Below are 453,410 nucleotides of genomic sequence, written 5' to 3' on the forward strand. Positions count from 1 at the left end.
CGCGCGTCTTTTCAGACGCGCAAAGGACGCTGTAACACTTTGATTGCTGCATAATTTTATCCTTAAATCGAATAGGATTTAAGGAATTATGCAGTCACGGCGCCGGTCATTTTAAGAGAGAAGGCCGAAGCGGCCGCGACTGGAGAAACGAATAAAATGGATTTAACGCCTGCGCCGCAGATCAATCAATTCAAGCTCGGTTCCTATAAGTTCACCGTCGTCCGCGATGGCATCAACATCTCCGAAAACCCGCATGAAACCTATGGCACCGATCAGGACCCCGAAACCGTAAGGGCATTGCTGAGCGCAAACTTCCTGCCGGCCGACAAGCTGGTGAACGGCTATGCGCCTGTTCTCATCGATACCGGTTCGGAGGTCATTCTCGTCGATACCGGCTTTGGCGCCGCCGGCCGCTCACGCGGTCTCGGAAAGCTCGTTGACGGCCTGACGGCTGCGGGATACTCGGCCGACGACGTCACCGTCGTCGCGCTCACTCATCTGCATGGCGACCATATCGGCGGCCTGATGGAAGATGGTACGCCCGCCTTCAAGAACGCCCGCTATGTTGTCGGCCAGACGGAATATGATTTCTGGTCGAACAAGGCGCGCGAGGGCACGCCGGCCGAAGCTGGCCACAAGGCGGTGCTCGCCAATGTCGTGCCGCTTGCCGAAAAGATCACCTTCATCAAGGATGGCGCCAGCCTCGCGCCCGGCATGACGGCGATGCTGGCGGCCAGCCACTCGCCGGGGCATATGGTCTTCCACGTCGAATCCGAAGGCAAACGCCTCGTTGTCACAGGCGATACCGCCAACCATTATATTCTGTCGCTGCTGCGGCCGGATTGGCAGGTGCGTTTCGACATGGACAAGGCGCAGGCCGCCGCCACGCGCCGCAAGGTCTTCGACATGATCGCGACCGAGAAGATTGCCTTTCTCGGCTACCACATGCCGTTCCCGGCGGTCGGTTTTGCCGAGAAGCAGGATGGCGGCTATCGCTTCGTGCCGAAGACCTATCAGTTCGACATCTGATCGAGAGCCGTTCGGGGTTTCCCGGAATTGCTCTCTGTGCATGGCACCCATGACGAGCTCGGCGGACAGGCCGGGCTTTTTGCTATTTCCTTCCTGTCATAGACGTGTTACCAGCCCTCGCCAACTTCCAAGCAATCCCATGCACACCGCCGGGGCGGACGATTCGTTTCCGGGCCAGGTTGCATTTTCTGAAATGAAGGAATTTGGCCATGGCACGCATCATTGAAACGGCAACCGGCGCGGACGCGCTTACCTTCGACGACGTGCTGCTGCAGCCCGGCCATTCCGAGGTCATGCCCGGCCAGACGAACATCGCGACCCGCATCGCCCGCGATTTCGATCTCAACATCCCGATCCTGTCTTCGGCCATGGATACCGTCACCGAAAGCCGTCTGGCGATCGCCATGGCCCAGGCCGGCGGTCTCGGCGTCATCCACCGCAACCTGACGCCGGTCGAGCAGGCCGAAGAGGTCCGTCAGGTGAAGAAGTTCGAAAGCGGCATGGTGGTCAATCCGGTCACCATCGGGCCGGAGGCAAAGCTGGCCGAGGCGCTCGGCCTGATGAAATCGCACGGCATCTCCGGCATTCCCGTCGTCGAGAAGTCCGGCCGGCTCGTCGGCATCCTGACCAACAGAGACGTCCGCTTCGCCTCCGATCCGGAGCAGAAGATCCACGAGCTGATGACCAAGGACAATCTGGTCACCGTTAAGGAGAGCGTCGATCAGCAGGAGGCCAAGCGCCTCTTGCATTCGCATCGCATCGAGAAGCTGCTCGTTGTCGATACCGAAGGCCGCTGCGTCGGCCTCATCACCGTCAAGGACATCGAGAAGTCGCAGCTGAACCCGAACGCCTCCAAGGATGCGCAGGGCAGGCTTCGCGCCGCCGCCGCCATCAGCGTCGGCGATGACGGCTTCGAGCGGGCCGAGCGGCTGATCGATGCCGGCGTCGACCTTCTGGTCGTCGATACCGCTCATGGCCATTCGCAGCGCGTGCTCGATGCCGTCACCCGGGTGAAGAAGCTCTCCAACTCGGTGCGCATCATGGCCGGCAACGTCGCCACCTATGACGGCACGCGGGCGCTGATCGATGCCGGTGCGGATGCTGTGAAGGTCGGGATCGGCCCGGGCTCGATCTGCACGACCCGCATCGTCGCCGGCGTCGGCGTTCCCCAGCTCGCCGCCATCATGTCGGCCGTTCAGGCGGCACAGGCTCAGGACGTGCCCGTGATCGCCGACGGCGGCATCAAATTCTCCGGCGATCTTGCCAAGGCGATCGCCGCCGGCGCTTCCGCCGTCATGATCGGCTCGCTGCTGGCCGGCACCGATGAGAGCCCGGGCGAGGTCTATCTCTACCAGGGCCGTTCCTTCAAGGCCTATCGCGGCATGGGCTCCGTCGGCGCCATGGCCCGAGGCTCGGCCGACCGCTATTTCCAGGCTGAGGTGCGCGACACGCTGAAGCTCGTGCCTGAGGGCATCGAGGGCCAGGTGCCGTATAAGGGTCCGGTCTCGGCCGTCGTCCACCAGCTTGCCGGCGGTCTCAAGGCGGCCATGGGTTATGTCGGCGGCAAGGACCTGAAGGATTTCCAGGAGCGGGCCACCTTCGTGCGCATCTCCGGCGCCGGTCTTCGCGAAAGCCACGCCCATGACGTGACGATCACCCGCGAGAGCCCGAACTATCCGGGCGCCGGTCTCTGATCATGAAGGCGGGCAGTGGGATTCCGCTCTGGATCGTCGCGCTGCTCGCCGCCCTCTGCCTTGCCGTGCTCGCCTGGACGACCTTCGGCTTCGTCGTGCCGTTCAAGCACGAAACCGGGCAGGCGGTGCTCGACACCTATTTCGCCGGCTACGACGAAGCGGCCGTCTTCCACATGCAGACGCTGCTCGATCAGAACGAGACGGCGGCGAAGCTGCTCCGCGCCATGTATTTCGGGCCAGAGCTAATCTTTCCTGCCTTGCTGACGGCGCTGCTGTTTCTCGCCTTGCTCAAGCTTGGCCCTCTCGGTGTGTGGTTCGGACGATCGCATCCGCTCGTCGGCCAGGCGATCTATCTGCTGCCCTTCGTCTACGGCATCGCCGACTACGGCGAGAACATTGCGAGCCTGATCGCCTTCGGCGACAGTTCTTCCACAGGCCTTGCCGCGCAGCTGCTGCCATGGATGACAAGGCTGAAATTCGCGAGCCTCACCATCTCGTCCATCGTCCTTGTCAGGCTTGCCATCGCCCGTTGGCTGTCGCCAGACCGGGATTAAGGCGGCGTCAGCTCCTCCTCCGCCAAACCGGATTTGACAGTCTCGCCATCATGAAATCGGCAAGGACCTCGACCTTCGCTGGCCGGCTCTGAGCCGAAGGGGTGACGAAATACAGTGCGCCGGTCGGCAGCGTCCAGTCGGGAAGGATTGGCGTCAACTGGCCGTCGACGAGATAGTCATGCGCGAGAAACTCGGGTAGTTCGATGATCCCGAGGCCCCGTAGCGCCATTGGCACCAACGCTTGCGAATTGGTGGCCCTGAGAGAGCCGCTTGGTGAGATGACCTCCTCCTTGCCTTCGCTATTGCGCAGGCGCCAGACATCCTGTCGCGCCCTGTAGGCGTATCCGAGGCAATGGTGAGCCGTTAGCTCGCGGGGATGTTCCGGCACGCCGTAGTGTTTGAGGTATGCGGGTGCCGCGAGAATGAAGCGATCCACCGGCGCCAGCTTGCGCGCGACCAATGACGAATCCGGCAGTACCGCAATTCTGAGTGCCGCATCGAAGCCGCCTCCCACGATATCGACGACAGCATCGCTCATGTGCAGGTCGATGGAAATCTCCGGAAAGAGCTCGAAAAAGTCAGGCAGGATCGGGGCCAGCCAGCGTGTCCCAAAGTCCATCGGCGCGGCAAGCCTGATCAGCCCCTTCGGCCGGGTGGCAAGCTCCCTGGCGGCATCCTCTGCCATCTCGGCCTCGGCATAGATCCGTGCGGCGCTGTCGACCAGTCGCAGGCCGAAATCGGTCAAAGCCAGCTGTCGAGAGGTGCGGTTGAAGAGCCTTGCGCCCAGCCTCTGCTCAAGACGGCTTACGGCCCGCGAAACTGTCGGCACAGACACGCCGAGCGTGTGCGCAGCCCGAGCGAAAGAACGCTCCTCGGCGACCTTTGCGAACATCGCCAGTCCCTCGAAATCGGGAAAGTTGTTCATTTCATTCCTGAAACAATGGATTTCAATTCTTTCTATTCTGAAATGATACCCTCGTCCATATCTCAGCTTCAGTCGAGCCAAAGGAGACGACAATGACACAACGATTGAATGCGAAGATTGCAGTTATCACCGGCGCCACGTCCGGGATCGGCCTTGCCGCAGCGAAGCGCTTCCTGGCTGAGGGCGCGCGGGTCTTCATCACCGGCCGCCGCAAGGATGTTCTCGATGCGGCAGTCGCTGAAATCGGCGGCGGGGTTGTCGGAATCCAGGCGGATTCAGCCAACCTCGTTGACCTCGATCGCCTCTATGAAAAGGTGAAGGCTGAGGCCGGGAGAGTTGACGTGCTCTTCGTCAACGCAGGTGGCGGCTCCATGTTGCCTCTCGGCGAAATCACGGAAGAGCAGTACGACGATACATTCGATCGAAACGTGAAAGGGGTTCTCTTTACGGTGCAGAAGGCCTTGCCGCTGCTCTCGCGAGGAGCATCGGTCATCTTGACGGGATCAACAGCAGGCTCCAGCGGCACACCCGCCTTCAGCGTCTACGCCGCATCGAAAGCCGCCTTGCGCAGCTTTGCGCGCAACTGGATCCTCGACTTGAAGGATCGCGGCATTCGGATCAACACGCTCAGTCCTGGCCCGACGGAAACGACCGGGCTGGTCGAATTGGCGGGTAAGGATCCAGCCCACCAGCAGGGTTTGCTCGATGCCCTGGCGGCCCAGGTGCCAATGGGCAGGGTTGGCCGTGCCGAGGAGGTTGCCGCTGCCGCACTCTTCCTCGCCTCGGATGATTCCAGCTTCGTCACCGGTGCCGAACTCTTCGTCGATGGCGGCAGCGCCCAGGTGTAAAGGCAATATCGGCTTTGCGGATGCCCGCGGCGAGCCGGCCCTGGCATCCGCTGAATCTTTCGGCTAATGCTCCTCGCGACATGCGAAAGCGGGAAAAGGAAGTGCCGAAATGACCGGCTATGAAATCTTTTGGCCACTGCTTGCCCATGTGGCGCTGGTCTACGGTCTTTATGCGCTTCTTGGGCAGCGGCGCGGAAAAATGGTCCGCGCCGGCAGCATCGCAAAATCGGATTATCGCGAAAATCGCGGCGAGCCGGGCGAAAGCCTCGTCGTCAAGAACTGCCTTGCCAACCAGTTCGAATTGCCGGTGCTGTTTTACGCCTGCTGTATTCTTCTTTATGTCACCGAGGCCGATAATATCGTCGCCGTCGGCCTCGCCTGGCTTTTCGTTGCCCTGCGTTATGCCCATGCCGCCGTCCATGTGACCAGCAACAACCTCCGCTACCGCAGCCCGCTCTTTGCCGCCGGCTACCTCGCGCTCGCCGCCATGTGGGTCTGGCTCGCCGCCTGGATGGCAATGGGATAGCGCCTGCCGCACTACCGGCCCACCGCGGATCGGAATCGGTTCAAGGTCAGAATTATTCTGCAATTCAAAATGTTACAGCATTCCTCACGCGTCTGAAAAGACCGACGACGCTGTCGTCTGCCGACAATATAGTCATGCGCACCTGCGCCGGTTCACAAGGGTGGACTGGCTGGGAAACCGCTATTCTTCAGCGGCCGAAGAACAATTCAGAAACATGGTTACCAATATTTAAATCAATTGACCTATTTCTACGCGAGCGAATAGTGGCAGGGACGATTTGCGGGCGAAAATGGGTGAGAAGACAGACGGGGCGGCAACTCATCGGAGGACCATGCTGCGACTTGCGGGATCGGCGAGCACCGCGGCGCTGGCGCTGATGCTGGCGGCAGAGCCGGGATCTGCGCAGCAGGTCATCGGCGGCAGCGACACAGAGATCGTCGACGGCAACGACCCGGGCGGCACCGGCCCGGGCACGCAACCGAGCCCATGGACGATCAATGACGACCTCCTGATTGGCGAGCAGAACGGCGACGATGCGACCCTGATCATCCGTAACGGCGGCACGGTCGGCAATGACACCGGCGTGCTTGGCGTCGATCCCGGCGCCAGCGGCACGGTGACGATTACGGGGCCGGGTTCGAGCTGGAGCAATTCCGACGATCTTTATATCGGTCACCAGGGTGCCGGCGCGCTGACCATCGAAGATGGGGCCTCGGTCGACAACATATACGGCCACATCGGCTACTTCTCCGGCGCCAGTGGCACGGTGACGGTCACTGGCACCGGTTCGACCTGGACGAATTCCCAGGATCTGACCATCGGCGACAGCGGCACCGGCACGCTGACCATCTCGAATGGCGGGACGGTCAGCAGCACATTCGGCTATATCGGCAACGATATCACGGCTGTCGGTGCGGTGGTCGTCACCGGCGCAAACTCGCTCTGGAGCAATACCGATGATGTCTCGGTCGGCGAGGTAGGCACGGGATCGCTGACCATTTCGAACGGCGGCACTGTCACCGGCAGCTTTGGTTACGTCGGCTTCAGTACGGACGGCAGCGGCGTGGCCAGCGTGACCGGCGCGGGGTCGAGCTGGATCAATTCCAATGAGCTATCTGTGGGCGAATTCGGCTCCGGCAGCGTGACGATCGAGAACGGCGGCCTGATTTCGGCTTCCGGGGTCGTCATCGCCGACGATTCGGGTGCGACGGGAACGGTAAACATCGCCGGAAGCGCCGGAAACGGGCGTGGCGTCCTGGAGACCGGTTATATCGACAGCGGCGCCGGTGACGCCAGCCTCGTCTTCGACGGCGGCATTCTGCGCGCAACGGGCAATGAGGCAAATTTCCTCGGCGGTTTCAGCGCCGGCGAGGTCATCTTCGATGCGGGCGGCGCCTTTATCGACACCAACGGCTTTGCCATCGGCATATCAACGGATCTGCAAGGGACCGGCGGCCTCACCAAGCAGGGCAGCGGTACGCTGACGCTGTCCGGCACCAACAGCTATTCCGGGATAACGACGGTCGAGGCCGGCACCCTGCTGGCGGGCAGCGCCGGCGCCTTCGTGCAGAACGGCGCCTATGCGGTCAACGGCGGCATCCTCGATCTCGGCGGCTTCGACCTGACCATGGGGCAGCTTTCGGGAAGCGGTGGCGAGATTGCGATCGGCAGCGCCGACTTGACCATCGACCAGGCGAGCGATGGCACCTATGGCGGCATATTCTCCGGCAGCGGCGACCTCACCAAGCTCGGCAGCGGCACCTTGCGCCTGACCGGCGATAGTTCGGCCTTTGCAGGCACGACCACGGTTTCGGGTGGCCGTCTCATCGTCAACGGCAGTCTCGGCGGCATCCTGACGATGACTGGCGGCAGGCTGGGCGGGTCGGGTGATGTCGGTGCGCTGAGCGCCGGCGCCGGCGTCACCATTGCGCCCGGCAACTCGATCGGAACCTTGACCGTCGGCGGCAACCTCACTTTCGATGCGGGCGCCACCTATGAGGTCGAGGTCGATCCAGCCGGTACCGCCAGCGATTTGATCTCGGTCACCGGCACCGCGTTTCTCAACGGCGCCACCGTTAGCCACATCGGCATGAATGGCGACTACAAGCCGTTCTCCACCTATACGATCCTGACCGCGAGCGGTGGAATCAGCGGGACATTCGGCGTCGTCACCTCCAATTATGCCTTTCTGGATGCCGACCTCTCCTACGATCCGAACAATGTCTATCTGGAAATCGCACGCAACGATGTAAGTTTCAGCGACATGGCGGCGACACGCAACCAGTTTGCCGCGGCGCAGGCTGCCGAGGCACTCGGCACCGGCAACGACATCTACGATGCCATTGTCAGCTTGCCCGACGACGAGCCCCAGGTGCAAGCGAGCTTCGACGCGCTTTCCGGCGAAATCCACGCCTCGATCGAAACGGCGCTGATCACGCAGAGCCTGTTTGTCCGCGAGGCCGCCAACGAACGGCTGCGGTCTGCTTTCGGCAATGCCGGCGCCACCGCGACCCCGAGACAGGCCTTCGGGCCGGGCGCTCCGGAACTGATCGCTGCCGCTGACCCCGACGCGCCGGTGTTCTGGAGCACCGCCTTCGGCGGCGGAAGCGAGATACGCACGGATGGCAATGCCGCCACCCTCAACCACCGGACCGGCGGTTTTCTCGCCGGCGTCGACACCAGCTTCGATGACATCCGCTTCGGCCTGATGGCCGGTTACAGCAATTCCGGCTTCGATCCGCGCCACCGCGCTTCCTCGGGATCGAGCGACGATTATCACCTCGGTCTTTACGCCGGCACGCAATGGGGCGGTCTCGCCTTCCGATCCGGACTGGCTCATACCTGGCATCAGATCGACACCAGCCGCCGCGTCACCATCGGCAGCTTCGAGGACAGGCTGGAAGCAAGCTATGACGCCGGCACGGTGCAGGCCTTTGCGGAGCTGGGCTACCGGTTTGAGACGGCGGCGGCCGCGTTCGAGCCCTTCGCCAATCTTGCCCATGTCGGTATTCGAACGGCGGATTTCGCCGAAGAGGGCGGGGCCGCCGCGCTCGACGGCGCCGGCCGCACGACCAATACCACGATAACAACGCTTGGCCTGCGTACCGAAATGGATATCCGCCTGGGACCGACGAACGCCACGCTGCGCGGCATGGCGGGCTGGCGACATGCCGCCGGCGACGTCGTTCCGCTATCGACGCAGGCTTTCGCAGGTGGGGAGGCGTTCACCGTCTATGGTGTGGCGCTGGCGGAGAACGCCTTCGTGCTCGACGCCGGGCTCGACTTCGACCTCAGCGAGGGCTCTGCCCTTGGCATCGGCTATTCCGGCCAGATCGCCGACAACGCGCAGCAGCATGGGGTCAGGGCGACCTTGTCGATGAAATTCTAGAGCATGTCGCGCAAAAGTGCACGGCGGTTTTGCGATGACGACATGCGTAAAAACAAAAGATCTAAAGCGCGAAGAGCGAATCTTAAAGATCGCGACGCGCTTTAGCATCGGCTGAGCCGTGCAGCGAAGGGCGAGTCGTCTGCACCTCTCCTTCAGTACGGATTTCGCAACTATTTACAGCTTTGAGGCGACAATACAACTCAAGGGAGCGCGCCTAGAGTCCGGTTTTTTCTAGGCTTTTGCCGGTCGTTAAAATGCGAGCGTTTTCATTTACGGCTGATGAAGACCTGCAATGTCATACCCGCCCGACGCGCTGATTTGGCATGATGCCTACCCCGCGCGAACGATAAGAATGGGAACGACATGGGCGTGGAAAGCATGGACCGGATCGGCTTGCGCAGGAAGCCGAAGCAGGAGCGCAGTATCCAGAGGCTGGATGTCATTCTCGCCGCCGCCGCCAAGATCATTGCCGAAAAGGGCGTCAGCGCCATGCGCATGACGGAACTCGCCGTCGCCGCCAAAGTGCCGATCGGCTCGGTCTACCAGTATTTTCCCGAAAAGGCGGCGATCGTCAAAGCCCTGTTCGACCAGCACGCCTTAGCAATCCAGGCGAAGACGGCGGCGATGTTTGCCGACGTTCAGACGCTCGACCAGGCGCTCGACCTCGTCTGCGACATGATCGATTGGTACTACGAGTCCTACCACGATGATCCCGTCTATCTTGGCGTCTGGATGGGAACGGAGACCGACCAGGATCTGCTGCAGCTGAATATCGAGCATAGCGGCCGGGTCGCCGGCATCTTTCACGAGGTCGTGCGCAGACTGGCGCCCGATCTTTGCGACGAAGAGATGTATGCGCGCACTTACCTCTTCAGCCACCTGATCGGCGCCGTCATCCGGCTTGCCGCCGTCAGCGAGGAGGCCCTGGCGCGGCGCATGCTCGATGAGTGGAAACGCGTCATCCGCCGCTCCCTTTTCGCCGCGACCGCAAAGCGCGCCGCCTGAGAGCGTTTACCCCTTACGTCTTACCAGCTTGGTACCATATTGGCGGCCTTCAGCCTTGGATAAAGGCGTGCCTGGGCGGATTTGACATCGGCCTCCAGCGTGTCGTCGACGACGGCAGGCGTGATGTTGTCGAGGCAGGCGGTGATATGCGCGGTGATCGCGTTCATCAGCGACAGCGACACGCCCGGCCGCTTCATGATGCCGATCTGCACCGGCGGCAGCGCCGGAAAGCCGTCCGCCTGGCTCAGCACCTTCATGCCGGTGCGCAGCGCCGATTCCGGCATCACCGAGACCGCCATGCCGGCAAGCACAGCGGCGGCAACGACGGTGCAGGACCAGCTGGTGAACAGGATCTGATGTTCGCGTCCCACCGCATCGAGCGCCGAGCAGGCAAGCTGGCGCCACTGGCAATCGCGCCGGCCGACGGCAAGCGGCACAGGCGCGTCGTCGCGGATCGGATGGTTGGCTGATCCGACCCAGCAGAGCGGCTCGGTTCTGACCACGTCGGACATCCGCTCGCGCGGATTGTGGGTGACGAGGGCGATGTCGAGCTCGCCCTTGTGCATGCGCTCGGCCAAATCCACCGAAGGCTCGCAGACGATGTAGAGCTCGACATTCGGATGCGTCTTGGCGAAGCGGCCGATGATCTCCGGCATGTAGCGGTCGGCATAATCATCGGGCGTGCCGATGCGCAGCGTCCCCTCCAGCCTGTTGTCGTCGAAGGCGGCGATCGCCTCATTGTTGAGGCGGATAATGCGGCGGGCGTAATTCAGCAGCTTCTCGCCCTCGACGGTCAGCCGGTTGCCGCGGCCGTCCTTGATGAACAGCTGCTTGCCGATGCGCTCTTCGAGACGGCGCATCTGCATGGAGACGGCTGATTGGGTCTTGTAGACCCTGTCGGCGGCCTTGGTGAAGCTGCCGGAATCGACGATGGCGATGAAAGTCTGCAACTGGTCGAGATCAAGAGGCGCGGACATGGTGTCACCCATAAAGATAGCTGATGATAATCATTAGAAACATTCGTTGGACTGATCAATAGGTCTTTGGCATCTTCGGGGTGCAAATCACGCAAAGTGAAGGACAGACACCCTGCCTGTCCAAGCAGAATTCAGCCTTATCCCTTCCCGCATGACCTCGCGGGAGGGGTGGGTTGTTGCGTGCCCTAGAGAAAGGAGAGTTCGATGCTTATGACAAACCGGACAACAGAACTCGACTGCGGCAAGCTCGCCCCGACGCTTTTCCAGCGCCTGGTGGCAGGCCTCGCTCCGCTGGTCTCCCTCTTTCGCGGGTTCCGCAATCGCATGGAGATCAACACGCTGCACGATCTGAATGACAGTCAGCTGAGGGATATCGGCCTGAGCAGGGCCGACCTGACCTCTGCGTTCCTGGCCTCGACCTTTTTCGAGGATCCGTCGGAACATCTGACGCGCTCGGCGCGCAATCGCTGGCGCCTGCAGCTCTTCCGCTCCGACAACGAATAGGAGCGTCGAGTTTCCCCGCAGGGTGATAGCCAATAGCCCTGCCGCTTGACCCGGAGACCGGCTTTTCCCAAGCCATCTCCGGGTTTTTTTATGCCTTGGTTTGAGGCGGCTTCGGCCGATAGGTTTCGAAGATCGCTTCCAGGTTCCTCTGATAGGTCTTCTGCACCTCAAGCCCGCTGTCGAACATGGCGTTCAGTATCTGGGTATAGCTGTCGGCGTTGACCTTCGCCTCTTCCTTCGGCGCCTCGGGCGTCTTGGCCGCCGGTTGCTTGGCCGCCGGCGGCTGTCCAAGCCCGGCCATCATCTCCTGGAAGGCCTTGGCGAAGGGATTGTCGAGGAAGGGGTTCGGCTGGGGTGCCGGTTCGGCCTTCGGTACCGCAAACATCTGCTGCATCGCCTGCGTGAAGGGATTGTCGAAGATGCTCGGCTGCGCGGCCTTCGGCTTCGGCGCGAAGCCGGTACTTTCGAGCCATTGCTGGATGCTCTCGCCCATCGCCGTGTTGACGAAGGGGTTGACCGGCGAAGCCATCTGGCCGGTCGTCTGCTTGAAGAGCCCGCCCATCAGCGTATCGGCCAGAACGGGCAGCATCCGCTTGTAGATATCCTGGCCGATGCCGGTCATCTGTGCGGCCTGGGCGGCGACCGCGCGCGAAACCTCCTTCGAGCCGAACAGCTGGGCAAGGATGTTGTTGCCGTCGGAAATGCCCTCCGGCGTGAAGGCCCGGCTCATATCCTCGAAATAGCGCGCATAATTGCCGGAGGACACCGCCTGCATCAGCCCGACGAAATCGTAGGGGTTGCTGGTGCTGCGCTTCAGGCCGGCTGAGAAGGCCGGCATCAGCGCCGCCATCGCCTTGGTCGCCTGTTCCTGCGCAAGGTTGAACTGGCGGGCGATCGCCTCCATCGCCGCGCCGTTCTGCGCCTGCATCATCATGTCGAAGAGTGGCAGCATGGAGGTCCCTTTCCCCGAGTCGTGACGCTGGTAACGCCACTATATCCGGAAAAGGTAATGTGCAAACGGCTTTTTGCCATAAGAACTTAAAGCCGTTCCGGCAAAAGTGCGAAACGGTTTTTCGAGTGGCAGAGAAACCGCGACAGGCTCAGTACTGATAGTCCTCGAAGACCGGTTCCACCGAGCCGTTCCAGCGGCCGTGATAGAGCCACAGCAGATCCTCGGCGAGTGTCGCCTTCTTGGCAAGCACCTCGTCGAGCGGCGCCAGGAAGATCGTTTCGTCCTGGCCTTCGCGGTTGAGCTTGCCGCGCGCCTTGAGGCCGGCCCTCGATAGGCCGAGCACTTCGCGCGCGGTGTCGAAGAGCGGATGCCCGCGAAATTCAGCCTTCAGCCCTTGCGCCGGAACGGCATTGCGCAGGGCCTCGACCTCTGCAAAGCCCCAGTCTTTCGTCAGTTCGTCGGCAGCGTCGAGTGCGGCATCGTCGTAGAGCAGGCCGACCCAGAAGGCCGGCAAGGCACAGATACGCCGCCACGGGCCGCCGTCGGCACCGCGCATTTCGAGAAACCGCTTCAGCCGCACGTCGGGGAAGAGCGTCGAAAGATGGTTTGTCCAGTCGCCCATCGTCGGCGAGGGATCAGCGACCTCGCCCTTCAGCGCCCCGTTCATGAACTGGCGGAAGGTGACATGGGTGCAGTCGTGATAGCAGCCGTCGCGGACGATGAAATACATCGGCGCGTCGAGCGCCCATTCGGCATAGTCGCGGAAGCCGAAATCGTCGCGGAAGGTGAAATCGAGCAGTCCGGCGCGCCGGTTGTCGACATCGCGCCAGATATCGCCGCGCCAGGAAAGCAGCCCGTTCGGCTTACCCTCGGTGAAGGGCGAGGATGCGAAAAGGGCGGTCGCCAGCGACTGCAGTTTCATCGAGACGCGCATCTTCTTGCGCATGTCGGCTTCGGAGGAGAAGTCGAGGTTCACCTGGATCGTGCAGGTACGGTACATCATGTCGAGGCCTTGGCTGCCGACCTTCGGCATGTAGCGGGTCATGATTTCGTAGCGCGATTTCGGCATTTGCGGGGTTTCCGCATAGGTCCATTTTGGGCTGCCGCCGATGCCGAGGAAGCGGATACCCATCGGTTCGGCGATGTCGCGCAGCGTCGCCAGGTGCTGGTTCGATTCCTTGCAGGTCTCGTGGATCGTTTCCAGCGGCGCGCCGGAGAGTTCGAACTGGCCGCCCGGCTCGATCGAGATCGCCCCCATGCCGCTCTGCTCGGCAAGGCCGATAATGTTGCCGCCGTCGGTGATCGGCTCCCAGCCGTTTTTCGCCTGCAGGCCGGTCAAAAGGGCCGAGATGCTGGCATCGCCGAAATAGGGAACCGGGCTGTTGTCGGCGCGGAAGAAGGCGAATTTCTCGTGTTCGGTGCCGATCCGGAAGCGCTCCCGCGGCTTGTTGCCGGCGGCGATGTAATCGGTCAGATCCTGGACCGATGAGAGCGGTGTCTGGTCGGTGGTGTCGCGGGCCATGCGGGCTACCTGTATTCGAAAAAGGCGCCCAGGGGGCCGGGCAGCTGGAAGGGTGATTAGGACCCAAGCCACGTATGTTGCAAGTGAAATTCTTTCAACGGCGCATCAAAAAAATAGCAGTGATTTCCATGTCCACCCGTTTTCGCAGTCAGCTCCAGTCGCCGATCGCCGCCTGGACCACGGCGAGCGCCGCAACGGCCGCCGTATCGGCCCTGAGGATGCGCGGCCCGAGCGGAATGGCGGTGACGAAATCGAGGCTTCGAAGCCGCGTCCGTTCCTCTTCGGAAAAGCCGCCTTCCGGCCCGACGAGCAGCGCGAGATGCCTTTCCCGGATCGCCGCGAGCACCGGCAGCGGGTTTTGCCCGGCATCGCCCTCGTCGCAATAGATGATGCGGCGCTCCTTCGGCCAGCGGTCGAGCAGGTCGAGAAGCCGCACCGGCTCGGCCACCTCGGGAATGCCGAGAACGCCACATTGCTCGGCGGCCTCGACGACATTGGCGCGCAGCTTGTCGAGATTGGTGATTTTGCCCTGGACGTGCTGGGTCATGACCGGCTGCAGCAGGCCGGCGCCCATTTCCACCGCCTTCTGCACCAGATAATCCATGCGGCCGACCTTGAGCGGCGCAAAGAGATAATGCAGGTCGCAGGGTGCCGGCTGCGGCCGCGTCTCTTCGATTGCGGTCAGCAGGATGCGTTTGCGCGTGGGGAAGGAGAGGCGCGCCTTCCACTCGCCGTCGCGGCCGTTGAAGAGCAGGACCTCCCCGCCTTCCTCCATTCTCAGCACATTGGCGAGATAATTGAACTGGTCGGCATTCGCCTCGAGGCCGGCACCGCTGGAAAGCGGCGCGTCGACAAAAAGCCGTTGCATGCGGAAATTGGCGCGCATTTAAAACTCGCGGGTTTCAGAGCATGATGCCGAAAAGTGTGAGCGGTTTTCTCATGACATCATGCTCTAACTCTTTAATTTATAACAGGATTCAGATTTTAGGCCGAGCCGGCCTAAAATCATCCTGTTCTAGACGAAGAGCGCGAACATAACCCAATTAATCCCTGCCGCAAGCGCGGCCGAAATCGGCACGGTGACGATCCAGGCGGCGATGATCGTCATGAAATGCGAGCGGCGCACAAGATAGCGCCGCCGTGTCTCGTGGACGTTCGCTTCATCCGGTTCGTCGATATCGAAGCTCTCGACCCTGCGCCTGACATAGGCAATGCGGCGCTTCGAATGGCGCGTATACCATTCGCGGAAGAAGCCGACGCCGAAAACGGAGCCGACGGCGATATGCGTGGTGCTGACCGGCAGGCCGAGCCAGGAGGCGACGATGACGGTGAAGGCGGTCGACAGCGCGACGCAATAGGCGCGCATCGGATTGAGCTTGGTGATTTCCTCGCCGACGAGGCGGATGAGGCGCGGGCCGAACAGCAGCAGGCCAACGGAGATGCCGAAGGCGCCGATCAGCATCACCCAGAGGGGCGGATGGCCAATGCTGCCGTCGCCGCCACCGATGCCGACCGAGTGGACGATCGCCGAAAGCGGCCCGACCGCGTTCGAAACATCGTTTGCGCCATGCGCGAAGGACAGCAGCGCGGCAGAGCCGATGAGCGGCAGCCGGAACAGCACCCGCAGCGAGCTGTTGCGGTTTTCGAGATCGCGCGCCTGGGCGAGTACAAGCGGCCGGGCGATAAGCCAGCTGACCAGCCCGATGCCGATGCCGATGAGGATGATGGTGAAAGCCGGAAATTTGCCGGTGGGCGACAGCTGCAGCACCATATAGGCCATGAAGCTGCCGGTCATCACCGCGACCAGCACCGGCACCCAACGCCGAGCAGCCGCGATCTTGTCGTCGCGATAGATGATCAGCGTCTTGACGAGGTAGAGCAGCCCGGCCGCGATCAGCCCGCCGATCAGCGGCGAGGTGATCCAGCTCGAGGTGATCTCCACCATCACCCGCCAATTCACCGGTTCCGGCCCGACGGCTGCGATGCCGGCGCCGATCACCGCGCCGACGATCGCATGGGTGGTGGAAACCGGGGCATTCATCCAGGTCGCGAGATGGATCCAGAGGGCGGCAGCCATCAGCGCAGCCATCATGATCCAGCCGAGTGCCGCCTGCGGCACCTGGACGGCGTCGACGATGTTGGAGGAAATCGTCCTGACGACCTCGCCGCCGGCGATCGTTGCGCCGAGAACCTCGAAAATCGCAGCGATAACAAGCGCCTGGCCCATCGTCATGGCCCGCGCCCCGACGGCCGCGCCGACATTGTTGGTCACGTCGTTGGCGCCGATGTTCATCGCCATGTAGCCGGCAAGGGCGGCCGCCGCCACGACGAGCACCGCTCCGGGATGGTCGAACACGTAGACGCCGGCAAAGATCATGGTCAGGCCGACGAAGATCAGCCCGAGACCGGGCGCCACCAGCCGCCGCAAGACATGCTTCGTCGCGTCCTCGGCATGGGTGATCTTGGCGAGGTCTTTGTCGAGCGTGCGTTTCGTCAGGATTGTGGGACGTGGCGGCATTCTTTTTCCGAGGTATGAAATCTGCTTCTACGCTGCTTTTCTAGCATCGCAAGATGGCAGGATTCATTCCGCCGGGATTTGCTTTTCCGCCGGCCCCTGTTTGGCCGCTTTTGCCGAAAGCCTTTCGGTTATCTTTCGCTTGAAGGCCAGGAAAAGGCCGCGCAGCTCCGGCTCGCGCACGCGCCCGGCCGCCTCGTCGAAGGAGACCCATTCGATGCGGCGCTCGCCCTTCTCCTTGAAGTTTTTCGCCATGTCGGTGACTTCGAGCCCATAGACCTGCACCTTGCAGGCCACCTGCACGCCGTCGCGCAGCACTTTCGAGTAGCTGTATGCGCCGAGCGTTTCCGTCTCGACCGCGCCGCGCACGCCGGCTTCCTCAAAGGCCTCCTGTGCGGCGACCTCATGGGCGCATTTGCCGGTCATCGGCCAGCCCTTGGGAATGACCCAGCGGCCGGTATCGCGGCTGGTCATCAACAGCACCTCGACCTCACCGCTCTTCTTCTTCACCCGATAGCAGATCGCACCATATTGCTGTCGCGGCGGACGCCGGAACATCAGCTGCACATCGGATGCCAATCGGGCGAGAAGAGTCAATTGTCGGGTCACCTTCGCAGTGGTTGTTAGGAATCACTCATATAGTGTATCACGAAAATCTGACACAATCCAAAAGCCGCGGCCGCTCCGAGAGGCGACTGGATCGCCGTTCCTTAAGGGAAATCGAGCTGGGGCAGGCTCAGAAATCCGTCACGTCCTGTCTCGAATGCGTCACATTGCACAGCTGTACAATATGGCGCGGTCTTGCCTTTCCTTCAATGGCAAGATCAAGTGATCCACTGTCATTTGTGATCGTGGTAATCATGCGTCTTCCGCCGCTCAATGCCGTCCGCGCCTTCGAGGCGGTCTACCGTCACGGCAGCATTCTGAAGGCTGCCGAAGAGCTGAACGTGGTGCGCGGCGCCGTGCGCCAGCAGATCGCCACGCTGGAGGGCCACTTCGGCCGCAATCTCTTTCTGCGCGACGGCCGCAGGCTGGTTCCGACCGCAGAGGCGAGCGCTTTCGCCGAGGCTTGCAGCGCGGCTTTCGACATTCTGCAACGCGCCGCTTGCGAGCTCGAAGGCGTCGTGCCGGGCCGCATCCGGCTCGGCGTGCCCTCCGCTTTCGCGGTCTGGTGGCTGATGCCGCGCGTTGCCGACATGCAGGCGCACCTCGGCGATACGGCGGTCGATATCGTGCCGATGAGCGTGGTCGAACCGCTCAATATGCACCCGGAACTGGACGCGGTGATCATGGGCGGCGAATACCGGCCGGCCGCAGGCGTGACCGCGGTGCGGTTCATGGAAGACGAGTTCGGTCCGGTCGCCACACCGGCGCTTGCCGCAATGCTGTCGGAGGATCCGGCGGCGATGGGCCGGCTTGCCATGCTCGCCAGCCGCAGCGTTCCGAAGCTGTGGGGCGAATGGTTTGCCGAAAGCGGCACGCCGCCGGTCGCCTTTTCCCGCTGTCAGGAATTCGAGGATCTGCTGCTGGCGCTTGGTGCCGCCCGCTCCGGCCTCGGCATCGCCGTTGCGCCGCGCGCCTCGATCGAGGACGATCTTCAGCGCGGGCAGCTGGTCGCGCCCTATGGCTTCATCGCCCGGCCGTCCGGCTACAGCCTCTGCTGCCGCACGCCGGATGCCAAACGTCCGGGTTTTGCCGCCTTATCAGGCTGGCTGTGCCAGTCCGGGAGCGGAAAGGGCAGTTTTTCTGCTCCGTCGCCAGAATAACCTCCATATTCGCCGCCCTGTGGCATCGCTAGACATGGCGGGATATCGGCAACAGGGATGAGATGATGGAAAAGACCGCGACGCGCATCGACTGGATCGGCAGCAGCTGCCGGCTGCTGAAGGCGACGGCGGCCGAATTCGAGCGGACGCGTCCCTTCGCCGGGCTGTCGATCGGCACCGGTATTCATCTCGAGCCGAAGACGGTGGCGCTGCTGATGACGTTACGCGCCGGCGGCGCCCGTCTGGTCTGCACCGGCAATCTCAACAGCACGCAACCTTCGACGGTCGAGTTCCTGCGTGCGCAGGGTATCACGGTCTTCGCCACGCAGACGACCGATGCCGCCGCCCACCATGGCAGTCTCGAAGCGGTGATTGCCGAAAAGCCGGATCTGCTGCTCGACAATGGCGGCGATCTCTTCGCCATTGCGGCGGAAAAGCCTTATGCCAATCTCCGCGGCGGCACCGAGGAGACCACCTCGGGGCGCACGCGGCTGCTGCCGCTGCGCGAGCGCCTCAACATGCCGATCCTCGTCATCAACGACAGCCCGATCAAGCAGTTTGCCGAAAACCGGCATGCCGTGGGACAGAGCCTGTTCGAAAGCTATCTGCGCTTCACCAACCGATCTACCCACGGCAAACGCGTGACGGTGTTCGGCTATGGCGCCTGCGGCAAGGGCACGGCCGCCTGTTTCCGCAACGCGTTCTCCACCGTCAGCGTCGTCGATATCGATCCGGTGGTCACACTAGAAGCCCATCTCGATGGTTTCGTCACGCCGCTGCGCGAAGCGGCGATCCGCACGGCGGATATAGTCGTCACCGTCACGGGATTTGCCGGCATCCTCACGGCGGCTGACCTGCCGCTCGTCAAGGACGGCGCGATCCTGATGAATGGCGGCCATTTCCCGCGTGAGATCGATGTCGAGGCCTTTCGCCGCCATCCCGACGTCATCGGCGTCGATCGCTACGAGGCCGATCATATCGAGACCTTCTATCTCAGCGACGGCCGCTCTTTTCACGTGCTCGGCGGCGGCCACATGGCCAATCTCGCCGGCCCGCGGCCGCTCGGCAACACGGTCGAATCGATGGATCTCGGCTTCACCCTGCAGGCCCGCTGCCTGGAACGCATCGCCAGGGGCAAGGTCGGTCCCGAATGCTGCGTCGTGCCGGTTCCCGGCGATATCGACGCGATGGTGGCCAACGCCTATCTCGACCTCTCGCGCTGAAACGGGCGCCTGTCGTCAGCGCTCCCAATAGGGCACAGGCCCGTAAAGCTCGGCGAGATAATCGATGAACAGCCGCACCTTGGCCGGCAGGAACTGCCGGCTGGGATAGACGGCCGACAGCGCGACATTGTGCGAGCCTTCATAGGCCGGCAGCACCTGCACCAGACGGCCGGCCTTGAGCTCTTCGCCGATATCCCAGGTGGAGCGCAGGGCGATCCCGAGGCCGGCGATGACCGCCTCGCGGATCACCTCGCTGGAGTTGGTGATCAGCAGGCCCTCCGGCCGCAGGCTGAGCATCCCGTCCGGCCCGTTCAGGCGCCAGGTATCGCCATTATGCGCCGGCAGGCAGCGGTGATGTTTCAGTTCGTCGATGTGGCCGGGCTCGCCATGTGCCGCGAGATAGTCCGGCGAGGCGCAGAGCAGCCGGCGCACCGGCGCCAGCCGGCGGGCGACGAGGCTCGAATCGGTGAGCTCGGCGATGCGGATCGCCAGATCGAAGCCGCCGCCGACGATGTCGCTGAATTCGTCGGTCAGCACCAGATTGATGGCCAGCTCCGGATGCGCCCGCATGAACGCCTTCAGATGCGGCGCGATGTGCATGCGCCCGAAAGAGGTCGGCGCCGAGATCTTCAACGTGCCGTGCATCTGCGCCGAACGGCCGGAAATATAGAATTCCGCCTCTTCCAGCCCGGCGAGAATGCCGAGAACGCGGTCGTAAAAGCCCTGTCCGGCTTCCGTCAGCGAGATCTGCCGCGTCGTGCGCTGCAACAGCCGGGTGCCGAGCCGGTCCTCCAGCCGCTTGATCCGCTTGGAGACCACGGCCGGGGAAAAGCCGAGCGCCCGCCCGGCAAGCGACATGCTGCCGGTCGAAACGACCTTGGCAAAGATTTCGAGATCGCCGAGATTGGTCATGCGGTTTTCGATTTTTTCCCCTTTTGACATAAGTGCTTAGCATTTGCGCCCCTTTCGGGAAAGTGCTAAGCCGATCTGTCGGCGGCAGGAGGTTTTCGGCCGTCATTTCCCGTCGTCACGATGTCAAAGGCCTGAGAGCGCCATGTCCGACGCCATATCGTTTCTCAAACCCCGCGCCGATGTCCTGGCCCGCCGCGCCCAGATCGTCGCCGATCTCACAGATCTGCTGCCGCCGGAATGCCTGGTGCATGAAGCGCGCGAGCTGGTGCCCTTCGAGACCGATGCTTTCGTGTCCTACCGTCGCCTGCCGCTCGCCGTCGCCCTGCCGCGCAACACGGCCGAGGTCTCTGCCATCATGCGTTATTGCCACCGCTACGGCATTCCCGTCGTGCCGCGCGGTGCCGGCACCTCGCTTTCCGGCGGCGCCATTCCGCAGGAAGATGCCGTCGTGCTCGGCCTGTCGAAGATGAACCGCATCCTCGAAATCGATCTGCCGAACCGCGTTGCCGTGGTTCAGGCCGGTGTCACCAATCTCAATATCTCCGAGTCCGTCTCGGCGGAGGGCTTCTTCTACGCGCCCGATCCGAGTTCGCAGCTCGCCTGCACTATCGGCGGCAATATCGGCATGAATTCCGGCGGTGCCCACTGCCTGAAATACGGCGTCACCACCAACAATCTGCTCGGCGTTCGGATGGTGCTGGTCGACGGCACGGTGATCGAACTCGGCGGCAAGGCGCTGGACGCCGCCGGTTACGATCTGCTCGGCCTCGTCTGCGGCCACGAAGGCCAGCTCGGCATCGTCACCGAGGCGACGGTGCGGCTGATCGCCAAGCCGGAAGGCGCGCGCCCGGTGCTCTTCGGCTTCGAAGCTTCGGAAGAGGCCGGCGCCTGTGTCGCCGATGTCATCGCCGCCGGCATCATCCCGGTTGCGATCGAATTCATGGACAAGCCGGCGATCGAGATCTGCGAGGCCTTTGCCCATGCCGGTTATCCCCTCGATGTCGGCGCGCTGCTGATCGTCGAGGTCGAAGGTTCGGAAGCGGAAATGGACGCCACCTTGACGGACATTGTCGCAATCGCCCGCCGGCACGGCGTCAAGACCGTGCGCGAATGCCAGTCGGCGACCGAAGCGGCGCTGATCTGGAAGGGCCGCAAATCCGCCTTCGGCGCCACCGGCCGCATCGCCGACTATATCTGCATGGACGGCACCGTGCCGCTCAGCCAGCTGTCGCATGTGCTGAAGAAGACGGCCGAGATCATCGATCATTACGGTCTGCGGGTCGCCAACGTCTTCCATGCCGGCGACGGCAACATGCATCCGCTGATCCTGTTCAACGCCAACGATCCCGAGGATGCCGCCCGCGCCGAGGCCGCCGGCAACGACATCCTCAAACTCTGCGTTGATGCCGGTGGCTGCCTGACCGGCGAACATGGTGTCGGTATCGAGAAGCGCGACCTGATGCGGCATCAATATTCCGAAGCCGATCTTGCCCAGCAGATGGCGGCGCGCGCCGCCTTCGATCCCGGCTGGCTTCTCAATCCATCGAAGGTCTTCCCGCTCGAAGGGCGCCCTGCCGCATGATCGATCTGATGCCGACGAGCGAGGAGGAGGCGGCAGCGATCGTCCGCACCCATGCCGAGAGCGGCCGGCCGCTCGCTATCTGCGGCGGCGATAGCCGCGCCGGCTTCGGCAATGCCGTCGCCTGCGAGGAGCGGCTGCGCTCGACCGGGCTTACCGGAATCGTCGCCTATAATCCCGGCGAAATGGTCATGACGGTGCGATCGGGAACGCCGCTTGCCGAGGTCGAGGCGGCCCTTTCCGAAAGCGGTCAGATGCTCGCCTTCGAACCGATGGATCATCGCCCGGTGATGGGCACCTCGGGGGAGCCGTCCATCGGCGGCGTCTTTGCCGCCAATGTCTCCGGCCCGCGCCGGCTGATTGCGGGCGCCGCCCGCGACAGCCTGCTCGGCGTGCGCTTCGTCAACGGCAAGGGCGAGATCATCAAGGCCGGCGGCCGGGTGATGAAAAACGTCACCGGCCTCGATCTCGTCAAGCTGATCGCCGGCTCGCATGGCACGCTCGGTTTCCTCACCGAAGTCACCTTCCGCGTGCCGCCGCGTCCGAAGACCGAGCGCACAGTGGTGCTGTCGGGGCTCAACGACGCCGAGGCGGCAGAGGCCATGGCTGCGGCCATGGCGCTGCCGGCCGAGGTCTCGGGTGCGGCCCATCTGCCCTTGACGGTGACGTGGAAATTCCTCGCCGGCAAACTGCCGGAGGGCGAGGCGACGGTTCTGCGTATCGAAGGCCTCGCCGGCTCGGTCGATGTGCGTTTGGAAAAGCTTACGGCTGCAATGTCGGCCTTCGCAGCGGTGACGCGGCTGGACGAGCCGGAAAGCCGCAGGCTCTGGCAGGAAATCCGTGACGTTGTGCCCTACGCCGATGCGACGTCGCGGCCGGTCTGGCGCGTCTCGGTCGCCCCCGGCACCGGCCACCAGCTGGTCGCGGCGCTCCGCCTCGAAGCCGGCGTCGACGCCTTTTATGATTGGCAGGGCGGTCTCGTCTGGATGCGCATGGAGGCCGGCCCCGAAGGCGAGCTGGTCCGCCGCTTTATCAAAGCTCTGGGCGGCGGCCACGCGACGCTGATCCGTGCCTCGGGCGAGGCGAGGGCGACAACCGCGGCGTTTCATCCGGAGCCCGAGGCTGTGGCGATGCTGTCGCGGCGGGTGAGGGAGAAGTTCGATCCGGCGGGGATTTTCAATCCGGGGAAGATGGGTGGCTGAGATGTCGTTTTCGAGCTATCTGGGAATATCGGCCTTGAGAGATGGTACTAAGGCTGGGCTTGCTCCCTCTTCTCCCCAGCGGGGAGAAGGTGGCCCGAAGGGTCGGATGAGGGGGGCGGCACGGCAGAAGTCATCTTCGCTTGCCGCTCAGATGCTCGCTCCTTTCGTCGCTCACCCCCTCATCGCCTCGCTTTGCTCGGCACTTCTCCCCGCTGGGGAGAAGAGGGAGCAAGTGGCTACTGCCTCGCTCCAGCGCAATGAAACCCCGCTGGAGGCCGCATAAATGCAAACCAACTTCACCCTTGCCCAGCTCCTCGACCCCGATGTCGCCGAATCCGAGCAAATCCTGCGCAAATGCGTCCATTGCGGTTTCTGCACCGCCACCTGTCCCACCTATGTGACGCTCGGCAACGAACTCGACAGTCCGCGCGGCCGGATCTACCTGATCAAGGACATGCTGGAAAACGGCCGGCCGGCCGATGCCGAGGTCGTCACCCATATCGACCGCTGTCTCTCCTGCCTGGCCTGCGTCACCACCTGTCCCTCCGGCGTCGACTACATGCATCTGGTCGATCACGCCCGCGCCCATATCGAAAAGACCTACAAGCGCCCCTTCATGAACAGGTTGACGCGCGCCATCCTTGCCGCCGTGCTGCCCTATCCCGGCCGCTTCCGCCTGGCGCTCAATCTCGCCCGTCTCGGCCGGCCCTTCGCCGGGCTGATGCGGGGAGCGGCGCTCAAACCCTTTGCCGCCATGCTGGCGCTTGCGCCGCGCCGTGTGCCCGCAGCGTCCGCCTTGGCAAAACCCGGCAGCTATCTGCCTGAAGCCGAACGGCGCGGCCGGGTGGCGATGCTGTCCGGCTGCGCCCAGCCGGTGCTCGATCCCGGCATCAATGCGGCGGCGATCCGGCTGCTGACGCGACTTGGCGTCGAGGTGGTACTGCCGGAAGGCGAGGTCTGCTGCGGGTCGCTCGTCCATCACATGGGCCGCGCCGAGCAGGCGCTCGAAAGTGCGCGGGCCAATGTGGATCTCTGGACACGCGAAATCGACGGGCAGGGGCTTGACGCGATCGTCATCACCGCCTCTGGCTGCGGCACGACGATCAAGGATTACGGCCATATGCTGCGCCTCGATCCCGCCTATGCGACAAAGGCGGCGAGGGTCTCAGGCCTTGCCAAGGATATCACCGAATATCTCGCAACCCTCGAGCTGCCGGCGCACATGCCGAAGAGCATCACCGTCGCCTATCACTCCGCCTGTTCCATGCAGCACGGCCAGCGCATCACGCTGACGCCGAAGCAATTGCTCAAAGCGGCGGGCTTTACCGTGCGCGATCCCGCCGAAGGCCATCTCTGCTGCGGCTCGGCCGGCACTTATAACATCATGCAGCCGGAGATTTCGGCGGCGCTGAAGGCACGCAAGGTCAAAAACATCGAAGCCACCAAGGCCGATATCATCGCCACCGGCAATATCGGCTGCATCACCCAGATCGCCACCGGCACCGGCATGCCGATCCTGCATACGGTCGAGCTGCTCGATTGGGCTTATGGCGGCGCTGTGCCGGAAAAATTAAGAGATTTGCCGTTAGGCTGACGTGAAAGGCCTGTCGGGCCTGTCTCGGGAGTTTGGACGATGTGGCGGGGAATGATCGTATTTGCCGGACTGCTCGGTGCGGCGGGCGCCGCCCATGCCGACAGCCGTTTTTTCTGTTCTGCCGATGACAAGGAAGCGCGCTTCACGCTCGAGAGCGGCTTCGAAAGCGAAGCCGGCCACAAGCTCAACCATTTCCGCGGCGCGCTTGTCGTCAAGGACCCGGCCCAAGCGACCGTGTTCGGCAAACGTGTGTTCGAATCGCAGCATCTGACCAACCATTGGTCGCGCGCTGGCGATCTGCTGCTCGAAGTCTTCGACGGCGGCGAAGATGACACCGGTGGAGCAACGCTGGATCTCGTTGTGGTTGCCGGCGAACGCGGCAAGCCGGCGGCAAATTTCAGCGGCACCTATTCCCTGACGATCGCAGGCGGTGAAAAACCCTTTGCCGTCGAGGGCAAGGTCAGCTGCGGCACTAAATAAAGCAATTTCAAAAGTGTGAAGCGGCATTCCGTCCGGAGTTGCGCCACAGCAAAAATTAGAGCGGTCCTCAATGGACCGCTCTAACGATTCAATTACCAGTGGAACGACACGCCGACATTGACGGCATTGGTGAAGATGTTGGTCTTCAGGTCCACGCCGCTGTCGATCGGAACGTCGACACGTGAATAGGTGCCCTTGTATTCGACGAAGGTCGACCATCGGTCGGTCACCTTGAAGTCGACGCCGGCCTGGGCCTGCAGCGTCACGCCGCCGAATTCATAAGCCCAGGTCTTGCCCTCGGGGCGAATCACTTCGACATGCGGAATGTTCACACCGACACCGGCACCGAGATAGGGCGTCCAGCGGCGGGCCGGATCCTGGAAGCGATAGAGCCCGTTCACCGTCAGCAGGTTCAGGCCGTCGGTGAATTCGAAATGCGACCAGCCGGTCTTGGCGAGCGTATCGTCGTCGGCATAGACCTTGTCATGGGTATAATCGAGCGAAATACCCCAGTTCGGCTTGTTGAAATTTTCCAGCCACCAGGTGACGCGGCCGCCGTAGTAGGGCGGGCTGCCGAAGGACTTGCCTTCCCAGCCGGCGGTGAAATGCGTGCCGTCGGAAAGATCGACGCCGCTGTGCGGAGCCGTCTGATAGCCGCCGTAGATGGAGAATTGCAGGTCTTCCGCCGAGGCGGAGGCTGCCGAACAGATGGTGAAAAACGCGATGCCCGCAAGCAGGGAGGCGGAGGAACGCAGCGCATATGTCATTGAATAGCCCCAATATTGCAAATATGTCGACTCCTAGGCACGTCTGCCAGCTTTCCGCCGCAAAGTCCAAGAGAAATAAAAGGCGCCTCTAAAAAGCGCCTTCGTTTTTTAATAGGTGTTGCTCAGCCGCCGAACATGGTGCGGAGCACGTCGATGCCCCTGTCCTCGAAAGCGACCTTGCCCTGCTTGTTGCCGGGGCCGATGACGATCACCTTGGTGCCGACGGGCGCGCGATCGTAAAGATGCGTTACGTCCTCGTTCATCATCCGGATGCAGCCGGAAGACATGTTGAGGCCGATCGTCCAGGGTTGATTGGTGCCGTGGATGCGGAAGATGGTATCGCGGCCGCCCTGATAGAGATACATGGCCCGCGCACCGAGCGGATTGTCCTCGCCGCCTTCCTGGTAAGCCGGAATGATGTGACCCTTGGCGGCTTCGCGGCGGCGCATTTCGGCCGGCGGTGTCCATGCCGGCCATTCGGCTTTGCGGCCGATCTTGACGATACCCGACCAGCCGAAGCCGTCGCGGCCGACACCGATGCCGTAGCGGGTGGCGCGGTTGTTGCCTTCGACGAGGTAGAGATATTTGTTGTTGGTATCGATGATCACGGTGCCGGCGGCTTCCGTCGTCACCAGCCGCACCTTCTTGCGCTTGAACTGCGGCTTCACATATTTCGGCATCTGCGCCACACGCACGACTTGCGCCGGACGCTGGGTGTTGTCGGAGCCGGCAGGCGCCGCAAAGGCGGATGTGGACATCAAGGACAGGACAAGTCCGGCCGCGGCCAGACCTGGCATCAATTTGATCATGATCGATTCCCCTCAAGCAAATCCGCCTGAAGCTACATGAACTTCTGCCCGATTCAAGATCGGCCCGGCCGGATAAAGCAATTTCGGGAAAGGAAGCCGCCTGTTCTTGCGGCTTCCAAGATATCGTATGTGCCGTTACATGACGACGACGCGGGTTCCGACGCGGACGCGGTCATAGAGATCGACGACATCTTCGTTGCGCAACCGGATGCAACCGGAGGAGACGGCGCTGCCGATCGACCAGGGCGCGTTGGTGCCGTGGATGCGGTAAAGCGTCGAGCCGAGATACATGGCGCGGGCGCCGAGCGGGTTTTCCGCGCCGCCGTCCATCCGCGCCGGCAGGTAGTGGCCCTTGGCGGCTTCGCGGCTGATCATCTCGGAAGGCGGCGTCCAGTCCGGCCATTCCTGCTTGCGGGTGATCTTGTGGGCGCCGGCCCATTCGAAGCCGGGCTTGCCGACGCCGACACCGTAACGCCGCGCCTTGCCGCCATCCATCACCAGATAGAGGAAGCGGTTGTTGGTATCGATGACGATCGTGCCGGGTTTTTCCTGAGTGTCGTAATCGACCAGCTGCGGCAGGAATTGCGGCTCGATCGGATGGCGGATCGACGGTATGCCCGGGCTTATCGCCGAGACGGTCTGCGGTGCGACTTGCGGCGCCTGGCGCAGCACCCGGCGCTGGAAAAGCCCGCGCTGCTGCTGTTGGACGACCGGCCGCTGGTAGACGACGGGACGAACCGCGCCGCCGCCGAGCTGGTTGATCCAGGGCGCGGTCAGGTCGGGGCTGAGCACGACCGGCGGGCGGGTGGCGTAGCGGTCGTCTGCAAGGGCGGCCGTGGAGAAAATGCCGAAGACGGCTGCGGCGAGAACAAACTGTTTCATCATCGGACGGACTCTCTACAATGGCCGAAAATGCGCTGGCGGAGGCGTCCGCCCGCGAAAGACGCTGCCACCCAATCCGCCAGCGAATGGTAAAGATCGATTCATGAAAACTCGACCCGTGGGATAAACTTTTCGTCAGGGTTACCGTTCGGTTTGGAAAGACGGTTTGCAAATGGTAAAGCCGGAATCATGACCGGAAAACCAGGCGGACCGGCGAGCGGACGAACCCGGGAATGAAGCGGACATGAGCGAGACAGGCATTATCATCGGCGAGGACGGCAGGAGCCGCTGCCACTGGCACGCCAATCTGCCCGATTATCTCCACTATCACGATGAGGAATGGGGCCGCCCTGTCACTGATGACATCCGCCTGTTCGAGAAGATCTGTCTTGAAGGTTTCCAGTCCGGTCTTTCCTGGCTGACCATCCTGCGCAAGCGCGAGAATTTCCGCGCCGCCTTTGCCGGCTTCGATTTCGAAAAGGTCGCGCTTTTCGGCGACGAGGATGTCGCGCGCTGCCTTGGCGATGCCGGCATCATCCGCCATCGCGGCAAGATCGTCTCCACCATCAACAATGCCAGGCGCGCTCTGGCGCTGCGCGATGAATTCGGCTCGCTCGCCCATTATTTCTGGCGCTATGAACCCGGCCATAACGAGCGGCCAGCGGTGGTCGACCGGGAGCATATCGTCGCCAATCCGACGACGCCGACCTCGGTCATCATTTCGAAGGATCTGAAGAAACGCGGCTGGACCTTTGTCGGCCCGACCACAGTTTATGCTTTCATGCAGGCGATGGGTCTCGTCAACGATCATCTCGAGGGCTGCTTCTGCCGGCCCGAGGTCGAGGAAATGCGCGCCGTGCTGGTGCGACCATGAAAGAAGATGCATCCGTGAGAACATTGATCTCAGCCGCCACCCTTTTCCTCCTGACGGTCCCCGCTCTGGCGCAGACGCCGCAGCTCGATCCGGGCGAGAAGCTGGAGAAGCTGCAATTCCCGGCCGTCACCATGCAGCTCAAGGGCTGGACGAAGTTCGGCAACAGCCATGTCTACACGCTGCCGGTGCGCGCCGGCCAGCATGTGAAGATCGACTTTGCCACCAAGAGCAAATTCGCCTTCCTGGCGATCTTCGACCTGTCGAAACCGGATGACGAGGCCTTCTTCGGCACCGACGAGGACGGCATGAGCTTCGAGACGACGGTCAAGGAAAACACCACCTGGCTGATGCGCCCCTATTATTCCAAGGTGTCGCCGCGCCGCGGCCTCGGCGCTCCCTTCAGCATCCTGATCGAGCCTTTGGCGGCTGCCCCGAAGCAGCAGCAACCGCCGGCCGAGCCGCAGCAGCCGTCGCTGTTTCCGAAGGCGCCTGCCAAACAGCAATAAGCCCCTGCCAAATAAGGGAGCGTCCGGCCTATGTCAGCCGGTCGATCAGGTCGCGCAATTCGCCGAGATGGCCGATCTTGCGGAAACGCGGCGCTTCCGTCGGTTCGTCCACATGTTCTAGCACCCAGGTCAGCTCATGCGGCACGAACACGCCGTAGCTGCCGGCGGCGATGGCCGGCACGATGTCCGATTTCAGCGAATTGCCGACCATCATCGCCCGTTCCGGCCCGTCGCCGACCTTGGCGAAGATGCGGCGATAGGTGACGGCCGTCTTGTCGGAGACGATCTCGACAGCATCGAAGAAGTCGCCGAGCCCGGATTGGGCGAGCTTACGCTCCTGGTCGAACAAATCGCCCTTGGTGATCATGACAAGCAGATATTTGCCGGCAAGCGCCTCCAGCGTGTCGCGCACATGCGGCATGGTCTCGACAGGATGGGAAAGAAGATCGCGGCCGGTATCGAGGATCTTGGCGATCACGCTCGCGGGAATCTTGCCTTCGGTGATCTCGATCGCCGTCTCGATCATCGACAGCGTGAAACCCTTGATGCCGAAGCCGTAATGGCGAAGATTGCGCTTCTCGGCCTCCAGCAGCCGCTCGGAAATCTTCGGCCCTTCGGCAAAATCGGCCAGAAGCCCGGTGAAATGCGCTTCCGTCAGCCGGTAATATTGTTCGTTCTGCCAGAGCGTGTCGTCGGCATCGAAGCCGATGGTGGTCAGTGGTCGCGTCGCCATATGCGTACCTCTTAAAATATGACTGGCAATCTATCGGCCGCCTGTGTCTAGACAAGGGCTGCGTCGAGACAAGGGCTGCGTCGAGACGAGAGTGCTCATCTCCGCAGCGGTAAGGCACGGCGTTGAAAAGCCTCGCTGCCGCACTACATGAAAATCGCCTCACCTTACAGCCAGCCACGGCTGTGCCTGTCGCGCGCAGGCCAATAATCAAAAAATGAAGTTCTTCCGTTCGCAAGCCCCTCTTGCGGCAGACACAAAGGATTTATTCGACCATGCGTTACAACCAACTCGGAAATACGGGACTTTTCGTCTCCGAAATCTGCCTGGGCACCATGACCTTCGGCGAAGCCAAACAGGGCACCATGTGGGGCGCCATCGCCGATGTCGACCAGAATGCCGCCGACCGGATCGTCGAGCGCTCGCTGGCTTCAGGCGTCAACTTCATCGACACGGCCGACGTCTATTCATCAGGTGAGTCCGAAAGGCTGCTCGGCCAGGCGCTGAAGAACCTCGGCGTGCCCCGCAAGGACGTCGTCATCGCCACCAAGGTCTATGGCGTCATGGGCGACAAGCCGAACGACCGCGGCGCCTCGCGCGGCCACATCATGGATTCCGTCGAGGCGAGCCTCAAGCGCCTGCAGACCGATCATATCGATCTCTATCAGATCCACGCGACCGATACGGTGACGCCGATCGAGGAGACGCTGCGCGCGCTCGACGATCTCGTCTCCCGCGGCCTCGTGCGCTATATCGGCGTCTCCAACTGGCAGGCCTGGCGCATTTCCAAGGCGCTCGGTCTTTCCGACCGCCGCGGCTTTGCCCGTTTCGAGACGGTGCAGGCCTATTATTCCATCGCCGGCCGCGATCTCGAGCGCGATATCGTGCCGATGATGCAGGAGGAAAAGCTCGGGCTGATGGTCTGGTCGCCGCTCGCCGGCGGTCTCTTGTCCGGCAAATACGGTCCCGGCGCGCCCGGTAACGGCGAGGGCCGCCGCGCCAGTTTCGACTTCCCGCCGGTTGATAAGGACAAGGCCTGGGCCTGCGTCGCCGTCATGCGCGAGGTCGCCGAAAAGCACGGCGTCAGCGTCGCCACCGTGGCGCTCGCCTATATCCTCGCCAAGCCTTTCGTCACCACCGTCATCATCGGCGCCAAGCATGTCGACCAGCTCGACCAGAATCTTGCCGCCGTCAAGCTGAAGCTCGACGACGGCGATATGAATAGGCTCGACGAGGTCAGCGCCCTTGCTCCGGAATATCCGGGCTGGATGCTGTCGCGGCAGGGCGCCGGCCGCCGCCCGGCCGATTTCGAGCCGAAAGGCTGAGAACACCGGCGCTGTGCCACTCGGATGACGAAAGTTGCCCCTCACCCTAACCCTCTCCCCGTAGAAACGGGGAGAGGGAACGTGCCCTGCGAAAGATATGCGGGGAACGGAGAGGTTGCGGCATGGTCCCTTCGCCCCGTTTACGGGGAGAAGGTGGCGGCAGCCGGATGAGGGGCTGGTCGAGCATGAGGTAAAAGAGTCTGGGACCGCCGGTCATCTCCGGCGTTCCCCTTTCGCGAGTGATCGACTACTTGCCGCGGGCCTTGAGCCAGGCGTTCATCTCGGCGATCTCGGCTTCCTGCGCCTTGATCACGGCTTCGGCAAGCTTGCGGATTTCCGGATCCTTGCCGTATTGCAGCTCGATCTTTGCCATGTCGATCGCGCCCTGATGATGCGGGATCATGCCGCGGACGAAATCCGCGTCGGCATCGCCGCTATATTCGATCATCATATTCTTGTGCATCTTGTCGTTCGCCTCGGTGAAGGCATGGCTTGCCGCGTCGTGACCGCCCATCGGCTTGCTCATATCCATGGCCTTGTCTTCGGCAAGGGCGGGAGCCGCAAGGATGGCGAGCATGGTAGTAAATGTGATGACTTTCAGAGACATGAGAGGTCCTTCCTCTGTCTGACAATAGGGTTGCGGGCGACTGAAGCCGCTCGCTTCTCAATGCATAAGCGTGATGTCAGGACAGTCGGGGAGGGGGAGCCTGCGGAGCGGGCCGATCGTCATCCAGGGCGCGGGCAAGCGCCGGGGTGGGATAGGCGAAAACAGGCTTTGCGCTATCGACGACCATGATGGCCGGCGGCAGCAGCAGACAGGCGCTGCAAAGCGGCATATGCGCGGCGTTGCCGGTAGAGCAGGGGTCTTTCAAGGGATCGGCCTTGCCCGCCGCGTCAGGCATCTGCATGCCGGCCATCTGATGATGCATGCCGGTTTCGGCGGCGGGGGCATTCATCGACGCACAGGTCGGACAGCCTGCCAAAGCAGACATGGCGCTGTAGACCAGCCAACCGAGAACCATGGTGATGAGGGCGAGCGTGCGCATGGTCCCTCATATAGGGGAATGCCGGATGCAAGCCAAGCCGATCGGCGGTCACATCCTGGTCACCAGGTGGCCATCACCTTGTGCTCGATCCGGTAATCCCGGCTCTCCTCGCCGAGCGGCGCCACCGGCCATGTCCAGGCCGCCTTTGACGGCGGCGGCGAAACGCCGTGCAGCAGGTCGGCCTCCTCATGCGTCCGGCCGTTGCGGTCGATGACGGCATAGGCGGTGTCGGTCACCAGGCAATGACGACAGGAGAGACCCGAAAGCCCGGCCAGATGCGCCGCAATCAGCCGCTCCACCGTATCGGCAGGCATTCCGGCCGCCTCGGCGTCGTAGCGCCGTTTCACGCCCCGGCCGATCTGCGACAGGAGATTGGCCGAAACCACAAAATCGAGATAGGGCACGGTGCGCAAGAAGCCGAGCGGTTCGGGCGCTCCGCCGGCGGCAAGATCGTCATAGCCGGAGAGATCGCGCTCGATCAGCCTGATATTGCGATAGCCCTTGGCCGCAAGCCATAGGCGCATCGAGGCGAGATGAACGAGATCGACCAGCACGACGGTGTCGAACTCGTGCGCCAGCGCCTCGATCGGCACGTCGCGCAGCAGGCCCGAGCCGAGCACGACGGCGGTGCGCTTCTGCCTGAGACCAGACGCCGCCGCGCGGATCGCGTTCCGGCTCATCGTCTCATGTTCGGCCCAATCCCGGGCGCAGCGCCCGGCCCGTGACCAGAGATTGACGGAATAGCGGATGAACTTTCGATGCGGATTGCCGGTCAGCGGCCATGTCGCGGCATAAAGAAGCGTTTCGGTGATCATGAGCATATCCGCATTCTGATAGGCGCCTCTGCTTCAATCGATTCGGCTTGCGGCTTCAAGACCCTTCGCCCTTGCCGCTCCCCGCCCAATCCGCTAGGAAACCGCCACTGTCACAGTCAGCGGAATTCCCGGAAATGAACGACAAGCAGAAGAAGCCGCAAAAGCTCAAGGCCCGCCTGCCGCGCGGCTTCGTCGACCGCACGGCCGGCGATATCCGCGCCGTCAACGAGATGACGGCAAAGATCCGGGAAGTCTACGAGCATTATGGTTTCGACCCGCTCGAAACGCCGCAGTTCGAATATACCGATGCGCTCGGCAAGTTCCTGCCTGACAGCGACCGGCCGAACGAGGGCGTGTTCTCGCTGCAGGACGACGACGAGCAATGGATGTCGCTGCGTTATGACCTGACGGCGCCGCTCGCCCGCCATGTCGCCGAGAATTTCAACGAAATCCAGCTGCCCTACCGCACCTATCGCGCCGGTTACGTCTTCCGCAACGAGAAGCCGGGCCCCGGCCGCTTCCGCCAGTTCATGCAGTTCGATGCCGATACCGTCGGCGCGCCGGGTGTCCAGGCTGATGCCGAAATGTGCATGATGATGGCCGATACGCTTGAAGCGCTCGGCATCAAGCGCGGCGACTACGTCATCCGCGTCAACAACCGCAAGGTCCTGGACGGCGTGCTGGAGGCGATCGGCCTCGGCGGCGACGACAAGGCGGGCCAGCGGCTGAACGTGCTGCGCGCCATCGACAAGCTCGACAAGTTCGGGCCTGAGGGCGTTGCCCTGCTGCTCGGTCCCGGCCGCAAGGATGAGTCCGGCGACTTCACCAAGGGCGCCGGTCTCGACCAGGCGCAGATCGACAAGGTGCTGTTCTTCGTCGGCATCAAGGACTACGCCGAAAGCGCCGCTCAGCTCGCCGAACTCGTTGCCGGAACGTCGAAGGGCGGCGAAGGCGTCGAGGAACTGAACTTCATCGGCGCGCTTGTTGCGAGCGCCGGCTACCAGTCCGATCGCATCAAGATCGATCCCTCCGTCGTGCGCGGCCTCGAATATTATACCGGCCCGGTCTATGAGGCCGAACTGAGCTTCGACGTCACCAATGAAAAGGGCGAAAAGGTCGTCTTCGGTGCGGTCGGCGGCGGTGGCCGTTATGATGGCCTGGTTTCCCGTTTCATGGGCCAGCCGGTGCCGGCAACCGGCTTTTCGATCGGCGTTTCCCGCCTGATGACGGCGCTGAAGAACCTCGGCAAGCTCGGCGCCAGCGAAATGATCGAGCCGGTGCTGGTGACCGTCATGGATGGCGATGTCGAGGCGATGGGCCGCTATCAGAAGATGACGCAGCAGCTGCGCGCCGCCGGCATCCGTGCCGAGATGTTCCAGGGCAATTGGAAGAAGTTCGGCAACCAGCTGAAATATGCCGACCGCCGCGGCTGCCCCGTCGCCATCATCCAGGGCGGCGATGAGCGCGCAACCGGCGTCGTGCAGATCAAGGATCTGATCGAGGGCAAGCGGCTCTCCGGCGAGATCGAGGACAATGCCAGCTGGCGCGAAGCCCGCGTGGCGCAGGAGACGGTGCCGGAAGCCGACTTGGTCGCCAAGGTGAGGGAAATCCTTGCGGCGCAGGCGGAGGATCGGAAGAGGGCGGGTGATGCGCAGTAAACCCCTCCCCAACCCCTCCCCACAAGGGGGAGGGGCTTTACGTGGCGCCGCCGTGCCCAACGCAGCATTTGCTTCACCGGAGGTCCTCTCGATTTGGTTCGACGATCGCCGCGAATTAGTCCCTCCCCCTTGTGGGGAGGGGTTGGGGAGGGGACTTTTCCCGGGAGCGACACCATGCCCCTGATCAACCTCCCGGAATTCTCTACTGAGCTGCTTGCCGAATTCGACGCCCGCAAGGCCGAGCGCATCGATACGCCGGTCATTCAGCCGGCCGAACCCTTCCTCGATATCGCCGGCGAGGATCTGCGCCGCCGCATCTTCATGACCGAGAGCGAAACCGGCGCCAGCCTTTGCTTGCGTCCGGAGTTCACCATCCCCGTCTGTCTGCGCCACATCGAGACGGCGACCGGCACGCCGAAGCGTTACGCCTATCTCGGCGAGGTCTTCCGCCAGCGCCGCGACGGCGCCAACGAATTCTACCAGGCCGGCATCGAGGATCTCGGCGATATCAACATACCGAGCGCCGACGCTCGCGCCATCGGCGACGCCACCGGCATTCTCGCCCGCCTGCTGCCGGGCCGGCGCCTGTCGGTGACGCTCGGCGACCAGGCGGTGTTCGAGGCGGTCGTTCAGGCGCTCGGCCTGCCGCTCGGCTGGCAGAAGCGGCTGATCCATGCCTTCGGCAACATGACCCAGCTGGAAGCCCTGCTGGCCGGTCTCGTCAGCCCGCAATTCGTCACCGGGCTGGACGACGATATCGCAAAGCTTGTCGCATCAGGCGACGAGCAGGCGCTGGTCTTCCATCTCGAGCAGGAGATGCAGGCCACGGGCTATTCGACCAATGCCAGCCGCTCGCCGCTGGAGATTGCCCGGCGGCTCAAGGAAAAGCTCATTCTTTCCGAGACGCGTCTCGACGATGCCGCCTTCCATGTGCTGGAAGAGTTCCTGTCGCTCGACGTGCCGCTCGTCAATGCGTCGGCGGCGCTCGCCGGCTTTGCCGATGCTGCCGGCCTGAAGCTCGGCAATGCACTCTCCCGTTTCAACGGTCGCGTCGGCGCCCTTGCCGATGCCGGCGTCGATCTGTCCTGCCTCGATTACCGCGCCGCCTTCGGACGGCCGCTGGATTATTATACCGGCCTCGTCTTCGAGGTGACGGCGGAAGGCTCAAGCGCGGTTCTGGCCGGCGGTGGCCGCTTCGATAAGCTCCTGACCTTCCTCGGCGCGACCGACCGCATTCCGGCCGTCGGCTTCTCCTTCTGGCTCGACCGCATCGAAACCGAAAGGGCAGCCGCATGACCATCACCATCGCGCTTCCCTCCAAGGGCCGGATGAAGGACGACGCTTCGGCGATCTTCGAGCGGGCCGGCATGCCGATTTCGGCCGTCGGCAACGACCGCTCCTATCGCGGCCGCGTCGAAGGCTGGGACGATGTCGAGGTCGCCTTCCTCTCGGCCTCCGAGATTTCCCGCGAACTCGGCAACGGCACCGTCGATTTCGGCGTCACCGGTGAGGATCTGATGCGGGAGGGTTTTGCCGAAGTCGACAAGCGCGTCGAATTCTGCGCCCGCCTCGGCTTCGGCCATGCCGATGTCGTCGTCGCCGTGCCGGAGATCTGGCTGGATGTCGAGACCATGGCCGATCTCGGCGACGTCGCCGCTGATTTTCGCGCCCGTCATTCCAGGCGTCTTGCCATCGCCACCAAATACTGGCGCCTGACCCAGCAGTTCTTTTCGAGCCAGCACGGCATCCAGCTTTATCGCATCGTCGAAAGCCTCGGCGCCACCGAGGGTGCTCCGGCCTCAGGCTCGGCCGATATCATCGTCGACATCACCTCCACCGGCTCGACCCTGCGCGCCAACCACCTGAAGGTGCTCCAGGACGGCGTCATCCTGCATTCGCAGGCCTGCCTCGTGCGCGCCCGCAAGCAGAGCCATGCCGACGAGCCGGTTGTCCAGGCAATCATCGACGCAGTGCGCGCCGCCCTCTGATCCTAGCCATCAATGCATAAGAGAACCCGCCGTCAATTCAATGACGGCGGGTTCTCTCATGTCTGGGAGGATGTCTGCTGGATCAGGCAGCCGCATAGGCGCCGCGGCGGGCGTCAATCGAATAGGCGCCGGCACCGACGGTGGCGAGCAGGATATACGCGCCGGCCAGAGTGATGTTCTTCATGACCATGATCTGGTTGAGAATGTTCACGAGTTCCGTGCCGCTTGCGTAGGGCAGGTGAAAGGCAACGCCCGTGAAGACACAGAAGGCGGCGAGCAGCCAGCCGGCGATGCGGACCTGGAAGCCGGTGAGAACCGCAAGGCCGGCCAGCAGTTCGAAAAGGCCTGCGACATAGGCCAACAGGGTTGCTGCCGGCAGGCCGGCACCGGCGATCATGCCCGCAGTACCGGCAGGATCGGTGAGCTTCATGAAGCCGGAAAGGATGAACATGAAGGAAAGAAGAATGCGGGCAATCAGGATGATGGCGTTCGACATGGATATTGTCTCCGTTTGAAGGACTCTGGAGATCTTGGTGCCCCGGCACCGGATGGACCTCGGATGCCTCCTATGTCGCTTTTTTCTTCTATTGTGGAAAGATAAACGGAAGCGGACAGTTTGTTCAATAATATGAAACGATGTCCCGCCGTCGTCGCTTGCCTTTCACAAAGCCGGTCTTTTATGGTCGCCACCCAACAAGGAGAATCCGATGGCAGATCTGTCCGCATTTCCGATCACGACCCGCTGGCCGGCGAAAAATTCTGACATCATCCAGCTCTATTCGTTGCAGACGCCGAACGGGGTCAAGGTATCCGTCGCCCTCGAAGAACTCGGGCTCGCCTATGAGCCGCATTATATTTCCTTCGCCGTCAACGAGCAGAAGTCGCCCGAATTCGAATCTCTCAATCCGAACGGCCGTATCCCGGCGATCATCGATCCGAACGGGCCTGATGGCAAACCGATCGGCCTTTTCGAATCCGGCGCCATCCTGCTCTATCTCGCGGAAAAGACCGGCAAGCTCATCCCCGAGAATGCCGCCGGCCGCTACGAATGCATTCAGTGGGTGTTTTTCCAGATGGCCGGCATCGGCCCGATGTTCGGCCAGTTCGGCCATTTCTATAAATTCGCCGCCGACAAGGTCGCCAACAATTCCTATCCGGTGGAGCGCTATCGCGATGAGTCCAAGCGGCTGCTCGGCGTGCTCGAAGGCCGGCTGAAGGGCCGGCAGTGGATCATGGGCGATCAGTATACGATCGCCGACATCACTACCTTCACCTGGGTCCGCGGCGCCGACATCTTCTATGGTGGCCGCGAGGTTCTGGACTATGCGAGTTTCCCCGCCGTTTCGGATTGGCTGCAACGCTGCATCGCCCGCCCGGCCAGCGCCAGGGGGCTCAATATCCCGGTCAAGCCGGAATAGCTGACGGCCAGAGATCGCCGCCTGCCCCTCATCCGCCTGCCGGCACCTTCTCCCCGCACGCGGGGCGAAGGGGATATGCCGCTACCTCACCGTCAGCCATTTACCTCGCGCAGGGCACGTCCCCTCTCCCCGTAAAACGGGGAGAGGGTTAGGGTGAGGGGCAGACGTTCCCTACCGCCTCTATTGCCGGTTGGCAATCTGCCTCGCACCTTCGAGCTTGAAGCGCGGAAAGACGAAGACGCCAGCCATGCTGCCGCTGTATTTCTCCTCGAGTCCGTTTGACTCGCCCATGCAGAATAGCGGCTGGCGCAGGCCGTTCGGCATGATGATCGTCGTCGAAAAGCAGAAGGAGGAGCAGTGTGTTGCTGCCTGTTCGAACAGTTCCAGCACGTGACTGCGATCTCCGGAATCGTAGCATCGGATCAGGTTCAGCAGTCCGCATTCCTCTGCGGAGAGGCCGTGCAGCATGGCGCTCCATTTGCCGAGACGAAGCACGCCGCTCGCCAGATCTCCGGCCCAGCTTTCGGAAACGGAAAACTGCGCCAGCATCTCGTGCTGTTGATTGTTGTCGTTCATCGAACCGGGCAGCAACGGCACGGCTGCATTGGCTTTGGCAATCTTAAACACAGGCGTTCCCTCGTTCGCATGCGGCTCCTCCGCCGCACGCTCGGCAAACACTAGAGACAGGCTTATGCAGCAGCGGTCATAATGCCCGCACCCATACCAGCGATCATTGCCACGGCTATCCGAGCCTCCAAACCGGAGCCCTTCGACACCGACTATTCTGGCATCGCCTTCCCGCGCTCGTCTGACAGCGAAAATGATCGCCGGGCGCGCTTCAATTGCAGCGCGGATTTATAGGAACTTTTGCACAAACGGCAACGGCTTTTTAAGGGGCGTTCGGATCGCGATCCTTTTGCCGGAGATGTTAGCAGCCCCGCGCTGCTTGGTGAGAATGGAGGCCGGGAGTTCAATTTTAGGCGCCTTTCCCCCGTTTCGCCTCACTTGGCGGGAGATAAATCCCCGCAAGCTGACGATTGCCCGCATGTTGCATGGAGAGAAAAACAAACAGCGGCGCAAGCCTCGCGAAAGCTTGGCCGGTCGGCACATACGATGCGCGGCACAAAATAGCGCGCAACGGATCGAATCGTTTCGAGCAAAGCTTGCGGCAAAAAGAAAAGGGCGACCCGAGGGCCGCCCTTCCTGTTCCGAATGCCGGAATGTGTGAAAGGCCTATGGCCTATCACATCATGTCCATTCCGCCCATGCCGCCCATGCCGCCAGGCATGCCGGCAGGGGCATCCTTCTTTGGCAGTTCGGCGATCATGGCTTCGGTGGTGATCAGCAGCGATGCGACAGAAGCAGCGTTCTGCAGCGCGGTACGAACGACCTTGAGCGGGTCGACGATGCCCATGGAGATCATGTCGCCGAATTCAGACGTCTGGGCGTTGTAGCCGAAGTTGTCTTCATTCTTGTCGAGGACCTTGCCGACAACGATCGAGGCTTCGTCGCCTGCGTTTTCAGCGATCTGGCGAACGAGGGCCTGCAGGGCGCGGCGAACGATGTTGATGCCGGCTTCCTGGTCGTCGTTTGCACCCTTGACGGTGATCTTCGTGGAGGAGCGCAGGAGAGCGATACCGCCGCCGGGGACGATGCCTTCCTGAACGGCAGCGCGCGTCGCGTTGAGTGCGTCGTCGATGCGGTCCTTCTTTTCCTTCACTTCGACTTCCGTCGAGCCGCCGACGCGGATGACGGCAACGCCGCCGGCGAGCTTGGCAAGACGTTCCTGCAGCTTCTCGCGGTCGTAGTCGGAGGTGGTTTCTTCGATCTGGGCCTTGATCTGGGCAACACGGCCTTCGATGTCGGACTTGGCGCCCGAACCGTCGACGATCGTGGTGTTTTCCTTGGAGATCGAAACCTTCTTCGCACGGCCGAGCATGTCGAGCGTGACGGATTCCAGCTTGATGCCGAGGTCTTCGGAGATCACGGTGCCGCCGGTCAGGATGGCGATGTCTTCGAGCATGGCCTTGCGGCGATCGCCGAAGCCCGGAGCCTTGACGGCAGCGATCTTGAGGCCGCCGCGCAGCTTGTTGACGACGAGGGTCGCAAGAGCTTCGCCTTCGACGTCTTCAGCGATGATGAGGAGCGGCTTGCCGGTCTGAACGACGGCTTCGAGAACCGGGAGCATCGACTGCAGGTTCGAGAGCTTCTTCTCGTGAAGGAGAATGAAGACGTCTTCGAGGTCGGCGACCATCTTTTCCGGGTTGGTCACGAAGTAGGGGCTGAGGTAGCCGCGGTCGAACTGCATGCCTTCGACGACTTCGAGTTCGGTTTCGGCGGTCTTGGCTTCTTCAACCGTGATGACGCCTTCGTTGCCGACCTTCTGCATGGCTTCGGCAATGTCGAGACCGACCTGCTTGTCGCCGTTTGCGGAGATCGTGCCGACCTGTGCAACTTCTTCCGAGGTGGAGATCTTCTTGGCCTTGGCCTGGAGATCCTTTACGACGTCGGCCACAGCGAGGTCGATACCGCGCTTCAGGTCCATCGGGTTCATGCCGGCTGCAACGGCCTTGTTGCCTTCGCGAACGATCGCCTGGGCAAGAACGGTTGCAGTCGTGGTGCCGTCGCCGGCGATGTCGTTGGTCTTCGAAGCAACTTCGCGGACCATCTGGGCGCCCATGTTTTCGAACTTGTCTTCGAGTTCGATTTCCTTGGCGACGGAAACGCCGTCCTTGGTGATGCGCGGAGCGCCGAAGGACTTGTCGATGATGACGTTACGGCCCTTCGGGCCGAGCGTTACCTTGACTGCATCGGCGAGAATGTCGACGCCACGCAGCATCTTTTCGCGCGCGGTGCGACCAAACTTGATTTCTTTAGATGCCATGATTGAAACTCCTCAATTCGAGTGTCCGGGTTCTGGGACCCGTCGGCTACGTCGGAAAGGCCAGCGGCTGATCAGCCGATGATGCCCATAATGTCGGCTTCCTTCATGATCAGAAGGTCTTCGCCGTCGATCTTGACTTCGGTGCCGGACCACTTGCCGAACAGGATGCGGTCGCCAGCCTTGACGTCGAGTGCGACGACCTTGCCGGACTCGTCACGAGCGCCGGAACCGACGGCGACGATTTCGCCTTCCTGCGGCTTTTCCTTGGCGGTATCGGGAATGATGATGCCACCCTTGGTCTTGGCTTCGGACTCAACGCGGCGAACAACGACGCGGTCGTGAAGGGGGCGGAAGTTGGTGCTTGCCATTGTCTAATCCCTCGATCGAATGACATTCGCGGACCGGAGCGGCCCACATGGATAGATGTTAGCACTCCCTTGCGGTGAGTGCTAGCGACGAGCATTTAGGGATGGCTCCAAGAGGAGTCAATGAGAGCCATCACGAATTTTTGTGCCGGAATTGTGAAGAGGCCGGAGAATTGCGGAGATTGCCGCCGAAACCCGGCGCGCTGGGCCGGCCGCGAAGAAAATGCCTTGCCATCGCCTTGCGCCTTTGCAATGTCACCGGTGACTGAAGCAAATCGGGAAATCGGAATGGCCAGGCGGATAGAAAACTTCTCGGAGATAACAGGTCATTATGACGTGGTGCTCTGCGATGTCTGGGGCGTCGTTCACAACGGCGTCGATCCGTTTCCGAAGGCCGCCGCTGCCCTTCAGACTGCCCGCGAGAGCGGCGTCGCCGTCGTCCTCATCACCAATTCGCCGCGCCTTTCCTGGCAGGTGGTCGAGCAACTGCGCCAGATCGGCGTTCCCGACGGCGCTTATGACCGGATCGTCACCTCGGGCGACGTCACCCGCCGGCTGATCGCCGAAGGGCCGAAGACGGTGTTTCTGCTCGGCCCCGAGCGCGACAAGGCGCTTCTCGAAGGCATCGGCGTCGAGCGCCGGCCGGCTGAGGAAGCGCAATCGCTCGTCTGCACCGGCTTTTTCGACGATGAGACCGAGAAGCCGGAAGATTACACCGACATGCTTCTGGAATTCAAAGCCCGCCAGGTGCCGATGATCTGTGCCAATCCCGACCTTGTCGTCGAGCGCGGCCACCGCATCATTCCCTGCGCCGGCGCCATGGCCGCCTATTACGAGCAGCTGGGCGGCAGCACCCGCATCGCCGGCAAACCGCACCGGCCGATCTATGAGGCGACGCTGGCCGCGGCCCGCGAGCTTCGCGGCGATTTCCCGGTCGAGCGCGTGCTGGCAATCGGCGACGGCATGCCGACAGATGTGCGCGGCGCCTTGAATTACGGCCTCGACCTTCTCTACATCAGCGGCGGTATCCACGCCAAGGAATACACCTTGAACGGCGAGACCGACGAGGCGATCCTCAACGCCTATCTCGATCGGGAAAAAGCCGCGCCGAAGTGGTGGATGCCCCGCCTTGCATGAAGACACGCCTCGCATAAAGAGAAGCCAGCCGATGACCGTCTTCCACCGCAATGAAACCCGGGAACCCTTGCCCGCCCACCTTAAGGGCGGCGTCATCGCCATCGGCAATTTCGACGGCGTGCACCGGGGCCACCAGTCTGTGCTCAGCCGCGCGCTGGAAATCTCCAGGGCGCGCGGCATTCCCGCTCTGGTGCTGACCTTCGAGCCGCATCCGCGCACGGTCTTCCGGCCTGAGGCGCCGGTCTTCCGTCTGACGCCGGCGCCGCTGAAGGCCCGCATCCTGGAAACGCTCGGTTTCAGCGCCGTCATCGAATATCCGTTCGACTACGAGTTCTCGCAGCGCTCGGCTGATGATTTCATCCATTCGATCCTCAAGGATTGGCTCGGCGCCTCCGAGGTCGTCACCGGCTTCGACTTCCATTTCGGCCGCGGCCGCGAGGGTGGTCCGGCCTTCCTGATGAATGCCGGCCAGACCTATGGCTTCGGCGTCACCCTGATCGATGCCTTCCGCGACGAAAACGCCGATGTCGTCTCTTCGAGCCATATCCGCGCGCTGCTGAAAGAAGGTAGCGTCAGCGAAGTCGCCGGCATGCTCGGCTACCACTACACGGTCGAGGCCGAGGTGATCGACGGCGAAAAGCTCGGCCGGCAGCTCGGTTTTCCCACCGCCAACATGCGCCTGCCGCCGGAGGTGGAACTTGCCGCCGGCATCTACGCCGTCCGCTTCCGCCGCCAGGACGGCACGCTGCACGACGCCGTCGCGAGCTACGGCCGCCGTCCGACGGTGACGGAAAACGGCGCGCCGCTGCTCGAAACCTATCTTTTCGACTTCAGCGGCGATCTCTACGGCCAGCGCTGCGCCGTCTCCTTCTTCGGCTATATCAGACCCGAGCTGAAATTCGACGGCCTCGATCCGCTGGTTGCCCAGATCAAGCGCGACGAGGAGGAGGCAAGGGCGCTGCTATCGGGTGTGACGCCGCTGGGCGAACTCGACCGGAAGCTTTGTTTTTCCTGAAGTTGAGAGTCTGGCTGCAGTCGGGAGGGCAGTGATTCCGGCCATCGGCGCCGATTGCGAGCCCACGAATTCTGCTCTTCCTTTTCCGGGCAAAAACGCCTATGAACCGGCCCTATGACGAAATTTCGGCTGGCGATGACGATGCGAATTATCGGCCCGGCCTTCCGCGCGCGCTAAGCGGCCGGGAGGTCCGGGTTTTTGGCGCTTGGATATGAGCGCTTCCGTCACCAGCTTTTTCACGCCGTTGCGCCCCTTCCTGGGCCGCCAGAAACGATTGTCCCGATATGACCGACACAGCCGAAAAGATCGACTATTCGAAGACCCTCTATTTGCCCGAAACCGATTTCCCGATGCGCGCCGGCCTGCCGCAGAAGGAGCCGGAGCTGGTCAAGCGCTGGCAGGAGATGGGTCTCTACAAGAAACTGCGCGCCTCTGCCGCCGGCCGCGAAAAATTCGTGCTGCACGACGGCCCGCCCTATGCCAACGGCAACATCCATATCGGCCACGCGCTGAACAAGATCCTCAAGGACGTCATCAACCGCTCGTTCCAGATGCGCGGTTACGACGCCAATTACGTGCCCGGCTGGGATTGCCACGGCCTGCCGATCGAATGGAAGATCGAAGAGAAGTATCGCGAGAAGGGCAGGAACAAGGACGAGGTCCCGGTCAACGAATTCCGCCGGGAGTGCCGTGAATTCGCCACCGGCTGGATCAAGACCCAGGCGGAAGAGTTCAAGCGTCTCGGCATCGAGGGCGACTTCGACAATCCCTATACGACGATGAACTTCCACGCGGAATCGCGCATCGCCGGCGAACTTTTGAAGATCGCCGCAAGCGGCCAGCTTTATCGCGGCTCCAAGCCGATCATGTGGTCGGTCGTCGAGCGCACGGCGCTGGCCGAGGCCGAGGTCGAGTATCAGGACTACGAGAGCGACACGATCTGGGTGAAATTCCCCGTCGTCGAGGGCCCGGCTGCGCTGCAAGATGCCTTCGTGGTCATCTGGACGACGACGCCCTGGACGATCCCCGGCAACCGCGCGGTCTCTTTTTCCGCGCGTGTCTCCTACGGTCTCTACGAGGTAACGGCTGCCGAGAACGATTTTGGTCCGCGTCCCGGCGAAAAGCTGATCTTTGCCGATAAGCTGGCCGAGGAGTCCTTCGCCAAGTCCAAGCTGCAGTACAAGCGTCTGGCCGATGTCTCCGCGGCCGACTTCGCAGCGATGGCCTGTGCGCATCCCTTCAAGGGTTTGGACGGCGGCTATGAATTCCCAGTGCCGTTGCTCGATGGCGATCACGTCACCGATGATGCCGGCACCGGTTTCGTGCACACCGCACCCAGCCACGGCCGCGAAGACTTCGATGCCTGGATGTCGGCCGTCCGCACGCTCGAGGCCCGTGGCATCGAAACGAAAATCCCGTTCCCGGTCGACGACGGCGGCTTCTACACATCGGACGCCCCCGGCTTCGAGGGCGCCCGCGTCATCGACGACAACGGCAAGAAGGGCGATGCCAACGACCGCGTCATCAAGGCGCTGATCGAGCGCAACGCGCTCTTTGCCCGCGGCCGGCTGAAGCATCAATATCCGCACTCCTGGCGCTCGAAGAAGCCGGTGATCTTCCGCAACACGCCGCAATGGTTCGTCTATATGGACAAGACCCTTGCCGACGGCACGACGTTGCGTTCGCGCGCGCTCGGCGCGATCGACGACACCCGCTTCGTGCCCGCCGCCGGCCAGAACCGCTTGCGCGCCATGATCGAGGGCCGCCCGGACTGGGTTCTTTCCCGTCAAAGAGCATGGGGCGTGCCAATCGCGGTCTTTGCAGATGAACAGGGTGAGGTCCTGGTCGACGAAGCCGTCAACGCCCGCATCCTCGAAGCCTTCGAACAGGAGGGCGCTGACGCCTGGTTCGCCGATGGCGCCAAGGAGCGCTTCCTCGGCAACGACCATGACCATTCCCGATGGAAGCAGGTCATGGATATCCTCGACGTGTGGTTCGATTCCGGCTCGACGCATACCTTCACGCTCGAAGACCGCCCGGACCTGAAGTGGCCGGCCGACCTTTATCTCGAAGGCTCGGACCAGCATCGCGGCTGGTTCCATTCCTCGCTGTTGGAATCGGCCGCCACCCGCGGCCGCGCGCCTTACAACGCCGTCCTCACCCATGGTTTCACCATGGACGAGAAGGGCGAGAAGATGTCGAAGTCGAAGGGCAATGTCACCGCGCCGCAGGAAGTGATGAAGGATGCCGGCGCCGACATCCTGCGTCTCTGGGTGATGACCTCCGACTATGCCGACGACCTGCGTGTCGGCAAGACGATCATCCAGACCAATGTCGACGCCTATCGCAAGCTGCGCAACACCATTCGCTGGATGCTCGGCACGCTCGCCCACGACAAGGGCGAGGAGATCGCCTTTGCCGACCTGCCGGAGCTGGAGCAGCTGATGCTGCACCGGCTTGCCGAACTCGACGAGCTGGTGCGCGAGAATTACGACGCCTTCGACTTCAAGAAGATCGCCCGTGCGCTCATCGATTTCGCCAATGTCGAGCTTTCGGCGTTCTATTTCGATGTCCGCAAGGACGCACTCTATTGCGATGCGCCGTCGAGCCTGCGCCGGCGCGCCAGCCTGCACGTCATCCGCCAGATCTTCGACTGCATGGTGACCTGGCTTGCGCCGATGCTGCCCTTCACCACCGAGGAAGCCTGGCTGTCGCGCAATCCGTCTGCCGTTTCCGTGCATCTGGAGCAGTTCGCCCCGGTTGCCAAGGAATGGCGCGACGATGCCCTGGCCGAGAAGTGGAAGAAGATCCGCGCCGTCCGGTCGGTCGTCACCGGCGCCCTGGAAATCGAGCGCAAGGATAAGCGTATCGGCTCCTCGCTGGAAGCAGCACCGGTCGTCCACATCGCCGATCCGGAACTGATCAAGGCACTCGAAGGCCAGGACTTCACTGAAGTCTGCATCACTTCGGCCATCGAGATTGCGGCCGGCGAAGGCCCGGCGGAGGCTTTCCGCCTTGACGAGGTGCCTCAGGTCAGCGTCGTGCCGAAGCTGGCAGAGGGCGAAAAATGCGCCCGCTCCTGGCGCATCACGCGGGATGTCGGTTCCGATCCCGACTATCCCGAGGTCTCGGCCCGTGACGCTGCCGCCCTTCGCGAGCTGGCGCTGCTCAAGTGAAGAATATTACCGGGTGAATTGCGTTTTCGCGGTTCATCCGGTAAAAGCTGCCTGAAAATGGCCGGATTTTTGCGTCAGGGGGACGGTTGTCCGGTTGGGCAACGATTGCACCGGTGGCTGGAAGGGTTTTCATGTTCGCAACGCATTGGTTCCGTATGGGCGCCTGCCTGTCTGTTGTCATGGCGGGATGCTCTCTGGTGTCCAGCTGCGCCAGCAGCCCGACCTACGGCACCGACAAGACCGCCATGGAGCAATTGACCGACGATCTCGGCCAGTCCGTGTCGCTGACCGGACCGGACCCGAAGAACAAGGGCGTCAAATACACGCCGCGCCCGACGCTGGTGCTGCCGGCCGAGGGGCAGAGGGAAACCCTCGTTGCGCCGCAGCCGACGGTCGCCAACAAGGACAATCCGCAATGGATTGAATCGCCCGAGGAAACTCGCGCCCGTCTGGTTTCCGAGGCCGACGCCAACTCCGACAATCCGAACTACCGCTCGCCGCTGGCAAGCTCCGCCATCGAAGGCGGCCGCCGCACGACGGAAGCCCAGACCAAGGCCTATCGCGAAGCCCGCGCCCTGCAGAAGGGTTCCTACGTCGATCAGCGCCGCTATATTTCCGACCCGCCGCCCGGTTACCGCACCGTCGACGACCCGGCAAAGCTCGACGATGTCGGCGAGCCCGAGCTGAAGAAGCAGAAAAAGCGCAAGAAGGACGCGGCGATCGCCAACAGCGGCAAGCAGTGGTGGAACTTCCTGCAATAACGGCTGGTCCCAGCGCTTAGGCGCTGCCTCAGGAGATCGGTGAGGGCAAGCCCCTCATCCGCCTGCCGGCACCTTCTCCCCGCTTGCGGGGAGAAGGGGATATGCCGCAACCTTTTCCTCCCTCGCCAACGTCTCGCAGGGCAAGTCCCCTCGCCCCGCAAGCGGGGGTCCGAAGGACGGGTCGAGACCTGTGGCTCGACCCCGGTCGGGTTAGGGTGAGGGGCAGCCATTAACGCGAAAGCGCGCGCCTGAAGCTTACGGCACTTCTCTCTTCTGCGAAAAGAACGTCCGCAGGATCTCCGCCGCTTGCACCTCGTTGAAGCCGGAATAGACGTCCGGGACGTGGTGGCAGGTCGGCTGCGCGTAAAACCGCACGCCATTGTCGACGCCGCCGCCCTTCGGGTCCTCGGCGCCGTAATAGAGCCTGCGGATGCGCGCAAACGAGATGGCTGCCGCGCACATGGTGCAGGGCTCGAGCGTCACATAGAGATCTGCGCCGGTCAGGCGTTCCTGTCCGAGCGCGTCGCAGGCCAGCCGGATTGCGGCGATTTCGGCATGCGCGGTCACGTCATTGAGTTCGCGCGTGCGGTTTCCCGAGCGTGAAACGGCGATATCGTCGATGACGACGACGGCGCCGATCGGCACCTCGCCGCGTTCTCCGGCAGCGCGCGCCTCTTCGAGCGCCATCTCCATGAAACGATTTGTCTTCACGATCGCACGAATTTCCACTTAACCGCAGATGCGTGACCTGATAGACAGGCCCAAAAGGCAGGCAAACAACAAATGACACCCAAAGACAAGCCAAAACGCCCGGGCGCAAAGCCCTTTTCACGCGACGCCGGGCCGAAGGCCGGCGCGAAGTCGGGCGGCGTAAAGCCGGCGAAGGCTGCGACCGCGGCCGAAACCGAAGGCGAGGCCAAGGCCGAACGCATTTCCAAGGTGATGGCGCGCGCCGGCGTCGCCTCCCGCCGCGACATCGAACGCATGATCATGGAAGGCCGGGTGACGCTGAACGGCAGGGTTCTCGAAACCCCCGTCGTCAACGTCACGCTCGCCGACCGTATCGAGGTCGACGGCGTGCCGATCCGCGGCATCGAGCGCACCAGGCTGTGGCTCTATCACAAGCCGGCCGGGCTGGTGACCACCAACGCCGATCCCGAAGGCCGCGCAACCGTCTTCGACAATCTGCCGGAAGAACTGCCGCGCGTCATGTCGATCGGCCGTCTCGATATCAACACCGAAGGCCTGCTGTTGCTCACCAATGACGGCGGTCTTGCCCGCGCGCTCGAGCTGCCGGCGACCGGCTGGCTGCGCCGCTATCGTGTGCGCGCCCATGGCGACATCGATCAGGACGCGCTCGACAAACTGAAGGACGGCATCGCCGTCGACGGCGTGCTCTATGGTTCGATCGAGGCGACGCTCGACCGCACGCAGGGCTCGAACGTCTGGATCACCATGGGTCTTCGTGAAGGCAAGAACCGCGAAATCAAGAACGTGATGGGCGCGCTCGGCCTCGACGTCAATCGCTTGATCCGCATCTCCTACGGCCCTTTCCAGCTCGGCGACTTGCCGGAAGGCCATGTCATCGAGGTACGCGGCCGCACGCTTCGCGACCAGCTCGGCCCGCGCCTGATCGAGGAAGCCAAGGCGAATTTCGACGCGCCGATCTACAATGCGCCGGCTGTTGCCACCGAGGAAGAGGCTGAAGCCTCAGCCCCGGAAAAGCGCGAGCAGCGTCCGCGCCGCGACGAGGACAAGCGCGAACGGGCGCTGAGCCGCCTCGACACCAAGCGCGACGATCGCCGCGGTGGCGGGCGCAAAGACGACGACCGCCGCGATGGCGGCCGCTTCGACGACGACAAGCCGAAACGTCCCCAGCCGCTCGGCCAGCGCCGCAGCGCCAATGTCTGGATGGCGCCGGGTGCCCGGCCGCTCGGTGAAAAAGCTGCCGCGAAAGCCGCCAAGAATGAGCAGACCGCGCGCCGGCGCGGCGAGCAGGCGCCGGTAAAGAGCACTGGTTCCCACCATATCGAGGATCGCCCGCGCACGCAGATCAATCGCGTGCGCGAGGAGGACGGCGAATGGATCCGCTCGAGCGAGCAGCCCAACCGCAAGGATGAGGGCGAAGGCCGCGGCCGCAAGCGTCCGTTCGGGGATCGTCCGGGCCGCGAAGAGCGCGGTTTTGGCGACCGCCCGGCCCGCGGCGACCGCCGCCCCCGTGAAGGTGGTGACGAACGTCCGCGTAGCAGAAGCCCTGCCGGTGAAGGCCGGCCGGAGCGTCCGCGCGGCGACCGGCCTTTCGGTGATCGCCCCTCACGTGGCGACCGGCCCTTCGGCGACAAGCCGCGCGGGGATCGCAAACCGCGTGGCGATGGCGACGAACGGCCGCGTGCCGCCAGAGCCTCCGCAGGCGAGGCCCGTTCGGAGCGTCCGCGCGGCGATCGGCCTTTCGGCGACCGTTCTTCGCGTGGCGACCGGGCCTTCGGTGACAAGCCGCGGGGCGACCGCAGGCCGCGCGAAGACGGTGACGAGCGCCCGCGCGCCGCCAGAAGTTTTGCCGGTGAGGGCCGCTCCGAGCGTCCGCGTGGCGAAAAATCCTTCGGCGACAAATCTGCGGGCGGCCGGCCTTCGGGCGATAAGCCGCGCGGCAAGGGCTTTGGCGCCAAGCCGGGCGGGCCGAAGAATTTTTCCGGTAAGCCGAAGGGCGGCAAATCAGGCAGTGACAGGCCCGGCGGTGACAGGCCAGGCGGCGACAGGCCTGCGGGCGGCCCGTCCAGAGGTGGTGCAAAAGGAAAGGGAATGACGCGCGGTGCGGATCGTCGGCGGTGAGTTTCGCGGACGGCCTCTCGCCGTGCCAAAATCCAACGAGATCCGGCCGACTGCCGACCGGACGCGCGAGAGCCTGTTCAATATATTGAGCCATGCCTATCCGGAATGCGTTGACGGCACCCGGATCCTCGACCTTTTTGCCGGAACCGGCGCCGTTGGCCTCGAAGCCGTGTCACGCGGCTGTCGCCATGCGCTCTTCGTCGAAAACAGCGTCGAGGGCAGGGCGCTGCTCTGGGAAAACATCGATGCGCTCGGTCTGCACGGCCGCACGCGCATCCTGCGCCGCGATGCGACCGATCTCGGCAGCGTCGGCAATCTCGAAGCTTTCGACGTGCTGTTTGCCGATCCGCCCTATGGCAAGGGGCTCGGTGAAAAGGCGATGGCGGCGGCGGCCCAGGGCGGCTGGATCAGGCCGGGCGCGATCGCGGTGCTCGAAGAGCGCGCCGATATTGTCGTTTCCGTGCATCCTTCCTATGTTTTCCTCGAAGACCGCATCTTTGGCGATACGAGGGTGCATTTCTTCCGGTATCAGCCGCAATAAGCGGGGGCGGGGCGTGCAGCAGGCAGAGATCATCAGCCCCAAACTGCCTGCGATCAGCGACCTTCCGACAGTCGCTGTCGCCTTCGGCGGCGGCGGCGCGCGCGGACTTGCCCACATCCATATCATCGAGACGCTCGACGAACTCGGCATCCGCCCGGTGGCGATATCGGGTTCGTCGATGGGCGCGATCATGGGGGCCGGCATGGCCGCCGGCATGTCGGGGGCCGAAATCCGCGAACATGCGCTGACGACCGTCGGCAACAAGACGGCGGTCGTCGCCCGCATCTGGGGCCTGAGGCCGGCGACAGTGCGCGATGCGGTGGCCAAGGGTATCCGCATCGGCCAGTTCAATCTGGAGCGAATCCTGAAAGCCTTTCTGCCGGCCGAGCTGCCGGCTCGTTTCGAGGATCTGCTGGTGCCGATGAAGGTCATCACCACGGATTATTATGGGCAGAACGAAGTCATCATCGAAGAGGGCGAACTGTTTCCCGCACTCGCGGCTTCTTCCGCCATTCCCGCCGTCTTCATGCCGGTGCGCCTGCGCGGCCGGGTGATGATCGACGGCGGCATCAGCAATCCGGTGCCCTATGAACCGCTGATGGATCTTGCCGACATCGTCGTCGGCATCGATGTCGTCGGCGCGCCGGAAGGCGACGGCACCCATATTCCGAACCGCATGGAGAGCATCTTCGGCTCCGGCCAGCTGATGATGCAGACGGCGATCACGCTGAAGCTGAAGCTCTGCCAGCCGCACATCTTCCTGCGCCCGGCCGTCGGCCGCACCGGCGTCATGGATTTCCTCAAGGCCCGCGAGGTGCTGGCCATGTCCGCCGGCGTCAAGGACGAGCTGAAATTCGCCCTCGACCGGGAAATCGAAGCGCGGCTGAAGCGCTAGAAGAGAGTGTCATTGGGCATGGCCCTCATGGCCGCCGCCCGCGCCATTCGATGCCTCGTTCATCATCATGACCGTGCCCTCGAAGCTCGAAAACAGCGCCAGCGCGGAGGGATCGAGGCCGGCCTCGGCCTCTTTCAGCCTCGCAGCCAGCCCGGCGGCGTCATTTGCCGACAGCCCGATTTTTTCCAGCGTCCCGGCATCCTTCAGGCTGTCGCCGCTGCTGAGATAGATGCTCCAGCCATGATGCGTCTTTTTCAGCAAGGCGCGTCCGCCGCGCCCAGCCTGCCGCCAGCCGGCGATCGCCCAATCGGCCTGGACGACGACCGGGGCGATGTCCAAGGGCTTATCGGGCCTTTCGAACATCAGCTTCAGCCTTGCCGGGATCGCCTGTTGCGGATCGTCGTCCGCAGATGCCATGGATGCGAAAAGCACGCAGGCGAGAAGGGCAATGATCGTCTTCATCTCTTGGTCTCCCTCAAGCGACAACGCGTTTCAACACGGGCACGAACCGCACCACCATCTGGTCGAAGGCGATCATGGCGACAATGGCGAGCCCGCTCATCGGGAAGGCGACGGCGAAGATGGCGGTAATCAGCCACAGGCCGTAATAGACCGAGCGTTTTGGCGGCATGGGCGGCACGCCGAGCCGGCCGGCCGGGCGCCGTTTCCACCACATGATGACGGCACTCACGCAGCTCAGAATTATTGCGAGACACGTTGCAAGCATCAGCAACTGGTTGAAACGCCCCCATTCCTGTCCTTGGTGGACATTGATGCCCCATTCGATCGCCTTGCCGAGGAACGGATATTGGTTGAAGCCGATGTCGATCAGCGGTTTGCCGGAATACTGGTCGATATGGATGGTGCGTTCGTCGGCGAGATCGTCGGGATAGAGCGAGGCGGTATAGACGCCCGTCTCGTCGGAGGGAATGGCCACGTCGAAGCCCGGCGCCATGCCCAGCCGCCTGGCGATCTCCACGGCTTTGTCGAGACCGATCGGCTTGGCCGATTGTGCTGCGGCGATATCGGAAAGCGGAACCGGCGCCTTTTCGACGATCCAGCCGCTCTTCGGCAAGATGTCCTCGGTGACCTTCTGCGACTTCGGCACGTCGTCCCAGAGCTGGACGGGATAGCCGAGGCCGTGTTCGGTCAGCCAGGCATTGGCGTTCGCCCCCCAATAGCCCGACCACGGCATGCCTGTTATCGCCAGGAAGAAGATCAACACGCCGGCGAAGGCGCCCGTCACCGCATGCAGGTCGCGCCAGAAAACCCGGCGGCCCGGCGTTCCCCGCACGCTGACGACACCCCCCGTCTGGCGGCGCGGCCACCAGAGATAGATGCCGGTGACGACGAGCACCATGGCAAAGCCGCCGGTGATCTCAATCAGCCGGTTCGCTATGCCGCCGAAAAAGGCCAGGCTGTGGATGCGCTTGACGACATAGTTGAACTCGTCGGTCGATCCGACCACATCGAGCACCTTGCCGGCATAAGGGTCGACGAAAACCAGCGTCGCGCCGGCATTGCCGGCGACGGTGACGATGGCCGATCGCTCAGGTCCGGCCGGCTCCTTGTAGGAGGTCGCCGCCGAGCCCGGCACCGCGGCAGCGGCGATTTCCACGATCCGCTCCGCCGGCAGCGCCTGGCCGGAGGGCTGGACGATATAACGGTAGCCGAAGAAGCTGTTGTTGATCTCGTCCTTGAAGAGATAGAGCGATCCGGTCACGGCCAGATTGAGCATGAAGGGTATGACGAGAAGCCCGGCAAAGAAATGCCAGCGCCAGATGGCGCGGTAGAGCGAAACGCCGCTGGCGGCGTCTTCCGCCGGTCCGGCGGCAGCGATAGTCGACATGATGATGGATCCGTATCCGCGGCCGGCTGCGGGAGGCAGCTCGGCCGGCGTTGAAAGGCGTCACGGCGCCTGCCGCAACACGAGGTTCAGGCGAGGATCGGATCGGAAGGCGGAGCGCGGGGACCGCTATTGGGCGGGAAAAGCCGGCGAGGGAAGCTTTCGGGCCGGATCGGCCGTTCGACTGCGACCGCAAAGGGTATCGGAGCACCGGCGACATCAGCCGGCGCCGGCAGCAGGATCGAGGCGCCGATCCGGCAGGCCTCGCAACCATGCGAATGGGTTTTGTCGTGCTGGCCTTGATCGGAAGTGTCGCTGACGGTGACGCAAAGCGACGGCAGCGTTCCATCGGGCAGCACATATTGAGCGAGGTCAGCCGGACCGGACTCGCTAGCGGTTGCGACGGGAGCCTGATGGGCGAATGCGACAAAAACCAGCGCGGCCGCGCACAAGATGCGCAGTGCCCATTGCTCGATCTGTCTCGCCCGTCTGATCAACTGTCTCTCTCCGATCGTCTGCTGATAGACGCCGCCGAGCCCATATTCAATGCGTCAATTTAACAAACCGGCCCAGCGGCGATCAGGCCTCCACCGTCGCATCCACCGTTCCCGCCAGCGGATCGTCCTCGAAGGGATCGGCGGCGCGCTTCGGCTTGACCAGCGGTTCGGGGCGGACGGGATGGGAAAACAGCATGTCGCGGCCCGCTTGCAGCCCTTCGGACACCTGCAGCACCAGCCGCGCCTCGTCGCGCTTGCGGATATCCTCGCCGATCTCATAGGCGTCGACTTCGGAGACGCCGAGCGCCTCCAGCGTCCGCCGCCCGAACAGCAGGCCGGATTCCAGGGTTTCGCGCAGTTCGTAATCGACACCCTTGTTGCGCAGCTCGATCGAATGGATGCGGTCGTAGGAGCGGACATAGAGCCTTGTGTGCGGATAGTCCGCCTGCACCAGCTCGACCACCTTGTCAGTGATCTCTTTCTTCTGAGTGCAGACGAGCACGATCTTTGCCCGCTCGATGCCGGCCGAGCGCAGCACGTCCTTGCGGGCCCCGTCGCCGAAATAGATGCGGAATCCGAAGGCGGAGGCCTGGCGAATGCGGTCCGCCGAAAAATCGATGACGGTGACGCTGCGGCCGCCGGCAAGCAGGATCTGGGCGGCGATCTGGCCGAAACGCGAGAAGCCGACCATCAGAACATCGGCGCCCGCACCTTCGAAGTCCTCGTCCAACTCCTCATGCTCATCGCCGCTGAGCAGCCGCTTCGAAAGAGCCGCGCCGATCGGCGTCAGCGCCATCGACAGCGTGACGATCGCCACCAGCAGCGATGCCGTGCTCGCCGCCATCAGCCCGACGGTTGCCGCCGCGGTAAACAGCACGAAGCCGAATTCGCCGCCCTGCGGCAGCAGGAAGGCAATGCGGATCGCATCGTCGTGCGGGGAGCCGGAAACCCGGCAGAGCCCGTAGATGATGATCGCCTTGACGGCCATGACGATCGGTACGGCGACGATGACGAAGAGCGCGTTTTCGGCGAGCACGTCGAGCTGCAGCGACAGGCCGACGGCGATGAAGAAGATGGCGAGCAGCACGCCGCGGAAGGGCTCGATATCGGCCTCCAGCTCGTGTCGGTAGGAGGATTCGGCGAGCATCACCCCGGAGAGAAAAGCGCCCATCGCCATCGAAAGCCCGGCGAGCTGCATCAGGCTTGCCGATCCCATGACGACGAAGAGGGCCGCGGCAATCATCGCTTCGCGCGCGCCGGTCCGGGCGATGATCTGGAAGAGCGGCGTCAGCAGGTAACGCCCCATGACGACCATCGCCGCGACCGCGCCGACGGCGACCGCGAAATCGGCAAGCGGCGCATGGCTGCTCTTGCCGCCGCCGTCGAGCACGGTGATCAGCGCCAAGAGCGGCACGATCGCCAGGTCCTGGAACAACAGCATCGAGAAGGAGCGCTGCCCGTATCTCGTATTGACGTCGCCGTCGCCCTCGAGGATCTGCATCGCGAAGGCGGTCGACGACAGCGCCAGGCCAAAGCCGGCGACGATGCTGCCGCGCCAGTCGAGCACTTGAGAAAACCAGGCGAGTGCGGTCAGCGCCAGCCCGGTCACCACCACCTGCGCCGTGCCGAGGCCGAAAATGTCGCGCCGCATCTGCCACAGACGGCTGGGTTTCAGTTCCAGCCCGATGATGAAGAGCAGGAAGACGACGCCGAGTTCGGCGACGGCAAGGATCTGTTCGCCGTCGGTGATGCCGTGGAAAACCGGGCCGATGACGATGCCGGCGGCGAGATAGCCGAGCACCGTGCCGAGCCCGAGCTTCTTGAAGATCGGCGCGGCGACCACCGCTCCGCCGAGCAGCAGGATCGTTTCGGAAAAAAAGGCATTGGGCGCGGACATCAGGGCGATTTCTTTCGACGGCGGGGAACAGGCCGGCAGCCTCGACAAAGAATCGGCGGCGGCGGCCTTGATGCTTGGGAGAGTGCACAATAAATGGAAGCCGAAGGAAAGGCCAAATCATGTCCTCAGAAATCGATTCCTCGACACTTCTTTCCCGCGCAAGTCAATTGATCGATCTGGCCAGGAAGGCAGGGGCCGATGCAGCCGATGCCGTCGTCGTCCGATCGCGCTCGCAATCGGTCAGCGTTCGCCTCGGCAAGGTCGAGGGCACGGAATCCTCCGAAAGCGACGATTTTTCGCTGCGCGTCTTCATCGGCAAGCGCGTCGCCAGCGTTTCGGCCAATCCGGGCTTCGATCTGCAGGCGCTTGCCGAACGTGCCGTCGCCATGGCCAAAGTCTCGCCGGAAGACCCCTTCGCCTGCCTCGCGGATGAGGCGAGCCTTGCGAAATCCTATCCCGACCTGCAATTGCTCGATACCACCGAGGTCTCCTCCGAGATGCTGCGCGAGGCGGGCCTTGCCGCTGAGGCCGCGGCCCTTGCGGTCAAGGGTGTCACCAATTCCTCCGGCGCCGGCGCCTCGGCCGGCATGGGCGGCCTGGTTCTCGCCACCTCGCACGGTTTCGAAGGCAGCTACATGGCCTCGCGTTTCGGCCATTCCGTCAGCGTTATCGCTGGCGAAGGCACCGGCATGGAGCGGGATTATGATTTCGACAGCCGGCTCTATTATGCCGAGCTCGACGATCCCGCTGAAATCGGCCGCCGCGCCGGCGAACGGGTGGTCAAGCGCATCAATCCGCGCCAGGTGCCGACCGGCAAGGACGTCACCGTCATCTTCGATCCGCGCGTCGCCCGCGGCTTCGTCGGCCATATCGCCGGCGCAATCAACGGCGCCGCCGTCGCCCGCAAGTCCAGTTTCCTGCGCGACCGGATGGGGCAGCAGGTGCTGAAATCGGGCCTGTCGATCACCGACGATCCGCTGATCGTGCGCGGCCCCTCCTCGCGCCCCTTCGACGGCGAGGGTGTATCGGGCGAGCGGCTGGTGATGATCGAGGACGGCGTCCTCAAACACTGGTTCCTGTCGACCTCGACCGGGCGCGAACTTGGTCTTCAGACCAACGGCCGCGGCGTGCGCGGCGGCACCGCCGTCTCGCCGTCCTCCACCAACCTTGCGCTGGAACCCGGCGATATCACGCCGGAGGAGCTGATCCGCAACGTCGGCAACGGTTTTTATGTCACCGAATTGATCGGCCATGGCGTCAACATGATCACCGGCGAATACAGCCGCGGCGCCACCGGCTTCTGGGTCGAGAACGGCGAACTGACATTCTCGGTCTCCGAGGTAACGATCGCCTCGAACCTCAAGGAGATGTTCATGCGCCTGACGCCGGCAAACGACATCGACCGCAAGTTCGGCGTCGCGGCTCCGACCTTCGCCATCGAAGGCATGACGCTGGCAGGGCGCTAGAGCATGTCTCGCAAAGTGTGCAGCGGTTTTGCGATAAAGACATGCGGAAAAAGGAAAGACCTAAAGCGTGGCAAGCCAATCTGAAAGATCGCGACGCGCTTTAGAGCATGATGCCGAAAAGTGTGTGCGGTTTTCGGACGACATCATGCTCACACGAAAGTTGGACGGATTGATGCGATGAGCGATAGGGAAAAGGCCCGCTGGCAGAGCGATCTCACGCTGATCGCCGATGCTGCGAAAGAGGCCGGGGCGGTCGCGTTCGGCTTCTTCAACCAATCTCCCGAGGTCTGGTGGAAAAACGGCGACCGCTCGCCCGTCAGTGCCGCCGATTTCGCCGCCAACAAGACGCTCGAAACCATTCTGCGCAAGGCCCGGCCGGATTATGGCTGGCTGTCCGAAGAAACCGACGATGATGCCGGCCGCCTCCTGCGCGAGACGCTGTTCATCGTCGACCCGATCGACGGCACACGCGCCTTTCTCGGCGGCCAGAAGGTCTGGTGCGTCAGCGTCGCGGTCGTTCATCGCGGCCGGCCGGTCGCCGGCGTGCTCTATGCCCCGGCGCTCGAGGAACTCTATGAGGCCGTCGACGGCGGCGTCGCGCTGAAGAACGGCGTGCCCTTCACCGTCTCTGCCGCGGGACCGGAGGAAACGAGCCGCCTGGCGATCGGCGAGGACCTGTTGAAGACCTTTCCCGTTGAATTTCGCGACCGGGTCAGCCGCCAAAAACACATTCCCTCGCTGGCCTATCGCATCGCCATGGTGGCGGACGGTCGCCTCGAAGCCACCTTCGTCAAAAGCAATTCGCATGACTGGGATCTCGCCGCCGCCGATCTGATCCTTAGCTGCGCCGGCGGCCGCCTCGTCGATCTCGAAGGCAGGCCGGTCGTCTACAACAGTGCCGACGTGACCCACAATATCCTCTGCGCAGCGCCGACGCCCCGCATCGGTGAGTTCCTCACGGCCTTTGCGGGACGACGAGACAGTTGACGTTTCCGTCAAAATCCCGCAGATGGGATGGCGGAGGAGAATAGCAGAAAGAGAACAAAAAATGACTGACTCCGGTGACAAGAAGCAGCTTTTGCATCTCGTTTTTGGCGGCGAACTGGAAAGCCTCGATGAGGTCCAGTTCCGCGATCTGAAGGGTCTCGATATCGTCGGCATTTTCCCGGATTATGCCACGGCGCTGTCGGCCTGGAAGTCGAAGGCGCAGCAGACGGTCGACAATGCGCATATGCGCTACTTCATCGTCCACATGCATCGTTTGCTCGATCCGCAGGCCAAGGGCAACTGACCCTGGCAGGTGCCGTCGGCCGATCGACCGCTCGGCGGGCGGCCTTTCGTGCATCGGGCGCCGGTCGATCCGGATCGTTTGACGCATTCTGAACAAATTGATCGGTCATTGCGGCCGCAACGATAATGAGGGAATGGGTTTGATGTCGATCTTGGATCGGAGACTGGCGCGATGAGCTCCCGGATGGCGCGCTTCGGTCTGAGCGCATACCGTCTGGCGGGAACCGTGGCCTCTCCTGTCGTCGGCCTCTATATCACCTACCGCACGGCCAAGGGCAAGGAAGACCGGGCGCGCCGCCTGGAACGCTTCGGCTATCCGAGCGCCAATCGGCCGCAGGGCCCGCTCGTCTGGTTCCATGCCGCAAGTGTGGGCGAGACCAATGCCGTCATCCCGCTGATCCGCGAAATCCGCCGCCGCGACATCCATGTGATTTTGACCACCGGCACCATCACCTCCGCCAGACTCGCCGCCGAGCGCCTTGGCAGCGACGCGATCCACCAATATGTGCCGCTCGACCTGAAGCCCTCGGTCAGCCGCTTCCTCGATTACTGGCAGCCTGATTGCGCCATCATCGCCGAATCCGAAATCTGGCCGGCAACGGTGCTGGAGCTCGGCCGCCGCCGCATTCCGCAGATCCTGATCAATGCCCGCATGTCGGATCGCTCCTTCGCCCGCTGGCGCCGCCGCCCGGCCATCGCCGAAGCCTTGTTCGAGAATCTCGCTCTCGTCATCGCCCAGTCGGATATCGATGCCGAACGTTTCCGCGATCTCGGCGCCGTTCCCGTCATCACCTCCGGCAATCTGAAGGTCGATACCGACGCGCCGCCCTATGACAGCGCTGTCCTTGCCCGCTACAAGAAGCAGATCGGCGACCGCAAGACCTGGGCGGCGATCTCGACCTTCGACGGCGAGGAGAATGCCGCCGCCATCGTCCATCGGGCCCTGAGGGAGCGCGATCGTCAGCTGACGATCATCGTGCCGCGTCACCCGGAGCGCTGCGACGAGATCGAGGCGGCTCTGGTCAAGCTAGGGCTGAAGGTCGCCCGCCGCACCCGCGACGATGTCTTGTCGGAAGATGTCGATATTTTCCTCGGCGATACGATCGGCGAAATGGGCCTCTATTTGAGACTGACGGAAATCGCCTTCGTCGGCCGCTCGCTCTTTGCCGAAGGCGGCCAGAACCCGCTGGAGCCCGCCATGCTCGGCTGCGCCGTTCTCTCCGGCGGCCATGTGCAGAATTTCCGCGAGGCCTATCAGAAGCTTGCCCGCAGCGGCAGCGCCCGCATGGTGCGCGACACCGAAATGCTGGCCAAGGGCGTGCATTACCTTTTGATCAACGACGAAGCCCGCCGCAACATGATCGACGCCGGCATCACCGCCGTGCACGAGATGCGCGGGGCGTTGACTGCGACCGTCAAGGGGCTGGAACCCTATATCAATCCGCTGACGGTGAAGGCGCGGCTGCTGCCCAAGGCCGTGGCCCAGGTCTGAGGATAGAGCATGGCGGCAGCGTCCGTTATCAAAGGCATTCTCTTCGACAAGGACGGCACGCTGCTCGACTATGACGAGAGCTGGCTACCGGTAAACCGTGAGCTTGCCCGCATTGCCGCCGAAGGGGACCCACTTCTCGCCGACCGGCTGCTGTCTGCCTGCGGCATGGATCCGGTAACCGGCCATATCGTTCCCGACAGCCTGCTTGCCGCCGGCAATACCCGCCAGATTGCCGAGGGTCTGGTTGCCGCGGGCTCGATGGTCGATGTCGGCGAACTGACACTCCGCCTCGACGACCTCTTTGCCGACGCCGCCGAATTTTCCGTGCCGGTGACCGATCTCGCCGGCTTCTTCGCGCGGCTGCATCACCGCGGCTTCAAACTCGGCGTCGCTTCCAGCGACAATGAACGCTCGATCCGCCAGACGGCGGAGCGCTTCGGTTTCGCCCACTATGTCGATTATATCGCCGGCTACGACAGCGGTTTCGGCGTCAAGCCGGAGCCGGGCATGGTGCTCGGCTTCTGCGCCGCGACCGGTCTTTCGCCTGAGGAAGTGGCGATGGTCGGTGATAACAATCACGATCTGCACATGGGCCTGAATGCCGGAACGGGGCTGAGGATTGCGGTGCTGACCGGCACCGGTTCGCGCGATTCGCTTGCCGCGGCCGCCGATCATGTGCTCGACGATATCACCGCCATCGAGACGCTGCTGCCGGATCTGCAGCCGGCCTAAAGCGCGTCGCGCTTCAGGTTTTGTTTTAGGCATGTCGTGATCGCAAAACCGCGCACACTTTTGCGCGACATGCTTCGGTCGGTAAAGACTTGCATTTTCATCGGTTTTGGCTTCTCAATCCGGCCTGTCGAGAAAAGCAGGGGTCTGGCCGCAACAATGGCGGGCAGGGGAGCGGGACGGCAAGATGATATCCGAAGCGCCGCCGTTCTGGTGGAGGAAAGCCGATTGGCGGGCCTGGCTGCTGTTGCCGGTTTCCTTTCTCTACGGCCGCATCGCCGGCCACCGCATGGCCCATGCGCGCCGCGCCTCCGTTGCCATTCCGGTCATCTGTATCGGCAATTTCACCGTCGGCGGCGCCGGCAAGACGCCGACGGCGCTGACCATTGCGCGCGCCGCCAAGGCGAAAGGGCTGAAACCCGGCTTTCTCAGCCGCGGTTACGGCGGCTCTCTGGATGTGACCACGATGGTCGATCCCGATCACCACCGGGCGGTTGCCGTCGGCGATGAGCCGCTGCTGCTTGCCCGGGAAGCGCTGACGGTGATTTCCCGCCGGCGCGTCGATGGGGCTCAGCGCCTGGTGGCGGAGGGCGCCGATCTCATCATCATGGACGACGGTTTCCAGAGCGCCCGGCTGGCGATCGACTATGCCCTGCTGGTGATTGACGCGACCCGCGGCCTCGGCAACGGCCACATCGTGCCCGGCGGCCCGGTGCGCGCCCCGATCCGCCAGCAGCTTCGGTCTGCGACAGCGCTGTTGAAGGTCGGCGGCGGCAATGCCGCCGACCGGATCGTCCGCATGGCGGCGCGCGCCGCAAAGCCCTATTTCACCGCATCGCTGAAAGTGCGCGGCGACAACACGCTTGCCGGCATGAAGGTGCTCGCCTTCGCCGGCATCGCCGATCCCGCCAAATTCTTCCGCACGGTCGAATCGCGCGGCGCCGAGATCGCCGTCGCCAAGACCTTCGGCGACCACGAGCACCTGACCGAGGAGGAGATCGACGACATCCTGACGACCGCCGAGCGTCAAGGTCTCGCGATCGTCACGACATCCAAGGATTTCGTCCGCCTCTCCGGCCATCTCGGCAAGGCGGCACAGCTCGCCGAAAAGTGCCGGGTGATCGAGGTCGACATGGTCTTCGAGGATCACCTCGCCCCGAGCCTGATCATCGACCGGGCGATCGTCGCCTGCCGCGAGCGGCGGCTGCGGGAGATGAAGGCGAAAAGCTAAAGCGCGCAGCGCTTTTGCGGCAACGACATGCGTGAAAACAAAGAGTTAAAGCGCAAGGAGCTAAACTGAAAGATCGCGACGCGCTTATCGCCGCTGGTTCGGCAATACGCCGGCGCGTTTGTCGGCTTCGATCGCCGAGATCACGTCGGCATAGGGTTCCTGGCGGGCGACGCTCCAGTAACGCAGCTCGTCGAGCGGGATCTGTTTTCCGGTCATCGCACAAATGACATAGGAGCCGGGCGAGACAATCTGGAAATCGCCATCGAGATAGCGGATCTTCGCCTCGCGGTTTCCATGCCCTTCGAACAAATTCATGCGCTCCGTTCCCTGCAGCCCTATCATCCGTCTGCCATACTCCCGCAAGGGCGGCTTTTCCAGCTTTTTTAGCTTCTGCCGAAAAGCCGCTCGATATCGCTGAGCTTCAATTCGATATAGGTCGGCCGGCCGTGATTGCACTGACCGGAGCCGGGCGTGACTTCCATTTCTCTCAACAGCGCGTTCATTTCCTCCGGCCGCAGCCGCCGGCCGGAGCGCACCGATCCGTGGCAGGCCATGGTCGCCGCCACATATTCGAGCTTGGCCGACAGGCCCGACGCCGTGTCCCATTCGGCAATCTCGTCGGCAAGCTGGCGGATCAGGCCATGGGCGTCGACCTCGCCGAGCATCGCCGGCGTCTCACGCACGGCAATCGCCCCGGGACCGAAACGCTCGATCGCCAGGCCAAGCTCCGAAAGCTCGGCCGCATGCTGCATCAGCCGGTCGCAATCCTCTTCCGGAATGTCGATGATCTCGGGGATGAGCAGCACCTGCGAGGCGAGCCGCTTGGAATGCAGCGCCTTGCGCATCGCCTCGAAGACCAGCCGCTCATGGGCGGCATGCTGGTCGACGATGACAAGCCCGTCCTCGGTCTGGGCGACGATATAGTTGGCGTGGATCTGGGCCCGTGCGGCGCCGAGCGGATAGCGCCCAGTTGTTTCGCCGGAGGCCGGTTCGGCTGCTGCCGGCTGCGGCGAAAACTGCGGTTCTGCCCGCGCCGTCGGCATCGACAGCCCGTCGAAGGAGGCCTGCGGCCGTTCACCGAGACCGCTTGCCGTCTGGTAGGGCCGGGAGGGCGAGGTCTCGGCAGACCATGCCGTCTGCGGCCGCTGCGCATAGGACTGAAATCCGGGACGGAAGGCGCGCAGCATGTCGCTGGCACCGGTCGTTGCCGCCCGGCTGCCGTCGCGCGCCAGGGCCTCGCGGATGGCGCCGACGATCAGGCCGCGCACCAGGCCGGGGTCGCGGAACCGAACGTCGGATTTGGCCGGATGCACGTTGACGTCGACGAGTGCCGGATCGAGTCTGATCGACAGCACCGCCACCGGATAGCGCCCGGAGGGAATCGTCTCGGCATAGGCGCCGCGGATGGCCGACAGGATCAGCTTGTCCTGCACCGGCCGGCCATTGACGAAGGCATATTGGTGGGCGGAGTTGCCGCGGTTGAAGGTCGGCACGCCGGTAAAGCCGGTGAGCGAAATCTCCTCGCGCACGGCGTCGAGCGCAATGGCGTTGTCGCGGAAGTCCTTGCCGAGCACCTGCGCCATGCGCGCCAGATGGTCGTCGCCGGTCGCTGGAAATTCCAGCGTCGTGCGGTCCGAGCCCGACAGCACGAAGCGCACGGCGGGAAAGGCGATCGCCATGCGCTTGACGATCTCGGTGATGGCGCCGGCCTCGGCCTTTTCGGTCTTCAGGAATTTCAGCCGGGCGGGGGTCGCGAAGAACAGGTCGCGCACTTCGACGATCGTGCCGGGATTGGCGGCGGCCGGGCGCAAATGCGCGATCTTGCCGGCATTGACGGCGATCTCGTGGCCGCCGGTGCTGTCGCGCCTCCGGCTGGCGATGCTGAGCCTGGCGACCGAGCCGATCGAGGGCAGCGCCTCGCCGCGGAAGCCGAGCGTGCGGATATCCTCGAGCGTATCCGAGAGCTTCGAGGTGCAGTGGCGCCGGACCGCCAGCTCCAGATCGGCCGCGTCCATGCCCGAGCCGTTGTCGCTGACCCGCAGCAGCGCCTTGCCGCCGCCCGATGTGGCGATCTCGATGCGCGTGGCGCCGGCATCGAGCGCGTTTTCGATCAGTTCCTTGGCGGCGCTCGCCGGCCGTTCGATGACTTCGCCGGCGGCGATCTGGTTGATGAGCGTTTCGGAAAGCTGTCTGATGGCCATGGGCTATTTTCGAGGATTCGCGGGGCGGAGGGAAGGGCTTTCGATATACTTCCCAAAGCGTAGTTCCGGCCTCCGCCAAATTCGGGGATAGGTAATGTTAAGCCGGTTTTAACATAAAAATGGCATTTCTATTCACATACCTCCGGAAGCTTTCGAAATCGAACAGATGTGGGACGCAATTGCATGAGTGCCGGCTTCGAAAAGGCGGACCCATCATCGGAAGCCGACGGGATTTCCGCCGGGGCCGATCTGCAGACGGCGCTTTTCGATGTGGTGTGCGACAGCCTTTCGGCAGCTTTCATCATCTATGACAAGAACGATCATCTGATCTTCGCCAGCCGCCAAACGCTGGAATTCTTCCCGCTGCCGCTGGAGATGCTGAAGCCCGGCACGCGGCTTCGCGATTTCCTCGGCGCGGTCTACGACACCGGCATTCGCCAGCAATATGACGTGAAGCAGCGCGGCTCGCTCAGCCGCGAGGACTGGCTGTCGCAGAAGATCGCCTCGCATTGGCGCGAGCGCTTCGAATCCGTCGAGCGCCACGGCACCGACAGCTGGGTCCGTTTCGCCAAACGCAGGCTGCCCGGCGGTTACGGCGTCACCATCATTTCCGATATTTCCGAGGACAAGAAGCGCGAAGAGCAATGGCGCTCGGATCTGGAACGGGTGCAGCTCACCGAGGACATTCTCGACAACCTGCCTTTCCCGCTCTTCGTCAAGGACCGCAACCTCACCTATGTCGCGGTCAACCTCGCCTTCTGCGAGAAATATCAGACGACTGCCGACGAGGTGCTCGGGCGCAAGAGCAGCGATCTTTTTTCGGAAGAGATCGCCAAGCGCTTCGAAGAGAGCGACCGTCATGTGCTGGAGACCGGCGAGATGTCCATCTCCCGCCAGCGGCAGATCTCCCGCGACGGCATCGAGCGCGACATCGTCAGCCGCAAGCACCGCATCGGCAAACCGGGCCGCTATTTCCTGGTGTCGACCATGCAGGACCTGCCGCGCGACGGCGCCGATCTCGAGGAGTTCGGCCGGGCCTCGGCGATCACGACCTCGAGCAATCAAAGCTATCGCCGCGCCTATGTGCCGGTGCCGAGCGCCGTCGAACGCCGCGAGCCGGCGGCGATGGAAGCGATCGTTCCGGAGAATTTCTCCGGCCGCAAGGTGCTGGTCGTCACCGCCGACCTCGCCGCCGAGACCGCCGCGCTGCGGACGCTGTCGAAATACGGGTTCGAATCCTGCTCGGTCCGCGGCGAGGACGAGGAGGAGCGGTTCCTGGAAATCGCCAGCTCCTCCGGCATCTCGCTCGATCTTTTGATCATCGACAACCAGATGGGCATGCGCTGCCTCGAACTGTCAGAGCAATACGGCATCCCGGCGCTTGTCATGGACGGTTTCCAGATCGCCAACGAGCTCACCTTCCAGATCGCCCGCCACTTCAACCGCAACAGCCGCAACAGCGGCGCCGGTGCGGATACGGATTGGGAAATCAGCATTTCCGAAGACGTCGTCGGCCTGCAGGTTCTCGTTGCCGAAGACAACGATATCAACCAGATAGTTTTTTCGCAGATCCTCGAAGGCCTCGGCTATCGCCATATGATCGCGGCGACCGGCGACGAGGCCGTGCGCCTCTGGGCCGAGCACCGGCCGCAGATCGTGCTGATGGATATTTCGCTGCCGGGCTTCAACGGCTTCGAGGCCGCCCGCCTCATCCGGCAGATGGAGGAAACCGGCGGGGGAGGCCGCACGCCGATTATCGGCGTGCTCACCCAGGCCTTCGAACGAGACCGCGCCGAATGCGTCAAAGCGGGCATGGACGATGTCATCATGAAACCCGTCAGCCCGGATATGCTCGAGGCCGTCTTTCAGCGGCATCTGATGGATGAGGTCATGCGAGCGCGCGGCTGATGCATCTCAGGGCATGTAAAGCGTTTCCAGGCTAAGGGCCTGCATAAAAACAAAGAAATTTGGCCGGACCGCCCGTCAACTCCTGGATTCTGGGGTGGTTCGACGCCAATGCAAGCTGATTTACTATCAAATTGTTAAGACATGCCGGTCATTCTTTGCATGGCGCGGGAAAGCTCGGGTGGATGATGAAATCGGCGGACATGGCTTTCTTGACCGTCGGTCAGAATGAGCTTCAGGCAATGGCCTATACCGATCCGCTGACCGGATTGGGAAACCGCAATCGCATGCGGGAAAAGGTCCTGCAGATCTCGTCCGAGCGCGCCAGCGATCCGGCCCCCTTCACCATCGGTATCGCCAATCTCGACAGTTTCAAGCCGATCAACGATCTCTTCGGCTCCACCGCCGGCGATGAAATCCTCTGCCAGGTCGCCCATCGCCTCAGAGCCTGCATCCCGGATGGCGCGCTGGTTACCCGCCATGACGGCGATGAATTCGCCTTCGTGCTGCCGTTGATTTTCGAGCGGGCGAGTGCCGAGAAATTCGGCCAGATGATCCGCGAAGTGCTGTCGGCTCCCTATGACCTCGGCGACCGCAACGTCCGTCTCTCCGCCTCGCTCGGCTTTGCCATCTACCCGTTCGCCGGAGAAGATTGCGAGGAATTGCTGAAGAGCGCCGAAACCGCCCTCTACCGCTCCAAGCGCCGCGGCCGCGGCCAGATCACCGTCTATTCGCGCGAGATCGCCCAGGAAATGAAACGCGCGACGCAACTGGAGCAGGCGCTCAGAAACGCCATCATATCAGACGCGATCGACGTGCATTTCCAGCCGATCGTCTCGCTCTCCAATAATCAGGTCGTCGGCTTCGAGGCGCTTGCCCGCTGGAACGATCCCGATCTGGGCTTCGTCTCGCCCGGCGTCTTCGTGCCGCTCGCCGAAGAGCGCGGCTTCATCGATGCGCTGTCGGAAGCGCTGCTGCGCAAGGCGGCGGAAGCCGCCCTCTCCTGGCCGCGCGAACTCTTCCTGTCGTTCAATCTCTCGTCGGCCCAGTTGATGGATCCGGGCACCAGCGGCAGCGTCCTGTCGATCCTCGGCCGCGTCGGCTTCGATCCGCATCGCCTGGAACTTGAAATTACCGAGACGGCGGTGATGAGCTCGGCCGATACCGCCCACCGCATCATCGCCGACCTGCGCGCCGCCGGCGTGCGCATTTCGCTCGACGATTTCGGCACCGGCCAGTCGAGCCTCGGGCGCCTGCGCGACTTCATCTTCGACAAGATCAAGATCGATCGTGCCTTCGTCTCCCGAATCAATTCCGACCGTGCCTCCGAACACATCATCAAGGCGATCCTGACCATGTGCGACGGCCTGGAACTGGAAGTGGTGGCTGAGGGCATCGAGGATTATGCCGAGGCGGTGAAGCTGCGCACGCTCGGCTGCGGCATGGGTCAGGGCTATCACTTCGGCCGCCCGGCCGACGGCATCGCCACGCTGCGTTTCCTGCACGAGAATTACTACGATCCAGCGATGGTGGAGCGTGTCAGCGCATAGAGGCAGTGATGCCGCAGAGCGTGAGCGGTTTACATCATGCTCTGGCCAATGGTGCGGCAAAAAACGATGGCGCCCCTAGGAGCGCCATCGCCTACGCTATACTACCGCGCGGTTTGCTTGGCCCCAGCCTGGTTGGCGCCAATTGATTTCAGCTCTGCCTACTTGGGCGTAGTCGAGCCGGTTGCCGTGGTATCGGTGCCGGTCGCAGCCGGAGCCTTTTCGGCTGACTGCATGGCCAGCGTCTTGAACTCAGGCGCGGCCTTCAGCGATTCAGCCGTTTCGCTTGTCGTCAGCTTGACGCTGCCGTCCTGGGTGTTCTGGGCGACGGTGATCTTGTCCATCGGGACGGCGACGTTCTTTTCACCGATGCCGAGGAAGCCGCCCACACCAACGATCGCGGCGACCAGGCCGCCATCCTTCTTCATGATCAGATCGTTGACGCTGCCGATGCTTTCATTGTTGCCGTTATAGACCGACTGGCCGATATAGGTATTGGCGCTGATCTGGTCCGGAGCCTGCTCGGTGATATAACCGGCCTGGGCCGTGTCTGCCGTCGGTGCCGGGGCCGGAGCCTGTGCCGCATCGCCGGCGGGCTTGGTCACGTCAGGGGTGACCGGCGGTTTCGGCGCTGCCGGATCGGCGGGTGCCGCCTGTGTCGGCGCGGCTGGATCTGCCGGCTGCGGGGCCGCCTGCGAGAATGCCGCCGGTGCGAAAGCCGTGGCAAACAGTGCGCCAGCGGCAACGGTCGTCAAGAGTTTGCGTGTCATTTCGAACCTACCTTCATCTCCTAGAGTGGTCGCTGACCCGGCAATGTTGGTGTTATTGCCGCGCCGGTTCGAAAAGACAATGACTGGTGCGGCGATTGGTTCCGGTTGAAAACACGGAAAATTTCTCGATTTTCACGGAACTTTTATCGTGTCACCCCACCAAAACAGGAAAAGGCGCTCCCCGTCGGGAACGCCTCTGATGGCTGCTTGCAGGCAAGTTCATATCTGCCGGTCAGATCACATAGACCGGATCGAACACGCCTTTGACTTCGATGCCGAGTTCCAGCAGCGCGCCGGCGCTGGGTTGCGCCGAACGCGCATCCTCGTCGAGACCTTCCCAGGCGGTCGTCACCGCCAGCCGGTCGGCATTGACGCCGATGAAGGCGGGGCAGGAGGGCTGGACGGCGGGAACCTTGTAGCGCGAGATGCGCAGCCCGTCGGGATTGTAACGATCGACGACGCCGGCACCCCAGCGCGAATTCCAGATATAGCCGTCGGCATCGACCACCGAGCCGTCGATATCGCCGGGTTCGTCGGCGCTGTCGACCAGCACGATCGGCTCGCCGGAGGGCAGGCCGGTCTGCGGATCGACCATGACGCGCATCAGCCGGTTGAGACGGGAGTCGGTATAATAGCCGATCGTGCCGTCAGGCGAGAAGCAGATCGAATTCGGGATGCTGATGCCGTTGAAGATCTTCGTCACCTTGCCGCCGGCGACATGATAGATGGCGCCGGCCTGGTTTTCCGCCCGCTTGCTCATCGTGCCGATCCACAGCGCACCGGAGGGATGGGTGCGGCCGTCGTTCGAGCGGTTTTCCGGGCGGTCGTTTTCGAGCGCGGCATAGAAGGTCAGATTGCCGCTCGCCACATCGCGCACGAAAAGTCCTTCCTCGGTCGCGATCAGCTGCCGTCCGGCGTCGATACGGGCCAGCACGCTCGCCATGGCAGGCAGCGGATGCACCTTTTTGGCGCCGCTGGAAAGATTGAGCTCGTGCAGTTCCTTGCCGAGGATGTTGAACCACCAGACGGTATTGCTGTCCGGATCATAGGTCGGGCCTTCGCCGAGAACGGAATTGGTGTTGCAAAGGGTCTTGCCCTCGAACTCGTAGATATCGGTCATACGCTCACGCTCCCAATGGCTGCATCATAGGCGTAAATGGTCGCCTTGGCGCGCTCGGCAACCTCCGCCGCGGTCATTCCCGGCTTGTAGAGGCTGGTGCCGAGGCCGAAAGCGAAGATGCCGGCCTTGGTATAATCGCCGAAATTCTTGTCCGACACACCGCCGACGGCGGCAATCGTCAGCTCCGGCGGCAGGATTGCCCGGATCGCCGTGATGCCGGAAGGCCCGAGCACGCTCGCCGGAAAGAATTTGAGACCGGTGGCGCCGGCGCGCGCGGCGGCGAGCGCCTCCGTCGGCGTGAAGACGCCGGGCATCGTCACCATACCGTATTGGCGTGCCCGGATGATCACCTCGGGCTCGACGTTCGGCGTGACGAGCAGCGTGCCGCCGGCCGTATGCAGGCTGTCGACCGCCTCGATCGTCAGCACCGTGCCGGCGCCGATCAGCACCTCTGCCGGAGCCATCTTGGCGGCGATCTCGATCGATTTGAACGGGTCCGGCGAATTCAGCGGGATCTCGATCGCCGTCAGGCCGTTGTCGATCAAGGCGCCGACGACGCTTTCGGTTTCGTCGGGCCGGATGCCGCGAAGGATGGCGATCAGCGGACGCTTCATGTCGGGGAAGGGGATACGGTTCATCGTGTCGGCTTTCTCAATTCGGCCAGATGGCTTCGGCAGCGGCCGAAAGCCCGCGGCGCACGGCGGCGTCCGCATCGATGGCGGTGAAGGTCAGGGAGAGAGTTCTGAAGGCCTGTTCGTAGAGCGCCTGCAGGCGTCCGGAAGCGACCAGGGTGATGCCTGAGTTGGCCGCATCCTGTAGCGCGCCGGCGATTTCGAGGCCGATCAGCGTGCCGGACAGCCGGGCTTGCGCTGATGCGGCCGAGATCCCGTGCAGGAGCTGGCCCGAGCGGGCGGTAAACAGCAGATTGGAGGCAAGGGCTGGGCGCTGGAAAGCGGCCGATACCGCCGCCTCGAAGGCCGCTGCATCAGCCGGCTGCTCTTCAGCGCCGGCAACGGCATGCGACAGGATCGTGTGTTTGCTGATAATGTCGAAGAGCTCGCCGGTCATGAAGGTCGAAAAGCCGGTGACCTTGCCGTCGCCCACATGTACCCACTTCGAATGGGTGCCGGGCATGCAGACCGCCTGGGCGCCCGCGCTTGCCGTGCCGAGCGCGCCGAGAAGCTGGGTTTCCTCGCCGCGCATGACGTCGGGTGTCGCCATATCCCGCTGGGCAAGGCCCGGCAGAATGCGGATGTCGCGGCTTTCTCCCGGCACAGAGACCGCCGCCGTCAGCACCGAGGCGAGCGGTGCGGGCACGTCGATATAACCGGCCTCGACCCAGCCCTGCCGGGCGCCGGCCATGCCGCAGACGATCACCGGCAGCTTTTCCGGCGCCTCGACGGCGGCGAGATGGCCTGCCAGCACTTGGGAAAAGCCGGTTTTTGCGGCACTGGTCATGCCTTCGCCGCTGCGGCGCTCGGCAAGGATGCTGCCGTCCCCGGCGATCAGCCAGAGCCGAAAGCTGCTGGTGCCCCAGTCCACCGCGACATAAGCGGGATTAGCCATTACAGAATGCCTCCATCGACAATCAGGGACTGGGCGGTCATTCCGGCCGCGCAGTCGGATGCAAGAAACAGGCAGGGACCGACGATCGCGTCGGGCTTGAGCGCGACCTTCAGGCACTGCTGCTCGACCGAGCGCGCGATGCTCTCTTCGGTCAGCCACAGCTGCATCTGCCGCTCGGTGACGACCATGCCGGGCAGGATGCAGTTGACGCGGATATTCTCCGGTCCGAGCCGGCCGGCCATGCTCTTGGTCAGCCCGACGACCGCGGCTTTCGCCGCCGCATAGGCGGGAAAACCGCCCATGTTCAGCTTGAAGGCGATCGACGACATATTGATGATCGCCCCGCCGCCGGCCGCCCGCATCGATGGCGCCGCCGCTTGCGAGGTGAAGAACACATGCCGCAGGTTGATCGCCTGGTTGTTGTCCCAATAGGCCTCGGTCACCGCGTCGAATTCATGGCGGTCGTCCCAGGCGGCATTGTTGACCAGCACCCGGATCGGCCCTGAGTTGGCAACGACGGTTTCGACGGTGCGCCGGATCGCTTCGATGTCGCGCAGGTCGGCATGGTGGAAGGAGACGGGATGCGCCGTCTCCCGCGACAGGCTTTCGGCGAGCGCTTGGCCGGCGGCCTCGGCGATGTCGATGAACGAGACCTTGGCGCCCTGGCGGGCGAAGCCTTCGACGATGGCAGCGCCGATGCCCGATCCGCCGCCAGTCACCAGCACGGTTCGGTCTCTGAACTCCGGAAATTGTGCCGACATCACGGTCGCCCTTGATATTCATATGTTCCATTATATGGAACTCAATTTGACTATATGGAATTATCGAATTATGCTGGCCTTGCTGTCAAGGGCGGACGAGACGATGACTTCAAATAGCGAAAGCATGGCGCAGGGCCGTGAGACCGGCACGCTCGGCAAACTGATGGTTCTGCTCGATCTTGTCACGCATGCCGATGCGCCGCTGCGTTTCACCGATATCCTGGCGCGTGCCGGCCAGCCGCGCGGCACCTTGCATCGGCAGCTGAGCCATCTGGTGGAGGAGGGGCTGCTCGAGCTTGACGGCGACGGCCGCTATGCGCCGGGCCTGCGCCTGCTCGATTTTGCCGCGCGCAGCTGGGCGCGCAACGAATTCCGTCTGATTGCCGAACCGCACCTCGCCGAGTTGCAGCAGGCGACCGGCGAGACGGTGCATCTCGGCGTTTTGAGGGGCCAGTCGATCATCTATCTCGATAAGGTCGACGGCCGGCAGCCGGTGCGGATGTATTCGCAGATCGGCAACGCTTCCCCCTGTTACTGCACCGGCGTCGGCAAGGCCGCACTTTCGCTGCTTCCGGCCGATCTGCTCACCGATCTGCTTGCCGGCCTGAGCTTCACCAGCTTTACCGCCTCGACCCATGTCTCGGCCGACTCGCTGCTTGCCGAAATCCGCGAGATCGCCGACCAGGGCTATGCCTTCGACCGCGAGGAGCATGAGGCCGGCATCCGCTGCGTCGCCGCTCCCGTCTGGTCGCAGGATCGAACCTTTATCGGGGGCATTTCGATTACCGGCCCGGCCTATCGCCTGTCGATGGAACTTCTGCGCCAATGGGCCGTTCCAGTTCAGCTGGCAGCTGGAAGGATCATGGAAGGCATGCGCATCCGGCTCGGCCCGCGCCGCTAAATGCAATCAGAGAGCATGCTTATGATGAGGGCGATATTGAGATTTGCCGGCGAATCACGACAACTGCAAATAGTCCGCGAAATCGATTAACCACCTGCCGGCCGAACGCTGCATGCCGAGGCCGGCTCCGTTTGATCCAGTCAGCGATCGTCATTCCCCGATGCAATCGAGCCGGCCGTTGCGCCGAAGATGAAGAAATGTGATGGCACCCTTGTCGCAAACATCCCCGGAAGACGACGACTACATTCAGGAAATAGCCGGCCTGAAGACCCAGTTCGATATTTTCCGTTTCCTGAAACGCGTGACGGAAGCCTATCGCAGCCGTGCCTTCCTGGTGCTCAACCTGCCGCCGATCACCTCCTTGGATATCCAGGGCAGCACCGTCATCACCAGCTGGCCGGCCGAGCTTCTGGCGCTCTACGACCAGGAGAGCCTGCTGGTCAACAGCCCGGTTCTGAGGCGGCTGAGAACATCGGCGCGGCCCTTCTTCTACGACATGTCGCGCGAGAACTGGTCGCGGGACGACGGCAAGTCCATTCTCGTCGCCTCGCTGTTCGAACGTTTCCGGATGATGCGCGGTGCCTATTTCCCGACGCATGAGCCATCCGGCGTGCGCGGCGCCATCTCTTTCGCCGGCGACCGCGAGCCCTTCAGTCCGGCTGAGATGCGGGAGCTCTGCTATATCTCCATCCATGTCTATGACCGGCTCGCCGAGATCCGCAACCTCGATACCCGCATGACGGACACGCTGACCGACCGGGAAATCGATTGCCTCAACTGGACGGCGGCGGGCAAGACCAGTGCCGAAATCGCCGAAATCCTCACCCTCTCCGAGCACACGGTCAATCATTACCTCAACCGCGCCACCAAGAAGCTCGATACGGTCAACCGCACCCAGGCGGTCGCCAAAGCGCTGCGGATCGGCCTGATCAAATAAGGTGCAAAAGGCGCTGCGGGTTTTCGCGGGTCGCCCAGCGCTTGGGCATATGCTTGCCGTTGGGGGCCGTCCCACGCCGCGTTTGTGCCGTTTCCGCCGATTTTCCGTCTGGCACGCTTTCTGCTTCTCTTTTGGCAGAGGCCCAGAGGGGACTTGGACCAGCGCCAGGAAATGGCGCGGCCGCGCACCGCTGCCCGACGCCGATGCCGCTTTCCCAAGCCCTCGGTGTCGGCGGCGGCTGTTGCGTTTTGGCACCGCCTCTTGCAAGGCTGCGCGCCATTTGGCCTTCCCTCTTCATTTTTCGCTGGCCTTTTTGTCGGCTTGCGCTAGTTCGCCCCGGATTGCGCCGGTTCTCGGGGAGACCGTTGCGGCCATCAGGGCGAAAGCCCGGCGGACTTGATGGCCGCAACGGATTGCCCGTTCTCCCCGGGCGCTTTTCGCAGGCCGGCAAATCGATTTTCCCGCCGATGATTTTGTTTGGCGAAGGCGTCCGTCTCCACTATCTCTACTGCATGATTTCAGTCTTGATCGGAATCGATGAAGGCTGAAATCATGCAGTAATTCAAAGTGCTACAGCGCTCTTTGTGGGTCTTGAAAGACGCGCGGCGCTCTAGTCTGGGAGAAGCAGCAGTGAGGATGGAATGACCGACGTCACCAAGGAACAGGTTCTCGAAACGCTGAAGACCGTGCGTGGACCGGATCTCGAGCGCGATATCGTCGAGCTCGGCATGGTTTCTGATGTCTTCATCTCCGACGGCAAGGTTTATTTCTCCATCACCGTTCCGGCCGATCGCGCCAAGGAGCTGGAGCCGATGCGGCTCGCCGCCGAGCGCGTCGTCAAGGCCATGCCTGGTGTCAAGGGTGCGCTCGTCGCGCTGACCGCAGACAAGAAAGCCGCAGCCGCAGCACCCGCTGCCCGCCCGGTGCCGAATCCGCCGCACGGACATGCCGGCCACGATCATCATGGGCATGACCACGGTGGCCATGCGCACGCCCCGCAGCAACAGCCGCCGCGGGCCGGCAAGATCGGCGTCCCCGGCATCGGCGCCATCATCGCCGTCGCCTCCGGCAAGGGTGGGGTCGGCAAGTCGACCACGGCCGTCAACCTGGCGCTCGGCCTGCTTGCCAACGGTCTTCGCGTCGGCATTCTCGATGCCGACATCTATGGTCCCTCGATGCCGCGGCTCTTGAAAATATCCGGCCGCCCGACCCAGATCGACGGCCGCATCATCAATCCGATGGAGAATTACGGCCTCAAGGTCATGTCGATGGGTTTCCTCGTCGACGAGGAGACGGCGATGATCTGGCGCGGGCCGATGGTCCAGTCGGCGCTGTTGCAGATGCTGCGCGAAGTCGCCTGGGGTGAACTCGACGTGCTGGTCGTCGACATGCCGCCCGGCACCGGCGACGCGCAGCTGACCATGGCCCAGCAGGTGCCGCTTGCCGGCGCCGTCATCGTCTCGACGCCGCAGGATCTCGCTTTGATCGATGCCCGCAAGGGCCTCAACATGTTCCGCAAGGTCGAGGTGCCGGTGCTCGGCATCGTCGAGAATATGAGCTATTTCATCGCGCCCGATACCGGCACCCGCTACGATATCTTCGGCCATGGCGGCGCCCGCAAGGAGGCCGAGCGCATCGGCGTGCCCTTCCTCGGCGAAGTGCCGCTGACGATGAACATCCGTGAAACTTCCGACGCCGGTACGCCGCTCGTCGCCTCCGAGCCGAACGGCGTCGTCGCCGGCATCTATCGCGGCATCGCCGCCAAGGTCTGGGAGCAGGTCGGCGGGCAAACCCAGCGCCCGGCGCCGACGATCGTCTTCGAATAGGCGCGTTATCCGGAACGCTGCGGCAGTTACGAGTGACGGACGCAGCGGTCGAATCACGGTTGCCGATACCCCGAATTGTGGGGGAAACGTGGTGAAAAGCCGCGGTTCACGGAAGATGTCTTGATTATTTCATGGCTTTGCTGCATATGCCGCGGCGCCATGATGGCGTTTGCTGCAGATGCTCAATGACGGCCGTCCTCGTTTGAAGATTTCGGCCCGCCTGCAAGTTCGGAGTAGTCTTGTCGATCGAAGGATTGGTCGCTGCGATGCGGTGGAGCATAATGCGCATGCCGGCCTTTGAGGTTGGATGCAGCCGGAGTTGTATGAGCTTTTTTGATCCGCTTCCGTTGGGACCTGGGACGAGCGAGCCTCGCATTGCTGCGCTTTCGGCCGCATGGAAGGGCTGCCGGTGATTACCGCTTATTGTTCCAATTGCCGGTCCGTCGAGATCCGCGATCTGTCGCATGCCGCATCCTTCCCTGAGGATGTCGTCTGGGTCGACATGATCGAGCCGAGCCGCGACGAGGAACTCTATGTCGAAAAGGTTCTCGGCATCGAGGTTCCGACCCGCGACGACCTCAAGGATATCGAACCCTCCGCCCGTCTCTATGTCGAAAACGACGCCGTCTTCATGACCGCCTCGCTCCTCTGGAAGGCGGAAACCGAAGCGCCGACGCTGACCGATGTCGCCTTCATTCTGGCCGGAAACCGGCTGGTCACCATCCGCTACGCCCATCCCAAATCCTTTGCGCTGTTCATCGCCGCCCTTCACCGGCTGCCGGAAAACTGGCGCAGCGGCGCGGCCCTTCTCGCCAAGCTGTTGGAGACGATCGTCGACCGCACCGCCGAGATCCTCGAGGCCTCCATCTCGCGCCTCGACATCCTGTCGATGCATGTCTTCGGCGACCGGGCGAAGAAAGTCCGCAAGCCCTCGAACTTTCTCGAAGAGAAGCTGCGGGATATTGCCGGCCATCACCGGATGATCAGCAAGGTGCGCGACAGCCTCGGTTCGCTGTCCCGCCTGCTGACCTTCCTGCACGCGATCCCGGCGGTCCAGCAGGGCCGCGAGACGAAGGAACTCTGCCGCACCGTCTCGCGCGATATCCAGTCGCTGTCGGAGCATGCCGCCTTCGTCGCCGGCAACATCACCTTCCTGCTCGACGCTTCGCTCGGTCTGATCAACATCGAGCAGAATTCGATCATCAAGATTTTCTCGATCGCTTCGGTGGTATTCTTGCCGCCGACACTGGTCGCCTCCGTCTATGGCATGAATTTTCAGGTCATGCCGGAGCTGGCCTGGGCTGCGGGTTATCCCTATTCGCTGGCCCTGATGGTAATATCAGCCGTCATTCCCTTTTTCTTTTTCCGCTGGAAAGGCTGGCTCTGAGGAGCCTGTTGCAACTTCATGTCCGCAGAGAGCCATCCGAACGAATCCCAGATGACGCCGAAAAAGCTGTTCTATCTTGCTTTGGGGTCCGTCGGCGTCGTCTACGGCGATATCGGCACCAGCCCGCTTTATGCCTTTCGCGAGGCGCTGAAGCCTGTGGCCCATGACGGCCTCACCCGCTTCGAGGTGATCAGCCTGATCTCGCTGATGATCTGGGCGCTGACGATCATCGTCACCATCAAATATGTGCTGTTTCTGCTGCGCGCCGACAACGAGGGAGAGGGCGGCACGCTGTCGCTGCTTGCCCTGTTGATGAAAACCGCCAACGGCCATACCGCCATCCTGATGCTGCTCGGCCTGATGGGCGCCGCCCTCTTCCTCGGCGATGCGATGATCACGCCGGCGCTATCGGTGCTCTCGGCCGTCGAAGGCCTGAAGCTCGTCACGCCAAGCTTCTCGGAATATATCGTGCCGATCTCGGTGGTGATCCTGGCGCTGCTCTTCGTCGTGCAATCGCGCGGCACCGGCGCCGTCGCCAGGTTCTTCGGCCCGATCACCGCCGTCTGGTTCCTGGTCATGGCCGCCGCCGGCATTTCCCACATCTCCGACGATTTCGGCATTCTCGCCGCCTTCAATCCCTATTATGCCGTCAGCTTCCTGCTGCATGAGGGCTTTTACGGCGTCGTCGTGCTCGGCGCCGTCTTCCTGACGGTGACGGGCGCCGAGGCGCTTTACGCCGATCTCGGCCATTTCGGCCGCCGCCCGATCCAGTGGGCCTGGTTCCTGCTGGTCTTCCCGGCGCTGACGCTGAACTATCTCGGGCAGGGGGCTCTGGTTCTCGGCAAGCCGGAGACGATGTCGGATCCCTTTTATCTGATGTATCCGAAATGGGCGCTGCTGCCGGTCGTCATCCTGGCGACCGCCGCGACGATCATCGCCAGCCAGGCGGTCATCACCGGCGCCTTCTCGATGGTGCGCCAGGGCATCAACCTCGGCTTCCTGCCGCGTATGGAAATCCTCTTCACTTCGGAAACCAATACCGGGCAGATCTTCGTGCCGTCGGTCAATGCCGTGCTGTTCATCGGCGTCATCTTCCTAGTCCTGAGCTTCAAGACCTCAGACGCGCTGGCGACCGCCTATGGCATCTCCGTTACCGGCGCCATGGTCGTCACCTCGATCATGGCCTTCGAATTCGTTCGCGCCCGCTGGAACTGGTCGCTTCCGCTCGCGGTGGTAGCACTTGCGCCGCTGGTCGTGCTCGAATTGATCTTCCTCGGCGCCAATCTCTTGAAGATCCATGACGGCGGCTATATCCCGATCCTGATCGCCACCGCCTTTACCGTCATCATGTGGACCTGGCGCCGCGGCACCGCGATCCTGATGGAAAAGACCCGCCACACCGATATTCCGCTCCCCTCCTTCGTCAGCGCGATCGAGCGTAAGAGCGACCATTCGCCGGCCCAGGTTCCGGGCACCGCGATCTTCCTGACCAGCGATCCGGAATCGGCGCCTGCCGCCTTGCTGCACAATCTCAAGCACAACCATGTGCTTCACGACCGCAACGTCATCCTGACGATCCGCACCGTCAACAAGCCGCGCGTGGCGAGCCAGGACCGCTACAAGGTCGAGCAGATTTCCGAGCGCTTCTCCCGCGTCGAGCTGCTGTTCGGCTTCATGGAATCGCAGAATGTTTCGCAGGCCCTGGCGACGCTGCGCAAGACTGGACTGAAGTTCGACATCATGTCGACCTCCTTCTATCTCGGCCGCCGCAAGCTGGTGCCGGACGCCAAGTCTGGCATGCCTTACTGGCAGGACCGGCTCTATATCGCCCTTGCCAACGCCGCCGCCAACCCCTCGGACTACTTCCGCCTGCCGGCTAACCGCGTGGTGGAACTGGGGTCGCATGTGATTATTTGACGGGTGGGTCAAAGACCCCGCCCCAAACCCCTCCCCACAAGGGGGAGGGGCTTAACTTGTGGCACCGGCTTTCCACCTCTTCGACGTTTCGGGAGGAGCGAGGCGGTGCCCCGGGTTAGTCCCTCCCCCTTGTGGGGAGGGGACTTTGCAAGGGCGCAGACACTCAGCATTTTTCAGCCACATTAGAACATGCAAAACCACGCATAGCCACATTCCGGCACGCCCCGTTAACCCAACGTCAAGGTTAATGAGAGATTTTCGATGGAATGTTCCCGCGTTCCATTGCCGGAGTTGGTGTTGCGTCGAAAGAGCTCTTCCCGTAGCAAGCTGCGTCTTCTTCCCGAGAATTGGGTGTCGCCCGCTATCTTCGGGCTCACCGGCTGGCTGATCTTCCCGAGCGCCGCGTCTCATGCCGATCTCGCCGCCATGCTGGCCGGTCTCGACCGGAAGGGGGAGAACTGGCGCATGGTGCTGACCAATTCGCCGGCCGGCTCCATTCATCAGGCCGAACTGGCTTTCGCCGATCCTGACGTGACGGGCTCGGTCTTGTCGGGCGCTGGCATGGTGCTGCCGGATGGCCGCAAGGTCGCTTTCTCTGCCATGGATAAGGACACTGCCGAGGACAAGGGTACCGCCAAGGACAAGAGCCAGGAGGACACGCCCGACGAGGATCGTGTCAACCGCGGCGCCAAGAAGGGCCGGGTCGTCGCTGTCGAGAAGATGCAGCCGCCGAAGGATTTTTCCGCCGGCTCGATCCTCGAGCGCACGAAGATGCTGTTTACCCCGAGCTTCGATCTCAAGGACCGCTCGGCCTTCGTCAAGCCGAAGATCCAGGGCAAAGAAATCGAGATCGCCACATCTTTCTATAGGAAGCAGCCGGTGGTGACCGATCGTGGCGTGCCGGCAATGTTGGCAAGCCTCGTCACCAGCGACACGGCCGATGTTCTTGCCACTGCTTATGGGCCGGCGGCACCCGACTATTCCCGCCAATCACCCTTTGATTCGATCCTGACCGAGCAGAACAACGGCCGCTTCGTGCCGGAGATCGGTCCGCGCGACCATGCATGGGCCGCCAGCATCTTGGCGCCGAGCGTCTTTTCCGCCCGCGAACAGCAGTGCCTTGCCTCCGGCATTTATTTCGAAGCACGCGGAGAATCGGTGAAGGGCCAGGCCGCCGTCGCCCAGGTCATCCTTAACCGCGTCCGCAATCCCGCCTATCCGAAAACCATCTGCGGGGTCGTCTACCAGAACGAGGATTGGCGCAACCGCTGCCAGTTTTCCTTCGCCTGCGACAGCATCAAGGACAGGGTGAACTCTGAATATCACTGGCGGATGGCCCGCGATGTGGCGATGGCGGTGACATCAGGCAAGATCTGGCTGCCGCAGGTGGGCTCGGCGACTCATTACCATGCCGTCTATGTCAGACCGAAATGGGCAAAGACCATGGAGAAGGTCGGCCGTATCGGTCTCCACGTCTTCTATCGCACCTATGGCGGCGGCTGGAGCTGAGATAAATCGCTTGGGCAAGCCGATTTGCCGGGCTTAAAAGCGGATTCTTTCCATCGAATTTAACAGATCGGCCATAAATCGGCCTATCTATTTGATTTGGTGTCATTATTTTCTGGCTGGACAGAAGCTGCCTACGCCTTGACTATACCAATCCCTAAAACTATGTTGCGCGCGACTTCAGAACGGGCCGGAAGGGTTTCAACCTTCGCGTCCGGGGTCCGAATGACCGGGGTAGCGGGAGTGCGGGCGACGGGCAGGCGAGGAGAGATCCATGGCGGACGACCGCGAAGAAAGTCTTGAGAAGCGCCGTGCGCAACTGGAAGCGAAACTCGCGACCAAGCGCGTGGAGGCGAAAGTGGAAGAGGCAAGCGAAGCCCGTTCCGAGGTAAGCCGCAAAGGTTATGCCCAGGCGATGAAGCTTTCCAGCGAGTTCATTTCCGCAATCGTCGTCGGCGCCGTCCTTGGCTATGTCTTCGACCGTTTTGTTGGCACGGCGCCTTGGGGGATGATTGTTCTTCTGCTTCTCGGATTCTGTGCCGGCGTTCTGAACGTGCTGCGTTCTGCGGGGGTGGTGGCCCATCCCCTGGACGACAAAGACGGCAAGAAATAAGGACCGGTTCCCGGTCCAGTGCAATGACCCCGCGTCCTGCGGGCCAAAGAGAGAGAACAAGCGGTGTCTAACGATCCGACTCATCAGTTCCTGATCCATAAGATTGTGCCGATCGAAATCGGCGGAATTGATTTTTCGTTCACCAATGCATCGCTTTTCATGGCCGCTTCGGCTGCCGTTGCCGTCGGCTTCCTCTATTTCGCCACCTCGAATCGCGCCATCGTTCCGGGCCGTTCGCAGTCGATTGCGGAAATGTCCTATGAGTTCATCGCCAACATGCTGAAGGAAGGCGCCGGCAAGCAGGGAATGAAATTCTTCCCGCTGGTCTTCTCGCTCTTCATGTTCGTGCTGACGGCGAACCTGCTCGGTATGTTCCCGTATTTCTTCACGGTGACGAGCCAGATCATCGTTACGTTCGCCCTCGCTTTGCTCGTCATCGGCACCGTCGTCGTCTACGGTTTCTATAAGCATGGCTTCGGCTTCCTCAATCTCTTCGTGCCGCACGGCGTGCCGGGCGCGCTGCTGCCGCTGGTGGTGGCGATCGAAATCATCTCCTTCCTGTCGCGTCCGATTTCGCTCTCGGTTCGTCTCTTCGCCAACATGCTCGCCGGTCACATTACCCTGAAGGTGTTCGCAGGCTTCGTCGCCTCGCTCGGAACCCTGGGTGCTCTCGGCGTCGGCGGTGCCGTTCTTCCCCTCATCATGACCGTCGCCCTGACCGGTCTCGAGTTCCTCGTCGCCTTCCTTCAGGCTTACGTCTTTGCGGTGCTGACTTGCATGTACCTCAACGACGCAATCCATCCGGGCGGGCACTAAGGATAACGACATCGACGTCTCCAGGGCGTCAGTCATTCGCCGCAACAACCATTTCAAAGGAGTTCAACATGGAAGCGGAAGCAGCAAAGTACATCGGTGCAGGCCTGGCTTGCTTTGGTATGGCCGGTACGGCTCTCGGCCTCGGCAATATTTTCGGCAGCTACCTCTCCGGCGCACTGCGCAATCCGTCTGCCGCTGACAGCCAGTTCGGCCGTCTGGTATTCGGCTTCGCCGTTACGGAAGCTCTGGGCATCTTCTCGCTGCTCATCGCTCTCCTCCTCCTCTTCGCCGTCTGATATCGGTGAATAGATGGATCACGGCCTGCGACCGCAAGCCGTGATCCTTTGCATTTGCAGTCCACCTGGAGGTGAGCATGTTTTTTGTGACCCCGGCTTACGCTGAAGAAGCACCGGCGGCAGCGACGGGTACGGATGCGCATGCCGCTCCGGCCGCAGGCGAGGTCCATACCGAGACTGGTGTTGCCGGAGGCGAACACGCCCGCGGCCCATTCCCGCCTTTCGATTCGACGACCTTCGCATCCCAGCTGCTCTGGCTGGTGATCACGTTCGGCGTCTTCTATTTGCTCATGCAAAAGGTCATCGCGCCGCGCATCGGGACGATCCTCGATCAGCGTCACACGCGCATCTCCCAGGATCTGGAAGAAGCCGGCCGCCTGAAGGCGGAAGCCGACGCTGCCGTCCAGACCTATGAAGGTGAACTGGCCGCTGCCCGCGCCAAGTCCAACGCGATCGGCGCTGCTGCCCGCGACGCCGCCAAAGCCAAGGCTGAGGAAGATCGCCGCGCTGTCGAGGCAAGCCTGTCTGAAAAGATCAAGGCTGCCGAAGTCCGCATCGGCGAGATCAAGGCCAAGGCTTTCGCCGACGTAGGCACTATTGCCGAGGAAACCGCGGCTGCCGTGGTCGATCAGCTGATCGGCGGCTCCGTCGCCAAGGCCGATGTCGCCGCTGCCGTTGCAGCCGCCAAGAAGGAGGCTTGATCGATGGAATTTGCCTTTGACGCGACTTTCTTCGCCTTTGTCGGCCTCGTCCTGTTCTTGGCGCTGGTCGTTTACCTGAAGGTTCCGGGCATGATGGCGCGCTCCCTCGACGACCGCGCCGACCAGATCCGCAACGAACTGGCTGAAGCCAAGCGCCTGCGCGAGGAGGCCCAGCACCTGCTCGCCGAATACCAGCGCAAGCGCAAGGAAGCGGAAGCCGAAGCGGCCCATATCGTTGCCGCCGCCGAGCGCGAAGCCGAAATGCTGACCACTGAAGCAAAGAAGAAGACGGAAGAATTCGTCGCCAACCGCACGGCGCTTTCCGAGCAGAAGATCAAGCAGGCAGAGGCCGAGGCGATGAAGGCGGTCCGTTCCGCCGCCGTCGATCTCGCAATCGCTGCCGCTGAAACGGTGCTCGTCAAGCAGGCTGATGCCAAGGTCCAGTCCGAGCTCTTCGGCAATGCCGTCGGCCAGGTCAAGACGCGGCTCAACTGAGCGGTATCGAATGGAATAGGAAAAGGCCGGGCATGTCCCGGCCTTTTCTTGTTGACAGATCTTTTTATGAAATCCGAGCCTGTCCGGTTGAGGTTAGCTTGGCAAGCCCCCTCCCCAACCCCTCCCCACAAGGGGGAGGGGGTTAACCTACGGCCCCGGCTGCATTCAATCCTGAACGCAGATCATGCGGCTGGCTCTAGCCCCTCCCCCTTGTGGGGAGGGGTTGGGGAGGGGACTTAAGCAGCTCTCGGCAGTCTGAACCCCAGACCTATTCCGAAATCAGTTCGTCCATCTCAGGACCGCCCTCGACCTTGCGCAGCGGCCGAAAGCTCATCCGGTGCAGGGAGCAGGGGCCGAGCTTCTCGATGCCGGCGCGGTGCTGCGCCGTGCCGTAGCCGACATGGGCGGCAAAGCCGTAATCCGGAAAGACGTGATGCGCGCGCGCCATCATCCGGTCGCGTGTGACCTTGGCGACGATCGAGGCGGCGGCGATCGAGACCGAGCGGGCATCGCCCTTGACGACAGCCTGCCCGGGGCAATCGAGGCCGGGCGGCACGTCGAGCCCGTCGGTCAGCACGTAGCTTGCCGGTATGGCGAGGCTGCAGATGGCGCGACGCATGGCGTCGAGACTCGCTTTGCGGATATCCGTCTCGTCGATGCGCGTCGAGCTGGAGGAGGCGATCGAAACCGTGGCGGTCGCCAGGATCTGCGCGAACAGTTCCTCGCGCCGCTGCGCCGAAAGCTGCTTGGAATCGTTCAGACCCTCCGGGATGCGCTTTGGATCGAGGATGACGGCGGCCGCGACAACAGGCCCGGCCAGCGGCCCCCGGCCTGCCTCGTCGGCGCCGGCAACCGGCCAGTGGCCGGCCTTGCGGGCCTTGAGCTCCAGCCGGAAGTCCGGCACCAGGGGAGCCGCTTGGAAAAGCTGGGGAGAATCGGGTGGCGTGCGAGGTCTCATGCGGCTGAACCTCGCACGCCAACCCGATTGCCCGCAAGTCCCCGATCAGGGCGGCGCTCGGGGACCGGGTCCGGCGGATGGTGGCGGTCGGTGCCATCCGCGGGAATTGCGCTCGGGGCTCGAAAACAGGGCGGTTTTTCTGAGCAGCCGATGCGCAAGCTTCAAGCAATTCCTGGAAAAGCGCGGCACGATTTCCATCCGGAATTGCGCAAAAAGTCAAAAAAACAATTCCAGGAAAACTGCGGCGCGGTTTTTCCCAGGCAAAGCGCGAAGCGCTTTTGCCAAGAATTGCTTAAAGAACAAAGCCTAGAGCAGCGACAGCTGCACGCCGCTGCCATCAGGCGGCACGAACAGATCGTCGCGCAGCGGCATGCCGCGCCGCGTAAGGCCGAAACGCCTGGCGGCCATTTCAAAGCGCCGGGCGATCTGCCAGGCATAGGGACCGGCGCCCTTCATGCGCTTGCCGAATTCGGCATCGTAATCCTTGCCGCCGCGCATCGAGCGCACCAGCGACATCACATGCCGGTAGCGATCGGGATAATGCTGCAGCAGCCAGTCGCGGAAGAGCGGGCTGACCTCGAGCGGCAGTCTCAGGATGACATAGCTCGCCTCGGCGGCGCCGGCCGCCTTGGCCGATTCGAGGATGCGCTCCAGCTCATGATCGTTCAGCGCCGGGATCAGCGGCGCAGCCATCACAGCCGTCTGGATGCCCGCTTCCGACAGCGTGTGAATGGTCTCCAGCCGCCGCGGCGGCGTCGCGGCGCGCGGTTCCATCGTCCGGGCAAGCTTGCGGTCGAGCGTGGTCACGGAGATACCGACACGCACCAGGTTCTTCGCCGCCATCTCCTGCAGAATGTCGAGATCGCGCAGGATCATCGCCGACTTGGTGACGATCGAGACCGGATGATTCGCCTTGTTCAACACCTCGAGAATGCCGCGCATGATGCGCCATTCCTTCTCGACCGGCTGATAGGGGTCGGTATTGGTGCCGATCGCGATCGCTCGCACCTTGTAACCCGGCTTGGCAAGTTCGCGCTCCAGCAGTTTTGCCGCATCCGGCTTGGCAAACAGCTTCGTCTCGAAATCGAGCCCCGCCGAAAGACCCATATAGGCATGCGTCGGCCGGGCGAAACAATAGATGCAGCCATGCTCGCAGCCACGATAGGGATTGATCGAGCGGTCGAAGCCAATGTCGGGCGATTCGTTGCGGGTGATGGCCGTGCGCGGCTTCTCGATCTGCACGTCCGTCTTGAACGGCGGAAGCTCTTCCAGCGTCTGCCAGCCGTCGTCGAAGGTCTCGCGCTGCAGCGCCTCGAAGCGTCCCGACGGATTCAATCCCGCCCCACGCCCGCGGCGCCGGTCGACCTCGATTCTCAGACCGGAGGACACGATCATCGCATCGGCAATATCTGCCGTATTGGCAGGCGCGAATGCGGCCTGCCCTGCCAGGGACTGCTCTCTCATCGGATTCTCCCGCGGCAAAAGCCATCGCTTCCGCCCGTTTTGATGATTAAATTCCTATCCGCAAAACAAGAACAATGCAAGAACAAAATACGGAAAACGCCGCTGGCAAAAATTTGTGCGGCGCATTATGAATGACCAATGTTGACGGTTGTTCTCGAATGCCGGGATCAGGAATCTGAGCTGGCCCAGACTCTATCGGTATTGGTGGCAGGTGCCGTGGAGGGGCTCGTCAGCGATGTGATCGTGCTCGATCATGGATCGCGCGACGGCACCTCGCGGGTCGCCGACGCCGCCGGCTGCCGGTTTCTTTTACAATGGGATATCAAGGACATCCTCCGCTCCGCCCGCGGCGAATGGCTGCTCTTCATCGAGCCGGGCGCCCGGCCCCAGGCCGGCTGGATCGACGAGATCGCCGAATATATGGCGCTCAACAAGCTGCCGGCGCGCTTCACCGCCTCGCGCGGCTATCGGCGCCCGTTTTTCCAGCGCGTCGGCCGGGCGACGCCGCCGCTGGAACTCGGTTTGCTGATGCCGAAGAACCAGGCGCTCGCCGCCGCCCAAAGCGGCATGGCCCTTGCCGAATTCGCCAAGGGCCAGAAGCCGCGCAAGCTCGCCAGCGAACTGATTCCGTCCTGGGTGGCGCGCGCGGCGCGGTAAGATCTCGGTCATCCCACGGCTGGCCGGTTTCCACCGCCCAAAAACCCCTCCCCACAAGGGGAGGGGCTAACCTGCCGCACCGCTTCCCGTAACCGTCTGTCGAACGGCAGCAGCCCAGCAGACCTCGCCTTTTGATCGCTGCCGGACACCACAGCTTAGTCCCTCCCCCTTGTGGGGAGGGGTTGGGGAGGGGTTTTCTCGAAGATGTGAGTCGCCGGTCTCCATCGCACAAAGATGGCGCCCAATAGGATTTCGCGCTATAATTCGCCCATGGCGCCGTCGAAGCGCCGCGCTTCGCAACGGATGGCCATGGAATGCCGGTGGACGGCAGAATAGGTCGGCGACAATCTCCTCTTCTGCCGGGTTCCCGGCGAAAGGAGGTGCGTCATGGTACGCAATATGGTTTACGGCCTCGTCGCCGTCATATTGCCGACATTGGTGATCGCGCATCCGCATTCGGCAGCATCGCAGACGATGCTCAGTTGCGCAGGCCGATCCGATGTCGTCAATTTCCTCGACAAGAACTTCGCTGAAAAGCTGACAGCGGTCGGACTGGTCAACCAGAACGCCGTTCTCGAGGTCTATGCCGCCGAAAGCGGAACCTGGACACTCGTCGTCACGGATGTCCACGGCATCAGCTGCATCCTGCTGTCGGGTGACAGCTGGGAAACGATGCCGGCTCTGCCGGGCCTTGCCACCTAGCGGGCCGGGTTAGGCCGCCTATTTTGTCGCGCCGCGCTTCAGGTGCTCGTCCAGGCGCGGCATGATCTCGACGAAATTGCAGGGAACGCTGCGGTAGTCGAGCTGCCCTTTCAGAATGCCGTCCCAGGCATCCCGGCAGGCGCCGGGCGAGCCCGGCAGCGCAAAGATGAAGGTGGCGTTGGCGACGCCGGCCGTGGCGCGAGACTGGATCGTCGCCGTGCCGATCTTCTCATAGGAAATACGGTGGAAGACGGCGGAAAAGCCGTCCATGCGCTTTTCGAACAAAGGCTCCAGCGCCTCCGGCGTCACATCGCGGCCGGTAAAGCCGGTGCCGCCCGTGGTGATGACGACGTCGATCTCATCCCGCTCGGTCCAGGCCTTCACCCGTGAGGCGATTTTTTCGCGGTCGTCCGGCTCGATCGCGCGGTCGATCAGCCGGTGGCCTGCTTCCACGATCCGCTCCGCCAGTGTGTCGCCTGACTTGTCCGTCTCCGGCGTGCGCGTATCCGAGACGGTGAGGATCGCAATGCCGACGGCGATGAAGGGCCGCTTTTCGTCCAGTCCTGCCATCACTTGCCTCCCGAAACGGTTTCCGTCGCCTGGAAATACCAGTCGGGTCGCTCGTCGTGAAGAGCTGCCGCCGCATCTTGCGCTTCCGCCATGCTCGCAAATATGCCGAAACAGGTGGCGCCGGAGCCGGACATGCGGGTGAGCAAAGCGCCGCGCGCCCGCAGCATCGCCGAGATGACCGCAATCTCCGGCATCAGCTCGCGCGCCGGCGGCTCCAGGTCGTTGCGGGCAGCAGCTATCACGTCAAGCCAGTCGGCACTCCCGGCAAGAGCCGGAGCGAGGCTCAGAGCCGGATTGTTCTTTGCCGCCAGCCGGCGGAAAACCTCCGGTGTCGACACCCCTTTCAACGGATTGGCGAGTACCATGGCAAAGGCCGGCAGATCAGGCACGGCTGCGATCTCTTCGCCGATGCCGCGGGCAATCAGCGGCCGGCTCTCAAGACACATCGGCACATCGGCGCCGAGCTTCAGCGCGATGCCGGCGAGCGCCTCCGGTGGCAGGCTCATGCCCCAGAGCCGCATCAGCCCGCGCAGCGCCGCGGCCGCATCGGCCGAGCCGCCGCCGATGCCGGCGGCAACAGGCAGGTTCTTTTCCAGGTGGATATGGACGGGGAAGGCGAGGGCGCCGACCGCCTCGCGCAGGAGATCGCGTGCCCGCAGCACCAGATTGGTGCCGCCATCGCCGGCAAGCATCTCGCCGAAACGGCCCGACAGGGTGAAGGCGTCGGCCTGTGACGGCAGGAAACCCAGCCGGTCGCCGCAATCGGCGAAGGTCACCAGCATATCGAGCAGATGATAGCCATCTGCCCGCTGGCCCGTCACATGCAAAGCGAGGTTGATCTTCGCGCGCGCCGCTTCCATGACGCCGAAGCATGATGCCGAAAAGTGTGAGCGGTTTTCGGATGACATCATGCTCTATTTCTTTAATTCACCCTCGGCCAGGCCCTCTTCAGGCAAGCGTCCCCCGGTCAGGATTTCTTGTCGACCGGCGGCGGGGTGACGGGGGCGGGGTCCGGCTGCTTCTTGTCGGCCGCCTTGGCATCATCGCTGACGGCGGGCAAGCCGTTGGCGACCTTGTCCTTGATCTTCGGGATCTCGGCGGCTTCGGGCTCGGAGGCGAGCGCCCGGTTCCACTGATAGACGGCCTCGAGCTTGCGGCCGACGCGCCAATAGGCGTCGCCGAGATGGTCGTTGATCGTCGCGTCGCCGGCCTTGATCTGGGCCGCCCGCTCCAGCTCGTCGACGGCGTCGTCGAAACGGTTGAGGCGGAAATAGGCCCAGCCGAGCGAATCGATGATGTAGCCATCGTCGGGGCGAAGGTCGACGGCCTTCTTGATCATGGCGAGGCCTTCGTCGAGGTTGCGGTTCATGTCGATCCAGGAATAGCCGAGATAGTTCAGCACCTGCGGCTGGTCGGGATTGAGTTCCAGCGCCTTGCGGAAATTCGGCTCCGCCTGGTCCCACTTCTTCAGCCGCTCATAGGCAATGCCCCGTTGGAAGAAGACGCTCCAGTTGGCACGGCCGGCAATGGGACCGATCGCTTCGACCGCCTTGTCGTAATTGGCAGCCATCGCCTCGTAGTCCTTGGCGTCGGAGAGCACGCTGCCATAGGCGAGGTAGCTGCGGATATCCTTCGGGTCGGAGGCGATCAGCGCCTGCAGGTGTTTGCGTGCCTCGTCCACCTTGCCGCCCTGGGCAAGGGCGAGGCCGAGCTGCAGCTCGGAGATGCGCCGCATCGGCGAATTCTCCGGCACCTTCTTGTAGAGCGCGATGGCGCGGTCCATCTGGTTCTGCTTCTCGGCGATGCCGCCGAGCAGCACCAGCGTATCGGCGCTGTTCGGGTCGAGCGCATTGGCGGTCTGCAGGTAAAGCGAAACGATGTCCTCGGCGCCGTCGCGGTTCAGCGCGCCGCCGACCGAAAACAGCACGCCGGCAGCGCCTTCTTCGGCCGTCTTGACCTGCTGCTCCTGTTTCTCATCCTTTTCGATACTGTCGCGCAGCGCGTTCAGCGGCGCATAGTTCGGCAGCAGATTGTCGCCGACGGAAACGGCGTCGAGCGCCTTCTGCTTGTTGCCTTGTGCCGCTTCGAGGCGGGCAAGCGCCATCACCGCGCGCATGAAGGTGTCGGGCGCCGTCGCCCCGCCTTCCTTGTCGAGCACGGCATCGTTCAGATGCTTTCGGGCGGATTTCACGTCGCCGGTGGCGATGGCGATGGCGCCGGCATTGTAATTCTGGAAGATGCGGACCCAGTCCGGCCCCTTCATCTTCTCGACCATGGCAAGCGCCTCCTTGCCGCGGCCGGCGCCGACCCGGGCCCAGGCGAGCAGCAGGTCGTTCATCATCCGGTCGAGATCGTTCGGCCCCTTATATTTCAGGATGGCCTCGGCGCTCTTGTAGTCGTCGCGGCGCATGGCATCCATTCCGCGCACGATCGTGGTGATGCGCTCGACGGAAGGATCGCCCTTCAGGTCGTTGGCATATTTGACACCTTCCTTGATGTCGCCGTTGAGCAGCAGCGAGATCATCAGCCGCTGGCGGATCTCGGGATTGCCGGGCTCGATCTGCAGCGCCTTCTCATAGAGTTCGATCGCCGTTTCATAGTCGTGATCGACATCGGCGGTGCGCGCCGCAAGGAAGGCGCCGGAGAAGGTGGTAACGCTATCGGCATTGAAGCTATCGGTCTTCTCCGCATCGCCCGGCTTGGCCGCATCCTCGGCATTCACGCCGCCGACACCGCTGAGCGAAAGGACAGCGGCAAGCGCTGCGCTCGTAAGAAGACGGATGGCAAATCTCTGCCGCATTAGGAAACCTTTCTTCGACAGCGTCCCGACAATGGTGCCGGTCGCAAAAATCAGTTGTGCTCACTGATTCACAACAGGATGGCTTTTTTGAAGCGCCGCCGCAAGAAATTCAGACTGCGATCAAGGACGTTTGATCAATTGACGCGCTCGATACAGAAGTCGATCACTTCCATCAGGGAGGATTTCCATACCGTATCGGGAAGAGGCGCAAGCGCGTCCCTTGCGATCGTGCCGTAATGGATCGCCCGGCCGATCGTGTCGGCAAGCGTGCCGTATTTGGTGATCAGCCCCAGCGCTTTTTCGAGGTTGGCGTCGGTGCTGTTGCCGGCTTCGATCGCATCGCGCCAGAAGGCGCGCTCGTCCTCGGTACCGCGGCGATAGGCGAGGATGACGGGCAGGGTGATCTTGCCTTCGCGGAAATCGTCGCCGACATTCTTGCCGAGATCGGCGGCCTTGCCGCCGTAGTCGAGCGCGTCGTCGACCAGCTGGAAGGCGAGCCCCAGATTCATGCCGTAGGATTTCAGCGCGTTGCGGCCGGATTTGCCGGCTTCGGCGACGATCGGCCCGACTTCCGCGGCGGCGGCAAACAGTGCCGCCGTCTTGGCGCGGATGACGGAGAGATAATCGTCCTCGGTCGTCTCCATGTTCTTGGCGACGGAAAGCTGCAGCACTTCGCCTTCGGCGATGATGCAGGCGGCGGAAGACAGGACGTCGAGCGCATCGAGCGAGCCGACATCGACCATCATGCGGAAAGCCTGTCCGAGCAGGAAGTCGCCGACCAGCACGCTTGCCTGGTTGCCCCAGATCATCCGCGCCGTCGATTTGCCGCGGCGCAGGTCGCTTTCGTCGACGACGTCGTCATGCAGCAGCGTTGCGGTGTGCATGAACTCGACCGAGGTGGCGAGCTTGATGTGGTTTTCGCCGCGATAGTCGAACAGCGAGGCGGCCGCCAGCGTCAGCATCGGCCGCAGCCGTTTGCCGCCTGAGGAGATCAGATGGTTCGCCACTTCGGGGATCATCTGCACGTCGGAGCCGGCCTTGGACAGAATGAGCTGGTTCACCCGCTCCATATCCGCCCTGGTGAGATCGACCAATGGCTTGATGGATGCCAGTTTGTTTTTGCTTTCTTCAAGCGGTATGACCACGCCCAACGACCCGGACTCCTGTTCATTCTTTGCATCTGACAATAGAAAGGGGCGATGGACGCGGCAAGGGGTGAATTGTCGCGCAGGGCGAAATTGGAAGGAAAACGACGGCAAATGCATGAACTTATCCGCGCCAACGACCCCGTTCTGCTGTCCTTTGCCGAGAGCTTGATGAAGGATGCCGGAATTCACTGCTTCATCGCCGATCAGGGCATGAGCGTGCTGGAAGGTTCGCTCGGCATGCTGCCGCGCCGCCTGCTGGTGGATGAGGAGATGGCCGATCAGGCCCGCCGCATCCTGATCGACGCCGGACTCGGCGGCGAATTGCGCGACAGGACGTGAGCGGGGATGACCGGCGAGCCTGGCCAAACCATCGATGCCTTTCATCGCGGCGCCTTCCACCTGGTGCAGCCGAAGGGCAGGGGCCATCGCGCCGGCATGGATGCGATGCTGCTGGCCGCTCTCGTCGCCGATGATCGCGCCGTCAGGGTCGCCGATCTCGGCGCCGGTGCCGGTGCGGCCGGTCTGGCCGTCGCCTCGCGGCTTGCCGATGCTGAGGTGGTGCTGTTCGAGCGGTCGGCCGAAATGGCCGATTATGCCCGCCGCAGCATTCTCCTGCCGGAAAATGCCCATCTTGCCGCCCGCCTCAGTGTCGTCGAGGCCGATGTGACGCTGACCGCCAAGGCACGCAACGATGCCGGCCTCATCGATGAGAGTTTCCACCACGTCATCATGAACCCGCCCTTCAACGACGCCGGCGACCGGCGCACGCCCGATGCGCTGAAGGCCGAGGCCCATGCGATGACTGACGGTCTGTTTGAAAGCTGGATCCGCACGGCGGGCGCGATCATGATCCCCGGCGGGCAATTGTCGCTGATCGCCAGACCCGAATCGATCGCCGAGATCGTTATTGCCTGCGGCCGGCGCTTCGGCGGCATCGAAATCACCGCCATCCATCCGCGCCCCGGTGAAAGCGCCGTGCGTATCCTGGTGACGGGTATCAAGGGCTCGCGGGCGCGGCTGTCGATACGCGCGGCCCTCATCATGCATGAAGAGGGCAGCCACAAGTTCTCCCCTCTCGTCGATGATTTCAACAATGGCCGGGCGGCCTATGCCAGGCTTCGATTGTCAGCAGCTAGAGCATGATGCCGAAAAGTGTGAGCGGTTTTCGGACGACATCATGCTCTAACTCTTTAATTGAGAACAGGATTCAGATTTTAGGCCGCCGGGCCTAAAATCATCCTGTTCTAGCCGGTGACGAAGTCGAAGAGCAGCTTGACGTTCAGCCCGGCAATGACGACCGCGATCAGATAGGCGATGCCGCTCAGCCAGCGGGGTGCCACGAGTTCGCCCATCTTGGCCTTGCTGGCGGTGAACATCACAAGCGGGAAGACGGCGAAGGAAAGCTGCAGGCTGAGCACCACCTGGGTGAGGATCAAAAGCTCGGCCGTGCCCTTGTCGCCATACCAGATGGTGACGATCGCCGCCGGCACGATGGCGATGGCGCGGGTGATCAGTCGGCGCATCCACGGCTTCAGCCGGATCTTCAGGAAGCCTTCCATGACGATCTGGCCGGCCAGCGTCGCCGTCACCGTCGAGTTGAGGCCGCAGCAGAGAAGCGCGATGCCGAACAGCGTCGGCGCGATGGCGAGACCGAGCAGCGGCGACAGCAGCGAATAGGCGTCGCCGAGTTCGACGACATCGGTCTTCCCGTGCGCATTGAAGGCGGCTGCCGCCAGGATCAGGATCGAGGCGTTGATCAGCAGCGCGAAGCAGAGTGCCACCGTCGAGTCGATCGTCGCATAGGTCAGCGCCTCCTTCTTTTCGGGAACGGTGTGGCCATAGGCCCGCGTCTGGACGATGCCGGAGTGAAGGTAGAGATTGTGCGGCATGACGGTCGCGCCGAGAATGCCGAGCGCCAGATAGAGCATCTCCGGATTGGTGACGATCTCGGTCGTCGGGAAGAAGCCGGTGACGACGGCGCCCCATTGCGGGTCGGCAAGCAGGATCTGCACGCCGAAGCAGACGGCGATGACGCCGAGCAGCGCGATAATGAAGGCCTCGACCCAGCGGAAGCCGAGCTTCTGCAGGAAGAGAATGACGAAGACATCGAGCGCGGTGATCAACACACCGAGTTCGAGCGGGATGCCCATCAAGAGGTTGAGGCCGATCGCCGTTCCGATCACCTCGGCGATATCGGTGGCGATGATGGCGATTTCGGCAAAGGCCCAGAGCGGCACCGAAACCCATTTCGGAAAGGCGTCGCGGCAGGCCTGCGCGAGGTCGCGGCCCGAGGCGATCGCCAGCCGGGCGCAGAGGGATTGCAGCACGATTGCCATCAGGTTGGAAAGCAGCGCCACGGTGAGCAGCGCATAGCCGAATTTCGAGCCGCCGGCGAGCGAGGTCGCCCAATTGCCGGGGTCCATATAGCCGACGGCGACCATATAGCCCGGCCCGGCAAACGCAGCCGCCCGCCGCCATCTGGAGCTGTGACGTCCGGTTCCGACGGTGCGGTAGACGTCCGATAGCGACGCCTCGCCGCGTTCGTGCCGCCAGCCGCTTGTGGCATTCGGGTTCAGGGCGTCCATGCGATTTCCACCTGTTTATCTCAACTGCACTATGCCGGATTAGAATGATAATGCAAGTCATTCGCAATAACAAAATCCATCCGATGTTTTAAGGCCTAATGTTTTCGAGAACGCGGCCATTGCGTTTGTCGTTCCAGCGCATACATGGATGCCGATCGCGGATTGACGATCGGGAAGACCCGAAGCGAAGGATTGAAATGGCCGGATTGTTGAGAAAGCTGCTGCCGAAACGGTTCCGCAAGGACGGCATCACCATTCCGGTCGTCCGGCTGCAAGGGGCGATCGTCAGCGGCGGCGGCCCGTTTCGGCCGGCCCTCAATCTCGCCAATGTCGCCCCGGTTCTGGAAAAGGCCTTCGCCATGAAGGATGCGCCGGCCGTCGCCATCTCGATCAATTCACCGGGCGGCTCGCCCGTCCAGTCCCGGCTGATCTTCACCCGCATTCGCGAGCTCGCCCGCGAGAAGCAGAAGAAAGTGCTGGTCTTCGTCGAGGATGTGGCTGCCTCCGGCGGTTATATGATTGCGCTCGCCGGCGACGAGATCATTGCCGACGCCACCTCGATCGTCGGCTCGATCGGCGTCGTCTCCGGCGGTTTCGGTTTTCCCGAACTCCTGAAGAAGATCGGTGTCGAGCGCCGCGTCTATACCGCCGGCGAAAACAAGGTGATCCTCGATCCGTTCCAGCCGGAAAAGGAAAAGGACATCGAATATCTGAAGAGCCTGCAGCTCGAAATCCATCAGGTCTTCATCTCGATGGTGCGCGAGCGCCGCGCCGGCAAGCTGAGGGACGATGCCGCGGTCTTCTCGGGCCTGTTCTGGAGCGGCACCCGCGGCCTCGAACTCGGCCTCGTCGACGGTCTCGGCGACATGCGCCAGGAGTTGAAGCGGCGCTATGGCCAGAAGACCAGGCTGGAGCTCGTCACCGCCGGCCGCGGCCTGTTCGGCCGCCGAATTCCGGGTGTGTCGCCGGTTTCGTTCGAAGCGGCGGCATCCGGCCTTGCGACAGGGCTTGTCGAAGCGGCCGAAGAAAGAGCATTGTGGAGCCGTTTCGGGCTTTGAGGAAGGCGGAAGAGGGACATGGCGCAGCTTATCACCATCCTGGTGCTGGTCTTCTCGGCCTGGTGGCTCTACCGCCGCTTCGTCTCCGATGCCCGCAAGCTCGCCGAAAAATCCCGCCGCGCCGAAAAGGAACGCCAGACCGGCGCGATCGGTACGCTGGTCAAGGATCCCGTGACCGGGGAATACCGGTTGAAGCGGGATGACGAATAAAATTAAGGGCGTGGCCACGGCTCTGCCCCATCCGCATCCCAGACCCCTCCCCAACCCCTCCCCACAAGGGGAGGGGCTTAACTTGCCGCACCCGCGTTTCAGATATTCGACGTTTCGGGAGGAGCGAGGGGGGCGCTCCGGGTTAGTCCCTCCCCCTTGTGGGGAGGGGTTGGGGAGGGGTCTTAGATCTTGCGATCGCCGCAAAACCCTTGACCCCCGCCGCCCTCCATGGCACCTGTCGCGCCGATAATCCCCATGCAATCGGTGCCGTTTCATGTCAGCCATCCCAGACCATATGAACCCGAAGCGCTCGTTCCAGGCGCTGATCCTGACCCTGCATAGTTACTGGGCGGACAAGGGTTGCGCGGTGCTGCAGCCCTACGACATGGAGGTCGGTGCCGGCACCTTCCACCCGGCCACCACGCTGCGCGCCCTCGGGCCGAAGCCGTGGAAGGCCGCCTATGTGCAGCCGTCGCGGCGCCCGTCCGACGGCCGCTATGGCGAAAACCCGAACCGGCTGCAGCATTATTATCAGTACCAGGTCATCCTGAAGCCGAACCCGCCGAACCTGCAGGAGCTTTATCTCGGCTCGCTCGCGGCAATCGGCCTCGACCCGCTGCTGCACGACATCCGTTTCGTCGAGGACGACTGGGAAAGCCCGACGCTCGGCGCCTGGGGCCTTGGCTGGGAATGCTGGTGCGACGGCATGGAAGTCTCGCAGTTCACCTATTTTCAGCAGGTCTGCGGCATCGAATGCGCGCCGGTCGCCGGCGAACTGACCTACGGTCTCGAGCGTCTTGCCATGTATGTCCAGGGCGTCGACAATGTCTACGACCTGAACTTCAACGGCCGCGAGGGCGACGAGAAGATCAGCTATGGCGACGTCTTCCTGCAGGCCGAGCAGGAATATTCGCGCCACAATTTCGAATTCGCCAATACCGAGATGCTGCATCGCCACTTCGTGGATGCCGAGAAGGAATGCCGGGCGCTGCTCGATGCCGGCGCTCCCGGCGACAACGCCAACCAGCGCCTGCACAAATGTGTTTTCCCGGCCTATGACCAGTGCATCAAGGCCAGCCACGTCTTTAACCTGCTCGATGCCCGCGGCGTCATCTCGGTCACCGAGCGGCAGAGCTATATCCTGCGCGTGCGCACCCTCGCCAAGGCCTGCGGCGAAGCCTTCCTGCTCACCGACGCCGGCGGCGCCAATCTGTCGAAAGAGGCGGCGTGACGCAAAAGCCTGCCAGCCGTATCGTCCATATCAACGGCTGGCCAGGCACCGGGAAGCTGACTGTCGGCCGCTTGCTGGCGAAAAGCCTCGGCGCCCGCCTTGTCGACAATCACATGCTGCTCAATCCGGCCGAAGCGCTTTTCGGCCGCAGCAACCCTCTGCATGCATCGCTGCGTGAGCAGGTTCGGCGAGCGGTTTTCGACCATGCCGCGCGCGCCGATCCGGCCGAAAGCTTCGTCTTTACCGATGCTCTTGCGGATGACGAGCATGATCGTGCGATGTTCTCCTGGTATCCCGATCTGGCGGCCGCCAGAGGCGCGGATCTGGTCGCGGTTCTCCTTGATTGCGCGCCGGAGGAGAATGCCAGGCGTCTCGTTTCGCCGGGCCGATCGGAGGCGCTCAAGCTGACGGATCCGGCGAGGCTGCAACAGCTCCGGGCTACCTATAAACTGTTGCGCGGACTGGCTGAACACACCGTCGAAATTGATACGACGAAGCTCTCGCCGGAAGAGACAGCGGCCCGGATTCTCGCGCAGATCGGTGTTTGACGACAGCCGGGATGCTCACCGACGCCGGCCGCGTCAGTTTCTCGAAAGAGTCGGCGTAAAAGCACCTCGAAAAAATCACCGCTTCCGCGACTGCGCTTCTTTTACGCGAACCGCTCGACTACTATCTTATCGCTGTTTCGATCAGGTATAGATTCGGTCTGTCTTTTGAAGAGCGGTATTCTTTATTTTAAAATCGCGTTTGAAAACTGCGCAGCCCGTGTGCCGCGGCTGTTATCATGGCTGACACCATGCGCAGTTCTTGTCCTGCTGACCTCGTGCAGCGATTTTGACAATGAGTTCGCCGTCCAGTCGGCAAACACCACGATCGAAGTCTCCACCGACGGCACCGCCTTCGTGTCCGAAAGTTTCGACATCCTGGTCAAGAGGGCGGCAAATTACGGCGGCGTTTACGTTGACATCCCTCAACGTTTCACCGATGCGTCAGGTGGTGCTCACTGGCGAGATTTCAAACTGGCCGCAGCCCGGCGTGACGGACAAGACGAATACTATTCCCGGGAAAATAATGTGCCGGGCCACTCGATTTATATCGGAGCGGAGCACTGCAAAAGTTGCTCTGCAGATCTGCCCACCGGCCTTACAAAGATCCAGATCGCTTATTGGCTCGGACGCCTCGTTCGTCAGGAAGGCGACCGCGAGATTCTCTTCCTGCCGGCCTATATGGGCCGCGTGCACGGCCAGGGAGCGAAAAAAACGCTTACCTTGAGGCTGCCGCCGGGCGGAACGTTACGGCCCGCGCAACAGAATCGGGCGGTGGCCTATGACATCATGCGGAGCGCATCGAATGAGCTCTTGGTGTCTATCCCAGCAGGTAAAGAGGTTCGAGTCCTGCCGGATATCGAGATCGAATATCCAGCAGGGACCTTTGTGATCGTCACGAGCGGCAGGCGGGTGCAGTGGTGGCTCACCGATCACTTTCTCCCATTCCTGAGCATTCTTGGACTGCTCATCGCCGGTTGGTTTGTCCTCATTCGATGGTGGGGCTGGCGATTGCCTGCATCTTCAATTGCTGCCGACAGCAAGGAGACGGAGAGCATATCGCCTGCTTTAGCTGCCTATGTGTTTTGGAACTGGAAGCCGGGTGCTGCAAAGGCAGCCTTCATGGCGTCTGTCTGTCATCTCGCAATGAAAAGAATGCTTCGCATTTCCAGCCTTGGTGAGAATGCTGAAGCGACGGATTTGTCTGCAAGGCAAGTGCGCAAGAAGGGCAAAGTGGCGCGCGCCAGATGGTATGGTCTTCCGGCTGTGACGCGTTCGGTATTTGGTCGAATTGAAGGAGAGCGTCCAGTCGATGGTCGGCGCAAGGTCGCATATGCCCTGTATGGTTTCGAACGTGACCTGCACCGGACAGTCGCCGAGGAATATCGGAAAGTCAGAGGTGGCGTAGATCGAGCAGTGCTGACCACTTCGGCGGTTGTTCTGGCTCTTTGCGGCGCCGTCGCCTATTTTTCGGGCCTATTTATCTATTCCACCGCCATCTGCGGGATATTGTTCATTCTTTTTTCAGTTGCGGCAATGCTCCGCCATCCAGAGCGGTTTCCCGTGGCCACCGGCACCTCCGAGCAGTTCAAGCAGGCGATCAGTTTGTTTGTGACGCTTCCGGCGATGGCGATTGTTGCACTTGTCTATATCGGCACGACTGAGGTGATCAGCGAGCAGTGGCCATATCTGGTAGCGATCTTGCTGCACATTGCCGGCATTATCGCCGTCTTGGCGATGCTGCGCATGCCAACGTCGAAGCAGCGGCAGATCCGCAATAAAATCCTCGATTTGGATCGTTATTTTCGCGGCGAGATAAACGGCCCGGCAATGTCGGTCGAATGCTACGAGCACCATTTGCCATTCGCCATTGCACTTGATCTGGAACAACGCTGGACGGAACGATTCAACCTTTGGCGAGAAAGCGAAAAGATAGATGCCTATGCTCCGGATTGGCGGAGCAGTTCTTAGAGCGGCGGTGAAAACGCCAAGATGACTTTCCCATGCCGAATCACTAACCTGCGTTCATCAAATCGGGGAGCCCGCCTGCATGTATGTGATACTCGCAATTATCGTCGTCATCGCGCTCTACGTCGTCTTCATCTACAACGGCCTGGTTCGTTCCCGGCAGATGGCTGAAGAAGCCTGGTCGGGCATCGACGTGCAGCTCAAGCGCCGCGCCGATCTGATCCCGAACCTGATCGAGACCGTCAAGGGTTATGCCGCCCATGAAAAGTCGACGCTCGAGGAGGTGGTTGCGCTCCGCAACAAGGCGCAGGCCGTGCCAGCAGGTGATGTCGCCGGCAGGGCGCAGGCGGAAGGGCTGCTCGGCCAGGCGCTCGGCCGTGTCATCGCGCTGGCCGAGGCCTATCCGGATCTCAAGGCCAACCAGAATTTTGCCGAGCTGCAGGCCTCGCTCGAAACCATGGAAGGCGAGTTGCAGATGGCGCGGCGTTATTACAATGGTGCGGCCCGCGACCTCAACGTCAAGGTCGAAAGCTTCCCCTCCAATCTCGTCGCCGGCCAGTTCGGTTTTGCCAAGCGGGACTATTTCGAAATCACCAACGAGGCCGATCGCGCAGTGCCCAGCGTCAAATTCTGACGATCCGGCATTTTGCCTTTGCAAGAAAGCGATTAAGAGCAAGGGCAGATTGCGGCCGGCAATGGTCGCTCCATGGAAGAAGCAACATGACACCCACAGCCAAACTCACGATCATCCCGCCGGGCGGGCCGCTTTCGGGCCGCGCCATGCCGCCGGGCTCCAAGTCGATCACCAATCGGGCGCTGCTGCTCGCCGGCCTCGCCAGGGGCACGAGCCGGCTGACCGGCGCGCTGAAGAGCGACGATACGCGCTATATGGCCGATGCGTTGCGCGCCATGGGCGTTTCGATCGACGAACCCGACGACACCACCTTTGTCGTCACCGGCAGCGGCAAGCTCCAGCCGCCGAAGGCGCCGCTCTTCCTCGGCAACGCCGGCACGGCGACGCGCTTTCTGGCGGCGGCCGCCGCCTTGGTCGATGGCACGGTGATCATCGATGGCGACGAACATATGCGCAAGCGCCCGATCGGCCCGCTGGTCGAGGCGATGCGCACGCTCGGCATCGACGCGACATCGGAAACCGGCTGCCCGCCGGTCACCGTCAAAGGCACCGGCCGCTTCCAGGCCGACCGCATCCGCATCGATGGCCGCCTCTCCAGCCAGTATGTCTCGGCGCTGCTGATGATGGCGGCCGGCGGCGACCGGCCGGTCGATATCGAACTCGTGGGCGAGGATATCGGCGCGCTCGGTTACATCGATCTGACCACGGCGGCGATGAAGGCCTTCGGCGCCAAGGTCGAAAAGACCAGCCCCGTCACCTGGCGCGTCGAGCCGACCGGCTACAGCGCCGCCGACTTCATCGTTGAGCCCGATGCTTCGGCTGCGACCTATCTCTGGGCCGCCGAAATGCTGACCGGCGGCGCGATCGATCTCGGTGTTCCCGCCGACGCCTTTTCGCAGCCGGATGCCCGCGCCTACGACATGATCGCCCGTTTTCCGCAGCTGCCCGCCGAAATCGACGGTTCGCAGATGCAGGATGCGGTTCCGACGCTGGCCGTGCTCGCCGCCTTCAACGAGACGCCGGTCCGCTTCGTCGGTATCGCCAACTTGCGCGTCAAGGAATGCGACCGCATCCGGGCGCTTTCCTCCGGTCTCAACCGCATCCTTCCCGGCCTTGCCCGCGAAGAGGGGGACGATCTGATCGTAAGGTCCGATCCGGCCCTTGCGGGAAAACGTCTGCCGGCCGAGATCGACAGCTTCGCTGATCACCGCATCGCCATGAGCTTCGCGCTCGCCGGGCTGAAGATCGACGGCATTACCATTCTCGATCCCGATTGTGTCGGCAAGACCTTCCCCGCCTATTGGCGGACGCTCGCCGCCCTCGGCGTGACCTATCGGGACAAGGATTGACTAGAAGCAGCCGAGGCTGCCGGCGGGGAGACAGGGATGGGTCGTCGGTTTTTCGGGTTTTGTTTTGCACTGCTGCTGATGCTCGCCGCTCCGGCGGCCTTTGCCGCCGAGGTGATCGACAGCTTCGCCTCCGCCATCACGCTGGAAAAGAGCGGCGCGATGACGGTGACGGAAACGATCACCGTCAATGCCGAGGGCAATCGGATCAATCACGGCATCTTCCGGGATTTCCCGCTCTATTTCACCGATGCCGGTGGCCATCGCCGCAGCGTCGACTTCGACATGGTGGCGGTCACCCGCGACGGCGCAGACGAGCCATGGCACACGGAATCGATTTCGGGCGGCATCCGCATCTATGCCGGCTCCGCCGAGGTGACGGTGATGCCGGGCCGCCACCGCTATGTCTTCACCTACAAGACCAATCGTCAGATCCGCTATTTCGACGATCATGACGAACTTTACTGGAACCTCACCGGCAACGGCTGGATCTTCCCGATCCGCTCGGCCACGGCAACGGTGCAGCTACCGCCCGGTGTCACTGCCACCGAGACAGCTTTTTTCACCGGCCGCCAGGGGGCGACGGGAAAGAACGCCCGCGTCGATGAAACCGGCGCCGGCCTGGTCTTTGCCACCACCGCGCCGCTTGCCGCCGGCGAGGGCCTGACCTTTGCGATCCGCATGCCGAAGGGGTCGATCGATCCGCCGAGCGCCGATATGGAAAGCACCTGGTGGCTAAAGGACAACCGCAATTATTTCATCGGCTTCGGCGGTCTGATCCTGGTTTTCGCCTATTATACCTGGTCCTGGCTGAAGGTCGGCCGCGATCCCGCCCGCGGCGTCGTCGTGCCGCGCTGGGACGCGCCTGACGGCATCTCGCCGGCGCTGGTCAACTACATCGACAATAAAGGCTTCTCCGGCGGAGGCTGGACGGCGCTTGCTTCAACCGCGCTCAATCTTGCGGTCCGCGGCTACGTCAAGCTTGAAGACCTGAAGAATTCGATCGTCATCCAGGGCACCGGCAAAGCGCTCGGCAAGAAAAAATCCCAGGCGGGCGAGACCGAGCTCCTGAAAGCTGTCGGCGGCGCAGGCAGGACGCTGACGATCGACAAGGCCAATGGCGAGCGCGTCAAAGCGGTCGGCCAGGCCTTCCGCTCGGCGATCGAGAAGGAGCACCGCGGCAAGTACTACAATTCCAACATCGGCTACACCAGCGGCGGCATCGCGCTCAGCGCCGCCGCCTTGTTGGCGCTCTTCGTCTTCGGGTCGCTGGAACCGGAGACGATCGCGCTGATGCTGATCCCGACCGCCATTTCGGTTTTCGTTGCCGTCTTCGTTGCGGGTTTTATGCGGTCGATGCATCGCGGCAGCTCACTGTTCGGCAAGATCATCGCCATCATCGCCACGGCGGTCGGCGTTTTCGTCGGCATCAGCATTCTTGCGGTTGTCGTCCTGGCGCTTGCCTCGTCGCTGGTGGAGCTGCACGAAACGCCGATGCTGTTTGCCGTCGGCGGCATCGTGCTGCTCAACATCCTCTATTTCTTCATCATGGGCGCGCCGACCCCGCTCGGCGCCAGGATGATGGACGGTATAGACGGCCTGCGCCAATATCTGACACTGGCCGAGAAAGACCGGATGAACACGGCTGGTGCACCTGAGATGTCGCCGCAGCATTTCGAGACGCTGCTGCCCTATGCGGTGGCGCTCGGCGTCGAAAAACCCTGGTCGCGCACGTTCGAAACCTGGCTTGCCGCAGCTGCCGCCGGTGCGGCCGCAGCCTATACGCCGGCCTGGTATTCCGGCGATTTCAACAGCGGCAGTTTTTCCGACCGCGTCGGCGGCTTCTCCTCGTCGATGGCCTCGACCATCGCTTCGACGATCCCTTCGCCGCCGCCGTCGAGCTCGTCCTCCGGGTTTTCCGGCGGCGGCTCGTCCGGCGGCGGTGGCGGCGGCGGTGGAGGCGGGGGCTGGTAAGCTTTCCCGCTTGACCTTTCGGCCCTTGGCCCTTAACCGCCAGAGGCAAAAGGAAAGGGTGGCGCATGAAGGTTCTGTTGATCGGATCGGGCGGACGCGAGCATGCGCTCGCCTGGAAGCTGGCGCAATCGCCGTTGCTGAGCGAATTCTATGCCGCACCCGGCAATCCCGGCATTGGCGAACACGCCGTCCTCGTGCCCATCAATACTGAGGATCATGAAGCGGTCGCCGCTTTCTGCAAGGACAAGGCGATCGATTTCGTCGTCGTCGGCCCGGAAGCGCCGCTGGTCGCCGGCCTTGCCGACCGCTTGCGCGCCGATGGCCTGACGGTCTTCGGACCCTCGGCCGCTGCCGCCCAGCTCGAGGGCTCCAAGGGCTTCACCAAGGATATCTGCGCCCGCTACGGCATTCCCACAGGCGCCTATCAGCGCTTCAACAACGCACCGAAGGCCAAGGCCTATATTCGCGATCAGGGCGTGCCGATCGTCGTCAAGGCCGACGGCCTTGCCGCCGGCAAGGGCGTGACGGTGGCGATGACGCTGGATGAAGCCTTGGCCGCCGTCGACGACTGCTTCGAGGGCGCCTTTGGCGCCGCTGGCGCCGAAGTCGTCGTCGAAGCCTATCTCGACGGCGAGGAAGCGAGTTTCTTCTGCCTCTGCGACGGCAAACACGCGCTGCCGCTTGCCACCGCCCAGGATCACAAGCGGGTGGGTGAGGGCGATACCGGTGTCAATACCGGCGGCATGGGCGCCTATTCGCCGGCGCCTGTCATGACCGCCGAAATGGTCGAGCGCACCATGAAGGAGATCATCGAGCCGACGATCCGCGGCATGGCCGAGAGCGGTCATGCCTTCTCCGGCGTGTTTTTCGCCGGGCTGATGATCACCAGCAAGGGTCCGGAACTCATCGAATACAATGTCCGCTTCGGCGATCCCGAATGCCAGGTGATGATGATGCGGCTGAAGAGCGATCTGCTGCCGCTGCTGCTCGCCACGGCCAACGGCACGCTCGACCAGGTGAGCGCCGAGTGGAGCGACGATCCGGCCCTGACCGTGGTCATGGCCTCGAAGGGCTATCCCGCCGCCTATGAAAAAAACACGCCGATCCTTTCCCTGCCGGAAGCAGGCGAGGGCGAGAAGGTGTTTCATGCCGGCACGGGTCTGAAGGACGGCGCATTGGTGGCGACCGGCGGCCGCGTGCTGAACGTCACCGCGTCAGGCGGCACGGTCGCCGAGGCCAAGGACCGCGCCTACGCGCTGCTCGATAGGGTGAGGTGGGAAAACGGCTTCTCCAGGCGCGACATCGGCTGGCGGGCGATCGAGCGCGAAACCGCCGTGGGCACTGCATAATTCCTTAAATCGGAATCGATTTCAGGACAAAATTTATGCAGCATTCAGAGTGCTACAGCGTCCTTTGCGCGTCTGAAAAGACGCGCGGCGCTGTAGAGTATAAACCGCCGCGTTCCTTAAATTTTTACCTTTTCCCCTGACGGGATGGAAACAAAGCTGCGCTATACCGCTCCTATAGTGAGACGGAGGTGCGTTGATGCGTCAGATTTTCCTCGGTGCGGCAATCCTGCTGATGGCAGGTTCGGCAATGGCATCCTCGATCGAGGTGATCGGCAAGGCTGCGCCGCGCCCGGCCGAGGGCAGCATCGTCACCGAGAGCTGCGGCGCTTGCCCGCCGCTGCAGGCCGAACTCGTCAAGAGGGACTATACGGTGCCGGAACTGAAGCCCGGCGTCCTCCAGGCGAGTGAAGTCCGTGATGTCGGTGGCGAAAAGAAGATTTATCGCACCGAGGGCTGGATGGGCGGCTCGCCCGTCGTCTTCGTCAGCAAGGCGACCCCGGAAGCGATGATCGCCGCCGCGCCTTCGGCCCCCTCCGCCGATGGCATCGATATGAGCGCGACCACCGCGGCCGTCATCGGCGGCGATGCCAAGCCTGTTGTGGCCGGCATGGCGGAACAACCGGCAGCCCTGAACGTTTCGGAATTCAAGCTGCGTTTCTGAAGTAATTCCCGTTTTGCGTCCGGCTTGAAGACAAAGTTCCCTGCCCCGCCTGATCAAGGTTTCGATCGTTTGGGGTTCCACCACCGGTGGACCGAATGCACCCTCGATGAGCAGCGAGGGTGCATTCACGTTTTGACGGCAGGTAAATCGAATGCAATTTCACCCGTGGATTTTTAGGGAAAACCCTATCGAGAACAGCTAAATTAAAGATTTCTTATGGGGTGAGCATTAATGGTTACTTACCCGGTCGCAGCATGTTGTTTTTAGCAGCGGTAGACGCGTCTTCTTTTTCGGCGCGCTCGCACAGGCGGTAGGAGACCGCACCGGAATGCACCCACCGGTCCCGTTGCGAGGCGTCATGAAAAATCTGAAAATATCGAAGCAGCTCATATTGCTGGTCGTCGGCCTGATGATCGCCTTTGCGGTCGCCACGTCGCTGCAGATCCGCTCTTCGGTCGATGCGATCTACAAGGAGCGGTATGACATGCTCCGCGCCGAGGTTCAGTCGGCAGTCTCCGTTCTCAAGCTTTACCAGGCCAAGGTCGCCGCGGGCGAAATGACGCTCGAGAATGCCCAGAAGCAGGCCTATGCCACCGTCAACGGCATGAAATACGATCCGGACGGCTATTTCTTCGGTTATAGCTACGACGTCCAGATGATGTTCCACTACGACGCCGCGAAAGTCGGGCAGAACCTCAAGGGCCAGGCGGACAGCAAGGGCAAGCTTTACCGCGAGGAACTGGTCAAGCTCGGCCAGCAGGGCGGCGGTCTCGTCGAATTTTATTCCACCAGCAAACCGGGCCAACCGGCCGGCGATTACCGCAAGACGGCCTATGGACAGGCCTTCGAGCCATGGAAAGTCGTCGTCGTCACCGGCGTCTACATGGATGATCTCGATGCGCAGATCGACAGCACGATCCTGACCGCGCTCTCCGGCAGCATCGTTCTGTTCTTCCTTGCCATGGCGGCCGCCTACCTCGTCATCCGTGGCATATCGGGACCTCTCAACAATGTTCACGCCGCCTTGAAGGCTGTCTCTGAAGAGGACGTTTCTATAGCCATCCCGCATACGGGAATGAACAACGAGGTCGGCATGATGGCGAAAGCCACGCTGGCGCTGCAGGAAAAGATCCGCGAACGCCATCAGATGTCGGATCGCGAGGCAGCACAGCAACTGGCGTTGGAAAACGAGCGCGAAAACAATCAGCGCCAGCAGCAGGACGAGACAGTGCTGCAGGCCCGTGTGGTGGCGACGATCGGCCAGGCGCTGGAGATGATCGCCCGCGGCGATCTCACCGTGCGCTGCGCCGATCTCGGCCAGAAATACGCCGCCCTTCGCGACAACTTCAACGATGCGCTGTCGCATCTTGAAGCCGCCATGGCCAAGGTCAGCGCCAAGGGCACCGATATCGGCACCAGCAAGGAAGAGATCCGCCGCGCCTCTAACGAACTGTCGCAGCGCACCGAGCGCCAGGCCGCCAGCCTCGAGGAAACTTCCGCCGCACTCGACGAACTCACCGTCGCCGTCCGCCAGACGGCAGATGGCGCCCATGAGGCGAGCAAGCGCGTCCACTCCGTCAGCACCGAAGCCACCCACAGCGATGCGATCGTCGGCCAGGCGATCGAGGCGATGAGCGGCATCGAGAAGTCGTCGTCGGAGATCACCAAGATCATCGGCGTCATCGACGAGATCGCCTTCCAGACCAACCTGCTGGCGCTGAATGCCGGCGTCGAGGCGGCCCGGGCCGGCGAATCCGGCAAGGGGTTTGCCGTCGTCGCCCAGGAGGTGCGCGAGCTTGCCCAGCGCTCGGCCGCTGCCGCCAAGGAGATCAAGGACCAGATCGCCCGCTCCTCCAGCCAGGTCGACCATGGCGTCCGCCTGGTCGGCGAAGCCGGCGAGGCGCTGAAGCGCATCTCCGATCAGATCAAGGCTGCCAACGAAATCGTCGCCAAGATCGCCCACAGCGCCTCCGAACAGGACACGACGCTGCGCTCGATTTCATCGTCGATGAACCAGCTCGACGCCGCCACCCAGCAGAACGCCGCCATGGCCGAAGAGACCACGGCATCGGCGGAAACGCTCGCCAGTGACACCGACGAGCTGATCGACCTGATCCGCGGCTTCCGCGTCAGCGGCGAAAGCGCCGCCCCGGCCATGCATCAGGGTCGTCGCGCCGCTTAAACGGCGCGGGGACGACAGACATTCGTATTGCCAACAACACGGCCGCCGGTTCTCCGGCGGTCGTGTTGTTTTGGGCGCCAGCCGGAGCCAAGTCACGCGAAGCGCGTGCGGCATGGGTACTCGGGTCAAGCCCGAGTATGACGGAGTGTGGGGATAACGAGCGGCAAGAGGCGAGAGGTCCGGCGGAAATTCAGCAAAATGGGTGAGCGGTTCTGCGTGGGAATGAGGCAGGCAGCGGCAATTCCAACAAAACCACCACGCACGTGGCTATTTTCCGCATGCGTTCCCCCACCCTCCGTCGTCCTCGGGCTTGACCCGAGGACCCACGGCCGCACGCACTGCGTCACCTTAAAGCACCCAACCGAACCCCGGCTCTTACCCCGAAATCTTCGAGAAATCCGCCACCGCTCCCGTCGCTTCGCGGATCAGCCGCAGCAAGGCCAGGCGGTTGGCGCGGATGGCGGCGTCCTCGTCGTTGACGAGCACGTCTTCGAAGAAGCGGTCGACCGGGCCGCGCAGCTTGGAAAGGGCTGCCATCGCCGAGCGGAAATCTTCCCTGGCGACGGCGTCAGCCGCTTCTTTCGATGCACCGGAGATTGCCGCGAACAGTTCCTTCTCGGCATCGAGCTTCAGCAGCGCCGGCGAAACGGCATCGGCGATCACAGTGCCTTTCTTTTCCTCGGCGGCGAGCAGCTGCGTGGCGCGCTTGGTGCCGGCAAGCAGGTTCTTGCCATCCTCCGAGGTGATGAAGGCCGTCAGCGCTTCGACGCGACGCGCCACCATCAACAGGTCGTCGGCATCTGAAGTCAGCACCGCGTCGATGAGATCGTGGCGGGCACCCTGGTCACGCAGATAGACCTTGAGACGGTCGTGGAAGAAGGAGAGCAGGTCGAAGAAAGTCTCGGCCGGATCGGCTGCGAAGGCAAACACCGCATCGCCACTCGTCTTGGCGAGCAGCGACGTCTGGCTCATCAGCTTCAGTAGCGGCAGCCTGACATTGCGCTCCAGCAGGATCCTGACGACGCCAAGGGCGGCACGGCGCAGCGCGAAGGGATCCTTCGAGCCCGTCGGCTTTTCGCCGATCGCCCAGAAGCCGATAAGCGTGTCCAGTTTGTCGGCGAGCGCGACGGCGATCGCGACCTTGTCGGCGGGAACACGATCGGACGGGCCTTGCGGTTTGTAATGGTCTTCGATGGCCGCGGCAACGGAAGCGTTCTCACCCTGCAGCCCCGCATATTTGCGGCCCATCAGGCCCTGCAGTTCCGGGAATTCCCCGACCGCTTCGGTGCGCAGATCGGCCTTGGCGAGCACGGCGGCGCGATCGGTGAGCGCCGTATCCGCGCCGGTGATCTTTGCCAATTCACCGGCCAGCGCGCGGATGCGGGCGACGCGCGCGCCCTGCGTGCCGAGCTTGGCGTGAAAGGTCACGTCGAGCGCATCGAGCTTGGCCATGCGCTGGTCGAGCGGTTTCTGCAGATCGAGGCCGAACCTTGCCGCCGAAGCGTTGAGCGTCTCCAGATCCGGCAGATCGCCCTGGTCGCGCTTCCAGAAATGCAGCGCATCCGAAAGCCGAGCCCGCACCACCTTGCCGTTGCCGTGGACGATTTCCTTGCCGCCGTCATGCGCCTGGATGTTGGAGACGAGAATGAACCGGTTCGACAGCGTGTCCTCGCCCTGCTTGCGCGTGACGAAGCACTTCTGGTTGGTCTTGATCGTCAGCCGGATGATTTCCGAGGGGATCGAGAGGTAATCCTCCTCGAAGGAACCCATCAGCACCTGCGGCCATTCGACGAGACCGGAGACTTCCTCCAGCAGGCCTTCGTCTTCCACCAGTTCCAGCCCGTTGGCAAAAGCGATGTCGCGGGCGTCATGCAGGATGATGTCCTTGCGCCGCTCGGCGTCGAGGATGACCTTCGCCTTTTCCAGGCTCGCGGCATAATCGTCGAAGCGCCGGACGGTGATCGCCTCGGGCGAATGGAAACGATGGCCGTAGGTGACGTTGGAGGCGGTGATGCCGTCGATCTCGAAGGGAATGACGACAGTCTCTTCATGCTCGGGGCCGAAGGTGCAGACGATCGATTGCAGCGGCCGTACCCAGCGCAGCGCGCCGGGCCTGGAGGAGGCCTTGCCCCAGCGCATCGACTTCGGCCAGGGAAAGTCGCGGATGATGCCGGGCATCACCTCGGCGACGATGTCTTCCGCCGCGCGGCCGGGCTTCGAAATGACCGCGACGTAGAAATCGCCCTTCTTCGGATCGCTGACCACCTGCGCCTCGGAGACCGAGGAAAGGCCGGCGCCGCGCAAGAAACCTTCGATCGCCTTCTCGTTGGCGTCGGTGCGCGGCCCCTTGCGCTCCTCGCGCACGTCGGCCGAGCGGGCCGTCAAGCCATGAATGTCGAGCGCCAGCCGCCGCGGCGTCCAGTATTCGCGGGCGCCCTCATAGGAAAGACCCGCTTCGACGAGCGCATCGGTGACGAGCTTCTTCAGGTCGCCGGCAGCCTTGCGCTGCATGCGAGCCGGAATCTCTTCGGAGCGGAGTTCGAGAAGAAGGTTTGGCATGTCACACTTTTCCTTGCGCCCGCGGGCAGGGCGATCCAAAACGTTGCTTCTGCTATCAAAGAATGCCGCATCTGCACAACCGCAAAAACGGAAGAGAGCGATGGGGTGGATGGTTGGTTTGCGTTGTGCCGTGTGGCCCTCCATCCATAAACTTCCGCTGTGGAAACCACAGTCGGGCATTGCCTTGCCGCTTTTCGCCGCTATGGTCCCGCAACTTTCGTCGAAACAGGAAATCCCATGGCCGCTGACCTCCGCTTTCTCGCTGCCCGCATCTCGGCCGAAATCAGCGCCCGGCCGGAACAGGCCAAAGCCGCCATCGAGCTGCTCGACGAAGGCGCCACCGTGCCTTTCATCGCCCGCTACCGCAAGGAAGTGACGGGCGGGCTTGACGATACGCAGTTGCGCAATCTTGCCGAGCGGCTGGTCTATCTGCGCGAACTCGAAGCCCGCCGCGCCGCAATCGTCGAATCGATCACCGGTCAGGGCAAGATGACCGACGAGCTGATGGGCAAAGTGGCCGGCGCCGAAACCAAGGCCGAGCTCGAAGACCTCTATCTGCCCTATAAGCCGAAACGCCGCACCCGCGCCGAAATCGCCCGCGAACGCGGCCTCGGCCCGCTTGCCGAGGTGATCCTTGCCGAGCGCGGCCGGGAGCCGGCGGTGCTCGCCGAAGGCTTCATCACCGCTGATGTCGTCGATGTGAAGACGGCGCTCGAAGGCGCGCGCGACATCATCGCCGAAGGCATTGCCGAAAATGCCGACCTGCTCGGCAGATTGCGCGCCCATATGCGCCAGGCGTCGCTGCTGAGGGCCAAGGTCGTCGACGGCAAGCAGGCGGCGGGCGAAAAATTTTCCGATTATTTCGACCATTCCGAACGCTGGGCGACCGCCCCCGGTCACCGCGCGCTCGCCATGCTGCGCGGCTGGAACGAGGAGGTGCTGACGCTGACGATCGAGGCCGACGCCGAGACCGCTTCGCCGAACAAGCCGGTCGAACGGATGATCGCTGCAGCCTATGAGATCGGCGCAAGCCGCCCCGGTGACCGCTGGCTGATGGAGGTCGCGAGCTGGACCTGGCGCGTCAAGCTTTCCATGTCGCTGTCGCTCGACCTGATGCGCGAATTGCGCGAGAGGGCCGAAGAGGAGGCGATCCACGTCTTCGCCCGCAATCTCAAGGATCTGCTGCTCGCCGCCCCCGCCGGCTCGCGCGCCACGATGGGTCTCGATCCCGGCATCCGCACCGGCGTCAAGGTCGCCGTCGTCGACGGCACCGGCAAGGTGGTTGCGACCTCGACGGTCTATCCCTTCCAGCCGCGGAACGACGTGCGCGGCGCCCAGATCGAGCTCGCATCGCTGATCCGCAAGCACAATGTCGAGCTGATCTCGATCGGCAACGGCACCGGCAGCCGCGAGACGGAAAAGCTGGTGGCCGACATGCTGGCCGAACTGCCGGCGCCGAAGCCGACCAAGGTCATCGTCTCGGAAGCCGGCGCCTCGGTCTATTCCGCTTCGGCAACCGCAGCGGCGGAGTTTCCCGATCTCGACGTGTCACTGCGCGGCGCTGTCTCCATCGCCCGCCGTCTGCAGGATCCGCTCGCCGAACTCGTCAAGATCGAGCCGAAGTCGATCGGCGTCGGCCAGTATCAGCACGATGTCGACCAGCAGAAGCTGTCGCGTTCGCTCGATGCCGTGGTCGAAGACGCGGTGAATGCCGTCGGCGTCGATCTCAATACCGCCTCGGCGCCGCTGCTGTCGCGCGTCTCCGGCCTCGGGCCCTCGATTGCCGACGCCATCGTCCGCCACCGCGACAGCGAGGGCCGCTTCGAGACGAGGCGCGATCTGTTGAAGGTCGCCCGGCTCGGCGGCCGCACCTTCGAGCAATGCGCCGGCTTCCTGCGCATTCCGAACGGCAAGGAGCCGCTCGACGCCTCCTCCGTCCACCCGGAGGCCTACGGCGTCGCCAAGAAGATCGTCGCCGCCTGCGGCCGGGACCTGCGCGCGCTGATGGGCGATAGCGCCATGCTGAAAGCGGTCGATCCGCGCCAGTTTATCGACGAGAAATTTGGCTTGCCGACGGTGCGCGACATCATCGCCGAGCTGGAGAAGCCCGGCCGCGACCCGCGCCCGAGCTTCAAGACCGCGACCTTCGCCGAGGGTGTCAACGAAATTTCCGACCTGAAGCCCGGCATGGTGCTTGAGGGAACGGTGACCAATGTCGCCGCCTTCGGCGCTTTCGTTGATATCGGCGTGCACCAGGACGGCCTGGTGCATGTGTCGCAACTCGCCGATCGTTTCGTCAAAGATCCGCATGAGGTCGTCAAGGCGGGCGATGTCGTCAAGGTGCGGGTCGTCGAAGTCGACGCCAAGCGCAAGCGCATCGCTCTGTCGATGAAACGCGACGACGGTTCTGCAGCGCCGCCGCCCCGCGGTGATTCTCGCGGAAACCAGGGCTCGCGGCCGCAGAATGAGCGCCGGCCGGCCTCTCCCAAGCCGGAGAGCCAGGGTGCTTTCGGTGCCGCCCTTGCCGAAGCCATGAAGCGAAAATAAGGATTTAGCTGCCATTTCGGCAAAAATGCCACAGTTTGGCAGCGTTATTTCGAGAGTGCTAAATCCGGCGCTTGTAAGGCGAAAGAGATCGCCTAAGTTGATGTGACCATCCTGTCACATTTGCGAGGCGTCCATGGCGTCGGCTTTCCTTTCGATCGTCCAGCAAATCATCCGCAAGGGTTCGTTGGAACTTACTCTTGCCAATGGCGACACCTACATGATCGGCGACGGCACCGGGGACATGGTGGTCGCCCGGCTTGCCGATCAGGAGGCTGAGGACGCCATCCGCCGCGACCCGACGATGAAGCTCGGCGAGATGTACATGCAGGGCCGGTTCATTCTCGAACAGGGCAATATCTACGATTTCCTGTCGCTGGTGAAACAGAACACCACCAACGAAATCTTCGATTTCAAGATGGCGGCTCTGCTCGTCGGCCGCATTGCCTGGCAGCAGCTGAAGAACCGCGTGCCGGTCAATCGCAACAAGCACAATGTCGCCCATCACTACGACCTGTCGGCCAAGCTCTTCGATCTCTTCCTCGATGAGGATTGGCAATATTCCTGCGGCTATTTTGAACCGCCGGGCATCGGGCTTGACGAGGCGCAGCTCGCCAAGAAACGCCATATCGCCGCCAAGCTCTTGCTCGAACCGAACCAGCGCATCCTGGAAATCGGTTCCGGCTGGGGCGGCATGGGCATGTATCTGACGGAGGCGACCGAAGGCGCCGATTTCACCGGCATCACGCTCAGCGAGGAGCAGCTGAAGGTCTCCCGCACCCGTGCCGAAAAGCGCGGCCTTGGCGAGCGCGTGCGTTTCGAGCTGCAGGATTACCGCACGCTCACCGGCAGAAAATTCGACCGCATCGTCTCGGTCGGCATGTTCGAGCATGTCGGGATCGGCCACTACCCCCATTTCTTCCGCAAGGTCTCGGATCTGCTCGACGACAACGGCGTCATGGTGCTGCATTCGATCGGCCGTCCGAAGCCGGCCTTCGGCACCAATGCCTTCATCGAGAAGTATATTTTTCCCGGCGGTTATATCCCATCCGTCGGCGAAGTCGTGCCGCCGCTCGAAAAGGCCGGGCTGCTGGTTAGGGACGTCGAAATCCTGCCGATGCATTATGCCTATACGCTGCGCCACTGGCGCGAGCGCTTCGTGGCGCGCAAGGCCGAAGCGGTGGCGCTTTATGACGAGCAGTTCTTCCGCATGTGGGAATTCTATCTGGCCGGCTCGGAAATCGGCTTCCGCTGGGACGAACTCTTCATCCTGCAGATCCAGATCGCCAAGAACCAGTTCGCCGTTCCCGACAATCGCAGTTACATCGCCCGCAACGAAGCCAAGCTGAAGGAATTCGAGGCGAGGCGCGCGCCGCTCGAAAAGGTAACATTCTGAGCGGCAGCAGCGGGATGTGATGAAAGGTCATGCCGATGAGCAGTGCGTTTCCCGAGATCTATCTTGTCCGGCACGGTGAAACCGAATGGAGCCTGTCCGGGCGCCATACCGGCCGCAGCGATATCCCGCTGACGGCCAACGGTGAGGAAGCCGCCCGCAAGCTTGCCGAGCGGCTCGCCGGCCACGCCTTCTCCGCCGTCTGGTCGAGCCCCTCAGCGCGGGCTCGCAAGACTTGCGCGCTTGCCGGTTTCGGATCGGGCGCGGTGATCCGCGACGATCTCGCCGAATGGGACTACGGCGCCTATGAAGGCGTCACCACCAAGGCGATCCTGGCGGAGCGCCCCGGCTGGCAGCTTTTTCGCGACGGCTGCCCGAATGGCGAAACGGCGGCCGACGCCGGCGCCCGCGCAGACAGCATCATCCACGCGCTTCGCGAGGCGGCGGACAACATCCTGATCTTTTCCAGCTCGCATTTCCTGCGCGTACTCGCCGCCCGCTGGCTCGGCCTGCCGCCGGAAGGCGGCGCGCATTTCGTGCTGGATACGGCCAGCATCAGCGTGCTCGGTTACGAACACGATCTGACGGAACCGGTCATTCGCCGGTGGAACCAGAGATAAAGCGGCTGCGGGGTGGGTTTGCCTTTGGTCGGATACCGCATGAACGACCGGCCCCTCACCCTAACCCTCTCCCCGTAAAAAACGGGGAGAGGGACGTGCCCTGCGCGAGGTGTGCGAGGAACGGAGAGGCTGCGGCTATCCCCCTTCGCCCCGTTTACGGGGAGAAGGTGCCGGCAGGCGGATGAGGGGCGGTTCTCACCGCCCTCCTGCCGCGTAATCTCGTGCCCGTGGTTAACATTGGCGTAACGACCTCACGATAAATGTAGCCATCGCCGCTCTCCGCGGCTTTGTTTTTGCGTTTTCTGGAGTGCGGACGTGTCTCATCGATCAGTCGTATCGATCTCTTTGGCTATTGCTCTTTTCTCTTTTGGTTCAGCGGCGGCGCAGGAAAGCGGCCAGCATTTCTGGTCGGGCGACTGGTATCTGAACGTCGGCGTCGCCGGTTTCTCGGCGCCGAAATTCGAGGGCTCGTCGCATAATGAATTCAAGTTCAGCCCGCTGATTTCGGTCGGTCGCCAAGGCGCCGGCCCGCGTTTTTCCTCGCGCAACGACAATCCGTCCTTCGCCCTGATCGACAAGGGCGCTTTTCGCGCCGGCCTCGTCGGCAAATTCGTCCCCTCGCGCGATGCCGGTGACGACAATGACCTGAAGGGCTTGAGGAAGGTCAAATGGGGGGCGGAAGCCGGCGGCTTCGTCGAGGTTTACCCCACAGATTTCCTGCGCGCCCGCGCCGAGGTCCGTCAGGGCATCCGCTCGCATGACGGCGTTGTCGCCGATCTTGCGATCGATGCCTTCACCGATATCGTGCCCGACCTGCAGTTGTCGGGCGGCCCGCGCGCGACATTTGCCACAAGAGGCTATTATGACGCCTATTACGCCGTCAGCGCCAAGCACGCCGCCGCCAGCGGCCTTGATCCTTACAAGCCGTCGGCGGGCATGCAGTCCTATGGCGCCGGCGCGGCGCTGACATGGAAGGCGACCGAAAACCTCTCGGCAAGCTCCTTCCTCGAATATAAGCGGCTGGCCGGTCCCGCCGCCGACAGCAGCCTGGTGCGCGACCGCGGCTCGAAGAACCAGGTCCTGATCGGCGTTTCGGCGACTTACAAGTTCAATTTCTCCCTGCAGTGAGCCCACGTCGTCGCCCGCAGCGGCTCCGGGACAACGACATGCATAAACAAAGAACCACAGTGCCGCGGCGATCGCTTCTTGACCGGATCGCCGGCCGGTCGCTAGATGGCGCCATGCAAGATACCGGCGACTTCCACGATCGCGTCTCCGACGCACCTTCCGATAACTGGGTCTACCGGATCCTGCCGCCATGGCTTTGGCCCTATGCGCAGCTCGCCCGGTGGGATCGTCCGATCGGCTGGCAGCTGCTGATGTGGCCGTGTTTCTGGTCGGCGACCCTTGCCGCCAATGCGGCGATCGGCGAGGGGCTTTATTCCGGCAGCCTGCTGGTGTCTCATCTTCTGCTCTATTTCATCGGCGCGGTCGCCATGCGCGGCGCCGGCTGCACCTATAACGATCTCGTCGACCACGAGATCGACATGGAAGTGGCGCGTACGCGCTCGCGTCCGCTCCCCTCCGGCCGCGTCACGCGCGCCCACGCGAAGATCTTCATCGGCCTGCAGGCGCTGGTCGGGCTGTTCGTGCTCTTGCAGTTCAACTGGTTCACCGTCTTCCTGGGGCTGCTCTCGCTCGGCATCGTCGCGCTTTATCCCTATGCCAAACGTTTCACCGACTGGCCGCAATTCTACCTCGGGCTTGCCTTCTCCTGGGGCGCGCTGATGGGCTGGGCCGGCATTTTGGGCGGCCTTTCCTTTGCCTCCGTCCTGCTCTACGCCGCCTCCGTCGCCTGGACGATCGGTTACGACACGATCTACGCCCATCAGGACAAGGAGGACGACGAACTGATCGGCGTCCGCTCGACCGCCCGCCTGTTCGGCGACAGGACGAGGGCATGGCTGATCGGCCTTTACGGGCTGACGCTGGTGCTGATGTTTGCCGCTTTCCTGCTCGCCGACGCCAATCTCATCGCCTTCCTGGCCTTGCTCGGTGCCGCCGGCATGTTCGCCTGGCAGATCGTCCGGCTCGATATCGACGATGCCGCCCAATGCCTGGCGCTTTTCAAGTCGAACAATCGCGTCGGCCTGATCATCTTCTTCGGCCTTTTCGTCTCGCTGCTCTTTGCCATTCCCTAAATGAAACGGCAAAAAACCCGGCGCGGACGCCGGGTTTCAAAATGGTTGCGAAAACGAAGTGTCGCGATTTCGTTCAGTTGCGGGCGATGATTTCCTTACCTTCGATCCGCATGGCGACGCCGAGCTGGCCGGTGGTGCGGCGCACGAGGAAGCGCGGGCGGCGGTTGGCGAAGTAGGAATGACGGCGGCGCGGCTTGAGGTCGCTGGTGCGCAAGGCGCCGATATGGTCTTCGAGCGGCCGGGCGACGCCGTCGGCCTCGACCATCAGCATCGGAATGCGGAAGGCTTCCGACCAGCCGCGCCAGTCGGCGGCGATATCGCTGAGATCATGGGCGACAAGCAGCGGAATGCAGAGTTCCGGATCGGCGTGATGGAGTTCGAGCGTGACGGTCACCTCGCCGTCGCCATGGTCGATGGCGCGGGCGGCGACACCTTGGAAGACGCGCTTCGGCAGTGCAATCGAGAGCGGCAGGCCGCTGGAGGGGAGGACCTTGCGCAGGACCGCACCGCGTTCGTCTATGGTGATATTGACGTCATCCGAACAATCATGGATGGCGTAGCTGACCTGCTGCGGAAAGCGGGACGGATCGAGGCGCAGCGTCGTACCAGCCCAGGCGGGCTTCATTACGGGATTGTTCATGTCATTCTACCCTTGTCTTACCTGAGAGCCGTTTCCGGTCTTCTCCTTGGGACTTTTCGTCCTCTATGGCCGACAATAGGCACCCGCCCTTCCGTACAGCTTAAAAATTGCGGTTAAGAAAACTTTGCCTCCTCTGATGGTTATCAAAACCGAATCCGGCAGGGTTTCCGGAAGGTGAACGAGGTGGCGTGCTGAAATGATGCATCCTGAGGTAAGTCTCAGGTAAGTTTTCCGTGGCAAAATATGCTTACCAGCAGTTCGTTCTTTTAGAGATTTTGCCGAAAAGGGCGCGTTTGATGATCACGGCTTCCCTCGCTTACACGATCCTGTCGAAGGACATGACGTCGAGCCTGAACAAGGTCGCGTCGCAGGCGACGGTCAAGAAGGACGCTCAGTATTACGCCGACCATATCAACAAGGTCACCGACGTCGACGACTTCCTCGGCGATTACAAGCTCTACAGCTATGCGATGAAGGCCTATGGCCTTGAAGACATGACCTACGCCAAGGCCTTCATGAAGAAGGTGCTGGAAAGCGATCTCACCGACCCCAACAGCTACGCCAACAAGCTCTCCGATACGCGCTACCGCGAATTCGCCGCCGCCTTCAATTTCAATGCGCCTGAAAAGGACGTGCAGACGGAGGCGCAGGAGGACGATCTCATCGGCCTCTACAAGCAGTCCTTCCTCGACGCCGACAAGGCGGCGACCGCCGAGAGCACCTATTACGGCAACAATATCGACAGCGTGAAGACCGTCGACGACCTGGTCAACAACACCAGGCTTCGCACCTATGTGCTGAAGACCTTCAACATCGATCCCACCTATGCGTCGAAGGATTTTCTGCGCCAGGTGCTGACGAGCGATCTCAGCGACCCCACGAGCGTCGTCAACACGCAGGGCGGCGACAAGTACAAGGCGCTGGCCGCCCAGTTCAGCTTCAACGCCGACGGCACGGTCACCGGCACGGCCCAGACGGCGGCGCAGAAGGCTTCGGTCATCGAGACCTACACGCTGAATTCCCAGTCCGTCATCATCGACAATTCGGTCGGCTCCGACGTCGTCTACGTCAACAAGACGGCGGCCGACTACAACAAGGCCTATTATACCGCCAAGATCGGCACGATCACCAATGTCGACGATCTGGTCGCCGACAAACGCCTGACCTCCTACATCACGACGGCCTACAGCATGGGCGCTGACTTCACTGCGGCAGCACTGCGTACGGTCCTGACCGATCCCGGCTATGCCCAGCTGATGGGTTTTACCAACGTCTACAACGCCTTCAACTTCAAGTCGGACGGTTCGACCTCGAACACCGCGCGCGTCCGGACGCTCGACCAGGCGAACAAGCTGTCGTCGGCGGCGTCGCTCACCGCCAATTATTATAAGGTGACCTCGCAATCGAGCAGCATCACCAATGTCGACGACCTGCTCGCCGACGCAAACATGGCGCGTTACATCAAGGACGCCTACGGTCTCGGCACGGATTTCAGCAATGCCGATCTGAAGAACATCCTGACCGACCCGGCCTATGCCACCGCCCAGGGGAAGGCCGGCATCAATGCCGACTTCAACTTCAATGCGGATGGATCGATCAACGGTGCGGTGATCCAGACGGACACGCAGCGCAAGTCGACCACCGACAAATCGGCGGCGAACGCGGCCCACTTCAACGCCATGATCGACAGTGTCACCAATGTCGACGGCATCATGTCCGATCCCGTTGCGGTCAGCTATCTCAGAACCAGCATGCAGATCGCCGACAGCGTCTCCGATGCGACGCTGAGGACCTTCCTCGTCGATCCCGCCGCCGCCAGCGCCCAGGGCTATGGCGACGTCCACGATCTCTTCAATTTCAAGACCGACGGCTCGGTCGCCACCCTCTATGCCACGCAGACGGCCGCGCAAAGCGCCAACACATCAAGCAAGGCCGACAGCGCGGCCGTCTATTACCAGTCGACCATCGCCGGCATCGCCAATGTCGATCAGCTGCTGTCGGACCAGAGGCTCAACAATTTCGTCCGCAACGCCTTCGGCATCCCGTCCACCGTGACCGACGTCGCCCTTCGCACCATCCTGACCGATCAGAGTGGCACCGGCACCTATGCCGACGTCGCCGCCGCCTTCAATTTCAAGGCGGATGGCACGCTCGAGGACGGCATGCAGGCGCAGACGGCGGCACAGATCACCAACACGAAAATTGCCGCCGGCGCCCGCACCGACGATTATTCCGCCCGGATGGCGACGATCGCCAATATCGACGATCTCATCGCCGATCCCGCCATCACCAATTTCCTGAAGAGCACCTACAATCTGCCGTCCAATATCTCGGACGCCGACCTGAAGAGCTACCTGACCGATGCGACGGCCGCCTCAGCCGCCGGTTATGCCGATCTCAACGCCGATTTCAACTTCGCCGCCGATGGCACGCTGCCGGTCGTGAGCTCCGTCCAGACGGCCGATCAGGCGCAGACCACCAATGACAATTATATGGCGCGCTATGACGACGAGCGCGAAGAGGCGATCGACGAGGTCGCGTCCAATTATTCGAGCATGATGGCCGACAGCAACAGCCTGCTCGATACGGCCGAGATCAAATCGGTCAACGATTTCCTGCGCACCAATTCCGCCGCCGATTTCAAGAAGAGCAACGACAATCTGCCGGATCCCTATCATGTGGCGCTGCAGGCCTTCGGCCTGACCGACCAGGAGGTGCCACGCTCGATGATGCGCAAGATCCTGACGAGCGATGCATACGACCCGAAAGGCTATATCGCCTCCTTGAAGGACGAACGAATCACCAATATGGCTCGCGCCTTCAATTTCGGCCCCGACGGCAAGGCGGCAGCACCTCTGCAGGCGCTGCCCGACGCGACCCTGGCCAAATACGCCACCGACTACAAGGCGCATGTCACCATGCTGCTGAAGGCCGGCCCGGTGAAGGACAAGGCATCGAAGGACGCGACGGCGGAGGTGGATTATTTCGCCAAGGGCATGGCGAAGGTACAGTCGCTCGACGATTTCCTCGACGACAGCCGCCTGACCGGTTTGGTGCTGAAGGCCAATAACCTCGACCCGAAGGATTACGACAAGGCGACGCTGAAGAAGATCTTCACCTCAGATCCCGACGACAAGAAGAGCTACTTGAACACCAAGGCCGATGCGCGCTTCAAGGATATCGTCGCCGCCTTCAACTTCGACAAGGACGGCAATCTGACCCGCGCCAAGATTGGCGCCATCCAGAACAAGGCGGCCGAGGCGCATACCCAGGAGCTTTACGTCCAGCAGACGATGGAAACCCAGCAGGGCGAAAGCAACGATGGTGTGCGCCTGGCACTCTATTTCAGCCGCAAGGCCCCGAGCATCACCTCGATCTATTCGATCCTCGGCGACAAGGCGCTCTATCAGGTGATCACCACAGCCTACAGCCTGCCCTCGCAGATATCGGGCATGGACGTTGCCAAGCAGGCCGATCTTATCAATCGCTTCGTCAAGCTCGAGGATCTCCAGGATCCGAAGAAGGTCGACAAGCTGCTGCGACGCTTCACCGCCATGTACGACGTCCAGAACGCCACCCAGCAATCGCCGGCCCTGCAAATCCTGACCGGCGGCGGTACGCAGTAGTCCTAAGGCAATTCCTAAGCTTCGAATAAGACCCCTCCCCAACCCCTCCCCACAAGGGGGAGGGGCTTAGATGCCGCGCTGCCCTGCACAAACCGCATCGTCGGAGACAGCGGAACGGTAACAGCGTGCGAGACTCTTAACTTTGGTTGCCGATGCGGCCGCAAGTTTGCCCCTCCCCCTTGTGGGGAGGGGTTGGGGAGGGGTCTTCCTTCAGGCTGATATCGTCGAACGGGCCTGGTCTCGCCACCCTCACACGTCGAGGCTGACCACCTTCCCAGGATTCATGACGCCAGCCGGATCGAAGGCGCGCTTGATGCGGCGCATCAGCTCGATTTCAATGGCCGGGCGGATCGCCGCCAATTCGTCGCGCTTCAGCTGGCCGATGCCGTGCTCGGCCGAGATCGAGCCGCCATGGGCGAGCACCAGCCCATGGACGATGTGGTTCATTTCGCGCCAGCGGCCGATGAATGCGGCCTTGTCGGCGCCGACCGGCTGGGAAATATTGTAATGGATATTGCCGTCGCCCATATGGCCGAAGGCGCAGATGCGAGCCCCGGGCATCGCCGCCATGACGGCCTCTTCGGCCTCGGCCATGAAATGCGGGATCCTGGACACCGGCACGGAAACATCGTGCTTGATCGAGCCGCCTTCCGGCTTCTGAGCATCCGACATGCTTTCGCGCATGTGCCAGATCGCCTTCTGCTGCGCCACCGATGCGGCAATCGCCGCATCGAGCACCAGCCCGGCCTCAAAACCCTGTTCCAGCACGCCGTTCATCATCCGCTCCGCCGTCTCGGCCGAATCCGATGTTGAAATGTCGATCAGCACGTACCAGGGATAGGCCGCCTCCAGCGGATCGCGCACGCCGTCGATGTGACGGCTGGTGATTTCGACGCCGAAACGCGGCATCAGCTCGAAACCGGTGAGCGAGGCGCCGCAGAGGCTGGAGGCAAGGTTGAAGAGAGCAAGCGCATCCGCCACCGAATTCAGCCCGGCGAATGCCACCTGGTGGCCGAGCGGCTGGGGAAACAGCTTCAGCACCGCGCCGGTAATGATGCCGAGCGTGCCCTCGGCGCCGATGAAGAGATCGCGCAGGTCGTAACCGGTATTGTCCTTCTTCAGCCGGCGCAAGCCATCCCAGATCTCGCCGGTCGGCAGCACCACTTCGAGGCCGAGGCAGAGCTGACGCATATTGCCGTAGGCCAGCACCGCCGTGCCGCCGGCATTGGTGGAAAGGTTGCCGCCGATGCGGCATGAGCCCTCGGAGCCGAGCGACAGCGGAAACAGCCGTCCATGCGCCTCGGCCGCCTTCTGCACATCGGCCAGAATGGCACCGCCGTCGGCGACCAAGACGTTTGCCACCGGATCGACGTCGCGGATCCGGTTCATGCGCTCGAGCGACAGGATGATATCGGCCTTGCCGGCACGCGGCGTCTGGCCGCCGACAAGGCCGGTATTGCCGGTCTGCGGCACGATCGCCGTCCCGGTCTCCGTCGCAAGCTTCATGATATCGGAGACTTCCTCGACTGAGCCCGGCTTCAGCAGAAGAGGCGAGGAGCCGTGATAGAGCCCGCGGTTCTCGACCAGATGCGGCGCAAGATCGGCCTCGTTGCGCAGCGCGTATTTGTCGCCGACGATGGCTGCGAAGCGGTCGAGAAGTTCGGTGGAAATGCCGGTGCTGCTCATCGGGGTCGGTCCTTCGTCGATTTGATCGGGGCTGTCAGTCGCGCGGAGCCGCCGCCCGCTGCAGGCGGTCGTTGATCGCTTCGCCGAGCCCCTCCTCGGGAATGGCGGAGAAGGCGATGCTCGAAGCGCCGCTGGCATCGGCCCGCTTCATGTAGTCGAAAAGATTGGCCGCCGCCTCCGCCAGGTCGCCGCGCGGGCTGAGATCAAGCACGATCCGCGCAGCCTCCGCGCCTGAGACCGAAGCACCGCCGAAGGCGATCAGCGCTTCGCCGGGGTCGACCGTGATGGCGTTGAGGCGCACCGAGGCACCAGGCGCGTAGTGTGAGGCGAGCATGCCGGGCGCTTCGATCGCTGCCGATGCCGTCTTCGCCCTGAGCAGCGGCCGGCCTGCGACGCGTTCGATCTCGCGGGCCGCCAGGCCGCCCGGCCGCAACAGCCGCACCCGGTCGCCCTCGACCTTGACGATGGTTGATTCGACGCCGACGGTGCTTGGGCCTGCATCGAGGATCAACGGGACCTTCGCCCCGAGATCGGCCTCGACATGGGCAGCACTCGTCGCGCTGATCGCGCCCGAGGTATTGGCGCTCGGGGCTGCGAGCGGCCGCCCGAAGGCGCCGATCAGGGCGCCGGCAAAACCTTTCGGCACGCGCACCCCAACGCTGTCGAGCCCGGCGGTCGCCAGCGAATGGATCGGGCTTTGCGGTTTCAGCGGCAGCACAAGCGTCAACGGACCGGGCCAGAACGCTGTGGCGAGCGCCCGCGAGACGGGGTCGAATTCGGCGTGTTGTTCGGCCATCGCAAGATCGGCCATGTGGCAGATCAGCGGGTTGAAGCTCGGCCGTCCCTTGGTCTCGTAGATGCGGGTGATCGCCGCCGGATTGGTGGCGTCGGCGGCAAGGCCGTAGACGGTTTCGGTCGGGATGGCGATGGCAAAGCCGTCGGCAAGAGCGGCTGAGGCCGCCTCAAGTGCTGCCCGCCTGTCTGCCTCTATGTCGATGATGCGTGCCATGTACTGCCCGATGCTTTGGTCCCGGCAGTCCTTAGGCTTTCCGCTGCTTGCGATCAATCGCGTTGTTGGGCGCACCCATGCATGCGCGTCACAGTTGCCGGATGATTTCGCGCAGCTGTTCGTTGCGGGCGCCGAGCAGCAGGATGTTGCGGATCGCCGCCTGCGGATCATGGGTGCGGAAGAGCAGGCCGTTGCCGCGCACCGACCGGTCGATGGTCATCTTTTCCTGGGAGTTCTCGCCCGCTTTGATGGCGACGGCGAAATACATGCGGGAATAGCCGACATCGATGCGTTCGAAGAAATTGTCGTTTTCGCCGATGTCGGAATAAAAATTGGCGATGTAGAAGGCCCAGCTGACCTCTTCGTAATGGGCGAATTTGGTCCGTGCCGCGGTGACGTGGCAATAGCCGAGATGCGGGCTGTCCTCCAGCGTCCGGTGGAAGATCATCTTCGGAAACTGGATCGAGTGGTGGAAGCCGTTGATGTGCTGATGCGTCTTCTCGCCGGCGACCTGCAGCTTGCGGCCGGTCTTGGCGGCGACCTCGTCATGGGTGAAATAGCGCTTTTCCTCGGCCAGCCAGTGCCGCCGCTCGCGGGGGATGCGGCCGGTGCGCAGGAATTCGGAATGCGCGGCAACCAGCTGCGGCTCCTGCGATCTGCTTGCATCTCTAGCGTCGAAATAACGGAGTTTGGCCATGGTTCGCGTGCTTCGTCGGTCTCGGATCATCAGCAGGATAGGACCGTATGCTTAAGGCGGTGTTAAGATGGTGCGGGTGGCCGACCGCCTGCAGTTCAGAAATCGGCCAATGTCGCAAATGCGATGGCGGTCGCTGTCGGGCCGCCGGCCTCTTTGTGGATCGGGTCTTTACGCCATGTCGCAATTGACGATAATTGCCTGCAGAGTCGGCCGATGCAGGTCGACCGGATGGGTGGATTCAAGCTCTGCCGCATCCTGTCGTCAATTTCGAAGCCGATGTCGCATTACAACCGAGCGGCAGAGATGCCAGGTGATTAAATGGGTCCAGGTGATTAAATGGGCGCCGTGAACAATTCTCCCGAAGGAGAAGGAAGCGGGCGCGCTTCCGCCGGGTGCACGAGGACATGAAGATGGATATTCGCAGCAACGTTTTGCGTCAGCTTAAGAACCGCCGTGAGGGCTTCAGCCTGGAACGGCCGTTTTACATCGACGAAGATTATTTCCAGCTCGACATGGAGATGATCTATTATCGCGACTGGCTATTCATCGGCCATGATTGCGAGTTGCCGAAGCCGGGCGCCTATTTCACCGTCCAGATCGGCAGCTATCCGGTCGTCGTCGTCCGCGGCAAAGACAATGTCATCCGCGCCTTCCACAACAGCTGTCGCCATCGCGGCTCGCGCGTCTGCACCAAGGAGCACGGCTCCTCCGTGCGTCTGGTCTGCCCCTATCATCAGTGGACCTATGATCTCGAAGGCAAGCTCGCCTTCGCCCGCCACATGGGCGATGATTTCGACAAGACCGGCTTCAACCTGAAGCCCGTTCATTGTGAAATCGTCGCAGGCTATGTCTTCATCTGCCTTGCCAACACCGCTCCGGACTTCCAGCCGGTGCGCGACAAGATCGAGCCCTATGTCGCGCCGCACCGGATCAGCGAGAGCAAGGTCGCCTTCCAGAGCACGATCATCGAGAAGGGCAACTGGAAGCTCGTCTGGGAAAACAACCGCGAGTGCTATCACTGCGCCGCCAATCATCCTGAACTCTGCCGCACCTATCCGGAAGCCCCGAGCGTCACCGGCACGGATGGCGGCGCCGACGACCCTGAGATTGCCGGCCATTGGGCGCGCTGCGAGGCCGCCGGCCTGCCGAGCAAGTTCCAGATTTCGCCGGACGGCCAGTTCCGCACCGCCCGCATGCCGCTGATCGAGGATGCCGAAAGCTACACCATGTCGGGCAAGCCGGCCGTCAAGCGCCGGATTGCCGACGATATCGCGATCGACCGTATCGGCACCATGCTGCTCTTCCACTATCCGACGACGTGGAACCACCTGCTTGGCGACCATGCCATCTCCTTCCGGGTGCTGCCGCTCAGCGCCAACGAAACGGCGGTGACGACCAAGTGGCTCGTCCACAAGGACGCCGTCGAAGGCGTGGATTATAATCTCGAGGAATTGACCCACGTCTGGACCGAGACCAACGACCAGGACCGCCGCATCGTCGAGGAGAACGCCTTCGGCATTCACTCGCCGGCCTATGAACCCGGCCCCTATTCCTCCCTGCACGAGGGCGGCGTCATGCAGTTCCTCGAATGGTATTCGAACTTCATGGTCAACCGCCTGCAGGGTGATCAGACAAAAATTTCAGCGGTCGCCTGATGCATGTCACCCGGAACCGTGCAGCGGTTCCGGGATGACGAGATGCATCGATAAAGGACGAAAGCGCGTTCCGGGCGACACCGTCAAAGGATGGCCTCCCGGTTAATGCGCGGTTCAGGTCGATTTCTTTAGAAATACGAAAGCAGCCGGCCCCCGGCCGCTTTCGGAACCATTCGGGCACGAAAGCGTTGCTGAGCAGGCGGTTATCGCTGTTGAATGGGAGAGAAGAATGTTCGGTTTGAGTAACAAGATCGCGACCGCAGTTCTGGCTGCCGCCGTCGTTCTGACAGGGTTCGTGCCGTCGCAGGCAATCCAGATGCCGACCGCCCCGCAGGTGGAAAAATCCTCCGCCATCGAGAACGTCCAATACCGCCGCTACTATCGCCGCGATTATTATCGGCCCGGCTATCGCCCCGGCGCTTATTACCGGCCCGGCTATTACGGCGGCTATCGCGGGTATTCCTATTATCGCCCGGGCTATCGTCACTATAACGGCTACTGGTATCCGCTGGCCGCCTTCGGCGCCGGCGCGGTCATCGGCGGCGCCATCGTCGCGCAGCCGCGTTACGTCGCACCCGGGCCCCGCATGGGTTCAAGCCACGTTGCCTGGTGCGCTAACCGCTACCGGTCCTATCGCGCCTACGACAACACCTTCCAGCCCTATAACGGCCCGCGCCAGCAGTGCTATTCCCCGTATTGAGGTGAGGTAAGGTAAAGCACGACGCGAGTTGCTTCGGCGGAGGAATTGGCCGGAACATCACCCGCCCTCCTTCCTCCTCGGGCTTGAGCCGAGATGACGGAGGGTGGGGAAAGCTCTGCGCCTAATTCCGTGACATATCCGGGTCAGAAGCGCCCGTGGCCCGAGATACGATGCGCCGCGACTTTGTTGGACGGGCTTCCGTCAGCAGCCGCTCATGGACCTGCGCATGCGGCGCAACGAGCGGGCGCTGGCATGAAAGCCCGTGAGCCATTTTATCGTCGGCTCCGAAAACTCAGTGAACGGCTGTTATCACCGAAATGCCAGCTTCGTCGGCGGCGCGGATCAGCGCTGCTCGCGCGTCGTCAGCCGGAATTTCGCCATGAAGTGCAGCCCGGCATGCCCTAATCGCCATGAGATATTCGTCTCCATCGTCGATCGGCCAGCCAACCGTCAGCATCTCGGCAGCGTGCACGAGGCTTGCAACAAGCTTGTATTTTTCCGGCCCACTCACAACGAGCATCAGAGGGACGAACTCTTCGGATATGCACCATTCCATGACAATTGGCCTCCCCACGGTAAATATATTAGTAACCGTGCAAGAACCGTTCCGGGTGAGGTGGGGTACGCGCAGCGTCGCGCAATTGCGTTGTGCCGACGGTGAGTTTGGCCAAACGTAACCCCATTCTCCGTCATCCTCGGCCTTGAGCCGAGGATCCATGCCTACTGCTGATGGAGACCGCCGTGGGGCAATCTCTGCGGCAAGAACCGTGACGTTTGCTGAAATAGCAGCGGAATTGCCAACGCCCACCGCACTTCTCAATTCAAAGAATATCCACCCGCCGCAGCAGCCACCAGGCAAAGGCGATCGAGGCGACGATGAGGGCGACGGCGTATTCGGTGCCGTAATCGCCGACGGCGAAGGGCAGGTTGGCGGTGTTCATGCCGAAGAAACCGGTCACCAGGGTCGGCGGCAGCAGGAAGGCGGTCATGATCGACAGCAGATAGAGGTGGCGGTTGGTTTCGGAGGATTGTTTCGAATCGATTTCTTCGTGCAGCAGGCGCGCCCTGTCCTGCAGCGCATAGATATCGTGGTCGACCGTTTCCAGCCGGCTCGTCAGCCGCCGGGCCACATCGTCGAAGCCGAAGGGCATTTCGTCGTCGTCGGCCGCCGCGGCGCGGCGCATCAGCGCCAGCACCGTGCGCAGATGCCGATGCAGCCGGACCACGGTGCGCCGGACCGGCGCCAGCCGCCGGCGTTCGTCGCGCGGCGCATTGTCGTAGACGAAATCCTCGATCAGGTTCAGTTCATCGGTCAGCTCGATGACGATCGAAATCAGCGTGCGCTGAAACTCGATCACCAGCAGTTCGAACAGATCGACCGGCCGCGAGAATTTGCCTGGATTCTTCTCGATCAGCGCCCGCGCGCGTTCGACGCTGCGCAGCGGCTGCAGCCTGGTGGTGATGATGAAGCGATCGGACATGGCGAAATGCAGCCAGCCGAGATTGTTGGTATCCTCAGCGAAATCGCGCTGGCAGTCGACGAGGGTGCCGTAGAGCATCTGCTCGTCGACGGTGATGGTCGCATGCGTGTCACGCGTGGTCAGCGCCGATTTTGCGTCCTCCGTCAGCCCGGTGAGCGTTTCGAGCAATGCTGGCACGCGGGCGTCGACCAGGTTGAGGTGCAGCCAGTAGAAACAATTGTCGGCGGTCAGATCCGCCACCATCGCACTGTTGTTCAGCCGCACCGCGCTCTTGTCATCCTGCGAAAAGCGATAGGCCCAGACAAAACCGGGTATATTGGCGGGCAGTGTATCCATTGGTCGCCGATCCTTTGCGAAGGCGATGTCCTTACAGGCTCTTCATGACGGCTATTTGCGCAGGGGTGCAAGAGCTCGGCGCCGTTTCCGGCGAATTATCGCATGGCGGGCGGGGAAATCGAAATTGACGTTTACGTAAAAATCAATTAGCCCTTTGCCTCGGAGGGCTTTGCCCAAATACAGGAAGTGCAGGCCGGTCCCGCGGAGGAAGACAATGTATAAGGCGCCCGTCGAGGAAATCGCGTTCACGTTGAAGCACGTAGCCGGCATGGGCGAAGCGCTTTCACAAGGGTTTCTCGGCGATCTCGGCGAAGATCTGGTCGATGCGATCCTCTCCGAGGCGGGACGTTTTGCCACAGAGGAAGTGGCGCCGCTCGCTGACATCGGCGACCGCCAGGGCGCCCGTCTGGAAGACGGCGAGGTCAGGCTGCCGGACGGCTGGCGCGATCTCTATCGCAACTGGATCGCCGGCGGCTGGAACAGCCTGACGGGGCCGGAAGCGTTCGGCGGCCAGGCCTTGCCGCATATGCTGAACGTTGCCGCACTGGAAATGTGGAATTCCGGCTCCATGGCCTTCGCGCTCGCCCCGACGTTGACGATGGGCGCCATCGAAGCGGTCAACACCCATGGCAGTGCTGCGCTGAAGGAGACATATCTGGCAAGGATGGTATCCGGCGAATGGACCGGCACCATGAACCTGACCGAGCCGCATGCCGGCTCCGATCTCGGCGTGCTCAAAGCCCGCGCCGAGCGGCGCGCCGACGGCAGCTACCGCATCTTCGGCCAGAAGATCTTCATCACCTGGGGCGAACATGACGCGGCCGACAATATCATTCATCTGGTGCTGGCCCGCCTGCCGGATGCGCCGGCCGGCACGCGTGGCATCTCGCTCTTTCTCGTGCCGAAATTCCTGGTGAAGGACGACGGCTCGCTCGGACCCCGCAACGATCTGTTCTGCCACTCGCTGGAGCACAAGCTTGGCATCCACGGCTCGCCGACCTGCACGATGATCTATGGCGACGGCCGGTTCGGCGACGAAAAGGGTGCGATCGGCTGGCTGGTCGGCGAGGAGAACAAGGGCCTCGCCTGCATGTTCACGATGATGAACAATGCCCGTCTGGCGGTCGGCATGCAGGGCGTGGCGATCGCCGAAGCCGCCACCCAGAAGGCACTCGCCTATGCCAAGGAACGCACCCAAGGCAGGGCGCCCGGCTGGGCCGGCGCCGGCATGAGCCCGATCGTCGAACATCCCGATGTCATCAGGATGCTGCTGACGATGAAGGCGCTAACGCAAGGGTCGCGCGCCATCTCCTATGCCTGCGCCCATGCGATCGACATGTCCCACCGGGCAGGCGATAGCAGCCGCCACTGGCAGGAACGCGCCGCGCTGCTGACGCCGATCGCCAAATCCTTTTCCACCGATGCCGGCGTCGACGTCGCCTCGCTGGGTGTTCAAGTGCATGGCGGCATGGGCTTCATCGAGGAGACCGGTGCGGCGCGGTATCTGCGCGACGCCCGCATCGCGCCGATCTACGAGGGCACCAACGGCATCCAGGCAATCGACCTCGTCACCCGCAAGCTGCCGCTCTCCGGCGGCGATCAGGTGAAGGGCCTCATCGCTGAATTGAAGGGGATCGCCGATAGCGTCCGCCGCTCCAATCTCGATGGTTTCGGTGAGACCGCCGTCAGGCTCGACGCAGCGCTTTCAGATCTCGACGCGGCGACCGCCTGGCTGACGAAAATGCTGGCCGATGGCAAGGCGGCCGAGGCGCTCTCGGGTGCGACACCCTATCAGCGCCTGTTCGGCCTCGCGCTCACCGGCTGTTATCTCGCCAAGGGCGCTCTCGCCGAAAGCGGCGATGGCAGGGGCGAGGGCCGCATCGCGCTCTGCCGCTTCGCCGCCGAAAACCTGCTGGCCGAGACCGCAGCCCTTCGCGACCGCGTCGTCTATGGCGCGGCAAGCCTTGTCGCCGCCCGCATCCTGCTCGCCTGAGGCGACCCCAAGACCTCTGAGGAGATTTCATGACCGATCACATCATTGTCGAGCAGCCTTCCGCCCATCCCGGCGTGCAGCTTATCCGCTTCAACCGGCCGGAGAAGAAGAACGCCATCACCCGCGCCATGTACCGGACAATGGCCGATGCGCTTAAGGCGGCGGACGCCGATCCCGGCATCCGCGCCACCGCCTTTCTCGGCACCGAGGGCTGCTTTTCCTCAGGCAATGATCTGAACGACTTCCTTGCCGCCGCAGTCGGTGGCGGCGGCCTGGAGCAGGAGATTCTCGATTTCCTCTATGCGCTGGTGAAGGCGGAAAAACCCGTGATCTCCGGCGTCGACGGTCTGGCGATCGGCATCGGCACGACGATCCACCTCCATTGTGACCTGACGATCGCCTCGAGCCGCAGCCAGTTCCGCACCCCCTTCGTCGATCTGGCGCTGGTGCCGGAGGCGGGGTCCAGTCTCGTTGCGCCGCGGCTGATGGGCCAGCAGCGCGCCTTCGCCCTGCTGGCGGCCGGCGAAGGCTTTTCGGCCGCCGAGGCCAAGGACGCCGGTATCATCTGGAAAGTGGTCGAACCCGGCGAAGTCGATGCCATAACGCTGGCGACCGCCGCCCGGCTCGCCGCCAAACCGCCGGAAGCGCTGCGCATCGCCCGCGATCTCATCCGCGGCGATAGCGGCGAGATCATCGCCCGCATCGACGAGGAGGCCCGCCACTTCTCCGCCCGCCTGAAAAGTGCGGAGGCCCGGGCCGCCTTCGAAGCCTTCGTGCGCCGCTAAACCGCTTCACACTTTTGCTGGAGTTGCTTGGACCGCCGGCACATTGAAGACCTCACCGGCCCTGAGCGGCCGGAACCGTTCCGCGGGAATATCGTGCGCGCGCATTGCATCTTGCAATGCCCTCGTCGGCGCATCGACCGCTTCATTCGTCAGTTGGAACGTCGCGAAGTGATGCCCCGCCACATAGGCGGCGTTTGCCAGCGTCATCCCGATCACCGCCTCCTGTGGATTCTGGTGCTGGCCTTGCATGAACCATCGCGGCTCATAGGCGCCGAAGGGTAGAATGGCCAGTCGAAAGCCGCCATGCTTCTTCTGTGCGGCTTTGTAATTGATGCCGTGGTGAAAGCCCGTATCGCCGACGTGATAGATCTTTCCGGCCGGAGTCGACAAAACGAACGAGGCCCAGAGTGCCATGCGGCGATCTCTGCCGCCGCGGGCGGACCAATGATGGGCCGGTTCCGCATCGATGCTGATTCCGGCGTGCGCAATGCGCTCGCCCCAGTCCATCACTGTTGTCTGTAGAGCGGGCACGGCGCGGCGGATGATCGTGTCGTTGCCGAGCGGCGTCACCACACGCGGCCGATGCTGCGCATGCAGCCGTCTGAGCGTTGCGATATCGAGATGATCATAATGATTGTGCGTTACCAGCACGAGATCGATCGGCGGCAGATCATCGAATGCGATGCCCGGTCGGACGACGCGTTTCGGCCCGGCAAAGGTGAAAGGGCTGACGCGCTCCGACCACACCGGGTCGGTGAGGATATTGAGCCCGGCGACCTGCACCAGCATCGTCGCATGCCCAACCATGGTCACCCTCAGATCCCCGCCGTCGACGCGTGGATCGGGCTTGGCCGCCGGATATGGGCTTGGGACCGACCGCGGCCAGAGCGCACGGCCACCACCGAATTGCCACCGCAGCAAATCGCGGAAACCAAGCGGCTCAATCCCGTCCGGATTGAAGAAGTATGTGCCGTCGAAGTGATCGGACACCGGGCCGGCATAATAGGGGTTGCGTCGTTTGGTCTTGCGCATTCAGAAGCGGTTTCCTTGGCCTAAAGCGCGTCGCGATCTTTCAGATTCGCCCCTTGCGCTTTCGGTCTATGTTTTTATGCATGTCGGCTCGAAATCTGAATCCTATTCTCGATTAAAGAGTCAGGCTGAGGCCGGAAACTCATTGACCTTGCGCAGCAGGCTGTCGACCAGCCGCTCCGGGAGGTAGCGGCGAAGCGAGCGGACCTGGCGCGACTGCTTGCCGGCGGAATAGCGCAGCTTCGGCTTCTTCGCCGTTGCGGCTTTGACGACCATATCAGCGACAATCTGCGGCGCATCGCCACTCTCCACCCACTTGCGCATCAGCGCTTCGCTGCGGGCGCGCTCCGAAGCATAGGCCGGAAGAGGCTGGTCTGCTCGTGTCAGATTTTCCTCGAAGGATGTTCTGGTGACGCCGGGTTGGACGAGAACCACGCGAATGCCGAAGTTGCGCACTTCATGATCGAGCGATTCCGAATAGCCCTCGAGCGCATGTTTGGTCGAAGCATAAAAGGCGTTGTAAGGAGCCGGAATAAGGCCGAGGATCGAGCTCATGTTGATAATCCGGCCGCTCTTCTGCTTGCGCATGACCGGCAGGACGGCATTGGCGACGCGTGCCACGCCGAAGACGTTGACGTCGAAAAGCTGCTGGGCCTGCGTGATCGAGGATTCTTCGGCGCCGCCGATGAGGCCGATCCCGGCATTGTTGACGACAAGGTCGATGCGGCCGGTTTGTTGGACGATCTCCGCAACAGCCGCCTGCACCGATGCTTCCTCAGCCACATCGCAGATCAGCATCGTTATCCCGGGCCTGTTGCCGACTGGTTTGCGGCTGGTCCCGAACACGCGGTAGCCGGCCTTTACCAGAGATTCAGCCGTCGCAAGGCCGATCCCTGAGGACGCTCCAGTGACCAGTGCAACGTTTCTGCTTTTGTCGATCATATCGTCAGCTTTCAAAGGTGTGGATCATCGTTGGCCGATCTGTTACTATCTTTTCGATATCATGTCACTATCGAAAAGATACCGAATGAAAAATAATTCGATTCCGCAATGCCCGGTCGCCCGCGGCCTTCAATCCGTCGGCGATGCATGGAGCATTCTCGTGCTGCGCGACGCCCATACGGGCCTCACCCGCTTCGACCAGTTCAGGAAGAGCCTTGGCATCGTGCCGACGATGCTGACGAAGCGCCTGAAGGCGCTGACAGATGACGGTCTCATGGAAAAGCGCCTTTATTCCGAACGACCGCCCCGAGAGGAATACGTGTTGACGGAAGCGGGCCGGGATTTCCTGCCGGTGCTGATGATGATCGGGGCGTGGGCGCATCGCCACTGCGACGGCGAACTCGCCCGCTATGTCGATGTCGAGACGGGCTTGGAGATCGAGCCGATCGCAATCGACGCCGTCAGCGGTGCAAAGCTCGGAACCCGGGCTATGCGGCTAAGTGCGGGAGAGGAGAGTCCGGCACGCAATAGAGATGCTTGAGGGCATGCGCCCTCCGCACTGACGGGGAGGGTAAGGCGCCTGACGCCTTATTTCTCCAGCGTCGCCACCACCTCGACATGCGAGGTCCAGAGGAACTGGTCGATCGGCGTCACGCCGGTGATCCGGTAACCGCCCTCGACGAGGATCGCGAGATCCCGCGCCAGCGTCAGCGGGTTGCAGCTGACGGCGGCGATCTTCTTGACGCCGGAGCGGGCAAGCTCCTTGCACTGGAACTCCGCACCGGCGCGCGGCGGGTCGAAGACGACGGCGTCATAGGGCTTGAACTCCTGCGTCATCAGCGGGCGGCGGAAGAGATCGCGCTTTTCGATGCTGACCGGCTTCAGCCCTTGCGTCTTGCGGGCGGCGTGGTCGAGGGCGGCGAGCGCCTTTGCCTCGGCTTCGACAGCATGCACGCGGCCGATCCGCGCCAGCCTGAGCGAAAATGTGCCGGCGCCGGCAAAGAGGTCGGCGATCCTTTTGGCCTTGCCGGCATGGGCAAGCACCAGCTCGGCCATCGCCTCCTCAGCCGGTTTGGTCGCCTGGGCAAAACCGCCCGGCGGCGGGGAGACCTGGACGCCGCCGAAATCGATCAGCGGCTTCGATGGCTCGATGAGGATTTCGCCGTTCAAAGAAACGCGGGCGACGCCGCGCAGGCTGAGCACGGTTTCCACCGCCTTGCGCCGCTGCGCATCGGAGAGTTTCTTCACCTCGTCGACCGCGATGTCGAGGCCGGACAGCGTTTCGAGCACGGAGACGCGGAAGGGTTCGGCATTGGTCGCGAGCGATGCCGCAATCGCCCTGATCGCCGGCAGCCGTGCGATAATCCCTGCCGACGAGATCGGACATTCCTCGATCGCGACGATATGATGGCTTTCGGCCTGGTTGAAACCGATTAGCATGTCCTTCTCGGTCTTGCGCGCCGCAAACACCACGCGCCGGCGTTCGCCCGGACGGGCCGGCACGATCTCGCCGACCTCAGGCGTCAGCCCCTTCGATCTCAGCGCATCGATGACCAGTTGGCGCTTGAAGGCGCGGTAGGGGCTCTCTGCCATATGCTGCAGCGTGCAGCCGCCGCAGGTGCCGTTGACGCCATCCGGGCCGAAATGCCGGCAGGGCGGCTCCTGCCGGTCGGGCGAGGCTGTCGTGATCGACATGATCGTGCCCTGGCTTTTGACGCGGGCGATCGCCACGGTTTCCCCCGGCAGCGAGAAGGGCACATAGACAGGCCCGCCGGCGCTGCCGGCAATGCCGTCGCCCTGGGCGCCGAGTTTCTCGATCGTGACGGTTTCGGTGCTCACGGTTTCAATCCTGCCAGAAGATATTCCTGATTGCCGTCGCCGCCGGCAATCGGGGAGGGGATGAGGCCGAGGCTGTTCCAGCCCCTGTCCTCGGTGAACCAGCGCGCGAGTTCCGCAGCGACGGCGGGCGCGGACGAGGGATCCTTCAGCAGACCGCCCTTGCGGATCGCCTCGCGCCCCGCCTCGAATTGCGGCTTGACCAAGAGCACGGCAACCGCACCCGCTTCGGCGATATCGAGAGCCGGCGCCAGCGCCAGCTTCAGCGAGATGAAGGAGACGTCGGAGACGATGAACGTGGCGGGCTCGCCGATATCCTCTGCCGTCAGGTTGCGGGCGTTGAGGCCTTCTTTGCTCGTGACACGCGGATCGCCTGAAATGCGCGGATGCATCTGCCCATGGCCGACATCGATCGCCGTGACATGCCGAGCGCCGCGCTGCAGCAGCACCTCGGTAAAGCCGCCGGTGGACGCGCCGATATCGAGACAGTGATGGCCGGCCGGATCGAGCCGGAAATGCTCGAGGGCGCTGGCAAGCTTCAGCGCCGCGCGCGAGACATAGTCCTGCGCCGGATCGTCGATGGCGATATCGGCGTCGTCGCCGATGAGCGCGCCGGCCTTCGTCACCACCTGGCCGGCGATCCGCACGGTGCCGCGCTGCACGGCGTCGCGGGCTCGCGAGCGGCTGGCGAAGAGGCCGCGGGAGACGAGAAGTTGGTCGAGGCGTTGACTGTTTTGATCGGACATCGGCTGTGAATGACCGGCAAAGCCGCCGGTTGCAAGCATTTTGTTCCAGACAGCGTCATTGACCCTCGAAAGCTTTCGGCGATAATCCTGCGGCGGCGATGACGGGGCCGGCCGCGGACACGGGGGTGTTTTATGCTGAAGCTCTTCACTCTTCTTGTCGCGGCGGGGATCGCATCGCCGGCGCTGGCCAACGACACCATGGCCGAGGTCAAGACCGGCGGGCTGATCTTTGCCCAGTCGGACGATGTCAGCATGGTGCAAGAGGATCTCTTCATCTCCGCTTCGCAAGTGCGTGTCGATTACCTGTTCGAGAACACGTCCGGCAAGGATGTCGAAAGCCTGGTCGCCTTCCCGATGCCCGATATAACGGGTCAGGTGGACAACAACTCCGCCATCTCAGACTATGACAGCGACAATTTCCTGCATTTTTCCACCGTGCAGGATGGCCGGCCGATCACCGCCAAGCTGCAACAGCGTGTCGTCTCGCTCGGCATCGACGTCACCGACGAACTCGCCAAAAACAACATTCCCGTCCTGCCTTACAGCCAGAAGACCCGTGACGCGCTCGCCAAGCTTCCCCAGACCGTCCGCAAGGACTGGATCGCCCGCGGCCTGATCTATCCGATGACGGACGCCGATCTTGTGCCGCTCTGGACGCTGCGTTCGACCTATTGGTGGCGCACGACCTTTCCGGCCAAGGCGAAGGTCAGCGTCGAACACCGCTATCAGCCGGCCGTCGGCGGCACCGTCGCCATCAGCTTTCTCGAAAACGGCCAGCCGAAGGGTGAGCGCTTCGAGGAATATTCCCGCAAATACTGCCTGGACGGTGACTTCGTCAGGGTCGCGCAACAGCGTGCCGGCGAAGCCGAGGCGGGCGGCGCCAATTATACGGAAAGCTGGATCTCCTATGTGCTGTCGACCGGCGCCAACTGGGCGGGACCGATCCGGCACTTTCAACTGACGGTCGACAAGGGCAAGCCCGGCAGCCTGATCAGCTTCTGCGGCAGCAATGTCGAGAAGATCGGCCCGACGACCTTCCGGATGACATCGGAGGATTTCGATCCGGCAAAGGATGTCGACATCCTCATTCTCAATCCGCCGGAAGCGGAACCGAAGACGCCTTGATTTAAGCAACTTTAATCACGGCTCAGGCCGCTTCGGCGGCGCCTAATTTAAGCAAATCTAAAGCTCGCCCGCATAGCTTCGCCTCGATTGCAGCGGTTCGTCCGGACCGCTCGGCGCCATGACGGCGCAAGCGTTTCAACGCCGATCATGGTCTCAATTCAGAAGGTCTTGCGGTTGCGCCTCACGCGCGACCCGCTTTCGCCGCGTCGACTGTCGTCAGGAGAAATTCACCGATGTCCGCTAAAAACATATCCTTGAACGGGAAGCTCGCGGCCACGTTCGCAGCCCTCATTCTTATTTTCGTCGCCGTTTCCGCCTTCGTCTATTCCAAGGCGACGGCCTCGGCGGCCGCGTCTGCCGAACAGGAAAAATCGGAGCTGCTCGTCAACCAGATCGACGATGCGCTGCAGGCGATGCTCGAACAGGCCGTCAACCTGCGCGGTTTCATCCTTTTCCGCAGCGACAGCACCTATGGCGATGTCTTCGCCAACCGCGAACGCATGCTGAAGGCGATCGCCGCCGCCAGGCAGACGGCCGCGGCCGAGCCGCAGCTGGTCGAGATGATCGACGGCATGCAGAAGGCGGCCGACCTCTATTTCCATGAACTGGCCGAGCCGCAGACCAAGGCGCGCAAGGAAACCGACATGCCGATCGCCGACGTCGTCAAGATCGGCGTCAACGCCACCAAGGGCCAGCTCGACGGCTTCCGTCAGGCTTCGGCCAAGATCAAGGCCAGCGCCCGCGAAAAGTCGGAAGCGCTCGCTGAAATCCGCGCCGATGCCAATAGCGACCTGAAGACGACGCTGCTTGCCGGCGGTATCGTCGCCTCGCTTGCCGCCGCCGTGCTCGCCTGGCTGATGTCGCGCACCATCGTCCGCCCGATCGTCGGCATGACCGGGGCCATGGATCGCCTCGCCGGCGGTCAGAACGATATCGAGGTCCCGGCGACCGACCGCGGCGACGAAGTCGGCCGCATGGCCCAGTCGGTGCTGGTCTTCAAGCAGGCGGCGATCGAGAAGCTGCGCCTTGCTGGCGAGACCGACCGCATGCGTGATGACGCCGAGCGCCAGCGCCGGGCAACCGACGAGCAGAAGGCGCGCGAGGAAGGCGAGATCCGCCATGCGATCGATGCCCTGGCCGGCGGCCTTGCCGAGCTTGCCAATGGCGATATGGCCGGCCGTATCCAGACACCGTTCGCGCCGCAATATGACAGCCTGCGCAATGACTTCAACCATGCCGTCGAAAAGCTGCAGGCAGCGCTGCAATCGGTCGGCCGCAACGCCTCGGCGATCAATGCCGGCGCCGGCGAAATCCGCTCGGCCGCCGACGATCTTGCCCACCGCACCGAACAGCAGGCTGCCGCCGTCGAAGAGACCGCCGCAGCGCTCGAAGAGGTGACGACCACCGTCCGCGACAGCGCCAAGCGCGCCGAGGATGCCGGCAATCTCGTCGAGCGCACCCGTCTCGGCGCCGAAAAATCCGGCGAAGTCGTCCGCAAGGCCGTCTCCGCCATGCAGCAGATCGAAAAGTCCTCGGGCGAGATCTCCAACATCATCGGCGTCATCGACGACATCGCCTTCCAGACCAATCTTCTGGCCCTGAACGCCGGCGTCGAAGCCGCCCGCGCCGGCGATGCCGGTAAGGGTTTTGCGGTCGTCGCCCAGGAAGTCCGCGAGCTTGCCCAGCGCTCGGCCAAGGCGGCGAAAGAGATCAAGGATCTGATCACCACCTCGGGTGAACAGGTGGTTGCCGGCGTCTCCCTCGTCGGCGAGACCGGCAAGGCGCTTGAAGCCATCGTCGCCGAGGTGCAGGAGATCAATCACCACGTCAGCGCGATCGTCACCGCCACCCGCGAACAGTCGATCGGCCTGCAGGAGATCAACACCGCCGTCAACAACATGGACCAGGGCACGCAGCAGAACGCCGCCATGGTCGAGGAGCAGACTGCGGCCAGCCATGCGCTCGCCCAGGAGGCAAGCGCGCTGGACGAGCTGCTGCGCCAGTTCAAGCTCGGCCAGACGCGGCCGGACGCCGCACCGCGCGCCGCCGTTGCGAACGCCCGCCCGGTCGCCTCACCCGCCCGCGCGTTCGCCAACAAGGTCAGCAAGGCCTTCGGCGGCAGACAGGAAAGTGCTGCGGCGGCCGTTCAGGAAGAGTGGACGGAGTTCTGAGAGCGCTCAGGATGGGACGTTAAACGAGAGGGCGGCGCAACGGATGCGCCGCCCTATTTCGTTGGACGGGCCGGCATGACAAGCACGAGAGACGTGAGGTGATCCGTTCTATCGACTGCGATTTTGGCTGTGACATCTCCCACTCTCCCTCATCCCAGGCCTTGAGCCGAGGATCCATGCCACCCGCGCTGGTGGGTGCGGTGTGGATGCTCGGCTCAAGGCCGAGCATGACGGAGGGTGGGGTGGTCGCCGGAGCAAGTACAGCGATGGGTGGCGCTATGGATGCGCCGCCTCCTTATGGTCGAACGGCATAGGCGGGAGCAAGAGCCTGCCCCTCACCCTAACCCTCTCCCCGTAAAAACGGGGCGAGGGGACGTGCCTGGGAGACGTTGGCGAGGGACGGAAAGGTTGCGGCATATCCCCTTCGCCCCGTTTACGGGGAGAAGGTGCCGGCAGGCGGATGAGGGGCCTTCATACGGCACACCCTCACAAATTCACCTACCCCGCAACCCCAACCGCAACCCCGCGCCCCAGCGCCCTGAACACCGTCGAAACGATCCCGGCGCGATCCAACCCGGCATGGGCGATCATCGCTTCGGGTTTGGCCTGTTCCATCCAGATATCGGGCATCACCAGCGAGCGGATCTTCAGGCCGTTGTCGAGCAGGCCTTCGCTCGAGAGATACTGCATCACCTGGCTGCCGAAGCCGCCGACGGAGCCTTCTTCGACGGTGATCACCATCTCGTGGTGGCGGGCGAGCTGGCGGATCAGGTCGTGGTCGAGCGGCTTGGCAAAGCGGGCATCGGCGACCGTCGTCGAAAGCCCGGCGGCCTCGAGATCTTCGGCGGCCAGCAGACAATCGGCAAGCCGGCTGCCGAAGGAGAGCAGGGCCACCTTGGTGCCTTCCTTGACGATGCGGCCCTTGCCGATCTGCAGGATCTCGCCGCGCGCCGGCATGTCGACGCCGACGCCCTCGCCGCGCGGATAACGGAACGAGATCGGCCCGGCATCATAGGCGACGGCGGTGCGCACCATATGCTTGAGTTCGGCCTCGTCGGCCGCCGCCATCACCACGAAGCCGGGCAGCGTGGTCAGGAAGGCGGTGTCGAAGGAGCCGGCATGGGTCGGGCCGTCGGCGCCGACGAAGCCGGCGCGATCGATCGGAAAACGCACCGGCAGTCCCTGGATCGCCACGTCGTGCACCACCTGGTCGTAGGCGCGCTGCAGGAAGGTGGAATAGAGGGCGGCAAACGGCTTGTAGCCTTCCGCCGCGAGCCCGGCGGCGAAGGTCACGGCGTGCTGCTCGGCGATGCCGACATCGAAACAGCGCGACGGAAAGGCGTCGGCGAGCTTGTCGAGGCCGGTACCGTTCGGCATGGCGGCGGTGATGCCGACGATCTTGTCGTCGAGGGCGGCTTCCTGCACCAGCGCTTCGGCGAAGACGCTGGTATAGCTCGGCGCATTCGGCTTCACCCGCGCCTGGGCGCCGGTGATGACGTCGAATTTGTTGACGCCGTGATATTTGTCGGCGGCGGCTTCGGCCGGCGGATAGCCCTTGCCCTTCTGGGTGACGACATGGATCAGCACCGGCCCGCGGCCGTTGTCGCGCACGTTGCGCAAGACCGGCAGCAGATGGTCGAAGGAATGTCCGTCGATCGGCCCGATGTGATAAAAACCCATCTCCTCGAACATGGTGCCGCCGGTGACGTAACCGCGCGCGTGCTCGACGGCGCGGGTGATGGCGCGATCGATATTCTTGCCGAGATAGGCGGTCAGCTTCTTGCCGAAATCGCGGAAGCCCATATAGGTGCGGCCGGAGGCGAGGCGGGCGAGATAGGCGCTCATCGCCCCTGTCGGCGGCGCGATCGACATGTCGTTGTCGTTGAGGATGACGATGAGGCGGGCATCGAGTGCGCCGGCATTGTTCAGCGCTTCATAGGCCATGCCGGCCGACATCGCCCCGTCGCCGATGACGGCGATGACGCGGCGGTCGTTCTTGTCGAGATCGGCGGCAATTGCCATGCCGAGGCCGGCCGAGATCGAGGTCGAGGAATGCGCCGCGCCGAAGGGGTCATATTCGCTCTCGGCCCGGCGGGTGAAGCCGGACAGCCCGTCTTCCTGGCGCAGCGTGCGGATCCGGTCGCGCCGGCCGGTCAGGATCTTGTGCGGATAACATTGATGGCCGACATCGAAGATCAGCCGATCCTCAGGCGTGTCGAAGACGCTGTGGATGGCGATCGTCAGCTCGACGACGCCGAGGCCGGCGCCGAGATGGCCGCCGGTGCGCGACACAGCATCGATCATTTCGTCCCGGACTTCGCGGGCAAGCTGCGGCAGCTCGCGATCCTCGAGCTTGCGCAGGTCGGCGGGGTAAATGACCTGGTCGAGCAGGGGGGTCTTCGGCAGTTGTGTCACGGGCGGGCGCTCTTTCTTACTTTTCCTTGTACCGCTTTATTCGATTAGAACGAGGCAAAACAAGTGATTTCAGGAACCGAAGGTTTTCACCTTAGAGCATGGCGGAAAAATGTGTGAGCGGTTTCGGGAGATATCACATTCTATTTCCGTGAGTTGCATTTGCCTGATCTCTGCCGGGTCGCGCCCTGGTTTCCCGCCCGCCGATCGAATGCGCGAGGGCCGGCGAGCTGCTTGAATATGACACGGAATGGTAGCAATGTTGCCGGGCTGACAGGGGGCGGGCCATGGGAACGATTGTTGCAGCGCATGCCTATGTGAACAACGAGGTCGCTTTCGTAGCCTGGGATATCGACGCCAAGATCGATGGATGTCTCGGCTTCGAAGTCGTCCGCGTCTATCTCGACGAGCAGGGAGACGTGGCGAAAAGACCCGATGGCAGCGAGGACCGGGTGACCTGCGCCGCCTGGGTCGCCTTCAAGGGGCAGCGCAATCCGCACTGGCTGCCGCAGACGACGTCGCTCTGGCCGGTGCAGAAGCTTTCCTGGCGCGACCTGACGCTGCGCAAGCGGCGCAACGAAATGAAACGGCGGCCGGACGAGGTCCGGGTGCGCTACGAGATCCGCCCGCTCGGCGACCTGAAGCCGGGCATGCAGGCAGCCCCCGATCCGACGCCTGCACTCGTCGAGATCAACAAGCGGGATCAAAACGGCAGGCCGATCAGGAAGGCCGACGGCACTTTCGAGAAAATCGCGGTCAAGGCCTATGAGGGCGCCCCGCGGCCGCTCGGTTATCTCGGGCCGGCCGTCGTCACCAACCCGGTCCATGTGACGCGCAAGCGCGGCCAGTTCGAGTCGAGCTTCACCAACGGCATTCTCGCCGCCCAGTGGCTGCGCAACGTCCTGCTGGAGGACGGCGTGAAACAGCCGAACGAGCTGATCGACATGATTTCCAATCCGGAAAACGGCATCCGCAAATATCTGGCCGGCGATGTCATTCCGATGCTCAGGGAATTCATGAATGCGCCAGGCCGCTTCCTCGTCGCCCTCTACGAACTGGAGGACGAGGAGCTGCTGGCGCTGCTGATTGCCAATAAGGAGAAGCTGCGCATCATCCTCGCCAATACCGGCAAGGTCGGGGACGATTGGGATGTGCGCAATGCGCATGCCCGCCAGGCGCTGATCGAGGCCGGCGTCGAGATTCACCACCGGATGTTCAACAATTCGAGCCAGATCGGCCACAACAAATTCGTCGTGCACATACCGCCGAATGGCGCTCCGCGCAGCGTCTTCACCGGCAGCACCAACTGGACGGCGACCGGGCTTGCCGGCCAGTCCAACAATGCGCTGATCGTTCGCAACGACGCGATTGCCGCGGCCTATGTCGGCTATTGGGAGCGGATTCTGGAAGACAATGGAACGCTGGAAGCGCCCGTCGAATTCGATGACGGCATGCCCGACAACCAGCAGAGCAAGAAATTCCGGCGCGCGAACGAGACGCCTTCCGTTGTGCCGACAGGCGGCGGGACTTCGGTTGAAGCCTGGTTTTCGCCGAACATGCAGAGCCGCAGAAAGGGCAAGGCGACGCCACCCGATCTTCGCGAGGTCTACCGCCTGATGCGCCGTGCCGAGCACGCGGTGCTGTTTCTGGCCTTCTATCCCGGCCAGTCGGGCAGGGATTGCATCGTCGGCGAGGCGATCGATATCGGCCTCAAGGATCAGAAGCTGATCGTCACCGGCGCCGTTTCAAGCGCCCAGGCCATGCCCAACTACGTCGCCGGCAAGGACCATGATCCCGAGGATCCGGACGATGACGAAGACGCCGTCTCACCCCACACTTTCGACGAAGCCAATGTCTCGGTCGTCCGAGCCTCGCGCATCGATGACCGCCAGCTGCTGGCCGATTTCGGCGCCGAGGAACTGACCGCCAAGAAAGTGGGCGCCATCATCCACGACAAGGTGCTGGTGATCGATCCCCTGTCGGACGATTGCGTCGTCGTTCTCGGCAGCCACAATCTCGGCTTCAAGGCCTCCTACGCCAATGACGAAAACATGCTGATCGTCAAAGGCGACCGCGCGCTTGCCGAGGCCTATTCTGTCCATATCCTCGATGTCTATGATCACTATCGCTTCCGCGCCGTCGAGGCGGAATTGAAGCGCCAAGGCAAGAAGGGCTGGTCGGGCTTTCTCAACGTCGATGACAGCTGGCAGGACGGCTATATCAACCGCACCAAGGGCGCGCTGACGCGGTATTTCGCGGGTTGAGATTCTGCAGCCAGTCGTCGGCGGCGCATCGCCGCCGCCGTCACCCTTCCGGCAAAGGCACGAATTCCTCTTCGTCGCCGGGAACGATATCGAAGCGGCCGGAGCGCCATTCCTCCTTGGCCTTTTCGATCCGCTCCTTCGAGGAGGAGACGAAATTCCACCAGATATAGCGTTTCGAATTCAGCGCCGCGCCGCCGAACAGCATCAGATGACAGCCGTCGCCGCCTGCTTCCAGCGTGATCGGATCGCCCGGCCGGAAGACCAGCAGCTGGTCGGCGGCGAAGCGGTCGCACGAGATGACGACCTCGCCTGAAAGCACGTAGACGGCGCGTTCTTCATGTGCCGCGCCGAAGGGAAACTTCGCGCCCGTCTGCAGGCTGAGATCGACATAGAGCGTGTCGGAGAACACCCCGACCGGCGATGCCATGCCTTCGAACGAGCCGATGACCACACGCCCGCGCACGCCTGGAGTCTCGATCAGCGGCATTTCGGACTTTTCCGTATGGGCGAAGGAAGGATCGATCTCCTCCTTGTCGTCGGGCAGCGCCAGCCAGGTCTGCAGCCCTGACATCAGCAGCGGGTGGCCACGCAGATTGTCGGGCGTGCGCTCGGAATGCACGATGCCGCGGCCTGCCGTCATCAGGTTGATATCGCCGGGACGGATGACCTTTTCGGTGCCGAGGCTGTCGCGATGGCGGATCTCGCCGTCGAAGAGATAGGTAACCGTCGACAGCCCGATATGCGGATGCGGCTTCACGTCGAGCGCCTCGTTGGGCTTCAGGATCGCCGGCCCCATGCGGTCGAAGAAGATGAACGGCCCGACGAGGCGCCGCTGCCGCGTCGGCAGCGCCCGCCGCACCTGAAAGCCGCCGATATCGCTGGTGCGCGGAATGATCAGGTTCTCGATCGCATCACAGGCGAAGGCATCGCCGGGCAGGGGATCTTTTCCGGGAAAGAAGGACATGACGGATCTCCGATCTGAGGCGCCGCTGCAGCACTTTGATCGCTGCAGCGTCGCATTGTCCACAGATAGCGCTTAGAGCCCCGCCCGTCCAATCGGGCGTTGCGCCCGCCCTGTCTCAAATCGCCGTAAAACCGTTGTCGACGAAAAGGTGGGCGCCATTGACGAAGTTCGATTCGTCGCTGGCGAGGTAAAGGGCGGCCCGCGCCACATCCTCGGGCTCGCCGATCCGGCCCTGCTGGGCGGCGATGGCGGCATCCGAGACATCGACGCCGAGCGCCTGCAGGTCCGCCACCTCGCGCAGGCCGTGCGGCGTGCGGATGAAGCCGGGGCAGACGGCGTTGCAGCGGATGTTGCGGTCGCGGAATTCCACTGCGATGGCACGGGCAAACATATGCACGGCGCCCTTGGTGGTGTCGTAAAGCACTTCCATCGGCGTGGCGGCGACCGCCGAGATCGACGAGGTGCAGACGATCGATCCGCCGCCAGCGGCAATCATCTTCGGCAGCACCGCCTTGGTCATCAGAAACATCGAGCGCACATTGACGGCGTGCAGCCAGTCCCATTCCTCAAGCGTCGTTTCCAGGAAGGGTTTGATGACGATCGTGCCGGCATGGTTGAAAAGTACGGTCACCGCGCCATAACGTTCCTCGACGCCGGCGACGGCTGCTTTGACAGCGGCTTCATCCGAGACATCCGCCGTCCAGCAATCAGCCTCGCCGCCGGCATCGCGGATCGCCTTGACGGTCTCGGCGGCTGCTTCGCCATTGCGGTCGATAATGGCGACACGCGCGCCTTCAGCCGCAAACAGCTTCGAGGCCGCACCGCCCATGCCGGTCGCGCCGCCAGAGATGATGGCGACCTTGCCCTTCAATCTATCCGTCATTTGTCTGTCCCCTCATGGTTCTGGAGGGGATCATAGATCGGCCGCAAGCCGATCGCCAAGCGCCTTCGATCCGCTCAGGCCCCGTCCAGCGGCTCGACGGCCTGCGGCTTGCCGGCGCGGTCGAGCCGGATCTTCTCGATGCGATTTTCGGCGGCCGAAAGCAGCGTCTCGCAATGTTTCTTCAGCGCTTCGCCGCGCTCATAGATCTCGATCGATTCATCCAGCGCCACGTCGCCGCGTTCCAGCCGGGCGACGATGCTTTCGAGTTCGGCCACCGCCTTTTCGAAGGAAAGGCCCGATACCTCAGGCTTGGCGCTGTCAGTCATTCTCAACCCTTCATCATTCGCAGAATATGCATGCCCGCCGATTCGGCGAGGCCTTCGAGATCATAACCGCCTTCGAGCAGGCTGACGACCCGGTTCTTCGCGTAGCGATCGGCGAGCTCCAGGACCCGCCCGGTCGCCCAGTCGAAATCCTCGCCCGTCAGATTGATCTGCGCTAAGGGATCGCGGTGATGGGCGTCGAAGCCGGCGGAGATGATGACGAGATCCGGCCGGAAATCGGCAACGGCCGGCAGCACGCGCGATTTGAACGCCTCGCGGAAATGGTCGCTGCCGACATTCGGCGAGAGCGGCGCATTGACGATGGTATTGTGTTTGCCCTTTTCGTCTTTGGCGCCGCTGCCGGGGTAAAGCGGCATCTGATGCGTCGAACAGAACAGCACCGAGGGGTCGTCCCAGAAAATATCCTGGGTGCCGTTGCCGTGGTGCACGTCCCAGTCGATGATGGCGACGCGTTCGGCGCCATGCCGCTTCTGCGCATGGCGGGCGGCGATCGCCGCATTGTTGAAGAAGCAGAAGCCCATCGCCGTCATCTTTTCGGCATGGTGTCCGGGTGGGCGGGCGGCGACGAAGACATTGTCGGCGGCGCCGGAAAAGACGTCGTCCACCGCCGCCATCGCCCCGCCGATCCCGGTCAGCGCCGCCTGCAGGCTTTTGGGACTGGCATAGGTATCGGCTTCGAGCTGGTTGATCCGGTCTTCTTCCTCGGGGATCTCCCGCATCACGGCTTTGAGATGCTCTTCCGGATGGGCCAGCAGCACCGCATCCGCGCTCGCTTCGGGCGCCTGCCGGCGCTCCAGCCGCTCGAAATTCGGATGTTCGAGCGCGACATTGATGGCGCGGATCCGGTCCGATCGCTCCGGATGGCCGGCCGGCGTCACATGTTCCAGGAAGATCGGATGTTCATAAAGACGGGTGCTCATGGAGACACTCTATCGGTCGCTTATGTCATGTTCCACAGCAGATGGGGCATCGCCTGACGATTTCAACAAGCGCTCCTGCCGCGCCATCTCGCCGCCGGCGGCATTATAAATTCCTGTCATCTCAGCCGTTTACTTCGAAAAACCGCGTGCTACTGTCATAGACGGGGAATTTTGTAGGCAGAGTTGTTGATGAGTCAGTCTAAACGCCCGGGTGTGACGGAAATACATGTGCCGTTTCGCGATGTCGATATGACCGGCCGGATGTTCCTGGCCTCCTATATTTCTTATGCCGAATCCGTCATTGCAAGCTTCTGGTCGTCGCGGCCCGAGGTCGAGGACGAACCGGTCTACAGCGCCACCAAGATTACCTGCGTTCTTCACCGCCCGCTGCATTACGACGAGCCGGCCCTTTTTACCGCCGCCGTTGACAAAATCGGCGTGCGCTCCATCGGCTTCATCGTCTCGATCGATACGGGGGAGGAACGCGCCGCCGAGGTGGAGATCATCTGGCAGGCCCGCACCGGCGAGGATAAGCAGCCGGTGTCTCTGCCGGAGGAGACGCGGGACTGGCTCTACGGTTTTCTGGATTAAGGCCTGTCATCGCACGTGTGCGGCAGTTTCGGTAGTGATCGCCGATGGCTTCAGCCAGCAGAGCGGGTCGGTCAGCCGGAGTTGTTATGCCGCGCTTTTGCGGCGGAGGAGCGGTGCGCTGAGTATATTGGTTTCGACATTTGGATAAACGCGCTCTTCCAGCAAGGTAAGAGATTCAGCCCGCACTCTTATGGGCAAACAACCGGCGTCGAAGCTGACCGCCGGCACCGGCTGTTCGGCAAGAAACCTGAACAATGTTACATGCGCTATATCAGGCGGGCTTGGATGCCACTCCTCGAAGCAGATGGCCTGTGCGACGGCCGAGCGAAGCCGGCGCAATTCCGCCGGTTCTTCCGCTTTGACGAAGATAGCGGCTTCCGAAACCGCCACCTCGTCAAAATCAAGGTCAAACGATGGGGTCTGTTCGACCAGTCTCTCGACGACCTCCGTCCATCTTTCTCCGTTGCGCTTCCAGACCTCCTCGTTCGGAATGCTGAATTGGGCCGTGGCATCGATCAGGGTGGCGATCGTCATGTGCAGGCTTGTGGCCGGGACGCGCAAGAGCGGCGCTCCGTTGTCTCGCCCGATCCTGTTTTGCAAGTCGCAAAGCTTTGATCGTGCCTCGTGATCGGGCAAAAAGTGCAGGTGAAAGGCGCAGTGCCGTTTGAACCACAGCGTATCGATCTTCGTGCGGATCACGGCAGCAGGCCCTTCCATCCAATGCGGGCACGCCGCACCGAGAGCGTGCAATTCCGCCCTTGGCTATCACATCGCCGAACCGTTCGCCAAGGATAGCGGGCACCTGCCGAAGATCGACGATGATGGTGACGGCTTGAAATCGCTCAAGAGGATTGCCGCGCTCCCGCTTGGTTCGCCCGGCTCAGTATTCCGAACCGCTTCTGTTGTTCAGATCGTGACGTTCCGTCCCTTTCAGGGGCGGATTGAAGACGCTGACGAGAATGAGGTCCTTGTCCTTGCCGCCCCGCAAATAGTGTCGATCATGTTGATCGAGGACGTAGATGTCGCCGACGCGGATGGGAAAGACGTTGCCGTCCATATCCTCGACCTCGCCTTCTCCCTGGATGCAATAACAGGCCTCCAAGTGGTTGCGATACTGCAGCAGGGCCTGCGTGTTGGCGCGAACGACCGTGTGGCAGACGGTAAATCCCATCCCGTCATCATTCGTCAGCAGGCGATGGCTGGTGCCATTGCCCCAATCGACGAAGCGCTCGGTCTGCTCCACGTCTTTCAGGCTTCTCACAAACATGTACTTTCTCCTCGTCAATGATGGAGGCTTCCGATCTCCACAATCCATTAGGCATCGAAATCGCCGCTTGCTTCAAATGATCAAAATTGCGAAAACTGTTAGAATAATTTACATGCAGTGTTTGAATTCATTTCGCTATCCTGGGATAGATCTGAATAGATTTGACATTTCTGCCGGATGACAAATTCTGCCGGTCATGTGAGGAATTCGAACATATGCAACTGCCGCCGCTGAACGCCTTGAGAGACTTCGAAGCGACCGCCCGGCTGATGAGTCTCTCGAAGGCCGGAGACGAACTGCATGTGACCCATGCTGCGATCAGTCATCAGCTCAAACATCTGGAGGCATGGCTCGGACGCAAGCTGCTGCAAAAATCCGGGCGCGGCGTCGCACTGACCCCGGCGGGCAGCGAATATTATCTGGCGATCTCCGGCGCCCTGGCAGCCATCGCCCATGCAACGGGCAATATGCGCAGAGACCACAATATGCGCTCCATCACCGTCGGATGCATCCCTTCGATCGCGTCGCGCTGGCTGGTTCCGGCGCTGCCCTCCTTCCGGGAGAGTGATCCCGACCTCGATGTCAGGATCGTCTATGCCAGGGCGGAAGAGCGCTTCGATGACGAAAGCCTGGACGTTCTGATTACCATGGGAGAAGACCTGGCGGCAGGGCGGGAGAGCCGTTTGCTGTTCTCCCGGCGCAACCAGCCGGTGGCGAGCCTTCATTATCTGGCAAGCCGGAATTGGACAGTCGATAGCGTTCCCTTTGCAGCAGCCGACCTGCTGCACGACGAATCCGTCGACGGCTGGAAAGAATGGTTCCGAAAGACCGAGATAAAGGCACCCGAGCCGGTTCGCGGGCCGATATTCCAGGACTTCAACATTCTTGCCACGGCGGTGATCGCCGGGCATGGGGTGGCATTATGCCCGGTCGAAGTGTTTCGGCGAGAGATCGATCGCGGCGACCTCGTCGTGCTTTCGGACATCTCGACGGCAGAGACCCAGGGATATTACCTGATCACCAGCGCGTGGGCGAAAAAGCCGGTGCGCCGTTTTACCGAATGGTTCATGAAGGAATGCCGATCCGCTGGACCGTCGGTCATCGAATAAGCCGTCAAGTCGGGCCCTCGATGCGCTGATGAAGACATTCAGAGAAGCGGCCGGCGCCAACGGCGCGGTCGAGCAGAGCGACGAAAGCCTCGAGCATAACGGCTTGGAATCAAACGTCTTGCGTCACAAGCGACCGTTTGAGGAGAATATTTTTACGCCCATTGATCTGCAGTTGTTGGTGACCCAAAATCAGCTAATGACGAAATCAGATATCTTGTCACCCGATTTTCGAAAATCGCTCGCTGCCGTTGGCGAACGCCTGCATAGTGGCCGAAGCGTCAAAGCTGAGCTTCCTGCTGTTTTGGCCCACATGTCCGCTCTCCCGGCCGCATCGATCAGCCAAGCCGATCCGGAGATCGCGGCAGTTGCAAATCTAACTCGTTGGCGTCCTAAGCCCGCATGGCTTGACAAGCTATTTTGGCGTCATCTCTCAGATAGAGAACAATTATTGAGATTGCCCGATCTCAGTTATCTGTTCATATTTCACCGCGACGGGCGAATGAGGGAAGCTGCTCTCCAGAGGATAACCGGGGCACTGGAGAGTCCTTTTCTGTTCGCTGCTGTCGCCATGCGTCTGAATGACTGGGCTCAGCCGGTTCGCGTTGCCGCGTTCGCCTGTGCGAAACGCTGTTTCCCGCTGACGTCGGCCGAGGTGATCGCCAATGCCGCGGCCTCCCTGGTTCTGCACCAGGACAGTTGGGGACGATGGGATGTTGAGCGGCAAGCGATGGAAGAAACGCTGGCAAGGCCTGACGTCGCTGAAGAGTTGGCCCGTATCCTCTGCGAAGGTCAAACCGGGCCTGTTTCTCGGATTTTTCGTCTCGTGCTGAAGAATAGTTCGATGGATACTCATTTGCTGCAATTGGCGGCGAACGCGAGACAACCTTGGGTCCGTGCCGTCGCGGTTCAAGCCATTGCGGACATGCGCGCAGCTTGGCTCGTTGGTAGGGAGTGGCAGTGGGTAGACAAGTCTATGGGACGAAGGACGAGGACGCCTAAATTCGATTTTCGCGATATCAAGCTCTCAATCGACCAAGCAGGAGTCATTAGAGCCGCGGCTTCAGATGCATCGCTGATTGTCCGGCGTGCTGCATTGACGGCGGTTATTCAGCACTGGGGCGGAAGCCGCGAGGCTCAGGAACTTGCGTTGACGTTGAGATCTGATCCGAGCCCTTCAGTGAGAGAGCGGGCCGCCTTCATCTTATCGAGGATAAGTGAATCTGTTGCTCCGCATGACCGCATCGGGATACCTTCGCGATAGACGGGCGAAGATTGGGCGATACCGTTGAAAACTTCGGCACCTGACATCAACTTATTTTGAGCTATGGCCTGCACCTCGCAAAATGGTGCGCGTCATTGGACCTACTGATCGCCCTTCACATGTGGAGTTTTCGGTGAAAGACAAGCAAGAGAAAGGGCGGTGGGATACCGATGACGTGGTGACGTTCATGTACGGAAAATACAACGGCGCACTCCTACTGGCGTTGCGGGATTTTTGGAAAGCACTTTGTTCAGCTTGGCCTGACAAGCGAAATCCTCCCGTGTCTCCCGATCGTCGGGAAGAACCTTAAGACTAAGTACCCGTTTTGATGATCAAAGGGGCGGGTGGAAAAGCGCAGCGGCTCAACCGGCGCGCTTGTTCGAAACCGTCCTTGATGCTAGAAAGTGGCATGGACAACAACGTGATCAGCATTTTCGTGATGATGATGCCGCGCTCATAGCGTGGCGGGTTTCGTGCGTCCATAATGCACAAGCGACCGCCCTCGAGGCGGTTTTTTCATGGGTCGATCCGTCTCGCTGGCGAAAAATAGCCTTCGAAAGGAAACGCCGATGAACGAGATCTACATCACCGCCTCTATCCCCTACGTCAATGCCGCCCCGCATGTGGGCTTTGCCCTCGAGCTCGTCCAGGCCGATGCCTACGCCCGTCATTTCCGGCTTCTCGGCCACGACGTCAGGCTTCAGTGCGGGACCGACGACAACAGCCTGAAGAATGTCAGGTCGGCGGAAGCCGCAGGACTGCCCGTGGAGGAATTCGTCGATGCGAATGCAGACCGGTTCGAGCGCCTGGGCCGCCAACTCGATATCTCCAACGAGGAATTCGTGCGGACCTCCCGCGATCCCCGGCACGCTGCCTGCGTCCATGTCTTGTGGAGAGCATGCGCTGAAAATGGCGACCTTTACCGCAAGGCCTATGAAGGCCTCTACTGCGTCGGCTGCGAGCAATTCTACGAGCCATCGGAACTCGATGACGGGCGCTGCCCGGAACATGGCATTGCCCTTGAGGTCGTCCGCGAGGAGAACTGGTTTTTCCGTCTCTCCCGATATGGCGGCCGGCTTCTCGAACTCGTCGAGACCGGCGAGCTTCGGATCGTTCCAGCCCATCGGCGCAACGAGATCCTTGCCCTGCTGCGGCGCGGCCTGACCGATGTCAGCGTGTCGCGCAGCGCCGAACGGGCGCGAGGCTGGGGCGTTCCGGTTCCCGACGGCGAAGAGCCGAGTGGAGGTGAGGTCGTCTACGTCTGGTTCGATGCCTTGGCGAACTATCTCACAGGCCTGGGGCACGGGTCCGATCGGGCGCTCTTGCAGCGCTATTGGAACGGCGGAGACCGCATTCATGTCGTCGGCAAGGGCATCTCAAAGTTCCATGCCATCCACTGGCCGGCCATCCTGCTCTCCGCCGGCCTGCCGCCTCCATCGTCGATCCTGGTGCACGGCTACGTCACGCTGGACGGCAGGAAGATCGGCAAGTCGGCCGGCAACGGCATCGATCCGGAAGGCATCATCGACGCCTACGGAACGCCGGATGCACTGCGATATTACCTGCTCAGGCATATACGCTCGGGAGATGATGGCGACTTCTCCGGCGAACGTATCGAGGCCGCATGGTCGGGAGAGCTCGCAGGCCAGCTCGGAAATCTCGCCAACCGGGTGCTTGCCCTTCTACATCAGTCGTTCGACGGCATCGTACCGCCCGTGCCGAACAGCGAGTTCGTGCAGCAAGCCGCCCGCCTTCCGGGGAAGGTGGCGGAGGCTTTCGAGGCCTACGAGCTCCATATCGGCCTCGCCGACATTTTTGAGTTTGTCGGCGAGGCGAACCGGCGGTTTACAAAGCAGGCGCCATGGGCGGATGCGAAAACGCTGCTTGGTCATACCTCTCCGCAGGATCGCAAGGCGACCGCCGAACGTCTCGGCGCCTGCCTGGCCGAGCAGGTCTACGGCCTTGCGACCGTTGCCCGCTGTCTACTCCCGTTTCTACCGGGCTCGGCCGCAGCGCTGCATTCCAGGCTGGGAATAGCGTCTCCTCGTCTCTATCGGGATACTCTAGTCGTGGCAGGGGTCAAAGCCGCCCCGCACGCCGTGCTCTTTCCCCGAAGGGCGACAGCTTGAATCAAACCCAGCGCCGGCTTTGGGTGTAGCGCAGAGTCGGGGCCGCCCGGCGGTGACAAGAGAGGGCGTTTTGACGCGATCCCGGATGTCATAAAAGTTTCATATTGGAGCAATTGCCGGGATCGGCAAAATAATCTATTATTTCAATAGGGAAACAGGATTTCCCGATGCAAACGAAAGGATACTGATTGGACAAATTTTACGCGGATGGCTTGTTCATTACCTGCTTCATCCTGTTTGCCGTGATCTCCGTCACTAGCAATAAGTTGGGCAGTGATGGCGATGGCGATGGAGCTGGAGCGGGGTACGATGTCTCACATGGCAGCGACTGCCACGGTGGCGGCTGTGACGGTGGCGACGGAGGAGGTGGAGATGGAGGAGGAGACTAAATCAAACTGAAATCGATAGAATGCCCGACCGCCTCTAGGCGGTTTTTTGTTGCCCGGATTCCAGGTCATGCCAAGATCGCAACGAAGACAGTCCCTTATCCCACGTTATAGAGACGCGTGGCTCGCCTCCTATATCGAGCGATGGATATTGCGCGCGCCGTCAACGCAAAATGGCCGCCTTCTGACGAAGACGGCCATTGCGAGCATTTGCGAAGGGACGGTTACGCGCGCGCCGGCAGCAGGGGATAGCCGACCATGACGGCGCGGCCGAGCAGGGCTGCGACGAAAGCCTTGATGACGTCGCCTGGAATGAAGGCCATCGAGCCGACGAAGGCTTTGGTGAAGCCAAGGCCGGCGATGGTCGCGAGATAGGCGATGCCGAAGGCATAGAGCACGACGACCCCGCCGACCATGGCGGCGAGGAAGAAGCTCACGGTCTGCACCAGGCCGGATTGGCCGTGGTTGACCAGGCGCTCGCTGAGATAGCCGGTGACGAAGGCGCCGAAGATCCAGCCGACGAGGAAGCCGGCCGACGGCGAGGCGAAGATGGCAAGGCCGCCGCGGCCGCCGGAGAGCACCGGCAGGCCGATGGCGACGAGCAGCAGCACGATCAGCACGGCAATCGCGCCGCGGCGGGCGCCGAGCACGACACCGGCCATCATGACGCCAAGCGATTGGGCGGTGATCGGCACCGGAATGAAGCCGAGCGAAATCGGCGGCAGCAGGCCGAGCGCCACGATGATCGCGGCGAAGAGGGCGGTAAGGACGAGGTCGCGGGTGCTCATCATGAACTCCGTGGTTAAAATTGGTTAACTTCCATGCCGTCGAATGCGGCGCGCGTCAATCGCCGCGGCGACATTATCCGCATCCCTGAGCGTCAGGATGATCAGCGGCGCAAGCAGCGTCGTCGGCCGAGCCGTCAGCCCGCGCGCCTTGTGGGCCTCGCGGATCGCCTGATAACGGCCGACAATATCGGGCACGAAACGCAGGACGAGCCCGAGCGACAGGCCGATATCGTCGGCCTGCACCCAGCCGGTGCGCTCCAGCGGGCGGGCGAGCGCCGTCACCTCGTCGATGAAGGCGGTGATCGACGTCGTCGCCGTCACGGCGGCGGCAAAAAGCATCAGCGCCGTCAGCCGCAGCACCGGCACGAGTGCGGCCTGCCAGGAATTGAAGAGGAGATTGAAGAGCGCCACGACCACAATGGTCAGGAAGACCGGCCGCAGCCGCCGCAGGCCCTCGCCGAGCGGCAGGCCGGTCGTGCGGTAGACGACCGCCGTCAGCACCACCAGGCCGCAAAGCAGGGCGATGTTCTGGCTGATGAACAGCACGATGCCGAAGACCGCAAGCGACACCAGCTTGATTCGCGGCGAAAGCCGGTGCATCGGGCTGTTGCCTTCGACATAGAGCGATTGCATCAGGCGGCGATCTCCCTGTAGCGGGCGATCGCCTCGGTCGCCGGCGCATCGGCGGCGAGCCGCCCTTGATGAAACACCAGCACCCGCTCGAAATCGGCGATCAGTTCCAGATCATGGGTGATGACGATGGCGCTTTCCGGCAGCCCGGCGATAATCCGCTCGACCAGTGCCCGGTTCTTCAGGTCGAGTTGGTTTGTGGGTTCGTCGAGGATGAGAATGCCGGGTCCCGTCACCAGCACCGAGCAGAGGGCGGCCACCTGCAGCTCGCCGCCGGAAAGCTCATGCGCCCGGCGGTCGGCGAGCGTCTCGGCGCCGAAGCGGGCGAGCACGCCCTCGACCTTCGCCTCGATCTCCGCCTTGCTGAGACCGTGTCGCTTCAGCCCGAAGGCGATGTCGTCCCGGACGATCGGCAGGATGATCTGGTTCTGCGGCGACTGGAAGATGAAGCCGACATCGACTGCGGCAGCCTTCTCATCGGCCGTGTCGCGGCCGTTGACGGTGACACGTCCGACCGTCGGCTTGGTCAGTCCGTTGATCAGCCGCGCAAAGGTGGTCTTGCCCGAGCCGTTCAGCCCGATGACGCCGATGCGTTTGCCGCTGATGCCGAGCGTCAGCGGCTCCAGCGCCACCCGCGCCCCGAAACTGACCCCGGCGCCTTCGAATCGTATGTCCAAACCAGTTCCTCGCATCCGGCCTTCAATGGGCAGATCTGCGAAGACCAGCCCCTCATCCGGCTGCCGCCACCTTCTCCCCGTAAACGGGGCGAAGGGGATATGCCGCGACCTCTCCGTTCCCCGCCGACGTCTCGCAAGGCACGTCCCCTCTCCCCGCGAGCGGGGAGAGGGTTAGGGTGAGGGGCAGCCATTCGCGCCAACCTGACAGCAGCGCTTCTATACGGGTAATCGAGGGTGATGAAGAGCAAATCTCGATATCGGGTGGCTAGGAAGATTTTCCGCGTTATGATGCCCCATGACGAATCTGCTCTCCAATGCCGACGCCCGCCGGGTCTTCCTCGCCAAGCAGGGCCTCAGCACGCCACCGAACCGTGCCCTGACCAAGGAGGGCCTGCTGCAGCTCATCCGCGAGCTGGGTTTCGTCCAGGTGGACAGCATCCAGACGGTGGAGCGGGCGCATCACCAGATCCTGTTTTCGCGCAACCAGACCTACAGGCGCGAACATCTGACCGCGCTGCTCGAAAAGGACGGCACGCTGTTCGAGCACTGGACGCATGACGCCTCCATCCTGCCGAGCGCCTTCTTCGTCTATTGGAAGCACAAGTTCCGCCACCAGGAGAAGGTCATCATCGAGCGCTGGCGCAAATGGCGCGGCGAGGGTTTCGAGACGGCGTTCGAGGAGACCTACGAGCGCGTTGCGCGCGACGGCGCCATCCTGGCGCGCGACATCAAGGCCGACGGTCACGTTTCCGGCGGCTGGTGGAACTGGCATCCGAACAAGACGGCGCTCGAATATTTCTGGCACACCGGCAAGTTCGCCATCGCCGGCCGCTCGAATTTCCAGAAGATCTATGATCTCACCGAGCGCGTCATTCCGGCCGAATTCCGCGAGCCGGAGGTGAGCCGCGAGGAGTTTATCGACTGGGCCTGCCGCAGCGCCCTCGGCCGCCTCGGCTTTGCCACCCATGGCGAGATATCGGCCTTCTGGAGCCTCGTCTCGCCTGACGAGGCCAAGGCCTGGGTATCAACTCATCGCGACGAACTGATCGAGGTCCTGATCGAACCGGCGCTCGGGGCCAAGCCGCGCCCCTCCTGGGCCTTTGCCGATTTCCTCTCGACGCTCGACAGCTACCCCGGCGCACCGCCGCGCATCCGCGTGCTCAGCCCCTTCGACCCGATGATCCGCGACCGCAACCGCACCGAACGCCTGTTCGGCTTCTTCTACCGCATCGAGATTTTCGTGCCCGAACCGAAGCGCGAATATGGCTATTACGTCTTCCCGCTGCTCGAAGGCGACAGGCTGATCGGCCGCATCGACATGAAGGCGGACCGGAAGAAATCGACGCTCGATGTCAGGCGGCTCTGGCTGGAGCCGGGCGTGAAGGCGTCAGCGGGGCGGCTGGAGCGGCTGGAAGCGGAGCTGGAGCGGGTGGCGCGGTTCGCGGGTGTGGAGAAGGTGGTGTTGCTGGAAAGGTGGAGAGGATAAAACCCCTCCCCAACCCCTCCCCACAAGGGGGAGGGACTAACTCGCGGCCGGGTCTTGCGACCAAAATACGCTGCCACAAGCTGCATCGTCGGGGATGAAATGCGACGGCGCCACAGGATAGTCCCTCCCCCTTGTGGGGAGGGGTTGGGGAGGGGACTTTCTCCGAGCCTCAGCAGATCTCCGTCTTGCTGATCTTGATCCCGAAACCTTCCAGGCCGACATAGTGGCGCTCGCGGCTGGTCAGCAGCTTGATCGAGCTGACGCCGAGGTCCTTGAGGATCTGGGCGCCGAGGCCGATTTCCAGCCATTCGCTGTCGCGGGACTGGGCTTCGGCATGGGCTTCGCGGCCCTGGTTGCGGGCCTTGCGGCCGTTGTCGTGGTGGCCGACGCCGACCGAGCCCTCGCGCAGATAGACGATGACGCCGCGGCCTTCCTCGGAAATCTTGTGCATGTAGAAATCGACCGGGCTGTTCTTGCCGAACAGATCCTCGGCGACATTTTCCGGATGCAGGCGCACCGGGATGTCGACGCCGTCGCGGATATCGCCGAAGACGACGGCGAGATGCTGCATCGGGTCCCAGGGCAGCGAATAGGTGTGGGCCTTGGCCTTGCCGAAGGCCGTGTCGATATCGAAGCTCGCGCCATGCTCGACCAGCGTTTCCTTGCGCTGGCGATAAGCGATGAGATCGGCGACGGAGACGAGCTTCAACCCGTGCTTCTCGGCGAAATCGACGACCTGCGGGCCGCGCGTGACGGTGCCGTCATCATTGACCAGTTCGGAGATGACGCCGATCGGCGGCAGGCCGGCAAGCTTGCAGAGGTCGACGGCGGCTTCCGTATGGCCGGAGCGCATCAGCACGCCGCCTTCGCGCGAAACCAGCGGGAAGATGTGGCCGGGGCGGACGAAATCGGCGGCGCCGACATTCGGATTGGCGAGGTTGCGCACCGTCAGCGTCCGGTCGTCGGCCGAGATGCCGGTCGTCGTGCCGTGCTTGAAATCGACCGAGACGGTGAAGGCGGTCGTATGGGCCGAATCGTTTTCCGCCACCATGGCGTTGAGGTTGAGGCGTTTCGCCTCCTCCTTCGGCATCGGCGCGCAGACGATGCCGGAGGTGTGGCGCACGATGAAGGCCATCTTCTCCGGCGTCGTGTGCACGGCGGCGACGATCAGGTCGCCCTCGTTTTCGCGGTCATTGTCGTCCATGACGACGACGATTTCACCGGCCTCGAAGGCCCTGATGGCGTCGACGACGCGTTTCTGATCGTAAGACATGGACGCTCCTATTTCAGCCGGCCGGTCTGGCCGCGGTCGCGAAGATAATGATCGGCGATGGCGCAGGCGACCATCGCCTCGCCGATCGGCACGGCGCGGATGCCGACGCAGGGGTCGTGCCGGCCCTTGGTGCGGACATCGACATTCTTGCCGTCGGCATCGATCGACTGGCGTTCGGTCAGGATCGACGAGGTCGGCTTGACGGCAAACCGCGCCACCACCGGCTGCCCGGTCGAGATCCCGCCGAGAATACCGCCGGCATTGTTGGAAAGAAAGATCGGCGTGCCGTCATTGCCCATGCGCATCTCGTCGGCATTGTCTTCGCCCGATGTTTCGGCGGCGGCAAAACCATTGCCGATCTCCACGCCCTTGACGGCGTTGATCGACATCAGCAGTGAGGCGATGTCCTGGTCGAGCTTGGCATAGATTGGTGCGCCGAGACCGGCCGGCACGCCTTCGGCGACCACTTCGACGACGGCGCCGATCGACGAGCCGGCCTTGCGGATGCCGTCGAGATATTCCTCCCACACCGGCACGATCGCCGCATCGGGGGAGAAGAACGGGTTCTGGCCGACCTGGTCCCAGTCCCAGTTGCGCCGTTCGATCTTGTGCTTGCCGATCTGCACCAGGGCGCCGCGCACGGTCACACCGGGCACGACGAGGCGGGCAATGCCGCCGGCGGCAACCCGTGCCGCGGTCTCGCGCGCCGAGGAGCGGCCGCCGCCGCGATAGTCGCGAATTCCGTATTTCAGATCATAGGTAAAATCGGCGTGGCCGGGGCGGTATTGCCGGGCGATCTCGCCGTAATCCTTGGAGCGCTGGTCGGTGTTTTCGATCAACATCGAGATCGGCGTGCCGGTTGTCGTCATCGTCTCGCCGTCGGCGTCGAGCATGACGCCGGACAGGACCTTCACCAGATCGTCCTCGCGCCGCTGCGTGACGAAGCGGGATTGTCCGGGCTTGCGCTTGTCGAGCCAGACCTGCAGGTCCGCGAGCGTGAAGCGCAGCCCCGGAGGGCAGCCGTCGACGACGCAGCCGAGCGCCGGACCATGGCTTTCGCCCCAGGTGGTTACGCGGAAGAGGTGACCGAATGTATTGTGCGACATGTGTTCCCACGGTGGCGCGCCAAAGCCGGCCGCGCCATTGCTTGAAAAGGCGCGACACTCATAGGCCAAAAAACCGTCGAGGCAAAAGCCTTTCTTTGCGTCAAACCGGCAGCGGCGGAAATGCTGTTCCGTCCCTGTCAGAGGAAGCCGGTCAGGATGCCAGCCGCCATCCCGTTCCGGTGGCCTCGGTGGTGAAATCCTCGAAGGAGAGCGGCCGTGAGAAGGCATAGCCCTGCAGGATGTCGCAGCCGAGATCGCGCAACAGTTCGGCATGGGCCGCCGTCTCAACGCCTTCGGCCACCGTCTCGACGCCGAGCGAGCGGGCAATGTCGATGATCGAGCGGACCAGCGCCCGTTCCTGCGTGGCGCCGACGATCGGCTGCACCAGCTGGCGATCGATCTTCAGCCGCTTGGGCTTCAGCTTCAGCAGGCTGACGATCGAAGTATGGCCGGTGCCGAAATCGTCGATCTCGATATCGATGCCGAGCGCCTTGATGCGCTCGAGATTGTGCGAGGCGACATCCTCGCTCTCGTCGAGGAAGATCGATTCCACCAGTTCGAAGGAAAGTTCGCCGGGGCGGATATGCAGGTCGGCGAGCGATTCCAGCAGGCTGCCGTCATGCAGCCGCCGCGCCGAGACATTGACCGAGACCTTGGGCACGGCAATGCCCAGCGCCGTCCAGCGCATCCTGTCGCGCAGCGCCGTTTCCAGCACGATCCGGTCGAGCATCTGCACGACATTGATCTCGTCGGCGATGCGCAGGAACCGGTCGGGCGCAAGCCACCCCTTGGACGGATGCTTCCAGCGCACCAGCGCCTCCACCCCTGTCAGTTCCATCGTCCGGGCGGAGAATTGCGGCTGATACCAGGCGGTGAATTCGCCATTGTCGATGCCGGCGAGGATCTCGTCGGCGGTGCGTTTGGTGTTGACGATATCGGCCTGGAGATTGTGGTTGAAGAATTCGAAGCGGTTGCGGCCCATGCTTTTGGCGCGGTAGAGCGCGATATCGGCATTGATCAGCACCTTGCGCGCATCGACATGAATGCCGTTGGCAAGTGCGATGCCGATCGACACGCCGCAGCGGCAGGCAAAACCCTGGAAATCGATCGGCTGGCGCATCTCCTCGATGATCCTGGCTGAAAGCTCGGCCATCTCCTGATCGCCGACATCGACGGCGAGGATGACGAATTCGTCGCCGCCGATGCGCGCCACGAGATCGCTGCCGCGGACATTCTTGGCGAGCACCTTCGAGGCGTGCACCAGCATCGCATCGCCGGCGGCATGGCCGAGCGTGTCGTTGATCTCCTTGAAGCGGTCGAGGTCGATGTGCAGGATCGAGAATTTCTGCCGCTGCCGGCGGCCGTCATTCGTCAGCTCTTCCAGCGCGATATCGATCTTGCGGCGATTGGCGAGCGCGGTCAGCGGGTCGTGCAGCGAATTGTGCTCGATCCTGTTTTTGGCAAGCTCGAGCTCGATATTCTTGGCCACGGCCTCGTCCTTGGCCGCCTTCAGCCGGATCGTCATCAGCACGTCTTCGGTGGCATCGAAGGCGATGCCCATGATCTTCATCTCGCCGGTCCCCGTCTGGTGGACCTTGCCGACCGAGCGCACATAGCGCACCGCGCCGTTATCGACGATCACCCGGCAGACCAGGGTGTGGGTATCGCCGTTCTTCTTGAAGTAGCGGGCGCTTTCGAGCGCCAGGCCCCGATCCTCGGGGTGGATGCAGCCAAGCCAGGTCTCCTCGGTCATGAAGCCGTTGCGCGGCGCAAGCCCGTAGAGTTCGTGCATGCGCTCGTTCCAGATCGAGCCGCCCCGGTCGGGCCGTGCTTCCCAGATGCCGCATTGATAGGAATTGAGCGCCAGGTCGAGCCGGCTCGACAGTTCGGCCAACTGCCCCTCGCGGCTGGAAAGCTCTTCAAGCGCCAGCTCCAGCTCGGCATTCTTGACCTCGCTCATATCTTTCGCCTTGCGTAGCGTGTCGGTCGTCTCCGCATCGACGGTCACGTCCCAGACGATGCCGATCGTCTTGCTGACGCCGCAGGCATCCGTATAGAAGGCGCCGACCGAGCGCAGATGCCGGATTCCGCCATCGGCAAGCAGGATGCGGTATTGCGCCGTGCAGGCGGTGCCGGCGATGCTGCAGCTGAAGAAATGCACTTCGGCAATGTCGCGGTCCTCGGGCAGGATCGCCGCCAGCCATTCGTCGAGCGCCCGGCTGCCCTCCTGCGCCGGCTTGCCGTGCAGCGCCGCGGCGCGCGCATCCCAGAGCAGGCTGCTCGAATGATCCTGCAGTTCCCAGATGCCGATATTCGAGGATTTCAGCGCCAGATCGAGCCGCTGCGACAGTTCCTTGAGTTTCGTCTCGCGCGTCTCCAGCTCGGTGATGTTGCGATTGCGCTCGCCGAGCAGGAGGGTGGCGAAGAAGATCGGGATGATGATGATGCAGCCGGCGGCAAGGACGATCAGGCGCAGCTCGGTTCGGTTTTCCGGTATCGCGTTCCAGCCGCTGTTGGGGACGACGGAGAGTTCCCACTTGCCGCCGGCAAAGCCGATCTTCTGGCGCATCGGATTCTTGCCGTCGATCTCGGACGACCCGAAGAACGGTGCGGCTGTCGCACCCCTCGCCGGCGAGCCGATATCCCGGATGGCGATCGAAAGATGGTTGAGATGCGGAAAACGTTCCCGGTTTTCGCGGTCGCGCGCCGGCATCAGCCCGGTCGCCTCGTAGAACATTTGCTGGTCGATGACGAGCTCGACTGCCCCCCAGAGCCGCCGCTGGCCGTTCTCCTTGACGAAGACCGGGAAGAATATGGCAAAGCCGTCCCGGCCGTCGGTGCGGACAGGACCATAGAAGCGCGCCGACAGATCGGCGGCCGCCGGCGTCATCGCCTGGCGTGAAAACAGCGTTGCGCGCACGTCGCGGCCGATCTCCTCATTACCGGGTAGCCTGGGATAGACGTTGTCGATGATGAAATCCGGTGCGACGGCGATGTGAATGAAGGACGGATTCTGGATCAGCAGCCAGTTGATCTGCCGCTCCATCTCCTCTCCGTTTGCGGCGCTGACGGAGATCAGATTGGCAAGGTCGCGGACCATGCTGAGGTCCATATTGATCTCAGCCATCACCCGGGCGCGGATGAGGTTCGCCTCGCTTTCGGTGCGGATATGAAGTTCGCGCCCATAAGATTGAGTATTGGCTCGGTCGAGGCCGAAGCCGACCATGATGACGACAAGGGCGACAAGCGATGAAACCAGAAACGAGACGCGGGTATTCTTCAACACGCGCCGTAACTGCTTGTTGTCGCTCAGCCTGGATAACAAAACGAAACTCCCATCTTCCGGGCGACTTTAGGGCGTGGGAGTTAATTTACGATTGCCCCGAGACGATGCCAAAAATCATGGGAAGGGAAAATCAGCGGTTAACGCTATGTCTTGATTATATTTAAAATCCTATTCATCAATTAGGCGGAAAAAGCCATTCTTACGGGCAATTTTCGCCATATTCAGGAGGCTATGTGTGGCCAGTCATATTCTCGTGCAGCGTTTCAAAAGGATTGCCGCCATGCGTTTCGTCGTCGCCACGCTTTTGGCAACAGCAAGTTTCCTGTCGCCGATGAGCGGTTTTGCCGAGAGCGCCGATGTCGAGGCGACGATCAAGAAGGTCGACACCGCCAATCTCGTGCTGACGCTTGATGACGGCAAGACCTATCAGGCGCCCGAGGAATTCAATTTCGACGGGCTGGCGGCCGGCGTGAAGGTCATCGTCTTCTACACCGAAGTCGACGGCAAGCGCGTCATCAACGATCTCGATATCGTCAAGTAAGGCCGCTTCTGGAGAATGGTAAGGTGAGGTTCGCGCCAATGGCTGCCCCTCACCCTAGCCCTCTCCCCGTAAACGGGGCGAGGGGACGTGCCCTGCGAGACGCCAGTGGGGAACGAGAGGTTGCGGCACACCCCCTTCGCCCCGTTTACGGGGAGAAGGTGCCGGCAGGCGGATGAGGGGCAGGCGCCCTACAGCCAGACGATCGTCCGCTCGCCGGTGTCGATCCTGACGATCTGGTCCTGTGGGATGCCGCCTTCCGCCGCACTGCTCTTCGGCAGGTCAGCGATCATCTGGAACAGTGTGCGGATGACGCCGCCATGGGTGACGCAGACGGTCGGGCGGTCGACGGATTGCAGCCATGAGCCGGTGCGCCAGGAGAGGATCTCGTAGCTTTCCGCGTCGTCGCCGGGCGGGATGAAATCCCATTTCGAGGCGTTGCGTTCGGCCACCCGCTCGCGCTGCGTCGCCTTCAGCTCCTTGAGCGTCGAGCCCTCCCAGTCGCCGAAGGAAATCTCCACCAGTCTCGGATCGGTGCGATAGGCAAGCGGCGGCAGGCCCATGGCGGCGCGGACGATTTCCATCGTCGCGCGCGTGCGCCCGAGCGGGCTTGCGACGAAATCGAATGCATCGACCGTGTCGCCGAGAATTTCGCCAAGCGCCAGCCCGTTCTGCCGGGCCTGTTCCAGGCCCGTGGCATTCATCGGGATATCCTTCTGGCCCTGCAGGCGGCGCTCGGCATTCCAGTCGGTCTGACCGTGTCTGATCACGTAGATAAGCACGGGTCTCGGCTCCGGAATGCTTCAGTCCTTGACGACCGAAATGTCGGGCGCGTCGACCGCTTTCATGCCGATGACATGATAGCCGCTGTCGGCATGGTGGACTTCGCCGGTGACGGAGCGCGACAGGTCCGACAGCAGATAGAGGCCGACATCGCCGACTTCTTCGATGGTGACGGTCCGGCGCAGCGGCGCGTTATATTCGTTCCATTTCAGAATATAGCGGAAATCGCCGATGCCGGAGGCGGCGAGCGTCTTGATCGGGCCGGCCGAGACGGCGTTGACGCGGATGTTCTGCGGTCCGAGGTCGACGGCCAGATATTTGACGCTCGCTTCGAGCGCGGCCTTGGCGACGCCCATGACGTTATAGTTCGGCATCACTTTTTCGGCGCCGTAATAGGTCAGCGTCAGCATGGCGCCGCCATCGGTCATCAGCTTCTCGGCGCGGCGTGCGACCGAGGTGAAGGAATAGACGGAAATCTGCATCGTCTTGGCGAAATTGTCGGCCGAGGTGTCGACGTAACGGCCGGTCAGCTCGTCCTTGTCGGAGAAGCCGATCGCGTGCACGAGGAAATCGATCTTGCCCCAGAGCTTTTCGACGTTTGCGAAAACCTCGTCGATGGTGGCTTCGTCGGCAACGTCGCAGTGGCCGACCAGCGTCGCGCCGATTTCGGCGGCGAGCGGCTCGACGCGCTTCTTCAGCGCATCGCCCTGGTAGGTGAGCGCGACTTCTCCGCCCTGCGCATGAATGGCCTTGGCAATACCCCACGCAATCGAGCGATTGTTGGCGACACCCATGATGACGCCGCGTTTGCCTGCCATGAGGCCGGATGCTTGAGCCATATTTCGCTCCCTAGGAATTCTGATCGATCCTGCCTATGGCATAGGCCGTTAATCGGTTCAAGCTTGGCCTGGATCATCAACTGTTAGGTATCGTAACAAAGGGTGCGAAAGTCATAAATATTTCACAGGAACAGGCCTTCGCGCATGCTCCGCATGAGATCGGTGACTTTGTCGTCGGGCTTTTCCCACAGGATAATGCGCAATTCGACGACGAGATCGCCCCTGCCGCCCTCTTCGCGGGGCAATCCCTGGCCGGGGATTTTGATCGTCTTGTCAGAGCCGGACCACGCTGGGATAGTAACGTTGAGCGGCCCGCTCAGTCCCTCGATGCGCGCCTCGGTGCCGAGCACGGCATTTTCGATGCTGAGCGGCAGCACGGCATGCAGATCGAAACCGTCGACGGTGAAGCGCGGATCGGGCGCAATGCGAATGTTGATGACGGCATCGCCCCGCTGCATGCCCGGCAGCTTGAAGCCCTGTCCCTTGAGCCGCAGCTCGTGACCATCCTTGGTGCCGGGCGGCAACGCGAAACCGATCTCGCGACCCTCCGGCAGTGAGGCGGTAATCCAGCCGCTCTTCAGCACGTCGTCGATCGTCACCGTCGCCGTCGCCACCTCGTCGGGTGCTTTTTCGAGGCCCGTATCCTTGGCGCCGGTGAACCGGCGCACCAGGGATGTCAGGATACTGAGCGGCAGGGGCAGGTTGGCGCCGGCATTGCCTGCCATCTCAGCGGCGTCTTCGTCGCCCCTGGTGTCGGCCTCCGCGGCATCGCCATCCACGCGCCTGCCGGCCTCGCTCGCCTGCTGGCTCTGGGTCTGTTGGTTCTGGGCCTGCTGATTCTGGCTCTGCTGATTTTGGGCCTGCTGATATTGCGCCTGCTGCGCGCGGCCCTGCGCCTGGCCGCCGCCGGCAGCGCGTGCCTGGGCGCCGAAAATGCGCTCGACCATCTCGTCGGCCGGCTCGGCCGATCCTGCCTGTTGTCTGGCGCTCTCGGCCGCCGCCTTCTGGGCGGCGCGTGCAAGCTCTTCCATCACCCGCTCGGCATTGGCCTGCGCCGCCTTGGCGCGCACGGCAGCCTCACGCGCAGCCTGGCGCTGCTGCATGATCGTCTGTTCCTGCTTCTTGGTTTCCGCCATCCGCACCGCATTGTCGAACAGGCTGCGTTTGCGCGGGTCCTTCAACGTTTCATAGGCGCGGCCGATCTCGGCGAACCGGGCCGTCGCCGTCGGGTCGCCCTGATTGTGGTCGGGATGGGCCGATTTGGCCATGTTGCGCCAGGCCGCCTTGATCTCGTCTGCCGCCGCGTCGCGTTTGACGCCCAGAATTTTATAAGGATCGCGCATGTCAAACCGCCGGTGTTGCGATGCGGGAAGCCACGTCCTTGCCCGGCATCCCGAAATTCCAAAATCAAAGCCAATATCAACTCGTCACGTGCCATCCCGCCCCAACGGCATGGACAGCCACTCTCAACCCCGATCGTGCGCGGGAGTTGCTAATCACTTCTTATTTCTATGGAGAGATGTGGAGTGTTTTGCGCCGAATGGTTAGCTCTTTGCTAAGCATTCGGCAGAGAGCCGTCAGGCGTTAACCTGTCGGGCCGGATCGGCTCCCAATCAGCTTTCCCGCCGGAAATTAACTTTCCGGCTGGAAGCTTAGGAGCTGCCAGTTGCCGCCGCCGACGAGGCAAGTCTTGCCGTAGAATTTGGCGATGCCGACATAGGAATGCCGCGTCGTGCGGAACTGGCGGCAGACCTGGCCTGATTCGTTGTTCTCGACGATCGTATCGATGACGCCGGCACTGCCCGTCGATGCATTCGCCCAGGGAAGCGGCTGGCCCTCGAGCCTTTGCACATCGGCCGAGGTCACGGCATTGCGCACGGTCATCTCGTCCGACAGCGTATCGGTGCTCGGCGGCGTCTGCGGCACGGTGCCGGTTGCCACCGACCGGTCGACCTTGGCTTCACTGAGAAAATCCATGCCGCCTGCCAGGCAGCCGGAAAGCGAAAGCATGGCAACGCCGATGACGAAGAACGCGCAGCTGCGTTGCCGCAGGCTCTTTGTATGGCGATATGACTTTGCTATGACTTCCACCCTGCATCCTGTCCAGTTATCAAAAGCTGGGCGAGTTTTGAATAATCCGGGGCATTTGAACCAATATGTCGGCAAACGAGTTAACAAGCGGTGACTTTACCGAAAGTGGCGAACCCTTCAAGCTCTTTGCCGAATGGCTTGGAGAAGCGGAGGCTTCCGAACCCAACGACCCGAATGCCGTGGCGTTGGCAACGGTCGATGAGGATGGTCTTCCCAATGTCCGCATGGTTCTCCTGAAGGGATTCGACGAAGACGGTTTTGTCTTCTACACCAATTTCGAGAGCCAGAAAGGCCGTGAAATTCTCGGCCAGAAAAAGGCCGCCATGTGCTTTCACTGGAAAAGCCTGCGCCGCCAGGTCAGGCTGCGCGGCCCGGTCGAGATCGTCACCGACGCCGAAGCCGACGCCTATTTCAAGACGCGGGCCCGCGGCAGCCGCATCGGCGCCTGGGCTTCGAAACAATCCCGCCCGCTCGAAAGTCGATTCGCGCTTGAAAAGGCGGTGGCCGAATATACCGCCCGTTATGCCATCGGCGAAATTCCGCGCCCCGCCCACTGGTCGGGCTTCCGCATCCGGCCGACCTCGATCGAATTCTGGAAGGACCAGAATTTCCGCCTGCATGACCGCATCGAATTTCGCCGGCCCTTGCCGGAGGGCGCATGGGACAAGGTCAGGATGTATCCGTAAGTGGCGCTATTTGCCCATCAGCTTCAGCGGAATGCCGGAGGCAAGGGCTGAGACGTAGCGTCGCTTCTGGTAGAAGCCGTTCAGCGAAATGCGGCTGAGATAGCCGGTTTTCCGCGCCAGCGGCAGGCCCGGCTGGGTGGTGACCGCAAGCTGAAAGCCGAGATTGCGGGCAATTGCTGCCTCGCGGCTGGTCGCCGTCTCCGGCGTGCCGTAGGGATAGGCGATCGTCTTGGGGCGGATGCCGGTCACCACTTCCACGTAATCGGCCGAAACCTGCATTTCTATCCGCGCTTCGGCTTCCGACAGGCGGGCCAGCGCCCGGTGGCTGATCGTATGGGCGCCGAGTGCGGCGAGGGGATGGGCCGCCAGCCATTGCAGATGACCAGGACCCATCACCAATTCGCGGGTGATATCGGTCGGCTCGATGCCGTTTTCCCGTGCCAGCATGTCGATCGCGGCAACGGCGCGCGCCTCGTCGGAGCGGTGGATATAGGCGGCGAATCGATCGAAGGCAGTCCATTGCTGCTGCGGATCGTCGAGCGGCAGGCGCTCGCTGCCGCGGCCGAAATCGAAGCGGAGTTCGCTTGAGCGGCGCAAGAGCACGGCGAGCGTCTCCCACCAGATGCTGTGCGAGCCCTCGGCAAAACCCTTGGCGACGAATACCGTGAACGGCGCCCGATGCTGTTCGAACACCGGCAGCGCGTGCTCCAGATTGTTGATGTAGCCGTCGTCGAGCGTGAAGGCGGCAAACGGCTTTCCGGCCTCGGGCTCGGCCAGCAGCGCCGGCACCTGATCGAGCGGCACGAAGCGATAGCCCTCCCGCCTCAGCCGCCGCAGCGCCGTATCGAGAAAGCCGGGGGTGATTTCCAGATGCGCATTCGGCTCGAAAGCCTCCGGCACGTGCGGGCGGACATGATGCAGCGTGAAGACGACGCCGCGTCCGCGGGCTTGACGCATCAGCCCGGCGGCGGCGATGAGCCAGGAAACCTCGAGCCCGGCGCCGATTGCCGCGCGTTTTGCCAGTCGCTTGAATTGTCCCGCCATGCGCCGTCCGTTGCCTTTTTCCGGAGACTAGCAAACGCGGCTTAAGCCTTGCTGAATCCCGATTTCGCACGGGACTTTTCATTTCCTGTTAACCAAGGCGATGAAAAGACTAGAAAAATGGTAGGAGTTGCCTCAAAGTCGCGCCAAACTTGCCGCTTCTGTCACATTACGGCACAAAGGCCGATCCTGTCCGCCGACGCATCAAGGGGAACTGCATGAGAACGCTTCTGGCGGCTGTTTTGACCGTAACGCTGGCCATTTCGGCGCCTCTTACGGCCTTGGCTGGCAGCGCTTCATTGATCCTCGATGCCCGCACCGGCAAGGTTCTCGCCGCCGAGAACGCCGATACGCTGAACCATCCAGCCTCGCTGACCAAGATGATGACGCTCTATCTCACCTTCGAGGCTCTGAAGCGCGGCAAGATCGGCTGGGATACGCCGATCAAGATGTCGAAATATGCCGCCGCCCGGCCGCCGACCAAGCTCGGCGTCAAGGCCGGCGGCACGATCACGGTGCGCGAGGCGGTCTATGGCATGATCATCAAATCCGCCAATGATGCCGCCGCCGCCATGGGCGAGACGCTCGGCGGCTCGGAAAGCGGCTTTGCCCGGATGATGACGGCCAAGGCCCGCCAGCTTGGCATGAGCCGCACCGTCTTCGTCAACGCCTCCGGCCTGCCGGACGGCCGTCAGGTCACCACCGCGCGCGATATGTCGACGCTCGCCATCGCGCTGATGAAGAATTTCCCGAACGAATACCGGCTGTTTTCGGCGGCAAGCTTCAATTTCCGCGGCCGCACCGTGCGCGGCCACAACAATCTCATGTACCGCTACCAGGGCATGGACGGCATCAAGACCGGTTACACCAATGCCTCCGGCTTCAATCTCGTCAGCGCCGTCAAGGACGGCAACCGCCGCGTCGTCGGCGTCGTGCTCGGCGGCCGCACCGCCCGCAGCCGCGACGCCAAGATGGCCGGTCTGCTCGACCGCTATCTCGGCCGTGCCTCCTCTTCCGGCGGCGCCAAGCTGGTGGCGAGCGTCGGGGCCAGGGAGCCTGTCGAAATCGCCTCCGCCGCCGATTCCGATGTTCCGGTGCCGCTGAGCGCGCCGCGCCCGGCCGACGATCTTGCCGCAAAGAGCCTGGCCTATGCCGATGACGCCGTCGTGCCATTGGAGCGTCCGGTCGCGATGGACGAAATCCTGAACGCCGGCAAGGCGCCGAAAATGTCGGCAGACAAAGCCGATGGTGACTGGCAGATCCAGATCTCGGCCGCGCCGAGCGCCGATGCGGCGCGTGCGCTTCTCGCCCAGGCAAAGTCGGAGGGCGGCGCGCCGCTCAGTTCCGCCTCGCCCTATACCGAGGCAGTCGGGACGGGCGCCAACAAGATCTATCGCGCCCGCTTCGTCGGCTTCGCCAGCAAGGATGCCGCCGTCTCCGCCTGCGATGCACTGAAGCAGCGCTCCTACGATTGCATGCTGCTGCCGGACCACGGCTGATCGCCGCAGCAATTCAAAGTGTTACAGCGTCCTTGAGTCTGAACAGACGCGCGGCGCTCTAAGACAATCGACTCTGGACAAGCATCGGGAATCAGCGTCTTCTCCATAAACAAAAGGAGAACGCTGATGTTGCGTCGTCTTGCCGATCAGTTCGAAACCTCATCCGCCACCTATGCCGCGGCCAACGGCATCGAGCGTGACCCTGACTGGTTTCTCCTGAAACTGCAGGAGGAGGTGGGTGAACTCACCCAGGCCTGGAACCGTGTCACCGGCCGCGGGCGCCGCAGGGACCGAACGCCGGAACAACTCCACCGCGATCTCGCCGACGAAACCGCCGACCTGCTCGGCCACATCCTGCTCTTTGCCCGCCGCAACGATATCGATCTGGCCGCGGCGATCGAACGGAAGTGGCGGTTCCAGCCGGCGGAAGTATCGAAGAGCTGAGGAAGATCAGCCGACCTTGTAGCGATAAAACTTGGTGTCCACCGCCATCAGCGGAAACGAGCGGGGCAGGGCGGTGTTGGCGATCTCGGTAAAGCCGTTCTTCTCGTAGAAGCGATGGGCGGCGACAAATTTGTCCGTGGTGCCGAGGAAGATATCGGTGAGGCCGGCATCCCTGGCATGGGCGAACAGGCGATCGAGGAGCAGCGCCGCCACACCATGCTCGCGGCCGCGCACCGCGGCGGCGACGAACATCTTGCGCAGCGCCGCCTGGTTGTTGCCGATATCCTTCAAGCCCAGCGTGCCGACGATGGCGCCGTCCTTGACCGCGACCCAAAACTCTCCCTTGCCGGACTGGTAGAAATCCGGGATCACCCTGAGGTCCGGCTGCGCATCGGCGGTGATGTCGATGCCGAACTCTTCGCGCTGGATCGGCAGGATCACCGAAAGCACGGCATCGGCGTCGCCTTCCGCAAAACGCCTGATCTCGACCTCCGCCATCACGGGCTCCTTTCGCCTCAGGTCTGCGTGCCGCCGACCGTCACCTGATCCATGCGCAGATGCGGCTGGCCGACGCCGACCGGGACCCATTGGCCGGCCTTGCCGCAATTGCCGATGCCGGTATCGAGCTTCATGTCGTTGCCGATCATCGATACCCGCTTCATCGCATCCGGGCCGTTGCCGATCAGCATCGCGCCCTTGATCGGCGCGCCGACCTTGCCGTTCTCGATCAGATAGGCTTCGGTGCAGCCGAAGACGAATTTGCCGGAGGTGATATCCACCTGGCCGCCGCCGAAGGAAACGGCATAGATGCCCTTCTTCACCGAGGCGATGATTTCCTCGGGCGTCTTGTCGCCGCCGAGCATATAGGTGTTGGTCATGCGCGGCATCGGCACATGCGCATAACCCTGGCGGCGGCCGTTGCCGGTTGGCGCCATGCCCATCAGCCGGGCATTCTGCCGGTCCTGCATATAGCCGACGAGCTTGCCGTTCTCGATCAGCACGTTGTAGCCCGACGGCGTTCCCTCGTCGTCGATGGTAATCGAGCCGCGGCGGTTGTCGATCGTGCCGTCGTCGACGACGGTGACGCCGGGAGCGGCGACCATCTGGCCGAGCAGGCCTGCAAAAGCCGACGTCTTTTTGCGGTTGAAATCGCCTTCCAGCCCGTGGCCGACGGCCTCGTGCAGCATCACGCCCGGCCAGCCGGAACCGAGAACGACGTCCATGGTGCCCGCCGGCGCATCGATCGCCTCGAGATTGACGAGCGCCTGGCGCAGCGCCTCGTCGGCGCCGTACTGCCAGCTGCCCTCGGCGATGAAGTCGCCGAAGCCGATCCGCCCGCCGCTGCCGTAGGAGCCGCTTTCCTGCCGATCGCCTTCGCCGACCATGACCGAGATGTTGATGCGGGTCATCGGCCTGATGTCGCGCACGCGATGCCCGTCGGCGCGCAGGATGTCGACCACCTGCCAGCTTGCCGCGACCGAGGCGGTCACCTGCCGCACCTTGTCGTTCTTGCCCCTGAGATAGGCGTCGATATCCTGCAGGACCTTGACCTTTTCCTCGAAGCTCGGCTGGCCGATCGGGTTCTGGTCGCCGTAGAATTTCTTATTGGTGCCTTGCGGGGCTGCCGCATAGGAGCCGGAATAGCCGCGCGTCACCGCGCCCACGGCATCCGCCGCCCGCTTCAGCGCCGCCACCGAAAGATCGCCGGCATGGGCAAAACCGACCGCTTCGCCGGCAACGGCGCGCAGGCCGAACCCCTGCTCGGTGTTGAAGCTGCCGCCCTTCAGCCGGCCATTGTCGAAGGTCAGCGCCTCGGCCTGCGCATGCTCGATAAACAGCTCGCCGTCATCGGCGCCGGCGAGCGCCTCGGCGACCAGACCACGCATCGTGGCTTCGTCGGCATCGAATAGCGTCAGGAGATCGGTGGTCATGGTCTGGCTCCAATGGGCATGCGTGCGGAAATGCGCTTACGCATCTAGATAGGGCTCCCAATGATAAGGAGTGAAGCCCTGCTGTCGAATTTTCTTTGTGGGAGAGGTTATCTTGGCCTCGTGCGACACCGTCCGGTTCGTGCGGATGCTGCCCCTCACCCTAACCCTCTCCCCGTAAACGGGGCGAGGGGACGTGCCCTGCGAGAGGTATGCGAGGGACGGAGGGGTCGCGACAATCCCCTTCGCCCCGCAAGCGGGGAGAAGGTGCCGGCAGGCGGATGAGGGGCGGACCCGCGGCAGGCCGCCAGCTGCCCTTACGGCAGCGCGTCGAAACCTTCGGCGAAGCCCTTGAGGTCGACGGGGATGCCGATGCCTTCTTCGGGGGTCTGGAAGACGATGAAGGTTGCCTGGGCGCCGCTGCGGAAGGTCTTCAGCAATTCGTCCTCGAGCACCACCTCGGCATAACAGCCATCGGCGAAGCAGCGCACGAAATAGGCGCGGCCGATATCCTTGCCATCGACATTGAGGCCGAGGCCATTCGGCAGGAGCACGCCGAGCGGTGCCAGCACCCGCAGGATCTTCGACTTGCGGTCGGCGGTCTTCAGCACGACGACGGAAAGCCCGACCTCGGGCCGATCCTCGGCGATGACGTTCTGCATCAGCGCGCATTGTTCGGTCGAAGCCCCTGCCGGCTTGTCGCAGACGACCGACCATGCGCCGTGATTGGATTTCACCGTGCCCGGTGCCTGCGGCTGGGTCTGGCCGGGTGACACCTGGATATTCGGATTGGCCGCGTTCGGCTGCTGCGGCGTCGCGCTCGGAGCGGGAGCAGGGGCCGCAGCCGGCGGCTTGGCCTGCGCCGGCGCCGGTTGCTGCTGTGCGAAAACGGGCGTCGTCGCTGCGGCCGCGATGCTGGCAGTCACGAGAAGCGCCTGCGCGAGGGAACGGAAACCCATGGAAACCTCTGGATATCGAATCATTGCGGCTATTGTTGAAGCTGCCCACCAAAAATGAAAAGCCCCACCCCGTGAAAACCGGGGGACTGCGGCGGAAATTGGACCTTTCGGCAAGAATGTGCGGCGCGCGGATTGGCCGGAAAGCCGATTTTTCATATGCTGATGAAAAACTTGGGATGTTTTGCCCTTCCGGCCTGCCTATGCTTTCAGCAAAAATGCCGCATAGACAATTGCTCTGACCTGTTGCGGCAAATGCCAAACTGTGGTTTGAAGCGCTGAAGATGGCAAGGATTCTGCGTTCTATTCTGCAGGTCAAGCGCTCGAGGGAGATAATAAGGTGATGAAGAAGGCTTATGCAGCCCTGACCACGCTGGTCTGTCTGCTTTTTGCTTCCGGCACATATGCCGACCAGCCAATGCCGTGGCAGGCGACGCTGCAGCCGGCGGCAACGCCGATCATGCGGGAAATCCACTGGTTCGAACAATATACCCTGTGGTTTATCGTTCCGATCACGCTCTTCGTTCTGGTCCTGCTCATCGTCGTCTGCGTCAAGTTCCGCGCCAGCGCGAACCCGGTCCCCTCGAGGACGAGCCACAACACTATGATCGAGATTGCCTGGACCGTGGGGCCGGTCCTGGTGCTGCTTCTTCTCGCCATTCCTTCGTTCAACCTGCTGACGGCGCAGCTGACGCTGCCCGAAAACCCCGATGTGACGATCAAGGCGACCGCCACCCAGTGGCAGTGGAACTATGAATATGAAGGTTCGGGCGACAGCCCGCTGGCTTTCGACAGCTATCTCTTGAAGGATCAGGACCGCGCTGCCGCCGGCAAGGAAGACAAGTCGGTTTATCCCAGGCTTCTGGCCGTCGACAACGAACTGGTGCTGCCGGTCAACAAGACGGTCCGCGTTCTCGTGACCTCTGCCCCGACCGACGTCATCCACGCTTTCGCCATGCCGTCCTTCGGCGTCAAGATCGACGCCGTGCCGGGCCGCCTGAACGAGACCTGGTTCAGGGCCGAGCGCGAAGGCCTGTTCTATGGCCAGTGTTCCGAGCTCTGCGGCAAGGACCATGCGTTCATGCCGATCGCCATCCGCGTCGTCTCCGAGGACAAGTACAAGCAGTGGCTGACGACGGCCGCCAGCGACTTGCCCGGCGCCTACAAGACACTCATGGCTGCAACCGACGGTCCCGCAAAGACCCTCGACGTCGCCGAAGCACAGTAATTAAGGGGATCGGGACAATGGCTGGACCTTCCGCTCACGACGATCATTCTCACGGTCATGCCCATGATGACCACGCCCATGATCATGACCACGATCACGGGCACGGGCACAAGCCGAGCTTTGTCAATCGCTGGCTGTTTTCGACCAACCACAAGGACATCGGCACGCTCTACCTGATCTTCGCGATCATCGCCGGCATCATCGGCGGCGCGCTGTCGGTGGCGATGCGCATGGAGCTGCAGGAGCCTGGCATCCAGATCTTCCACGGCCTGGCCTCGATGGTCTATGGCTATGAGGGCGATGCCGCGATCGACGGCGCCAAGCAGATGTTCAACATGTTCACCACCGCGCACGCGTTGATCATGATCTTCTTCATGGTCATGCCGGCGATGATCGGCGGCTTTGCCAACTGGATGGTGCCGATCATGATCGGCGCGCCCGACATGGCCTTCCCGCGCCTGAACAACATTTCCTTCTGGCTGATCGTTCCGGCCTTCGCGCTGCTGCTTCTGTCGATGTTCGTCGAAGGCCCGGCAGGCGCCTACGGCACCGGCGGCGGCTGGACGATGTATCCGCCGCTGGCGACAAGCGGCACGCCCGGACCGGCGGTCGATCTGGCGATCTTCGCGCTGCACATTGCCGGCGCCTCGTCGATCCTCGGTGCGATCAACTTCATCACCACGATCCTCAACATGCGCGCTCCCGGCATGACGCTGCACAAAATGCCGCTGTTTGCCTGGTCCGTGCTGATCACCGCCTTCCTGCTTCTGCTGTCGCTGCCGGTTCTGGCAGGTGGCATCACCATGCTGCTCACCGACCGCAACTTCGGCACCTCGTTCTTCTCGCCGGAAGGTGGCGGCGACCCGATCCTCTACCAGCACCTGTTCTGGTTCTTCGGTCACCCCGAGGTTTACATCCTCATCCTGCCGGGCTTCGGCATGGTCAGCCACATCATCTCGACCTTCTCGAAGAAGCCGATCTTCGGCTACCTCGGCATGGCCTACGCCATGGTCGCGATCGGCGCTGTCGGCTTCGTCGTCTGGGCCCACCACATGTACACGGTCGGCCTGTCGCTCGACGCGCAGCGCTACTTCGTCTTCGCGACGATGGTCATCGCCGTTCCGACGGGTGTGAAGATCTTCTCCTGGATCGCGACGATGTGGGGCGGCTCGATCTCGTTCCGCACGCCGATGCTCTGGGCGATCGGCTTCATCTTCCTGTTCACGGTCGGCGGCGTCACCGGCGTCCAGCTCGCCAATGCCGGTCTCGACCGCTCGCTGCATGACACCTATTACGTCGTGGCCCACTTCCACTACGTTCTGTCGCTCGGCGCCGTCTTCGCGATCTTCGCCGGCTGGTACTACTGGTTCCCGAAGATGACCGGCTACATGTACAACGAGTTTGTCGGCAAGCTGCATTTCTGGGTGATGTTCATCGGCGTCAACCTGGTGTTCTTCCCGCAGCATTTCCTCGGCCTCGCCGGCATGCCGCGCCGCTACATCGATTATCCGGATGCCTTTGCCGGCTGGAACTATGTGTCCTCGATCGGCTCCTACATCTCGGCCTTCGGTGTGCTGATCTTCCTCTTCGGCGTCTTCGAAGCCTTGGCCAAGAAGCGGCTCGCCGGCGACAATCCGTGGGGTGAGGGTGCAACGACGCTCGAATGGCAGCTGCCTTCGCCGCCGCCCTATCACCAGTGGGAACAGCTTCCGCGCATCAAGTAATTGCGCGGGTGTCAGGACGCCGTATCGACTGCGGCGTCCTGATATTCTGACATTCGGGACGGAATGATGACGGTTATCGACAATCACGGGGTGCTTGCAAAGGACGGCGAATTGTCGGAAGCGAGTGCGCGCGATTATTTCGAATTGCTGAAGCCGCGGGTGATGTCGCTCGTGGTCTTCACTGCCTTTGCCGGCCTGGTGCTGGCGCCGGGCCACATCCATCCGGTCCTCGGCCTGATCGCCATTCTCTGTATCGCCGTCGGCGCCGGCGCCTCCGGCGCGCTCAACATGTGGTATGACGCCGATATCGACGCCATCATGAGCCGCACCGCCAAGCGTCCGATCCCGGCCGGCCGCATCGCGCCCTCCGAGGCGCTGGCCTTCGGCCTGGTGCTGTCGGGCTTCTCGGTCGTCATCCTCGGCCTTGCCGTCAACTGGCTCTCGGCCGGCATCCTCGCCTTCACCATCTTCTTCTACGCCGTCGTCTACACCATGTGGCTGAAGCGCTCGACGCCGCAGAACATCGTCATCGGCGGAGCCGCCGGCGCTTTCCCGCCGATGATCGGCTGGGCCTGCGTGACCAACAGCGTGACGATCGAAAGCACCGTGCTCTTCCTGATCATCTTCCTGTGGACGCCGGCGCATTTCTGGGCGCTGGCCCTCTTCAAGATGCGCGATTACGAGGCCGTCGGCGTGCCGATGCTGCCGAACGTTTCCGGCGAGCGGGTGACCAAGCATCAGATCGTCGCCTATGCTGTGCTGACCGCCGTTTGCGCGGTGTTGCCCTCCTTCCTTGGTTTCGCCAGCTTCGGCTACGGCCTGGTGGCCGCCGCGCTTGGCGCAATCTTCATCTACTGTTCCATCGCCGTCTGGCGCATGCCCGACGGCGATCTGAAGATGCTCCCGGCGAAGAAGCTCTTCGGCTTCTCGATCTTCTACCTCTTCGCCGTGTTCTCCGCCTTGATGATCGACCGGCTGACCTCGGTGCTGGTTTCGCATGCGGGAGGTTGGTTCTGATGGATCTCGTCAAGCTCACGGAAAAGCAGCTCAAGTCGCGCCGCAACCGCAATATCGCACTGGGCCTGGTGCTTGCCGGCCTCGTCATTCTTTTTTACGCGATCACCATCGTGAAGATCGGCGGGGGAATGGCCGGATGAGCGAAAAGCCCGCCGCACCGAAAAAGCCGGGCCGCAACAACGGCGCCGTCGTGATGATGTGCCTGAGCTTCGTCTTCGGCATGGGCGCGATGAGCTACGCCGCCGTGCCGCTCTACCGGATCTTCTGCCAGGTCACCGGCTATAACGGCACGACGCAGCGCGTCGACCAGGTGTCGAGCGTCGTGCTCGACCGGACGATGCGCGTGACCTTCGACGCCAATGTCGCACCCGGCCTGCAATGGGATTTCAAGCCGGTCGAGCGCGAGGTCAATCCGAAGATCGGCGAGACGATCCAGGTCAATTTCACCGCCGAGAATCGCTCGAACGAGACGCAGCGCGGCCAGGCGGTTTTCAACGTCACGCCGGGTGAAGCGGGCGTCTATTTCAACAAGGTGCAATGTTTCTGCTTTACGGAAACGGACCTGAAGCCGGGCGAAAAGCTCGACATGCCGGTGGTGTTCTACATCGATCCGGAAATCGTCAAGGCCGTGGAATCCAAGAACATCCATACGGTCACGCTGTCATATACGTTCTACCCGAAAGAGGGTCCGAAGCCGCTGGCTTCGAATGAGGGTGGAGCGGTAAAGAGTGAAAAGAAACTTTGATCAAGGCTCGTTTCCGGCTATGCCGGGAGCGGAGTGAAGGAAGACATCCGGGGATAGCTACATGGCCGATGCTCATCAGAAGAATCACGACTATCACATCATCGATCCGAGCCCGTGGCCGATTCTCGCCTCGCTCGGCGCCTTCATCATGGCGATCGGCGGCGTCTGCTACATGCGTTACCTGAACGGCGGCTCGTTCAAGGTCGCCGGCGCCGAACTCGCCAATCCCTGGCTCTTCTATATCGGCTTCGCGCTGGTTCTCTACGTCATGTACGGCTGGTGGGCCGATACGGTGAAGGAAGCCCATGAGGGCGCCCACACCCGAGTCGTCTCGCTGCATCTGCGCTACGGCATGATCATGTTCATCGCTTCGGAAGTGATGTTCTTCGTCGCCTGGTTCTGGGCCTATTTCGACGCCAGCCTCTATCCGAACGAGGCGATCCAGGCTTCGCGCCTGCTCTATACCGGTGGCACCTGGCCGCCGAAGGGCATCGAGGTGCTCGATCCCTGGCACCTGCCGATCTACAACACCGTCATCCTGCTGCTCTCCGGCACGACGGTCACCTGGGCGCATCATGCGCTGCTGCACAATGACCGCAAGGGCCTGATCCAGGGCCTGGTTCTGACGGTGCTGCTTGGCATCTTCTTCTCTAGCGTCCAGGCCTATGAATATGCCCACGCGCCCTTCGCCTTCAAGAATTCGATCTATGGCGCGACCTTCTTCATGGCGACCGGCTTCCACGGTTTCCACGTCCTCGTCGGCACGATTTTCCTGCTGGTCTGCCTGATCCGGGCGCTGCGCGGCGACTTCACCCCGAAACAGCATTTCGGCTTCGAGGCCGCCGCCTGGTACTGGCACTTCGTCGACGTCGTCTGGCTGTTCCTGTTCTTCTGCATCTACGTCTGGGGCGGCTGGGGCGCCCCCGTCGCAGCCGGCTAACGGCAGCGAGTTTCAAGTGAAAAGGCGGGCCGGGTGCCCGCCTTTTTTGTCCGTGTCTCCCACACTCCGTCATCGTCGGGCTTGACCCGACGGTCCATGCCGCAAGCACGGAGAAGGCCGATAGCATCCGACGGAAGCTGCACATCAATCTGAGATTTTTGGCGAAATCTGCCACCGCTCCTGCCGTCTCGCGCGGCCATACCCCATGCTCCTCGCACCGAACGAGTCCCGTGCCCGGATGCTCGGGTCAGGCCCGAGCAGGACGGAGGGCGGGGGCACGATGGGCAGGAGGCGCACACTCGCCCCATGCTTCGTCATCGGCGATCCATCTTGCAGGCCATCGATTTGTTACCAGAGGCAATGCGACATTGATCGCCAAATGCCTATCGGCGCGGGAACGAAGAATCGTCGTCAGATCCACCGCCATCAAGGGATGATCGAATCTCCTTGGTCATGAGCGGACTAGTTCTGTCGGCGTCGACCATGACCCAGCCGAGCTTTTCGTAGAAACGCACGGCATCCGGTGCGGCATGGACATCCAGCCGGCAGAGGCCGTGTTTGGCCGATAGTCTTTCAACTTCGGACATCAAAATCCGCCCGAGTCCTTGTCTCTGATATTCCGGCAGGATGGCGACAAGTCGCACGACGCCGGTCGCGCCCTCCGACAGATCGAGGCGGACTGTGCCAAGAGCAACGCCGTCCTTCCTCAGCAGGAGTGGTATATGGCGCGCTTCGTGTTCATCCGGATGCTTGTCATCGTAACCGTCGAGACCGCGCAGTTCGAACAACACACGCCTGCGAATGGCATGATAGGCTTGCCAATCCGCGATCTCTGTCACTTGCTTAAGTTCCGTGGCCATCAACGCCCACCCGCAATCCGTTCGAAGGCAGAAGGCTCGGGAATGCCGAGATCGAGGCGCTGGCGGATTGCCTCGGCGCATTCGAGTGCGGTGAGCACCGACGTATCGACCTCCATGTCATAAATGCCTGGCCGGTGTACCTCGTCCTGCCAGCGCTGCACCGGTTCGGGGATCGGCACCTCCTCGGTGGCTCTTACATACAGCGTCTCGCGGCCTTCCTGCTTGAATTCCCGGCGCTGCATGATCGTCCCGATCGGACAGCGCACGCCGACGAACAGCACGGAAAAGCCGTCCAGGCGCCTGGCGCAGTCGCCGAGAATGCCGAGCGGCTGCGAGTAGCTGTCATGATGGCCGAGATCGGCGACCACATTGAGCCCCAATCCGGCATGGATGGCGATCGATTCGTAAAGGGCCGCATAGAGGAAGGGCACCAGCTCTTCGAGTTCCGGCCGCTCGCCGCCGGGCCTGAGGCCGATGCCGGGCAGGTAGCGCTTCGGCGTCATGGCATTGTAGCTGTCGACGCCGAGGTTGATCCACGGCCCCTCGAATTCCTCCTGGATCGCGCGGGCAATGCTGGATTTGCCGCTTCTGGGCGCACCGTTCAAAATAATGATCTGTCCGGCATGGCTGTCGTTGGTCATCAGCTTCTTCTTCTGTTTGGCGCGAATCACTGAGACGAAACCGCGCAGGCATTTCCATTCGGGATGCGAATACTTTATGGGAGAGTTAAGGCAGCATGGGCTGCCGAGAAGGAATGGCCAGAAGGAATGGTATGAGCGAAGATAGCGCCCATTATCCCCCCGTCGATCCGGTCAGAACCGGCATCAAGGGCTGCTGCCCGCGCTGCGGCCAGGGCAAGCTGTTCGACGGCCTGCTCGGGGTCAAGCCGCATTGCGCTTCTTGCGGCCTCGATTATTCCTTCGCCGATTCCGGCGACGGGCCGGCCGTCTTCGTCATCCTCATCGTCGGCTTCATCGTCATCGGCCTGGTGCTGTGGCTGCAGGTGAATTACGGGCCGCCGATCTGGGTGCACATCCTGCTCTTCGGGCCGCTGACGATCGTCCTGTCGCTCCTGACGCTGCGCTGGTTCAAGGGCATCCTGATCGCCATGCAATACCGCCACAATGCCCGCGAAGGACGCCTGAGTGACTGAAATGGAGCCTGTCCTGCCGCGCCGCCGGCTGCCTGTCATCACCGGCATCCTGGTGCTGATTGCCCTCGCTATCCTGATTTCGCTCGGCACCTGGCAGGTCGAACGCCTCCATTGGAAAGAGGGCCTGCTCGCCGATATCGCGGCGCGGCAAGTGGCTGCCCCCGTGCCGCTCGCCGATATCGAGGCGATGGCGGCAAGCGGCGGCGATATCGAATATCGCAAGGTCACCGCCACCGGCCGCTATATCAACAACAAGGAGCGCCACTTCTTCGCCACCTGGCGCGGCCAGACCGGCTTCTATGTCTATACCCCCCTGGAGCTTGCCGACGGGCGCGCGCTCCTGGTCAATCGCGGCTTCGTTCCCTATGAGAACAAGGAGCCGGAAATGCGCATGCAGGGCCAACTGACGGATCAGCAGACCGTCACGGGTCTCGCCCGCGAAAAACTGCCCGGCAAACCTTCCTGGGTGGTGCCCGACAACGACGTCGCCAAGAACATCTTCTATTGGAAGGATCTCGACGTCATGGCCGAAAGCGTCGGGCTGGAGAAGGCGCGCGTCATTCCGTTTTTCGTCGATGCCGATTCCACCCCCAATCCGGCCGGCCTGCCGATCGGCGGCGTTACCCAGGTCGATCTGCCGAACGACCATCTGCAATATGCTTTCACCTGGTACGGGCTGGCCGCCGTGCTTGTCGCCGTGGTGGCCATCTCCTGGTTTCGCAAGCCAGGCAAGCAGACTCGGCAATAGTATCGCTTCAATTCTCGACTATATTGGGCTAGAGGTCGATTGCCCCTCTCGGGACCTGTGACAGGCACAGGACTGAAGAATTCTTGACGGAACAGACATGAATATTGCAGCGAAACCTCCCCTGACGATCAGGCTCTGCGGGCCGCGCGGCTTCTGCGCCGGCGTCGACCGCGCCATCCAGATCGTCGTGCTGGCGCTGAAATCCTATGGCGCCCCGGTCTATGTGCGCCATGAGATCGTTCACAATCGTTATGTCGTCGAGGGGCTCGAGGCCAAAGGCGCCGTCTTCGTCGAGGAGCTGGACGAGATCCCGGCCGAGCATCGCGCCCAGCCGGTGGTCTTCTCCGCCCATGGCGTGCCGAAATCCGTGCCGGAGGATGCGGCAAGCCGCAACCTCTTTTATCTCGACGCCACCTGCCCGCTGGTCTCCAAGGTCCACAAGCAGGCGATGCGCCACAATCGCCTCGGCCGCCATGTCGTCCTGATCGGCCATGCCGGCCACCCCGAAGTGATCGGCACCATGGGCCAACTGCCGGAGGGATCGGTTTCGCTGATCGAGACGATCGAGGATGCCGATGCCTATGCGCCCGCCGATCCGGACAATCTCGGCTATGTCACCCAGACGACGCTGTCGGTCGACGACACCGCCGGCGTCATCGCCCGCCTGCAGCAGCGTTTTCCCAACTTGACCGCGCCGGCCGCCGACTCGATCTGTTATGCGACGACCAATCGCCAGGAAGTGGTGAAGCAGGCGGCCCCCGGCTGCGATCTCTTCATCATCGTCGGCGCGCCGAACTCTTCCAATTCCAAGCGCCTCGTCGAAGTGGCGCTGAGGGCAGGGGCGAAGAAATCAATCCTCGTGCAGCGCGCCGCCGAACTCGACTGGGACGAGATCGGCGCGATTTCGACGCTCGGCCTTTCCGCCGGCGCCTCCGCCCCCGAGGTCATCGTCAACGAGATCATCGAGGCCTTCCGCGCCCGCTTCGACGCCCGCGTCGAGCTGGCCGAGACGGTGCAGGAAACCGAGAATTTCCTGGTCAACCGCGAATTGCGCAGCATCGAGCTGACGGCGGCCGACATGGCCTTCGTCAACGGCTGATCCCCATATTGAAACCTTATCGACGCCGGATGGTCGATCCGGCGGCCGAATAACAGCAATGCATGAAGGCGAGACCTCACTTGGCAGTCTATACCGATATCGCCGAAGACGATCTGAAATGGTTCCTGACGGAATATGACGCGGGCACGCTGCTCTCCTACAAAGGCATCGCCGAAGGTGTCGAAAATTCCAATTTCCTGCTGCACACCTCCAAGGATCCGCTGATCCTGACGCTCTACGAGAAGCGGGTGGAAAAGACCGATCTGCCGTTCTTCCTCGGCCTGATGCAGCATCTCTCGGCCCGCGGCCTGTCCTGCCCGCTGCCGCTGCCGCGCCGCGACGGCGCGCTGCTCGGCGCGCTCTCCGGCCGCCCGGCCGCACTGATCTCCTTCCTCGAAGGCATGTGGCTGCGGAAGCCGGAGGCCAAACATTGCCGCGAAGTCGGCAGGGCGCTGGCCGAGATGCACGTGGCCGGCCACGGTTTCGAACTGACACGGGCGAACGCGCTGTCGATCGACGGCTGGCAAACGCTCTGGGAAAAATCCGAGGCGCGCGCCGGCGAGGTCGAGGCCGGCCTGCAGAACGAGATCCGCGGCGAACTTGATTTCCTCTCCGCCGCCTGGCCGAAAACCCTGCCGGCCGGCGTCATCCATGCCGACCTCTTCCCCGACAACGTCTTCTTCCTCGGCGATCAGCTCTCCGGCCTGATCGATTTCTATTTCGCCTGTAACGACCTGCTCGCCTATGACGTCTCGATCTGCCTGAATGCCTGGTGCTTCGAAAAGGACGGCGCCTACAACATCACCAAGGGCACGGCGATGCTCGAGGGTTACCAGAGCGTGCGCCCCCTGAGCGGCGAAGAGATCGCCGCCTTGCCGGTGCTGTCGCGCGGTTCGGCGCTGCGCTTCTTCCTGACCCGGCTCTATGACTGGCTGACGACGCCTGAAGGCGCCATGGTCACCAAGAAGGACCCGCTCGAATATCTGCGCAAACTGCGCTTCCACCGCCAGATCGGCTCGGCCGCCGAATACGGATTGAGCCTATGAAACACGTCGATATCTTCACCGACGGCGCCTGCTCCGGCAATCCCGGCCCCGGCGGCTGGGGCGCCGTGCTGCGCTATGGCGACGTCGAAAAGGAGCTTTGCGGCGGCGAGGCGGATACGACCAACAACCGCATGGAGCTGCTGGCGGCAATCTCGGCGCTGCAGGCCCTGAAAAGCCCTTGCGAGGTCGATCTTTATACCGACAGCGCCTACGTCAAGGACGGCATCTCCAAGTGGATTTTCGGCTGGAAAAAGAACGGCTGGAAGACAGCAGACAAGAAGCCGGTGAAGAATGCCGAGCTATGGCAGGCCCTGGAACAAGCCCGGGATCGTCATGAGGTGACGCTACACTGGGTCAAGGGCCACGCCGGTCACCCGGAAAACGAACGCGCCGATGAACTTGCGCGCAGGGGCATGGAGCCGTTCAAGAAGGGCAAGGCGGTTTCGTTTTAAGGAGTGTTCTGTCCAGGAGGTGGATGTGTCATCTATTCCCACGACAATCGAATTGAGCTCGACGATAGATCGTATGGAGAGCGTGTATCGTCGGCAGGATGAGGCACGAGCGGTTTTCGGTGTCTATGAAAAGCTCTGTCAGCGTTTCGAACAGGATTTGGCGGACGAGCGCGATCTGTTGCTCAGCAAGGCAGCAGCGCTGATGATGATCAAGTATTGGGTTGAGCAGAGAGGGTCGCACCCGCCGCGCGGTTGAATGGGGACGCGATGCTGCCACGATTCCCCTTCTCCCCAGCGGGGAGAAGATGCCGGCAGGCAGGTGAGGGGGCGAGCGACGACAGGAGCGAGGCACTGAGCGGCAAGCGAAGGGCAATGAATGGTGTGCCGTGCGGCCCCCTCATCCGACCCTTCGGGCCACCTTCTCCCCGCTGGGGAGAAGAGGGAGCAAGCAGCAACTCACCCCACCTGCTACACCGCCGTCGCCGCCCCCTGAATCAGCCGGTGCAGATATTCGAGCTTGGCCACGACAGGTGACGAAAGCACGAAGGGGTAGGAGTCCGGTTGGCCCATGCTGCGCTGGATGGCGTTGATGGCCAGGCTGAGCGGCACCCAGGCGCTGACCAGCTGTTCGGCGCTGCTTGCCCGGTAGGGGAGGAAATCCACTTCGCCGGCGATTTCCTCGTGGCCGCGGGGATCGATGGCGATGCCGAAGGCGCGGGCGGTTTCGAGCGTGTCGACGATATGCAGGTAATGGGCGAAACATTCGGCGAAATCCTCCCAAGGGTGGGAGGCCGCATAGGCGCTGATGAAATTGTCCTGCCATCCCAGGGGCGCGCCGCCGGCATAGTGGTTTTGCAGGGCCGCCGCATAATCCTGACGTTCGTCGCCGAAGACGGCGCGGAAGTCCGAAAGGCGGTCGCGGTCGCGCACCAGCTTGTTCCAGATGAAATGGCCGGTCTCATGGCGGAAATGGCCGAGCAGGGTGCGATAGGGTTCGTTCATCGAGCTGCGCGCCTGCTCGCGCGTCGCATCGTCGGCCTCTGCGGCGCGGATGGTGATCAGGCCTTCCTCGTGGCCGGTCATGGCCGGCACGACATAGCCGTTGCTCTCGATCGCATCCTCGAGGAAATCGAAGACCAGGCCACCTTGAGGATCCTGCACCCGGTCGGGATGCGGCAGCCTCCAGCGCAACAGCGAATAGAACAGATGACGCTGCGCCTGGCCGATGCGCCGCCAGCGATCGATGCCGTTCTGGGTATCGGTGTTCGGAACCAGCCGATTGTGGCGGCAGGCGACGCAGAATTCGCTGTCGCTATCGCCATCGACCAGCCAGTTGCAGATGTCGAGGCCGGCATTGGCGCAGAAGCGCACGTCGCGATCGGGATTGGAAACGAGCTGCCAGAGCGTCTCGTCGCGCGGCTCCAGCGCATGCATGGCGAGATCGCCCGGCCGGAAGCCGAGTCGATGGTTGCAGCGCACGCAATGGCGGTTGTCGAAGTGGACGACCTGATCGCAGTTGTCGCAGGCGAAAAGCTTCATCGTCTTGATCTCAGCAAAGCAGCGGCGGATTAAAAATGCCTGCCGCGCGAGGGCGCAGCAGGCATGGTTCATGACGGATGAGCGGATGGCTCAGAGCCGGTCGACGGCGCCCTTGAGCTTGTCCTTGACCTTGCCGGTTGCGACCTGGCCCTTGCCTTTGGCTTCCTGAACGGCGCCCTTGGCCTGCATTTCGCGATTGTCCGCGGCCTTGCCGACGGCCTGCTTGGTCTTGCCGGCAATTTCATTTGCCTTGCCTGAGATCTTGTCGCTGGTGCTACCCATATGTGATGTCTCCTTCGTCAAGCATGGGCCTCGTGCCCATGTTTGCCGAAATGAAACGTCAGCCGGCACAAATCGTTCCAGCTATATCAGGCCAGCCTTATCAAGCATGCCCGGCTTCTTTGGAAAGCATGGCGGCGGTCACGCCCATGCCGGCGAGCGCCCGCTCGTATTTGTCGTCGAGGCTGCGATCGAAGATCAGTTCCTCGTTGGCCGGGCAGGTGAGCCAGCCATTGTTGACGACCTCGTTTTCCAGCTGGCCGGCCCCCCAGGAAGAATAGCCGAGCAGCATCGTCGCGCGCGTCGGCCCATCGCCCTTGGAGATGGCGCGCACAATGTCGAGCGTCGCCGTAAGGCAGATGTCGTCGCTGACGGGGATCGAGGAGTCGCTGGAATAATCGTCCGAATGCAGCACGAAGCCGCGGCCGCTTTCCACCGGGCCGCCGGTCTGGATCGGGAAATCGCGCGCCCGCTGCGGCAGCACGATCTGATCTTCCTGCTTGATCATGTCGAGATGCAGCAGCACATCGGTGAAGGTCAGGCTTTGCGGGCGGTTGATGACGAAGCCCATGGCGCCGGCATCGGAATGCGCGCAGATATAAATCACCGTGCGCGCAAAATTGCGGTCCTCGATGCCGGGCATGGCGATGAGGAACTGGCCATCGAAGAAGCCACGTTCCCGTCTGTTCTTCAGCGTCGATAAGGACATCGTTCCTCCTGCTGCCAACCGCATTGAGGCCTTGACAAGAGAAACATGGGCCAATGTCACACATCAATCAACCAAAAATGAAGATTTAAATCGTCGTGACTTCTGGCGGCGAAACCTCAGTTTCGGTAAACCGTTGTTCCATGATGATTATTTCCTCAGTACCGCGCCGGCTTTTCATGGCGGTCATCTCGATGGGCGCAGCCCTTGCCGCCCATTGTTCGGCTCACGCGGAAATGAGCGCCTGGGCGGAGAACGAAGGCGGCCGCATGCGCCTCGTGGCACTGGCACCCGATGCCGCCGGCAAAATCCGCGCCGCGCTGCAGATCGAGCCGAAACCCGGCTGGATCACCTATTGGAAGGAGCCCGGAAACAGCGGCATTCCGCCCCAGTTCACCATCGCGGCGGGCAGTGGCGTCACGCTCGATGCGATGGCCTATCCCGTCCCGAAACATTTCTTCAACGGCGCGGTCGAGGATATCGCCTATGACGCGCCGGTGACGCTGCCGCTGTCGCTCAATGCTGCGGGCAAGGCCCCTGTCGAGATCGACGCCGTGGCCTTCATCGGCATCTGCAAGGATATCTGCATTCCCTTCCAGGCGAATTTTCAGCTGAAGCTCGGCCCGGCCATCCAGTCCCACCCACAGGAGGAGGCGATCCTTGCGGCGGCCGATGCGACGCTGCCGCAGCCGCCATCGGCCGATTTCGGCGTGACCGCGCATGCGATGTCGCCCGATCGCAAGACGCTGGCGCTGACGCTGGTTTTGCCTGATGAGGGGCCAGGCGGGGGAAAGGGCGCGCCCGATATCATCGTCACCGGCCCGGGCGGCTATGCCTTCACCAAGCAGATCGGCGGCAAACGCGATGGCGCGACCTTCAAGACCGATGTCGCCATCGGCAAGCTGCCGAAGGATTACGATCTATCGGGCAAACGCTGGGGTGTGCTGGTCATCGATGGCGGCAAGGCGATGGAGACCACGCTTGCCTTTGAGTGACCGGGACCTATAGTCGCCTCGACCCCTGCGGCGCCCGCCGCTGAAAAGGCCAAAACCCAACAGCCGGAATCAAGGAGAAAACCATGACCATCGCGATCGGCGACAAGCTTCCTGCCGCCACCTTCAAGGAAAAGACCGCCGACGGCCCGGTCGAAATCACCACCGAACAGCTCTTCTCCGGTAAGCGCGTCGTGCTCTTTGCGGTGCCGGGCGCCTTCACGCCCACCTGCTCGCTGAACCACCTGCCGGGCTATCTCGAAAACCGCGACACCATCCTCGGCAAGGGTGTCGACGATATCGCCGTCATATCCGTCAACGACTGGCATGTCATGGGCGCCTGGGCGCAATCCTCCGGCGGCATGGGCAAGATCCACTTCCTCGCCGATTGGGACGCCGCCTTCACCAAGGCCGCCGGCCTCGAAGCCGACCTCTCCGCCGGCGGTCTCGGCCTGCGCTCCAAGCGCTATTCGATGCTGGTGGAAGACGGCGTGGTCAAAGCCCTGAACGTCGAGGAAAGCCCCGGCCAGGCAACGGTTTCGGGTGCTGCGGCGATGTTGGAACTGCTGTAAACGTTTGAATAAATCTGCCCCTCACCCTAACCCTCTCCCCGTAAAAACGGGGCGAGGGGACGTACCCCGCGAGACGTCAGCGAGGAACGGAGAGGTCGCGGCACACGCCCTTCGCCCCGTTTACGGGGAGAAGGTGCCGGCAGGCGGATGAGGGGCAAACGCCGACGGCGAATTTGCCAGAAACGCACCCCCACTCTCCGTCATCCCAGGCCTCCGAGCCTGGGATCCACGCTCGGCGGCGATCGAGGGCGGAGCGGATCCTCGGGTCAAGCCCGAGGAGGATGGAGAGTGGGGTGGCCTTTGGAGCAAGACAGCGACGTCCAGGGCTGTCAGGGCCATCCCCATTGCCCTGCCAGGCTTCCGATAGCGGCAAACGCGCCAAACAACAGCATCAGCGGAAAAACCCGCTTTGCGTACCAGCCGTGTTCGCCCGGCGTCATTCTCATCGGATCGCGACGGCTCGCGATGGCTGGAAACATCAGCCAGAGCACGATAACGAACGTCACGGCTGCTGCGGCGAAGAATATGTTGCTCGTCATGGCCAGACACTACAACTTCGTTGAAATTCATCAATGATGTTTCGGCATCCTTAGTGAAGCGCACGCAACGGCGAGTTTGCCACAAAGCTCACTCCACTCTCCGTCATCCCAGGCCCCCGAGCCTGGGATCCACGCCCGGTGCCGATCGAGGGCGAAGTGGATCCTCGAGTCAAGCCCGAGGAGGACGGAGGGTGGGGCGAGCTTTGTGGCAAATCCAGCGGCGTGACGAATAGCATTCGTCGCTGCGCCTCCTGCTCATGGTTCTCCACACTGTCCGTCATCCCAGGCCCACGAGCCTGGGATCCACGTCCGGTGCGACGAAGAGCGGAATGACGCGCCCGGCTGTCAAATGGCCGCACCTCCCTATCCTACAATCACAAACCCCGCCTCAATCTCGCCGCAATCGTTATAACATAACCGTAATGTTATTACATTGTAGGATCAGCCAATGCCCCCGAGCCCCGACCGCCCCTCCGTCAGCCTGCTGGGACAGTCGGCTCTCTCCAGGGGGATCGGCATCACGCTTGTCGTCGCCGTTCTCTGGCTGGCGATCCATTGGGCGGTTCTGCTGCCATGACGCCGGTGATCCGGATCGACAATCTGACGGTCGCCTATAACCGCCATCCTGCCATCCATCACGTCTCCGGCGCCTTTGCCAGAGGCAGCCTGACGGCGATTGCCGGGCCGAACGGGGCGGGGAAGTCGACGCTGTTGAAGGCGATCATGGGGGAGCTTCGACCGGCCGAGGGCAGGGTCGAGCATCGGCTGGGGCGGGCGGAGTTCGGTTATCTCCCGCAGGCGGCCGAGATCGACCGGCGCTTTCCGATCTCGGTCATCGACACCGTCATGCTCGGCGCCTGGAGGACGGCAGGAGCCTTCGGCCGCATCGCGCCCGGCGAAATCAAAAGGGCAGGCGAGGCGCTGTCGGCGGTCGGCCTTGAGGGTTTCGGAAAACGCCATGTCGGATCGCTGTCGGCCGGCCAGTTCCAGCGTGTGCTGTTTGCCCGCCTGCTGCTGCAGGATGCCGGCATCATCCTGCTCGACGAGCCGTTTACGGCAATCGATGCCCGCACCACCAAGGACCTCATCGATATCGTCAGCCGCTGGCATGGCGAGGGCCGCACCGTCATCGCCGTACTGCATGATTTCGAGCTCGTGCGGGCGCATTTCCCCGAGACCCTGCTGCTTGCCCGCGAACTTGTCGGATGGGGGCCGACCGCCGACGTCATGTCGTCAGCCAATCTGCTGAAGGCCCGCGCCATGGCCGAGCGCTGGGACGAGGATGCCGAGGCTTGCGGCCCCGAACAGGTGCCGGCGGTATGACGGTCTACGATCTCTTCCTCGCGCCCTTTGCCGATTTCGGCTTCATGCGCCGCGCGCTCGTCGCCTGCCTTTGCCTCGGGCTGGGCTCCGGGCCGATCGGCGTTTTCCTGATGCTCAGGCGCATGAGCCTGATGGGCGACGCCATGAGCCATGCCGTGCTGCCCGGGGCGGCGATCGGTTATCTCGTCGCCGGCTCGCTGTCGCTGACGGCGATGGGGCTCGGCGGCCTTGTCGCCGGCCTGTCGGTGGCGCTGCTTTCGGGCGCCGTCAGCCGGATGACCGTACTGCAGGAGGATGCGAGTTTTGCCAGCTTCTATCTCGCATCGCTGGCGCTCGGCGTGCTGATCGTCTCGCTGCGCGGCTCGAATATCGATCTGCTGCATGTGCTGTTCGGCACCATCCTGGCGATCGATGCCTCGGCGCTTTATCTCATCGGCGCGATCACCTCGCTGACGCTCGTCATCCTCGCCTTCATCTATCGGCCGCTGGTCGCCGAATGTTTCGATCCCGGCTTCCTGCGCGCCGTCGGCGGCCGCGGGCCGGTCTATCACCTCCTCTTCCTGCTGCTGGTGGTCTTGAACCTCGTCGCCAGCTTCCAGGCGCTCGGCACGCTGATGGCGGTCGGCCTGATGATGCTGCCGGCGGCCATCGCCCAGCTCTGGTCGCGCAGCTTGGCGGTGATGATGGCGATCGCTGCTGCAAGTGCCGCCGCCTCCGGCTATCTCGGGCTGATCGCCTCCTACCATCTGGAACTTGCCTCCGGCCCGACGATCATCATGACGGCGGCTGTGATTTACGCCTTCTCCATCCTCTTCGCGCCCTCGGGCATTGCCCGGCGCTTCTTTCCCCGCCCGCATCTGAAGGGCTGATCCCAAGGAGACTTCGATGACCCCGCACAGACTGCTTCTTTCCGCAGCAATCCCCGCTTTGATGGCGCTGTCGGCCGTGCCGGCCTCCGCCGAGACGCTGAAGGTGGTGGCCTCCTTCACCGTGCTTGCCGACGTCGTCAAACAAGTCGGCGGCGACCACGTCGATGTGAAGAGCCTCGTCGGGCCGAACGGCGACCCCCATGAATTCGAGCCGTCGCCTGTTGACGCCAAGAATTTGAATGCGGCTCAGGTGACCTTCGTCAGCGGCGAAGGACTGGAAGGCTGGATGGACCGGCTGATCACCGCCTCTGGCTATAAGGGCAAGCCGGTGACGGTCTCCGAAGGCATCGATGTCAGCACCATGGAAGAGGACGGCGAAAAGATTACCGATCCGCATGTCTGGAACAGCCCCGTCAACGTCAAGATCTGGGTCGCCAACATCGAAAAGGCGCTGTCTTCGGCCGATCCCGCCGATGCCGCTGCCTTCAAGGCCAATGCCGAGAACTACACCAGGAAGCTGGACGAATTGAACGCCTACGCCCATGCGAAATTCGACAAGGTGGCGGACGATCGCCGCAAGGTGCTGACCAGCCATGATGCCTTCGGCTATTTCGGCCGTGAATATAACGTCACCTTCCTGGCGCCGCTCGGCCTCTCCACCGAAAGCGAGGCCTCGGCCGCCGACGTCGCCAAGCTGATCGAGCAGATCAAGACCGAGCATGTGAAAGCCTATTTCTTCGAGAATTCCAACGACCCGCGCCTGGTCAAACAGGTCGCCAAGGCAACGGGTGCGGAGCCCGGCGGCGAGCTCTATGTCGAGTCCCTCTCCGACGCCAAGGGACCGGCGCCGACCTATGAGAAGATGTTCCGCTACAATGTCGACCAGCTCGCCGCCGCCATGACGAAATCGAGCTGAGGAGCGGGCGACGGGTCGAGCGCCGCCACTACCGGCGTTCGACACCCTTTGCCGCCAGAATATCGTCAACGGCAGTCGAGGTCAGGAACTCCGACAGCCGGTTGGCCGCCTTTGCGTCCCGCGGATCGGCGCTGATGCCGATGGCAAAGTCAATGTAACTTTGGAGTTCTGCCGGAAAGCGCCCGACAAGCATAACGTCAGCAGCGGCAGCGAGAATCGACGTTATGGGAACGACAGCCAGCTCGGCTACTCCACGGCCTACCGCCGACGCCGTCTGCCCTCCAGGGACGGCTACCAGGTTGGGCTTCACCTCATCGGCTATTCCCAGGCGGTCCAGCAAACGGGAGAAGTAGCCGCCGCTGGTTCCGTCACTGGCGTAGGCGATCGATCCGGCGCTCTTCATTGTATCGACGAAGGCTTCAACGGACCCGATATCTAGCGGTCGGCTGCCCGCCTTGGCCGCCACGCCCATGCCTATTCGGCCAAAGGTGACCTCGCTCCCCGCCTTGACCTTTCCCAAGGCGGTCAGGTCCTGAATCATGGGCGGATTGATGATGACGAGATCGAAAGCTTCCCCGGCTTCGATCTGCTTCTTGACTGTCGGATTGACTTCCCACTTGACCGCAACCGTCAAACCCGTGGCGGTTTCGAATGAGGGTATAAGGGCAAGGACGGCGGGCCGGACCGCGATTGCGCCAAAAAGCCGGATATCCTGATTCATGGCCCAACCCGAAATCGGTGGAAGCGATCTTCTTTACGATACGGATCCAGCCTCCATTCCACAAGTGCGGGGTTGCGTACAGCCGTCCTCGTTTGGATATGCCGTGTTGACACCGGAAGCAACGCAAGGCTGTATTCGGTCTCTTTGCGGAAGGTAGAGACGAGAATGCGCTTCATCAGGTTTATTGCGTTTTTGGCGATGGTGGCATCGATTGCCTGCGGGCCGTTGGCCGAGGCTGGTGCCTTGGACGAAGATGCGTTCGGAAACATGCCGCTTGGCAAGGCCACGAAGTTTTCTCGGATATCGTCCTTCGATGCTCAGGCGGTTTGCCTGCTGCAGCCCTACCAGAATCGATTGCCTTCCAGCGATGCATTGGCCGTCCGGGTGAACGAATATCTGGCCGCGAGCAACTACGTGGCTGACGAGGGGCATTTTGCATTTGTGCTGATCGGCAAGGAGGCAATCGAGATTGCAGCCTTCCAACGTTCTCAGAAGCTCGATGTCCTGGCAGAGCATGAGGTTTCGTCCTCGGTCGAGGAGATGTTGCCAAAGGATTTTGCTTCCCATGACTGCGCAAGCGGTCAATCTGCAGCTTTTATCAAGATCGGGTTTCGAGCGAGAAACTACGTCTTGCTAGGCCAGGCGTCCGGAGCGCTTTAGATATTGAGGTCAAAGACCAGGATGCCGGCCAGGCCTCCGTCCGTCGACGAGACGATGCGCTCGCCGACGGCGACATGCTCGGGATGGATGAGATAGGCATCGCGCGCCTCGGGGCTTTCAAAGGTCACGGCAAACCCGTCGACGAAGCCGCCATGTAAACCCTCGGGCGAAACGTTCGGCCCGTATTTGATATCCAGAATGCCGGGAATGACCTGCTTCAGGGCGGCGATCGCCGCAAATAGCGATTGCTTCTCGTCTCCACTCACCGCGGTCTTCAGCCGCAGGAATACGCAGTGCAGGATCATCAGTAAGCCTCCCGATTTTCTGTGCCGGCAGAATAGCCGCGAAAGCCGGGAGGGCAATGGGGTTTATTTTCACGCGGGCGTTGCGGCGTGTTGCCGTTATCCCGGAATTGCTGCGCAGTTCCGGGCGACATGCATTTGATCAGCTCGCCAGCTTCATTGCTGCCGGGGACCCGCTGCCGCGCGCCATGGCGCCGCCGAGGCCGAAGCGGCCGACGACGGCGGCGAGGTTTTCCGTTTCCTGGGCAAGCCCTTGTGCGGCGGCCGTCGTCTCTTCGACCATGGCGGCGTTCTGCTGGGTGACCTTGTCCATCAGGTCGGCGGCGGCCGAAACCTCCCGCAGGCTGGTTGCCTGCGCCTGGGCGCTGGTGGCGATTTCATTGACCGTGTCACTCATGCCGACGACGCGATCGACGATCTTGGAAAGCGCCACACCGGTCTCTTCGACCAGGTTGACGCCGGTCTGGACCTGCGAGGAGGACATCGAGATCAGCCCGCTGATTTCCTTTGCCGCCTGGGCGGAGCGTTGCGCCAGTTCCCGGACCTCCTGGGCGACGACGGCAAAACCCTTGCCGGCTTCACCGGCGCGCGCGGCTTCGACACCGGCATTGAGCGCAAGCAGGTTGGTCTGGAAGGCGATTTCGTCGATCACGCGGATGATATTGCCGATCTTGACGGAGGACCCCTGGATTTCGGTCATCGCCTCGATCGCGCGGGCAACGACTTCGCCGCCCTTTTCGGCGTCGGTCCGGGCAAGCTTCATCGTCTGCTGCGCGCTGTTTGCGCCGTCGGAGGTATCGTTGACGCCGCGGGTGACATCACCCAGGGCGGCGACCGTTTCCTCCAGCGAGGCGGCCTGCTGTTCGGTGCGCCGCGCCAGATCGTTCGACGCCGTCGAAATCTCGCCGAGGCCGGAGCGGATGGTGTAGACGGCATGGACGACGTTGCGGATGGTATCTTCCAGAGCGGAAACCGACGTGTTGAAGTTGGCCCGGATCGTCTCGAACTCCGGCGCCACCTTCTCGTTCATCCGCACGGTGAGATCACCCGAAGCCAGAAGGTCGAAGCGGCTCTGCACGACTTCGACGAAATGACGCAGATCCTCCGCTTTGGCCTGCTCGAGGTCGCCTTGGCGTTTGCGGTCGGTCTCGACCTGGGCCTGAAGCGCCTCCTGCTCGTCCTTGAGCGCCTCGCCGCGGGCGAGCTGATGGCGGAATTTTTCGAGCGCGCCCTTCAGGCTGCCGAGTTCGTCGGCGCTGCCATGATGGTCGATCGGCTCGCGATAATTCCCGCCCGCCATTTTCTGGACGGCACCCAGAATGCCCTGCAGCGGCTTGCCGATCAGCATGCGGCTCGCCGTCAGGATGACGCCGAGCATCACCGCCAGAATGACAAGGCCGCCGACGACGGTGTTGTAGATCTGCTGCCAGACCGGCGCCGAGAAGGTCGCGGCCGGCACATCGAGAACCGCGGCCCAGGTAGTATTCATGCCGCGGGCGGTGAAGGGATAGACGAGGCGCACGGCGCCATCCGGCAAGCCCGAAATCACCCGCATCTTGCCGTCGGCGAGCGCCTGCTTGACGTCGGCAGCACCAGTATCGGCATAGTCCTTCATCAGATTGTCTTTGTCGGGATGGGCGAGCCACTTGCCGTCATTGGCAAGCAGCATGACCCGGCCGCCGTCGAAGGGGTGCATCTGCGTCAGCGCGGCGGTGAGATCGTCGAGCTTGATGTCGACGCCGGCGAGGCCGACGACAGCGCCGTTCACCCGCATCGGCACCGAAACCGAGGTGACCAGCTTTTTCATATTGGTGAGATAGGGGGAGGTGATGATCGCCTTTCCGCTCTTCAGCGGCGCGCTGTAATATTCGTCCTCAGGCTTGATGCTCCATGTCGAGAACTCCATCTTGCCGTCGTCGCCCTTGGTCCAATAGGGCGTGAAAATGCCTTCCTTGTTCAAGGCGTCGGTGCCGGTTGTGGGGTGGGGGCCGTCGATCAGCTCGCACATCCAGGCGCCGAACACGCTCGGATATTGCGGCGCCACTGTTTTGATCATCGCAACGATGTCGGCCCGGCTTTTCGATCCGCCCTCGACGAAACCGGAGAGGCTTGCGGCGAGCGCCGCACCGGCCGAGGTCGCCTCGGTGATGTTGGTCGCCACCTGCTGGCTGACCATGGCCGCCTTTTCGGTCGCAAGCGCCATGACCTCGCGCTCGGTATTGTTCTTGGCACTCACCGCATTGAAGGCGGTGTAGGCGATCAGGACGCCTGCGATCGCAGTGCCGGTCGCAAGGATAAGTTTCGCTGAAACGGTTCTGATCATCTTCAAGCCCTTCATTTCGGCTGATGAATTCTCTTCGGACGCGCGAGGTTATCGAGGAAGGCCGGCAACGCTGAATGGGGGTTAGGCGAGCCATGCATGCGTGCGGTCAGGCACGCGTCTCTGTCTTCGAAACCAGGCGATTTGGAATTTTGGCGGGTTCATCCCGAAGGGGCAGGCGGAGATATCACCGCACGCCCTGCGGATCGTCATCGAAGGCGGCAATTTCCCCGCATCGCGATGACGATCTTCATTTGCAGGCAACAGAAGACCAGCAGTCGGTGAATATAAGCTTAAGGGCATAAGCCAATTGCAGCAAAACCGCGCAGTGCTTTGCAGTCGGAAGGCGAAAACGAAATGAAACTCGCCCACCGGTTACTCAAATCCATCAACCAAGCCGTCTAGCAAGCCTGGCAACAACACTACATCTGGTCGGTCGTGTTCATGGGGCGCTTGTAGATCTTGCGGACCAGATCGGCGGACAAGGCGCGGGCCTGGTCTTTCTCCGCCGGCGTCATCGTCCGGCAGGTGATCCTGAGATTGGAACCGTCGAGCACTGTCGCGGCACCCGAATTGGCAATCACCAGATGCCAGCTGCAGGAGGCGACCTTGTCGATGGGGACGGCGCCATGGCAGCCGGTGGACAGGCAGAAGGCGACGGTCACCTGGGCGCCGTGATCGCCTTTTTGCGCCAGCTCCATGGCCGTCCTGTAATCCTTGACCCAGCGCTCGCAGTGCCCCGGTTTTTCTCCCGACAGGCAGCTCTTGGTGGCGGGAGTGAGTTCGCCGGCCTGAAGCGGCGAGACGCAAACAACACCCAAGGAGAGGGTGAGCAGAAACTTGAGCATCGAATTTTCCTTGTGCAAGCCATGAGAGGCGCACATCGCAGGCCGCAGGTCAATGGCCATCATTGGAGGGGAAGGGCGCGCCCGCTGCCGGTCGTCAAACCTTCCTCGCGCGGGAATTGATTGGCGATCGAGCCCCCCGCAACGCGCGGCTGCAACCTCACGCGCTGGAGAGACTGGCCGTCAGTTTTTGAATTCGGGCTGCGTCCGGTCGAGCGTGCGCTTGATCGATTCGAGATGGAGGCGTGCGGACTCCGGATCGCCTTCCCGCATCTGCAGATAGGCCGCCTCGGCGATCTCCGGAGCGACAGGCAGGACCTTTCGCCCGGTCGACAGGGCAAGGGTCTGAACTTCGCAGGCTCTTTCGAGATAATAGAGGTCGTCCCAGGCTTCCGCTATGGTCGGGCCGCAGACCATGACGCCATGATGCTTCATGAAGACGATGTCGGCATCGCCGATCGCCGAGGCGATGCGATCGCCTTCGCGCTCGTCCAATGCGAGACCGTTATAGTTCGCATCCACCGCGGTGCGCCCGTAGAATTTCAGGGCGGTCTGGCCGGCGAAGATGAGCGGCTCGCCCTCCGTCATCGAAAGCGCGGTGGCATAGGGCATGTGCGTATGAAAAGCAGCCTTTGCCCTGGGAACGTTCTTGTGAATGCGGGCGTGAATGTAAAAGGCGGTCGCTTCCGGCTTTCCCTCTCCGGCAACGACGTGACCATGAAAATCGCAGACGAGCAGCATGGATGCGGTCAGCTCGCTGAACGCGTAGCCGTAAGGATTGACGAGGAACAGGTCGTCATAGCCCGGCACGACGGCGGAGAAGTGATTGCAGATGCCTTCCTCCATTCCGTAATGCGCCGCCATGCGGAAACAGGCGGCGAGATCGACGCGCGCACGCCAGATTTCTTCGGTTTCCAGCTTCGGCTGATTGGCGCCGGCCGAACTTGAAACGGAGGAGGTGTTCAGTGAATGGGCCATGATGTTGCTCCCTGCTGGGGTGAAGGACGGCGGATGTCAGCCTGCGTTCAACCGTCGACGGACGATGCTCGCGTGGAAGTTGGCGCCGTGGATCAGCCCGTCGTCGTTGAAATCGTAATTCGGATTGTGGAGCGGCGCGGAATCTTTCCCATTGCCCAGGAAGACGAAGCAGCCGGGGACATGGTCGAGGAAACGCGCGAAGTCTTCCGATCCGGTCATCGGCTCGCGCCGGATCTTGACGTTTTCGGACGGGAAGACGCTGCGGGCTGCGGCAAAGGCTTCCTCGACCAGGGCGGCATCATTGAGCAGGGGGATGAATTCTCTGGTATAATTCACCTCGGCCGCGACATTGTGGGCGAGCGCCGTCCCCTCGGCAATCAGGCGCATCTGCGTCTCGATCGCCGCGCTGACCTCGGGGCGGAAGCTGCGGGCATCGCCCAGGATACGCGCCAGCCCGGGCAGGGCGTTGCGGGTGCCGTCGGTCAGAAGTTCGGTCACCGAGACGACGCCGATATCGGTCGGGTCGAGCCGCCGGGAAACGATGGTCTGGAGGTTCGTCACCAATGCGCAGGCGGCGACCAGGACTTCGTTGCCGGAATGCGGACGCGCCGCGTGTCCGCCGACGCCCTTCAGCACGATCTCGAAATTATCCTCCGCCGACATGATCGCGCCGGCGCGGGTCTGGAATACGCCGACCGGAAGACCCGGCATGTTGTGCAGGCCGTAGATTTCGTCGAAGGGAAAACGCGTCATCAGGCCGTCGCCGAGCATTGCCAGGGCGCCTTTGCCCCACTCCTCGGCCGGCTGAAAAATGAACCGTACGGCGCCGTCGAAATCGCCGTCCTCCGCCAGCATCCTGGCGGCGCCAAGCAGCATCGCCGTATGCCCGTCATGGCCGCAGGCATGCATCAGGCCTTCGGTCTGCGAGCGATAGGGCCGATCGCCCTGTTCGGTAATCCTCAGCGCATCCATGTCGGCGCGCAGCGCGATGGAGCGGTTGCCGCCGCCGCGCCGGAGCGTTCCGACGACCCCGGTGCCGCCGACACCTTCGACAACCTCGTCGAGCCCGAACTCCCGCAATTTCCGGGCGACGAAAGCCGCCGTCCGCTTCTCGTCGAAGCCGAATTCGGGATGGCTGTGAAGGTCGCGCCTCCAGGCGGTCATGTCCTGTTCCAGCGTCCGGCTGTTCATGCTCATTCTGGCCGTTCCCCTGTTGCAAGTCCGCAAATGACGTCGAGGAGGATATTCGCTCCGGCGACGAGGTCTACGTCTGTCGTGAACTCCTTCGGATTGTGACTGATGCCGCCGCGGCTGGGAACGAAGATCATCGCGCTTGGCGCGATGCGGGCGATCATCTGCGCGTCATGGCCGGCGCCCGATGTCATGCGCCTGCATGCCAGGCCGCGATCCCCGGCGGTCGCCTCGATCAGCCGAACGATCGCCGGATCGAACTTGACCGGCCCGAACCGCGCCAGCCGCTCGACTGAAATGCCGACCTTTTCCTCGGCCGAAAGCAGCTCGAGGAAGGCAGCGAGCGCCGCTTCCTCTTCCTTCAGGCGGTCTTCGTCCGGATCACGCAGATCGACGGTAAACGTCGCTCGAGAGGGAATGACATTGATGGCGTTCGGCTCAAAAGCGATGCAGCCGACGGTCGCGACAGTCGGGGTGTTCGAGACTTTCGCCCGGTCCCGCAGAAAGGCGATGACGCGGGCGGCCGCATAGCCGGCGTCCCGGCGCATCGAGATCGGCGTCGTGCCGGCATGGTTGGCATCGCCGTCGATCGTCACCCTCTGCCAGGAAATGCCCTGCAGGTTCTCGACCGCGCCGACCGACACACCCTCTCTTTCAAGAACAGGACCCTGCTCGATATGCAGCTCGACATAGGCGTGCGGCGTCAGGAAGCCGGGCGCATGGGTGCCGGCATAGCCGATCCGCGCCAGTTCATCGCCGAGCAGCGTGCCGTCGGTGCCCACCGTCTTCAGCGCAGCAGTGACATCGAGGCCTCCGGAATAAACCAGCGAACCCATCATGTCGGGCGCATAGCGCACCCCTTCCTCATTGGTGAAGGCGGCAACGACAATCGGGCGCGACGGTTCGAACCCTTCGTCTTTCAGCGTCTGGATCACTTCGAGGCCGGCCAGCACGCCGTAACATCCGTCATAGATGCCGGCATTGATCACCGTGTCGATGTGGGAGCCGAGCATGAGCGGCTTTTCCTCCCCGCCCGCGCCATTCCAGATGCCGAAAATGTTGCCGATACGGTCAACGGCGACCTCCAGCCCGGCTTCCTCGAGCCAGGCGACAAACTGATCGCGCCCCAGCTTTTCGCTATCGGAGGCCGCCAGTCGGACAAGCCGTCCCTCCGCATCGCGGCCGATCTCGCCAAGCGTGGAGAGGCGCCCGAGCAGACGCGCCGGATCGATCGAACGGCGGCTCATGCTGAAACTCCGGTCTTGGATTTCGCGGCGACCGCGGCCGGTGATCGCCCGACGATCTCTTGATATTTGCCGGGATCGGTCGCGCCTTCGGTGTTCACCAGCAATATGCGCGAATGGCCGTCGAGAGACAGGGCTTGCTTGATCGCGGGATCGCCGACAGCGCGGATCAGCCCGGCAAGCCCGACGCCGCCGCTTTCGCCGGCGACAATCGCCGGATCGTTTCCAGCCGGATCGGCAAGCCGCTTCATCACCGCGATCCCCTCGTCTTCGTCAACGGTCATGAACGCGTCGGCGACGCGGGAGAGGATACGCCAGGCAACGAGGGACGGTTCGTAACATTCGAGCATCGCCATGACGGTCGGCGCGCCATGGGCAACGGTCACCGGATGCCCGGCCCGCGCCGTTTCGAACAGGCAGGCGGCGCGGGCGGGATCGACGACTGTGAAGGTCGGGCGTTCCTCGCCGAAGGCGATGGCCATGTGGCCTGCAACGGTGGCGGCGATCCCGCCGACGCCTGCCTGGATGAAGACATGGGTGGGCGGCTGCGGCATTGCCCTGAGCGCTTCCCGCACAAGCGCGGTGTAGCCCTGCATCACCAGCCCGGGAATGCGCTCATAACCCGCCCATGAGGTGTCCGAGACGATGGTCCAGCCTTTTTGCTCGGCCATGCGCGCCGCCTCGCGAACGGAATCGTCATAGGTGCCGTCCACGCGGATGATCTCGGCGCCGAAGCGGGCGATGGCGGCGACGCGTTCGTCGCTGACGCCGGCATGCACGAAAATCGCCGCCCGGGCTCCCACAAGCTGCGCGCCCTGGGCCACCGACCGGCCGTGATTGCCGTCGGTGGCGCAGGCGACGGTCATCGTCCCGGCCACCCCTAGCACAGGAGAAGACTGCAATTGCGAGACATCGACGGCGCGCCCGAGCCTGTGTGCCGCCTCATCGAGAACCAGCCGGATCACCGCATAGGCGCCGCCAAGCGCCTTGAAGCTGCCGAGGCCGAGCCGGTGGCCTTCGTCCTTGATGTGGATTGCGGCGACGCCGAGTTCGGCCGCCAGCGCCGGCAGAGCAACGAGCGGCGTTTCCGCATGGTTTTCCCGGAACGCCAGCTGACGCTCGACCGCATCTGCGGCTTTCATTCCGAGAGTTTCGGCGTCCCGCGGGTCGAGCGGCTGACGGTAGTCGGAAGTGCTGTTCAGCAGAAACATGCGTGCCTCGCTTTCGGTTGTCCGGCTAAAACATATTGCAGGGGCCGCGAAAAAGGCGCTGTATTTCGGCGTTGGTTTTGCAATTTTGTTTCGTTGGAGCCCCGTTTTGAGCCGCCCGGTAAAATCCCCCCTGGATGCGTTCGACCACAAAATCCTGGCGATCCTGCAAAGGGACAATATGACGCCGCAACGCACGATCGGCGAAGCCGTCGGCCTGTCCGCGCCTGCCGTCCAGCGCCGGATCAAGCGGATGACGGAGGATGGGGTCATCCGGGCAAACGTCGCCGTTCTCGACCCCGCAGCGCTCGGCCAATCGATCACCATCTTCGTCGAGGTGGAGGTGATCAGCGAAACGGCAAAACAGATTGAACAGGCCAAAAGCCAATTCGCGGCCGCGCCGGAAATCCAGCAGTGCTACTACGTCACCGGCGAGGCCGATTTCATCCTGGTCATCGTCGTCCCTGCAATGGCCGACTACGAGGCACTGACACGGCGGCTGTTCTTCGGCAACAACAACGTCAAACGCTTCCGCACATTCGTCGCGATGGATCGGGTGAAGGTCGGTCTCAGCGTTCCCGTCGAGCGCTGAGACCGGCGGCCCCTGGTGAACGCTCTCTCATCGTCCACAATTTTGCGAATATTTTCAGATGTCAACGCTACGAAGTGTGGAGCGTCAACCGGGCCACCCCGTTGCGGCTTTCGCCGTGCTGTTGAGTTCCTGCGTGCAGTCGAGCACTATGCGCGTGTCCAAGAACCAAATGATAATTCAGACCAGCGCAGAGCCGATGTGCGGCAGCGTTGGGGCAGCGAAGGCTGCGCAGAAGCAGGCTGCAGTCGAGACCATCAAGGCGGGCTATGATCGTTACATCATCACGTCTGCGGCGGCGGCAAGCAACGTGACGGCAACTCAGATGCCGGGACATTACAATACCTACGGCACCATAAACTCCTACGGTGGCTATGGCACGGTCAATGCGACGACGACCTATACGCCTGGCCCGATCATCTATGGCGGCTCACACGACCAGTCTATTGGCGTGGTGATGTTCAAGGACGGCGAGCCGGGCAGCAATCAAGCAGTGTCCGCTCGCGAAGTACTCGGTTCTAAATGGGCGGTGATCGTCAAGGATGGCGTAAACCTCTGCAACTAGAGCGGTTCATCGCTTATCGGAATCGGCAGAGGTCGGCAAAGGGACGGACTCATTTACGATACCTCTAAGGTGATACGCCAATGAACGCGAGAATTCGAGCAAAAAGAACATTAAAGAATCTGAGGCGCTATGAAGCGATGCCATCGCCGATCTGGCACCAGAGAGAGGAATTTGGCTTCTTGATTGGGATATATTCTAATCCAGGCCCCAGTAACGCTAAGATATTTATATTGGATAAGGGCATATTTTGGGGCGACGGTGGAGAGGGCAAGTCATTCCTCTATTCCGAGGTAAAGTTGGTGTCCGTTCTAGAGGGAATAGAGAGCGTTGAAATAATCATCTTGACTGACGGGGGCAAGGAGTTACGGATTCCTGTCTGCGGCAGGGACGGACAATACTCCGACTGCATGCTCATGCTTCGATTCATGGATAGGGTTGTAGAGGATGCGAAAAAATATCCCTACGAGTGAGCCGCACCGGCCGATTTACGAAAATGCTGCATTTCTCCCGATCGATCACCGAAGTCCGATCCTTGAAAGGATAAATATCGAGCCTCCGGGCCTATCACTTTGTCAATTGGGGCCAAAGGTGGCCTTTGCCGCCGAGACCCGCAACGCTGAAACCGGCCGCCCCGCTCACGCCCGCTTGGTCAGCGGAAACCGTTCCCGCAGCAGTCGCAGCACTGATTCCGAGGCGATCGGTGGGCCGAACAGATAGCTTTGCCCGTAGTTGCAGCCCATCTTGGCAAGCTCGATCGCATCCTCGTTGGATTCGATCCCTTCGGCCACCACCTTCATTTCAAGTTCGCGCGCCATGGCGATGACCGATCTGAGCACGGTCGCCTTCTTGTCGCTGCCGTCGCGCACCAAGGCCTTGTCGAGCTTGATCATGTCGAAGGGGAAGCGGGTGAGATAGGCGAGCGAGGAATAGCCGGTGCCGAAATCGTCGAGCGCCAGGCCGATGCCGGCTTCCTTGAGCTTCTGCAGCACGAGCCGGGCCTGTTCCGGATTTTCCATGACCATGGACTCGGTCAGTTCGAGCTTGAGGCGGGCGGGCTGGCAATGGGTCTTGGCGAGAACCGAGCGCACGTCGTCATAGAGCTCGTTGTTGAGCAGCTGCACGCTCGACAGGTTGATCGACACGAAGATCGGCAATTCGCCGGTCTGGTTCTGCCAGCTCATCAGGTCGTTGGTCGCCTGCTCCAGCGCGAACATGCCGAGCGGGCCGATGAGATCGGAGGCCTCGGCGATCGGGATGAATTCGGACGGGGGAATATTGCCGCGTTTGGGATGTTCCCAGCGCATCAGCGCCTCGAAACCGGCGACCTCGACATCTTCAAGCCGGGCGATCGGCTGGTAGACCATCGACAATTCCTTGCGCTCGATGGCGCGGCGCAGGTCCGTTTCGAGCTGCAGCCGGTCGGTGCCGAAGTCGCGGAAGGCCGGCTGGAACGGCTCGACCCGGTTGCCGCCGGCCCGTTTTGCCCGGTACATGGCAAGCTCGGCATCGCTGAGCAGGCCGCTGGCGCTCTCCTGCCGGTCGACCCAGGAGGTCAGGCCGATCGAAGCGGTCAGGATGATCTCGCGGTTGGCGAAGTTGATCGGCACCATGATCGCCTTGCTGATCGCATCGGCGAAATCGGCGACCTTGGCGGGATTGTGCTCGGACACCAGGATGAGACCGAACTGGTCGCCGGCAAGCCGCGCCAGCGTGTCCTGCGGCTTCAACAGCCGGCGCAGGCGCCGGGTCAGCGCAATCAGGATATTGTCGCCGGCGGCGACCCCGAGCGCATCATTGACCAGCTTGTAGCGGTCGATGTCGATCACCATCACGGTGGGCTTCAGCGTATCGCCGCCCGGCGCCAGCGCCAGCACCGCCTGCAGCCGGTCGAGGAACACCTGCCGGTTCGGCAGGCCGGTCAGATTGTCGTGCAGCGCATCGTGCAGCAGCCGCTCGACGGAATTTTTCTGCTCGGTGACGTCGACGATCGTGCCGACGCAGCGGATGATCTCGCCGTTCGAGCCGAGCACCGGCCGGGCGCGGATCAGCAGCCAGTGGAAATGCCCGTCCTCGGCGCGGATGCGGAATTCGTGGTTCAGCCGCCCGCGCCGGTGTTCGAGCAGCACGTCGAGCGTGGCGCGGAAGCGGTCGCGATCGTCAGGATGCAGCCGCGGCAGCCAGTTGCGCGCCGCGCCATGCATGGTGCCCGGGGACAGGCCGAGCTTGGTCGAAACGTCGGGAATGGTGACGACGCGGTCGCGCGCCACGTCCCAATCCCACACCATGTCGCCGGAGCCGGTCAGCGCCAGCGATTGCCGCTCGAGATCGGAAAACAGCCCCTGCTGGAAGGCGCCGCCGGCAAAGGCGTGCTGCATGACGGTGAAGCCGATCAGCAGCACGATGAGCACCAACCCGCCGCCGAGGGCCGGCTGGATGATGTCGTTGTCGAGCCGCCCGGTGACCGTCAGCCATGCGCCGAACAGCCAGACGAGCGTCAGCGCCCAGGCCGGCACCAACAGGATGGCGCGGTCATAGCGGTTGAAGCCGAGATAGACGATCAGTAAGAGCCCGGTCGCCGCCGTCAGCGCGAAGGAAAGCCGGGCGATGCCGGCGGCAATCGACGGATCGTAGATCGCGACGCCGAAGAGCAGGGCAAGGCCGAGCACCCAGGCGAGCGTCGCGTAACCCAGATGCGCATGCCAGCGGTTGAGGTTCAAATAGGTGAACAGGAAGATGACGAAACTGGAGGCGAGCGCCACCTCGGCGCAGGCGCGCCATATTCGCTGGTCGGCCGAGGCCACGCTGATCAGCTTGCCGAGGAAACCGAAGTCGACGCAGATATAGCCGAGCACTGCCCAGGCAAGTGCGGCGGTCGCCGGCAGCATCGAGGTGCCCTTGACGACGAAGAGGATGGTCAGGAACACCGCCAGCAGGCCGGCAATGCCGAGCACGATACCGCGATAGAGCGTGAAGGCGTTGATCGTGTCCTTGTAGGCGTTCGGTTCCCAGAGGTAGATCTGCGGCAGCTCCGGCGTCGACAGCTCGGCGACGAAGGTGATGACGGCGCCGGGGTTCAGCGTGATGCGGAAGACGTCGGCCTCGTCGCTCGGCTGCCGGTCGAGCGCGAAGCCTTCGCTCGGCGTAATCGCGCTGATGCGCTGCGAGCCGAGATCCGGCCAGAACAGCTTGGAATTGACCAGACGGAAATGCGGCGCGACGATGACCCGCTCTAGCTGTTCCTCCGAGACATTGGCGAGCGCGAACACCGCCCAGTCGCCCTGGTGATTTTCAGAGCTTGCCCTGACCTCGATGCGGCGGCGGATACCGTCGGCGCCGGCCGCCGTCGAAACCTGGAAGGCCTCGCCCTGGTTGACGTAGATTTCGGTCGTCGCGGTCAGGTCGAGCGCGGTGTCGTCACGGGAAATCTTCACCGGTTCGGCCGCCTGGGCAGCGCCCGCCGAAAGGGCGAACACCGCCAGCAAAAAGGCTGCGATCACCGCGATCAAACGTCCGGACGGTGACTTGGGCAGCATGCGGTCTCTGGTCATCGGCTGTCGGTTTTCCTGCCTTTATCCGTATCGGTGGCGAGACGTGAAAACATCACATGGTCATGCCACTGACCGTTGATCTTCAAGTATCCGCGCAGATAGCCTTCCTGCTGAAACCCGGCCTTTTCAAGCAGACGGATGCTGCGCGCGTTATCTGGAATACAGGCTGCTTCGATACGGTGCAACTCAAGCCCGGCGAAGATGTAAGGAATAACCAATTGCAGAGCGGCGAACATATGCCCCTGGCCGGCATGGCGTTCGCCCATCCAGTAGCCGATCATGCAGCTTTGTGCCGCACCCCGCCTGATATAGCCGATGGTAATGCCGCCGACGAGCGTCTGGTTTTCCTTGAGGAAAATGAACAACGGCACCGCCTGGCCCGAGGCGTATTCCTGCTTGCCGCGGATGACGCGGGCGCGATAGGCGCCCTCCGTCAGCTCGTCGCGCCGCCAGGTCGGCTCCCAGGGTTCGAGGAACTTGCGGCTTTCGGCGCGCAGCCGGTGCCACTGGTTGAAATCCTGGTAGCGCGGCAGGCGCAAGAGATATCGGTCGTTTTCCAGCTCGACCGCATCCGGCTGCCGCGACAGGAACCGAAACACCGATTTTGGCATCGATCACTCCCGGCAGGACGAACGCCGGCTCAGCGGCCGGCCTGCATCGTCTTCGGTGCCGGGACCGAAAGCGAAGCGGTGATGTCTTCCATCGGCGCAAGCTGTTCCAGCGGCCCGATCGCCGAAAGCGTCGGCACCGTGTCGTAGAACAGCCGGCCGGCGAGATCCGTCAGCCGCTCGATGGTGATGCCTTCGAGCCGCTCCATCATCTCCGGATTGGAGATCGGCCGGCCGTAAAGCATCATCTGCCTGGCGATCTGGCCGGCGCGCGAGGCCGGGCTTTCCTGGCCCATCAGCAGCTGGGCGCGGATCTGGGCGCGGGCGCGCTCGATTTCCTTCTGGTGGATCTCGTTGGCGGATTTGTGCAGCTCGTCGATGATGACGGGCACCAGCTCCGGCAGGTTCTCGCCGCCGGTCGCGGCATGAATGCCGAAGATGCCGGTGTCGGAAAAGCCCCAGTGGAAGGCATAGACCGAATAACAGAGGCCGCGGAACTCACGCACTTCCTGGAACAGCCTGGAGGACATGCCGCCGCCGAGGATGTTGGCGAGGATCTGCGAGCAGTAGAAATCGCGGGCGTGGTAGGGCTTGCCCTCGAAGCCGAGCAGGATCTGCGCGTCCATCAGGTCGCGCGGCTCGCGCACGCTGCCGCCGATATAACGCGCCGCTTCCATCACCGGCGGCGCCGAAGGCTCGCTCGGCAGGCTGGCGAAACGGTCCTCGACCATGCGCACGAACTCGTCATGCTCGACGGCGCCGGTGGCGACCACGAACATGCGGTCGGTCGTGTAGTTGCGGCCGAGATAGGCGCGGATCTGCTGCGGCGTGAAGGAGACGACGGTCTCCGGCGTGCCGAGGATCGCCCGGCCGAGCGTCTGGTCGCGATAGGCGACCTCGGAGAACCGGTCGAACACCACGTCGTCGGGCGTGTCGTTGGCGGCGTTGATCTCCTGCAGGATCACCTGCTTCTCGCGCTCCAGCTCTTCTTCCTCGAAGGCCGATTCCGTCAGGATGTCGGCGAGGATATCGACGGCGAGCGGTACGTGGTCTTTCAGCACGCGGGCGTAGTAGGAGGTGGTCTCGGTCGACGTGGCGGCATTGACCTCGCCGCCGACATCTTCGATTTCCTCGGCGATCTGGCGGGCCGAGCGGCGTCCCGTTCCCTTGAAGGCCATGTGTTCGAGCAGGTGGGCGATGCCGTGCTCGTCTGCCGTCTCGTTACGCGATCCCGATTTGATCCAGACTCCGAGCGCAACGCTTTCAAGGTGCGGCATGGTTTCTGTCACTACTGTCAGCCCGGATTTCAGCCGGGTGCACTCAACTGTCATTGGCTATCTTTCTGCGCCTGCCGTCGTCTTGCCGCGGGCGTGTTTGCCGATAAAGGTCTCTACGGCTTTCAGCTCCGGTTCGATGATCTGGAAGCGCTCCTCCCTGTGCATCAGATCAGCAAGCCACGTCGGAAGCGCCGGGTCAATACCGCAGGCCGATTTTACGGCGGCCGGGAATTTCGCCGGATGCGCGGTCGAAAGCGTCACCATCGGCGTATTCGGCTTTTCCTTCTTCCTGGCGACGAAGACGCCGATCGCCGAATGCGGATCGAGCAGATAACCGGTCTCGGCATGCGTCGTGCGGATCGTCTCGGCCACTTGTTTTTCGCTGGCGCGGCCGGCCCGGAAGTCGCGGCGGATCGCCTTCAGCGCTTGCTCGCCGATCTCGAAGCCGTTGGATTGCTTGAGGCTTTCCATCGCCGCGCGCACCTTCGAGGCGTCGCGTCCATAGGCTTCGAACAGCAGCCGCTCGAAATTCGAGGAAATCTGGATGTCCATCGACGGCGAGCTCGTCGCCTTGACCGCCTTCATGTCGTAGCGGCCGGTCTTCAGCGTCCGCTCCAGGATGTCGTTCTCATTGGTGGCGATGACAAGCCGGTCGATCGGCAGGCCCATGCGCTTGGCGCCGTAGCCGGCGAAGATATCGCCGAAATTGCCGGTCGGCACCGTGAACGAGATCTTCCGGTCCGGCCCGCCGAGCGCCACCGCCGCCGTGAAATAATAGACGATCTGGGCCATGATGCGCGCCCAGTTGATCGAGTTGACGCCGGAGAGGCCGACCTTGTCGCGGAACGCCGCGTCGTTGAACATCGCTTTGACGAGGTTCTGGCAATCGTCGAAATTGCCCTCGACGGCCAGCGCATGCACGTTGCCGGCTTTGGAGGTCGTCATCTGCCGCTGCTGCACCGGCGAGACTTTGCCGTGCGGGAAGAGAATGAAGATGTCGGTGCGCTCGCGCCCCGCAAAGGCGTCGATCGCCGCCCCGCCGGTATCGCCCGAAGTGGCGCCGACGATCGTCGCCCGCTTGCCGCGCTTCTCCAGCGCATAATCCATCAGCCGGGCCAGCAGCTGCATCGCCACGTCCTTGAAGGCGAGCGTCGTGCCGTGGAACAGCTCCATGACGAAGCTGTTCGGCCCGGTCTGCACAAGCGGCGCGATCGCCGGATGGCGGAAGGTGCCGTAGGCCTCGTCGATCATCGCCCGGAAGGTCGCTTCGGGAATCTCGCCATTGGTGAAGGGCGACAGGATGGTGAAGGCGATCTCCTGGTAGCTCTTGCCGCGCAGCGCCCGGATTTCTTTCTTCGAAAACTGCGGCCATTCTCGCGGAACATAGAGCCCGCCGTCGCGCGCCAACCCGGTCAGCAGGGCGTCGCAAAAGCCGAGGGCAGGGGCCTCGCCGCGGGTCGAGATATAGTCCACGTTCATCATCCTTGATCTATCGCTGGAGGAAATCCGGTCGGGCTGAGCCGTGGCCCGCACTGCCGGAAACCGGCCCCGGAATCGAGAAGGGGCTGCGCTTGCGGCCATGCCATCGCCGTTATCTTGTTGAAGTTGCCCGCATCCGGCGGCGAAAAGTGCATCAAAACGGCGCGTACCCAATCGATTTTTGTTTGCGCCGCTGATATAGACCATCGCAAACCGTCATGAAAGGCCTCACGGAAAAGACATGGGGCCTCCAAGAAACGCTTGTGCAAAGGGTGGAACATAGTGCTCGGCAAGGTCTCGCGTCTCATCGTCTCCGCTTCTCTTCTTGCCCTGCTCGCCGGCTGCGACACGCTCGGCATCGGCGGCGACAGCAAGTCGGCGGCGGCGCCGGCGCAGCCGAACGGCACCGCCCAGATCATGCCGCTGGCACCCGCCAACCCATCCTCGAGCAATCCTTCGATCGGCACCGCCAAGACGGCACAGGGCACCGTCGCCCCCGTCGTCCAGGGCGCCTGCCCGCAGATCTTCATGCGCGACCAGGATGCGATCTTCCGCACCTATGCCAAGGGCAAGAAGGACGATCCGCAGCAGATCGTCTTCCAGGCCTCCTTCGGCGATTACACCCGCCAGTGCTCGCTGAGCGACACCAACCTGACGATGACCGTCGTCGCCCAGCTGCGCCTGATCACCGGCCCGGCCGGCGCCCCCGGCCCGGTGACCCTGCCGATCCGCGTCACCATCCTCGACGGCGAGACCGTGCTCTATTCCGAGGTCACCAAATTCCCGACCGAGATCCCGGCCGGCGCCCCGGGCACCCAGGTGATCTTCCGCAAGGACGGCATCAAGATGCCGGTCGGCTCCGGCGCCCTGGTCCGCGTCAATGTCGGCTTCGACACCCAGCCGGCCAAGACCAAGAAGAACAGCTGAGGAAAGAAGTGCCCGCCCGCATGGGTCCTCGGGTCAAGCCCGAGGACGACGGAGGGTGGAGGAATGCATGTGGCAAGGACCGCAGGCGCAGCGGTTTAGCGGAATTGGTGACCGTTATTTTGCCCGATCCGCACGCAAAACCGCCCGCGCATTCTGCTGGAATTCCTCCAGGCATCTCGCCTCTTGCCGGTTGATCTCCCCACACTCCGTCATACTCGGGCTTGACCCGAGTATCCACGCCGCAAGCACTCCGCTGAATTTGTTCGGCGGCCGTCAACAGCTCGCCTGCATGGCCCCGCGAGGCGGGCTCAGCGCCTAAGCCCTAAAGCACGCCTTCCCAGGCAGCCAGCGCGGCGACGACGCCGGGCAGGTCGTTCATGCGGGAGATCGCCGTTTCGGCGCCGGCATCGGTCAGCTTGTCGGCATGGGCGGGATAGCTGTGCGAGGCGCCGGTGAAGCCGATGACGCGCATGCCGGCGGCGCGCGCTGCATGCACGCCGTGCACCGAATCCTCGACCACCACCACCTTGTCGGGCGACACGCCCATCTGGCTTGCGCCGTGCAGGAAGATGTCGGGCTTCGGCTTGGCCCGGTCGGGACCGAGATCCTTGGCGGAAAAGATATTCGGGGCAAACAGCGGCTTCAGCCCCACCTTGGAGAGCATCATGTCGAGCCGCTTCGTGCTCGAATTCGAGCATATGCAGCGCTTCATCGAGAGCCTTGAGACGGCGAATTCGACGCCTGGAATAGCCTTGACGTCATTCGCCAGCCTGGTGTCGAGCAGCTGCTCGGACTTCTCCAGCAGCGAGGCCGAAAACGGGATGCTCGCTTCGCGCTCGATCTGCAGCAGGATGTTGCGCCATGTCATGCCGGCGAAACGTTCGCCCATTTCCTCGACGCTGATCGGATATCCGGCCTCCGTCAGAAGCGCGGATTCGACTTCCGCGGCGATGATTTCGGAATCGACGAGAACGCCGTCGCAATCGAAGATGATGAGATCGAAGCCGTTCATATGTTCACGCCTTGCTACAAATCTGGGCTGGAAATCTGGGTCTTGTCCGGGGATGCAGCGGCTTTACACGATGCCCGCCCAAAGCTCAACCTGATCTCAAGCATGGCTGCGATGCGGCAAGCGACCGGCTCCATGGTCGCTGCCGGATCGCTGCCGTCAAGCCGCCCGTCGTGCGAATTGCGCCGACGCCGTCGCGCGCAGCTTGAAGCGGGAAACGAGTTCGCGCAGCTTGGCGGCTTCCTCAGCCAGGTGGCCGGATGCGGCGGTCGATTGTTCGACCATGGCCGCGTTTTGCTGGGTCACCTGATCCATCGAATTGACGGCGGTGTTGACCTCGGCAAGGCCGGTCGACTGCTCCCTTGCCGATACGGCGATGGCATCCATGTGCTGGTTGATGCGGGCGATCTGTTCGCTGATGGCGCTCAGCACCTGGCTGGTGTCGAGAACCAGCTTGACACCGCTTTCCACTTCCACCGAGGATTTCTGGATGTGGCCCTTGATTTCCTTTGCCGCCTGAGCCGAGCGCTGGGCGAGTTCGCGCACTTCCTGGGCGACCACTGCAAAGCCCTTGCCGGCTTCTCCAGCGCGCGCCGCTTCGACGCCGGCGTTCAGTGCCAGCAGATTGGTCTGGAAGGCGATTTCGTCGATCACGCCGATAATGCTGGAAATCTGCTGCGACGAGGCCTCGATGCGGCGCATGGCTTCTTCGGCATGCGAGACCACCTCCGCGGATTTGGCGGCATTGCGGTTGGCGTCCGTCGCTTCGGTGCGCGCCTCTTCGGTGCGCTTGCTGGAATTCGAGACATTGGCGGTGATCTGATCGAGCGCCGCGGCGGTTTCTTCGAGAGCGGCGGCCTGCTGTTCGGTGCGTTTCGACAGATCGCCGGCCCCCGATGCAATTTCCCGCGTGCCTTCGTCGATTGCGGCAATGGCCGTCGCGATGGCGCCGAGCGTCTGGTCGAGCTGGCGGATCGACATGTTGAAATCATGCCGGAGGCTCTCGAAATCAGCCGCGAAAGGCTCCTCGATCTGGAAGGCGAGATCGCCCGAGGCAAGCCGCTTCAGGCCTGCGGCAAGGCCGGATGTCGCCGCCCGCAGCCGTGCGGCGACATCCTCGTCGGCCTGTTTGCGGGCGGTGACCCGCTCGCTTTCGCCCTGCAAGCGGGCAGTCTCGGCGTCCTGCTCGAGCTGCTTGTTGGCGATTGCCGCCTGCCGGAAGACCTCGACAGCCGATGCCATCGTGCCGATTTCATCGGTGCGGCCGATGCCAGCGCAGGCAATCGCCGTGTCGCCGCCGGCGAGCCTTTGCATATCGTTGGAAAGCGAAAGGATCGGCTTGGTGACGCTCCTTCGCGTCAGGAAATAAAGGCCGAAAGCGAACAACGCGGCCGCGGCCAGAAGGGCTTTGAGAGTGATATCGACCGAGGCTTTGATGTCGGCATTATGCTTGGAAATATCGTCCGATACGGCGGTGATCTGATCCCCGGCCTGTTCCATGGCGGTTTCCAATGTCGAGAACTGCTGCATGAATTCCGGCAGCGCCTTCAACGCTGCCGCCGGATCCTTGCCCGCAAGATCGACCATCTTCGTGGCGCTTTCCACATAGCCGAGCAGCGGACGCTCAATGTCGGCAAGGACCGCTTTCGTTTTTGCGTCGGAGACGAGGGCCTTGTTGGCGTCGATCATCTCGCGGAACGATGTCTCGTGCTCCGCCAGATCCGCCTTCACCGCGGCGGCGTCTATGCCGGCCGCCGGGTTGGATGCCAGCAAGGATGCGAGCACGTCGGCGCGCAGCGCATCATGCATCATATCGGCCTGCATGTGGTTGCGCAGAATTTGCGCCGACTGGGCGACATCGGCGCTGTTTGCCGAAAGGGTGGCGGCAGACCAGATGCCGACGCCCGTCGCGCCGCCCGCCAACCCGAAAATCGCGATACTTGCAATGATAATCTTATGCTGGATCGACGGCATGTCGGCTTCTCACGTTGAATTTGAGGCGTGATAGTATCGAAACATGCTTAATGATTTCGTAGCGACCTCTCGCAAGGCGGCCGGCGAGGAAAAGGGCTCGCCGGTGTTCGCCGGCGAGCCCATCTAACCTACTGCTCCGGCAGGATGATCTTCTGATTGGTGGTATTCTTGACCGGCTTTTCGCCGGGGACATGCGACATGGTCCGGGTCGTGCTTTCCAGCGCGCTGCCATCGGTGCTGGTCTTGGTGCGGGATTTGCTGAACGTGCCTTTGTCGACGGCCTGGGCTTTGGTTTGCGCCTTGAGCTTGTCGCCATTGTCGTTGACATGGGTTTTGCTCTGCGCTTTGCCGTCGACGGTGGCGGCACTTCCCCCCGACCCGATCGAGGAGGTGGTGCCGCCATCGGTCCGGCAGGTGCCGGCGGTTCCGACTGAGCTTGCCGAGGTGCCGCCGGCCGAAGCGCTTCCGCCCGACCCCACCGTCCCGGCCGCAATGCAATCCTCTGCAAGAACCGCCGAACTCGACGCGAGCAGCGCGATCGAGGCGGCTGCGATAAGGTTGAGATGTGTCATTGTCCTCTCCTATTTCGTCGGTTTCGTCACGGAGCAGGTTCCGTCGGAACGTTTGGTGATGACGGTGCCGTCAGGCCTTGTGATGCTTGCCGTCGAAAAACTGTCGACGCTTCCCGATCCCGCCGAGGAGCCGGCGGAGGCGGATGACGACGAGGAGCCGGCCGAGCCGCTGCCTGTTGTGGTCGACGAAGACACGTGTCCGTTGCCGGCCGTCACGGTGGTCGACATATCGCCTGCCTGCGACTGGACGATCGTGCATGTCGTTCCGTCGTCGAGCTTGATTTCCTCGGCCATCGCATGCCCGAAGACCAGCACCAGCGAGGCGCTCAGTGCGATTGTGGAAAGTTGGGTCATTGTCCTATCTCCAAGGGTTTGGCCGACGCCGCAAAGGCGCCGGCCGATAGCGTCAGCAGCCCTTGGTGCCGGCGGCGTCCTTCTTGACCTGGCCCGGCGCGCAGCCCTTCTTGCCCTTGCTGTCGTGCGAGGTTCCGGCAGCACTGCCGCCGGTGCCGACGGTGCTGCCCGTCTTGTCGCCGTCCGCAGAGGAAGCGCCGGTTCCGACACTCGAGGCGGAGTTCGCATCGCCCGAGCCTGCGGCGGAACCGCCGGTGCCGACCGAGCTGCTGGACGTGCCGCCGCCGGCCGAGGAACCGCCCGTGCCGAGCGTCGAGGCAGAACCCGAACCGGATCCGGAGCCCGCGGCCGAGCCGCCGGTGCCGACGGTGCTGCTCGAGGTGCCGCCACCAGCCGACGAGCCGCCGGTGCCGATCGTCGAGGACGAGCCGGAATTGCAATTGGTTGCGCCAGCGGGGCAGGTGCCCCCGGCAGAGCTGCCACCAGTACCGACCGTGCTGCTCGCAGTTCCGCCGCCGGCCGACGAACCGCCGGTGCCAACCGTGCTTGACGATTGCGCGAAGCCGGAAACGGTCGTGCCGGCCAGCAAGGCCGCAGCCAAGGCGAGATGGGTTACCTTCATCATGGGGTATTCCTCCGTTTGTTTTTGAGCTGCCATCCCATCCCGAGCGGATGGATAGCTGCCTGACAAACTTCGGTTACATCTCACTGTTCCTGTCCTGGGCATTCAGTCGGATAGGCGCCGGACCTTGGTCCGGTCCCCGCGGAACACCGGCTCCCGTCTGGCGCGCCACCGTTCTCATTGCGGGCTCACCGGCTTGGGCGTACGATGCAAGGCAATAGGAGAGGGACCATGAGGCTGTCAGCTCTTGTTCGATCGGCCGCAGCCGTAGCGCTGCTCTTTGTCTTCACATCCACCGACGTCACCGCCAAGGGCGGCAAGCATCACAGAAGCTGTGCGGAGCTGCAGGCGATGAAGGATCATGGTCTGACCGGCGGTAAACATGCCGGCGACGGGCCCGAGAAAAGGGCAAAGATCGAAAGGAAGATGAGGAAGAAAGGCTGTTAGGCCGACGAAGCCGCCGACAGTTTCGCAGTGGAGGCAAAGCCAGCCAACGTCGCTCTATCAGCGCGTGTGCATAGCGGCGCCAAACTCGATCGATGCGAGTGCGAAAGCGATGAATTCCGCTTGATCGCCGGTGAGCGGCATTCCCAGGACTACCTTTGGAATTTTCATGCACTAGATGGCGCTCGGGAAGAGGAAGCCACCGCCGCCATGGAGGGAGAAGCGGCACGCCGAAAAATGGACGAAGAGGAAGACTGCATGACGATCGAGGACATCATCGAGACCTTGGAAAAGACGGATATGCCCGACGGCCGGATCGACGCCTTCATCACCTGCGCCTTCTTGTTGAAGCAGCTCCGGCCGGCCGAGCCGAAGGATTTCGACGGTCCCCACGATTACATGCCGAGCAGCATCAGGTCGCAGCACGGCTTCCTGATGGCGCGGCCTTTCACCCATGACGTCAATCACGCCATCGATCTCTGCCGGGAAGTCCGGCCGGATGCGGTCTGGCACCTCGCCCGCGGCCGCCAGACTTCGGATGATTGCCTCTACGGTGCCCAGCTGCGCGCGATCAATGGCGGCGAAAGCGTGCTCGGCGAAGCCGAGAGCAATCACGCCGCACTGGCGCTGACGCTTGCGGCGCTGCGGGCGCATGTGCGGCAGGAAAGCGAAAAGAGGGCAGGGGCGTAACGACGCGCCGGCCCGTATGGCAGCCTATTGAAGATCCGCAGCAAGTCTACGCATCGACCGGAAAAAGCATTAGAAACTGCCGGTCGCCTTCGGGCGAGAAGAGGATCGAGCGGCTTTCGGCCGTGCGCCGCGCCCAGCCCTTGTCGAGGAAATTTGACAGCAGCGCCTTGCCGAGGCTGCCGGCTAGATGGGCGCGTCTTTCGCTCCAGTCGAGGCAGGAGCGGCAAAGCGGGCGGCGCGACGATCGAAGCGCACCGGCATCGATACCGATGCATTTGAGATCGCTTTCGCCCTTTTCGGTCAGAGACAGCCCGTCGCCGACCGCGTCGATCGCGCCTGAGGCAATCAGGCTGTCGAGCATGCGCACGCCGTAATCGCCGGCGAGATGATCGTAGCAGATGCGCGCCTTGCGCAGCGCCGGCTCCTTCGGCCCCGGCCGGTGGCGCAGATGCCCGCGCCCGGCGGCAAAGCCCATCATGCTTTCGATCAGTCGGGCGACGGCTTCGTCGGCCAGCGTGAAATAGCGGTGGCGCCCCTGCTTGCGCTGGGCAAGCAGCCCGCCGGCTTCAAGCTTGGAGAGATGGGTGCTCGCCGTCTGCACCGTGATGCCGCCGACGCCGGCGAGCTCGGTCGCCGTCAATGCGCGGCCGCCGGTCAGCGCCGCCAGCATGTTGGCGCGGGCGGGATCGCCGATGAGCGCGCCGATCTGCGCAATGTCAGGACCTTCCTTCATACTTCGATCGTAACCGAAGCATCGCCGTCAGGCAATGTGCGAAAACGGACAGGCACAAAGGAGAACCCGATGATCACCTGCTTCATCCGCTATCAGATCGACCCCTTCAAGAAAGAGGCCTTTGCCGAATATGCCCGCAACTGGGGTCAGGCCATCCCTCGGAACGGCGCTGACCTGATCGGCTATTTCGGCCCGCACGAGGGATCGGCGACGACCGCCTACGGCGTCTACAACATCGAAAGCCTCACCGCCTACGAAGCCTATCGCGCCAGGCTGGCCGCCGATCCGCTTGGCCGCGACAATTACGAATTCGCCAGGCGCGAAGCCTTCATTCTCAAGGAGGACCGCATCTTCCTCAAAAACGTCTCCGCTCCTCACGCCAGGCTGGTGCTGCCATGATCGCCGTCATCTTCGAAGTCGTGCCCTATATGGGCGAACGCCACAAATATCTCGATCTCGCCGGCGAATTGCGATCCGAGCTCGAAAAGATCGACGGTTTCATCTCGATCGAGCGTTTCGAGAGCCTGAGCAACCGCGGCAAGCTGCTGTCGCTTTCCTTCTTCCGCGACGAGGAAGCCGTCCGCAACTGGCGCAATCTCGAAGCCCATCGCGCCGCCCAGCAGGCCGGCCGCGGCGGCATCTTCGCCGATTACCGCCTGCGCATCGCCAGTGTCCTGCGTGATTACGGCATGTTCGAACGCGACGAGGCGCCGGCGGATAGCCGCAAGGTGCATGATGCGGCGTGAGGTCGAGAGCGAGCGCATCCCGCGCGGTCGCCAGGCTGGCGCTGTGAAAACTGCAGTTGGCGCAACCCGTTCGAACTATACGCGTGACAATGAATTTATTTCGTCTATCAAAATGGAGAAAATCTATCTGCAGTTTAAATATCAAACAGCGGAAAATCATATCGTGTGGGCTTCAAAGATAATAAAATTTATATGGGCGGCTATATTTTCATTTATCTACATTGTCTTAGCGTTCTTCGTAATTTCGACGGCTCTCATGTTCATCCAGAATCCTGATTTCATTGGGGTGACATTCCCAGAGCGAGCAATCTCAGATGCCGCGCGCTTAACCGGCCGAAGTAAAAATGAAATCGACGGTGGATGCAGCATGAAAGGCAGCTATTTTGATAAGCAAGTTACCTGCGACATGAGGAGAGTGCAGGGTAATAAGATAACGGACACTGTGCTGTTGGAGTATAGGGTGATGTTTGACACGATCATGAGTTTTAACGACATCCGGGAAAATCTTGAATAAAGAGATGTTTGACGTGGTTGCGGCCATCTCCGCCGGCCAGCTTGGCTGTTACCCACAGCGCTCCGGTCCTGCTAGTGATTGCCCCTCACCCTAACCCTCTCCCCGTTCTGACGGGGAGAGGGGGCGTGCCCTGCGAGGGGCTGGAGAGAGACGGAGAGGTCGCGGCATGTCCCCTTCGCCCCGTTTACGGGGAGAAGGTGGCGGCAGCCGGATGAGGGGCGGCCCTCGCCGATCTCCTAGGCCGGGAGTATTGAGCTCCTGTTCGTGTCCCCGACCAGCGAAAAACGCCGCAACCCAAAGACAATCAATGTCTTCCGTCCGGCCCCGCATCTTTTAACTGGACAGCAGTGATTGTCGCCCGAATAAATTCCCGAAATCGGCCACCCCTTCAGGCTTTGGTAACTAAGTTGCGTAACCATAACGGAGAGTTAAGCGTCAAGCGTATGAGTGAGTATCAGAATGGCATCAGTTTTTCCGCTTGCCGACCTCAAGGCATCCATCAGGTCGGGTTCCCGGCCGGATTCTTGGGTCGACACGATTATCAAGGGTGATTGCGTCAGCGCCCTTGAAGCTTTGCCCAACCACTCCGTCGATGTCATCTTCGCCGACCCGCCGTATAATCTTCAGCTCGGCGGAACGCTGCATCGTCCCGATCAGTCGCTGGTCGATGCCGTCGATGACGAATGGGACCAGTTCGCCTCCTTCGAGGCCTATGACGCCTTCACCCGCGCCTGGCTGCTCGCCTGCCGCCGCGTCTTGAAGCCGACGGGCTCGATCTGGGTGATCGGCTCCTACCACAACATCTTCCGTGTCGGCGCCACGCTGCAGGATCTGAACTTCTGGATCCTCAACGACATCATCTGGCGCAAGACCAATCCGATGCCGAATTTCAAGGGCCGCCGGTTCCAGAACGCCCATGAGACGATGATCTGGGCAAGCCCCAATGCCAAGGCCAAGGGCTACACCTTCAATTACGATGCGATGAAGGCCGCCAATGACGACGTGCAGATGCGCTCCGACTGGCTGTTCCCGATCTGCAACGGCAATGAGCGGCTGAAGGGCGAGGACGGCAAGAAGGTGCATCCGACCCAGAAGCCGGAAGCGCTGCTCGCCCGCGTCATCATGGCCTCGACCAAGCCTGGCGATATCGTGCTCGATCCCTTCTTCGGCTCGGGAACGACGGGCGCCGTCGCCAAGCGTCTCGGCCGTCACTTCGTCGGTATCGAGCGCGAGCAGGATTATATCGATGCGGCATCCGCCCGCATCGCCGCCGTCGAGCCGCTGGGCAAGGCGGAACTGACCGTCATGACCGGCAAGAAGGCCGAAGTTCGCGTCGCCTTCAACGTGCTTGTGGAAAGCGGCCTGATCAAACCCGGCCAGGTACTGACCGATGCCAAACGCCGCTACAGCGCCATCGTGCGCGCTGACGGCACCGTGGCGTCAGGCGGCGACGCCGGCTCTATTCATCGTCTCGGCGCCAAGGTGCAGGGTCTCGATGCATGCAACGGATGGACCTTCTGGCATTTCGAAGACGGGCAGTCCCTGCGCCCGATCGACGATCTCAGGTCCGTCATCCGCAGTGATCTGACAAAGGTGGAGTGAGCACCGCCTCCAGCAGATCGAAATACCTTCTTCCGGTTTCCCTCCAGTTGCGGAAGAAGGCTAAGGCGCCCGGGGCTCGAACCCCGGGCGTCTTCTATTTTAGAAATCCCAATCAGAACTGTTTGTAGTCGGTGACGTCGACGCGAGTGATGCGACCCTCGCCATTGAAGGTGATCGTCTCCTCGCCCTCGCGGATCAGCGGCTTACCCGTCTTGCTGTGGGTGGCGCTGAGAGACCAGACCGCCCGGCCGGATAGCGGCGTCAGCGTCTCCACCAGCGAATTTTCCGCCGTCTGATCGGGATAGTCGTCGAAATATTTTCGGAAGGCGGCCATGATCTCAGCCCGTCCGGCAAGACTGCCGACGCCGTTCGAGACATAGGTGGCGTCTTCGGCGAAATAGCCCTCGATCACGCGAAAATCCAGCGCGTTGATCGCGGCGTGAAAGCGTTCGATTTCCTCTGCCGGGTCGAAAGCCATGGGTTCAGACCTTCACGCCGTAAGCGGCAAGATCGCTGCGCAGCTTCTCCGCGCCTGAAAACAGCACCGCGTTCCAGCCGAATTCCTTGGCGCCTTCGACATTAACAGGCGCATCGTCGATGAAGATCGTCGCCTTGGGGTCGAGGCCGAAGCTGTTCGTATGGCTCTCGTAGATGGCGAGATCCGGCTTGATCAGGCCGACATCGCCGGAAACGGTGACGCCGCGCGGCTTGGTCAGGAAGGGGAAACGCGCCTGCGCCTCGCGAAAAGTGTCGGAGGCGAAGTTGGTCAGCATCGTCACGTCGCGCCCTTCGGCGATCAGCCCTTCCATGATCGCGACGCTGTCGTCATAGGCGTGCGGCACCATCTCGTGCCAATATTTGCGGAAGGCACGGATATGTTCCTCGCGGGCAGGGTGCTCGGCAATCAGCAGCGCTTCGGCCTCCGCCCAGGTGCGGCCGCGGTCCTGCTCGATATTCCAGTCATGGGTGCAGATGTTGGCGAAGAACCAGTTGCGCTCGGTCTCGTCGGGAATGAGCCGGCTGAAGGGAAGATTCGGATCGTAATGAATGAGGACTTTGCCGATATCGAAAACAATATGCTTTATCTTGGTGGTCATGGTCGTCCCTTGGATGTTTTGAACGCGCGAGGAATAGCCGTTGCGATCGCTTTTTTCATGACGGTCGGCAAGGCCTGCGCCTCAAGATTTGTAACCGGCTCCCACCATTCGTCATTCATATCGCCCTTCGTTTTTGGCCTGCCGCCGATCGCCGTCCGCCAGATCGACAGCCTGAGCTCGAAATGGGTGAAGACATGGATGACGGTGCCGCAGGCCTGCCAGGCCGCCTCGAAGGGCGCGGCCGCAGAAGACGTCTCGCCGTCGATGCGCGCCGTCCACCCCGTCGTCGGCACCTCGGTCATGCCGCCGAGCAGGCCGCTTTCGGCGCGCCGCCTGAGCAGGATCTCGCCATCCTCAGTCACCGCGATGAAGGCCGCACCCTGCCGCACCGGCTTCTCCTTCTTCGCCGCCTTGACGGGGAAGAGCTCGGGACCGGAAAGCTTCAGCGCCTCGCAGGCGCCGCGGAACGGACAGAGCGAACAGGCCGGCCGCTTCGGCGTGCAGATCGTCGCGCCGAGATCCATCATCGCCTGGGCGAAATCGCCGGGCCGGCTCGCCGGCGTCAGCAGCGCCACCTTTTGCTTCATCAGCGGCTTGGCGACCGGCAGCGGCGTGTCGATCGCATAAAGCCTGGAGATCACCCGCTCGACATTGCCGTCCATCACCGCCGCCTGCCGGTCGAAGGCGATGGCGGCGACGGCGGCGGCCGTATAATCACCGATGCCGGGCAGCGACTTCAGCCCTTCTTCGGTATCGGGAAAGATGCCGCCATGCTCTTTCGCCACCGCCTCGGCGCATTTCTTCAGGTTGCGGGCTCGCGCGTAATAGCCGAGCCCGGCCCAGGCGGCCATGACGGCGTCGTTCTCGGCCACGGCCAGATCAGTCACCGCAGGCCAGCGTTCGAGAAACCTGGCGAAATAGGGTTTGACCGCCTGCACCGTTGTTTGCTGCAGCATCACCTCCGACAGCCAGATGTGATAGGGATCGGGCTTGGCGCCACGCGCCGCCATGCCGGGCGAAACGCGCCAGGGCAGGTTGCGGTGATGCCGGTCGTACCAGTCGAGCAGGGGCTGTGCGGAGGGCGTGTCGGGTGTGGTGATCGTCATGATTTGCCGGGATCGCGGGAAGTGCCTATACTTGGCGAAGCAATGCCGCGCGATCAAGCCGGTGATGCGAATTGCCTGTGCGATTGGCAGAGGTGTCCAAGGGTTTCGATGAGTTCTCCACGCAAAGGTGCAAAGCAGATTTCCGAGCTGGCGAACGGGCTGATCGATCCCGTCCTGGCGCGCCGCGCCGGCATCAACACGGCGCTGCTCGGCTCGTGGAGCGAAATCGCCGGCGAGGATTTCGCCGATTGCACCCGGCCGGAAAAGATCGCCTGGGCCCGCGGCGGCGGCGATGACGGCAGCTTCCGCCCCGGCGTGCTGACGATCGCCTGCGAAGGCGCGCGCGCGCTATTTCTCACCCATGCCCAAGGCGAACTCATCCAGCGCATCAACAGCTTCTTCGGCTTTTCCGCCGTCCACCAGATCCGCATCGTCCAGAAGCCGGTTTCCCAAGCAGCTCGCCGCTCCCGCACCCCGCCGCCGCTGAAGGGCGAGGCCGCCCGCAAGCTCGAAGGCATGATGGAGGGCATCGAGGGCGACAAGCTGCGCCAGGCGATCCAGCGCTTGGGGACCGCGGTGATGGGCAAGCGGGGGAGCGGTCGCCCATGAGCAAGACGCGCTACGCTGCAGAGCATCACCGCGACCGCCGCTAAACGACACCCTTCTTCAGGATGAAATTGCCATAGGGCCGTATTTCCCCTGTCTGAACCACCGCAAAGCAGGATTCAGCCATCGGATAATAGGCGAAGCGCTCGATCGGCCTGCTCGTGATGCTGCGCTTTTCCGCCCCCGAGCAGAGCAATTCCACGTCCGCATGAACGGATAGCATGATGCCGGGTTGATCCGGATCCTCCATGTGCATGAGCGGCTGTTCGACGAAGTGATCGAGCGGCATGACCGCCAGGATCGCCTCTATGGCATCTGTGGCGCTGGCCGCGTTCATCGATACGAGTTTGCCGCTGACGGTCTTTTTCGACACGCGGCAGGCCGAGAAATTCTTGTCGACGATGGCGATCTCGTCGCCATGGCCCATCGCGCTCAATATCCACAAAAGATCCGGGCAAAGAATCCCGGGAATGTTTTTCAGTGCCATCTTCGTTCCTCCCTTTGAACCCGTATAGCACATAAAGTGACGAAGAAAACGCTTGCGCAAACGTTTCGATAGCCATATATCGGTTTCAACCATTTCATTGGAGGATGAAATAGGTCGGTGACCGCCGAGGCTGGGGAGGCCTGTTCGAGGTCGGTTCAATCTTTCGAATTTGTTCTGGGAGTTGATGCGGCAGCAGTCTGAAGCTGCGCGTCAGGCGTATTGGCGAGGTCTGCAATCATGGCGACAATCACTGATGTTGCGCGCGTCGCGGGCGTCTCGGTCTCCACCGTGTCGCACGTCGTCAACGGCACCCGGCATGTGAACGAAGCGACGGCCGCACTCGTCAGAGACGCCATCCAAAGCCTCGGATTCGTGCCGAACGCGGTGGCACGCTCGCTGGTGCGATCCTCGACCGACGCCGTCGGTATCGCGATCTCGATCAGCACCAACTACTATTTCAACGATATCGTCTCCTCCATCGAGCGAGCTTGCGCGGCCATCGGGCAGCTCGTATTTCTTTGCGACACGCAGAACGATCCTGAGACCGAGCTGAAGCTGGTCCGCGAACTCGTTCAGCGGCGCGTGGATGGGGTGATTCTGGCTCCATCAAGCGATCCGGAAAACCGCGCCGTCGACTATCTCAAATCCGCTCGCATGCCCTTCGTGCTCGTCGACCGTCTGACGGTTGCCGATGCGGATGGGGTTTGCCTGGACAACGAGGCGGCGATGGAGACGCTGATCGACCATCTTGTGGGCCACGGTCACCGTCGCATCGGCCTCATCGCCGGCGAACCCGGGCTGCTCTCCACGATCGAACGCGTGCGTGGATATGTCGGCGCCATGCGCAAGCACGGGCTCGAGATCGATCGCAGTCTGATGAGCGAAGGCAATGCGAACAGTGCGGATGCCCGCCAATCGGCGTTTGACATCCTAAGCAGGGCGGACCGGCCGACGGCGATCGCCTCGGGCAACAATCTGGCGACAATCGGCGTCATGCGCGCGGTGCGGGATCTTGGATTGCGCATCTCCGAGGATCTGGCGCTGATCGGCTTTGACGATTTCGACTGGGCAGACTGCTTCGAGCCGCGGCTGACCGTCATGGCGCAGCCGAGCGAGACGATCGGCATGCAGGCCGCGGAAATGCTGTCGAGGCGGATCAAATCGAGCACGGACAACCCGCGACAGGTCCGCCTGCCGGCAAAACTGGTAATTCGCCGCTCCTGCGGCTGCGGAGGGCATTAAATGACGTCGGCGCTGGCTCTTGCTGGGATCACTAAATCCTTTCCGGGCGTGCGCGCTCTGAAGGGCGTGTCGTTTTCTCTGCAGCCCGGAGAAATCAGGGCATTGGTGGGTGAGAACGGGGCCGGGAAATCGACGCTGATGAAGATCCTCTCCGGCGCCTATTCGGCCGACGAGGGGCGGATCGAGCTGTTTGGCGAAGCGGTGCTCGATCCGACGCCGGCCGGGATGATCGCGCGCGGCGTCGCGGTCATTTACCAGGAGTTGGCCCAGGCGCCGCACCTGACCGTCGCCGAAAATGTTCTGATGGGGCGGTTGCCACGCAAGGGCGCCCTGATCGACTGGGGCGAGGCAAAGCGCCGGACCGTCGAGGTCGTTGACCGGCTCGGTTTCGATGTCGATCCGACCGCTCGCATCGGCACGCTTTCCGTCGCCAAGCGGCAGATGGTGGAGATTGCCAAGGCGCTGGCGCGCAACGCCAAGATCATCGTGCTCGACGAGCCGTCGGCGGTGTTGGCGCAGGCAGAAATCGATCAGCTGTTCCGGGTCGTCCGGCAGCTGGCGCGCGAGAGCGGCGTTGCCTTCGTCTATATCTCGCATCGCCTGCGCGAAGTTTTCGAACTGAGCGATACCGTCACCGTTCTGCGCGACGGCACGGTCATCCACAACGGGCCCTCCAATGGCCTGACGACGGATGATCTCATTCGCAGCATGGTCGGCCGGGACGTCGGCGACGTCTTTCCCAAGCGCGTACCCCGGATTGGCGGGGAAGCCCTGTCCGCCAAGGGTATTTCGACGCCGGCGCTGCTCAAAAACGTCAGCATCCATGTGCGCAAGGGCGAGATCGTCGGTCTCTTCGGCCTGGCGGGCGCCGGCCGTACCGAGCTTCTGCGCGCCATCTACGGCGCTGACCCGCGTGGCGCCGGCGAGGTCAGCATCAACGGCGCGATGGCAAGCATCGGTTCGCCGCGCGCCGGCATCACCAGGGGACTCGGTCTCGTGCCGGAAGACCGCAAGACAGAGGGCCTGTTTCTGATCCAGAGCGTCGGCTTCAACATCATGTCGGCCAGCCTCGCGCAGATCGTCCGTTTCGGGCTTCTGTCCCTTCGCCGCGAACGCAAAATAGTGAGCGGTCTGATCGAGCGATTGCGGATCAGGACGCCGAACGCCGCAGCAGCGACGCAGAACCTTTCGGGCGGCAATCAGCAGAAATGCGTGCTGGCGAGGCTTGTCAGCGCGGGATGCGAGATCCTGCTGGCCGACGAGCCCACACGCGGGGTCGATGTCGGGGCCAAGCGCGAGATCTACGACCTGCTGGTCGAACTCGCGGAATCCCGCGGACTGGCGATCGTCATGGCTTCTTCCGAACTGCCGGAAATCCTTGGTCTGTGCGACCGGCTCTATGTCTTGAGAGAGGGCGAGGTAACGGCCGAACTCGACGCGCGCACGGCAACCGAAGAAGACGTCATGCACTTCGCGGCGCTACATTAATGAGGGGTCTACCATGAAGAAAAAACTTCCGCGGGGAACGGGGCTTGCCGGTGCACTGATCGTATTGATCATAGCCGCCTCGCTGATCTCCCCTCATTTTCTCAATCCTATCAATATCCTGAATGTCCTGAGACAAGTCGCCCTCTATGGGATTCTCGGCATCGGCATGACATTCGTGATCCTGACCAAGGGGATCGATCTTTCTGTGGGGTCGATCGTCGCGCTGGTTGGCGTTACCGGTGCGGTGTTGATGGAACAGGGCATGCCCATCCCCTTGATGGTGCTGATCTGCATCGCCATCGGCGCCCTTGTCGGCTGCGTCAACGGCTTCGGCATTTCCTTTTTTCGCATTCCGGCCTTCATCATGACCCTCGGCTGCATGGTCATGGTGCGCGGCTTCGCGCTGATGATCGCCGATGGCGGCACCGTCAATCCGAGCAAGCTCGCCGACAGCTTTTTCGTGCTCGGCGGGGGCTACTTGCTGGGCGTGCCGACACCGATCTACGTCTTCGCGATCGTCTGCATCGTCGCTGCCGTCGTGCTCAGCCTCACGCCGTTCGGCCGCGCCATCTATGCGGTCGGCAGCAATGAAGAGGCGGCAAGGCTCTCCGGCATCAATGTGCCGCTCGTCATCTTCAGCGTCTACATCATCTGCGGCGTGCTGGCCGCGCTTTCCGGCCTGATTTTCCTGTCCCGCCTTTCCGTCGGCGACCCGAATTCCGGCCTCGGCCTCGAACTGGAAGCAATTACGATCGCGGTGATCGGCGGCACGTCGCTGTTCGGCGGCGAAGGCACGGTTCTCGGCACGATGGGGGGCGCCATGGTCCTGGCCATCATCGCAAACATTCTCAATCTCGCAGGCGTTTCACCATTTTCACAACAGGTGGTGAAGGGCGCGATCATCGTTCTTGCCGTGCTGCTCGAAGCCGGAAGAAAAGCACGCAGGTAGCGTGTTCACCAAAGGGAGGACTTGAAATGCTTAACATCACCAGACGCATGCTCATCATCTCAGCCGGGCTCGCCACCGTGCTGACGGCTGTCCCCGCCTTCAGCGCCGACAAGATCGTCATCGGCTTTTCGCAGGCGAGTTCGAACTCGGCCCATCGCAACACGATGACCAAACGCAACCAGGCCTATGCCGCGGAGCACTTCAAGGATGTCGATCTGATCGTCACCAACGCGGAAGGCAAGTCCGCAAAGCAGATTTCGGATGTCGAAAGCCTGATGGTGCAAGGCATGAAGGTTCTGATGATTTCGGCTCAGGATGGCGCCGCCATCGCTCCGACCATCAAGCAGGTGCTGGCTGCCGGCATTCCGGTGATCACGCTCGAACGCAGTCTCGATATTCCCGTTACGCTGCATGTCGGCCCGCACAACAAACCCATCGGCACGCTTGCCGGCAAGTACATAGCCGAAGCGCTGAAGGGAAAGGGCAATGTGGTGGAGATCAAGGGCGACCCGGCTGTCGCTCCCGCGGTTGAGCGCCATGAAGGTTTTGCCGAGGCCATCGCCGGCACCGAGATCAAGGTGATCGCCGAAACTCACGCCGACTGGGACCAGGAAAAGGCGTTGAAGTTCATGGAAGACACGCTTCAGCGTTTCCCGGCCGGGCAGATCCAGGCCGTTTACGCCCATAACGACAATATGGCGTTCGGTGCGCTGCGGGCGATCCAGGCCGCCGGCCGCGACAAGGAAGGCATCCTCATCATCGGCATCGACGGCGAGAATGCCGCCATTCGTGCCGTTGCCAAGGGCGACCTGACCGCGACCTTCACCTATTCCACCGTCGCGCCGGAAGGCGTCATTGCTGCCCACGCACTTGCCACCAACGACACGGCCGCGCTTGAAAAGCTCGGAACCCTGACGAAGAAGGACGACGGCTCGATGGAGATCGAGATCGCGTCGAAGATGATCACCAAGGACAATGCCGCCGAGTTCTTCTGCAAGGGCTTCGGCGACGACCCCGAATGCAAGTGATCCGGTAGACTTCGAAGTCCGGCGCGGCAACAGACGCGCCGGACTTTGGTTTGGGATCCGAGACCATGGTTCCCAGGCTCAAGGCCTGGGATGACGGAGATTGAGGAGCGCAACAGGCTGGAGGCGCCAGTGCCGCCTATCTCTTCACCTGTCGCGGTAGTTCGAGAAGCCTACCCAGCCCTCCGTCGTGCTCTGGCTTGACCCGAGCATCCATGCACAAGCACCCTGCTGGTAGGGTTACTCAAAGCGTCGCTGAAATACGCATGCATATCTGAGAGGCTACTGGTGACCGAATGCTTCAAGTGCTATATTTGTATAGCAGACAGGAGAAAGATCATGCTGGCCTTGCGGTTGCCACCCGAAATCGAAGCACGACTCGATGAGCTTGCCAGGCGGACCGGCCGCAGCAAGAGCTTCTATGCCCGTCAGGCCATCCTCGAACATCTCGATGATCTCGAGGATATCTATCTCGCCGAAAAACGCCTCGAAGAGCTTCGGCGAGGGGAGAGTGATACCGTTTCGCTGGCCGAGTTGATGACGCGTCATGGCGTGGAGAATTGAGTTTCACCGGGCAGCCGAGCGTGAGCTTGAGAAGCTCGGACATGAGGCGGCTTGCCGAATCCTCCGATTTCTCAATGACCGCGTTGCAAGGCTGGACGATCCACGGTCCATCGGAGAGGCGCTTAAAGGGTCTGAACTCGGTGATTTCTGGAGGTACCGCGTCGGGGACTATCGAGTGATCGCAAGCATCGACGATGGGGCGGTGCGAATCCTCATCGTGCGTATCGGCAACCGCTGCGATGTCTATCGATGAAATCTACAAGCCGCCCGCTCGCAATTTTGCCTAGCGGTCCCATCGCGGTCACAATTCTTTGAAGGAAGTTGGCGAACCGTGGCTTGTGAGCGGCCGTCAGCCGTTATATCGCACAGTCACGCCGTCACTCTCATACCTATGGGGAACCCATGCAGATGTCCGAAATGCAACTGACGAAACGCCGCCTCCTGGGTGGCATCGCCATCGCCGCAGCTGCCGCAGCGCTTGCCGCCTGCAACGACAGCAAGGACGCTGCCGATGCTTCGTCCGGCAAGACCATGGCCGACGGCACCAATGTCGATACCATTGAGACGGCGGCGACGTCCGCCACCGAAATGCCGCAGTCGGACGGCGATGTCGATATGGCCGAAGTGCTGAAGCCCGGCGCTCTGCCGGAGATGGCGCTTGGTAAGGCCGATGCCCCGGTCAAGATCGTCGAATACATGTCGATGACCTGCCCGCACTGCGCCCATTTCCACAACACCACCTTCGATGCGATCAAGCAGAAATATGTCGACGCCGGCAAGGTGCAGTTCATCATTCGCGAATTCCCCTTCGATCCGCGCGCTGCCGCCGCCTTCATGCTCGCCCGCTGCAGCGCCTCCAATCCGGAGCAGCTGAGCACGCCGGAACAGTATTTCCCGATGGTCTCGATGCTGTTCAAGCAGCAGCAGGTCTGGGCCGCCGCCGATGACGGCCGCGCCGCGCTGCTGCAGATGTCGAAGCTGGCCGGATTTACTGAGGATAGCTTCACGAAATGCTTGACGAACCAGAAGCTTCTGGATGAAGTGAACGCCACGCGGGAAAGAGGTTCCAAGGATTTCGGCGTCAACGCCACGCCGACGTTCCTCATCAATGGCAAGCGCTACTCTGGAGACATGCCGGTTGAAACCTTGTCGAAGCTCATCGACAGCCTCATCTGAACCGGACCGTTTGACGAAGACGGGCGACGTTGAAAGCCGTGCGCCCGTTTTTTGTTTTCAGCGCAGTTTGCGGGTGTGGCCCCCTCATCCGCCTGCCGGCACCTTCTCCCCGCTGGGGCGAAGGGGATGTGCCGCGACGTCTCGATTCCCTCTTCTCCCCAGCGGGGGTCCGAAGGACGGGTTGAGACCAGTGGCTCAACCCCGGTCGGTGCCCGTAGGGCGGATGAGGGGGTTTCCTGCCGTGGATTTTTCCGCATGAAGTTCAACAAGCTGCGCCTGGTCGGCTTCAAATCCTTCGTCGAGCCGACGGAATTCATCATCGAGCGGGGATTGACCGGCGTCGTCGGCCCGAACGGCTGCGGCAAGTCCAACCTCGTCGAGGCGTTGCGCTGGGTGATGGGCGAGAATTCCTACAAGAACATGCGCGCCTCCGGCATGGACGACGTGATCTTTTCGGGATCGGGCAACCGCCCGGCCCGCAACACCGCCGAAGTGGCGCTCTATCTCGACAATGCGACGCGCACCGCGCCCGCCGCCTTCAACGATGCCGACGAGATCCAGGTCACCCGCCGCATCGAGCGCGAGCAGGGTTCGCTCTATCGCATCAACGGCAAGGAAAGCCGCGCCAAGGACGTGCAGCTGCTGTTTGCCGATGCCTCCACCGGCGCCCGTTCGCCCTCGATGGTCGGGCAGGGGCGTATCGGCGAGCTGATCCAGGCCAAGCCGCAGGCCCGCCGCCAGCTGCTCGAAGAGGCGGCCGGCATTTCGGGCCTGCATTCGCGCCGCCATGAGGCCGAACTGCGGCTGCGCGCCGCCGAAACTAATCTCGAGCGCCTCGACGACGTCACCTCGCAGCTCGAAAGCCAGATCGAGAGCCTGAAGCGCCAGGCCCGCCAGGCCAACCGCTTCAAGACGCTGTCAGCCGATATTCGCGCTCGCGAGGCGATGCTCTTGCATATCCGCTGGGTGCAGGCCAAGGAGGCCGAGGCCGAGGCCGACAGCGCGCTGAACCAGGCGACATCAGTCGTCGCCGAAAAGGCGCAGATGCAGATGGAGGCGGCCAAGAATCAGGGCATCGCCAGCCTGAAGCTGCCGGAACTGCGCGAGGGCGAGGCGCGTGCCGCCGCCGCCCTGCAGCGCCTGCAGATCGCCAGAAGCCAGCTGGAGGAGGATGCCGGCCGCATCCTGCGCCGCCGCGATGAACTCACCCGCCGTCTTGCCCAGCTTGGCGAAGATATTCGCCGCGAGGAGCGGCTGGTGGCCGACAATGCCGTCATCCTGGCAAGGCTCGATGCCGAAGAGGCCGAGATTGCGGAAGTGCTCGCCGATTCCGGCCGTTATGCCGAGGAAACCCGCGAAGCTTTCGAGGAAACGGCGGCAAAACTTGCCGACAGCGAGCGCATCTTCACCCAGCTGACGGCCGAGCGCGCCGAGGCCGCGGCCGGCCGCAACCAGCTGGAACGCGCCATCCGCGATCTCGCAGACCGCCGCATGCGCCTCGAGCGGCAGATGGACGACGCGAACCACGAACTATCAGCCATCGGCGACAAGATCGCCGGTCTGCCCGATCCCGAGGAAAAGCGCGCCATCGTCGAGGCCGGCGAAATCGCCCTTGCCGATGCCGAAGCTGCCGTCCAGGTCGTGGAGCAGGCGCTGGCATCAGCCCGCCAGACCGAGGTGCTGTCGCGCGCGCCCGTCGATCAGGCCCGCTCGGCGCTCAATGCGCTGGAAACCGAGGCCCGCACCATCTCCCGCATGCTCGCCGCCGGTGCCGCGGCCGGCAAATTTTCCCCGGTTGCCGAAGAATTGAAGGTCGATCGCGGCTTCGAGACCGCGCTCGGTGCCGCCCTCGGCGACGATCTGGAATCGCCGCTCGATGCTGAAGCGCCGGCCCATTGGTCTGAGAATGGCGATGGCGCCGGCGATGCTGCGCTTCCCGCAGGCGCCACACCGCTACTCGCCCATGTCCGTGCGCCGGCCGCGCTGACGCGCCGCCTGCGCCAGATCGGCCTGGTCGCCGATGGGGACGCAGAGCGCCTGATGGCGGCACTGCAGCCCGGCCAGCGGCTGGTGACAAAAACGGGTGCCGTCTATCGCTGGGACGGTCACGTGACGGGCGCCGACGCGCCGAGCGCCGCAGCGCTTCGCCTTGCCCAGAAGAACCGCCTCACCGAACTCGAAGGCGAGGCGGCTATTGCCCGCGACGTGCTTGCCGAAGCCGAGGAGCGGCAGGCCGCCGCCACTGATGCGATCCGGGTGGAAGAGCGCCGGCTCGCCGAAGCCCGCGACATGAGCCGGCTGTCGGCCCGTCATCTCGCCGAGGCGCGCGAAGCGCTGGTCGCGGCCGAGCGCGCCTCCGGCGATCTGATCCGCCGCCGCGATGTCGTCAGCGAGGCGGTCAGCCAGCTGGGCGCACAGCTGGAGGAGATCGGCATCCAGGAAGAGAATGCCCGCATCGAGCTCGAGGATGCGCCCGATCTCACCGCGATCGACGAGCGGCTGCGGTTCCAGCAGGCTGAGGTCGCGACCGATCGCGGCGCGCTCGCCGAGGCCCGCGCCCGCCATGAAAGCCTGGCGCGGGAAAACGAGGCCCGCCGCCGCCGGATCGTCGCGATCGGCCAGGAGCGGGAGACCTGGCGCCAGCGGGCGGCCAGCGGCGAGGATCAGGTCGCAACGCTGCGCGAGCGCGAGGAAGAGGCGCGCGAAGAGGCGGCCGAACTCGAAATGGCCCCGGATGAATTCGACGACAAGCGCCGCGCTCTGCTCAGCGAACTGCAGAAGGCCGAAGAGGCGCGCCGCAATGCCGGTGATCTCCTGGCCGAGGCCGAGCGCATCCAGCGCGAGGCCGACCACCAGGCGGCCACTGCATTGTCGGAGCTTGCCGAATGCCGCGAACGCCGCGGCCGCGCCGAGGAGCGGCTGGTTTCGGCCCGCGAGAAGCGGCAGGAAAGCGAAAGCCGCATCCGCGAAGTGCTGAACGTCGCGCCGCACGAGGCGCTGCAGCTGACTGGGCGCCCGGCCATGCAGGCGCTTCCCGACCCGCGCGAGGTCGAGCGTGAGCTCGAGCGCCTGCGGATCGAGCGCGAGCGGCTCGGCGCCGTCAACCTGCGCGCCGACGAGGAACAGAAGGAGCTGAGCGAGAAGCTCGAAGCGCTGATCAAGGAACGCGACGACGTCATCGATGCGATCCGCAAGCTGCGCGGCGCCATCCAGAGCTTGAACCGCGAGGGCCGCGAACGGCTGATCGCCGCCTTCGACATCGTCAACGCCCAGTTCCAGCGGCTGTTCACCCATCTTTTCGGCGGCGGCACCGCCGAGCTGCAGCTGATCGAATCCGACGATCCGCTGGAAGCCGGCCTGGAGATCCTGGCCCGGCCGCCCGGCAAGAAGCCGCAGACGATGACGCTGCTCTCCGGCGGCGAGCAGGCGCTGACGGCGATGGCGCTGATCTTCGCCGTCTTCCTCACCAATCCGGCGCCGATCTGCGTGCTCGACGAGGTGGACGCGCCGCTCGACGACCACAATGTCGAGCGTTACTGCAACCTGATGGACGAAATGGCGGCCTCCACCGAAACCCGCTTCGTCATCATCACCCACAATCCGATCACCATGGCCCGCATGAACCGCCTCTTCGGCGTCACCATGGCCGAACAAGGCGTCTCCACCCTCGTCTCCGTCGACCTGCAGACCGCCGAACGCCTGCGCGAGATCGCCTGAGGGTTCGCGTGGGGGCGTGCCGGCAGGAGGCGCGGACTGAAGGAGGCGCCAGCGCATTCCTATTCGGCGATCGCTGTTTTGCCGCAGAGGCCACCCCACCCTCCGTCCTCCTCGGGCTTGACCCGAGGATCCATGCGGCATCCACCAGCGCCAGACCGTGGATCCCAGGCTCAAGGCTGGGATGACGGAGATTGGGGGGCGAGCGGGGCAGGAGGCGCAAACTGGCAGTAGTCGGACGGCCAGGAGGCGCGGACTGGCAGGGGGCAGGCAGGAGGCGCCAGCGCATTCGCATCCGGCCACCCCTCACCATTTGGCCGCAAAGGTCACCCCACCCTCCGTCCTCCTCGGGCTTGACCCGAGGATCCATGCGGCATCCACCAGCGCCAGACCGTGGATCCCAGGCTCAAGGCCTGGGATGACGGAGATTGAGGGGACGAGCGGGCAGGAGGCGCGATCTGGCAGTGGTCGGACGGCCAGGAGGCGGACCGGCAGGAGGCGCCTCCCGCTTTCGTATCCGGCCACCCCTCGCTATCTTGCCGCGGAGGTCACCCCACCCTCCGTCCTCCTCGGGCTTGACCCGAGGATCCACGCGGCATCCGCCAGCGCCAGACCATGGATCCCAGGCTCAAGGCCTGGGATGACGGAGATTGAGGGGACGAGCGGGCAGGAGGCGCAAACTGGCAGCGGTCAGACGGCCAGGAGGCAGACCGGCAGGGGCGCGGGCCGGCAGGGATCGGAGAGCCAGGAGGCGCCTACCGCATTCGTATGCGGCCACCCCTCGCTATCTTGCCGCAGAGGCCACCCCATCCTCCGTCCTCCTCGGGCTTGACCCACTGCTGTCCGGTTTAACTTGCGGTGATGGGCAGTGATAATTGCCGTGGATCTGCTTTGGTGATTGCCGGCGGTCTTCGCAGGGCGCCGATTGCCCTGCGATGCATGATGTTGAGGCGCACGAGCCTTGAGAATGCGAGCGGCTGAGCGATGTCTTTCTGGGCTGCCTGGGCCATTCGCAGCAGCAGATAGGCAATGAGCGCGACGAAGACCTGGATGCGCACGGCATTTTCCGAGGTTCCGAGAAAATGCCGGATCTTCAGGTTCTGCTTGATCCATTTGAAGAAGAGTTCGATTTGCCAACGCTGCTTGTAAAGGGTGGCGATCTCGGCTGCCGGAGCGTCGAGGTCGTTGGTGATGAGGCGGATGACCTTGCCGGTCCTGATGCGGACGGCGATCTCGCGCACCGGATCCTGAAAGGGGTTCTGCCGGGAACCGGCGAGCCTTTGCGGCAGGAGCCCGATCCTGTCGAAGAGAATGCCCGCAGCTTCATCGGCTGGCTGTTCGGCGATCGTGGCGACGAGGGTATTGCTCTTCAGCCTGGTGACGAAACGGGCGCTCTTTCTATCGATCTCGGCCCACCAGGCAAAATCGTAATAGGCAAGATCGAAGACATAGGTGACGCCCGCAGCAATGTCGATCGCCCTGGCCGGGATGATGTCGTTCGTCCTCTGACCGGTCAGCGTCATGGCGAGCGGCGCGTCGGCGTGCGGATCGTAGCAGACATGCAGTTTGATGGCCCGTTTGCCGCCAACCATGTCGGCCCAGCCGCCATACAGCGAGGAGACCTGGACGCGTGTGGCATCCAATATACGCAGCGTATCGCCGATATGACGGCGTATCTTTCGACTGGCACGGGCAGCCATGACGGAGAACAGATCGGCAAACAAGGCTGCCGGGCGCTTGGCATTGGCATCCGCCAGCGTGGCACGGGCCACACTGCGAGCGCCCAGGTGATAAAGGTTCGCCTCGTGGCTGAGCAAGCCGGCCTCGATCTCGCGCAGGCTGGCAGCGCCCGACAACTGGCCAAAAAGCAGCGCCAGGAACTGCGACTTCGCCGTCAGCCGGCGCACCCGGTGGTCGGCATTATGCTTGTCCACAAGACGATCGAACACCGCCCACGGAATATACTGTTGAAGCTGGTGAAAAACGCTATTCTCGTGCCGCATGACATTGATCTCCAATTCGTGTCCAGAACGCCGCGAAACGTCTGAAAACGAATAGAATCAATGCCATGCAACCTGTCCAGATATTTTAACCGGACAGCAGTGGGCTTGACCCGAGGATCCATGCGGCATCCGCCAGCGCCAGGCCGTGGATCCCAGGTGCCTCGAATGACGAAGATGGAGGAGGCGGAGCCACGTATGAGGGCGGTTGGCGGGAGGGGCGCGATCATATTCAGTAACAACTCGCCATAAGGCGTGATATCCGGCACGGAAAAATTGCCGGTATCATAGGCTGAAATGGTCAGGCCGAAGACCGGATCCGGCTGAAAACGCCCGCACTTTCGCCGGAATTCGCGTAAGCACCAAAAAAGGTCGGCTTCTTTGCGCTCTGTACCCCATTTGGGTGATGCTCTTTGCGATGACTTGCATTAGAAGTTGTTTCAACGCAACCTGATGCTTCAGCGCAAGCGTGGGCGGTCAACGTTGCTTATTGTCGAATTTGCATGCGGTTTTCCGGGCAGAGGGCAAGGACCGGGAAATCTGGGGCAATTCCTGCGAAACGCGCCAAGCGGCTTTCACAGGAATTGCGTGAAGATGAAGCGATAGGGCATTCCATTATTTGAGGAAAGTGCCCTGGGTTGAGGGACCCCCCGTCCGGTTTTCCTGGCCGGACGGAAACAAGGCTTTGCGGGACCTGTTGCAGTCCCGCAAAGCTTTTTTTATGCCGCCTTCTCTGTCCGGCGATGTTTCAATCGTTTCGAACGCCGCGGCGCCGAAGATTTATTGTGCAACGCAACATTCCGCCGCATTTGTCGATTTTCATTTCAACACCAACGGATTAAGCTAATCCCGGTTTGGTGTTGGGGGGAAGATGACCAAGTGGGTCTATACGTTCGGCGACGGGCAGGCTGAGGGCCGGGCGCGCGATCACGAGATTCTAGGCGGCAAGGGCGCCAATCTGGCGGAAATGTGCGCGCTGGGATTGCCGGTTCCGCCGGGGCTGACGATCGTCGGCGATGCCTGCAACACCTATTATAGGAATGGCCGCCATATCGAGGATGGGCTGAAGGCCGAGGTGCGCGCCGGCATATCAGGCATAGAGGCGATCACCGGCCGCCGCTTTGGCTCCGGCAGCCAGCCGCTGCTGCTTTCGGTGCGCTCCGGCGCCCGTGTTTCCATGCCTGGCATGATGGACACGGTGCTCAATCTCGGCCTCAACGACGAGACGGTGCAGGCGCTCGGCCATGATGCCGGCGACGCGCGTTTTGCCTGGGACAGCTACCGCCGCTTCATCCAGATGTATGCCGACGTGGTCATGGGCCTCGGCAACGATGCCTTCGAAGAGATTCTCGAAGACGAGAAGGCCAAGCTCGGCCATGAAACCGATACCGAACTCAGCGCCACCGAATGGCAGCATATCGTTTCCCTCTACAAAAGGCTGATCGAGGAGGAGCTGGAGCAGGAATTCCCGCAGGATCCCGAGGTTCAGCTCTGGGGCGCGGTCGGCGCGGTCTTCTCAAGCTGGATGAGCGCGCGCGCCGTCACCTACCGCCAGCTCCACAATATTCCCGGAGCCTGGGGCACGGCGGTCAATATCCAGGCGATGGTCTTCGGCAATCTCGGCAATGCCTCGGCCACCGGCGTCGCCTTCACCCGCAACCCTTCGACTGGCGAGAAGGCGCTTTACGGCGAATTCCTCGTCAATGCGCAAGGCGAGGATGTCGTTGCCGGCATCCGCACGCCGCAAAGCATCACCGAGGAGGGGCGTATTTCCTCCGGCTCGGAAAAACCCTCGATGGAAAAGCTGATGCCGGAGGCGTTTCGCGAGCTCTGCCGCATCTGCAGCGAGCTCGAGATCCATTACCGCGACATGCAGGATATCGAATTCACCATCGAGCGCGGCAAGCTGTGGATGCTGCAGACCCGCGCCGGCAAGCGCTCGACCCGGGCGGCGATGAAGATCGCCGTCGACATGGTCGATGAGAAGGTGATTACCGAGGAGCAGGCGGTGCTGCGCATCGAACCCTCCAGCCTCGATCAACTGCTGCATCCGACGATCGATCCGCGTGTCACCCGCCAGGTGATCGGCACCGGCCTGCCGGCTTCGCCCGGGGCGGCGACCGGCGCCATCGTCTTCACTGCGGAAGAGGCCGTCGAGGCCGAGGCCGAGGGCCGCAAGGTCATTCTGCTCCGGGTCGAGACCAGCCCGGAGGATATTCACGGCATGCATGCCGCCGAAGGCATCCTGACGACCCGCGGCGGCATGACCAGCCATGCGGCGGTCGTTGCCCGCGGCATGGGCATCCCCTGCGTCGTCGGCGCCGGCACCATGCGCATCGATCAACGCAACGAGCGGCTGCTTGGCGTCGGCGTCATCCTGAAGAAGGGCGACATCATCACCATCGACGGCTCGGCCGGCCAGGTGCTGAAGGGCGAGGTGCCGATGATCCAGCCGGAACTGTCAGGCGATTTCGGCCGCATCATGGGCTGGGCCGACCGCGCCAGGCGGATGACGGTGCGCACCAATGCCGATACGCCGGCCGATGCGCGCGCCGCCCGCTCCTTCGGCGCCGAGGGCATCGGCCTTTGCCGCACCGAGCACATGTTCTTCGAGGGCGAGCGCATCCATGTCATGCGCGAAATGATCCTGGCCGTCGATGAGACGGGCAGGCGGCTGGCGCTCGACAAGCTGCTGCCGATGCAGCGCCTGGATTTCACCGGCCTCTTCACCGTCATGCACGGCCTGCCGGTGACGATCCGCCTGCTCGACCCGCCGCTGCACGAATTCCTGCCGAAGACCGATGACGAGGTCGCCGAAGTCGCCTTCGCCATGGGCATGGAGGCGCAGGCGCTGCGCCAGCGCGTCGATGCGCTGCACGAGTTCAATCCGATGCTCGGCCATCGCGGCTGTCGGCTGGCGATCTCCTATCCCGAGATCGTCGAGATGCAGGCCCGCGCCATCTTCGAGGCGGCGGTTGAAGCAGCTAAGGAGACCGGGGCAGCCGTCGTGCCCGAGATCATGGTGCCGCTGGTCGGCCTGCGCTCCGAGCTCGATTACGTCAAGGCCCGCATCGACGAGGTCGCCGGCAATGTCATGGCCGAGGCCGGCATGAAGATCGATTATCTCGTCGGCACGATGATTGAGCTGCCGCGCGCCGCCCTTCGCGCCCATGTGATTGCCGAAGCCGCCGAATTCTTCTCCTTCGGCACCAACGACCTGACGCAGACCACCTTCGGCATTTCGCGCGACGACGCCTCCGCCTTCATCCCCACCTATCAGCGCAAGGGCATCATCGAGCACGATCCCTTCATCTCGCTCGATTTCGACGGGGTCGGCGAATTGATCAGCATCGCCGCCGAACGCGGCCGGCGCACCCGCAACGACATGAAACTCGGCATCTGCGGCGAACATGGCGGCGACCCGGCCTCGATCCGATTCTGCGAGACGATCGGGCTGGATTATGTCTCCTGCTCGCCGTTCCGCGTGCCGATCGCCCGATTGGCGGCGGCGCAGGCGGTCATATCTGGCGGTCTGAAAGACCTCCGGGGGAAATAGTCAGCCCGCGGCAGCCCGTTGGGCGCCGGGGATCAATGATGATACCGCCAGCGATCGCGGTAGATATAGGGCCCGTTCAGATCCCAGGCCATGCTCTGCATCATCTCCGCACTCTGCGCCCGCGATTCGGCCCGCCGGTCGAGATCGATGCGCTGCAGGCAGGTGGCGAAACCATCGGTGCCGCGGCGGAAGCCATAACTCAGACACCGCTGCTCATCCGCCGCCCGCCGCTCCTCCGGCGTCATCGTTTGGCAGGCGGATAGGACGGCGATAGTGGCGAGAAGGGTGATGAGGAGAGCGATGCGCATTGGTGTCTTCCTTGCTTTTCCCTGAGGAAATGCCATTCGGGTGCGGGCGTCAAGCGAGGAGATGGGCGAGGCCCGCCCCTCATCCGCCTGCCGGCACCTTCTCCCCGTAAACGGGGCGAAGGGGATATGCCGCGACCTCTCCGTCTCTCGCCAACGTCTTGCGGGGCACGTCCCCTCTCCCCGTCAAAACGGGGAGAGGGCTAGGGTGAGGGGCAGCCACACGGCAAAGCCAACATCAAGCCGCCCCGGCCGGATCCCCGATCGGCAGCAGTGCCGGATCGAGCGGCGGATCCTGCGGGTTCTTCGTATCGCCGGGGTCCTGGGCAGGCGTCAGCGGCGGTTTTTCCTGGATGCGGTCGGGAATGCCGGGTGTCGGCGTCGGCCCGCGCGGGGTGTCGGTTGTCGGTGTTGGGATGGGATCTCTGTTCGGCATGATCGCCTCCTTTTCAAAAAAGGAACGGCATCCCTGGCATATGGTTCCACTTTCACGCGCCGGCATTCCTCTGTATGAGGAGAGCCTCACGCATGAGGACGAGCATGGCCATCCGCGATCGATTTTCGAAAAAACTGAACTGCCCGCAATGCGGCAATGAGGGCTTTGCCGAGGCCTCGGAGATCGACGATCCCAAGCGCAAGCACCCGGATTTCAAGGTCGATCAGCTGCCGCGCGGTTTTGGCGTGCAGCGCCCGTCCAACCATCAGGAGAGCTTCATGCTCAAATGCGAATGCGGCCGCAAGTTTCCCTTCCGCAGCCTGGCGGAGGCTGCGGCGGAACGGCGTTAATTCAAAACGTCAGATCCGCTCCAGCAGCTCGACGAAGGCATCGGCGAAGCGCACCAGATGCCCGGTGTCCTCATCCGGCGCCTGCATGCGGATTTCGGTGCCGGCGTAATCGAGCAGCGCCAGCACAACGCGCATCTCGCTTCCGCCATCGGGAATGCGCAGCACGGCGATGCGCCGGCAATCGGCGATAAGGCCGCCGGCCGGCAGGTCGAACAGCAATTCGCCGCCGGCCCGGTTCGCCGCCTGGCGCACCGCCTCGCAGAAACCGGCATCGCCGCCGGCATAACCTTCGAGCGAAAGTTCGAGCTCGACGAGTTCCATCGGCAGCATCGGTTCGCCGTGGTCGATCCCGCCAAGCGCAGACGCCTGCGGCCTCGCTGCTATCTCGGGTGAAATCATCCCGTCTCTCCTTGCCTTTGAATTCGGAGATGAAACCGCGGCAGAATGGCCCCTTTTTGCCATATCAGCAAGGGCTCATGAAATGGCCCGGCCATCGCCTCGACCGTCTCGGGAGAATTCCCGCTGATATTCGAAGACAACAGTTTCAATTCAGCCGAATCTTACGCAGATCGGATGATTTTACGTCGGGCTGGCCTAAAATCCGAATCCGGATCCAAATCAAAGAAATAGAGCATGATGTCGTCCGAAAACCGCTTCACACTTTTCGGCATCATGCTCTAAACAGGGATATGGCGATTTGCGTGGTTGAAGGCGCGGCGCTGACGAGCAACCGGTAAGTTTGATGGCCATCCGTTACGACCGTCCCGTTTCCAGCGCCGCCCGCTTTGCGCGGCTGCTCGGGGCGTTTTCGGTGGTGCTGGCGCTGGCGGTGCTGATCGCCCATCGTTTCGGCGGGCTGGCCACCCCCTATCTCGTGCTGCTGCTGATCGCCGCCGCCGGCTGCGGGCTGCTGGCCGCGCTTTTGGCCGCCGTCGGTCTGCGCAGCCTCTGGACATCGGGCGCCGAAGGCGGGCTGGCGGCCCTTGCCGCGCTGATCTATGCCGCCTTTCCGCTTACGATCGGCGCCTTTGCCGCCGAGCAATATCTCAGCCTGCCGGATATCTACGACGTCTCCACCGATCCGGTCTCGGTGCCGGACTGGCTGTCGGCCCAGAACGCCGACCAGATCTGGCTGAAGCGCAATCCGGTGACGCCGGAGGATCGCGAAAAGCAGCTGGCTGCCTATCCCGAGCTGACCGGCCGGCGTTATGAGGGCGCGCTCGACCGGGTGCTGGAGGCGGTGCGCAAGGTCGCCAAGCAGAGCGGCTTCACCATCGTCCGGAGCACCGGCACCAGCGAGCCGGACCGCGACCCGGAGGACGGACCGGCAAAGCCCGGTGCCGGCGATGAGGCCGTTGCCGATGCGCCCGGCATCATCCCCGTGCCGACGCCGCGCCCCTATGACGATGATGTCGCCAAGTTGATCCGCGGCGCCAACGGCGTGACGCTGCAGGCGACCAACCGCACGCTGATCCTCGGCCTGCGCTTCGATATCCTCATTCGGCTCCGCGAAGAAGCCGAAACCACCTTCGTCGACATCCGCGTCGCCTCCCGCTACGGCCAACACGACCTCGGCTTCAGCGCCGCGATCGCCGGCGATTATCTGAAGGCGCTGGACGCCGAACTGCTGGGGATTGCGGGTGGGTGAGCCGCGGTGCCGCCAAAGGCGGCAGCAATCGATCCAGTGAATCGATTGCAGCGGCGAACGCCCTGAGCCCAAAGCGAAGGGCCGGGAGAGGGTGCGGCTGGCTCAAAGCCCCTACGGTGCCACAAGTTCCACATCGCTGCGGTATCGCCGATCAAGCCGGCCCGCACAACGATCAGCCCTCATCCTGAGGTGGCCCCGCAGGGGGCCTCGAAGGACGAGGGCGGGTGGCCGCGGTGGCCAGCCCCGTCCTTCGAGGCTTCGCCCTTTGGGCTACGCGCCTCAGAGCTTGTGAAGCTTTTGAATCCGGCGCGTTTTTGGCCGATCTTGGCTGGCCGATGCAGTCGAGCGTCAGGCGATTGCGCGCTGCGTTCGGATGGTCGCGTGTTGGTGTCTGGGTGGTGACAGTGGCTCAGCCCTTGGCAAGCCGATGGCCTTGCAAGATATTGTTGGTGAGTGCGTAGCAGAGCACGACGGCCTGGACCTTTTCGATGCCGCGCACCGTCAATTGTCGCAGATTCCAGTTGCGCCAGCGGGCATGGACGCATTCGCAGATCGATCGGGGTTTGTACTGAGCCTTGCCCGCCTCGCTTGCCATGCGGGCCCGCCAGGCCGACACACCCGGACCGTCGCCGCGGCGCGGCAAGAAGGGATCGGTTCCGTGCTTGGACTGAGTGGGCGGACAAAAGACCTCAACCCCTTCGCCGTGCGCCCACTCGATATCTTCAGCGCTGCCAAAGCCGCCATCGGCGAGATAGCGCCGCGGCAGATGGCCGCTTAGCGCGCGCAACCGCTCCAGCATCGGCCGCATGAGGCCGCGATCGGAGCCGGCATTGGTCACCTCGAGCCCGACCACGAACTGCTCACCGGCCGTGCTCGCAACCTGCACATTATAACCCGGGCGGAAGCCGCCGTCGGCCATCTTCATCACCCGCGCCTGTGCATCCGTGCTGGAGGCGCGCGGCTCCTTCGGCTTTTTGCCATTGCCGCGCTTTTCTTCGCGCGCCTGGCGATGGCGCTCGATCTCGTCAAGAGCGACCTGGGCTGCTCTGAGCCGCTCGCCGCGCTCGCGCGCCGCCCGCTCCCTGGCCGCCTCGATGCGCCGAGTGCTGGCATCCGAACGCGCATCGACCTCGTGCTTGAGCTGATCCACAACCGCCTCGGCAATGGAAAGATGCCGATCAAGCGTCGCTTTGCGGCCGAACGAGGCCGCACCCGCGCTTGCCCGGACCCGCACGCCATCCTGCGCCAGACAATCGAGAGTGACGAGGCCGGCACCGGCAAGCGCCGCCAGATGCTCGGCAAGCAGCCGGTCGAGCAAATCGGCGCAACCAACCCGAAAATCCGACAGTGTGTGATAGTTCACCGAGACACCGCCGCACAGCCAGCGATAGACGTCGTGGCTCCCGCACTGCCGTTCCAGCGCCCGCGCGCTGCCGACGCCGTCGCTGCTGGCATAGAGCCACAGCGCCAGCAAAAGCCGTGGCGAAATCGGTGGATGGCCTGGCCGGTGCTCACGCGCCTTGATCCGATCTTCGAGCGTGCTCAGATCCAGTCCCTCGACATAGTTCCAAATGACCCGCACCGCATGATCCTGGCCGATCAAGCTGTCGATATCGACGGCACGCAACTCGATCTGATCGCGCACCGGCTCACGCATGCGCGCCGCTCCGCGTCCCACCTGAGCACTTCGCCGCGCTCCATGCACCGGCAATCCTTCGAACAGGTCGTCGCCCACCATCATCCCCCAAGCAAATCAACGACCCAACAGAATCACAATCCAATCGCCTCCGCTACCAAACATTCACAGGCTCTCAGGATGAGGCTGGAGAGAGGTGCGTGCCGCGCCGCCCCCCTCTGCCCTGCCGGGCATCTCCCCCACAGGTGGGGAGATCGGCTGGGCTCGCTGGCTTCCCCAAACAACGGACGTCGCAGCCCGACGAAACGGTAGAGGGGTGCGAAGGTCTAGTCACTTGTGTTCTCCCCACCTGTGGGGGAGATGCCTGGCAGGGCAGAGGGGGCTCACACGGCAGGCCGGCTGAGGTGAGGAAGAACGACCTCACTCCACCACCAACCACCCCGTATACCGCACCACCAACCCCGTCAGCCGCCCGCCGATCTCCACGTGGAAATGGAACCGCCCCTCACGCGCCTCCTCGAACGTCTCCCCGCCCGGCGCCAGAAACAGCGGCAGCGGAACCCCAAGAAACCGCCAGCCGCGCACCACCAGCCGCAGCCTTTCCCCCTCCGGCACCAGCGCCACCAGCACCCGGAACGGCCCGAAGGCTTCGGCGAGCAGGTGGCGGTCGCGGTCCTTGCCCTCGAGCTGCTGGCTGTGGAAGCTCTTACCGCCGAAATCTCGCGTCCAGATCTCCTTCTCGCCATCGGCGGCGAAGCGCACCGTGACCGGCACATCCTCGCCCGCCGGGGGAAAGCCGATCAGCCGGGCGACGATCCTCGCCAGCCAGCCGCTGCCGCGCTCGACCCGCGCCCGGCCGGAGGCGGTGCGGGCGCCGCCGCCAGGGCCGCCCGAATACCCGCCCGCATGCATGGCTGATATCGCCGGCGGCAGCCGCGCGAAGGCGCTGCCGAGAACCCTGTGGTAAAGCGGCAGGCCGGCGCCCTCGCTTTCCGCCCTGATCCCCGTCGTAATCGAAAACCGCCGGAATTCCGCCTCGAAATCCTCCAAGCGCAATTCCCCCGTCGCCGGCCGCGCGCCACTTTCCGGCCTGATGCCGCCGAGCTGCCGGCGCACCAGCGCCGCCACGCCGGTGACCGGAATGAACGGCCCGTCATCCCCCTCGGCAATCAGATGCCAGCCGCAGGCAAGCGGCTTGCCGGCGGCATCGAGGCCGCTCAGGCGCACGAACATGCCGCCGCGATGCTCGCCGATCGCCAGGCCGTGGCTCGCCCGCTGCATGAGCCGCGCAAACGGCGTGAGCGACGGCAGCAGCTTCCGCCGCGTGAGACCTGCCGCAAAGCCGAGCAGCCGCTGCAGCAGCTGCGGCTCCGTACCGACCCCGGTGAAGCTCGATTGCAGGCCGGCAAAGCGGCCCGGCAGCAGCGCCAGATCCGGCGCATCGACCAGCAGGAACTCCCGGCTCTTCAGCGGCGGCACGCCGGGCGGGGCGATCGTCACCCGCATCGCCTCGATCAGCCCCGGCGCCAGCGCCGACCGCCCCTGCCGCAGCACCGAGACCGGCTTGCCGGCATAACTCGCGATCGCCCTGACGACATTGAGGCCGATCTTCACATGCGCCGACGGGGCAATGCCGGCGGCCACCGCATCGATCCGGGAAAACCGCGGTGCCATCACATCGAGCGCGGCGAAGGACAGCGCCGGCAGGCTGCTGAGGCCGGAAAGCGCAAAAACCCCCTTCGCTCTCGCCTCGGCATCGAGCCCGCCGATGGCGGCGACGAAGCCGGTGCTGTCGGCGAGATCGGCATAATCGATGTCGAGCCCGATGCAGGCGCGCACGACCTTATAGGGGTCTTGCCCAAAACTCTGGAACGGCCCGGAGGCATCGATGACGAGATCCGGCCGCAGCCGCGTCAGCTGTTCGGTGAGATCGCCGTCGCGATCGAAGGCCACTGCCTGCAGCGTTGCCCCGAGATTGCCGCTTCCCAGGCCCTCGGATCCATCTTTCGGGGATCTGAGATCGGCCACGAAATCGTCGGCCTTCTCAAGCGACCGCCCCCCGATCAGCAGCCTGAGCCGCGGTTCATCGCCAAGCAGCCGCGCCAGCCGGCCGCCGAAGGTACCGTAGCCGCCGATGATCAGCAGCGAGAGCCGCTCGCCGCTCATGCGATGAAACGGCTGCGCTGCTCCGCCGTCGGCACCATGCAGCTCTGCCGGCCGGCGATCTTCAGCCGGTTGCGGGCGATGAATTCATAAAGCGTATCGGCAAGGCGGCGCGGCAGCAGCCGGAAGAGTTTCACCAGCGAATAGGGAAAGCCGAGGCCGGCCACCATGCGGATCGACCCGTCCGACTTGAAGAAGGCGCGGCCATTCTCGATGAGGATATTGGTTTCATAATCGCGCTCGTTCAGCCCATAATGCCGGTAGAGCGCGGCGCCGAGCGGCGACTGGGCGGCGAGGAAGCGGTATCGCCGCTGCCTGTCGTGCTTCAGCGCGAATTTCACCCAGCCGGAGCAGAAGACGCATTCGCCATCGAAGATGATCAGCGGCTGGTCATCGGCAAAATCCGGCACATCGGCATCATCGCGATAGCTGTAAGCGGCACGCGCCATGGTAATCTCCCCATCTCAGGCTTACAACAGCCGGTAGGTGGCGGCAAGAGAAGGCGGCCCATCCGCCGCGATCTCGCCGCGCTCGACGAGATCCTCGATATGGGCGAGCACCGAAAGCGCCGCCGCCCCATGCAGCTTCGGATCGGTATCGCGATAGATCGCCTTCACCATCTCCGTTATCGCGCGGTCGCCCGCCCGGATGCGCTCGATGATCGCCCGCTCGCGCCCCAGCCGATGCGCCTTCAGGCCCTGCAGGAAGGCGGCGGGCTCTGTCACCGGCCCGCCATGGCCGGGCAACAGCAGGCGGTCCTGGCGCTCCATCAGCCGCTCGAGCGAGGCCATGTAATCGGCCATCGACCCATCCGGCGGTGCGACGATCGAGGTCGACCAGGCCATGACATGATCGCCGGAGAACAGGAGATCGCGGCCTTCGAGCGCGAAGGCGGCATGATTGGCCGTGTGCCCCGGTGTGGCCACCGAGGTCAGCGACCAGCCATCGCCGGAGAGGGTCTGACTGTCACTGAGCGCGATATCCGGCACGAAGGCGAGATCCGAGCTTTCGGAAAAGGGATTGATCTCGCCATCCCGAAGCGGCCGCGCCGGCCGATGCGGCCCCTGGCCCACCGTCACCGCCGCCGTTTCCGCCTGCAGCCGGCGGGAAAGCGGCGAGTGGTCGCGATGCGTGTGGCTGACGAAGATATGCGTCACCTCCCGGCCGGCAAGTGCCGCCATCAGCGCCTGATAATGCGCCTCGTCCTCCGGCCCGGGATCGATGACCGCGACCGAGGAGCCGCCGACGATATAGCTGTTGGTGCCGTAAAAGGTGAAAGGCCCGGGATTCTCCGCCGTGATCCGCTCGACCCCTGAAACCACCGGCACGGCGCGCCCATAGGCCGGCTCGAAAGCAAGGTCGAATGCGGGGCTTTCCATGAAGGCGATGATCTCGCGGCCGATGACGTCGCCCATTCCTAGCATGGGCCGCTGCACTCTGCAGCGCATAAATCTGCGCGAGGCGCAACTTAGTCATTGTGACGGACGGAGAGCTTTGCTAATCAGGCGTCGATTTGAGCGGGCGCTTTGCGCCGGAAGCTCTGGTGGGGCGTCGCCAAGCGGTAAGGCAACGGTTTTTGGTACCGTCATCCCTGGTTCGAATCCAGGCGCCCCAGCCATGATTTTTTGAAACAAAATGTTGAAATTTGCAAAATCCCCTCGAGTTGGTGCGGGTAGTTCGCTATTATGCTTCTATGAAGCACGAATCTCTCTCAACGCTGCCCCACTCTCTTCGCGTCGTAAGTTTATTTAGTGGAATAGGAGGCTTCGAAGTTGGTTTGCATCGAGCCGGTCATAAAACCGTATTTATGTGTGAGAGCGATCCGTATGCACAACAAGTGCTGCGTAATCGATTTCCAGAGACAGAACTTCATTCCGACGTCACTCGCCTTTCAAGCTTACCCGCCTGCGATTTGGTGACTGCTGGTTGGCCCTGCCAAGATATAAGTCTCGCTGGAACAACCTCAGGACTCGCGGGAACGCGCTCGGGGCTGATCGAGGAAGTGTTTCGGTTGGTGGGGAACATGCCGAAAAAGCCCGCCTACATTCTTCTTGAGAATGTCGCGTTCGCAGTTGAGTTGCGTAAGGGCGAAGCCATTAGGTATGTAACTGAGAGACTTGAGCAGCTTGGCTACGATTGGGCGTATAGAATTCTCGACACTCGGCTCTTCGGTCTGCCGCAGCGGCGCAGGAGGCTCTATGTACTGGCTTCTAGGGTCGGCGATCCATCTCAACTCATCTTCGACGGCGCCGCTGCCTCTATGGCTGGTCCCAACGCCGAGGCAAGGAAGGTCGGTTTCTATTGGACAGAGGGCAACAGGGGAACCGGATGGTCACCTGACGCTCTGCCCCCCCTTAAAGGTGGATCCACTGTAGGCATTCCTTCCCCGCCTGCGGTTTGGGACAGAGATAATGGAAGCTTCTTTCAGCCTGGGATTGAGGATGCGGAGCGTCTACAAGGCTTCATACCAGGGTGGACTGAAGCAGCGACTTCAATCCCCCGCGGGGAGCGAAAGCGGTGGATGCTTGTAGGAAATGCTGTGAGCGTCCCCGTTGCAGAATGGATTGGGAGAAGGCTAGCAGTTGACGGCATATCATCGCCCGGGGATCTTCAAAATCTGAGGCGGTCCGAAAAGGAATTCGCAAGGGCCGGCAAGAAGACAGCTGGAGCATCGCGGCAGTTTTTTGAACCGACCAGCGAAGGCCCTGCCGACTGCCACGTTGTTACGTTGGATGATTTTGGCTTCAAGCAGCCGAAGGCTCTTTCGGCTCGCGCGTTGGCTGGGTTCACTTCAAGGTTTGAAGCGGCCCCGCTCAAAAAGCATCCTGATTTTCTACGAGACCTGCGGCAAGCCCTACAGGGAGTGGCACCACATTAAGGTAGCCCCGATTTGTTTGGTATTCTTCGAGCGCTGTCACATATGACGTCATGAAGCGGCTGACTCGTCCTAGGATGTCGAGTAGTTCCTTTGCTGTAATGGCTGATCCCGCCTCTTCAAATGTCTCCAGCCCGTGCGCCAAGGCATTGCGGCGTTTTCGGATGTTCTCAAGGTCAGCCCCGCCCAGCGTGCCGGCAGGTGCGCCCCAATTCAGACCTAATACGTCCTTGAACCGGAAAACGTGATCTTGCCCAAAATTTCCGCTAAAAGGAAGCCTCTCTCGCTCTGATTCCGTCCATTGCAGGATATTAGCCGCTAGTGGAGCAATGTTTGTCAGAATAGTTCCGTGGCTAAACCCGTCCTGCATCTTCTTTAAAAATTTCGCTTGAAGTATATCGAGTCTCCAGTATTCAGAGACAGCGTGAAATTGAAGGTTTTCTTGCTCTATCGAACTCCTCATCGATTCGAACACTTCTCGCATCGCGGATTCTATTGCATTATACATCATAACGTAAGCAGATGCCCGCGAGGCGGCGACGAGCCGGCTTCGTTGCAGGTGGGACCGCGGGTTTGATTTTAGTCGCTTTTCCATATCCCTTAAGGTCTCAAGAACCTGTTTGATATCTTCAAATCTGCGTGTCATCTCAGGGAGAGCGCTCATGCCACACCTAACAACTTATCTCGGACGAATTCGACACGGCTACGCAGTCTTGGACCACTGTTGCTAGCGTCGGTGCGGATCATCTGGAGGAAATCAGGGTGATCTAACCAATCAAAGTTCTGCGCTTGCAAGTTCGGCTCTTGTCGCAGCGCTAGGCATGTCCCAACCGACACCGCTTCAAACCTAACTCTGGGAACTTGTGTGCTGTTGCCTGGGCGGAAGAAAGCGCGCGGCGAAGCTGCGTTTATGAAAGCCATACCGAGTTGAATTCGGTAGACTTTGCAGCGATAGCTGCATCATCCAGTTGGGCGTTGAATTCTCTGAAGTAGCGATCGAGAAATTTGCGCACGTCATGTGAAAATTCGGTATAGCGGTCGCTATATATGAAAAAGCGCGTCACAAGCTCTTGCCGTTCGCTTTCGGGGTTCTGATTGCCCCGAGAGCCCGTTCCGGGCGCTAGATTTCGGAATGCCGGTCGATTTGCGCAGTCGAGTACGAGGTTCAGAAAGGGTCCCTGGTAGGCTCCCTTTCTGATCTCAGCCTCGCTCAATTGTTTGGAAGACGTATTGACGCGTCGAAACAATTCGATCCTTGCACTCTGGTCAGTACCCTCTTCGAGCACGAATGAGCGAATCGGACTGTTGAGGAAACGCTTTCTGATAACGCCTGGAATATCGCTGAACCGAAGGCCATTCAGTGCGTCAAGCTTCTCAAGGCCGGTGAGTTTGAACTCATTATTTGTAAAGCCAACGAGGGTGCGAATGCGTTGCGAACCGTCCACGAGTTCCAAGCTACCGCCTACCTCATAAAAGAATACCGGGGGAACCGGAATACGGAGCATCAAGCTTTCTATAAAGTAGGATTTTCGCTCGTCATCCCACTGAAGTGACCGTTGATAGTCGGGGATATAAATATCACCCTCTGATGGGTCTTCCTCCTTGTAGCGGCGTATTAGTGTTTCGACCGGGTAATCCGTCACGAGGTATCGAATTTCATTGCGCGCATCTTCAACGCTGCGCTGGATTTCAGCGTCGGTGACTTTTGTATTATCGGTCAATGTCATCCCTCATTTTCTCTCTCTCGTCTTTATTACATAGAATGATTTTATTTACTTCAGGTTGATTTTTGGTGTGCTGCTATCAAAAGCCTCTGGCATGGGTGACGGTTGAGACGATTGCATCGACGATATCGTCAGCCACTTGGTGTTCCCAGAACCTCAGTACCGTCCAGCCAAATTGCGCGAGCACTTCCCTAGTTTCAACGTCGCGCTCCCGATTCCTATTGATCTTGCTCAGCCAAAACTCCGGGTTTTTTCTTACAATGGTAGTGACCTTGCCCCGTCGAGATAATCCATTTTGAAGTAAGCTCTGGCCCATTGAGAGGACCAGAGAATGAAGCGCAACCGTTTCACAGACGAACAGATCATCGGGATTCTGAAGGAGCACGAGGCTGGCACGCCGGTCTTGGAGCTTTGCCGCAAACACGGTGTCAGCGATGCCAGCATCTATAAATGGAAAGCGAAGTTCGGCGGCATGGAAGTGTCGGAAGCCAAACGGCTGAAGACGCTGGAGGACGAAAACACAAAGCTGAAGCGGCTTCTGGCAGATGCCATGCTCGACAATGCCGCTTTGAAAGACCTTTTGGGAAAGAAGTGGTGACGCCCGCAGCAAAGCGGCGAGCTGTCGCGCATCTGGTTGATCAACATCAGATGAGCGAACGGCGGGCGTGTAAAGCCATCGGCTATTGTCGGATGACGATCCGTTACGAAACCAGGCGCGGTGACGACCATGACCTTCGCGATCGGATGAAGGCGCTGGCCCATGAACGCCGCCGCTTTGGCTATCGACGTCTTCATGTGCTGCTCAGACGTGAGGGACATCTTGTGAACCACAAGCGGCTCTTCCGGCTCTATCGAGAGGAAAAGCTGGCCGTGCGCAAGCGCGGCGGCCGCAAGCGAGCGATAGGCACACGAGCGCCGATGCTGATCCCGATGGCAGCCAATGATCGCTGGTCGTTGGACTTCGTGTCGGATCAGTTCACCGATGGGCGCAGGTTCCGAGTGCTGACCGTGGTCGATGATTGCACCAGGGAGTGCCTGGCGCTCGTCGCCGATACGTCCCTTTCCGGCCTGCGGGTTGCTCGTGAGTTGGACCGGATCATCGAGGGGCGAGGCAAACCGAAGATGATCGTCAGCGACAATGGCAGTGAGTTCACCAGCAACGCGATCCTGCAATGGACGGATCGGACCAAGGTGGAATGGCACTACATCGCGCCCGGCAAGCCGATCCAGAACGCCTTCATCGAAAGCTTCAATGGGCGGCTGCGAGACGAGTTCCTGAATGAAACGCTCTTCTCGTCACTGGCGTATGCTCGGTCAGCGCTTTCAAACTGGTGCAGCGATTACAACGATCATCGACCGCATTCCGGCCTCGGCTGGCTGACACCGGCCGAGTTCGCCCAGACCATCAACCCGCGACGTGATGCGGTGCTGCGCAGCCGGAATGGCTCCGCACCGCAACCCGCCGCTACCGCCGCAAATACAGCAACCCAAAACCGTCGGAGCGAACTCAAAACTGGATAAAACTTGGGGGCAAGGTCAGTAGAATGCTCTGGACACCCGTGCCAGAAGCAACCGTCAAGGAAGATTGCAATTTTCAGCCGGGGAAAAGCGATGTCGCAACTCCGCCTTTTGAGATTCGGGAGTGAGTAGTTGACTCGGTATCGCAGACCGATCGCATAAAGACGAGTGCGGATATTCTGCTCGAACGAATTATCTTTCCCCCGTGTCCGTTGCATTCGCTTACGGACGGAAGGGGCGGTCTCATATGAGCTTTGCGTCATCGTTCCAGTCGCTCCGTGGACTCCCATCGGAAGTCAATGCATGGCAAAAAGCACTGTTCCACATTGTATCATGAGCGATTGTTAGAGCCCGCCACGCCGCCAACTTCATCGGCAAAATATGAATCCGAGAAGCCGTATTCGGTTTTAAGGAAGTGGCGCGCAAGGGCGTGGATAATCTCCGCAGCGGAGTGGAGCCGTCGAATTTCGAGAGATGCGTCGGCATCGGAAGGAAACTCCTCGGAAGCGTGCGCCGTAGCGACGCGGCAATTATCGAAGACGTATTTTTGAACGTCCTTTCCATTTCGCGCTTCCTCGAAGCGCTTCATCACCTCCGGCGCGAGCGTCGCAGCGACAGTGTTAAAGACATTTCGGATCCAGATCTTCGTCGGGTTAGGTGTACGCCCATCGGACTTTACCCGTCGCTCGAAGACCTTGAAAAAGCTGAGCACTGCGAATGTCACCAGCCCGGCTTCACGAGCGTTGAGGCCTTCGCGATAATAGGCCAGTCGTTGAAGAAGTTCAGGGTCGTCGGGAAGCGACCGAGAGAATAACCATTGGCCGGCAATCGTGCCGCCTTTCCCGTATTGGCGGATCGGCACTGGTACCGGGTTGCCCGACCATCCATCGCCGAGGACGGCATGCTGATCTTGGCACCAGCTTAAAATGCTTAGAAAGCGATTCAGCAGCGTGCGTGCGTCTTCAATGGAGAGACGTTCGGCCGTAAGGTCAATGCTGATCGAGCGTGTATTGTCCTTGGTCTTTGGAAATAAAACGAAGCGGTGGCCCGCGAACTCAACGCGGGTCGGATCCCCCGGCCATGCAACGGCGGTGTCGACCGGCAAGTTCAGAAAGCGTGAGTTCGGACGCGCTCCCAAACTTTTATGAAATGCGTCCCTTTCCTCTTCGTTTTCATATTCTGTCCAGTTGGTCTTCAGAGGGAGATCAAGCTGGCGGGAGAGAACGACCTCCTTCCTGAGGCGCAGAAAGAAGTCTCGCCCGAGCGCAAGCTGCCGCGCCGACGGAGTACGGATTCGATCGTGGTCGTACCGCTGCTCTGCGCCGTCGATCAGAAGAGATATCGCCATTTTGGAGATATATGAGACTGTCTTCCTATTCCCTCCTTGATCGAAGACCGCTCGGGCATAGTACTCGTCACTGTTGTCGCTTCGTTCGATAATGAAGGTCATCGCGACGAGTGAGTTGCAGGCTTCATTGCTAGAGAGAACGGCGGCGACGGTGTCGAGTAGAGTTGCCGAAGCCTGAAAGGAGGCGTTCGCACCCCCGACAGCACAGAGGCCGCCGAGGCACAGCGATACGTGGCCTGCCCACCCCGGCGATACAGGAACGAAGCCGAGCACTGCGCTCGCGATCTGCCTGTCATTTAGGCGTGTCGCCGCAGTCTCGCGGCCACGCGGAAGAAGGCCGTGTCCCCGCAGGTGCTCAAATCTTTTAAGCGTATCGTGGAACGGATCAGGCCGGGCAAGCGCGGCATGGAGAATTTGCGAAAGGCTTTTGGCGTACATATCGACTTGATATCGCCTATGGCCCGATCAAGCCAAATACTTTGTGTCCGGGGGACGGGCAAACATCGAGCGGGAACGCCCACTAACCCGTCTTGCGCCTTACCGGCCCTCTTCGAACAGCCGAACCCCAGTCAACTCCGCCAGCCTCCCCACCAACCCATCCTGAAACCCCGGATCACCAACCTCCGCCGCCGCTTCGCGCTGCTGCCGATGATACCAATACCCACCACTCACCTTGGCGGCGTCATCATCGCTCGTCGCCAGCCACGTCTGCGTGAGATGCCCCATCTCCAGGTCATCCGGCGCGCCGGCGCCGCCCATCTTGGTCGGCACCCAGCCGGGGTCGACGGCGTTGCTGAAGACGTCCGGCCAGTGGCGGGCGAGGGCGGCGGCGAGGGTGGCGATGTAGAGCTTGCTTTCCGAATAGGCCTGGCTGGCGTTCCATGGCCGCCGCTTCCAGTCGATATCGTCAAGGGCGCTGCCGCCGCTGCGGTGCATGCCGCTCGTGAGATAGATCAGGCGGTCGGGGCGGGTGATCCAGGCGGTGAGGAGGTAGGGGGCGAGCACGTTGACTGCCAGCGTCTTGGCGTGGCCTTCCGGCGTTTCGCCGCGGCTTCTTTCGAGATAGATGCCGGCATTGTGGATGATGGCGTCCATGCGGCCGATGGCGTTGACCTGCTCGGCAATGGAGCGCGTTTCGGCGGCGCTGGCGAGATCGCCGATGACGAGGCCGAGGGCGGCGCCTGATGTGTCTGCGATGGCGATGGCGCGCTCGCGGGAGCGGGCGTGGAGGACGACGTCGTGGCCTTGGCCGATGAGGGTGCGGGCGGCGGCAAGCCCGAGGCCATCGGTGGAACCGGTGATGAAGATGCTGCTCATGGGGTTTCCTTTCGCGGTGGCGTGGTGGGGGCAGAGTGCTTGGGTGGGGGTGCTTGGGTCAAGTCTGAGGACGACGGAGGGTGGGGAGGGGGATTGGCTGGAGGCGAGAGCGTGGTGTGATTCTAGTGGTATGTGGGGGCTGTTTTGCCAGTGGTTTTGCCCCTCACCCTAACCCTCTCCCCGTAAAAACGGGGCGAGGGGACGTGCCATGCGAGACGTTGGAGAGGGACCAAGAGGTTGCGGCATATTCCCTTCTCCCCGTCAGAACGGGGAGAAGGTGGCGGCAGCCGGATGAGGGGCATTTTCGCGGTGATTTCAACGGCTTGACGCCGGTTCCCGTCGGCATCATTGGCGACGGGCGTGGATCCTCGGGTCAAGCCCGAGGATGACGGAGAGTGGGGGAGCGTTTTCGCCACACCACCCAACGCCGCCTCACTCACCCGCTTCCCTTCGCCGCTCCGCCCCCGCCGCAATCGTCTGCACCAGCTCGTCCACCTCCCTTGCCAGCCGCTCCAGCGGCAATCCCACGAACCGCCCCTCCAGGCTGATGCTGACCACCCCGTGGACGGCGCCGAAGAGGGTGCGGGCGCGGATGGCGCGGTCTTGCGGCGGCATGTCGGGCTGCAGTTCGGCGAGCGGTTCGGCGATCACGTCCATCAGGAAGAGGTGTTCGTCGAGGTGCCATTGCGGCGTCGGGGCGGTGTCGGGGGGGAAGTGGTCGAACAGCGCCTTCCAGAGGTTGCGGTGCTCGACGGCGAAGGCGAGGTAGCCCTGGGCGAGGTTGCGCAGGCGGTCGGTCGGGCTTTTGTCCCTAGCCTCGGGCAGCGTCAGCCTGGCCTCCAGCGCCTTCAGCGTCGAGGAATTGACGTGGATGACGAGCTCGGCGAGGTCGGAGAAGACGGTGTAGAGACCGCCGAGCGCGCAGCCGGCGTCCTGGGTGATGTCGCGGGCTCTAAGGTTGGTCAGCCCGTCGCGGGCGATGCGCTCGCGCGCCGCCTCGACCAGCCGCGCCTTCAAATCCTCGCGTTTTTCTTCTCGCCTGCCGGCCATTAACCATTCCACTTCGACTTTTTTGAACGACGTTCAAAATTTATCTTGAACGTCGTTCATGATTCTGCCATAACAGCACTCGTGAACAACGTTCATAAACCGGAGGCAAGAAATGTTCAAACTGATTTCTATTCTCTTGCGGGGCAGGGCGCATGATGCCGAGCAGGCCTTTGCCGATCGCCACGCCGTGCCGCTGCTTGCCCAGCAGATCCGCGATGCCGCCCAGGCGATCCAGTCGGCGCGCCGCAGTGTCGCCGTCGCCATCGCCCAGAACGAACAGGAAAAGGCGCAGCATCAGGCGATCCTCAGCCGCATCGCCGATCTCGAGACCCGCGCCTGCGCAGCGCTGGACAAGGGCAATGAGGGCCTGGCCCGCGAGGCGGCCGAAGCGATCGCCTTTCTCGAAGCCGAGCGCGATGCCTCGGTGGCGGCGCAGGCCCAGTTCACCACCTCGATCGGCAAGCTGAAAGCAATCGTGCGCTCGGCCGAGGCGCGGCTGCAGGAGCTGCAGCGCGGCGAGCGGCTGGCGCGGGCCACCGAGCAGGCGCAGAAGCTCGATGTCGTGGTCGCCGGTCCCGGCCTTGCCACCCTCGACGAGGCCGAGGAGACCCTGGCGCGGCTGCGCCTGCGCCAGAGCCAGAATGAGCTGACGGCGGCGGCACTGAAGGACATGGAAAGCACCACCCGGCCGGCCGGCATCATCGAAAAGCTTGCCAATGCCGGCTGCGGCGCGCCGCTCGGCTCATCGGCCGATGACGTGCTCACCCGGCTGAAGAGCCGCATCACGCCGGCCGCCTGAATTCATCCACTCGACCAACCCATCAAAATTGAAGGATCACTGCTATGAACGACAGTTTCCAGAAACATTCCGCCAGCTGGGTCAGCTTCTCCTACATCTCCTTCGGCTCGGCCGCCTTCATGCTGGCTCTTGGCCTTTACATGATGCCGCTCGATCTCTGGGGCAAAGGCTATCTTGCCATGGGCATCCTGATGCTGGTGCAGACCACGGTGAACATCACCAAGACGCTGCGCGACAATGCCGAATCCGAGAAGCTGATCCGCAAGGTCGAGGATGCCCGCACGGAAAAACTGCTCGTCAAATTCAATCGTAGCGATGAAGATTGATCTTCCTTAACCACAGCGCAGAGTTGTTGCCGCATTCAACCAATGGGTAACAACTCTGTGGCCTTCTCAGCAGGCCGAACGAGGGACCAAGCCCGTGCAACACAATCTGATGACGTCAAGGAAATTCGCGCCGCTGTTCTGGACCCAGTTCCTCACGGCCTTCAACGACAATTTTCTGAAGAACACGCTGGTGTTCCTCATTCTCTTCAAGATGTCGGCGAGCGAGGGGGCTGCCCTGGTGACGCTGGCCGGCGTCATCCTCATCGTGCCCTTCCTGCTGCTCTCCGCACTCGGCGGCGAACTGGCCGACAAGCACGACAAGGCGAAGATCGCCGAACTACTGAAACGCTGCGAGATCGGCATTGCGGCGCTGGCCGTCGTCGGCCTCGGCTTTTCCTCCATCTTTGTGCTGATGGCGGCCCTCTTCGGCTTCGGCACCGTCTCGGCGCTGTTCGGGCCGATCAAATACGGCATCCTGCCCGATCATCTCGATCGCCGCGACCTGCCAAAGGCCAATGCCTGGATCGAGGGCGGCACCTTCATCGCCATCCTCGCCGGCACGATCATCGCCGCCCTGGCTTTCTCAAGCGGCGACAATGTGCTGCTGTTCGGCTCGATGATGATGGGGCTGTCGCTGCTCTGCTGGCTGGCGAGCCGGATGATCCCGCCCACCGGCTCCAAGGCGCCGGATTTGGAGATCGACCGCAATGTCATCCGTTCCAGCTACACGCTGGTTATGGAAATCCGTAGGGATAAGCGGCTGTGGCGCTCGGCGCTGATGAATTGCTGGTTCTGGCTGGTCGGCGCCTTCGTACTGTCGATCCTGCCGACCATGGTCACCGAGCTGCTCGGCGGCTCCGAGCTCGTCGTTCCCGCCTATCTCACCGTCTTCGCCATCGCCGTCGCCGTCGGCTCCGGCATTGCCGCCTGGATGTCGTCGGGCCGCATCGTGCTGCTGCCGGCCCCTGTCGGAACGGCGCTGCTCGGCCTCTTCAGCCTCGATCTCGCCTGGAACCTCTGGGGCCTGGCCTCTGCTGCGCACGCGACGACGATCCTCGATTTCTTCGCCGGTCAAAACACCATCCGCGTCGCCATCGATCTCGCCGGCATGGCGATTGCGGGCGCCTTCATCGCCGTTCCCACCTTCGCCGCGCTGCAGACCTGGGCGCATGAGGATCGCCGCGCCCGCGTCATCGGTGCCGCCAACGTGCTCTCGGCGCTGTTCATCACCGTCGGCCTCGGCCTCGTCGCCGTCATCCAGGCGCTCGGCGCCTCCATTCCTGAGATCCTGATCGGCCTCGGCATCCTCAATTTTGCCGTCGCCTGGCTGATGCTGAAGACGCTGCCGACCAACCCCTTCCGCGATTTCATCTCGATCCTGTTCCGCGCCTTCATGCGGCTCGAGGTCGAGGGGCTGGAGAATATCAAGAAGGCCGGCCGCGCGCCGATCATCGCGCTGAACCATGTCAGCCTGCTCGACGGCGCTTTGGCGCTTGCCATCACCGAGGAGGAGCCGACCTTCGCCGTCGATTACAAGATCGCCCAGGCCTGGTGGGTGCGGCCCTTCCTGAAAATGTGCAAGTTCCTGCCGCTTGACCCCACAAAGCCGATGGCGACCCGCTCGCTGATCAAGGTGGTGCAGGACGGCAGCCCGATCGGCATCTTCCCCGAGGGCCGCCTGACGGTGACCGGCACGCTGATGAAGGTCTATGACGGCGCCGCCATGGTCGCCGACAAGACCGGCGCGATGGTCGTGCCGGTCAAGATCGACGGGCTGGAGAAGAGCTATCTCTCCTATCTCGATAACGGCAAGATCCGCCGCCGGCTGTTTCCCAAGGTCAAGGTGACCATTCTCGAGCCGGTGAAGCTCGAAGTGCCCACAGAGCTGAAGGGCCGCAAGCGCCGCACGGCGGCGGGTGCGGCGCTCTATCAGGTGATGTCGAACCTGCTGTTCGAGACCGCCGATACCTCGTCCACCGTGCTCGGCCGCGTCATTCAGGCGGCCCAGGAATTCGGCATGAAAAAGCTCGCCGTCGAGGATCCGGTCACCGGCAGCCTCACCTATGGCAAGCTCTTGACGGGTGCCGCCGTGCTCGGTGCAAAATTCCGCGCCCGCTTCCCGGAGGCAAACATCGGCGTCATGCTGCCGAATGCCAATGGCGCCGCCGCCACCATTCTCGGGGTCATGAGCGCGGGCAAGGTGCCGGCCATGCTGAACTTTACCGCCGGTGCCGCCAACATCCTCTCCGCCTGCAAGGCCGCCGAGGTGAAACATGTGCTGACCTCACGCGCCTTCGTCGCCCAGGCCAAGCTCGGCCCCGTTATCGCCGAGATGGAAAAGCAGGTGACGATCGTCTGGCTCGATGATCTGAGAGCCGAAATCGGCGCGCTCGACAAGATCCGCGGGCTCATCCGCAAGGGCCGGCCGCTGGTCAAGCGCCAGCCGGATGATCCGGCCGTCATCCTCTTCACCTCGGGCTCGGAGGGCACGCCGAAGGGCGTGGTGCTGACCCACCGCAACATCCTGTCGAACGCCGCCCAGGCCGCCGCCCGCATCGATTTCCACAGCGGCGACAAGGTGTTCAACATCCTGCCGGTTTTCCATTCCTTCGGGCTGACGGCCGGCACCGTGCTGCCGCTGATCTCCGGCGTGCCGGTCTATTTCTATCCGTCGCCGCTGCATTACCGCATCGTGCCGGAGCTGATCTACGTCTCCAACGCCACGATCATCTTCGGCACCGATACCTTCCTCAACGGCTATGCGAGGACCGCGCATCCCTACGACTTCCGCTCGATCCGCTATATCTTCTCCGGCGCCGAGCCGGTGAAGGCCTCGACCCGCAACACCTATATGGAAAAATTCGGCCTGCGCATCCTGGAAGGCTACGGCGTCACCGAGACCGCGCCGGTCATCTCAATCAACACGCCGATGTATAACCGCTCCGGCACGGTCGGCAAAATCCTGCCTGGTATGGAATGGAAGCTCGAACCGGTGCCCGGCATCGACGAGGGCGGAAGGCTGCATGTGCGCGGCGCCAATGTCATGGCCGGGTATCTCCGTGCCGAAAAACCCGGCGTGCTCGAGCCGCTCGCCGATGGCTGGCACGACACCGGCGACATCGTCACCATCGACGAGGACGGCTTCGTCAAGATCCGCGGCCGCGCCAAACGCTTCGCCAAGATCGGCGGCGAAATGATCTCGCTCGCCGCCGTCGAAACGCTCGCCGCCGAACTCTGGCCGGGCGCGCTCTCCGTCGTCTCGTCGCTGCCCGACCCCAAGAAGGGCGAGCGCCTGGTGCTGCTCACCGAAGCCGAAACCGCCACCCGCGCCGAATTCCTCGCCTTCGCCAAGTCGAAGGGGGCGATGGACATGATGGTCCCGGCCGAGGTCACCATCGGCAAGGTGCCGGTGCTGGGTTCGGGCAAGGTCGACTTCGTCGCGGCGCGCAAGCTGGCGGAAGGTGCGCTTGAGAAGGGGGAGGCGGCGTAGGCGGGGCTTGGCCGGCGTCAGGCGCCGGATAAATTCATGCAAAGTGCGTGCGGCATGGATACTCGGGTCAAGCCTGATACTCGGGTCAAGCCCGAGTATGACGGAGTGTGTGGGACGCGATCGGCAGGAGGCGAGGCGTTTGGAGGAATTCCGGCAAGATGCGCCAGCGGTTTTGCCTGAGAACGCGTAAAAAAATGGCGGCAATCGAATAACCGCGACGCTTACGGTTCTTGCGCACACGTTCCCCCACCCTCCGTCGTCCTCGGGCTTGACCCGAGGACCCGTGGCCGCCAGCATTTCGGCTCGGTGTGGTTACCACCACCGCCGCATCGCCGGCATCATGCTCAAGCTCTGACGCTTTCGAGATGCCAGACCTTGGCGACGATCCGCCAGCCCTCATCACCCCTTGCGAAGCAGAGATGGTCGATGAAGATGTTGGCGTGGATCCGCAGCCGGACCTTCACCGTCGCGGCCTTCTCTGCCAGCCAGTCGATCAGGATGATGTCGTCCTCGCGATCCTGCCCGCGGCTGGCCGGGGAGACGCGCTTGGCGATCACCGCGCGGTAATCGGCGATCGGATCCACCGTGATCTTTCCCTCGTCGGCGTCGAACAGGCTGCAGGCCGGGTGAAAGATCCGGTCGAACAAGGCGAGGTCGCAGGTATAGAGGGCATCGAAATAGGTCTGGATCGCATCCAGCAGTTCGGCATTGCGGCGCATGGTGTTTCCCTGTTGTTGGCCGGGGAAACTCGCATGCCTGGCGCCGGCGCTGCCAGTGGCGAAACTGCCAAATATGACGGTATTCATCCAAATGCCGCGAACTCTCGTTCCGCGCCGAACAGGTGAAAAAGACCTTCGACATACAAGCGCAGCGCTTGCGGCATGGATACTCGGGTCAAGCCCGAGTATGACGGAGGGTGGGGGAGCGCGGGCGGCAAGAGGCGAGACGTCCGGAGGAATTCCAGCAAGATGCGCCAGCGGTTTTGCCTGAGAACGCGTAAAAAAATGGCGGCAATTGAATAACCGCGACGCTTACGGTTCTTGCGCAAACGTTCCCCCATCCTCCGTCGTCCTCGGGCTTGACCCGAGGACCCACCGCCACAAGCACTTCGGCTCGATGTGGTTACCGCCAACGCCATGGCCGCAAGCACTGCTTTCGCCTCACCACAGCGTAAGATAGAGATCATCCCACCCAGGATTCATCGCCTCGACCAGGTCGACCTTCCATTGCCGATACCAGCGTTTCAATGACTTCTCCCGTTGGATCGCACTGCCGATATCCCAATGTTCCTCGTACCAGACGAGGCGGGTGCAGCCATATTTCCAGGCAAAGCCCGGCGTCAGCCCTTCACGATGCTCATAGATGCGGCGCTCCAGATCGGATGTCACGCCGATATAGAGCGTGCCGTTTTTCTGGTTGGTGACGATGTAAACATATCCCGCCATGTGCGCAGAGTGCTGGGCATGGATGCTCGGGTCAAGCCCGAGCAGGACGGAGGGTGGGGGACGCGATAGGCAAGAAGCGAGACGTTCGGGGGGGCAGCGAAACTGAGCAAACGGATTGGGAAAATTGCGTAAAGCGAAAAGCGCTAATTCCAGCAGAACCACTGCACTTGTGGTTCTTGCCCCATACGTTCCCCCACCCTCCGTCGTCCTCGGGCTTGACCCGAGGACCCATGGCCGCAAGCGCTGCGGTGCGTGATGCGAGAGGAGAAGGAACACACCTTGCGAACAGAGGGGTCGCGGCATGTCCCTTCTCCCCCGGAGAAGGCGGCGGCAGCCGGATCAGGGCTGGGCCTCCTACTCCTGAGCTGTCAAAGCGCGGCCTTGATTTTCTCGGCGACGTCGGCCGGGACCCATTGCGACCAGATGCTTTCGTCCTGCTGGAGGAAGCGCTTGGCGCCGTCTTCGCCGGTGCCCTGGTTTTCGGTTTCCCAGGCCATGATCGTGCCGACCGTGTCGTTGCTCCAGCCGCGCTTGTTGAAATAGGCCATGACCTCCGGGCTGGTGCGGTCGGCGAACTTCTTGGTGAGCACGGTCATCACCTTGTCGACCGGCCAGTCGGCGACCTTCGGGTCGGGGCAGGCGAGGTTGGTGATGCAGCGCTTCCATTCGACGGCATCGGCCGAAGCATTCTGCTTGAGCATCACCAGCTGATATTTGCCGAGCAGCGCCGTCGGCGCCCAGTAATAGGTGATGAAGCCTTGCTTGCGTTCATAGGCCTTGCCGATGGCGCCATCCAGGCCGGCCGCCGACCCCGGGTTCATCAGCGTGAAGCCCTTGTCGGCCGCCTTATAGGCCTTGAACAGCTGCGTCGTCACGACGGTCGCGCCCCAGCCTTCGGCGCCGTTGAAGATCACGCCCTTGCTCGGGTCTTCCTGATCGGGGAAGAGGTCGGGATGGGCAAGCGCGTCTTCGACGGTCTTGATCTCGGGATGGGCGTCGGCCAGATATTTCGGGATCCACCAGCCCTGGATGCCCCCATCGGGAAGGGCCGGGGCGCCGAAGACGATTTTGCCTTCCTGAACGCCGCGCGGAACGATCTCCGGCAAGAGGTCGACCCAGGTTTCGGAGGAGACGTCGGGCTCGCTCTTTTCCACCATCGATGTCGTCGTCGGCACCGTATCGCCGGGAACGGTCTCGACGTTGCAGCCGTAGCCGTTCTCGAGAATGAACTTGTCGACGAAGGTCAGCACTTCGGCGCTCTGGGCATTGTGGACGGCGAGCACCACGTCGCCGCATTCGGCCGCGTGGGAGAGCGATGCGCCGCCGGCAAGGCCGGCCAGCAGACATGTGGACGCAAGCAGTTTTTTCATTTTCGTTCCCTCTTTTTTGCGGCGTCGGATAGGACAGGGCGCCGCGTTTCCTGTTTAGACGTAGCGTGCCACCGGCTCTCCGAGCACTTCGAGGCGCGGCGCAATGCCGAGGCCCGGGGCGGTGGGGGCGGTGACGCGGCCGTTGCGCACGGCAAAATCGCCGTCGGCGGTCTTGATCGCGACGATGTCGCGGCATTCGAGCACGCAGCGCAGGTTCTTTTCCGGCACCGTCTGGCCGAGATGGACGATGGCGGCGAAAGCGATGTCCGAGCCGGTGGTTTCCTGGACGCTGACGGTGTAGCCGGCGGCGACCGAAATATCGCGATGGCGGCGGCCGCGGGTCAGGCCGCCATTCTTGGAGATCTTCAGGCCGATGCCCTCGGCGGCGTCGTCGCTGAGGAGCTGGGCAATCGCCGCATCATCCGTCGCCAATTCGTCGAAGATGATCGGCACATCGGTGCGCCGCCGCAGTGACAAACATTCGCGCCAGGTCGCGCAGGGGGCTTCGAGCACGAAATCGAGCCCGGCCGGCAAGAGCCGCAGCATGCGCAGCGCGGTTTCCACCGTCATGCCGCCATTGGCATCGACGATGAAGAATTCGCCCGGCCGCTTATCGGCGAGCGACGCGGCAATCCGGGCGGCGTCGACCGCCGGCTCGTCGCCGATCTTGACCGAATGGGCGATATAACCGAGCTGGCGATGCTCGGCGACGCGCCGGCGCATATCGTCCGGATCGCCCATATAGATCGACGAGATCACCGGCATTTTCACATCGGTGCGCCCGCCGAGCAGCTCGCAGACGGGCAGGCCGACCGATTTGCCAAACAGATCCCAGCAGGCGACGTCGAGCGCGGTCTTGGCATGCAGATGCCCGACCAGCGCCTGGTCCATCGCGTCATTGATGCGATCGACGCGGCGGGGATCGAGCCCGATCAGGCCAGGCGCGATTTCGGCAATGCCGGCGCGCACGCCGAGCGCATGCGAGGCGATATAGGTCGATCCGAACGGCGTGCTCTCGCCCCAGCCCTCCAGCCCATTCTGCGCCGTGATCCGGACGATCGTCGCATCGAAGCTTCGGTATTCACGCCCGCCCGACAGCCGGTAGACGCCGCCGCGGTAGGGCAGGTCGACCTTGAAGACGTCGATTTTTTTGATTTTGAGTTCGCTCATTTTGGCTCTTCTTATTCGGGGATGACGAGAACGAGCTTGCCGGTGATGCGCTTCGACAGGAAATCCCGCTGCGCCTCGACGATCTCGTTCAAAGGATAGCTCTTGCCGACGAGCGGTTTGATTTCGCCGCGCTCGACATAGGAGACGAGGTTTTCGAAAACGACGTCCTCCTGGAAGGTGCAGCCGAAGAAGGTCAGGTCCTTGAGATAAAGCGTCCTGACGTCGAGTTCGACGATCGGCCCGGCGATGGCGCCGGCAATGGCGTATCGCCCGCCCTTCTTCAGAACGTCGAGCAGCTCGCCGAAGGATGGCCCGGCGGCGACGTCGAGCACGACGTCGACCGTCTCCCGGCCGAGGTGGGCTGCGATGTTTTCGCCGCGCGCAAGCACCTTATCGGCGCCGATCGCCAGCAATTGCCCGGCCTTGTCGGGGCTTGCGATCGCCGTGACGGTGGCGCCGCGGCGCTTCGCCAGCTGGATCGCCGCCGAGCCTACGCCGCCGGAGGCGCCGGCGATCAGCACATGCTCGCCGGCGCCGACGGCTGCGCGGTGCAGCATGCCCTCGGCGGTGGAATAGGCGCAGGGCAGCGACGCCAGCTCGACATCGCTCCAGTCGCAATCAATCTTGTAAGTCTCGCGCGCCGGCGCCACCGCATATTGGGCAAAGCCACCATCGCATTCCGAGCCGAAGGTCCAGCAGTCGAACGGACGATAATCGACGTAAGAGCGCAGCATGTTGCGCACCAGCACCCGCTCGCCGATCCGGCCGTAATCGACACCGTCCCCGACATCAACGATACGCCCGCAGCAATCGGCCCCCTGGATGCGCGGAAAGGCGAGCGGCACGCCGGACCAGCTGGCGTCGGCGTCCTGCGCCGACCGGAAACCTGTCGCCCCGCCGCCTTCCGTGCCTGTTGTCACCGCCTTGGAATACCAGCCGATGCGGGTATTGATATCGGTGTTGTTGACGCCGGCCGCGGCGACGCGGATCAGCACCTCGCCGGCTTTGGCCCGGGGAAGCGGAATATCCTCACGATATTCCAGTTTTTCGAAACCGCCATGGCCGGTGAGGAGAACGCCCTTCATCCGCTCGGGAAGCCTTTGCACGGCCTGTTTCGACCTTGATGTCTCGATGTTCATACCTGTTCGGGACCTCGAAAATAGCGTCGCCCAACGCGCGGCCGAGCACCGGACGGGCGTCTTTTCCTGGCGACATGCTGTTTGTGGGTCCTATGAAAGCGGCAGGCAGGTCCTGAAGACAAGACACATAAAAATCCGGCATGTGTTGAGTTGAACTCAAGACATGCCCGTCTGCGTGCGTTATCATGGCGGAAATATCAACTCCGCGCCGACGGACGCGGGGGGAGAGATGGGAGAGATCAATGGTTCGTCGTTTCTACGGTCTGCCGTCGCTGACCGCCCTTGCCACCTTCGAGGCCTCCGCCCGGCACGGCAATTTCACCCTGGCGGCGGCCGAGCTCAACGTCACCACGGGGGCCGTCAGCCGGCAGATCAAATCGATCGAGCAGGAACTCGGCGTCGCCCTGTTCGTGCGCACCGGCAAAGGGGTGATGCTGACCGCGCCGGCCGAGGAACTGCACCGGGCGCTGGCAAGCGGCTTTTCCCGGGCGTCCGAAGTGGTCAATTCGATCAAGCAGGGAGATAGCGCCCGCAATGTGACGATTGCCTGCAGCGAAGTGTTCGGGTCGATGTGGCTCATTCCCCGCATGCCGGATTTCTGGCGGCGCTTCACCGACATATCGGTCGACCACCTGATCGGCGACAATTTCAAGGTCTTCCGCCGCTCCGAGCTGGAACTGCGCATCCGCTACGGATCCGGCAAATGGATCGACGAGACGGCGGAATTGCTGTTCGACGATTGCCTCTACCCGGTCTGCAGCCCGGGTTTTGCCGAACGGCATGCCGGCGCTGCCGCCGCCGATCTTGCCGATCTGCCGCTGTTGAATGTCGAGTGGGTCGAGCCCGGCTGGACCGGCTGGGAAGAGGTGCTGTTGCGCGCCGGCGTGCCCTATCGCGGCCTCAGCGGCAGACGCTTCGGCAAATTCAGCGTCGCCCTCCAGGCCGCCATGGCCGACCAGGGCCTGGTCGTCGGCTGGCACCGCCTGGTCGGCCCCCTGGTCGAAAAGGGCGATCTGGTGCGCTTCACCGATCTGGTCGTTGCCGATCCGGGCGCCTATTACCTCACCTGGAACAACAGCCGCGAACTCCCTGCCGCCGCGCTGGCGCTGCGCGACTGGATCAGGCTGCTCGCCGAGGAGGAAAGACGCGCGCCGATGCCTTTGGCGAGGCAACCCGCATGAAACCGTCCTGATGGACGCTTTTGTCATATGCGCGGCCAGAGATCGCGGGTCGTAGTCGTCGCCATCAATGCTCGGGTCAAGCCCACGGCTGTCCGGTTCATGCTGAAATTGCCCCTCACCCTAACCCTCTCCCCGTTCTGACGGGGAGAGGGGACGTGCCCTACGCGACGTTGGTGAGAGACCGAGAGGTTACGGCTTGCCCCCTTCGCCCCGCGTGCGGGGGTCCGAAGGACGGGTCGAGACGCGTGGCTCGACCCCGGTCGGTGCCGGCAGGCGGATGAGGGGCAGGCTTCGCCGATCTCCCAGGCGAAGCCGCAGCCTCCCCCAACAATTTCATCCCGCCGACGCCGGCCCCAGCACCTTCAGCCTGAGACCGAGCACCAGCGGCACGGCAAGCGCGTAGACGGCGACGACCGATAGCCAGATGGCGCCCGGCCATTCCTCTCGGACGAGGAAATAGAGGCTGGAAAAGCCAAGCGGCGCGATGATCGAGGCGAGGCTGACGGCCGAGGCCAGCACGCCCTGGAACTGGCCCTGGCTGTTCTCGTCGACCTGCCGGGTCGCGAGCGATTGCAGCGCCGGCACGCCGATGCCGCCGAGGGTGAAGACCGGCATGATCGCAAAGATCATCCAGCCCTGGCCGGCAAAGGCCATGACGGTAAGGGCGAGGGAGACGCCGGCAACACCCACGAGGATCGCGGCGCGTTCGCCGAGCAGTTTCACGGCCGGCCCCGGCAGCAAGGCCTGGGCAAACGTCTGGCAGATGCCGAAGGCGCCCAGCGAAAGGCCGATCGACAGTCCGTTCCAGTGAAAGGCATCGCTGCCCCACAGCGCCCAGCAGGTGCCGTAGGCCTCGCCGGTGGCGCTGAAGATGAAGAACAGGATGACGATCGGCAGCAGGCTTTTGACCTCCAGCACCGCGCGCAGCGGCTTGAGCGGATTGAGCGCCGCCAGATCGGTCGTCTCGCGGCTGCCCGGGCGCGATTCCGGCAGGACGAAGACGGCGAGCAGCAGGTTGGCGCCGTTGAGCACGGCGGCCGCTACAAACGGCAGCCGCAGCCAATGATCGCCGAGCACGCCGCCGGCGACCGGGCCGATGATGAAGCCGAGGCCGAACATGGCGTTGAACAGGCCGAAGCGGCGGGCGCGTTTCTCCTCCGGCGAGATGTCGGTGATATAGGCGGTGGCGACCGAAATATTGGCGCTGGTCAGCCCGGCGATCGCCCGGCCGACGAACAGCAGGGTCAGATTGGGCGCAAAGGCGAGGAAGAGATAGTTGACGGCGGCACCGGCGAGCGAAATCAGCAGCACCGGCCGGCGGCCGATCCGGTCGCTGAGCGTCCCGAGCACCGGCGCGAAGATGAACTGCATGAGCGCATAGAGCGCCGTCATCGCGCCGATAGTGGGCGCGACGTCTGCGGCATGGGTGACGTCTTCAAGCAGCGACGGCAGGATCGGGAAAATCAGCCCGATGCCGACGGCATCGAGAACAATGGCGGTGAAAATGACGATAAGGGATCTGGTCATGGGTGCGTTCCGGGTCGACGCAAGCCGGCAGCGCCGACAGAGTGCGCCGATAGCTCACGATGAGGCCTGATCTGGTCAGGCATTGGTTTCAGGGAGGTGCTGGCCGAACCATGGCTGATGCGCATGGCGGGCCTGTGCTCGACCGCCTGGACGACCCATTCGTCCACCTGTTTACTCCGCCACTGAGCGGATCAAGGGAGGCAGTCGCTTTTCGCGACGGGCAAGAGATACGCCGAATGGTTGAGTAGGGCAAGCCTGTTTTGTGTTGGGGGTGAGCGACTGAGGGCTGCGATATCAACGGGCAATAGGTCTCTGATCCGGCCAAGGCCCCTCCCCAACCCCTCCCCACAAGGGGGAGGGGCTTAACCTGCCGCACCCATTTTCCATATCTGCGACGCTTCGAGTGGAACCCGGCGAGCGCTCCGGATTAGTCCCTCCCCCTTGTGGGGAGGGGTTGGGGAGGGGTCTTTCACAGCCGGATGAAGGGGCTGGCATGAGTCGTCTCGCCTGCTGCCAAATGCACGAACATGAACGGCAGCACCCCAATGGCGCGTTTCGCCTCTCCTGCGGCGCATATGAGGTTGTCTCGCCGGGGCAGTCGCTTCACCATGAAGGCAACTTCAGCTCCGGGAACAGACAGGCAGGCCATGACAGATATCGCGCAGATGCAGGAACAGCGATTGAACGCCCTTCGACAGACCGCGTCGGGCGCGCCGAAGCTGCCGTCCAACCCGTTCTTCGGCGTCGGGCCGATTACCGATGCGACGACCGACGAAGTCGATAGCCGCCTGCGGCGCATCGCCTTCGACGCCTGGATCGAGAAGACCTATCGCAAATTCGACGACCGGGGCAACGATATCGGCGGCTTCACCACCGCCGAGATTTCCCGCAGCATGCATCGCGGCTATCCGGCCGACAAGATCCTGACCGACATGATGCGGGCGATCCATCGCTATTTCGGCTTCCCGAAGGAGAACCGCATGGCGGTGGGGCTCGGCGGCGGCCATAGCGGTTTCACCGTCTGCATCCAGCACCTGATGAATGCCAACGATGCCGGCCAGCGCGTCTATGTCGACACGCCGCGGCCGGAGAGCGATCCGTCCAAGGCCGCCGGCTTCTTCCGCCAGTCCTGGGCGACCCAGCTGATCGAAATGCAGCGTTTCGCCGAAAAGGGCTGCGAGAGCCGCATCCATTTCGCCGCCTCCGAGGGCGTGATCCCGACGGCGGCCGAACTTGCGGCGCTCGGTGTGTCGATCTTCGTCGGCGTCGGCCACGAGACGACGGGGGCCAATGCCTATACCAGCGCCGAGATTCGCGAACTGCTGAGCTGGCTCGACGGCGACCCGGCCAACCGCCATGCGGTGTTCGACGCCACCTCGATGCTCGGCGCCATGCCCTGGGAGCCCGAACTCGTCAGCGCCGTCATGGCGAAATGCTGCCTGTTCATGCCGTTCCAGAAGGCGATCGGCGGCATTTCCGGCTATTTCGTCGCCTCCTTCACCCCGCATGCGCTGGCGCTGATCGAGAAGAACCAGCAGGATCCGGCCTGGGCGATCCCGCGCCAGCTGAAGATCGCGCCGCCGATCGATCCGCGGCAGCCGTTTTCGGCCAAGCGCTCGGTCGATGCCGGCCCGTTCTATGATCCGGCCGAGGACCGCATGCTCGGCGGCGTTATCAACACCTACAGCGCGCTCGCCTTTGCCGAGACCACCTTCGGCCTGCTGCAGTCCGAAGCCCGGGTCGGCACCATCGTCGAGCTCAACCGCCGCTCCGCCGCCAACCGCGCCGTGATCGACGAATGGGTCAAATCGCACCCGCTGCTGTCGCTGACCGTCACCGATGCCGAGCGCCGCGGCGCCGCCGTGACGCTGCTGAAGGTCGAGGACGACATCACCGATGCCGGCATCCACGCCCGCATCATCGCCCGTTCCAAGCAACTGCTCGGTTATGAGGGCATCACCCATCCGAACGGCGAATACGAGCCCGGCCTCGACGCGGCCCGCTACGTCAACGCCTTCCCCGGCACCCCCGGCGACTACCGCGCCTGGGTCGGCGGCATCCGCGAGCCCGACGATGTCGTCGCCCTGCTGGAAAACCTGCAATATGCCTATCTCAGAGCCAAGATCGTCGTGCTCGAGGAGGAGCTGGCAAAACACAGCGTCACCTTCGAGGCGCCCGCCAAGGCCGATGGCGCCGTGCGCAAGGACGATCCGAACCGCGCCTATACGGTGCTGATCGCCGATCTCGTCGGCCTGCGCTTCGGCGCCGGTGGCGAGCCGGATTACAGCGAGGTCAAGGCCTATATCGAGGAGAAGGGCGGCAGCTTCCATCTCGGCCCTCTCGGTGATCGTTCGGCGCTGGAAAAGGGCCGCATCCACTTCTTCTATCAGCCGAACCTCAGCACCGAGGCGGAGATCCTGCCGCAGACCGATAAGGGCCAGTATGACGCGCTGATCGCGGCGGCGACCTTCATCCCGAAGTCCTCCGTCTTCCCGCTCGGCGGCGTGCGCATCGGCGCCGGCACCGGCAATATGGGCTCGGCCTCCTGGGGCGGTGGCAACGGCGAGGGCGGCGAAGCGGCGCTGATGAACACGCCCGGCATCAACAGCCGCGCGACCGCCCAGATGGCCGTGAAGGCGATCCTGAAGGTCATGCCCGACCTCCCGGTCGACAGGCTGCACCGGATGGTCGCTGGCGGCGATTTCGATACCGGGCGCCAGCTGAAGGATTTCCCGACGGCCAAGCTCGAGGGTCGCAAGCTCGCCGTTCTCGGCTACGGCAATATCGGCCGCGAAGTCGCCAAGCTCGCCAAGGCCTTCGGCATGAAAGTGTCGATCTATGCCCGCGAGAATCACAAGCGCTGGATCGAGGCCGAGGGCTTCGACTATGCCGCAAGCCCTGTGGAAGCGGCAAGCGGCGCCGACGTGCTCTCCGTCCATATCGGCCTCGGCCGCCTGGATGCCGCGACCGGCATCTATTCCAATGCCGGCACCGTCAATGCCAAGGTGCTCGGCGCCATGAAGGACGGCGCGGTGCTGGTCAATTACGATCGCGGCGAAGTCGTGGACGCCGGCGCGCTCGATGCAGCCCTTGCCTCCGGCAAGATCGCCCATGCGGCGATCGACGCCGACCTCTTCAGCGATGCGGCGACCGGCACGCTGAGCGGCCCGATGCTGCCCTACCTGCCGCTCGAGGAGCGCCACAAGGGCAAGCTGGAACTGCTGCCGCACGCCGCCGCCGACACTGACCACCCGTCGCGGGTGACCGGCGCCAAGCAGGCGGTCGACCAGATCTTCGACGTCATCCGCTTCAAGTCGGTCGTCAATCTCAAGGGCGACCTGCCGGAAGGGCATGTCTCCGGCGGCAGCCGCACGCCGGCCGGCATCGGCAAGGTGACGAAGCAGGTCGTCGCCGAGGCCGGCGGCAAGGCAGCGCTGCTCGAAGAACTGCGCCAGGCCTCGGAAAAGATCGCCGCCATAACAGGCGCGCTGTCGGCCGTTTCCGACCGGGGGCACCAGGCGCGGATCGTCGAGCGTTACACCGGCCTGCTGGTCGAAAATGCCGACCGGCAGCGGACGCTTCTCGATCAGCTCGGCCTGTATGGGCCGGCGGAGGGGTGAGGCCATCGACGGCACGGCGAGTGGCGATGGTTTTTTGTCGCTGACGTCGTGCCGTGTGGCCCCCTCATCCGACCCTGCGGGCCACCTTCTCCCCGCTGGGGAGAAGAGGGAGCAAGGCGCTCCGACACTGACAAAAGAACCCGCCCGCTAATAGGCACTTCATCCAATGGGATCGATGGCGAAGCCGCGCGCTCCCTCTTCTCCCCAGCGGGGAGAAGGTGGCCCGAAGGGTCGGATGAGGGGGCTGCACGGCACAACCTCACATCATCATTCATTCCGCGACTCTGCGCTCGAGGCCGTTGGCCTGCGGGCGCCATCCGTGCTTGGTCCAAGGGCGGGCATCGAGACGCTGCACCGCAAGCGTGCCCCTCTTTCCCGCTTGAAAATCTCCCGATATGCGCTAGCTGTGAGCATCGTCATACCACCGATATTTGCATATTTAATTGATAGAAGATATTTCGGATTGCTGCCTATGCTCGATGCCCAGCGCTGCCCTGTTTTCCCAAGAACGCCGTCCGGCCGCGGCATCATCCAGAACACATGAACCGCAAGAACGCGCCGCCCGGCGTTGCTGAGGCAATGCCGGTGAGGAGGGGCGAGCGAGGGAGGACTGACGATGTTCGTTGAGGGTTTGAAGAAGCTGCTGCGCGGCCGTTCCGAAACGCAGGATGCGGCAGCCAAGGGCGGACTGACGGCCGGCGACAGGGACGCTGTTGTCGCCGACCTCGCCTCCTTCGAGGGGGTGGAGAAGGGGCTCGGCAAGGCCCTTGCCGGCTACGTGCTGTCGGGCACGGGCGACGCGTCCCTGCTCCATCTCAAGAACCTCCTGAAGAATTCCAAGGACGAAATCCGCGTCAGGCTGAACAACGCCTTCATGGCCAGTGCCGATGATTGGAAAAACAAGGCGGAGGCGAGTAAGCGCAGCAAGGCGAGAGAACGGCTGATGTTCGGTCTCGAAGGTTTCGATGCCGCCGCACTCTATCGTTACTTCCTGCTGCACAGCGAGTTTCGTCAGCAGAGCAGGGCCTGGAACTTCCCCGGCAGCGATCGATCGCCGTATTGGCTGCGCGCAGCCACCTATCTTCTCGATATGCGCGTGCCTGAAGGGGGTGCTCCGCTCGGTTTTCTCAGCGCCGAACGCGCGCTCGAAATGATGGCGGCGGCCGGACTTGCGCCCTCGGTCGCGCCGCTGATCGATTGCGCCTTTGTCGACGGCGACGTGCCCTACGGAAATCTGACCCAGCGCATGCTGAAGCTTCCGGGCCTTGTCGATGCCATCGGCGCCATGCCGGAGGAGGCGGTCAAGGCGATCGGCGGTCTTGCGGCCGGCGGCCGCGAGGCGATGACCAGCTTCATCGGCCAGAACGGCTTCATCGATCGCGAACCGCAGTTCTTCGATTTCGCCTTCGCCATGGCAGGCGACGGCGCCAAGGCGGTGCGCGATGTCGCCGTCAATGCGCTGAAGGCGGCGGATGCAGCCAAGGTCCAGGCCAAAGCCGAGGAATTTCTCGCCTCCCGCAAGGCCAACGAGCGGCTGGCCGGCGTCAACATTCTCGCCGCTTTGCTGCGCGAGAAGTCCCTGCCGATCCTCGCAAAGCACGAGGGCCAGGAAAAATCCAACACGGTGATCGCGGCGATCGGCACGATCCGCGCCACCTATGCCGCGGGCGCTGCCCGCTCGGGCGAGGACGGCCAGGCGGATGGCGGCGACGGCTATATCGCGATCGACGGCAGTTTCGTCGCCGTGCCGCCGGTCGCCTCCACGCCGGAGATGCCGCTGCCGGCCGATCTGGAAGAGGCCTTCCGCAAGATGCTTGCCGAAACCAACGCGGCCGCCCGCATCGATTACGACCAGACGCCGCCGGGCAAGGAATGGAACCAGCGGCCGGCGCGACCGTTCTCGGCGCCCTTCGACCCGGGGCTGGCAAAACACATCGTTGCCGCCATGTCCGGCGAGCGGCTGAGCGAGGCGCAGCGCCGCCAGGTCTGGGCCGCGATTGACGGCAAGGGCGGTTATCACTGGGAGCGTCAGAGGAACCAGGTCCACGCCAACGGGTTGAAGGCGATCTTCGCCCGTGCCGATATTTCCTTCGAGGCGCTGTCGTGGCTGCTGTTCCAGGCAACCGACGGGCGCCATTGGCAGCATATATTGCGGGTCGTGCTCGGCGTGCCGAATTACTGGATGCGCGGCCCCGACGATGAACTGGTCACCCGCATCCGGGCCGGCGCCGATATCCGCATCCTCGCCGACATTGCCGCGGCGGCCGGGGCGCCGGCCTTCGGCGCCATGACAAACGAGCTTGTCGACAGGGCCTATGTCAATATCGCCGAGATGATCGACGAGCCGGCGCCGGCCAATGTCTGGCCGCTGCTCGCCGAAAATTTTGCGGCGATCGATGCAGCACTCGCCGGCGACGGGCTGAAGGAGCGCTGGACCGAGGATTTCATCTTCTCCTGGCTGCGCTTCTTTCCGCATCTGCCGCGCCGCTATTTCCCGCTGGTCGCCGATCGTGCCCTGCAGGCCGGCGTGCGCCAGCGCGACTTCGCCCGCCACCTCCTGCGCGAGGTCGACGATCTCACGCCGCTGATCACGCCGATGCTGACGGCGGGCCCGGAGGCCAAACGCATGGCCGCCGCCCGCTGGCTGGCCGAGCGGCGGGACGCCAATGCGATCGCGCCGCTGCGCGCAGCCATTGCCAAGGAAAAATCCGTCGCGGTCAAGGCGGCCGCCCTGTCGGCGCTCGCCGCCTGCGGCGACGATACCTCGGATTTTTTCGCCGAGGGTGCGCTGATTGCCGAGGCGGAAAAGGGGCTGGCTTCGACCAAGGTCGATTATTCCGCGCTGTTTGATGCCGAAAACCTGCCGGCGCTGCATTGGGCGGATGGCCGCGAAGTGTCGCCGGTGCTGGTACGCTGGTGGTTTGCCCGTTCGCACAAGCTGAAAATGCCGGCCGGCGATCCGCTGATCCACATGGCGCTCGAACGCCTCCACCGGAAGGATGCCGAGCGGCTGGGGGCGGCGGTCGTCTCGGCCTTCATCTCCTACGACACGCAGCGCCCGACGAGCGCGGAGGCCAATGCCCATGCGGCGGCCAATGCCAAGCAGCGCTACGATTATACGAAGAAATGGCGCACCGATTTTACCGAGGAGCTGGCCTTTGCCGAGCTGCGCCGGGAAAAGCTCGCCATCTATTTAAACAGCGCGCTCGATCATCGCGGCCTGCTGGCGCTTGCCCGCTTCGCGCCGCCGGCCGAGACCACGCTTCTCGTCAAGCGTTACCTGCGCGAACACGGCAAGCGGCCGAACCAGTGCCGGGCGCTGCTCGATGCGCTGATGGCAAACCCGGTTCCCCAGGTGCTGCAGCTCGTGCTGATCGCCTCGCAGCGCCACAAGCAGCCGGGCATGCGCAAATATGCCGGCGAGGTCATCTCCGCCTTTGCCGAGGCGCGCGGCTGGACGCCGGCCGAACTCGGCGACCGCACCATGCCGTCGGCCGGCATTGACGAGGACGGCTTGCTCGAACTGCCGATCGGCGAACGCCTCTATCGCGCCCGTCTGGTCGCCGAAACGGCCAAGAACGGCAAGGAGGAGATGAAGCTCATCCTCGAAAATCCCGACGGCAAGCCGATCGCCTCGCTGCCGACGCCTTCGGACCCGGAGGAGGCGGAAGAGGCGAAGGAGGCGAAGAAACTGCTTTCCAGCGCCAAGAAGGAACTGAAGCAGACCGTGGAGCTGCAGAGCGGCCGCCTCTACGAGGCGATGTGCACGGCCCGCCTCTGGCCGCGCGAGGATTTCGAAACCTTCCTGCTTGCCCATCCGATCGTCGGCCGGCTGCTGCGCCGCCTGGTTCTGGCCGGCCATGACGACAAGGGCAAGATCGTCGCCAGCTTCCGCGCGCTCGACGACGGCACCTTCACCAATGCCGAGGACGAAGCCGTCGATCTCAAAGACTTTGCCGGCATCTCGATCGCCCACCGCGTCAGCCTCGGCGAGGCCGGGGCCAAGGCCTGGAAGACTCATCTCGACGATTACGAGGTCAAGCCGCTGTTCGAACAGCTCGACCGGCCGGTGCTTTCCGAGGACAAGCCGCACGCCAAGCGCATCGACGACCGCAAGGGCTGGATGATCGACAATCTGACGCTTCGCTCGGCCGCTGAGGCGCTCGGCTATATCAGAGGCCCGGTCGAGGACGGCGCCGGCTTCTACACCTATGAGAAGACGTTCGGCGATTGCGGCGTGGCCGCCATCATCGAATTCACCGGCAGCTATATCGGCGAGAGCGAACGCGTGCCGAAGGCGCTGACCGAGATGCGTTTTGCCCGCATCCAGCCGGGCGGCCGGGTGACCTATGGCGGCGAGACGCCGCTTGCCAAGGTGCCGCCAGTGCTGCTCAGCGAAACCTGGAACGATCTGCGCGCCATCGCCGACAAGGGCACCGGCTTCGATGCCGCGTGGGAAAAGAAGGGTGGATGGTGAAAATGGATCAGTCAGTCCTTCGTCCGGCAACGGAAATCCTTTATGCAGCCGAGCTTGCCAGGCTGGCCGAGACCGACAAGGGGCCGCGGCCGCCGGGCTGGCGGCTCTCGGCACGCGCCGTGCGCGCCTTCGTGCTCGGCGATGCCGCGCTCGGCATCTCGCGCAAATTCTACGGCGACGATGCGCTCGTCGAGCGGGCGATCGTCAGCCTGATGGGCGAGCAGGGGCTGCTGCTCGTCGGCGAGCCGGGCACGGCGAAATCGATGCTGAGCGAGCTTCTGGCCGCCGCCGTCACCGGCTCGACCCGCCTCGTCGTCCAGGGCTCGGCCGGCACGATGGAAGAGCATCTGCGTTATGGCTGGAACTATGCGCTGCTGATTGCCGAAGGCCCGAGCGAAAAGGCGCTGGTGCCGTCGCCAGTGCTGCAGGCGATGCGCGCCGGCCTCGTCATGCGCATCGAGGAGCTGACGCGCTGCCCGCCGGAGATCCAGGACGGGCTGATCTCCATCCTGTCGGAAAAGATGATCGCAATTCCCGAACTCGGCGATGCCGCCATCGTGCGCGCCGCGCCGGGATTCAACATCATCGGCACGGCGAACCTGCGCGACCGCGGCGTCAGCGAAATGTCGAGCGCCTTGAAGCGGCGCTTCAACTTCGAAACCGTGCATCCGATCACCGACCCGACCTTCGAACGCGAGCTGATCCGCCGCCGTCTCGCCGACCGGCTGGCGCCGTCAGGCGTCAAGCCGGATCTGCCGGAGGCGGCGCTTGCCATCCTCGTCTCCTGCTTTCAGGAGTTGAGAGCGGGGCGCACCGCCGAAGGCGTGACGCTGCAGAAGCCGGCCGCCGTCATGTCGACCGCCGAAGCGGTCAATGTCGCCCATGCGGCCGCCCTCGAAGCCGCGTATCTCGGCGACGGCATGGTGACGGGCGCGCATCTTGCCCGCCAGATCGGCGGCATCGTGCTGAAGGACGATCCGGAAGACGGCCGCAAGTTCAAGTCCTATGTCGATCATGTCGTCAAGGACCGTGCCCGCTCCGGCAGCGACTGGCGCTCCTTCTATGAGGCAGCGCGCGTCCTGAGGCTCGGCTGAATGGAGGCGGAGGCGGCAGAACACGAGGCCTTTGCCGCCTATGGGCGGCGGCTGACAGCGGGCGAAGGCGGATTTTTCTTCTTACCCATCCGCCACCACAGCCCGGCCTGCGCGCTGCACCTGACCGCCGCCCTGGCCGAGATCGGCCCGCGCGCCATCGTGCTGGAGATGCCGGCGGATTTTGCGGCCCTGCTGCCGCTTTTGTCGCATCCCGATATCAGGCTGCCGATCGCCATAGTGTCCGTCGCCGACGGCGAAGGGACCTCCGACGAGCGCCTTCCCGTCGGCTACTGGCCCTTCTCGGCGACTTCGCCGGAATGGGCGGCGCTGCGGCTCGCCGGAGAGCGCGGCTGCCCGGTTGTCTTTGCCGATCAGGAGAGCGGCGCCCGCCTTGCCGCCGCCCGCCAGGAGAAGGCACGCGAGGAGGGCGAGGGCCAGGCGCCGGGCGAGGAGGCAACGGCGCCGGCGCTTTTGACCGACGAGGGCCAGCTTGCCTATTCCGATTATGCCGAGGGCCTGGTGAAGCGGCTCAGCGTGCGCGATTTCAACGAGGCCTGGGACCGGCTGTTCGAATCCCGCGCCGGGCAGAAGGATTGGCGCGGCTTTTTCCGCGATGTCGGCATTCACTGCGCCCTGTCGCGCCTGGCTACTCCGGCCGCCGCGATCGCCGCCGACGATACGCTCTCCCGCGAGGCCTCAATGCGCGCGGCGATGGCGAGGGCGGCGCTGTCGCCGGGCGAGGGGCCGATCGCCGTCATCACCGGCGGATTTCACACGCCGGCGCTGATCGATCCGCCGGCTGAAGGGGAGCGGGTGGAAGCGGGCAGGGCGCCGCCGGCTGTCCGCACGAAATCCTATCTGATCCGCTACACCCATGATCATCTCGACCGGATCAACGGTTACGGCGCCGGCATGCCGTCGCCGCGCTGGTACGAGCGGCTGCTCGGGCGGGTCGGCGAAGGCCATGATGATCCCTTCACCGAGGCGGCGGCGGATGTGGTGCTGGCGCTGGCCGAGCGCCTGCGTCGCGACCGGCCGAATTTCATGCCGCCTCTGCCCTCGCTTGCCGCCACCGTCGCCCAGGCGCGGGCGCTCGCCGATCTGCGCGGCCTGCCGGGGCCGGGGCGGGCCGAGATCATCGATGCGGCGCGCTCCTGCCTGGTGAAGGGCGAGGATCCGCGCGATCAATCGCCGCTGATCGAGGTGCTGATGACCGAGCTTGCCGGCGAAGGCATCGGCGAGGTGCCGCGCGGCGCCGGCGCGCCGCCGCTGGTCGAGGCGGTGCGCAGCCGCGCCCGGGCGCTCGGCTTCCGCATCGACGACGGCACCGAGCGCAACCGCCTGCTCGATATTCATCGCAAGCCCCGGCATCTCGCCGCAAGCCGCTTCCTGCATGTGATGTCGCTGCTCGGCACCGGCTTCGGCCGCTGCCAGCGCGGCCCGGACTGGGTGGGCGGCACCGCCACCGACGTGCTGTTCGAGGAATGGACCTATCGCTGGTCGCCGGCCGTCGAAAGCCGGCTGGTGGCGCTGTCGATCGACGGCGACACGGTCGAGCGCGCCGCCGACGCCGTGCTGTCGCGAAGCGTCGAGGCGCTTGGGCGGGAAGGCAAGGCGCGCAACGCGCTTGCGGCGATCCGCCTGCTGCTGATTGCCGGCCAGGCCGGTCTTGCCGGCGCCTGCACCGCGCTGATGGCGGCGATCGGCCCGGCCGTTGCCGCCGATCCGGATTTCGGCCGGGTAGCGCTCTGCCTGTCGATGCTCGATAATCTCCGCCGCGGCCGCAAGATCCTCGGCTTTGCCGGCATGGCCGGCCCCGATGTGCTGCGGCTTGCCGCCTATCGCCGTGCCATCGATCTGCTGCCGACGCTCGAAGGTGCGAGGGAAGAGGACGTGCCGCGGTATGTCGAGGCGCTGGCAACGCTGAACGAGATCGCCGAAGCCGGCGCCGCGGCCGGCGATGACGAGGAGCGGCTCGATCTCGATCTTCTCGATGAAGGCATTTCAGCCCTGCTCGATGGCGACCTCGCGCCGCGGGCAGCCGGTGCCGTCGCCGCAATCGCCCATATGTCCGGCCGGGTGAGCGCCGCGGCACTCGCAACCCGCGTCATCGGCCCGCTGCAATTCGGCGTCGGCGACCCGCCCGCCCGGGTGGAGCCGCTGACCGGCCTGCTGGCGGTGCAGCCGGCGCTGCTCAAGCGTACGCCGGCCCTGCTGGAGGGGCTCGATGAGGTGCTCGCCGGCTTCGACGAGGCCGATTTCATCCAGGTGCTGGCGCCGCTGCGGCTTGCCTTCACCGCGCTTGCGCCTGACGAAACCGATGCGCTCGCCGCCGTCATCGCCGAAGCCAAGGGCAGCGCGCTCGGTCTCGCGCCGCGTTTTTCCGGCGGCCCGAGCGAGGCCGGCATGCTCGCCAATGCCCGCCTCAACGCCACCCTGGCCGAGCTGATGCAGGCGGACGGGCTTGCCGCCTGGCTGATGGAGCCGGCATCATGAGCGATCGGAAGACGCCTGAGGAGAGCCTTCGCCGCTGGCGCCTGGTGCTCGGCCGCTTCGCCGAGCGCCAGCTTTCGGGCTGCTGCAGCGGTGCCGACGCCCGCCGCGACGCCGTGCTCGAACGCATCTACGGCGAATCCTATCGCCGCCGCGGCATCCGCACGGGTGGGCCCGAGAGCGGCCGGAAGAATCGGAAAGGCGGCGCCGAGCCGCCGCAGATGACGCTGCCGGAATGGTATGGCGAGATGCGCGCGCTGTTTCCGAAATCGGTGCTGGAGCGGGTGGAAAAGGATGCGCTCGGCCGCTTCGGCATGACCGAGCTTCTCGACGATCCCAAGGCGCTCGCCGAACTCGATCCCGATCCGTCGCTGCTGGCCGCGCTGCTGGCCCATCGCGGCCGCGCCGATCCGGTCATCGCCGCCAAGATCCGCGAGGTCGCCAAGTGCGTCGTCGAGGAATTGACCAAGCGGCTGCGGCTGCAGACGAGCCGGGCGCTCTCGGGCGCCAGGCGGCGCGGCGAGACGACGGCGCGCCGCTCATCCGCCCGCGACATCGCCTGGAACCAGACGATCCGCAAGAACCTGAAGAACTGGGATCAGGAGCGGCGCGTGCTGATCGCCGAACATCTGCATTTCCACGCCGCCGCCCGCCGACATCTCCCCTGGCGCATCGTGCTCTGCATCGACCAGTCGGGCTCGATGGCGACCTCGCTGATCTACAGCGCCGTGATGGCCTCGATCCTGTCGACCCTGCCGGCGGTGACGGTCAAGCTCGTGCTGTTCGATACGACTGTGGTCGACCTCAGCGACGAGGTCGGCGATCCCGTCGACGTGCTGATGTCGGTGCAGCTCGGCGGCGGCACCGATATCGGCCGGGCGGTTGCCTATTGCGAGGCGACGCACATCGCCGAGTCGCAGCGGACGATCTTCGTGCTGATCTCCGATTTTTGCGAGGGCGCGCCGGTTGCTCCGCTCTTCGCCGCCATCCGCCGGCTGGCCGGTGCCCGCGTCAAGCTGCTCGGCCTTGCCGCTCTCGATGAGGCCGCCCGGCCGGCCTATGACCGGGAGACCGCCGCCCGCCTGGTCGATGCCGGCATGGAGATCGCCGCGCTGACGCCGGAGCATTTCGCCGACTGGGTTGCGGGGCATATCAGGTGAGCGGCGCCAAGACGGAGAATTCGGCACGGTTTGATGCCGCGGCCCTCGGCGACGAGCTGCTGGAAGCCGCCTCCTCCAAGGGCCTGCTGCGCCGCGCCCGCCGCGATGTCGAGGCCGGCCTCGTGCGGCTGACCGGCTGGGATGGCGGCACGGCGCTCGCCGAAGCCGATGGTGAAAGCGTGCGGCTCGCCGCCGGGCCGCTGGCCGCAGCAGGCTGCAGCTGCCCGGCGACCGGCCTTTGCCGGCATATTCTCGCCGGCATCCTGTTCATCCGCGAGGCCGGCGAGGCGACGCCGGCCGGTGCGGCGGAACCGGCCGAGACGTCGCCTGTAGCCGCTGCGGCGGCTGCGGATGCGCATGCCGAAATCCTTTCGCTCGGCCAGGATGCCATCGCCCGCGCCTTCGGCCGCGCCGCCTATATCAAGGCGCAGGCGCTGCTGGCCGCGCTCGACGCCGGCGCCGTCAGGATCGAGCCGAGCGCCACTGCCGTCCGCATCGCGCTCGGCGACCATCCCGCCGTGCTCTATCCCGCCGGCGGCGGCCCGGCCGGCATGATCTCGAAGGCCGCGACCTCGCTGCGCGCCGCGCTGCATGCGGCCGCCCTGCTTGCGGTGCGCGGCCCCGGCGAGCCGGTTGCCGAGGCGGAGCAGGCACCGGAAGAGGTGGCAGAGCCAGCATCCGGCGTGCTCGAAGAGGCCGCCGCGCTGCTTTGCGATGCCGCGCGCCAGGCGCTGTCAAAGGCGCCTGTCGGTCTTGAGGAGCGGATCGGCGATCTCGTGCTGTCCTCGCGCGCCGAGGCGATGCCGCGGCTGGCCGCCGAGCTTCGCACCATCGCCGCCATGATCCGGCGCCGGCGCGAGCGGCTGGAGGCGGCCGATCCGGCTGAGCTTCTCATCATGCTGGCGCGCGCCTATGCGCTGACGCAGGCGCTGCAGGCTTCTCCCGACGCAGCCTTGCTCTCCGGCGCCGGGGCGGAAGCGCCGCAGCCGCTTGAGGCAATCGATCTCCTCGGCTGCGGCTTGCGCCTGTGGCAGAGCGAAAGCGGCGCGCGCGGCGTTACCGGCTATTATCTCGCAGCCGACGGACGAAGCTTCAGCGCCACGCTGGCGCGCGCGCCCGGCAGCGATCCCGGCTTTGCGCCGCGCCATGCGGCGACCGGCGAAACGGTTTTTGGCCGCTCGCTTGCGGCAATCGCCGGCAGCGCCTTCCGCCTCGAGGGGGCGGCCGTCAGCGGCAGTGGCCGGCTGCACACCGGCAGCGGCCGCGCCGAACTTCTGGAACCCGGCTGGGAGGCGGCGGTCAGACGGATCGCCGGCGTGGCGATCGACGATTGGAGCCAATGCGCCACGCGCCTGGCCCGCGCCTTCCAGCCGGTGCTTGCCGCGCCGCCGCGCCGCGGCCAACCGCTGATCCTGCGGCCGGCGCAGTTCGGCCCGCTCAGCTTCGACGGCGTGGCGCAGGTCGGGCGCTGGCCGGTGCGCGACCGCGAGGGCCGCTGGCTGGAGCTGGAGATCGAGGGCGACGAGCGGCTGGAGGCGAATTTCGCCCGGCTGGGGGCGATCAGCGATCGCCAGCCGCCGCTGCTGGCAGTTCTGGCCGAAGCCCGCGGCGCCGAGATCGTGTTCTCGCCGCTGGGCTTCGGAACCGACAGCCTGAGCATGCTGGACCTGCCGCCGCCGCCACAGGCGGCGATCGCGCAAAAGCCAAGCCTGCTGTCGCGCCTGACCAAAGGCCTGACGCTCTCCGGTATGGCCGAGCGCATGGCCGCCGAGATGCGCTTCGAGGCGATGGCGCGCCCGCAGGCGGCAAGCCTGCGGCTGGTCGCCGCCGCCTTCGACGAGATCCTGGCGCTGGCCGAACTCGGCGGGCGCATGGAGGATCCGGAGCGGCTGCAGCGCATGGAGGGATTGGGCCAGCGGCTCGAGGAGGCGGGCCTGGCGCTGGCCGGCCGGCTTCTGACGACGCTTGCCGCCGCCCCCGGCCGCAAACGCGCCGATCACCTGCTGCGCGCCGCCTATGCGCTCGATCTGATAAACCGCATCGATCCGCAACTGCCCTTCGTGCGGATGCTTTGAGGTGAAGGCATTTCCGTTTTTCGTGAGGCCGGCCCCTCATCCGCCTGCCGGCACCTCTCTCCCCGTAAACGGGGCGAAGGGACTATGCCGCAACCTCTCCGTCCCTTGCTAGCCTCTCGCAAGGCACGTCCCCTCTCCCCGTTTTTACGGGGAGAGGGTTAGGGTGAGGGGCACATCCGGGGTCGGAACCGAACCGTCCGTTATTTCTGTTCGGGCGCCAGGAACTCGGCGCAATAGGACGGGCCGTTGACGCCGGGAATGTCGGCGACGGTACGGATGTCGCGGATCGTGTAATCCGAGCTGGTGGTGATTTCGGTCTGGCAGCGCAGATAGGCGGTGCGGGCGGACGCGATCTGCTTGCCGCGTTTGCCGTCGGCGCCTTCGGCATATTTGGCCGGAATGCGCACGGTCTTGTAGCCGCCGCGCCAGGTATAGACGGTGGTGGCGCCTTCCTCGCGGTCGCTGATCGGCGGCCCGTAGGCGGCAAAGAAGATGCCGGCCGATTTGCCGACCCAGCGGGCCTCGATCGGATTGCCGGCGGAAGGTATGGTGGTGCATCCGGCAAGCCCAATTGCAAGCCCGGCCGCGGTGATGGTGCGGAGTTTCATCGTGTCGTCCCTGATCTCAAGCGCAGTGGCTGCGAATCCGCCGTTTACGCGCGGTTTCGCCTGTCCCGTCGAGCCCTTTAGCGCGGAACCCGGCAAAAGAAAATTGCCCCTTTTGCACTTCCGTTTAATTTGCCGAGGGTGTGTCTTTTTGCTGCAGCGGCCCATTCCGGCCCCTGTCATCAACCCGTCAAAAATTCCCCCGGATTTTTGGAATTTGGTGCTTGTGCAACCAGATAGGCTGTTCTATAGAAGCGCCGCTGGTCACGGAGTGTAGCGCAGTCTGGTAGCGCACCACGTTCGGGACGTGGGGGTCGAGTGTTCGAATCACTCCACTCCGACCAGCTAGAAACCCCGCTCCGGCGGGGTTTTTCATGTCCGCTGATAATCTCTCGAAATCTCAAGATAGCGCTTGTGCGCCCTTCCAGGATCCGAACATATCGATCCTGATGCACTTCGCATGCCGACCAGGCCGATCGGTCTGTGACGGCTCGCGGATTCGACTTGATGCCGAATTCGGCCGCGGGTAGCATTCCCACAACCTGGGGGATGAGAATGTTGGGTTTCATAAAGCGCTGGAACGACCGTTGGAAATGGGAAACATCTGGCCTCGGGCAGGCGCTTGCTGAGCATACCCAGAAGTGCTTCAATGAAACGATCCTGTCGGGGCTGCCTCAAGATCGGAAGGATCGCGTGATTGGCGATTTCTACGAGCGGCTCGCCGCGATGGCGCAGTCTCCAACTGGCTTCCTCGATCTGCGCAAGTCTCTCGCCGGATGGGTCGCCGACTATGCCAAATATCAGGTGCTGTGCCTGACCGAGTCCGAGAAGGCCGTCGCCTTCCATCACGAAAGTCCATATATCTCCGGTGAGCTGTATCACCACATCCGCGCCGCCGCCGCGGAAAACGACTATCTGGCCCAAATCATGCGGTCGGATAAGAATGTTGCCGATGGTGAACTGATTGCGCTCGCCAACATGGAATGCGCTCGGGCACTCTACTACGCCAACGGCTTCAACATGGTCCGCATCGAGACGGGTGACAGGACCAAGCCGGATTGGTACAAACCCTTCGTCGAGGCGCTGCTCGTCTCCTACGAAGACAATGTCAGGACATCAATCAAGCTTCCGCAGTTGCTGCCCGAAAACAGGTTTGGGGTCCTCTATTCCGGGTTCTTCAATCTGGTCTTCACCGGCGAGGAAGATCCGTTCTTCACATGGGCACGGGCATGCCCGGATTATTATCTGGCATCAGGCGCGCCATAGGCGCCCGCAGCCCGGCCTTCTCCATGGTTATAACTTTCCTGCAGAAAAGTTATAACGGCGCGCGATCGCACCGCAGCGCGCTGCATTAGCGCTGCCCGACTCAGCTCTATGCGCCGGTTTTCGAATCAACCGGAACGAGTCCCAAAGTGATTCGTTGAGTCGCGTTCGGTGTGAGATACTGCGCCATGAGCAAGCGACGAAGCTTCAAACCGGTGAAGATCACCATCAATGGCAAGGTGAGGACGGTCTATAATGTCGTCCAGGCCGGCAACACTTTGCTGAACGATTGGCCCGACCAGACGCCGGCGGCCAAGGTTGCCGAGCGGCTTGTGCTTGATGTGTTCAACGATGCCGCCGAGCCCGAGCAGGTGCGCCGCGCCTTCATTACCGCCGCCAAGGCCAGCGATATCAAATATAGTTCCTGATCGGCGATGCTGGGCTAAATCAGGGCTTACTTCCATGACATCAGCTCCTGATTGGCGCGGTCCTGGTTCCTGAACCGCGTCTCCATCCAGGCGGCCGTGACGATCGCAGCGAGGAAGCCGAAGGCGAGGCAGGTGATGGCCTGCTTGCGCCAGGAGATGAAGGCGCGTGGCGCCGGGGTGAGCGGCTTTTGCGCGCATTCGCCGGCAGGGCAGGCGCAGCCGGAAAAGGCCTTGACGATGCAATCGGCAGACATTTCCGTTCCCCCTCAGGCGTAAAGCTGATCGCGATCGGTCATGCCCATGATCTCGCGGGCATAGCGGTAATGCTCCTCGACGGAGGCCGCGGCACCCCGCAGCCAGGAGGGGCCGCGGATCGAGTGTTCGGGACGGCGCAGGTACGCAAAGCCGAGGGCGCCCATGCGCTGAGCCTCGATCGCCATATAGGCGCTGCAGTCGCCGATCCCCAGCGCGCCATTCCAGCGGGCGTCGCGCCTGCTTTCCGCGGTCTCAATATTGCGGATGTGCTGCATTGCCCTGTCCTCTCACGCGCCTCTGATCGACTTGTCGCAAGGGTATATATAATACCTCGTCGCGTCAACCGCTAAGGGTATAAAAAATACCTCTCAGGTTGACGGGGTACGAATCATAGGCGTATGTCTGTCGCCAGTGATTGGGCGACCGGGTGCAACTCCCGAGCTGACGAAGCCCAGCGGCGCGGGAAGCGAAAGTCCTTAAGTGCGCTGTCAGAAAATCAGGACGAGGGCGAAGCGAATGGCCCCTCTGGCACGTGTCCCATCCCGGCTCCGGCCTTCAGGACTTGGCCAATGCTCTCCCGGCTTCATGGGCTTTGCTCATGGGGTAGGGGGAAGCTTTGGCCGGAACCCTCCCTCACCAGCCTTCAGGAGCGAAGACAGAGAGATAGAAAACAAGGTTCTCTTGGAGTCTGATGCTGCGAGAAAACGGCAGGGCGCAACGAGATCGAAATCGCCGACGAGGGTGGCCGGGCCCAGGCCTTGGGGCGTCGAATTTGGATTCATGGGGGAGGGTTGCCGAAGGATATTCCTCGCAGCCATTCGTTCCATCCCGGCGGTGATGCGGGCGGTCCGTGGACGACGTCCGGAGCTGTTGCGGTTTTTGATTAGAGAGGATGACTCTCGCGATCCTGGTTGCCGGATCGGGGAAATCGGAGTGGGATCCTACAGGCCGTACATTTCGCGCGCGGCGCTGAAGGCCAGGAGAAGCACCGCTGATGTGACGATGTAGAACCAGATTCTGCCGGCGCGAGAGGAAGGGCGGATCATATTGGTTTCCTTGATAAATATGGCCTATCCGCGACAAGCTTGGATCGCTACATCTCGATGATCGATCGGCGGACGCGGCCGACGACGGTGACGGCGCCCTGGAAATCCGGCGGCGGCACATCCTCATAAGAAGCGGGCTGGAAGGGCGGGTTGTCGTTCGGGCGATAGCGCTTGTAGGTGGCGGCCCCCGTCTCGTCGGCGACGACATAGAGCGCGTTCGGCGCCAGGCGCTTGTCGCGCAGATTGACGAAGATGATCGAGCCCGGCGGCGAGATCTTGTTCATCGAATTGCCTTCGACCTCGAGCGCGATCCATTCGCCATCGGGCAGATCGAGCGCGGCCACCGTCGGGAACTCCGAAAAGTCGGTGATCGGCGCCTGCTCGCTCAGTTGGCCGGCGCTGACCCAGGAGATCTTCGGCACATCGGCGACGGAAACCGGCAGTTCATCGGGATCGAGCGCGTTGCCGGTTCCGAACTGCAGCCAGTTGAGATTGACCTTGAAGGCGCGGGCGTACTTTTTCGCATCGGCGATGCCGAAGCCGTTGCGGCCGGACTCGTGCGCCTTGTAAACATTCGCATTCCAGCCGAACCGATCGACGATCGCTTTCGGCCCGGCAAAGCCCGCGTTTTTCCGGGCCATGACCAGCCGCTTTGCGCGTTCCTCGCGCTCAAATTGTTCCTGATCTTTCAACATGATATAAAAAATACCCCATTTTAGGGTATATGTCATGCTCTTTTCTGCTTGACGTGCAGGGTATTAAATGTACCCTATACGCATGACAAACAGCCAGAACATCCATGCCTCCAGCCAGGCAGCCGTCGGCCCGGTCGAGCGCGAAAACGCCCGCTACACCGGCTGCCCGAACTGCGGCAAGGCGCTGTCGATCGCCGAGGTGATCGAGCACCATTGCGAAAATTGCGGCCGGCAGACGCGCCCGCAGGAGATGCGGCAGATCGCCGATCTCCCCGGCGCGTCTGCGCTCAGCAATCCCGACAGCCTCACCCCTCCCTGACGGCTCTCGGTGGCCGGCGTCGTCGCCCTCCCTCGGCGACGCCGGCAGCTATTCCCCGGGCGGCCCCCGGGAGACGACTGGAGAGCCGCCGATGAACTCACATGAAACATTTGGCAGCGCCCGCTTCGGCGGCAACGGCGCGCGGCGCTCGAAATGGACAAGAAGGATCACCCCGGCATGAACGCGCTCGAGCTCTTCCGCACCGGCAGGGACTATATCGAAATCGCAGCCATCCTCGGCATCTCGGTGCCTTCGGTGGAAAGCGAGATCCACCGGCGCCGAAGCGCCGAGAAGGGCGATACCGCCCAGCACGGTCATGCCGGCGCCGAGATCCGCCGCTTTCCGCATCGGATGAGGCCGGGCACGCCGGTGAATTTTGCCGGCGGGCAACGGCGGCAGGTTTGAGCGGCGGGAGAAAGGAAACGGCATGGCGAAGGACACAATGAGCAAGGACATCATGGACATCCTCAGCCCGGTGCTGGGGGAGGAACTGGCGGCGGCCGTCATCGAGCACCGCAGGCGCACGCTGAGGAAGCCGCTGACGGCTTACGCCGCCCGCATCCAGGCCAGGGAATATCTGCTGACCGGCGATCCGGCCGGCGCTGCCGAGATGCAGATCTTCCGCGGCTGGCAGGCGATCAAATGCGACTGGTACCTCAAGGAGAAGGCGAGGGAAGCCGGGTCGATCAACAGCAGCACGAGAAGGACGACAGTTGATGCCGCAAGAGATTTCCTCTCCGGTGAAGATCATAGCGGGGATGCTTTCGGGTTTCCCGGCATCATCCGGCACTGATCCCGACATGCAGATCCGCGCCTATCTCCTCGCCATCGACGGCATCCCGCTGGAGGCCGTCTGGCAGGCGGCCAAACTGTTCATTTCAGGCAAGGTCAGGAATCACAACCGCGCCTTCGCGCCGAGCTCGGCCAGTTTCGCCGAGCAATGCCGCCGGCAGCAGGCGGCAATCGAAGCGCAAAGCCGCCCGCGCGTCGAGCCGGCGCCCGAGCCGCCGCAGCCGAAGGTCGCGGCCTACAAGATGCAGCTCTTGCGCGACGCCGCGAACGGCAGCCGCAGCGCCAGGCGGGAGCTGGCGAAGATGTTTCCCGACAACCCGATCATTGCACGAGCCACACGACACGAGGAGGCATTGAGGTGAGAAGCCTGTTCTGGACGGAAGACAAGATCGTCAAGGCTGAGAAGCTTTGGCAGCAGGGGCTCTCGGCAAGAGAGATCGCCAACCTGTTCGGTTCGAAGAAGAACACCGTCATCAACATGGCGCACCGCAACCGCGACAGGTTCCCCGCAAGGCAGGTCACCCGGCCGCCGCCCGAGACCTGCGAGGCGCCGGCGCCGATCCGCCACCCCGACCGCGTCACGCGGGTGACCTTGTCGGGGGCTGAGGTGACGATGCCGCGCGTGCCCTGCATCGATGGGCCGGCGTCATGAGCCCGGCCATCAAGAGCAGCATCACCCCGCGCGAAACCGAAATCATCGGCTGGATGGCGGCCGGAAAGACCGCCGCCGAGATCGGCACCATTCTCGCCATCTCCCCCATCACCGTGAACACGCACATCGCCAACGCCAAGGCGAGACTCGGCGTCTTCAAGGATACCGCACTGGTCGCCGCTGCACTGCGCAACGGCATTATTCGATAGAAGGAAAGGACAATCAGCATGGGTGGCAAAGCAGCCAAGGTCAGGACACAGCGGGCAAACAAGGGCGCCGGCCGGCCGCGCAAGGCAAATGTCGAGCGTTTTCCCTGCGGCAAGATCAAGCCGTTCGAGACCGAGAAGGACAATATCAGCGTCGCGATATCAGCCCGCCGCCGCATCCACGGCTTCGGCCGGACGGTCGACGACGAGACGGTCAAGAGCCCGTTTGCCGGTTATACGCTGGGGCGCATGTTCCTCGACGGCCTGATCAGCGCAGAGCAGCGCCAGGCCGGCGACGACTATGCCGAGGCGATGGCCCGCTACCACAAGACCACCGGCATCCCGGCCCCGAGCCCGCGCGCCCAATCGCTCTTTTCCGTCAAGGGCCACGAAGGCGAAGTCACCGAAAGCCTCGCCGACCGCGCCCGCAAAGCCAGCAACCGCATGATGGCCCTGCAGGCCATCCTGCTGCGCTGCCAGGACGGCCCGCAGGTGCGCAGCACCGTCTATAACGTCACGGTGATGGACTACGAACATCTGCGCCAGATGCCACCGCAGCAATTGCTGTGGCTGCGGCGGGGGTTGATCGCGCTGCGCGCGGCGAAGGGTGGGTGATGGGGTGGCGGTAGGGCGCGTGTCAGTCGTCGATTTGGCGGCATGAATGCGGATGACTGCCTTTGCAAGACCGTAGCGAAACTGGCCCCTTCTCCATCCGCCAATGCTGTGTTTGCCCGGCGCTCACCCCACCCTCCGTCTTCCTCGGGCTTGACCCGAGGATCCACGCCGCCCTCCATCAGCTGCGAGCATGGATCCCAGGCTCAAGGCCTGGGATGACGGAGGTTGGGGGCGCGTTTTCGACAAACACCTTGCCGATCGAGCGCAACATTTGCGCGTGAGGTCAATCTTCCTCGCAGTTGGGGAGGGGGCTTGGCCAGCCACCGGCGCCACCCGGACAGCCTTGGCTCAAGGCTTAGGGATACGGAGGGTGGGAGCGGGAGCGCCGTTGAAAGAATGTGACGCGCTTCTATTGTGGCGTGTAACAGGAGTGGGCCGCGCAGAGTATCGAAGTGCATGGCTGTGTTATGACGCACCTCCACACGGCCCATCATACTTACGATTTCAGGCGCTTCTTGTTCCCGCGCCGCCGGAAAATTTTGATTTGTCGCGTGCCATCTTCGCCCGCGTCGCCAGATATTTTCAGCGGCCGGTGATGACGGCCTCAAAGGTATCCGCGCCTTGTCTCAACGGCTCACGATCGGCGTCAGTTGTACTTCGACTGCCGATATGTTTCAAAAGCGGATGACCGATGCTATCGCTCCCCGTCTCCTGGATCAGCGCATCCGAAATCGCTTCATCGAGCTCTTCGACGTTTTGTCAAAGGGCGACGAAGCCGTCAGAGACCTTGGATGGGCGGAATATTTCAATTACTTCTTCGACTGGTTCCCCGATGAAGGTCCGATTCAGCTCCTCTCTACGATGACCGATCAGGAAACCGAGGCCGCTGAAAGAGTTCTTGCGGCAATGCGGGACGCCTGCGATGCCACTCCACGCTTCATGACCGACGATGACCTGATTTCAACCGGATGGCCGCAGCGCATTCTGCCGATCGCCAAGCAGGCGGCCGATATTTTTCTCAGGCGCGGTCGCTTTGATGAGGACGTCGTCGAGTCCGAAAGCTCGTAGCAGCGGGCGCAAGCCGCTTGAAACATTCTCGTGCATCGACCTCATCATCCTTTCACCACCGAAAAGAACAGAAACCGCGGCGTCGTCGTCAAGCTCCGATAGGCCTGCGGAAACAGCGTGGCGGCGCGGGGATCGGGCTGGGGCTCGCTGACGATATCGATCTGAAATCCGGCCGATTTGAGTGCGTCGAACATGAGGTGCAGCGGCCGGTGCCAGAAGCGCATGGCGATCTCCTGTCCGCCGCGCTGCCAGGTCTCGTCGAAGCTGTAGGTCTCGAAATAATTGTCGTGGCCGCTCGAGGGGTGATCCATGAAGGGATGGTGGGTGGAGAAAACCAGGCGGCCGCCTTTCGGCAGCAGCCGGTTGAATTCCCGGAGCGGCACCGACCAGTCCGGCAGATAATGCAGGACGAGCGAGGCGAGGATCAGCTCGAAGGCTTGATCCTCGAAAGGCAGTGTTTCGCCGAGATCCGCCTGCAGCAGGCGCGCGCGTCCTTCCAGGCGGCGTTTCGCAATCTGCAGCATGCCGGCACTGGCGTCGATCCCGGTGACCACGGCCCCGCGCTCGACAAGCGCTGCCGCATGCGCCCCGCCGCCGCATCCGGCATCGAGCACGGAAAGCCCGGCGACCGCGCCGACCAGGGCAAGAATGGCTGGCCGCTCGTAATATGCATTCCAGGCATTGGCCTCATTATCCGCGTCGTATGCCGCCGCGAAGGCATCATAGTCGTTCTCGGCCATGGTTTGCCTTTCCGGTGTCGGACGATTGCGTTGGGTCATGCGTGTTTGATTAAGGGGCAGCCGTACCATTTTTGCGAGAATCGCTGGTAGATGCAAGCCGCCGCAGAGCCATGGCTGCCCCTCACCCTAACCCTCTCCCCGTAAAACGGGGAGAGGGGACGTGCCCTGCGAGACGCTGGTGAGGGACGGAGAGGTTGCGGCATATCCCCTTCGCCCCGTTTACGGGGAGAAGGTGGCGGCAGCCGGATGAGGGGCGCGCGGCAATCTCCCAGTTCGAGGAAAGCATTTCTTTCCCAAACGACCCTCTCGGCAGCGGGAATGGATCCCAGGGCTCGAGGCCTGGGAGGACGGAGATCAGGGGGCGCCAAATCCCGACCGAGGCTAGTCTAAGCCTTGCCCAGATGCTTCGGCCAGAATTGCTGATGCACTTCCGCGGCTTCGTCTTCGAGGCTCGTCGGGCCAACCACGGTTACGGTGCGCGCGCCGGTCTGCAACACCGCCCGGCTCGGCACGTTCAACCCAATCCCGGCGATCTCGCCAAGCCGGGTTTCGGAGCAGGCAAACACCATCCGCCCGATGCCCGACCAGTAGATCGCCCCGGAGCACATCGCGCATGGCTCGGTGCTGGTATAGAGCGTGCAGTCGGCGAGAAAACCGGTGTCGTAGTGCTGCGCCGCAGATTTCACCAGGTTCATCTCGGCGTGGTTGGTCATATCGTGGCCGGTGAAGACGCTGTTTTCGGCGCGCAGGATGACCTCGCCGTCCTTCACCAGCACCGAGCCGAAGGGTTCGTCGCCTCGGTCCATCGCGGATTTCGAGAGCGCAATCGCCTCGCGCAAAAACGGTTCGTGATTTTCCATCAGAGTCCCCAAAAGCTAGAGCGGGACGATCTTGGCTTGAATCGGAGGGCTTTCCAAGGGGCGGCAGATCCGATTGACGATCGACGATCCGTATCGCGGCAAGCATGATGTTCGGGTCGCCCTGCAAGTCTGCGAGATGGGGACCGCCGCCTAGATCCGTCAGGATGGAGCCTCGGCCATCCAACCCTTGCCACCTTACGAAAATGTATAACCCCGGCGAAGTGCTGGTGAGTTTTCCGGCGCAGGCTTGGCGCAGTCGTTGCCAAGTCGAAAGCCAGATCTCATGAACATGCGCGCCACACCCGCCGCCCTGATGCCGGCGATCCATCCGGTCAGCCTGCGGATCGATACCTACCTGATCAATCTCGACCGGGCGCCCTTGCGGCGGTTTCGGATGGAGCGCCTGCTGGTGGGCATCGGCCTGGCCTTTGAGCGGGTGGCGGCGGTCGATGGCGCAACGCTCAGCCTGCCGCATCCGGATTTTGACGAGGCCGCCTATCTGAGCCGGCATGGCCGGCGGCCGAACCCTTTCGAGATCGGCTGTTTTCTAAGCCACGTCGAATGCGCCAGGCGCTTCCTTTCCGGCAATGCCGAATTCGCGCTCATTCTGGAAGACGACCTCGATTTCGACGACGATCTCGCCGAGGTGCTCGAGGCCGCCCTGCAGCACCGGGAGCGCTGGGACATCCTGCGTCTTTCCACCGTCAACACCGGGCGCAAGCACAGGGTGGAGCCGCTGACGGCGTCGCGCTCGCTTGCCATCGCGCTCACCCGCGAGAAGGGCTCCGGCGCCTATCTGATCAACCGCAAGGCGGCGGGCTGGATTGTCGGCGCCTTGCTGCCGATGCGGCTGCCCTATGATCTCGCCTTCGATCTGGAATTCGACGAGGGCTTGAGCGCCTGTTTCGTCGATCCGCTGCCGGTCAGCCAAAGGGCGGATGCCTGCTCGCAGATCCAGGCGGGGCTTTCGGCCTACCGGCTGGGCCGCCGCCGGCCGTGGAGCGTGCTGCCCTATCGCGCCGCGGCTGAGATGCGCCGCTTTTCCCGTCGCTTCCGCCGCCTCGCGGCCTTGAGGTTGAAAGTCGCGACTGCTCCGCCGGCCTGAGCGATCAGGGTCGCTCCGCCGGGACGAGCGGTCGGGACCGCTCGCCCGGTATGAGCGGAAAGGCGATCGCGACGATGAGGCCGGGGTGATTATCGGCCATGGTGATCTCGGCCGTATGCAGCTCGGCGATCGCCTTGACGAGGCTGAGCCCGAGCCCGCTTCCTGATGTCGTGCGGCTTTTGTCCAGCCGGTAGAGCCGCCGGAAGACTTTCTCCCTTTCGCCGGCGGGAATGCCGGGGCCGGTATCGGCGACCGAGACCACGGCGCGGCCTTCGTCGCAGCGGAGCGAAACCGTGATCACCGTTCCGGCCGGGCAGTGGTTGATCGCATTCTCCACCAGGTTGGCGATCATCTGGGTCAGCAGATCGCGGTCGCCGCGGATGATGGCGGGACGGCGGGCCATGATCCGCAGCGATTTCCGCGCATCTTCGGCGACATCGACATAGACTTCCGAAATCACCGCCAGCACGGCATCGAGATCGGTCGCCTGGAAACGCTCTTTGCGGGCGCCGGCCTCGATCTGCGAGATGCGCAGCAGCGCCTCGAAAGTGGCGTTGATCCGGTCGCTCTCGTGTCTCGCTTCGTCGAGAAGGGCTGAGACATCGGCCTGCCGGTCATTGCCGGCCACCGCGGCATCGAGCGTCAGCCGCAGCCGGTTGAGCGGGGTTTTCAGATCATGGGCGATATCGGTGCTCACCTGCCGCATGCTCTCGACCAGGGTCTGCAGCCGCACCAAAGCCGCATTGATCTGGATCGCCACCGTGTCGAGATCGTCGCCATTGCCGCTGATCGGTATGCGGGCGTCGAGCGCGCCGTGGGAGACGTCGTTCATGGTGAGGGCCACCCTATCCAGCCGCGCCTGGGCGCGAACGGCGAGAAACACGCCGCCGCCGATTGCCGTCGCCACGACGATCGCCGCGGCCCATTCGAAGCTGACCAGCACGATCCTCAGCATCTCGTCGACATCGTTGAAGTTCTCGCCGACCACCAGGCTGTAGGGGCCGATCGTCGACACCTGCATGCGGTAGCGTTCATGCCCCTTCAGCCCAACATCGCGCGAGCGGACGGTATAGACGCCGTTCGGGATGGGCGGTGCGGTGAAATTGCCGGCGAGTTTTTTGCCGGCATGGTCGGTCAGCGAATAAAGCCCGTCCGAGGTCGACTGGAAGCTCGCATAATTGTTCAGCGTGTTGACGAGATCCTGGGTGTCGCCCGGCTCATAGGTCGAGACGATCAGCGAATTCATCTCGGTCAGCGACTGTTCGAGATCGCGGGAGAGGCCGCGGTCCAGCATGTGATAGATGACCGCACCGCTCAGAAAGAAGGTGACGACGAAGAGCACGCCGAAGGTGACGGCAAGCCGGAACGGCGTGCTCCGGCGCAGGCTGGAGAAGGATGCCGAAAAATGTGTGCGGTCGGGAAAAGTCATCGCGTTCTACAGCGCGTCGCATCAAACTTGATTCATGCGACGCGCTTTCGTCCGTTGTTTTTATGCATGTCGTTATCCCGGGCGAACATGCACTAACGCGGCGCATGCAGGCTGTAGCCGGTGTTGCGGATCGTGTGCAGCAGCTGGGCCTGGAACGGCTTGTCGACCTTCGCCCGCAAGCGGCTGATATGGGTCTCGACGACGCTGGTCTTCGGATCGAAGTGGAAATCCCAGACCCGCTCCAAAAGCATCGTCTTGGTGATGACCCGGCCTTCGCCGCGCATCAGCACTTCGAGCAGGGTGAATTCGCGCGGCTGCAGCTCGATCGCCTGGCCGGCGCGGCGGGCTTCGCGGCGGATCAGATCGAGTTCGAGATCGGCAACCTTCAGCACCGTCTTCTGCTCCTGCACCGGCGGCCGGCGGCCGAGCGCGTTGACGCGGGCCAGAAGCTCGGAGAAGGCGAAGGGCTTGGTAAGATAATCGTCGCCGCCCGCCTCCAGCCCCTCGACCCGGTCGTCGACGCCGCCGATCGAGGTCAGGAACAGCGCCGATGTGCCGACCTTGGCAGCCCTGAGCGAGCGGACGATCGCCAGCCCGTCGAGCCCCGGCAGCATGCGATCGACGACGATGACGTCATAGGCCTGGCGCTGCGCCTGAAACAACCCATCGCGCCCATCGCCGATCACGTCGCAGACATGGCCTGCCTCGGAAAGGCCCTTGGCGATATAATCGGACGTCTTCCGATCGTCCTCGATAAGCAGGATCCGCATCAGCCCGATCATTCCCGGTATGGCCGGGGTAATCTAGCGGAGCGGGCGGTTGGGCGACAACTTACGGATTTGTAAGGTGGGGCGACGCCGCCTTTATCCCCCGGTCGTCTCCGACAGGATCTGGGGGCGTGGCATCCAATACCGACTGAAGCGTGAGATCAACGCTTCAACCCTCCTTGCCACGTGCAAGGAGGGTTGAACGCACGACCCTCTAGATCACCGTCCGCCGATACCGATCGCGCTCTTGCTGGATCTGCTCAGGGGCGTATGGATCGAGCGTGTCGTCGAAGCGGGTCCATCCCTGCTCGTTATAGGCGCGCCGACGTTCGACCGGGTCGACCCAGTTTGAGCCCTGGAGAATAGTCTGCGCCTCGGAGGCGCGGGCGTCGTCGACCTTGGCCGTGACCAGGCTGCCACCGCGGCGGACACCTTCGGCATAAAGGTGAGCATCATCTTCCGATACACCGGAGTCGGTGAGGGCGCCGATCAGGCCACCAGCGGCACCGCCGGCGACGGCGCCGGCGACAGCCCCGGCCGCAGTCGCGGCAAGCCAGCCTGCGGCAACCACCGGCCCGACACCAGGAATGGCCATCAGGCCCAGTCCGGTGAGTAGGCCGCCAGCGCCACCGACGGCAGCGCCAATGCCGGCGCCGGTCGCGGCATCCTCGCCAACGTCGGAGTCGTCATCGATGCGGCCAGCCTTGTTGGAGACGATACTGATGTCGTTTGAGGGAACGCCTGACGCTTCCAATCTGCTGACGGCGGAGCGAGCGTCCGAGTAGTCATCGAATAGTCCGGTTACAGTTCTCATCATGCTTCTCCTTGGGTTACTTGGCGACGATGTTACCTTGATAGTCGAGGGCGATGGAGACGGCTTTCCCGTCCTTCATGCCTGCGGCCATCCAGATCCCCTTGTCATCCAGCTTGAGATCCTTGACGTCGGTGTAACCCGCTTCCGCAATGCGATCCTTCGCTTGAGCTTCAGTAAAGCTGTTGGCGCCCTCAACGGGCGCAGTCGGATTCTTAGTGTCTGGGGTTGCAACCGCAGGTGTATTTCCATCCGGAGACGGTGCCGGTGTCGTCTGGGCAAAGGCTGCAACGGCAGATGCGCCGAAAATTGCCGCCGCGAAGATGATCTTCTTCATAGATGTTTCCTCCATTGCGGATCAGATGCCGATCCGTGCGGTGAAAACACACAGGAGAGATTTTTGTTCCCCGCCGCAGCGCCGAAGTATCCAATTGATTTTTCTAAATATATAGAAACGAAGCGCTCGCTCGGTTTATTCTCTGCGGCGCTGGGGCGTTGCAAGCCGACAACGAGGGGAGAGGATAGCCGAGGATCCACCGGGCCATTCTAGGAAAGGTCTCATGGGCAGTGCGGCTTAAAACTTTTAAGTTGTGCTGCTCTTAAATGTTCCGAGGGGGCGTGGCGAATCAAGGCAGCGTAGCCATGAGGCATAAGCCATAGACCGCTCGCCATGAGTGCGGGCTGAAGACCGGCCTTGCAGGCGAGATTCGGCTTAGCCTTCGCCGCGCATCAGCACTTCGAGCAGGGTGAATTCGCGCGGCTGCAGCTCGATCGCCTGGCCGGCGCGGCGGGCTTCGCGGCGGATCAGGTCGAGCTCGAGATCGGCAACCTTCAGCACCGTCTTCTGCTCCTGCACCGGCGGCCGAGCGCGTTGACGCGGGCCAGAAGCTCGGAGAAGGCAAAGGGCTTGGTGAGATAATCGTCGCCGCCCGTCTCCAGCCCCTCGACCCGGTCGTCGACGCCGCCGATCGAGGTCAGGAACAGCGCCGATGTGCCGACCTTGGCGGCCCTGAGCGAGCGGACGATCGCCAGCCCGTCGAGCCCCGGCAGCATGCGATCGACGACGATGACGTCATAGGCCTCGCGCTGCGCCATCTAGCGGAGGGCGCGCTCTGGCGACAACTTACGTATTTGTAAGGTGGGGCGCGAGGCGACGTCGCAACCGCACGCCAAAAGTTTCCCACCGTTCCTTGAACGAAGCGACGAGTTAGGCTTTTCTCGTCTCGGGCAAGATTACATGACGGGGAGGGCACAATTGGCGACCATTCCAGATGGTATGAAATCAGAACTGGCAGCCTGGAATGAGGGTCGAGGGATCAGCCTCCGGGACTGGACCGCCAACAGCGGGAACTTCTCGCTAGCCGTAGGCTATTCAGAGATATTCTGGCCCCGCTTCGTCACGTTTGAAAAATACATTCTCGTTGATGGTTTTAATTTGGAGGGCTTACGATCCTTTGAACGAAATCCTGAGGCAACGCGCCAGTCTATCGAATGGGTAATGAATCATTTTCACATCGCTGACATTCAGCATTCGGCATGCACAGATATAGCGGGCGACAAGCTGGCGATCCTGGGCGAACGCCTGCGCGAAATCTACATCGCAAAGCTTGGATGGCTATTTCCTGATCGTACATTCGTCGTAGAGCTTGTTCAGCCGGAGAGCCCAGATGAATTCGAAGATTATCAGATAAGCTTTTTCCAAACGTGATTTTTGCTGCCGATGGTGGCGTGTTGCGCGGGTGCAGATATCCGGCCGTTCTTGACATCGAATAGTTCGCCAAGCGCTACGGGCCGCAACCGACACAAGGCTTGATAACTCCTGTCAGAGCCAAGACTAAGCCGAGCAGGACGAACGACGTCGTCAGCACCCAAAAAGGCCAGTCGAATAGAAACTTCTGCTTCGGCGTTGCCCAGTCCTCATCATGATCTGGAAACTCAGATCGATGGAGCTTGGGCCCAAAATCCTGGCTAAAATCGAAGCCGTTTCTAAGGTAGAAAATGACCGACCTGATGTACCAATACCAGCTGTAAGCACAAACGCCGCCTACCGTGCAGAAGGCGACCCACAGGCCAACCCGATCTTCGGCAACCAATACCATACCTCCCTAACAACCCAAGCATGGCGGCGTGTGATCCGCGGGCTGAAGGCCGGGTTTGCCGGCGAGATTCAGCTTGGCGGAACGCGACCTCTCGGGAGCAACCTTGGCCTTATCGACGCATGTTGTTCGGCCCGGTTCCTTAAATTCCCGATCCGTCGAGCTGCTCGGCGTCGTCGCCTTCCCAGGGGGAGGGCATCGAGAGGCGGGTGAGATTGGCCGAGGGCAGCGGCATCCAGCACTTCAATTCCGGCTCGGCATATTCGATGATCTGCCCGGGCGAGGAATCGGAGGCGCGCCAGCTCTCTGCGCCAAACTGATCGCCATGCGACCAATAGGCGAGGTCGACTTCCGCCGGCCCCTGTTCGGACGGGCGGATGGTGACCAGGATCCGACTGCCGTCTTTCGGTGCGCTGGCCATGCTGCGCCAGCGGTCTGCCTCGTCCATCGCTTTTTCCTCCTGCCTTGCCGCAAGTGCAACTGTCGCCTCACCATCGAAAGCGGTCAACCCCAACTTTATAAGCACCGTCCGCTATCGCTGCATCAGCCGCCGGGTGGTTGATTGCGGCAAGCGATGTCGGCGTCACAGCCGGCACTTCCCCTCCTCATCAGTGCGTTCCGCAGCTGCGGATTTTCAAGGCGGCGGGGGTGCGCCGACCCCGCAACCGCTTGGCGCTCCACGATTTTTCGAGGCGGCGGGAACCGAAGATGCGTTCGGTTGTTACAGGAGCACAAGCCGTGAACGTCGGAGGGAGCACATGAACCCGAAAAGCACGTTGAGCATTGCCGGCCATCCGATTCACCCGATGTTGATCCCGTTCCCGGTCGCCTTCTTTACCGCAACGCTGGTGACCGATATCGTTCACAGCCAATTCGACAATCCATTCTGGCCGGAAGCGTCGAACTGGATGCTGGGGGCGGGCCTCGTCATGGCGGCCCTGGCGGCGCTTGCCGGACTGACCGATTTCATCGGCGATAGCCGCATCCGCAGCTTGCGGGATGCGTGGCTGCACATGATCGGCAACATTATCCTCGTTCTGATTGAAGCCGTGAGCCTTTGGCGCCGGATCGAACAGGGCCCCGATTTCATTGTGCCCACAGGTCTGGTGCTGTCGCTGATTGCGGTTGCGCTTCTTCTGTTCAATGGCTGGAAAGGCTGGGAAATGGTCTATCGCCACCGCGTCGGCGTTGGAGAAGAGGCCGGCAAATCGACGCGGTGAGAGAGGCGGCAAAACCAGGCGAGCGGCGTATCGATAATTTCCTTCCGGTGTTTACCGTCGGGCACTCGACGCGAACGATCGCGGAATTTGCCGACCTTCTGCGCGCGGGCAACGTCGAGCTCGTCGTCGACGTGCGCCGGGTGCCGCGTTCCTCGACCAATCCGCAGTTCAATTCCGAAGCGCTGTCGAACGCCCTTGCGCCTCTCCAGATCGACTACATCAGGATTGAGGGACTCGGAGGTCTGCGGAAAAAGTCGCCGGTCCCGGAGGCGGTCAACGGCTTCTGGAACAATCGCAGTTTTCATAATTACGCCGATTACGCATTGTCTGCGGAATTTCGGACAGCCTTCGGCCAGCTCCTCGCGGTGTCGGCGTCAAGGCGGGCAGCCATCATGTGCGCCGAAGCTGTCTGGTGGCGATGTCACCGCCGCATCATCGCCGACTATCTGATCGCCGCCGGACGCCAAGTCTATCATCTGATGGGAGTGAACGAAGTGACGCCTGCCGAGATGACCAAAGGCGCACTGTCCGGCCGCGATGGTCTGCGGTATCCCGCCTGAGTTCCCAGACGATCATTAGCAGCTTGAAAAAGATGAGCGGGAAGAATCGCATCGGCCGCCGCGTTGACGTTCCGGTGAGCCGCGGAGATGCAGAAGGAGCTTGGGAGGGTAAAATTTCAATCCTTTGCCTCTGCGCGGCTCGGCCCCTTACTTCCGCCGGAGAGGTTTGTTCCCCCCGTCTTCCGCAACCGGGACCATAGCTGCCTAACGACCAAGCCCGGCAGTCGTTGAACCCGAGCAGAGCGGCTGGGCTTTGCCAACCGACTTTCACCTTATCGACAAGTGGCTTACGCTATCCAGACGAAACCGGGATGGAGGATATAGCATGGCGAAGCTTGTCTTCGGAATGAACCTGTCGCTGGATGGCTATGTGGACCACCACGAGTTTGCGCCCGATCCGATCCTCTTTCGTCACTGGATCGAGCAGGTGCGTGGCCTGACGGGAAGCCTCTACGGCCGCCGCATGTACGAGATCATGCGCTACTGGGACGAAGACCATCCTGAATGGACCCCGGAACAGCGCGATTTCGCGCTTGCCTGGCGGCGCCAGCCGAAGTGGGTCGTGTCGCGCTCGTTGGCCTCGGTCGGTCCCAATGCCACGCTTGTTTCGGAGGATGTCGAGGCGGCGATCCGCGGGCTGAAGGCCGGGCTCGCCGGGGAAATTCAAGTCGCCGGGCCGGAGCTTGCGGGAAGCCTGACCGCGCTTGGCCTGATCGACGAATATCGGCTCTATTTCCACCCCGTCGTGCTCGGCCGCGGCAAGCCCTTCTTCACCGGCCCGAGGCCACCGCTCCGCCTTGTCGCCAGCGATCGGATCGGCCGGGATGCGATGAAGTTGACATATGTGCCTGGTTGATTGGGCTGACGTCGATGGAAGCAGTTGAAGAGCGATCATGAAAGGCGTGCCGTGCAGCCCCCTCATCCGACCCTTCGGGCCACCGCCCGGGGTTGAGCCACGGGTCTCAACCCCGGGCGGTGGCCCGAAGGGTCGGATGAGGGGGCCACACGGCACGGTGCCAACGATGATCCCTCTATCCTGAAGCATCAACACTGCAATTGTTTGATGGCACTTTTCGTTTTTCACGCACGTCCGTTTCCAACGCATCTCATCTGCTTATGCTCGGTTTCACGCTTTTTTGGTTGGTGGAGGCTTCAGCCGGATACGAGGCGGACGGCCTTCGGCGTGATCCACCTCGAAGGCATTCGTCTTCTTCACCAGATCGATCAATTTCTTGAACCCGAAAGTCCGTGGATCGAAGTCAGGAGCCAGATTGGTAAGTTGATTTCCAACGGCGCCAAGCGGGACCCATCCATCCTCGGTCTCAATCTGCGCGATCATCCTTTTGATGATCGGTGTTGCGGCGCTCGGCGGCTTCAGTGAAGACGCAGCCTGTACGGCGTTCGCTCCGCTCGATGCCACCGAAGGAGCTAGATTTTCCGTGTAGATAAACCGCCGGCATGCCTGGCGAAAACTCTCCGGTGTCTTCTGTTCGCCGAAGCCGAAGACGTCGATCCCTTGTTCGCGGATGCGTGAAGCGAGGCGCGTGAAATCGCTATCGGACGACACCAGGCAGAAACCGTCGAAGCGGCCGCTATGCAGTAGGTCCATCGCTTCGATGACGAGCGTGATGTCGGACGCGTTCTTGCCCGGGGTGTAGGCAAACTGTTGCTGAGGGACTATCGCGTGTCTTGCGAGGATATCGATCCATGCCTTCGAGCGAGGACTGGCGAAGTCGCCATAGACGCGCCGCACGATCGCTTCACCCATCTTGGCTATTTCCGCGAACAGACGGTCGGCGATCTTCGCCGAGGCGTTATCCGCATCGATAAGAACCGCAAGACGTGGCGCGCGTGGTTCAGGCATGTCGAAGCTCCCTGGCGATTGATGGGTCCCAAACTCAAGATGGCCCGTTATTTCAACCAGAAGTTTTCGTCGCGGTCTATAGCGGTGGAAGCACGGTGCTAACGACGATCACCAATCGTCAAAACCCGCGGTAAAGGAAACGCCAGAGCAAAAACCCTGGCGTCTCCGTTCAGGCCACCAGCCCCTTGGTCAGCTCCAGCGCCTGCTGCTCGAACAGCCGGCGGTAGATGCCGTCGTGGCGGCGGATGAGCGCCTGGTGATTGCCCTCTTCGACGATCTGGCCCTTGTCGAAGACCAGCAGCCGGTCGAGCGCCCGCACCGTCGACAGCCGGTGGGCGATGACGAGTGTGGTGCGGCCGTCCATGAGCCGTTCCATCGCCTGCTGGATCTGCACTTCGCTCTCGCTGTCGAGGCTGGATGTCGCCTCGTCGAGGATCAGGATCGGCGCATCGGCGAGGAAGGCGCGGGCGATGGCGACGCGCTGCCGCTCGCCGCCCGACAGTTTGACGCCGCGTTCTCCCACCATCGTCTCATAGCCCTTGGGAAGGCTCAGGATGAAGTCGTGGGCGCTCGCCTGTTTCGCCGCCTGCTCGATCTCGCGCCGCGAGGCGTTCGGCCTGGAATAGGCGATATTCTCGGCCAGGGTGCGGTGAAACAGGATCGGCTCCTGCTGCACGATGGCGATCTGGCTGCGTAGGCTCGATTGCCTCACTTTGGCGATATCCTGCCCGTCGATGCGGATCGCGCCCGCATTGACGTCGTAGAGGCGCTGGATGAGCTTGACGAAGGTCGTCTTGCCCGAACCCGAATGCCCGACCAGGCCGACACGTTCGCCCGGCTTGATGGTGACCGAAAAATCCTCGTAGAGCGGGGTGGGATGCGCGCCGTATTGGAAGGTGATGCGGTCGAAGACGATCTCTCCGCTGCCGATTGCGATCGCTGTGGCGTCCGGCCTGTCTTCGATGCCGAGCGGCATCTTGTCGAGCAGCACCAGCTCTTCCATGTCGTTGACGGCGCGCTGCAGGTTGCGGATGTCCTGGCCGACATTGCGCAGATAGCCCTGCAGGACGAAGAACATCGCCAGCACGAAAGTGACATCACCAGGCGTCGCCAGCCCCTGCTGCCACATGATGAGGCCCGTTCCCAGAATGCCGGCCTGCATCGAGACCATCATGAATCCCTGGATCGTGCCGCTCAACGTGCCGCGCTTCCAGGTCCGCCGCGTGCGGCTGTCCCAGGTGCCGAGCACGCGGCCGAGCCGCGTCTCTTCGCGGCTTTCGGCGCCGAACGCCTTCACCACCGAGTTGCAGCTGATCGCATCGGCGAGCGCGCCCCCGAGCTTGGTATCCCAGGCATTGGCAAGCCTTGCCGCCGGCGACACGAAGCCCATGGAAAGCGCCACGGTGACGCCGATATAGACCAGCGATCCCAGGCTGACGATCAGCCCCATCACCGGCCAATAGCTGCCGAGCACGATGCCGGCGCCGACCAGCATGACGATCGACGGCAAGAGAGCGACGAGCAGCAGGTCGTTGAGCGAATCCAGCGCCCACATGCCGCGGGTGATCTTGCGCACCGTCGAGCCGGCAAAGCTGTTGGCGTGCCAGTCGGTGGAGAAGCGCTGCACCTTGTGGAAACCGCCATTGGTGACATCCGCCATGGTGCGCAGCGTCAGCCGGATGATGCCGTTGAAGATGAAATAGCGCAGCGCCACGCTGGTGAAGCCGAGATCCACGACGATGACGAAGGCGCTGAGCGCGCCGTCGGCCGCATTGCCGCCAGCGATGGCATCGACGATCTGGCCTGAAAAGACCGGCACCATGACTTCGGCGAGCGTGCTTGAGACCACCAGCACGATGATCAGCCCCACCAAACCAGGCCGGTGGCTCCAATGATGAAAGATAAAGCCGAGCACGTTGCGATAGGCATCGGCGCGGAAATCGAGCTTCTTGCGAGTCATTTGAACCAACCCGGCCGCATATCGTCAGCCGGTCCTCAAAATAAAGAGTTAAATGGCACAGCCCAAGCAGGAGACGAAATGATCCCGTCAGATCAATCGGGCTATGAAGGAGATGAAAACCGCATGTCGGGCGCGCTTGCGGCGGGCCGCGAATGGAAATGACCTAATGTCGGGACATTCCGCACGGGAGGATTTTGGTTTTTGCTGATCGCATGCAACGCCTCCCTTATGTTCGATCTGACGCGGTGAGCCTCTTGTAGCGAAGGTGATCGCCGTTGCCAACCGGGAAATTGCAACCTGACGGAAAGTGATGCGAAAACGACACAATCCGGAACGTGCAGCTTTGCGCGCCAGCGCGTCTTGCCCGTCGCTGCGCCGATCGCGGATATGCTAAGCCAGACGCGAAAGATCGGTCGGCTCCGGCTTTGCCCCGGCTGCGGTCAACATCGCGTGGACCTGGCCGCGGTGGTGGGTCTGGTGGTTGAAAAGTTCGACAGCACATTGCGCCTTTGGCTTCTCGACCCGCGTTGCGCCGTCCCCGGGATACCAGACAAGCACGCCGTCGAGATCCGCATCGCGCAATCCGGCGGCCCAGTCCTCGATTTCCGCGTTGCGTTGCGATCGCCGGGACTTGAAGTCATCCCACTCCGATGGGCTTGTCAGCGAGTGGGTGATGTATTCCTCGGGGCGCGCGTTGCCCTTCAATCGCTCCAGGATCAGGCCGTCGGCCCAGTAAAGATGGTTGAGCGTCGCGGCGATCGATTGGAAGAACGCGCCTCGATCCTTCCAGCGATCGGCATGCGTCAGCCCGTCGGCGGCGGTGACCAGAGAGGTGTTCTGCCAGCTGTTGTAGCGGGCCATGAGTCGGCAATATCCGGCTGAGATCATTGTCTGGAACTCCGATGTTGGCGATGTTGGGGAGATCGGTGGATGCAGAGAAAACCCGTAGGGGCTGAGGCCGATGGAATGGATCTAGGCCACCTTCACTGTTCGTCAAGCTTGATTTACATCGTCTGATTGTAAGCGGGTCGCCGCTGGTTATAAGGGCGCTGATAGTTTCGACATTAGGCGACCATGAAATATAAATTGGCACTTCTAATCCCGATCGCATTTGCTCTCACAGCCTGCGGACACCCCGGGAAACTCAGCCCTCAACAGCGGGAGGCAATGGTCAAACGACATATGGATCGCTGCCTGGCTGAAGGTGTCCGCGACCAGACCGGTTTGATACGCTGCACGCTTGACAAGATGTGTTGTTCCGCACCGACGAAGCAAGCGGAAGACGCCCCTATTTATGAGGCATCGACGGGCAAGATGCTGACAGGCAACGCGGCGATAGCTGCGAGACGGCGCGCTAATCGCCAGAATTAAATTCTCTTTGGGAAATACTGCGCGATACCTGCCCAGAAGCTCACCCCACCCTCCGTCCTCCTCGGGCTTGACCGGAGGACCCACGCCGGCCGCCACCAGCGGGGCCATGGATCCCAGGCTCAAGGCCTGGGATGACGGAGAGTGAGGGTGCGTTTTCGCCAAACTCAGCCGTCAGCCTTGGTCTATCTTGCTGCGCTCTCATTACACGGCACCGCGTCGTCTCCTCCGCACTTCTCATCCTGGCGGCTCGGCTCCGATCTCCCCGACAAGCTCCCATATGTCGACCTTCTCGGCGCGTCCCTTGACCGGGGCGAGGCCGAAGGGGCGGAAGGTGAAGCGGTCGGGGACGGCGTTGCGGGTGGCGGCGCTGACCAGGATCGATGTGTTGAGGTCCTTGTTCATGCCTTCGAGCCGCGACGCGACATTGATCGTATCGCCCATGGCCGTGTACTGCTGACGCGAAATCGCGCCGAAGCTGCCGACGACGGCCGGGCCGGTGTGCAGCCCAAATCGCGTCAGGAGTTCCGGGCGGCCATTTTTGCGATTGGCTTCATTCAAGCCGTCGATCGCCGCTTTCATGGCGAGCGCACAGCGACAGCCGTGTTCGGCATGTCTGCTATCGTCAACCGGGGCGTTCCACATGACGAAAATGGAATCGCCGAGATATTGCACGACCGTGCCGCCATTGCGCTCGGCGATGGTGTTCAGCAGTTCGAAATAGGCAGAAAGCGTGTCGACCACCTCCTCGGGCGAATGTTGTTCGGAGATGGTCGTGAAGTCCTTGATGTCGGTGAACAGCACGGTCACTTCCTGCCGCTTCGCTCCGACGATCGTCGTCTCGGGATCGACGATCTGCCGGACCACTTCACGCGGGACATAAAGCGCAAACTGACCGATGGCATGACGGCTGGCCGAAAGCGCGCTGGCCAGCGTGTTGATCTCGCTGATCCAGGAGTGGGACATCGGTTTGTCGCCGACCTCCAGATCGCCGATCCGGCGCGCCTCGTCCGCCAGCCGATAGAGCGAGCGGCTGACCATGCGCGACAGCATCACCGAGGCGGCGACGCCGGCGAGCAGGAAAGCGCCGGCCATGAACAGATTGCGCCGGAGCAGCCGATTGGCCTCGACCACCAGATCCGCCAGCGGCACGACGATGGCGGCCACACTTCCTTCGAACAGGCCGGAGACGCTGACCGGGGCGATCTGCACCAGATGGGTTTCGCCATCGAAATCGACCCGCGCCAGGCCGCCGCCGGCAAAGGCCGGATCCTGTCTCAGCCGCGCCACGGTTTCGAGGCTCGGGTCGAAACGGTTTGCCGTCGCGCCGAAGGCGCCTGATGTTCTCGACCACAAGCCGATGATCCTGCTCATGATATCAGGGTCGGAATGGGCGACGAGGTTGCCGCCGGCATCGATGATGTAGGCCCGCGCCCGCGGCGAGATCTCCCCTGCGTCGAGCAGCCGGCTGACGGTCTGCAGGTGAATGTTGATGCCGAGCACCACCTTTCCGTCGTCCCGCATCGGGGCGGCGATCGTCAGCGTCGGAACATGCAGCGTTCCGGTGATATAGGGTCCGACGGACACCGGCACGCCGTCTTGAATGACGGCTTGATACCAGGGGCGCTGCCGCGGATCGAAGGAGGTATCCTCGACATTCCGCTCCGCGATCACCGCGGCATCCTTGTCGAGAAAGGCCAGCGTCGAGATGGTGTCGGCCGCGTTTCTGCGTGCGATCATTCTGATCGCGAAGGCCGCATCATCGGGTGCGGCAAGCGTCTGGCGAACGTCGCGCCGGGCCGTGTTGATCACCTGCAGGTAGGAGCCGTCGGGATAGCCGGCGTAAACGCTGGTGGCGTTGGGGACGTTTCGCAGAACCTCCTGAAGGAACTGCTGTTTTGCCTTGATGTCCCGAGGCGGCGGGGACACCAGCTGCGGCAGGGTGGATGCCAGCGCCACGGCCTCGGTGCCGCTTTGCAGCGTATTGCGGTATCCCTCGATCAGCCGCAAGCTCATGGCGCGCATCTGCTGCGCGCCGGCACTGACCGCAGCATCGCTCCCGCGGCTGAACGCCATCCAGATGATCGGCGCCGATGTGCACAGCAGCGACGCGACGACCAGGACGCCGAGATGCAGTCTGAGCGGTTTGGACCAGCGCACGCGATTTCCCCCGAAATGCGAACACGTCTCAGCAGATATAGCGCAAGCTCTGTCCGGCATGCGCTAGCCAACGATGCCAGCTAACCGCTTTTTGAAGGCTTGCACAAGCTGGTGATATCAGCGCTCGCGCCCTGGGAATTTGGCTGTTGCTGCGCGATGTAGGGGGTAATGGAGGCTGAGCGACGAACGTCGCTGAGTTTGCCACTGCTCACCTCACCCTCCGTCCTCTTCGGGCTTGACCCGAGGATCCACGCCGTCTCCACCAGCGGATGCTGAAACGACGAATTCATTGTTCGGGAACGAGGCCATCGAGCAGGAAGTCGAGGCCTTTGCTGAAGGCGCCGTCCCAGTCATTGTCGAGCAGCAGCCGGGAGCGTTCGATGGTGGGGTAGTGTTGGCTGAGAGCCGTCAGGCGCTGCTGCGCGGCGGCTCTGTCCTCGTCCGAGAGCTCGAAGCTCGCCCGGGTGGTGGTGGCGCCGATCACGTAATTCCAGAGCGACCAGATCGCGACGTTCAGATCGGCATCGGCGACACCGGCTCTCGACAGGGTGCTGCTCAGCAGTTCCAGGCGCGCAAGGATGTTCGGGCCGAGCGCCCGGCGGGGCAGGAGCGATGCCGACCAGGGATGGCGCAGCATGGCGGCGCGCCAGTCTTTGAGCAGATGAACGACTTTCCCGCGCCAGTCTTCCGACGCATCGACTGGCGCCGGGCCGCGATAGGCGAGCACCGTGTCGAGCGCCAGGTCGAAGACCTCCTCCTTGTTGCCGACGTGCCAATAGAGGCTCATCGCGCCGGCGCCGAGGCGATCGGCCAGCCGGCGCATCTTCAAACCGTCGAGCCCATCGGCATCCAGCAGTTCGATGGCGGTCGCCACGATCCGTTCCAGCGACAGGGGCTGTTCGCTGCGCGGCTCCGGCCCGGACGGGGGCGACGGAGCTTTCCGTTGAGGCCGCGTGTTCCCGGCGCCGCTGCGTTTGGCTGCCATCCGTTTTCCCTACTGATCAGATTGTCGATTTAAGCCGACAATGCGGCGAATGTCGATGCTGACGGATTGACTCGTACGCTGTACGATGCAAGTTAATCGTACGATGTACGAGTCAATCACATAGGCGACAAACCGACGTTCAATCCTGCCGGCTGCGGGGAGGTGGCCCGCAGTCCTCAACGCTCAAGAGAAAATCATGTCACACGCAATCACACATCTGCTCATCGGAGGGCTCATCTTCATGACCATTGGAATTCCTGCGAAAACTGCCGCCAGCGAGGCCAATCTCAAGCTGACCATCGTCAATCCGAAAAACCTCTACGATCCCTCGCCGAATGGCTACAGCACGGCGGTGATCGTGCCGAGGGAAGGCCGGCTGGCCTATATCTCCGGGCAGGGCGGCCAGGACAGCACCGGCGCTTTGTCGCCCGACTTCGCCGTTCAGGTGAAGCAGGCCTACGCCAATCTGCGCAGCGCCCTCGACGCGCTTGGCGCCAGGCCCGATCAGGTCGCCAAGCTGACGGTCTTCGTGGTCGATCACGATATGTCCAAGCTTCAGGTGTTGACAGAGAACGTCAAGGAAATGTTCGGCGCAGCCCTGCCGGCGCAGACCTTGATTCCCGTTCCCAAGCTGGCGATCGACCCCATGCTCTTCGAGGTCGAAGCCGTCGTCCTTTTGGACTAGCGGTGGTTGGAATTGCGGGCGGCGGCAGCGCCGTCCGTCAACCCAGAAGGCGACCGGGAACGGGATCAACATCGGATGGATCGGGTGGCCGAAGGCGCTGCCGGGAAGTCGGCAAGCAGAAATTGCTCTCCGTAAGACAGATGCGCCTTACACCCTATTCATCTCGGGCGCACTATTCATCCCGGAAGGCTCGGTTGATCTGGTCTGTGAGCGGTTTGATCAAATAGGACAGCGCGGTACGCTCGCTGGTCCGGATGAAGGCCTCGGCCGGCATGCCCGGCAGCAGCGTCAGACCATCCAGCTTCTTCAGTTCTTCAGGCGCCACGGCTATACGCACGAGGTAGTAGGAAAGCCCGGTGCGCTGGTCGGTGGTGAGGTCGGCGGCGACGAGGCTTACATGGCCATTCAGCTCCGGCGTGGTGCGCTGGTTGAAAGCCGACATGCGCAGCACCGCCCTCTGGCCGATCTGGAGTTGATCGATGTCCTTCGGCGCGATCCGCACCTCCAGCGCCAGCTTGTCATTTTCCGGCACGACCAGCATGATCGGATCGGCGGGCGTCAGGACGCCGCCGATCGTATGCGCTTGGAGCGAATGGACGATGCCGGACTGCGGAGCGACGATGTCGGTGCGCTTCAGCTCGTCCTCGGCGGCAATCTTGCGCTCGACATACTCGCCGATCTGCGCCTGCGTATCGCGCAGTTCCCGTCCGACCTCGGCCTTCAGATCCTGATCGACCTGGAGAATCTGGAGGTTCGTCTCGGTGATGCGGCCGGCAGCCTGCGCCTCAGCGGCGATCTGCTCGCCGCGGTCACCGCCGAAGGTGGCGCGCTGGGTCTTGAGGCTGTTGAGCCGCTGGTCCGACACCGCACCCTGCACCCGCAGGGAGGTGAGGGAGGCGATTTCCTTGTCGAGCACCTCGATGCCCTCGGTATAGGCGATCTCCTGCGCCTTCACGCCCTCGATCTCGTGCTGGTACTGAAGAATGCGTTCGCGCAGTTGCGCTGTCTTGCTTCGCAGCGCCTCGCGGCGGATGGTGAAGAGCCGTTCCTCTCCGCGCAGGATCGCGGCGATTTCGGGATCGTCGCGCCGGGTCAGCAGGCTGTCAGGGAACATGATCGCCGGCAGGTCGTCGCGTTCGGCCTCGAGCCGCGCGAAGCGCGCCTGGAATTCATCCAGCCGTCGCGTGACGATCGCCAGATTGGCGCGCGTCGCCGTGGCGTCGAGCCTGAGCACCACGTCGCCGGCTTTTACCTCCGAGCCCTCGTGAACCAGGATTTCGCCGACCACGCCGCCGGTTGGATGCTGAACCTTCTTCACATAGGAGTCGACCACGAAGCTCCCGGGCGCCACCACGGCTCCGGCGAGGTTCGTCGTCGATGCCCAGCCGCCAACGCCGACGACAAGGCCGCCACACATCACGAGGGTGCCGAGCAAGTGCCGGCGAATGGAAGCGGAAAGGCCGCCGTCCCTGTCAATCCCGGTCATGGATCACTCCATCGTCATTTTGTTTCAAGCGTTCCAAGCTGTCTGCGCGCCGTATTCGTCTGGAGCCTGTTTCCTGCCTCTGCACGGCTCCTTGCCGGAGCAGGAGCCACCTGCAGAACCTTTGACAGCACCTCGTCTTTCGGACCGAAGGCGCGCTGGCGGCCACCCTCCATCATCAGCACCTTGTCGACGACGCTGATCGCGCTCGGCCGGTGCGCGACGACGATCGCGATGCCGCCGCGCTCGCGAACCGAGACGAGGGCCCTGACCACGGCTGCCTCGCCCTCGGCGTCGAGGTTGGCGTTCGGCTCGTCCATCACCACGAGGAAGGGATCGCCATAAAGCGCGCGGGCGATGCCGATACGCTGGCGCTGACCGGCCGACAGCGCGGAGCCGCCTTCGCCGATTGAAGTCTCATAGCCCTTCCCGAAGGAAAGGATCAATTCGTGCGCGCCCGCCGCTTTCGCCGCTGCCACGATCGCCTCCGGATCGGGATCATCCTCGAACCGGGCGATGTTCTCGGCGATGGTGCCGTCGAACAGTTCCACGCCCTGCGGCAGATAGCCGATATGGCGGCCAAGCGCCTCGTTGTCCCAATGGTCGAGGCTGGCCCCGTCCAGGCGGACATTGCCGGCCGCCGGCGCCCATGCCCCGACCAGCACCCTTGCGAGGCTCGACTTGCCCGAGCCGGACGGCCCGATGATGCCGAGTGCGGTTCCGCGCTCCATGACAAAGCCGACGCCGCCGACATTTGGCTTGCGTTCGCCGGGAGGAACGATGATGAGCTCTTCGGCGCGCAGTTCCCGCACCGGCTTCGGCAGCGGCAAGGCCGACCGTTGTTCCGGCACCTTCTTCAGCATGTCCTGTAGCCGGGCCCAGCTCTGCCGCGCCATAAGGAAGGGCTTCCAGTTGGCGATGGCGAGATCGACCGGCGCAAGCGCACGGCCCATCATGATCGAAGCGGCGGTCATCACGCCGGGCGTCGCGACTTGATTGATGACCAGCCATGCGCCGACGCCGAGCATCGTCGATTGCAGGATGGCGCGCAGCGCCTTCGCAAGGCCGCCAAGGCCGCCCGTGACATCGCCCGCCCGGCGGTTCGCCTTGAGATAGTCGGAATTGGCTTTCTGCCAGCGCGCGCCGATCCGGCGCGAAAGACCCATCGCATGGACGACCTCAGCATTGCGGCGAGCGGCTTCCATGAGCCCGTTGCGGGCCATGTTGTGGGTCGTCGCCTCCTTGATTGCCTTCTGCGAAAGGATGTTCGTCAGCAGCGTCAGCGACACCAGCACGATCGCCCCGGCAAGCGCCGTGATGCCGAGCCAGAAATGGAAGATGAAGCAGATGCCGAGATAGAGCGGGATCCACGGAAGGTCGAAGAGCGCCGTCGGGCCGGCGCCCGACAGGAAGCCTCGCACATTATCGAGATCGCGCAGCGGCTGCAGACCGTCGCCGGGCATACGGGCGATGAGCGGCAGGCGCGTCACCGCCGCATGCACCCGGTCCGAAAGTTCCCGGTCGAAGCGCTCGCCGATGCGCAGCAGAATGCGCGAGCGAAGGATGTCGAGCGCCGCCTGAAAACCGTAAAGCCAGAGCGCGAGAACACCGAGGCCGACCAGCGTCGGAACGCTTCCGCTCGCCAGAACCCGGTCGTAGATCTGCAGCATGAACAGCGGCGCGGTCAGCGCCAGCAAGTTGATAACGAAGCTCGCGGCAACAAGACTGCCGAAAACACCCAGGTTCAGGAAAGCAAACATGATACTTCTCTTTCACAGTACCTCAGGCGGCTTTTCCCGTGCTTCCGTCCTGCCGATCGAAAAGATCGGCTGTGGCCCGCCACCGCGAACCGCCGCGGTGGCGACATGGCGGGAAAGCGGGCCTCCATTTTGATCAGAGGAGGAAATCCGAACTCGTCAGGCCCAGGTTTGTGCCTGTCAAGACGATCGTCGTTTCGTCGGTATTCGTGTCTCCGTTGCTATCGAAGTGAAGGATCGTGTTGCCGCCGCTTTCGGTGTACCAGGCACTGTGGGTCGTGGCCGTCGTTCCACTCCAGGCGAAGGCTTGATCGCCTGGAGTGTTGGGGTTGAGCGTATACGCGTCGAGCCCGCTCACATCGATCTTGTCAAACCCATGGTGGAAGTCATGGATCGTGTCCGGGGCGCCGGACGTGCTGTCCCCCGCCAAGGTAAACACAAATGTATCATTGCCGGAGCCACCCCAAAGGTCATCCTGCTCGGCGCTGCCATTGAGGGTGTCGTTGCCGGAGCCCCCGTACAACGTGTCCAGGCCTTGGCTTCCGATCAGTATGTCGTTGCCCGCCTGGCCGTAGAGCGCATCGGCCCCGTTGTTTCCATTCAGCGTGTCGTTACCTGCCTGGCCATAAAGCGTATCACCAGAGTTGCCGCCGCTGATGGTATTGTCAGCCGCATTTCCGACCTTGATATCGACACCGTTGGTTTCGCCCCAATTTGTCGTTGTAGCGGTCGCTGTGTCCGTATCGTGGTCATTGCTCGTATCGCTGTCGCTTTCGATCACGTCGATGATGCCGAGATGGAAAGTATGCGAGGCATCCGGCGTGCCGCCGACCGTTGCATCATTCACGTTCACGGTCACGTCGTAGCCGGCCTTCGCTTCGAAGTTCGCGCCACCGTTGAAGTACAGCGCGCCGTTCAGGATCGTGAATGACGCGACGTCACTTCCAGACAGCGACAGCACGTTGTTTCCGGAATCGACATCCGTCACCGCAATATCGGCAACTTTGATCACGCCGCCATTTTCGGGCGTCGACGTGACTGTGTTCGACAACACAACCGCCGTCGGGGCGTCGTTGACCGCATCAAGCGTAAAGCTCTGCGTTGCCGGCACACTGCCGCCATGGCCGTCGATGACGGTATAGCTGAGGCTGACCGGGCCGTTGTAGTTGGCATCCGGCGTAAAGGTCCAGCTGCCGTCATTGTTGTTGACCAGGGCGCCATGATTGGCGCTGAGGCCGGAGACCGACAGCGGATCGCCGTCGACATCGGAGAAGCCGGCCAGCAGGTCAGCGGCGCTGATCGTGTAGGCCGTGTCCTCGCTGCCTGCGACCAGCGTCGCCGCATTGCCGCTGAGAACGGGCGCGTCGTTGACCGCATCAAGCGTGAAGCTCTGGGTTGCCGGCACACTGCCGCCATGGCCGTCGATGACGGTATAGCTGAGGCTGACCGGGCCGTTGTAGTTGGCATCAGGCGTAAAGGTCCAGCTGCCGTCATTGTTGTTGACCAGGGCGCCATGATTGGCGCTGAGGCCGGAGACCGACAGCGGATCGCCGTCGACATCGGAGAAGCCGGCCAGCAGGTCAGCGGCGCTGATCGTGTAGGCCGTGTCCTCGCTGCCTGCGACGAGCGTCGCCGCATTGCCGCTGAGGACGGGCGCGTCGTTGACCGCATCAAGCGTGAAGCTCTGGCTTGCCGGGACACTGCCGCCATGGCCGTCGATGACGGAGTAGCTGAGGCTGACCGGGCCGTTGTAGTTGGCATCCGGGGTGAAGGTCCAGGTGCCGTTATTGTTGTTGACCAGGGCGCCGTGGTTGGCGGTCAGGCCGGAGACCGACAGCTGGTCGCCGTCGACATCGGTAAAGCCGGCCAGCAGATCAGCGGCGCTGATCGTGTAGGGTGTGTCCTCGCTGCCGGCGGCCAGCGTCGCTGCATTGCCGCTGAGGACGGGGGCGTCGTTGACCGCATCAAGCGCAAAGCTCTGCGTCGCTGGCACGCTGCCGCCATGGCCGTCGATGACGGTATAGCTGAGACTGACCGGGCCGTTGTAGTTGGCATCAGGCGTAAAGGTCCAGCTGCCGTCATTGTTGTCGACCAGGGCGCCGTGGTTGGCGGTCAGGCCGGAGACCGACAGCGGATCGCCGTCGACATCGGAGAAGCCGGCCAGCAGGTCAGCGGCGCTGATCGTGTAGGCCGTGTCCTCGCTGCCGGCGACCAGCGTCGCCGCATTGCCGCTGAGAACGGGCGCGTCGTTGACCGCATCAAGCGCAAAGCTCTGGGTTGCCGGCAGACTGCCGCCATGGCCGTCGATGACGGTATAGCTGAGGCTGACCGGGCCGTTGTAGTTGGCATCAGGCGTAAAGGTCCAGCTGCCGTTGTTGTTGTCGACCAGGGCGCCGTGATTGGCGCTGAGGCCGGAGACCGACAGCGGATCGCCGTCGACATCGGAGAAGCCGGCCAGCAGGTCAGCGGCGCTGATCGTGTAGGCCGTGTCCTCGGTTCCCGCCGAAAGCGTCGCCGCATTGCCGCTGAGGACCGGCGCGTCGTTGACCGCACCAAGCGTGAAGCTCTGGGTCGCCGGCACACTGCCGCCGTTTCCGTCGGTGACGGTGTAGCTGAGGCTGACCGGGCCGTTGTAGTTTTCGGCCGGGGTGAAGGTCCAGGTGCCGTTATTGTTGTCGACCAGGGCGCCGTGATTGGCGGTCAGGCCGGAAACCGACAGCTGATCGCCGTCGACATCGGTAAAGCCGGCCAGCAGATCAGCGGCGCTGATCGTGTAGGCCGTGTCCTCCGTGCCTGCGGCCAGTGTCGCCGCATTGCCGCTGAGGACGGGGGCGTCGTTGACCGCCGCCAGGGAGAAGCTCTGGGTCGCCGGGACACTGCCGCCATGGCCGTCGATGACGGTATAGCTGAGGCTGACCGGGCCGTTGTAGTTGGCATCCGGGCTGAAGGTCCAGGTGCCGTTATTGTTGTTGACCAGGGCGCCATGGTTGGCGCTGAGGCCTGAGACCGACAGCTGGTCGCCGTCGACATCGGTGAAGCCGGCCAGCAGGTCGGCGGCGCTGATCGTGTAGGGCGTGTCCTCGGTGCCGGCCGAAAGCGTTGCTGCATTGCCGCTGAGGACCGGTGCATCGTTGACCGCCGCTAGCGTGAAGCTCTGCGTCGCCGGCACACTGCCGCCATGACCGTCGGTGACGGTGTAGCTCAGGCTGACCGGGCCGTTGTAGTTGGCATCCGGCGTAAAGGTCCAGGTGCCGTTATTGTTGTTGACGAGGGCGCCATGGTTGGCGGTCAGGCCTGAGACCGACAGCTGGTCGCCGTCGACATCGGTGAAGCCGGCCAGCAGGGCAGCGGTGCTGATCGTGTAGGGTGTGTCTTCGCTGCCGGCCGCAAGCGTCGCCGCATTGCCGCTGAGGACCGGCGCGTCGTTGGCTCCGTTGATCACAACCTTCAGCGTGCCGACGCTGAGCGTGCCGTTCGACATCTTGATCGTATACTGGATCGTGTCCTGGAACGTTTCTCCGGCATTGAGCGCGTTGATCTGCGCGCGTAGACCGGCTGCGTCATAGTGGATCTTGTTGTCATTGCCGATCCAGAATGTTGCTCCCATTTGGCTGGTTTGGCTGAAGCTTACGCCCACGCCGTCCTGGATCAGCAGGTCCTTGTTGTAATCGACAAACGCCTTGTTGGTAACGACGATCGCTGCCCCTCCGTCGTCGTTTTTGACGCCGTCATCGACCGAATAGATTGTCGTCTTCACGCCGCCCCCGCTTGCGGCCAAGACGTCGAACGCGAACTGAAGGCTGCCGTCCTCGGTGCCGGATTGTGTCAGATCGGCTGCCGCGCCTGAATTCGAAAACGTGACGGTCGTGCCTGAAACTGTCGTAGTCGCCATTACAAATTTCCCCCCAGTGATACTGCAAACGACAAAGTGTTCGCCCCAGCTGTTATTGTTAATCCGGGCGCGCCCACCCATCCCCGACGCAATCGCGGAATAAACATGCCCATCTTGACGGTATATTATATTTTTACAAATAGTAATCCATGCAATACATATAACGCTACAAACTATACAATAGAGTTAGGTTGATTGTGCATATAGTTAATTGACCAATGCATGGGATTATTTGCGCCAGCATCCATATGGCAACCTGCACTTCCGGTTTATCGGCACGGAAGAGTTCCACCCGGCACCAACTGGGCCGGGTCTGCAGCTCGACAGGTTTCGTGAGCGAAGCGAGCTCGCGAGGCGGTGGACTGGCCCGCGAGCTTTATGAAATTGTGCGCGGATGCAGGGGGAACTACCGGACGGGCGATCTCGCATCGAAAGGCTTGAAAATTTCCGATGGACCTTGTCGATTGCAGAACCGTAAAATCGACAACCGTCTGTCAACACGGAACAATCACATGCCGATCTTTCATGCCAAGTGTAGCTGCGGCGCCCTGTCCCTGGAGGTCGATGGCGATCCTTTGCACAATCACATCTGCACCTGCAGACGTTGCCAGCGCGCATCCGGCAGCGTGCTTTCCCACAATGTATGGTTCCGCGAGGAGAATGTCCGGGTCGTTTCCGGAGACTATTCCGTATGGTATCCGCAGGGCGAAAACACAGCTGATGTGATGAAGGCGTTTTGCCGGATCTGCGGCGGCGGTGGATTTTCGAAATCCGGATCATATTTCCCCGGCTCGGTCGTCATCGCGGGCGGCACATTTGCCGATCCGTCCTTTCCCGCGCCGGATCATGTTCATTGGTGGAATAGTCGCCCCCACTGGATCGATCTGGCCGAGGCGATCGAGCGTCATGCCGACGAGTGAATTCGTTCGAGCAGCTCAAGACCTGGAATGACGGAAGTCGGGGCGGGCGGTTTCGCTAAACGGCCAGCCGACGGCTCAATCCGTCTTCGGCTGGCCGGGGATCTGTCCGTAAGCCGTCAGGATGGCCTTGATCAGGCCCGGGAAGCGCTCATCGAGCTCGGCGCAGCGGGTTTGATTGCGCATCTCGATACCCTGGCGTTCGCTGAGGATCAGGCCGGATTCGCGCAGCACCTTGAAATGGTTCGACAGCGACGACTTCGGGATGACGCGCTCGCCGAGTTGGCCAAGCGCAGAACAGGTCCCGCCGCAGCCGGCACCGGAAAGCCAGGCGAAAATTGCGGCGCGCTCCGGATCGGAAAGCGCATAGAGGATCGCCTCGGGCCGGATGTCCTCTAATGCGGGGTGAAAGAGCGGTCTCATGAATTTTATATAGCGACCCTTGACATTAAGATCAACAGTTCCGAATTTCTGAACTACGGAACAAGGCCGCCAGTTTCGACGGCAGTCCGGATCAGAAGGAATTGAATATGGCTAAGCTTACGGGAAAGGTCGCTGTGGTCACGGGGGCCTCCAAAGGCATTGGCGCCGCGATTGCCAAGGCGCTTGCGGCCGAAGGTGCGCAAGTGGTGGTGAATTACGCTTCGAGCAAGGCCGGAGCAGATGCCGTCGTTGAGGCGATCAGCGCGGCCGGCGGCAAGGCGATCGCCGTCCAGGGCGACGTCTCGAAGGCCGAGCAGGCGCAGGGCCTGGTCGATGCCGCCGTCAAGCAATTCGGCAAGCTCGACGTGCTGGTCAACAATTCGGGCGTCTACGAATTCGCGTCGATCGAGGAGGTGACCGAGGAACATTATCGCCGCATCTTCGACGTCAACGTTCTCGGCGTTCTCCTGACCACCCAGGCGGCGGTCAAGCACCTCGGCGAGGGCGGCAGCGTCATCAACATCTCCTCGGTGGTCACCAGCATGGCCCCGCCCGCCAGCGCCGTCTACACCGGCACCAAGGGCGCGCTGGAGGGCATCAACAGCGTGCTGGCCAAGGAGCTCGGCCCGCGCAAGATCCGCGTCAACGCCATCCTGCCTGGAATGGTCGAGACCGAGGGCGCGCACACGGCCGGCGTCATCGGCTCGGATTTCGAGCAGGTCGTCGTCGGCCAGACGCCGCTCGGCCGCGTCGGCCAGCCGGATGATATCGCCGGCGTCGCCGTCTTCCTCGCTTCCGACGACGCCCGCTGGATGACCGGCGAACGGCTGGCTGCCAGCGGTGGTTTTCGCTAAGGCCGGCTGATGACGCGCGCGTCTTGACGGCGCGCGCTGCCCGCCTGAGAGACTCTACACTCCCCTTGGCAATCAAAGCTCCCACATCGTTAAGCCCCGCCGCACTTTCCGACTAAAGGCCCAGGCCCTCAGCCTTCAGGAACAAAGTCCGCATGGCGAGGTTGGTGTTGCGATACAGCGCAAAACCCTGGGAGAAACTCATGCGGAAATCTCTTCAATTCATACTGGTCGGCCTCGCCGCCATGACCGGCCTGACGATCTCGCCGACGATCGCGGCTGCGCAGGATCTGGAATTGCGGGTCGGCCCCGGCGGCGTCGGTGTTTACGATCGGGATCGCGACCGTGATCGCTACGACCGGTACGACCGCCGTGGTCGGCGCGGCTGCGATCCTAACGATGCGCTCGATATCGCCCGCAGCGAAGGACTTCGCCGGGCGCAGATTGTCCGCATGTCGCCGCGCGCAATCGTCGTCCAGGGGATGACGCGCCGAGGACCGGATCGGATGACCTTTGCCAACCGGCGCGGCTGCCCGGAAATCTGATATGGCGTGAGCGGCAAGATGGACGGGCCGCGTTTGCGAGCCCGGTGCGGAACCTTTGGGCGCGCCGGACATTGCTGCCCATGCAGCGCTCTGCATGGGTCGGCTGCAGTCTTTCAACCATGGGAGGATTCATCATGATGAGCGGTCAATTGAAGGCGCTTCTCGCCGTTCTTGCCGTTGCCGGCTACCAGAACAGAGACAAGATCGGGGAACTCCTGCGCGGCATTCAGAATCCGCAGTCGGCCGGCGCCGGCGGCCAGCAGCCCGGTGGGCTTGGCGGCATCCTCGGCGGCCTCGGGGGCTCCGGTGGTTTGGGTGGACTTCTCGGCGGGCTGACCTCCGGCAGCATCGTCAGCGGCGGTCTCGGCGATCTCCTGAAGACCTTTCAGCAGAACGGCCATGGCGACAAGATCGACTCATGGGTAAGACCCGGCCAGAATGCCGATATCAACGACGGCCAGCTCGCCGAAGCCCTCGGTCCGGATGTCCTGAACGAGATCGCCCGGAACACCGGCCTGTCGCGAGACGAGATTCTCGGGCGGCTGAGCCGCGATCTCCCCAAGGCCGTCGACGATCTGACGCCGGAGGGGAAGCTGCCGACCGCCGAGGAGGATTTCTTGTCGTCGGCGAGCCAATCGACCACGTCGCCTCGGCCGGGTGGCATTTAGGTTTGCGCTAAGGGGCGCGCGGCCGGCCGGCAGCCGGCGCGCGTCAGCTCATATATCGCTGATTTGCCGAAGCTTTCACCCCACCCTCCGTCCTCCTCGGGCTTGACCGGAGGATCCACGCCGGCCCCCATCGGCGGTGGGCATGGATTCCAGGCTCAAGGCCTGGAATGACGGAGATTGGGGATGTGTTGGGGTGCTACACTCGCCGCTGGCGCGCGTGATGATTGCGGTCGGACTTGATGAGGATTCTGCGGCGCGATAAATCACCTGTTGCCATCAACGCGGATCGCCCCGAAGTGAACAAGAGACATCGCAGCTCCGATACTTCCGCACCCCATGTTTTCACACGCAGCGCCATCGCGTCAGATATTGCCTGGTTGCCTGACATGGTTGCCCTTGGAAAACCATCGATTGCTGCTGAAGCCTATATCCAGGCCTATCTGGCGGATCCCGCCGAATGGTACTGGTCGACGATCCTGCTTCACGATCCGGAAGAGATGGTCTTGAAGCGGGTTCTCGCCATTGTCGAGCAAGCCAAATTGCCCGATCACGAGGAGGCGCTCGGTCAATTGGGCGCCGGCCCGCTCGAAGACATGATGTCGGATGAACTGCTGGATCATTTGCAGCATTGGCTGCCGTTCACGCCCGCCATGCGTTACGCGCTGAGTCAGGTTCGCATGTCTGCCGAACATCCCGCCTTGCAACGGCGATTAGAGGCGATGCTTTCGCGGTAGTGCCTGCGCTGGCGGGCGGGCATGGTTGAGGAGGGGGATCAGGGAGCGCACCGACGCTCTCCTTCCGCCATACGTCGCTGATTTGCCGCAGAGTTCACCCCACGCTCCGTCCTCCTCGGGCTTGACCCGAGGATCCACGCCGGCCACCCATCAGCAACGGGCATGGATTCCAGGCTCAAGGCCTGGAATGACCGAGGTTGGGGGTGTGTTGGGTGTCACACTCGCTGTTGGCGGATGGCAGACTTATTTCGGCAGGGATGTCCGAAGAAACGCATAAACGCTGCGGATTGACTTTGCTGCGGCGTCCGGATTGTATTTTTCGATATGCCCCAACACCCTTCTTCCCACCGCGAATTCCGGGGCATCAAAATTGTGATAAACGCCCTTGTAGAGATTGAACTCGATGGGCGGGGCATCGTCACCAATACGGGCGAGCCTCTTGCGGCATGGCTCAGCCGGGCTCCAATTGTCTCGGTCGCCGCTTAAAATCAGGGTCGGCACCGTCGCATCGCCCTGACTGGCGGCGCAGGCCGGATAGTAGGCGACCGCCGCCTTGAATTTGTGCTCCATCAGTTGTTCGTTCCCTTCGATCTTTGTGGCCTCCAGCGTCGCGGTGCCGCCCGTGGAAAAGCCCATCAGGGCGACGCGCCTGATCTCGACGAAGCTCGATTTCGATAGGAAATTCAAAGCGCCATAGGCGTCGAAGACCCGATCGGGGAGAGGGCTTCGGCAGGTGTCCTGGATATTGCGGGTGGTGAAGCTATCGACGACCAGCACGACGTAACCCCAAGAGACCAGCCGCTTCGGCCAGAGGTCCTTGACGCTCGGGCGCATGCCCTCGCATCCATGCATGACGACGACCGCCGGGAAGGGACCGTCGCCGCGAGGGCGGGACAGATAGCCGAGCAGGGGCGTGCCTGGCGGCTGGGAGAGAAATTCTCCCTGTTCCGTAGCCTTGCGAATTCGAAAGGCGCTGAGTTTGACGGGAGCACTTTCGAACCGCACCAATTCGTCGGCCTCGGCTGGGTTTTCGGCAAGCGTGACGCCGAGACAGGCGGCAAGGCAACGAAAAAGTCTCGCGGTTTTCACTGACGCCTCCATCGTTTGAGCGACAGAATGCTAATTTTACGCCGGACTTGACGGTTGGCAAAGGCGCTGATGGGGTTGGGCGGGAAAGAGTTCACTGTTTCTCACGGAGTTCACCCCTTGCTCCGTCCTCCTCGGCCCGAGCATTCACGTCTGGCCTCCATCAGCCGCGGGCATGGATCCTCGGCTCAAGGCCGAGGAGGACGGAGGGTGGGGTGGCGTTTTCGCCAAACTTGTCGAATAGCGGATTCGGCCTCCAACTGGGTCGGGCAGAGCAGAGTTTTAGGCTGACCTTGGACCACGCTTGAAAGGCCTTGATCACCCCCCGGCAAGTCGGTTAAGCCTACCGTAAATCCAAGCTGCGAGATTTGAATCCAGAGGTGAGGTCGGCTAAGTCGGCGTCGGCCTGCGGTTGGCTGCGCCTTTCGCTAAGGCTTGCGAACCGGCCGCGGTCAATGAGCGCAACCGCTATTTCTCACGGAGTTCCCCCCTTGCTCCGTCCTCCTGGGGCTTGACCCAAGGATCCACGCTGGCTTCCATCAAGTGGCGGGCATGGACCCTCGGCTCAAGGCCGAGGAGGACGGAGGGTGGGGTGGCGTTTTCGCCAAACTTGTCGGATAGCGGATGGCATTCTGCCGCCACTTGGTCGGGCAGGCTTGATTCTAAACTGGGCCACATTAGCGCTTGATCACCCCCCGGCGGATCATTTATCACTACCGCAAATCCAAGCTGCGAATATTGAATCCGAAGGCAATGTCGATGATCACGTCGGTATCGCACTTCGATCGCATGCATTCGCCGAGGCTCCCCGGCCAGCGTTACCGAACGCCACTGCGGGTTTGGCACAGTGCTCATCCCTTGCTCCGTCCTCCTCAGGCTTGACCCGAGGATCCACGTTGGCCTCCGCCAGACGTGGGCATGGATCCCAGGCTCGAGGCCTGGGATGACGGAGGGTGGAGGGAGGTTTTCGCCAAGCCTATCGGAGCTAAGCGTGTCCCTGCGGCAGTGTCAGCAAGCCCACCCCTTCATAAGGAGAACTGCAATGGACGCTTCGATTGCGCCGGCCTCGCGGGCCGCCGTGGTGACGCCGAATGACAGTGCGATTGTCGGTGCGCGTGCTCTTTATATCGGTACCGCAGGCGATGTGGCGATTGCGCCGCGGCGGGATATGGACCCGGTGATTTTCAGGAGCGTGCCGGCCGGGACGATTCTGCCCGTGCATGCGGCCATCGTGGCGCTTACCGGGACGACGGCGTCCAATATCGTCGCGTTGTTCTAAGCCGTTCCGAAGCAGAGCATGGGCAGGCCGACCAAGTTCACCCAGGCGCTGGCCGAGAAGATCTGCGATCGCATTGCCGATCGGGAAAGCCTGCGGTCGATCTGCCGGGATGAGGATATGCCGGCGAAATCGACGGTGCTCTCCTGGCTCGCCGATGACGGCAAGGCGGCGTTTCGGGCGCGCTATGCGCTGGCGCGCGAGATCCTGGCCGACGGCTTCGTCGACGAGCTGGTCGAGATTGCCGACGACCGCAGCAATGACTGGATCGAGAAGAAGAACGCGGCCGGCGAGACCACCGGCTGGCAGGAGAATGGCGAGGCGATCCGGCGCTCGCAACTGCGCATCGCCACCCGCCAATGGGTCGCCGAGAAGCTGCGGCCGAAGAAATACGGCTCGAAAGCCGAGCCCGAACAGGGCGCGAGCGGCGAAGTCTCGCAATTGCTGGAAGATATCAATGGCAAAACCCGCGGACTTCCAAACGGCGGTTGACCAGTTTTCCGACTGGCGCTGGCGGCTGAACAATCTCTACTGGATCACCGACAAATCCGGCCGGCGCGTCAGGTTCGAGATGAACTGGACGCAGATGACGTTTTTCGAGGAGATGCATTATCTCAACGTGCTGCTGAAGGCCCGCCAGCTCGGTCTGACCACCTTCATCCAGATCTTCATGCTCGATGCCTGCGTCTTCAACCGGGATATCCGCGCCGGCACCATCGCCCATACGCTCGGCGACGTGCAGACGATCTTCCGGGACAAGGTCAAATATCCCTACGACAATCTGCCGGAAGGTATCCGCAACGCCGTGCCAATTGTCCGGACCAACCAGGCCGAACTGCTGCTCGCCAACAATTCGAGCATCCGCGTCGGCACCTCGCTGCGCTCGGGAACGCTGCAATATCTGCACATCTCCGAATACGGCAAGCTGTGCGCCAAATATCCCGACAAGGCGCGGGAGGTGCGCACCGGCGCGCTGAATACGGTGCAGGCCGGCCAGCTTGTGTTCATCGAAAGCACGGCGGAGGGCCAGGAAGGGCATTTTTACGCGCTCTGCGACGATGCCCAGGTGAAGCAGCGCCAAGCGCTGGAGCTGACCGAACTCGACTTCAAGTTCCATTTCTTCCCCTGGTGGAAGGAGCCGCAATATGCGATCGCGCCTCATGGCGTCATCATCAGTGAGGCTTTCGCCAAATATTTCGGCCAACTGGCCAAACAGGGCATTACCCTGACGGAGGGGCAGAAGGCCTGGTACGTCAAGAAGGCCGAAACCCAGCTCGGCGACATGAAGCGCGAATATCCCTCGACGCCGGCCGAGGCTTTCGAGGCGAGCGTCGAGGGCGCCTATTATGCCGACCAGATGGCGGTGGCCGATGCCGAGGAGCGCATCGGCGTCTTTCCGCATGTGGACGGTTATCCGGTTCACACCATCTCCGACATCGGCATGGACGATGCCAACAGCGTCTGGCTGTTTCAGGTGCTGCCCGGCCGCATCCGGATGATCGGTTATTTCGAGCATACCGGCACCGGCATGGACGGCATGCTCGACGAACTGGAGCGGCGCGCGCGCGACAATGGTTATGTCTACGGCGTCCACAACATGCCGCACGACATCAAGGTCAGGGAATGGACGCGCGGCGGCATGACCCGCATCGAAATCATGCTGAAAGAGGTCAAGGCGCGCGGTCTCGGGACGGTGCGCAAGGTCGAGCGCGCCTATGTGCATGACCGCATCAACGGCACAAGGCGCATATTGGCCAAGATCGAGTTCGATCAGGCCGGCTGCGCTGACGGCATCAAATGCCTGCGCAATTACCGCAAGGATTGGGACGAGGATCTCGCCGTCTTCCGCGACGAACCGCTGCACAACTGGGCATCACACGGCGCCGATGCTTTCGGCGGGCTGGCGATCATCTTCACCGGCTTGGCGCCCGAACCGCTGAAGCCGGAGCGTAAGCCGCTGCCGACATTCCAGACGATGACATTCAACGAATTTGCCGATGCCACCCCTAGCCAGAGCGAGCGTGTTTGATGGAAGACGAGATAACGGCTTCGGAGGGCGAGCGCTGGGATCCGGCCAAGGTCGGCGCCCGTTGGCAGCAGGAGTTGGAGCGCGCCCAGCGCTATTTCAAGTCCTGGCACGACCGCTGCGTCAAGATCGAGAAGATCTATCTCGACCAGCAATCGGACCAGACGAGCGCCGCCAAGCGCCGCTTTCCGATGCTCTGGGCCAATACCTCGGTGATGCAGCCGGCCGTCTATGCCCGCGTGCCGCAGCCGGTGGTCGAGCGCCGCTTCAAGGATGCCCAGCCGGTGGCGCGCATCGCCACGGAGATCGTCGAGCGCAATCTCGCTTATACCGGCGACGAGGCCGATATCGATTCGATCATGCGGGCGGTGCGCGACGATTTCCTGCTCTGCGCCCGCGGCACGGTGTGGCTGCGCTACGAAGCCGATTTCGAGCCGCTCGATATGGGCGTCCAGCCCTCGGACCCGGCGGCAGCCCATCTATCCGAGAGTTTGCCCGGTGAGATGGGCGGGGCGCAGCCGGAAGCGATCAGCGACGAGCGTGTCTGCATCGACTACGTCCACTGGTCGGATTTCCTGCATTCGCCGGCGCGGCGCTGGAAGGATGTGACCTGGGTGGCGCGGCGCGTGCCGATGACCGAGGAGGAGATGGAAAAGCGCTTCGGCCCCGAGGCCATGGCATCGCGGGCGGCCGAAGGTTCAAGCGGCAATAAGGGCGCCAGCCAGGCGGAGCGGCTGGAGAATGAGGGCAAGACCCATGTCTGGGAGATCTGGTGCAAGAGCGAGAACTATACCGTCTGGATCGCCGACGGTTCGCCGGTGGCGCTTGAGGTCTCCGAGCCGCCGCTCGACCTGACCCATTTCTGGCCTTGCCCGCGCCCGGCCTATGGCACGATGTCGACGAGCTCGCTGATCCCGGTTCCCGACTATGTCTATTACCAGCAGCAATGCGACGAGATCGATCTTCTCACAAAGCGCATCAACAAGCTGACCGATCAGCTGCGGCTGAAGGTGTTTTATCCCTCCGGCGACGGGGCGATCTCGCCGGCGATCGAAAAGGCGATGCGGCCTGAGAACGACATGGTGATGGTGCCGATCCCGGAATGGGCGGCCTTTACCGACAAGGGCGGCTCGAAGGCAGTGGTGACATTGCCGATCGACGAGGTGCAGAAGGTGATCGTCGCCTGCATGTCCGCCCGCAAGCAGCTGATCGAGGATGTCTACCAGATCACCGGCATTTCCGACATTGTGCGCGGTGACACGCAGGCGTCGGAGACGGCGACGGCGCAGCGGATCAAGAGTCAGTGGGGCTCGATCCGCATCCGCGACCGCCAGGCCGAGCTCGCCCGTTTTGCCCGCGACATCATCCGCCTTGCCGGCGAGATCATCTGCGACCAGTTCCAGCCGGAAACGCTGATGCTGGTCAGCGGCATCAAGCTGCCCAGCATGGCTGAGAAACAGCAGGTCGAGATGCAGATGCAACAGATGCAGATGGCGGTACAGCAGGCGGCCATGCGGGCTGAGCAGACCGGCCAACCAGCGCCACCGGCGCCCGAAATGCCGCCGCAGCTGCAGCAGATGATGGGGCAGCCGACGATCGACGAGGTGGTGCAGCTGCTCCGCAATGACAGCATTCGCGGCTTCCAGATCGAGATCGAGACGGATTCGACCATCGAGCCCGACGAGGATGCCGAAAAGCAGCGCCGCATGGAATTCGTCCAGATGGTCGGCGGCTTCATGCAGCAGGCCGGCGCCATGGCGCAGCAGAGCCCGATGCTGGTGCCGGTGATGGTCGAGACGCTGCTCTTTGCCGCCCGCGGCTTCCGGGCCGGCCGCCAGCTGGAAAGCACGCTGGAGCAGGTGGGGGCCCAGCTCTCGCAGGCGGCAGCCGCGCCAAAACCGGAGCCGCAGCCTTCGCCTGGCGAGATGGTCAAGCTGAAAACCGCCGAGGTGAAGGCCGGCGCCGAGCAGCGCAAGGCCGAACTCAGTGTGGCAGAGGCCGAGCTCGCGCATCGCGCCGCGGTGGAGCAGGCACGCGGCGAGATGGCGGCGCAGGCATTACAGCAGATCCAGGGGCAGCAACTCCAGGCGCAGCAGCCGGCCTATCAGTGAACGGGAGCAAGGCATGAGAGAACGCTATTGCCGCGTCTGCGGCGGCTGGCACGCACTCGACCAATGGCCGCAGAACTGCCTGCCGGCGCAAAATGCGGCGCAGTCGGATCTGCCGGCGCCGCATTTCGTCAGCGACAGCATCGATATCCAGTCGATGCATGACGGGAGGCATTACACCTCGAAAGCCAGGCTGCGTTCGGCTTACCGGGCAGCCGGGGTGGTCGAGATCGGCAACGAAAAGCCGCAGCCGATCGAACAGCCGAAGACGGATCCCGCCGCAATCCGCAACGAATTGCGGCGGGTTTATACCGAATACAACGCCTGAACCGGGCATCAATCCCCGACATAGGAAATTTCCCCATGGATATGGAAGACCTGAACGAGGCCGGCAACGGCAGCGAAGATTTTGGCGCGTTCGACGACAAGCCATTGAGCGATAGGCCGGTCAGCATCCGCGACAGTTTGAAAGCGGCGATCGACACCGTCGAGGCCAGTGGACCGGGCGATATATCAGGCCAGCCGCGCGACGGCGAAAACGACCGCTTTCTGGCCAAGGGGCAGGAGCAAGCCTCCGCCGCTCAGCGGGCAGGGCAGGCGCCGGCGGCAAATGCCGCCCAGCAGCAGACGCTGCAGAGCCGCGGGCAGGGCGGGGAACAGCCGGCAGCCGGCGCCAGCCGGGTTCCGCCCGGCTGGTCGGCGGAAGCCAAGGCGCAGTTCACCAGCCTTCCCCACGAAGTGCAGGCGGCGATCGCCAAACGGGAACAGGAGGTCGATAACGGTTTCCGCGTTCTGCAGGATTACAAGGGGCTCGAGGAATTCACCCCGATCATCCGCCAGGCCGGCATGACCCATGCCGATGTCATGCGCCGGGCGATCGACTGGGAGAGGGCGCTGATCCACGATCCCGTCAACACCGTCGTTCACGTCGCCAGGATGGCCGGGGTCAATCTGCACGCCCTGGTCAACGGTCAGACGGGAGAGATCCTGCAGCGCCAGCAGCAGGCCCTGTCACAACAGGCCCTATCACAACAGGCAGCGCCGCAGCCTCGACACGTCAACGTCGAGGCGACGGTCGAACATGTTTTGCGGAAAAGGGACACCGAAACTCAAGTCGATGCCTTCCTTTCCGACCCGGCAAACGCGCACGCCGAAGATGTGCTCGACGACATGATCGCCCTCGTCAACGCAGGGCGGGCATTCTCGCTGCAGGACGCCTACGACGCCGCATGCTGGATGCGCCCGGATATTCGCCGGCAGTTGATCAGCCAGACTGCTCAAGCCTCCGTCCCACAACTCCAAGCCCAGAGGTCCGCAGCGGCAGATCAAGCCCGCCGCGCCTCGCGATCCATCTCTGGTTCTTCCGCGCCGGGCCCGACCCGCGATGCGGCAAGAGGCCAGCCCACCTCCATCCGCGACTCGCTGCGCGACGCCATGCGTTTTTCGCGCGGCCAAGTCTGATCAAAGGCCAATTCTGATCAAAGGAATGATCGATGCCCATTTCCCCCAACCTCTCTGAAATCGTCACCACGACGCTGCGCAACCGCAGCGGCACGGTCGCCGACGACGTGACGAAGAACAACGGTCTTCTCACCCGTCTGAACAGCCGCGGCCGCAAGAAGCCGATCTCCGGCGGCCGCACCATCGTCCAGGAATTGCAATATCAAGAGAATAGTACCTTCAAGCGCTATTCCGGTTATGACATCCTCAACGTCCAGCCCTCCGACGTCATCACCGCCGCCGAATACGATCTGAAGCAGGCCGCGGTCGCCGTCTCCATGTCCGGCCTCGAACAGCTGCAGAATTCCGGCGAGGATGCGATCCTCGATCTGCTCGAGCAGCGCATCGAGAATGCCGAAACGACGTTGAAAAACAACATCGCGCTCGATTGCTATTCCGACGGCACGGCCGACGGCGGCCGGCAGATCGGCGGCCTGCAGCTGCTGATCTCGACCTCGCCGACCTCGGGCACCGTCGGTGGCATCTCGCGCGCCACCTGGGGTTTCTGGCGCAACCAGAAATTCTCGGCCTCGGCCGATGGCGGCGCGGCCGCCACCAATGCCAACATCCAGAGCTACATGAACCGGCTCTATATGTCCTGCGTGCGCGGCTCCGACGCCCCCGATCTCGTCGTCGCCGACAACAACTTCTTCCGGCTCTACTGGGAATCGCTGCAGGCGATCCAGCGCATCACCTCGGCCGACAAGGGCATGGCCGGCTTCCAGTCGCTGCAATACATGGGCGCCGACGTGATCTTCGACGGCGGCTTCGGCGGCGGCGCGCCGCTCAACCAGATGTTCTTCCTGAACACCAAATACCTGTTCTATCGCCCGCACCGCGACCGCGACATGGCGCCGATCGGTGACGAGCGCATGAACACCAACCAGGATGCCTTCGTCCAGCTGATGGGCTTTGCCGGCAACCTCACCATGAACAACGCCTTCCTGCAGGGCGTGTTGTTCGCCTGATCGTCCACGAAAGGAACAAGCATATGTCGGTCGCATCAATCCAGTCCGATCGTCTTGGCGCGAACCCGTTCGTCGTCGAAGGCCCGATCGTTTCCGGCTCCGGTATTCCCGGGCCGAACTTCGCTCTCGGCGCGATTGCCGGCGGCGATCGTGAATCCGAATGGGTCTATTGCCAGCTGGTGCTGGCCGCGCAGACCACCCTTCAGCCCGGCCAGTGGTTCCAGTGGACCCGGGATTATGTCGCTTCGGTGCTGACTACGGCGGCTGCCGTCGTCGGCCAGCGCTGCGGCGTCTTTTCGGGGGCTGCCCAGCCGCCGACGCTGACCGGCGGTCCGGTCGGCGCCGTGACACTCGCGGCCGGCACCTATTACATCTGGCTGCAGCGCAACGGCCAGGCGCCGTCGCAGGTGGCGACCGCAACGGCGGCCCTCGTCGTTGCCGAAACCACCGCCACCGCAGGCCAGGCGAGCGCCCCGGCCTCGGCCACCGCCACCACCAAGGCGATCGCCAACGTCAACTTCGCCGCCGCCAACCAGACGTTTACGGCAACAACGGTCAACGGCTCCAACCTGCTGATGGGTATTGCCGGCCTCAGCGCCGGTTCCGGCCCGTTCATCGGCGCGGCGGTTTCCGGCACCGGCATTGCAGGCGGCACGACGATCTCGGGCATCACCTACAGCCCGAACGGCGTCGTCCAGAGCATCACGCTCTCGGCCAATGCGACGGCCAACGGCACGGGCATCACCATCACCGCGACGGGCGTGCTCGAAGCGACGCTGATGCGGCCGTTTTTGTCGAAGGTGAACTGAACCTAAGCGCCGACCTTTCTATGTTTGGTGTGCCCCTCATCCGCCTGCCGGCACCTTCTCCCCGCTCGCGGGGCGAAGGGGGCAAGCGGCGAGCTCTCCGTTCCCACAGACCTCTCGCGGGGCACGTCCCCTCTCCCCGTTTTTACGGGGAGAGGGTTAGGGTGAGGGGCAGCCACCGGCACTGACATCACAGCAGGCGCTTCCCGCGCCCATCCCATCTCCCCGCCATCAACAGCGAGACCAGCACATGCCCGACAACACCGGAATCTATGCCTCCTTCAGCCTCGAACCGGTCGAACAGACCTTTCTGACCGAGAAGGAAGGCCGGCCGATTTTTGCCGACAAGGAATTCGTCCGCATCTTCATATCGGGCGACAAACACACCGAGGTCTACCGCGAGGTGACCGACAACGACAAACAGCGTTTTGCCGACGCCTATAAGCGGTTCAAGGAAGGGGCAGCGGCCCGCGAGCAGCTGACCGGCACGCCGCTTTCGCAATGGCCCTATCTCAAGCCCAGCCAGATCAAAGAGATGGAGGCGGTCAATATTTATACCGTCGAGCAGCTGGCAGCGCTTTCCGACACCGCCAAGCAGAAGATCGGCATGGGCGCCAACGAGCTGACCGCCGCCGCTCGCGCCTATCTCGCCACCGCCGAAAGCTCCAGCGCGGCGTCCGCCTTTGCCGCCGAGAACGAGCGGCTGAAGGATGAGGTGACCCGTCTGCAGGAGCAGATGAAGGAGATGGCCACTCGCTTCGAGGCGCTGGAAAACGAAAGCGGCAGCAAGTCTCGCGGTCGGCAAGCAGCCTGAAGAATCGCTGACACAAGCGGCCCCCTCATCCGCCCTACGGGCACCTTCTCCCCGATGGGGAGAAGAGGGAATCGACACCTCGCGGCATAACCCCTTCGCCCCAGCGGGGAGAAGGTGCCGGCAGGCGGATGAGGGGGCTACACGGCACACCTTCCCCCGCCACGCCCACGCCCACGCCAACGCGCTCAACCGGAGACCCCCGCATGTCGCTCCTGACCATCATTCAGAACGTCTGCGCGGAAATCGACCTCGATCCGCCGACGGCCGTCATGTCCTCGGCGGATCCGCAGATCATGCAGCTGCGCATCCTTTCCACCCGCGCCGGCCGCGACCTGATGCGCGAGCATGACTGGTCGGCGCTGATGGTGCGGCGGCAATTCGCAGCGACCGGTGCAAATCCGGAGCCGGCCGAGCCGCCCGCCGACTGGAACCGCTTCGCCGCCAATGCCACGATCTGGAATGCCGCGCGCCTCTGGCAGCTGAACGGCCCTGTTGAGCCGCAGACCTGGCAGCGCCAGACGATCCTCAATTCCAACCCGGTGCCGCAGATCTGGCGCATGGCCGGCGGCAAGCTCGACATCTACCCGAACGTCGCGGGCGAGACGATGGAATATGCCTATATTTCCGGCTTCTGGGTGGCGGTGAATGGCGGCGCGGCCACGGCGGGCAATTGGGCCGATGACAGCGATACCGCCCGTCTTCCCGAAGATCTCCTCGAACTCTCGCTGATCTGGCGCTGGAAGCGGGCCAAGGGCCTCGATTACGGCGAGGAGCTTGCCGGTTTCGAGCGATCCAAGGAAGCGGCGATCGGCGCCGACCGCGCCGCCAGCCCCGTCGACCTCTCGCTGCCGGTGAGGAGCGGGGCGCCCGAGACTTATTGGCCCGGCACGATCACGGGGGCAAATCCATGACCCGCAGACCTGTCCCTCCGAATGGGCGCACCGGCCGCGTTTCGCCGAGCAAGGACTGGATCGCGCCGATCGGCGGCTGGCGAACCGATGTCGAGATGGCGGATATGCCCGCGGATGCCGCATTTCAGCTCGACAACTTCTTTCCCGAGGCCAACCGTGTGCGCGCCCGCTATGGTTTTCTCGCCTTTTCCACCGGCCTCGGCGGCGACGTGCAGACGGTCATTCCCTATTCCGGCGTCAGCAACAGGCTGTTTGCCGCCGCCGGCGACAAGATCTTCGACGTCACAGTTGGGGGTGCGGTCGGCGCGCCCGTCGTCTCCGGCATGGCGAGCGCCCATTGGTCGGTGCAGCAATACACCAACCCGGCCGGCCAGGAATTCCTGCGCCTCGTCAATGGCCTGGACACGCCGCTGATCTTCAACGGCACGTCCTGGACGAATAATTTTCTGGTGGGCACGGCAGCGCTCGCCACCCAGAACGTCGCCGTCCGCAACACGGCCTATACGCTGAGCTTCTTCGGCACCGGCGCGGTCACGCTCTCCGGCGCCTTCTCCGGCACGCTGAACGGCACCGGCGTCAACAACCGCGTCTCGCTTGCCTTCACGCCGGCGGCCGGCACGCTTGTCGTCACCGTGACGGGAACGGTCACCAATGCGCAGCTGGAAAAGGGCGCAGCCGCCACCCCTTACGTCGCCTCGACGATGATATCAGGCATATCGGACTCGTCGCTGCTGATCGCAGTCACCGCCTATCGTTCACGCCTGTGGTTCATCGAGAAGAATTCGACCAATGTCTGGTATCTCGCCACCGACGCCGTCAGCGGCGCGGCAACGGTCCTGCCGGTCGGCGGCAACATGAAATATGGCGGCACGCTGGTGGCGATCAACGTCTGGACGATCCCGGTTTCCACCGGCCTGCAGCAATGCCTGGTGCTGATCTCCTCGGAAGGCGAGGTGATCGTCTTTCAGGGCTCCGATCCCTCGAGCGTTTCGAACTGGGGCCTGATCGGCACCTTCAAACTCGGCCGGCCGCTCGGCAGCGACCGCTGCCTGCTCTCGGTCGGCGCCGATCTGGCGATCATGACCACCGATGGCATCGTGCCGATCACCAAGGCGGTGCAGCTCGACCGCGGCGCCACCAGCCTGGGAGCGATTACTTCAAGGATCGGCCCGACATGGCGCGAGACGGTGGCGGCGACCGGCACGACCTCGCAGGAATGGCAGCTTTCGAGCTTCCCGGCCAGGCAAATGGCGATCGTCAACCTGCCGTCCTCCTTCGGCCCCTATCAATATGTGATGAACACCGAAACCGGCGCCTGGTGCCGCTTCGTCGGCATGCCCGCCTCCTGCTGGGCGAGCTGGCAGGACCGGCTGTTCTTCGGCGCCGGCGACGGCACGGTCTACGAGGCCGAGGTCGGCGCCAACGACAATGGCGTGGCGATCGACGCGCTGATGGTCGGCGCCTGGAGCCGCTATGGCGACGGGCTCTCGACCAAGCTCTCGAAGCTGATCGGGGTGACGGCGCAGATCGGCGTTTCCTCGCTGATGTATGGCGGGATCTCGGTGGATTACCAGACCAAGATTCCGACAGCGCTGCTGTCGTCGGTCGAAAACAACGCGGCGGCGAAATGGGGAACGGCGGTCTGGGGCGTGCCGAAATTCCCCGGCGTTTCGCTGGTGCGCAAATTCGCCTCCGCCGGCGGCGCCGGTTCGGCCTTGGCGCCAACGATCCGCGCGCTGATCTCCGGCTCCTCCGGCTCCGTCTCGGAAGCCGCCGTCGTCGGCGGTTCGGTGCTTTACGAGAGAGGCACGCCGATTTGATCGTCTCCGAACCGCGCGCGGAAATCGCCGCCTGGGTCGGCGACCGGATCGGCGTTTCCTTCCACCCGCCTTACACCACGCTTGCCCATGTCGACCACGGCCGGATTATTGCCGGCTTCGTCTTCAACGTCTGGACCGCCCATGACGTCGAGGTCTCGCTTGCCGCCGACCGGCTGACGCGGACGCTGATGCGATCGGTCTATCACTATGTCGTGCATCAGCTCGGCTGCCGGCGCGCAACCGCCAGGACACGGGCCGACAATATCGACGCCCAGACGATGCTCGCCAGGCTCGGCGCCCGGCTGGAAGGCCGCCAGCAGGCCTATTTCGGCGACTGCGACGGCCTGCTTTACGCAATCATGAAGGAGGATTTCCCCTATGGTCTCCACGCCGAAGGCCCCGAAGGCGCCTGATCCGACACAGACCGCGGCGGCCCAGACGGCCACCAACGTCGACACCGCCATCGCCAATGCGGGCCTCAGCCACACCAACCAGTACACGCCGGATGGTTCGCTGGAATACAAGGTCAGCGGCTACCAGACGATGAAGGACCAGACCGGCAAGACTTACCAGCTGCCGACCTATTCGGCCTATCAGACCTATTCGCCTCAGAACCAGGCGATCTACGACCAGACGCAGCAGACCCAGCTCGGCCTTGCCAGGCTCGCCAACGACCAGACCGGCAAGATCTCCGGCATTCTCGGCACCAACGTCGATTTGAGCGCCGGCAATGTCGACAAATATGTCAACAATCACTGGCAGTCCGGCTTCAACAACCAGTGGGATCGCGACCAGGCGAGCCTTGATCAGAGCCTGGCCGACAAGGGCATCTCGATGGGCTCGGCGGCTTACGACAACGCCATGCGCGATTTTTCCACCCGCAAGCAGGCCGCCTCCGACCAATATCTCGGCGACATGTATTCGAATGCGCAAAACGCCATCCTGACCGAGCGCAACCAGCCACTGAACGAAATTTCGGCGCTGATGTCGGGATCGCAGGTCCACCAGCCGAGCTATGTCAACACGCCGACGACGCAACTGCCGAACGTCGACCAGGCCGGGCTGATCAATGAGAACTTCAACCAGAAAATGGGCCTCTACGACCGCCAGGTCGCCCAATCCAACGCCGCGATGGGCGGCCTTTTCGGGCTCGGCGGAACACTCCTTGGCGGCTGGGCGAAGTCCGACCGGCGGCTGAAGGAGGACATCAAACGCGTCGGCACGCTGGATAACGGCCTGCCTGTTTACGCCTACCGCTACAAGGACGGCGGCCCGACCCAGATCGGTTTGATGTCCGACGATGTGCGCGAGACCCATCCGGACGCCGTGTTCGAACACGCCGACGGTTTTGACCGCGTCTTCCACGAAAGGGCAGTGGCATGATCCCAACCATCTTCGCCGGCAATACCGGCAGAACCCAGGGCGACATCGACGACAAGCGCAAGCAGCTGGCCTACGCCATGCTGGACCAGGGCATGGATGCGAGCCCGGTGCAATCCCCCTGGCAAGGAGCGGCGCGGCTGGCGCAGGCCCTGATGGGCGGGCTGGCGATCAGGCAGCAGGATCAGGAGCGGCAGGCTGCTGCGGCCAAGGATCCCGTGGCGCCGCCGGGCGTGCCTGCCACTCCGCCGGCGAAGCCCCCCGGCTTCCTGTCGTCGTGGTTCGGCGGCCAGCGCAGCGAATAGCACTTGGGCTTTGGCTGTCTACAATTGAGCCAGCACTCTCAGTTCGGCCTCCTTGGTCACTTCCGCTCAATCGGCCCGTCCGCAGTTAAGATAGTCGTCAACAAGCGGTCGCCCGGAAACCTTCATATCGATTCCGAAATCTACAGGAGCCCTTGATGTCAAATTTTAAAGAAGCCCCGGCATTGAAAAAAATGCCTCGCCTTGTGGTCGACCCCAATGTGGGGCAGTCCGGCGGCCTCTCGATCGACGATGTCATTCGCGCTATCGGCCGCGGTGGTATCCTTACCGACCTCTATCCGGATGAGATGGAGTCTGGGACGGGTGCAGCGGCGGCGTCGTTGGATTCGAATCCGGAGGTAGTTCAGCAGCCGTCGACCTCAATAGACATGTTGAGGTCGACCGGCGCGCAGGCAGGACAGAAGCGCGAGCATACTCCGTTCGAAAAGGTGGTCACCGGAGAGCCGCAGTCTCCTCAAGCACCTTCGGTCGCGGGTGATATGGCCAAGAGCTTCGGCAGTGGCCTTGTCCGCGGCGCCACGGAACTAGTCATGCTCCCAGTGACCGCAAAACGGCTCATGGAGCAAGGTTCGGAATACGTCTACAACCAAGGTATAGATCTCGGTCGATCCGCCCTCGGTATGCCGCCGGTGAGTGACGAATGGAAAGCCAAAGTCCAGCAAGCCAAGGAGGCCATGAACCGGTTCAATTTTGATAACGCCATCTACAGCGGCCAGGACGCCGTTCGTGGCGTGATGGACGACAATCTGTATGCGCCAAAAACGACGCCGGGCAAGTATGCCCAAACTGCGGGGGAGTTCGTTCCAGGCGTTCTTGTCGGCGGCGGTGGCAATCTGCTGACGAACGCCGTCAAATATGGCGTCGTCCCAGGGGTTGCCAGCGAGGCCGCCGGCCAAGCAACGGAAGGCACGAAACTGGAGCCATACGCTCGCCTCGTCGGCGCGCTTCTCGGTGGCGGTATTATCCCGGCTGGAGAACGTTTGATTACACCGCTGCCAGTTTCCGCCGAACGGCAGATGCTGAATCAGACGCTCAAGGACGAAGGGATTGATGTGTCGGGGGGGCAGGCGTCTGGCAGTGTCACCTTACGCAATGCTGAAGGCGACCTTGGCGGCGGAGCGGCGCAAGAATTCAACGGACGGCAGGGCGACCAATTCACCCGCGCAGCACTTGCTCGTGCAGGCATCAACGCGGACCGCGCCACGCGTGACGTTATGGTTGAGGCAGGGACGCGCATCGGCGATGGTCTGGATATGCTGGCGGCCAATCACAGCCTGATCCCTGATCAGCAGCTCGTCGACGACATCACGACTGCCATGGGCAGCTACAATAGTGTTACGGGGGAAGGCGCGCGTGCGCCGCTCCTCAAGAATTCGGTAGTTGATATTGCACGTCTGGCGAACGGTGAAACCTACAAGGCGGTCCGCTCTCGACTTGAAGATGCGCAAGCGCGTAGCTGGAACGATCCGAAGCTTTTGGAAGCGTTGTCGGGGATCCGCAACGCAATGGATGATGCCATGGAGCGATCGATTGCGGCGCAGAACCCGAACAGCTTGAGCGGGTGGCAGGAGGCAAAGCGTCAGTACCGCAACTTTCTGGATCTGGAAAAGGCCGTCGCCGCTGCGGGCGGGGACGCTTCGAAAGGCATCATCTCTCCATCGCAACTGCAGAGCGCCACGAGACCGCAGAGCCCTCGCGCGCTCGCCCAAGAGGATGGGGATTTCACCGCCCTGGTAAAGGCAGGGGAAGAGGTCCTCAAACCGCTTTCCAGTTCCGGTGGCTCACCGGTGCGCAGTGTTATCCAAAAAGGCATTCCCGCTCTTGTTAGCGCCGTCGCTGGCCATAAGTTGGCTGGCGGTCATGGAGCAATGCTCGGCGCCATAGCCGGCGGCGCTGTCCCCTATGCGGCCGGAAGAATTCTTTTGTCTTCCCCGGTTCGCGCCTACCTCCAGAACCAACTGATCCAGCCCACGCGTCTAACTAACCCGCGGGTCGCTGCGCTTGCTCAAGCCCTTCTTTCGCAGCAAGCCGCTCAAGGGCAGCAACAACCAACTCGGTAGCGTACCACACCAGCAGTCGTTTCGCCCGGAGAAGGCCAATGCCCAGAAACCCATCAACCGGCGTCTATTCCAAACTCGTCGGAACGACCCCTTCCGTGGCCAGGTCATAGATCCGGCGCCATGGAACGCGCTGACGACCGATCTCGGTAACGAAATCAACGCCGAGCCGGATTTGCCTCTACGCAAAACGGGGTCAGCTTTAGCCGGCTATAGCTTACTTGATACTGCCTGTTGATTTGACGTCGTCAACTTCATCGCGATAGCGGCGGTATCAAGAAAGGCAAAGGCCGCAATCAAAGGTATATTTTTCACAGCGAAAAGCTTCGTTAAGGAAGTTTTCCAGCCGAAGCGCGCCTGCACAGCTCCTTGAAGGGAGTAAACCCAGATCAAAGGCGCCGGAAGACTGCGTTGGGATTCAACAGCCAATCCCACCCTGTTCAGGAGTTCGGCCAAACGCTCAAAATTGTAGAGATTCAAGTGGCGCGGGAAATAGTATCCGCCCCAGGCGCAACGCGCTCGAACTGAGTTATCTCGCTTCCTTTGAGCTCTTGCTTCTAACCAGCACATTCATACCGCCACCTTCCGCTATCATCGCGCGTACCTTGTCGGCGTCTTCTGGCAGCTTCCTGCCGGAAGCCATTTCACCGATCTCGTAGCCGCCCTCCCAGAGAAGCTTCAACAAGCTGTCGAAGTCTCCGGGATTCTCGGCGTAAACATACGGGGCCAATTCAAGCATTATCCGCGGCTGGAACTTTTTAAGAGTCACCGTCGCCCCAAGTAGAACCGCCAGCTCATTGCCGTCGACGTCAAGTTTTATGAAATCGACCTTGCCGACCCCTAGATCCCGCAGTGTTTCGTCCACTGTGCCGAGCCGCGCGCCCTGTGTCGACATGAGACGACCGTGGTGTTCGCTATGCAAATCTTCAGCAACTTCGAGCGGCCAGCTTGAATAGACCGCTTCGGGCATCGCTTCGGACGCACTTGCCATCAGCATCATCTGGTGGGCGTCGATTCGCTGGGCGAGCGTCGGGTTGAGCGCAATATTGGCTTTCTGTTTCGCGAATGCATGAGCCGTCGGCTCGAAGGAGATTACCCTGCCGGCTCCGCCCACCAATTGCGCCAGAGGCAGCGTATGAGAACCCACATTGGCGCCGATATCGAGGACGATGTCTCCATCCCCGATCAGCTCTCTATACCTATCGAGCGTTCTGACCTCGAACCCACCCAATAGGTAAATCGCGAAATCAACGCCGTCTCTCAGGTCCAGCGACCAATTTATTCCCCGGCGTTTCGCGATCACGGTGGCGGGTAGGCCAACGCAACCCCGGACGAACAACACCGCTTTAGATAGAGAGCGAGCGATCAGGATTTTGTTGCTGGTGGATAACATTGTCCGCACGTCGCCTTTAAGTGATATTGGGATGGGCAGGCGCTCTTCTTGCAACGATCAGATTGCAATATTGGCCCGCGTTTTCTGGATCGAGGCTCTCGTCATTGAAAGCAGTGCCAGGTGGATCCGCAATGTTATGGAACTCGAAATTCAGCATCTTTAGGAATTGGGTGAGCTCGGACGGCTTCACTGACGCTTTCGACAAACCGTAAGGCCAGAACTCCATGAAGACCCGAATGTCGCGGTTCTCTCGCAGCACCCGCTCGGCACCCTGCAGAACGCTCAACTCGTATCCCTGAACATCGATTTTGATAAAATCGACCCGTTGCCCTGGCGAAAAGTAATCGTCCAGCTTCACCAATGGGACGTCGATGCTCACTCGCCCGTCGCCGCTATCGAATGTTCGGTGATCGACATTCAGCTCGGCCGAAACATACAGCCTTGTGGTGCCGCTGGCCGCTCCGACCGCGGCGTGCCGCAGCGATACATTCGACAAGCCGGTTGCCGTCGCTTCAAGCTTTTCGAAATTCGCCGGCGCCGGCTCGAAGGCATGCACATGGCCGGTCGCTCCCGTCAGAGCGGAGAACATACGGGTATATATTCCGATATTTGCACCGATATCTGCGACGATCATGCCCGGCGAAAGCATCTCGCGCATCAGTGCGCGCTCACGTCGTTCTGAAACTGCCTTCCATACGGAATAGAGAGGGTAATAAAGGGGATAACAGTGTCGATAGAGCCAATCGGCGAGACGCAGCAAAGCCATCCCTACACCTCTTCTTTTGACGTGAGGCGGGCCGTGAAGAATGAGGCGAACACCTTGGGCAGCGCGGCGCCTATTGCTTTGTCGAGCTTGAAGTAAGGCTTATAAGCCCAACCAGGCACAGGAAACTTCCTCGATATCCCGCCGGTCACCATATAGGAGAGCGAGGTGAAATAGCTGATCCTCGTCTTCTCGAGGCTATAGCAATCCGTAAGCTCAGCGAGCCAGTCCGGCCGCTGAAAGAAGATCATATGTGGCATAGCCTGATTTGAGGTCGAAAGAGGACCCTGAACGGTATCCAGAACCGGGCGGCGGATACTGAAATCCACCGGCTCATGATGGAGAAGTTTATACATCGGGTAGGATAGCCAGGACAAATAGGGTTCCGTCACATACACCCTGCCGCCCTTTGTGAGCTTTCGCGTTGCTCCGCGGAGGAACGCAAGGGGATCCTTCAGGTGATGCAGAACATTGGTCATCGTAATCACATCGACGCTATGATCCGGAATGTCAGGCAAGCTCGCGATCTCGTGGCAATCGAAGACAAAGTCCAAATAGTCTAACTTCAGCACATCGGAGGTGATGACATTCGGTAAGAAGCGCTTAAGCGGCGACGTTCCGCTCCCGATTTCCAGAACGGTATTCGTGGCAATATCCGGTTCCTGCCGAAACATCTCCTGGTAGAGCTCACCATACCAGTGCATCAGGTTCGGATTTGCGCTTAGCCGCGTGCGATTTGCCAGCGTCTGAGCAAGATCGGCCTCATAGAGAGCGCTTTCAGATTTCATCGTCAGAGAAACTTTATACGTCTTGCCGCAAAAACCAGCATGGCCAACAGGATGGCACCGTGGCGCCAACGCGAGATGTTCGTTTCACCGTAGAGTCTTTCACGATAGCTGATCGGAACCTCGACGATCTTAAGGCCCATCCGCGCGGCACCGAAGATCAGGTCGAAATCGCCAAAGGGATCGAAATCACCGAAGTAGGATCGGTTTGCCTGAAGCTTCAGATAGTTGGAGCGGCTGATCACCTTGGTTCCGCATAGGGTGTCCTTGTATCTCTGGCCAAGAACGAAGGAGAAAGCCAATGCGAAAAACTTGTTGCCCAGGAGGTTGAAGAAACGCATGGCCTCCTTTTCCATGGGATAGACCAAGCGAGTGCCATTGATGAACTCGCCTTTCCCGTCCTTGATGGCATTGTAGAATTTCGGCAAATCCTCGGGCGGGACCGTCATGTCCGCGTCGAGAATCATCAAGACTTCCTTTGTGGCTAGCGAAAAACCCTTCCTGACGGCATCGCCTTTACCCTTGCCGTCTTGCTGGGCAATCAGGATGGTGCGTTCGCCGCCATAACGCTGTTGCGCTTCCTGGATCGCCTTCCACGTCGCGTCGGTTGAATTGCCTTCGACAAAAATGAGTTCATCATCCGGCCCCATAACCGGCAACCGTTTGACAATATCCTCGATATTTCCTGCCTCGTTTCTCGCTGGAACTACAATTGACACCGACGGCTCCGCCTTCGACGCGGCATCGCCGATCGGCCTCGCAATCGCGATGTTGAGAAGGCAGAGAGTTCGAAGAAGCGGAAGAGGAGCAAGGCAGCGGTTAACAAAGCCACTGATAAGCGGGATGTAAACCGGGATCAGGATCTTCTGGTCCAGTCGTATCAATTCGAAGTCTTCGAGCGTCAAAAGATTCTCGATGTCTTCATGGGCAAGCCAATTCGATTCAGGAACCCGCCGGCGCAGACCGAGCTTGGATGCGAGAGTTGCAAGCGGCCGCCACAAGCTACTGTAATAGGTAAGGACAAGCCGTGTCTCTTGCGAACACAATGCACGTGCCTGAGCGAACATGCTCTGTATGTCTCGTTCGTAATGGATGAGGCCGCTGATGACCAGGTAATCAGGTTTGGTGTCAGCGACGTCTTCGATCTTGACGACCTTGTGCTCGTCAAACTCATTTACAGGCTCTGCAGCTTGTGTTCTCGAGCGAAACGCCACCTTGCCCTGAGGAAATTTGCCAACCAGAAGCGGCGTCGTCGGATCGATCTCGACCACGGAATTCTGGCCTAAGACGAACAGCCCAATGTATTTTCTCAAGAGAGAATAGAAATAATTCTTCATAGAGTTACCTCGGCGCCAAGCGGTTCAAGCGCCAATGTCCCAGGATGAGGGCTGCAGGCACGACATAGACGACAAAAAAGAGAAAATGAACGGCCGTTGCCAGGAGCAGCCCCTCCGACGGCGAACGCCCTAGCAATACGAATGCCGAAACGACGGATGCATGGAAGGTGCCGACTCCGGATGGCGCAGCTGGGATCATCAGGCCCAACCCGCCGGCAAACAACATGAACAACGATTCTTGATAACTCAGCGCGATGCCGACAAAACGGGCGACGAAGATATACGCAAGGGCGTATGCCGAAAGCCACAAAGCGAGTGTGAGAAAGGCCGGAACGATAGTCACGGACAGAGTTAAGCTTCGTGCGGAATTTCGGATAAAAGCAATAACGTGACGGTCAAAGAAATCCTGACGTCGCAGGAGACCGAAGACAGGTCGCAATATCGGGACAAGCCGATCGCCGAAATTCCTTATCAGAACTGCCGATAGAAATATCCCAACCAATGCACTAAGCATGATGACCAAAAGAACATTTCGGTATTCGGAATTCAATGTATGACTCAGTAAAACCAAAGAAAATATGCCGACCGAAATGATCGTCACCAGGTCAACCATCTTTTCGACCAGAAGCCTGCCAAGAGCTTCTCCGTAGGGGACAGTCGCGACAACTCGGCTGTAATGTACACGCAAGAGGTCTCCGCCTCTCGCAGGAAGGAACATGTTGGCGCCCAGGCCGAGTAGGGAGGCCATGAGGGAGGTTCCGTAACCGATCTTGCCATCCAGCAACAGGCGCCATCGCACCGCATAAGCTGCAGCGATACCGAAGGTAACAAGCATAAACCACAGGAGCGATGTGACGGATATTCCGCTACGAAAAATGCGGATGGCTTCTTCCCAATCCACCGCCCTTAGCAGGAATATCAGGAGGACAAGGCTTATTGCGGAAGCTATAAGCATCTGCAGGCGTTGATGATTGAAGAGGCCAGTTGTCACGTTTTCTGATGTTCTCTTTCGAAGCCGCGCCGACTTTAAACCGCAAGTGTCTACTCGGATCGCTGCCCCTAACATATCACAACAATCAGGGGCAACCCCGAGACCTCTTCCTTTCACAGGAGTTGCAGTATGGCGACAGAGCTGCTCTCGGTCCGTGGCCTGCTGCCTTTTGATTCAGGGGCAATTGGGCCAGCCGCGCCTTTGCGAAGCGGTTTTCTAAATCAATCACTGTCGTCAGCAAGAGCAAAAATCCCGCCGCTCTATGCTTGGTATTTATCTCCCACCTCGCGAACCAACTGGTTCAGCCCACGCGTCTAACTGACCCACGGATGGCCGCGCTTGCTGAAGCTCTTCTTTCGCAAACGCCGCTCAGGTCAGGCAACAACCAAATCAGTAGGCAGCATGCCAGCAGGCCACCGATAAAAGGAACGGCGGTTCCTTTGACGTCCGAGGAGAGCTGCGGTCAGCAGCCCGAAAAGGTGGGCCTCTCACAGAGTGTCTCCATCCGCCAGTGGAGAAGAAACAGAGTGCAACTCATTTTATTCGAGTGCATTGCGGCAACAATCAACCCCTTCTTTCGGAGCAGGTAAATGCCCAGAAACCCATCAACCGGCGTCTATTCCAAACCCGCCGGCACGACACCCTCTGTCGGCCAGGTCATCGACCCGGCGCCGTGGAACGCGCTGACCACCGACCTCGGCAACGAGATCACCAATTCGCTGCCGCGCGACGGCTCGGCGCCGATGATCGCGCCGCTCAAGGCGGCCGGCGGAACCGTGTCCGCGCCGGGTGTCGGCTTCGCCTCGAACCCGCAGACCGGCGTCTATCTGAAGGGCGGCGGCCTGCTCGGCTTTGCCCAGAACGGCGTCGATGTCGCGTTCGATCAGGATCTGGTCTATGCGGCCAAGTCTGGCGATTACACCGCGCTCGCATCCGACGATAATGCTATCCATCGCTTTACCGCGGCGGCCACGCTCACGCTCACCGCCGCGGCCACGCTCGGCGCAAACTGGCACATCAAGGTGATCGCCGACGGCGGAGACGTGACGGTTGATGCGAACAGCTCGGAGACGATCGACGGAGCCGCAACGCTCATCATTCCAAACGGCTATAGCGCTCTCATCATCTGCGACGGATCGGCGTTCTATACCGACAAAATCATATCGCTCTTCCAGGCGATCACCTTCGGGCAATGCCGGCTTTCTCTTTCCGGCGGGAATCTGCTGCTCTCGCGGTTCAATGGTTATTTCCTGACCATCAACGGGAAGCACTATTCCATCCCGTCCGCCGGCGTGACCCTCGCACCATCCGGCCTGACTCCAGCCACCCTCTATTACATCTACGCCTACATGAACTCGGGCACGATGACGCTGGAAGCCTCTGCAACGGCCTCTGCGGTAGACAGCACGACCGGCATCCGCATCAAGAACGGTGATGCGACGAGAACCCTTGTCGGCATGGCGCGCCCCGTAACGGGTCCTGCATGGTCTGACACGTTGGCGCAGCGCTTCGTGCGGTCATGGTACAACGAGCCTACCCTCGTCATGTTCAACAACTTCACGGCCAATCGGACGACGACAAACACATCTCTCACGGAACTCAATACCGAGATTCGCAACGAATTTTTGCTCTGGACTGGTGAGTACGTCGAAGCCACTGGAGCCGGTTCGTCGATCAATGGCACGTCGAACGGAGGAACAAAATCCTCAATCGCTTTCGACGGCGCCCCCCCTGAGCCGTCTGGGTTCGTTGCAATTATGGCCAATTCAGACGCAACAGCCTTTAGCACCCAGGCCGTCAAAAGCGGCCTTTCGGAAGGATACCACTATCTCACGCTTGTCTGCGCTGTGCAGGGTTCTGGCACTGGCATCTGGTATGGCGATTTCGACGGTCGGCGCACATCTATTAAATCAAGGATTTCACGATGACGTTAAAAGTTACTCCCGGCACCGGCATTCGCGTGTTCGGAAACAGTTTCGCGTGCCCAGGTACGGCTGCATTTGGAATGACCTATGCAGACCGGCTAGGGATTTTGTCGGCGGTGGCACGGAAAACCGCGCAATAGCTGGTGAAGGGACGAGAGCAACCACCCAGCAAGGCTATTCCTTTAACCCCTATAGTTCGCGCGCGAAGCCGGTCACATGGGATTGCATGCTCAACGATATCTGCCGTTATGGCGTCGATGCATTCCCTGCCGTAGGCCCATCACTCGATGTTTTCTTGTCGTCGGCATTTGCCGGCATGGCGCGTCCAGCCTCATATCCTCAGGTGATCAAACAGGGGCATGGTCTCCGCTCGGGAATACTTACGGCGGGAAAGCGTCGTTTTCAGTGGCGCATCAGCCATGTACACAAACCGATGTCAACGCCAGCTATCGCTAACCTTCACGGCTGATCAGATCGCTGTCTGCGCAAGTCGGCGTGCTCCATGGGATGAACAACAAGCGCGTTGCAATAACAGCGATTGCTGCAGCCACCAGGACATTGTGTGAGCGCATGATCGTTCCCCTTTGCCATCCCCTCCCGCAGCGAAAGCGGGACTGACCTCTTCCACAAACTGGAGCCCCCATGCGCCTTGTAAAGCACAAGCGCCGCGTACTCGCGCGGTCGCTATCGATGTGGTGCGTCTATGCCGCCGGCTTTCTGGAGGTCGTGCCGTACATCGTCCCGTATCTGGACGACTGGATACCGAAATGGCTGTCCATCCTCTTCCTGGCGGCATCTCCGATCGCTCGCCTTATTCACCAGCCGGCCCTCAAGGAAAACGACAATGACAGGTAGGATGAAAAAGGGCAGCGCGGTTGCCGCGGCTGCTGTGGCGCTTGTCGGCAGCTTCGAAGGGCTTCGCCAGAATGCCTATCCCGATCCTGCCACAAAGGGACAGCCGTGGACGATCTGTTACGGCAGCACCAATGGCGTGAAGCCTGGCGACCATAAGACGGTGGAGCAGTGCAAGGCGCTGCTGGCGCTGGAGCTGAAGACCTATGCGCGCGGCGTCGAAAGCTGCGTGCGCGTGCCGTTGCCGGATGCGCGTTTCGTGGCGTTGACCTCGTTCGCCTATAATGTCGGCGTCACGGCGGCCTGCGGCTCGAGCGCGGTCAGGCTGATCAACCAGGGCAGGACGGCCGAGGGCTGCGAGGCGCTGTTGAAGTGGAACCGCGCGGCCGGCATCACCTTTCCGGGCCTCACCCGGCGCCGGCAGAAAGAGCGCGCCTTCTGCCTCGAGGGCATCTGATGTTCTCCCTGCTCGACACGCTCAAGATGGGCGCCGGCATCGCCGCCGGCCTGGTGCTCTATCACCTCTATGCCGTTTCGATCGGCTATCCCTCGGCCGCCCGGCAGGCGCGGACCGGCTATGTCATATTGGCCGAAAAGAGCGCAGCCGATGCGCGAGCCGCCGAGATGGAGCGCCAGCGCAATGCGGCGTCCCAAGCCACCGAAGAGCACCGCAAGCGCCTGGCAGCCGCCGAAGCCTCAGAGCAGGCGGCCAGAGACACCCTGGAAACCGAGATCCAATCCTATGAGCTTCAGCTTTCCGAGAAGAACCGCGCTTGCGCTGTCACTGCTGCTGATCGTCAGTGGCTGCTCCGCCACTGAGCGGCTGAACAGGGCGGCAGTGACGAAGGGGCAGGCGGCGGCCGGCATGGTGCTGCCGCCCTTGCCCGATGATCTCCGCCGGCAGGAAGCGCATGCGCCTGTCGTAGAAGGCGAGTCCGTCACCGCCGTCCTCGCCCGCGAGCGCCAGGCGCTCGACCGCGCCAATGCCCGCCAGGGGCGCACCATCCGCTTCTACGACGACCTCATCACCAGATATGGAGCCCGCCGATGATGAACGCCATTTCGCTTGCCCTGACAAATCCGAGGGGTGGAGCTGTTCTGGCGCCACCGCCTTGGGTGCCGGATCCTGATCGCTACATGCCGGCGGCGACGCGCACGCGCTGGCCGACCGGCGCGACCGCCACGCCATGGACGTTCCCGGCCGGGCTGAATTACCAATGCTCCAAGCTGTTCTTCGGCGCGCCCGACTATCCGACGAACGACTTCCTTATCCCGTTCGTCGGCTTCGCGCTGACCGAAGGCGGCAATGCGCCGCAAGAAACGCAGTCGCCGAACGCCGACACCGTGATCGACGAGGCGTTCTTCGTGATGCCCAACGGCACGGAATACCCGATCTTGTTTGGCGGTCTGGTGCCGGCGACGGTCACCGCCGCAACCGGCATTGTTTACGGGCAGGTCATACTGCCAGTTGCTCTGCCGGCATGGTCGATCTTTGGCGTCCGGACGGTCTATCACGGCGCAGAGGGTGCGCAGCGCTGCGGCTCCTATCGCATCCAGCGCCATCGCGGCGAAAAGTATTGGGGCGCGGCCGACTTGGCGTCTGTACAGGCGCTGGCGGCCGCCAACGGGGCGTCGACGGCGGCGCTCGATCCTGACAGCCTTTACAACACGATCGGCAACGCGACCAATTCGCAGATCCAGGCTTACGGGCCCGCGCTTGTCCTGGCGAAAGGATGGGACGGCCGGCCGGTTCCACTCGTCGTCGGTGACAGCCTGATCGAGCGGCAGGAGATCGCCGCGTCGGCCGACGAGCGCGGCAACATGGGCATGATACGGCGATGGCTCGACCAGCGCGACCAGGTTTGGGGGAGCACTGTCCCGCTCGTCATGGGCGTGCCTGGTGAGCATAACGAATTCGAGCTTGCCACCAACGCTACCAAGCGATGGGTGATGATCGACGCCATCAAGACGACGTTCAACGGCGGCAAAGACATTTGGACTTTCTGCCTCGACCAGGGCGGCCGCAACGACAACAACACGACGCTTTCGCTCTGGCAGTCGCGCAAGTTCGGGCTCGATGATCGGATCATCGCCCGGTATCCCGGCGCGCATATGGTGGGCATGACCATTCTGCCGACCATGGCGGGATCGTCGGATAGCGGCCGCACGGTCGCCGGCTACAGCGCGACGTCGGCGCTGTGGAACCCGGTCACGGGGACGCTCGCCAGCATGAACGCGTCACTCATCGCGTCGTCGCGGTTCGCCAAGACGATTGATATCGTGCCGGCCTTCATGTCGGACAGTGATCCGACGAAGGGATCGGCGGCCGAATTGACGCCGCTCGGCAACGTCATCGGCCATCCCGGCAACCAAGATGGCGTGACGACATGGGACACGATGCGCCTGCCAAGCACGACGAAGCTCGGTGCGCGCGTCATGTTCGAATATCAGCCTGGACTCTGGACCAGCCGGACGCTCGTAGACCGAACGGATTTGGGAGACGGCACGGCGAACTACCGCGTCGCCGAAGTGCTGGCGACCAACGTGCAGGATAACGCCGCCCTGCTCGGCCACGCCTATACGGCTGCCGATTTCGTTCACCCGGCTCTCTACGGCGTCCTGCGTTTCGTCAGCCGCCTGCCTCAAACGCACAAGGCAAAGTTCTATCCATGACCTCCAACGACGATATTCTCCGCGCTCTCGGGCGCGTCGAGGGAAGGCTGACAGGCATCGAGGAAAACGTGGCGCTGCTGCGCAACGAGGTCAGCGACGAAAAGGCCAACGCGCACGACAGCCGAGCCGTGATCCACACCCGGCTCGACGAACAGGCAAGGCAGATCGCAAATCTCGATACCAGGGCAGCAATCAGCGGCGGCGCCGACGCCCAGATCCGCGCGGAGATCAGGAGCCTCAAGGAGACCGTCGAAAAGAACCAGGAGGCGGTGGGGCCGGCGCTGGAAGAGTGGAAACGGATGAAATCGATCGGCTACGGCATATCGGGATTGATTGCCTTTGCCGGGCTGACGATCGGCGGGATGATTGCCTATGCCAGCGATGGCGCGGTGGCGGCGCTCAGGCATTGGTTGAAGATCAGTTGAGCAAACAAGTTACTCCGCCGCTTCCGCCTCGATGTTCCGGAAAATTCTCCCGCAGCGTCTTCTTGCCGACAGGAGAATAAGCAGAACCAAAAATTAGACTCTGCTAACGAACAAATCCGTGCCGGGCTGGTTTTCCTCTCAGGAGGAAACAGTCATGAAGAGCATGAACAATCGCCAAGTTCGCATTCCGGGTCCGCGGGAGCATGATGTCGCGGAACATTGCCGCAAGTTTGGGATCAGCCCGGCCGAGGAGAGGAAGCTGAAGAAACTGCTCGGGTCCCGGGCGCCGCTGCATGAAATTCAGGCCAATGCGCCGCCGCGGCAGCCGCGGTGGCGCTAGACTTGTTTCACGCTCCGTTACGGCCTTGATTCAAAGATTGAGCGAAGCGGGAAAGGCGAGGGGAGACGATCCTGTTTTCGGGTCTCGGAGGCTGATCCTGTTAGTCAGGTGGGGCCGATTGTGACGGTTACTCCACGAAAACCAGCTGAAAGCCCCGCTCCGCCGGGGTTTTTTGTTGGAGTGGTGATGCGCTCTTGATTTTCGCCGCCGTCGAAGCATACCAGCCTAACGATTGAAGCGGAGTGAAGCAATTTTCGCTTGTCCAGCCGGCCGATATTGTGAGCGCAAGGGCTTATCCGCAGCGCCGATATTGGCGGAACTTCCGGCAAATAGCGACGTTGGGGCGAAACGGACCGCGTAGCAGGTCTCGTCTCCTGTACCAACTGCTACCCCTGCAGTCGCTGCGCGGTCCACTGACCCATCCAGGATGGAGCAAACGATCCTTTGGCCGTGCCGGCTCGTGCAGCCCCAGACGCGAGGCCCCAAATCCGATCAATGCGTCAGCTGGCGCGACAGCATGAGGATGTAGTCGTCGGCGATATCGGCGACCACCATGGCGGCTTCCGCCGGCGGATAGCCTTTGCCGATGGCCTCGCCGAGGATTTTCATGACGAGAGGTTCGAGCGCTTCCCGGCAGTCTGCCAAGCTTTCGGCATGCGGGCATTTGGGACGAAACTGCAAGACGTTGTTCATGGCATACCCTCCATCTGATCGAGCTCGGCCCTTCTGCATGGAAGCCGGTCTCGTCAAGGAGGCGGGCCACGGTTCCGGCGAGCTTTCCCGGAGCCAAATTAGTGATCGTGAAAATACGATGGCACAGGGCTCGGCGTAATCAAGGTGAGGCTGATATTAAGGTAAGCCAGTAGGGTTAATTCGTCCACCGAGGGTTGATCGATCCTCAACCGGTATGTCAGGCTATGGCGCAACCCTTTGTTTGCGTGTCGCTTTCCGGGACGAAAAAGGCGGCGTTTTTTCAATTTTACGGGAAATGCCGATATTCGCCGCGCGCTGCGGCAGCGCTGACGTGCAAAGCGCCGGCATCTGTATCGGGACCGCACACCGAAAGGGAAAAGCCCGCTTTCACGGGCTTCTCCTTGTAAAGGCAAGTTTCGACATGCACGACGGTTTCAGGCCGCGGCAAAGGGCACGGCGACGAAGGTCTTGTTGCCGTCGCGTTCGATCAGCAACAGCACCGATTTGCGGCCGGCCTTGCCGGCCTCGGCGATCGCCGCTTTGGCATCGCGGGTGTTGTGAACCGGTCTGTCGTTGACCGAGACGATGACATCGCCCGACTGGATGCCGGCGGCAGCGGCCGATTTGTCCGGGTTGACGCTGGCGACCACCGCGCCGCTGACGGCGCGCGGCAGGTCGAGTTGCTGGCGCAGGTCGGGCGTCAGGTCGGCAAGGCCGATGCCGAGGCTCGGCTGGCCGCTGGCCTCACCCTTGCTGTCGGGGCTTCCGGCGGCGGCCTGTTTCTGGCCGTCCTCATTGGCGCCGACGGTGACGTTGAGATCAAGCTTGTCGCCGTCGCGCCAGATGCCGAGGGATTTCTTGGCGCCGGGCGAAAGGTCGGCCACCAGCCGCGACAGATCCTTCGGCGTCTTGACGGGCTCGCCGCCGACAGACGTGATGATATCGCCGGGCTTCACCCCGGCATGGGCTGCCGGCGTATCGGCGGTGACGGCGGCAACCAGCGCCCCGCCTGTCTTATCGAGGCCGACGGCATCGGCGACGTCCTTGGTCACTGGCTGGATCTGCACGCCGAGATAGCCGTGATCGATCGAGCCGTTTTTCTGCAGCTTGGCGACGATCGCTTTCGCCTCATCGGACGGAATGGCGAAGCCGACGCCGACACTGCCGCCGTTCGGCGAATAGATCGCCGTGTTGATGCCGACGACATTGCCGCTGCGGTCGACGAGCGGGCCGCCTGAGTTGCCGTGGTTGATCGGCGCGTCGATCTGGATGAAATCGTCATAGGGCCCGCTGTGCAGGTCGCGGCCGCGCGCCGAGACGATGCCGGCCGTCACCGTGGTGCCGATGCCGAAGGGGTTGCCGATCGCCAGGATCTGGTCGCCGAGCTTCAGCCGGTCGGAATCGCCCCAGGCAATGGTCGCCAGCGGCTTTCCCGCCTCTATCTTGATGACGGCGACATCGGATTTGGCGTCGGTGCCGATCAGCTTGGCCGGCAGTTCCGTGCCGTCGTCGAGCGTCACCTTGATGTCGACGGCATTGTCGATGACATGGTTGTTGGTGACAACAACGCCGTCCGGACTGATGATGAAGCCAGAGCCGAGCGCCAGCGCCTGCTGCGACGGCCGGTTTTTCGGCGCCTGGCGCGGCAGCGGAATGCCCTGATCCTCGAAGAACTGGCGGAACTGCTCGTCCATCGGCGAATCCTGCTGGCCGGCGCTGACATCGGTCGCCTTCACTGCGGTGGTGATGGTGACGACGGCAGGCTTGTCGGCATCGACGATGGAGGCAAAGGAGCCGCTCGCGGCGAGTATGCCGCCGGAATCCGCAGGCGCGGCAATGGCGTTCGGGGCGTTGATGGCGAAGGGCAGGCAGGCCGCACCGGCGATGACGGCAGCCCCGAAAAGGGCAGCAGTGCGATGTTTGCGGAGGATGTGTGACATGGGGATGGTCCCTTGCGAGAGCGTTGGCTTCAGATGGCGTCGCGGTTCCATGGCGTCGTGGTTCATGTCTTGGGACCTGGCGTCGGATGGCGTTTGGCGCCAATGCCTCTCATCGCAGCGCAGTCGTTGGGGGTCGACCGGGCGAATGAAAGAATTCGCGCTCGGGATTCATATGATCGCGGCCAGCGGATTTACAAATTAAATATTGATCATGTTTATATTGCCGATTTGTAAGATATGACGGGAATTTAATCTTGGCGTCGATGGATTTTCGGTCATCTGCCGCGGGCCGGAAAAATTGGCCGGCCTTTGCGTTTTGCCGCGCCTTCCCCGCATCCATTTCCTCCGAAAATAAATGGACTTATTCCCGCCGGCGGTGATCCGGCCGCCGCATGCGCCCGTAGTTTTGCCGACGGACGATCGCGCCGCTGCTTCCGGAAATTCCATTCCGAAATCTGTTGCGAATATAAAATGTTAGTAGACTCTAAATTATTTATTCTTCAGAAAGTGAAGACCGCGAATCGGGGGCGGGCGAGTCTCGCGGTGGCATATGAGGGGCAATGAGCAAGGCATTGGAGCGGGGGCGCAACGGCAAGGGCGGCCCGCATGTGACGTTGAGCGACGTGGCGAAGAAGGTGGGCGTCAGCCCGATCACCATCTCGCGTGCGCTTCGCAATCCGCAAATCGTCTCGGAGGATCTGCGCGAGGTGATCCTGCGCACGGTCGAGCAAATGGGCTATATCCCCAATCTTGCCGCCCGCGCTTTGGCCGGCCGCCACAACGGCGTCGTCGGCGTCATCACGCCGGCCTTGCACCAGTATGGCTTCACCGACCTGATGATTGGCATCGAGGATCGCTTCCGCAACACCGAGTTCACCGTGCAATATTCTAATACGCTGCGCCATGCCGAGGGCGAGGCCGGCCTGCTGCGATCTCTGCTGACGCAGAAGCCGGCCGGCGTCATCATCGCCGGCGCCGAATCCTATCGCGATCTTCTGCCGCTGATCGACAGCGCTGCCTGTCCGATCGCCCATATCGCCGATCTCAGCCAGGAGCCGCAAGCGCTGGTCGTCGGCCTCGATCATTATACGGCCGGCGCCGGGCCCACCCGCTTCCTGCTGTCGAGGGGTTATAAGCGGATCGCTTTCATGGGCCGCGGCGCGGATGTCCGCTCGCGCCGCCGCATAGAAGGCTATGAGGATGTGATGCGGGAAGCCGGGCGTTTCGACCCCGATCTCATCATCGGCGGCGATGCGCCAAGCCGCACCGGCCTCGGCAGGGAGCTGTTCTCCCGCCTATTGCAGAGCGTGCCCGATGTCGATGCCATCTTTGCCCAGAGCGATGAAATGGCGCTCGGCGTCCTCATCGAATGCAAGGCGCGCGGCATCCGCGTGCCGGAGGATCTCGGCATCTGCGGCTTCAACGATCTGGAATTCTCGGCCTTCATCGAGCCGTCGCTGACGACGGTGCACATTCCGCGCTACGATATCGGCTACCGCGCCGCCGACATGCTGCTGCGCGCCGTCCGCGACGAGCCCCCCAACGAAGACAAGAGCGACGTCGGCTTTACCATTATTCCGCGCGGGTCGACGCGGTAATCGGCTAGGATACCGGGACAATAGAAGCGAAGCCGAGCGCCGCTGAAGCTGGCGCTAGCCACAGTCCGGATTATTCCGTATATGGGCGAAATGACGTTTACTGTGCTGAAATATGGATAAGGCGGCGCTGTTTTTTGACAGGATGCACACCTTTGTTCGCGTCGCCGAGCGCGGCAACCTGTCGATGGTCGCAAGGGAGCTGGGCATCGGCCAATCCACCGTGACGCGGCACCTCAACGAACTCGAGGAGGCTGTCGGCGTGGCCCTCCTCAGCCGCACCACGCGTCGGGTCGCCCTGACGGAAGAAGGCAGTCGCTATTATACCAACTGCCTTCAGATACTGCGCCTGGTCGAACAGGCTGCTGAGGAAGCCAGAGATGCACGTAAGGCGCCGGCTGGCGCGGTTCGCCTCTCCTGTACGGCAGCGCTTGGCGTCATGCATGTCACGCGAATGATCTTCGACTTCCAGGACAGGCATCCTGATATCCGCGTCGACCTTAACCTGACCGACGAGCGTATCGACCTGGTTCGCGAGGGCGTCGACGTGGCGCTGCGTCTTGGACCGCTCGCCGACAGCTCAATGAAACTTCATGCGGTCGGAGAGAGCCAGCGGCTGCTGGTCGGCGCTCCGGCCTATCTGTCCGCTCGGGGACGGCCGGAGCGTCCGGCCGATCTGTCACGCTACGAAACCATCGTGATGTCCAACGTCGCAGGCAGCAATCAGCTCCTTCTTTCCGCGCCCGATGGCACCAGCCTGACGGTCCCCGTCAGCGGTCGGCTGCGCGTCGACCACGGGCTTGCGGCCCGCGAAGCGCTTGCCGCCGGACGCGGCATTGGTCCTACCCATCTTTGGTTGGTTCACGATCTTCTGGACGATGGCCGGCTCGAGGTGGTGCTCGGCGACTATCGGCCTTCGCCGGTTCCGCTGAGCTTGCTGATCGTGCCGGAGCGTGCAGCCATTGCCCGCGTTCGCCTCCTCGTCGACTTTCTTGCCGCGGAGATCGCCAAGCTGCCCGGAATCCGGCCATCGTAAGCCTTTAACCTCCGAAAGAGCGCTTGTCGCCGCGCCACCCTGTCGTTCGCAGAAACTGCTCCCAATTGAGCGTCTCGGGGGCCAGGCGACGGCTCCATTCGAGATCGTGCTCCTTGCCGAAATAGCCGTACTCGACAGCATATTCGACCATGCCGAGAAGCTCTCGAACGAGAAAATCGTTGGCGGCAAACTCCGGAAAATAGGCGAGCAAGCCGCCCCTCATGAAAGCATTCCGATACTCGGCCTTGAGGCCGGTCACGCGCTGAAAGGTTTCGACCATCTCGCGTGGAGAAATGATATCGCCGACGATCGGCAGCGTTTTGCCGTTATAGCGCTCGGGATTTGAGAAGATCTCGAGGACAACAGGCCCGGTCGCCGTCAGCGGATCGACAAACGGTGCGGCGAAATCTTCCGGCAGATAAATCGGCAAGAGCAGAGTGTCGCCTTCCATGCGCGGCGCATAATATTCGAGGAGATTGGTGTAGAAGAATGCCGGCATGATGAAGGAATGCGAGATCGGCAGGTCGCGAATGTGATCTGCAACGCGCGCTTTATCGGTGAAATGCGGCGCATATTTCGTTCCACCGGTGATCTTGTCGACATTCTCGAGCGTGCTGAAGACAATGTGCCCGACGCCGGCCTCCACCGCCGCGTCCGCCAGCTGCCGCCCGAGAGGAGCCTCGCTTGTCTCCGGCGGGGCGATCGGCGGCGTCATCAGAAAGGCGCCATCCGCGCCCTTGAATGCAGCAACGAGCTCCCTCTGGCGGCCGAGTTCGAGAGGTAGGGGGACGATTTCAGCGCCGAGTTTCCCGAGACGTAACGCTTCCGGCGAATCCTTTCTGCGCGTGAAAGCACGGACGCGGAAGCGCTGGCTTTCAAGGAGTGTCGCAACGACGCTGCGCCCCTGTTTGCTCGTTGCACCTGTTACTGCGATCAACGGCTTGTTGTCTGTAGACATGGCTTTCATCCTTTCCCTGTCGCTCGCGCCGACCGGAACGGCGGGCGTCTTGGCAAGGAAGGGCCGATCGCCCTGCCTCCACGGCGGGCACTCTATCGAAACAGGGATTATCGCTGTAGATGGCTGAAATGCATAAGATAGTGCCCTTTTATGGATAAGTGGCGGCAGGCCGCCCCACGCCCGCCGGACTACATCACTTTTCGCAAAGCCGTCGGCCGCCGGAATATGGCTGATAGGTACAATCGGACGGCCGGAAGGAGCGGTAACTGCGCGAGCAGGCGGTGATGTTGCAGGACTGCGGTGCGCCTTGACCATCATCTGCTGTTTCGGCCGATCGCACGCCGTTCAGCGTTGCTTCGCTCGTCGCCTCGCGCATGAAGTCCCGCCAGATATGCGCCGGCAGGCCGCCGCCCGTCACCCCCTTCATCGGCGCGTCATCATCATTGCCGACCCAGACGCCGACGACGAGGGCGTCGGTGAAGCCGACGAACCAGGCGTCACGATTGTCCTGGCTCGTGCCGGTCTTGCCGGCCGCAAACATGCCGGGATCCGCGCCGCGTCCGGTGCCGCGCTCGACCACCAGCTGCAGGAGGCCGAGGAGATCGGACTGATAGGGCGAAAGATCGACAGTCGGCTTTGACTGTGAGCCGACGCGAAACGTCTTGGGCTGCCCCGCCGCCTGGAAGTCGATGATGCCCCGGGGCTTGACGGGGGCCCTGCCGAGTTGGACGGAGGCATAGGCGCTGGTGAGATTAAGCAGATTGACTTCGGAGGTGCCGAGCGCCAGCGACGGCGTGTTGGCCAGTGGCGCATCGATGCCGAGTTCGCGGGCTGCGGCAATCACATTGTCGAGACCCACCTCTTGGGCAAGCGCCACCGACGCGGCATTCAGCGATCGCGCGAACGCCTCGGCAAGCGTGACCCAGCCGCTATAATTGCCACCGGAATTTTCCGGCGACCAGCCGTTGATGTCGATCGGCGCATCCAGAACCCGGTCGGATAGAGTGAGCCCGGCCTTCAAGGCTGCGTAATAGACGAACAGCTTGAAGGTGGAACCCGGCTGGCGCATCGCGGTGACGGCGCGGTTGAACTGGCTGGCCTTATAGTCGCGCCCGCCAACCATCGCGACGACCGCGCCGTCCGGCGTCATCGCAACCAAGGCGGCTTGCGATGCGCCGACCGACTTTCCTTCACCGTCCAGAGCCTTTTTCACGATCCGTTCGGCGCTCTGCTGCAACTGCGGCACCAGCGTGGTGCGCACCGTGGTCGAACCCGGCGAGGAGCCGGCGATTTCGCTCGCTTGCGGCGAAATCCAGTCGGCAAACCAGCTTCCGGAGCGCGGCGTTGGTGTCGTCGGGTGCAGCCTGGCAAAGCTCGTCTTGGCCGCCGCCGCCTGTGGCGCGGTGATCTTGCCATTGGCCGCCATCGCGTCGAGAACGACCATGGTGCGCTGCCGCGCGCCTTCGAAATTGTCGATCGGATTCCATTGGCTCGGCGCCCGCAGCAATCCCGCCAGCATCGCCGACTCCGGCAGGTCGAGAGCGTCGATGTCCTTGTTGAAATAGATGCGCGCGGCGGCAGGCATGCCGGTGGCGCCGGCGCCAAGATAGACGCTGTTGAGATAGCGCGTCAGGATTTCCGCCTTGCCGAGCTTCCACTCCAGCCAGAAGGCGATGACGACCTCCTGGATTTTTCGTTTTATGGTTCGGTCGCTGTCGAGATATTGCAGCTTGATCAGCTGCTGGGTGATGGTGCTGCCGCCTTCCACCACCGAGCCAGCTTCCAGGTTCCGCAGAAGCGCCCGCCCGATGCCCCTGGGGTCGATGCCGAAATGATCCATGAAGCGGCGATCCTCGATTGAGAGGACGGCATCGATCAGATGCGGCGGAAACTGCTCGTATCGGGCATAGGGTCCTTGATAAGGTCCTTGTCTCACCAGCGGCGCCCCGTCGGCGGTTTCCAGCACGACGACCGGCTTTAACGTTCCATCCCGTATTTCGCTCCAGGGCACGTCTTTCAGGGCCCACACCAGCACGCTTCCGACGACGAGGCAGACAAGAAAGACGAACCCCAAAGCGAATTTTCGCCATCCGGCGATGCGCCACGTGCTCTGTCGATTTTCACGCGGGCTTGAACGCCGATCGCGAATACGCCGCGCCGCCCCTGCCAAAGCAGTCGTCATCCATGTCAGGGGAGCCGACGCCATTCCAGGCCGCGTCGATCTCTTGAGCTTCGCCCCCCAAAACAATGCGGCCGTCTTGATCTTTGCCAAGGCAGAACTTGCCTGCACATCCTGACGTATCGCCCGTAACAGCGTCCTTGCGGCCCGCCTGGTTTGGTCGAAGGATCCATGGGGCGGCTGCGGGTCGTCGACTGGGGTTCCCGGCGAATCCGAGGCGGCCGCCGGCGCTGCCGACTCCAGGGTCTGATTGCGGCCCGAGCTCGAGCTGCTAACGTTTTCACCTGAGGATTCGGGAGAATTGGGCATCGCTTACCGCAAAAAAAGAAACGCAGCATGACCTTTATAGCGGGGTGATGCTGCGTGTTCCACCGTAAAAGGCTCACCCGCACGGTGGGTCGTCGGGCGGGTTTTTCGTTGTCAATGTGCGACTTGGGAAGCTGCCGACATCAATTCCTGGGAATTCGGTGCCGTGTAGGTCTGGAGCCCGGCCTCCAGAACTTCAGTGAAGCTCCAGCGCACGATGCCCTCCCGGTCGATCAGGAACTGACCGACAAGCTGCCCGTGGTCGGCCGTCATCATCTGCTGATCGGCTTCGGTAATTTGATATCCTTCCTTCTCGTTGAGAAATTCGTCCATTGCCATCACGCTCATAGGCTCGGGCAATTCGCCCGGAAGATCGATCCGTATCGCCATGGCCGTGTCGATCCCGACCTCGCGCAAGCCGAAGGCTTGGTGCGAAGCCCGCACGGGGTCGGAAGCAGCAAGGAGATCGGGTATCGGATGGTAACGGAAATAGAGCCGCGCGCGTTCGACCGGGGTGTTTACAACCGCCAGGGATTGGACGCCTTTCTCACGCAGCATCGGGTTGAGATATGCCATGGCCGCGACATGGCGCCGGCAGAACGGACAATGCAGGCCGCGAAACAAACCGATCAACACCGGGCTGTGGCCACGAAAATCATCAAGCGCGATCTTCCCCTCGCGCGAGATCGCATCAAACACAACGTTTGGGACCCGGTCGCCCGGTTGTAGCGGATGGTCGACAGAGCGTGTGGACATGGACAACCTCCTCGCTCGGGGATCAGCCGAGAAAAGGCGCCACGTTAGGTCGAGGTCGAAATTGAGCGTTGCAAGGCATGACCTCTCGTCTTACCGCACCGCCAGGATCGGATCTAAAATGGTCTCACATTGGCGCACGGGCAAGCGCTAAACAGCGAATCGTGAATTGAAAAAGTCCGTTTTCTGCAAATTGGGATATTTTTTGGCGGCAGAGGCCGGCACAGAAAATTGAGCTGAGGGATAGGAATCCGCCAGCCCTGCAGCCCGCGGATTCGGCCTCGCATAAGAGGCCAGCCGTGCTGGCCCCTTATCTCCTGTCAGATATCGCTTGCAGCGCTCGACCAGAGCTCTGCCGCTTCGGCCGCCGTCATGCGGCGCACCTCGGCCTCGTGGCTGCGGCTGGCGAAGAGTTCGCTGGCCATGATCTGCTCGGCAAGATCGGCAGGCAGCGAGAGGATGACGCGGCCTTCGCCATTGTGCAGGCCGCCGAGTTCGGTGCGTTTGCCCGTTACCATGCCGCCGGCGACCGTGTTGTTGGTCTCCGGGTCGATCAGGATGAAGGAGCCGGACAGCCGGTTCTGCTCATAGGGGTCGAAGATCGCCGCCTCGTCGAAGACAAGCCGGACTTTGCCGATGGCGTTCATGTAGAGCCGCTGGGCGGCAGTCCAGCTGCCGGTCTTCAGCTCGAGCTGGCTGAGCGGCTGCACCTGAACGCGCTGGCGGCGCGAACCGCTCTTCAGCCAGTAGCGTTTGCCGGGCTCGATGCCCTCGGGCTGCAGCGCGACGATCTGCGCGTCGAAGGCGAGGCCGACCTGCGGCTGGGCGTCGATCGAGACGATCATGTCGCCGCGTGCCACATCGACCTGGCGGTCGAGCACCAGGGTAATCGCATCACCGGCGACCGCGGCATTGCGCACCAGATCGAAGGTGACGATCTTGGAGACATTGGCGACCATGCCCGACGGCAGGATCATGACGCTGTCGCCCGGCTTGACCGAGCCGCCGGCAACCGTGCCCTGATAACCGCGGAAGCTTTCGCCGGGGCGCGAGACGCGCTGCACCGACAGGCGGAAGCCGACCGTCTGCGACGAGCGCACGGTCGCAAGCTCCAGCGTCTCCACCAGCGTCGGGCCGCTGTACCAGGGCATGGCGGCCTGGCCGGAATAGACGACGTTTTCGCCCTTCAGCGCCGACATCGGAATGGCGGTGATCTGCTTGACGCCGAGCGACAGCGCGAATTCCCGGAATTCATGGCTGATCTTGTCGAAGCCGGCGCGGTCGTAGCCCGTCAGGTCGATCTTGTTGACGGCGAGCACGAACTGCTTGATGCCGAGCAACGAGGCGATCGTCGCGTGACGGCGCGTCTGTTCCAGAATGCCGAAGCGGGCATCGACAAGCAGGATGGCGAGATCGGCGGTCGAAGCACCGGTCGCCATGTTGCGGGTGTACTGCTCGTGGCCGGGCGTGTCGGCAACGATGAAGGAGCGCTTGTCGGTCGAGAAATAGCGATAGGCGACATCGATGGTGATGCCCTGTTCGCGCTCGGCCTGCAGGCCGTCGAGCAGCAGCGCGAAGTCGGGCAGGCCGAGATCGTTCTGCTTGCCGGTGGAATCGCGCTGCAGGGTGGCGGCCTGGTCTTCCTTGACCGCCTTGGTGTCCCAGAGCAGGCGGCCGATCAGGGTCGACTTGCCGTCATCGACGCTGCCGCAGGTAATCAGGCGCAGCGGGCGCGAGTCGCGCTGGGCCTTCTGCGGTTCGGCCGCGGGCAGGCTGACGGCGGTGGCCGAGACGGCGGTGTTGGCTGCGGTCATCTCAGAAATATCCTTCACGCTTCTTCTTTTCCATGGAGCCGGACTGGTCGCGGTCGATGGCGCGGCCCTGGCGTTCGGACACCGTTGCGATTTCGAGTTCGGCAATCACCTCTTCCAGCGTGGTCGCCTGGGAGCGGATGGCGCCGGTCAGCGGGAAGTCGCCGAGGGTGCGGAAGCGGATCATGCCTTCCTGGCGGACTTCGCCGGGCAGCAGTTCCAGGCGCGGATCCTCGGCCAGGATCATCATGCCGTCGCGCTCCACGAAGGGCCGCTTCTTGGCGTAATAGAGCGGCACCAGCGGAATGTCTTCGGCCTGGATGTAACGCCAGATATCCACCTCGGTCCAGTTCGACAGCGGGAAGGCGCGCACGCTCTCACCCTTGCGGATCATGCCGTTATAGACGTTCCACAGTTCCGGCCGCTGGTTGCGCGGGTCCCAGCGATGGTCGGGCGTGCGGAAGGAATAGATGCGCTCCTTGGCGCGGCTGGCCTCCTCGTCGCGCCGCGCGCCGCCGAAAGCGGCGTCGAACTGGCCGGCATCGAGTGCCTGGCGCAGACCCTCGGTCTTCATGATGTCGGTGAAGGCGGCCGAACCATGGGTGAAGGGGGTGATGTTTTCGGCCGCACCGCGCGGATTGATGTGCTCGATCAGGTCGAGATCGTACTTCCTGGCGGTCTCGTCGCGGAAGGCGATCATCTCGCGGAACTTCCAGCCGGTGTTCACATGCAGCAGCGGGAAGGGCACGCGGCCGGGATAGAAGGCCTTGCGCGCCAGGTGCAGCAGCACCGAGGAATCCTTGCCGATCGAATAGAGCATGACCGGACGCTCGAATTCGGCCGCAACCTCGCGGAAGATATGGATGGATTCGTTTTCCAGCGCCTTCAGATGCGGGTCGAGCGGCGCCTTGGCGCTCTGCGGGTTGCTGAGTTCCGTATCCGGACGGCTATCGGGCATGTCTTACTCCAGACTGTCGATCTTTGCGGCTGCCCACAAAGCAATTCTTGAGGTGTCGGATTTCCGGGGCGGCGGTTGCCGCACCCTGGAGCCATGGATTGGTTATTGTGCGGCGATCACCGCGGCCTCTTCGGCGACATGCAGGCCGCATTCGCGCGTCTCGTCCTGCTCCCACCACCAGCGGCCGGCGCGTTCCGGCTCGCCGGGCTTGATCGCCCGCGTGCAGGGCTCGCAGCCGATCGAGGGATAGCCGCGGGCATGCAGCGGATTGACCGGCACGCCGTTGTCGGACACGAAGGCCTTGATCGCCTCCAGGTCCCAATCGGCGAGCGGATTGACCTTCAAGAGGTGCCGTTCTGCGTCATACTCGGCAAAGGGCGTCTCGGCACGGTTGGCCGACTGGCCGCGGCGCAGGCCGGTGATCCAGATCGTCGCCCCTTCGAGTGCGCGCGCAAGCGGCTTCAGCTTGCGCACGCCGCAACAGGCATGCCGTGCTTCGACGCTCTCGTAGAAGCCGTTGAGGCCGTATTTCGCTGCATAGGCGTCGAGATCGGCCTTCTCGGGCTCGTAGCGCTGGATATGGATGTCGTACTGGCTTTCCGTCTCTTCGATCAGCGACAGCGTCTCGGCAAACAGCCGGCCGGTCTGCAGCGTCGCGACGTCGATCGGCAGGCGGTGCGTGCCGATTTCGGCGGTGATCACCTGGTCCTCGATGCCGAGCGAGGTGGTGAACACCACGCGGCCGCCAAGGCCGGAGACCAGCGACAGACGCCCGGCCAGGTCGAGACCCGCCAGCTTGTCGTTCAGCGCCCCGGCTTCCGCAATCGGCCCTTTTTCTGCAATCCTATTGATAACAGTCATGAGAATCCTGTCCTTTGTTGACGGGAGTATCGCAGTTCAATCCTGGATCGGACAGAAAAAGGGATTTCGAAAGCTGCGGCCGGAGGAGCAAATATCTCTCCGAAGCTGCCGCAATGCAAAAAAACAGCCGCCCGAGGACAAAAGTCCCCGCGAACAGCTTGTATGTCTATAAAAATAGTAGAGTTACACGCGGCCTGTCAATCCGAAATCTGAAGTGATGCCGAAAAAGGTGCAGAGCAGGCGGTTTTGGCGTAGATTGCCGGCGCTTGGCCAAGAACAAAAAACAAGGCCAAAACGCTTGATCCTCAAGGCTTTCCACGGCGCGTTCAAATTCCGTTCATGCTGACTATGCCATAGAGGCGAAAGTACTTCCGTAGCGGCGCGGAGATTCGCGCCGCCTGTGTGTCGATGGTCTGAGATGATTACGCAAAAGGCGAAATATGCGCTGCGGGCGCTGACGGTTCTGGCGGATGCCGACGCCGACGAACCGGTGATGATTTCCGACATCGCCGCCCAGCAGAAGATCCCGAAGAAGTTCCTCGAACAGATCCTGCTCGACCTGAAGCATCACGGCATCGTCGTCAGCCGCCGCGGCAAGCAGGGAGGCTATCTCCTGCTGAAGCCCGCCCACACCATCACCTTCGGCGAGATCCTGCGCATCATCGACGGCCCGATCGCGCCGTTGCCGTGCCTGTCGATCACCGCCTACCGCCGGTGCGACGATTGCGACGGCGAACAGAACTGCCAGATCCGCCACGTCTTCGCCAAGGTCGCCGATGCCACCCGCAAGGTGCTGTTCTCGACGACCATCGCCGACGCCGTCGGCCCAAGACATGGCGCCGAAGTCACCAGGCTGCTCGCCTGAGCGGCCGCTTTCCTCAGATCATCCCGCTTCGGCCCGCCGGGCTCTGATCGCCGCGGCGATGAAGACGCGCGAGAGGCCGTGATACAGCGGCTCGCGCGACAGGAGCCGCGAGGTGATGTAACCGATCATCGACACCGCCATGATCGGGATGACGGCTTGGTGATCGCCGGTCATTTCCAGAATGATGACGAAGGCCGTCATCGGCGCCTGCACCACGCCGGAGAAATAGCCGGCCATGCCGAGGATCGCCGCGAGCGCAATGCCGCTGCCCATCAACTGGCCGACGGTGCTGCCGAAGCCGGCGCCGACGGCAAGCGAAGGCGCGAAGATGCCGCCCGGAATGCCTGAAATCATCGACAGGAAGCCGGCAACCAGCTTTTCCAGGAAGAAGACGAGGGGAAGGGGGGTGCCCTCGACGGCCCCTTTCGCCTGGTCGTAACCGGTGCCGAAGGTGGTGCCGCCCGAGAGCAGGCCGATGATGGCGACGGCAAGGCCGCAGACGGCCGCCAGCAGCACCATCCGCCGCAGCGGCTGCGGCTGCGCGAAACGGCGGATATGCTGGCCGGCATGGAGCGCAAGGCCGCTGAATGCAGCGCCAAGGGCGCCGCCGCCGATGCCGCAGACGAGCACCAGTCCCCAGTCGCGCGGCGATGCCGGCGCAACCGATGTCGAGCCGAAATAATTATAGCTGCCGGCAAGCCCGAGCGCGGCAAGGCCCGACAGGATGACGGCGGTCAGCACGAGGCCGTTGGCACGCGATTCATAGGTCCGGCTCATCTCCTCGATGGCAAAGACGATGCCGGCGAGCGGCGTGTTGAAGGCGGCGGCGATGCCGGCCGCCGAACCGGCAAGGATCAGGCCGCGGGCTTGCGCCATGCCGCCGAAGCGGGCAACCGCCAGCATGATCGATGCGCCCACCTGCACCGTCGGCCCTTCGCGGCCGATCGATGCGCCGCTGAGGAGGCCGAGCACCGTCAGCACGATCTTGCCGAAGACGAGCCGCAGCGACAGCAGGCGGGTGCGGTCTTCCGGGTCGCGCAGATGCCGGGCGGCGATCGCCTGGGGAATGCCGCTGCCCTGCGCGTTCGGGAAAAACCGCGCGGCGAGATAGGCCGACAGCATGAAGCCGAGCGGCGTGATGACGAGCGGCAGCAGGAAGCCCCATTCGCCCGATGTGGTCAGGCCGGCAAAGGCGCGCTGGGCGAGATCGGCAAGCCTGGCAAAGCCGACGCTGATGATGCCGATCGCAAAGGCGCCGAACCAGAAGATCAGCCGTGGGCGCCAGAGTGCGAGGGAACCCCAGAGAACACGGGAGCGGCGTAGAAGTCGGGATTTGCGATACAACACTGGCATGCCGAAACGGATGTTGGATAGACGCTCTTCCTAGAGCTTTTCCTGGTTAGATTGAAGCATTCTGCCGGAGCAGGTTTTCGTCAGGGCAGAGGCGATTGGCGATGGGCATACCCCTTGGTACGTCCGAGCCGATCGCCTCTGATCCTGGCGGAAAGATGCCCGGCCCTTCGGGTTGGCTGAAACGGGCCGGCTGATCGACCGGCCGGCTTGGCCGTAGAGCTGGGCTACGACGCGCGCCGGCCGGTCGACCATCCGACTCCGTTTGAGCCAACAGAATGCTTCAATCTAACCAGGAAAAGCTCTAACCCCGTTTGCCGGGAAAGGACCATCTCTTTCTTCAAAATTTGGTGAAATGGCTTTTCACGCCGCCGCAATGCTCCACCTGCCTGCCCATTCGGGTAGGGAGAAGATCCATGTTTGCACTTTCGACAAAGCATGTGCTGGCTGCCGTCGGTCTGTCGGCCGCCCTGGCGACGAGCGCTGCCGCCCATCACGGCTGGTCGTGGGCGGAGGCCGATCAGATCGAGCTTCGCGGCACCATCGAGAAGATTTCCATGGGCGGGCCGCATCCGACCCTCGATGTCGCCACCACCGATGACGGCCTCTGGCGTGTCGAACTCGGCAATCCGCGCCAGACGGAGCGCTCCGGCTTCGTCGAGGGCGTCGCCAAACCAGGCGATCAGGTGATCGCCCTCGGAAACCGTTCGCAGGATCCGCAGGAGAAGCGGATGAAGGCGGTGCGCATCACCATCGGCGAGAAGCGCTACGATATCTATCCCGACCGCATCAAGACGAACTGAGCCAGGGCGAACCGAGAAGTGATCGCCGTCCTCGAATGGCTGTCAGCCACCGCACCCGCGGTCGCGCTCCGGCGCTCCGCAACACTCTACATGTTCGTCAATACAGCCCATATCCTGGCGATCGGCCTGCTCGTCGGCGCCATCCTGCCGCTTGATCTCAGGCTTGCCGGCTTTTTCCGCAAGGTGCCGGTGGAGATCGTCGCGCCGTTTCTGTCGCGTTCGGCGGGCATCGGCCTTGCCGCGGCCATTCTCACCGGCGTCTGTCTCTTCAGCGTCCGGGCTGCCGAATATGCCGCCAATCCGGCGTTCCTTGCCAAGCTTTGCCTGATTGCCTTCGGATTGCTCAATGTACTGGCGGTGCACGCCGGACATGCCTGGCGAACGGCAACCACGGTCGGCATTCTGCGCCCGGCGATAAGAGTTTCGGCGGCTCTGTCGGCGACGATATGGATCGCTACCCTTGTGGCGGGTCGCTGGATCGGGTTTCTCTGATGCGGTCGCTCCCTATTTCCAGCCGAGGCGCATCGGCTTGCGCCTGTGCAGGAGAGTTGAATAGACCGCCATGATCAGTCGCCGTCCGTCACCAGCGCGAAGAAGATTATCACTGACTATCTGTCACTCACCGCCGCCCTTGGATTAACCCACGGCTCCTGGTTGGAGCGTGCCAGCGGCTGTTTGCCGAGGATGTGGTCGGCCGCTTTCTCGCCGGTCATGATCGACGGGCCGTTCAGGTTGCCGTAGGTGACGTGCGGGAAGATCGAGCTGTCGGCGACGCGTAGGCCATCGACGCCGATCACCCGGGTCTGCGGATCGACCACGGCCATCGGATCGTCCTTGGCGCCCATCTTGCATGTGCCGCAGGGGTGGTAGGCGCTTTCCAGATGCTCGCGCAGGAAGGCGTCGATCTCTTCGTCGCTCTGCACGCCCTCTCCGGGCTGGATCTCTGCCCCGCGATAGTCGTCGAAGGCCTTCTGGCCGAAGATCTCGCGGGTGAGGCGCACGCAGTGGCGGAATTTCTCCCAGTCCTCGGCATGGCTCATATAGTTGAAGCGCAGCACCGGCTCGGCCTTCGGGTCGGGCGAACGCAGCGTCACGCTGCCGCGCGATTTCGACAGGTTGTAACCGACATGCACCTGGAAACCATGGCTTTTGGCCGCCGCCTTGCCGTCATAGCTGATCGCCACCGGCAGAAAATGATACTGGATGTCGGGCTGCTTCAGCCCCGGTGCTGAGCGAAGGAAGGCGCAGGCCTCGAACTGGTTGGAGGCGCCGAGCCCGCCCTTCGACAGCAGCCATTGCGCGCCCGCCACCCCCTGCCAGAACCAGGGCAGCCAGGAATAGAGCGACACCGGTTTGGTGCTGATCTGCTGGAAATAGAATTCCATATGGTCCTGCAGATTGGCGCCGACACCCGGCCGGTCGGCCTTCACCTCGATGCCCATCTCCTTCAGATGCTCGGCCGGTCCGATGCCCGAGAGCATCAAAAGCTTCGGCGAATTGAACGAGGAGGCCGAGACGATCACCTCGCGGTTCGCCTTCACCACCTCGATCCTGCCGCCGCGGTCGATCTCGACGCCCGTCGCCCGGCCGTTCTCGATCATTACCTTGCGCGCGAAGCCGTAGACGATCTCGACATTCTTCCGCTTCAGCGCCGGTTTCAGATAGGCGTTGGCGGCAGACCAGCGGCGGCCGGAAAAGATGGTCTGCTCCATCAGCCCGAAGCCTTCCTGCTTGCTGCCGTTATAATCCTCCGTCGTTTCGAAACCCGCCTGTTTGCCGGCCTCGATGAAGGCGCGAAACAGCGGATTGGTGAAGCCGCCGCGCTGGACATGCAGCGGCCCCTCGGTGCCGCGCCAGCCCTCCTCGCCGCCATGCGAATGTTCCATCCGCTTGAAATAGGGGAGCACGTCGGCATAGGCCCAGCCGCTGGCGCCAAGCTCCTCCCAGCGGTTGAAATCCTCGGCATGGCCGCGCACATAGACCATACCGTTGATCGAGGAGGAGCCGCCGATCACCTTGCCGCGCGGCGCGGTGATGCGCCGGTTGTTGAGGTTGGGCTCCGGCTCGGACAAATAGCCCCAATTGTAGCGCTTCATGCTCATCGGCCAGGCAAGGGCGGCCGGCATCTGGATGAATGGCCCGAAATCGCTGCCGCCCGCCTCGATGACGAGAACCGAATTCTTGCCGTCTTCGGAGAGGCGATAGGCGAGGGCGGACCCCGCCGAGCCCGAGCCGATGATGACGAAATCTGCTTGTTGCATAACGTTCCCTTAGATTCTTTTGCAACGGGCTAAAGACCCCGCCCCAAACCCCTCCCCACAAGGGGGGAGGGGCTTAACTTGCGGCACCGCCTTGCTCCGAAATCAGCACCGCAAGCGGTGCGATCGAAGAAGAGTAAAATCGGTGCGGCATTCTCGCCCCTCCCCCTTGTGGGGAGGGGTTGGGGAGGGGTCTTTTCACTCTCAATACGGCGCCGCTACCGGCCCCATGCCGACATAAACGGTCTTCAGCTCGGAATAATGCTCCAGCGCCGCCAGCGAATTCTCGCGGCCGAAGCCGGATTGTTTCGAGCCGCCGAAGGGGATCTCCACCGGGCAGAGATTGTAGGTGTTGATCCACAGCGTGCCCGCCTCCAGCCGGTCGACGACGCGGTGGGCGCGGGTGAGGTCGGCGGTAAAGACGCCGCCGGAGAGGCCGAATTCGCTGGCATTGGCGCGTGTGATGACCTCGTCCTCATCGTCGAAATCGAGCACCGACATTACAGGCCCGAAGATCTCCTCGCGGGCGATGCTCATGTCGTCGGTGACGTCGGCAAACACCGTCGGCTGCACATAATAGCCTTCGCCGGAAACATTGTTGGGAATGCCGCCGCCGGCGACAAGCGTTGCGCCCTCGGCCTTGCCCTTTTCGATATAGGCGACCACCTTCTCGCGTTGCGCCCAGGAAACCATCGGGCCGATCTGCGTCGCCTCATCCATCGGGTCGCCGATCAGCATCGCCTCGGTGCGCGCTTTCAGTCGCTTCAGGAACTCGGCCTTAACAGCCTTCTGCACGAAGACACGGGTGCCGTTCGAGCAGACCTGGCCTGTGGAATAGAAATTGCCGAGCATGGCGCCGCCGACCGCCGAATCGAGATCGGCATCGTCGAAGACGATGAGCGGCGACTTGCCGCCGAGTTCCATCGTCACATGCTTGAGGCTGCCGGCGGCGGCGGCCGCCACCCGGCGCCCTGTCGGCACCGAGCCTGTCAGCGATACCTTGGCGACATCGGGATGGTTGACGAGCAGCGGCCCGGTGTCGCGGTCGCCCTGGATGACGTTGAAGAGCCCCTTCGGCAGCCCCGCCTCATGCAGGATCTCGGCGATCTTCAGGGCGCCGAGCGGGGTATTCTCAGACGGCTTGAACACCATGGCATTGCCGCAGATGAGTGCCGGGGCCGCCTTCCAGCAGGCGATCTGCTGCGGATAGTTCCAGGCGCCGATGCCGATGCAGACGCCGAGCGGCACCCGCTTGGTATAGGCGAAATCCTGGCCGAGCGGGATATGCGAACCATTCAGGCCGGCGGGTGCGACGCCGCCGAAGAATTCGAAGGCATCGGCGCCCGAGGTCGGATCGGCGACGATCGTCTCCTGGATCGGCTTGCCGGTATCGAGCGTTTCCAGTTCGGAAAGCGCCCGGTTTCTCTCGCGCATGATCTCGGCGGCGCGCTTGAGGATGCGCCCGCGCGCCATCGGGCTCATCGCCGCCCATTCCGGCTGGGCGCGTCTGGCCGCCGCGATCGCCTTCTCGACGATCGCAGGCGTTGCCGCATGCAGCCGGGCGATCACCTCGCCGGTCGCGGGATAGAGGCTCTCGATGACGGTGCCGTCTGTGTCCTCGACATATTCCCCGTCGATGAAGTGCGAGGCTTTCGGCTGGGCTTTCATGTCATTTGTCCTTGGATGGTTTGAGGTGATCGTCCCCTGTGCTCGCGGGGAGAAGGGGAGACGGCGGCCAGAAGCGCGTTCAGATAATCCTCCGTCAGCGCGATCGAGGCTTCGATGCCGATCGGCGCCGATTTCAGACTTTGCCTGATGTAGAGCCCGTCGATCATCGCCGCAGCGCCCTCGGCGATGCGTTCTGCGGCGTCGGCCGGCAGCAGCGCCTTGAGATCGGCAAGCAGGTTGGAGCGCAGCCGGCCGGCATAGATCACCAGGAAGCGCCGGGTTTCCTCCGAGCGCTGCGCTTCGGCGTAAAAGGCAAGCCAGGCGGCAATCGTGTCGGGAGCGAACTGGTCGGCATGGAAGTTGACCCGGATGACGGCCGACAGCCGTTCACGCGGTGTGCACGCCGCCTTCAGCGCCGCCACCGTATCGCGGCGCAACTGCCGCAGCAGTGAGCGGATCGTCTCGATCAGCAATTGCTCCTTGCTGCCGAAATAATGATGCGCGAGAGCTGGCGACACGCCCGCCTGGCGGGCGATGTCGGACATGGTGACGGCAAGCGAGCCGTGATCGCCGATCACCCGCAGCGCCGCATCGACAAGCGCCTTGCGGCGCACTGGCTCCATTCCGACTTTCGGCAAACCGCCAACTCCTCACGCATTTTCGACAAGGATATTTTTGATTGACTGATCAATCAACAAAAATTTTGGCCGAATTGATTTGGCGCAGATCTTTTCCGGAGAAGCGGGCGCAACATATTCGAAGTTGATCAGGAGGTGTGCCATGACCAGCGTCTTCAACGAAATGCCCGGATCCCCGCTTCGGTCGAAATGGGTCTGGTTCCTCGGCCTCGGCGTGCTGCTTCTTATCTGTGGCCTCATCGCTCTCAGCAACCTGTTGATGGCGACCGTCGCGTCGGTCTTTTACGTCGGCATGCTCATGCTGGCAGGCGGTGTCATCTATCTCGTCCACGCATTTCAGGTGCGCCGTTGGGATCAAGTGCTCTTCTGGGCCCTGAGCGGCGTGCTTTACGTGCTTGCCGGCATCTTCGCCTTCATCAATCCCATCTTCACCTCGGCGGCCCTGACGCTGTTTCTGGCGATTGCGCTGCTGGTGGCCGGCATTTTCCGCCTCTGGGTCGGGATGCGGATGCGGCCGCTGAAGGGCTGGCGCTGGATCGCGATCAGCGGCGTCATGACTGCGCTGGCCGGCTTCGTCATCGCGCTGGGCTGGCCGGTGAACAGCTTCTGGATCCTCGGTCTGTTCCTGGCCATTGATCTCATCATCCAGGGTTCGACCATGATCGCCTTCGGCCTCGGCATCCGCAGTTGAAGCCCTTTTTGATACGCCTATTTTGACAAGGAGATGACAGGGGATTAGACTTAAGGGGTATGGACCGATCGCCAAAAGCGGGTGGTCCTGTGCGCGATCGCCGCGAATGGTCATGCGTCCCCCAAAGGCAGGGTTCTGCCTGAATAAAAAAGGGAGGAAGTTCATGCCGATGGTCACCGTTTCCATCTCTCCGCAACAGGCAGCGGGCATCCGTGCCGCCGTCGACAATGGCGGTTACGCCTCGAGCAGCGAGGTCGTCCGCGAGGCGCTCCGCCTCTGGGATAGCGCCCGCAAGCTCGGTGAAATCAAGGCCGATCTCCTCGATGACGAGAGCGTTGCCTCCGGCGGCAGATGCGTCGCCGACATGTTCGCCGATCACGAGGCGCAGCGCCGTCGCTCTGCCTGAACAAGCGCCTGATTGCATTGGAGATTTCAATAAACGCGGAGCGCGTGCCGATGGCCCGCGGCTTTCACAAAACTTTCACATTGGCGAAAGGGTTCATTGATCCTTCCCCGGCATCTTCCTGACTTAAAAGACAAGTCACAGTGGAGATCGGCCCGCGATGAAGACCGGCACATCCCTGGCTGCCGCCGTCGAGCCCGGCGTTCTGCGCCGCTACGCCAGCGATCAGCTCGTCACCCTTGCCAAACTCGTGGTCGAAAACGCCTTCCAGCCGATCGTCGAGGCCGGCACCGGCACGGTGTTCGGTTACGAGTCCCTGATGCGCGGCCAGGATCGCATCGGCTACCACACGCCGGCCGAGATCCTCGACGAGGCCCATCAGGCCGGCCAGCTGCTGCAGCTCGAACAGATGGTCGCCAGCCGCGCGCTCGCCAAGTTCGCCACGCTGTCGAATTTTTCCACCTCGACGCTGTTCCTTAATCTCGATGTCCGGCTGATCCCGGATGGCGAGCGGCTGGTCGAGACCCTGCTGCAGCATCTGAGGACCGGGAATATCCCGCCGTCTTCGATCTGTTTCGAATTTTCAGAACGCTTCGACAATACCAGCGTACCGGAATTCTCAGCCCTGGTGTCGAAGCTGCGCAAGGCCGGTTTCAAGCTGGCGATCGACGATTTCGGCGTCGGTCACGGCGAAATGAAACTGCTGTGCGATCATGCCGTGGATTATCTGAAGATCGACCGCCATTTCGTTGCCGAGATCGACCGCAGTCCGCGCAAGCGTCATCTTTTGAAGAGCATCGTCAACATCGCCCATGTGCTCGGCACTCGCGTCATCGCCGAGGGCATCGAGACCGATGCCGAATTCATCGCCTGCCGCGAATATGGTGTCGACCTCGTCCAGGGCTGGTTCATCTCGCGGCCGACGACGCACATGTCGGAGCTGGCGCCGTCCTTCCCACATCTGCAGGAGCTCGGGAAAAGCAAGCGCGCCAGCCAGTCGCTCGACGAGATCCTCATCCGCAAGCAGATCGAGCTGCTGCCGGCGGTCTACGAAAACGACAGCATCGACAGCGTCTTCGAGCTTTTCCGCCGCAATCCGCGCCAGGCCTTTTTTCCCGTGCTCAACGCCAATAGCGAGCCGCGCGGTATCATCCACGAGCAGCACCTCAAGGAATATATCTACCAGCCCTTCGGCCGCGATCTGCTGAAGAACAAGATGTATGAGCGCAGCATCTCGCATTTCGTCGAGATGGCGCCGATCGTCGGCCTCGACAGCGATGCCGAACATCTGATGGCGATCTTCGCCAATATGGAAGGCAGCAACTGCCTGATCCTGACCGACAATATGCGCTATGCCGGCGTCGTCTCCGCCGCCTCGCTGATCAAGGTCATCAACGAGAAGCAGCTGAAAACAGCCCAGGACCAGAACCCGCTGACCGGCCTGCCGGGCAATCGCGCCATCCGCGATTTCATGCGCCAGTCCGGCCGCGACGGCGATGAGGTCCGCCATTTCTGCTATTGCGACTTCGACAATTTCAAGCCGTTCAACGATGCCTACGGCTTCCATCTCGGCGACCACGCGATCTCGTTGTTTGCCGCGCTGATGCGCCGATATTTCTTCGCCGAACGGCATTTTCTCGGCCATGTCGGCGGCGATGATTTCTTCATCGGCGTCGTCGGCTGGACGCAGGAGGAGTTGACCGAGATTCTCGACCGGCTGATCAGCGATTTCCACGACGATGTGCTCGATCTTTATTCCGATGAGCACCGCGCCGCCGGCCGCATCCTCGGCCATGATCGCAGCGGCGCCGAAGCGCTGTTCCCGCTGATGCGCTGCTCGATCGGCGTCACCGAATTGCCGGAAGGTCTCGTCATCGACGATATCAACCGCGTCAGCGCCGAGATCGCCGTCATCAAGTCGGCCGCCAAGGAGAGCGAGGAGGGTCTCGTCTTTCACTTGCTGGGCGAGGCGAATTGACGCCCTTGCCACAACAAGCCTTCCCAAGCCCGCGGGGCTGACTTATTTCCTGGTTCCGATCAGGGAGGGTCGCGCCATGTCACTGCCGCAGGAAATGCGTTTCGTCGATCTCAAGTCCTTTGGCGCCCCGGAGGTGATGACGATCGGCAGACGCCCGCTGCCGTTGCCGGGTGAGGGGCAGGTTCTGGTGCGCGCCGAGGCGATCGGCGTCAACCGTCCCGACGTCGCCCAGCGCCAGGGCAGCTATCCCGCGCCCAAGGATGCGAGCCCTATCCTTGGCCTGGAGCTGTCAGGCGAAATCGTTGCGATTGGCCCTGGCGTCAGCGGCTACGGCGTCGGCGACAAGGTCTGCGGGCTGGCCAACGGGGGTGCCTATGCCGAATATTGCCTGCTGCCGGCAGGCCAGATCCTGCCCTTTCCCAAGGGTTATGACGCGGTGAAGACCGCGGCCCTTCCCGAAACCTTTTTCACTGTCTGGGCCAATCTTTTCCAGATGGCCGGGCTGACCGAAGGCGAGACAGTGCTGATCCACGGCGGCACCAGCGGCATCGGCACGACGGCGATCCAACTCGCCCGCGCCTTCGGCGCCGAGGTCTATACGACGGCGGGCTCGAGCGAGAAATGCGAGGCCTGCGAAAGGCTCGGCGCCAAACGCGCGATCAATTACCGGAGCGAGGATTTCGCCGAGGTGATCAAGGCTGAAACCGGTCAGGGCGTCGATATCATCCTCGACATGATCGGTGCGGCCTATTTCGAGCGCAACCTCGCCTCGCTTGGAAAAGACGGTTGCCTGTCGATCATCGCCTTTCTCGGCGGTGCCGTTGCCGAAAAGGTCAATCTGTCGCCGATCATGGTCAAACGCCTGACGGTCACCGGCTCCACCATGCGCCCGCGCACGGCAGAGGAAAAACGCGCCATTCGCGACGACCTGCTCTCCGAGGTCTGGCCGCTTCTGGAAGCCGGCACGGTCGCCCCGGTCATCCACAAGGTCTTTGCCTTCGAAGAGGTCGTCGCGGCGCACCGGCTGATGGAGGATGGCAGCCATATCGGCAAGATCATGCTCACCGTATGAGGTCAGCTTCGGACCAGCATTCGGGCGCAAGGTGAAGCTGATCCTGGACGCTTTTGAGTCTTCGGGTCGTTGAATAGTCATCTGAACGAAACCCGGCCCCGAAATTGCGCATATTGATGTGGCGTTGCCTGCGCGTTGTACGGTCCCTACGAGGAATACAATGGCCCTATTCCACGCCTGCCCCATCTGCCGCAGCAGAATTCCGCATTTCGTACCGCTTCCGCGCTACTACATCGACAAGGCGGGCGAGCACGGCTTTCCCTACCAGGTCGATGAATTCGAGACGATCAACCATCAGGCCTATAGCTGCCCCAATTGTCATTCGACCGATCGCGACAGGCTCTTCGCGCTGTTCCTGACGCCGGTGTTCCAGCGCCTCGACCAGGCACAGGCCGTCCGCTTCCTGGACATTGCACCGGGCCGGGCCTTGACCTTCTGGCTCAAGACCCACCCACATGTCTTCTACCGCAGCTGCGACATGTATTTGCCCGAGGCAGACGACAAGGCTGATATCCACAACCTGCCCTACGCAGACGAGAGCTTCGACTTCGTGCTTTGCTCCCATGTGCTCGAACATGTCGAGGATCCGGTGCGTGCCACCGCCGAAATCCGGCGTGTTCTCAAGCAGGACAGCGTCGCCATCCTGATGGCGCCGATCTGCCTGTCGATCGAGGACACCCATGAAGATCCCAACGTGACGACGCCGGAAGGCCGCTGGGCGCATTTCGGCCAGGACGACCATGTGCGTCTCTTCTCAAAGTCCGGGTTCATCGATGTGATCCAGCGCGCCGGTTTGGCGGTCCAGCAAATTCCAGTCACCGATTTCCTGACGCCCGATGTCTGCGATACCTATGGCATCGGCCGCCGCTCCGTGCTCTATCTCGGCGTGAAGCAGCAGGCCGTCCGGCAGGAGCCCGAACGCAACGTCGCCTGAGGGCCGGGCTAGACTCTACGTTCAAGCGTGAAAGGCGCCCCGAACCGAGGCGCCTTTTCTAATTTCGGCTCTCTCTCAGCGTCAGCGATACGCCGACCGCGAGAAGGCCGGGCAGCGCCATTAGCAGATAGAGCCAGTGGGCCGCCGAGATGCTGCCGGCAGCGCCGCCCGGATCGACGAGGCCGGCGCCATTGGCGATGACGCCGGCAAAGGCCGCGCCGAAAGCGCCGCCGAGCGAGCTCATCGTCGGGATTGCCGCCGAAGCCTTGTCCTGTTCGTTGCCGGCGACGAGTTTCAACACCATGGCGACGAGATGCGCCCAGCCGAGCCCGACGCCGAAGCCCATCATGAACATGCCGACTGCCGCCGGCACGATGAAGAGCATATGCGCCTGCGGATTGTCGCGCGCGAGAAAGATCGCCAGCGAAAGGGTGGCCGCCGCCTCGATCAGCGCACCGGCAACGATCGCCGCCTGCGCGCGGCGGCCGCTCAGCGAGCCGCTGAGGAAGGCCGAAAACGTCCAGCCGAGAGCGACGAGTGCCACCAGATAACCGGCGACAAGCGGCGCCACCCCATGCAGCACCTGCAGGAAATAGGGAATGAAGACGTCGCTGACGAGCACGACGGTCATCGCCAGCATTGTCAGGTAGACGCGCGCAATCGGCCGGGAAAGGCTGACCGCGCCGGAGGGCAGCAGCCGGTTCGGGCTTCGGCCCTCGATGACAAGCATGCCGCCGACCGCAGCGATCGAGGCCGCGATCAAAGCGATTTTCGCGGCGGTCGTCTCGGTCGTGCCGGCGGTGCTGACCATCAGCACGGCGCCGAGCAGCAGCCCGATCTGGGCTATCGGCGTTTTCGCCTGTTCGCGATCGTCTTCGACCTCGGGCAAGAACCGCGGCGCCAATACTGCCATCGCCAGGCCGAGCGGCACCAGCACGATGAAGGCGTAGCGCCAGTTGCTGCCGGCGGAGAAGAAGCCGCCAAGCGTCGGCCCGATGACGGTCGCCACACCCCAGATCGCCGCATAGAGCGTCGATGCCTTCGTCCATAGCGGCTCGGGATAAACGAAGCGGATGAAGGCATAACCAAGCGCGGCAAGCGCCCCGGTGCCGAGACCCTGCACCGCGCGTCCGACCAGCACGACCGGCATCGACGGCGCGGCTGCGGCAATCAGGCTGCCGACGCCGAAGACCAGCGCCGCGATCACATAGACGCCGCGAAGCCCGACACCCCGTGGCCGCATGGCGACGAAAATCGAGCCGAGCACGGCGGCGGCGACGAACAGGCTGGTGACCCAGGAAAACAGCGCGAGCCCGCCGATGTCGCGCACGATCGAAGGCGCGATCGTCGCCATGATGTAAGTCTCGACCGCATAAAGCGTCACGCCGCCGGCAAGGATCAATGTGGCCGGCAGATGCTCGGGCAGGAAGAGGCGGAGGAGGGAACTGGCGCTGGGAACGGTTGCAGTCTGGTCGATATCCGACATGGGACGATCTCGATGTTTTTGCTGGCGAAGGATTATTTTCCAAGTTATAAATTGGAAAATTACATGCCGCTCTCATTAAAACAAGATATCGCTTGGAAAAATATGCGCCAGTCGCCCGCCAACCGCATCCTGATCCTGATAAAGACCGACGGCCCGCAGCTCGGTTCGGCGATCGGCGATGCGCTCGGCATTTCGGGCGAGGCCGCCCGCCAGCAGCTCGCCAAGCTGGCGGAGCAGGGGCTGGTGGAGCCGGTCACCGTCGGGACCACGGGCAGGGGCCGGCCGCGTCAGCTCTGGCATCTCACTGCCGCGGGCAATCGACAATTCCCGGACGGCCACGCCGAACTGACGGCAAACCTGCTCGTCACGCTCACCGAACAGCTCGGACCCGCAGCCCTTGATACCGTCATCTCCGCCCGCGAGGCCGAGACGCTGCAGCGTTATCGGCAGGAACTGGAAAATGCCGGTGACCTTGCCGCGCGTGTCGAAAGCCTTGCCGCCATCCGCACCCGCGAGGGCTATATGGCCGATCACTGGCGCGAACTGGACGGATCGTTCATGCTGGTCGAAAACCACTGCCCGATCTGCGCAGCCGCTTCTGCCTGCGCCGGCTTCTGCCGCTCCGAACTCGAAACCTTCCGCACCGCCCTCGGCGCCGAGGTCGAGCGCAGCGAACACATCCTCTTGGGCGCAAGGCGTTGCGCCTATCGCATCACGCCGCGTTGAGGCCGAGCACACGCAGGCAACTCGCGCTTCAGGCCGGCTGCCGCGCCTGCCGTCTGCTGCTTTCGAGATAGAGCAGGACTCCGATCGACACCAAGCCAGCAGCGGCGCCGACGAAGGCGGTGCCGGAATAGTCGCTGATCGATGTGCCGAAGGCGAAAAGCCCGGCGGCGATGCCGGTGCCGATGAAGGTGTTGAGCGAGATCAGCGAGGTTCCGAGCCCCGGCCGGTCTGCGATCAGGTCCTGCAGATAGGTGATCGGCACGCTGAGGATCGCCGCCGCCCCGCAGGCGTTGAGGAGGAGCAGCGCATAGATGTGCCAGGGTGCCGAGGCAAATCCGAGCAGCAGCAGATAGCCGCAATAGATCAGCGCGCCGAAGGCCAGCACATGCACGGTGCGGAACCGCCGCTGCGCCATGCCCCACATCACCATGAACGGCATTTCGAGAAAGGCCGTCAGCCCGGCGATGAAGCCGACATCGACCACGCTTCCATCGGCCGCATGGGTGATGATCAGCGGCAGGAGCATGCTGTTCAACCGCTGCAGCCCGAACAGCAGCGCCATGACGATGACACGGACCAAGACATACGGCATGAAGATGCGCTTCAGCGACGCCAGGAACCCGGGCTGATCGGGGGAGGGACCGGCCGTGCCGTTTCCGGGCGCGAAGAAGAAATACAGGCAGAAACAGGTGCAGCTTGCCAGGGCCGCAATCCCGTAGGCCGGCGTCATCGACGGCGAATTGACGAGGTAGAGGCCGATCATCCCCGGCGCCAGCGCCCAGGAGCCGGAAAACAGCGCCCGCACCGTTGCGGTGATCCCCGCCGCCTGGCCGCGATCCATCTGGTTGGTCCTGGCGCGCAGGCTGGCAAACAGCAGCGAGTAGGTGGAGTTGCTCATCGGCACCAGCAACAGCGTCGAGACGATGAAGACGGCAGGGCTGTGAAAGATCGCGATCGACCCGAAGCCGAGCATGCCGGCGACCGAAAGCCCCAGCACCAGCGGCCGCCGCTCTTTCAGCCTGTCGGACCAGATGCCGAGCGTCAGGCTGGTGGTGACGTTGACGATCGCCGAGAAGAAGATCAGCGCCGAATAGGTGCCGTTGCTCAAGCCCAGTTCGTTGATCCCGATGATCGACTGATAGGGCGCGGTCGAGGCATAGGTAAAGGCGAGCGCGACGAGCGTCACGGCCGGAATGCGGATCCGCTTATCGCGCAGGATCAAGGAAAAGGTGGATGACATGGGGCGGTTCCTGATGCACCACCTGTAGTCGCATCTGACACATCAGAGAAACAATAGTTTTCGATCGATTCGGTCAATTCCTGTGATGGATGTTTGCTTCAGATTTGCGCTGTCAAACTGGAGAGCCAGAAGTCGATTTGCCCGAAGGGAAGAACGTTTCCCAGGAAACCGACCAGAACTGAGGCAATTGACATCAAGGCCAACCCCAGAAGTGCTCCAAGGATGATTCCAACGCTTGTCCTTTTGGGCCAGCGCGCCAACCAGCACGCCAGGCTGAGAGAGGCGACCGTGAAAAATACCCACAATATGAACTCTGAAATGGATAGGCCTGATTGCAAAACGATTCCTGCGAATGCGAACTGGGTTGCAGGATATCGTCTGAAGGCATCCAACTTCAAGGCCGGTCTGATCGCGGCAGGGGACGCAACTAATCTCCCATTACGCCATCTGTCGCGGTACTTGCTCCAGAAGCCCACCCCACCCTCCGTCCTCCTCGGGCTTGACCCGAGGATCCACGCCGTCTCCATCAACTGCGACCATGGTCCCAGGCTCAAGGCCTGGGATGACGGAGACTGGCGGTGTGTTTCCGCCAAACCCGCCGTCCGCGCATGCCGTTGCGACACTCCGGCAAAGCCTAAACCCCGTTGGCTTTCGCGCCCTGACACGCTATGCCTGCCGCATCCCGCCAGCACCAGGATGAGAGCCCATGACCAATCCCGTCACCGTTGAAGTTACCCGTGGCCTGCTCGTCGAAAGCCGCCATCGTGGCGCGGTGGCGGTCGTCGACGGCGACGGCAAGCTCGGTTTCTCGCTCGGCGACATCGATGCCGCCGTTTTCCCGCGTTCGGCCTGCAAGGCGATGCAGACGCTGCCGCTGATCGAAAGCGGTGCGGCCGACGCCTATGCTTTCGGCGATAAGGAGCTGGCGCTCGCCTGCGCTTCGCACAATGGCGAGGACGAGCATGTGGCGCTTGCGGCCTCCATGCTGGCGCGGGCCGGCCGCAATGGCGAAGCGCTGGAATGCGGCGCCCATTGGTCGATGAACCAGAAAGTCCTGATCCACCAGGCCCGCACGCTCGATGCGCCGACCGCGCTGCACAACAATTGCTCGGGAAAACATGCCGGCTTCATCTGCGCCTGCTGCCACCAGGATATCGATCCGAAAGGCTATGTCGGCTATCAGCACCCGCTGCAGGTCGAGATCCGCGCAACGATGGAAAGCCAGACCGGCGCCGTGCTCGGCGCCGAGAGCTGTGGCACCGACGGCTGCTCGATCCCTACCTATGCCGTGCCGCTCAGGAGCCTTGCCCACGGTTTTGCCAAAATGGCGACCGGCGTCGGTCTGGAGCCCTTGCGCGCCAAGGCATCCCGCCGGCTGATCGAGGCCTGCATGGCCGAACCCTTCTATGTCGCCGGCTCCGGCCGCGCCTGCACGAAACTGATGCAGATCGCTCCCGGCCGCATCTTCGTCAAAACCGGCGCCGAGGGCGTCTTCTGCGCCGCGATCCCGGAAAAGGGCATCGCCATCGCGCTGAAATGCGAGGATGGCGCCACCCGCGCCGCCGAAGTCATGGTCGCCGCCACACTCGCCCGCTTCTTCGAGACCGAAGACGAGGTGCATGCCGCCCTGATGGCTTTTGCCGCAACCTCCATGCGCAATTGGAACGGCATCCATGTCGGCGATGTCAGGGTCACCTCGGCTTTGAGTGAGTGATCACGCCGCGGCGATCGCGACGTTGAGATCACGATAGGGTTTCAGCCGTTCTGCCGGCATCTCCGCCGGCACGATCATCCCGGCGACTTCGGAAATCGCCAGTACCGGGCAGGGCGAGACGAGATCGAACTTCTCCTGCGTCAGCAGCACATGCGTTTCGGCCGAACAGCGGGCGATATGCCGCTTGATCGCCGCCTCCTCGAAATCGCCGGTGGAAAGCCCATGCACCGGATGGGCGGCGGTGACGCCGAGGAAAAACAGGTCGGGGCGCAACTGCGAGATCGCCGCTGCCGCCGCTGCCCCCGTCGCCACCATCGAATGTTTGTAGAGCCGCCCGCCGGTCAGGATCACCTCGGCCGTTGGGTGGTGCTCAAGTTCGGCGGCGATCGTCGGGCTGTGGGTCGCAACCGTCAGGGGCATGTCGCGCGGCAGGTGCCGGGCGATCTCCGCCGTCGTCGTGCCGCCGTCGAGAAAGATCATCTGTCCCGGCTTGATCATCGCGGCCGCAGCAGCCCCCAGCCGTGCCTTGATCTCTGAGGAGACGCTGCGACGTGCGGTGAAATCGGGCAGATCGGGAGAAAGCGGCATCGCGCCGCCATGCACGCGTTTCAACAGCCCCTCCGCCGCCATCTCCCGCAAGTCGCGGCGGATCGTGTCTTCCGAAAGGGAAAAATTCTCGGCGACGCGCTTGGCGATCACCTGGCCATCACGGCGCAATATGTCGAGGATAAGGGTTTTGCGTTGGGACGTCAGCATGGGCTCTCTGCACGATATTAGACGTAATGGCCCGATATTGCACGAATTGACTCGACATTCAAGAAATATCGTGCATTTTCACGAAATCCCGTGCATGAAGCCGGGAGTGCTCCCGTAGAAGCGGAGCGAAGGAGTGGATCATGTTGATATTGATTGCCGGCCCTTACAGGTCGGGAACCGGCGACGACCCGGAAAAGATGGCCGCCAACCTGAAGCGGCTGGAACAGCCCTCGCACGCGCTGTTTGCGGCCGGCCACGTGCCGATGATCGGCGAATGGGTGGCCCTGCCGATCTGGCACGCCGCCGGCGGCAAATCGGTGGGCGATGCGCTTTACGAAGAGATTTTCCACCCGGTCGCCGGCCGGCTGCTGCAGCTCTGCGAGGGCGTGCTGCGCTTGGCCGGCGATTCCAAGGGCGCCGACAATGACGTGCGCATCGCCAGGGAGCGCGGCATTCCGGTCTGGCACCGGCTGGAGGATGTGCCGGGCTGCGGTTGAAGGGCGAGTTCGTGCCAGAAGGCAGCCCCTCACTCTAACCCTCTCCCCGTAAAACGGGGAGAGGGGACGTGCCTAGAGCATGATGCCGAAAAGTGTGAGCGGTTTTCGGACGACATCATGCTCTAACTCTTTATTTTAGAACAGGATTCAGATTTTAGGCCAACCGGGCCTAAAATCATCCTGTTCTAGCGAGAGGTCGGCGAAGGACGGAGAGGTTGCGGCATATCCCTTCGCCCCGTTTACGGGGGTCCGAAGGACGGGTCGAGACCCGTGGCGACCCCGGTCGGTGGCGGCAGCCGGATGAGGGGCGGCCGCACGGCACCGATCATTGCTCCTCGTCCGCGCCCGACGCAGAGACTAAACCCAATCTCCCCAGTTCCGGCGCACCCGTCCCTGCGCTATACCAGCGGCCGAAAGGGAGTGGACCACCATGCTGACATTGTACTACGCGCCGGGAACCTGCGCGCTCGCAAGCCTTATTGCTCTTGAGGAATCAGGCCTGCCCTTCGAAACGAGAAAGCTCAGCTTCGCCAATGGCGAACAGCGCTCGCCGGATTATTTGAAAATCAACCCGAAGGGCCGCGTGCCCGCACTGGTCACCGATCGCGGCGTGCTGACGGAAACGCCGGCGATCCTCGGTTTTATCGCGGAAAGCGCGCCGGCCGCCAAACTGGCGCCGCTCGGCGATGCCTTCGAAATGGCGCGGCTGCAGTCCTTCAGCAGCTATCTCTGCTCGACCGTGCATGTGAACCATGCCCATCGCCCGCGCGGCTCCCGCTGGTCCGACGATCCGGCGGTGATCGAGGCGATGAAGGCCAAGGTGCCGCAAAACATGGCGGATTGCTTCACCCTGATCGAAGAGACGATGTTCAAGGGGCCTTGGGTGATGGGCGAGGCCTATTCGCTCGCCGATCCCTATCTCTTCGTCATGACCGACTGGCTGCCCTCCGACGGCGTCGATCCCGCCCGCTTCGTAGAGGTGAGCGACCACCATGCCCGCATGCTGCAGCGCCCCGCCGTCCAGCGGGCGCTGGCCTATGATCGGGGCTGATAGGCGGGCATACCCGGTGCGGTTTGGGCGTAGGGGCTGCGGAGTTCATGCCGGTATCTCCCAAGGATCGATCACCGATGCGCCGGTGTCGTTGAAATCGCCGACATTGCGGGTGACGACGATCAGATCATGGACGATCGCGGTCGCTGCGATCAGCCCGTCGATATCGCCGCGTGGCCGGATCGCGGCGATGCGGCCCCATTCCACGGCGATCTGATCGGTCACCGGCAGGATGCGGGCGCCATGGTCGTGGCGCAGCTTGCGTAGCCACTCGGCGAGGTGGGCGGCGGCCTTCGGGTCCGACCTCTGTTTGAGAGCAATGCCGCGCATGATCTCGCCAAGGGTCAAGGCGCTCAGATGAATGCTCAGCGGATCGACGGAGCGCAACCACGAAACCGCCTGCGGCGTGCCGCGTCGCGCCTCCGAAACGATATTGGTATCGACCAGATACATCAGAAGGTCACGTTGCGGCTTGGCGTCGCAACGCGCGCTTCGACCGCATCGGCAAGCTCGTCGTCCCAGGTGGGGCCGCCGAGCAGGTCGTCGACCAGCGATGGCCGGCCGGCGCGCAGGGCGTCATAGTCGCGGGCGGACAGCACGACAGCCGTCCGCTCGCCGCGGAGCGTCACCACCTGCGGTCCTTCATCTCGCGCCTTCTGCACGACTTTCGAAAACTTGTTCTTGGCCTCCTGCAGCTGCCATTCCATCTTTCGCTCCTAGCTAGACTGTCTAGATATGTAGGTGGAGAAGCGGGATGGGTCAATGGGACCATGCTCGCAACAAACCTTTGTCAGCCGGCCGACGCGGCGGTGAACACCGCCAGCTGCGCGGCGAAGGCACGTTTGTAGGCCGGCCGCGCCTCGCCGCGGGCGACATAGGCGGCAAGGTTCGGATATTCCTCCAACAGTCCCGATGCTTGCGCCCTGAGCAGCACCGTTACCATCAGCAAGTCGCCAGCGCTGAACGCGCCATCGAGCCAGTCGGCATCGCCAAGGCGAGCGGAAAGGCTGTCCAGCCGTTTGCGAATGCTGTCTTCAAGGGCACGCAGGCGCTGCTCGTACCAGGGTTCGTCGCGCTCGAGGATGGTGGCGAGGCTGCGCTCGAAGATCGGCGGCTCCACCGTGTTCAGCGCCGCAAACATCCACGTGACAGCGCGCGCCCGGGCATTCGCATCCGCAGGCAGCAGGCCCGCATGGCGCTCGGCGATATGAAACACGATCGCGCCGGACTCGAACAGAGTAAGATCGCCGTCTTCATAGGTCGGAATCTGCCCGAAAGGATGAAGGGTGAGATGCGCGGGTTCCTTCATCGCCTTGAACGAAACGAGACGAACCTCATAAGGCTGACCCACTTCCTCGAGCGCCCAGCGAACACGCATGTCGCGCGCCAGACCCCGGCCGCGATCGGGCGAGCGTGCAAAGGCGGTAATGGTAATCGTCATCGCTTCCTCCATCTCATTTTATCCTTGGATCGATGCCGATCCAGGGAGTTATGCCATGGCTTGAAGACGGCTGGCGAAACGCGATTCCGACATCGATGCTTGCGATAATATGCAGCGCGGCAAGCCACGCGACTTCGTTTCCGCGGATGTCACGAGGCCCACTCACTTCCGCTCGACCGTCAGCACCATCGGCATGGCCCAGTTGGCCTCGGAAATAGGCCAGCGGAGCAGGTTGACACTGTCGTCGTCCACCTGGGCCTCCCATCTTGCATAGAATTTTTGCTGATAGCCATTCAGCCGAACACTCCGGCAGGCGATAGGACCGCCGTCGAGGTTGAGCGCGACCTTGAGATCGAGCGGCGAGGTCTTCAGAAACTCTGCCAGCCGGTCGAGCGAAAAGAATGCTTCCTTTGTCGTGCCGATGACGATACGCCCCAGCGCGTCCTTGGCGACAAAGGTACGGTTGGCGAGCCAGCGGCTTTTCACGTTCACATGGGTTTGCCCGTCATCGCCGATGAGCAGGGGATAGGAGACCATGGCGTTCGACGCGCCGGCAAAGGCGGCCTGCCAGTCTTGACGCGTGAGATCACGGATGTCGGCAGCGTCTTGATCGGCAACGAAGGCGCCGGCCCTGGCATCATATTGCTGGGGACCCATCACAACGCCCTCGCTGATGAATGGCGTGTCGGGCCTGCCGTGCATGTCGTAATAGCTGCCGTTGACGATGAGCACCGCCTTGGGCAAAGCCTTTTCCCATTCGTCGATGCCGGTATCGCCCGCAGCGGCATTGCGGGTGACGAAGCGAAAGCGGGCCGGGTCGATTCTGCTGAGAAAAATGCGGTCGACTTCGCGGCCATCGGCAAGAACCGGCAGTTCCGCCACCTCGAAACCCGCCTCCGGCTCCTGCCAGGTCAGCGGCCCGGGCTGAACCGCTGGGATCACCGTGTTCAACGCCAATCGCATGGAGGCGGAAAGGCGCTCGTCATCAGGTTTCATAGTGGCCCAATAGGTCCCGCCGCGCCGCAAGACAGTGTTGAAACCGTAAGCACCCGCGACCTGCCAGAGCCAGCCGGCACCGACGACAATCGCGACCGTTAAAATTGCGATGAGTCCGAATAGAATCTTTCGAATTGCCGACACTGAAATCTCTTTGCTCAAATGGGTCGATTTGCGACGCCGGGTTGACGTGACATTGCGCGAATGCAAGTGCCAAGTGCGGTTTTTCTACGGCCGACCCGCAAACACCTTCATTCGCCAAAGCCGACACATATCGAACCCCCGAGAAAAACATGATCGTCGAACTGACTGCTGATGATTTTGCCATCTTGCTGAAAGGCTTCGCCCCCCGAAATCTGCGGCTAGTTCCCGATAGCGCCATCGCGCCGCCTGAGGTTCTGGAGATGCTGGCGGGGATCGCCGCACAGATCGGCGCGGAATTTACCCCCTCCGCCTGGATGATTGTCGAGGAGGACGAGATCGTCGGACTATGCTCCATCATCCGCGCGCCTGAGGACGGCGAAATCCACATCGGCTATGGGATTGCACCGAGCCGCGAGCGGCGTGGATACGTCACCCGCGCAATCGCGGAACTGCTCGAATGGGCGCGGAAGGATCCGCGCGTGTCACGCATTTCGGCCGATACCGGCGTGGAAAACATCGCCTCTCAGCGTGTCCTTGCGCGCAACGGCTTCATCCGAACAGGAGAGCGCATCGATCCGGAAGACGGTTCGGTGATTTGCTGGCAGGCATCGATCGACTGAGACAAGTCGCCCAGAGAACGCGTCGCGTCAACGAGTGATGCGACGCGCTTTAAGGCCGGCTGAAACGGCGGGTACCGTCACGCGCATTTCGCCAGCGGCGGTTTGGCCTTGGTGGGAAGGCCGGTGTCGGTTCCGAGCGGCAGATCGGCAATTTCCCGCATCGACATGCGCTCGACTTCGGGATGCCGCAGCGGATCGTCCTTCCAGGTCGGGGCGGTGTCGGCGTCGCTCATGGCAAGGGTAGGCTTCAAGAAAAACTTCAGCAACGACATGGCATGTCTCGCTTTCTCCAGCGGTGCGGGTTCGTCACCGCAGGCTGTAATGTCTGCTCTGCCAAGCGAATTTTCAATTGAGATTAACAGGGCGCTGCTATAGAAAAACTATATGAGGAACCTGAACACGATCCATCTCAACGGCCTCAGGGCGCTCGACGCCGTCGGCCGCCTCGGCTCGCTGCAGGCCGCCGCCGACGAACTCGGCGTTTCGGTCGGCGCCGTCAGCCAGCAGGTGATCAAGGCCGAAGCGCAGCTGGGGCAGGTGATCTTCGAGCGCACTGCCCGCGGCATGATCGCCACCGAAGCCGGCCGGCCGGTGCTTCATGCGCTCGACGAGGGTTTCGCCCGACTTTCGGCGGCCGTGTCGATCGCCAGCCGCAAGGACGATACGATCCTGACCATCTCGGTGGCGCCGGTTTTTGCCGCCCGCTGGCTCGTCTGCCGGCTCGACCGTTTCGCCGAGCGCCATCCCGAGATCAAGCTGCGGCTCGATGCGACGACCAATCTCGTCAGCCCGGCGCTCTGTGACGTCGATATCGGCATCCGCGTCGGCACCGGCAAATGGCCTGACGTGAAGGCCGAACTGCTCTTGGAGCAGGAGGTCTTCCCGGTCTGCTCGCCCGAGATGGCGGCGCAATTGAAGGAACCCGCCGATATCCTGGCGCTGCCCGCCGTCGTCGACGGCCGCGCCATGTTCGGCTGGGAGGTCTGGATGCGCGAGGCGGGGCTGTCAGGTACGATACCTACGACCCGCCACGTCTTCAACGACGCCTCGCTTTGCCTCGATGCGGCGATCGCCGGGCAGGGCGTGATGCTCGCCTGGCAGACGCTTGCCGCTTTTGCGCTTGCCGAAGGCCGGCTCGTCGCCCCCTTCGGCATTCGCGCGCCGACCGGCTTCGGCCATTATTTCATCACCGCCGAGGGGGCGCGCGAGCCGAAGAAGGTCAAGGATTTCAAAATGTGGATCCGCGAGGAAATGGACGGCACGCTCGCCTTGTTCCGCTAAAGCATGTCGCGCAAAAGTGTGCAGCGGTTTTGCGAGGCAAAGCGCGAAGCGCTTTTGCCGCAACGACATGCAAAAACAAAAGCTAAAGCGCGGCGTGCTCTAGATCAGACCTCGATCGGCTCTTTGCCGCGTGTCTCCTGCATTCTCTTGTAGGCGGCGCGGGACTGGCAGCGCTCGATCCAGGCCTTGACGTTGGGATGGGCATCGAACAGCGCATCCTCGCTCTGGGCGTAGCGCAGCACCTCGGCGATGTTGATGTCGGCGACGGTGAAGCGGTCGCCGACGATCCACTGCCGGCCGGCAAGCTGGCTTTCAAGAGCGGCCAGCGGCCGGCGCAGCGCTTGGCAGGCGGCGGCGATCGTCTGCTTGCCCTCTTCGCTGTTTTCGAGGCCGTTGTCATAGGTCAGCACGATCCTGACCGAATGCGGCTCGACCTGCGAGGCGGCCCAGACAGTCCACATCGTCAGCAATCCGTCTTCTTCGACGGTTTGTCCGGCAACCGGCCCACCATGTTTGCGGGCGAGGTAGAGATTGATCGCCAGCGATTCGTGCATGACGAGCTCGCCGTCCCGGATGCTGGGGATTTGCGCCATCGGGTTGACGGCCGTGAAATCGGGCGATTGCGTGTTGAGCGGCGCGCTCCCGGACAAAGGTTCCGCCAGCCGCCTGGCCTGCAGCACCGGCACCGACTGGAACTCGAGCCCGAGCTCCTCCGCCATCCAATAGACGCGTGACGCCCGCGATCGATAGACTCCGTAGATTGTCAGCATGATGATCTCCCCTCGGTATGTCGAGGTGAGACACTAGATGCGTGAGCACTCCCGGAAAAGTCTATGCCGCTGATGGGACGATGAAAGCTTTTGATGCTCTTCAGGAGCTGCGGTTTCGCTCGACTGTCAGCTGCTTGTAGGACGCGCCGCCGCCGGCCATCTCGGCCGACGCTTTCTTTTCCCATTGGAAGCCGAGAACCGCCCCTTCCGCGGTTTCCTGAAAGACGTTGTCGGTGATGACGGCAGTGCCGGCGCCATCGGCGACCGAGACGGCGCATCCGACAGGCGCCTTGCGCACCACATTGGCTGTCACAATCACGTTGCGGAGATAAGGGCCCCAGCCGATCTGCATGCCCCAGCGCGGCGCGCCCTCAATCACATTGCCCGAGATCAGCGTATCGGCCTCTGCCGCAATGCCGATGCCGAAGCCGACCTCGTGCTTGTATGGGCCCTTCAGCGTCAAGTTGCGCACGACGTTGCCGGTGACGCTCGCCAGCCTGCCGCCCTCATCGAAATTGGCGATCGAGATGCCGTTTGCCGCCCCGTCGATCATATTGGCGGAAACGACCGCCCCTTCGAAGGCGAATTCGACATAGATCGCCGTCTCGCCGGATTGCCGGCACTGGTTGCTGCTGATCTGGATGTCCGAGGCCGAATTGGCGCGGATCGCGGTAAAGGCGCAGTCGGAGATGTGGTTGTTCACCACCATCACGCCATCGGCGCGGAAAATGTTGATGCCGTTGCCGTTCTGGCCGGTGCCGCCGTCATTGGCGTGGATGTTGGAGATGCGGTTGCCTGAGACAACCGTGCCGTCCTCGGCCTTCTTCCAGCGATGCACCAGGATGCCGCCATTGCCGCAATCGGCGATCGTATTGCCGGTGACCGAAAGATTGGCGGAATCGACCGCATAGAGCCCGGCCTCGGCCGCGCCCGAAATGCGGCTGCGCTCGATCCGCCCGCCGCAGCGTTCCAGATGCAGTCCGTGTTTGCGGCTGCCGCCGATCTCGCAATTGTCGATCAGCACCTCGTCGACGCCGGTAAATTGGACGAGCCCGCCGGCATAATCGCCGAGCCAGCGATTGCCGCCGTCGATGACGAGGTTGGAAAGCTCGATGCGCCGCACATTTGCCGCCGCCAGCAGGTGGCCTTCGCCGGTATAGACGAGCCGCGAGGCGCCCGGAACGCCTGTTATGCGGGTATTGTCTGGCAGGTTGAGATTGGAGATCCGGTAGGTGCCGGGCGGCAGGAAGACCGGCACGTTCTCGCGCGCCGCCTGTTCGATCATCTGCTGCAGGTTGCGGGTCTTACGGTCCCCGCTTTCGGGAATGGCGCGATATTCCACCGCGTCGATTGCGCCGCGCAGATCCGGCTGCCCGGCAGCCGCAAGCGGTGCGGCAAGCGCGCGCGCTGAGCCTCCCGCAACCGCCGCGGCGGCGAGTAGGAAAAGCATGTCGCGGCGTGAAGGCATTCCGGATTCACAACTCATAACGCGCCTGTAGCACGAAACATGCCAGACGGGCCTGTCCCTTTCTGGCACAGGCGGCCGGAATTGCGGTTGTGCCCCCGGCCAAGGGCAGGATATCGCCGCCGATTTTGTCGTCTTGTTCACTCTTTCATTTAAGCAAGCCGAAGGGAATGAGGACTACTTTTAAGGGAAATTTACGGGGTGATTATGCGGGATGAGGCCTTCGGCCTCCGGGGAGAATGGCGGCATGCAGGAACCGAGTGCCAGGCGATGGGAATCGACCGATGCCCTGTCGGCCGAAACGCGGCGCATCGTCGCCGCGACGGAAGCGATGATGGCCTCGACCGCCCATCATCTTTCCGACGGCATCGAGAACCTGCGCCTGAAGGCGATCGTCCACGAGCTTCCGGATTTCCTCTACGTCAAGGATCGCGACAGCCGCTTCGTCTTCGCCAACGCCGTCACCGCCAGCAGCCTCGGCCTGGAGAGCGCTGACCTGATCACCGGCAAGCGTGATTTCGACCTGTTCGATTTCGAGACGGCTCGCCGCCATTTCGATATCGAGCAGCAGATCATGGCAACGGGGCAAGCCTGCATCGACATGGAGGAAAGCTACGTCCTGCCCGGCGGCAAAAGGCCGATATGCCGGCTGACCTCGAAGATCCCGCTGCGCAACGATCGCGGCGAGATCGTCGGCCTGATCGGCGTTTCCCGCGATATCACCGAACGCAAGCGCCAGGAGGATCTCCATCGCGAGCAGGCGAACCTGCTCGAAATGATCGCCCGCAACGAGCCGCTGCCGATGATCCTCGAGGCGCTAGTGCTGATGATCGAGGCGCAACTGACCGGCATCGACGGATCGGTGCTGTTGCTGAACGGCGAGGGCACCAGGCTCTATCACGGTGCCGCTCCCAATCTGCCCGGCGGTTACAGCCGGCTGATCGACGGCGTCACCATCGGTCCCAAGGTCGGCTCCTGCGGCACCGCCGCCTGGCGCGGCCAGGCTGTCATCGTCGAGGACGTGATGAGCGACCCGCTGTGGGAGGATTTCCGCGCGCTGGTCGCCCCGTTCGGCTTCCGCTCCTGCTGGTCGACGCCGATCGCCACCTCGCAGAACAATGTGCTCGGCACCTTCGCCCTCTATTCCAGGGAAGTCCGCCGTCCCACCGAGCACGAGATGAAGCTGGTGGCGCTCGCCACGCACATCGCCGGCATCGCCATCGAGCGTAAGCGTGTCGACGACCGCATCCACTTCATGGCCCATCACGACGATCTCACCGGCCTGCCGAACCGCGCCTTCCTGAAGGAGCGGCTGGCCAATATCCTCGACCAGGCCCGGCGCCACACCCGCAAGGTCACCGTCGCCTATATCGATCTCGATAATTTCAAGGACATCAACGACGGCCGCGGCCACGCCGCCGGCGACGAGGTGTTGAAGGAAACCGCCGCCCGCATGGCCAACAGCGTCCGGGCTTCGGATATGGTGGTGCGTCTCGGCGGCGACGAATTCCTCGTGGTGCTCGTTCACCAGTCGAGCCACGACGCCGGCATCACGCGCCGCCTGCGCGAGCTGCAGAAGGCGATCAACCGACCGATCCCGAGCGATGGCGGCGAGATCACCGTCACGTCGAGCATCGGTGTTGCCGCCTTTCCCTTCGACGGCGCGACCTCGGAAGAGCTTCTCGCCAATGCCGACCGCGCCATGTACCGCGCCAAGGAACTCGGCCGCAACACGCTGCAGCATCACGATGGCGGCGGCACGCCTGTGGGAATGCCGCTCGGCGAGCAGGAGGAGCTGCACCAGGCGATCACCGGCGACCAGCTGTTCCTGCAATATCAACCGCAGGTCGATGTCGCCACCGGCCGCATCACCGGCATCGAGGCGCTGGTGCGCTGGAACCATCCGGCCAAGGGCAGGGTGCCGCCGGTCAATTTCATTCCGCTCGCAGAAGAAACTGGCCTCATCGTTCCCCTCGGTCTCTGGGTGCTGAACGAGGCCTGCCGCCAGGCGCGCCACTGGCAGGACATGGGCTTGGCGCCGCTGACCATCGCCGTCAACGTCTCGGCCAAGCAGTTCGCCGATCCGGATTTCGCCAGCCACGTCGCCGAGGCGCTGGAGCGCCACCGCCTGCAGTCGCGCTGGCTGGAGCTTGAGGTCACCGAAAGCGTGGTGATGCAGGATGCCGATCGGGCGCTTGCCATGATGGAATCGCTGCGCGCGCTCGGTGTGCGCCTGTCGATCGACGATTTCGGCTCCGGCTATTCCAGTCTCGCGGCGCTGAAGACCTTCCCCTTCGACCGGCTGAAGATGGACCGTTCGCTGGTCGAGGCCCTGCCGGGCGACAAAACCGCCGTCGCCATCGCCTCAGCGGTGATTTCGCTGGCGCAGACGCTGAAGCTTTCGGTGCTCGCCGAAGGCGTGGAAACCGACGCCCAGATGGATTTCCTGCGTCACGCGCACTGCGAGGAGGCGCAGGGCTACCGCTTCTCCAAGCCGGTCTTCCCCGAGGAGATCCCGGCATTGCTGCGGGCGCGGGATCTCTGAACGTCATTTCACATGCTTGCCGATCGCCGCGCTCTCTAGACTCGAATGATATTGAGCCGTAGAGCGCTGACGACCGCCTGCGTTCTTGTCGTGCATCCGAGCTTCCTGATCGCGCTGCCGATGTGGTTGTTGACCGCATTTTCCGTGAGATCGAGAAGCTGTGCAATTTCGGCGCCCTTCCTGCCGCCGGCGCTCAGCCTGAGGCAGTCGAGTTCGCTCCGCGTAAACTCGATGGGCTTGTGCTTCTCGTTCAATGTCAGCTGCGAGAGCCGGTCGTAGATGAGCGTGGCGATGAACAGCAGCTTTGCCATTTCGATCATGCTGAAGTTGCGTGGTCCCGAAATCGACATGGCGCCGCGCCCGCCTGCCGCGTCGTGAACGGGAAAATAGGCGCCTTTTTCCATGCCATACCGGTGAAACAGCTCGATGACCGTGGATTTCTTGTCGCCTCCACGATTGGTATTGATCGCTTCGACGTCGTAGTTGAACGGGCTGGTCGATCTCAGCATCCGGCGGATGACCGGACTGTCGATCATCAAATTATGGGCGTCATAATAATCCACCATTTCCGCCGGCCAATTGGTGATGATCTTGGTGGCGCCGATTTCGACGCTGTCGACGGTCGGCAGGCTCATGAACAGGAAAGCGTTCATTGCCAGGTCCTGAGTAAGGCCCTTCATATATTTGAACACTTCGTAATGCGTGTTGAAACCTGCGGCGACTTCCTCAATCCGATTGAATTCGGCCTCGAGCTTCATGTCTTTCTCCGATCGGCGGTTCGCATCCGGGCGCTTGGCCGCCGCGGACAAAAATACAAGGCTTGCCCGTCACCGGGAAGGTAAGCTTATGAGACAACTGGGCCTTAACAAATCGTAAAGGCGCCTTTCGGCTCCGGGGCGCAAAAACGGCGAAAAGTCGCCAATCTCGTCTTTGAAAATCGGCCTTGGAAAGACTTGTAGCAAACCGAGGCGTTCGAAAGAGATACTTATATCAATCTGATTTTATTGACGCATTTCTCTTTCGCTCGATTGCTTCGAAGAGGCTGCATTGGTGCATGGCCGGGTTAATGGATACTTAAAGAATTTGCAGGATTTTATCTTCGGATTGCTCGGCCGGCGTAAGCTCCGGGTGGGATCGCGGCAGTCAGGCGCTGAAGGGGCGCAGAAAAGGAATAGCGTGCAGGTTGGTCTCCGATGCCAAGGCCATGATGGCCGCCAATCAGCATTGCTTCAGTCAATCGGATTTCATCGGCGCTTTTTTCATTAAGTAACTGTAAATATTAGAGGAATCTGTTGTGCCTTGGCAAGTCTTGATCGGAAATGTGGCTGCGGTAGCGCTCGTCATTTCGGTGTGGATGCACCTGCATTACAAGTTCTACCGCCTGTCGAGGGTCCAGGCAGAACTTGGCTTCGGCTTGATGATGGGCCTTGGGGCCGTCTTGTCGATGCTGCTGTCCGTCGAGGTCGATAGCGGCTATTATCTCGACCTCCGTTCGACCTTGCTGGCGGTTTCGGCCGTCTACGGTGGTCCGCTGGCGGTTCTGATGACCGCAGTCCTCACCTGCGTCCAGAGGATCTCCATGGGTGGCGCCGGTGTCGAACCGGCATTGATCTCGATCATGCTGGTGTCCGTGTTTGGACTGGCGCTCCACTTTCTGTTCCGCAGGGGCGCGACGGATGTCAGAAAGGCACTTGCCTGTGCGGTCATGGTGGCCACGGTAACCCTGGCGATGAGCATTTTCCATCGGGGCGGCTGGTCGCATATCACCACCGTCAGCCTTGCCGGAATAGGCGTGAAATTCGCCGCGACTTTGGCCGCGGCATGCGTCATCACCTATTTCCATGCCTTTACCCTTGAGCGCGATATCTTGAAGGCCGCACTGACCCAGGCGCCTGATTTCCACTATGTCAAAGACCGCAATAGCCGGTTCGTCGTCACCAACCTCAACGTCGCGCGAAACCATGACCGCACCAAATCTTCGGAGATGGTCGGCCTGACGGATTTCGATCTCTATCCCCGCGAGACGGCGCAAGCATTCTTCGATCGCGAGCAGGAGATCATGGCGAGCGGGGAACCGCTGGTGGATTTCGAGGAGCCTCTTATTGAAGAAGACGGCCGGGAACGTTGGTTCCTGACGTCAAAGATCCCGCTGCGAAACCGCCACGGCGATCTGGTCGGGCTTGCCGGCGTGACCCGCGATATCACCGAGAAAAAACGTCTGGTTCAGGAAGCCCTCGACAGCAAGAATGTGCTTTCCCAGGCGATGACCGAAATGTCCGATGGGCTTGCCATGTTCAATCCCGAGGGCCGGCTGGTGTTTTGCAACGATCAATATCGTGCCGCCTTTCCCCGTTCCGCCCATGCCAGACAACCCGGCGCCGGTATAACCGATATCCTGCAGGCGGTCGTGCGCAGTGGCGAGCGGGTCGATGTGAGCCCGGATGCCGGCGATGACTGGATCGAGATCTCCGCGGCGCAGCTTTTCCTGACCCAGGACAGCGAAATACCGATGTTCGATGGACGCTGGCTCCGGCAGCGCACACGTTTGGCGGCCGATGGCTCCGCCCTGGTGGTGGTTTCGGATATCACCTCGATGAAGCATTCCGAAGAAAGGCTGACGCAACTCGCCCTGAAGATGAAAGGGCTGGCCGACACCGACGCATTGACCGGTATTGCCAATCGAAGAGTGTTCGACGAGGCGATCTCGGAAGAGTTTGCGCGCGCCCGCCGGGCCGAGTCCTCTCTCGGCCTGTTGCTGATCGATGTCGATCACTTCAAGGCGTACAACGATACCTACGGTCACCTCGAAGGAGACAACTGCCTGAGGGTGATCGGCGAGGTTCTCAGGTCGATTACCAAGCGCCCCTCAGACCTCGCAGCGCGATTTGGCGGAGAGGAGTTTGCCATTCTGCTTCCCGGCACGGACAGGGATGGCGCGCTGCGGCTCGCCAGGATGCTGCGCTCGGCGTTGCATCGGCGCGCGATCCCGCACAGCGAAAGCAGCAAGGCGATCGTGACGGTGAGTATCGGTGTGGCCAACATCTCCGATAGATTTGCGACGCCGGCAGAACTGGTCTCGGCCGCGGACCAGGCGCTCTACGCGGCAAAGAAGCACGGCCGCGACCGTGTCGAGGCCGCCGCGCATCAGGCAAGAGCGGCGTAAGCCGAATGCCGCGGCACGCGTCGCCAACTCTGTTTGAGGACCGACCTCATCTGGCAAGCTTGCCGATCGTCTCGATCTCGTTCGTCCATATGCCCGCCGCATAGTTCTCCGGCAGTCGCGCCAACAGCGCGGGATCGTCGATGCCGGTGGAGAAATCGCTGCCGCGATAGGGGCCGAGCACGAAGACCTCGGTTCCGGCATCCTGCATCCGGTTGAGGAAACGGTCCGGCCAGCCCCAGAGCCAGGGCGCGATATTGATCGGCACCAGCATCATCCGCTGTTTGCAGGCTTCGGGCATCAGGCCGGTCCAGCCATAACCGATATAGCCGAAAAGGCAGCCCTTCAGGCTCTGGCGCGAGGCGGTCTTGATATCGGGCACGCGCTGCCGGATGACGTCGATCGGCTCGTCGCCGCCATAAACGATGATGTCTGCCCGTCGGGCGGGTGAAAGTCCGTTGAGCACGGCGGCGAGCTTTTCGCCCTCGGACGGATCGCGGCTCTTGACGTTGATGAGGAAACGCCGATCCGGAAACGTCGAGAGCACCTCGGCCAGCGTCGGCATCATGCCGATGCCGCGGCCGCGGAAGGGAAAGCTCTTGCCGCCGTCAGCGGTATAGCCATAGCCGATGTCGAGGTTCCGCATCTCCGCCATCGAATGCTCTCGGGTGACGCCGTGGCCGTCGGTGCGGCAGTCGAGCGTCCAGTCGTGAAAGACCGCGAATTGCCCGTCTGTCGTCGGGTGCACGTCGATCTCGATAAGATCGGCGCCGGCGGCAAAGCCTGCCTGCATCGAACGGATCGTGTTCTCGAGATAATCATGTTTCGGCGGCAGCATGCGGCTTGCCGTGCAGGTATCGTTCTTCAGATCGGTCTCGTCGAACCGCTGGGCGATGCCGCGATGGGCGAGCAGCACCGGCTTTCCCGGCCGATGCGCGGCAAGCAGACTGCTATTGTTGAGATAGATGCCGGCCGCGGCGATCGCGACCGCCGCCGCGCCATAGAAAAGCTTCCTGCCCATATTGCTCTCCCTGATTGCATCGAAGAATACAACAGCTAGAAAGCGATTCTGGTTGTTCTTGGGCTGTTTTCCGGCTTTTCTATGCGCGGTTATCTCAGGAGAGGACTGGCATCACAATGGAACAACAGGACGACGAACTCATCCGTTTCGAAGCCGAGGGCGCCGCACCCTTGCCGCCGGCTTCTGTCGAAGGTCATGTCGGACGTGCCGGCGCCCGCATCTGGTATGCGAGCTACGGTGACGGGCCTGCCGTCATCCTGCTGCATGGCGGCCTCGGCCACAGCGGCAACTGGGGCTATCAGGTCCCGGCGCTGCTCCAAAGCGGCCGCCGCGTCGTGCTGATCGACAGCCGCGGTCATGGCCGCAGCAGCCGCGATGCCCGTCCCTATAGTTATGAGCTGATGGCATCAGACGTGCTTGCGGTGATGGACGAACTCTCTCTGGAGAAAGCGTCCTTTGTCGGCTGGAGCGATGGCGCCTGCATCGCGCTGATCCTCGCCGCGACAGCGCCGTCGCGTGTCGCGGGCGTCTTCTTCTTCGCCTGCAACATGGATCCGAGCGGCACGCTGGAATTCGTTGCGACCCCGGTCATCGACCGATGCTTCAGCCGCCACGCCAAGGATTATGCGGCATTGTCCGCCACGCCGGATGATTTCAAGGGCTTCGTCGAGGCGGTGAGCCTGATGATGCGCACAGAGCCGAATTATCGGGCCGAAGACCTCGGCCGCATCGGTGTGCCGGTTGCGATCGTGCTCGGCGAACATGACGAATTCATCAAACCGGAGCATGCCGAATATCTTGCCCGCAGCATTCCGGACGCTCAGATGATCACTCTCAAGGGCGTCAGCCATTTTGCGCCGCTGCAGCGGCCGGCCGAGTTCAACGCCGCAGTGCTGTCCTTCCTCGACGGGCTCCCATCTTGAACGGCTCCCTCTGGCCTCGCGCCCATTTGCCGCTATCTCTTGCTGCATGAGAGCTGATGCACTGCTTTATCCCGCCCCGGAAGGGCTCTATTGCCCCGAAGGCGGATTCTATGTCGATCCGGTGCGGCCGGTGGAGCGGGCGCTCGTCACCCACGGCCATTCCGATCACGCCCGGCCGGGCCATGTGAACGTGCTCGCCACCCGCCAGACGCTCGACATCATGCGCCTGCGCTACGGCGAGGGCTTTTGTGCCAGCGAGCAGGCTGCGGCCTTCGAAGAGGAACTGCTGGTCAACGGCGTCAAGGTGAGCTTTCATCCGGCCGGCCATGTGCTCGGCTCGGCGCAGATCGCCATCGAAAAGAACGGTACCCGCATCGTCGTCTCCGGCGACTACAAGCGCCGCCCCGACCCGACCTGCGCCGCCTATGTGCCGGTTGCCTGCGATGTCTTCATCACCGAGGCAACCTTCGGCCTGCCGGTCTTCCATCATCCCGATCCGATGGACGAGATCGGCAAGCTGCTCGCCTCGCTCCGGCAGTTTCCCGAGCGCACCCATCTCGTCGGCGCCTATGCGCTGGGAAAGGCCCAGCGGGTCATAAGGCTGCTGCGCGATGCCGGTTACACCGAGCCGATCTATATCCACGGCGCCATGGAAAAACTCTGCGACTATTATATCGGCGAGGGCATCGATCTCGGCGAGTTGCTGCCGGCGACCATCGAAAGCCGCGACAAATCCGCCTTCGAGGGCGCCGTCGTCATCGGCCCGTCCTCGGCCTTCGCCGACCGCTGGGCGCGGCGCTTCAACGAACCGCTGCCGGCCTTCGCCTCCGGCTGGATGATGGTGCGGCAGCGCGCCAAACAGCACGGCGTCGAACTGCCGCTCGTCATCTCCGATCATTGCGACTGGCCGGAACTGACCGAAACCATCCGGGAGCTGCACCCGGCCGAAGTCTGGGTGACCCACGGCCGCGAGGAGGCCCTGGTGCGCTGGTGCCAGCTGCAGGGCATCAAGGCGAAACCGCTGCATCTGGTGGGCTATGAGGATGAGGCGGATTGAGATGAGCGGCCTGCTGGATCAAAACCCCTCCCCAACCCCTCCCCACAAGGGGGAGGGGCTAGCGTGTTGCGCCCACCGCATTTTACCTGAGGCGGCTCTGCATGCAGGAGCGTTGCTTTGGGGCAAGACCCCGCCGCGGGTTAGTCCCTCCCCCTTGTGGGGAGGGGTTGGGGAGGGGTCTCTCTGTCAAGCCAGGAGGCCCACATGAAAGCCTTCGCCGACCTCCTCGACCGCCTCGTGCTGACCCCCAGCCGCAACGGCAAGCTGAAGCTGTTGACCGATTATTTCCGCGATACGCCGGATCCCGACCGCGGCTATGGCCTTGCCGCCATTGCCGGCACCCTGGAGGTGCGCAACGTCAAACCCGCCATGCTGCGCGAGCTGGTGCTGGAGCGCATGGACGAGGTGCTGTTCCGCTATTCCTACGACTATGTCGGCGATCTCGCCGAAACTATTTCGCTGGTCTGGGACAATGAGCGGGATATCGACCGCTCCGCCCTTGCCCAGCCGCGTCTCGGCGAAGTCGTCGCCGGCATGAATGCGCTCGGCCGCACGGAAGTGCGCAGCTTCGTCCGCGACCTGCTCGACCGGCTGGATTCCTCCGGCCGGTTCGCCTTCATCAAGCTGGCGACCGGGGCCATGCGCATCGGTGTCTCAGCCCGTCTTGCCAAACAGGCGCTGGCCGATCTCGGCGATAAGGACGTCAGCGAGATCGAAACGCTCTGGCACGGTCTGCAGCCGCCCTATGAGACGCTGTTCGAATGGCTGGCGGGCGGCGGCGAAAAACCGGTGCTGGCGACGCCGGCGATCTTCCATTCGGTCATGCTCGCCAATGCGGTGGAGGAGGGGGATCTCACCGGCCTCGATCCGGCCAATTACGCCGCCGAGTGGAAATGGGACGGCATCCGTGTCCAGCTCTCCCGTTCCGGCGATCGGCGCAAGATCTATTCGCGCTCCGGCGACGACATTTCGGGCGCTTTTCCCGATATTCTCGACGCCATCAGTTTTTCCGGCGTTATCGACGGCGAGCTGCTGGTCGGCGGTACCGCCCGCTCCAATAGCCCGACCCGCACCTTCTCCGACCTGCAGCAGCGCCTGAACCGCAAGACGGTGACGCCGAAGATGCTGGCCGACTACCCCGCCTTCATCCGCACCTACGACCTCCTCTTCGACGATGACGAGGATGTTCGCGGAAGAAGCTATACCGACCGCCGCGACCGTCTGACCGAGATCATCGATCGTGCCCCCCATGACCGTTTCGACCTCTCGCCGCTGGTGCCTTTTTCGTCCTGGGACGAACTCGACCGTCTGCGCGCCGCTCCGCCCGATCCGGTTATCGAGGGCGTGATGATCAAACGCCGCGATAGCATCTACCAGGCTGGCCGAATGAAGGGGCCCTGGTTCAAGTGGAAGCGCAATCCCTATAATGTCGATGCGGTGCTGATGTATGCCCAGCGCGGCCACGGCAAACGCTCCAGCTACTATTCCGATTTCACCTTCGGCGTCTGGGCCGACGATGAGGACGGCGAACAACTGGTGCCTGTCGGCAAGGCCTATTTCGGGTTTACCGATGCCGAGCTCGAAGTGCTCGACAAATTCGTGCGCAACAATACCACCGAGCGCTTCGGGCCGGTGCGCGCCGTGCGCGCCGACAAGGATTTCGGCTTCGTCGTCGAGGTGGCCTTCGAGGGCATCAACCGCTCGACGCGGCACAAGTCGGGTGTCGCCATGCGCTTCCCCCGCATCGCCCGGCTTCGTCCTGACAAACCGACTTACGAGGCCGACCGGCTGCGCACGCTGATCGCCATGATCGACGCCAAGCCGGAATAATCTCCGGTCCCCCTGCGCAACAATGACGCAGTCCCAAAATTTCAACAGGATGTGTATTGGCGGCAACGATCTTCCGGTGCAAATCTGGTGCGCCGGGAAAATGATTTGGGTGCTGCGTTATGAGCTCGCATGAACGAAATTCCTTTTTCCGCCAACGCCGTGCCGTGCTGGCCGGCCTTGCCGGTGCACTCGTCCTGCCGCGCATGGCGGCCGCTTTCGATGTGCCGGAGGAGCCGCGCCTTGCCACGCATGATTACGCCAAGGTCCGCGGCCATTTCCGCACGAAGCTGTTGCAGAAGGGGCCGGCGCCCGACAAATACGAACCGCTGAGCACGCCCGCCGACGCCGAGAAGATCTTCTACCGCTCCGGCTACGGCGAGCTCGAACTGGCCGCCTGGGTCTCGAAGTACAAGCGCGAGCGCGCCGCCAAGCCTGCCGTGCTCTTCCTGCACGGCGGCAATGCCATGGGCATCGGCCACTGGCAGCTGATGAAGCCCTATATGGATGCCGGCTATGTCGTGATGATGCCGTCGCTGCGCGGCGAAAACGGCCAGATGGGCAACTTCTCCGGCTTCTACGATGAGGTCGACGACGTTCTTGCCGCCGCCGAGCGCATGGCGCATCTGCCGGGCGTCGATTCCGGGCGCCTGTTCATCGCCGGCCACAGCATTGGCGGCACGCTGACCATGCTGACGGCGATGAGCACCCATAAATTCCGCGCCGCCGCGCCGATTTCCGGCAATCCCAATGCCTTCCGCTTCTTCAACCGCTATCCCCAGGATATCCGCTTCGACGACAGCAATACGCATGAGTTCGAGGTGCGCTCGGCGCTCTGTTACGCCCAAAGCTTCAAATGCCCGGTCCGGGTCGTCCACGGCACTGAGGAAGCCCATTTCAACGACCGGGCCGATCTGCTCGCCCGCCGCGCCCGCGCCGCCGGCATCCATATCGAAACCGAAACCGTCGCCGGCAACCACACCTCGGCGCTGCCGGCCGAGATCGAACAGAGCATCCGCTTCTTCCACGGGGTGGCGGCCTGATTTTGCGCCGCCGCTTCAAATACAGGCCCGTTAGGCCTGCCGACCTGACGACGAACGCAGAGACCATGATCGTGCCGAACGACTTCCCCGAGCTGAAATCGCTCGTCTGGAATCGTGATCCCTTGCGCGCGATGCCTGCCTGCGAGGCTTTCGCGCTTTATGAACGCAACTGGCGTTTCGTCGATACAGGCAGGCTGACCGAGCGGGAGATGCGGCTGATCCGCGATCTGGCTGTGCCTACGGCAACGGCGCCCCGCTGATTTCCTGATTTCCGATCATAAATGACACCAGCCTCGCGCCAGCCGCGGATGCCATCGTCGCGACAGATATCGCTGTCTCGCCGATCGTTGATAAGGGTGGTTCCATGAATTTTCTGCGCCGGGTCCTCCCGATTGCCGGGCTCGTCATTGCAGCCGCGTCGCTGAGCGGCTGCAACATCCTTATTCCCGACGTCGCCGCCGATTCGCCCGCCCGCTTCGTCCAGGAAACCTCGCCGGTCTTCTATCAGCCGCCGGGTGTCGATCCGCGCCGGGTGCGCCCGATACCCGATCAGCCGGTGCCGCAGACGCGTGAGCTCTACAAGACCCAGTTCCACCAGACCTACGGCCTGCCGGTCACCAATCCGGTGCATACGGCGATGTATGGCGCGTTGCGCGACGAGGATTTCACCCTGCCGGCGATCCCGGTCACCCGCGTGCAGCCGCAGTTCCTGCGCCAGGAAGTCGATTACCAGACGACAGAGCGCCCCGGCACGGTTGTCGTCGATACCAAGGCGCATTTCCTTTATTTCGTCGAGGCGGGCGGCAAGGCGATGCGTTACGGCGTCGGCCTCGGCCGCGATGGCTACGCCTGGTCGGGCCGCGGCGTCATCCAGTGGAAGCAGAAATGGCCGCGCTGGACGCCGCCGGTCGAAATGGTTTCCCGCCAGCCCGAGGTTCGCGCCTTTTCGGCCGAAAACGGCGGCATGAATCCGGGGCTGCAGAACCCGCTCGGCGCCCGCGCCATGTATATCTTCAAGGACGGGCAGGATACGCTCTACCGCATCCACGGCACGCCCGACTGGCAGTCGATCGGCAAGGCCACCTCGTCGGGCTGCGTGCGCATGCTGAACCAGGACGTCGTCGATCTCTACGACCGCCTTCCCGCCAAGGCGGAGATCGTTGTGATGTAGCGCTGCAACAGCGCCGCCGATATCGTCCGCTCAAGGCCGGACACGTCTGCGTGAGGCTATGGTTTATTTGGCGCAAGCCGATAGATCTTCTGGTGTTGTTCTCGGCATCGGACGAATCGCCGCTCAGGCGCGGCCTCGTCCGGCTCCCGCATCAGAGGAAATCAGTCCCGCGTCATGAGCTTCGATAGACATCTTTCCCGCCGCAGCTTTCTTTCCTTTTCGGCATTGACCGCAGCCTCCGCGCTCACCGGCTGCGCCTCTTCGGCCAATACGGTCACATCGGGCGATACGACGATCATCTACCGGTCGCCGATGCGCCTGTTCCAGTCCCCGGAAGCCTCGAGCGTGCCGAGCGGGGCCGAGCTTGCCGTCATGTATGGCCCTGTCGAGGATGGCGGCTTTCTCATTCCCGCCGTCCCCTATGAGCAGATCGACCCGCGCTATTATCGCCAGCGCGTCCTCGATCCCACCGGTCAGCCGCCCGGCACCATCGTCGTCGATACGCCGTCGCGTTTCCTCTATCTCGTCCAGGGTGACGGAATGGCGATGCGTTACGGCGTCGGCATCGGCCGTGAGGGTTTCGCCTGGCAGGGCTCGGGCGTCATCCAGTGGCGTCAGAAATGGCCGCGCTGGAAGCCGCCGAACGAGATGGTCGCCCGCCAGCCCGAACTCGTCAAATATTCGATCGAGAACGGCGGCATGGAACCCGGCCTGAAGAACCCGCTCGGCGCCCGCGCCCTCTATATCTTCTCGAATGGCGAAGATACGCTCTACCGCCTGCACGGCAATCCCGACTGGCGCTCGATCGGCAAGGCCGTCTCCTCGGGCTGCGTCAGGCTGCTGAACCAGGATATCATCGATCTCTACGACCGCGTTCCGACGAAGGCGCCGATCGTCGTCTGGCAGTGATGTCGATCCGGGCGACCACGATCCGGTCGCCCGATCTTTGCCTGATCCAGGCGCCGTTCAGGGGTAAAAGTTTCCGGTTTTCCCGCGCCGAAAAAGTTTTATTTTCAGAAAACCATTGCTTAATTCGCTAAATAACCTACATCGTGCGTATCGAATTGCTTGCGACCTTTGTCCAGCGCTGAAGCGCTCCGTCAGATATCCTCTCAACATCGATATGGCTTGTCGGACATTCCGCAAGCGAAACACAAACGGTTGAAAAGGAGATCGTTATGAATTCAGGCGTCGTCAAGTGGTTCAATGGCACCAAGGGTTTTGGCTTCATTCAGCCAGATGATGGTTCTACGGACGTTTTTGTCCATATTTCAGCGGTCGAACGCGCCGGCATGCGCGAACTCGTTGAAGGCCAGAAGATCCGCTACGATCTCGTCCGCGACAAGAAGTCGGGCAAGAATTCGGCGGACAACCTTCAGGCCGCATGATTTGTCATTCGCCTGTGCTGACCAGATGCTGGCAGCGCGCTGACCACGGATGTACTGGCAGCGAGTTGACCTACTGGCAGAGAAAAGGCTGAGTGACTGGAAGAGGTCGGGTGCCAACCCGGCCTTTTTGCTTTGATCGCTGGTCATCCGGAACGGGCCTCGGCCGTTCCGGATGACCAGTTGAGCAGCCGAAGAGTTGAAGGGACGCTGAAATGGGCAGACCAAACTATAAAATCGGCGATATGATCGTGCTGAAATCGGGTCTCACCCGCACGGCGAAAGCCGATATGCGCTGCCGGATCGCCAGCATCCTGCCCAACGACCACGGGCATGTGCAATATCGCGTCCGGTTCGAGGCGGAGAATTTTGAGCGCCGCATCACCGAGGCCGACATCGATACCGGGGAATCGCCCTCAAGGCTTTCCCCCGAGGCGGTCGCCAAATCCGACGGCGCCGAGCCTTGGTTGAAGTTTTCGAGCATTCGGACGGGCAAGTAGTCCAGCCGTTTTCACTATCACAGCGCGGCTTGGCCGCCGACAGGAAGGATATCACTTTGCAGGTTCTCGTCAGGGATAACAATGTCGATCAGGCGCTCCGCGTGCTCAAGAAGAAGATGCAGCGGGAAGGCCTGTTCCGGGAAATGAAGGCGCGCAGCGCTTTTGAAAAGCCGTCCGAGAAGCGCGCCCGCGAAAAGGCCGAAGCCATTCGCCGCCAGCGCAAGCTGGCCCGCAAGAAGCTGCAGCGCGAAGGCCTGCTGCCGGCACCGAAGAAGGTTCTCCGCGCCCGCTAATCCCCGGCCGCGGAATCGCGGCCAACGTGGAACCCCGGCCAACGTGGAATCAAAGTCCAGCCGCGGAATTTGCGGCTAACGTTGAATCATGGCTAACTGTGAAATTACGGTCAGGCCGCGGAATTGCGGCCAACCGTAGGATCATGGCCCAGCCGCGGAATCGCGGCAACCATGGTTTCAGCCGTGAATCACGCCTAATTCAGCCGTCATCACCTGAGAAAGGGGCACATGACCGCCACCAAGGGAGAATTCTTCAATGCCGCCAAACTTTCGTCTCGCGACAAGGCGGAAGCGACCGATCACACGGCACGCGCCATCATCGCGGCCGAGGCGTCGGCCCGTGACAAGAAGACGGAAAAGCTGAAGGCTCTGCGTCTGCAGCAGGAGGCCGAGGCCGCACCTGAAGCGGCGCCTGCAAAGAAACGCCGGTCGCCGGCCAAGGCGGCTGTGAAGCGGCCCTGATCCTGGAGCGAACACCCGTTTTGGGCTAACCGGGCGGAATACGGTCAGCCGCTGCCCGTGCCGGCGCGGCCGAGATTGCCGCGCAGCCGATGCAGCATGTCGCGCATGTCGGCCATTTCCTCCATCGTGCAGCCGGCGGCTTGGCCGATCGCCGTCATGATCGTATCGATCTCCCCTTTCATCGCCTCGCCCTTCGGGGTCAGCGACACGATCACCTGGCGTTCGTCGCGCAGATCGCGCAGGCGCTTGATCAGCCCGCTTTGCTCCAGCCGTTTCAACAGCGGCGACAGCGTGCCGGAATCGAGATCGAGCTGCTCGCCGATTGTCTTCACCGGCAGTTCACCGCGTTCCCACAGCACCAGCATCACCAGATATTGCGGATAGGTCAGGCCCACCCTGTCGAGGATCGGCTTATAGGCGCGGGTGAAGGCGTGCGCCGTCGCGTAGACCGCGAAGCACAACTGCTTTTCCAGCCGTTTCTCCTCCTGCGGTATCTCCATCGTCTTTACCGTTTGCGCTTTCATATCCATCATCCCTGAGCCCGTGATTGTCTTCTTTTCCAAGTCGAAATGCAATTTGCAAAATTCACTTGTGTGCAATTTAATTGTGCGATAATAAAAATCCAACCCGATCGAAGGGTCAACCAAAGGAGATCGTCATGCCTATTCTCTATACGACCAAAGCCTCTGCCACCGGCGGCCGCGCCGGCCGCGCCGTTTCTGAAAACGGCGTTCTGGACGTGACGCTGACCGTTCCGAAGGAGCTCGGCGGCGACGGCGCCACCGGCACCAATCCCGAGCAGCTCTTCGCTGCCGGCTACTCCGCCTGCTTCCTCGGTGCCCTGAAATTTGTCGCGGGCCAGCAGAAGGTCAAGATTCCAGAGGAAACGACGGTTTCCGCCAAGGTCGGCATCGGCCCGCGCGAAGACGGCACCGGCTTCGGCATCGAAGTGGCCCTGACGGTCGACATCCCCGGCCTCGACCGCGAAACCGCCGAGAAGCTCGCCGCCGCCGCCCACATCGTCTGCCCCTACAGCCACGCCATGCGCACCTCGACCGAAGTTCCGGTCACGGTGGCCTGATCCGGGCGCTTCCGGTGAAATGCGGGCGATGGCCCTCGGCTTCGGTCGGGGCCATCGCTTTCCTGTTGCTGATATGAATGTGCTCGGCGCATGGGGCCTCGGGGTTGACGTACCCACGCGCCCACTCTGGTTTCATGGCGTGAACGACGCGATTTCTCGAAGATCCAAGGCGATGTTCGGCTCGTCCTACTCGCCCAGCGCCCGTCCGCTGTAATGCGGCCGGCGCAGCGACCCTGCCGATTTCGGCGTCTCAACCGCCATCCCGGACACCGCCAGCAACTCCTGCCGTAGCCGCGCCGAACCGCCATCCGGCAGCCTGCCGTCAAGCATTGCATGCGTCTCTTTCCAGATCGGCAGCGCTGTTGCGAGCACCGCCTTGCCTTCGCCGGTGAGAACAAGCAGCCGGCGGCGCCGGTCCTTCGGATTTTCCATCACCATCACCCAGCCTTTGCGCTGCAGCGGCTTCAGCGCCGCCGTCAGCGTCGTCTGGTCCATGGCGAGCAGGGAGGCGACCGGCCCCATCGGCGGCGGCTCCGGCCGGTTCAGCGACATCATCAGCGAAAACTGCCCGTTGGTGAGCCCGGCCGGCCGCAGTGCGTCGTCGAACAGCCGGGCGAGCGCCCGGGCCGCCCGCTGCGCATGCAGGCAGAGGCAGGTATCGCGCACCAGCAGCGTTGTAGAGAAAGGAATTTCAACCGAATTTGACATGCTTCATTTCTATTGATATCAATGTATTTAGTCAAGGAGAAGGAGATGTGCCGGCTCGCCGGCAGCGCCGGAGGAGGGCGCATCCCATGCAGAACGAGGTTGTGTCCCGTGAGCAATGGCTTGAGGCCCGCCGTGCCCTGCTCTTGAAGGAAAAAGAGGCGACGCGGCTGCGCGACAGCGTCAATGCCGCCCGTCTGGCGCTGCCCTGGGTGAGGGTCGACAAGGATTACATCTTCGACACGCCCGAGGGCAGGAAGTCGCTCGCCGATCTTTTCGATGGCCGCAGCCAGTTGCTGATCTACCATTTCATGCTGGGCCCGGATTGGGATGCCGGCTGCCCCGGCTGCTCCTTCCTGTGCGATCATGTGGACGGTGCGCTGCCTCATCTCAACCATCACGACGTCACCTGGGTCGCCGTCTCGCGCGCCCCGCTCGACAAGATCGCCGCCTACAAACGCCGCATGGGCTGGAAGTTCCCCTGGGTCTCGTCCTTCGGCAGCGATTTCAATTTCGATTATCACGTCTCTTTCAGCCCCGAGGACCTTGCCAAAGACAAGGTCCTCTACAATTTCACTGCAATCGAGCCGGCCGAGGCCCATGACGAACTGCCGGGGCTGAGCGCCTTCTACCGCAACGACAAGGGCGAGGTCTTCCATACCTATTCGAGTTATGCCCGCGGGCCGGAGGAACTGATCGGCACCCTGATGATCCTCGACCGCGCGCCGAAAGGCCGCAACGAGGACAGCACGATGAATTTTGTGCGCCGTCATGACGAATACGAGGAGGCCCCCAAGGCGCCATCCTGCTGTCACTGAGCCGGAGCATGATCGCGAAAAGCCCGAGCGATTTTCGACCGGCATCATGCCCAGCTCGTCAGCGCAAATTCCAGCAGACCTGCGCAGCGGTTCTGCCGGGAAGGTCGCGAAACGGCTTCCCGGAATTGCGCCGACAAAGCCATTGGCCAATATCACGCAAAGGGAGAAGGATGATGAAGACCGCGGAAGTGCTGAAGGAACATTCCTTTCTGGAAAGACTGGTCGGCGACTGGACCGTCACCGCGCCCGAAATGTCCGGCGGCGAGCCCTGGACGGAGACCGTCCGCTCGCTGCACGGCATCTGGTTCGTCGCCGAGGGCACCGGCAGCATGCCGGATGGCAAGCAGGCCACAAGCATCCTGACGCTCGGCTACAACGCCGCCAAGGCCAAATATGTCGGCAGCTGGATCGGCAGCATGATGGATTATATGTGGGTCTATGAGGGCGAGCTCGACGCCTCCGGCAACGTGCTGGACCTTTATACGACGGGGCCCGACTTCAACGGCGAAGGGCTTGCCGATTACCGCGAGCAGATCGCCTTTGTCGATGCCGACCACCGCACTTTCATCTCCAGCGCCAGGCAGCCGGATGGCGCCTGGAAACAATTCATGGAAGCGCATTACGCCCGCAAGATCTGACAATCACGGCGCTCAAGCCTCGGAAAAGGGGCGCCTCAAAAGGGAGAGTACGATGTCTGAGACGCATGGAAAGTTCATCTGGTGCGAATTGATGACCCCCGATACATCGGCCGCCGCGAAATTCTACAGCTCGGTCGTCGGCTGGACGACCTCCGAGATGAAAGTGGAGGGCATGCCGACCTATACGATCTTCGAGGCGAACGGCATCGGCGTCGCCGGCCTGATGGAATTTCCGGCCGAACTCGAAGGCCAGAGCATCCCGCCGAACTGGACGGGTTATGTCGATGTCGACGACGTTGACCAAGCGGCCAAGGATTTCGCCGCCAATGGCGGATCGGTCCGCCGTCCGCCGGACGACATCCCAGGCATCGGCCGCTTCGCCGTCGTCGCCGATCCGCATGGCGCGGTTCTCTGCATCATGACGCCGGCGCCGATGGACAAGACCTGGCCGGAACTGGCCCCCGATGCCCCAGGCAATATCGGCTGGCACGAACTCTACGCCGGCAACGGCAAGGACGCCGTCGCCTTCTATTCCAAGCTGTTCGGCTGGACGAAGGACAGTGAAATGGACATGGGTCCGATGGGCGTCTACTACCTCTTCGCCCGCAATGGCCGGCAGATCGGCGGCATGATGACCAAGCCGGACAATATGCCGATGCCCTTCTGGTGCTATTATTTCATCGTGCCGGCGCTTGACGCCGCAATCGACCGCGTCACCTCGGGCGGCGGCAAGGTCGTCAACGGCCCGATGGAAGTCCCCGGCGGCAGCTGGATCATCCAGGCGACGGACCCGCAGGGTGCCTTCTTCTGCCTGGTGGCTCCGAAGCGGTAGGCGCTGTGCCGGGCGGCAAGCCCTTCAGCCGGCTGCCGCCACCTTCTCTCCGTTCTGACGGGGAGAAGGGATATGCCGCGACGCCTCGATTCCCTTCTACCCAACGGGGAAGGTGCCCGTAGGGTGGATGAGGGGGCTACACGGCACGCCGCCGCCATCCATTACCCCGCCACCGAAGCAAAGAACCCTTCCGGGCTCTCCACTTCCACCAGCCGCTTCTTCTCGATCAGCCAGAAGCGGTTGCCCACAGCCCGCACGAAACTGCGGTCGTGCGAGACCAGCAGGCAGCTCGCCTCGTGCGCCATCAGCTCGCTTTCGAGTGCTTCCTGTCCCTCGATGTCGAGGTGGTTGGTCGGTTCGTCCAATAGATAGAAGTTCGGCTCGGTCAGCCTGAGCACTAGCATGCCGAGCCGCGCCTTCTGGCCGCCGGAAAGCTGGCCGATCGGTTTTGCCTGCATGTCGATCGTCATGCCGGCGCCTGCAAGCAGCGCGCGCGCCCGCTGATCGCCGACATCGGAGCGGCGGATGATCGTGCCGATCGGCGTGTCGGTATCGGCAAGGTCGGCAAGCGCCTGGTCGCCATAGCCGAGAATCAGCGACGGCGTTGCCTTGAGGCCGTTCTCTCCCGCCTCCGGTCTTTCGACCGCCTGCTTCAGCATCGACACCAACCGCGACTTGCCGGCGCCATTGAGACCGAGAAGCACGATCCGGTCGCCCTGGCAGATGAATTGCCGGCCGGTTTTGAACAGCAGCGTCCCATCCGGCGTCGTCACCGCCGCATCCTCCAGCGTCACCAGCACCTTGGCATGGGTGCCGCGGTTGGCAAGCCGGATGGCGCCGGCAGAGCGTTCCAGATGCGCCGGTTTTGCCGTATCCTCCAGCGTCGCCGCCCGCTGCTTCAATTGCTTCGTCTTGACGACGAGCAGGTCGCTGCCGGAATTGATGCCGATATTGTTGAGCTTTGCCGCCTGTTTGCGCAATTGCTCGGCCACCTTCATGTCGCGCTCGTAGCGCCGGGCTTCGGAGGCGTCGGACTCGTCGAGGGCGGCACGCGCCCGGGTGTAAGGGAGCGCAAAGACCGGCGATTGCTTGGGCCGCAGGAACAGTGTCCGGTTGGTCGTCGCATCGAGGAAGGCGCGGTCATGGCTGGAGAGGATGACCGGCACGTCGCGCGGCAGCGCATTCAGCCAGCCCTCCAGCTGCGCGATCTTTTCGAGGTCGAGATGGTTGGTCGGCTCGTCGAGCAGCAGCACGTCTGGTTCGCTGACCCAACTGCGGGCCAGCATGGCAAGCCGCTGCCATCCGCCGCTCAGCTGCTTCAGCGGCCGCCGGCGCATGACCTCCGGCACCTCGAGCGATTCCAGCACCACATCGACACGCCAACTCTCGCTGTCGGCCTGGTCGGCCGGCAGCGCTCGCAGCACCGCATCGTAAAACGGCGTGTCGAAAAGGGCAGGTGGCACGTTCTGGGCGACATGGCCGACGGTCAGCCCGCGCGCCTTGGTGATCTCGCCCTCGCTCGGCTCCAGCGCGCCGGTGATGCAGGCAAGCAGCGTCGATTTCCCCCGCCCGTTGGCAGCGACGAGACCGATGCGGTCGCCCGCATTGACGACGAGATTGAGCTTGGAAAATAAGGGATTGCCCAGCGTCACGCCGAGATTGCGGATATTGATGAGGGTCATGATCGTTCTCTGGTCTTGACCGGGGAGGCGATCCGGGGCGTTCAGCCATCACGGAATTGCGCCTATCAGGCCCGGGAAATTACAGGAATGCGGGCGCGAACCATGGGTTACGGCGCCGCATTGGCCACGAAGGGCAGACCAGGAAGAGATGTCGAGAAACGGTCTCTGGTCAGCCCTGCAAATGCATTTGCAGGGCGTCGACGGGACCACGCTGGCGATTAAACCGGAAATAATACTGCATGGCGTGATCCTCCTTTCTCGAAAGGGTTGTGAGATTGAAATACCATTGCCTGGAGTAGGAGGCAAGGGAGGCGCCGTTGCTCGGCGCCCAAGAGCCTCATCCTGAGGTGCCCCGCCGGGGCCTCGAAGGACGAGGCGGGTGCACTGGTGGTTGGACGCAAGGAGCAGCGCTGGAGCGTGTCCTTCGAGGCTCCGACCTTTGGCCTACGCGCCTCAAATGAGGGAGGTTGGGAGGGTGCCGCGCCCTCTCTCCGACCTCATGCTGAGGTGCCCCGAAGGGGCCTCGAAGGACGAGGTCGGCCACCGGCGTCGGGGCGCAAGACGCGGCGCTGGAGCGCGTCTCTCGAGGCTCCGCCCTATGAACTGTGTGCCTCAGAATGAATGCAGCCTAACCCGCCGTATCACCGCCAGCCAGCTCCAACCGCCGCTCTGTTCCGATGCTCTCTAGAAACGCCTCGTCATGACTGACGACGATGAGCGCGCCGTCATAAGCACGCAGACCCGCCTCGACCGCAGCGATCGAGTCGATGTCGAGATGGTTGGTCGGCTCGCCGAGGACCTTGAGCGTCGCAATGGCTCACCATATCTGCACGAGCATTGCGCCATTCAGCAGTCATTGGCGGCAAAGGTTACTTATTGCTCCAACCTTTTGCTGCAGGTCCGCAAGGGCTTTGCCGGCCAGTTCAGTGCCCAATTGTTTGTACGTCGTGGTGTCGGCCATCTTCTCGGTGAAACAGGTGCAATAAGTTTGGATTTGCTGCTGAGTAATAGCTTGGTTGAGTGAGGCCTGCTTCTGAACGCACGCAAACTGGGTGTCAGCTATGAATGATTTTCGAGCTTCGCCACCGATTGCTTGGTCGCGAGAGAACACAAACTCACCGTAGGTAAAAAGGCCGACGAAAATTGTGACAACGAGCGCCGCGAACGTGATTACCCCCCGGATGGCACTTGCGTTCGACTTAGCTTGCCCCTTTTTGAAAACGTTTCGTATGGCCGCAATCACCACAAATAATAGTGGTGCGGCGAGAACCTGCCCACCTAAAGCGCTAATCGTTTCCGCACTCCGAGTGTGGGCGTAGCTTGCTAGTTCAAAGCCTCGACCGTTCGCGACCTGAAGTAACAAGGCGACAGCGCTAACGCTAACGCCAATATTGGCGCTTCTCCAAAGGCTCCACTCTTGGGCTGTACGATGCCCGATCGCCTCTTCCATAGTCATGCCCTTCTCCTCCAAGCCGCCACCGCTATCATAGGTTGAATGCGTTATATATTGCAAGTACGGCATCGCTTTCGAACTAGCGACATGAAGCCTTTTCATGGCGAAACGGGCTAGTGGAGCAATCGAGATTGAGCGACGACTTGATGGCAGGCCGAAAGGCAACATATCCCGGGGCAGCCGTCAGAGCATCATCGCTGATCTGCGAAAGCTGGCCGATCTGGCGGAAGCAAGTGATGACGGGGTTTCCGCCGTCCGGGCGCTGAAGCTTGCGTGGAACATCGCGACCATGTCCCTGCCACCGAGGCGGCCTTCCATCGATACCGTCATTGACGTTGGGGAGGTTGCCGCCGCGCTCGCGGCCCGCTTCAGCCCGGAAGATGCCGCCAGCAGCACGCGGCCTCCAAGAGAGCCTCATCCTGAGGTGCCCCGCAGGGGCCTCGAAGGACGAGGCGGGTGCACTGGTGGTTGGACGCAAGGAGCAGCGCTGGAGCGTGTCCTTCGAGGCTCCGGCCTTTAGCCTGCGCGCCTCAGGATGAGGGACGTTGGTGGATGCCGCGCTCCCGAAAGGCGGGAGGGAATGGAGAGGTGTCACTGGCGGGAGGCAGCGCTGCTCCGCCCTAAAATCACCCGCCCACACCGCCAGCCAATTCCAGCCGCCGCTCTATCCCGATACTATCGAGAAACGTCTCGTCATGGCTGACGACGATGAGCGCGCCGTCATAAGCACGCAGACCCGCCTCGACCGCAGCGATCGAGTCGATATCGAGATGGTTGGTCGGCTCGTCGAGTATCAGCAGCGGCGGCGGTGCGGAGCCGAGAACGCAGGCAAGGCCGGCGCGCAGCAATTGGCCGCCGCTCAGCGTCGAGACGGCCTGCAGCGCCGCATCCGCCCTGAACATGAAGCGGGCAAGGGCGGCCCGGCAGGTGTTTTCGTCGGCCTGCCGGTTGATCCGCCGGAAATTGTCGCGGATCGAGGTTGAGGGATCGAGAAGGCTAACCTTCTGATCGAGCATGGCAAAGCCAGTCAGGACGGCGACAGTGCCGGCCCAGGGCGCGAGTTCGCCGGCGATAAGCGCAAGCAGCGTCGTTTTGCCCGAGCCGTTGCTGCCAGTGACGGCAATCCGTTCGGGCCCCGTCACGGCGAAAGAGAGATCGCCGATGACCGGATCGCCCGGCCGGTAGCCCACGGTGACGCCCTCCAATTTCAGCACGGTCTTATTGGCGGCGAGCCCGGTCGGCGGCAGGCGCACCGATAAGGGCTGGAGGATCTCGATCCTCTCGCGCGCCGCCTTTGCGTCTTCCTGTGCCGCCGCGCGCCGGCGTTCGACAAGGCGGGCGTTGTCGCCGCCGGTCGTTTCGCTCCGCTCCTTCATGCCGCCGAGCATGATGCGCGGGATGCCGCCCTTGGCGGCCGTCTTGCGTCCGGCGCTATCCCTGTGCGCCTGACGCTCCACCGTCGCCTGCGCCTTGCCGGCAACCTCGGCAATCCGCTTTTCGGCATCGGCGAGGTCATGCCGTGCGGCGGCAAGCTCCAGCGCCTTGCGCTCGCGATAATGGCTCCAGTTGCCGCCGTAGCGGGTGGCACCGAGCGACGTCAATTCGACGATTGCATCCATGCTTTCGAGCAGTTCCCGGTCATGGCTGACGATGATTGCCCCGGCCCGCCAGCCCGATATCAGCGCGATCACCGCCCCGCGGCCCTCGCGATCGAGATTGTTTGTGGGCTCGTCGAGCAGCAGAAAATCCGGTTCGGCGAAGACCAGGGCGGCCAGCCCGGCACGGGTGCGCTGCCCGCCGGAGAGCGCGGCAAGCCGTGTCTGCGGCTGTGCGTCGAGCCCGGTGCGATCAAGGGCCGCCGCCATGCGCGCCTCCAGCGTCCAATCCGCCGATGAAAGTTCTTCGGCCGCTGCCGTGCCGGTTTCGGCCCGGTGAAGAAGGCCAAGCGCATCCGTCGCGCCGAAGAGATCGGCCACCGTTTCGTCAGGTGCGACCTGAACGCTCTGCCGGAGAATGCCGAGGCTGCCACTGACCGAGAGCGTCCCCGATCGCGGCCGGATGTCGCCGGAGACAAGCTTCAGCAGCGTCGTCTTGCCGACGCCGTTGCGCCCGACGAGACCGCTGCGGTCCGTCCCGAAACTCAGGTCGAGATCGGAAAAAAGCGGCCGTCCGTCAGGCGTGGCCCATGAAATTTTGGAGAGAGTGATGGATGCAGGCATGGATGTGGATTTCCCTGTTGGCAAGGCGAACTGGCGTTGCGATCAGGTTGAAATCCATTGCGGCACACATCCTGTTGAAATGGTCGATAGCAGGTAATTTAGGGGAGGAAGGCTTGCGGTTCAAGGCAGGGAACGCAGTCTTCCAGAAAGCTGCCCCTCACCCTAACCCTCTCCCCGTAAACGGGGCGAGGGGACGTGCCCTGCGAGACGCTGGTGAGGAATTGAGAGGTCGCGGCAATCGTCCTTCGCCCCGTTTACGGGGAGAAGGTGCCGGCAGGCGGATGAGGGGCTTACCGCGCGCCGCCTGCGAAATAGCTACCGCTTCAAGCTCCCCAAGATCCCGCGCACCAGCGCCCGGCCGACCTGGGTTGCGACCGTGCGCGCCACGCTCTTCATCGCCGCTTCCACCACCGTTTCGCGCTGATAGCCGGAAGACCGGCCGCGGGATTGGCCGCGGCCCTGCTGATTGTCGTCATTGCTGCCCCCAAAGCCCGGCAGGCTCCAGCCAGATGTGCTGCTCGGCTGCTGCTCGGCCGCTTCCTCCTGCGCCCGTTTGGCGGCGTCGGCATCCGCCGCCTTCTTGGCGCGCGCCGCCAGGATCTCGAAGGCGGATTCGCGGTCGACATCTTCGTCATAGACGCCGAGAACCGGGCTCCGGTCCATGATCTGCTGGCGCTCGCCATCGGTCAGCGGGCCGACACGGCCGGAGGGCGGGCGGATCAGCGTGCGCTCGACGATCGACGGCGCGCCCTTGGCCTCCAGCGTCGAGACCAGCGCCTCGCCGGTGCCGAGATTGGTGATGACGGTGGCGCAATCGAAGGCCGGATTCGGGCGGAAAGTATCGGCCGCCGTCCGTACTGCCTTCTGCTCGCGCGGCGAATAGGCGCGCAATGCGTGCTGCGCCCGGTTGCCGAGCTGGGCGAGCACTGTTTCCGGCACGTCGAGCGGGTTCTGCGTGACGAAATAGACGCCGACACCCTTGGAGCGGATCAGCCGCACCACCTGCTCGACGCGCTCGACCAAGACCTTCGGCGCGTCGTTGAAGAGCAGATGCGCTTCGTCGAAGAAGAAGACCAGCTTCGGCTTGTCCGGGTCACCCACTTCGGGCAGTTCCTCGAACAGTTCCGAGAGCAGCCAGAGCAGGAAAGTGGCATAAAGGCGCGGGTTCATCATTAGCTTGTCGGCGGCAAGCACCGAGATCTGGCCGTAACCATTGTTGCTGGTGCGCATGATGTCGGAGATCTTCAGGGCCGGCTCGCCGAAGAAGTGTTCCGCGCCCTGCTGTTCGAGAACGAGCAGCGCCCGCTGAATCGAGCCGACCGAGGCCTTGGAGATCAGCCCGTACTGGTTGGATAGCGCAGTGGCGTTCTCGCCCATATAGTTGAGCAGCGAGGTGAAATCCTTGAGGTCGAGCAGCGGCAGCCCGGCCTGGTCGGCGAGTTTGAAGGCGATGTTGATGACGCCTTCCTGCGGTTCGGAGGCATCCATCAGCCTGGCGAGCAGCAGCGGCCCCATCTCTGCGACGGTGGTGCGCACTCGGTGGCCTTTTTCGCCGAAAAGATCCCAGAAAATCACCGGAAACTGGTCGAACTCATAGTCGGTGAAGCCGATCTGCTCGGCCCGTTTGGTGAGGAAATCCTTGGCCTCGCCCCTGGCGGCGATGCCGGAGAGATCGCCCTTGATGTCGGCGGCAAAGACCGGGACCCCGGCCCGGGAGAAGCCCTCGGCCAGCACCTGCAGCGTCACCGTCTTGCCGGTGCCGGTGGCGCCGGTGACGAGGCCGTGGCGGTTGCCGAACTTCAGGTCGAGATATTCCGGCTTGTTGATGCTGTCGTCGGGGTTGCGGCTCGCGCCGATGAAAATCTTGCCATCCTCGATCATCCGCAATTCTCCCTTCGGCGCTGCCGCTCTTTGTCCGAAGACGGGCTTGCGCCGCCTTCATCGAACCATCGTTTCTCTGTTATAAGCAGGCAGGCGGATGCGGACAACTGTTTGCATCGAAAGCAAAACCGGACATTGAGTTGCGCTCGAATCTCGATTAACGCTGACGTTAACGTCAAAAAATAACAGGAGGCTGACGATGAATGAAATTGTGACCCAGATCGCCGATCGTGTGGGTATCGCGCCCGATCTGGCCGAAAAGGCGCTCGGCATGATGCTCGGCTTCCTGCAGCGTGAGGCGGCCGACGGCCCGGTCGCCCGGATGATCGAGGCAATCCCCGGCGGCGCCGATCTCGTCGCCCAGTTCAATGGCGAAAGTGCCGGCGGCGGTGGCGGTCTGCTCGGTGGGCTGATGAGCGCGCTCGGCGGCGGCGGCATCATGGGCCTCGGCCAGCAGCTGATGGCCGAAGGCCTCGGCATGGGCGAAATCACCTCGCTCGCCAAGGAAACCATCGCCATCGCCAAACAATATGCCGGCGAAGAGGTCGTCGACGAAGTCGTGGCTTCGGTCCCGGGACTCAGCCAGTTCGTTTGAGCGACGACGACCAGAAGCTTCCGCGGTCTCGCCGCGTGGCGGCTTCTGGTCGCCCTTGCCATGCAGCCTCTTGCGGCTAATTAAGGATTTCCGTCGAAAAGAAGGAGAGCCGCATGACTGTCTGGCGCCCACCGCAGCAGATCAGGGTGAAGGTGATCGGCCTTGCCTGGAGGCAAGATCGGCTGCTCGCCGCGGAAGTGGAGGATGATGGCGGCCGCATCAAGGGCATTCGGCCGCTCGGCGGCTCGATCGAATTCGGCGAGACGCGCGAACAGGCTCTGCAGCGCGAATTCCGGGAGGAACTCGAAACGGCGATCCGCATCGTCGGCCCCTGGCATCTGCTCGAAAACATCTTCGAGCATCATGGCGCGACCGGCCACGAATATATCTTCGCCGCCGATGTCGAACTCGCCGATGCATCGCTCTATGCGCGCGATGAAATCCGCTATTCCGAACGCGACGAGACGGCGGCGACGGCGCGCTGGTTCGGCCGCGACGCGGTGCGAGATGCCGGCATCGATCTCTATCCGACAGGGCTGGAAAAGCTGCTGTCACGCTGGCGCGATTGATCCTGAGAATACATTTCCGCGAGACCGATATTTTGCTCGCCAAACTTTGATCGTCCGCGCCCGTTCAAGCGGAACAAGGAAGATCGAATTGCTGTTATTATCGCATCGCTGAAACCAGAAGGAATAGCATCATGCGCAGGTTTATTGCAGCAGCCTCGATCGCTCTCCTCAGCCTCTCCACCCCGGTTCTCGCCCAGTCGAATATGGGTATGGACGCCAGCGGTCGGATCGACGGCACGCCGCCGCTCGGCACCGCGCCGGGCGCCGAAACCCAAAGCGGGCTGGTCATCCCGCTCGACTCGATCGAAACCGGCAGCGTCGACAACGGCGCCCCGACCGGACGGGTCGATTGGGCCCGCTGCCCGCCGCCCAAGGCGCGTGGCGCGCTTGCCACCGAAGGCGGCAATAGCGGCGCCTCGGTCAGCCCCGCATGCCGTCAAGGCCGATAATTCAAGCGACGGGCATCATTTGCCGTTCTTCCCGTCGCCATGCAGGATGACGCCGAGTTCATGCCATTTGCGTCCGTCGCGCTCGATGAGGTCGTCGCCTGAGGCCGGCCCCATGCTGCCCGGGGTGTAAGCGTCGGGCGTGCTCGGGTCTTTCGCCCAGATATCGAGGAAGGGCTGCACCGCCGCCCAGCCGGCCTCGATGCCGTCGGCGCGCTGGAACAGCGTCTGGTCGCCGATGAAGAGATCGTAGAGCAGCGATTCATAACCGGTGGTTTTGCCGATATCGAATTTGTCGGCATAGCGGAAGTCGAGGGAAACCGGGGTGGTATCGACCGAAAGCCCTGGCGACTTGATCGAGATTTCCATGCTCATGCCCTCGTCCGGCTGCACCTGGATCACCAGCCGGTTCGGCGGCAGGCGGCGATTGACCTCGGTCTCGCGGAACTGCGCGAAGGGCACCGGCTGGAAGGTGATGACGATCTCCGTGTCGCGCGCAGTCAGCGCCTTGCCGGTTCTGAGGTAGAAGGGCACGCCCGCCCAGCGCCAGGTATCAGCGTAGAGCTTCAGCGCCACATAGGTCTCGGTCCGGCTGTCGGGCGAGACGTCCTTGCTGCCGCGATAGGCCGGAAGCTCGACGCCGTTGAGCGGCCCGGCCGTATAGGCGCCGCGCACGCCGTGGGTTTTTGCCTCGTCGGGCGTATAGATGCGCAGCGCCTTCAGCACCTTGCTCTTCTCGTTGCGGATGGCTTCGGCATCGAAACTGTTCGGCGGTTCCATGGCGATCATTGCCAGCAGCTGGAAGAGATGGTTCGGCACCATGTCGCGCAGCGCGCCTGTCGCATCGTAGAATTTGCCGCGGCTGCCGACATCGACGATCTCTGCTGCGGTGATCTGCACATGGTCGATATAGCGGCTGTTCCACAGCGACTCGATGATCATATTGGCAAACCGCGCCGTCATCAGGTTCTGCACCGTCTCCTTGCCGAGGAAATGATCGAGCCGGTAGACTTGGCTCTCGCCGATCTGGGCGAGAATCTGCGCATTGAGCGCCCGCGCCGAGGCGAGATCGGTGCCGAACGGCTTCTCGATGGCGACACGGCGGAAGGTGCCGTGCTTTTCATCGGTCAGGCCATGGGCGGCGAGTTTCTCGACGATCGAGCCGAAGAAGGACGGCGGCACGGCGAGATAGAAGGCGGCATTGGAATCCGGCCCCAGCCGTTTGCCGATCTCGAGGAAAATATCGTCCTTGGTGAAATCGCCCGATGTGTAGCTTATCCGCCGGCGCAGGCTCTCCCAGGCCTCGTCCTTTTGCGTCTGCTCCTCACCGCTCAGATGGGCGAGGAAGTCGTCGAGCCGCTTGCGCAGGAATTCGTCGTCGCCCGGTTCGATGCCGATGCCGAGAATGTGGAGATCCTCGCCGACGAGGCGGCCGCGCGTCAGATTGATGATCGCCGGCACCAGCAGCCGGCGCGTCAGGTCGCCGGTGGCGCCGAAGATGACGAGGGTGACCGGCGGGGTAGGGGTAGTGTCCATGTGTGTCATCTCCGAGATTTTCCGGGCCGACTATATCGCGCGCCGGTTTCGCCGCAACATATGAGAGCGAGGGATAACAGGCATTTGACAGCTTGCGGGCCTGCCCCTCATCCGCTTGCCGGCACCTAATCCCCGCTTGCGGGGCGAAGGGGACAAGCCGCAACCTCTCTATTCCTCACCGAACTCTCGTATGGCACGTCCCCTCCCCGTTTACGGGGAGAGGGCTAGGGTGAGGGCAGCTATCGACGCAAACTGAGTTCGCCAGAGGCAGCCGATTATTTTTTCACCGCCACCATGAAAATCCGCGGAAACCGCAGCAGCACCCGCCCGTCCGACATTTTGGGATAAGCCTTTTCCACCCGCGCGAGATAATCCGCCAGAAAGGCCTCGCGATAGTCCTCGCCGACCCGGGCGAGATAGGGCATCAGCCCGGTGCCTTTCACCCATTCGACGATATCAGCCGCATCCGCCATCGGGTGATTGTAGATGGTGTGCCAGATATCGACGCGCGCGGCCTTGGCGATCAGCCTGGAATAATAGGCGGACGGCGCAGGCAGTCCCTTGCGGCGCACGCTCTTTCCCTCGAAGGCGCTCTTCCAGGAGCCGCTATTCGCCGTTTCCTCCATCAGCAGATGGGTGGGTTCGCCAAGATTGTCGGGCATCTGCACGGCGAGCACGCCGCCCGGGGAAAGCCCATCCATCAGCCTGTCGAAAATGTCGAGATGATCGGGCAGCCATTGGAAGACGGCATTGGCAAAGAGCAGGTCGGCGGGCTCTGTCGGCTGCCAGCTGCCGAGATCGGCCTCGACGAAAGCGGTGCCGGGAAGCCGCTTGCGGGCCGCCTCCAGCATGTTGACGTCGCTGTCGAGGCCGCAGACGCCTTCGGCGCCGTAACGCTCGATGATGAGTTCGGTCGAATTGCCCGGCCCGCAGCCGAGATCGACGGCTCGGCTGATGCTCTGCAGCGGCACCTGCGCCAGAAGATCACGCGCCGGTCGCGTGCGTTCGTCCTCGAATTTCACATATTGCTGGGCGGACCATGCCATGGCGCTACCTCCTGAAGTCAGGCCACATTTCCCTGTGGCGAATGCGGATCTTCTCGATGTTACGGCCCCGCCGGCTTTCACTCCGCGGACACGAGTATCTTGTCCACGCGTCTGCCGTCGAGATCGACGACTTCGAAGCGCCATCCATCCCTCGTGAAGCTCTCCCCCAACTCCGGCAGATGTTTCAGCTCTTCCAGCACCAGCCCGGCCACCGTCTGATATTCGAGATCGTCATCGAGCTTGAGGTTCAGGAATTCGGCGAACTCGTCGATCGGCGTCCAGCCGGACACCAGGTAGGAACCGTCGTCGCGACGCGCGATGGCCTGCTCGTCCACAGGTCCCTCCTGGAGAGCGCCCATGATCGCTTCCAGAATGTCGCCAGAGGAAACGATCCCCTCGAAATGGCCGTATTCGTCAAAAACCAGCACCATATGGACCGGCGATTTGCGGATGGCTTCAATCACGTTGATGGCGGTTGCAAGGTCTGAAACGACGGGCACGTCCTGCGTCAGAGCCTTGATATCGGCGCTGCCGTGTTCCGACATCGAATCGTAAAAATCCTTGACCGGAAGGATGCCGATCACCTCGTCGGAACTGCCCTTGCGAACGGGCAGCCGAGACCGTTTCGTCCGGTGCAGCTGCGCGCGGATTTCATCAAGGCTGTCATCGATATCGACAATTTCGACATCGCGCCGGGGTGTCATCAGCGCCCGGGCGGTGCGGTCCGCCAGCCGCATGACGCCTGATATCATCGCCGACTCTTCGCTTTCGATCACGCCGGCCGACTGTGCTTCGGCCAGCACGGTTTTGATCTCCTCGTCGGAGACATTGTCGCCGCTTTTCCCCGTTTGGCCGAGGAGCTTCAGCACAAGATTTCCGGAGGCGTTCAGAAGCCAGACGAGAGGCAGCGCAATTTTGGAAAGCACTGCCATCGCCGGTGCGACTTTCGCCGCAACCGCTTCGGGTTCCCGCAACGCGATCTGCTTCGGCACAAGTTCGCCGACGATCAGAGAAAGATAGGTGATGGCGACGACGACCGAACCGACGCCGGCGGCGTCGGCGGCCGTCGACGACATGCCCTGCATCTCCAGCCATCCCGCCAGACGGCCCCCGAGTGTGGCCCCCGAAAAAGCGCCCGAGAGAACACCGACCAGCGTGATGCCGATCTGCACCGTGGAGAGAAAGCGGCCGGGGTTTTCGGCAAGTTTGATGGCTTGCGCCGCCCCCTTGCTGCCATTGTCGGAGAGAACCTTCAGGCGGGCCGTTCGAGAAGACACAACGGCCAACTCCGACATGGCGAGCACACCATTGAGGATGGTGAGAAGCACCACAATTCCAATTTCCAGAAACACAGGGACCCTATTCGTTGAGGTTTCAATGCCGCATTGATCAGGCAACGCGGCGCGGCGTTCGACGAGACGCTATATCAGCATCGCCCATCGTCTTGGCATCATGGTGGTAACATCTGGAGCACGCCTCGCAAAACTGTGCTGCGGTTTTGCGAGAAACGCATGCGTAAAAACAAAAACCCAAAGCGTGACAAGCGACCCTGAAGGATGGCGACACGCTTTCGGCGGCCCGTCATTCGCAATGATCTGGAAGAAGACAGCGCCCTGCGGGATATGCCCGAGGCAAGGCGGAGGTCATCGCGCCGTCTACAGCGGTCGCCTCCATCGTCGGTCGGGAAATCCCGGCTGGAACGGGTGGAGCTTGTACTGGATGGGTCGCTGTCGGGCATGTCGCAATTTTGGCGGTGAAACGGTGCCGGCGCAAGAGGCATCGGGCAAAAATCATAGTACCGCATTGATGTGACAGTTTCGAAAAGGACGGCGAGCCCACGTTCTGGCTGGCAATTTCAGCGGAATTTTTCGCATGTCTGCATGATGCCGAACCGCGAAATGGTCCGGCATCATGTATTCGCGCATCAGGCCGCCAGGATCGTGATCCCGTAGGCATTGGCAGCCGCCGTCATGCGGGCGATGGTCTCCGCCGAAGGGCTGGCCTTTGGCGGCTCCGTCGCGCCTTCCGCTTCGATGAATTCGGCCATGTCGCGATCGACGACCGCGGAAAAGATTGCCGGCGCGGTCCCGCGATTGGAATAGCCGTGCACCACGAAAGGCGGGATGCTGACGATGTCGCCGGCGCCGGCCTCGATCTCCTCAGGGCCGGTGTCGGTCAGGCGCCAGATCGTCAGCCGTCCCTCGAGGATGCGGAACACCTCGGGGCTCGCATGCGCATGTCTCGGCGTCCGGCTGCCGGGCGGCACCGTGACGTCGAAGATGTTGAGCCAGGTTCCGCGGATCCGGACCCGTCGTTCGATCCGGTCGCCGAGGACGAAGAAGCGCTTCGCTTCCTCGCTGGCATGCGTTTTCACAAATGAGTTGGACATCATGTCTCTTTCTTCTTCTTGTTGGTTTTTCTGGCGGACGCAGCCGTTAGGCTTTTGCGCCGTCTTTGGCAACCACCGCAATAATGCGCGTCGGGAAACCAATGGCCCCGATATCGGTGCGGCAGAGCGCTTTCGCAAGACCTGCCAGGCAGTGCCGAGAGCTGGCTGTTCGCATCGCCCGCTTTGCCATGTGTTCTTGGCAAAGCGGGAAGCCTGAGAGGATGATTGAGCTTGCGGCTTGGCTCCCTCTTCTCCCCAGCGGGGGTCCGAAGGACGGGTCGAGACCCGCGGCTCGACCCAGGTTGGTGGCCCGAAGGGTCGGATGAAGGGGCCACACGGCACGCCATTCATTGCCCTTCGCCTGCGCTCAGTGCATTCGCGGCTTTGCCGCTCACCCCCTCATCTGCCTGCCGGCATCTTCTCCCCGCTGGGGAGAAGGGAATCGTGGCAGCGCCTCACGAAAACCGCGTAATCACGCTGATCCCCGTCGCCTCCGCCTTGTCGAGCGCCATCAGCGCAGGCGCGGCTTCCTCAAGACTGATCCGCCGTCCGATCAGCTTCTGCGGCGCGATCTTGCCGGCGGCGAGCATCGACAGCATGGCGTCGTAGCGCCAGGCCTGCATGCCGTGGCTGCCGTAGATCTCCAGTTCGTGGCCGATCACTTGCCCCATCGGAATCTGCGGTGTTGCCTGTTCGCCGAGCATCAGCCCCACTTGCACGTGCCGGCCGCGCCGGCGCAGATTCTTGATCGAGTTGAAGCAGGTGGCGGGATGGCCGAGCGCGTCGATCGAGACATGCGCGCCGCCTTTGGTGATCTCGCGCACCGCCTCGGCCACGTCGGCAACGCTCGAGGCATTGACCGTCGCCACCGCGCCGCATTCTCTGGCGAAGGCGAGTTTCTCCTCCGATATGTCGATGCCGATCGCATTGGCGCCGAGTGCGGTGGCGATCATGATCGCCGACAGGCCGACGCCGCCGCAGCCATGCACGGCGATCCATTCGCCGGGCCGGGTGCGCGCCTGGTCGGCGACGGCGCGGAACGAGGTGGCGAAGCGGCAGCCGAGGCTTGCCGCCGTCGCATCGTCGATCGTGTCGGGCAGGTGTACCAGATTGGTGTCGGCATAATCGATCGCCACATATTCGGCGAAGGATCCCCAATGGGTGAAGCCCGGCTGGAACTGGTTCGGGCAGACCTGCTGGTTGCCGGAATGGCACTCCCCGCAATGGCCGCAGCCGGAAACGAAGGGCACGGTCACCCGGTCGCCCACCTTGAAACGCATCACGCCGCGGCCGGTGGCGACGACCCGTCCGGCAAGCTCATGTCCCGGCACATGCGGCAGGCGGATATCGGGATCGTGTCCCATCCAGCCGTGCCAGTCGCTGCGGCAGAGCCCGCTGGCGCCGACCGATATGACGACACCGTCCTCGGAAGGGGTCGGATCGGGCAGGGTGCGGATCTCGGGCGCCTGTTCGAAGGCTTCGTAATACATGGCTTTCATCGGCGTCTTCCTTGCTGCAAACCCGCGATTTTTCCCTATAATCGCATGCGGCAGGCCGCAGTTCCAATATTCCATTCCATCATTTTTGCTGATGCACCTATCGCTGACGCCGCAGGTGTCGCGCACGAATATTGCGGCCGCACCGCGTCCTCCGGCATTTTCTTGCTTCCGTATTTCCAGCCCGGATTTGTCCTTGACCCGGCTTGCCGCCGAGGTTTTTGCTTTCCCGGATTCGTAAGGGAGAGCAGCAATGGCCGTCGATACATCACCGCGTTCAACCACCTGGACTCATGTCGATGGTGAATGGCTCCCCGGCAACCCGCCGCTGATCGGCCCGACCTCGCATGCCATGTGGCTGGGCTCGACGGTCTTCGACGGCGCCCGCTGGTTCGACGGCATCGCCCCCGATCTCGACCTGCACTGCCAGCGCATCAACCGCTCGGCGCTTGCCATCGGCCTGCAGCCGGTGAAATCGGCCGAGGAGATTGCCGCGCTCGCCTGGGAAGGCGTTGGCAAATTCGATGGCGCGACGGCGATCTACATCAAGCCGATGTATTGGGGCGAACATGGCGCGCCGGGCAGCATCGTCTCCGTCGACGCGGCATCGACCCGCTTCGCGCTCTGCCTGTTCGAGGCGCCGATGGGCGGCCATGGCGGCACCAGTCTCACCGTCTCGCCCTATCGCCGCCCGTCGCCGGAAACGGCGATGACCGAGGCCAAGACCGGCTCGCTCTATCCAAACAGCGGCCGCATGATCGCCGAAGCCCGCAGCCGCGGTTTCGACAATGCGCTGGTGCGCGACCTCAACGGCAACGTCGTCGAAACCGCTTCTTCCAATGTCTTCATGGTCAAGGACGGCATAGTGATGACGCCGGCCGCCAACCGCACCTTCCTCGCCGGCATCACCCGCGCCCGCGTCATCGGCCTGCTTCGCAAGGCCGGTTTCGACGTGCATGAAGCAACGCTCTCCGTCGAGGATTTCCTCGCCGCCGACGAAATCTTCACCACCGGCAACTACTCCAAAGTCGTCGGCGTCACCCGCCTCGACGACCGCAACCTCCAGGAAGGCCCGGTCACCCGCAAGGCGCTGGAGCTTTACATGGACTGGGCCTACGGAAGAAGCGAGAGCGAGGAGTGAGGAATGGTCCCGCGCAGCGGGAGCAATCGATCCAGTGAATCGATTGCAGTGGCGAACACCCGGAGCGCAAGCGCAGGGCCGGGCGGTTCAGCGAAGCAGAGCGAGGCCCGCCCCTCATCCGCCTGCCGGCACCTTCTCCCCGCGCGCGGGGAGAAGGGGATATGCCGCAACCTTTCCGTTCCCCACCAGCGTCTCGTTTGGCACGTCCCCTCGCCCCGTTTACGGGGAGAGGGTTAGGGTGAGGGGCAGCTTTCTTGCGTCGAGGTCCGACGCTGAACCTTCACGCACTCCTCACGTCATCCACTTCCGATGCTCCGCAAATCTCTCCGCCAAGAGATCGATGAACAGCCGCACTTTCGTCGGCAGATGGCTGCGGTTGGGATAGACGGCGTTGATGGTGAATTCCACCGGCTTGTAGTCCGGCATGATCCTTATCAGCCGCCCTTCGGCGATGTCGTCGAACACCACGAAGCTCGGCGCCAGGAAGAGGCCTCGCCCGTTCAGTGTCAGGAAGCGCAGCATCTCGGCATTGTTCGAGACGACATTGCCGCTGATCTTGACGCTCTCCTGCCGGCCGTCGCCGTCCTCGAAGCGCCATTCATCGCCATAAGGGTAATAGGCGTATTGCAGGCAATTGTGATCGGCGATTTCGGCCGGCTTCAGCGGGATCGGATGGCTGTCGACATAGGCAGGCGAGCAGACGAGCATATGGCGCCAGGGCGTCAGCTTGCGCGCGATAAGCGACGAATCCGGCGGCAGGGTCCGAATGACAAGGTCGTAGCCATCCTCGATCATGTCGACCATCCGCTCGCCGACGCTGAAATCGACTGAGATCGATGGATAGAGCTCCATATATTCGCTGAAGACGGGCAGCAGGAAACGCACGATGGAGCCGCTGGTATAGACCTTCAGCGTGCCGCGCGGCGTCGTGCTCAGCGCGCTCGCCGTCCGGTCCGCCTCATCGAGTTCGGCGAGAATCTGTGCCGAGCGCTCATAATAATATTTGCCGGTTTCCGTCAGGCTGACCTTGCGCGTGGTGCGGTTGAGCAGCCGCACGCCGAGTCGGTCCTCCAGCGACTGCACATGATTGCCGACCATGGTGACGGACATGTTCAGCCGGCGCGCGGCGGCGGAAAAACCGCCGCATTCCACCACCCGGCCAAAGACGGCGAGACTTGTCAGTCGGTCCATATTGTCTCCGGATTATCCGCTGAGAGTTGATGATCCTTCCTGATATAAGCAGATTATCAAAAGGATTGGCAGGGTGCATTTTCCGTCGCATCGAACAGGGCCTCGCAGAAACGGGGCGACAGACGAAGGAAAAGGACGATGGTCGAGCTACCCCGCAAGCAGGTTTTCGAAAGCGCTGGAGAGGCCGAGCGGATCTTGGCCGAGGAGGCCGCCAGGGCGCCTGCCGCCGAGGCACCCGCGATGCCCGTGGCCGGAACCCCGGTTGCGCAAGCGCCGGAAAAGACCGGTCGCCGGATGCTCAAGCGTGCGGTTATCGCCGCAGCACTGCTTGCCGGCGCCGCTTTCGCGGGCGATTTCGGCCATCGCTACTGGACGGTCGGCCGCTTCATCGAATCCACCGACGATGCCTATGTGAAGGCCGACTACACCACCGTCGCCCCGAAGGTTGCCGGCTATATCACGCAGGTGCTGGTCAATGACAACGACCAGGTCAAATCAGGCCATGTTCTCGCCCGCATCGACGACCGCGACTTTCAGGCGGCATTGTCCCAAGCGAGGGCCGATGTGAAAGCGGCCGAGGCCGCCATCACCAATATCGACGCCCAGATCTCCCTGCAGCAATCCGTCATCGGCCAGGCCAAGGCGACGATCGATGCCTCGCAGGCCTCGCTGGATTTTGCTGTGTCGGATGCCGCCCGCTCCGCCCGCCTGATCACTAGCGGCGCCGGCACCCAGTCGCGCGCCGAACAGAGCCAGTCGGCCCGCGACCAGGCCGTTGCCGCCGTCGAACGCGATCGGGCAGCGCTCGTCGCGGCTGAGAACAAGGTGCCGGTGCTCCGGAGCCAGCGCGAACAGGCGGTTGCCGAGCGCGACCGGGCGGCCGCGGCCGCGCACCAGGCCGAACTCAACCTCTCCTATACTGATATCGTCGCCGCCGTCGACGGCACGGTCGGCGCCCGCTCGATCCGCGTCGGCCAATATGTCACCTCGGGCACGCAGCTGATGGCCGTCGTGCCGCTGCATGCCGTCTATGTCGTCGCCAATTTCAAGGAAACCCAGCTGACCCATGTCCGCCCCGGCCAGCCGGTCGAGATCAAGGTCGACAGCTTTCCCGATATCGCCATCAAGGGTCATGTCGACAGCGTTTCGCCGGCAAGCGGTCTCGAATTCTCGCTGCTGCCGCCGGACAATGCCACCGGCAACTTCACCAAGATCGTCCAGCGTATCCCGGTCAAGATCGTCATCGACGACGAGGCTTTGAGCGGACTGCTGCGCTCGGGCATGTCGGTCGAGCCCGAAGTCGATACCAAGGCTGCCCAGGGCGAGGCTTCCCAGGCCTCTGGAGAAGCCGAAGGAGGATTATCCAGCCACGCTGGATGATCCTTCTTCTCCCGAAATATTGCGAACTCCGTCGTCAGAAAGTTTCCGCAACAGTCGGAAAGAGATCAGCCATGGCCACTCTTCAGATCGCCGCAAACAGCAATTCGCTCACGCGTCCCGCCGCTGCGGCGCCCGCGACACCCGGCGCCATCAGCCCGGTCCGCATGTGGATGGCCGTCGTCGGCTCGACGCTCGGCGCCTTCATGGCGGTCCTCAACATTCAGATCGTCAATGCCTCGCTTGCCGATATCCAGGGCGCCATCGGCGCCGGCACGGATGACGGCGGCTGGATCTCGACCTCCTATCTGATCGCCGAGATCGTCGTCATTCCGCTCAGCGCCTGGCTGGCGCGGGTCTTTTCGCTGCGCAGCTATCTGCTGGCCAACGCCATCCTGTTCCTGATCTTTTCCGTTGCCTGCGCCTTCGCGGCAAACCTGCAGCAGATGATCATCCTGCGCGCCATTCAGGGCTTTGCCGGCGGCGTGCTGATCCCGATGGCCTTCACCATCATCATCACGCTGCTGCCCAAGGCCAAGCAGCCGATCGGCCTTGCCCTCTTTGCATTGTCAGCCACCTTCGCACCGGCGATCGGCCCGACGATCGGCGGTTATCTCACCGAGAACTGGGGCTGGGAATATATCTTCTACGTCAATCTGGTGCCCGGCGCGCTGATGGTCGGCCTGCTCTGGGCCTCGCTCGATCGGGCGCCGATGAACCTGAAGCTGCTCGCCAAGGGCGACTGGCCTGGTATCGTCACCATGGCGATCGGCCTGGCCGCTTTGCAGACCGTGCTGGAAGAGGGCAACAAGGAAGACTGGTTCGGCTCCGATTTCATCCTGCGCCTGTCGGTCATCGCGGCCGTCTCGCTGACGCTGTTCATCGTCATCGAGCTGAGAGCGGCTCATCCGCTCTTGAACCTGCGTCTGCTGCTGCGGCGTAATTTCGGCTTCGGCATCGTCGCCAACTTCTTGCTCGGCATCGCGCTTTACGGTTCGGTCTTCGTGCTGCCGATCTATCTCACTCGCATCCAGGGCTATAATTCCGAGCAGATCGGCATGGTTCTCGCCTGGACCGGCATTCCGCAGCTGCTGCTGATCCCGCTGGTGCCGCGCCTGATGAAGCGTTTCGATGTCCGCCTGCTGATCGTCGTCGGCTTTGCCCTGTTTGCCGCCTCGAACTTCATGAACGTGCACATGACCGGCGATTATGCCAGCGACCAGCTCTTCTGGCCAAATATCGTCCGCGCCATCGGCCAGGCGCTGGTCTTCACGCCCCTTTCGGCGATCGCCACATCAGGCATCGAGCCGGAGAATGCCGGCTCGGCCTCCGCCCTCTTCAACATGATGCGCAATCTCGGCGGCGCCGTCGGCATCGCCTTGCTGCAGACCTTCCTGTCGAAGCGCGAGCAGTACCATTCGAACATTCTGACCAACTCGGTCTCGGTTTTCGAGGAAGCCACCCGCGATCGCATCGCCCGGCTTACCGGCTACTTCATGAGCCACGGCGTCAGCGACCAGGCGCTCGCCAGCCACAAGGCCGTCGTCGCCATCGCCCTCAAGATACGCAAGCAGGCCAATATCATGGCCTTCAGCGACGCCTTCTTTCTGCTCGGCGTTGCCCTCGTCGTCGCCCTGCTTGCGACCCTGCTTCTGAAGAAACCCGGTCAACTCGCGGGCGGCGGCGCCCACTAGTCAGCGCCACCGCTTCAAGAAGGAGAAGCCATGACAACCGCGATTCATGTCCCGAATTCCGCAAGGCAGAGTAATGCCGTCAATGCCGGAGCGCTGCTCGCTATCATCGAATGGCTCTCCGGCGACGAATGCCATGCGCTCGACGAAGCAGGTCTTGTCTCCGGCCTCGGCCGCCGGCTTCAGGCGCTCGGCCTGCCTGTCGACCGGATGACCCTGCATCTGATGACGCTGCATCCTGAGCTCGTCGGGCGCACCATTGCCTGGGCGCCGGGCGAGCCGGTCGAGATCCACGACCGCGAACACGGCGCGCGCGTCGCCATAGCAAACACGCCGCTGCGCAAGGTCATGGAAACCCGCGAGCCGCTGGTCGTCGGCCCCGGCGAAAGCATCCATGGCCGCTGGCAGCATATCGACGTCTTCGCCGATCGCGGTCTGATGCAACTGATGATCGCGCCGCTCTGCAATATCGATGGACCGGTCGGCGCTGCCGTCTTCGCCACGCGACGGCCGGTTGGCTTCACCGCCTCCGAACGTCAGGCGATCGAGCGCATCCTGCCGGCGCTGCGCAACACCAGCGAGCTGCGCATTCTTCGCCAGGTCGAGCTCAGCCTGCTCGATACCCATGTCGGCCCGCTGACCGCAAGCCGGATCCTCGCCGGCCGCATCCGCCAGGGCGAGATCGAATCGATGGAGGCGGCACTGCTGCTTTGCGATCTGCGCGGCTTTACCGAGCTGTCGAACCGGCTGCCCGGAAGTACCGTGCTCGGGCTGCTCAACGCCTATTTCGACAGGATCGTGCCGGCGATCACCCGGGAAGGCGGCGAACTGCTGAAATTCATGGGCGACGCCGTGCTTGCCTTCTTTCCGAACTACGCCGCGGCCCATTCCTGCGGCGCCGCTCTTGCTGCCGCCCGCGACATCCTCGATGAGATCGACCATTTCCAGTACGAAGGCATCGGCGTGAAGGCCGGCATTGCGCTCCATTACGGCGAGGTCAGCTACGGCAATATCGGCTCCGGCCGCCGCCTCGACTTCACCCTCATCGGCCGCGATGTCAACCTGGTCAGCCGCATCCAGACCGCCTGCGGCGAATTGGGAGAGGCTCTGTTGATGTCAGAGCCGTTCCGCCGAGAGGCCGGGGCAGGGGGCGCGGTGTCGGTCGGGGCGCACGGGTTGAAGGGGTTTGCCGAGCCAGTGGAGCTATTTACGATTGTGCGGTAGGTGTCGCGTCCGCCCCTCATCCGCCTGCCGGCACCTTCTCCCCGTAAAACAGGGAGAAGGGGATCTGCCGCGACCTCTCAGTTCCCCGCAGACCTTTCGCAAGGCACGTCCCCTCTCCCCGTTTTACGGGGAGAGGGCTAGGGTGAGGGGCATCTTGCTGGTAGGGAAGCCTCTTACTTACCCTCCCCGCATCTTTCCGCCATAGTGCCCGCCAACCCCACAAAACCGAGAAAGAACCCCATGACCGTGCTGTCCGACGAACAAGGTGAGATCATCCGTGAACTGGGCGTTGCCGCCGACATCGATCCCGAGCGCGAGATCGCGCGGCGAACCAATTTTCTCAAGGATTATCTCGTCGCCTCAGGGCTGCGCGGCTTTGTCCTCGGCATCAGCGGCGGCGTCGATTCGCTGACGGCCGCCTTGCTGGCGCAGAAGGCGGTGCGCGAGCTGCGTGATAGCGGCCATACGGCGGAATTTATTGCCGTGCGTCTTCCCTATGGCGTCCAGGCTGATGAGGCCGATGCGCAGAGGGCGCTCGCAACGATCGGCGCCGATCGTTCGGTAGTGGTCAACATCAAGGCGGCGGCGGATGCGATGCTGGCCGCCGCTCAGGACGGCGGCCTCGCTTTCGCCGATGCCGGCCGGCAGGATTTCATCCTCGGCAACATCAAGGCCCGCCAGCGCATGATCGCCCAGTTCGCCTTGGCCGGTGCGCTCGGCGGCCTCGTCATCGGCACCGACCATGCCGCCGAGGCGGTGATGGGCTTCTTCACCAAGTTCGGTGACGGCGCTGCCGATATCCTGCCGCTCGCCGGGCTCAACAAGCGCCGTGTGCGCCTGCTGGCAAAGCGGCTCGGCGCTCCGGACGAACTGGTCTTCAAGGTTCCCACAGCCGATCTAGAGGACCAGCGGCCGCTGCGCCCCGACGAGGAGGCCTATGGCGTCAGCTATGACGAGATCGACGACTTCCTCGAAGGCAAGCCGGTCGGCGAGATCGCTCGCCGACGCATCCTCGCTGCCTATCGCGCCACCGCCCACAAGCGCGCGCTGCCGGTGGCCGTCAACACGCTCTGATGGGCGTTACGGCCTGACCGGCGAGCCCGTGCGCCCGGACGAGGCGACATAGGCATGCGGCGCGAAGAAGACACCGCCGGCATCGAAGGCTTCGAGATCTTCGGCCTGCATCGCCGCGCGCACCTTCGGACGCCCCGCCACACGGGCCATGAAGCCGTGCAGCGCCGGCCATTGCTTGAGATCGATGTCGATCCAGGGCGACCAGTTCAGGCAGACGAAGAGATAGGCGTCCGCCACGGTGAAGGCATCGCCGGTGAGATAGGGGCCGGCAAGACGGCCGTTCAGCCAGGAAAGCCGCTTGGCGATCAGTGCGCGGATCGGCTCATGCACGCTCGCATAAAGCGGGTTGAAGAGCAGCACCATCGGCTTGTGCAGCTCGGCGGTGATGAAGTTCAGATAGGATTGCACCTCGTTGCGGCTGAGATTGCCGACTTCGGGCAGCATCGCTGATCCCTGCGGAACGCTGTCGGCGAGGAACTGCACGATCGCCGGCCCCTCGGTCAGCACCTTGCCGTCGTCGAGCACCAACGCCGGCACATAGCCGTTGCCGTTGATGGCGAGATAGTCCTTGCCGTCGCTCGCCCGGTGGGTTTCCCGGTCGACCTCGACGAGTTCGATATCGAGCCCCAGCTCCCGGCAGACGATATGCGGCGAAAGCGAGCAGGCGGCGGCGTTCATATAGAGTTTCATGGCGATTTCCTCTCTCAATTCCTCTCTGGGCGCAGGCGGTCGATGCCGTCTGCCAAGGTCGTTGAACATCTGTACTGTTTCGCATAAAATAACTTTGGTCAAGAATTTAATGCGAGACGGTACAAAATATGAAGGATGAAAAGAAGCGCGGCCGCCCGAGGGGCTTCGACGCCAAGGCAGCACTCGGCAAGGCGCGCGACGTTTTCTGGGACAGGGGCTTTGCCGCCGCCTCGCTCGACAATCTCAGCGCGGCGACCAATCTCAATCGCCCAAGCCTTTACGGCGCCTTCGGCGACAAGGAGGATCTCTATCTCGATACGCTGGAAGGCTATCGGCAGGACGGCATGGATGCGCTGGCCGCGGCCCTCGATCCGTCACTCCCGTTGCGAGATAATCTCGCCCGCGTCTATGCGGGCGCACTGGCCGTCTATCTGCATGGTGAAACTGCCGCCCGCGGCTGTCTGCTGATCGGCACGGCGACGGTCGAGGCGGTCGAGCGTGAACGGGTCCGCGAGGTGCTCGGCCGCAGCCTCAGCGATTTCGACGGCGAGATCGAAAAGCGCATGCGCCTTGCCGTCGAACGTGGCGAGCTTCCCGAGAGCGCCGATCCGCAGATGCTGGCAAGGCTCGCCTCCGCCGTCATGCATTCGCTTGCCGTGCGCGCCCGCGCCGGGGACAGCCGCGAGACGCTGGAAGCGATCGCCCGCTCCGGCGTCGAACTGATCTGCGGACGCTCCTAAGCTGAGCCTGGTGACTTCTGATCGCGCGGCCGCACCAGCCAGGCATAGGCAGCACCGGCGACCAGCAGCACCGAGGTGCCGAGGAAAACCGCCCGCATGCCGATATGCCCGCCGACAAAGCCGCCGAGGATGGGACCGGCCACCTGGCCGACATATTGCGAGGAAATGGAAAAGCCGAGAATGCTGCCCGCCGCACTGTCCGGCACGCTGTGGCGGATGACGGCGGCGATGCAGGGCAGCAGCCCGCCAAGCGCCGCGCCCATCAGGAAGCGCAGGACGATTAGCTGCCAGGCGCTGGTGACGAAGGCCTGCGGGATCAGCAGCAGCCCGGCGACGGCGAGCGCGCCTGAGATCACCGGCCAGTGGCCGATCCTATCGGCAAGCCGGCCGAGCCATGAGGCCGAAAGAATGCTGCCGAGGGCGGCGGCCGACATGACGATGCCGGAGATCATCGTCACCTCATCGGCGGCCGGCACGATCTGCGCGACATAGACGGTGATGATCGGTTCGATCGACATATTGGCGAACATCAACAGCATGCCGGTCGCCAGCATGGCGATCACCGGTCGCCTATCGCTGATGGATTTCCAGCCGCCGCTTGCCTTGGCAGCCTGTTTGCGGGCCGGCGATTTCTCCTCCTTGATCAGCAGGGCGGTGGCGAGAAAGGCGAGGAAGATCATCGCCCCGGCGGCGAGAAACGTGCCGCGAATGCCGATGATAGGCGGCAGCGCCCCTCCGATCAGCGGCCCGACGAGATTGCCGGCCATGATGCCGGAGGAGAGCACGCCGAGCGCCCAGGCCGAGCGGTCTTTCGGCGTCTGCGTCGCCACCAGCACCATCGATCCGGAGGAATAACCGCCGGCAAGCCCGACGAAGAGGCGCAGCGCCACCAGCTGCCAGACATTGCCGGCCATGCCCATCAGCGAGATCGCCACCGTCATGCCGAGACTGGCGCGCACCAGCATCAGCTTGCGGCCGTAAATATCGCCGAGCCGGCCCCAGAGCGGCGCAACGAGCGCGGCGGCCAGGAAGGTGGCGCCATAGGCGATGCCCGACCATTGCACGATCGCCGCATGGTCGGCCACACCGAGTTCCTCGACATAGAGCGGCAGGAAGGGAAGCAGCAGCGTCATCGCCACGATCGTCGTGAAGGAGCCGATCAGCGAGACCGCGAGGTTGCGCTTCCAGTGTATCGAGCCTGCTTTAACGCTCGCCGCGTCCAATTGCGTATCGGTCATTCCTTGCCTCGGCGTCGATCCCGCGCAATTGCGCCGAAACTGGATCATTTGAGGTAAATGTGCTAAACCGATTGCGTGATGCAATCGGTTAATCGGAGGATATTGCCATGAACGATATGCGCACGAGGCAGCAGACCGTCCGCGATCTCTACGCTGCCTATCTGGATGACCGCAAGGATAAAGTCGGCGCCATGCTGACGGAGGATTTCACCTTCTCCAGCCCGCGCGACGACCATATCGACCGGGCGACCTATTTCGAACGCTGCTGGCCGAAACAGCCGGTCTTCCGCGCTATCACGATCGAATTCCTGGCGGTCGAAGGCGACGAGGCGGTTGTTCGCTATCGTGCCGATAAACTCGATGGCGGCAGCTTCGCCAACATCGAGAGCCTGCGCTTCCGCGGTGAGAAGATCGCTTCCGTGGAGGTCTATTTCGGCCGGTAGTCCGGGCGGTGCCGTTTAAAGAAGCCGTATCGCCGAAGTGGCGATGATGACCATCGAGACCGCCACCATCAGCGCCCGCACCGGCAGCCGCTTGACGAGGATGGCGCCGAAAGGGGCGGCGATGACGCCGCCGATGATCAGGCCGATCGCCGAATTGAGTTCCGACCAGCCGAGCGTCAGGATGAAGGTCAGCGAAATCGTCAGCGTCACCGCGAATTCGGTGAAGTTGGTCGAACCGATCACCCGCTTGAGATCATGGCCGCGCCCGACGAGCGTGCTGGTGACGACAGGTCCCCAACCGCCGCCGCCGATCGCATCGAGCACGCCGCCGCAAAAGCCGACGGGCGGCACCGCCCAGTCGCGCACCTCGCGCCTGCCCGGCGGCCGAAAGGCCTTGTAGAGGATCAACAGGCCGATGGCGATCAGATAGGCCGACACGAAGGGCGCGATCACCTTGCCGTCGATATTGGCCAGCAGATAGGCGCCGATCGCGCCGCCGATCATGCCGGCCGGTGCCAGCCGCGCCACCAGCCGCCAGTCGACATTGCGATGATAGGCATGCGAGATCCCCGATGCGGCGGTCGTGAACATCTCCGTCACATGCGTCATGGCGCTGGCATTGGCAGCCGGCACGCCGAAGGCGAGAAGGCTCGTCGTCGACAGCACGCCGAAGGCCATGCCGAGCGCGCCGTCGACGATCTGCGCGCAGAAGCCCACCACGATGAAAAAGAAGATGTCCGATGTCATGCGGTCCCCTCAGGCGAACGGTAGCATCAGAATCCGCGATGCGGGAAAAATTTTGGTATCAGGCGGAAAGTCCGCGTTGCTTCAGCCGGACGATCTTGAAGAAACCGTTCGGAAAGACCGGCAGAATCTCGGCAGCGGAAAAATCGCCGCGCCGCTCGGCCCAGGCAATGATGCGGTGGATGCGGAAGGCGGAGGACCAGCCGATGTGACGCACCAGCGGCGCCACCGCCGCCTCGATCGCGCCCTGCAGGCCGGCGCCGTCGCCAAGCTTGCTGGCGAGGATGATCTCACCGCCCGGCCGCAGCACCCTGGCGCATTCGTCGAGCGCCCGCTCGGGCTCGGGGATCAAGGTGATGACGAAGGGCAGGCAAACCGCATCGAAAGACCGGTCGGCAAAGGCGAGCGCATGCGCATCCATCACCTCCAGCGCCTCGACATGCTGCAGCTTGTCGCGCCGTACCTTTTCGCGTGCCCGCGCGATCATGTGTTCGGAAATGTCGATGCCGGTCACCCGGCAGCGGCTGGGATAGTGGCCGAGCGTCAGGCCGGTGCCGACGCCGACCTCCAGAATATCGGTGCCGGCCGCAGCGGCGAGCGCGGCAAGCTTGCGGTGGCCGTCACTGAGGATGCCGCGATAGACACGGTCATAGACCGGCGCCCAGCGCTGATAGATTTTCTGCTGATCGTCCGCCCTGCCGCGAATCGCTGCCATCCCGCACCTCCCTGAAGCCCAGTCCTCAACTCCTAAGGGTAGCGTCCGGTTCCCCCAGAAATGTGACGGAAGGCACATATTCGCAGAGCGGATCGTACCGGGCAGCCCATCTTGCCGGCGCGAGACCAAGTTTCTTGGGGTCGAGTTCGCTGCCGATCTCGACGGTTTTCTTCTGCTTGTCGTAGACGCAGATCTGCGCGACCAGTCCCTTGGCGCCCTTCGGCTTTCCCGTCACCAAAGCCAGTCCGTAATGGCTGGTGCCGAAGGGATCGACGCTGGCCGCAGGGTTTTCGATCGCGACAGCCGCCGTCTTGCACTTGGCTTCGACGTCGGCTGCCAGCTGTTTCCAGGCATCGTCCGAGGAGGCATGCACTGGTCCCGAAAGCAGAGGAAGTGCTGCCATGACCAGCAGCGGGATTATATTCCTGTTCATATTGATCTCCATTGCGGTGTGTCGCCGGGGAAGCGGCTTTCAAGGCGGACATCCCGGGCGATTTTCCCGCCCGATTCCAGCCCGGCAACTGAGGCAAATTTTCCTCCGACGGATCGTTTTTTGACATTTCGCCGGTTGCCTCTCCCCCTTTCCCCTCCTATGTTCCGCCTCACCTGCCGATGACGCAATCTATTGCAAGAGGAGATCTGATATGGCTTTCGAATTGCCTGAACTTCCCTATGATTACGAAGCGCTTGCTCCCTTCATGTCGAAGGAAACGCTGGAGTTTCACCACGACAAGCACCACAAGGCCTATGTCGACAACGGCAACAAGCTCGCCGCCGAAGCCGGCCTTTCGGATCTGTCGCTCGAAGACGTCGTGAAGAAGTCCTTCGGCACCAATGCCGGCCTCTTCAACAACGCTGCCCAGCATTACAACCACGTCCATTTCTGGAAGTGGATGAAAAAGGGCGGCGGCGGCAACAAGCTGCCGGGCAAGCTCGAAGCGGCCTTCGCCTCCGATCTCGGCGGCTACGACAAGTTCAAGGCTGACTTCGCCAATGCCGGCGCCACCCAGTTCGGCTCCGGCTGGGCCTGGGTTTCCGTCAAGAACGGCAAGCTCGAAATCTCCAAGACCCCGAACGGCGAAAACCCGCTCGTCCACGGCGCCACGCCGATCCTCGGCGTCGACGTCTGGGAACACTCCTATTACATCGACTATCGCAACGCCCGCCCGAAATACCTCGAGGCCTTCGTCGATAGCCTGATCAACTGGGACTACGTCCTGGAGCGCTACGAGGAAGCCACGAAGTAAGCGGCCCCGGACCCGCCGCCACGCGCGGCAATGTCGCAGCCTCTCTGAATTCGGCACCCGGCGCTCCAAGCGCCGGGTGTTTCGCTTTGAAAGACAAGCCGTCACATCCCTGTCACCCGCCGCTCCTAATCACGCCCCATGTCGTCGCCCGATTCTCCCCTGTTCCGCTTCGGCATCATCGCCGACCCGCAATATGCGGCGATCCCCCCGCATGCGGCCATGGACCGCTACTACGCCAACAGCCTCGCCAAGGTCGCCGAGGCGATCGAGGTCTTCAACAGCGAGGAATTGAGCTTCGTCATGACGCTCGGCGATGTCATCGATCGCAGCTTCAAGAGCTTCGACGATATCCTGCCGATCTATGAGACGCTCCGGCACGAGGCGCTCTTCCTGCTCGGCAATCACGATTTCTCCGTCTCTGCTGGGCACCTGTCCGAAGTCGCCGCACGTCTCGGCACGCCATCGCCCTATTACAGCTTTTCCCGCCATGGCTGGCGCTTCATCGTGCTCGACGGCAACGAGGTCAGCACCTTCGCGCCGCCCGAAGGACATCCGCACCGCGCCCTGGCGGCAAAGATGCTGGCGGAACTGCGGGCGAGGGGCGAAAGAAACGCCCATCCGTGGAACGGCGCGCTGAGCTACGAGCAGTTCGCCTGGCTCGGCGATGAGATCGCAAGCGCTGCCGCGGCCGGCGAGAAGGTGATCGTCATGAACCACTATCCGGTCTATCCCGCCGGCGAGCACGATATGTGGGACTGCGACCACATTGTCGCGCTGCTCGCCGCGCACGACAACGTCGTCGCCTATCTCAACGGCCATAACCACGCCGGCAATTACGGCAAGGTCGGCGCCTGCCACTTCGTCAATTTCAAGGGCGTGGTCGACACCGAGAGCGAAAACGCCTTCGCCATCGTCGACGTCCACCCCGACCGCATCGAAATCCGCGGCTTCGGCCGCGAGGACAGCCGGACGCTGGTTTATTAGGCTGCAACGGACGTCTTGCAAAATCCAAGACCCCTCCCCAACCCCTCCCCACAAGGGGGAGGGATTAAACTGCGGCACGCTCCCGCCACCAAGACGCGCTGCCACATGCGGTATCGTCAGAATTGAAGCGTGACGGGCGCGGCACGGTAGTCCCTCCCCCTTGTGGGGAGGGGTTGGGGAGGGGAAAGCGGCAATCTCAAGTCTCAGATTTTCACCCCGCCACAGCCTTCTCCGTCCAGCCGCTCGTCCAGAGCTCCCGCAACCGGTCGCCATCACCCTTGAAGAACTCGTCACGCGCCGCGCAGCGCTCCACCCGGTCGCTGCGGAAATTGCGGATCGCCTGGCGCAGCTCGCACCAGGCGACGATATTGGCGGTCTGCGAATAGTAGATCAGCGCGATCGGCCGGATCGTCCGTTCGCTCGCGCGGCCGAGTTCGTCGCGGTAGGCGAGTGAAAGCTTGCATTCGTCGCGGATCGCCCGGCGCACGATCGCAAGGTCGAAACCCGCCGGCTGCGCGATCGAGCCCCAGGCATAAAGCGCCTTGCTGTCCATCGCCTGGCGCAGCGGCGCCGGCACGGCGCCTGATATCTTCCGGTTGACCCGGCGAGCGGCCTGCTTGAGTTCCTCGTCGGCGGTGCGTTCGAGCAGCGCCAGCGACAGCACGATCGCCTCCATCTCTTCGATCGAAAACATCAGCGGCGGCAGGTCGAAGCCTGGCCGCATGATATAGCCGATGCCGCGACCGCCTTCTATCGGCACCCGCATCGCCTGAAGGGCGGCGATGTCGCGATAGATCGAGCGCACGGTCACCTCAAGCGTCTCGGCCATCACCGCCGCCGTCATCGGCTTTCTGGAGAGCCTGAGGATCTGAATGATCTCGAACAGCCGTGAGGCCTTGCGCATTTTGCCTCTCCCATCCCTTAGGCTCCTGACAATACACTGTCAGTTGGGTTTGCGTATAGAGCCGCCTATCGAATTGAAATTAATCATGGTCTTTCAAAACGGCCCATGGACCGACAAGGCGGTAACTGACATGAACTACCACGAAAACCTCTGGCTCTTCTTCACCCTTCTCTTCGGCATCATCATCGTACCCGGCATGGATATGCTCTTCGTGCTCGCCAATGCACTGACCGGCGGCATCAGGCGCGGGCTGGCGGCGACCGGCGGCATCATGGCCGGCGGCGCCGTGCATTCGGCCTATGGCGCGGCCGGCGTCGGCTTGCTCGTCACCATGCTGCCGCAGCTTTTCAACGTGCTGCTCCTTGCCGGCGTTGCCTATATGATCTGGATCGGCATTTCGCTGATCCGCAGCTCGATCACCGTCGAGGCGGTCGGGCCGGGAACGGCGCGCTCCGGCTGGCGCGCCTTCCGCCAGGGTGCGGTCACCTGTCTCGTCAATCCGAAGGCCTATATCTTCATGTTCGCCGTCTATCCGCAGTTCCTGAAGCCGGAATACGGCCCGGTCTGGATGCAGGGGCTGATCATGGGCGCCATGACGGTCGCCACCCAGTTCGCCATCTACGGCACGCTGGCGATGACCGCCGGCCGCAGCCGCGACCTGCTCGTCGCCAATCCCGACGTCACGGCTTTCGTCGGCCGCTTTGCCGGGCTGCTCTTGGTTGCTGTTTCCGCCTTCAGCCTCTGGCAGGGATGGAAAAGCGCGTGAGTCTGCATGTCGCCCGGAAATGTGCAGCGGTTCCGGGATAACGACTGCAGAAAAGCAAAGAGCTCTCGCTGCTTATCACATTGTTTTTATGATGATCCGGCAAAACGTGACTGCCCGGAGGGTATGGATTTTGTCATGCTCCCGGGGCAGATTGGCCATCGGCCGCCTTGGCCGTAGAAAACTGGAGAGGAAATATGAATTGGAAAGCAGTAGCTGCCGCCGCAGCGATGGCGGGGATAGCGCTCGGTTCGGTGACCGCCGCCGACGGCACCCATGATTCGCGCATTGCCCTGATGAAGCAGATCGGCGGGGCGGCCGGCGCCCTGGGAGCCATCGCCAAAGGCACCAAGCCTTACGATGCCGAAGCGGTGAAGGCGGCACTGACGACGATTGCCGCAACGGCCAAGGTGTTCCCCGATCAGTTCAAGCCGGGCACGGAAACGGGCGACGCAGAAGCGAGCCCGAAAATCTGGGAAAACATGGATGATTTCAAGGCGCGCGCCGCAAAGCTCTCCGCCGATGCCGAAACCGCGCTCGCCCAGCTTCCGGCCGATGCCGCGGCTGTCGGCGCCACGGTCAACACGCTCGGCGCCAGCTGCGGCGGCTGTCATAAGGCCTATCGCATCAAGGAGTGAGCGATAGGTCATTCCCATCCGACACCGATCCGCGCCGGCCTTGCCGCCGGCGCGGATCACCTTATTCTCCGCCCGTGCGGGGCTGGTCGCAGAATCGGTCCCTATCGGAAAATCTCGGCAAAAGGGGAGGCGGAGCATGATCCGCAGGTTCATCCGGTTTCTGCTCTGTCTGATCGGCGTCGCCGTGCTCGGCGGAGGCGCCTTCTATCTGGTGACCGCGCCCGATCCGCTGCCGGAGAGCCATTGGGCCGGTCTCGGCGCGCCGGACCCGGCAAACGGCCAGATGGTGTTCTGGGCGGGCGGCTGTGTCAGCTGTCATTCAGCCCCCGGTTCCGAAGGCGATGCCAAGCTGACGCTTTCAGGCGGTCTGGCGCTGAAGAGCCCTTTCGGCACCTTCCACGTGCCGAATATCTCGCCGGATGAAAAGGCCGGTATCGGCGGCTGGACGCTCGCCCAGTTCGGCAACGCGATGAAGCGCGGCGTCGGCCCCGGCGGCGAACATCTCTACCCGTCCTTTCCCTATGGCTCCTATTCCAGGATGAACGACAAGGACGTCAACGATCTCTTCGGCTTCCTGAAGACCCTGCCGAAGAGCGCCAACGTCGCGCCCGCGCATGAGCTGCCGTTCCCCTTCAACATCCGGCTGGCGCTCGGCGGCTGGAAGTTCCTCTATTTCAACGATCAGCCGCGCGTCGCGCTTGCCAAGAGCGACGACAAGATCAAACGCGGGCAATATCTCGTCGAAGGCCCCGGCCATTGCGGCGAATGCCACACACCGCGCGATGCACTCGGCGGCTTTGAGGCCGGTCAGTGGCTTGCCGGCGCGCCCAATCCGGAAGGCAAGGGCCGTATTCCCGACATCACGCCATCCTCCAAAAGCATCGGCGGCTGGAGCGAGCCCGACATCGCCAATTACCTCGAAACCGGCTTCACCCCGGATTTCGATAGCGTCGGCGGCTCGATGGTCGATGTCCAGCAGAACATCGCCCGCCTGCCGGCGGCCGACCGCGAAGCGATCGCCGCCTATCTGAAGGCTGTGCCGGGACGGTAGGCCAGGGCTGTCTCAGGCGATCGACTGCATATAACGCATGCCGGTGACCGGCCGCGGAGTGAAATCCAGCTGTTCGTAGAAGCGGTGCGCCAGCACGTTGCCGGTGGCGGCACTGACGGAGAGGTAGCCGCAGCCGGCATTGCGGGCGGTCTCGCGGGCCCGGTCGACGAGCAACTGGCCGGTGCCGTGGCCGCGATGGCCGTCGCGCACGAAGAGATGGTGCAGGTCCATGCCGCGCTTTCCCTCCTGTGCCCTGTAGAGCGGCACGAGGATGGCATAGCCGATCAGCCCTTCGCCGGTCTCGGCGACCAGCGCATGGATCCAGGGCAGCGGGCCGAACAGGTCGCGCTCCAATTGTTCCGGCGTCGTCCCGGCCGCGTCGCCGTGATGGGCGGCCAACAGGGCGATCATGTCGTTGAGTTCGGGCAGGTCGCGCGGCTTGGCGGTACGGATCGTCACCACCGACGGGCGCATCAATGAAATTTCGCTGTCTTCGATTTCGGTCATGGTCTTCGCGTCCTTTGATAGTCTGCCGTCAGGACGCTGCCGATACAACAAAGCCGCCTGACGGCGGCTTGTTGACAATATGATCTGTCCGGCCGCCCTTTACAGGTACAGCCAAAAATACGAGCGGCTCTGGTGCGCGTTTTTGATCATGGCGCATCAATCGCCGCAAAAGCGGCATTTGTCAATGGCGTTGGAGGGTGAGGCTCAAAAGCCGTGACGGGCATTGATGTCAGCCGGTATGCTTGATAGGATACCCCCCTATATTATAGAAGGCCAATCATGTCCCATACGACCCTGCAGAAGAAGAAGCTTATTGCCCGCATCAGCCGCCTGAAAGGGCAGATGGAGGCGGTCGAGCGGGCGCTGGAGGCCGAGCGCCCCTGCGGCGAAATCCTGCAATTGCTGGCCTCGATCCGCGGCGCTTTGACCGGGCTGACCGGCGAGGTGCTGGACGATCATCTGCGCGAACATGTGCTCAACGCAGCCGATGACGCAGCACGGGCCGAAGCAGTCGAAGAAATTTCGGAAGTGCTGAGAACCTATATCCGCTGAGCAGAGAAGGAGCCTGGAATGAATGCCGGGATCGGACGGGCTAAGACGAATGCCCTGGAACATGACCATATTTTCCTCGGCGCCGATCATGCGGCGAACGAGCGGCGCATCTGGCTGGTGATCGCGCTGACGGCGGTGATGATGGTGGCGGAAATCGCCGCCGGCACGGCCTATGGCTCGATGGCGCTGGTCGCCGATGGCTGGCATATGTCGACCCATGCCAGTGCGCTGCTGATTTCGGCGCTCGCCTATCTCTTCGCCCGAAGGCAGGCGCGCAATCCGCGCTTCACCTTCGGCACCGGCAAGCTCGGCGATCTCGCCGGCTTCGCCAGCGCCATCGTTCTGGCGCTGATCGCCCTCTTGATGGCATGGGAAAGCTGGCTGCGCCTTTCAAATCCGGTGCCGATCGGTTTTGCCCAGGCGATCGCCGTCGCGGTGGTCGGCCTTGCCGTCAACGTCGTCAGCGCCTGGCTGCTTGGCGGCGGCGGCAATCATGCGCATCATCACCACCATCACCATGGCCATCACGATCATGGCGACCACACTGGTCACCACGCCCACGATCATCATGCCCACGATCATCATGCAAAGCCCGGCGACAACAATATCCGCGCCGCCTATCTGCATGTCATGGCCGATGCCATGACCTCCGTGCTCGCCATCGCGGCGCTGACGCTCGGCAGCCTCTATGGCTGGCTCTGGCTCGATCCGATCATGGGCATCGTCGGCGGCCTGGTGATTGCCAACTGGTCCTGGAGCCTGATGAAATCCTCGGGCGGCGTGCTTCTCGACGTCGTGCCCCAGGGCGAGACGCTGCCCGCCGAGATCCGCGAGGCGATCGAGACCGACGACGACCGGGTCACCGACCTGCATGTCTGGCAGGTCGGCCCCGGCCACCACGCCGCCATCGTCGCCGTGCTGACCTCCACGCCGCGCGACCCGGCCTTCTACAAGGGCAGGCTGTCGGCGCTCACGGAATTGTCGCATGTGACGGTCGAGGTGACGCGCGCGGCATGACTGCCGCGCGGACAACAAATTGCTGGGCGGACAACAAATTGCCGTGGGAACGAGATGCCGCCGCAATCGCGTCTTAGCTCTGTCCTCCCGATCTGCCGGAGGATTTCATGGATCTCAGTCTTACCCGCCGTCTGCTGATAAGCTCGGCATTGTGTCTTCCCGCGCTGGCGCTCTCCGCCAGGGCTGAGGACACGCCCAAGGAGAGTGGCGGGGAGGGCGACGACAATATCGAGAAGCGTCTTGCCGCGCTAGAAAAACGCACCGGCGGCCGCCTCGGCGTCTCGGTGCTCGACACCCAGACGAGCATCTCCTTCGGCTATCGCGGCGACGAGGCCTTTCCGATGTGCAGCACCTTCAAGGCGCTGGCCGCGGGCTTCGCGCTCGCCCGCGCCGATAAGGGCGACGAGAGCCTCGACCGCCGCGTGACTTACGGCAAGGACAAGCTGGTCGACTATTCGCCGCTCAGCGAAAAACACGCCGGCGCCGACGGCATGACCATCGCCGAACTCTGCGAGGCGGCGGTGACCGTCAGCGACAATACCGCCGGCAACCTGCTGCTCGAAAGTTTTGGCGGTCCGGCCGGTTTGACCGACTGGCTGCGCTCGATCGGCGACGGCACCACCCGTCTCGACCGCACCGAACCGACGCTGAACGAAGGCAGAAAGGACGACCCGCGCGACACGACGACACCGGATGCGATGCTCGACACGCTCGGCAACCTGACGCTCGGCTCGGTGCTGACGGAAGCCTCTTCGGACAAGCTGATCGCTTGGCTGGTGGCCAGCACCACCGGCGGCGAGCGGTTGCGGGCCGGCCTGCCGGCGGAGTGGAAAGTCGGCGACAAGACCGGCACCGGCCAGAACGGCTCGCTCGGCGACATCGCCGTCATCTGGCCCCCCGACCGCGGCCCGATCGTCGCCGCCGTCTACATCGCCGAAGCGACCGCGCCGGCGAAGGATCTCAATCCGGTCTTTGCCGAGGTTGGGCGGATGATTGTGGAGATGGTTTGAGTGGTGAAATGTGGCGGAGATGCCCCTCATCCGCCTGCCGGCACCTTCTCCCCGCTTGCGGGGCGAAGGGGACACGCCGCGACCTCTCGGTCCCCACTTACCCCTCGCAAGGCACGTCCCCTCTCCCCGTTTTTACGGGGAGAGGGTTAGGGTGAGGGGCAGCCATTGGGCGCCAACAGCAACCTCCCCATCACGGCAGCGTATAAGCAATCACATAATCGCCAGGCTTGGTGCCGACCGAGCCGTGGCCGCCGGCGACCATGACGACGTATTGTTTGTTGTCTTCAGTCGTATAGGTCATCGGTGTTGCCTGGCCGCCGGCCGGAAGCCGGGCCTGCCAAAGCTCCCGGCCGTTCGTCACGTCATAGGCGCGCAGATAATTGTCGACCGCGGCCCCGAGGAAGGCGACGCCGCCCTTGGTCAGCATCGGTCCGCCGATGCCGGGCACACCCACCTTGAAGGGCAGGGGCAGCGGCGTCATGTCGTGCACGGTGCCGTTCTTGTGCATATAGGCGATCTTGCCGGTGCGCAGATCGACGCCGGCGACATAGCCCCATGGCGGCGCCTGGCAGGGGATTTTCAGGAGCCCGAGGAACGGCCCCATGAAGACGCCGTAGGGTGCGCCGTCATTGCGGTTGAGTCCCTGTTCGCTGCCCTTCTCGTCCTGGCCTCTCGGCGGAATATCGGCAGCCGGCACCAGGCGCGAGGTGAAGGCAAGATAGGTCGGCATGCCGAACATGATCTGCCGCTCGGGGTCGACGGCCACGCTGCCCCAGTTGAAGGTGCCGAAATTGCCGGGATAGACGATCGTGCCGACAAGCGAGGGCGGCGTATAGCGGCCCTCGTAGCGGTAGCGGTGGAAATCGATGCGGCAGGCGAGCTGGTCGAACAGCGACACGCCCCACATGTCCTTTTCCTTCAGCGGCTCGGGCGAGAAGGTGAGATCGGAGATCGGCTGCGTCGGCGCGGTATGATCGCCCGAGATCGCGCCGCCCGGGGCTGCGATTTCTTTGACCGGGATGATCGGCTCGCCGCTGCGCCGGTCGAGCACGTAGAGATCGCCCTGCTTGGTCGGGCCGACGAGGGCGGGAACCACCGTGCCGTCCGGCTTCGTCAGATCGATCAGCGCCGGCTGGGCCGGCACGTCCATATCCCAGAGATCGTGATGCACGGTCTGGCGCACCCAGCGCAGCTGGCCGGTGGCGATGTCGAGCGCGACGATCGAGGAGGAGAATTTCTCGACATTGTCGCTGCGGTTGATGCCGAGCTGGTCGGGCACCTGGTTACCGAGCGGGATGTAGACCATGCCGAGGCTCTCGTCGACGCTGAAGACCGACCAGCTGTTCGGTGAATTGGTCGTATAGGTCTGGCCGACGGCCAGCGGCGTCGTCACGTCGGGATTGCCGGAATCCCAGTTCCAGATCAGCGCGCCGGTCTTGATGTCGAAGGCGCGGATGACACCGGATTGCTCCTCAGTGGAATAATTGTCGTTCACCGCGCCACCGACGATGATCTTGCCGGCCACCGCGACCGGCGGCGAGGTGGAATAATAATAGCCGGCCGGATTGTAGCGCATGCCGGTCTCCAGATGCAGCACGCCCTGATCGGCAAAGCCGGTGCAGACCTTGCCGTCCGCCGCATCGAGCGCGATCAGCCGGGCGTCCGATGTCGGCAGGTAGACGCGCTCGGCGCAGGGCTGGCCGGCGGCGACATCGGGATCGGCATAATAGGTGACGCCGCGGCACGTCTGGTGCTGCCGGTCGGGGTTCATGCCCGAGTTGGCATCGTATTTCCATTTCTCCTTGCCGGTCTTTGCGTCGAGCGCGATCGCCCAATTGTGTGGCGTGCAGAGATAGAGCGTGTCTTTCACCTTGAGCGGCGTCACCTGATAGGTCGTCTCGCCGACATCCTCAGGCCGTTTAACGTCGCCGGTCTGGTATCGCCAGGCTTCCTTGAGGGTGGCGACATTCTCCGTGGTGATCTGGTCGAGCGGCGAATAACGCTGGCCGAAGGGCGTGCGGCCGTACTGGTGCCACTCACCATCCGGCACGCTGCCGCCGAAGGCGGGGTTGGCGGCGACCTCATCCCTAGGCAGCTCGCCGGCGAGGTCGTGCGGATCCGTGGTCATCGAATAGAGGGCGACTAGGATGGCGAGGATGACAGGCACGGCGAGCGGCCAGGGATTCGCGCCGTAGGTGATGCCGGTCGGGCTGCGAAAGCCGAGCGGCCGGCGGATCCAGGGCGTCAGCAGCCAGAGCCCGAGCAGGATGATCATGCCGCCACGGGGCCCGAGCTGCCACCAGTCGAAACCCACCTCCCAGATCGCCCAGGCGAGTGCTGCGACGACGAGCACTGCATAGATCCAGAGCGCCACCGCCTTGCGCATCAGAAGCAATCCGGCGGTGATCACGAACATCAGCCCGGCGAAGAGATAGAAGACGCTGCCGCCGAGCGTGACGAGCCACAGCCCGCCGCCGCCGAGCGTAAGACCGATGATGATGAAGAGGATGGAGGTGATGACGATCGCCATAAGGCTGTCTCCCGCTGAGGTGAGCCGGGTGAAGGGGCGGCGGAAAATCGCCGCCGATCAGCCAGATAGCGCGAAGGAGATGCCTTTCAACGGCCGCATTTGCCGCAGGCTGATGTCACGGTACGGTTGTATTGAGCCCGCTTACGTCCCGCAGAAGGTCGCGAGCACCCGTTCGCTCGGTTTCGGCGGCTCGCTATAGGCGGCAAAGTCCGCCTGGTCCTCATAAGGTTTCGAAAGCACGCTCAGCAACGCCTCGAACAGCGAGAAATCGCCATTTTCGACCGCGGCCTCGATCGCCTGTTCGACGCGGTGATTGCGCGGAATGAAGGCAGGATTGACGCGGCGCATGGCGGTGGCGCGCTCCGACTGCGTTTGCGGGTCGCGCGACAGCCGCTCGCGCCACTGCGCAAGCCAGGATCCGCAGGCCTCCGGCTCCCGGAAACTGGCCGCAAAGGCAGGCTCTGCGGCGGCATCGCCGGCAAGATCCGACAGCCGCCGGAAGGTCAGGGTGAAATCGGCACCCTGCGTCTGCATCAGCGACAACAGCGCCTGCACCAGGTCGAGATCGCCATCCTCTTCGCCGGCAAGGCCGATCTTCTTTCGCATCCCGGCCAGCCAATGCGCCTGGAAGCGTTCGCCATAGGCGCGGATTATGGCATTCGCCTTGTCGACCGCGCCGTCGGGTTCTTCGTCGATCAGCGGCAGCAGCGTTTCGCCGAGCCTTGCAAGGTTCCATTGGCCGATGCCGGGCTGGTTGGCATAGGCATAGCGGCCGTGCTGGTCGATCGAAGAGAAGACGGTCGCCGGATCATAGGCATCCATGAAGGCGCAGGGGCCGAAATCGATCGTCTCGCCGGAGACAGTCATATTGTCGGTGTTCATCACGCCATGAATGAAGCCGACATGCAGCCAGCGGGCAATCAGCGCCGCCTGGCGTTCGGAGACCGCCTCGAACAATGCGAGATAGGGATTGTCGGCTTCTCCAAGTGCGGGATAGTGCCGGTCGATGACATAATCGGCAAGCGCCCGCACACCGTCGGAATCGCCCCGCGCCGCAAAATACTGGAAGGTGCCGACCCGGATGTGGCTGGCCGCCACCCGGGTGAAGACGGCGCCCGGCAGCACCTCTTCGCGATAGACCGGCTCGCCCGTCGTCACCGCCGCCAGCGCCCGCGTCGCCGGAATGCCGAGCGCAAACATCGCCTCGCTGATGATATATTCGCGCAGGACCGGCCCGATTGCCGCCCGCCCGTCGCCGCGGCGGGAAAACGGGGTCGGCCCAGCGCCCTTCAGCTGGATATCGAAGCGCCCGCCGCTGCGGTCGATCACCTCGCCGAGCAGGATCGCCCGCCCGTCGCCGAGCTGCGGCGAGAAGCCGCCGAACTGATGGCCGGCATAGGCCATCGCCAACGGTTGCGCCCCCTCGGGAACGAGATTGCCGGAAAAGATCGCCGCGCCGTCGCGCCGCAGCGCCTCGACATCGAGCCCGAGTTCAGCGGCCAGCGGTTCGTTGAGCTTGATCAGCCAAGGCTCCGCCACCGCAGTCGGCAGCTGCGCCGCGAAGAAGCGCTGCGGCAGGCCGGCATAGCTGTTGTCGAAGGCAAAGGCCGCACCGGGCCGGTTTTTCTCAAGAGCGGAGGTCATGATCGATAGGTAGGGCCGGGCGGCTTGCGGCGCAAGCTTTTCACGAAGCATGAGGCCGATGCAAGCAATCGTGATCTGCTTTTCGCTCTCGTCAAAGCTGCTTTGCCATAAAGGACATAGCGCCGCCATGATCGCGGGCGTATACCAAATCGTCTCCCCTTGGCCTTGCGCCATGTCATCCCCCGCGGCCTTGCAGCCTCGTGTGCTCCGCCGCGCCACCGCGAGTGATCCCGGACGATGTCGGATCAGATTTACCAGGCGCCGATCGTTCGGCGCGCCGCGCCCAATTTCCGGGTGATCGCGATGATTGTCGCGAGTGCGATGCTGATGGAAAACATCGACGCGACCGTGCTGGCGACGGCGCTGCCGACCATGGCGCGCGATTTTTCCGTCAGCGCGCCGGCCATGTCGATCGCGCTGACTTCCTATCTCCTCAGCCTGGCGATCTTCATTCCGGCGAGCGGCCGCATGGCCGACAGTTTCGGCTCCCGCACCCGTCTTCCGCGCCGCAATCGCCGTCTTCGTCATCGGCTCTATCCTCTGTGCGCTGGCGCCGACCTTGTCTTTCCTGGTACTGGCGCGGTTGCTGCAGGGCTTGGGCGGCGCGATGATGATGCCGGTCGGGCGCCTGGTGCTGATGCGCAGCGTTGCCCGCAAGGATATGGTCAGCGCCATGTCCTGGCTGCTGGTGCCGGCGCTGATCGGCCCGATCGTCGGCCCTCCGCTCGGCGGCTTCTTCGTCACCTATCTCGACTGGCGCTGGATCTTTTATATCAACGTGCCGGTCGGCATCATCGGCATGATTTTCGTCTCGATCTATATCGACGAGGTCAAGGGGAAGGCGAGCGGCCCCTTCGATACGATCGGCTTCGTGCTCTCCGGCCTCTCGCTCGGCTCACTGCTCTTCGGCTTCGAAATGTCGAGCCACGAAGGTGAAGGCGCCTTCTCGCTCTTCCTGATCGCTGTCGGTCTGCTCTTCGGCATCGGCTATCTCAGGCATGCCCGCAAGCATCCGTCGCCGATCATGGATTTCTCGCTGATGAAGGTGCCGAGCTTCGGGACCTCGGTCATCGCCGGTTCGCTGACGCGCATCACGCAAGGCGCCCAGCCCTTCCTGCTGCCGCTGCTCTTCCAGATCGGCTTTGGCCTGTCGGCGGCCGCGGCCGGCCAAATCGTCATTGCCACGGCACTTGGCGCGCTCGCCATGAAGCCGATGGCGAAGTTCGTCTTCAGCCGGCTCGGTTTCCGCCGCAGCCTCGTCCTCAACGGCATCTTCGGGACGGTCGGTTACGGCCTCTGCGCCGCCTTCCGGCCGGACTGGCCGATGCCGCTGATCTTCATCGTCCTGGTGCTCAGCGCCTTCTTCCTGTCGTTCCAGTTCACCGCCTACAACACCATCGCCTATGACGAGATCGACAAGGAGCGGATGAGCTCGGCCACGAGCTTCTACACCACCTTCCAGCAGCTGATGCTGTCGCTCGGCATCTGCATCGGCGCTTTGGCGCTGCATGGCTCTATGGCTTTCAACGATGTCGAAACGCCTGAACTCGGCGATTTCTCCACCGCCTTCGTCGTTGTCACCCTCATCTCGATCAGCGCGACGATCTGGAACCTGCGCTTCTCGCCGACCGCCGGCGAGGAGATTAGCGGCTATAAGGCGAAACGGACGAAGGATATTGCCGGCAGCTGACACGACATGCATGAAAACAAGGACTTGAATCGCCTCGTCTGAATCAAATTCTACGCAGGCCCCTCAACCTTCCATCGCCGCCGCCATGTCCGCGAGCTTGCGCACAGTGTTGAGATTGCGCGAGGTTCCGGCCTTCAGCGCCGGCAGCTTCAGCTTCGAGCGTCCGGACCCCTTGGGGTAGTGCACGTAGATTTCACGGGTCGCGAGCTTCGCTTCCTCGCCATCGGGCGCAGTCATTTTCTCCAGCGCATCGGCAGGCGGCTTTTCGGGCAGGAAATAGACGAGCAGAAAATTCGGCTTGGCATCGGGAAAGGGCGCGTTCGCGGCAATCGCCTCGAGTTCCTTGCGGCTGCGCACCATCACGCCCGGCCGCTTGCCCATCTTCTGCCCGAGCGCCGCGTCGAGCTTTTCCTCGACCGCCGTTTCGGACGCATCCGAGCGGAACAGCACATTGCCGCTCTGGATGTAGGTTTTCACGTCAGTGAAGCCGAGGCCTTTGCAGATCGTCTTGAGCTCGGCCATCGGGAGTGACCCAGTGCCGCCGACGTTAACGGCGCGGAGGAGGGCGATATAGATGGGCAATTCTCTCTCCCTCTTAGGACGTGTGCCGTGCCAGCCCCCTCTGCCCTGCCGGGCATCTCCCCCACAGGTGGGGAGATCACAAGTGGCCCAAACTTCGCACCCGTCTACCGTTTCTCCGGGCTGCAATGTCAGTTGTTTGGGGAAGCCAGCGCGCCAGCCAATCTCCCCACCCGTGGGGGTCCGAAGGACGGGCGAGACCCGCGGCTCGCCCCGGGCCCGGCAGGGCAGAGGGGGGCGGCCACGGCACCCCTCAATGATTTCACATCTTCCCCGCCACCTTGATCGCAAACGCATACTCGAACGCGATCTCTTCCAGCCGCTGGAAGCGGCCGGAGGCGCCGCCATGGCCGGCATCCATATTGGTCTTGAGCAGGATCGGCGCTTCACCGGTCGTCTCTTCGCGCAACTTCGCCACCCATTTGGCCGGTTCCCAATAGGTGACGCGCGGATCGGTCAGGCCGCCGAGCGCCAGGATCGGCGGGTAGGCCTTGGCGCCGACATTGTCATAGGGCGAATAGGCGGCGATCTGCTCGTATTCTTCGCGGCTGTCGATCGGGTTGCCCCACTCCGGCCATTCCGGCGGCGTCAGCGGCAGGGTGTCGTCGAGCATGGTGTTGAGCACGTCGACGAAGGGAACGGCGGCGATAATGCCGGCAAATTTCTCCGGCGCCATGTTGGCGACCGCGCCCATCAGCATGCCGCCGGCCGAGCCGCCCTCGGCGATGATCTTCGCGTAAGAGGTGAACTTCTGTTGATTCAGATAGTCGGCCGCGGCGACGAAGTCCTTGAAGGTGTTCGTCTTCTTGTCCATCTTGCCGTCTTCGTACCAGGCAAAGCCCTTGTCCTTGCCGCCGCGGATATGGGCGATGGCATAGACGAAGCCGCGGTCGGCGAGCGACAAGCAATTGGTGTTGAAACCGGCCGGAATGGTGATGCCGTAAGCGCCGTAACCGTAGAGCAGGCAGGGCGCGGTGCCGTCGAGCGGCGTGTCCTTGCGGTAGAGCAGGGTGACCGGCACTGTCTCGCCGTCCCAGGCCGGGGCGAAGACGCGGCGGGTGATATAGTCGTCGGCATTGTGGCCCGACGGCACTTCCTGGGTCTTCAACAGCGTGCGCTCGCGCGTCACCATGTTGTAATCGTAAAGCTGCGACGGCGTCGTCATCGAGGAATAGGAGAAGCGGATGATATCCGTGTCATATTCCGCCGCGCCCGAAAGGCCCAGCGAATAGGCCTCCTCGGCAAAGGCGATCGCATGTTCCTCGCCGGTCGCCCGATCGCGGATCATGATCTGCGGCAGCCCGTCCTTGCGCTCCAGCCACAGAAGATGGCGAGCATAGGCCATATGGCTGATAACAAGCGTGCCGGGCTTGTGCGGCACGACCTCGCGCCAGTTTTCCTTGCCGGGCTTATCAACCGGCGCTTCCATGATCTTGAAATCCTTGGCGCCGCCGTCATTGGTCAGAATGTAGAAGATATCGCCGCCCTCGGTCAGCGAATATTCGATGCCTTCCTCGCGCGCCGCCACCAGTTTCGGCTCGGCGGTCAGATCCTTGGTCGACAGCAGCCGGTATTCGCTGGTCTCGTGATCGTGGATGTCGATATAGATGACATCGTCGAGCAGCGAGCCGCCTACGCCCATGAAGAAGCCGGCATCGGCTTCCTCATAGACCAGCCGGTCTTCCGATTGCGGCCGGCCGACAATGTGGTGGAACACCTTCGAGGGCCGGTGGTTCTCGTCGAGCGCCGAATAGAAGAAGCTCTTGCCATCGGGGGCCCAGACGCCGCCGCCGGCGGTATTCTCGATCACGTCGTCGAGATCCTGGCCGGTCGAGAGGTCGCGGACCTTCAGCGTGAAGAACTCCGAGCCCTTGTCGTCATAGCCCCAGATGCCGCGGCTATGGTCGCTCGTATGGTCGAGGCCGGCGAGGCGGAAATAGGCCTTGCCGGAGGCTTCCTTGTCGCCGTCGAGCAGCACCGTGCGGATCGTCT

The 453,410-nt window shown here is 62.7% G+C and carries 424 protein-coding genes, 2 tRNA genes and 9 pseudogenes (2 of these 435 only partly in view); 237 read left to right on the forward strand and 198 right to left on the reverse strand.

The window, feature by feature from the left end:
• From AMK05_RS04350 to AMK05_RS04360, 3 genes and pseudogenes are all read left to right on the forward strand, one after another.
• Positions 1-1,029: pseudogene (locus AMK05_RS04350) on the forward strand (MBL fold metallo-hydrolase) (it extends 64 nt beyond the left edge of the window).
• A gap of 209 nt (positions 1,030-1,238) precedes the next feature.
• A complete protein-coding gene (gene guaB / locus AMK05_RS04355) occupies positions 1,239-2,723 on the forward strand; it encodes an IMP dehydrogenase (protein ID WP_064836853.1) in 1,485 nt (494 codons plus the stop codon).
• 2 nt (positions 2,724-2,725) lie between these two features.
• Positions 2,726-3,277, forward strand: coding sequence for a hypothetical protein (locus AMK05_RS04360; protein WP_064836855.1), 552 nt, complete (start codon positions 2,726-2,728; stop codon positions 3,275-3,277).
• A 7-nt stretch (positions 3,278-3,284) separates the two neighbouring features.
• Here AMK05_RS04360 and AMK05_RS04365 read toward each other — a convergent pair whose 3' ends face one another.
• Entirely contained in the window at positions 3,285-4,202 is a 918-nt protein-coding gene (locus AMK05_RS04365; RefSeq protein ID WP_064836857.1) for a LysR family transcriptional regulator, read from the reverse strand.
• Positions 4,203-4,294: 92 nt separating this feature from the next.
• On the opposite strand from AMK05_RS04365, the gene AMK05_RS04370 reads away from it, so the two are divergent.
• The 4 genes from AMK05_RS04370 (at position 4,295) to AMK05_RS04385 (ending at position 9,969) form a co-directional block, all read left to right on the forward strand.
• Positions 4,295-5,050: an SDR family oxidoreductase gene (locus AMK05_RS04370; protein WP_064836859.1), complete on the forward strand. Its 756-nt coding sequence runs from the start codon at positions 4,295-4,297 to the stop codon at positions 5,048-5,050.
• A gap of 109 nt (positions 5,051-5,159) precedes the next feature.
• On the forward strand, positions 5,160-5,576 hold the full coding sequence (locus AMK05_RS04375) for an MAPEG family protein (protein WP_064836861.1): 417 nt from the start codon (positions 5,160-5,162) through the stop codon (positions 5,574-5,576).
• A 331-nt stretch (positions 5,577-5,907) separates the two neighbouring features.
• Positions 5,908-8,964, forward strand: a complete 3,057-nt coding sequence (locus AMK05_RS04380) for an autotransporter outer membrane beta-barrel domain-containing protein (protein WP_237352169.1) — start codon at positions 5,908-5,910, stop codon at positions 8,962-8,964.
• 363 nt (positions 8,965-9,327) lie between these two features.
• A complete protein-coding gene (locus AMK05_RS04385) occupies positions 9,328-9,969 on the forward strand; it encodes a TetR family transcriptional regulator (RefSeq protein WP_064836865.1) in 642 nt (213 codons plus the stop codon).
• A gap of 20 nt (positions 9,970-9,989) precedes the next feature.
• On the opposite strand, the gene AMK05_RS04390 is transcribed toward AMK05_RS04385, so the two are convergent.
• Entirely contained in the window at positions 9,990-10,946 is a 957-nt protein-coding gene (locus tag AMK05_RS04390; RefSeq protein WP_003588350.1) for a LysR substrate-binding domain-containing protein, read from the reverse strand.
• Between the two features lie 204 nt (positions 10,947-11,150).
• Here AMK05_RS04390 and AMK05_RS04395 point away from each other — a divergent pair, with 204 nt between their 5' ends.
• Positions 11,151-11,450 carry a DUF1127 domain-containing protein gene (locus AMK05_RS04395; protein ID WP_064836867.1) on the forward strand — a complete coding sequence of 100 codons (300 nt, stop codon included), beginning with the start codon at positions 11,151-11,153 and terminating at the stop codon, positions 11,448-11,450.
• An 88-nt stretch (positions 11,451-11,538) separates the two neighbouring features.
• Here the strand turns inward: AMK05_RS04395 and AMK05_RS04400 are convergent, their stop codons facing one another.
• The 5 genes from AMK05_RS04400 to AMK05_RS04420 all read right to left on the reverse strand — a co-directional run bounded on the left by AMK05_RS04400 (position 11,539) and on the right by AMK05_RS04420 (position 17,036).
• Complete coding sequence (locus tag AMK05_RS04400) at positions 11,539-12,402, reverse strand: DUF937 domain-containing protein (protein WP_064836870.1); 864 nt, start codon at positions 12,400-12,402, stop codon at positions 11,539-11,541.
• A 148-nt stretch (positions 12,403-12,550) separates the two neighbouring features.
• Positions 12,551-13,924 carry a glutamate--cysteine ligase gene (locus AMK05_RS04405; RefSeq protein WP_064836872.1) on the reverse strand — a complete coding sequence of 458 codons (1,374 nt, stop codon included), beginning with the start codon at positions 13,922-13,924 and terminating at the stop codon, positions 12,551-12,553.
• A 148-nt stretch (positions 13,925-14,072) separates the two neighbouring features.
• Entirely contained in the window at positions 14,073-14,810 is a 738-nt protein-coding gene (locus tag AMK05_RS04410) for a 16S rRNA (uracil(1498)-N(3))-methyltransferase (protein ID WP_064836875.1), read from the reverse strand.
• Between the two features lie 129 nt (positions 14,811-14,939).
• Positions 14,940-16,442, reverse strand: a complete 1,503-nt coding sequence (locus tag AMK05_RS04415; protein ID WP_064836880.1) for an inorganic phosphate transporter — start codon at positions 16,440-16,442, stop codon at positions 14,940-14,942.
• Positions 16,443-16,505: 63 nt separating this feature from the next.
• The gene (locus tag AMK05_RS04420; RefSeq protein WP_064836884.1) at positions 16,506-17,036 is read right to left on the reverse strand and encodes an NUDIX hydrolase; all 531 of its coding nucleotides are present in this window, start codon (positions 17,034-17,036) and stop codon (positions 16,506-16,508) included.
• A gap of 263 nt (positions 17,037-17,299) precedes the next feature.
• Between AMK05_RS04420 and AMK05_RS04425 the strand changes: the two genes are divergently transcribed.
• Both AMK05_RS04425 and AMK05_RS04430 read left to right on the forward strand, forming a co-directional pair.
• Positions 17,300-18,205 (forward strand): LysR substrate-binding domain-containing protein, encoded by a 906-nt coding sequence (locus tag AMK05_RS04425; protein ID WP_171899748.1) that lies wholly within the window; start codon positions 17,300-17,302, stop codon positions 18,203-18,205.
• Between the two features lie 65 nt (positions 18,206-18,270).
• Positions 18,271-19,428 (forward strand): adenosylhomocysteinase, encoded by a 1,158-nt coding sequence (locus AMK05_RS04430; protein ID WP_064836888.1) that lies wholly within the window; start codon positions 18,271-18,273, stop codon positions 19,426-19,428.
• 15 nt (positions 19,429-19,443) lie between these two features.
• Here the strand turns inward: AMK05_RS04430 and AMK05_RS04435 are convergent, their stop codons facing one another.
• Positions 19,444-20,340 carry a LysR family transcriptional regulator gene (locus AMK05_RS04435; protein ID WP_064836890.1) on the reverse strand — a complete coding sequence of 299 codons (897 nt, stop codon included), beginning with the start codon at positions 20,338-20,340 and terminating at the stop codon, positions 19,444-19,446.
• Positions 20,341-20,482: 142 nt separating this feature from the next.
• On the opposite strand from AMK05_RS04435, the gene AMK05_RS04440 reads away from it, so the two are divergent.
• The 4 genes from AMK05_RS04440 to AMK05_RS04455 all read left to right on the forward strand — a co-directional run bounded on the left by AMK05_RS04440 (position 20,483) and on the right by AMK05_RS04455 (position 25,195).
• Positions 20,483-21,922 carry an FAD-linked oxidase C-terminal domain-containing protein gene (locus AMK05_RS04440; protein WP_064836892.1) on the forward strand — a complete coding sequence of 480 codons (1,440 nt, stop codon included), beginning with the start codon at positions 20,483-20,485 and terminating at the stop codon, positions 21,920-21,922.
• Entirely contained in the window at positions 21,919-23,121 is a 1,203-nt protein-coding gene (locus AMK05_RS04445; RefSeq protein WP_064836894.1) for an FAD-binding protein, read from the forward strand. The genes AMK05_RS04440 and AMK05_RS04445 overlap by 4 nt, the downstream gene beginning before the upstream one ends.
• Before the next feature lie 283 nt (positions 23,122-23,404).
• Positions 23,405-24,715, forward strand: a complete 1,311-nt coding sequence (gene glcF, locus AMK05_RS04450) for a glycolate oxidase subunit GlcF (protein WP_064836896.1) — start codon at positions 23,405-23,407, stop codon at positions 24,713-24,715.
• A gap of 39 nt (positions 24,716-24,754) precedes the next feature.
• The gene (locus AMK05_RS04455) at positions 24,755-25,195 is read left to right on the forward strand and encodes a hypothetical protein (protein WP_064836902.1); all 441 of its coding nucleotides are present in this window, start codon (positions 24,755-24,757) and stop codon (positions 25,193-25,195) included.
• 92 nt (positions 25,196-25,287) lie between these two features.
• Here AMK05_RS04455 and AMK05_RS04460 read toward each other — a convergent pair whose 3' ends face one another.
• The 3 genes from AMK05_RS04460 to AMK05_RS04470 all read right to left on the reverse strand — a co-directional run bounded on the left by AMK05_RS04460 (position 25,288) and on the right by AMK05_RS04470 (position 27,656).
• Positions 25,288-25,962 carry an outer membrane protein gene (locus AMK05_RS04460; protein WP_064841266.1) on the reverse strand — a complete coding sequence of 225 codons (675 nt, stop codon included), beginning with the start codon at positions 25,960-25,962 and terminating at the stop codon, positions 25,288-25,290.
• A gap of 122 nt (positions 25,963-26,084) precedes the next feature.
• Entirely contained in the window at positions 26,085-26,771 is a 687-nt protein-coding gene (locus AMK05_RS04465) for a L,D-transpeptidase (RefSeq protein ID WP_064836904.1), read from the reverse strand.
• Between the two features lie 135 nt (positions 26,772-26,906).
• Complete coding sequence (locus AMK05_RS04470) at positions 26,907-27,656, reverse strand: L,D-transpeptidase (protein WP_064836906.1); 750 nt, start codon at positions 27,654-27,656, stop codon at positions 26,907-26,909.
• A gap of 241 nt (positions 27,657-27,897) precedes the next feature.
• Here AMK05_RS04470 and AMK05_RS04475 point away from each other — a divergent pair, with 241 nt between their 5' ends.
• Positions 27,898-28,527 carry a DNA-3-methyladenine glycosylase I gene (locus AMK05_RS04475; protein WP_064836908.1) on the forward strand — a complete coding sequence of 210 codons (630 nt, stop codon included), beginning with the start codon at positions 27,898-27,900 and terminating at the stop codon, positions 28,525-28,527.
• Entirely contained in the window at positions 28,524-29,033 is a 510-nt protein-coding gene (locus AMK05_RS04480; RefSeq protein WP_064836910.1) for a hypothetical protein, read from the forward strand. The genes AMK05_RS04475 and AMK05_RS04480 overlap by 4 nt, the downstream gene beginning before the upstream one ends.
• A gap of 28 nt (positions 29,034-29,061) precedes the next feature.
• Here the strand turns inward: AMK05_RS04480 and AMK05_RS04485 are convergent, their stop codons facing one another.
• Positions 29,062-29,766 carry an HAD family hydrolase gene (locus tag AMK05_RS04485; RefSeq protein WP_064836912.1) on the reverse strand — a complete coding sequence of 235 codons (705 nt, stop codon included), beginning with the start codon at positions 29,764-29,766 and terminating at the stop codon, positions 29,062-29,064.
• Positions 29,767-30,038: 272 nt separating this feature from the next.
• Between AMK05_RS04485 and AMK05_RS04490 the strand changes: the two genes are divergently transcribed.
• The gene (locus tag AMK05_RS04490; protein ID WP_064836914.1) at positions 30,039-31,088 is read left to right on the forward strand and encodes an aldo/keto reductase; all 1,050 of its coding nucleotides are present in this window, start codon (positions 30,039-30,041) and stop codon (positions 31,086-31,088) included.
• Positions 31,089-31,335: 247 nt separating this feature from the next.
• On the opposite strand, the gene copM is transcribed toward AMK05_RS04490, so the two are convergent.
• The 3 genes from copM to AMK05_RS04505 form a co-directional block, all read right to left on the reverse strand.
• A complete protein-coding gene (gene copM / locus AMK05_RS04495; protein ID WP_064836916.1) occupies positions 31,336-31,695 on the reverse strand; it encodes a CopM family metallochaperone in 360 nt (119 codons plus the stop codon).
• A 76-nt stretch (positions 31,696-31,771) separates the two neighbouring features.
• A complete protein-coding gene (locus AMK05_RS04500) occupies positions 31,772-32,134 on the reverse strand; it encodes a hypothetical protein (RefSeq protein ID WP_064836918.1) in 363 nt (120 codons plus the stop codon).
• Between the two features lie 59 nt (positions 32,135-32,193).
• Positions 32,194-32,949, reverse strand: coding sequence for a hypothetical protein (locus AMK05_RS04505; protein ID WP_064841267.1), 756 nt, complete (start codon positions 32,947-32,949; stop codon positions 32,194-32,196).
• Positions 32,950-33,083: 134 nt separating this feature from the next.
• Between AMK05_RS04505 and hisS the strand changes: the two genes are divergently transcribed.
• The 3 genes from hisS (at position 33,084) to hisG (ending at position 36,595) form a co-directional block, all read left to right on the forward strand.
• Positions 33,084-34,607: a histidine--tRNA ligase gene (gene hisS / locus AMK05_RS04510; protein WP_064836920.1), complete on the forward strand. Its 1,524-nt coding sequence runs from the start codon at positions 33,084-33,086 to the stop codon at positions 34,605-34,607.
• Between the two features lie 174 nt (positions 34,608-34,781).
• Entirely contained in the window at positions 34,782-35,903 is a 1,122-nt protein-coding gene (locus tag AMK05_RS04515) for an ATP phosphoribosyltransferase regulatory subunit (protein WP_064836922.1), read from the forward strand.
• A complete protein-coding gene (gene hisG, locus AMK05_RS04520) occupies positions 35,900-36,595 on the forward strand; it encodes an ATP phosphoribosyltransferase (protein ID WP_064836924.1) in 696 nt (231 codons plus the stop codon). The genes AMK05_RS04515 and hisG overlap by 4 nt, the downstream gene beginning before the upstream one ends.
• A gap of 82 nt (positions 36,596-36,677) precedes the next feature.
• On the opposite strand, the gene AMK05_RS04525 is transcribed toward hisG, so the two are convergent.
• On the reverse strand, positions 36,678-37,091 hold the full coding sequence (locus tag AMK05_RS04525; RefSeq protein WP_003588305.1) for a DoxX family protein: 414 nt from the start codon (positions 37,089-37,091) through the stop codon (positions 36,678-36,680).
• A 211-nt stretch (positions 37,092-37,302) separates the two neighbouring features.
• On the opposite strand from AMK05_RS04525, the gene AMK05_RS04530 reads away from it, so the two are divergent.
• On the forward strand, positions 37,303-38,013 hold the full coding sequence (locus AMK05_RS04530) for a glutathione binding-like protein (protein WP_064836926.1): 711 nt from the start codon (positions 37,303-37,305) through the stop codon (positions 38,011-38,013).
• A 180-nt stretch (positions 38,014-38,193) separates the two neighbouring features.
• Here AMK05_RS04530 and AMK05_RS04535 read toward each other — a convergent pair whose 3' ends face one another.
• From AMK05_RS04535 to groES, 3 genes are all read right to left on the reverse strand, one after another.
• A complete protein-coding gene (locus AMK05_RS04535; RefSeq protein WP_064841268.1) occupies positions 38,194-38,640 on the reverse strand; it encodes a hypothetical protein in 447 nt (148 codons plus the stop codon).
• Positions 38,641-39,256: 616 nt separating this feature from the next.
• Entirely contained in the window at positions 39,257-40,897 is a 1,641-nt protein-coding gene (gene groL, locus AMK05_RS04545) for a chaperonin GroEL (RefSeq protein WP_064836929.1), read from the reverse strand.
• 71 nt (positions 40,898-40,968) lie between these two features.
• A complete protein-coding gene (groES, locus tag AMK05_RS04550) occupies positions 40,969-41,265 on the reverse strand; it encodes a co-chaperone GroES (RefSeq protein ID WP_003545797.1) in 297 nt (98 codons plus the stop codon).
• Between the two features lie 285 nt (positions 41,266-41,550).
• Here groES and AMK05_RS04555 point away from each other — a divergent pair, with 285 nt between their 5' ends.
• The 4 genes from AMK05_RS04555 (at position 41,551) to AMK05_RS04570 (ending at position 47,351) form a co-directional block, all read left to right on the forward strand.
• Positions 41,551-42,399: a TIGR01459 family HAD-type hydrolase gene (locus AMK05_RS04555; protein ID WP_064836930.1), complete on the forward strand. Its 849-nt coding sequence runs from the start codon at positions 41,551-41,553 to the stop codon at positions 42,397-42,399.
• 31 nt (positions 42,400-42,430) lie between these two features.
• Positions 42,431-43,414, forward strand: coding sequence for a bifunctional riboflavin kinase/FAD synthetase (locus AMK05_RS04560; RefSeq protein ID WP_064836931.1), 984 nt, complete (start codon positions 42,431-42,433; stop codon positions 43,412-43,414).
• Between the two features lie 284 nt (positions 43,415-43,698).
• Positions 43,699-46,590 (forward strand): isoleucine--tRNA ligase, encoded by a 2,892-nt coding sequence (gene ileS, locus AMK05_RS04565; RefSeq protein ID WP_064836933.1) that lies wholly within the window; start codon positions 43,699-43,701, stop codon positions 46,588-46,590.
• 131 nt (positions 46,591-46,721) lie between these two features.
• Positions 46,722-47,351 (forward strand): hypothetical protein, encoded by a 630-nt coding sequence (locus AMK05_RS04570; RefSeq protein ID WP_064836935.1) that lies wholly within the window; start codon positions 46,722-46,724, stop codon positions 47,349-47,351.
• A 255-nt stretch (positions 47,352-47,606) separates the two neighbouring features.
• On the opposite strand, the gene AMK05_RS04575 is transcribed toward AMK05_RS04570, so the two are convergent.
• Complete coding sequence (locus AMK05_RS04575) at positions 47,607-48,044, reverse strand: nucleoside deaminase (RefSeq protein ID WP_064836937.1); 438 nt, start codon at positions 48,042-48,044, stop codon at positions 47,607-47,609.
• A gap of 90 nt (positions 48,045-48,134) precedes the next feature.
• Here AMK05_RS04575 and AMK05_RS04580 point away from each other — a divergent pair, with 90 nt between their 5' ends.
• From AMK05_RS04580 to AMK05_RS04590, 3 genes are read left to right on the forward strand one after another with little or no spacing between them, the layout of a single operon-like run.
• On the forward strand, positions 48,135-50,180 hold the full coding sequence (locus tag AMK05_RS04580; RefSeq protein ID WP_064836939.1) for a pseudouridine synthase: 2,046 nt from the start codon (positions 48,135-48,137) through the stop codon (positions 50,178-50,180).
• Positions 50,161-50,721, forward strand: a complete 561-nt coding sequence (rsmD, locus tag AMK05_RS04585; protein WP_064836941.1) for a 16S rRNA (guanine(966)-N(2))-methyltransferase RsmD — start codon at positions 50,161-50,163, stop codon at positions 50,719-50,721. Before AMK05_RS04580 ends, rsmD begins: the two co-directional genes overlap by 20 nt.
• A gap of 13 nt (positions 50,722-50,734) precedes the next feature.
• The gene (locus AMK05_RS04590; protein WP_064836943.1) at positions 50,735-51,616 is read left to right on the forward strand and encodes a patatin-like phospholipase family protein; all 882 of its coding nucleotides are present in this window, start codon (positions 50,735-50,737) and stop codon (positions 51,614-51,616) included.
• Positions 51,617-51,625: 9 nt separating this feature from the next.
• Here AMK05_RS04590 and AMK05_RS04595 read toward each other — a convergent pair whose 3' ends face one another.
• The 4 genes from AMK05_RS04595 to AMK05_RS04610 all read right to left on the reverse strand — a co-directional run bounded on the left by AMK05_RS04595 (position 51,626) and on the right by AMK05_RS04610 (position 55,856).
• Positions 51,626-52,078 carry a copper uptake system-associated protein gene (locus tag AMK05_RS04595; protein WP_064836945.1) on the reverse strand — a complete coding sequence of 151 codons (453 nt, stop codon included), beginning with the start codon at positions 52,076-52,078 and terminating at the stop codon, positions 51,626-51,628.
• A 13-nt stretch (positions 52,079-52,091) separates the two neighbouring features.
• Entirely contained in the window at positions 52,092-53,465 is a 1,374-nt protein-coding gene (locus tag AMK05_RS04600; RefSeq protein ID WP_064836947.1) for a PepSY-associated TM helix domain-containing protein, read from the reverse strand.
• Positions 53,466-53,551: 86 nt separating this feature from the next.
• Positions 53,552-53,959 (reverse strand): DUF2946 family protein, encoded by a 408-nt coding sequence (locus AMK05_RS04605; RefSeq protein ID WP_064836949.1) that lies wholly within the window; start codon positions 53,957-53,959, stop codon positions 53,552-53,554.
• An 82-nt stretch (positions 53,960-54,041) separates the two neighbouring features.
• Positions 54,042-55,856: a monovalent cation:proton antiporter-2 (CPA2) family protein gene (locus AMK05_RS04610; protein WP_064841269.1), complete on the reverse strand. Its 1,815-nt coding sequence runs from the start codon at positions 55,854-55,856 to the stop codon at positions 54,042-54,044.
• A 119-nt stretch (positions 55,857-55,975) separates the two neighbouring features.
• Between AMK05_RS04610 and AMK05_RS04615 the strand changes: the two genes are divergently transcribed.
• The 6 genes from AMK05_RS04615 to lpxK all read left to right on the forward strand — a co-directional run bounded on the left by AMK05_RS04615 (position 55,976) and on the right by lpxK (position 62,064).
• On the forward strand, positions 55,976-57,322 hold the full coding sequence (locus AMK05_RS04615) for a TldD/PmbA family protein (protein WP_064836951.1): 1,347 nt from the start codon (positions 55,976-55,978) through the stop codon (positions 57,320-57,322).
• 177 nt (positions 57,323-57,499) lie between these two features.
• Positions 57,500-58,309 (forward strand): 3'(2'),5'-bisphosphate nucleotidase CysQ, encoded by an 810-nt coding sequence (locus AMK05_RS04620; protein ID WP_064836953.1) that lies wholly within the window; start codon positions 57,500-57,502, stop codon positions 58,307-58,309.
• Positions 58,310-58,370: 61 nt separating this feature from the next.
• Entirely contained in the window at positions 58,371-58,613 is a 243-nt protein-coding gene (locus AMK05_RS04625) for a DUF4170 domain-containing protein (RefSeq protein WP_049735948.1), read from the forward strand.
• A gap of 171 nt (positions 58,614-58,784) precedes the next feature.
• The gene (gene waaA, locus AMK05_RS04630) at positions 58,785-60,104 is read left to right on the forward strand and encodes a lipid IV(A) 3-deoxy-D-manno-octulosonic acid transferase (RefSeq protein WP_064836955.1); all 1,320 of its coding nucleotides are present in this window, start codon (positions 58,785-58,787) and stop codon (positions 60,102-60,104) included.
• A 9-nt stretch (positions 60,105-60,113) separates the two neighbouring features.
• The gene (locus AMK05_RS04635; RefSeq protein ID WP_064836957.1) at positions 60,114-60,836 is read left to right on the forward strand and encodes an HAD family hydrolase; all 723 of its coding nucleotides are present in this window, start codon (positions 60,114-60,116) and stop codon (positions 60,834-60,836) included.
• Positions 60,837-61,020: 184 nt separating this feature from the next.
• Positions 61,021-62,064, forward strand: coding sequence for a tetraacyldisaccharide 4'-kinase (gene lpxK / locus AMK05_RS04640; RefSeq protein WP_064836959.1), 1,044 nt, complete (start codon positions 61,021-61,023; stop codon positions 62,062-62,064).
• Positions 62,065-62,148: 84 nt separating this feature from the next.
• On the opposite strand, the gene AMK05_RS04645 is transcribed toward lpxK, so the two are convergent.
• Both AMK05_RS04645 and mutL read right to left on the reverse strand, forming a co-directional pair.
• Positions 62,149-62,379, reverse strand: coding sequence for a DUF2093 domain-containing protein (locus AMK05_RS04645; RefSeq protein WP_064841270.1), 231 nt, complete (start codon positions 62,377-62,379; stop codon positions 62,149-62,151).
• Positions 62,380-62,447: 68 nt separating this feature from the next.
• Positions 62,448-64,265: a DNA mismatch repair endonuclease MutL gene (gene mutL / locus AMK05_RS04650; protein WP_064836961.1), complete on the reverse strand. Its 1,818-nt coding sequence runs from the start codon at positions 64,263-64,265 to the stop codon at positions 62,448-62,450.
• 183 nt (positions 64,266-64,448) lie between these two features.
• On the opposite strand from mutL, the gene AMK05_RS04655 reads away from it, so the two are divergent.
• Together AMK05_RS04655 and AMK05_RS04660 are read left to right on the forward strand one after the other, a co-directional pair.
• Positions 64,449-66,173, forward strand: coding sequence for a response regulator (locus AMK05_RS04655; protein ID WP_064836963.1), 1,725 nt, complete (start codon positions 64,449-64,451; stop codon positions 66,171-66,173).
• Positions 66,174-66,355: 182 nt separating this feature from the next.
• Entirely contained in the window at positions 66,356-67,720 is a 1,365-nt protein-coding gene (locus AMK05_RS04660; RefSeq protein WP_064836965.1) for a putative bifunctional diguanylate cyclase/phosphodiesterase, read from the forward strand.
• 158 nt (positions 67,721-67,878) lie between these two features.
• On the opposite strand, the gene AMK05_RS04665 is transcribed toward AMK05_RS04660, so the two are convergent.
• From AMK05_RS04665 to AMK05_RS04685, 5 genes are all read right to left on the reverse strand, one after another.
• Positions 67,879-68,487, reverse strand: coding sequence for a PRC-barrel domain-containing protein (locus AMK05_RS04665; RefSeq protein ID WP_064836967.1), 609 nt, complete (start codon positions 68,485-68,487; stop codon positions 67,879-67,881).
• Between the two features lie 232 nt (positions 68,488-68,719).
• Positions 68,720-69,607: an SMP-30/gluconolactonase/LRE family protein gene (locus AMK05_RS04670; protein WP_064836969.1), complete on the reverse strand. Its 888-nt coding sequence runs from the start codon at positions 69,605-69,607 to the stop codon at positions 68,720-68,722.
• Positions 69,604-70,245, reverse strand: a complete 642-nt coding sequence (locus AMK05_RS04675; protein WP_064836971.1) for a 2-dehydro-3-deoxy-6-phosphogalactonate aldolase — start codon at positions 70,243-70,245, stop codon at positions 69,604-69,606. Before AMK05_RS04675 ends, AMK05_RS04670 begins: the two co-directional genes overlap by 4 nt.
• Positions 70,246-70,258: 13 nt before the next feature.
• A complete protein-coding gene (locus AMK05_RS04680) occupies positions 70,259-71,173 on the reverse strand; it encodes a 2-dehydro-3-deoxygalactonokinase (protein WP_064836973.1) in 915 nt (304 codons plus the stop codon).
• Positions 71,173-71,934: an SDR family NAD(P)-dependent oxidoreductase gene (locus AMK05_RS04685; protein WP_064836975.1), complete on the reverse strand. Its 762-nt coding sequence runs from the start codon at positions 71,932-71,934 to the stop codon at positions 71,173-71,175. Before AMK05_RS04685 ends, AMK05_RS04680 begins: the two co-directional genes overlap by 1 nt.
• Before the next feature lie 70 nt (positions 71,935-72,004).
• On the opposite strand from AMK05_RS04685, the gene AMK05_RS04690 reads away from it, so the two are divergent.
• The 11 genes from AMK05_RS04690 (at position 72,005) to AMK05_RS04740 (ending at position 83,329) form a co-directional block, all read left to right on the forward strand.
• Positions 72,005-72,835, forward strand: coding sequence for an IclR family transcriptional regulator (locus tag AMK05_RS04690; RefSeq protein ID WP_373683205.1), 831 nt, complete (start codon positions 72,005-72,007; stop codon positions 72,833-72,835).
• Positions 72,836-73,037: 202 nt separating this feature from the next.
• Positions 73,038-73,772 (forward strand): LuxR family transcriptional regulator, encoded by a 735-nt coding sequence (locus AMK05_RS04695; protein WP_064836977.1) that lies wholly within the window; start codon positions 73,038-73,040, stop codon positions 73,770-73,772.
• A 641-nt stretch (positions 73,773-74,413) separates the two neighbouring features.
• Positions 74,414-75,598, forward strand: a complete 1,185-nt coding sequence (locus AMK05_RS04700) for an Mrp/NBP35 family ATP-binding protein (RefSeq protein ID WP_064836979.1) — start codon at positions 74,414-74,416, stop codon at positions 75,596-75,598.
• Between the two features lie 409 nt (positions 75,599-76,007).
• A complete protein-coding gene (locus tag AMK05_RS04705) occupies positions 76,008-76,985 on the forward strand; it encodes a magnesium transporter CorA family protein (protein WP_064841272.1) in 978 nt (325 codons plus the stop codon).
• Positions 76,986-77,003: 18 nt separating this feature from the next.
• The gene (locus AMK05_RS04710; protein WP_064836981.1) at positions 77,004-78,902 is read left to right on the forward strand and encodes a potassium transporter Kup; all 1,899 of its coding nucleotides are present in this window, start codon (positions 77,004-77,006) and stop codon (positions 78,900-78,902) included.
• Positions 78,903-79,163: 261 nt separating this feature from the next.
• Positions 79,164-80,411 (forward strand): cell wall hydrolase, encoded by a 1,248-nt coding sequence (locus AMK05_RS04715; RefSeq protein ID WP_064836983.1) that lies wholly within the window; start codon positions 79,164-79,166, stop codon positions 80,409-80,411.
• Between the two features lie 271 nt (positions 80,412-80,682).
• Positions 80,683-81,021: an AtpZ/AtpI family protein gene (locus tag AMK05_RS04720; RefSeq protein ID WP_064836985.1), complete on the forward strand. Its 339-nt coding sequence runs from the start codon at positions 80,683-80,685 to the stop codon at positions 81,019-81,021.
• 63 nt (positions 81,022-81,084) lie between these two features.
• A complete protein-coding gene (locus AMK05_RS04725; RefSeq protein ID WP_064836987.1) occupies positions 81,085-81,837 on the forward strand; it encodes a F0F1 ATP synthase subunit A in 753 nt (250 codons plus the stop codon).
• A gap of 68 nt (positions 81,838-81,905) precedes the next feature.
• Positions 81,906-82,133, forward strand: coding sequence for a F0F1 ATP synthase subunit C (locus AMK05_RS04730; RefSeq protein ID WP_007632966.1), 228 nt, complete (start codon positions 81,906-81,908; stop codon positions 82,131-82,133).
• A gap of 77 nt (positions 82,134-82,210) precedes the next feature.
• The gene (locus AMK05_RS04735; RefSeq protein ID WP_064836989.1) at positions 82,211-82,834 is read left to right on the forward strand and encodes a F0F1 ATP synthase subunit B; all 624 of its coding nucleotides are present in this window, start codon (positions 82,211-82,213) and stop codon (positions 82,832-82,834) included.
• Between the two features lie 3 nt (positions 82,835-82,837).
• A complete protein-coding gene (locus AMK05_RS04740; RefSeq protein WP_064836991.1) occupies positions 82,838-83,329 on the forward strand; it encodes a F0F1 ATP synthase subunit B in 492 nt (163 codons plus the stop codon).
• A 268-nt stretch (positions 83,330-83,597) separates the two neighbouring features.
• On the opposite strand, the gene AMK05_RS04745 is transcribed toward AMK05_RS04740, so the two are convergent.
• Together AMK05_RS04745 and AMK05_RS04750 are read right to left on the reverse strand one after the other, a co-directional pair.
• Complete coding sequence (locus tag AMK05_RS04745; protein WP_064836993.1) at positions 83,598-84,287, reverse strand: ribonuclease HII; 690 nt, start codon at positions 84,285-84,287, stop codon at positions 83,598-83,600.
• A gap of 306 nt (positions 84,288-84,593) precedes the next feature.
• The gene (locus AMK05_RS04750; protein ID WP_064836995.1) at positions 84,594-85,751 is read right to left on the reverse strand and encodes a PA0069 family radical SAM protein; all 1,158 of its coding nucleotides are present in this window, start codon (positions 85,749-85,751) and stop codon (positions 84,594-84,596) included.
• 138 nt (positions 85,752-85,889) lie between these two features.
• Between AMK05_RS04750 and AMK05_RS04755 the strand changes: the two genes are divergently transcribed.
• Positions 85,890-86,408 (forward strand): hypothetical protein, encoded by a 519-nt coding sequence (locus AMK05_RS04755; protein ID WP_064836997.1) that lies wholly within the window; start codon positions 85,890-85,892, stop codon positions 86,406-86,408.
• A gap of 387 nt (positions 86,409-86,795) precedes the next feature.
• Positions 86,796-87,110 carry a hypothetical protein gene (locus AMK05_RS04760; RefSeq protein ID WP_064836999.1) on the forward strand — a complete coding sequence of 105 codons (315 nt, stop codon included), beginning with the start codon at positions 86,796-86,798 and terminating at the stop codon, positions 87,108-87,110.
• A gap of 18 nt (positions 87,111-87,128) precedes the next feature.
• On the opposite strand, the gene moaB is transcribed toward AMK05_RS04760, so the two are convergent.
• From moaB to AMK05_RS04780, 4 genes are all read right to left on the reverse strand, one after another.
• Complete coding sequence (gene moaB / locus AMK05_RS04765; RefSeq protein ID WP_064837001.1) at positions 87,129-87,680, reverse strand: molybdenum cofactor biosynthesis protein B; 552 nt, start codon at positions 87,678-87,680, stop codon at positions 87,129-87,131.
• On the reverse strand, positions 87,680-88,591 hold the full coding sequence (locus AMK05_RS04770) for a 4-(cytidine 5'-diphospho)-2-C-methyl-D-erythritol kinase (protein ID WP_064837003.1): 912 nt from the start codon (positions 88,589-88,591) through the stop codon (positions 87,680-87,682). Before AMK05_RS04770 ends, moaB begins: the two co-directional genes overlap by 1 nt.
• A 56-nt stretch (positions 88,592-88,647) precedes the next feature.
• Positions 88,648-90,480, reverse strand: a complete 1,833-nt coding sequence (locus AMK05_RS04775; protein ID WP_064837005.1) for a tetratricopeptide repeat protein — start codon at positions 90,478-90,480, stop codon at positions 88,648-88,650.
• Positions 90,481-90,614: 134 nt separating this feature from the next.
• Positions 90,615-91,631: a polyprenyl synthetase family protein gene (locus AMK05_RS04780; protein ID WP_064837007.1), complete on the reverse strand. Its 1,017-nt coding sequence runs from the start codon at positions 91,629-91,631 to the stop codon at positions 90,615-90,617.
• A gap of 108 nt (positions 91,632-91,739) precedes the next feature.
• Between AMK05_RS04780 and AMK05_RS04785 the strand changes: the two genes are divergently transcribed.
• Both AMK05_RS04785 and AMK05_RS04790 read left to right on the forward strand, forming a co-directional pair.
• Complete coding sequence (locus tag AMK05_RS04785) at positions 91,740-91,967, forward strand: putative signal transducing protein (protein WP_003569978.1); 228 nt, start codon at positions 91,740-91,742, stop codon at positions 91,965-91,967.
• 6 nt (positions 91,968-91,973) lie between these two features.
• Positions 91,974-92,771 (forward strand): tRNA1(Val) (adenine(37)-N6)-methyltransferase, encoded by a 798-nt coding sequence (locus tag AMK05_RS04790; RefSeq protein ID WP_064837009.1) that lies wholly within the window; start codon positions 91,974-91,976, stop codon positions 92,769-92,771.
• Positions 92,772-92,872: 101 nt separating this feature from the next.
• Here AMK05_RS04790 and AMK05_RS04795 read toward each other — a convergent pair whose 3' ends face one another.
• Positions 92,873-94,213: an Nramp family divalent metal transporter gene (locus tag AMK05_RS04795; RefSeq protein ID WP_064837011.1), complete on the reverse strand. Its 1,341-nt coding sequence runs from the start codon at positions 94,211-94,213 to the stop codon at positions 92,873-92,875.
• Between the two features lie 197 nt (positions 94,214-94,410).
• Here AMK05_RS04795 and AMK05_RS04800 point away from each other — a divergent pair, with 197 nt between their 5' ends.
• From AMK05_RS04800 to AMK05_RS04850, 11 genes are all read left to right on the forward strand, one after another.
• Positions 94,411-95,271, forward strand: coding sequence for a S49 family peptidase (locus AMK05_RS04800; protein ID WP_064837013.1), 861 nt, complete (start codon positions 94,411-94,413; stop codon positions 95,269-95,271).
• 18 nt (positions 95,272-95,289) lie between these two features.
• Positions 95,290-95,481, forward strand: a complete 192-nt coding sequence (locus tag AMK05_RS04805; RefSeq protein ID WP_064837015.1) for a hypothetical protein — start codon at positions 95,290-95,292, stop codon at positions 95,479-95,481.
• Between the two features lie 274 nt (positions 95,482-95,755).
• Positions 95,756-96,712: a glycine--tRNA ligase subunit alpha gene (locus tag AMK05_RS04810; protein WP_082935620.1), complete on the forward strand. Its 957-nt coding sequence runs from the start codon at positions 95,756-95,758 to the stop codon at positions 96,710-96,712.
• Positions 96,709-97,260 carry an AAA family ATPase gene (locus AMK05_RS04815; RefSeq protein ID WP_064837019.1) on the forward strand — a complete coding sequence of 184 codons (552 nt, stop codon included), beginning with the start codon at positions 96,709-96,711 and terminating at the stop codon, positions 97,258-97,260. The genes AMK05_RS04810 and AMK05_RS04815 overlap by 4 nt, the downstream gene beginning before the upstream one ends.
• Before the next feature lie 165 nt (positions 97,261-97,425).
• Positions 97,426-99,228: a DUF2207 family protein gene (locus AMK05_RS04820; protein WP_442966253.1), complete on the forward strand. Its 1,803-nt coding sequence runs from the start codon at positions 97,426-97,428 to the stop codon at positions 99,226-99,228.
• Between the two features lie 79 nt (positions 99,229-99,307).
• Positions 99,308-99,859 (forward strand): LemA family protein, encoded by a 552-nt coding sequence (locus AMK05_RS04825; protein WP_064837023.1) that lies wholly within the window; start codon positions 99,308-99,310, stop codon positions 99,857-99,859.
• Between the two features lie 86 nt (positions 99,860-99,945).
• A complete protein-coding gene (gene aroA, locus AMK05_RS04830) occupies positions 99,946-101,208 on the forward strand; it encodes a 3-phosphoshikimate 1-carboxyvinyltransferase (protein ID WP_064837025.1) in 1,263 nt (420 codons plus the stop codon).
• A 36-nt stretch (positions 101,209-101,244) separates the two neighbouring features.
• Entirely contained in the window at positions 101,245-103,179 is a 1,935-nt protein-coding gene (locus AMK05_RS04835) for a DUF2207 domain-containing protein (protein WP_064837027.1), read from the forward strand.
• A 65-nt stretch (positions 103,180-103,244) separates the two neighbouring features.
• Positions 103,245-104,528, forward strand: coding sequence for a phosphoribosylamine--glycine ligase (purD, locus tag AMK05_RS04840; protein WP_064837029.1), 1,284 nt, complete (start codon positions 103,245-103,247; stop codon positions 104,526-104,528).
• A gap of 196 nt (positions 104,529-104,724) precedes the next feature.
• A complete protein-coding gene (locus tag AMK05_RS04845; protein ID WP_064837031.1) occupies positions 104,725-105,189 on the forward strand; it encodes a plant virulence effector HPE1-like domain-containing protein in 465 nt (154 codons plus the stop codon).
• Positions 105,190-105,547: 358 nt separating this feature from the next.
• On the forward strand, positions 105,548-107,371 hold the full coding sequence (locus AMK05_RS04850) for a methyl-accepting chemotaxis protein (RefSeq protein ID WP_064837033.1): 1,824 nt from the start codon (positions 105,548-105,550) through the stop codon (positions 107,369-107,371).
• Between the two features lie 375 nt (positions 107,372-107,746).
• On the opposite strand, the gene glyS is transcribed toward AMK05_RS04850, so the two are convergent.
• Positions 107,747-109,930, reverse strand: coding sequence for a glycine--tRNA ligase subunit beta (gene glyS, locus AMK05_RS04855; protein ID WP_064837035.1), 2,184 nt, complete (start codon positions 109,928-109,930; stop codon positions 107,747-107,749).
• A 237-nt stretch (positions 109,931-110,167) separates the two neighbouring features.
• On the opposite strand from glyS, the gene AMK05_RS04860 reads away from it, so the two are divergent.
• From AMK05_RS04860 to ubiA, 5 genes are all read left to right on the forward strand, one after another.
• Complete coding sequence (locus AMK05_RS04860; RefSeq protein ID WP_064837037.1) at positions 110,168-112,477, forward strand: Tex family protein; 2,310 nt, start codon at positions 110,168-110,170, stop codon at positions 112,475-112,477.
• A gap of 133 nt (positions 112,478-112,610) precedes the next feature.
• A complete protein-coding gene (locus AMK05_RS04865) occupies positions 112,611-113,870 on the forward strand; it encodes an SAM-dependent methyltransferase (RefSeq protein ID WP_064837038.1) in 1,260 nt (419 codons plus the stop codon).
• Positions 113,871-113,905: 35 nt separating this feature from the next.
• Positions 113,906-114,487 (forward strand): histidine phosphatase family protein, encoded by a 582-nt coding sequence (locus AMK05_RS04870; protein WP_064841273.1) that lies wholly within the window; start codon positions 113,906-113,908, stop codon positions 114,485-114,487.
• 315 nt (positions 114,488-114,802) lie between these two features.
• Positions 114,803-115,615, forward strand: coding sequence for a MipA/OmpV family protein (locus tag AMK05_RS04875; RefSeq protein ID WP_064837039.1), 813 nt, complete (start codon positions 114,803-114,805; stop codon positions 115,613-115,615).
• A 113-nt stretch (positions 115,616-115,728) separates the two neighbouring features.
• Positions 115,729-116,688, forward strand: a complete 960-nt coding sequence (ubiA, locus tag AMK05_RS04880; RefSeq protein ID WP_064841274.1) for a 4-hydroxybenzoate octaprenyltransferase — start codon at positions 115,729-115,731, stop codon at positions 116,686-116,688.
• Positions 116,689-116,761: 73 nt separating this feature from the next.
• Here ubiA and AMK05_RS04885 read toward each other — a convergent pair whose 3' ends face one another.
• Entirely contained in the window at positions 116,762-117,328 is a 567-nt protein-coding gene (locus AMK05_RS04885; RefSeq protein ID WP_064837041.1) for a DUF6101 family protein, read from the reverse strand.
• Between the two features lie 296 nt (positions 117,329-117,624).
• Here AMK05_RS04885 and AMK05_RS04890 point away from each other — a divergent pair, with 296 nt between their 5' ends.
• Positions 117,625-120,954: a DUF1217 domain-containing protein gene (locus AMK05_RS04890; protein WP_064837043.1), complete on the forward strand. Its 3,330-nt coding sequence runs from the start codon at positions 117,625-117,627 to the stop codon at positions 120,952-120,954.
• 249 nt (positions 120,955-121,203) lie between these two features.
• Here AMK05_RS04890 and AMK05_RS04895 read toward each other — a convergent pair whose 3' ends face one another.
• The 3 genes from AMK05_RS04895 to AMK05_RS04905 all read right to left on the reverse strand — a co-directional run bounded on the left by AMK05_RS04895 (position 121,204) and on the right by AMK05_RS04905 (position 124,346).
• Positions 121,204-122,640: an FAD-binding oxidoreductase gene (locus tag AMK05_RS04895; RefSeq protein WP_064837048.1), complete on the reverse strand. Its 1,437-nt coding sequence runs from the start codon at positions 122,638-122,640 to the stop codon at positions 121,204-121,206.
• Positions 122,641-122,674: 34 nt separating this feature from the next.
• Entirely contained in the window at positions 122,675-123,649 is a 975-nt protein-coding gene (locus AMK05_RS04900) for an L-threonylcarbamoyladenylate synthase (RefSeq protein WP_064837050.1), read from the reverse strand.
• A gap of 88 nt (positions 123,650-123,737) precedes the next feature.
• Positions 123,738-124,346, reverse strand: coding sequence for a DUF6656 family protein (locus AMK05_RS04905; protein WP_064837052.1), 609 nt, complete (start codon positions 124,344-124,346; stop codon positions 123,738-123,740).
• A gap of 410 nt (positions 124,347-124,756) precedes the next feature.
• On the opposite strand from AMK05_RS04905, the gene AMK05_RS04910 reads away from it, so the two are divergent.
• Entirely contained in the window at positions 124,757-126,001 is a 1,245-nt protein-coding gene (locus tag AMK05_RS04910; protein WP_064841275.1) for an aromatic ring-hydroxylating oxygenase subunit alpha, read from the forward strand.
• Positions 126,002-126,230: 229 nt separating this feature from the next.
• The gene (locus AMK05_RS04915) at positions 126,231-126,701 is read left to right on the forward strand and encodes a BA14K family protein (protein WP_064837053.1); all 471 of its coding nucleotides are present in this window, start codon (positions 126,231-126,233) and stop codon (positions 126,699-126,701) included.
• A gap of 292 nt (positions 126,702-126,993) precedes the next feature.
• Here AMK05_RS04915 and AMK05_RS04920 read toward each other — a convergent pair whose 3' ends face one another.
• Together AMK05_RS04920 and AMK05_RS04925 are read right to left on the reverse strand one after the other, a co-directional pair.
• Positions 126,994-127,257 carry a DUF982 domain-containing protein gene (locus AMK05_RS04920; protein ID WP_064837055.1) on the reverse strand — a complete coding sequence of 88 codons (264 nt, stop codon included), beginning with the start codon at positions 127,255-127,257 and terminating at the stop codon, positions 126,994-126,996.
• Positions 127,258-127,522: 265 nt separating this feature from the next.
• Complete coding sequence (locus tag AMK05_RS04925; RefSeq protein WP_064837057.1) at positions 127,523-128,518, reverse strand: transporter; 996 nt, start codon at positions 128,516-128,518, stop codon at positions 127,523-127,525.
• Between the two features lie 214 nt (positions 128,519-128,732).
• Between AMK05_RS04925 and AMK05_RS04930 the strand changes: the two genes are divergently transcribed.
• Both AMK05_RS04930 and AMK05_RS04935 read left to right on the forward strand, forming a co-directional pair.
• Positions 128,733-130,511 (forward strand): acyl-CoA dehydrogenase, encoded by a 1,779-nt coding sequence (locus AMK05_RS04930; protein ID WP_064837059.1) that lies wholly within the window; start codon positions 128,733-128,735, stop codon positions 130,509-130,511.
• 29 nt (positions 130,512-130,540) lie between these two features.
• The gene (locus tag AMK05_RS04935) at positions 130,541-131,296 is read left to right on the forward strand and encodes a crotonase/enoyl-CoA hydratase family protein (protein WP_064837061.1); all 756 of its coding nucleotides are present in this window, start codon (positions 130,541-130,543) and stop codon (positions 131,294-131,296) included.
• A gap of 6 nt (positions 131,297-131,302) precedes the next feature.
• Here the strand turns inward: AMK05_RS04935 and AMK05_RS04940 are convergent, their stop codons facing one another.
• Positions 131,303-132,328, reverse strand: coding sequence for an MBL fold metallo-hydrolase (locus AMK05_RS04940; protein WP_064837062.1), 1,026 nt, complete (start codon positions 132,326-132,328; stop codon positions 131,303-131,305).
• Between the two features lie 120 nt (positions 132,329-132,448).
• Complete coding sequence (locus AMK05_RS04945) at positions 132,449-133,267, reverse strand: oxidoreductase (protein ID WP_064837063.1); 819 nt, start codon at positions 133,265-133,267, stop codon at positions 132,449-132,451.
• A gap of 85 nt (positions 133,268-133,352) precedes the next feature.
• Between AMK05_RS04945 and AMK05_RS04950 the strand changes: the two genes are divergently transcribed.
• The gene (locus AMK05_RS04950; protein WP_064837065.1) at positions 133,353-133,808 is read left to right on the forward strand and encodes a winged helix-turn-helix transcriptional regulator; all 456 of its coding nucleotides are present in this window, start codon (positions 133,353-133,355) and stop codon (positions 133,806-133,808) included.
• Between the two features lie 47 nt (positions 133,809-133,855).
• Here AMK05_RS04950 and AMK05_RS04955 read toward each other — a convergent pair whose 3' ends face one another.
• Positions 133,856-135,106: a class I SAM-dependent RNA methyltransferase gene (locus AMK05_RS04955; RefSeq protein WP_064837067.1), complete on the reverse strand. Its 1,251-nt coding sequence runs from the start codon at positions 135,104-135,106 to the stop codon at positions 133,856-133,858.
• Positions 135,103-135,888 (reverse strand): TlyA family RNA methyltransferase, encoded by a 786-nt coding sequence (locus AMK05_RS04960; protein WP_442966254.1) that lies wholly within the window; start codon positions 135,886-135,888, stop codon positions 135,103-135,105. Before AMK05_RS04960 ends, AMK05_RS04955 begins: the two co-directional genes overlap by 4 nt.
• Positions 135,889-135,981: 93 nt before the next feature.
• Between AMK05_RS04960 and AMK05_RS04965 the strand changes: the two genes are divergently transcribed.
• The gene (locus AMK05_RS04965; RefSeq protein ID WP_064837069.1) at positions 135,982-136,974 is read left to right on the forward strand and encodes a DUF4424 domain-containing protein; all 993 of its coding nucleotides are present in this window, start codon (positions 135,982-135,984) and stop codon (positions 136,972-136,974) included.
• Positions 136,975-137,207: 233 nt separating this feature from the next.
• Positions 137,208-139,145: a methyl-accepting chemotaxis protein gene (locus tag AMK05_RS04970; protein WP_064837071.1), complete on the forward strand. Its 1,938-nt coding sequence runs from the start codon at positions 137,208-137,210 to the stop codon at positions 139,143-139,145.
• Between the two features lie 498 nt (positions 139,146-139,643).
• On the opposite strand, the gene dxs is transcribed toward AMK05_RS04970, so the two are convergent.
• Positions 139,644-141,560: a 1-deoxy-D-xylulose-5-phosphate synthase gene (dxs, locus tag AMK05_RS04975; RefSeq protein WP_064837073.1), complete on the reverse strand. Its 1,917-nt coding sequence runs from the start codon at positions 141,558-141,560 to the stop codon at positions 139,644-139,646.
• Between the two features lie 284 nt (positions 141,561-141,844).
• Here dxs and AMK05_RS04980 point away from each other — a divergent pair, with 284 nt between their 5' ends.
• Positions 141,845-143,821: a phospholipase D-like domain-containing protein gene (locus tag AMK05_RS04980; protein WP_064837075.1), complete on the forward strand. Its 1,977-nt coding sequence runs from the start codon at positions 141,845-141,847 to the stop codon at positions 143,819-143,821.
• 40 nt (positions 143,822-143,861) lie between these two features.
• Here the strand turns inward: AMK05_RS04980 and AMK05_RS04985 are convergent, their stop codons facing one another.
• From AMK05_RS04985 to AMK05_RS05000, 4 genes are all read right to left on the reverse strand, one after another.
• The gene (locus AMK05_RS04985) at positions 143,862-144,785 is read right to left on the reverse strand and encodes a pirin family protein (RefSeq protein ID WP_064837077.1); all 924 of its coding nucleotides are present in this window, start codon (positions 144,783-144,785) and stop codon (positions 143,862-143,864) included.
• A gap of 115 nt (positions 144,786-144,900) precedes the next feature.
• Complete coding sequence (locus AMK05_RS04990; protein WP_064837079.1) at positions 144,901-145,668, reverse strand: SDR family NAD(P)-dependent oxidoreductase; 768 nt, start codon at positions 145,666-145,668, stop codon at positions 144,901-144,903.
• 74 nt (positions 145,669-145,742) lie between these two features.
• The gene (locus tag AMK05_RS04995) at positions 145,743-145,994 is read right to left on the reverse strand and encodes an exodeoxyribonuclease VII small subunit (RefSeq protein ID WP_047613900.1); all 252 of its coding nucleotides are present in this window, start codon (positions 145,992-145,994) and stop codon (positions 145,743-145,745) included.
• A 2-nt stretch (positions 145,995-145,996) separates the two neighbouring features.
• The gene (locus tag AMK05_RS05000) at positions 145,997-146,932 is read right to left on the reverse strand and encodes a histone deacetylase family protein (protein ID WP_064837081.1); all 936 of its coding nucleotides are present in this window, start codon (positions 146,930-146,932) and stop codon (positions 145,997-145,999) included.
• 189 nt (positions 146,933-147,121) lie between these two features.
• Here AMK05_RS05000 and AMK05_RS05005 point away from each other — a divergent pair, with 189 nt between their 5' ends.
• A complete protein-coding gene (locus AMK05_RS05005) occupies positions 147,122-147,523 on the forward strand; it encodes an acyl-CoA thioesterase (protein WP_064837083.1) in 402 nt (133 codons plus the stop codon).
• Positions 147,524-147,607: 84 nt separating this feature from the next.
• Here AMK05_RS05005 and AMK05_RS05010 read toward each other — a convergent pair whose 3' ends face one another.
• A complete protein-coding gene (locus tag AMK05_RS05010) occupies positions 147,608-148,222 on the reverse strand; it encodes a 2'-5' RNA ligase family protein (RefSeq protein ID WP_064841277.1) in 615 nt (204 codons plus the stop codon).
• Between the two features lie 181 nt (positions 148,223-148,403).
• Positions 148,404-148,790, reverse strand: a complete 387-nt coding sequence (locus AMK05_RS05015) for an ectoine synthase (RefSeq protein WP_049736015.1) — start codon at positions 148,788-148,790, stop codon at positions 148,404-148,406.
• Positions 148,791-149,005: 215 nt separating this feature from the next.
• Between AMK05_RS05015 and AMK05_RS05020 the strand changes: the two genes are divergently transcribed.
• The 3 genes from AMK05_RS05020 to metG all read left to right on the forward strand — a co-directional run bounded on the left by AMK05_RS05020 (position 149,006) and on the right by metG (position 153,289).
• A complete protein-coding gene (locus AMK05_RS05020; RefSeq protein ID WP_064837085.1) occupies positions 149,006-149,899 on the forward strand; it encodes a LysR substrate-binding domain-containing protein in 894 nt (297 codons plus the stop codon).
• Positions 149,900-149,927: 28 nt separating this feature from the next.
• The gene (locus tag AMK05_RS05025; RefSeq protein ID WP_082935622.1) at positions 149,928-151,160 is read left to right on the forward strand and encodes a hypothetical protein; all 1,233 of its coding nucleotides are present in this window, start codon (positions 149,928-149,930) and stop codon (positions 151,158-151,160) included.
• A 569-nt stretch (positions 151,161-151,729) separates the two neighbouring features.
• Complete coding sequence (gene metG, locus AMK05_RS05030; protein ID WP_064837087.1) at positions 151,730-153,289, forward strand: methionine--tRNA ligase; 1,560 nt, start codon at positions 151,730-151,732, stop codon at positions 153,287-153,289.
• 610 nt (positions 153,290-153,899) lie between these two features.
• On the opposite strand, the gene AMK05_RS05035 is transcribed toward metG, so the two are convergent.
• The 3 genes from AMK05_RS05035 to AMK05_RS05045 are packed head-to-tail and all read right to left on the reverse strand — an operon-like array spanning position 153,900 to position 155,770.
• Complete coding sequence (locus AMK05_RS05035) at positions 153,900-154,463, reverse strand: biotin transporter BioY (RefSeq protein WP_064841279.1); 564 nt, start codon at positions 154,461-154,463, stop codon at positions 153,900-153,902.
• A gap of 24 nt (positions 154,464-154,487) precedes the next feature.
• Positions 154,488-155,096 carry an energy-coupling factor transporter transmembrane component T family protein gene (locus tag AMK05_RS05040; protein ID WP_064837089.1) on the reverse strand — a complete coding sequence of 203 codons (609 nt, stop codon included), beginning with the start codon at positions 155,094-155,096 and terminating at the stop codon, positions 154,488-154,490.
• Positions 155,096-155,770, reverse strand: a complete 675-nt coding sequence (locus AMK05_RS05045; RefSeq protein WP_064837091.1) for an energy-coupling factor ABC transporter ATP-binding protein — start codon at positions 155,768-155,770, stop codon at positions 155,096-155,098. The genes AMK05_RS05040 and AMK05_RS05045 overlap by 1 nt, the downstream gene beginning before the upstream one ends.
• A gap of 295 nt (positions 155,771-156,065) precedes the next feature.
• Between AMK05_RS05045 and AMK05_RS05050 the strand changes: the two genes are divergently transcribed.
• Complete coding sequence (locus tag AMK05_RS05050) at positions 156,066-157,256, forward strand: winged helix-turn-helix domain-containing protein (protein ID WP_064837093.1); 1,191 nt, start codon at positions 156,066-156,068, stop codon at positions 157,254-157,256.
• A gap of 169 nt (positions 157,257-157,425) precedes the next feature.
• Here AMK05_RS05050 and ribB read toward each other — a convergent pair whose 3' ends face one another.
• The 3 genes from ribB to AMK05_RS05065 all read right to left on the reverse strand — a co-directional run bounded on the left by ribB (position 157,426) and on the right by AMK05_RS05065 (position 162,960).
• Positions 157,426-158,529 (reverse strand): 3,4-dihydroxy-2-butanone-4-phosphate synthase, encoded by a 1,104-nt coding sequence (gene ribB, locus AMK05_RS05055; protein WP_064837095.1) that lies wholly within the window; start codon positions 158,527-158,529, stop codon positions 157,426-157,428.
• Between the two features lie 8 nt (positions 158,530-158,537).
• Positions 158,538-159,635 (reverse strand): chorismate synthase, encoded by a 1,098-nt coding sequence (gene aroC / locus AMK05_RS05060; RefSeq protein ID WP_064837097.1) that lies wholly within the window; start codon positions 159,633-159,635, stop codon positions 158,538-158,540.
• 151 nt (positions 159,636-159,786) lie between these two features.
• Positions 159,787-162,960, reverse strand: coding sequence for a bifunctional diguanylate cyclase/phosphodiesterase (locus tag AMK05_RS05065; protein ID WP_064837099.1), 3,174 nt, complete (start codon positions 162,958-162,960; stop codon positions 159,787-159,789).
• Between the two features lie 241 nt (positions 162,961-163,201).
• On the opposite strand from AMK05_RS05065, the gene AMK05_RS05070 reads away from it, so the two are divergent.
• Entirely contained in the window at positions 163,202-163,462 is a 261-nt protein-coding gene (locus tag AMK05_RS05070; RefSeq protein WP_049736051.1) for a DUF1344 domain-containing protein, read from the forward strand.
• 188 nt (positions 163,463-163,650) lie between these two features.
• Here AMK05_RS05070 and AMK05_RS05075 read toward each other — a convergent pair whose 3' ends face one another.
• The 4 genes from AMK05_RS05075 to AMK05_RS05090 form a co-directional block, all read right to left on the reverse strand.
• Positions 163,651-164,241, reverse strand: coding sequence for a histidine phosphatase family protein (locus AMK05_RS05075; protein ID WP_064837101.1), 591 nt, complete (start codon positions 164,239-164,241; stop codon positions 163,651-163,653).
• A 21-nt stretch (positions 164,242-164,262) separates the two neighbouring features.
• Positions 164,263-165,081 (reverse strand): enoyl-ACP reductase FabI, encoded by an 819-nt coding sequence (gene fabI, locus AMK05_RS05080; RefSeq protein ID WP_049736024.1) that lies wholly within the window; start codon positions 165,079-165,081, stop codon positions 164,263-164,265.
• A 122-nt stretch (positions 165,082-165,203) separates the two neighbouring features.
• Positions 165,204-166,424: a J domain-containing protein gene (locus AMK05_RS05085; protein WP_064837103.1), complete on the reverse strand. Its 1,221-nt coding sequence runs from the start codon at positions 166,422-166,424 to the stop codon at positions 165,204-165,206.
• 289 nt (positions 166,425-166,713) lie between these two features.
• Positions 166,714-167,172: an RT0821/Lpp0805 family surface protein gene (locus tag AMK05_RS05090; protein ID WP_064837105.1), complete on the reverse strand. Its 459-nt coding sequence runs from the start codon at positions 167,170-167,172 to the stop codon at positions 166,714-166,716.
• Positions 167,173-167,237: 65 nt separating this feature from the next.
• On the opposite strand from AMK05_RS05090, the gene pdxH reads away from it, so the two are divergent.
• Complete coding sequence (gene pdxH / locus AMK05_RS05095; protein ID WP_003584693.1) at positions 167,238-167,858, forward strand: pyridoxamine 5'-phosphate oxidase; 621 nt, start codon at positions 167,238-167,240, stop codon at positions 167,856-167,858.
• 6 nt (positions 167,859-167,864) lie between these two features.
• On the opposite strand, the gene AMK05_RS05100 is transcribed toward pdxH, so the two are convergent.
• On the reverse strand, positions 167,865-168,902 hold the full coding sequence (locus tag AMK05_RS05100; RefSeq protein WP_064837107.1) for a polysaccharide deacetylase family protein: 1,038 nt from the start codon (positions 168,900-168,902) through the stop codon (positions 167,865-167,867).
• 215 nt (positions 168,903-169,117) lie between these two features.
• Between AMK05_RS05100 and AMK05_RS05105 the strand changes: the two genes are divergently transcribed.
• The gene (locus AMK05_RS05105) at positions 169,118-170,398 is read left to right on the forward strand and encodes a D-alanyl-D-alanine carboxypeptidase family protein (protein WP_064837109.1); all 1,281 of its coding nucleotides are present in this window, start codon (positions 169,118-169,120) and stop codon (positions 170,396-170,398) included.
• 126 nt (positions 170,399-170,524) lie between these two features.
• Positions 170,525-170,842: a pyrophosphatase gene (locus AMK05_RS05110; RefSeq protein WP_064837111.1), complete on the forward strand. Its 318-nt coding sequence runs from the start codon at positions 170,525-170,527 to the stop codon at positions 170,840-170,842.
• Between the two features lie 6 nt (positions 170,843-170,848).
• Here the strand turns inward: AMK05_RS05110 and AMK05_RS05115 are convergent, their stop codons facing one another.
• From AMK05_RS05115 to AMK05_RS05125, 3 genes are all read right to left on the reverse strand, one after another.
• Entirely contained in the window at positions 170,849-171,340 is a 492-nt protein-coding gene (locus AMK05_RS05115) for a GNAT family N-acetyltransferase (RefSeq protein ID WP_064837113.1), read from the reverse strand.
• 17 nt (positions 171,341-171,357) lie between these two features.
• Entirely contained in the window at positions 171,358-172,773 is a 1,416-nt protein-coding gene (gene tldD / locus AMK05_RS05120; RefSeq protein WP_064837115.1) for a metalloprotease TldD, read from the reverse strand.
• Between the two features lie 314 nt (positions 172,774-173,087).
• Entirely contained in the window at positions 173,088-173,753 is a 666-nt protein-coding gene (locus AMK05_RS05125; protein ID WP_171899750.1) for an invasion associated locus B family protein, read from the reverse strand.
• A 316-nt stretch (positions 173,754-174,069) separates the two neighbouring features.
• On the opposite strand from AMK05_RS05125, the gene coxB reads away from it, so the two are divergent.
• The 6 genes from coxB to AMK05_RS05150 all read left to right on the forward strand — a co-directional run bounded on the left by coxB (position 174,070) and on the right by AMK05_RS05150 (position 179,380).
• Positions 174,070-174,954 (forward strand): cytochrome c oxidase subunit II, encoded by an 885-nt coding sequence (coxB, locus tag AMK05_RS05130; RefSeq protein ID WP_064837119.1) that lies wholly within the window; start codon positions 174,070-174,072, stop codon positions 174,952-174,954.
• Positions 174,955-174,971: 17 nt separating this feature from the next.
• Positions 174,972-176,678 carry a cytochrome c oxidase subunit I gene (ctaD, locus tag AMK05_RS05135; protein ID WP_064837121.1) on the forward strand — a complete coding sequence of 569 codons (1,707 nt, stop codon included), beginning with the start codon at positions 174,972-174,974 and terminating at the stop codon, positions 176,676-176,678.
• 66 nt (positions 176,679-176,744) lie between these two features.
• Positions 176,745-177,695, forward strand: a complete 951-nt coding sequence (locus tag AMK05_RS05140; RefSeq protein WP_064841280.1) for a heme o synthase — start codon at positions 176,745-176,747, stop codon at positions 177,693-177,695.
• Complete coding sequence (locus AMK05_RS35105; RefSeq protein WP_094447732.1) at positions 177,695-177,835, forward strand: hypothetical protein; 141 nt, start codon at positions 177,695-177,697, stop codon at positions 177,833-177,835. Before AMK05_RS05140 ends, AMK05_RS35105 begins: the two co-directional genes overlap by 1 nt.
• A complete protein-coding gene (locus AMK05_RS05145; RefSeq protein WP_064837123.1) occupies positions 177,832-178,440 on the forward strand; it encodes a cytochrome c oxidase assembly protein in 609 nt (202 codons plus the stop codon). The genes AMK05_RS35105 and AMK05_RS05145 overlap by 4 nt, the downstream gene beginning before the upstream one ends.
• 61 nt (positions 178,441-178,501) lie before the next feature.
• On the forward strand, positions 178,502-179,380 hold the full coding sequence (locus AMK05_RS05150; RefSeq protein WP_064837125.1) for a cytochrome c oxidase subunit 3: 879 nt from the start codon (positions 178,502-178,504) through the stop codon (positions 179,378-179,380).
• A gap of 383 nt (positions 179,381-179,763) precedes the next feature.
• On the opposite strand, the gene AMK05_RS05155 is transcribed toward AMK05_RS05150, so the two are convergent.
• Together AMK05_RS05155 and AMK05_RS05160 are read right to left on the reverse strand one after the other, a co-directional pair.
• Positions 179,764-180,219 carry a GNAT family N-acetyltransferase gene (locus AMK05_RS05155; RefSeq protein ID WP_237352171.1) on the reverse strand — a complete coding sequence of 152 codons (456 nt, stop codon included), beginning with the start codon at positions 180,217-180,219 and terminating at the stop codon, positions 179,764-179,766.
• A 20-nt stretch (positions 180,220-180,239) separates the two neighbouring features.
• Entirely contained in the window at positions 180,240-180,881 is a 642-nt protein-coding gene (locus AMK05_RS05160) for a chloramphenicol phosphotransferase CPT family protein (RefSeq protein WP_064841281.1), read from the reverse strand.
• A gap of 131 nt (positions 180,882-181,012) precedes the next feature.
• Here AMK05_RS05160 and AMK05_RS05165 point away from each other — a divergent pair, with 131 nt between their 5' ends.
• From AMK05_RS05165 to AMK05_RS05190, 6 genes are all read left to right on the forward strand, one after another.
• Positions 181,013-181,393 (forward strand): DUF983 domain-containing protein, encoded by a 381-nt coding sequence (locus AMK05_RS05165; RefSeq protein ID WP_064837131.1) that lies wholly within the window; start codon positions 181,013-181,015, stop codon positions 181,391-181,393.
• Position 181,394: 1 nt separating this feature from the next.
• Positions 181,395-182,141, forward strand: a complete 747-nt coding sequence (locus AMK05_RS05170) for an SURF1 family protein (RefSeq protein WP_442966260.1) — start codon at positions 181,395-181,397, stop codon at positions 182,139-182,141.
• Between the two features lie 97 nt (positions 182,142-182,238).
• Complete coding sequence (gene ispH, locus AMK05_RS05175; protein ID WP_004673008.1) at positions 182,239-183,240, forward strand: 4-hydroxy-3-methylbut-2-enyl diphosphate reductase; 1,002 nt, start codon at positions 182,239-182,241, stop codon at positions 183,238-183,240.
• An 80-nt stretch (positions 183,241-183,320) separates the two neighbouring features.
• Positions 183,321-184,286 (forward strand): homoserine kinase, encoded by a 966-nt coding sequence (locus tag AMK05_RS05180; RefSeq protein WP_064837135.1) that lies wholly within the window; start codon positions 183,321-183,323, stop codon positions 184,284-184,286.
• Complete coding sequence (gene rnhA / locus AMK05_RS05185; RefSeq protein ID WP_064837138.1) at positions 184,283-184,738, forward strand: ribonuclease HI; 456 nt, start codon at positions 184,283-184,285, stop codon at positions 184,736-184,738. Before AMK05_RS05180 ends, rnhA begins: the two co-directional genes overlap by 4 nt.
• Positions 184,739-184,763: 25 nt before the next feature.
• Positions 184,764-184,994, forward strand: coding sequence for a hypothetical protein (locus tag AMK05_RS05190; protein WP_143535808.1), 231 nt, complete (start codon positions 184,764-184,766; stop codon positions 184,992-184,994).
• 212 nt (positions 184,995-185,206) lie between these two features.
• Here AMK05_RS05190 and AMK05_RS05195 read toward each other — a convergent pair whose 3' ends face one another.
• From AMK05_RS05195 to AMK05_RS05205, 3 genes are all read right to left on the reverse strand, one after another.
• Positions 185,207-186,277, reverse strand: coding sequence for a zinc-binding metallopeptidase family protein (locus tag AMK05_RS05195; RefSeq protein ID WP_064841282.1), 1,071 nt, complete (start codon positions 186,275-186,277; stop codon positions 185,207-185,209).
• Between the two features lie 90 nt (positions 186,278-186,367).
• Complete coding sequence (locus AMK05_RS05200) at positions 186,368-186,559, reverse strand: CsbD family protein (RefSeq protein WP_003569831.1); 192 nt, start codon at positions 186,557-186,559, stop codon at positions 186,368-186,370.
• 100 nt (positions 186,560-186,659) lie between these two features.
• Positions 186,660-187,265 carry a YqgE/AlgH family protein gene (locus AMK05_RS05205; protein WP_064837140.1) on the reverse strand — a complete coding sequence of 202 codons (606 nt, stop codon included), beginning with the start codon at positions 187,263-187,265 and terminating at the stop codon, positions 186,660-186,662.
• Positions 187,266-187,405: 140 nt separating this feature from the next.
• Here AMK05_RS05205 and AMK05_RS05210 point away from each other — a divergent pair, with 140 nt between their 5' ends.
• Together AMK05_RS05210 and AMK05_RS05215 are read left to right on the forward strand one after the other, a co-directional pair.
• Positions 187,406-188,257 (forward strand): protein-disulfide reductase DsbD domain-containing protein, encoded by an 852-nt coding sequence (locus AMK05_RS05210; RefSeq protein ID WP_064837142.1) that lies wholly within the window; start codon positions 187,406-187,408, stop codon positions 188,255-188,257.
• 83 nt (positions 188,258-188,340) lie between these two features.
• Entirely contained in the window at positions 188,341-188,826 is a 486-nt protein-coding gene (locus tag AMK05_RS05215; RefSeq protein WP_049730843.1) for a peroxiredoxin, read from the forward strand.
• Positions 188,827-189,155: 329 nt separating this feature from the next.
• Here AMK05_RS05215 and AMK05_RS05220 read toward each other — a convergent pair whose 3' ends face one another.
• Positions 189,156-189,365, reverse strand: coding sequence for a hypothetical protein (locus AMK05_RS05220; RefSeq protein WP_064837144.1), 210 nt, complete (start codon positions 189,363-189,365; stop codon positions 189,156-189,158).
• Positions 189,366-189,813: 448 nt separating this feature from the next.
• Here AMK05_RS05220 and AMK05_RS35945 point away from each other — a divergent pair, with 448 nt between their 5' ends.
• The 4 genes from AMK05_RS35945 to AMK05_RS05235 are packed head-to-tail and all read left to right on the forward strand — an operon-like array spanning position 189,814 to position 192,473.
• The gene (locus AMK05_RS35945) at positions 189,814-189,942 is read left to right on the forward strand and encodes a hypothetical protein (protein WP_257784955.1); all 129 of its coding nucleotides are present in this window, start codon (positions 189,814-189,816) and stop codon (positions 189,940-189,942) included.
• Positions 189,939-190,688, forward strand: coding sequence for a metal ABC transporter ATP-binding protein (locus AMK05_RS05225; protein ID WP_064837146.1), 750 nt, complete (start codon positions 189,939-189,941; stop codon positions 190,686-190,688). Before AMK05_RS35945 ends, AMK05_RS05225 begins: the two co-directional genes overlap by 4 nt.
• Positions 190,685-191,557: a metal ABC transporter permease gene (locus AMK05_RS05230; protein WP_064837148.1), complete on the forward strand. Its 873-nt coding sequence runs from the start codon at positions 190,685-190,687 to the stop codon at positions 191,555-191,557. Before AMK05_RS05225 ends, AMK05_RS05230 begins: the two co-directional genes overlap by 4 nt.
• Positions 191,558-191,573: 16 nt before the next feature.
• On the forward strand, positions 191,574-192,473 hold the full coding sequence (locus AMK05_RS05235; RefSeq protein WP_064837150.1) for a metal ABC transporter solute-binding protein, Zn/Mn family: 900 nt from the start codon (positions 191,574-191,576) through the stop codon (positions 192,471-192,473).
• Between the two features lie 28 nt (positions 192,474-192,501).
• Here AMK05_RS05235 and AMK05_RS05240 read toward each other — a convergent pair whose 3' ends face one another.
• Positions 192,502-193,194, reverse strand: coding sequence for a substrate-binding domain-containing protein (locus AMK05_RS05240; protein WP_064837152.1), 693 nt, complete (start codon positions 193,192-193,194; stop codon positions 192,502-192,504).
• Positions 193,195-193,359: 165 nt separating this feature from the next.
• Here AMK05_RS05240 and AMK05_RS05245 point away from each other — a divergent pair, with 165 nt between their 5' ends.
• Complete coding sequence (locus AMK05_RS05245; RefSeq protein ID WP_064837154.1) at positions 193,360-193,854, forward strand: hypothetical protein; 495 nt, start codon at positions 193,360-193,362, stop codon at positions 193,852-193,854.
• On the opposite strand, the gene AMK05_RS05250 is transcribed toward AMK05_RS05245, so the two are convergent.
• The 7 genes from AMK05_RS05250 to AMK05_RS05280 all read right to left on the reverse strand — a co-directional run bounded on the left by AMK05_RS05250 (position 193,851) and on the right by AMK05_RS05280 (position 201,945).
• A complete protein-coding gene (locus AMK05_RS05250; RefSeq protein ID WP_064837156.1) occupies positions 193,851-194,159 on the reverse strand; it encodes a Dabb family protein in 309 nt (102 codons plus the stop codon). The two genes, AMK05_RS05245 and AMK05_RS05250, sit on opposite strands and share 4 nt — an antisense overlap.
• A gap of 139 nt (positions 194,160-194,298) precedes the next feature.
• Complete coding sequence (locus AMK05_RS05255; protein ID WP_064841283.1) at positions 194,299-196,479, reverse strand: methyl-accepting chemotaxis protein; 2,181 nt, start codon at positions 196,477-196,479, stop codon at positions 194,299-194,301.
• Between the two features lie 419 nt (positions 196,480-196,898).
• Positions 196,899-197,324, reverse strand: a complete 426-nt coding sequence (locus AMK05_RS05260) for a hypothetical protein (protein ID WP_064837158.1) — start codon at positions 197,322-197,324, stop codon at positions 196,899-196,901.
• Positions 197,325-197,504: 180 nt separating this feature from the next.
• Positions 197,505-198,299, reverse strand: a complete 795-nt coding sequence (locus tag AMK05_RS05265) for an aldolase (RefSeq protein ID WP_064837160.1) — start codon at positions 198,297-198,299, stop codon at positions 197,505-197,507.
• Between the two features lie 36 nt (positions 198,300-198,335).
• Entirely contained in the window at positions 198,336-199,496 is a 1,161-nt protein-coding gene (locus AMK05_RS05270) for a M20 aminoacylase family protein (RefSeq protein WP_064837161.1), read from the reverse strand.
• Positions 199,493-200,737, reverse strand: coding sequence for a Zn-dependent hydrolase (locus tag AMK05_RS05275; RefSeq protein WP_064837163.1), 1,245 nt, complete (start codon positions 200,735-200,737; stop codon positions 199,493-199,495). Before AMK05_RS05275 ends, AMK05_RS05270 begins: the two co-directional genes overlap by 4 nt.
• Complete coding sequence (locus AMK05_RS05280) at positions 200,734-201,945, reverse strand: diaminopropionate ammonia-lyase (protein ID WP_064837165.1); 1,212 nt, start codon at positions 201,943-201,945, stop codon at positions 200,734-200,736. The genes AMK05_RS05275 and AMK05_RS05280 overlap by 4 nt, the downstream gene beginning before the upstream one ends.
• A 106-nt stretch (positions 201,946-202,051) precedes the next feature.
• On the opposite strand from AMK05_RS05280, the gene AMK05_RS05285 reads away from it, so the two are divergent.
• From AMK05_RS05285 to AMK05_RS05295, 3 genes are all read left to right on the forward strand, one after another.
• The gene (locus tag AMK05_RS05285) at positions 202,052-202,534 is read left to right on the forward strand and encodes an Lrp/AsnC family transcriptional regulator (protein WP_064841284.1); all 483 of its coding nucleotides are present in this window, start codon (positions 202,052-202,054) and stop codon (positions 202,532-202,534) included.
• Positions 202,535-202,682: 148 nt separating this feature from the next.
• Complete coding sequence (locus AMK05_RS05290) at positions 202,683-203,096, forward strand: hypothetical protein (RefSeq protein ID WP_237352173.1); 414 nt, start codon at positions 202,683-202,685, stop codon at positions 203,094-203,096.
• Positions 203,097-203,176: 80 nt separating this feature from the next.
• Positions 203,177-203,566, forward strand: coding sequence for a hypothetical protein (locus AMK05_RS05295; RefSeq protein WP_143535809.1), 390 nt, complete (start codon positions 203,177-203,179; stop codon positions 203,564-203,566).
• A gap of 165 nt (positions 203,567-203,731) precedes the next feature.
• Here AMK05_RS05295 and AMK05_RS05300 read toward each other — a convergent pair whose 3' ends face one another.
• The 4 genes from AMK05_RS05300 to thrC are packed head-to-tail and all read right to left on the reverse strand — an operon-like array spanning position 203,732 to position 210,011.
• A complete protein-coding gene (locus tag AMK05_RS05300; protein WP_064837171.1) occupies positions 203,732-206,644 on the reverse strand; it encodes a sensor domain-containing phosphodiesterase in 2,913 nt (970 codons plus the stop codon).
• Positions 206,641-207,255, reverse strand: coding sequence for a GNAT family N-acetyltransferase (locus AMK05_RS05305; RefSeq protein ID WP_064837173.1), 615 nt, complete (start codon positions 207,253-207,255; stop codon positions 206,641-206,643). Before AMK05_RS05305 ends, AMK05_RS05300 begins: the two co-directional genes overlap by 4 nt.
• Positions 207,256-207,284: 29 nt before the next feature.
• On the reverse strand, positions 207,285-208,583 hold the full coding sequence (locus AMK05_RS05310) for a M16 family metallopeptidase (protein WP_064837175.1): 1,299 nt from the start codon (positions 208,581-208,583) through the stop codon (positions 207,285-207,287).
• Between the two features lie 3 nt (positions 208,584-208,586).
• Positions 208,587-210,011 (reverse strand): threonine synthase, encoded by a 1,425-nt coding sequence (gene thrC / locus AMK05_RS05315; RefSeq protein ID WP_064837177.1) that lies wholly within the window; start codon positions 210,009-210,011, stop codon positions 208,587-208,589.
• A gap of 276 nt (positions 210,012-210,287) precedes the next feature.
• Here thrC and AMK05_RS05325 point away from each other — a divergent pair, with 276 nt between their 5' ends.
• Positions 210,288-210,935: a hypothetical protein gene (locus AMK05_RS05325; RefSeq protein ID WP_171899820.1), complete on the forward strand. Its 648-nt coding sequence runs from the start codon at positions 210,288-210,290 to the stop codon at positions 210,933-210,935.
• 322 nt (positions 210,936-211,257) lie between these two features.
• Here the strand turns inward: AMK05_RS05325 and AMK05_RS05330 are convergent, their stop codons facing one another.
• The 5 genes from AMK05_RS05330 to AMK05_RS05350 form a co-directional block, all read right to left on the reverse strand.
• A complete protein-coding gene (locus AMK05_RS05330; RefSeq protein WP_064837183.1) occupies positions 211,258-211,947 on the reverse strand; it encodes an HAD family hydrolase in 690 nt (229 codons plus the stop codon).
• A gap of 156 nt (positions 211,948-212,103) precedes the next feature.
• On the reverse strand, positions 212,104-213,918 hold the full coding sequence (locus AMK05_RS05335) for a HAMP domain-containing methyl-accepting chemotaxis protein (RefSeq protein WP_064837185.1): 1,815 nt from the start codon (positions 213,916-213,918) through the stop codon (positions 212,104-212,106).
• Between the two features lie 128 nt (positions 213,919-214,046).
• Complete coding sequence (locus AMK05_RS05340; protein ID WP_064837187.1) at positions 214,047-214,490, reverse strand: hypothetical protein; 444 nt, start codon at positions 214,488-214,490, stop codon at positions 214,047-214,049.
• A 9-nt stretch (positions 214,491-214,499) separates the two neighbouring features.
• Positions 214,500-214,844, reverse strand: coding sequence for a hypothetical protein (locus AMK05_RS05345; RefSeq protein ID WP_064837189.1), 345 nt, complete (start codon positions 214,842-214,844; stop codon positions 214,500-214,502).
• A 52-nt stretch (positions 214,845-214,896) separates the two neighbouring features.
• Complete coding sequence (locus tag AMK05_RS05350; protein ID WP_064837191.1) at positions 214,897-215,469, reverse strand: hypothetical protein; 573 nt, start codon at positions 215,467-215,469, stop codon at positions 214,897-214,899.
• Between the two features lie 228 nt (positions 215,470-215,697).
• On the opposite strand from AMK05_RS05350, the gene AMK05_RS05355 reads away from it, so the two are divergent.
• Both AMK05_RS05355 and AMK05_RS05360 read left to right on the forward strand, forming a co-directional pair.
• Positions 215,698-215,913: a hypothetical protein gene (locus tag AMK05_RS05355; RefSeq protein ID WP_064837193.1), complete on the forward strand. Its 216-nt coding sequence runs from the start codon at positions 215,698-215,700 to the stop codon at positions 215,911-215,913.
• A gap of 255 nt (positions 215,914-216,168) precedes the next feature.
• On the forward strand, positions 216,169-216,600 hold the full coding sequence (locus AMK05_RS05360) for a hypothetical protein (protein WP_237352174.1): 432 nt from the start codon (positions 216,169-216,171) through the stop codon (positions 216,598-216,600).
• Between the two features lie 46 nt (positions 216,601-216,646).
• On the opposite strand, the gene AMK05_RS05365 is transcribed toward AMK05_RS05360, so the two are convergent.
• Positions 216,647-217,333 (reverse strand): ArsR/SmtB family transcription factor, encoded by a 687-nt coding sequence (locus AMK05_RS05365; protein WP_064837197.1) that lies wholly within the window; start codon positions 217,331-217,333, stop codon positions 216,647-216,649.
• 69 nt (positions 217,334-217,402) lie between these two features.
• On the opposite strand from AMK05_RS05365, the gene AMK05_RS05370 reads away from it, so the two are divergent.
• From AMK05_RS05370 to AMK05_RS05385, 4 genes are all read left to right on the forward strand, one after another.
• Positions 217,403-217,732: an NIPSNAP family protein gene (locus AMK05_RS05370; RefSeq protein ID WP_064837199.1), complete on the forward strand. Its 330-nt coding sequence runs from the start codon at positions 217,403-217,405 to the stop codon at positions 217,730-217,732.
• Positions 217,729-218,079: an antibiotic biosynthesis monooxygenase family protein gene (locus AMK05_RS05375; RefSeq protein ID WP_064837201.1), complete on the forward strand. Its 351-nt coding sequence runs from the start codon at positions 217,729-217,731 to the stop codon at positions 218,077-218,079. Before AMK05_RS05370 ends, AMK05_RS05375 begins: the two co-directional genes overlap by 4 nt.
• Positions 218,066-218,593: a hypothetical protein gene (locus tag AMK05_RS05380; protein WP_237352175.1), complete on the forward strand. Its 528-nt coding sequence runs from the start codon at positions 218,066-218,068 to the stop codon at positions 218,591-218,593. Before AMK05_RS05375 ends, AMK05_RS05380 begins: the two co-directional genes overlap by 14 nt.
• 459 nt (positions 218,594-219,052) lie before the next feature.
• A complete protein-coding gene (locus AMK05_RS05385; RefSeq protein ID WP_064837203.1) occupies positions 219,053-220,195 on the forward strand; it encodes a site-specific DNA-methyltransferase in 1,143 nt (380 codons plus the stop codon).
• Between the two features lie 112 nt (positions 220,196-220,307).
• Here the strand turns inward: AMK05_RS05385 and AMK05_RS05390 are convergent, their stop codons facing one another.
• From AMK05_RS05390 to mutY, 3 genes are read right to left on the reverse strand one after another with little or no spacing between them, the layout of a single operon-like run.
• Entirely contained in the window at positions 220,308-220,673 is a 366-nt protein-coding gene (locus tag AMK05_RS05390; protein WP_064837205.1) for a nuclear transport factor 2 family protein, read from the reverse strand.
• A 4-nt stretch (positions 220,674-220,677) separates the two neighbouring features.
• A complete protein-coding gene (locus AMK05_RS05395) occupies positions 220,678-221,292 on the reverse strand; it encodes an HAD family hydrolase (RefSeq protein WP_064837207.1) in 615 nt (204 codons plus the stop codon).
• Positions 221,289-222,398, reverse strand: coding sequence for an A/G-specific adenine glycosylase (gene mutY / locus AMK05_RS05400; RefSeq protein WP_064837209.1), 1,110 nt, complete (start codon positions 222,396-222,398; stop codon positions 221,289-221,291). Before mutY ends, AMK05_RS05395 begins: the two co-directional genes overlap by 4 nt.
• 108 nt (positions 222,399-222,506) lie before the next feature.
• Here mutY and AMK05_RS05405 point away from each other — a divergent pair, with 108 nt between their 5' ends.
• Positions 222,507-223,007, forward strand: a complete 501-nt coding sequence (locus AMK05_RS05405; protein ID WP_064837211.1) for a DUF721 domain-containing protein — start codon at positions 222,507-222,509, stop codon at positions 223,005-223,007.
• Positions 223,008-223,047: 40 nt separating this feature from the next.
• Here the strand turns inward: AMK05_RS05405 and AMK05_RS05410 are convergent, their stop codons facing one another.
• Complete coding sequence (locus tag AMK05_RS05410; protein ID WP_064837213.1) at positions 223,048-223,491, reverse strand: RbsD/FucU family protein; 444 nt, start codon at positions 223,489-223,491, stop codon at positions 223,048-223,050.
• A gap of 237 nt (positions 223,492-223,728) precedes the next feature.
• Between AMK05_RS05410 and AMK05_RS05415 the strand changes: the two genes are divergently transcribed.
• From AMK05_RS05415 to AMK05_RS05450, 8 genes are all read left to right on the forward strand, one after another.
• Positions 223,729-224,733, forward strand: a complete 1,005-nt coding sequence (locus AMK05_RS05415) for a LacI family DNA-binding transcriptional regulator (RefSeq protein WP_064837215.1) — start codon at positions 223,729-223,731, stop codon at positions 224,731-224,733.
• Positions 224,734-226,221: a sugar ABC transporter ATP-binding protein gene (locus AMK05_RS05420; protein ID WP_064837217.1), complete on the forward strand. Its 1,488-nt coding sequence runs from the start codon at positions 224,734-224,736 to the stop codon at positions 226,219-226,221. It begins immediately after the preceding gene.
• 13 nt (positions 226,222-226,234) lie between these two features.
• Positions 226,235-227,170 carry an ABC transporter permease gene (locus AMK05_RS05425; protein ID WP_064837219.1) on the forward strand — a complete coding sequence of 312 codons (936 nt, stop codon included), beginning with the start codon at positions 226,235-226,237 and terminating at the stop codon, positions 227,168-227,170.
• A gap of 26 nt (positions 227,171-227,196) precedes the next feature.
• Complete coding sequence (locus AMK05_RS05430) at positions 227,197-228,198, forward strand: substrate-binding domain-containing protein (RefSeq protein ID WP_064837221.1); 1,002 nt, start codon at positions 227,197-227,199, stop codon at positions 228,196-228,198.
• A gap of 336 nt (positions 228,199-228,534) precedes the next feature.
• Positions 228,535-228,759 carry a type II toxin-antitoxin system RelB family antitoxin gene (gene relB / locus AMK05_RS05435; RefSeq protein ID WP_064837223.1) on the forward strand — a complete coding sequence of 75 codons (225 nt, stop codon included), beginning with the start codon at positions 228,535-228,537 and terminating at the stop codon, positions 228,757-228,759.
• A complete protein-coding gene (locus AMK05_RS05440; protein WP_064837225.1) occupies positions 228,743-229,012 on the forward strand; it encodes a type II toxin-antitoxin system RelE family toxin in 270 nt (89 codons plus the stop codon). Before relB ends, AMK05_RS05440 begins: the two co-directional genes overlap by 17 nt.
• Positions 229,013-229,167: 155 nt before the next feature.
• Positions 229,168-229,935 carry a DsbA family protein gene (locus tag AMK05_RS05445; RefSeq protein ID WP_442966255.1) on the forward strand — a complete coding sequence of 256 codons (768 nt, stop codon included), beginning with the start codon at positions 229,168-229,170 and terminating at the stop codon, positions 229,933-229,935.
• A 255-nt stretch (positions 229,936-230,190) separates the two neighbouring features.
• Complete coding sequence (locus AMK05_RS05450; protein WP_064837230.1) at positions 230,191-233,652, forward strand: chromosome segregation SMC family protein; 3,462 nt, start codon at positions 230,191-230,193, stop codon at positions 233,650-233,652.
• 845 nt (positions 233,653-234,497) lie between these two features.
• Here the strand turns inward: AMK05_RS05450 and AMK05_RS05455 are convergent.
• Positions 234,498-235,652 (reverse strand): IS4 family transposase, encoded by a 1,155-nt coding sequence (locus AMK05_RS05455; RefSeq protein ID WP_064836331.1) that lies wholly within the window; start codon positions 235,650-235,652, stop codon positions 234,498-234,500.
• Between the two features lie 868 nt (positions 235,653-236,520).
• Between AMK05_RS05455 and ppdK the strand changes: the two genes are divergently transcribed.
• A complete protein-coding gene (gene ppdK / locus AMK05_RS05460) occupies positions 236,521-239,205 on the forward strand; it encodes a pyruvate, phosphate dikinase (RefSeq protein WP_064837232.1) in 2,685 nt (894 codons plus the stop codon).
• Between the two features lie 32 nt (positions 239,206-239,237).
• Here the strand turns inward: ppdK and AMK05_RS05465 are convergent, their stop codons facing one another.
• Together AMK05_RS05465 and AMK05_RS05470 are read right to left on the reverse strand one after the other, a co-directional pair.
• Positions 239,238-239,513: a hypothetical protein gene (locus AMK05_RS05465; RefSeq protein WP_064837234.1), complete on the reverse strand. Its 276-nt coding sequence runs from the start codon at positions 239,511-239,513 to the stop codon at positions 239,238-239,240.
• A 235-nt stretch (positions 239,514-239,748) separates the two neighbouring features.
• The gene (locus AMK05_RS05470) at positions 239,749-239,946 is read right to left on the reverse strand and encodes a hypothetical protein (protein ID WP_029531594.1); all 198 of its coding nucleotides are present in this window, start codon (positions 239,944-239,946) and stop codon (positions 239,749-239,751) included.
• A gap of 104 nt (positions 239,947-240,050) precedes the next feature.
• Here AMK05_RS05470 and AMK05_RS05475 point away from each other — a divergent pair, with 104 nt between their 5' ends.
• The gene (locus AMK05_RS05475; protein WP_037073946.1) at positions 240,051-240,296 is read left to right on the forward strand and encodes a hypothetical protein; all 246 of its coding nucleotides are present in this window, start codon (positions 240,051-240,053) and stop codon (positions 240,294-240,296) included.
• A gap of 9 nt (positions 240,297-240,305) precedes the next feature.
• On the opposite strand, the gene AMK05_RS05480 is transcribed toward AMK05_RS05475, so the two are convergent.
• Positions 240,306-240,695, reverse strand: a complete 390-nt coding sequence (locus AMK05_RS05480; RefSeq protein ID WP_064837237.1) for a hypothetical protein — start codon at positions 240,693-240,695, stop codon at positions 240,306-240,308.
• Between the two features lie 343 nt (positions 240,696-241,038).
• Here AMK05_RS05480 and AMK05_RS05485 point away from each other — a divergent pair, with 343 nt between their 5' ends.
• Entirely contained in the window at positions 241,039-241,944 is a 906-nt protein-coding gene (locus AMK05_RS05485) for a DUF1499 domain-containing protein (RefSeq protein WP_064837239.1), read from the forward strand.
• A 409-nt stretch (positions 241,945-242,353) separates the two neighbouring features.
• Here the strand turns inward: AMK05_RS05485 and AMK05_RS05490 are convergent, their stop codons facing one another.
• The 4 genes from AMK05_RS05490 to AMK05_RS05505 all read right to left on the reverse strand — a co-directional run bounded on the left by AMK05_RS05490 (position 242,354) and on the right by AMK05_RS05505 (position 247,122).
• Positions 242,354-243,685, reverse strand: a complete 1,332-nt coding sequence (locus tag AMK05_RS05490; RefSeq protein WP_082935607.1) for an IS1182 family transposase — start codon at positions 243,683-243,685, stop codon at positions 242,354-242,356.
• A gap of 315 nt (positions 243,686-244,000) precedes the next feature.
• Positions 244,001-245,746, reverse strand: coding sequence for an SDR family oxidoreductase (locus AMK05_RS05495; protein WP_064837241.1), 1,746 nt, complete (start codon positions 245,744-245,746; stop codon positions 244,001-244,003).
• Positions 245,743-246,192: a thiol-disulfide oxidoreductase DCC family protein gene (locus AMK05_RS05500; protein WP_064837243.1), complete on the reverse strand. Its 450-nt coding sequence runs from the start codon at positions 246,190-246,192 to the stop codon at positions 245,743-245,745. The genes AMK05_RS05495 and AMK05_RS05500 overlap by 4 nt, the downstream gene beginning before the upstream one ends.
• A 21-nt stretch (positions 246,193-246,213) precedes the next feature.
• Positions 246,214-247,122 (reverse strand): MBL fold metallo-hydrolase, encoded by a 909-nt coding sequence (locus AMK05_RS05505; protein WP_064841286.1) that lies wholly within the window; start codon positions 247,120-247,122, stop codon positions 246,214-246,216.
• Positions 247,123-247,287: 165 nt separating this feature from the next.
• Between AMK05_RS05505 and AMK05_RS05510 the strand changes: the two genes are divergently transcribed.
• Positions 247,288-247,361, forward strand: a tRNA-Gln gene (locus AMK05_RS05510).
• A 75-nt stretch (positions 247,362-247,436) separates the two neighbouring features.
• Positions 247,437-248,621: a DNA cytosine methyltransferase gene (locus AMK05_RS33090; protein WP_082935708.1), complete on the forward strand. Its 1,185-nt coding sequence runs from the start codon at positions 247,437-247,439 to the stop codon at positions 248,619-248,621.
• Here the strand turns inward: AMK05_RS33090 and AMK05_RS34415 are convergent.
• The 3 genes from AMK05_RS34415 to AMK05_RS36175 all read right to left on the reverse strand — a co-directional run bounded on the left by AMK05_RS34415 (position 248,557) and on the right by AMK05_RS36175 (position 250,658).
• Positions 248,557-249,282 carry an MAE_28990/MAE_18760 family HEPN-like nuclease gene (locus tag AMK05_RS34415; RefSeq protein ID WP_064837245.1) on the reverse strand — a complete coding sequence of 242 codons (726 nt, stop codon included), beginning with the start codon at positions 249,280-249,282 and terminating at the stop codon, positions 248,557-248,559. The genes AMK05_RS33090 and AMK05_RS34415 overlap by 65 nt on opposite strands.
• Positions 249,283-249,526: 244 nt before the next feature.
• Complete coding sequence (locus AMK05_RS05520) at positions 249,527-250,345, reverse strand: DUF262 domain-containing protein (RefSeq protein ID WP_064837247.1); 819 nt, start codon at positions 250,343-250,345, stop codon at positions 249,527-249,529.
• A gap of 76 nt (positions 250,346-250,421) precedes the next feature.
• A complete protein-coding gene (locus AMK05_RS36175; protein ID WP_064837249.1) occupies positions 250,422-250,658 on the reverse strand; it encodes a DUF559 domain-containing protein in 237 nt (78 codons plus the stop codon).
• Positions 250,659-250,673: 15 nt separating this feature from the next.
• Between AMK05_RS36175 and AMK05_RS05535 the strand changes: the two genes are divergently transcribed.
• A protein-coding gene (locus tag AMK05_RS05535; RefSeq protein WP_089152671.1) for an IS3 family transposase occupies positions 250,674-251,863 on the forward strand; the annotation gives its coding sequence in 2 pieces (ribosomal slippage) (positions 250,674-250,923 and positions 250,923-251,863; 1,191 coding nt in all).
• 95 nt (positions 251,864-251,958) lie between these two features.
• On the opposite strand, the pseudogene AMK05_RS36080 reads toward AMK05_RS05535, so the two are convergent.
• The 4 genes and pseudogenes from AMK05_RS36080 to AMK05_RS05550 all read right to left on the reverse strand — a co-directional run.
• Positions 251,959-252,150: pseudogene (locus AMK05_RS36080) on the reverse strand (hypothetical protein); the annotation flags it as partial.
• Positions 252,151-252,191: 41 nt separating this feature from the next.
• Positions 252,192-253,646 carry a methylamine utilization protein MauJ gene (gene mauJ / locus AMK05_RS05540; protein ID WP_064837254.1) on the reverse strand — a complete coding sequence of 485 codons (1,455 nt, stop codon included), beginning with the start codon at positions 253,644-253,646 and terminating at the stop codon, positions 252,192-252,194.
• A 99-nt stretch (positions 253,647-253,745) separates the two neighbouring features.
• Positions 253,746-254,525: an SDR family NAD(P)-dependent oxidoreductase gene (locus tag AMK05_RS05545; RefSeq protein WP_064837256.1), complete on the reverse strand. Its 780-nt coding sequence runs from the start codon at positions 254,523-254,525 to the stop codon at positions 253,746-253,748.
• A 432-nt stretch (positions 254,526-254,957) separates the two neighbouring features.
• Complete coding sequence (locus tag AMK05_RS05550) at positions 254,958-255,575, reverse strand: TetR/AcrR family transcriptional regulator (protein ID WP_064837258.1); 618 nt, start codon at positions 255,573-255,575, stop codon at positions 254,958-254,960.
• 112 nt (positions 255,576-255,687) lie between these two features.
• On the opposite strand from AMK05_RS05550, the gene AMK05_RS05555 reads away from it, so the two are divergent.
• From AMK05_RS05555 to AMK05_RS05565, 3 genes are all read left to right on the forward strand, one after another.
• Entirely contained in the window at positions 255,688-256,374 is a 687-nt protein-coding gene (locus AMK05_RS05555; protein ID WP_064837260.1) for a PspA/IM30 family protein, read from the forward strand.
• A 44-nt stretch (positions 256,375-256,418) separates the two neighbouring features.
• Entirely contained in the window at positions 256,419-256,700 is a 282-nt protein-coding gene (locus tag AMK05_RS05560; RefSeq protein WP_003569708.1) for a YiaA/YiaB family inner membrane protein, read from the forward strand.
• Positions 256,701-256,794: 94 nt separating this feature from the next.
• The gene (locus tag AMK05_RS05565; RefSeq protein WP_064837262.1) at positions 256,795-260,190 is read left to right on the forward strand and encodes an acyl-[ACP]--phospholipid O-acyltransferase; all 3,396 of its coding nucleotides are present in this window, start codon (positions 256,795-256,797) and stop codon (positions 260,188-260,190) included.
• A 344-nt stretch (positions 260,191-260,534) separates the two neighbouring features.
• On the opposite strand, the gene AMK05_RS05570 is transcribed toward AMK05_RS05565, so the two are convergent.
• The 5 genes from AMK05_RS05570 to AMK05_RS05590 form a co-directional block, all read right to left on the reverse strand.
• Positions 260,535-260,996, reverse strand: coding sequence for a nuclear transport factor 2 family protein (locus AMK05_RS05570; RefSeq protein ID WP_237352176.1), 462 nt, complete (start codon positions 260,994-260,996; stop codon positions 260,535-260,537).
• 354 nt (positions 260,997-261,350) lie between these two features.
• On the reverse strand, positions 261,351-261,635 hold the full coding sequence (locus tag AMK05_RS05575) for a GIY-YIG nuclease family protein (RefSeq protein ID WP_064837266.1): 285 nt from the start codon (positions 261,633-261,635) through the stop codon (positions 261,351-261,353).
• A gap of 368 nt (positions 261,636-262,003) precedes the next feature.
• Positions 262,004-263,005, reverse strand: a complete 1,002-nt coding sequence (locus AMK05_RS05580) for a glycine betaine ABC transporter substrate-binding protein (protein ID WP_064837269.1) — start codon at positions 263,003-263,005, stop codon at positions 262,004-262,006.
• 54 nt (positions 263,006-263,059) lie between these two features.
• The gene (locus AMK05_RS05585; RefSeq protein ID WP_064837271.1) at positions 263,060-264,175 is read right to left on the reverse strand and encodes a mandelate racemase/muconate lactonizing enzyme family protein; all 1,116 of its coding nucleotides are present in this window, start codon (positions 264,173-264,175) and stop codon (positions 263,060-263,062) included.
• An 11-nt stretch (positions 264,176-264,186) separates the two neighbouring features.
• Positions 264,187-265,314 carry an alcohol dehydrogenase family protein gene (locus tag AMK05_RS05590; protein ID WP_064837273.1) on the reverse strand — a complete coding sequence of 376 codons (1,128 nt, stop codon included), beginning with the start codon at positions 265,312-265,314 and terminating at the stop codon, positions 264,187-264,189.
• Between the two features lie 242 nt (positions 265,315-265,556).
• Between AMK05_RS05590 and AMK05_RS05595 the strand changes: the two genes are divergently transcribed.
• Positions 265,557-266,495: a LysR substrate-binding domain-containing protein gene (locus AMK05_RS05595; RefSeq protein ID WP_064837275.1), complete on the forward strand. Its 939-nt coding sequence runs from the start codon at positions 265,557-265,559 to the stop codon at positions 266,493-266,495.
• A gap of 333 nt (positions 266,496-266,828) precedes the next feature.
• On the opposite strand, the gene AMK05_RS05600 is transcribed toward AMK05_RS05595, so the two are convergent.
• Positions 266,829-268,022, reverse strand: coding sequence for a TCR/Tet family MFS transporter (locus AMK05_RS05600; RefSeq protein WP_064837277.1), 1,194 nt, complete (start codon positions 268,020-268,022; stop codon positions 266,829-266,831).
• Positions 268,023-268,669: 647 nt separating this feature from the next.
• Here AMK05_RS05600 and AMK05_RS05610 point away from each other — a divergent pair.
• The 6 genes from AMK05_RS05610 to AMK05_RS05635 all read left to right on the forward strand — a co-directional run bounded on the left by AMK05_RS05610 (position 268,670) and on the right by AMK05_RS05635 (position 282,941).
• A complete protein-coding gene (locus AMK05_RS05610) occupies positions 268,670-271,642 on the forward strand; it encodes an NAD(P)-dependent oxidoreductase (protein WP_064837281.1) in 2,973 nt (990 codons plus the stop codon).
• A gap of 616 nt (positions 271,643-272,258) precedes the next feature.
• Entirely contained in the window at positions 272,259-276,119 is a 3,861-nt protein-coding gene (locus AMK05_RS05615; RefSeq protein ID WP_064837283.1) for a DUF4132 domain-containing protein, read from the forward strand.
• A gap of 2 nt (positions 276,120-276,121) precedes the next feature.
• Complete coding sequence (locus AMK05_RS05620; RefSeq protein WP_237352177.1) at positions 276,122-277,213, forward strand: ATP-binding protein; 1,092 nt, start codon at positions 276,122-276,124, stop codon at positions 277,211-277,213.
• Positions 277,214-279,709 (forward strand): DUF5682 family protein, encoded by a 2,496-nt coding sequence (locus AMK05_RS05625; protein ID WP_064837288.1) that lies wholly within the window; start codon positions 277,214-277,216, stop codon positions 279,707-279,709.
• On the forward strand, positions 279,706-280,866 hold the full coding sequence (locus AMK05_RS05630; protein WP_064837290.1) for a VWA domain-containing protein: 1,161 nt from the start codon (positions 279,706-279,708) through the stop codon (positions 280,864-280,866). The genes AMK05_RS05625 and AMK05_RS05630 overlap by 4 nt, the downstream gene beginning before the upstream one ends.
• Positions 280,863-282,941, forward strand: a complete 2,079-nt coding sequence (locus AMK05_RS05635; RefSeq protein ID WP_064837292.1) for a hypothetical protein — start codon at positions 280,863-280,865, stop codon at positions 282,939-282,941. Before AMK05_RS05630 ends, AMK05_RS05635 begins: the two co-directional genes overlap by 4 nt.
• Before the next feature lie 200 nt (positions 282,942-283,141).
• On the opposite strand, the gene AMK05_RS05640 is transcribed toward AMK05_RS05635, so the two are convergent.
• Positions 283,142-283,549: a hypothetical protein gene (locus AMK05_RS05640; protein ID WP_064841287.1), complete on the reverse strand. Its 408-nt coding sequence runs from the start codon at positions 283,547-283,549 to the stop codon at positions 283,142-283,144.
• Positions 283,550-283,813: 264 nt separating this feature from the next.
• Between AMK05_RS05640 and AMK05_RS05645 the strand changes: the two genes are divergently transcribed.
• The 3 genes from AMK05_RS05645 to AMK05_RS05655 all read left to right on the forward strand — a co-directional run bounded on the left by AMK05_RS05645 (position 283,814) and on the right by AMK05_RS05655 (position 285,237).
• Positions 283,814-283,890: transfer RNA gene (locus AMK05_RS05645), tRNA-Pro, on the forward strand.
• 163 nt (positions 283,891-284,053) lie between these two features.
• Positions 284,054-284,812: a hypothetical protein gene (locus tag AMK05_RS05650; protein WP_143535812.1), complete on the forward strand. Its 759-nt coding sequence runs from the start codon at positions 284,054-284,056 to the stop codon at positions 284,810-284,812.
• A gap of 185 nt (positions 284,813-284,997) precedes the next feature.
• Positions 284,998-285,237, forward strand: coding sequence for a DUF982 domain-containing protein (locus AMK05_RS05655; protein WP_003580187.1), 240 nt, complete (start codon positions 284,998-285,000; stop codon positions 285,235-285,237).
• 26 nt (positions 285,238-285,263) lie between these two features.
• On the opposite strand, the gene AMK05_RS05660 is transcribed toward AMK05_RS05655, so the two are convergent.
• From AMK05_RS05660 to AMK05_RS05670, 3 genes are all read right to left on the reverse strand, one after another.
• Positions 285,264-285,491 carry a hypothetical protein gene (locus AMK05_RS05660; RefSeq protein ID WP_064837297.1) on the reverse strand — a complete coding sequence of 76 codons (228 nt, stop codon included), beginning with the start codon at positions 285,489-285,491 and terminating at the stop codon, positions 285,264-285,266.
• Positions 285,492-285,503: 12 nt separating this feature from the next.
• Complete coding sequence (locus AMK05_RS05665) at positions 285,504-285,767, reverse strand: hypothetical protein (RefSeq protein WP_064837299.1); 264 nt, start codon at positions 285,765-285,767, stop codon at positions 285,504-285,506.
• 818 nt (positions 285,768-286,585) lie between these two features.
• Positions 286,586-287,233, reverse strand: coding sequence for a S24 family peptidase (locus AMK05_RS05670; protein ID WP_064841288.1), 648 nt, complete (start codon positions 287,231-287,233; stop codon positions 286,586-286,588).
• An 82-nt stretch (positions 287,234-287,315) separates the two neighbouring features.
• Between AMK05_RS05670 and AMK05_RS05675 the strand changes: the two genes are divergently transcribed.
• The 8 genes from AMK05_RS05675 (at position 287,316) to AMK05_RS05710 (ending at position 290,885) form a co-directional block, all read left to right on the forward strand.
• Positions 287,316-287,552: a hypothetical protein gene (locus AMK05_RS05675; RefSeq protein WP_064837301.1), complete on the forward strand. Its 237-nt coding sequence runs from the start codon at positions 287,316-287,318 to the stop codon at positions 287,550-287,552.
• A gap of 153 nt (positions 287,553-287,705) precedes the next feature.
• Complete coding sequence (locus AMK05_RS05680) at positions 287,706-287,957, forward strand: hypothetical protein (RefSeq protein ID WP_064837303.1); 252 nt, start codon at positions 287,706-287,708, stop codon at positions 287,955-287,957.
• A gap of 22 nt (positions 287,958-287,979) precedes the next feature.
• Positions 287,980-288,345 (forward strand): hypothetical protein, encoded by a 366-nt coding sequence (locus AMK05_RS05685; RefSeq protein WP_064837306.1) that lies wholly within the window; start codon positions 287,980-287,982, stop codon positions 288,343-288,345.
• A complete protein-coding gene (locus AMK05_RS05690) occupies positions 288,311-288,706 on the forward strand; it encodes a hypothetical protein (protein ID WP_064837308.1) in 396 nt (131 codons plus the stop codon). The genes AMK05_RS05685 and AMK05_RS05690 overlap by 35 nt, the downstream gene beginning before the upstream one ends.
• On the forward strand, positions 288,703-288,996 hold the full coding sequence (locus tag AMK05_RS05695) for a GcrA family cell cycle regulator (RefSeq protein WP_064837310.1): 294 nt from the start codon (positions 288,703-288,705) through the stop codon (positions 288,994-288,996). The genes AMK05_RS05690 and AMK05_RS05695 overlap by 4 nt, the downstream gene beginning before the upstream one ends.
• Positions 288,993-289,205, forward strand: coding sequence for a response regulator transcription factor (locus tag AMK05_RS05700; RefSeq protein ID WP_064837312.1), 213 nt, complete (start codon positions 288,993-288,995; stop codon positions 289,203-289,205). The genes AMK05_RS05695 and AMK05_RS05700 overlap by 4 nt, the downstream gene beginning before the upstream one ends.
• Positions 289,206-289,223: 18 nt before the next feature.
• The gene (locus AMK05_RS05705; protein WP_064837315.1) at positions 289,224-289,817 is read left to right on the forward strand and encodes a hypothetical protein; all 594 of its coding nucleotides are present in this window, start codon (positions 289,224-289,226) and stop codon (positions 289,815-289,817) included.
• Positions 289,818-290,501: 684 nt separating this feature from the next.
• The gene (locus tag AMK05_RS05710) at positions 290,502-290,885 is read left to right on the forward strand and encodes a hypothetical protein (RefSeq protein WP_064837317.1); all 384 of its coding nucleotides are present in this window, start codon (positions 290,502-290,504) and stop codon (positions 290,883-290,885) included.
• A 44-nt stretch (positions 290,886-290,929) separates the two neighbouring features.
• Here AMK05_RS05710 and AMK05_RS05715 read toward each other — a convergent pair whose 3' ends face one another.
• Both AMK05_RS05715 and AMK05_RS05720 read right to left on the reverse strand, forming a co-directional pair.
• A complete protein-coding gene (locus tag AMK05_RS05715) occupies positions 290,930-291,625 on the reverse strand; it encodes a class I SAM-dependent methyltransferase (protein WP_064837320.1) in 696 nt (231 codons plus the stop codon).
• A gap of 386 nt (positions 291,626-292,011) precedes the next feature.
• Positions 292,012-292,485, reverse strand: coding sequence for a nucleoside deaminase (locus AMK05_RS05720; protein ID WP_064837322.1), 474 nt, complete (start codon positions 292,483-292,485; stop codon positions 292,012-292,014).
• Positions 292,486-292,768: 283 nt separating this feature from the next.
• Between AMK05_RS05720 and AMK05_RS05725 the strand changes: the two genes are divergently transcribed.
• Complete coding sequence (locus tag AMK05_RS05725; protein ID WP_064837324.1) at positions 292,769-293,590, forward strand: glycosyltransferase family 25 protein; 822 nt, start codon at positions 292,769-292,771, stop codon at positions 293,588-293,590.
• A 4-nt stretch (positions 293,591-293,594) separates the two neighbouring features.
• On the opposite strand, the gene AMK05_RS05730 is transcribed toward AMK05_RS05725, so the two are convergent.
• The 5 genes and pseudogenes from AMK05_RS05730 to AMK05_RS05750 form a co-directional block, all read right to left on the reverse strand.
• A complete protein-coding gene (locus tag AMK05_RS05730) occupies positions 293,595-295,019 on the reverse strand; it encodes a sensor histidine kinase (protein ID WP_064837327.1) in 1,425 nt (474 codons plus the stop codon).
• A 92-nt stretch (positions 295,020-295,111) separates the two neighbouring features.
• Positions 295,112-295,789, reverse strand: coding sequence for a winged helix-turn-helix domain-containing protein (locus tag AMK05_RS05735; RefSeq protein ID WP_064841289.1), 678 nt, complete (start codon positions 295,787-295,789; stop codon positions 295,112-295,114).
• A gap of 211 nt (positions 295,790-296,000) precedes the next feature.
• Positions 296,001-296,600, reverse strand: coding sequence for a general stress protein (locus AMK05_RS05740; protein WP_064837329.1), 600 nt, complete (start codon positions 296,598-296,600; stop codon positions 296,001-296,003).
• Between the two features lie 16 nt (positions 296,601-296,616).
• Complete coding sequence (locus AMK05_RS05745; protein WP_064837331.1) at positions 296,617-296,934, reverse strand: PepSY domain-containing protein; 318 nt, start codon at positions 296,932-296,934, stop codon at positions 296,617-296,619.
• A 378-nt stretch (positions 296,935-297,312) separates the two neighbouring features.
• A pseudogene (locus AMK05_RS05750) lies at positions 297,313-297,689 on the reverse strand (response regulator); the annotation flags it as partial.
• A gap of 163 nt (positions 297,690-297,852) precedes the next feature.
• On the opposite strand from AMK05_RS05750, the gene AMK05_RS05755 reads away from it, so the two are divergent.
• Positions 297,853-298,305, forward strand: coding sequence for a hypothetical protein (locus AMK05_RS05755; RefSeq protein WP_143535814.1), 453 nt, complete (start codon positions 297,853-297,855; stop codon positions 298,303-298,305).
• Positions 298,306-298,381: 76 nt separating this feature from the next.
• Here the strand turns inward: AMK05_RS05755 and AMK05_RS05760 are convergent, their stop codons facing one another.
• Together AMK05_RS05760 and AMK05_RS05765 are read right to left on the reverse strand one after the other, a co-directional pair.
• The gene (locus AMK05_RS05760; RefSeq protein ID WP_171899751.1) at positions 298,382-298,690 is read right to left on the reverse strand and encodes a hypothetical protein; all 309 of its coding nucleotides are present in this window, start codon (positions 298,688-298,690) and stop codon (positions 298,382-298,384) included.
• A 145-nt stretch (positions 298,691-298,835) separates the two neighbouring features.
• Positions 298,836-299,141 carry a hypothetical protein gene (locus tag AMK05_RS05765; protein ID WP_049735308.1) on the reverse strand — a complete coding sequence of 102 codons (306 nt, stop codon included), beginning with the start codon at positions 299,139-299,141 and terminating at the stop codon, positions 298,836-298,838.
• Between the two features lie 310 nt (positions 299,142-299,451).
• Between AMK05_RS05765 and AMK05_RS05770 the strand changes: the two genes are divergently transcribed.
• The 3 genes from AMK05_RS05770 (at position 299,452) to AMK05_RS05780 (ending at position 301,329) form a co-directional block, all read left to right on the forward strand.
• Positions 299,452-299,913, forward strand: a complete 462-nt coding sequence (locus AMK05_RS05770; protein WP_064837338.1) for a DUF2231 domain-containing protein — start codon at positions 299,452-299,454, stop codon at positions 299,911-299,913.
• Positions 299,910-300,473: a DUF488 domain-containing protein gene (locus tag AMK05_RS05775; RefSeq protein WP_237352178.1), complete on the forward strand. Its 564-nt coding sequence runs from the start codon at positions 299,910-299,912 to the stop codon at positions 300,471-300,473. The genes AMK05_RS05770 and AMK05_RS05775 overlap by 4 nt, the downstream gene beginning before the upstream one ends.
• 325 nt (positions 300,474-300,798) lie before the next feature.
• Complete coding sequence (locus tag AMK05_RS05780; RefSeq protein WP_064837340.1) at positions 300,799-301,329, forward strand: dihydrofolate reductase family protein; 531 nt, start codon at positions 300,799-300,801, stop codon at positions 301,327-301,329.
• A gap of 270 nt (positions 301,330-301,599) precedes the next feature.
• Here the strand turns inward: AMK05_RS05780 and AMK05_RS05785 are convergent, their stop codons facing one another.
• The 5 genes from AMK05_RS05785 to AMK05_RS05805 all read right to left on the reverse strand — a co-directional run bounded on the left by AMK05_RS05785 (position 301,600) and on the right by AMK05_RS05805 (position 308,810).
• The gene (locus AMK05_RS05785) at positions 301,600-302,337 is read right to left on the reverse strand and encodes an NYN domain-containing protein (RefSeq protein ID WP_064837342.1); all 738 of its coding nucleotides are present in this window, start codon (positions 302,335-302,337) and stop codon (positions 301,600-301,602) included.
• Between the two features lie 169 nt (positions 302,338-302,506).
• Positions 302,507-304,297 carry an ABC transporter ATP-binding protein gene (locus tag AMK05_RS05790; RefSeq protein WP_064837344.1) on the reverse strand — a complete coding sequence of 597 codons (1,791 nt, stop codon included), beginning with the start codon at positions 304,295-304,297 and terminating at the stop codon, positions 302,507-302,509.
• A gap of 390 nt (positions 304,298-304,687) precedes the next feature.
• Positions 304,688-305,185 (reverse strand): DinB family protein, encoded by a 498-nt coding sequence (locus AMK05_RS05795; RefSeq protein WP_064837346.1) that lies wholly within the window; start codon positions 305,183-305,185, stop codon positions 304,688-304,690.
• A gap of 717 nt (positions 305,186-305,902) precedes the next feature.
• Positions 305,903-307,825: an adenylate/guanylate cyclase domain-containing protein gene (locus AMK05_RS05800; protein WP_064837349.1), complete on the reverse strand. Its 1,923-nt coding sequence runs from the start codon at positions 307,823-307,825 to the stop codon at positions 305,903-305,905.
• Between the two features lie 286 nt (positions 307,826-308,111).
• The gene (locus AMK05_RS05805; protein WP_064837351.1) at positions 308,112-308,810 is read right to left on the reverse strand and encodes a TetR/AcrR family transcriptional regulator C-terminal domain-containing protein; all 699 of its coding nucleotides are present in this window, start codon (positions 308,808-308,810) and stop codon (positions 308,112-308,114) included.
• Positions 308,811-309,006: 196 nt separating this feature from the next.
• Here AMK05_RS05805 and AMK05_RS05810 point away from each other — a divergent pair, with 196 nt between their 5' ends.
• Complete coding sequence (locus AMK05_RS05810) at positions 309,007-309,495, forward strand: RidA family protein (RefSeq protein ID WP_064837353.1); 489 nt, start codon at positions 309,007-309,009, stop codon at positions 309,493-309,495.
• Positions 309,496-309,667: 172 nt separating this feature from the next.
• On the opposite strand, the gene AMK05_RS05815 is transcribed toward AMK05_RS05810, so the two are convergent.
• The 3 genes from AMK05_RS05815 to AMK05_RS05825 form a co-directional block, all read right to left on the reverse strand.
• The gene (locus AMK05_RS05815) at positions 309,668-310,981 is read right to left on the reverse strand and encodes an HlyD family type I secretion periplasmic adaptor subunit (RefSeq protein ID WP_064837355.1); all 1,314 of its coding nucleotides are present in this window, start codon (positions 310,979-310,981) and stop codon (positions 309,668-309,670) included.
• A 14-nt stretch (positions 310,982-310,995) separates the two neighbouring features.
• A complete protein-coding gene (locus AMK05_RS05820) occupies positions 310,996-312,738 on the reverse strand; it encodes a type I secretion system permease/ATPase (RefSeq protein WP_064837357.1) in 1,743 nt (580 codons plus the stop codon).
• 133 nt (positions 312,739-312,871) lie between these two features.
• Positions 312,872-316,627: a cadherin-like domain-containing protein gene (locus tag AMK05_RS05825; protein ID WP_064837359.1), complete on the reverse strand. Its 3,756-nt coding sequence runs from the start codon at positions 316,625-316,627 to the stop codon at positions 312,872-312,874.
• A 332-nt stretch (positions 316,628-316,959) separates the two neighbouring features.
• Between AMK05_RS05825 and AMK05_RS05830 the strand changes: the two genes are divergently transcribed.
• Complete coding sequence (locus AMK05_RS05830) at positions 316,960-317,547, forward strand: GFA family protein (protein WP_237352181.1); 588 nt, start codon at positions 316,960-316,962, stop codon at positions 317,545-317,547.
• 75 nt (positions 317,548-317,622) lie between these two features.
• On the opposite strand, the gene AMK05_RS05835 is transcribed toward AMK05_RS05830, so the two are convergent.
• A complete protein-coding gene (locus AMK05_RS05835; RefSeq protein WP_064837363.1) occupies positions 317,623-317,967 on the reverse strand; it encodes an ArsR/SmtB family transcription factor in 345 nt (114 codons plus the stop codon).
• Positions 317,968-318,074: 107 nt separating this feature from the next.
• Here AMK05_RS05835 and AMK05_RS05840 point away from each other — a divergent pair, with 107 nt between their 5' ends.
• The 4 genes from AMK05_RS05840 (at position 318,075) to AMK05_RS05855 (ending at position 320,765) form a co-directional block, all read left to right on the forward strand.
• Positions 318,075-318,821, forward strand: a complete 747-nt coding sequence (locus AMK05_RS05840) for a glucose 1-dehydrogenase (RefSeq protein WP_064837365.1) — start codon at positions 318,075-318,077, stop codon at positions 318,819-318,821.
• 200 nt (positions 318,822-319,021) lie between these two features.
• On the forward strand, positions 319,022-319,363 hold the full coding sequence (locus tag AMK05_RS05845) for a hypothetical protein (RefSeq protein ID WP_064837367.1): 342 nt from the start codon (positions 319,022-319,024) through the stop codon (positions 319,361-319,363).
• Positions 319,364-319,497: 134 nt separating this feature from the next.
• The gene (locus AMK05_RS05850; protein WP_064837369.1) at positions 319,498-320,031 is read left to right on the forward strand and encodes a YidB family protein; all 534 of its coding nucleotides are present in this window, start codon (positions 319,498-319,500) and stop codon (positions 320,029-320,031) included.
• 239 nt (positions 320,032-320,270) lie between these two features.
• Entirely contained in the window at positions 320,271-320,765 is a 495-nt protein-coding gene (locus AMK05_RS05855) for a hypothetical protein (protein WP_064837371.1), read from the forward strand.
• Between the two features lie 243 nt (positions 320,766-321,008).
• On the opposite strand, the gene AMK05_RS05860 is transcribed toward AMK05_RS05855, so the two are convergent.
• Entirely contained in the window at positions 321,009-321,854 is an 846-nt protein-coding gene (locus tag AMK05_RS05860) for a dienelactone hydrolase family protein (RefSeq protein WP_064837373.1), read from the reverse strand.
• 1,039 nt (positions 321,855-322,893) lie between these two features.
• Here AMK05_RS05860 and AMK05_RS05870 point away from each other — a divergent pair.
• The 9 genes from AMK05_RS05870 to AMK05_RS05910 all read left to right on the forward strand — a co-directional run bounded on the left by AMK05_RS05870 (position 322,894) and on the right by AMK05_RS05910 (position 331,349).
• Positions 322,894-323,130, forward strand: a complete 237-nt coding sequence (locus AMK05_RS05870; RefSeq protein ID WP_064837378.1) for a spike base protein, RCAP_Rcc01079 family — start codon at positions 322,894-322,896, stop codon at positions 323,128-323,130.
• A gap of 18 nt (positions 323,131-323,148) precedes the next feature.
• Positions 323,149-323,619, forward strand: a complete 471-nt coding sequence (locus AMK05_RS05875) for a hypothetical protein (RefSeq protein ID WP_064837380.1) — start codon at positions 323,149-323,151, stop codon at positions 323,617-323,619.
• Positions 323,585-325,156: a hypothetical protein gene (locus tag AMK05_RS05880; protein WP_064837382.1), complete on the forward strand. Its 1,572-nt coding sequence runs from the start codon at positions 323,585-323,587 to the stop codon at positions 325,154-325,156. Before AMK05_RS05875 ends, AMK05_RS05880 begins: the two co-directional genes overlap by 35 nt.
• Positions 325,156-327,264: a hypothetical protein gene (locus AMK05_RS05885; protein ID WP_064837384.1), complete on the forward strand. Its 2,109-nt coding sequence runs from the start codon at positions 325,156-325,158 to the stop codon at positions 327,262-327,264. Before AMK05_RS05880 ends, AMK05_RS05885 begins: the two co-directional genes overlap by 1 nt.
• Positions 327,265-327,277: 13 nt before the next feature.
• Complete coding sequence (locus AMK05_RS05890; RefSeq protein WP_064837386.1) at positions 327,278-327,589, forward strand: hypothetical protein; 312 nt, start codon at positions 327,278-327,280, stop codon at positions 327,587-327,589.
• A 35-nt stretch (positions 327,590-327,624) separates the two neighbouring features.
• Positions 327,625-328,722: a hypothetical protein gene (locus AMK05_RS05895; protein WP_064837388.1), complete on the forward strand. Its 1,098-nt coding sequence runs from the start codon at positions 327,625-327,627 to the stop codon at positions 328,720-328,722.
• A 32-nt stretch (positions 328,723-328,754) separates the two neighbouring features.
• Positions 328,755-329,729 (forward strand): phage major capsid protein, encoded by a 975-nt coding sequence (locus AMK05_RS05900; RefSeq protein WP_003587937.1) that lies wholly within the window; start codon positions 328,755-328,757, stop codon positions 329,727-329,729.
• A gap of 23 nt (positions 329,730-329,752) precedes the next feature.
• Positions 329,753-330,538 (forward strand): hypothetical protein, encoded by a 786-nt coding sequence (locus tag AMK05_RS05905; RefSeq protein WP_064837390.1) that lies wholly within the window; start codon positions 329,753-329,755, stop codon positions 330,536-330,538.
• Positions 330,539-330,785: 247 nt separating this feature from the next.
• Positions 330,786-331,349, forward strand: a complete 564-nt coding sequence (locus tag AMK05_RS05910) for a hypothetical protein (protein WP_064837392.1) — start codon at positions 330,786-330,788, stop codon at positions 331,347-331,349.
• Positions 331,350-331,367: 18 nt separating this feature from the next.
• Here the strand turns inward: AMK05_RS05910 and AMK05_RS36180 are convergent.
• Positions 331,368-331,499: pseudogene (locus tag AMK05_RS36180) on the reverse strand (endonuclease domain-containing protein); the annotation flags it as partial.
• Between the two features lie 53 nt (positions 331,500-331,552).
• Between AMK05_RS36180 and AMK05_RS05915 the strand changes: the two are divergent.
• From AMK05_RS05915 to AMK05_RS05940, 6 genes are all read left to right on the forward strand, one after another.
• Entirely contained in the window at positions 331,553-332,260 is a 708-nt protein-coding gene (locus AMK05_RS05915; RefSeq protein ID WP_064837394.1) for a phage adaptor protein, read from the forward strand.
• On the forward strand, positions 332,257-334,080 hold the full coding sequence (locus AMK05_RS05920; RefSeq protein ID WP_064837396.1) for a hypothetical protein: 1,824 nt from the start codon (positions 332,257-332,259) through the stop codon (positions 334,078-334,080). Before AMK05_RS05915 ends, AMK05_RS05920 begins: the two co-directional genes overlap by 4 nt.
• Positions 334,077-334,493 (forward strand): GNAT family N-acetyltransferase, encoded by a 417-nt coding sequence (locus AMK05_RS05925; RefSeq protein WP_064837398.1) that lies wholly within the window; start codon positions 334,077-334,079, stop codon positions 334,491-334,493. Before AMK05_RS05920 ends, AMK05_RS05925 begins: the two co-directional genes overlap by 4 nt.
• Positions 334,459-335,463 carry a tail fiber domain-containing protein gene (locus AMK05_RS05930; RefSeq protein WP_064837400.1) on the forward strand — a complete coding sequence of 335 codons (1,005 nt, stop codon included), beginning with the start codon at positions 334,459-334,461 and terminating at the stop codon, positions 335,461-335,463. Before AMK05_RS05925 ends, AMK05_RS05930 begins: the two co-directional genes overlap by 35 nt.
• Positions 335,460-335,765: a hypothetical protein gene (locus tag AMK05_RS05935; protein ID WP_064837403.1), complete on the forward strand. Its 306-nt coding sequence runs from the start codon at positions 335,460-335,462 to the stop codon at positions 335,763-335,765. Before AMK05_RS05930 ends, AMK05_RS05935 begins: the two co-directional genes overlap by 4 nt.
• Before the next feature lie 155 nt (positions 335,766-335,920).
• Positions 335,921-337,843: a hypothetical protein gene (locus AMK05_RS05940; RefSeq protein WP_143535815.1), complete on the forward strand. Its 1,923-nt coding sequence runs from the start codon at positions 335,921-335,923 to the stop codon at positions 337,841-337,843.
• Between the two features lie 526 nt (positions 337,844-338,369).
• Here AMK05_RS05940 and AMK05_RS05950 read toward each other — a convergent pair.
• The 5 genes from AMK05_RS05950 to AMK05_RS05970 are packed head-to-tail and all read right to left on the reverse strand — an operon-like array spanning position 338,370 to position 343,109.
• Positions 338,370-339,233, reverse strand: a complete 864-nt coding sequence (locus AMK05_RS05950) for an FkbM family methyltransferase (RefSeq protein ID WP_064837409.1) — start codon at positions 339,231-339,233, stop codon at positions 338,370-338,372.
• A 16-nt stretch (positions 339,234-339,249) separates the two neighbouring features.
• Positions 339,250-339,999 carry an FkbM family methyltransferase gene (locus tag AMK05_RS05955; RefSeq protein WP_064837411.1) on the reverse strand — a complete coding sequence of 250 codons (750 nt, stop codon included), beginning with the start codon at positions 339,997-339,999 and terminating at the stop codon, positions 339,250-339,252.
• A gap of 2 nt (positions 340,000-340,001) precedes the next feature.
• Complete coding sequence (locus AMK05_RS05960; RefSeq protein ID WP_064837413.1) at positions 340,002-340,784, reverse strand: class I SAM-dependent methyltransferase; 783 nt, start codon at positions 340,782-340,784, stop codon at positions 340,002-340,004.
• Positions 340,785-340,786: 2 nt separating this feature from the next.
• The gene (locus AMK05_RS05965; RefSeq protein ID WP_064837415.1) at positions 340,787-342,118 is read right to left on the reverse strand and encodes a glycosyltransferase family 2 protein; all 1,332 of its coding nucleotides are present in this window, start codon (positions 342,116-342,118) and stop codon (positions 340,787-340,789) included.
• A 4-nt stretch (positions 342,119-342,122) separates the two neighbouring features.
• Positions 342,123-343,109 carry a lysylphosphatidylglycerol synthase transmembrane domain-containing protein gene (locus tag AMK05_RS05970; protein WP_237352183.1) on the reverse strand — a complete coding sequence of 329 codons (987 nt, stop codon included), beginning with the start codon at positions 343,107-343,109 and terminating at the stop codon, positions 342,123-342,125.
• Positions 343,110-343,699: 590 nt separating this feature from the next.
• Here AMK05_RS05970 and AMK05_RS35475 point away from each other — a divergent pair.
• From AMK05_RS35475 to AMK05_RS06015, 8 genes are all read left to right on the forward strand, one after another.
• Entirely contained in the window at positions 343,700-345,037 is a 1,338-nt protein-coding gene (locus AMK05_RS35475; protein WP_237352185.1) for a hypothetical protein, read from the forward strand.
• 639 nt (positions 345,038-345,676) lie between these two features.
• Positions 345,677-345,889 carry a DUF7940 domain-containing protein gene (locus AMK05_RS05985; RefSeq protein ID WP_064837422.1) on the forward strand — a complete coding sequence of 71 codons (213 nt, stop codon included), beginning with the start codon at positions 345,677-345,679 and terminating at the stop codon, positions 345,887-345,889.
• On the forward strand, positions 345,879-346,343 hold the full coding sequence (locus AMK05_RS05990) for a lysozyme (RefSeq protein ID WP_064837424.1): 465 nt from the start codon (positions 345,879-345,881) through the stop codon (positions 346,341-346,343). Before AMK05_RS05985 ends, AMK05_RS05990 begins: the two co-directional genes overlap by 11 nt.
• Positions 346,343-346,705 (forward strand): hypothetical protein, encoded by a 363-nt coding sequence (locus AMK05_RS05995; RefSeq protein WP_064837426.1) that lies wholly within the window; start codon positions 346,343-346,345, stop codon positions 346,703-346,705. The genes AMK05_RS05990 and AMK05_RS05995 overlap by 1 nt, the downstream gene beginning before the upstream one ends.
• A 19-nt stretch (positions 346,706-346,724) precedes the next feature.
• Entirely contained in the window at positions 346,725-346,937 is a 213-nt protein-coding gene (locus tag AMK05_RS06000) for a hypothetical protein (RefSeq protein ID WP_064837429.1), read from the forward strand.
• On the forward strand, positions 346,934-348,559 hold the full coding sequence (locus AMK05_RS06005; protein ID WP_064837431.1) for a hypothetical protein: 1,626 nt from the start codon (positions 346,934-346,936) through the stop codon (positions 348,557-348,559). Before AMK05_RS06000 ends, AMK05_RS06005 begins: the two co-directional genes overlap by 4 nt.
• Positions 348,556-348,984, forward strand: coding sequence for a hypothetical protein (locus AMK05_RS06010; RefSeq protein ID WP_064837433.1), 429 nt, complete (start codon positions 348,556-348,558; stop codon positions 348,982-348,984). Before AMK05_RS06005 ends, AMK05_RS06010 begins: the two co-directional genes overlap by 4 nt.
• A gap of 154 nt (positions 348,985-349,138) precedes the next feature.
• Positions 349,139-349,324, forward strand: a complete 186-nt coding sequence (locus AMK05_RS06015) for a hypothetical protein (protein ID WP_064837435.1) — start codon at positions 349,139-349,141, stop codon at positions 349,322-349,324.
• Positions 349,325-349,816: 492 nt separating this feature from the next.
• Here AMK05_RS06015 and AMK05_RS06020 read toward each other — a convergent pair whose 3' ends face one another.
• From AMK05_RS06020 to AMK05_RS34425, 3 genes are all read right to left on the reverse strand, one after another.
• The gene (locus AMK05_RS06020; RefSeq protein WP_049734538.1) at positions 349,817-350,017 is read right to left on the reverse strand and encodes a hypothetical protein; all 201 of its coding nucleotides are present in this window, start codon (positions 350,015-350,017) and stop codon (positions 349,817-349,819) included.
• 434 nt (positions 350,018-350,451) lie between these two features.
• On the reverse strand, positions 350,452-351,957 hold the full coding sequence (locus AMK05_RS06025) for a DegQ family serine endoprotease (RefSeq protein ID WP_064837437.1): 1,506 nt from the start codon (positions 351,955-351,957) through the stop codon (positions 350,452-350,454).
• A gap of 198 nt (positions 351,958-352,155) precedes the next feature.
• The gene (locus AMK05_RS34425) at positions 352,156-352,404 is read right to left on the reverse strand and encodes a hypothetical protein (RefSeq protein WP_143535816.1); all 249 of its coding nucleotides are present in this window, start codon (positions 352,402-352,404) and stop codon (positions 352,156-352,158) included.
• A 113-nt stretch (positions 352,405-352,517) separates the two neighbouring features.
• Between AMK05_RS34425 and AMK05_RS06035 the strand changes: the two genes are divergently transcribed.
• Together AMK05_RS06035 and AMK05_RS06040 are read left to right on the forward strand one after the other, a co-directional pair.
• Positions 352,518-353,555 (forward strand): LacI family DNA-binding transcriptional regulator, encoded by a 1,038-nt coding sequence (locus AMK05_RS06035; protein ID WP_064837441.1) that lies wholly within the window; start codon positions 352,518-352,520, stop codon positions 353,553-353,555.
• Positions 353,556-353,667: 112 nt separating this feature from the next.
• Positions 353,668-354,588, forward strand: coding sequence for a LysR family transcriptional regulator (locus AMK05_RS06040; RefSeq protein WP_064837443.1), 921 nt, complete (start codon positions 353,668-353,670; stop codon positions 354,586-354,588).
• A gap of 4 nt (positions 354,589-354,592) precedes the next feature.
• Here the strand turns inward: AMK05_RS06040 and AMK05_RS06045 are convergent, their stop codons facing one another.
• The 6 genes from AMK05_RS06045 to AMK05_RS06070 form a co-directional block, all read right to left on the reverse strand.
• Positions 354,593-355,546, reverse strand: coding sequence for an NmrA/HSCARG family protein (locus tag AMK05_RS06045; RefSeq protein ID WP_064841291.1), 954 nt, complete (start codon positions 355,544-355,546; stop codon positions 354,593-354,595).
• A gap of 193 nt (positions 355,547-355,739) precedes the next feature.
• Positions 355,740-358,034 (reverse strand): PBP1A family penicillin-binding protein, encoded by a 2,295-nt coding sequence (locus AMK05_RS06050; RefSeq protein WP_064837445.1) that lies wholly within the window; start codon positions 358,032-358,034, stop codon positions 355,740-355,742.
• Positions 358,035-358,145: 111 nt separating this feature from the next.
• Entirely contained in the window at positions 358,146-358,787 is a 642-nt protein-coding gene (locus tag AMK05_RS06055; RefSeq protein ID WP_064837448.1) for a peroxiredoxin-like family protein, read from the reverse strand.
• Positions 358,788-359,104: 317 nt separating this feature from the next.
• Positions 359,105-360,598, reverse strand: a complete 1,494-nt coding sequence (gene cysN, locus AMK05_RS06060) for a sulfate adenylyltransferase subunit CysN (protein ID WP_064837451.1) — start codon at positions 360,596-360,598, stop codon at positions 359,105-359,107.
• Position 360,599: 1 nt separating this feature from the next.
• Positions 360,600-361,553, reverse strand: coding sequence for a sulfate adenylyltransferase subunit CysD (cysD, locus tag AMK05_RS06065; RefSeq protein WP_064837453.1), 954 nt, complete (start codon positions 361,551-361,553; stop codon positions 360,600-360,602).
• 102 nt (positions 361,554-361,655) lie between these two features.
• On the reverse strand, positions 361,656-362,414 hold the full coding sequence (locus AMK05_RS06070) for a phosphoadenylyl-sulfate reductase (RefSeq protein WP_064837455.1): 759 nt from the start codon (positions 362,412-362,414) through the stop codon (positions 361,656-361,658).
• A gap of 418 nt (positions 362,415-362,832) precedes the next feature.
• On the opposite strand from AMK05_RS06070, the gene AMK05_RS06075 reads away from it, so the two are divergent.
• Positions 362,833-363,279, forward strand: a complete 447-nt coding sequence (locus AMK05_RS06075; protein WP_003569590.1) for an RrF2 family transcriptional regulator — start codon at positions 362,833-362,835, stop codon at positions 363,277-363,279.
• 18 nt (positions 363,280-363,297) lie between these two features.
• Here the strand turns inward: AMK05_RS06075 and AMK05_RS06080 are convergent, their stop codons facing one another.
• Positions 363,298-364,632 carry a chloride channel protein gene (locus tag AMK05_RS06080; RefSeq protein ID WP_064837457.1) on the reverse strand — a complete coding sequence of 445 codons (1,335 nt, stop codon included), beginning with the start codon at positions 364,630-364,632 and terminating at the stop codon, positions 363,298-363,300.
• Between the two features lie 413 nt (positions 364,633-365,045).
• Here AMK05_RS06080 and AMK05_RS06085 point away from each other — a divergent pair, with 413 nt between their 5' ends.
• Together AMK05_RS06085 and AMK05_RS06090 are read left to right on the forward strand one after the other, a co-directional pair.
• Positions 365,046-365,432: a DUF6152 family protein gene (locus AMK05_RS06085; RefSeq protein ID WP_064837460.1), complete on the forward strand. Its 387-nt coding sequence runs from the start codon at positions 365,046-365,048 to the stop codon at positions 365,430-365,432.
• Positions 365,433-365,450: 18 nt separating this feature from the next.
• A complete protein-coding gene (locus AMK05_RS06090; RefSeq protein WP_064837462.1) occupies positions 365,451-365,924 on the forward strand; it encodes a DUF6644 family protein in 474 nt (157 codons plus the stop codon).
• A gap of 116 nt (positions 365,925-366,040) precedes the next feature.
• Here the strand turns inward: AMK05_RS06090 and betA are convergent, their stop codons facing one another.
• From betA to betI, 3 genes are all read right to left on the reverse strand, one after another.
• The gene (gene betA / locus AMK05_RS06095; RefSeq protein ID WP_064837464.1) at positions 366,041-367,693 is read right to left on the reverse strand and encodes a choline dehydrogenase; all 1,653 of its coding nucleotides are present in this window, start codon (positions 367,691-367,693) and stop codon (positions 366,041-366,043) included.
• A gap of 201 nt (positions 367,694-367,894) precedes the next feature.
• A complete protein-coding gene (gene betB, locus AMK05_RS06100) occupies positions 367,895-369,358 on the reverse strand; it encodes a betaine-aldehyde dehydrogenase (RefSeq protein WP_064837466.1) in 1,464 nt (487 codons plus the stop codon).
• Positions 369,355-369,981: a transcriptional regulator BetI gene (gene betI / locus AMK05_RS06105; protein WP_064837468.1), complete on the reverse strand. Its 627-nt coding sequence runs from the start codon at positions 369,979-369,981 to the stop codon at positions 369,355-369,357. Before betI ends, betB begins: the two co-directional genes overlap by 4 nt.
• A 157-nt stretch (positions 369,982-370,138) precedes the next feature.
• Between betI and AMK05_RS06110 the strand changes: the two genes are divergently transcribed.
• From AMK05_RS06110 to AMK05_RS06130, 5 genes and pseudogenes are all read left to right on the forward strand, one after another.
• On the forward strand, positions 370,139-370,687 hold the full coding sequence (locus AMK05_RS06110; protein WP_064837470.1) for an HdeD family acid-resistance protein: 549 nt from the start codon (positions 370,139-370,141) through the stop codon (positions 370,685-370,687).
• 163 nt (positions 370,688-370,850) lie between these two features.
• Positions 370,851-371,093: a ribbon-helix-helix domain-containing protein gene (locus tag AMK05_RS06115; protein WP_064837472.1), complete on the forward strand. Its 243-nt coding sequence runs from the start codon at positions 370,851-370,853 to the stop codon at positions 371,091-371,093.
• Between the two features lie 50 nt (positions 371,094-371,143).
• Positions 371,144-373,068: pseudogene (locus tag AMK05_RS06120) on the forward strand (bifunctional diguanylate cyclase/phosphodiesterase).
• Positions 373,069-373,144: 76 nt separating this feature from the next.
• Positions 373,145-374,140 carry an NAD(P)H-quinone oxidoreductase gene (locus AMK05_RS06125; protein ID WP_064837477.1) on the forward strand — a complete coding sequence of 332 codons (996 nt, stop codon included), beginning with the start codon at positions 373,145-373,147 and terminating at the stop codon, positions 374,138-374,140.
• Between the two features lie 160 nt (positions 374,141-374,300).
• Positions 374,301-375,074 carry a class I SAM-dependent methyltransferase gene (locus AMK05_RS06130; RefSeq protein ID WP_064837479.1) on the forward strand — a complete coding sequence of 258 codons (774 nt, stop codon included), beginning with the start codon at positions 374,301-374,303 and terminating at the stop codon, positions 375,072-375,074.
• A gap of 58 nt (positions 375,075-375,132) precedes the next feature.
• On the opposite strand, the gene AMK05_RS06135 is transcribed toward AMK05_RS06130, so the two are convergent.
• Positions 375,133-376,560: an MFS transporter gene (locus AMK05_RS06135; RefSeq protein ID WP_064837481.1), complete on the reverse strand. Its 1,428-nt coding sequence runs from the start codon at positions 376,558-376,560 to the stop codon at positions 375,133-375,135.
• A 102-nt stretch (positions 376,561-376,662) separates the two neighbouring features.
• On the opposite strand from AMK05_RS06135, the gene AMK05_RS06140 reads away from it, so the two are divergent.
• The gene (locus tag AMK05_RS06140; RefSeq protein WP_064837483.1) at positions 376,663-377,286 is read left to right on the forward strand and encodes a helix-turn-helix transcriptional regulator; all 624 of its coding nucleotides are present in this window, start codon (positions 376,663-376,665) and stop codon (positions 377,284-377,286) included.
• A gap of 28 nt (positions 377,287-377,314) precedes the next feature.
• On the opposite strand, the gene AMK05_RS06145 is transcribed toward AMK05_RS06140, so the two are convergent.
• Entirely contained in the window at positions 377,315-378,526 is a 1,212-nt protein-coding gene (locus tag AMK05_RS06145) for an MFS transporter (protein WP_064837485.1), read from the reverse strand.
• 706 nt (positions 378,527-379,232) lie between these two features.
• Between AMK05_RS06145 and AMK05_RS06155 the strand changes: the two genes are divergently transcribed.
• Complete coding sequence (locus AMK05_RS06155) at positions 379,233-380,240, forward strand: asparaginase (protein ID WP_064837487.1); 1,008 nt, start codon at positions 379,233-379,235, stop codon at positions 380,238-380,240.
• On the opposite strand, the gene AMK05_RS06160 is transcribed toward AMK05_RS06155, so the two are convergent.
• Complete coding sequence (locus tag AMK05_RS06160; RefSeq protein WP_064837489.1) at positions 380,241-380,996, reverse strand: DeoR/GlpR family DNA-binding transcription regulator; 756 nt, start codon at positions 380,994-380,996, stop codon at positions 380,241-380,243.
• Between the two features lie 140 nt (positions 380,997-381,136).
• Between AMK05_RS06160 and AMK05_RS06165 the strand changes: the two genes are divergently transcribed.
• Together AMK05_RS06165 and AMK05_RS06170 are read left to right on the forward strand one after the other, a co-directional pair.
• A complete protein-coding gene (locus tag AMK05_RS06165) occupies positions 381,137-381,493 on the forward strand; it encodes a hypothetical protein (protein ID WP_064837491.1) in 357 nt (118 codons plus the stop codon).
• 430 nt (positions 381,494-381,923) lie between these two features.
• Positions 381,924-382,544 (forward strand): glutathione S-transferase family protein, encoded by a 621-nt coding sequence (locus AMK05_RS06170; protein ID WP_064837494.1) that lies wholly within the window; start codon positions 381,924-381,926, stop codon positions 382,542-382,544.
• A 45-nt stretch (positions 382,545-382,589) separates the two neighbouring features.
• On the opposite strand, the gene AMK05_RS06175 is transcribed toward AMK05_RS06170, so the two are convergent.
• The 4 genes from AMK05_RS06175 to AMK05_RS06190 all read right to left on the reverse strand — a co-directional run bounded on the left by AMK05_RS06175 (position 382,590) and on the right by AMK05_RS06190 (position 385,125).
• Entirely contained in the window at positions 382,590-382,997 is a 408-nt protein-coding gene (locus AMK05_RS06175) for a type II toxin-antitoxin system VapC family toxin (protein ID WP_049734513.1), read from the reverse strand.
• Complete coding sequence (locus AMK05_RS06180; protein ID WP_049734512.1) at positions 382,997-383,251, reverse strand: type II toxin-antitoxin system Phd/YefM family antitoxin; 255 nt, start codon at positions 383,249-383,251, stop codon at positions 382,997-382,999. Before AMK05_RS06180 ends, AMK05_RS06175 begins: the two co-directional genes overlap by 1 nt.
• Positions 383,252-383,334: 83 nt before the next feature.
• Positions 383,335-383,985 carry a glutathione S-transferase family protein gene (locus AMK05_RS06185; protein WP_064841293.1) on the reverse strand — a complete coding sequence of 217 codons (651 nt, stop codon included), beginning with the start codon at positions 383,983-383,985 and terminating at the stop codon, positions 383,335-383,337.
• 162 nt (positions 383,986-384,147) lie between these two features.
• Positions 384,148-385,125: a phosphodiester glycosidase family protein gene (locus AMK05_RS06190; RefSeq protein WP_064841294.1), complete on the reverse strand. Its 978-nt coding sequence runs from the start codon at positions 385,123-385,125 to the stop codon at positions 384,148-384,150.
• Between the two features lie 149 nt (positions 385,126-385,274).
• Between AMK05_RS06190 and AMK05_RS06195 the strand changes: the two genes are divergently transcribed.
• Complete coding sequence (locus AMK05_RS06195) at positions 385,275-385,745, forward strand: GNAT family N-acetyltransferase (RefSeq protein ID WP_064837496.1); 471 nt, start codon at positions 385,275-385,277, stop codon at positions 385,743-385,745.
• A 77-nt stretch (positions 385,746-385,822) separates the two neighbouring features.
• Here the strand turns inward: AMK05_RS06195 and AMK05_RS06200 are convergent, their stop codons facing one another.
• A complete protein-coding gene (locus AMK05_RS06200) occupies positions 385,823-386,017 on the reverse strand; it encodes a hypothetical protein (RefSeq protein WP_064837498.1) in 195 nt (64 codons plus the stop codon).
• Between the two features lie 112 nt (positions 386,018-386,129).
• On the opposite strand from AMK05_RS06200, the gene AMK05_RS06205 reads away from it, so the two are divergent.
• The gene (locus AMK05_RS06205; RefSeq protein ID WP_064837500.1) at positions 386,130-387,026 is read left to right on the forward strand and encodes a LysR substrate-binding domain-containing protein; all 897 of its coding nucleotides are present in this window, start codon (positions 386,130-386,132) and stop codon (positions 387,024-387,026) included.
• A 104-nt stretch (positions 387,027-387,130) separates the two neighbouring features.
• On the opposite strand, the gene AMK05_RS06210 is transcribed toward AMK05_RS06205, so the two are convergent.
• Together AMK05_RS06210 and AMK05_RS06215 are read right to left on the reverse strand one after the other, a co-directional pair.
• Positions 387,131-387,796 carry a glutathione S-transferase family protein gene (locus AMK05_RS06210; RefSeq protein ID WP_064837502.1) on the reverse strand — a complete coding sequence of 222 codons (666 nt, stop codon included), beginning with the start codon at positions 387,794-387,796 and terminating at the stop codon, positions 387,131-387,133.
• A gap of 100 nt (positions 387,797-387,896) precedes the next feature.
• The gene (locus AMK05_RS06215; RefSeq protein WP_064837504.1) at positions 387,897-389,264 is read right to left on the reverse strand and encodes a TIGR03808 family TAT-translocated repetitive protein; all 1,368 of its coding nucleotides are present in this window, start codon (positions 389,262-389,264) and stop codon (positions 387,897-387,899) included.
• 244 nt (positions 389,265-389,508) lie between these two features.
• On the opposite strand from AMK05_RS06215, the gene AMK05_RS06220 reads away from it, so the two are divergent.
• Positions 389,509-391,806, forward strand: coding sequence for a sensor domain-containing protein (locus tag AMK05_RS06220; RefSeq protein WP_064837506.1), 2,298 nt, complete (start codon positions 389,509-389,511; stop codon positions 391,804-391,806).
• Positions 391,807-391,841: 35 nt separating this feature from the next.
• On the opposite strand, the gene AMK05_RS06225 is transcribed toward AMK05_RS06220, so the two are convergent.
• Positions 391,842-392,564 (reverse strand): helix-turn-helix transcriptional regulator, encoded by a 723-nt coding sequence (locus AMK05_RS06225; protein ID WP_064837508.1) that lies wholly within the window; start codon positions 392,562-392,564, stop codon positions 391,842-391,844.
• A 536-nt stretch (positions 392,565-393,100) separates the two neighbouring features.
• Between AMK05_RS06225 and AMK05_RS06230 the strand changes: the two genes are divergently transcribed.
• On the forward strand, positions 393,101-394,969 hold the full coding sequence (locus AMK05_RS06230; RefSeq protein ID WP_064837510.1) for a diguanylate cyclase: 1,869 nt from the start codon (positions 393,101-393,103) through the stop codon (positions 394,967-394,969).
• 46 nt (positions 394,970-395,015) lie between these two features.
• Here the strand turns inward: AMK05_RS06230 and AMK05_RS06235 are convergent, their stop codons facing one another.
• Positions 395,016-395,987 carry a glycerophosphodiester phosphodiesterase family protein gene (locus AMK05_RS06235; protein ID WP_064837513.1) on the reverse strand — a complete coding sequence of 324 codons (972 nt, stop codon included), beginning with the start codon at positions 395,985-395,987 and terminating at the stop codon, positions 395,016-395,018.
• A gap of 116 nt (positions 395,988-396,103) precedes the next feature.
• Between AMK05_RS06235 and AMK05_RS06240 the strand changes: the two genes are divergently transcribed.
• The 11 genes and pseudogenes from AMK05_RS06240 to AMK05_RS06290 all read left to right on the forward strand — a co-directional run bounded on the left by AMK05_RS06240 (position 396,104) and on the right by AMK05_RS06290 (position 404,648).
• Positions 396,104-396,910 carry an alpha/beta fold hydrolase gene (locus AMK05_RS06240; RefSeq protein WP_064837515.1) on the forward strand — a complete coding sequence of 269 codons (807 nt, stop codon included), beginning with the start codon at positions 396,104-396,106 and terminating at the stop codon, positions 396,908-396,910.
• Positions 396,911-396,956: 46 nt separating this feature from the next.
• On the forward strand, positions 396,957-397,967 hold the full coding sequence (locus tag AMK05_RS06245; RefSeq protein WP_064837518.1) for a ligase-associated DNA damage response exonuclease: 1,011 nt from the start codon (positions 396,957-396,959) through the stop codon (positions 397,965-397,967).
• Between the two features lie 204 nt (positions 397,968-398,171).
• Complete coding sequence (locus AMK05_RS06250; protein WP_064837520.1) at positions 398,172-399,797, forward strand: cisplatin damage response ATP-dependent DNA ligase; 1,626 nt, start codon at positions 398,172-398,174, stop codon at positions 399,795-399,797.
• A gap of 119 nt (positions 399,798-399,916) precedes the next feature.
• Positions 399,917-400,837, forward strand: coding sequence for an alpha/beta hydrolase family protein (locus AMK05_RS06255; RefSeq protein ID WP_064837522.1), 921 nt, complete (start codon positions 399,917-399,919; stop codon positions 400,835-400,837).
• Between the two features lie 65 nt (positions 400,838-400,902).
• Positions 400,903-401,105: pseudogene (locus tag AMK05_RS06260) on the forward strand (hypothetical protein).
• 96 nt (positions 401,106-401,201) lie between these two features.
• The gene (locus tag AMK05_RS06265) at positions 401,202-402,008 is read left to right on the forward strand and encodes a L,D-transpeptidase (protein ID WP_064837524.1); all 807 of its coding nucleotides are present in this window, start codon (positions 401,202-401,204) and stop codon (positions 402,006-402,008) included.
• Between the two features lie 174 nt (positions 402,009-402,182).
• Positions 402,183-402,917, forward strand: coding sequence for a L,D-transpeptidase family protein (locus tag AMK05_RS06270; protein ID WP_064837526.1), 735 nt, complete (start codon positions 402,183-402,185; stop codon positions 402,915-402,917).
• 269 nt (positions 402,918-403,186) lie between these two features.
• On the forward strand, positions 403,187-403,396 hold the full coding sequence (locus AMK05_RS06275) for a cold-shock protein (RefSeq protein WP_003546468.1): 210 nt from the start codon (positions 403,187-403,189) through the stop codon (positions 403,394-403,396).
• Positions 403,397-403,608: 212 nt separating this feature from the next.
• Positions 403,609-403,893, forward strand: coding sequence for a hypothetical protein (locus AMK05_RS06280; RefSeq protein WP_064837528.1), 285 nt, complete (start codon positions 403,609-403,611; stop codon positions 403,891-403,893).
• 56 nt (positions 403,894-403,949) lie between these two features.
• Entirely contained in the window at positions 403,950-404,186 is a 237-nt protein-coding gene (gene rpsU / locus AMK05_RS06285) for a 30S ribosomal protein S21 (protein ID WP_003569533.1), read from the forward strand.
• Positions 404,187-404,414: 228 nt separating this feature from the next.
• The gene (locus AMK05_RS06290; RefSeq protein ID WP_064837530.1) at positions 404,415-404,648 is read left to right on the forward strand and encodes a hypothetical protein; all 234 of its coding nucleotides are present in this window, start codon (positions 404,415-404,417) and stop codon (positions 404,646-404,648) included.
• Between the two features lie 44 nt (positions 404,649-404,692).
• Here AMK05_RS06290 and AMK05_RS06295 read toward each other — a convergent pair whose 3' ends face one another.
• Complete coding sequence (locus tag AMK05_RS06295) at positions 404,693-405,181, reverse strand: MarR family winged helix-turn-helix transcriptional regulator (RefSeq protein WP_064837532.1); 489 nt, start codon at positions 405,179-405,181, stop codon at positions 404,693-404,695.
• 125 nt (positions 405,182-405,306) lie between these two features.
• Between AMK05_RS06295 and AMK05_RS06300 the strand changes: the two genes are divergently transcribed.
• A complete protein-coding gene (locus tag AMK05_RS06300; protein ID WP_064837534.1) occupies positions 405,307-405,729 on the forward strand; it encodes an organic hydroperoxide resistance protein in 423 nt (140 codons plus the stop codon).
• Between the two features lie 186 nt (positions 405,730-405,915).
• Here the strand turns inward: AMK05_RS06300 and AMK05_RS06305 are convergent, their stop codons facing one another.
• Positions 405,916-406,437 carry a MarR family winged helix-turn-helix transcriptional regulator gene (locus AMK05_RS06305; protein WP_064837536.1) on the reverse strand — a complete coding sequence of 174 codons (522 nt, stop codon included), beginning with the start codon at positions 406,435-406,437 and terminating at the stop codon, positions 405,916-405,918.
• Positions 406,438-406,523: 86 nt separating this feature from the next.
• Between AMK05_RS06305 and AMK05_RS06310 the strand changes: the two genes are divergently transcribed.
• From AMK05_RS06310 to AMK05_RS06320, 3 genes are all read left to right on the forward strand, one after another.
• Positions 406,524-407,252 carry a DUF899 domain-containing protein gene (locus tag AMK05_RS06310; RefSeq protein WP_064837538.1) on the forward strand — a complete coding sequence of 243 codons (729 nt, stop codon included), beginning with the start codon at positions 406,524-406,526 and terminating at the stop codon, positions 407,250-407,252.
• A gap of 170 nt (positions 407,253-407,422) precedes the next feature.
• Complete coding sequence (locus tag AMK05_RS06315; protein WP_064837540.1) at positions 407,423-407,890, forward strand: DUF1579 domain-containing protein; 468 nt, start codon at positions 407,423-407,425, stop codon at positions 407,888-407,890.
• A 52-nt stretch (positions 407,891-407,942) separates the two neighbouring features.
• Entirely contained in the window at positions 407,943-408,722 is a 780-nt protein-coding gene (locus AMK05_RS06320; protein ID WP_064837543.1) for a VOC family protein, read from the forward strand.
• Positions 408,723-408,883: 161 nt separating this feature from the next.
• On the opposite strand, the gene AMK05_RS06325 is transcribed toward AMK05_RS06320, so the two are convergent.
• The 5 genes and pseudogenes from AMK05_RS06325 to AMK05_RS06345 form a co-directional block, all read right to left on the reverse strand.
• Positions 408,884-410,404, reverse strand: a complete 1,521-nt coding sequence (locus AMK05_RS06325; RefSeq protein ID WP_064837545.1) for an ABC-F family ATP-binding cassette domain-containing protein — start codon at positions 410,402-410,404, stop codon at positions 408,884-408,886.
• A gap of 628 nt (positions 410,405-411,032) precedes the next feature.
• Positions 411,033-411,209, reverse strand: a pseudogene (locus AMK05_RS35480) (ABC transporter ATP-binding protein); the annotation flags it as partial.
• A 48-nt stretch (positions 411,210-411,257) separates the two neighbouring features.
• The gene (locus AMK05_RS06330) at positions 411,258-411,860 is read right to left on the reverse strand and encodes a hypothetical protein (protein WP_143535817.1); all 603 of its coding nucleotides are present in this window, start codon (positions 411,858-411,860) and stop codon (positions 411,258-411,260) included.
• A 623-nt stretch (positions 411,861-412,483) separates the two neighbouring features.
• A complete protein-coding gene (locus AMK05_RS06340) occupies positions 412,484-414,076 on the reverse strand; it encodes an ABC-F family ATP-binding cassette domain-containing protein (RefSeq protein WP_064837552.1) in 1,593 nt (530 codons plus the stop codon).
• 315 nt (positions 414,077-414,391) lie between these two features.
• The gene (locus AMK05_RS06345; RefSeq protein ID WP_064837554.1) at positions 414,392-415,957 is read right to left on the reverse strand and encodes a helicase HerA-like C-terminal domain-containing protein; all 1,566 of its coding nucleotides are present in this window, start codon (positions 415,955-415,957) and stop codon (positions 414,392-414,394) included.
• Positions 415,958-416,156: 199 nt separating this feature from the next.
• On the opposite strand from AMK05_RS06345, the gene AMK05_RS06350 reads away from it, so the two are divergent.
• The 3 genes from AMK05_RS06350 (at position 416,157) to AMK05_RS06360 (ending at position 417,570) form a co-directional block, all read left to right on the forward strand.
• Positions 416,157-416,552 (forward strand): hypothetical protein, encoded by a 396-nt coding sequence (locus AMK05_RS06350; RefSeq protein WP_049734489.1) that lies wholly within the window; start codon positions 416,157-416,159, stop codon positions 416,550-416,552.
• Positions 416,553-416,665: 113 nt separating this feature from the next.
• Positions 416,666-417,121: an NUDIX hydrolase gene (locus tag AMK05_RS06355; RefSeq protein ID WP_064837556.1), complete on the forward strand. Its 456-nt coding sequence runs from the start codon at positions 416,666-416,668 to the stop codon at positions 417,119-417,121.
• A 131-nt stretch (positions 417,122-417,252) separates the two neighbouring features.
• Positions 417,253-417,570 (forward strand): hypothetical protein, encoded by a 318-nt coding sequence (locus AMK05_RS06360; RefSeq protein ID WP_064837559.1) that lies wholly within the window; start codon positions 417,253-417,255, stop codon positions 417,568-417,570.
• A 15-nt stretch (positions 417,571-417,585) separates the two neighbouring features.
• Here the strand turns inward: AMK05_RS06360 and zwf are convergent, their stop codons facing one another.
• From zwf to AMK05_RS06385, 5 genes are all read right to left on the reverse strand, one after another.
• Positions 417,586-419,103 carry a glucose-6-phosphate dehydrogenase gene (zwf, locus tag AMK05_RS06365; protein ID WP_064837561.1) on the reverse strand — a complete coding sequence of 506 codons (1,518 nt, stop codon included), beginning with the start codon at positions 419,101-419,103 and terminating at the stop codon, positions 417,586-417,588.
• Positions 419,104-419,378: 275 nt separating this feature from the next.
• Positions 419,379-420,149, reverse strand: coding sequence for a trans-aconitate 2-methyltransferase (tam, locus tag AMK05_RS06370; RefSeq protein WP_064837563.1), 771 nt, complete (start codon positions 420,147-420,149; stop codon positions 419,379-419,381).
• Between the two features lie 77 nt (positions 420,150-420,226).
• Positions 420,227-421,501, reverse strand: coding sequence for a hemolysin family protein (locus AMK05_RS06375; RefSeq protein ID WP_064837565.1), 1,275 nt, complete (start codon positions 421,499-421,501; stop codon positions 420,227-420,229).
• A 572-nt stretch (positions 421,502-422,073) separates the two neighbouring features.
• Positions 422,074-422,541 (reverse strand): cupin domain-containing protein, encoded by a 468-nt coding sequence (locus AMK05_RS06380; RefSeq protein WP_064837567.1) that lies wholly within the window; start codon positions 422,539-422,541, stop codon positions 422,074-422,076.
• 452 nt (positions 422,542-422,993) lie between these two features.
• A complete protein-coding gene (locus AMK05_RS06385; RefSeq protein WP_064837569.1) occupies positions 422,994-424,037 on the reverse strand; it encodes a zinc-dependent alcohol dehydrogenase family protein in 1,044 nt (347 codons plus the stop codon).
• Here AMK05_RS06385 and AMK05_RS06390 point away from each other — a divergent pair.
• Positions 424,027-424,275 carry a hypothetical protein gene (locus AMK05_RS06390; protein WP_064837571.1) on the forward strand — a complete coding sequence of 83 codons (249 nt, stop codon included), beginning with the start codon at positions 424,027-424,029 and terminating at the stop codon, positions 424,273-424,275. The genes AMK05_RS06385 and AMK05_RS06390 overlap by 11 nt on opposite strands.
• 12 nt (positions 424,276-424,287) lie before the next feature.
• The gene (locus AMK05_RS06395) at positions 424,288-425,175 is read left to right on the forward strand and encodes a branched-chain amino acid aminotransferase (protein ID WP_064837573.1); all 888 of its coding nucleotides are present in this window, start codon (positions 424,288-424,290) and stop codon (positions 425,173-425,175) included.
• 291 nt (positions 425,176-425,466) lie between these two features.
• Here AMK05_RS06395 and AMK05_RS06400 read toward each other — a convergent pair whose 3' ends face one another.
• Positions 425,467-426,366 carry a LysR family transcriptional regulator gene (locus AMK05_RS06400; protein ID WP_064837576.1) on the reverse strand — a complete coding sequence of 300 codons (900 nt, stop codon included), beginning with the start codon at positions 426,364-426,366 and terminating at the stop codon, positions 425,467-425,469.
• Between the two features lie 138 nt (positions 426,367-426,504).
• On the opposite strand from AMK05_RS06400, the gene AMK05_RS06405 reads away from it, so the two are divergent.
• From AMK05_RS06405 to nadE, 4 genes are all read left to right on the forward strand, one after another.
• A complete protein-coding gene (locus AMK05_RS06405; protein ID WP_064837578.1) occupies positions 426,505-427,746 on the forward strand; it encodes an HlyD family secretion protein in 1,242 nt (413 codons plus the stop codon).
• 71 nt (positions 427,747-427,817) lie between these two features.
• Positions 427,818-429,437 (forward strand): MDR family MFS transporter, encoded by a 1,620-nt coding sequence (locus tag AMK05_RS06410; RefSeq protein ID WP_064837580.1) that lies wholly within the window; start codon positions 427,818-427,820, stop codon positions 429,435-429,437.
• A 30-nt stretch (positions 429,438-429,467) separates the two neighbouring features.
• Positions 429,468-430,658 carry an adenylate/guanylate cyclase domain-containing protein gene (locus AMK05_RS06415; RefSeq protein ID WP_064837583.1) on the forward strand — a complete coding sequence of 397 codons (1,191 nt, stop codon included), beginning with the start codon at positions 429,468-429,470 and terminating at the stop codon, positions 430,656-430,658.
• Between the two features lie 240 nt (positions 430,659-430,898).
• A complete protein-coding gene (gene nadE, locus AMK05_RS06420; RefSeq protein WP_064837585.1) occupies positions 430,899-431,732 on the forward strand; it encodes an ammonia-dependent NAD(+) synthetase in 834 nt (277 codons plus the stop codon).
• A 6-nt stretch (positions 431,733-431,738) separates the two neighbouring features.
• Here nadE and gstA read toward each other — a convergent pair whose 3' ends face one another.
• Complete coding sequence (gstA, locus tag AMK05_RS06425; protein ID WP_064837587.1) at positions 431,739-432,422, reverse strand: glutathione transferase GstA; 684 nt, start codon at positions 432,420-432,422, stop codon at positions 431,739-431,741.
• 128 nt (positions 432,423-432,550) lie between these two features.
• Between gstA and AMK05_RS06430 the strand changes: the two genes are divergently transcribed.
• A complete protein-coding gene (locus AMK05_RS06430) occupies positions 432,551-433,162 on the forward strand; it encodes a TetR/AcrR family transcriptional regulator (RefSeq protein WP_064837589.1) in 612 nt (203 codons plus the stop codon).
• Here AMK05_RS06430 and AMK05_RS06435 read toward each other — a convergent pair.
• Positions 433,159-434,400 (reverse strand): multidrug efflux MFS transporter, encoded by a 1,242-nt coding sequence (locus tag AMK05_RS06435; protein WP_064837591.1) that lies wholly within the window; start codon positions 434,398-434,400, stop codon positions 433,159-433,161. The two genes, AMK05_RS06430 and AMK05_RS06435, sit on opposite strands and share 4 nt — an antisense overlap.
• 107 nt (positions 434,401-434,507) lie before the next feature.
• Between AMK05_RS06435 and AMK05_RS06440 the strand changes: the two genes are divergently transcribed.
• Entirely contained in the window at positions 434,508-434,843 is a 336-nt protein-coding gene (locus tag AMK05_RS06440; RefSeq protein WP_064837594.1) for a nuclear transport factor 2 family protein, read from the forward strand.
• Positions 434,844-434,858: 15 nt separating this feature from the next.
• On the opposite strand, the gene AMK05_RS06445 is transcribed toward AMK05_RS06440, so the two are convergent.
• From AMK05_RS06445 to AMK05_RS06455, 3 genes and pseudogenes are all read right to left on the reverse strand, one after another.
• A complete protein-coding gene (locus AMK05_RS06445; RefSeq protein ID WP_064837596.1) occupies positions 434,859-435,590 on the reverse strand; it encodes a sulfite exporter TauE/SafE family protein in 732 nt (243 codons plus the stop codon).
• Between the two features lie 58 nt (positions 435,591-435,648).
• Positions 435,649-436,302 (reverse strand): class I SAM-dependent methyltransferase, encoded by a 654-nt coding sequence (locus AMK05_RS06450; RefSeq protein ID WP_064837598.1) that lies wholly within the window; start codon positions 436,300-436,302, stop codon positions 435,649-435,651.
• A 109-nt stretch (positions 436,303-436,411) separates the two neighbouring features.
• Positions 436,412-436,735, reverse strand: a pseudogene (locus AMK05_RS06455) (hypothetical protein); the annotation flags it as partial.
• Positions 436,736-436,946: 211 nt separating this feature from the next.
• Between AMK05_RS06455 and AMK05_RS06460 the strand changes: the two are divergent.
• Both AMK05_RS06460 and AMK05_RS06465 read left to right on the forward strand, forming a co-directional pair.
• Positions 436,947-437,549, forward strand: coding sequence for a superoxide dismutase (locus tag AMK05_RS06460; RefSeq protein ID WP_064837600.1), 603 nt, complete (start codon positions 436,947-436,949; stop codon positions 437,547-437,549).
• Between the two features lie 138 nt (positions 437,550-437,687).
• Positions 437,688-438,533, forward strand: coding sequence for a metallophosphoesterase (locus tag AMK05_RS06465; RefSeq protein WP_064837602.1), 846 nt, complete (start codon positions 437,688-437,690; stop codon positions 438,531-438,533).
• 211 nt (positions 438,534-438,744) lie between these two features.
• Here the strand turns inward: AMK05_RS06465 and AMK05_RS06470 are convergent, their stop codons facing one another.
• Positions 438,745-439,437, reverse strand: a complete 693-nt coding sequence (locus AMK05_RS06470; protein WP_064837604.1) for a helix-turn-helix transcriptional regulator — start codon at positions 439,435-439,437, stop codon at positions 438,745-438,747.
• A gap of 130 nt (positions 439,438-439,567) precedes the next feature.
• Between AMK05_RS06470 and AMK05_RS06475 the strand changes: the two genes are divergently transcribed.
• From AMK05_RS06475 to AMK05_RS06485, 3 genes are all read left to right on the forward strand, one after another.
• Positions 439,568-440,203 carry a LysE family translocator gene (locus AMK05_RS06475; protein WP_064841296.1) on the forward strand — a complete coding sequence of 212 codons (636 nt, stop codon included), beginning with the start codon at positions 439,568-439,570 and terminating at the stop codon, positions 440,201-440,203.
• A 194-nt stretch (positions 440,204-440,397) separates the two neighbouring features.
• A complete protein-coding gene (locus tag AMK05_RS06480; RefSeq protein ID WP_064837606.1) occupies positions 440,398-440,838 on the forward strand; it encodes a c-type cytochrome in 441 nt (146 codons plus the stop codon).
• Positions 440,839-440,974: 136 nt separating this feature from the next.
• Positions 440,975-441,889 (forward strand): c-type cytochrome, encoded by a 915-nt coding sequence (locus tag AMK05_RS06485; RefSeq protein ID WP_064837608.1) that lies wholly within the window; start codon positions 440,975-440,977, stop codon positions 441,887-441,889.
• Positions 441,890-441,901: 12 nt separating this feature from the next.
• On the opposite strand, the gene AMK05_RS06490 is transcribed toward AMK05_RS06485, so the two are convergent.
• Positions 441,902-442,396: a GNAT family N-acetyltransferase gene (locus tag AMK05_RS06490; protein WP_064837610.1), complete on the reverse strand. Its 495-nt coding sequence runs from the start codon at positions 442,394-442,396 to the stop codon at positions 441,902-441,904.
• 279 nt (positions 442,397-442,675) lie between these two features.
• Here AMK05_RS06490 and dmeR point away from each other — a divergent pair, with 279 nt between their 5' ends.
• The 3 genes from dmeR to bla all read left to right on the forward strand — a co-directional run bounded on the left by dmeR (position 442,676) and on the right by bla (position 444,975).
• Positions 442,676-442,948: a Ni(II)/Co(II)-sensing transcriptional repressor DmeR gene (dmeR, locus tag AMK05_RS06495; protein WP_010021162.1), complete on the forward strand. Its 273-nt coding sequence runs from the start codon at positions 442,676-442,678 to the stop codon at positions 442,946-442,948.
• Between the two features lie 18 nt (positions 442,949-442,966).
• Positions 442,967-443,965 carry a CDF family Co(II)/Ni(II) efflux transporter DmeF gene (gene dmeF, locus AMK05_RS06500; protein WP_064837612.1) on the forward strand — a complete coding sequence of 333 codons (999 nt, stop codon included), beginning with the start codon at positions 442,967-442,969 and terminating at the stop codon, positions 443,963-443,965.
• A gap of 107 nt (positions 443,966-444,072) precedes the next feature.
• A complete protein-coding gene (gene bla / locus AMK05_RS06505) occupies positions 444,073-444,975 on the forward strand; it encodes a class A beta-lactamase (RefSeq protein ID WP_064837615.1) in 903 nt (300 codons plus the stop codon).
• Between the two features lie 190 nt (positions 444,976-445,165).
• On the opposite strand, the gene AMK05_RS06510 is transcribed toward bla, so the two are convergent.
• The 3 genes from AMK05_RS06510 to AMK05_RS35485 all read right to left on the reverse strand — a co-directional run bounded on the left by AMK05_RS06510 (position 445,166) and on the right by AMK05_RS35485 (position 449,556).
• Positions 445,166-447,505, reverse strand: a complete 2,340-nt coding sequence (locus AMK05_RS06510; protein ID WP_064837617.1) for a glucose/quinate/shikimate family membrane-bound PQQ-dependent dehydrogenase — start codon at positions 447,503-447,505, stop codon at positions 445,166-445,168.
• A gap of 141 nt (positions 447,506-447,646) precedes the next feature.
• Complete coding sequence (locus AMK05_RS06515) at positions 447,647-449,149, reverse strand: protein adenylyltransferase SelO (RefSeq protein ID WP_064841297.1); 1,503 nt, start codon at positions 449,147-449,149, stop codon at positions 447,647-447,649.
• Between the two features lie 251 nt (positions 449,150-449,400).
• Positions 449,401-449,556 (reverse strand): hypothetical protein, encoded by a 156-nt coding sequence (locus tag AMK05_RS35485; RefSeq protein WP_237352223.1) that lies wholly within the window; start codon positions 449,554-449,556, stop codon positions 449,401-449,403.
• On the opposite strand from AMK05_RS35485, the pseudogene AMK05_RS06520 reads away from it, so the two are divergent.
• A pseudogene (locus AMK05_RS06520) lies at positions 449,498-450,839 on the forward strand (MFS transporter). The gene AMK05_RS35485 and the pseudogene AMK05_RS06520 overlap by 59 nt on opposite strands.
• A 63-nt stretch (positions 450,840-450,902) precedes the next feature.
• Here AMK05_RS06520 and AMK05_RS06525 read toward each other — a convergent pair.
• Positions 450,903-451,421 (reverse strand): DUF1697 domain-containing protein, encoded by a 519-nt coding sequence (locus AMK05_RS06525; RefSeq protein WP_064837619.1) that lies wholly within the window; start codon positions 451,419-451,421, stop codon positions 450,903-450,905.
• 259 nt (positions 451,422-451,680) lie between these two features.
• Positions 451,681-453,410 carry the 3' portion of a S9 family peptidase gene (locus AMK05_RS06530; RefSeq protein WP_064837621.1) on the reverse strand. 379 nt of this gene lie beyond the right edge of the window, so 1,730 of the gene's 2,109 nt are visible here — the last part of the coding sequence; its start codon lies beyond the right edge, outside the window; it ends in the stop codon at positions 451,681-451,683.

This window comes from Rhizobium sp. N324, assembly GCF_001664485.1.
Lineage (GTDB): Bacteria > Pseudomonadota > Alphaproteobacteria > Rhizobiales > Rhizobiaceae > Rhizobium.

Bases quoted from the DNA above. Each gene is read 5' to 3' on its own strand.
- zwf (WP_064837561.1), bottom strand. From the start codon at position 419,103: ATGGACACTACCCCTACCCCGCCGGTCACCCTCGTCATCTTCGGCGCC.
- AMK05_RS04600 (WP_064836947.1), bottom strand. From the start codon at position 53,465: ATGTCGACTATCGCTGCCGCCGGACCGGCGGAAGACGCCGCCAGCGGC.
- AMK05_RS06435 (WP_064837591.1), bottom strand. From the start codon at position 434,400: ATGACCGATACGCAATTGGACGCGGCGAGCGTTAAAGCAGGCTCGATA.
- AMK05_RS06385 (WP_064837569.1), bottom strand. From the start codon at position 424,037: ATGAAAGCCATGTATTACGAAGCCTTCGAACAGGCGCCCGAGATCCGC.
- AMK05_RS04835 (WP_064837027.1), top strand. From the start codon at position 101,245: ATGGGTCGTCGGTTTTTCGGGTTTTGTTTTGCACTGCTGCTGATGCTC.
- ribB (WP_064837095.1), bottom strand. From the start codon at position 158,529: ATGTCTTACGATCAGAAACGCGTCGTCGACGCCATCAGGGCCTTCGAG.
- AMK05_RS05170 (WP_442966260.1), top strand. From the start codon at position 181,395: ATGGAGCCTGTCCTGCCGCGCCGCCGGCTGCCTGTCATCACCGGCATC.
- AMK05_RS05555 (WP_064837260.1), top strand. From the start codon at position 255,688: ATGTTCAAACTGATTTCTATTCTCTTGCGGGGCAGGGCGCATGATGCC.
- AMK05_RS05240 (WP_064837152.1), bottom strand. From the start codon at position 193,194: ATGAATCAGGATATCCGGCTTTTTGGCGCAATCGCGGTCCGGCCCGCC.
- AMK05_RS04435 (WP_064836890.1), bottom strand. From the start codon at position 20,340: ATGACCAATCTCGGCGATCTCGAAATCTTTGCCAAGGTCGTTTCGACC.
- AMK05_RS04730 (WP_007632966.1), top strand. From the start codon at position 81,906: ATGGAAGCGGAAGCAGCAAAGTACATCGGTGCAGGCCTGGCTTGCTTT.
- AMK05_RS04660 (WP_064836965.1), top strand. From the start codon at position 66,356: ATGATGAAATCGGCGGACATGGCTTTCTTGACCGTCGGTCAGAATGAG.
- tam (WP_064837563.1), bottom strand. From the start codon at position 420,149: ATGGCATGGTCCGCCCAGCAATATGTGAAATTCGAGGACGAACGCACG.
- AMK05_RS06080 (WP_064837457.1), bottom strand. From the start codon at position 364,632: ATGCCAGTGTTGTATCGCAAATCCCGACTTCTACGCCGCTCCCGTGTT.
- AMK05_RS05990 (WP_064837424.1), top strand. From the start codon at position 345,879: ATGACAGGTAGGATGAAAAAGGGCAGCGCGGTTGCCGCGGCTGCTGTG.
- lpxK (WP_064836959.1), top strand. From the start codon at position 61,021: ATGATATCCGAAGCGCCGCCGTTCTGGTGGAGGAAAGCCGATTGGCGG.
- AMK05_RS06360 (WP_064837559.1), top strand. From the start codon at position 417,253: ATGCGCAGGTTTATTGCAGCAGCCTCGATCGCTCTCCTCAGCCTCTCC.
- tldD (WP_064837115.1), bottom strand. From the start codon at position 172,773: ATGACCACCGATCTCCTGACGCTATTCGATGCCGACGAAGCCACGATG.
- AMK05_RS04445 (WP_064836894.1), top strand. From the start codon at position 21,919: ATGATCGATCTGATGCCGACGAGCGAGGAGGAGGCGGCAGCGATCGTC.
- AMK05_RS04675 (WP_064836971.1), bottom strand. From the start codon at position 70,245: ATGAACCGTATCCCCTTCCCCGACATGAAGCGTCCGCTGATCGCCATC.
- AMK05_RS05715 (WP_064837320.1), bottom strand. From the start codon at position 291,625: ATGGCCGAGAACGACTATGATGCCTTCGCGGCGGCATACGACGCGGAT.
- fabI (WP_049736024.1), bottom strand. From the start codon at position 165,081: ATGGCTCAAGCATCCGGCCTCATGGCAGGCAAACGCGGCGTCATCATG.
- AMK05_RS06265 (WP_064837524.1), top strand. From the start codon at position 401,202: ATGAATTTTCTGCGCCGGGTCCTCCCGATTGCCGGGCTCGTCATTGCA.
- AMK05_RS06055 (WP_064837448.1), bottom strand. From the start codon at position 358,787: ATGTCCACACGCTCTGTCGACCATCCGCTACAACCGGGCGACCGGGTC.
- AMK05_RS04575 (WP_064836937.1), bottom strand. From the start codon at position 48,044: ATGGAGATGGCGCTCGAAGAGGCGCGCGCTGCCGGAGAACGCGGCGAG.
- AMK05_RS05125 (WP_171899750.1), bottom strand. From the start codon at position 173,753: ATGATTCGATATCCAGAGGTTTCCATGGGTTTCCGTTCCCTCGCGCAG.
- AMK05_RS05730 (WP_064837327.1), bottom strand. From the start codon at position 295,019: ATGACTTTTCCCGACCGCACACATTTTTCGGCATCCTTCTCCAGCCTG.
- AMK05_RS06045 (WP_064841291.1), bottom strand. From the start codon at position 355,546: ATGTCTACAGACAACAAGCCGTTGATCGCAGTAACAGGTGCAACGAGC.
- AMK05_RS05895 (WP_064837388.1), top strand. From the start codon at position 327,625: ATGGATATGGAAGACCTGAACGAGGCCGGCAACGGCAGCGAAGATTTT.
- AMK05_RS05780 (WP_064837340.1), top strand. From the start codon at position 300,799: ATGGCGAAGCTTGTCTTCGGAATGAACCTGTCGCTGGATGGCTATGTG.
- AMK05_RS04500 (WP_064836918.1), bottom strand. From the start codon at position 32,134: ATGCGCACGCTCGCCCTCATCACCATGGTTCTCGGTTGGCTGGTCTAC.
- AMK05_RS06400 (WP_064837576.1), bottom strand. From the start codon at position 426,366: ATGGACCGACTGACAAGTCTCGCCGTCTTTGGCCGGGTGGTGGAATGC.
- AMK05_RS05710 (WP_064837317.1), top strand. From the start codon at position 290,502: ATGACCGATGCTATCGCTCCCCGTCTCCTGGATCAGCGCATCCGAAAT.
- AMK05_RS05835 (WP_064837363.1), bottom strand. From the start codon at position 317,967: ATGAGACCGCTCTTTCACCCCGCATTAGAGGACATCCGGCCCGAGGCG.
- AMK05_RS05145 (WP_064837123.1), top strand. From the start codon at position 177,832: ATGAGCGAAAAGCCCGCCGCACCGAAAAAGCCGGGCCGCAACAACGGC.
- dmeF (WP_064837612.1), top strand. From the start codon at position 442,967: ATGAATGCCGGGATCGGACGGGCTAAGACGAATGCCCTGGAACATGAC.
- relB (WP_064837223.1), top strand. From the start codon at position 228,535: ATGCTGGCCTTGCGGTTGCCACCCGAAATCGAAGCACGACTCGATGAG.
- AMK05_RS06155 (WP_064837487.1), top strand. From the start codon at position 379,233: ATGACCAATCCCGTCACCGTTGAAGTTACCCGTGGCCTGCTCGTCGAA.
- ctaD (WP_064837121.1), top strand. From the start codon at position 174,972: ATGGCTGGACCTTCCGCTCACGACGATCATTCTCACGGTCATGCCCAT.
- AMK05_RS04430 (WP_064836888.1), top strand. From the start codon at position 18,271: ATGGAAAAGACCGCGACGCGCATCGACTGGATCGGCAGCAGCTGCCGG.
- AMK05_RS06010 (WP_064837433.1), top strand. From the start codon at position 348,556: ATGACCTCCAACGACGATATTCTCCGCGCTCTCGGGCGCGTCGAGGGA.
- AMK05_RS06140 (WP_064837483.1), top strand. From the start codon at position 376,663: ATGCGCCAGTCGCCCGCCAACCGCATCCTGATCCTGATAAAGACCGAC.
- AMK05_RS05450 (WP_064837230.1), top strand. From the start codon at position 230,191: ATGAAGTTCAACAAGCTGCGCCTGGTCGGCTTCAAATCCTTCGTCGAG.
- purD (WP_064837029.1), top strand. From the start codon at position 103,245: ATGAAGGTTCTGTTGATCGGATCGGGCGGACGCGAGCATGCGCTCGCC.
- hisS (WP_064836920.1), top strand. From the start codon at position 33,084: ATGAACGACAAGCAGAAGAAGCCGCAAAAGCTCAAGGCCCGCCTGCCG.
- mauJ (WP_064837254.1), bottom strand. From the start codon at position 253,646: ATGTACGCCAAAAGCCTTTCGCAAATTCTCCATGCCGCGCTTGCCCGG.
- AMK05_RS04870 (WP_064841273.1), top strand. From the start codon at position 113,906: ATGAGCAGTGCGTTTCCCGAGATCTATCTTGTCCGGCACGGTGAAACC.
- AMK05_RS05015 (WP_049736015.1), bottom strand. From the start codon at position 148,790: ATGTTTGTGAGAAGCCTGAAAGACGTGGAGCAGACCGAGCGCTTCGTC.
- AMK05_RS06050 (WP_064837445.1), bottom strand. From the start codon at position 358,034: ATGCCCAATTCTCCCGAATCCTCAGGTGAAAACGTTAGCAGCTCGAGC.
- AMK05_RS06475 (WP_064841296.1), top strand. From the start codon at position 439,568: ATGAACTACCACGAAAACCTCTGGCTCTTCTTCACCCTTCTCTTCGGC.
- AMK05_RS04465 (WP_064836904.1), bottom strand. From the start codon at position 26,771: ATGATCAAATTGATGCCAGGTCTGGCCGCGGCCGGACTTGTCCTGTCC.
- AMK05_RS06125 (WP_064837477.1), top strand. From the start codon at position 373,145: ATGTCACTGCCGCAGGAAATGCGTTTCGTCGATCTCAAGTCCTTTGGC.
- AMK05_RS04735 (WP_064836989.1), top strand. From the start codon at position 82,211: ATGTTTTTTGTGACCCCGGCTTACGCTGAAGAAGCACCGGCGGCAGCG.
- AMK05_RS04895 (WP_064837048.1), bottom strand. From the start codon at position 122,640: ATGAGCAGCACCGGCATTTCCACCGAACTTCTCGACCGCTTCGCAGCC.
- AMK05_RS05580 (WP_064837269.1), bottom strand. From the start codon at position 263,005: ATGAAAAAACTGCTTGCGTCCACATGTCTGCTGGCCGGCCTTGCCGGC.
- AMK05_RS04740 (WP_064836991.1), top strand. From the start codon at position 82,838: ATGGAATTTGCCTTTGACGCGACTTTCTTCGCCTTTGTCGGCCTCGTC.
- AMK05_RS06470 (WP_064837604.1), bottom strand. From the start codon at position 439,437: ATGCGCAAGGCCTCACGGCTGTTCGAGATCATTCAGATCCTCAGGCTC.
- AMK05_RS04700 (WP_064836979.1), top strand. From the start codon at position 74,414: ATGACCGACGTCACCAAGGAACAGGTTCTCGAAACGCTGAAGACCGTG.
- AMK05_RS04390 (WP_003588350.1), bottom strand. From the start codon at position 10,946: ATGTCCGCGCCTCTTGATCTCGACCAGTTGCAGACTTTCATCGCCATC.
- waaA (WP_064836955.1), top strand. From the start codon at position 58,785: ATGAGCTCCCGGATGGCGCGCTTCGGTCTGAGCGCATACCGTCTGGCG.
- AMK05_RS06450 (WP_064837598.1), bottom strand. From the start codon at position 436,302: ATGGCAGCGATTCGCGGCAGGGCGGACGATCAGCAGAAAATCTATCAG.
- AMK05_RS06200 (WP_064837498.1), bottom strand. From the start codon at position 386,017: ATGTCGTTGCTGAAGTTTTTCTTGAAGCCTACCCTTGCCATGAGCGAC.
- gstA (WP_064837587.1), bottom strand. From the start codon at position 432,422: ATGAAACTCTATATGAACGCCGCCGCCTGCTCGCTTTCGCCGCATATC.
- glyS (WP_064837035.1), bottom strand. From the start codon at position 109,930: ATGCCAAACCTTCTTCTCGAACTCCGCTCCGAAGAGATTCCGGCTCGC.
- moaB (WP_064837001.1), bottom strand. From the start codon at position 87,680: ATGGCAGGACTGGACGAAAAGCGGCCCTTCATCGCCGTCGGCATTGCG.
- metG (WP_064837087.1), top strand. From the start codon at position 151,730: ATGAACGAGATCTACATCACCGCCTCTATCCCCTACGTCAATGCCGCC.
- AMK05_RS06320 (WP_064837543.1), top strand. From the start codon at position 407,943: ATGTCTGAGACGCATGGAAAGTTCATCTGGTGCGAATTGATGACCCCC.
- AMK05_RS05445 (WP_442966255.1), top strand. From the start codon at position 229,168: ATGTCCGAAATGCAACTGACGAAACGCCGCCTCCTGGGTGGCATCGCC.
- ubiA (WP_064841274.1), top strand. From the start codon at position 115,729: ATGCAAGATACCGGCGACTTCCACGATCGCGTCTCCGACGCACCTTCC.
- AMK05_RS04755 (WP_064836997.1), top strand. From the start codon at position 85,890: ATGTTGACGGTTGTTCTCGAATGCCGGGATCAGGAATCTGAGCTGGCC.
- AMK05_RS04625 (WP_049735948.1), top strand. From the start codon at position 58,371: ATGACTGACTCCGGTGACAAGAAGCAGCTTTTGCATCTCGTTTTTGGC.
- AMK05_RS05485 (WP_064837239.1), top strand. From the start codon at position 241,039: ATGGCCATCCGTTACGACCGTCCCGTTTCCAGCGCCGCCCGCTTTGCG.
- AMK05_RS04990 (WP_064837079.1), bottom strand. From the start codon at position 145,668: ATGACGGATAGATTGAAGGGCAAGGTCGCCATCATCTCTGGCGGCGCG.
- ppdK (WP_064837232.1), top strand. From the start codon at position 236,521: ATGACCAAGTGGGTCTATACGTTCGGCGACGGGCAGGCTGAGGGCCGG.
- AMK05_RS04785 (WP_003569978.1), top strand. From the start codon at position 91,740: ATGCATGAACTTATCCGCGCCAACGACCCCGTTCTGCTGTCCTTTGCC.
- cysD (WP_064837453.1), bottom strand. From the start codon at position 361,553: ATGCCCGATAGCCGTCCGGATACGGAACTCAGCAACCCGCAGAGCGCC.
- AMK05_RS04775 (WP_064837005.1), bottom strand. From the start codon at position 90,480: ATGCGGCAGAGATTTGCCATCCGTCTTCTTACGAGCGCAGCGCTTGCC.
- glcF (WP_064836896.1), top strand. From the start codon at position 23,405: ATGCAAACCAACTTCACCCTTGCCCAGCTCCTCGACCCCGATGTCGCC.
- AMK05_RS04610 (WP_064841269.1), bottom strand. From the start codon at position 55,856: ATGTCCGCGCCCAATGCCTTTTTTTCCGAAACGATCCTGCTGCTCGGC.
- AMK05_RS05590 (WP_064837273.1), bottom strand. From the start codon at position 265,314: ATGAACATCGAGACATCAAGGTCGAAACAGGCCGTGCAAAGGCTTCCC.
- AMK05_RS06410 (WP_064837580.1), top strand. From the start codon at position 427,818: ATGGCCACTCTTCAGATCGCCGCAAACAGCAATTCGCTCACGCGTCCC.
- bla (WP_064837615.1), top strand. From the start codon at position 444,073: ATGGATCTCAGTCTTACCCGCCGTCTGCTGATAAGCTCGGCATTGTGT.
- AMK05_RS05455 (WP_064836331.1), bottom strand. From the start codon at position 235,652: ATGCGGCACGAGAATAGCGTTTTTCACCAGCTTCAACAGTATATTCCG.
- AMK05_RS06220 (WP_064837506.1), top strand. From the start codon at position 389,509: ATGCAGGAACCGAGTGCCAGGCGATGGGAATCGACCGATGCCCTGTCG.
- AMK05_RS06210 (WP_064837502.1), bottom strand. From the start codon at position 387,796: ATGCTGACAATCTACGGAGTCTATCGATCGCGGGCGTCACGCGTCTAT.
- AMK05_RS05680 (WP_064837303.1), top strand. From the start codon at position 287,706: ATGGACAAGAAGGATCACCCCGGCATGAACGCGCTCGAGCTCTTCCGC.
- AMK05_RS05620 (WP_237352177.1), top strand. From the start codon at position 276,122: ATGGATCAGTCAGTCCTTCGTCCGGCAACGGAAATCCTTTATGCAGCC.
- AMK05_RS05985 (WP_064837422.1), top strand. From the start codon at position 345,677: ATGCGCCTTGTAAAGCACAAGCGCCGCGTACTCGCGCGGTCGCTATCG.
- AMK05_RS05210 (WP_064837142.1), top strand. From the start codon at position 187,406: ATGATGATTATTTCCTCAGTACCGCGCCGGCTTTTCATGGCGGTCATC.
- AMK05_RS05765 (WP_049735308.1), bottom strand. From the start codon at position 299,141: ATGGACGAGGCAGACCGCTGGCGCAGCATGGCCAGCGCACCGAAAGAC.
- AMK05_RS35485 (WP_237352223.1), bottom strand. From the start codon at position 449,556: ATGGCCGGCGCGCTGACGGAAAAATCGCGCGCCATGGTCGGCAGCGCC.
- ispH (WP_004673008.1), top strand. From the start codon at position 182,239: ATGAATATTGCAGCGAAACCTCCCCTGACGATCAGGCTCTGCGGGCCG.
- AMK05_RS04685 (WP_064836975.1), bottom strand. From the start codon at position 71,934: ATGTCGGCACAATTTCCGGAGTTCAGAGACCGAACCGTGCTGGTGACT.
- AMK05_RS05930 (WP_064837400.1), top strand. From the start codon at position 334,459: ATGGTCTCCACGCCGAAGGCCCCGAAGGCGCCTGATCCGACACAGACC.
- AMK05_RS05085 (WP_064837103.1), bottom strand. From the start codon at position 166,424: ATGCGCGATCCTTATAAAATTCTGGGCGTCAAACGCGACGCGGCGGCA.
- AMK05_RS04405 (WP_064836872.1), bottom strand. From the start codon at position 13,924: ATGGCCCGCGACACCACCGACCAGACACCGCTCTCATCGGTCCAGGAT.
- AMK05_RS05610 (WP_064837281.1), top strand. From the start codon at position 268,670: ATGACAGATATCGCGCAGATGCAGGAACAGCGATTGAACGCCCTTCGA.
- AMK05_RS05585 (WP_064837271.1), bottom strand. From the start codon at position 264,175: ATGAGCGAACTCAAAATCAAAAAAATCGACGTCTTCAAGGTCGACCTG.
- AMK05_RS04635 (WP_064836957.1), top strand. From the start codon at position 60,114: ATGGCGGCAGCGTCCGTTATCAAAGGCATTCTCTTCGACAAGGACGGC.
- AMK05_RS05295 (WP_143535809.1), top strand. From the start codon at position 203,177: ATGAACGCGAGAATTCGAGCAAAAAGAACATTAAAGAATCTGAGGCGC.
- AMK05_RS05465 (WP_064837234.1), bottom strand. From the start codon at position 239,513: ATGCGCATCGCTCTCCTCATCACCCTTCTCGCCACTATCGCCGTCCTA.
- AMK05_RS05595 (WP_064837275.1), top strand. From the start codon at position 265,557: ATGGTTCGTCGTTTCTACGGTCTGCCGTCGCTGACCGCCCTTGCCACC.
- AMK05_RS04960 (WP_442966254.1), bottom strand. From the start codon at position 135,888: ATGCTTGCAACCGGCGGCTTTGCCGGTCATTCACAGCCGATGTCCGAT.
- AMK05_RS06430 (WP_064837589.1), top strand. From the start codon at position 432,551: ATGAAGGATGAAAAGAAGCGCGGCCGCCCGAGGGGCTTCGACGCCAAG.
- AMK05_RS04665 (WP_064836967.1), bottom strand. From the start codon at position 68,487: ATGACACGCAAACTCTTGACGACCGTTGCCGCTGGCGCACTGTTTGCC.
- AMK05_RS05480 (WP_064837237.1), bottom strand. From the start codon at position 240,695: ATGATTTCACCCGAGATAGCAGCGAGGCCGCAGGCGTCTGCGCTTGGC.
- AMK05_RS04480 (WP_064836910.1), top strand. From the start codon at position 28,524: ATGAAAGAAGATGCATCCGTGAGAACATTGATCTCAGCCGCCACCCTT.
- AMK05_RS05375 (WP_064837201.1), top strand. From the start codon at position 217,729: ATGATCGCCGTCATCTTCGAAGTCGTGCCCTATATGGGCGAACGCCAC.
- AMK05_RS05420 (WP_064837217.1), top strand. From the start codon at position 224,734: ATGACGTCGGCGCTGGCTCTTGCTGGGATCACTAAATCCTTTCCGGGC.
- AMK05_RS05655 (WP_003580187.1), top strand. From the start codon at position 284,998: ATGAGCAAGCGACGAAGCTTCAAACCGGTGAAGATCACCATCAATGGC.
- AMK05_RS04920 (WP_064837055.1), bottom strand. From the start codon at position 127,257: ATGGAATGGTGCATATCCGAAGAGTTCGTCCCTCTGATGCTCGTTGTG.
- AMK05_RS06445 (WP_064837596.1), bottom strand. From the start codon at position 435,590: ATGACATCGGACATCTTCTTTTTCATCGTGGTGGGCTTCTGCGCGCAG.
- AMK05_RS04570 (WP_064836935.1), top strand. From the start codon at position 46,722: ATGTTCGCAACGCATTGGTTCCGTATGGGCGCCTGCCTGTCTGTTGTC.
- AMK05_RS04360 (WP_064836855.1), top strand. From the start codon at position 2,726: ATGAAGGCGGGCAGTGGGATTCCGCTCTGGATCGTCGCGCTGCTCGCC.
- AMK05_RS06185 (WP_064841293.1), bottom strand. From the start codon at position 383,985: ATGACGATTACCATTACCGCCTTTGCACGCTCGCCCGATCGCGGCCGG.
- AMK05_RS04885 (WP_064837041.1), bottom strand. From the start codon at position 117,328: ATGAACAATCCCGTAATGAAGCCCGCCTGGGCTGGTACGACGCTGCGC.
- rnhA (WP_064837138.1), top strand. From the start codon at position 184,283: ATGAAACACGTCGATATCTTCACCGACGGCGCCTGCTCCGGCAATCCC.
- AMK05_RS36175 (WP_064837249.1), bottom strand. From the start codon at position 250,658: ATGGGCCAGAGCTTACTTCAAAATGGATTATCTCGACGGGGCAAGGTC.
- AMK05_RS05690 (WP_064837308.1), top strand. From the start codon at position 288,311: ATGCTTTCGGGTTTCCCGGCATCATCCGGCACTGATCCCGACATGCAG.
- AMK05_RS05720 (WP_064837322.1), bottom strand. From the start codon at position 292,485: ATGGAAAATCACGAACCGTTTTTGCGCGAGGCGATTGCGCTCTCGAAA.
- AMK05_RS04595 (WP_064836945.1), bottom strand. From the start codon at position 52,078: ATGAAGACGATCATTGCCCTTCTCGCCTGCGTGCTTTTCGCATCCATG.
- AMK05_RS05520 (WP_064837247.1), bottom strand. From the start codon at position 250,345: ATGACATTGACCGATAATACAAAAGTCACCGACGCTGAAATCCAGCGC.
- AMK05_RS05600 (WP_064837277.1), bottom strand. From the start codon at position 268,022: ATGACCAGATCCCTTATCGTCATTTTCACCGCCATTGTTCTCGATGCC.
- AMK05_RS05245 (WP_064837154.1), top strand. From the start codon at position 193,360: ATGCGCTTCATCAGGTTTATTGCGTTTTTGGCGATGGTGGCATCGATT.
- AMK05_RS04745 (WP_064836993.1), bottom strand. From the start codon at position 84,287: ATGAGACCTCGCACGCCACCCGATTCTCCCCAGCTTTTCCAAGCGGCT.
- guaB (WP_064836853.1), top strand. From the start codon at position 1,239: ATGGCACGCATCATTGAAACGGCAACCGGCGCGGACGCGCTTACCTTC.
- AMK05_RS05735 (WP_064841289.1), bottom strand. From the start codon at position 295,789: ATGCGGATCCTGCTTATCGAGGACGATCGGAAGACGTCCGATTATATC.
- AMK05_RS06005 (WP_064837431.1), top strand. From the start codon at position 346,934: ATGATGAACGCCATTTCGCTTGCCCTGACAAATCCGAGGGGTGGAGCT.
- AMK05_RS05000 (WP_064837081.1), bottom strand. From the start codon at position 146,932: ATGAGCACCCGTCTTTATGAACATCCGATCTTCCTGGAACATGTGACG.
- AMK05_RS05665 (WP_064837299.1), bottom strand. From the start codon at position 285,767: ATGCAGCACATCCGCAATATTGAGACCGCGGAAAGCAGGCGCGACGCC.
- AMK05_RS05630 (WP_064837290.1), top strand. From the start codon at position 279,706: ATGAGCGATCGGAAGACGCCTGAGGAGAGCCTTCGCCGCTGGCGCCTG.
- AMK05_RS04680 (WP_064836973.1), bottom strand. From the start codon at position 71,173: ATGGCTAATCCCGCTTATGTCGCGGTGGACTGGGGCACCAGCAGCTTT.
- AMK05_RS05255 (WP_064841283.1), bottom strand. From the start codon at position 196,479: ATGATCAGAACCGTTTCAGCGAAACTTATCCTTGCGACCGGCACTGCG.
- AMK05_RS05965 (WP_064837415.1), bottom strand. From the start codon at position 342,118: ATGAAGAATTATTTCTATTCTCTCTTGAGAAAATACATTGGGCTGTTC.
- AMK05_RS05905 (WP_064837390.1), top strand. From the start codon at position 329,753: ATGTCGGTCGCATCAATCCAGTCCGATCGTCTTGGCGCGAACCCGTTC.
- AMK05_RS05205 (WP_064837140.1), bottom strand. From the start codon at position 187,265: ATGTCCTTATCGACGCTGAAGAACAGACGGGAACGTGGCTTCTTCGAT.
- AMK05_RS34415 (WP_064837245.1), bottom strand. From the start codon at position 249,282: ATGAGCGCTCTCCCTGAGATGACACGCAGATTTGAAGATATCAAACAG.
- AMK05_RS04810 (WP_082935620.1), top strand. From the start codon at position 95,756: ATGTCAGCCATCCCAGACCATATGAACCCGAAGCGCTCGTTCCAGGCG.
- AMK05_RS04470 (WP_064836906.1), bottom strand. From the start codon at position 27,656: ATGATGAAACAGTTTGTTCTCGCCGCAGCCGTCTTCGGCATTTTCTCC.
- AMK05_RS06305 (WP_064837536.1), bottom strand. From the start codon at position 406,437: ATGTCAAATTCGGTTGAAATTCCTTTCTCTACAACGCTGCTGGTGCGC.
- AMK05_RS06035 (WP_064837441.1), top strand. From the start codon at position 352,518: ATGAGCAAGGCATTGGAGCGGGGGCGCAACGGCAAGGGCGGCCCGCAT.
- AMK05_RS05235 (WP_064837150.1), top strand. From the start codon at position 191,574: ATGACCCCGCACAGACTGCTTCTTTCCGCAGCAATCCCCGCTTTGATG.
- AMK05_RS05550 (WP_064837258.1), bottom strand. From the start codon at position 255,575: ATGGCCGGCAGGCGAGAAGAAAAACGCGAGGATTTGAAGGCGCGGCTG.
- AMK05_RS04805 (WP_064837015.1), top strand. From the start codon at position 95,290: ATGGCGCAGCTTATCACCATCCTGGTGCTGGTCTTCTCGGCCTGGTGG.
- AMK05_RS05545 (WP_064837256.1), bottom strand. From the start codon at position 254,525: ATGAGCAGCATCTTCATCACCGGTTCCACCGATGGCCTCGGGCTTGCC.
- AMK05_RS06350 (WP_049734489.1), top strand. From the start codon at position 416,157: ATGAATGAAATTGTGACCCAGATCGCCGATCGTGTGGGTATCGCGCCC.
- AMK05_RS04970 (WP_064837071.1), top strand. From the start codon at position 137,208: ATGTCCGCTAAAAACATATCCTTGAACGGGAAGCTCGCGGCCACGTTC.
- AMK05_RS06250 (WP_064837520.1), top strand. From the start codon at position 398,172: ATGAAAGCCTTCGCCGACCTCCTCGACCGCCTCGTGCTGACCCCCAGC.
- AMK05_RS04425 (WP_171899748.1), top strand. From the start codon at position 17,300: ATGCGTCTTCCGCCGCTCAATGCCGTCCGCGCCTTCGAGGCGGTCTAC.
- AMK05_RS06355 (WP_064837556.1), top strand. From the start codon at position 416,666: ATGACTGTCTGGCGCCCACCGCAGCAGATCAGGGTGAAGGTGATCGGC.
- AMK05_RS04790 (WP_064837009.1), top strand. From the start codon at position 91,974: ATGACCGGCGAGCCTGGCCAAACCATCGATGCCTTTCATCGCGGCGCC.
- AMK05_RS05365 (WP_064837197.1), bottom strand. From the start codon at position 217,333: ATGAAGGAAGGTCCTGACATTGCGCAGATCGGCGCGCTCATCGGCGAT.
- AMK05_RS04930 (WP_064837059.1), top strand. From the start codon at position 128,733: ATGTATAAGGCGCCCGTCGAGGAAATCGCGTTCACGTTGAAGCACGTA.
- AMK05_RS05870 (WP_064837378.1), top strand. From the start codon at position 322,894: ATGGACGCTTCGATTGCGCCGGCCTCGCGGGCCGCCGTGGTGACGCCG.
- AMK05_RS04615 (WP_064836951.1), top strand. From the start codon at position 55,976: ATGTCCTCAGAAATCGATTCCTCGACACTTCTTTCCCGCGCAAGTCAA.
- AMK05_RS05845 (WP_064837367.1), top strand. From the start codon at position 319,022: ATGCGGAAATCTCTTCAATTCATACTGGTCGGCCTCGCCGCCATGACC.
- AMK05_RS06075 (WP_003569590.1), top strand. From the start codon at position 362,833: ATGATTACGCAAAAGGCGAAATATGCGCTGCGGGCGCTGACGGTTCTG.
- groES (WP_003545797.1), bottom strand. From the start codon at position 41,265: ATGGCAAGCACCAACTTCCGCCCCCTTCACGACCGCGTCGTTGTTCGC.
- thrC (WP_064837177.1), bottom strand. From the start codon at position 210,011: ATGATGAACGTGGACTATATCTCGACCCGCGGCGAGGCCCCTGCCCTC.
- AMK05_RS04370 (WP_064836859.1), top strand. From the start codon at position 4,295: ATGACACAACGATTGAATGCGAAGATTGCAGTTATCACCGGCGCCACG.
- AMK05_RS06115 (WP_064837472.1), top strand. From the start codon at position 370,851: ATGCCGATGGTCACCGTTTCCATCTCTCCGCAACAGGCAGCGGGCATC.
- AMK05_RS04795 (WP_064837011.1), bottom strand. From the start codon at position 94,213: ATGGACGCCCTGAACCCGAATGCCACAAGCGGCTGGCGGCACGAACGC.
- AMK05_RS06290 (WP_064837530.1), top strand. From the start codon at position 404,415: ATGACCGCCACCAAGGGAGAATTCTTCAATGCCGCCAAACTTTCGTCT.
- AMK05_RS05350 (WP_064837191.1), bottom strand. From the start codon at position 215,469: ATGATGAAGGTAACCCATCTCGCCTTGGCTGCGGCCTTGCTGGCCGGC.
- AMK05_RS04505 (WP_064841267.1), bottom strand. From the start codon at position 32,949: ATGATCACCGAAACGCTTCTTTATGCCGCGACATGGCCGCTGACCGGC.
- AMK05_RS06240 (WP_064837515.1), top strand. From the start codon at position 396,104: ATGGAACAACAGGACGACGAACTCATCCGTTTCGAAGCCGAGGGCGCC.
- AMK05_RS05850 (WP_064837369.1), top strand. From the start codon at position 319,498: ATGATGAGCGGTCAATTGAAGGCGCTTCTCGCCGTTCTTGCCGTTGCC.
- AMK05_RS04925 (WP_064837057.1), bottom strand. From the start codon at position 128,518: ATGGATACACTGCCCGCCAATATACCCGGTTTTGTCTGGGCCTATCGC.
- AMK05_RS05105 (WP_064837109.1), top strand. From the start codon at position 169,118: ATGAGAACGCTTCTGGCGGCTGTTTTGACCGTAACGCTGGCCATTTCG.
- AMK05_RS05660 (WP_064837297.1), bottom strand. From the start codon at position 285,491: ATGTCTGCCGATTGCATCGTCAAGGCCTTTTCCGGCTGCGCCTGCCCT.
- AMK05_RS05770 (WP_064837338.1), top strand. From the start codon at position 299,452: ATGAACCCGAAAAGCACGTTGAGCATTGCCGGCCATCCGATTCACCCG.
- AMK05_RS06225 (WP_064837508.1), bottom strand. From the start codon at position 392,564: ATGAAGCTCGAGGCCGAATTCAATCGGATTGAGGAAGTCGCCGCAGGT.
- AMK05_RS05380 (WP_237352175.1), top strand. From the start codon at position 218,066: ATGATGCGGCGTGAGGTCGAGAGCGAGCGCATCCCGCGCGGTCGCCAG.
- AMK05_RS05950 (WP_064837409.1), bottom strand. From the start codon at position 339,233: ATGTTATCCACCAGCAACAAAATCCTGATCGCTCGCTCTCTATCTAAA.
- AMK05_RS06255 (WP_064837522.1), top strand. From the start codon at position 399,917: ATGAGCTCGCATGAACGAAATTCCTTTTTCCGCCAACGCCGTGCCGTG.
- AMK05_RS04940 (WP_064837062.1), bottom strand. From the start codon at position 132,328: ATGCGCAAGACCAAACGACGCAACCCCTATTATGCCGGCCCGGTGTCC.
- AMK05_RS05900 (WP_003587937.1), top strand. From the start codon at position 328,755: ATGCCCATTTCCCCCAACCTCTCTGAAATCGTCACCACGACGCTGCGC.
- AMK05_RS05070 (WP_049736051.1), top strand. From the start codon at position 163,202: ATGCGTTTCGTCGTCGCCACGCTTTTGGCAACAGCAAGTTTCCTGTCG.
- AMK05_RS06215 (WP_064837504.1), bottom strand. From the start codon at position 389,264: ATGCCTTCACGCCGCGACATGCTTTTCCTACTCGCCGCCGCGGCGGTT.
- AMK05_RS35475 (WP_237352185.1), top strand. From the start codon at position 343,700: ATGCCCAGAAACCCATCAACCGGCGTCTATTCCAAACCCGCCGGCACG.
- AMK05_RS06415 (WP_064837583.1), top strand. From the start codon at position 429,468: ATGACAACCGCGATTCATGTCCCGAATTCCGCAAGGCAGAGTAATGCC.
- AMK05_RS05100 (WP_064837107.1), bottom strand. From the start codon at position 168,902: ATGGCGGGACAATTCAAGCGACTGGCAAAACGCGCGGCAATCGGCGCC.
- nadE (WP_064837585.1), top strand. From the start codon at position 430,899: ATGACCGTGCTGTCCGACGAACAAGGTGAGATCATCCGTGAACTGGGC.
- AMK05_RS04375 (WP_064836861.1), top strand. From the start codon at position 5,160: ATGACCGGCTATGAAATCTTTTGGCCACTGCTTGCCCATGTGGCGCTG.
- AMK05_RS06440 (WP_064837594.1), top strand. From the start codon at position 434,508: ATGAACGATATGCGCACGAGGCAGCAGACCGTCCGCGATCTCTACGCT.
- AMK05_RS05995 (WP_064837426.1), top strand. From the start codon at position 346,343: ATGTTCTCCCTGCTCGACACGCTCAAGATGGGCGCCGGCATCGCCGCC.
- aroC (WP_064837097.1), bottom strand. From the start codon at position 159,635: ATGTCGCACAATACATTCGGTCACCTCTTCCGCGTAACCACCTGGGGC.
- AMK05_RS04710 (WP_064836981.1), top strand. From the start codon at position 77,004: ATGTCCGCAGAGAGCCATCCGAACGAATCCCAGATGACGCCGAAAAAG.
- AMK05_RS05275 (WP_064837163.1), bottom strand. From the start codon at position 200,737: ATGAGCCGCCGTTCGATCGATCCGGCGCGTCTGCTCGGGCGCCTCTCC.
- AMK05_RS05825 (WP_064837359.1), bottom strand. From the start codon at position 316,627: ATGGCGACTACGACAGTTTCAGGCACGACCGTCACGTTTTCGAATTCA.
- AMK05_RS06165 (WP_064837491.1), top strand. From the start codon at position 381,137: ATGTTGATATTGATTGCCGGCCCTTACAGGTCGGGAACCGGCGACGAC.
- AMK05_RS06195 (WP_064837496.1), top strand. From the start codon at position 385,275: ATGATCGTCGAACTGACTGCTGATGATTTTGCCATCTTGCTGAAAGGC.
- AMK05_RS05560 (WP_003569708.1), top strand. From the start codon at position 256,419: ATGAACGACAGTTTCCAGAAACATTCCGCCAGCTGGGTCAGCTTCTCC.
- AMK05_RS04670 (WP_064836969.1), bottom strand. From the start codon at position 69,607: ATGACCGATATCTACGAGTTCGAGGGCAAGACCCTTTGCAACACCAAT.
- AMK05_RS05440 (WP_064837225.1), top strand. From the start codon at position 228,743: ATGGCGTGGAGAATTGAGTTTCACCGGGCAGCCGAGCGTGAGCTTGAG.
- AMK05_RS06020 (WP_049734538.1), bottom strand. From the start codon at position 350,017: ATGAACAACGTCTTGCAGTTTCGTCCCAAATGCCCGCATGCCGAAAGC.
- AMK05_RS04715 (WP_064836983.1), top strand. From the start codon at position 79,164: ATGGAATGTTCCCGCGTTCCATTGCCGGAGTTGGTGTTGCGTCGAAAG.
- AMK05_RS05470 (WP_029531594.1), bottom strand. From the start codon at position 239,946: ATGCCGAACAGAGATCCCATCCCAACACCGACAACCGACACCCCGCGC.
- AMK05_RS06280 (WP_064837528.1), top strand. From the start codon at position 403,609: ATGGGCAGACCAAACTATAAAATCGGCGATATGATCGTGCTGAAATCG.
- AMK05_RS05025 (WP_082935622.1), top strand. From the start codon at position 149,928: ATGAAGACATTCAGAGAAGCGGCCGGCGCCAACGGCGCGGTCGAGCAG.
- AMK05_RS05040 (WP_064837089.1), bottom strand. From the start codon at position 155,096: ATGCAATCGCTCTATGTCGAAGGCAACAGCCCGATGCACCGGCTTTCG.
- AMK05_RS05745 (WP_064837331.1), bottom strand. From the start codon at position 296,934: ATGAAGAAGATCATCTTCGCGGCGGCAATTTTCGGCGCATCTGCCGTT.
- AMK05_RS05725 (WP_064837324.1), top strand. From the start codon at position 292,769: ATGAACATGCGCGCCACACCCGCCGCCCTGATGCCGGCGATCCATCCG.
- AMK05_RS06070 (WP_064837455.1), bottom strand. From the start codon at position 362,414: ATGACTGTTATCAATAGGATTGCAGAAAAAGGGCCGATTGCGGAAGCC.
- cysN (WP_064837451.1), bottom strand. From the start codon at position 360,598: ATGACCGCAGCCAACACCGCCGTCTCGGCCACCGCCGTCAGCCTGCCC.
- AMK05_RS05395 (WP_064837207.1), bottom strand. From the start codon at position 221,292: ATGACCACCAAGATAAAGCATATTGTTTTCGATATCGGCAAAGTCCTC.
- AMK05_RS04865 (WP_064837038.1), top strand. From the start codon at position 112,611: ATGGCGTCGGCTTTCCTTTCGATCGTCCAGCAAATCATCCGCAAGGGT.
- AMK05_RS06490 (WP_064837610.1), bottom strand. From the start codon at position 442,396: ATGACCGAAATCGAAGACAGCGAAATTTCATTGATGCGCCCGTCGGTG.
- AMK05_RS05280 (WP_064837165.1), bottom strand. From the start codon at position 201,945: ATGTTTCTGCTGAACAGCACTTCCGACTACCGTCAGCCGCTCGACCCG.
- AMK05_RS04945 (WP_064837063.1), bottom strand. From the start codon at position 133,267: ATGATCGACAAAAGCAGAAACGTTGCACTGGTCACTGGAGCGTCCTCA.
- AMK05_RS05505 (WP_064841286.1), bottom strand. From the start codon at position 247,122: ATGGAAAGCCCCGCATTCGACCTTGCTTTCGAGCCGGCCTATGGGCGC.
- AMK05_RS05640 (WP_064841287.1), bottom strand. From the start codon at position 283,549: ATGAAACTCCGCACCATCACCGCGGCCGGGCTTGCAATTGGGCTTGCC.
- AMK05_RS06340 (WP_064837552.1), bottom strand. From the start codon at position 414,076: ATGCCTGCATCCATCACTCTCTCCAAAATTTCATGGGCCACGCCTGAC.
- AMK05_RS06510 (WP_064837617.1), bottom strand. From the start codon at position 447,505: ATGGCGATCGTCATCACCTCCATCCTCTTCATCATCATCGGTCTTACG.
- AMK05_RS04580 (WP_064836939.1), top strand. From the start codon at position 48,135: ATGACACCCAAAGACAAGCCAAAACGCCCGGGCGCAAAGCCCTTTTCA.
- AMK05_RS05195 (WP_064841282.1), bottom strand. From the start codon at position 186,277: ATGAAGCTTTTCGCCTGCGACAACTGCGATCAGGTCGTCCACTTCGAC.
- AMK05_RS06245 (WP_064837518.1), top strand. From the start codon at position 396,957: ATGAGAGCTGATGCACTGCTTTATCCCGCCCCGGAAGGGCTCTATTGC.
- AMK05_RS04365 (WP_064836857.1), bottom strand. From the start codon at position 4,202: ATGAACAACTTTCCCGATTTCGAGGGACTGGCGATGTTCGCAAAGGTC.
- AMK05_RS06275 (WP_003546468.1), top strand. From the start codon at position 403,187: ATGAATTCAGGCGTCGTCAAGTGGTTCAATGGCACCAAGGGTTTTGGC.
- AMK05_RS05960 (WP_064837413.1), bottom strand. From the start codon at position 340,784: ATGAAATCTGAAAGCGCTCTCTATGAGGCCGATCTTGCTCAGACGCTG.
- AMK05_RS05225 (WP_064837146.1), top strand. From the start codon at position 189,939: ATGACGCCGGTGATCCGGATCGACAATCTGACGGTCGCCTATAACCGC.
- AMK05_RS05875 (WP_064837380.1), top strand. From the start codon at position 323,149: ATGGGCAGGCCGACCAAGTTCACCCAGGCGCTGGCCGAGAAGATCTGC.
- AMK05_RS06485 (WP_064837608.1), top strand. From the start codon at position 440,975: ATGATCCGCAGGTTCATCCGGTTTCTGCTCTGTCTGATCGGCGTCGCC.
- AMK05_RS04995 (WP_047613900.1), bottom strand. From the start codon at position 145,994: ATGACTGACAGCGCCAAGCCTGAGGTATCGGGCCTTTCCTTCGAAAAG.
- AMK05_RS04410 (WP_064836875.1), bottom strand. From the start codon at position 14,810: ATGCGCGCCAATTTCCGCATGCAACGGCTTTTTGTCGACGCGCCGCTT.
- AMK05_RS04860 (WP_064837037.1), top strand. From the start codon at position 110,168: ATGGCCGCTGACCTCCGCTTTCTCGCTGCCCGCATCTCGGCCGAAATC.
- groL (WP_064836929.1), bottom strand. From the start codon at position 40,897: ATGGCATCTAAAGAAATCAAGTTTGGTCGCACCGCGCGCGAAAAGATG.
- AMK05_RS04455 (WP_064836902.1), top strand. From the start codon at position 24,755: ATGTGGCGGGGAATGATCGTATTTGCCGGACTGCTCGGTGCGGCGGGC.
- AMK05_RS06040 (WP_064837443.1), top strand. From the start codon at position 353,668: ATGGATAAGGCGGCGCTGTTTTTTGACAGGATGCACACCTTTGTTCGC.
- AMK05_RS05615 (WP_064837283.1), top strand. From the start codon at position 272,259: ATGTTCGTTGAGGGTTTGAAGAAGCTGCTGCGCGGCCGTTCCGAAACG.
- AMK05_RS05495 (WP_064837241.1), bottom strand. From the start codon at position 245,746: ATGAGCGGCGAGCGGCTCTCGCTGCTGATCATCGGCGGCTACGGTACC.
- AMK05_RS06015 (WP_064837435.1), top strand. From the start codon at position 349,139: ATGAAGAGCATGAACAATCGCCAAGTTCGCATTCCGGGTCCGCGGGAG.
- AMK05_RS05670 (WP_064841288.1), bottom strand. From the start codon at position 287,233: ATGTTGAAAGATCAGGAACAATTTGAGCGCGAGGAACGCGCAAAGCGG.
- AMK05_RS06180 (WP_049734512.1), bottom strand. From the start codon at position 383,251: ATGGAATGGCAGCTGCAGGAGGCCAAGAACAAGTTTTCGAAAGTCGTG.
- AMK05_RS04850 (WP_064837033.1), top strand. From the start codon at position 105,548: ATGAAAAATCTGAAAATATCGAAGCAGCTCATATTGCTGGTCGTCGGC.
- ileS (WP_064836933.1), top strand. From the start codon at position 43,699: ATGACCGACACAGCCGAAAAGATCGACTATTCGAAGACCCTCTATTTG.
- AMK05_RS05265 (WP_064837160.1), bottom strand. From the start codon at position 198,299: ATGGCCCATTCACTGAACACCTCCTCCGTTTCAAGTTCGGCCGGCGCC.
- AMK05_RS06325 (WP_064837545.1), bottom strand. From the start codon at position 410,404: ATGACCCTCATCAATATCCGCAATCTCGGCGTGACGCTGGGCAATCCC.
- AMK05_RS05215 (WP_049730843.1), top strand. From the start codon at position 188,341: ATGACCATCGCGATCGGCGACAAGCTTCCTGCCGCCACCTTCAAGGAA.
- AMK05_RS04965 (WP_064837069.1), top strand. From the start codon at position 135,982: ATGCTGAAGCTCTTCACTCTTCTTGTCGCGGCGGGGATCGCATCGCCG.
- AMK05_RS05820 (WP_064837357.1), bottom strand. From the start codon at position 312,738: ATGTTTGCTTTCCTGAACCTGGGTGTTTTCGGCAGTCTTGTTGCCGCG.
- AMK05_RS06380 (WP_064837567.1), bottom strand. From the start codon at position 422,541: ATGATGTCCAACTCATTTGTGAAAACGCATGCCAGCGAGGAAGCGAAG.
- AMK05_RS05430 (WP_064837221.1), top strand. From the start codon at position 227,197: ATGCTTAACATCACCAGACGCATGCTCATCATCTCAGCCGGGCTCGCC.
- mutY (WP_064837209.1), bottom strand. From the start codon at position 222,398: ATGACGATCACCACACCCGACACGCCCTCCGCACAGCCCCTGCTCGAC.
- AMK05_RS04985 (WP_064837077.1), bottom strand. From the start codon at position 144,785: ATGTCCTTCTTTCCCGGAAAAGATCCCCTGCCCGGCGATGCCTTCGCC.
- dmeR (WP_010021162.1), top strand. From the start codon at position 442,676: ATGTCCCATACGACCCTGCAGAAGAAGAAGCTTATTGCCCGCATCAGC.
- AMK05_RS05140 (WP_064841280.1), top strand. From the start codon at position 176,745: ATGACGGTTATCGACAATCACGGGGTGCTTGCAAAGGACGGCGAATTG.
- AMK05_RS04690 (WP_373683205.1), top strand. From the start codon at position 72,005: ATGCTGGCCTTGCTGTCAAGGGCGGACGAGACGATGACTTCAAATAGC.
- AMK05_RS06395 (WP_064837573.1), top strand. From the start codon at position 424,288: ATGGCCGTCGATACATCACCGCGTTCAACCACCTGGACTCATGTCGAT.
- AMK05_RS06460 (WP_064837600.1), top strand. From the start codon at position 436,947: ATGGCTTTCGAATTGCCTGAACTTCCCTATGATTACGAAGCGCTTGCT.
- AMK05_RS05920 (WP_064837396.1), top strand. From the start codon at position 332,257: ATGACCCGCAGACCTGTCCCTCCGAATGGGCGCACCGGCCGCGTTTCG.
- AMK05_RS05625 (WP_064837288.1), top strand. From the start codon at position 277,214: ATGGAGGCGGAGGCGGCAGAACACGAGGCCTTTGCCGCCTATGGGCGG.
- AMK05_RS05795 (WP_064837346.1), bottom strand. From the start codon at position 305,185: ATGATCTCAGCCGGATATTGCCGACTCATGGCCCGCTACAACAGCTGG.
- AMK05_RS05415 (WP_064837215.1), top strand. From the start codon at position 223,729: ATGGCGACAATCACTGATGTTGCGCGCGTCGCGGGCGTCTCGGTCTCC.
- mutL (WP_064836961.1), bottom strand. From the start codon at position 64,265: ATGGCCATCAGACAGCTTTCCGAAACGCTCATCAACCAGATCGCCGCC.
- AMK05_RS06270 (WP_064837526.1), top strand. From the start codon at position 402,183: ATGAGCTTCGATAGACATCTTTCCCGCCGCAGCTTTCTTTCCTTTTCG.
- AMK05_RS04380 (WP_237352169.1), top strand. From the start codon at position 5,908: ATGCTGCGACTTGCGGGATCGGCGAGCACCGCGGCGCTGGCGCTGATG.
- AMK05_RS05115 (WP_064837113.1), bottom strand. From the start codon at position 171,340: ATGGCGGAGGTCGAGATCAGGCGTTTTGCGGAAGGCGACGCCGATGCC.
- AMK05_RS04980 (WP_064837075.1), top strand. From the start codon at position 141,845: ATGGGAACGATTGTTGCAGCGCATGCCTATGTGAACAACGAGGTCGCT.
- AMK05_RS05740 (WP_064837329.1), bottom strand. From the start codon at position 296,600: ATGAGAACTGTAACCGGACTATTCGATGACTACTCGGACGCTCGCTCC.
- AMK05_RS05490 (WP_082935607.1), bottom strand. From the start codon at position 243,685: ATGATGGTGGGCGACGACCTGTTCGAAGGATTGCCGGTGCATGGAGCG.
- AMK05_RS04415 (WP_064836880.1), bottom strand. From the start codon at position 16,442: ATGCCGCCACGTCCCACAATCCTGACGAAACGCACGCTCGACAAAGAC.
- AMK05_RS05575 (WP_064837266.1), bottom strand. From the start codon at position 261,635: ATGGCGGGATATGTTTACATCGTCACCAACCAGAAAAACGGCACGCTC.
- AMK05_RS06135 (WP_064837481.1), bottom strand. From the start codon at position 376,560: ATGTCGGATATCGACCAGACTGCAACCGTTCCCAGCGCCAGTTCCCTC.
- AMK05_RS05570 (WP_237352176.1), bottom strand. From the start codon at position 260,996: ATGAATACCGTCATATTTGGCAGTTTCGCCACTGGCAGCGCCGGCGCC.
- AMK05_RS05200 (WP_003569831.1), bottom strand. From the start codon at position 186,559: ATGGGTAGCACCAGCGACAAGATCTCAGGCAAGGCAAATGAAATTGCC.
- AMK05_RS06405 (WP_064837578.1), top strand. From the start codon at position 426,505: ATGGTCGAGCTACCCCGCAAGCAGGTTTTCGAAAGCGCTGGAGAGGCC.
- AMK05_RS04530 (WP_064836926.1), top strand. From the start codon at position 37,303: ATGGCAGATCTGTCCGCATTTCCGATCACGACCCGCTGGCCGGCGAAA.
- AMK05_RS05020 (WP_064837085.1), top strand. From the start codon at position 149,006: ATGCAACTGCCGCCGCTGAACGCCTTGAGAGACTTCGAAGCGACCGCC.
- AMK05_RS05885 (WP_064837384.1), top strand. From the start codon at position 325,156: ATGGAAGACGAGATAACGGCTTCGGAGGGCGAGCGCTGGGATCCGGCC.
- AMK05_RS06300 (WP_064837534.1), top strand. From the start codon at position 405,307: ATGCCTATTCTCTATACGACCAAAGCCTCTGCCACCGGCGGCCGCGCC.
- AMK05_RS04655 (WP_064836963.1), top strand. From the start codon at position 64,449: ATGAGTGCCGGCTTCGAAAAGGCGGACCCATCATCGGAAGCCGACGGG.
- AMK05_RS04905 (WP_064837052.1), bottom strand. From the start codon at position 124,346: ATGGCCAAACTCCGTTATTTCGACGCTAGAGATGCAAGCAGATCGCAG.
- AMK05_RS05165 (WP_064837131.1), top strand. From the start codon at position 181,013: ATGAGCGAAGATAGCGCCCATTATCCCCCCGTCGATCCGGTCAGAACC.
- AMK05_RS04695 (WP_064836977.1), top strand. From the start codon at position 73,038: ATGGCACCCTTGTCGCAAACATCCCCGGAAGACGACGACTACATTCAG.
- AMK05_RS05705 (WP_064837315.1), top strand. From the start codon at position 289,224: ATGGGTGGCAAAGCAGCCAAGGTCAGGACACAGCGGGCAAACAAGGGC.
- AMK05_RS06480 (WP_064837606.1), top strand. From the start codon at position 440,398: ATGAATTGGAAAGCAGTAGCTGCCGCCGCAGCGATGGCGGGGATAGCG.
- AMK05_RS04950 (WP_064837065.1), top strand. From the start codon at position 133,353: ATGAAAAATAATTCGATTCCGCAATGCCCGGTCGCCCGCGGCCTTCAA.
- AMK05_RS04555 (WP_064836930.1), top strand. From the start codon at position 41,551: ATGGCCAGGCGGATAGAAAACTTCTCGGAGATAACAGGTCATTATGAC.
- AMK05_RS05310 (WP_064837175.1), bottom strand. From the start codon at position 208,583: ATGACAGTTGAGTGCACCCGGCTGAAATCCGGGCTGACAGTAGTGACA.
- AMK05_RS06160 (WP_064837489.1), bottom strand. From the start codon at position 380,996: ATGCTGACGTCCCAACGCAAAACCCTTATCCTCGACATATTGCGCCGT.
- AMK05_RS04395 (WP_064836867.1), top strand. From the start codon at position 11,151: ATGCTTATGACAAACCGGACAACAGAACTCGACTGCGGCAAGCTCGCC.
- AMK05_RS05160 (WP_064841281.1), bottom strand. From the start codon at position 180,881: ATGACCAACGACAGCCATGCCGGACAGATCATTATTTTGAACGGTGCG.
- AMK05_RS06390 (WP_064837571.1), top strand. From the start codon at position 424,027: ATGGCTTTCATCGGCGTCTTCCTTGCTGCAAACCCGCGATTTTTCCCT.
- AMK05_RS05345 (WP_064837189.1), bottom strand. From the start codon at position 214,844: ATGACCCAACTTTCCACAATCGCACTGAGCGCCTCGCTGGTGCTGGTC.
- AMK05_RS05700 (WP_064837312.1), top strand. From the start codon at position 288,993: ATGAGCCCGGCCATCAAGAGCAGCATCACCCCGCGCGAAACCGAAATC.
- AMK05_RS05300 (WP_064837171.1), bottom strand. From the start codon at position 206,644: ATGACCAGAGACCGCATGCTGCCCAAGTCACCGTCCGGACGTTTGATC.
- AMK05_RS06145 (WP_064837485.1), bottom strand. From the start codon at position 378,526: ATGTCATCCACCTTTTCCTTGATCCTGCGCGATAAGCGGATCCGCATT.
- AMK05_RS04440 (WP_064836892.1), top strand. From the start codon at position 20,483: ATGTCCGACGCCATATCGTTTCTCAAACCCCGCGCCGATGTCCTGGCC.
- AMK05_RS06110 (WP_064837470.1), top strand. From the start codon at position 370,139: ATGACCAGCGTCTTCAACGAAATGCCCGGATCCCCGCTTCGGTCGAAA.
- aroA (WP_064837025.1), top strand. From the start codon at position 99,946: ATGACACCCACAGCCAAACTCACGATCATCCCGCCGGGCGGGCCGCTT.
- AMK05_RS06085 (WP_064837460.1), top strand. From the start codon at position 365,046: ATGTTTGCACTTTCGACAAAGCATGTGCTGGCTGCCGTCGGTCTGTCG.
- AMK05_RS05250 (WP_064837156.1), bottom strand. From the start codon at position 194,159: ATGATCCTGCACTGCGTATTCCTGCGGCTGAAGACCGCGGTGAGTGGA.
- AMK05_RS05360 (WP_237352174.1), top strand. From the start codon at position 216,169: ATGACGATCGAGGACATCATCGAGACCTTGGAAAAGACGGATATGCCC.
- AMK05_RS04485 (WP_064836912.1), bottom strand. From the start codon at position 29,766: ATGGCGACGCGACCACTGACCACCATCGGCTTCGATGCCGACGACACG.
- AMK05_RS06310 (WP_064837538.1), top strand. From the start codon at position 406,524: ATGCAGAACGAGGTTGTGTCCCGTGAGCAATGGCTTGAGGCCCGCCGT.
- AMK05_RS04825 (WP_064837023.1), top strand. From the start codon at position 99,308: ATGTATGTGATACTCGCAATTATCGTCGTCATCGCGCTCTACGTCGTC.
- AMK05_RS05410 (WP_064837213.1), bottom strand. From the start codon at position 223,491: ATGGCACTGAAAAACATTCCCGGGATTCTTTGCCCGGATCTTTTGTGG.
- hisG (WP_064836924.1), top strand. From the start codon at position 35,900: ATGACCATCACCATCGCGCTTCCCTCCAAGGGCCGGATGAAGGACGAC.
- AMK05_RS05005 (WP_064837083.1), top strand. From the start codon at position 147,122: ATGAGTCAGTCTAAACGCCCGGGTGTGACGGAAATACATGTGCCGTTT.
- AMK05_RS05335 (WP_064837185.1), bottom strand. From the start codon at position 213,918: ATGCCGTCGATCCAGCATAAGATTATCATTGCAAGTATCGCGATTTTC.
- AMK05_RS04385 (WP_064836865.1), top strand. From the start codon at position 9,328: ATGGGCGTGGAAAGCATGGACCGGATCGGCTTGCGCAGGAAGCCGAAG.
- AMK05_RS06235 (WP_064837513.1), bottom strand. From the start codon at position 395,987: ATGGGCAGGAAGCTTTTCTATGGCGCGGCGGCGGTCGCGATCGCCGCG.
- betB (WP_064837466.1), bottom strand. From the start codon at position 369,358: ATGAAAGCCCAGCCGAAAGCCTCGCACTTCATCGACGGGGAATATGTC.
- AMK05_RS05385 (WP_064837203.1), top strand. From the start codon at position 219,053: ATGGCATCAGTTTTTCCGCTTGCCGACCTCAAGGCATCCATCAGGTCG.
- AMK05_RS04750 (WP_064836995.1), bottom strand. From the start codon at position 85,751: ATGAGAGAGCAGTCCCTGGCAGGGCAGGCCGCATTCGCGCCTGCCAAT.
- AMK05_RS05890 (WP_064837386.1), top strand. From the start codon at position 327,278: ATGAGAGAACGCTATTGCCGCGTCTGCGGCGGCTGGCACGCACTCGAC.
- AMK05_RS06025 (WP_064837437.1), bottom strand. From the start codon at position 351,957: ATGTCACACATCCTCCGCAAACATCGCACTGCTGCCCTTTTCGGGGCT.
- AMK05_RS04620 (WP_064836953.1), top strand. From the start codon at position 57,500: ATGAGCGATAGGGAAAAGGCCCGCTGGCAGAGCGATCTCACGCTGATC.
- AMK05_RS05815 (WP_064837355.1), bottom strand. From the start codon at position 310,981: ATGACCGGGATTGACAGGGACGGCGGCCTTTCCGCTTCCATTCGCCGG.
- AMK05_RS04760 (WP_064836999.1), top strand. From the start codon at position 86,796: ATGGTACGCAATATGGTTTACGGCCTCGTCGCCGTCATATTGCCGACA.
- AMK05_RS04845 (WP_064837031.1), top strand. From the start codon at position 104,725: ATGCGTCAGATTTTCCTCGGTGCGGCAATCCTGCTGATGGCAGGTTCG.
- copM (WP_064836916.1), bottom strand. From the start codon at position 31,695: ATGTCTCTGAAAGTCATCACATTTACTACCATGCTCGCCATCCTTGCG.
- AMK05_RS34425 (WP_143535816.1), bottom strand. From the start codon at position 352,404: ATGGAATTTCCGGAAGCAGCGGCGCGATCGTCCGTCGGCAAAACTACG.
- AMK05_RS04935 (WP_064837061.1), top strand. From the start codon at position 130,541: ATGACCGATCACATCATTGTCGAGCAGCCTTCCGCCCATCCCGGCGTG.
- AMK05_RS04900 (WP_064837050.1), bottom strand. From the start codon at position 123,649: ATGGCACGCATCATCGACATAGAGGCAGACAGGCGGGCAGCACTTGAG.
- betI (WP_064837468.1), bottom strand. From the start codon at position 369,981: ATGGAGCCAGTGCGCCGCAAGGCGCTTGTCGATGCGGCGCTGCGGGTG.
- AMK05_RS06170 (WP_064837494.1), top strand. From the start codon at position 381,924: ATGCTGACATTGTACTACGCGCCGGGAACCTGCGCGCTCGCAAGCCTT.
- AMK05_RS05290 (WP_237352173.1), top strand. From the start codon at position 202,683: ATGCGCGTGTCCAAGAACCAAATGATAATTCAGACCAGCGCAGAGCCG.
- AMK05_RS04915 (WP_064837053.1), top strand. From the start codon at position 126,231: ATGTTCGGTTTGAGTAACAAGATCGCGACCGCAGTTCTGGCTGCCGCC.
- AMK05_RS06465 (WP_064837602.1), top strand. From the start codon at position 437,688: ATGTCGTCGCCCGATTCTCCCCTGTTCCGCTTCGGCATCATCGCCGAC.
- AMK05_RS04800 (WP_064837013.1), top strand. From the start codon at position 94,411: ATGGCCGGATTGTTGAGAAAGCTGCTGCCGAAACGGTTCCGCAAGGAC.
- AMK05_RS06175 (WP_049734513.1), bottom strand. From the start codon at position 382,997: ATGTATCTGGTCGATACCAATATCGTTTCGGAGGCGCGACGCGGCACG.
- AMK05_RS04490 (WP_064836914.1), top strand. From the start codon at position 30,039: ATGCGTTACAACCAACTCGGAAATACGGGACTTTTCGTCTCCGAAATC.
- AMK05_RS06130 (WP_064837479.1), top strand. From the start codon at position 374,301: ATGGCCCTATTCCACGCCTGCCCCATCTGCCGCAGCAGAATTCCGCAT.
- AMK05_RS05340 (WP_064837187.1), bottom strand. From the start codon at position 214,490: ATGACACATCTCAACCTTATCGCAGCCGCCTCGATCGCGCTGCTCGCG.
- AMK05_RS04910 (WP_064841275.1), top strand. From the start codon at position 124,757: ATGGATATTCGCAGCAACGTTTTGCGTCAGCTTAAGAACCGCCGTGAG.
- AMK05_RS35105 (WP_094447732.1), top strand. From the start codon at position 177,695: ATGGATCTCGTCAAGCTCACGGAAAAGCAGCTCAAGTCGCGCCGCAAC.
- AMK05_RS04560 (WP_064836931.1), top strand. From the start codon at position 42,431: ATGACCGTCTTCCACCGCAATGAAACCCGGGAACCCTTGCCCGCCCAC.
- AMK05_RS05270 (WP_064837161.1), bottom strand. From the start codon at position 199,496: ATGAGCATGAACAGCCGGACGCTGGAACAGGACATGACCGCCTGGAGG.
- AMK05_RS05910 (WP_064837392.1), top strand. From the start codon at position 330,786: ATGCCCGACAACACCGGAATCTATGCCTCCTTCAGCCTCGAACCGGTC.
- AMK05_RS05935 (WP_064837403.1), top strand. From the start codon at position 335,460: ATGATCCCAACCATCTTCGCCGGCAATACCGGCAGAACCCAGGGCGAC.
- AMK05_RS05110 (WP_064837111.1), top strand. From the start codon at position 170,525: ATGTTGCGTCGTCTTGCCGATCAGTTCGAAACCTCATCCGCCACCTAT.
- AMK05_RS05675 (WP_064837301.1), top strand. From the start codon at position 287,316: ATGACAAACAGCCAGAACATCCATGCCTCCAGCCAGGCAGCCGTCGGC.
- AMK05_RS05810 (WP_064837353.1), top strand. From the start codon at position 309,007: ATGTCACACGCAATCACACATCTGCTCATCGGAGGGCTCATCTTCATG.
- AMK05_RS04890 (WP_064837043.1), top strand. From the start codon at position 117,625: ATGATCACGGCTTCCCTCGCTTACACGATCCTGTCGAAGGACATGACG.
- AMK05_RS05050 (WP_064837093.1), top strand. From the start codon at position 156,066: ATGACGAATCTGCTCTCCAATGCCGACGCCCGCCGGGTCTTCCTCGCC.
- AMK05_RS35945 (WP_257784955.1), top strand. From the start codon at position 189,814: ATGCCCCCGAGCCCCGACCGCCCCTCCGTCAGCCTGCTGGGACAGTCG.
- AMK05_RS04515 (WP_064836922.1), top strand. From the start codon at position 34,782: ATGCCCCTGATCAACCTCCCGGAATTCTCTACTGAGCTGCTTGCCGAA.
- AMK05_RS05390 (WP_064837205.1), bottom strand. From the start codon at position 220,673: ATGGCTTTCGACCCGGCAGAGGAAATCGAACGCTTTCACGCCGCGATC.
- AMK05_RS05370 (WP_064837199.1), top strand. From the start codon at position 217,403: ATGATCACCTGCTTCATCCGCTATCAGATCGACCCCTTCAAGAAAGAG.
- AMK05_RS05150 (WP_064837125.1), top strand. From the start codon at position 178,502: ATGGCCGATGCTCATCAGAAGAATCACGACTATCACATCATCGATCCG.
- AMK05_RS05940 (WP_143535815.1), top strand. From the start codon at position 335,921: ATGTCAAATTTTAAAGAAGCCCCGGCATTGAAAAAAATGCCTCGCCTT.
- pdxH (WP_003584693.1), top strand. From the start codon at position 167,238: ATGTCGGCAAACGAGTTAACAAGCGGTGACTTTACCGAAAGTGGCGAA.
- AMK05_RS05330 (WP_064837183.1), bottom strand. From the start codon at position 211,947: ATGAACGGCTTCGATCTCATCATCTTCGATTGCGACGGCGTTCTCGTC.
- betA (WP_064837464.1), bottom strand. From the start codon at position 367,693: ATGCAACAAGCAGATTTCGTCATCATCGGCTCGGGCTCGGCGGGGTCC.
- AMK05_RS05305 (WP_064837173.1), bottom strand. From the start codon at position 207,255: ATGCCAAAATCGGTGTTTCGGTTCCTGTCGCGGCAGCCGGATGCGGTC.
- AMK05_RS04475 (WP_064836908.1), top strand. From the start codon at position 27,898: ATGAGCGAGACAGGCATTATCATCGGCGAGGACGGCAGGAGCCGCTGC.
- AMK05_RS05500 (WP_064837243.1), bottom strand. From the start codon at position 246,192: ATGGCGCGTGCCGCTTACAGCTATCGCGATGATGCCGATGTGCCGGAT.
- AMK05_RS05805 (WP_064837351.1), bottom strand. From the start codon at position 308,810: ATGGCAGCCAAACGCAGCGGCGCCGGGAACACGCGGCCTCAACGGAAA.
- AMK05_RS04460 (WP_064841266.1), bottom strand. From the start codon at position 25,962: ATGACATATGCGCTGCGTTCCTCCGCCTCCCTGCTTGCGGGCATCGCG.
- AMK05_RS06330 (WP_143535817.1), bottom strand. From the start codon at position 411,860: ATGACTATGGAAGAGGCGATCGGGCATCGTACAGCCCAAGAGTGGAGC.
- AMK05_RS04525 (WP_003588305.1), bottom strand. From the start codon at position 37,091: ATGTCGAACGCCATCATCCTGATTGCCCGCATTCTTCTTTCCTTCATG.
- AMK05_RS05685 (WP_064837306.1), top strand. From the start codon at position 287,980: ATGGCGAAGGACACAATGAGCAAGGACATCATGGACATCCTCAGCCCG.
- AMK05_RS06345 (WP_064837554.1), bottom strand. From the start codon at position 415,957: ATGATCGAGGATGGCAAGATTTTCATCGGCGCGAGCCGCAACCCCGAC.
- AMK05_RS05650 (WP_143535812.1), top strand. From the start codon at position 284,054: ATGCCGAATTCGGCCGCGGGTAGCATTCCCACAACCTGGGGGATGAGA.
- AMK05_RS05955 (WP_064837411.1), bottom strand. From the start codon at position 339,999: ATGGCTTTGCTGCGTCTCGCCGATTGGCTCTATCGACACTGTTATCCC.
- AMK05_RS05405 (WP_064837211.1), top strand. From the start codon at position 222,507: ATGAGTTCTCCACGCAAAGGTGCAAAGCAGATTTCCGAGCTGGCGAAC.
- AMK05_RS05220 (WP_064837144.1), bottom strand. From the start codon at position 189,365: ATGACGAGCAACATATTCTTCGCCGCAGCAGCCGTGACGTTCGTTATC.
- AMK05_RS05840 (WP_064837365.1), top strand. From the start codon at position 318,075: ATGGCTAAGCTTACGGGAAAGGTCGCTGTGGTCACGGGGGCCTCCAAA.
- AMK05_RS05785 (WP_064837342.1), bottom strand. From the start codon at position 302,337: ATGCCTGAACCACGCGCGCCACGTCTTGCGGTTCTTATCGATGCGGAT.
- AMK05_RS33090 (WP_082935708.1), top strand. From the start codon at position 247,437: ATGAAGCACGAATCTCTCTCAACGCTGCCCCACTCTCTTCGCGTCGTA.
- AMK05_RS05230 (WP_064837148.1), top strand. From the start codon at position 190,685: ATGACGGTCTACGATCTCTTCCTCGCGCCCTTTGCCGATTTCGGCTTC.
- AMK05_RS04720 (WP_064836985.1), top strand. From the start codon at position 80,683: ATGGCGGACGACCGCGAAGAAAGTCTTGAGAAGCGCCGTGCGCAACTG.
- AMK05_RS04770 (WP_064837003.1), bottom strand. From the start codon at position 88,591: ATGATGTCATCCGAAAACCGCTCACACTTTTCGGCATCATGCTTCGGC.
- AMK05_RS05880 (WP_064837382.1), top strand. From the start codon at position 323,585: ATGGCAAAACCCGCGGACTTCCAAACGGCGGTTGACCAGTTTTCCGAC.
- AMK05_RS06515 (WP_064841297.1), bottom strand. From the start codon at position 449,149: ATGACCTCCGCTCTTGAGAAAAACCGGCCCGGTGCGGCCTTTGCCTTC.
- AMK05_RS06315 (WP_064837540.1), top strand. From the start codon at position 407,423: ATGATGAAGACCGCGGAAGTGCTGAAGGAACATTCCTTTCTGGAAAGA.
- AMK05_RS05475 (WP_037073946.1), top strand. From the start codon at position 240,051: ATGGCCATCCGCGATCGATTTTCGAAAAAACTGAACTGCCCGCAATGC.
- AMK05_RS05260 (WP_064837158.1), bottom strand. From the start codon at position 197,324: ATGCTCAAGTTTCTGCTCACCCTCTCCTTGGGTGTTGTTTGCGTCTCG.
- AMK05_RS05035 (WP_064841279.1), bottom strand. From the start codon at position 154,463: ATGAGCACCCGCGACCTCGTCCTTACCGCCCTCTTCGCCGCGATCATC.
- AMK05_RS05355 (WP_064837193.1), top strand. From the start codon at position 215,698: ATGAGGCTGTCAGCTCTTGTTCGATCGGCCGCAGCCGTAGCGCTGCTC.
- AMK05_RS06295 (WP_064837532.1), bottom strand. From the start codon at position 405,181: ATGATGGATATGAAAGCGCAAACGGTAAAGACGATGGAGATACCGCAG.
- AMK05_RS06205 (WP_064837500.1), top strand. From the start codon at position 386,130: ATGAGGAACCTGAACACGATCCATCTCAACGGCCTCAGGGCGCTCGAC.
- AMK05_RS04400 (WP_064836870.1), bottom strand. From the start codon at position 12,402: ATGCTGCCACTCTTCGACATGATGATGCAGGCGCAGAACGGCGCGGCG.
- coxB (WP_064837119.1), top strand. From the start codon at position 174,070: ATGAAGAAGGCTTATGCAGCCCTGACCACGCTGGTCTGTCTGCTTTTT.
- AMK05_RS05790 (WP_064837344.1), bottom strand. From the start codon at position 304,297: ATGACTCGCAAGAAGCTCGATTTCCGCGCCGATGCCTATCGCAACGTG.
- AMK05_RS04645 (WP_064841270.1), bottom strand. From the start codon at position 62,379: ATGAATTTGTTCGAAGGGCATGGAAACCGCGAGGCGAAGATCCGCTAT.
- AMK05_RS05855 (WP_064837371.1), top strand. From the start codon at position 320,271: ATGAGGATTCTGCGGCGCGATAAATCACCTGTTGCCATCAACGCGGAT.
- AMK05_RS05425 (WP_064837219.1), top strand. From the start codon at position 226,235: ATGAAGAAAAAACTTCCGCGGGGAACGGGGCTTGCCGGTGCACTGATC.
- AMK05_RS05915 (WP_064837394.1), top strand. From the start codon at position 331,553: ATGTCGCTCCTGACCATCATTCAGAACGTCTGCGCGGAAATCGACCTC.